This window comes from Exiguobacterium sp. UBA1053 (assembly GCF_002316465.1).
Classification (GTDB): Bacteria; Bacillota; Bacilli; order Exiguobacteriales; family Exiguobacteriaceae; genus Exiguobacterium_A; species Exiguobacterium_A abrahamii.
Genome location: NZ_DCDO01000013.1, coordinates 57,672 through 519,044, shown reverse-complemented (window position 1 = coordinate 519,044; position 461,373 = coordinate 57,672). Strand labels below are relative to the sequence as shown.

459 protein-coding genes, 1 tRNA gene, 1 other RNA gene, 1 pseudogene, 1 riboswitch and 5 other annotated features (1 of these 468 cut by a window edge) are annotated in these 461,373 nt (G+C 47.2%); of the genes and pseudogenes, 401 read left to right on the top strand and 61 right to left on the bottom strand.

The genetic code is table 11. The features are described from left to right. The 5 genes from nrdR to B3G15_RS10360 form a co-directional block, all read left to right on the top strand. On the top strand, positions 1-398 hold the 3' portion of the coding sequence (gene nrdR / locus B3G15_RS10380; RefSeq protein ID WP_023469022.1) for a transcriptional regulator NrdR. Its footprint begins 79 nt before the window's first position; the window shows 398 of its 477 coding nt (coding positions 80-477); its start codon lies off the left edge, out of view; it ends in the stop codon at positions 396-398. Positions 399-470: 72 nt separating this feature from the next. After that, positions 471-1,832: a replication initiation and membrane attachment family protein gene (locus tag B3G15_RS10375; RefSeq protein WP_290720666.1), complete on the top strand. Its 1,362-nt coding sequence runs from the start codon at positions 471-473 to the stop codon at positions 1,830-1,832. Between the two features lie 12 nt (positions 1,833-1,844). Beyond that, complete coding sequence (dnaI, locus tag B3G15_RS10370) at positions 1,845-2,762, top strand: primosomal protein DnaI (protein ID WP_064299519.1); 918 nt, start codon at positions 1,845-1,847, stop codon at positions 2,760-2,762. 310 nt (positions 2,763-3,072) lie between these two features. Continuing rightward, entirely contained in the window at positions 3,073-5,013 is a 1,941-nt protein-coding gene (gene thrS, locus B3G15_RS10365) for a threonine--tRNA ligase (RefSeq protein WP_029342321.1), read from the top strand. Positions 5,014-5,231: 218 nt separating this feature from the next. Continuing rightward, positions 5,232-6,437, top strand: a complete 1,206-nt coding sequence (locus tag B3G15_RS10360) for a right-handed parallel beta-helix repeat-containing protein (RefSeq protein ID WP_290720661.1) — start codon at positions 5,232-5,234, stop codon at positions 6,435-6,437. 48 nt (positions 6,438-6,485) lie between these two features. On the opposite strand, the gene B3G15_RS10355 is transcribed toward B3G15_RS10360, so the two are convergent. Further along, positions 6,486-7,955: a catalase gene (locus B3G15_RS10355; protein WP_290720658.1), complete on the bottom strand. Its 1,470-nt coding sequence runs from the start codon at positions 7,953-7,955 to the stop codon at positions 6,486-6,488. A 433-nt stretch (positions 7,956-8,388) separates the two neighbouring features. On the opposite strand from B3G15_RS10355, the gene infC reads away from it, so the two are divergent. From infC to pheT, 8 genes are all read left to right on the top strand, one after another. Continuing rightward, positions 8,389-8,919, top strand: coding sequence for a translation initiation factor IF-3 (infC, locus tag B3G15_RS10350; RefSeq protein ID WP_029342318.1), 531 nt, complete (start codon positions 8,389-8,391; stop codon positions 8,917-8,919). A 27-nt stretch (positions 8,920-8,946) separates the two neighbouring features. Continuing rightward, the gene (rpmI, locus tag B3G15_RS10345; protein WP_023469015.1) at positions 8,947-9,141 is read left to right on the top strand and encodes a 50S ribosomal protein L35; all 195 of its coding nucleotides are present in this window, start codon (positions 8,947-8,949) and stop codon (positions 9,139-9,141) included. Positions 9,142-9,178: 37 nt separating this feature from the next. After that, entirely contained in the window at positions 9,179-9,538 is a 360-nt protein-coding gene (gene rplT / locus B3G15_RS10340) for a 50S ribosomal protein L20 (protein ID WP_012371057.1), read from the top strand. 118 nt (positions 9,539-9,656) lie between these two features. Next, positions 9,657-10,139, top strand: coding sequence for a dUTP diphosphatase (locus B3G15_RS10335; protein WP_023469014.1), 483 nt, complete (start codon positions 9,657-9,659; stop codon positions 10,137-10,139). A 12-nt stretch (positions 10,140-10,151) separates the two neighbouring features. Next, positions 10,152-11,234, top strand: coding sequence for a M42 family metallopeptidase (locus tag B3G15_RS10330; protein ID WP_290720648.1), 1,083 nt, complete (start codon positions 10,152-10,154; stop codon positions 11,232-11,234). Next, entirely contained in the window at positions 11,209-11,994 is a 786-nt protein-coding gene (locus B3G15_RS10325) for a TrmH family RNA methyltransferase (RefSeq protein WP_373954836.1), read from the top strand. Before B3G15_RS10330 ends, B3G15_RS10325 begins: the two co-directional genes overlap by 26 nt. A gap of 308 nt (positions 11,995-12,302) precedes the next feature. Further along, a complete protein-coding gene (gene pheS, locus B3G15_RS10320; protein ID WP_035396564.1) occupies positions 12,303-13,325 on the top strand; it encodes a phenylalanine--tRNA ligase subunit alpha in 1,023 nt (340 codons plus the stop codon). Positions 13,326-13,337: 12 nt separating this feature from the next. Continuing rightward, a complete protein-coding gene (pheT, locus tag B3G15_RS10315; RefSeq protein WP_290720642.1) occupies positions 13,338-15,734 on the top strand; it encodes a phenylalanine--tRNA ligase subunit beta in 2,397 nt (798 codons plus the stop codon). 64 nt (positions 15,735-15,798) lie between these two features. Here pheT and B3G15_RS10310 read toward each other — a convergent pair whose 3' ends face one another. Together B3G15_RS10310 and B3G15_RS10305 are read right to left on the bottom strand one after the other, a co-directional pair. Then, positions 15,799-16,986: an MFS transporter gene (locus B3G15_RS10310; RefSeq protein WP_290720640.1), complete on the bottom strand. Its 1,188-nt coding sequence runs from the start codon at positions 16,984-16,986 to the stop codon at positions 15,799-15,801. Further along, positions 16,983-17,411 carry a MarR family winged helix-turn-helix transcriptional regulator gene (locus tag B3G15_RS10305; protein ID WP_023469008.1) on the bottom strand — a complete coding sequence of 143 codons (429 nt, stop codon included), beginning with the start codon at positions 17,409-17,411 and terminating at the stop codon, positions 16,983-16,985. The genes B3G15_RS10310 and B3G15_RS10305 overlap by 4 nt, the downstream gene beginning before the upstream one ends. Positions 17,412-17,669: 258 nt before the next feature. Here B3G15_RS10305 and B3G15_RS10300 point away from each other — a divergent pair, with 258 nt between their 5' ends. Then, a complete protein-coding gene (locus B3G15_RS10300; protein ID WP_290720637.1) occupies positions 17,670-19,136 on the top strand; it encodes a UDP-N-acetylmuramoyl-L-alanyl-D-glutamate--2,6-diaminopimelate ligase in 1,467 nt (488 codons plus the stop codon). 23 nt (positions 19,137-19,159) lie between these two features. On the opposite strand, the gene rnhC is transcribed toward B3G15_RS10300, so the two are convergent. Next, positions 19,160-20,080: a ribonuclease HIII gene (rnhC, locus tag B3G15_RS10295; protein ID WP_214858136.1), complete on the bottom strand. Its 921-nt coding sequence runs from the start codon at positions 20,078-20,080 to the stop codon at positions 19,160-19,162. Between the two features lie 120 nt (positions 20,081-20,200). Here rnhC and zapA point away from each other — a divergent pair, with 120 nt between their 5' ends. The 11 genes from zapA (at position 20,201) to trxA (ending at position 31,440) form a co-directional block, all read left to right on the top strand. Continuing rightward, entirely contained in the window at positions 20,201-20,437 is a 237-nt protein-coding gene (gene zapA, locus B3G15_RS10290) for a cell division protein ZapA (protein WP_029342308.1), read from the top strand. A 3-nt stretch (positions 20,438-20,440) separates the two neighbouring features. Next, positions 20,441-20,989 carry a CvpA family protein gene (locus tag B3G15_RS10285; RefSeq protein ID WP_214805256.1) on the top strand — a complete coding sequence of 183 codons (549 nt, stop codon included), beginning with the start codon at positions 20,441-20,443 and terminating at the stop codon, positions 20,987-20,989. A 46-nt stretch (positions 20,990-21,035) separates the two neighbouring features. Beyond that, positions 21,036-22,751: a DNA polymerase/3'-5' exonuclease PolX gene (gene polX / locus B3G15_RS10280; RefSeq protein WP_290720630.1), complete on the top strand. Its 1,716-nt coding sequence runs from the start codon at positions 21,036-21,038 to the stop codon at positions 22,749-22,751. Continuing rightward, positions 22,752-25,118 carry an endonuclease MutS2 gene (locus tag B3G15_RS10275; protein WP_023469002.1) on the top strand — a complete coding sequence of 789 codons (2,367 nt, stop codon included), beginning with the start codon at positions 22,752-22,754 and terminating at the stop codon, positions 25,116-25,118. 10 nt (positions 25,119-25,128) lie between these two features. Next, complete coding sequence (locus B3G15_RS10270) at positions 25,129-25,536, top strand: DUF350 domain-containing protein (protein WP_023469001.1); 408 nt, start codon at positions 25,129-25,131, stop codon at positions 25,534-25,536. A gap of 185 nt (positions 25,537-25,721) precedes the next feature. Beyond that, positions 25,722-26,618, top strand: coding sequence for a YitT family protein (locus tag B3G15_RS10265; protein ID WP_050677634.1), 897 nt, complete (start codon positions 25,722-25,724; stop codon positions 26,616-26,618). A gap of 198 nt (positions 26,619-26,816) precedes the next feature. Then, complete coding sequence (locus tag B3G15_RS10260) at positions 26,817-28,490, top strand: AMP-binding protein (protein WP_214805255.1); 1,674 nt, start codon at positions 26,817-26,819, stop codon at positions 28,488-28,490. Positions 28,491-28,561: 71 nt separating this feature from the next. Then, positions 28,562-29,140 carry a TetR/AcrR family transcriptional regulator gene (locus B3G15_RS10255; RefSeq protein ID WP_214859612.1) on the top strand — a complete coding sequence of 193 codons (579 nt, stop codon included), beginning with the start codon at positions 28,562-28,564 and terminating at the stop codon, positions 29,138-29,140. A 74-nt stretch (positions 29,141-29,214) separates the two neighbouring features. Next, on the top strand, positions 29,215-29,988 hold the full coding sequence (locus tag B3G15_RS10250; RefSeq protein ID WP_214859613.1) for an electron transfer flavoprotein subunit beta/FixA family protein: 774 nt from the start codon (positions 29,215-29,217) through the stop codon (positions 29,986-29,988). A gap of 13 nt (positions 29,989-30,001) precedes the next feature. Next, positions 30,002-30,967, top strand: coding sequence for an electron transfer flavoprotein subunit alpha/FixB family protein (locus tag B3G15_RS10245; RefSeq protein WP_050677630.1), 966 nt, complete (start codon positions 30,002-30,004; stop codon positions 30,965-30,967). A gap of 161 nt (positions 30,968-31,128) precedes the next feature. Next, a complete protein-coding gene (gene trxA, locus B3G15_RS10240; protein WP_023468994.1) occupies positions 31,129-31,440 on the top strand; it encodes a thioredoxin in 312 nt (103 codons plus the stop codon). Between the two features lie 61 nt (positions 31,441-31,501). Here the strand turns inward: trxA and B3G15_RS10235 are convergent, their stop codons facing one another. Together B3G15_RS10235 and B3G15_RS10230 are read right to left on the bottom strand one after the other, a co-directional pair. Further along, a complete protein-coding gene (locus tag B3G15_RS10235; protein WP_290720618.1) occupies positions 31,502-31,879 on the bottom strand; it encodes a VOC family protein in 378 nt (125 codons plus the stop codon). Positions 31,880-31,893: 14 nt separating this feature from the next. Continuing rightward, positions 31,894-33,216: a dihydrolipoyl dehydrogenase family protein gene (locus B3G15_RS10230; RefSeq protein WP_214805254.1), complete on the bottom strand. Its 1,323-nt coding sequence runs from the start codon at positions 33,214-33,216 to the stop codon at positions 31,894-31,896. An 82-nt stretch (positions 33,217-33,298) separates the two neighbouring features. Between B3G15_RS10230 and uvrC the strand changes: the two genes are divergently transcribed. Continuing rightward, a complete protein-coding gene (gene uvrC / locus B3G15_RS10225; protein ID WP_064299530.1) occupies positions 33,299-35,083 on the top strand; it encodes an excinuclease ABC subunit UvrC in 1,785 nt (594 codons plus the stop codon). A gap of 41 nt (positions 35,084-35,124) precedes the next feature. On the opposite strand, the gene B3G15_RS10220 is transcribed toward uvrC, so the two are convergent. Next, on the bottom strand, positions 35,125-35,739 hold the full coding sequence (locus B3G15_RS10220) for a PH domain-containing protein (RefSeq protein WP_023468990.1): 615 nt from the start codon (positions 35,737-35,739) through the stop codon (positions 35,125-35,127). Between the two features lie 117 nt (positions 35,740-35,856). Then, positions 35,857-36,276, bottom strand: coding sequence for a YslB family protein (locus B3G15_RS10215; RefSeq protein ID WP_050677628.1), 420 nt, complete (start codon positions 36,274-36,276; stop codon positions 35,857-35,859). A 213-nt stretch (positions 36,277-36,489) separates the two neighbouring features. Between B3G15_RS10215 and B3G15_RS10210 the strand changes: the two genes are divergently transcribed. From B3G15_RS10210 to B3G15_RS10065, 30 genes are all read left to right on the top strand, one after another. Further along, the gene (locus B3G15_RS10210) at positions 36,490-37,107 is read left to right on the top strand and encodes a succinate dehydrogenase cytochrome b558 subunit (protein ID WP_029342294.1); all 618 of its coding nucleotides are present in this window, start codon (positions 36,490-36,492) and stop codon (positions 37,105-37,107) included. 19 nt (positions 37,108-37,126) lie between these two features. Then, complete coding sequence (gene sdhA, locus B3G15_RS10205; protein WP_023468987.1) at positions 37,127-38,890, top strand: succinate dehydrogenase flavoprotein subunit; 1,764 nt, start codon at positions 37,127-37,129, stop codon at positions 38,888-38,890. Continuing rightward, positions 38,890-39,696 (top strand): succinate dehydrogenase iron-sulfur subunit, encoded by an 807-nt coding sequence (gene sdhB / locus B3G15_RS10200; protein WP_023468986.1) that lies wholly within the window; start codon positions 38,890-38,892, stop codon positions 39,694-39,696. Before sdhA ends, sdhB begins: the two co-directional genes overlap by 1 nt. Before the next feature lie 56 nt (positions 39,697-39,752). Next, the gene (locus B3G15_RS10195; RefSeq protein WP_058713782.1) at positions 39,753-40,208 is read left to right on the top strand and encodes an acyl-CoA thioesterase; all 456 of its coding nucleotides are present in this window, start codon (positions 39,753-39,755) and stop codon (positions 40,206-40,208) included. Positions 40,209-40,273: 65 nt separating this feature from the next. After that, positions 40,274-40,537, top strand: coding sequence for a phosphocarrier protein HPr (locus tag B3G15_RS10190; protein ID WP_012371023.1), 264 nt, complete (start codon positions 40,274-40,276; stop codon positions 40,535-40,537). Positions 40,538-40,623: 86 nt separating this feature from the next. Next, positions 40,624-41,430: a glutamate racemase gene (gene racE, locus B3G15_RS10185; RefSeq protein ID WP_023468984.1), complete on the top strand. Its 807-nt coding sequence runs from the start codon at positions 40,624-40,626 to the stop codon at positions 41,428-41,430. Then, positions 41,431-42,186, top strand: a complete 756-nt coding sequence (gene rph / locus B3G15_RS10180; RefSeq protein WP_064299531.1) for a ribonuclease PH — start codon at positions 41,431-41,433, stop codon at positions 42,184-42,186. Beyond that, positions 42,183-42,776 carry an XTP/dITP diphosphatase gene (locus tag B3G15_RS10175; RefSeq protein WP_023468982.1) on the top strand — a complete coding sequence of 198 codons (594 nt, stop codon included), beginning with the start codon at positions 42,183-42,185 and terminating at the stop codon, positions 42,774-42,776. Before rph ends, B3G15_RS10175 begins: the two co-directional genes overlap by 4 nt. Positions 42,777-42,781: 5 nt before the next feature. Beyond that, the gene (locus B3G15_RS10170; RefSeq protein ID WP_290720592.1) at positions 42,782-43,291 is read left to right on the top strand and encodes a metallophosphoesterase family protein; all 510 of its coding nucleotides are present in this window, start codon (positions 42,782-42,784) and stop codon (positions 43,289-43,291) included. Between the two features lie 73 nt (positions 43,292-43,364). After that, positions 43,365-43,438 (top strand) — tRNA-Arg (locus B3G15_RS10165). Positions 43,439-43,540: 102 nt separating this feature from the next. After that, on the top strand, positions 43,541-44,065 hold the full coding sequence (locus B3G15_RS10160) for a hypothetical protein (RefSeq protein ID WP_231681742.1): 525 nt from the start codon (positions 43,541-43,543) through the stop codon (positions 44,063-44,065). Between the two features lie 28 nt (positions 44,066-44,093). Further along, positions 44,094-45,077 (top strand): hypothetical protein, encoded by a 984-nt coding sequence (locus tag B3G15_RS10155; RefSeq protein ID WP_290720588.1) that lies wholly within the window; start codon positions 44,094-44,096, stop codon positions 45,075-45,077. Positions 45,078-45,187: 110 nt separating this feature from the next. Next, positions 45,188-46,480, top strand: a complete 1,293-nt coding sequence (gene tig / locus B3G15_RS10150) for a trigger factor (RefSeq protein ID WP_023468978.1) — start codon at positions 45,188-45,190, stop codon at positions 46,478-46,480. A gap of 234 nt (positions 46,481-46,714) precedes the next feature. After that, on the top strand, positions 46,715-47,980 hold the full coding sequence (gene clpX, locus B3G15_RS10145; RefSeq protein WP_023468977.1) for an ATP-dependent protease ATP-binding subunit ClpX: 1,266 nt from the start codon (positions 46,715-46,717) through the stop codon (positions 47,978-47,980). A 69-nt stretch (positions 47,981-48,049) separates the two neighbouring features. Then, the gene (lon, locus tag B3G15_RS10140) at positions 48,050-50,359 is read left to right on the top strand and encodes an endopeptidase La (protein WP_290720582.1); all 2,310 of its coding nucleotides are present in this window, start codon (positions 48,050-48,052) and stop codon (positions 50,357-50,359) included. A gap of 1 nt (position 50,360) precedes the next feature. Further along, the gene (yihA, locus tag B3G15_RS10135) at positions 50,361-50,942 is read left to right on the top strand and encodes a ribosome biogenesis GTP-binding protein YihA/YsxC (protein WP_023468975.1); all 582 of its coding nucleotides are present in this window, start codon (positions 50,361-50,363) and stop codon (positions 50,940-50,942) included. 183 nt (positions 50,943-51,125) lie between these two features. Then, entirely contained in the window at positions 51,126-54,173 is a 3,048-nt protein-coding gene (locus B3G15_RS10130) for a hypothetical protein (RefSeq protein ID WP_290720577.1), read from the top strand. Then, positions 54,174-54,920, top strand: a complete 747-nt coding sequence (locus tag B3G15_RS10125) for a DNA-binding response regulator (RefSeq protein ID WP_290720573.1) — start codon at positions 54,174-54,176, stop codon at positions 54,918-54,920. Then, the gene (locus B3G15_RS10120) at positions 54,890-55,939 is read left to right on the top strand and encodes a HEAT repeat domain-containing protein (RefSeq protein ID WP_290720571.1); all 1,050 of its coding nucleotides are present in this window, start codon (positions 54,890-54,892) and stop codon (positions 55,937-55,939) included. The genes B3G15_RS10125 and B3G15_RS10120 overlap by 31 nt, the downstream gene beginning before the upstream one ends. Further along, the gene (locus B3G15_RS10115) at positions 55,929-57,362 is read left to right on the top strand and encodes a glycosyltransferase family 2 protein (protein WP_290720568.1); all 1,434 of its coding nucleotides are present in this window, start codon (positions 55,929-55,931) and stop codon (positions 57,360-57,362) included. The genes B3G15_RS10120 and B3G15_RS10115 overlap by 11 nt, the downstream gene beginning before the upstream one ends. Before the next feature lie 27 nt (positions 57,363-57,389). Beyond that, complete coding sequence (locus B3G15_RS10110; RefSeq protein WP_290720565.1) at positions 57,390-58,532, top strand: AI-2E family transporter; 1,143 nt, start codon at positions 57,390-57,392, stop codon at positions 58,530-58,532. A 214-nt stretch (positions 58,533-58,746) separates the two neighbouring features. Then, entirely contained in the window at positions 58,747-60,087 is a 1,341-nt protein-coding gene (gene hemA / locus B3G15_RS10105; protein WP_029342279.1) for a glutamyl-tRNA reductase, read from the top strand. 83 nt (positions 60,088-60,170) lie between these two features. Further along, positions 60,171-61,097, top strand: a complete 927-nt coding sequence (gene hemC / locus B3G15_RS10100; RefSeq protein WP_290720561.1) for a hydroxymethylbilane synthase — start codon at positions 60,171-60,173, stop codon at positions 61,095-61,097. Further along, positions 61,087-61,767, top strand: coding sequence for a uroporphyrinogen-III synthase (locus B3G15_RS10095; protein WP_290720559.1), 681 nt, complete (start codon positions 61,087-61,089; stop codon positions 61,765-61,767). The genes hemC and B3G15_RS10095 overlap by 11 nt, the downstream gene beginning before the upstream one ends. Next, positions 61,764-62,753: a porphobilinogen synthase gene (gene hemB / locus B3G15_RS10090; RefSeq protein ID WP_023468970.1), complete on the top strand. Its 990-nt coding sequence runs from the start codon at positions 61,764-61,766 to the stop codon at positions 62,751-62,753. The genes B3G15_RS10095 and hemB overlap by 4 nt, the downstream gene beginning before the upstream one ends. Next, positions 62,750-64,060: a glutamate-1-semialdehyde 2,1-aminomutase gene (hemL, locus tag B3G15_RS10085; protein WP_290720555.1), complete on the top strand. Its 1,311-nt coding sequence runs from the start codon at positions 62,750-62,752 to the stop codon at positions 64,058-64,060. The genes hemB and hemL overlap by 4 nt, the downstream gene beginning before the upstream one ends. A 54-nt stretch (positions 64,061-64,114) precedes the next feature. Next, positions 64,115-64,344: a binding site (T-box leader), on the top strand. Positions 64,345-64,394: 50 nt separating this feature from the next. After that, on the top strand, positions 64,395-67,031 hold the full coding sequence (locus tag B3G15_RS10080; protein ID WP_373951562.1) for a valine--tRNA ligase: 2,637 nt from the start codon (positions 64,395-64,397) through the stop codon (positions 67,029-67,031). Between the two features lie 54 nt (positions 67,032-67,085). Further along, positions 67,086-68,318 carry a bifunctional folylpolyglutamate synthase/dihydrofolate synthase gene (locus B3G15_RS10075; protein ID WP_290720553.1) on the top strand — a complete coding sequence of 411 codons (1,233 nt, stop codon included), beginning with the start codon at positions 67,086-67,088 and terminating at the stop codon, positions 68,316-68,318. An 82-nt stretch (positions 68,319-68,400) separates the two neighbouring features. Further along, complete coding sequence (locus B3G15_RS10070; protein ID WP_290720550.1) at positions 68,401-72,000, top strand: DUF5057 domain-containing protein; 3,600 nt, start codon at positions 68,401-68,403, stop codon at positions 71,998-72,000. 18 nt (positions 72,001-72,018) lie between these two features. Then, on the top strand, positions 72,019-72,705 hold the full coding sequence (locus B3G15_RS10065) for an ankyrin repeat domain-containing protein (protein WP_290720549.1): 687 nt from the start codon (positions 72,019-72,021) through the stop codon (positions 72,703-72,705). 48 nt (positions 72,706-72,753) lie between these two features. On the opposite strand, the gene B3G15_RS10060 is transcribed toward B3G15_RS10065, so the two are convergent. The 3 genes from B3G15_RS10060 to B3G15_RS10050 are packed head-to-tail and all read right to left on the bottom strand — an operon-like array spanning position 72,754 to position 75,454. Next, positions 72,754-74,325, bottom strand: a complete 1,572-nt coding sequence (locus B3G15_RS10060; RefSeq protein ID WP_064299542.1) for a type IV pilus modification PilV family protein — start codon at positions 74,323-74,325, stop codon at positions 72,754-72,756. A gap of 18 nt (positions 74,326-74,343) precedes the next feature. Continuing rightward, positions 74,344-74,964 carry a PilW family protein gene (locus B3G15_RS10055; protein WP_290720545.1) on the bottom strand — a complete coding sequence of 207 codons (621 nt, stop codon included), beginning with the start codon at positions 74,962-74,964 and terminating at the stop codon, positions 74,344-74,346. After that, complete coding sequence (locus tag B3G15_RS10050; RefSeq protein WP_029342270.1) at positions 74,927-75,454, bottom strand: prepilin-type N-terminal cleavage/methylation domain-containing protein; 528 nt, start codon at positions 75,452-75,454, stop codon at positions 74,927-74,929. Before B3G15_RS10050 ends, B3G15_RS10055 begins: the two co-directional genes overlap by 38 nt. Positions 75,455-75,644: 190 nt before the next feature. Here B3G15_RS10050 and B3G15_RS10045 point away from each other — a divergent pair, with 190 nt between their 5' ends. From B3G15_RS10045 to B3G15_RS09935, 23 genes are all read left to right on the top strand, one after another. Then, positions 75,645-77,012 carry a G5 domain-containing protein gene (locus B3G15_RS10045; protein ID WP_290720541.1) on the top strand — a complete coding sequence of 456 codons (1,368 nt, stop codon included), beginning with the start codon at positions 75,645-75,647 and terminating at the stop codon, positions 77,010-77,012. Positions 77,013-77,027: 15 nt separating this feature from the next. After that, positions 77,028-77,342, top strand: coding sequence for a hypothetical protein (locus B3G15_RS10040; RefSeq protein WP_029342268.1), 315 nt, complete (start codon positions 77,028-77,030; stop codon positions 77,340-77,342). 8 nt (positions 77,343-77,350) lie between these two features. Then, complete coding sequence (locus B3G15_RS10035; RefSeq protein WP_149427680.1) at positions 77,351-79,015, top strand: GspE/PulE family protein; 1,665 nt, start codon at positions 77,351-77,353, stop codon at positions 79,013-79,015. Beyond that, positions 79,012-80,058 (top strand): type IV pilus twitching motility protein PilT, encoded by a 1,047-nt coding sequence (locus B3G15_RS10030; RefSeq protein ID WP_214771042.1) that lies wholly within the window; start codon positions 79,012-79,014, stop codon positions 80,056-80,058. Before B3G15_RS10035 ends, B3G15_RS10030 begins: the two co-directional genes overlap by 4 nt. Before the next feature lie 4 nt (positions 80,059-80,062). Then, complete coding sequence (locus tag B3G15_RS10025) at positions 80,063-81,280, top strand: type II secretion system F family protein (RefSeq protein WP_290720532.1); 1,218 nt, start codon at positions 80,063-80,065, stop codon at positions 81,278-81,280. A 137-nt stretch (positions 81,281-81,417) separates the two neighbouring features. Beyond that, on the top strand, positions 81,418-81,933 hold the full coding sequence (locus B3G15_RS10020; RefSeq protein ID WP_290720529.1) for a type II secretion system protein: 516 nt from the start codon (positions 81,418-81,420) through the stop codon (positions 81,931-81,933). 59 nt (positions 81,934-81,992) lie between these two features. Next, complete coding sequence (locus B3G15_RS10015) at positions 81,993-82,748, top strand: prepilin peptidase (protein WP_290720526.1); 756 nt, start codon at positions 81,993-81,995, stop codon at positions 82,746-82,748. Between the two features lie 18 nt (positions 82,749-82,766). Further along, a complete protein-coding gene (locus B3G15_RS10010; protein WP_290720524.1) occupies positions 82,767-84,494 on the top strand; it encodes a fimbrial assembly protein in 1,728 nt (575 codons plus the stop codon). After that, positions 84,491-85,213, top strand: a complete 723-nt coding sequence (locus B3G15_RS10005) for a hypothetical protein (RefSeq protein WP_290720521.1) — start codon at positions 84,491-84,493, stop codon at positions 85,211-85,213. Before B3G15_RS10010 ends, B3G15_RS10005 begins: the two co-directional genes overlap by 4 nt. Positions 85,214-85,320: 107 nt before the next feature. After that, positions 85,321-85,896: a Maf family protein gene (locus B3G15_RS10000; protein ID WP_290720519.1), complete on the top strand. Its 576-nt coding sequence runs from the start codon at positions 85,321-85,323 to the stop codon at positions 85,894-85,896. A gap of 46 nt (positions 85,897-85,942) precedes the next feature. Continuing rightward, complete coding sequence (gene radC / locus B3G15_RS09995) at positions 85,943-86,575, top strand: RadC family protein (RefSeq protein ID WP_050677672.1); 633 nt, start codon at positions 85,943-85,945, stop codon at positions 86,573-86,575. Positions 86,576-86,737: 162 nt separating this feature from the next. Further along, entirely contained in the window at positions 86,738-87,772 is a 1,035-nt protein-coding gene (locus B3G15_RS09990; RefSeq protein ID WP_029342258.1) for a rod shape-determining protein, read from the top strand. A gap of 14 nt (positions 87,773-87,786) precedes the next feature. Next, positions 87,787-88,671, top strand: coding sequence for a rod shape-determining protein MreC (gene mreC / locus B3G15_RS09985; RefSeq protein ID WP_029342257.1), 885 nt, complete (start codon positions 87,787-87,789; stop codon positions 88,669-88,671). Next, a complete protein-coding gene (gene mreD, locus B3G15_RS09980) occupies positions 88,664-89,167 on the top strand; it encodes a rod shape-determining protein MreD (protein WP_023468949.1) in 504 nt (167 codons plus the stop codon). The genes mreC and mreD overlap by 8 nt, the downstream gene beginning before the upstream one ends. Positions 89,168-89,170: 3 nt before the next feature. Beyond that, positions 89,171-89,845 (top strand): septum site-determining protein MinC, encoded by a 675-nt coding sequence (locus B3G15_RS09975; protein WP_035406484.1) that lies wholly within the window; start codon positions 89,171-89,173, stop codon positions 89,843-89,845. A 50-nt stretch (positions 89,846-89,895) separates the two neighbouring features. After that, on the top strand, positions 89,896-90,699 hold the full coding sequence (minD, locus tag B3G15_RS09970) for a septum site-determining protein MinD (RefSeq protein WP_029342255.1): 804 nt from the start codon (positions 89,896-89,898) through the stop codon (positions 90,697-90,699). A 63-nt stretch (positions 90,700-90,762) separates the two neighbouring features. Continuing rightward, entirely contained in the window at positions 90,763-92,103 is a 1,341-nt protein-coding gene (locus B3G15_RS09965) for a ribonuclease E/G (RefSeq protein ID WP_064299552.1), read from the top strand. A gap of 74 nt (positions 92,104-92,177) precedes the next feature. Further along, positions 92,178-92,247: a sequence feature (ribosomal protein L21 leader region), on the top strand. 15 nt (positions 92,248-92,262) lie between these two features. After that, positions 92,263-92,571, top strand: coding sequence for a 50S ribosomal protein L21 (rplU, locus tag B3G15_RS09960; RefSeq protein WP_012370978.1), 309 nt, complete (start codon positions 92,263-92,265; stop codon positions 92,569-92,571). 3 nt (positions 92,572-92,574) lie between these two features. Beyond that, on the top strand, positions 92,575-92,913 hold the full coding sequence (locus B3G15_RS09955) for a ribosomal-processing cysteine protease Prp (protein WP_023468945.1): 339 nt from the start codon (positions 92,575-92,577) through the stop codon (positions 92,911-92,913). A 14-nt stretch (positions 92,914-92,927) separates the two neighbouring features. Then, positions 92,928-93,206, top strand: a complete 279-nt coding sequence (gene rpmA, locus B3G15_RS09950; protein ID WP_012370976.1) for a 50S ribosomal protein L27 — start codon at positions 92,928-92,930, stop codon at positions 93,204-93,206. Positions 93,207-93,274: 68 nt separating this feature from the next. After that, the gene (locus tag B3G15_RS09945) at positions 93,275-93,757 is read left to right on the top strand and encodes a Spo0B domain-containing protein (protein WP_023468944.1); all 483 of its coding nucleotides are present in this window, start codon (positions 93,275-93,277) and stop codon (positions 93,755-93,757) included. Positions 93,758-93,772: 15 nt separating this feature from the next. After that, entirely contained in the window at positions 93,773-95,068 is a 1,296-nt protein-coding gene (obgE, locus tag B3G15_RS09940; RefSeq protein ID WP_214853046.1) for a GTPase ObgE, read from the top strand. Positions 95,069-95,121: 53 nt separating this feature from the next. Continuing rightward, positions 95,122-96,396 (top strand): hemolysin family protein, encoded by a 1,275-nt coding sequence (locus B3G15_RS09935; RefSeq protein WP_290720498.1) that lies wholly within the window; start codon positions 95,122-95,124, stop codon positions 96,394-96,396. A 41-nt stretch (positions 96,397-96,437) separates the two neighbouring features. On the opposite strand, the gene B3G15_RS09930 is transcribed toward B3G15_RS09935, so the two are convergent. Both B3G15_RS09930 and B3G15_RS09925 read right to left on the bottom strand, forming a co-directional pair. Further along, a complete protein-coding gene (locus tag B3G15_RS09930; RefSeq protein WP_133207575.1) occupies positions 96,438-96,980 on the bottom strand; it encodes a transcription repressor NadR in 543 nt (180 codons plus the stop codon). Positions 96,981-97,004: 24 nt separating this feature from the next. Beyond that, positions 97,005-98,087, bottom strand: coding sequence for a cysteine desulfurase family protein (locus tag B3G15_RS09925; RefSeq protein ID WP_290720493.1), 1,083 nt, complete (start codon positions 98,085-98,087; stop codon positions 97,005-97,007). Positions 98,088-98,185: 98 nt separating this feature from the next. On the opposite strand from B3G15_RS09925, the gene B3G15_RS09920 reads away from it, so the two are divergent. The 19 genes and pseudogenes from B3G15_RS09920 to B3G15_RS09825 all read left to right on the top strand — a co-directional run bounded on the left by B3G15_RS09920 (position 98,186) and on the right by B3G15_RS09825 (position 120,463). Beyond that, the gene (locus tag B3G15_RS09920; protein WP_290720490.1) at positions 98,186-99,655 is read left to right on the top strand and encodes an L-aspartate oxidase; all 1,470 of its coding nucleotides are present in this window, start codon (positions 98,186-98,188) and stop codon (positions 99,653-99,655) included. Next, positions 99,579-100,421, top strand: coding sequence for a carboxylating nicotinate-nucleotide diphosphorylase (nadC, locus tag B3G15_RS09915; RefSeq protein WP_290720488.1), 843 nt, complete (start codon positions 99,579-99,581; stop codon positions 100,419-100,421). Before B3G15_RS09920 ends, nadC begins: the two co-directional genes overlap by 77 nt. Beyond that, positions 100,411-101,508: a quinolinate synthase NadA gene (nadA, locus tag B3G15_RS09910; RefSeq protein ID WP_290720485.1), complete on the top strand. Its 1,098-nt coding sequence runs from the start codon at positions 100,411-100,413 to the stop codon at positions 101,506-101,508. The genes nadC and nadA overlap by 11 nt, the downstream gene beginning before the upstream one ends. A 163-nt stretch (positions 101,509-101,671) precedes the next feature. Continuing rightward, on the top strand, positions 101,672-102,265 hold the full coding sequence (gene ruvA, locus B3G15_RS09905; protein WP_023468936.1) for a Holliday junction branch migration protein RuvA: 594 nt from the start codon (positions 101,672-101,674) through the stop codon (positions 102,263-102,265). Positions 102,266-102,269: 4 nt separating this feature from the next. Next, positions 102,270-103,265 (top strand): Holliday junction branch migration DNA helicase RuvB, encoded by a 996-nt coding sequence (gene ruvB, locus B3G15_RS09900; protein WP_023468935.1) that lies wholly within the window; start codon positions 102,270-102,272, stop codon positions 103,263-103,265. Positions 103,266-103,269: 4 nt separating this feature from the next. Next, positions 103,270-104,310, top strand: coding sequence for a tRNA preQ1(34) S-adenosylmethionine ribosyltransferase-isomerase QueA (gene queA, locus B3G15_RS09895; protein ID WP_214853061.1), 1,041 nt, complete (start codon positions 103,270-103,272; stop codon positions 104,308-104,310). After that, entirely contained in the window at positions 104,310-105,455 is a 1,146-nt protein-coding gene (gene tgt / locus B3G15_RS09890) for a tRNA guanosine(34) transglycosylase Tgt (protein WP_029342245.1), read from the top strand. The genes queA and tgt overlap by 1 nt, the downstream gene beginning before the upstream one ends. Positions 105,456-105,527: 72 nt before the next feature. After that, positions 105,528-105,818 carry a preprotein translocase subunit YajC gene (gene yajC, locus B3G15_RS09885; RefSeq protein ID WP_029342244.1) on the top strand — a complete coding sequence of 97 codons (291 nt, stop codon included), beginning with the start codon at positions 105,528-105,530 and terminating at the stop codon, positions 105,816-105,818. Between the two features lie 153 nt (positions 105,819-105,971). Continuing rightward, positions 105,972-108,183, top strand: a pseudogene (secD, locus tag B3G15_RS15955) (protein translocase subunit SecD). A 72-nt stretch (positions 108,184-108,255) separates the two neighbouring features. Beyond that, positions 108,256-110,565 (top strand): single-stranded-DNA-specific exonuclease RecJ, encoded by a 2,310-nt coding sequence (gene recJ / locus B3G15_RS09870; protein ID WP_290720468.1) that lies wholly within the window; start codon positions 108,256-108,258, stop codon positions 110,563-110,565. After that, a complete protein-coding gene (locus B3G15_RS09865; protein ID WP_023468928.1) occupies positions 110,544-111,062 on the top strand; it encodes an adenine phosphoribosyltransferase in 519 nt (172 codons plus the stop codon). Before recJ ends, B3G15_RS09865 begins: the two co-directional genes overlap by 22 nt. A gap of 141 nt (positions 111,063-111,203) precedes the next feature. Next, a complete protein-coding gene (locus tag B3G15_RS09860; RefSeq protein ID WP_023468927.1) occupies positions 111,204-113,402 on the top strand; it encodes a RelA/SpoT family protein in 2,199 nt (732 codons plus the stop codon). Positions 113,403-113,416: 14 nt separating this feature from the next. Further along, complete coding sequence (dtd, locus tag B3G15_RS09855; RefSeq protein WP_058713802.1) at positions 113,417-113,866, top strand: D-aminoacyl-tRNA deacylase; 450 nt, start codon at positions 113,417-113,419, stop codon at positions 113,864-113,866. 45 nt (positions 113,867-113,911) lie between these two features. Further along, positions 113,912-114,133: a binding site (T-box leader), on the top strand. Positions 114,134-114,175: 42 nt separating this feature from the next. Beyond that, positions 114,176-115,456, top strand: a complete 1,281-nt coding sequence (gene hisS / locus B3G15_RS09850; protein ID WP_064299563.1) for a histidine--tRNA ligase — start codon at positions 114,176-114,178, stop codon at positions 115,454-115,456. Continuing rightward, complete coding sequence (gene aspS / locus B3G15_RS09845; protein WP_214859638.1) at positions 115,453-117,219, top strand: aspartate--tRNA ligase; 1,767 nt, start codon at positions 115,453-115,455, stop codon at positions 117,217-117,219. Before hisS ends, aspS begins: the two co-directional genes overlap by 4 nt. Before the next feature lie 62 nt (positions 117,220-117,281). Next, positions 117,282-117,866 carry a DNA-3-methyladenine glycosylase gene (locus tag B3G15_RS09840; RefSeq protein WP_214859640.1) on the top strand — a complete coding sequence of 195 codons (585 nt, stop codon included), beginning with the start codon at positions 117,282-117,284 and terminating at the stop codon, positions 117,864-117,866. 290 nt (positions 117,867-118,156) lie between these two features. After that, positions 118,157-119,341 carry a DASH family cryptochrome gene (locus B3G15_RS09835; protein ID WP_290720459.1) on the top strand — a complete coding sequence of 395 codons (1,185 nt, stop codon included), beginning with the start codon at positions 118,157-118,159 and terminating at the stop codon, positions 119,339-119,341. A 74-nt stretch (positions 119,342-119,415) separates the two neighbouring features. Beyond that, positions 119,416-119,605, top strand: a non-coding RNA gene (ssrS, locus tag B3G15_RS09830) — 6S RNA. A 93-nt stretch (positions 119,606-119,698) separates the two neighbouring features. Further along, positions 119,699-120,463 carry a tRNA threonylcarbamoyladenosine dehydratase gene (locus B3G15_RS09825; protein ID WP_023468920.1) on the top strand — a complete coding sequence of 255 codons (765 nt, stop codon included), beginning with the start codon at positions 119,699-119,701 and terminating at the stop codon, positions 120,461-120,463. Between the two features lie 11 nt (positions 120,464-120,474). Here B3G15_RS09825 and B3G15_RS09820 read toward each other — a convergent pair whose 3' ends face one another. Beyond that, complete coding sequence (locus B3G15_RS09820) at positions 120,475-121,812, bottom strand: replication-associated recombination protein A (protein WP_047393656.1); 1,338 nt, start codon at positions 121,810-121,812, stop codon at positions 120,475-120,477. 60 nt (positions 121,813-121,872) lie between these two features. Between B3G15_RS09820 and cymR the strand changes: the two genes are divergently transcribed. The 4 genes from cymR to B3G15_RS09800 are packed head-to-tail and all read left to right on the top strand — an operon-like array spanning position 121,873 to position 125,238. Then, positions 121,873-122,280 (top strand): cysteine metabolism transcriptional regulator CymR, encoded by a 408-nt coding sequence (cymR, locus tag B3G15_RS09815; RefSeq protein ID WP_029342236.1) that lies wholly within the window; start codon positions 121,873-121,875, stop codon positions 122,278-122,280. 13 nt (positions 122,281-122,293) lie between these two features. Beyond that, on the top strand, positions 122,294-123,421 hold the full coding sequence (locus B3G15_RS09810) for a cysteine desulfurase family protein (protein ID WP_214859645.1): 1,128 nt from the start codon (positions 122,294-122,296) through the stop codon (positions 123,419-123,421). Between the two features lie 16 nt (positions 123,422-123,437). Next, positions 123,438-124,559 (top strand): tRNA 2-thiouridine(34) synthase MnmA, encoded by a 1,122-nt coding sequence (gene mnmA, locus B3G15_RS09805; protein WP_290720450.1) that lies wholly within the window; start codon positions 123,438-123,440, stop codon positions 124,557-124,559. A gap of 13 nt (positions 124,560-124,572) precedes the next feature. Beyond that, positions 124,573-125,238, top strand: coding sequence for a tetratricopeptide repeat protein (locus B3G15_RS09800; protein ID WP_064299569.1), 666 nt, complete (start codon positions 124,573-124,575; stop codon positions 125,236-125,238). Between the two features lie 44 nt (positions 125,239-125,282). On the opposite strand, the gene B3G15_RS09795 is transcribed toward B3G15_RS09800, so the two are convergent. Continuing rightward, positions 125,283-125,831: a VOC family protein gene (locus B3G15_RS09795; protein ID WP_023468914.1), complete on the bottom strand. Its 549-nt coding sequence runs from the start codon at positions 125,829-125,831 to the stop codon at positions 125,283-125,285. Between the two features lie 116 nt (positions 125,832-125,947). On the opposite strand from B3G15_RS09795, the gene B3G15_RS09790 reads away from it, so the two are divergent. The 15 genes from B3G15_RS09790 (at position 125,948) to B3G15_RS09720 (ending at position 142,106) form a co-directional block, all read left to right on the top strand. Then, positions 125,948-128,173, top strand: coding sequence for an ATP-dependent RecD-like DNA helicase (locus B3G15_RS09790; RefSeq protein WP_290720441.1), 2,226 nt, complete (start codon positions 125,948-125,950; stop codon positions 128,171-128,173). A 42-nt stretch (positions 128,174-128,215) separates the two neighbouring features. After that, positions 128,216-128,426: a binding site (T-box leader), on the top strand. Between the two features lie 57 nt (positions 128,427-128,483). Next, a complete protein-coding gene (alaS, locus tag B3G15_RS09785; RefSeq protein ID WP_290720438.1) occupies positions 128,484-131,126 on the top strand; it encodes an alanine--tRNA ligase in 2,643 nt (880 codons plus the stop codon). A gap of 34 nt (positions 131,127-131,160) precedes the next feature. Next, a complete protein-coding gene (locus B3G15_RS09780) occupies positions 131,161-131,430 on the top strand; it encodes an IreB family regulatory phosphoprotein (RefSeq protein WP_029342229.1) in 270 nt (89 codons plus the stop codon). Further along, positions 131,427-131,849 (top strand): Holliday junction resolvase RuvX, encoded by a 423-nt coding sequence (gene ruvX, locus B3G15_RS09775; protein WP_023468910.1) that lies wholly within the window; start codon positions 131,427-131,429, stop codon positions 131,847-131,849. Before B3G15_RS09780 ends, ruvX begins: the two co-directional genes overlap by 4 nt. 14 nt (positions 131,850-131,863) lie before the next feature. Beyond that, positions 131,864-132,151, top strand: coding sequence for a DUF1292 domain-containing protein (locus B3G15_RS09770; RefSeq protein WP_023468909.1), 288 nt, complete (start codon positions 131,864-131,866; stop codon positions 132,149-132,151). Next, a complete protein-coding gene (locus B3G15_RS09765) occupies positions 132,138-132,431 on the top strand; it encodes a DUF1292 domain-containing protein (protein ID WP_023468908.1) in 294 nt (97 codons plus the stop codon). Before B3G15_RS09770 ends, B3G15_RS09765 begins: the two co-directional genes overlap by 14 nt. Before the next feature lie 78 nt (positions 132,432-132,509). Beyond that, the gene (gene mltG / locus B3G15_RS09760) at positions 132,510-133,658 is read left to right on the top strand and encodes an endolytic transglycosylase MltG (RefSeq protein WP_149427657.1); all 1,149 of its coding nucleotides are present in this window, start codon (positions 132,510-132,512) and stop codon (positions 133,656-133,658) included. A gap of 71 nt (positions 133,659-133,729) precedes the next feature. Continuing rightward, a complete protein-coding gene (locus tag B3G15_RS09755; RefSeq protein ID WP_081834729.1) occupies positions 133,730-134,368 on the top strand; it encodes an O-methyltransferase in 639 nt (212 codons plus the stop codon). A 16-nt stretch (positions 134,369-134,384) separates the two neighbouring features. After that, complete coding sequence (gene udk, locus B3G15_RS09750; protein WP_023468905.1) at positions 134,385-135,032, top strand: uridine kinase; 648 nt, start codon at positions 134,385-134,387, stop codon at positions 135,030-135,032. A gap of 56 nt (positions 135,033-135,088) precedes the next feature. Then, positions 135,089-135,562: a transcription elongation factor GreA gene (gene greA, locus B3G15_RS09745; RefSeq protein WP_029342224.1), complete on the top strand. Its 474-nt coding sequence runs from the start codon at positions 135,089-135,091 to the stop codon at positions 135,560-135,562. A 52-nt stretch (positions 135,563-135,614) separates the two neighbouring features. Then, positions 135,615-136,313 (top strand): 5'-methylthioadenosine/S-adenosylhomocysteine nucleosidase, encoded by a 699-nt coding sequence (gene mtnN / locus B3G15_RS09740; RefSeq protein ID WP_023468903.1) that lies wholly within the window; start codon positions 135,615-135,617, stop codon positions 136,311-136,313. Positions 136,314-136,420: 107 nt separating this feature from the next. Continuing rightward, entirely contained in the window at positions 136,421-137,365 is a 945-nt protein-coding gene (locus B3G15_RS09735; RefSeq protein WP_050677578.1) for a beta-ketoacyl-ACP synthase III, read from the top strand. 1 nt (position 137,366) lies between these two features. Then, positions 137,367-138,605, top strand: a complete 1,239-nt coding sequence (gene fabF / locus B3G15_RS09730; RefSeq protein ID WP_214859660.1) for a beta-ketoacyl-ACP synthase II — start codon at positions 137,367-137,369, stop codon at positions 138,603-138,605. A gap of 97 nt (positions 138,606-138,702) precedes the next feature. Then, on the top strand, positions 138,703-140,259 hold the full coding sequence (locus B3G15_RS09725) for a peptide ABC transporter substrate-binding protein (RefSeq protein WP_214859662.1): 1,557 nt from the start codon (positions 138,703-138,705) through the stop codon (positions 140,257-140,259). A gap of 203 nt (positions 140,260-140,462) precedes the next feature. Further along, entirely contained in the window at positions 140,463-142,106 is a 1,644-nt protein-coding gene (locus tag B3G15_RS09720; RefSeq protein WP_214859664.1) for a peptide ABC transporter substrate-binding protein, read from the top strand. Positions 142,107-142,203: 97 nt separating this feature from the next. On the opposite strand, the gene trpS is transcribed toward B3G15_RS09720, so the two are convergent. Both trpS and B3G15_RS09710 read right to left on the bottom strand, forming a co-directional pair. Continuing rightward, a complete protein-coding gene (gene trpS, locus B3G15_RS09715; RefSeq protein ID WP_149427655.1) occupies positions 142,204-143,205 on the bottom strand; it encodes a tryptophan--tRNA ligase in 1,002 nt (333 codons plus the stop codon). Positions 143,206-143,256: 51 nt separating this feature from the next. Beyond that, positions 143,257-143,462: a binding site (T-box leader), on the bottom strand. Positions 143,463-143,518: 56 nt separating this feature from the next. Continuing rightward, positions 143,519-143,899: a DUF3899 domain-containing protein gene (locus B3G15_RS09710; protein ID WP_029342197.1), complete on the bottom strand. Its 381-nt coding sequence runs from the start codon at positions 143,897-143,899 to the stop codon at positions 143,519-143,521. Positions 143,900-144,170: 271 nt separating this feature from the next. Between B3G15_RS09710 and B3G15_RS09705 the strand changes: the two genes are divergently transcribed. The 5 genes from B3G15_RS09705 to B3G15_RS09685 all read left to right on the top strand — a co-directional run bounded on the left by B3G15_RS09705 (position 144,171) and on the right by B3G15_RS09685 (position 150,130). After that, complete coding sequence (locus tag B3G15_RS09705) at positions 144,171-145,784, top strand: peptide ABC transporter substrate-binding protein (RefSeq protein ID WP_290720416.1); 1,614 nt, start codon at positions 144,171-144,173, stop codon at positions 145,782-145,784. Between the two features lie 334 nt (positions 145,785-146,118). After that, positions 146,119-147,045, top strand: coding sequence for an oligopeptide ABC transporter permease (opp3b, locus tag B3G15_RS09700; protein ID WP_029342199.1), 927 nt, complete (start codon positions 146,119-146,121; stop codon positions 147,043-147,045). Continuing rightward, positions 147,045-148,076 (top strand): oligopeptide ABC transporter permease, encoded by a 1,032-nt coding sequence (opp3C, locus tag B3G15_RS09695; RefSeq protein WP_290720412.1) that lies wholly within the window; start codon positions 147,045-147,047, stop codon positions 148,074-148,076. Before opp3b ends, opp3C begins: the two co-directional genes overlap by 1 nt. 27 nt (positions 148,077-148,103) lie before the next feature. Further along, positions 148,104-149,177, top strand: coding sequence for an ABC transporter ATP-binding protein (locus B3G15_RS09690; protein ID WP_029342201.1), 1,074 nt, complete (start codon positions 148,104-148,106; stop codon positions 149,175-149,177). Further along, positions 149,177-150,130 (top strand): ABC transporter ATP-binding protein, encoded by a 954-nt coding sequence (locus tag B3G15_RS09685; RefSeq protein ID WP_029342202.1) that lies wholly within the window; start codon positions 149,177-149,179, stop codon positions 150,128-150,130. The genes B3G15_RS09690 and B3G15_RS09685 overlap by 1 nt, the downstream gene beginning before the upstream one ends. Before the next feature lie 46 nt (positions 150,131-150,176). On the opposite strand, the gene B3G15_RS09680 is transcribed toward B3G15_RS09685, so the two are convergent. After that, the gene (locus B3G15_RS09680) at positions 150,177-150,710 is read right to left on the bottom strand and encodes an HD domain-containing protein (RefSeq protein ID WP_029342203.1); all 534 of its coding nucleotides are present in this window, start codon (positions 150,708-150,710) and stop codon (positions 150,177-150,179) included. A gap of 224 nt (positions 150,711-150,934) precedes the next feature. Between B3G15_RS09680 and B3G15_RS09675 the strand changes: the two genes are divergently transcribed. From B3G15_RS09675 to mecA, 3 genes are all read left to right on the top strand, one after another. Further along, entirely contained in the window at positions 150,935-151,072 is a 138-nt protein-coding gene (locus tag B3G15_RS09675) for a hypothetical protein (protein ID WP_023468890.1), read from the top strand. A 172-nt stretch (positions 151,073-151,244) separates the two neighbouring features. Next, the gene (gene spxA / locus B3G15_RS09670) at positions 151,245-151,643 is read left to right on the top strand and encodes a transcriptional regulator SpxA (protein ID WP_012370920.1); all 399 of its coding nucleotides are present in this window, start codon (positions 151,245-151,247) and stop codon (positions 151,641-151,643) included. Between the two features lie 171 nt (positions 151,644-151,814). After that, on the top strand, positions 151,815-152,441 hold the full coding sequence (mecA, locus tag B3G15_RS09665; RefSeq protein WP_023468889.1) for an adaptor protein MecA: 627 nt from the start codon (positions 151,815-151,817) through the stop codon (positions 152,439-152,441). A 62-nt stretch (positions 152,442-152,503) separates the two neighbouring features. On the opposite strand, the gene B3G15_RS09660 is transcribed toward mecA, so the two are convergent. Then, complete coding sequence (locus B3G15_RS09660) at positions 152,504-153,226, bottom strand: SDR family NAD(P)-dependent oxidoreductase (protein ID WP_064299581.1); 723 nt, start codon at positions 153,224-153,226, stop codon at positions 152,504-152,506. A 68-nt stretch (positions 153,227-153,294) separates the two neighbouring features. On the opposite strand from B3G15_RS09660, the gene cls reads away from it, so the two are divergent. The 3 genes from cls to pepF all read left to right on the top strand — a co-directional run bounded on the left by cls (position 153,295) and on the right by pepF (position 157,642). Next, positions 153,295-154,806 carry a cardiolipin synthase gene (gene cls, locus B3G15_RS09655; RefSeq protein WP_214858073.1) on the top strand — a complete coding sequence of 504 codons (1,512 nt, stop codon included), beginning with the start codon at positions 153,295-153,297 and terminating at the stop codon, positions 154,804-154,806. 18 nt (positions 154,807-154,824) lie between these two features. Beyond that, the gene (locus B3G15_RS09650) at positions 154,825-155,775 is read left to right on the top strand and encodes a competence protein CoiA family protein (protein ID WP_290720392.1); all 951 of its coding nucleotides are present in this window, start codon (positions 154,825-154,827) and stop codon (positions 155,773-155,775) included. A gap of 64 nt (positions 155,776-155,839) precedes the next feature. Continuing rightward, positions 155,840-157,642, top strand: coding sequence for an oligoendopeptidase F (gene pepF / locus B3G15_RS09645; protein ID WP_050677569.1), 1,803 nt, complete (start codon positions 155,840-155,842; stop codon positions 157,640-157,642). A gap of 218 nt (positions 157,643-157,860) precedes the next feature. Here the strand turns inward: pepF and B3G15_RS09640 are convergent, their stop codons facing one another. Beyond that, positions 157,861-158,652, bottom strand: a complete 792-nt coding sequence (locus B3G15_RS09640; RefSeq protein ID WP_029342209.1) for a DsbA family protein — start codon at positions 158,650-158,652, stop codon at positions 157,861-157,863. A gap of 94 nt (positions 158,653-158,746) precedes the next feature. Beyond that, positions 158,747-159,328 (bottom strand): CYTH domain-containing protein, encoded by a 582-nt coding sequence (locus B3G15_RS09635; protein WP_231884645.1) that lies wholly within the window; start codon positions 159,326-159,328, stop codon positions 158,747-158,749. A 96-nt stretch (positions 159,329-159,424) separates the two neighbouring features. On the opposite strand from B3G15_RS09635, the gene B3G15_RS09630 reads away from it, so the two are divergent. Genes B3G15_RS09630 through B3G15_RS09620 form a run of 3 tightly spaced genes read left to right on the top strand, consistent with a single transcriptional unit; the run spans position 159,425 to position 161,786 of the window. Beyond that, positions 159,425-160,069, top strand: coding sequence for a GTP pyrophosphokinase (locus B3G15_RS09630; RefSeq protein WP_035396676.1), 645 nt, complete (start codon positions 159,425-159,427; stop codon positions 160,067-160,069). Between the two features lie 10 nt (positions 160,070-160,079). After that, positions 160,080-160,883, top strand: coding sequence for an NAD kinase (locus B3G15_RS09625; protein WP_023468882.1), 804 nt, complete (start codon positions 160,080-160,082; stop codon positions 160,881-160,883). An 18-nt stretch (positions 160,884-160,901) separates the two neighbouring features. Beyond that, the gene (locus B3G15_RS09620) at positions 160,902-161,786 is read left to right on the top strand and encodes an RluA family pseudouridine synthase (protein WP_290720380.1); all 885 of its coding nucleotides are present in this window, start codon (positions 160,902-160,904) and stop codon (positions 161,784-161,786) included. A gap of 53 nt (positions 161,787-161,839) precedes the next feature. On the opposite strand, the gene B3G15_RS09615 is transcribed toward B3G15_RS09620, so the two are convergent. After that, a complete protein-coding gene (locus tag B3G15_RS09615; RefSeq protein ID WP_029342211.1) occupies positions 161,840-163,009 on the bottom strand; it encodes an FtsW/RodA/SpoVE family cell cycle protein in 1,170 nt (389 codons plus the stop codon). Between the two features lie 144 nt (positions 163,010-163,153). On the opposite strand from B3G15_RS09615, the gene fabI reads away from it, so the two are divergent. Continuing rightward, the gene (gene fabI, locus B3G15_RS09610; protein ID WP_029342212.1) at positions 163,154-163,927 is read left to right on the top strand and encodes an enoyl-ACP reductase FabI; all 774 of its coding nucleotides are present in this window, start codon (positions 163,154-163,156) and stop codon (positions 163,925-163,927) included. A 110-nt stretch (positions 163,928-164,037) separates the two neighbouring features. Then, a complete protein-coding gene (locus B3G15_RS09605) occupies positions 164,038-164,256 on the top strand; it encodes a hypothetical protein (RefSeq protein ID WP_023468878.1) in 219 nt (72 codons plus the stop codon). A gap of 4 nt (positions 164,257-164,260) precedes the next feature. On the opposite strand, the gene B3G15_RS09600 is transcribed toward B3G15_RS09605, so the two are convergent. Beyond that, complete coding sequence (locus tag B3G15_RS09600) at positions 164,261-164,773, bottom strand: YjcG family protein (protein ID WP_023468877.1); 513 nt, start codon at positions 164,771-164,773, stop codon at positions 164,261-164,263. Positions 164,774-164,918: 145 nt separating this feature from the next. On the opposite strand from B3G15_RS09600, the gene B3G15_RS09595 reads away from it, so the two are divergent. From B3G15_RS09595 to B3G15_RS09585, 3 genes are read left to right on the top strand one after another with little or no spacing between them, the layout of a single operon-like run. Continuing rightward, positions 164,919-165,461 (top strand): phosphatidylglycerophosphatase A family protein, encoded by a 543-nt coding sequence (locus B3G15_RS09595; protein WP_034786059.1) that lies wholly within the window; start codon positions 164,919-164,921, stop codon positions 165,459-165,461. Continuing rightward, complete coding sequence (locus B3G15_RS09590; protein WP_214859672.1) at positions 165,461-166,081, top strand: phosphatase PAP2 family protein; 621 nt, start codon at positions 165,461-165,463, stop codon at positions 166,079-166,081. Before B3G15_RS09595 ends, B3G15_RS09590 begins: the two co-directional genes overlap by 1 nt. Beyond that, a complete protein-coding gene (locus B3G15_RS09585) occupies positions 166,081-166,578 on the top strand; it encodes a hypothetical protein (protein ID WP_214859674.1) in 498 nt (165 codons plus the stop codon). The genes B3G15_RS09590 and B3G15_RS09585 overlap by 1 nt, the downstream gene beginning before the upstream one ends. A gap of 55 nt (positions 166,579-166,633) precedes the next feature. On the opposite strand, the gene B3G15_RS09580 is transcribed toward B3G15_RS09585, so the two are convergent. The 4 genes from B3G15_RS09580 to B3G15_RS09565 form a co-directional block, all read right to left on the bottom strand. After that, a complete protein-coding gene (locus B3G15_RS09580; RefSeq protein ID WP_214805206.1) occupies positions 166,634-167,509 on the bottom strand; it encodes a DegV family protein in 876 nt (291 codons plus the stop codon). Between the two features lie 65 nt (positions 167,510-167,574). Further along, complete coding sequence (gene brnQ / locus B3G15_RS09575; RefSeq protein ID WP_214858069.1) at positions 167,575-168,900, bottom strand: branched-chain amino acid transport system II carrier protein; 1,326 nt, start codon at positions 168,898-168,900, stop codon at positions 167,575-167,577. Positions 168,901-169,246: 346 nt separating this feature from the next. Next, positions 169,247-169,540, bottom strand: a complete 294-nt coding sequence (locus B3G15_RS09570) for a hypothetical protein (RefSeq protein WP_050677561.1) — start codon at positions 169,538-169,540, stop codon at positions 169,247-169,249. A 247-nt stretch (positions 169,541-169,787) separates the two neighbouring features. Then, positions 169,788-170,519, bottom strand: a complete 732-nt coding sequence (locus B3G15_RS09565) for a hypothetical protein (RefSeq protein WP_050677560.1) — start codon at positions 170,517-170,519, stop codon at positions 169,788-169,790. Between the two features lie 132 nt (positions 170,520-170,651). Here B3G15_RS09565 and B3G15_RS09560 point away from each other — a divergent pair, with 132 nt between their 5' ends. The 7 genes from B3G15_RS09560 (at position 170,652) to B3G15_RS09530 (ending at position 176,445) form a co-directional block, all read left to right on the top strand. Continuing rightward, complete coding sequence (locus B3G15_RS09560; protein WP_023468869.1) at positions 170,652-171,209, top strand: GNAT family N-acetyltransferase; 558 nt, start codon at positions 170,652-170,654, stop codon at positions 171,207-171,209. 8 nt (positions 171,210-171,217) lie between these two features. After that, positions 171,218-171,931 carry an alpha/beta fold hydrolase gene (locus tag B3G15_RS09555; protein WP_290720344.1) on the top strand — a complete coding sequence of 238 codons (714 nt, stop codon included), beginning with the start codon at positions 171,218-171,220 and terminating at the stop codon, positions 171,929-171,931. Positions 171,932-172,017: 86 nt separating this feature from the next. Further along, complete coding sequence (locus B3G15_RS09550) at positions 172,018-173,109, top strand: conserved virulence factor C family protein (RefSeq protein ID WP_290720341.1); 1,092 nt, start codon at positions 172,018-172,020, stop codon at positions 173,107-173,109. 360 nt (positions 173,110-173,469) lie between these two features. Beyond that, complete coding sequence (locus B3G15_RS09545) at positions 173,470-173,682, top strand: hypothetical protein (protein WP_023468866.1); 213 nt, start codon at positions 173,470-173,472, stop codon at positions 173,680-173,682. 80 nt (positions 173,683-173,762) lie between these two features. Beyond that, positions 173,763-174,206, top strand: a complete 444-nt coding sequence (locus B3G15_RS09540) for a BsuPI-related putative proteinase inhibitor (RefSeq protein ID WP_050677557.1) — start codon at positions 173,763-173,765, stop codon at positions 174,204-174,206. Between the two features lie 33 nt (positions 174,207-174,239). Continuing rightward, the gene (nadE, locus tag B3G15_RS09535) at positions 174,240-175,058 is read left to right on the top strand and encodes an ammonia-dependent NAD(+) synthetase (RefSeq protein ID WP_290720335.1); all 819 of its coding nucleotides are present in this window, start codon (positions 174,240-174,242) and stop codon (positions 175,056-175,058) included. 115 nt (positions 175,059-175,173) lie between these two features. Then, a complete protein-coding gene (locus B3G15_RS09530) occupies positions 175,174-176,445 on the top strand; it encodes an FAD-dependent oxidoreductase (protein WP_290720331.1) in 1,272 nt (423 codons plus the stop codon). A gap of 248 nt (positions 176,446-176,693) precedes the next feature. Here B3G15_RS09530 and B3G15_RS09525 read toward each other — a convergent pair whose 3' ends face one another. Beyond that, positions 176,694-177,089 (bottom strand): disulfide bond formation protein B, encoded by a 396-nt coding sequence (locus B3G15_RS09525; protein WP_029342185.1) that lies wholly within the window; start codon positions 177,087-177,089, stop codon positions 176,694-176,696. A 65-nt stretch (positions 177,090-177,154) separates the two neighbouring features. Here B3G15_RS09525 and B3G15_RS09520 point away from each other — a divergent pair, with 65 nt between their 5' ends. The 5 genes from B3G15_RS09520 (at position 177,155) to B3G15_RS09500 (ending at position 182,581) form a co-directional block, all read left to right on the top strand. After that, complete coding sequence (locus B3G15_RS09520) at positions 177,155-178,045, top strand: LysR family transcriptional regulator (protein ID WP_029342184.1); 891 nt, start codon at positions 177,155-177,157, stop codon at positions 178,043-178,045. After that, entirely contained in the window at positions 178,029-179,141 is a 1,113-nt protein-coding gene (locus tag B3G15_RS09515) for an N-acetyldiaminopimelate deacetylase (RefSeq protein ID WP_023468860.1), read from the top strand. The genes B3G15_RS09520 and B3G15_RS09515 overlap by 17 nt, the downstream gene beginning before the upstream one ends. A gap of 234 nt (positions 179,142-179,375) precedes the next feature. Next, positions 179,376-180,773 carry a cytochrome ubiquinol oxidase subunit I gene (locus B3G15_RS09510; RefSeq protein ID WP_023468859.1) on the top strand — a complete coding sequence of 466 codons (1,398 nt, stop codon included), beginning with the start codon at positions 179,376-179,378 and terminating at the stop codon, positions 180,771-180,773. Between the two features lie 12 nt (positions 180,774-180,785). Continuing rightward, a complete protein-coding gene (locus B3G15_RS09505) occupies positions 180,786-181,808 on the top strand; it encodes a cytochrome d ubiquinol oxidase subunit II (RefSeq protein ID WP_214859687.1) in 1,023 nt (340 codons plus the stop codon). 104 nt (positions 181,809-181,912) lie between these two features. Further along, a complete protein-coding gene (locus B3G15_RS09500) occupies positions 181,913-182,581 on the top strand; it encodes a potassium channel family protein (protein WP_023468857.1) in 669 nt (222 codons plus the stop codon). A 44-nt stretch (positions 182,582-182,625) separates the two neighbouring features. Here the strand turns inward: B3G15_RS09500 and B3G15_RS09495 are convergent, their stop codons facing one another. Continuing rightward, complete coding sequence (locus tag B3G15_RS09495; protein WP_290720320.1) at positions 182,626-183,402, bottom strand: Cof-type HAD-IIB family hydrolase; 777 nt, start codon at positions 183,400-183,402, stop codon at positions 182,626-182,628. A gap of 173 nt (positions 183,403-183,575) precedes the next feature. Between B3G15_RS09495 and B3G15_RS09490 the strand changes: the two genes are divergently transcribed. Both B3G15_RS09490 and rnjA read left to right on the top strand, forming a co-directional pair. Next, on the top strand, positions 183,576-183,791 hold the full coding sequence (locus tag B3G15_RS09490) for a DNA-dependent RNA polymerase subunit epsilon (RefSeq protein WP_023468855.1): 216 nt from the start codon (positions 183,576-183,578) through the stop codon (positions 183,789-183,791). After that, the gene (gene rnjA, locus B3G15_RS09485) at positions 183,788-185,455 is read left to right on the top strand and encodes a ribonuclease J1 (RefSeq protein WP_035396693.1); all 1,668 of its coding nucleotides are present in this window, start codon (positions 183,788-183,790) and stop codon (positions 185,453-185,455) included. Before B3G15_RS09490 ends, rnjA begins: the two co-directional genes overlap by 4 nt. A gap of 45 nt (positions 185,456-185,500) precedes the next feature. Here rnjA and def read toward each other — a convergent pair whose 3' ends face one another. Beyond that, a complete protein-coding gene (gene def, locus B3G15_RS09480) occupies positions 185,501-186,040 on the bottom strand; it encodes a peptide deformylase (RefSeq protein WP_023468853.1) in 540 nt (179 codons plus the stop codon). A gap of 377 nt (positions 186,041-186,417) precedes the next feature. Here def and pdhA point away from each other — a divergent pair, with 377 nt between their 5' ends. The 5 genes from pdhA (at position 186,418) to B3G15_RS09455 (ending at position 191,707) form a co-directional block, all read left to right on the top strand. After that, positions 186,418-187,500 carry a pyruvate dehydrogenase (acetyl-transferring) E1 component subunit alpha gene (gene pdhA, locus B3G15_RS09475; protein ID WP_023468852.1) on the top strand — a complete coding sequence of 361 codons (1,083 nt, stop codon included), beginning with the start codon at positions 186,418-186,420 and terminating at the stop codon, positions 187,498-187,500. 3 nt (positions 187,501-187,503) lie between these two features. Continuing rightward, a complete protein-coding gene (locus tag B3G15_RS09470) occupies positions 187,504-188,481 on the top strand; it encodes an alpha-ketoacid dehydrogenase subunit beta (protein WP_035406692.1) in 978 nt (325 codons plus the stop codon). Between the two features lie 101 nt (positions 188,482-188,582). Next, on the top strand, positions 188,583-189,875 hold the full coding sequence (locus B3G15_RS09465; RefSeq protein WP_023468850.1) for a dihydrolipoamide acetyltransferase family protein: 1,293 nt from the start codon (positions 188,583-188,585) through the stop codon (positions 189,873-189,875). Between the two features lie 3 nt (positions 189,876-189,878). Further along, complete coding sequence (gene lpdA, locus B3G15_RS09460; protein ID WP_064299598.1) at positions 189,879-191,291, top strand: dihydrolipoyl dehydrogenase; 1,413 nt, start codon at positions 189,879-189,881, stop codon at positions 191,289-191,291. 110 nt (positions 191,292-191,401) lie between these two features. After that, positions 191,402-191,707, top strand: a complete 306-nt coding sequence (locus B3G15_RS09455) for an SAV0927 family protein (protein ID WP_195864715.1) — start codon at positions 191,402-191,404, stop codon at positions 191,705-191,707. A gap of 53 nt (positions 191,708-191,760) precedes the next feature. Here B3G15_RS09455 and B3G15_RS09450 read toward each other — a convergent pair whose 3' ends face one another. After that, positions 191,761-193,248 (bottom strand): aminotransferase class I/II-fold pyridoxal phosphate-dependent enzyme, encoded by a 1,488-nt coding sequence (locus B3G15_RS09450; protein WP_035406702.1) that lies wholly within the window; start codon positions 193,246-193,248, stop codon positions 191,761-191,763. A gap of 132 nt (positions 193,249-193,380) precedes the next feature. On the opposite strand from B3G15_RS09450, the gene B3G15_RS09445 reads away from it, so the two are divergent. From B3G15_RS09445 to B3G15_RS09435, 3 genes are all read left to right on the top strand, one after another. Continuing rightward, complete coding sequence (locus B3G15_RS09445) at positions 193,381-193,653, top strand: UPF0223 family protein (protein ID WP_023468846.1); 273 nt, start codon at positions 193,381-193,383, stop codon at positions 193,651-193,653. A 282-nt stretch (positions 193,654-193,935) separates the two neighbouring features. Next, entirely contained in the window at positions 193,936-194,124 is a 189-nt protein-coding gene (locus tag B3G15_RS09440; RefSeq protein WP_023468845.1) for a hypothetical protein, read from the top strand. A 124-nt stretch (positions 194,125-194,248) separates the two neighbouring features. Then, on the top strand, positions 194,249-195,034 hold the full coding sequence (locus B3G15_RS09435) for an inositol monophosphatase family protein (RefSeq protein WP_214859701.1): 786 nt from the start codon (positions 194,249-194,251) through the stop codon (positions 195,032-195,034). Between the two features lie 41 nt (positions 195,035-195,075). Here B3G15_RS09435 and B3G15_RS09430 read toward each other — a convergent pair whose 3' ends face one another. Beyond that, the gene (locus tag B3G15_RS09430) at positions 195,076-195,246 is read right to left on the bottom strand and encodes a DUF5325 family protein (RefSeq protein ID WP_023468843.1); all 171 of its coding nucleotides are present in this window, start codon (positions 195,244-195,246) and stop codon (positions 195,076-195,078) included. 185 nt (positions 195,247-195,431) lie between these two features. On the opposite strand from B3G15_RS09430, the gene typA reads away from it, so the two are divergent. The 3 genes from typA to B3G15_RS09415 all read left to right on the top strand — a co-directional run bounded on the left by typA (position 195,432) and on the right by B3G15_RS09415 (position 198,875). Continuing rightward, positions 195,432-197,279 carry a translational GTPase TypA gene (gene typA / locus B3G15_RS09425; RefSeq protein WP_023468842.1) on the top strand — a complete coding sequence of 616 codons (1,848 nt, stop codon included), beginning with the start codon at positions 195,432-195,434 and terminating at the stop codon, positions 197,277-197,279. Between the two features lie 26 nt (positions 197,280-197,305). Further along, complete coding sequence (locus B3G15_RS09420; RefSeq protein ID WP_023468841.1) at positions 197,306-197,659, top strand: YlaH-like family protein; 354 nt, start codon at positions 197,306-197,308, stop codon at positions 197,657-197,659. 121 nt (positions 197,660-197,780) lie between these two features. Beyond that, the gene (locus B3G15_RS09415; protein ID WP_214859705.1) at positions 197,781-198,875 is read left to right on the top strand and encodes a PQQ-dependent sugar dehydrogenase; all 1,095 of its coding nucleotides are present in this window, start codon (positions 197,781-197,783) and stop codon (positions 198,873-198,875) included. A 43-nt stretch (positions 198,876-198,918) separates the two neighbouring features. Here B3G15_RS09415 and B3G15_RS09410 read toward each other — a convergent pair whose 3' ends face one another. Continuing rightward, on the bottom strand, positions 198,919-199,122 hold the full coding sequence (locus tag B3G15_RS09410; protein WP_029342171.1) for a YlaI family protein: 204 nt from the start codon (positions 199,120-199,122) through the stop codon (positions 198,919-198,921). 117 nt (positions 199,123-199,239) lie between these two features. Here B3G15_RS09410 and B3G15_RS09405 point away from each other — a divergent pair, with 117 nt between their 5' ends. Together B3G15_RS09405 and B3G15_RS09400 are read left to right on the top strand one after the other, a co-directional pair. Further along, positions 199,240-199,692: a hypothetical protein gene (locus B3G15_RS09405; RefSeq protein WP_214859707.1), complete on the top strand. Its 453-nt coding sequence runs from the start codon at positions 199,240-199,242 to the stop codon at positions 199,690-199,692. A 40-nt stretch (positions 199,693-199,732) separates the two neighbouring features. Continuing rightward, the gene (locus tag B3G15_RS09400) at positions 199,733-201,049 is read left to right on the top strand and encodes a PhoH family protein (protein ID WP_050677545.1); all 1,317 of its coding nucleotides are present in this window, start codon (positions 199,733-199,735) and stop codon (positions 201,047-201,049) included. A gap of 39 nt (positions 201,050-201,088) precedes the next feature. Here B3G15_RS09400 and B3G15_RS09395 read toward each other — a convergent pair whose 3' ends face one another. Continuing rightward, on the bottom strand, positions 201,089-201,550 hold the full coding sequence (locus tag B3G15_RS09395) for a hypothetical protein (RefSeq protein ID WP_064299602.1): 462 nt from the start codon (positions 201,548-201,550) through the stop codon (positions 201,089-201,091). A gap of 123 nt (positions 201,551-201,673) precedes the next feature. Between B3G15_RS09395 and B3G15_RS09390 the strand changes: the two genes are divergently transcribed. The 4 genes from B3G15_RS09390 (at position 201,674) to B3G15_RS09375 (ending at position 208,152) form a co-directional block, all read left to right on the top strand. After that, complete coding sequence (locus B3G15_RS09390) at positions 201,674-201,952, top strand: YlaN family protein (RefSeq protein ID WP_023468835.1); 279 nt, start codon at positions 201,674-201,676, stop codon at positions 201,950-201,952. Between the two features lie 70 nt (positions 201,953-202,022). After that, on the top strand, positions 202,023-203,294 hold the full coding sequence (locus B3G15_RS09385; RefSeq protein ID WP_290720290.1) for an FtsW/RodA/SpoVE family cell cycle protein: 1,272 nt from the start codon (positions 202,023-202,025) through the stop codon (positions 203,292-203,294). Next, a complete protein-coding gene (locus B3G15_RS09380; RefSeq protein WP_290720287.1) occupies positions 203,287-206,721 on the top strand; it encodes a pyruvate carboxylase in 3,435 nt (1,144 codons plus the stop codon). The genes B3G15_RS09385 and B3G15_RS09380 overlap by 8 nt, the downstream gene beginning before the upstream one ends. Before the next feature lie 75 nt (positions 206,722-206,796). Further along, positions 206,797-208,152, top strand: coding sequence for a cryptochrome/photolyase family protein (locus tag B3G15_RS09375; protein ID WP_290720285.1), 1,356 nt, complete (start codon positions 206,797-206,799; stop codon positions 208,150-208,152). 47 nt (positions 208,153-208,199) lie between these two features. Here the strand turns inward: B3G15_RS09375 and B3G15_RS09370 are convergent, their stop codons facing one another. Next, the gene (locus B3G15_RS09370; RefSeq protein ID WP_023468831.1) at positions 208,200-209,093 is read right to left on the bottom strand and encodes a COX15/CtaA family protein; all 894 of its coding nucleotides are present in this window, start codon (positions 209,091-209,093) and stop codon (positions 208,200-208,202) included. A gap of 325 nt (positions 209,094-209,418) precedes the next feature. On the opposite strand from B3G15_RS09370, the gene cyoE reads away from it, so the two are divergent. The 9 genes from cyoE (at position 209,419) to B3G15_RS09325 (ending at position 216,712) form a co-directional block, all read left to right on the top strand. Continuing rightward, the gene (cyoE, locus tag B3G15_RS09365; protein ID WP_023468830.1) at positions 209,419-210,351 is read left to right on the top strand and encodes a heme o synthase; all 933 of its coding nucleotides are present in this window, start codon (positions 209,419-209,421) and stop codon (positions 210,349-210,351) included. Positions 210,352-210,415: 64 nt separating this feature from the next. After that, on the top strand, positions 210,416-211,447 hold the full coding sequence (gene coxB, locus B3G15_RS09360; RefSeq protein WP_081637364.1) for a cytochrome c oxidase subunit II: 1,032 nt from the start codon (positions 210,416-210,418) through the stop codon (positions 211,445-211,447). Between the two features lie 35 nt (positions 211,448-211,482). Beyond that, positions 211,483-213,351, top strand: a complete 1,869-nt coding sequence (ctaD, locus tag B3G15_RS09355) for a cytochrome c oxidase subunit I (RefSeq protein WP_029342162.1) — start codon at positions 211,483-211,485, stop codon at positions 213,349-213,351. Position 213,352: 1 nt separating this feature from the next. Further along, positions 213,353-213,982 carry a cytochrome c oxidase subunit 3 gene (locus B3G15_RS09350; RefSeq protein WP_023468827.1) on the top strand — a complete coding sequence of 210 codons (630 nt, stop codon included), beginning with the start codon at positions 213,353-213,355 and terminating at the stop codon, positions 213,980-213,982. A 1-nt stretch (position 213,983) separates the two neighbouring features. Further along, positions 213,984-214,313, top strand: coding sequence for a cytochrome C oxidase subunit IV family protein (locus tag B3G15_RS09345; protein ID WP_064299605.1), 330 nt, complete (start codon positions 213,984-213,986; stop codon positions 214,311-214,313). A 131-nt stretch (positions 214,314-214,444) separates the two neighbouring features. Beyond that, positions 214,445-215,350, top strand: a complete 906-nt coding sequence (gene ctaG, locus B3G15_RS09340; RefSeq protein ID WP_023468825.1) for a cytochrome c oxidase assembly factor CtaG — start codon at positions 214,445-214,447, stop codon at positions 215,348-215,350. 18 nt (positions 215,351-215,368) lie between these two features. Continuing rightward, positions 215,369-215,830: a DUF420 domain-containing protein gene (locus B3G15_RS09335; RefSeq protein WP_023468824.1), complete on the top strand. Its 462-nt coding sequence runs from the start codon at positions 215,369-215,371 to the stop codon at positions 215,828-215,830. 12 nt (positions 215,831-215,842) lie between these two features. Further along, positions 215,843-216,448 (top strand): SCO family protein, encoded by a 606-nt coding sequence (locus tag B3G15_RS09330; RefSeq protein ID WP_023468823.1) that lies wholly within the window; start codon positions 215,843-215,845, stop codon positions 216,446-216,448. A gap of 6 nt (positions 216,449-216,454) precedes the next feature. Then, positions 216,455-216,712, top strand: a complete 258-nt coding sequence (locus B3G15_RS09325; RefSeq protein WP_023468822.1) for a hypothetical protein — start codon at positions 216,455-216,457, stop codon at positions 216,710-216,712. Between the two features lie 146 nt (positions 216,713-216,858). Here B3G15_RS09325 and B3G15_RS09320 read toward each other — a convergent pair whose 3' ends face one another. Both B3G15_RS09320 and B3G15_RS09315 read right to left on the bottom strand, forming a co-directional pair. Beyond that, the gene (locus B3G15_RS09320) at positions 216,859-217,209 is read right to left on the bottom strand and encodes a YugN family protein (protein ID WP_023468821.1); all 351 of its coding nucleotides are present in this window, start codon (positions 217,207-217,209) and stop codon (positions 216,859-216,861) included. Positions 217,210-217,319: 110 nt separating this feature from the next. Next, on the bottom strand, positions 217,320-218,087 hold the full coding sequence (locus B3G15_RS09315; protein ID WP_251138265.1) for an ATP-grasp domain-containing protein: 768 nt from the start codon (positions 218,085-218,087) through the stop codon (positions 217,320-217,322). A gap of 101 nt (positions 218,088-218,188) precedes the next feature. Here B3G15_RS09315 and B3G15_RS09310 point away from each other — a divergent pair, with 101 nt between their 5' ends. From B3G15_RS09310 to B3G15_RS09290, 5 genes are read left to right on the top strand one after another with little or no spacing between them, the layout of a single operon-like run. Then, positions 218,189-218,629, top strand: coding sequence for a YlbF family regulator (locus B3G15_RS09310; RefSeq protein ID WP_029342155.1), 441 nt, complete (start codon positions 218,189-218,191; stop codon positions 218,627-218,629). A 24-nt stretch (positions 218,630-218,653) separates the two neighbouring features. Then, on the top strand, positions 218,654-218,911 hold the full coding sequence (locus B3G15_RS09305) for a YlbG family protein (protein ID WP_023468818.1): 258 nt from the start codon (positions 218,654-218,656) through the stop codon (positions 218,909-218,911). A gap of 46 nt (positions 218,912-218,957) precedes the next feature. Beyond that, positions 218,958-219,539: a 16S rRNA (guanine(966)-N(2))-methyltransferase RsmD gene (gene rsmD / locus B3G15_RS09300; RefSeq protein ID WP_082202518.1), complete on the top strand. Its 582-nt coding sequence runs from the start codon at positions 218,958-218,960 to the stop codon at positions 219,537-219,539. Next, positions 219,536-220,027, top strand: a complete 492-nt coding sequence (coaD, locus tag B3G15_RS09295) for a pantetheine-phosphate adenylyltransferase (RefSeq protein WP_023468816.1) — start codon at positions 219,536-219,538, stop codon at positions 220,025-220,027. Before rsmD ends, coaD begins: the two co-directional genes overlap by 4 nt. After that, positions 220,027-221,025 carry a SepM family pheromone-processing serine protease gene (locus tag B3G15_RS09290; RefSeq protein ID WP_290720251.1) on the top strand — a complete coding sequence of 333 codons (999 nt, stop codon included), beginning with the start codon at positions 220,027-220,029 and terminating at the stop codon, positions 221,023-221,025. The genes coaD and B3G15_RS09290 overlap by 1 nt, the downstream gene beginning before the upstream one ends. Here B3G15_RS09290 and B3G15_RS09285 read toward each other — a convergent pair. Further along, on the bottom strand, positions 220,998-222,149 hold the full coding sequence (locus B3G15_RS09285) for a tRNA(Met) cytidine acetate ligase (protein WP_058264781.1): 1,152 nt from the start codon (positions 222,147-222,149) through the stop codon (positions 220,998-221,000). The two genes, B3G15_RS09290 and B3G15_RS09285, sit on opposite strands and share 28 nt — an antisense overlap. Before the next feature lie 156 nt (positions 222,150-222,305). Here B3G15_RS09285 and B3G15_RS09280 point away from each other — a divergent pair, with 156 nt between their 5' ends. The 35 genes from B3G15_RS09280 (at position 222,306) to B3G15_RS09110 (ending at position 258,712) form a co-directional block, all read left to right on the top strand. Continuing rightward, positions 222,306-222,830, top strand: coding sequence for a YceD family protein (locus tag B3G15_RS09280; protein ID WP_023468813.1), 525 nt, complete (start codon positions 222,306-222,308; stop codon positions 222,828-222,830). A gap of 46 nt (positions 222,831-222,876) precedes the next feature. Next, positions 222,877-223,050, top strand: a complete 174-nt coding sequence (gene rpmF / locus B3G15_RS09275) for a 50S ribosomal protein L32 (RefSeq protein ID WP_012370841.1) — start codon at positions 222,877-222,879, stop codon at positions 223,048-223,050. A gap of 83 nt (positions 223,051-223,133) precedes the next feature. After that, a complete protein-coding gene (locus B3G15_RS09270; protein ID WP_290720240.1) occupies positions 223,134-223,943 on the top strand; it encodes a ketopantoate reductase family protein in 810 nt (269 codons plus the stop codon). Then, entirely contained in the window at positions 223,940-224,296 is a 357-nt protein-coding gene (locus B3G15_RS09265; RefSeq protein WP_023468811.1) for a DUF3397 domain-containing protein, read from the top strand. The genes B3G15_RS09270 and B3G15_RS09265 overlap by 4 nt, the downstream gene beginning before the upstream one ends. Positions 224,297-224,325: 29 nt before the next feature. Then, positions 224,326-225,888 (top strand): bacillithiol biosynthesis cysteine-adding enzyme BshC, encoded by a 1,563-nt coding sequence (bshC, locus tag B3G15_RS09260; protein ID WP_290720236.1) that lies wholly within the window; start codon positions 224,326-224,328, stop codon positions 225,886-225,888. 161 nt (positions 225,889-226,049) lie between these two features. After that, positions 226,050-226,988 (top strand): 16S rRNA (cytosine(1402)-N(4))-methyltransferase RsmH, encoded by a 939-nt coding sequence (gene rsmH / locus B3G15_RS09255; protein ID WP_214859722.1) that lies wholly within the window; start codon positions 226,050-226,052, stop codon positions 226,986-226,988. A 13-nt stretch (positions 226,989-227,001) separates the two neighbouring features. Beyond that, on the top strand, positions 227,002-227,388 hold the full coding sequence (ftsL, locus tag B3G15_RS09250; RefSeq protein WP_023468808.1) for a cell division protein FtsL: 387 nt from the start codon (positions 227,002-227,004) through the stop codon (positions 227,386-227,388). Between the two features lie 38 nt (positions 227,389-227,426). After that, positions 227,427-229,523 (top strand): penicillin-binding protein, encoded by a 2,097-nt coding sequence (locus B3G15_RS09245; protein ID WP_231884647.1) that lies wholly within the window; start codon positions 227,427-227,429, stop codon positions 229,521-229,523. A 108-nt stretch (positions 229,524-229,631) separates the two neighbouring features. Beyond that, positions 229,632-230,951, top strand: a complete 1,320-nt coding sequence (locus tag B3G15_RS09240) for a UDP-N-acetylmuramoyl-tripeptide--D-alanyl-D-alanine ligase (RefSeq protein ID WP_251138266.1) — start codon at positions 229,632-229,634, stop codon at positions 230,949-230,951. A 23-nt stretch (positions 230,952-230,974) separates the two neighbouring features. Beyond that, a complete protein-coding gene (gene mraY / locus B3G15_RS09235; protein ID WP_050677532.1) occupies positions 230,975-231,937 on the top strand; it encodes a phospho-N-acetylmuramoyl-pentapeptide-transferase in 963 nt (320 codons plus the stop codon). 33 nt (positions 231,938-231,970) lie between these two features. Then, a complete protein-coding gene (gene murD / locus B3G15_RS09230) occupies positions 231,971-233,317 on the top strand; it encodes a UDP-N-acetylmuramoyl-L-alanine--D-glutamate ligase (RefSeq protein WP_214859724.1) in 1,347 nt (448 codons plus the stop codon). Further along, the gene (murG, locus tag B3G15_RS09225; RefSeq protein WP_050677531.1) at positions 233,314-234,408 is read left to right on the top strand and encodes an undecaprenyldiphospho-muramoylpentapeptide beta-N-acetylglucosaminyltransferase; all 1,095 of its coding nucleotides are present in this window, start codon (positions 233,314-233,316) and stop codon (positions 234,406-234,408) included. Before murD ends, murG begins: the two co-directional genes overlap by 4 nt. A 60-nt stretch (positions 234,409-234,468) precedes the next feature. After that, positions 234,469-235,248 (top strand): cell division protein FtsQ/DivIB, encoded by a 780-nt coding sequence (locus tag B3G15_RS09220; protein WP_214858048.1) that lies wholly within the window; start codon positions 234,469-234,471, stop codon positions 235,246-235,248. A gap of 229 nt (positions 235,249-235,477) precedes the next feature. Next, positions 235,478-236,782: a cell division protein FtsA gene (ftsA, locus tag B3G15_RS09215; RefSeq protein ID WP_029342138.1), complete on the top strand. Its 1,305-nt coding sequence runs from the start codon at positions 235,478-235,480 to the stop codon at positions 236,780-236,782. 47 nt (positions 236,783-236,829) lie between these two features. After that, on the top strand, positions 236,830-237,984 hold the full coding sequence (gene ftsZ / locus B3G15_RS09210; RefSeq protein WP_029342137.1) for a cell division protein FtsZ: 1,155 nt from the start codon (positions 236,830-236,832) through the stop codon (positions 237,982-237,984). 84 nt (positions 237,985-238,068) lie between these two features. Then, positions 238,069-238,845: a peptidoglycan editing factor PgeF gene (gene pgeF / locus B3G15_RS09205; protein ID WP_047393727.1), complete on the top strand. Its 777-nt coding sequence runs from the start codon at positions 238,069-238,071 to the stop codon at positions 238,843-238,845. Then, complete coding sequence (locus tag B3G15_RS09200; protein WP_064299617.1) at positions 238,832-239,503, top strand: YggS family pyridoxal phosphate-dependent enzyme; 672 nt, start codon at positions 238,832-238,834, stop codon at positions 239,501-239,503. The genes pgeF and B3G15_RS09200 overlap by 14 nt, the downstream gene beginning before the upstream one ends. A gap of 193 nt (positions 239,504-239,696) precedes the next feature. Beyond that, a complete protein-coding gene (locus tag B3G15_RS09195; protein ID WP_231496839.1) occupies positions 239,697-240,023 on the top strand; it encodes a cell division protein SepF in 327 nt (108 codons plus the stop codon). A gap of 2 nt (positions 240,024-240,025) precedes the next feature. Continuing rightward, a complete protein-coding gene (locus B3G15_RS09190) occupies positions 240,026-240,301 on the top strand; it encodes a YggT family protein (protein ID WP_023468796.1) in 276 nt (91 codons plus the stop codon). Next, a complete protein-coding gene (locus B3G15_RS09185; RefSeq protein WP_214723655.1) occupies positions 240,298-241,068 on the top strand; it encodes an RNA-binding protein in 771 nt (256 codons plus the stop codon). Before B3G15_RS09190 ends, B3G15_RS09185 begins: the two co-directional genes overlap by 4 nt. Positions 241,069-241,093: 25 nt before the next feature. Continuing rightward, positions 241,094-241,615 (top strand): DivIVA domain-containing protein, encoded by a 522-nt coding sequence (locus B3G15_RS09180; RefSeq protein ID WP_023468794.1) that lies wholly within the window; start codon positions 241,094-241,096, stop codon positions 241,613-241,615. 299 nt (positions 241,616-241,914) lie between these two features. Further along, complete coding sequence (gene ileS / locus B3G15_RS09175; RefSeq protein ID WP_058713764.1) at positions 241,915-244,650, top strand: isoleucine--tRNA ligase; 2,736 nt, start codon at positions 241,915-241,917, stop codon at positions 244,648-244,650. A gap of 72 nt (positions 244,651-244,722) precedes the next feature. Beyond that, positions 244,723-245,199 carry a signal peptidase II gene (gene lspA, locus B3G15_RS09170; RefSeq protein WP_214859730.1) on the top strand — a complete coding sequence of 159 codons (477 nt, stop codon included), beginning with the start codon at positions 244,723-244,725 and terminating at the stop codon, positions 245,197-245,199. Then, a complete protein-coding gene (locus tag B3G15_RS09165; RefSeq protein WP_023468791.1) occupies positions 245,196-246,119 on the top strand; it encodes an RluA family pseudouridine synthase in 924 nt (307 codons plus the stop codon). Before lspA ends, B3G15_RS09165 begins: the two co-directional genes overlap by 4 nt. 248 nt (positions 246,120-246,367) lie before the next feature. Further along, entirely contained in the window at positions 246,368-246,898 is a 531-nt protein-coding gene (pyrR, locus tag B3G15_RS09160; protein ID WP_035396895.1) for a bifunctional pyr operon transcriptional regulator/uracil phosphoribosyltransferase PyrR, read from the top strand. Positions 246,899-246,949: 51 nt separating this feature from the next. Next, positions 246,950-248,263: a uracil-xanthine permease family protein gene (locus B3G15_RS09155; RefSeq protein ID WP_064299618.1), complete on the top strand. Its 1,314-nt coding sequence runs from the start codon at positions 246,950-246,952 to the stop codon at positions 248,261-248,263. 123 nt (positions 248,264-248,386) lie between these two features. Beyond that, positions 248,387-249,322: an aspartate carbamoyltransferase catalytic subunit gene (locus B3G15_RS09150; protein ID WP_214859732.1), complete on the top strand. Its 936-nt coding sequence runs from the start codon at positions 248,387-248,389 to the stop codon at positions 249,320-249,322. Further along, positions 249,306-250,577, top strand: coding sequence for a dihydroorotase (locus B3G15_RS09145; protein ID WP_290720210.1), 1,272 nt, complete (start codon positions 249,306-249,308; stop codon positions 250,575-250,577). Before B3G15_RS09150 ends, B3G15_RS09145 begins: the two co-directional genes overlap by 17 nt. After that, a complete protein-coding gene (locus B3G15_RS09140; protein ID WP_058704457.1) occupies positions 250,570-251,658 on the top strand; it encodes a carbamoyl phosphate synthase small subunit in 1,089 nt (362 codons plus the stop codon). The genes B3G15_RS09145 and B3G15_RS09140 overlap by 8 nt, the downstream gene beginning before the upstream one ends. After that, positions 251,651-254,860: a carbamoyl-phosphate synthase large subunit gene (gene carB, locus B3G15_RS09135; RefSeq protein ID WP_214859742.1), complete on the top strand. Its 3,210-nt coding sequence runs from the start codon at positions 251,651-251,653 to the stop codon at positions 254,858-254,860. The genes B3G15_RS09140 and carB overlap by 8 nt, the downstream gene beginning before the upstream one ends. Next, complete coding sequence (locus tag B3G15_RS09130) at positions 254,857-255,588, top strand: NAD-dependent dihydroorotate dehydrogenase B electron transfer subunit (protein WP_290720207.1); 732 nt, start codon at positions 254,857-254,859, stop codon at positions 255,586-255,588. The genes carB and B3G15_RS09130 overlap by 4 nt, the downstream gene beginning before the upstream one ends. Beyond that, entirely contained in the window at positions 255,585-256,517 is a 933-nt protein-coding gene (locus B3G15_RS09125) for a dihydroorotate dehydrogenase (RefSeq protein WP_214858044.1), read from the top strand. The genes B3G15_RS09130 and B3G15_RS09125 overlap by 4 nt, the downstream gene beginning before the upstream one ends. Then, on the top strand, positions 256,492-257,193 hold the full coding sequence (gene pyrF / locus B3G15_RS09120; RefSeq protein WP_064299625.1) for an orotidine-5'-phosphate decarboxylase: 702 nt from the start codon (positions 256,492-256,494) through the stop codon (positions 257,191-257,193). The genes B3G15_RS09125 and pyrF overlap by 26 nt, the downstream gene beginning before the upstream one ends. Next, the gene (gene pyrE, locus B3G15_RS09115) at positions 257,187-257,822 is read left to right on the top strand and encodes an orotate phosphoribosyltransferase (RefSeq protein WP_214858042.1); all 636 of its coding nucleotides are present in this window, start codon (positions 257,187-257,189) and stop codon (positions 257,820-257,822) included. Before pyrF ends, pyrE begins: the two co-directional genes overlap by 7 nt. 80 nt (positions 257,823-257,902) lie before the next feature. After that, on the top strand, positions 257,903-258,712 hold the full coding sequence (locus B3G15_RS09110) for a GNAT family N-acetyltransferase (protein WP_290720201.1): 810 nt from the start codon (positions 257,903-257,905) through the stop codon (positions 258,710-258,712). Positions 258,713-258,815: 103 nt separating this feature from the next. On the opposite strand, the gene B3G15_RS09105 is transcribed toward B3G15_RS09110, so the two are convergent. Both B3G15_RS09105 and B3G15_RS09100 read right to left on the bottom strand, forming a co-directional pair. Next, positions 258,816-259,787, bottom strand: coding sequence for a zinc-binding dehydrogenase (locus tag B3G15_RS09105; protein ID WP_290720199.1), 972 nt, complete (start codon positions 259,785-259,787; stop codon positions 258,816-258,818). Between the two features lie 2 nt (positions 259,788-259,789). Beyond that, positions 259,790-260,281: a lactoylglutathione lyase family protein gene (locus B3G15_RS09100; protein WP_023468778.1), complete on the bottom strand. Its 492-nt coding sequence runs from the start codon at positions 260,279-260,281 to the stop codon at positions 259,790-259,792. A 104-nt stretch (positions 260,282-260,385) separates the two neighbouring features. On the opposite strand from B3G15_RS09100, the gene B3G15_RS09095 reads away from it, so the two are divergent. The 4 genes from B3G15_RS09095 (at position 260,386) to B3G15_RS09080 (ending at position 263,425) form a co-directional block, all read left to right on the top strand. Then, on the top strand, positions 260,386-260,700 hold the full coding sequence (locus tag B3G15_RS09095; RefSeq protein WP_023468777.1) for a winged helix-turn-helix transcriptional regulator: 315 nt from the start codon (positions 260,386-260,388) through the stop codon (positions 260,698-260,700). A gap of 19 nt (positions 260,701-260,719) precedes the next feature. After that, a complete protein-coding gene (locus B3G15_RS09090) occupies positions 260,720-261,409 on the top strand; it encodes a metal-dependent hydrolase (protein ID WP_214859748.1) in 690 nt (229 codons plus the stop codon). Between the two features lie 205 nt (positions 261,410-261,614). Beyond that, positions 261,615-262,517: a DUF4097 family beta strand repeat-containing protein gene (locus tag B3G15_RS09085; protein WP_290720192.1), complete on the top strand. Its 903-nt coding sequence runs from the start codon at positions 261,615-261,617 to the stop codon at positions 262,515-262,517. Then, complete coding sequence (locus tag B3G15_RS09080) at positions 262,514-263,425, top strand: FUSC family protein (RefSeq protein WP_050677514.1); 912 nt, start codon at positions 262,514-262,516, stop codon at positions 263,423-263,425. The genes B3G15_RS09085 and B3G15_RS09080 overlap by 4 nt, the downstream gene beginning before the upstream one ends. A 63-nt stretch (positions 263,426-263,488) precedes the next feature. Here B3G15_RS09080 and B3G15_RS09075 read toward each other — a convergent pair whose 3' ends face one another. Further along, the gene (locus B3G15_RS09075) at positions 263,489-265,180 is read right to left on the bottom strand and encodes an Rqc2 family fibronectin-binding protein (RefSeq protein ID WP_290720187.1); all 1,692 of its coding nucleotides are present in this window, start codon (positions 265,178-265,180) and stop codon (positions 263,489-263,491) included. A 168-nt stretch (positions 265,181-265,348) separates the two neighbouring features. On the opposite strand from B3G15_RS09075, the gene gmk reads away from it, so the two are divergent. The 12 genes from gmk to B3G15_RS09015 all read left to right on the top strand — a co-directional run bounded on the left by gmk (position 265,349) and on the right by B3G15_RS09015 (position 278,096). Further along, positions 265,349-265,966: a guanylate kinase gene (gene gmk, locus B3G15_RS09070; RefSeq protein ID WP_197484513.1), complete on the top strand. Its 618-nt coding sequence runs from the start codon at positions 265,349-265,351 to the stop codon at positions 265,964-265,966. 1 nt (position 265,967) lies between these two features. Next, entirely contained in the window at positions 265,968-266,171 is a 204-nt protein-coding gene (gene rpoZ / locus B3G15_RS09065) for a DNA-directed RNA polymerase subunit omega (protein WP_023468770.1), read from the top strand. A 56-nt stretch (positions 266,172-266,227) separates the two neighbouring features. After that, entirely contained in the window at positions 266,228-267,418 is a 1,191-nt protein-coding gene (gene coaBC / locus B3G15_RS09060) for a bifunctional phosphopantothenoylcysteine decarboxylase/phosphopantothenate--cysteine ligase CoaBC (RefSeq protein ID WP_290720183.1), read from the top strand. After that, positions 267,415-269,739, top strand: coding sequence for a primosomal protein N' (gene priA, locus B3G15_RS09055; RefSeq protein ID WP_290720180.1), 2,325 nt, complete (start codon positions 267,415-267,417; stop codon positions 269,737-269,739). The genes coaBC and priA overlap by 4 nt, the downstream gene beginning before the upstream one ends. A 9-nt stretch (positions 269,740-269,748) precedes the next feature. Next, positions 269,749-271,131, top strand: a complete 1,383-nt coding sequence (gene fmt, locus B3G15_RS09050) for a methionyl-tRNA formyltransferase (protein WP_290720178.1) — start codon at positions 269,749-269,751, stop codon at positions 271,129-271,131. Then, a complete protein-coding gene (gene rsmB / locus B3G15_RS09045) occupies positions 271,128-272,459 on the top strand; it encodes a 16S rRNA (cytosine(967)-C(5))-methyltransferase RsmB (protein ID WP_290720175.1) in 1,332 nt (443 codons plus the stop codon). Before fmt ends, rsmB begins: the two co-directional genes overlap by 4 nt. 18 nt (positions 272,460-272,477) lie before the next feature. Beyond that, on the top strand, positions 272,478-273,212 hold the full coding sequence (locus B3G15_RS09040; protein WP_023468765.1) for a Stp1/IreP family PP2C-type Ser/Thr phosphatase: 735 nt from the start codon (positions 272,478-272,480) through the stop codon (positions 273,210-273,212). Positions 273,213-273,214: 2 nt separating this feature from the next. Then, a complete protein-coding gene (pknB, locus tag B3G15_RS09035; RefSeq protein ID WP_290720170.1) occupies positions 273,215-275,149 on the top strand; it encodes a Stk1 family PASTA domain-containing Ser/Thr kinase in 1,935 nt (644 codons plus the stop codon). Between the two features lie 25 nt (positions 275,150-275,174). After that, positions 275,175-276,080: a ribosome small subunit-dependent GTPase A gene (rsgA, locus tag B3G15_RS09030; RefSeq protein ID WP_029342107.1), complete on the top strand. Its 906-nt coding sequence runs from the start codon at positions 275,175-275,177 to the stop codon at positions 276,078-276,080. Between the two features lie 2 nt (positions 276,081-276,082). After that, positions 276,083-276,739, top strand: a complete 657-nt coding sequence (gene rpe / locus B3G15_RS09025) for a ribulose-phosphate 3-epimerase (RefSeq protein ID WP_029342106.1) — start codon at positions 276,083-276,085, stop codon at positions 276,737-276,739. A gap of 22 nt (positions 276,740-276,761) precedes the next feature. Beyond that, positions 276,762-276,871: riboswitch (TPP riboswitch) on the top strand. 60 nt (positions 276,872-276,931) lie between these two features. Continuing rightward, positions 276,932-277,492: an energy-coupled thiamine transporter ThiT gene (gene thiT / locus B3G15_RS09020; RefSeq protein ID WP_023468761.1), complete on the top strand. Its 561-nt coding sequence runs from the start codon at positions 276,932-276,934 to the stop codon at positions 277,490-277,492. 1 nt (position 277,493) lies between these two features. Beyond that, complete coding sequence (locus B3G15_RS09015) at positions 277,494-278,096, top strand: thiamine diphosphokinase (protein WP_290720164.1); 603 nt, start codon at positions 277,494-277,496, stop codon at positions 278,094-278,096. A gap of 54 nt (positions 278,097-278,150) precedes the next feature. On the opposite strand, the gene B3G15_RS09010 is transcribed toward B3G15_RS09015, so the two are convergent. Continuing rightward, on the bottom strand, positions 278,151-279,554 hold the full coding sequence (locus B3G15_RS09010; protein ID WP_214859765.1) for an amino acid permease: 1,404 nt from the start codon (positions 279,552-279,554) through the stop codon (positions 278,151-278,153). Positions 279,555-279,694: 140 nt separating this feature from the next. Then, the gene (gene rpmB / locus B3G15_RS09005; protein WP_023468758.1) at positions 279,695-279,883 is read right to left on the bottom strand and encodes a 50S ribosomal protein L28; all 189 of its coding nucleotides are present in this window, start codon (positions 279,881-279,883) and stop codon (positions 279,695-279,697) included. 283 nt (positions 279,884-280,166) lie between these two features. On the opposite strand from rpmB, the gene B3G15_RS09000 reads away from it, so the two are divergent. The 11 genes from B3G15_RS09000 to rnc all read left to right on the top strand — a co-directional run bounded on the left by B3G15_RS09000 (position 280,167) and on the right by rnc (position 290,355). Beyond that, positions 280,167-280,529, top strand: a complete 363-nt coding sequence (locus B3G15_RS09000) for an Asp23/Gls24 family envelope stress response protein (RefSeq protein ID WP_023468757.1) — start codon at positions 280,167-280,169, stop codon at positions 280,527-280,529. Positions 280,530-280,554: 25 nt separating this feature from the next. Then, on the top strand, positions 280,555-282,228 hold the full coding sequence (locus B3G15_RS08995) for a DAK2 domain-containing protein (RefSeq protein WP_369792079.1): 1,674 nt from the start codon (positions 280,555-280,557) through the stop codon (positions 282,226-282,228). Positions 282,229-282,328: 100 nt separating this feature from the next. Further along, on the top strand, positions 282,329-282,991 hold the full coding sequence (gene sdaAB, locus B3G15_RS08990; RefSeq protein ID WP_023468755.1) for an L-serine ammonia-lyase, iron-sulfur-dependent subunit beta: 663 nt from the start codon (positions 282,329-282,331) through the stop codon (positions 282,989-282,991). A gap of 4 nt (positions 282,992-282,995) precedes the next feature. Further along, positions 282,996-283,892: an L-serine ammonia-lyase, iron-sulfur-dependent, subunit alpha gene (sdaAA, locus tag B3G15_RS08985; RefSeq protein WP_023468754.1), complete on the top strand. Its 897-nt coding sequence runs from the start codon at positions 282,996-282,998 to the stop codon at positions 283,890-283,892. Further along, entirely contained in the window at positions 283,876-285,906 is a 2,031-nt protein-coding gene (gene recG, locus B3G15_RS08980) for an ATP-dependent DNA helicase RecG (protein WP_290720155.1), read from the top strand. The genes sdaAA and recG overlap by 17 nt, the downstream gene beginning before the upstream one ends. Before the next feature lie 85 nt (positions 285,907-285,991). Then, a complete protein-coding gene (fapR, locus tag B3G15_RS08975) occupies positions 285,992-286,561 on the top strand; it encodes a transcription factor FapR (RefSeq protein ID WP_023468752.1) in 570 nt (189 codons plus the stop codon). Continuing rightward, complete coding sequence (gene plsX, locus B3G15_RS08970; RefSeq protein WP_050677493.1) at positions 286,558-287,553, top strand: phosphate acyltransferase PlsX; 996 nt, start codon at positions 286,558-286,560, stop codon at positions 287,551-287,553. The genes fapR and plsX overlap by 4 nt, the downstream gene beginning before the upstream one ends. 16 nt (positions 287,554-287,569) lie before the next feature. Beyond that, the gene (fabD, locus tag B3G15_RS08965) at positions 287,570-288,490 is read left to right on the top strand and encodes an ACP S-malonyltransferase (protein ID WP_035396761.1); all 921 of its coding nucleotides are present in this window, start codon (positions 287,570-287,572) and stop codon (positions 288,488-288,490) included. After that, on the top strand, positions 288,487-289,218 hold the full coding sequence (fabG, locus tag B3G15_RS08960; protein ID WP_035396763.1) for a 3-oxoacyl-[acyl-carrier-protein] reductase: 732 nt from the start codon (positions 288,487-288,489) through the stop codon (positions 289,216-289,218). The genes fabD and fabG overlap by 4 nt, the downstream gene beginning before the upstream one ends. A gap of 70 nt (positions 289,219-289,288) precedes the next feature. Continuing rightward, complete coding sequence (gene acpP / locus B3G15_RS08955) at positions 289,289-289,528, top strand: acyl carrier protein (RefSeq protein ID WP_029342095.1); 240 nt, start codon at positions 289,289-289,291, stop codon at positions 289,526-289,528. 56 nt (positions 289,529-289,584) lie between these two features. Beyond that, a complete protein-coding gene (gene rnc / locus B3G15_RS08950; RefSeq protein ID WP_023468747.1) occupies positions 289,585-290,355 on the top strand; it encodes a ribonuclease III in 771 nt (256 codons plus the stop codon). A 70-nt stretch (positions 290,356-290,425) separates the two neighbouring features. Here rnc and B3G15_RS08945 read toward each other — a convergent pair whose 3' ends face one another. Next, the gene (locus B3G15_RS08945; RefSeq protein WP_023468746.1) at positions 290,426-290,626 is read right to left on the bottom strand and encodes a DUF1128 family protein; all 201 of its coding nucleotides are present in this window, start codon (positions 290,624-290,626) and stop codon (positions 290,426-290,428) included. Positions 290,627-290,752: 126 nt separating this feature from the next. Between B3G15_RS08945 and smc the strand changes: the two genes are divergently transcribed. From smc to B3G15_RS08520, 85 genes are all read left to right on the top strand, one after another. Continuing rightward, the gene (smc, locus tag B3G15_RS08940) at positions 290,753-294,316 is read left to right on the top strand and encodes a chromosome segregation protein SMC (RefSeq protein ID WP_290720139.1); all 3,564 of its coding nucleotides are present in this window, start codon (positions 290,753-290,755) and stop codon (positions 294,314-294,316) included. After that, positions 294,313-295,317, top strand: coding sequence for a signal recognition particle-docking protein FtsY (ftsY, locus tag B3G15_RS08935; protein WP_023468744.1), 1,005 nt, complete (start codon positions 294,313-294,315; stop codon positions 295,315-295,317). The genes smc and ftsY overlap by 4 nt, the downstream gene beginning before the upstream one ends. Before the next feature lie 99 nt (positions 295,318-295,416). Continuing rightward, positions 295,417-295,737, top strand: coding sequence for a putative DNA-binding protein (locus tag B3G15_RS08930; protein ID WP_023468743.1), 321 nt, complete (start codon positions 295,417-295,419; stop codon positions 295,735-295,737). Positions 295,738-295,749: 12 nt separating this feature from the next. Then, positions 295,750-297,099, top strand: a complete 1,350-nt coding sequence (gene ffh / locus B3G15_RS08925) for a signal recognition particle protein (protein ID WP_214859778.1) — start codon at positions 295,750-295,752, stop codon at positions 297,097-297,099. Between the two features lie 93 nt (positions 297,100-297,192). Continuing rightward, positions 297,193-297,468, top strand: coding sequence for a 30S ribosomal protein S16 (gene rpsP, locus B3G15_RS08920; protein ID WP_023468741.1), 276 nt, complete (start codon positions 297,193-297,195; stop codon positions 297,466-297,468). A 62-nt stretch (positions 297,469-297,530) separates the two neighbouring features. Further along, entirely contained in the window at positions 297,531-298,040 is a 510-nt protein-coding gene (rimM, locus tag B3G15_RS08915; protein WP_214859780.1) for a ribosome maturation factor RimM, read from the top strand. Next, complete coding sequence (gene trmD, locus B3G15_RS08910) at positions 298,037-298,765, top strand: tRNA (guanosine(37)-N1)-methyltransferase TrmD (RefSeq protein ID WP_075642542.1); 729 nt, start codon at positions 298,037-298,039, stop codon at positions 298,763-298,765. The genes rimM and trmD overlap by 4 nt, the downstream gene beginning before the upstream one ends. 112 nt (positions 298,766-298,877) lie before the next feature. Continuing rightward, the gene (gene rplS / locus B3G15_RS08905; protein ID WP_023468738.1) at positions 298,878-299,231 is read left to right on the top strand and encodes a 50S ribosomal protein L19; all 354 of its coding nucleotides are present in this window, start codon (positions 298,878-298,880) and stop codon (positions 299,229-299,231) included. Positions 299,232-299,335: 104 nt separating this feature from the next. Next, positions 299,336-299,875: a signal peptidase I gene (lepB, locus tag B3G15_RS08900; protein WP_064299642.1), complete on the top strand. Its 540-nt coding sequence runs from the start codon at positions 299,336-299,338 to the stop codon at positions 299,873-299,875. A 146-nt stretch (positions 299,876-300,021) separates the two neighbouring features. Beyond that, positions 300,022-300,885: a ribosome biogenesis GTPase YlqF gene (gene ylqF, locus B3G15_RS08895; protein ID WP_214723623.1), complete on the top strand. Its 864-nt coding sequence runs from the start codon at positions 300,022-300,024 to the stop codon at positions 300,883-300,885. A gap of 51 nt (positions 300,886-300,936) precedes the next feature. After that, on the top strand, positions 300,937-301,689 hold the full coding sequence (locus tag B3G15_RS08890; protein ID WP_214859782.1) for a ribonuclease HII: 753 nt from the start codon (positions 300,937-300,939) through the stop codon (positions 301,687-301,689). Positions 301,690-301,701: 12 nt separating this feature from the next. Next, on the top strand, positions 301,702-302,568 hold the full coding sequence (locus tag B3G15_RS08885) for a flagellar hook-length control protein FliK (RefSeq protein ID WP_290720107.1): 867 nt from the start codon (positions 301,702-301,704) through the stop codon (positions 302,566-302,568). Continuing rightward, complete coding sequence (locus B3G15_RS08880) at positions 302,565-302,825, top strand: EscU/YscU/HrcU family type III secretion system export apparatus switch protein (protein ID WP_214723618.1); 261 nt, start codon at positions 302,565-302,567, stop codon at positions 302,823-302,825. The genes B3G15_RS08885 and B3G15_RS08880 overlap by 4 nt, the downstream gene beginning before the upstream one ends. An 87-nt stretch (positions 302,826-302,912) precedes the next feature. Then, entirely contained in the window at positions 302,913-304,073 is a 1,161-nt protein-coding gene (gene sucC / locus B3G15_RS08875; RefSeq protein WP_023468732.1) for an ADP-forming succinate--CoA ligase subunit beta, read from the top strand. A 13-nt stretch (positions 304,074-304,086) separates the two neighbouring features. Next, positions 304,087-305,004, top strand: a complete 918-nt coding sequence (gene sucD, locus B3G15_RS08870; protein ID WP_023468731.1) for a succinate--CoA ligase subunit alpha — start codon at positions 304,087-304,089, stop codon at positions 305,002-305,004. Positions 305,005-305,087: 83 nt separating this feature from the next. Beyond that, on the top strand, positions 305,088-305,915 hold the full coding sequence (dprA, locus tag B3G15_RS08865) for a DNA-processing protein DprA (protein WP_064299646.1): 828 nt from the start codon (positions 305,088-305,090) through the stop codon (positions 305,913-305,915). Positions 305,916-305,962: 47 nt separating this feature from the next. Next, positions 305,963-308,059, top strand: coding sequence for a type I DNA topoisomerase (gene topA / locus B3G15_RS08860; RefSeq protein WP_214859794.1), 2,097 nt, complete (start codon positions 305,963-305,965; stop codon positions 308,057-308,059). Positions 308,060-308,062: 3 nt separating this feature from the next. Beyond that, on the top strand, positions 308,063-309,367 hold the full coding sequence (gene trmFO, locus B3G15_RS08855; RefSeq protein ID WP_023468729.1) for an FADH(2)-oxidizing methylenetetrahydrofolate--tRNA-(uracil(54)-C(5))-methyltransferase TrmFO: 1,305 nt from the start codon (positions 308,063-308,065) through the stop codon (positions 309,365-309,367). Between the two features lie 145 nt (positions 309,368-309,512). Beyond that, complete coding sequence (locus B3G15_RS08850; protein WP_231496840.1) at positions 309,513-310,418, top strand: tyrosine recombinase XerC; 906 nt, start codon at positions 309,513-309,515, stop codon at positions 310,416-310,418. 14 nt (positions 310,419-310,432) lie between these two features. Beyond that, positions 310,433-310,984 (top strand): ATP-dependent protease subunit HslV, encoded by a 552-nt coding sequence (gene hslV / locus B3G15_RS08845; RefSeq protein WP_023468727.1) that lies wholly within the window; start codon positions 310,433-310,435, stop codon positions 310,982-310,984. Further along, positions 310,977-312,350: an ATP-dependent protease ATPase subunit HslU gene (hslU, locus tag B3G15_RS08840; RefSeq protein ID WP_035406964.1), complete on the top strand. Its 1,374-nt coding sequence runs from the start codon at positions 310,977-310,979 to the stop codon at positions 312,348-312,350. Before hslV ends, hslU begins: the two co-directional genes overlap by 8 nt. 16 nt (positions 312,351-312,366) lie before the next feature. Then, the gene (gene codY / locus B3G15_RS08835; RefSeq protein ID WP_023468725.1) at positions 312,367-313,146 is read left to right on the top strand and encodes a GTP-sensing pleiotropic transcriptional regulator CodY; all 780 of its coding nucleotides are present in this window, start codon (positions 312,367-312,369) and stop codon (positions 313,144-313,146) included. Between the two features lie 249 nt (positions 313,147-313,395). Further along, entirely contained in the window at positions 313,396-313,758 is a 363-nt protein-coding gene (gene flgB, locus B3G15_RS08830; protein WP_029342079.1) for a flagellar basal body rod protein FlgB, read from the top strand. A gap of 3 nt (positions 313,759-313,761) precedes the next feature. Beyond that, entirely contained in the window at positions 313,762-314,160 is a 399-nt protein-coding gene (gene flgC, locus B3G15_RS08825; RefSeq protein ID WP_029342078.1) for a flagellar basal body rod protein FlgC, read from the top strand. Positions 314,161-314,177: 17 nt separating this feature from the next. Next, on the top strand, positions 314,178-314,465 hold the full coding sequence (fliE, locus tag B3G15_RS08820) for a flagellar hook-basal body complex protein FliE (protein ID WP_029342077.1): 288 nt from the start codon (positions 314,178-314,180) through the stop codon (positions 314,463-314,465). 28 nt (positions 314,466-314,493) lie between these two features. Continuing rightward, positions 314,494-316,062: a flagellar basal-body MS-ring/collar protein FliF gene (gene fliF, locus B3G15_RS08815; RefSeq protein WP_133207508.1), complete on the top strand. Its 1,569-nt coding sequence runs from the start codon at positions 314,494-314,496 to the stop codon at positions 316,060-316,062. Positions 316,063-316,066: 4 nt separating this feature from the next. After that, entirely contained in the window at positions 316,067-317,074 is a 1,008-nt protein-coding gene (fliG, locus tag B3G15_RS08810; RefSeq protein WP_050677479.1) for a flagellar motor switch protein FliG, read from the top strand. Continuing rightward, positions 317,058-317,795, top strand: a complete 738-nt coding sequence (locus B3G15_RS08805; RefSeq protein WP_214859798.1) for a FliH/SctL family protein — start codon at positions 317,058-317,060, stop codon at positions 317,793-317,795. The genes fliG and B3G15_RS08805 overlap by 17 nt, the downstream gene beginning before the upstream one ends. Next, positions 317,788-319,101: a flagellar protein export ATPase FliI gene (gene fliI, locus B3G15_RS08800; protein WP_064299651.1), complete on the top strand. Its 1,314-nt coding sequence runs from the start codon at positions 317,788-317,790 to the stop codon at positions 319,099-319,101. Before B3G15_RS08805 ends, fliI begins: the two co-directional genes overlap by 8 nt. A 12-nt stretch (positions 319,102-319,113) precedes the next feature. Beyond that, positions 319,114-319,548, top strand: coding sequence for a flagellar export protein FliJ (locus B3G15_RS08795; RefSeq protein WP_029342072.1), 435 nt, complete (start codon positions 319,114-319,116; stop codon positions 319,546-319,548). Continuing rightward, on the top strand, positions 319,545-320,090 hold the full coding sequence (locus tag B3G15_RS08790) for a MotE family protein (protein WP_214727173.1): 546 nt from the start codon (positions 319,545-319,547) through the stop codon (positions 320,088-320,090). Before B3G15_RS08795 ends, B3G15_RS08790 begins: the two co-directional genes overlap by 4 nt. Positions 320,091-320,103: 13 nt before the next feature. Then, positions 320,104-321,222 carry a flagellar hook-length control protein FliK gene (locus B3G15_RS08785; protein ID WP_214859800.1) on the top strand — a complete coding sequence of 373 codons (1,119 nt, stop codon included), beginning with the start codon at positions 320,104-320,106 and terminating at the stop codon, positions 321,220-321,222. Further along, complete coding sequence (locus B3G15_RS08780; RefSeq protein WP_214859802.1) at positions 321,215-321,685, top strand: flagellar hook capping FlgD N-terminal domain-containing protein; 471 nt, start codon at positions 321,215-321,217, stop codon at positions 321,683-321,685. Before B3G15_RS08785 ends, B3G15_RS08780 begins: the two co-directional genes overlap by 8 nt. Then, a complete protein-coding gene (flgG, locus tag B3G15_RS08775) occupies positions 321,685-322,539 on the top strand; it encodes a flagellar basal body rod protein FlgG (RefSeq protein ID WP_029342068.1) in 855 nt (284 codons plus the stop codon). Before B3G15_RS08780 ends, flgG begins: the two co-directional genes overlap by 1 nt. Then, on the top strand, positions 322,536-322,772 hold the full coding sequence (locus B3G15_RS08770) for a flagellar FlbD family protein (RefSeq protein WP_029342067.1): 237 nt from the start codon (positions 322,536-322,538) through the stop codon (positions 322,770-322,772). The genes flgG and B3G15_RS08770 overlap by 4 nt, the downstream gene beginning before the upstream one ends. Continuing rightward, the gene (locus B3G15_RS08765; protein WP_029342066.1) at positions 322,747-323,196 is read left to right on the top strand and encodes a flagellar basal body-associated FliL family protein; all 450 of its coding nucleotides are present in this window, start codon (positions 322,747-322,749) and stop codon (positions 323,194-323,196) included. The genes B3G15_RS08770 and B3G15_RS08765 overlap by 26 nt, the downstream gene beginning before the upstream one ends. Positions 323,197-323,205: 9 nt before the next feature. Next, positions 323,206-324,189 (top strand): flagellar motor switch protein FliM, encoded by a 984-nt coding sequence (gene fliM / locus B3G15_RS08760; RefSeq protein ID WP_029342065.1) that lies wholly within the window; start codon positions 323,206-323,208, stop codon positions 324,187-324,189. A 1-nt stretch (position 324,190) separates the two neighbouring features. Continuing rightward, positions 324,191-325,324: a flagellar motor switch phosphatase FliY gene (gene fliY / locus B3G15_RS08755; RefSeq protein WP_149427590.1), complete on the top strand. Its 1,134-nt coding sequence runs from the start codon at positions 324,191-324,193 to the stop codon at positions 325,322-325,324. A gap of 12 nt (positions 325,325-325,336) precedes the next feature. After that, positions 325,337-325,702 carry a response regulator gene (locus B3G15_RS08750; RefSeq protein ID WP_029342063.1) on the top strand — a complete coding sequence of 122 codons (366 nt, stop codon included), beginning with the start codon at positions 325,337-325,339 and terminating at the stop codon, positions 325,700-325,702. After that, complete coding sequence (locus tag B3G15_RS08745) at positions 325,699-326,190, top strand: flagellar biosynthetic protein FliO (RefSeq protein WP_290720072.1); 492 nt, start codon at positions 325,699-325,701, stop codon at positions 326,188-326,190. The genes B3G15_RS08750 and B3G15_RS08745 overlap by 4 nt, the downstream gene beginning before the upstream one ends. After that, entirely contained in the window at positions 326,187-326,855 is a 669-nt protein-coding gene (gene fliP, locus B3G15_RS08740) for a flagellar type III secretion system pore protein FliP (RefSeq protein ID WP_029342061.1), read from the top strand. The genes B3G15_RS08745 and fliP overlap by 4 nt, the downstream gene beginning before the upstream one ends. 11 nt (positions 326,856-326,866) lie before the next feature. Beyond that, complete coding sequence (gene fliQ, locus B3G15_RS08735; protein ID WP_023468705.1) at positions 326,867-327,139, top strand: flagellar biosynthesis protein FliQ; 273 nt, start codon at positions 326,867-326,869, stop codon at positions 327,137-327,139. Next, on the top strand, positions 327,136-327,903 hold the full coding sequence (fliR, locus tag B3G15_RS08730) for a flagellar biosynthetic protein FliR (RefSeq protein WP_029342060.1): 768 nt from the start codon (positions 327,136-327,138) through the stop codon (positions 327,901-327,903). Before fliQ ends, fliR begins: the two co-directional genes overlap by 4 nt. A gap of 4 nt (positions 327,904-327,907) precedes the next feature. Further along, the gene (gene flhB, locus B3G15_RS08725) at positions 327,908-328,999 is read left to right on the top strand and encodes a flagellar biosynthesis protein FlhB (protein WP_029342059.1); all 1,092 of its coding nucleotides are present in this window, start codon (positions 327,908-327,910) and stop codon (positions 328,997-328,999) included. A gap of 14 nt (positions 329,000-329,013) precedes the next feature. After that, on the top strand, positions 329,014-331,038 hold the full coding sequence (flhA, locus tag B3G15_RS08720; protein WP_149427588.1) for a flagellar biosynthesis protein FlhA: 2,025 nt from the start codon (positions 329,014-329,016) through the stop codon (positions 331,036-331,038). Positions 331,039-331,041: 3 nt separating this feature from the next. After that, complete coding sequence (locus B3G15_RS08715; protein ID WP_214859804.1) at positions 331,042-332,085, top strand: flagellar biosynthesis protein FlhF; 1,044 nt, start codon at positions 331,042-331,044, stop codon at positions 332,083-332,085. Next, the gene (locus tag B3G15_RS08710; protein WP_050677468.1) at positions 332,082-332,936 is read left to right on the top strand and encodes a MinD/ParA family protein; all 855 of its coding nucleotides are present in this window, start codon (positions 332,082-332,084) and stop codon (positions 332,934-332,936) included. Before B3G15_RS08715 ends, B3G15_RS08710 begins: the two co-directional genes overlap by 4 nt. Positions 332,937-332,957: 21 nt before the next feature. Next, complete coding sequence (locus tag B3G15_RS08705; protein WP_214859805.1) at positions 332,958-334,961, top strand: chemotaxis protein CheA; 2,004 nt, start codon at positions 332,958-332,960, stop codon at positions 334,959-334,961. Positions 334,962-334,972: 11 nt separating this feature from the next. Next, positions 334,973-335,401, top strand: a complete 429-nt coding sequence (locus B3G15_RS08700; protein WP_029342054.1) for a chemotaxis protein CheW — start codon at positions 334,973-334,975, stop codon at positions 335,399-335,401. Next, positions 335,394-336,002 (top strand): chemotaxis protein CheC, encoded by a 609-nt coding sequence (locus B3G15_RS08695; protein WP_290720059.1) that lies wholly within the window; start codon positions 335,394-335,396, stop codon positions 336,000-336,002. The genes B3G15_RS08700 and B3G15_RS08695 overlap by 8 nt, the downstream gene beginning before the upstream one ends. Next, on the top strand, positions 335,995-336,477 hold the full coding sequence (locus B3G15_RS08690) for a chemotaxis protein CheD (protein WP_029342052.1): 483 nt from the start codon (positions 335,995-335,997) through the stop codon (positions 336,475-336,477). Before B3G15_RS08695 ends, B3G15_RS08690 begins: the two co-directional genes overlap by 8 nt. A 13-nt stretch (positions 336,478-336,490) precedes the next feature. Next, on the top strand, positions 336,491-337,264 hold the full coding sequence (locus tag B3G15_RS08685) for a FliA/WhiG family RNA polymerase sigma factor (protein ID WP_047393832.1): 774 nt from the start codon (positions 336,491-336,493) through the stop codon (positions 337,262-337,264). An 11-nt stretch (positions 337,265-337,275) separates the two neighbouring features. After that, the gene (locus tag B3G15_RS08680; RefSeq protein WP_133207497.1) at positions 337,276-337,704 is read left to right on the top strand and encodes a hypothetical protein; all 429 of its coding nucleotides are present in this window, start codon (positions 337,276-337,278) and stop codon (positions 337,702-337,704) included. A gap of 129 nt (positions 337,705-337,833) precedes the next feature. Beyond that, positions 337,834-338,568: a 30S ribosomal protein S2 gene (rpsB, locus tag B3G15_RS08675; RefSeq protein WP_012370721.1), complete on the top strand. Its 735-nt coding sequence runs from the start codon at positions 337,834-337,836 to the stop codon at positions 338,566-338,568. Between the two features lie 82 nt (positions 338,569-338,650). Then, on the top strand, positions 338,651-339,532 hold the full coding sequence (tsf, locus tag B3G15_RS08670; protein ID WP_214859806.1) for a translation elongation factor Ts: 882 nt from the start codon (positions 338,651-338,653) through the stop codon (positions 339,530-339,532). 111 nt (positions 339,533-339,643) lie between these two features. Continuing rightward, positions 339,644-340,363 carry a UMP kinase gene (pyrH, locus tag B3G15_RS08665; RefSeq protein ID WP_029342047.1) on the top strand — a complete coding sequence of 240 codons (720 nt, stop codon included), beginning with the start codon at positions 339,644-339,646 and terminating at the stop codon, positions 340,361-340,363. A gap of 1 nt (position 340,364) precedes the next feature. After that, on the top strand, positions 340,365-340,922 hold the full coding sequence (gene frr, locus B3G15_RS08660; protein ID WP_023468691.1) for a ribosome recycling factor: 558 nt from the start codon (positions 340,365-340,367) through the stop codon (positions 340,920-340,922). Between the two features lie 79 nt (positions 340,923-341,001). Beyond that, positions 341,002-341,742 carry an isoprenyl transferase gene (locus B3G15_RS08655; RefSeq protein WP_290720044.1) on the top strand — a complete coding sequence of 247 codons (741 nt, stop codon included), beginning with the start codon at positions 341,002-341,004 and terminating at the stop codon, positions 341,740-341,742. 19 nt (positions 341,743-341,761) lie between these two features. Next, positions 341,762-342,562, top strand: coding sequence for a phosphatidate cytidylyltransferase (locus B3G15_RS08650; protein ID WP_023468689.1), 801 nt, complete (start codon positions 341,762-341,764; stop codon positions 342,560-342,562). A gap of 14 nt (positions 342,563-342,576) precedes the next feature. After that, positions 342,577-343,731, top strand: coding sequence for a 1-deoxy-D-xylulose-5-phosphate reductoisomerase (locus tag B3G15_RS08645; protein ID WP_290720041.1), 1,155 nt, complete (start codon positions 342,577-342,579; stop codon positions 343,729-343,731). 14 nt (positions 343,732-343,745) lie between these two features. After that, positions 343,746-344,987 carry an RIP metalloprotease RseP gene (rseP, locus tag B3G15_RS08640; RefSeq protein WP_023468687.1) on the top strand — a complete coding sequence of 414 codons (1,242 nt, stop codon included), beginning with the start codon at positions 343,746-343,748 and terminating at the stop codon, positions 344,985-344,987. A gap of 34 nt (positions 344,988-345,021) precedes the next feature. Next, positions 345,022-346,722 carry a proline--tRNA ligase gene (locus tag B3G15_RS08635; protein WP_050677461.1) on the top strand — a complete coding sequence of 567 codons (1,701 nt, stop codon included), beginning with the start codon at positions 345,022-345,024 and terminating at the stop codon, positions 346,720-346,722. 147 nt (positions 346,723-346,869) lie between these two features. Next, entirely contained in the window at positions 346,870-351,141 is a 4,272-nt protein-coding gene (locus tag B3G15_RS08630) for a PolC-type DNA polymerase III (protein ID WP_197273421.1), read from the top strand. A 129-nt stretch (positions 351,142-351,270) separates the two neighbouring features. Beyond that, entirely contained in the window at positions 351,271-351,738 is a 468-nt protein-coding gene (gene rimP, locus B3G15_RS08625) for a ribosome maturation factor RimP (protein ID WP_023468684.1), read from the top strand. 17 nt (positions 351,739-351,755) lie between these two features. Beyond that, positions 351,756-352,865: a transcription termination factor NusA gene (nusA, locus tag B3G15_RS08620; RefSeq protein ID WP_023468683.1), complete on the top strand. Its 1,110-nt coding sequence runs from the start codon at positions 351,756-351,758 to the stop codon at positions 352,863-352,865. A 3-nt stretch (positions 352,866-352,868) separates the two neighbouring features. Continuing rightward, a complete protein-coding gene (rnpM, locus tag B3G15_RS08615) occupies positions 352,869-353,138 on the top strand; it encodes an RNase P modulator RnpM (RefSeq protein ID WP_290720035.1) in 270 nt (89 codons plus the stop codon). Continuing rightward, positions 353,131-353,433: a YlxQ family RNA-binding protein gene (locus tag B3G15_RS08610; RefSeq protein WP_023468681.1), complete on the top strand. Its 303-nt coding sequence runs from the start codon at positions 353,131-353,133 to the stop codon at positions 353,431-353,433. Before rnpM ends, B3G15_RS08610 begins: the two co-directional genes overlap by 8 nt. 15 nt (positions 353,434-353,448) lie before the next feature. Next, positions 353,449-355,620, top strand: coding sequence for a translation initiation factor IF-2 (gene infB, locus B3G15_RS08605; protein WP_050677459.1), 2,172 nt, complete (start codon positions 353,449-353,451; stop codon positions 355,618-355,620). A 39-nt stretch (positions 355,621-355,659) separates the two neighbouring features. Beyond that, the gene (rbfA, locus tag B3G15_RS08600) at positions 355,660-356,001 is read left to right on the top strand and encodes a 30S ribosome-binding factor RbfA (RefSeq protein ID WP_023468679.1); all 342 of its coding nucleotides are present in this window, start codon (positions 355,660-355,662) and stop codon (positions 355,999-356,001) included. Positions 356,002-356,051: 50 nt separating this feature from the next. Next, positions 356,052-356,960, top strand: a complete 909-nt coding sequence (truB, locus tag B3G15_RS08595) for a tRNA pseudouridine(55) synthase TruB (protein WP_290720031.1) — start codon at positions 356,052-356,054, stop codon at positions 356,958-356,960. Between the two features lie 16 nt (positions 356,961-356,976). Then, complete coding sequence (locus B3G15_RS08590) at positions 356,977-357,906, top strand: bifunctional riboflavin kinase/FAD synthetase (RefSeq protein WP_050677457.1); 930 nt, start codon at positions 356,977-356,979, stop codon at positions 357,904-357,906. A 123-nt stretch (positions 357,907-358,029) separates the two neighbouring features. Next, a complete protein-coding gene (gene rpsO, locus B3G15_RS08585) occupies positions 358,030-358,299 on the top strand; it encodes a 30S ribosomal protein S15 (protein ID WP_023468676.1) in 270 nt (89 codons plus the stop codon). A gap of 138 nt (positions 358,300-358,437) precedes the next feature. Continuing rightward, entirely contained in the window at positions 358,438-360,657 is a 2,220-nt protein-coding gene (gene pnp / locus B3G15_RS08580) for a polyribonucleotide nucleotidyltransferase (protein WP_075642535.1), read from the top strand. Positions 360,658-360,731: 74 nt separating this feature from the next. Next, the gene (locus B3G15_RS08575) at positions 360,732-361,964 is read left to right on the top strand and encodes a M16 family metallopeptidase (protein ID WP_214859810.1); all 1,233 of its coding nucleotides are present in this window, start codon (positions 360,732-360,734) and stop codon (positions 361,962-361,964) included. Positions 361,965-362,038: 74 nt separating this feature from the next. Then, positions 362,039-363,487, top strand: a complete 1,449-nt coding sequence (locus tag B3G15_RS08570; RefSeq protein WP_414651122.1) for a UDP-N-acetylmuramoyl-L-alanyl-D-glutamate--2,6-diaminopimelate ligase — start codon at positions 362,039-362,041, stop codon at positions 363,485-363,487. Further along, positions 363,484-364,743 (top strand): lipid II:glycine glycyltransferase FemX, encoded by a 1,260-nt coding sequence (locus B3G15_RS08565; protein ID WP_029342035.1) that lies wholly within the window; start codon positions 363,484-363,486, stop codon positions 364,741-364,743. Before B3G15_RS08570 ends, B3G15_RS08565 begins: the two co-directional genes overlap by 4 nt. Next, entirely contained in the window at positions 364,743-365,405 is a 663-nt protein-coding gene (locus B3G15_RS08560; protein ID WP_023468671.1) for a M15 family metallopeptidase, read from the top strand. Before B3G15_RS08565 ends, B3G15_RS08560 begins: the two co-directional genes overlap by 1 nt. Before the next feature lie 153 nt (positions 365,406-365,558). Beyond that, the gene (locus tag B3G15_RS08555; protein WP_023468670.1) at positions 365,559-367,223 is read left to right on the top strand and encodes a ribonuclease J; all 1,665 of its coding nucleotides are present in this window, start codon (positions 365,559-365,561) and stop codon (positions 367,221-367,223) included. 68 nt (positions 367,224-367,291) lie between these two features. Then, positions 367,292-369,439 carry a DNA translocase FtsK gene (locus B3G15_RS08550; RefSeq protein ID WP_055968625.1) on the top strand — a complete coding sequence of 716 codons (2,148 nt, stop codon included), beginning with the start codon at positions 367,292-367,294 and terminating at the stop codon, positions 369,437-369,439. A 332-nt stretch (positions 369,440-369,771) separates the two neighbouring features. Beyond that, positions 369,772-370,785: a BMP family lipoprotein gene (locus B3G15_RS08545; protein ID WP_214859812.1), complete on the top strand. Its 1,014-nt coding sequence runs from the start codon at positions 369,772-369,774 to the stop codon at positions 370,783-370,785. A gap of 222 nt (positions 370,786-371,007) precedes the next feature. Further along, entirely contained in the window at positions 371,008-371,727 is a 720-nt protein-coding gene (locus B3G15_RS08540; protein ID WP_023468666.1) for a GntR family transcriptional regulator, read from the top strand. Positions 371,728-371,856: 129 nt separating this feature from the next. Then, positions 371,857-372,930, top strand: coding sequence for a BMP family lipoprotein (locus B3G15_RS08535; RefSeq protein ID WP_023468665.1), 1,074 nt, complete (start codon positions 371,857-371,859; stop codon positions 372,928-372,930). Between the two features lie 66 nt (positions 372,931-372,996). Beyond that, positions 372,997-374,526, top strand: a complete 1,530-nt coding sequence (locus tag B3G15_RS08530) for an ABC transporter ATP-binding protein (RefSeq protein WP_023468664.1) — start codon at positions 372,997-372,999, stop codon at positions 374,524-374,526. Next, on the top strand, positions 374,523-375,593 hold the full coding sequence (locus B3G15_RS08525) for an ABC transporter permease (protein ID WP_023468663.1): 1,071 nt from the start codon (positions 374,523-374,525) through the stop codon (positions 375,591-375,593). Before B3G15_RS08530 ends, B3G15_RS08525 begins: the two co-directional genes overlap by 4 nt. Then, a complete protein-coding gene (locus B3G15_RS08520) occupies positions 375,593-376,552 on the top strand; it encodes an ABC transporter permease (RefSeq protein ID WP_290720015.1) in 960 nt (319 codons plus the stop codon). The genes B3G15_RS08525 and B3G15_RS08520 overlap by 1 nt, the downstream gene beginning before the upstream one ends. A 129-nt stretch (positions 376,553-376,681) precedes the next feature. On the opposite strand, the gene B3G15_RS08515 is transcribed toward B3G15_RS08520, so the two are convergent. Further along, positions 376,682-376,930, bottom strand: coding sequence for a ferredoxin (locus B3G15_RS08515; protein ID WP_023468661.1), 249 nt, complete (start codon positions 376,928-376,930; stop codon positions 376,682-376,684). Positions 376,931-377,160: 230 nt separating this feature from the next. Between B3G15_RS08515 and B3G15_RS08510 the strand changes: the two genes are divergently transcribed. The 8 genes from B3G15_RS08510 to B3G15_RS08475 all read left to right on the top strand — a co-directional run bounded on the left by B3G15_RS08510 (position 377,161) and on the right by B3G15_RS08475 (position 385,051). Beyond that, entirely contained in the window at positions 377,161-378,183 is a 1,023-nt protein-coding gene (locus B3G15_RS08510; protein ID WP_035396806.1) for a helix-turn-helix domain-containing protein, read from the top strand. Next, positions 378,183-379,613 (top strand): RecQ family ATP-dependent DNA helicase, encoded by a 1,431-nt coding sequence (locus tag B3G15_RS08505; RefSeq protein WP_290720009.1) that lies wholly within the window; start codon positions 378,183-378,185, stop codon positions 379,611-379,613. Before B3G15_RS08510 ends, B3G15_RS08505 begins: the two co-directional genes overlap by 1 nt. 43 nt (positions 379,614-379,656) lie before the next feature. After that, a complete protein-coding gene (locus tag B3G15_RS08500; protein ID WP_050677448.1) occupies positions 379,657-379,851 on the top strand; it encodes a hypothetical protein in 195 nt (64 codons plus the stop codon). A gap of 71 nt (positions 379,852-379,922) precedes the next feature. Then, complete coding sequence (locus B3G15_RS08495; protein ID WP_023468657.1) at positions 379,923-380,807, top strand: MerR family transcriptional regulator; 885 nt, start codon at positions 379,923-379,925, stop codon at positions 380,805-380,807. 58 nt (positions 380,808-380,865) lie between these two features. Beyond that, on the top strand, positions 380,866-381,456 hold the full coding sequence (locus tag B3G15_RS08490; RefSeq protein WP_029342022.1) for an adaptor protein MecA: 591 nt from the start codon (positions 380,866-380,868) through the stop codon (positions 381,454-381,456). A 139-nt stretch (positions 381,457-381,595) separates the two neighbouring features. Beyond that, a complete protein-coding gene (locus tag B3G15_RS08485) occupies positions 381,596-382,540 on the top strand; it encodes a D-alanine--D-alanine ligase (protein WP_290720001.1) in 945 nt (314 codons plus the stop codon). Between the two features lie 134 nt (positions 382,541-382,674). After that, positions 382,675-383,940 carry a Glu/Leu/Phe/Val family dehydrogenase gene (locus B3G15_RS08480; RefSeq protein WP_023468654.1) on the top strand — a complete coding sequence of 422 codons (1,266 nt, stop codon included), beginning with the start codon at positions 382,675-382,677 and terminating at the stop codon, positions 383,938-383,940. A gap of 121 nt (positions 383,941-384,061) precedes the next feature. After that, the gene (locus tag B3G15_RS08475) at positions 384,062-385,051 is read left to right on the top strand and encodes a YpdA family putative bacillithiol disulfide reductase (RefSeq protein ID WP_214859818.1); all 990 of its coding nucleotides are present in this window, start codon (positions 384,062-384,064) and stop codon (positions 385,049-385,051) included. A gap of 52 nt (positions 385,052-385,103) precedes the next feature. On the opposite strand, the gene B3G15_RS08470 is transcribed toward B3G15_RS08475, so the two are convergent. After that, complete coding sequence (locus tag B3G15_RS08470) at positions 385,104-386,072, bottom strand: asparaginase (RefSeq protein WP_195864806.1); 969 nt, start codon at positions 386,070-386,072, stop codon at positions 385,104-385,106. 168 nt (positions 386,073-386,240) lie between these two features. Here B3G15_RS08470 and prsW point away from each other — a divergent pair, with 168 nt between their 5' ends. From prsW to B3G15_RS08340, 26 genes are all read left to right on the top strand, one after another. Further along, positions 386,241-386,918, top strand: coding sequence for a glutamic-type intramembrane protease PrsW (gene prsW / locus B3G15_RS08465; RefSeq protein WP_290719992.1), 678 nt, complete (start codon positions 386,241-386,243; stop codon positions 386,916-386,918). Positions 386,919-386,937: 19 nt separating this feature from the next. Continuing rightward, complete coding sequence (locus tag B3G15_RS08460) at positions 386,938-387,594, top strand: flagellar brake protein (protein ID WP_214859820.1); 657 nt, start codon at positions 386,938-386,940, stop codon at positions 387,592-387,594. Positions 387,595-387,670: 76 nt separating this feature from the next. Then, positions 387,671-388,345: a (d)CMP kinase gene (cmk, locus tag B3G15_RS08455; RefSeq protein WP_214859822.1), complete on the top strand. Its 675-nt coding sequence runs from the start codon at positions 387,671-387,673 to the stop codon at positions 388,343-388,345. Continuing rightward, complete coding sequence (locus B3G15_RS08450; RefSeq protein ID WP_290719986.1) at positions 388,342-388,941, top strand: lysophospholipid acyltransferase family protein; 600 nt, start codon at positions 388,342-388,344, stop codon at positions 388,939-388,941. Before cmk ends, B3G15_RS08450 begins: the two co-directional genes overlap by 4 nt. Positions 388,942-389,043: 102 nt before the next feature. Next, positions 389,044-390,177: a 30S ribosomal protein S1 gene (rpsA, locus tag B3G15_RS08445; protein WP_023468647.1), complete on the top strand. Its 1,134-nt coding sequence runs from the start codon at positions 389,044-389,046 to the stop codon at positions 390,175-390,177. 123 nt (positions 390,178-390,300) lie between these two features. Beyond that, positions 390,301-391,611, top strand: coding sequence for a ribosome biogenesis GTPase Der (gene der / locus B3G15_RS08440; protein ID WP_023468646.1), 1,311 nt, complete (start codon positions 390,301-390,303; stop codon positions 391,609-391,611). 14 nt (positions 391,612-391,625) lie between these two features. Continuing rightward, positions 391,626-392,651 (top strand): NAD(P)H-dependent glycerol-3-phosphate dehydrogenase, encoded by a 1,026-nt coding sequence (locus tag B3G15_RS08435; RefSeq protein ID WP_214857984.1) that lies wholly within the window; start codon positions 391,626-391,628, stop codon positions 392,649-392,651. A 39-nt stretch (positions 392,652-392,690) separates the two neighbouring features. After that, positions 392,691-392,867, top strand: a complete 177-nt coding sequence (locus B3G15_RS08430) for a DUF2768 domain-containing protein (protein WP_034786022.1) — start codon at positions 392,691-392,693, stop codon at positions 392,865-392,867. Then, entirely contained in the window at positions 392,864-393,598 is a 735-nt protein-coding gene (locus B3G15_RS08425) for a hypothetical protein (protein WP_029342012.1), read from the top strand. The genes B3G15_RS08430 and B3G15_RS08425 overlap by 4 nt, the downstream gene beginning before the upstream one ends. Before the next feature lie 85 nt (positions 393,599-393,683). After that, positions 393,684-393,956, top strand: a complete 273-nt coding sequence (locus B3G15_RS08420) for an HU family DNA-binding protein (RefSeq protein WP_012370671.1) — start codon at positions 393,684-393,686, stop codon at positions 393,954-393,956. A gap of 140 nt (positions 393,957-394,096) precedes the next feature. Next, positions 394,097-394,675: a heptaprenyl diphosphate synthase component 1 gene (locus tag B3G15_RS08415; RefSeq protein WP_023468642.1), complete on the top strand. Its 579-nt coding sequence runs from the start codon at positions 394,097-394,099 to the stop codon at positions 394,673-394,675. Between the two features lie 22 nt (positions 394,676-394,697). Beyond that, positions 394,698-395,405 carry a demethylmenaquinone methyltransferase gene (locus tag B3G15_RS08410; RefSeq protein WP_023468641.1) on the top strand — a complete coding sequence of 236 codons (708 nt, stop codon included), beginning with the start codon at positions 394,698-394,700 and terminating at the stop codon, positions 395,403-395,405. 1 nt (position 395,406) lies between these two features. After that, on the top strand, positions 395,407-396,369 hold the full coding sequence (locus B3G15_RS08405; RefSeq protein ID WP_023468640.1) for a polyprenyl synthetase family protein: 963 nt from the start codon (positions 395,407-395,409) through the stop codon (positions 396,367-396,369). Between the two features lie 93 nt (positions 396,370-396,462). Continuing rightward, positions 396,463-396,879: a nucleoside-diphosphate kinase gene (ndk, locus tag B3G15_RS08400; RefSeq protein WP_058704890.1), complete on the top strand. Its 417-nt coding sequence runs from the start codon at positions 396,463-396,465 to the stop codon at positions 396,877-396,879. 192 nt (positions 396,880-397,071) lie between these two features. After that, on the top strand, positions 397,072-397,848 hold the full coding sequence (locus B3G15_RS08395; protein WP_023468638.1) for a CheR family methyltransferase: 777 nt from the start codon (positions 397,072-397,074) through the stop codon (positions 397,846-397,848). Between the two features lie 19 nt (positions 397,849-397,867). Beyond that, entirely contained in the window at positions 397,868-399,022 is a 1,155-nt protein-coding gene (gene aroC, locus B3G15_RS08390; RefSeq protein WP_290719966.1) for a chorismate synthase, read from the top strand. Continuing rightward, positions 399,019-400,080: a 3-dehydroquinate synthase gene (gene aroB / locus B3G15_RS08385; RefSeq protein WP_290719963.1), complete on the top strand. Its 1,062-nt coding sequence runs from the start codon at positions 399,019-399,021 to the stop codon at positions 400,078-400,080. The genes aroC and aroB overlap by 4 nt, the downstream gene beginning before the upstream one ends. Continuing rightward, entirely contained in the window at positions 400,071-401,327 is a 1,257-nt protein-coding gene (gene aroA, locus B3G15_RS08380) for a 3-phosphoshikimate 1-carboxyvinyltransferase (RefSeq protein WP_290719960.1), read from the top strand. The genes aroB and aroA overlap by 10 nt, the downstream gene beginning before the upstream one ends. A gap of 11 nt (positions 401,328-401,338) precedes the next feature. Beyond that, positions 401,339-402,625: a tetratricopeptide repeat protein gene (locus tag B3G15_RS08375; protein WP_290719956.1), complete on the top strand. Its 1,287-nt coding sequence runs from the start codon at positions 401,339-401,341 to the stop codon at positions 402,623-402,625. 28 nt (positions 402,626-402,653) lie between these two features. Then, positions 402,654-403,184 (top strand): ReoY family proteolytic degradation factor, encoded by a 531-nt coding sequence (locus B3G15_RS08370; protein WP_029342003.1) that lies wholly within the window; start codon positions 402,654-402,656, stop codon positions 403,182-403,184. A gap of 181 nt (positions 403,185-403,365) precedes the next feature. Next, positions 403,366-403,806 (top strand): DUF2487 family protein, encoded by a 441-nt coding sequence (locus tag B3G15_RS08365; protein ID WP_023468632.1) that lies wholly within the window; start codon positions 403,366-403,368, stop codon positions 403,804-403,806. A gap of 104 nt (positions 403,807-403,910) precedes the next feature. Beyond that, positions 403,911-404,417, top strand: coding sequence for a ubiquinol-cytochrome c reductase iron-sulfur subunit (locus tag B3G15_RS08360; RefSeq protein ID WP_035396830.1), 507 nt, complete (start codon positions 403,911-403,913; stop codon positions 404,415-404,417). Between the two features lie 3 nt (positions 404,418-404,420). Next, positions 404,421-405,092, top strand: coding sequence for a menaquinol-cytochrome c reductase cytochrome b subunit (qcrB, locus tag B3G15_RS08355; RefSeq protein ID WP_012370658.1), 672 nt, complete (start codon positions 404,421-404,423; stop codon positions 405,090-405,092). A gap of 40 nt (positions 405,093-405,132) precedes the next feature. Then, a complete protein-coding gene (locus B3G15_RS08350) occupies positions 405,133-405,924 on the top strand; it encodes a menaquinol-cytochrome c reductase cytochrome b/c subunit (RefSeq protein WP_055968607.1) in 792 nt (263 codons plus the stop codon). A 54-nt stretch (positions 405,925-405,978) separates the two neighbouring features. After that, positions 405,979-406,581 carry a DUF1405 domain-containing protein gene (locus B3G15_RS08345; RefSeq protein WP_251138171.1) on the top strand — a complete coding sequence of 201 codons (603 nt, stop codon included), beginning with the start codon at positions 405,979-405,981 and terminating at the stop codon, positions 406,579-406,581. 45 nt (positions 406,582-406,626) lie between these two features. Beyond that, positions 406,627-407,307, top strand: a complete 681-nt coding sequence (locus tag B3G15_RS08340) for a zinc metallopeptidase (RefSeq protein ID WP_023468628.1) — start codon at positions 406,627-406,629, stop codon at positions 407,305-407,307. 42 nt (positions 407,308-407,349) lie between these two features. Here B3G15_RS08340 and B3G15_RS08335 read toward each other — a convergent pair whose 3' ends face one another. Continuing rightward, complete coding sequence (locus tag B3G15_RS08335; RefSeq protein ID WP_029342000.1) at positions 407,350-408,237, bottom strand: YitT family protein; 888 nt, start codon at positions 408,235-408,237, stop codon at positions 407,350-407,352. A 170-nt stretch (positions 408,238-408,407) separates the two neighbouring features. Between B3G15_RS08335 and bshA the strand changes: the two genes are divergently transcribed. The 13 genes from bshA to nth all read left to right on the top strand — a co-directional run bounded on the left by bshA (position 408,408) and on the right by nth (position 421,358). Next, positions 408,408-409,550, top strand: a complete 1,143-nt coding sequence (gene bshA / locus B3G15_RS08330) for an N-acetyl-alpha-D-glucosaminyl L-malate synthase BshA (RefSeq protein ID WP_050677434.1) — start codon at positions 408,408-408,410, stop codon at positions 409,548-409,550. Continuing rightward, positions 409,537-410,670: a CCA tRNA nucleotidyltransferase gene (locus B3G15_RS08325; RefSeq protein WP_290719929.1), complete on the top strand. Its 1,134-nt coding sequence runs from the start codon at positions 409,537-409,539 to the stop codon at positions 410,668-410,670. Before bshA ends, B3G15_RS08325 begins: the two co-directional genes overlap by 14 nt. Then, a complete protein-coding gene (locus B3G15_RS08320) occupies positions 410,640-411,611 on the top strand; it encodes a biotin--[acetyl-CoA-carboxylase] ligase (protein ID WP_290719927.1) in 972 nt (323 codons plus the stop codon). The genes B3G15_RS08325 and B3G15_RS08320 overlap by 31 nt, the downstream gene beginning before the upstream one ends. A gap of 248 nt (positions 411,612-411,859) precedes the next feature. Then, positions 411,860-412,699: a 3-methyl-2-oxobutanoate hydroxymethyltransferase gene (gene panB / locus B3G15_RS08315; RefSeq protein ID WP_290719924.1), complete on the top strand. Its 840-nt coding sequence runs from the start codon at positions 411,860-411,862 to the stop codon at positions 412,697-412,699. Then, entirely contained in the window at positions 412,696-413,526 is an 831-nt protein-coding gene (panC, locus tag B3G15_RS08310; RefSeq protein WP_290719921.1) for a pantoate--beta-alanine ligase, read from the top strand. The genes panB and panC overlap by 4 nt, the downstream gene beginning before the upstream one ends. 2 nt (positions 413,527-413,528) lie before the next feature. After that, a complete protein-coding gene (gene panD / locus B3G15_RS08305; protein WP_029341994.1) occupies positions 413,529-413,912 on the top strand; it encodes an aspartate 1-decarboxylase in 384 nt (127 codons plus the stop codon). 105 nt (positions 413,913-414,017) lie between these two features. Beyond that, positions 414,018-416,831: an ATP-dependent DNA helicase DinG gene (dinG, locus tag B3G15_RS08300; protein ID WP_290719916.1), complete on the top strand. Its 2,814-nt coding sequence runs from the start codon at positions 414,018-414,020 to the stop codon at positions 416,829-416,831. Positions 416,832-416,893: 62 nt separating this feature from the next. Further along, positions 416,894-417,064, top strand: coding sequence for a YpmA family protein (locus B3G15_RS08295; protein ID WP_012370646.1), 171 nt, complete (start codon positions 416,894-416,896; stop codon positions 417,062-417,064). Beyond that, a complete protein-coding gene (locus B3G15_RS08290) occupies positions 417,061-417,528 on the top strand; it encodes a hypothetical protein (RefSeq protein ID WP_023468619.1) in 468 nt (155 codons plus the stop codon). The genes B3G15_RS08295 and B3G15_RS08290 overlap by 4 nt, the downstream gene beginning before the upstream one ends. Before the next feature lie 14 nt (positions 417,529-417,542). Further along, complete coding sequence (locus B3G15_RS08285; RefSeq protein WP_214854399.1) at positions 417,543-418,724, top strand: pyridoxal phosphate-dependent aminotransferase; 1,182 nt, start codon at positions 417,543-417,545, stop codon at positions 418,722-418,724. A 29-nt stretch (positions 418,725-418,753) separates the two neighbouring features. After that, positions 418,754-420,043: an asparagine--tRNA ligase gene (gene asnS, locus B3G15_RS08280; protein WP_290721746.1), complete on the top strand. Its 1,290-nt coding sequence runs from the start codon at positions 418,754-418,756 to the stop codon at positions 420,041-420,043. Between the two features lie 75 nt (positions 420,044-420,118). Beyond that, complete coding sequence (locus B3G15_RS08275) at positions 420,119-420,697, top strand: DnaD domain-containing protein (protein WP_023468616.1); 579 nt, start codon at positions 420,119-420,121, stop codon at positions 420,695-420,697. Between the two features lie 4 nt (positions 420,698-420,701). Further along, positions 420,702-421,358 carry an endonuclease III gene (nth, locus tag B3G15_RS08270; RefSeq protein WP_058704905.1) on the top strand — a complete coding sequence of 219 codons (657 nt, stop codon included), beginning with the start codon at positions 420,702-420,704 and terminating at the stop codon, positions 421,356-421,358. A gap of 192 nt (positions 421,359-421,550) precedes the next feature. Here the strand turns inward: nth and B3G15_RS08265 are convergent, their stop codons facing one another. Next, positions 421,551-422,465 (bottom strand): DUF3800 domain-containing protein, encoded by a 915-nt coding sequence (locus tag B3G15_RS08265; RefSeq protein ID WP_023468614.1) that lies wholly within the window; start codon positions 422,463-422,465, stop codon positions 421,551-421,553. A gap of 175 nt (positions 422,466-422,640) precedes the next feature. Beyond that, positions 422,641-422,943, bottom strand: coding sequence for a DUF1798 family protein (locus B3G15_RS08260; RefSeq protein WP_023468613.1), 303 nt, complete (start codon positions 422,941-422,943; stop codon positions 422,641-422,643). 74 nt (positions 422,944-423,017) lie between these two features. Between B3G15_RS08260 and recU the strand changes: the two genes are divergently transcribed. From recU to B3G15_RS08225, 7 genes are all read left to right on the top strand, one after another. Then, a complete protein-coding gene (gene recU / locus B3G15_RS08255) occupies positions 423,018-423,644 on the top strand; it encodes a Holliday junction resolvase RecU (protein ID WP_035396916.1) in 627 nt (208 codons plus the stop codon). Positions 423,645-423,664: 20 nt separating this feature from the next. Further along, complete coding sequence (locus B3G15_RS08250; RefSeq protein ID WP_064299681.1) at positions 423,665-426,331, top strand: PBP1A family penicillin-binding protein; 2,667 nt, start codon at positions 423,665-423,667, stop codon at positions 426,329-426,331. A gap of 103 nt (positions 426,332-426,434) precedes the next feature. Beyond that, positions 426,435-428,699 carry a DEAD/DEAH box helicase gene (locus B3G15_RS08245; RefSeq protein WP_290719886.1) on the top strand — a complete coding sequence of 755 codons (2,265 nt, stop codon included), beginning with the start codon at positions 426,435-426,437 and terminating at the stop codon, positions 428,697-428,699. Further along, positions 428,696-429,901, top strand: coding sequence for a ribonuclease H-like domain-containing protein (locus tag B3G15_RS08240; RefSeq protein WP_290719883.1), 1,206 nt, complete (start codon positions 428,696-428,698; stop codon positions 429,899-429,901). The genes B3G15_RS08245 and B3G15_RS08240 overlap by 4 nt, the downstream gene beginning before the upstream one ends. Then, the gene (locus B3G15_RS08235) at positions 429,898-430,458 is read left to right on the top strand and encodes a DUF1273 domain-containing protein (protein WP_290719880.1); all 561 of its coding nucleotides are present in this window, start codon (positions 429,898-429,900) and stop codon (positions 430,456-430,458) included. The genes B3G15_RS08240 and B3G15_RS08235 overlap by 4 nt, the downstream gene beginning before the upstream one ends. 5 nt (positions 430,459-430,463) lie before the next feature. Next, positions 430,464-430,778: a cell division regulator GpsB gene (gene gpsB / locus B3G15_RS08230; RefSeq protein WP_050677422.1), complete on the top strand. Its 315-nt coding sequence runs from the start codon at positions 430,464-430,466 to the stop codon at positions 430,776-430,778. 129 nt (positions 430,779-430,907) lie between these two features. Continuing rightward, entirely contained in the window at positions 430,908-431,462 is a 555-nt protein-coding gene (locus tag B3G15_RS08225) for a nuclease-related domain-containing protein (protein ID WP_064299684.1), read from the top strand. A 44-nt stretch (positions 431,463-431,506) separates the two neighbouring features. Here B3G15_RS08225 and B3G15_RS08220 read toward each other — a convergent pair whose 3' ends face one another. After that, positions 431,507-431,824 (bottom strand): hypothetical protein, encoded by a 318-nt coding sequence (locus tag B3G15_RS08220; RefSeq protein ID WP_214859853.1) that lies wholly within the window; start codon positions 431,822-431,824, stop codon positions 431,507-431,509. A 33-nt stretch (positions 431,825-431,857) separates the two neighbouring features. Further along, the gene (locus B3G15_RS08215) at positions 431,858-433,432 is read right to left on the bottom strand and encodes an FAD-dependent monooxygenase (RefSeq protein WP_050677419.1); all 1,575 of its coding nucleotides are present in this window, start codon (positions 433,430-433,432) and stop codon (positions 431,858-431,860) included. Positions 433,433-433,520: 88 nt separating this feature from the next. Here B3G15_RS08215 and yvfG point away from each other — a divergent pair, with 88 nt between their 5' ends. From yvfG to B3G15_RS08160, 11 genes are all read left to right on the top strand, one after another. Then, positions 433,521-433,742 carry a protein YvfG gene (yvfG, locus tag B3G15_RS08210; RefSeq protein ID WP_023468603.1) on the top strand — a complete coding sequence of 74 codons (222 nt, stop codon included), beginning with the start codon at positions 433,521-433,523 and terminating at the stop codon, positions 433,740-433,742. Beyond that, positions 433,739-434,350 carry an NUDIX hydrolase gene (locus B3G15_RS08205; RefSeq protein ID WP_133207477.1) on the top strand — a complete coding sequence of 204 codons (612 nt, stop codon included), beginning with the start codon at positions 433,739-433,741 and terminating at the stop codon, positions 434,348-434,350. Before yvfG ends, B3G15_RS08205 begins: the two co-directional genes overlap by 4 nt. 60 nt (positions 434,351-434,410) lie before the next feature. Then, positions 434,411-434,620 (top strand): hypothetical protein, encoded by a 210-nt coding sequence (locus B3G15_RS08200; protein WP_023468601.1) that lies wholly within the window; start codon positions 434,411-434,413, stop codon positions 434,618-434,620. A 348-nt stretch (positions 434,621-434,968) separates the two neighbouring features. Continuing rightward, positions 434,969-435,586 (top strand): 3D domain-containing protein, encoded by a 618-nt coding sequence (locus B3G15_RS08195; RefSeq protein ID WP_290719867.1) that lies wholly within the window; start codon positions 434,969-434,971, stop codon positions 435,584-435,586. A gap of 184 nt (positions 435,587-435,770) precedes the next feature. Beyond that, positions 435,771-436,502, top strand: coding sequence for an ABC transporter ATP-binding protein (locus tag B3G15_RS08190; RefSeq protein ID WP_035396921.1), 732 nt, complete (start codon positions 435,771-435,773; stop codon positions 436,500-436,502). Beyond that, positions 436,499-438,016 (top strand): ABC transporter permease/substrate-binding protein, encoded by a 1,518-nt coding sequence (locus B3G15_RS08185; protein WP_214857887.1) that lies wholly within the window; start codon positions 436,499-436,501, stop codon positions 438,014-438,016. The genes B3G15_RS08190 and B3G15_RS08185 overlap by 4 nt, the downstream gene beginning before the upstream one ends. After that, entirely contained in the window at positions 438,013-438,885 is an 873-nt protein-coding gene (locus tag B3G15_RS08180) for a diacylglycerol/lipid kinase family protein (RefSeq protein ID WP_290719860.1), read from the top strand. The genes B3G15_RS08185 and B3G15_RS08180 overlap by 4 nt, the downstream gene beginning before the upstream one ends. 173 nt (positions 438,886-439,058) lie before the next feature. Beyond that, positions 439,059-440,402 (top strand): sodium-dependent transporter, encoded by a 1,344-nt coding sequence (locus B3G15_RS08175; protein WP_214859856.1) that lies wholly within the window; start codon positions 439,059-439,061, stop codon positions 440,400-440,402. A gap of 251 nt (positions 440,403-440,653) precedes the next feature. Next, positions 440,654-441,397 (top strand): 5-bromo-4-chloroindolyl phosphate hydrolysis family protein, encoded by a 744-nt coding sequence (locus tag B3G15_RS08170; protein WP_050677413.1) that lies wholly within the window; start codon positions 440,654-440,656, stop codon positions 441,395-441,397. Beyond that, on the top strand, positions 441,384-442,592 hold the full coding sequence (locus tag B3G15_RS08165; protein WP_023468594.1) for a toxic anion resistance protein: 1,209 nt from the start codon (positions 441,384-441,386) through the stop codon (positions 442,590-442,592). The genes B3G15_RS08170 and B3G15_RS08165 overlap by 14 nt, the downstream gene beginning before the upstream one ends. Before the next feature lie 47 nt (positions 442,593-442,639). Next, on the top strand, positions 442,640-443,206 hold the full coding sequence (locus B3G15_RS08160; RefSeq protein ID WP_214859858.1) for a deoxycytidylate deaminase: 567 nt from the start codon (positions 442,640-442,642) through the stop codon (positions 443,204-443,206). Between the two features lie 268 nt (positions 443,207-443,474). Here the strand turns inward: B3G15_RS08160 and B3G15_RS08155 are convergent, their stop codons facing one another. Next, positions 443,475-443,960, bottom strand: a complete 486-nt coding sequence (locus tag B3G15_RS08155; RefSeq protein ID WP_064299688.1) for a hypothetical protein — start codon at positions 443,958-443,960, stop codon at positions 443,475-443,477. Between the two features lie 140 nt (positions 443,961-444,100). Between B3G15_RS08155 and B3G15_RS08150 the strand changes: the two genes are divergently transcribed. From B3G15_RS08150 to B3G15_RS08140, 3 genes are read left to right on the top strand one after another with little or no spacing between them, the layout of a single operon-like run. After that, positions 444,101-445,291, top strand: coding sequence for an HD domain-containing protein (locus B3G15_RS08150; RefSeq protein WP_064299689.1), 1,191 nt, complete (start codon positions 444,101-444,103; stop codon positions 445,289-445,291). Positions 445,292-445,302: 11 nt separating this feature from the next. Then, positions 445,303-446,262 (top strand): CobW family GTP-binding protein, encoded by a 960-nt coding sequence (locus tag B3G15_RS08145; RefSeq protein ID WP_023468590.1) that lies wholly within the window; start codon positions 445,303-445,305, stop codon positions 446,260-446,262. Beyond that, the gene (locus B3G15_RS08140) at positions 446,255-446,656 is read left to right on the top strand and encodes a reverse transcriptase-like protein (RefSeq protein WP_214857883.1); all 402 of its coding nucleotides are present in this window, start codon (positions 446,255-446,257) and stop codon (positions 446,654-446,656) included. The genes B3G15_RS08145 and B3G15_RS08140 overlap by 8 nt, the downstream gene beginning before the upstream one ends. A gap of 22 nt (positions 446,657-446,678) precedes the next feature. Here B3G15_RS08140 and B3G15_RS08135 read toward each other — a convergent pair whose 3' ends face one another. Next, the gene (locus B3G15_RS08135) at positions 446,679-447,983 is read right to left on the bottom strand and encodes a hemolysin family protein (protein WP_055968472.1); all 1,305 of its coding nucleotides are present in this window, start codon (positions 447,981-447,983) and stop codon (positions 446,679-446,681) included. 117 nt (positions 447,984-448,100) lie between these two features. Between B3G15_RS08135 and fumC the strand changes: the two genes are divergently transcribed. Then, complete coding sequence (fumC, locus tag B3G15_RS08130) at positions 448,101-449,495, top strand: class II fumarate hydratase (protein ID WP_290719846.1); 1,395 nt, start codon at positions 448,101-448,103, stop codon at positions 449,493-449,495. 80 nt (positions 449,496-449,575) lie between these two features. Then, positions 449,576-451,093, top strand: coding sequence for a GGDEF domain-containing protein (locus tag B3G15_RS08125; RefSeq protein ID WP_290719844.1), 1,518 nt, complete (start codon positions 449,576-449,578; stop codon positions 451,091-451,093). Positions 451,094-451,143: 50 nt separating this feature from the next. Here B3G15_RS08125 and B3G15_RS08120 read toward each other — a convergent pair whose 3' ends face one another. From B3G15_RS08120 to B3G15_RS08110, 3 genes are read right to left on the bottom strand one after another with little or no spacing between them, the layout of a single operon-like run. Then, positions 451,144-451,620, bottom strand: a complete 477-nt coding sequence (locus B3G15_RS08120) for a dihydrofolate reductase (protein WP_064299692.1) — start codon at positions 451,618-451,620, stop codon at positions 451,144-451,146. Beyond that, on the bottom strand, positions 451,617-452,411 hold the full coding sequence (locus B3G15_RS08115; RefSeq protein ID WP_055968468.1) for a thymidylate synthase: 795 nt from the start codon (positions 452,409-452,411) through the stop codon (positions 451,617-451,619). The genes B3G15_RS08120 and B3G15_RS08115 overlap by 4 nt, the downstream gene beginning before the upstream one ends. Positions 452,412-452,459: 48 nt before the next feature. Next, complete coding sequence (locus B3G15_RS08110; RefSeq protein ID WP_064299693.1) at positions 452,460-453,077, bottom strand: hypothetical protein; 618 nt, start codon at positions 453,075-453,077, stop codon at positions 452,460-452,462. A 224-nt stretch (positions 453,078-453,301) separates the two neighbouring features. On the opposite strand from B3G15_RS08110, the gene B3G15_RS08105 reads away from it, so the two are divergent. After that, positions 453,302-454,972 carry a glycoside hydrolase family 13 protein gene (locus tag B3G15_RS08105; protein ID WP_290719838.1) on the top strand — a complete coding sequence of 557 codons (1,671 nt, stop codon included), beginning with the start codon at positions 453,302-453,304 and terminating at the stop codon, positions 454,970-454,972. Positions 454,973-455,025: 53 nt separating this feature from the next. Here the strand turns inward: B3G15_RS08105 and B3G15_RS08100 are convergent, their stop codons facing one another. The 3 genes from B3G15_RS08100 to B3G15_RS08090 all read right to left on the bottom strand — a co-directional run bounded on the left by B3G15_RS08100 (position 455,026) and on the right by B3G15_RS08090 (position 456,762). Then, positions 455,026-455,397: a PilZ domain-containing protein gene (locus B3G15_RS08100; RefSeq protein ID WP_290719836.1), complete on the bottom strand. Its 372-nt coding sequence runs from the start codon at positions 455,395-455,397 to the stop codon at positions 455,026-455,028. Positions 455,398-455,456: 59 nt separating this feature from the next. Then, on the bottom strand, positions 455,457-456,155 hold the full coding sequence (locus tag B3G15_RS08095; RefSeq protein WP_029341956.1) for a queuosine precursor transporter: 699 nt from the start codon (positions 456,153-456,155) through the stop codon (positions 455,457-455,459). A gap of 124 nt (positions 456,156-456,279) precedes the next feature. Continuing rightward, positions 456,280-456,762: a GNAT family N-acetyltransferase gene (locus B3G15_RS08090; RefSeq protein ID WP_064299696.1), complete on the bottom strand. Its 483-nt coding sequence runs from the start codon at positions 456,760-456,762 to the stop codon at positions 456,280-456,282. A gap of 204 nt (positions 456,763-456,966) precedes the next feature. Between B3G15_RS08090 and B3G15_RS08085 the strand changes: the two genes are divergently transcribed. Then, positions 456,967-457,281, top strand: coding sequence for a hypothetical protein (locus B3G15_RS08085; protein ID WP_023468579.1), 315 nt, complete (start codon positions 456,967-456,969; stop codon positions 457,279-457,281). Between the two features lie 41 nt (positions 457,282-457,322). After that, positions 457,323-458,114 carry a class I SAM-dependent methyltransferase gene (locus tag B3G15_RS08080; RefSeq protein ID WP_290719831.1) on the top strand — a complete coding sequence of 264 codons (792 nt, stop codon included), beginning with the start codon at positions 457,323-457,325 and terminating at the stop codon, positions 458,112-458,114. Between the two features lie 56 nt (positions 458,115-458,170). Here B3G15_RS08080 and putP read toward each other — a convergent pair whose 3' ends face one another. Together putP and B3G15_RS08070 are read right to left on the bottom strand one after the other, a co-directional pair. Then, entirely contained in the window at positions 458,171-459,643 is a 1,473-nt protein-coding gene (gene putP / locus B3G15_RS08075; protein WP_214859874.1) for a sodium/proline symporter PutP, read from the bottom strand. A 260-nt stretch (positions 459,644-459,903) separates the two neighbouring features. Continuing rightward, on the bottom strand, positions 459,904-461,079 hold the full coding sequence (locus B3G15_RS08070) for a MalY/PatB family protein (RefSeq protein ID WP_290719828.1): 1,176 nt from the start codon (positions 461,077-461,079) through the stop codon (positions 459,904-459,906). Positions 461,080-461,373: the final 294 nt, after the last annotated feature.

Sequence of the window (461,373 nt, the reverse complement as noted above, 5' to 3'; positions counted from 1 at the left end):
GGAGACGTGAATGTGAGTCTTGCGGCTATCGCTTTACGACTTTCGAAATGGTCGAACAGACCCCTTTAATCATCGTAAAGAAAGACGGAACGCGCGACGAGTTCAATCGTGATAAAATTTTGCGGGGACTAGTGCGTGCCTGTGAAAAACGACCGATTTCGATTGAACAGCTAGAAACAGTCGTCAGTCGGGTCGAAAAGGCATTGCGGGCGACGGCTCAGCATGAGATTCCAAGTGAGCAGGTCGGACGTCTCGTGTTAAATGAATTAGCTTCCGTCGATGAAGTAGCATACGTCCGCTTTGCGAGTGTCTATAAACAATTTAAGGACATCAATGTCTTCTTCCAAGAGCTTTCTGAGCTGATGGAGCGACATCAAGAAAATGACCGTGAAAATTGAACGTGATATAAGAGAGGTCGTCTGTCCGGTCAGCGCACCTCTCTTTTTCTCCCTAAGGAAAGGACGAGTCAGATGGTAGAACGTGAACTTTCCGGTACCGATCTTTGCTTAGTGATGAGCAATGGTGTCGTCGACCGTGAAGCCTATCAATCTTTATATTATTTGTACCAGCCAATCATTGGTGTCAAAGCACTTGGACTCTATCAAACGTTTTGGAGCGAGATGATTCCGGGAAAAACAAAATCCCAATACATCTCCCATGCGGAACTCGGAACGCTACTCGGTTTTTCCGTCGATGAATTCAAGGAAGAGTTATTCAAGCTAGAAGGCATCGGTTTGATCCGGACGTTCGAAGCGCGCCAAGCCGCGTATCGCTACATCTATCAAATCCGGGTGCCGCTCGCGCCGAACACTTTCTTGAATGACGGGGTGTTATCGAGTCTGCTATTCTACCGCGTCGGTGAAATTCGTTTCCGCTCCCTCCAGCATCGTTTCCGGACGGAACCGCTTCCGAAGAACATCGTTGATCGGACGGTCCGATTTGATCAAGTGTTCGATGTGAAAGCTGGTCTTGCTTCTGCGCATCAACCGAAGGCCTATGCGAAACAGGAACGAGCAGTATATGAATTCGATTATTCGTTTGATTTAGAAGAGATGAAACGTCAAACCGATCGCTTTTTGCCACGCTCGTTTTATTCAAAGGCAATCGATCATCTGCTCGTGAAGCTTGCGTACGTCACGCAGTCGAATGAAGCGCTGATGGCGGAACTGTTGAATGCCCGTTTTCGCCACGAAGCGTACTTGCCGATGACCGATGCTGAGAAACAAGAACGTTGCAAACAGATGATGTTGTCAGCGAAACAAAAACTCAGCCGTGAGAAAAAAGCGAAGGTTGCCTCACTCGATACGATCGAGGTCGGAGACGTCGAAGCAACGGAGACGATGGAAAGCACTCATCCGAAGCATTATGTCGCGAAGTTACGAAAAGTCAAAGCGTTGTCTGAACGAGATGAAGAGTTGATCCAGCAATTGATCATCGATTATGAAATGTCATCCGGGATCGTCAATGCCGCCTACTACTATGCGCTCGTCGTCAAAAAAGACAATCGCTTCAGTAAGAACTTCCTCTTATCCATCGTCGATGATTGGAAACAGAAAGGGTACGTGACAGCATCCGAGGCACTGGCGAAGACGCAGGAGCAAGATGATTTGATTGCGAAGAAGCAGGAGCAAAAACAAGAGCGAGCGCGTCAGACCGTTGGTGGACGTCGGGGACGGACCAGCAGTACGAACGGCGGTCCGAACCCGAAGTGGTTGCAAGAAGAGAAGGCGAAACAGCAACAGTATGAAGCCTCTAAAAAAGCGAGTTTCGAAGCGGATGTTCCAGACGATGAAGAGATGGAACGAATCTTACGAGAACTGAAGGGGAACTAAAGGAGTCGGGACATGGAACATATCCAATCATCTATCGAAAAAATATTAAGTCGACCGGACGTTGCAGAATCGGTTCGAGCGATTCAACAACGGGTGTTGTCTCATCCGGGGGTCGTCATGTTCTTACGGACCCATCCAGAGATCGATCAACGGATGATCGAGCGGGGCATGCTCAAACTGAACGAATACGCGGAACAGATGGATGGGAATCGATTGATTGAAAATAAAGCCGTCATCGAAGGCTATCAGCCGATCCTGCACGTCGAAAAAGGACAGATCGTCGTCTCATATGAGAAGTCACAAGCACTCAAAGATCGAGAAGATGAACGTGCACTTGAGAAAAAGTTCAAGAGTCTGTTCCTGCCGGACGAAGTGCGCGATGCGAACTTCAGCGATTTCGACTTGTCGACGACGGACCGGAAGCTCGCCTTGCGAGCGGCGTCGCAGTTCCTCAATCATTTGCGCTCAAAAGAGCATGTAAAGGGACTGTACCTGCACGGTAGCTTTGGTGTCGGGAAAACGTATCTCTTGGCTGCGATCGGGAATGCACTGAAGAAAGAACGGATTGCAACGATTCTCGTCCATGCCCCGGGGTTCGTCGCTGAAGCAAAACGGCGGATTCGGTCGGACTCGTTCGATACGTTCCTCGAAGGATTCCAAACGATTCCAGTCTTATTAATTGATGATATCGGTGCAGAATCGATCAGTCCGTGGGTACGGGATGAGTTGTTCGGAATCATTTTGCAATACCGCATGATGCATCGTCTGCCGACATTGTTCAGCTCGAACTTATCGTATGACGAACTCGAGCTTCATTTCGGGATCACGAACGATCAAGGCGATAAGTTAAAGGCCGCACGACTGATGGAACGGATCCGGACGACGACGCAACCGATTGAGTTCCTTGGTGAAAATCGACGTCGCTACTAATTTTCCTTGTCAAGGAAGCGACCGATTCGTTATACTAATGACACGTCAATAGACGATGCAACGATTGAGGATATGAAGTATGAAATGAACCAAACTAGCGAGAGAAGAATGGTGGAAGCTTCTCATGGCATCATTCATGTCTTTACTCCCTCATAGCACGAACGGGGCTAATCCGTTTGCGCCTCACGCCCGTTAACGCGTGTTCGAGCCGAACCAACATTGGTCCGGGAACGAGGGTGGTACCACGAGATTAAGACTCGTCCCTTTTTAGGGATGAGTCTTTTTTATTTTGTTAAAGGGGGAAACAGTCATGTCAAACATCGCACTTACATTTCCAGATGGCGCCGTAAAGGAATTTGCAGTCGGTACGACAGCAGAAGAAGTCGCTGCTTCAATCAGCCCAGGACTTCGTAAAAAAGCATTTGCTGCAAAACTAAACGGGCACGCAATCGATTATCGTCGTCCAATCGAAGAGGATGGCACAATCGAATTGATCATGCCGGATTCAGAAGAAGGGCTCGATTTGATTCGTCACTCTTCAGCTCACTTGATGGCACAAGCCATCAAACGTCTGTATCCGGATGAAACGATTCATCTCGGAATCGGACCGACGATCGAGAATGGTTTCTACTATGACATCGATATGGAACGTCGTCTGACAGAAGAAGACTTACCAGAAATCGAGAAAATGATGAATAAAATCGCCGGTGAGAATTTGCCAATCGAACGGGAAGTCGTCTCGCGTGACGAAGCACTCGCGATTTATAAAGAACTCAATGATCCGTTGAAAGTCGAATTGATCGAATCGATTCCTGCTGATCAGGATTTGACGATTTACCGTCAAGGCGAATTCTTCGATCTCTGCCGTGGACCACACGTTCCAGCGACAGCGAAGCTACAAGTCTTCAAATTGATGAGCATTGCTGGTGCTTACTGGCGTGGCGATTCAAAAAACAAGATGTTACAACGGATTTACGGTACAGCATGGGCGACAAAAGATCAGTTGAAACAACATCTCCACTTCCTTGCTGAAGCGAAAGAGCGGGATCATCGTAAACTCGGGAAGGAACTTGGCTTGTTCTTCACTTCTCAAGAAGTCGGTCAAGGACTCCCGATGTGGTTACCAAAAGGAGCAGCGATCCGTCGGACGGTCGAACGTTATATCGTCGATAAAGAACTCGAACTTGGATATGAGCACGTCTATACACCGGTTCTCGGTTCAGTCGATCTATACAAGACATCGGGTCACTGGGATCACTATCAAGATGACATGTTCCCGAAAATGGAGATGGACAATGAAGAACTCGTTCTTCGTCCGATGAACTGTCCACACCACATGATGGTCTACAAGAACGAACCGCGTTCGTACCGTGATTTACCGCTTCGTGTCGCGGAGCTTGGTGGTATGCACCGTTATGAGATGTCTGGTGCCTTGACTGGTCTTCAGCGCGTTCGTTACATGGTCCTTAACGATGGACATACGTTCGTCCGTCCTGACCAAATGAAAGATGAGTTCAAAGCCATCGTTCACCTCATTCAAGAAGTCTATGCTGACTTCGGAATCACGGATTACAAATTCCGTCTTTCGTACCGTGACCCAGCGGATAAAGAGAAGTACTTCGATAACGATGCGATTTGGGAAATGGCGCAACGTGAGTTGAAAGAAACAATGGATGAGCTCGAACTCGAATACTTCGAAGCAGAAGGCGAAGCTGCCTTCTACGGACCGAAGCTTGACGTGCAAGTTCGGACAGCACTTGGTAAAGATGAGACGCTTTCGACAGTCCAACTCGACTTCCTCTTACCAGAGCGATTCGAATTGACGTACAAAGGAAATGACGGACAAGATCACCGTCCGGTCGTCTTACACCGTGGTGTCGTTTCGACGATGGAACGATTCGTCGCATACTTGATCGAAGAATACAAAGGCGCGTTCCCAACATGGCTCGCACCGGTCCAGGTGAAATTGATTCCGGTTTCTAAAGTGCATGAAGACTATGCCCGTGAAATCAAAGCGATCTTGCTGAAAAAAGGAATTCGTGTCGAAACAGATTTCCGTGACGAGAAACTCGGATACCGGATTCGTGAAGCACAAGTCAATAAAGTACCAGTCATGCTCGTTCTAGGTGACAAAGAAGTCGAATCGCGCGAAGTCAACATTCGTCGCTACGGTTCAAAAGACTCAAGCAACGCATCACTTGAACAATTCGTCGCTGATTTAGAGCAAGAAATCGCGAACCGTTCAAAATAATTCTAGCCTCATGAAAGAGTTCGTCCTGCTACTGTAGGGCGGACTTTTTTTGTGATGTGATACTTAAAAGAAGGGAGCGGCATGCCGATGACAAAGGTAGATCATTCAGCTGAATCTATTCAACATAACCAAAAATTATTTTTCCTTTAATTGGATAAATGCTATAATAAACCTTCATTGGATGAATGTTTTGAAGGATGGGAAGGAAGTTACAAAAAATGAAACAGACGACTTTTGCTGTTCTCATCGCCGCTTCACTTGTAATCGGTATTCATCCGGGTGAAGCAGATGCAGCGACGACTAAAAAGACATACCGCATCACACCCAAAACAGAAGCGATTGACCCGACGATTCGTAAATATACGACCTATAACGCAAAGACGCGCAATCACTATACGATGCGCTCTTATTTGGAACGTCTTGAAAAAGAGGGAGGCGGGACACTCGTCTTAACGAAAGGAACATATCTGTCTCCACTACGTGTCGGTATTCCCTCCAATACGACGGTGATCTTGGAAGATGGCGTCATCATCAAGAAGACGACGGAGACAGGAACGACAAAGATTAGTTCAACGACCAGTGTATTTGATCTTGTTGCTCCATCCGTGTTGCGTTTGAACAAAAAGGTCGGAAAGTATGATGGCTCACAGAACGTTAAAATCATCGGGAAAGGCAATGCGCAAATCGACTTGAATCGATATGCGCGTGGTTCGGCATTCGCCATTGCCCATAATCAAAACTTGTATATCGGCGGCATCACAGTACGGAATCAAAAAGGTTCACATGCGATGGAACTTGATGCAACGAAGAAGGCAGTCATCGAAAACATGAAATTCGTCGACGCTGTCATGATACCGAATACAGGTCCGAATGAATCGATTAATCTCGATACACCAGACCCGATCACAAAGGGGTTCAACTGGAAGTGGTCGAAACAAGATGGAACTCCGAATGCAGATATCACGATTCGTAATAACTTGTTCCGTAACATCAACGTGGCAATTGGCACACATCAATACACAGAAAATCGATTACACACGAATGTGCGGATCGAAAAAAATACGATTGATGGAACAAAGGATTATGCGATTTCGATGATGAACTGGAAGAATCCAACGGTCCGTTACAATACGATTCGAAACGTGCACCGGGCGGATGGAAAAGCGATGACGATTCTCGGTAGAGGAGTTGTCGGAGGAACGATTCGCTACAACCGATTTGAAGACGCGGATCGGGCGATTCAAATGCAACCGTTCCAAAGCAATGGCTATGCTCCGATCTATAATACGTTCACGGCAGAGCAAAAACGTTACATGCAACAAAATACAGTCAAGCAGGTTGGACTCGATCAAATCATCTTATTTAAAAAACTCAATGAGTTCACGTACAAGACGGCAGAACGCTACGAATTCATCCCATACTAAGGCATAAAAAAAGCACCCAAGACTAGCGTCGAGGGTGCTTGTGCCATATTATGAACGCATTTGTTGCAAGAACGGTTCGATATCGACTTGAAGCGCTTCTGATAGTTTCTGACCGAGTGAAGCATCAGCACGGTAGAAGTTGCAGATTGCGAGCAAGACCGTGTTCTCATGACGAACCTGCTCGAGATCATTGACGAGGTTCTTCAGAAGAGCTGCTTGCTCGTCTTCTGTCAGACGACGGTATACTTCACCGGCTTGACCGAAGTTATTCGTCTTCTCGATTTCGAGACGACCGTGTTTATCATCAAGTAACGGCTGGTTTTCTTCCGTATACTCTGGTGTTTCTTTTGGTTCTTCTTGATAGCGGTTCGGTTCGTAGTTTACCGGACTCGTTTGTTGACCGACTGGCATTGCACCATCACGTTGGTAGTTGTTCACTTGTGCGAACGGACAGTTGATCGGAAGTTGTTGGTAGTTCGTTCCGATACGGTAGCGTTGTGTGTCCGAGTAAGAGAACAGACGACCTTGTAACAACTTATCTTCAGATGGTAACATCCCTGGAATCAAGACACCTGGGTTGAAGCCGACAGATTCTGTTTCAGCGAAATAGTCATCGACGTTCTTATTCAAAGTCATCGTACCGACGTGTTGGAACGGGATGACATCTTCAAACCAATCTTTTGTTGCATCGAGCGGATCGAAATCGAACTGATCGACGTCAGCCGGATCGAGCACCTGTACGAACAGATCCCATTCCGGATAATCTCCATCTTCAATCGCTTGGAACGTATCGTTTGAAGCGTGGTTAAAGTCTTTTCCTTGAATCTCTGTTGCTTCTTCTGCTGAGAGATTGTGAATGCCAGCTTTCGGTACCCAGCGTAGTTTGACATAAACCGTATTGCCATGAGCGTTCACCCATTTGAATGAATGGACGGAAGAACCACGCATTTTACGGTAGCTTGCAGGAATGCCTTCATCCGTAAAGAGATGCATGAGCATGTTCGTCGATTCCGGACGAAGTGTCATGAAGTCCCAGTAACGGTCAGGATCTTGAATATTCGTGCGTGGATCTGGTTTAAGTGAATGAACCATATCCGGGAACTTCATAGCGTCACGAATGAAGAAGACAGGAAGGTTGTTCCCGACGAAATCCCAGTTTCCTTCCTCTGTATAGAACTTGACAGAGAATCCACGTGGATCGCGGAGCGTCTCTGGAGAATGCGTGCCGTGAATAACAGTCGAGAAACGGGCGAAGACAGGAACTTCTGTCCCTTCTTCTTGTAAAAACGCAGCTTTCGTGTACTTTTTCATCGAATTTTTGACAGTGAAGACACCGTGAGCACCGAATCCACGAGCGTGTACAACGCGCTCAGGTACACGTTCCCGGTCGAAATGGGCCATTTTTTCAATCAATTGATAGTCTTCTAATAATGTAGGTCCACGACGTCCAGCCGTGCGTGAATTCTGGTTGTCTCCAATTGGTACACCTTGATTGGTCGTTAATCGTTTTTCAGTCATCTGTTATTCTCCCCCTTATGTAAGATTAAACTGATTATAAAACAATAATCATTCTAAATAAACAATTTTGCTTGCGAATGTTCTGAATCTTTTTGATATGTTAAGAATGTACCCATGAAAAACAGGTTAGAAACTTCTTGCTTATCCGTCAAAGGATTGCTATTATAATCAAGTATGTGAGCAACGTTCTGTAAGAACATAGAAAGCGGCTTGACATCACGGGAAAACAAGTGCTATGATAGCAAAGTGAAATGACAACAAAGCAGAAGCATCCCGCTTCTCACCATGTATGACGACTCGTACTGGTTCATCATGAAGATACGCAATGTGTAGCGACTGCTATGCTTTGACGTTCCTTATGAGTGTGGGCGGGAAGAACTGCCGACGCTTTTTTTATAGCGTTTTCTATCATTCATTTTTCGTGCAATGCACGATGGAGGTGCTAACCATTAGCAAAGATCTGTTAATCAATGAAAGCATCCGTGCCCGGGAAGTTCGTCTTATCGGAGCGGATGGTGCTCAACTAGGTGTCCAATCACGCAACGAAGCGCTACGTCTCGCAGAGGAAGCGGAACTTGACCTCGTCATGGTCGCTCCACAAGCGACGCCGCCAGTTTGTAAGATCATGGACTACGGTAAATACCGTTTCGAGATGCAAAAGAAGGACAAAGAAACTCGGAAGAATCAGAAAGTGATTCAGATGAAAGAAGTTCGTCTTAGCCCGACGATCGAGGAGAACGACTTCCAAACGAAATTCCGTAATGCGAAGAAATTCTTGGAGAATGGTAACAAAGTGAAAGCGAGTATTCGTTTCCGCGGTCGTGCCATCACTCACTCGGAAATCGGTAAACGCGTTCTCGAACGCCTCGCAACGGATTTAAGTGAGTTCGGTGTTGTGGAACAGAGACCGAAGATGGAAGGACGCAGCATGTTCCTCGTGCTTGCTCCTAAGAAAGAAGACTAATCGAATCGAAGTAGGAGGGAATCTCTCATGCCTAAAATGAAATCGCACCGCGGTGCTTCTAAACGTTTCAAACGTACTGCTTCTGGCAAATTGAAACGTGGTCGTGCTTACACAAGCCACTTGTTCGGTAACAAATCAACAAAAGCGAAACGTAAATTACGTAAAGCTAGCATGGTATCTACGGGTGACTTCAAACGCATCCGTCACATGATCGCGAAGTAATTTATCCAATCGTATACAGATTTAGGAGGGAATTTATATGCCACGCGTAAAAGGCGGATATACGACTCGTCAACGTCGTAAAAAACAACTCAAATTAGCTAAGGGCTACTACGGCTCGAAACATACACTCTTCAAGGTTGCGAAACAGCAAGTCATGAAATCTCTCATGTACGCTTACCGTGACCGTCGTCAAAAGAAACGTGACTTCCGTCGCCTCTGGATCACTCGGATCAATGCGGCAGCACGTATCAACGGTCTTTCTTACAGCCGCATGATGCATGGTCTTAAATTAGCAGGTATCGACGTTAACCGTAAGATGCTCGCTGACCTCGCAGTTACAGATGCAACTGCATTTGCTTCACTTGCTGACACAGCAAAAGCAAAATTGAACGCTTAAGTTCTACAATTCGTCGGGGAATTTAATTCTCCGACGTTTTTTTCGATTTAATGATAAAATAAGAAGGCACGTCGATGAGACGGTCATATGATTTTTTTAGATAGAAGGAGAATTAAAGATGGATTGGTTGACACTTTTTGAGATGCAAGAACAGTTGGATAAACGGATTCAGTCAGAACATCAATTGACAGGCAATCAATTCGACGAGCGTCTGCTCGCCTTATTGGTCGAACTCGGTGAACTTGCGAACGAGACACGTTGCTTTAAGTTCTGGTCGAAGAAGGGACCATCCGCTCAAGTCACAATTCTTGAGGAATATGTCGATGGCGTCCATTTTCTACTCTCACTAGGTCTAGCACTTGATTACAAGAAAAGTCATTTTACTGAAGGTGACTTCTATTTGACAGCAACAGATGCTTTTTTAGACGTCTATAACAAAACGAACGTCTTTGCGATTTCGCGGACGGAACAAAGTTATGATGTTCTGATTGGTGCATACCTTGCATTAGGTGCTACACTAGGCTTTACACAGGATATGATTTTCAAGGCTTACATTTCTAAAAATGAAGCAAACCATGTGCGACAAGACAACGGTTACTAAGGAGGAAATCAGATGAACGAACAATTACATATGCTAAAACGTCTCACGGACGCAACAGGTGTACCGGGAAACGAAAAAGAAGTCCGGAGCCTCATGCGTGAATATTTGGAACCCCATGCAGAAGCATTCCACCAAGATGGTCTCGGTAGTCTGTTTGCTGAACATAAAGGCGCAGGCGAAGATGCACCACGTGTATTGATTGCGGGTCACATGGATGAAGTCGGATTCATGGTCACGAAGATTGATGAAAAAGGATTCCTTCGTTTCCAACCACTCGGCGGTTGGTGGGGTCAGGTCCTCTTGGCACAGCGTATGAATATTGTGACGTCATCTGGTGAAGTCATTCCAGGTGTAATCGGTGCAAAACCACCTCATGTTTTACCACCGGAAGCGCGCAATAAGCCGGTCGACATTAAAGACATGTTCATCGATATCGGTGCTTCATCGAAAGACGAAGTCGACAGCTGGGGAATTCGTCCGGGTGATACGGTCGTTCCACATTGCGAATTTACTGTGATGAAAAATGAGAACTTCTTGATGGCAAAAGCGTGGGACAACCGGATTGGTTGTGCCATCGCAATCGAAGCAATCAAACGCTTAAAAGCAGATGGACATCCGAACACGATTTTCGCAGGAGCGACTGTTCAGGAAGAAGTCGGATTACGTGGGGCTCAAACTGTCGCGCACCTGCTCAAACCATCAATCGCCTTTGCTGTCGATACAGGTATCCCGGGTGACACACCAGGAATGACCGATCGTGAAGCATTGTCGAAATTAGGTGAAGGCGTTCAAGTCATCATGTTCGATGCAACGATGATCGCACATCGTGGATTGATCGATTTCGTGACGAAAGTCGCAACAGAAGAAAATATCAAGTATCAACTGGACTTAACACCAGGTGGCGGAACGGATGCAGCGAAGTTCCATTTATCGAATACAGGTGTTCCATCACTTGCATTGACTGTACCGATTCGTTACCTACACACGAACGTCTCAATCATGCATAAAGCCGATTTCGAAGCAGCCGTCGATTTAGTCGTTGCTGTGACAAAACGTCTTGATGCGGAGACTGTCCAAGCGATCTACGAGGGGTAATAAAACAATGAAGCACATCGCATCAGCAAAGAACGAAATCGTTAAACAATGGAAGAAACTCTTAACGAAAAAAGGACGTCTGCAGACGAACCGTTTCTTGATTGAAGGAGAACATCTGATTGAAGAAGCTGTTCGCGCCGGAATCGTCAAGGAATTGATCGTACGTGAATCGTACCAAGTACCCGGTTCTTGGAAACGAAATGCCGATGTCTTTACGATCGATGAAGCCGTCATCAAAGTACTGGCTGAAACGGAAACGTCGCAAGGCATCTTCGCTGTCTGTGAGATGAAACAAGCTTCGGCACAATTAGAGCGAGGACGCTATTTGTTGCTCGATCGTCTGCAAGATCCAGGGAACGTCGGGACGATGATTCGGACAGCTGACGCAGCTGGATTCGATGGGGTCGTCGTCGGACCGGGAACAGTTGACGTCTATAACGGAAAAGTCATCCGTGCGACGCAAGGATCGCTGTTCCACCTACCGGTTATCTCCATGCCACTCGAAGAGGCAGTGAATGCCCTGCACGAACAAGGAATTGCGGTAATCGGCACGGCGTTAGAAGGAGCGACGTCTTATCAAACGATCGCACCGATGGATGCACTCGGTTTAATCATCGGGAACGAAGCACAAGGCGTTGCGCCAGAATTGCTCTCTTACTGTGATGAGCGTGCCTACATCCCGATTCGTGGTAAAGCGGAGTCATTGAATGCGGCAGTAGCGGCTGGCATTTTGCTCTATCATTTTGCAAGCGTGGATTGAAACCGACAAGCGTTCATGCTAAAGTGAACATCAGGAATACATCATGGACGTTGATGGAACAGAGTACGTTAGGGAACGATTCAATCAGGGAGAAGCGGTCGTAGACTGAAAACTGCTTCGTGAATCTGCTAACCGAATTCACTCCGGAGTCGCACGAGAGATCGTGACGGGATGCGCCCGTTATCGCGCAATTGGAGGACTTTTCGATTGAAAAGTCAAACAAGGGTGGTACCACGGTGTTTACATCGTCCCTTCGGCATTTGCCGGAGGGACGTTTTTTTATATCTTCAACTAAAGGAGTGGGAAAGATGCGCGAGCAATTAGAAGCATTACGCGATGAAGCGTTGACATTAGTCGATCAGGCAACAACACAAAAAGATCTTAATGACGTCCGAGTCAAGTATCTCGGGAAAAAGGGACCAATTACGGAAGTATTACGAGGAATGGGTAAGCTATCAGCGGAAGAACGACCAGTCGTCGGTGAGATCGCAAATACAGTTCGTCAAGCGATCCAAGAGCAATTGGAACAACGTCTGACAGCTGTCAAACAACAAGAAATGGATGCGAAACTGGCAGCGGAAGCAATTGACGTCACGTTACCAGGACGTCCGAAAAAGGTCGGTCATGCGCACCTCTTGCAACAGGTGACGGATGAGATCGAAGACATCTTCGTCGGACTCGGTTATACGATTGCCGAAGGGCCAGAAGTCGAGCAAGATCTGTTCAACTTCGAGATGTTGAATCTGCCGAAGGATCACCCAGCACGTGATATGCAAGATTCGTTCTATATCACGGAAGAAATCTTGATGCGAACGCATACGTCACCGGTTCAAGCACGGACGATGCTCGCTTCTAAAGGTGAACCGATCCGCATTCTTTGCCCAGGTAAAGTCTACCGTCGAGACGAAGACGATGCGACGCACTCGCACCAATTCATGCAAGTCGAAGGACTCGTCGTCGGAGAATCGATTTCGATGGCAGACTTAAAAGGAACGCTTGAAGCCTTCGCGAAGCAGATGTTCGGTGAAGCACGTGAAGTCCGTTTACGCCCAAGTTTCTTCCCGTTCACAGAGCCGTCCGTCGAAGTCGACGTCTCGTGCTTCAAATGTGGCGGTAAAGGATGCAACATCTGTAAACAGACGGGATGGATTGAAATTCTGGGTGCGGGAATGGTTCATCCTCACGTTCTCGAAATGGCCGAATATGATAGCACAAAAATGTCAGGATTCGCATTCGGGATGGGTATCGAACGGATTGCCATGTTGAAATACGGTGTCGATGATATTCGCCACTTCTATACGAATGACGTTCGCTTCAGCGAACAGTTTTAAGGGGGAACGCAGATGTTAGTCTCAAAACAATGGTTGAACGAATATGTGGATGTCAGTCACACATCAGGACAAGATTTGGCTGATTTGATTACAAAGAGCGGAATCGAAGTCGAAGGCGTCGATGTCCGGGATGAAGCGTTGAACAACATCGTCGTCGGACGTGTGTTAACGAAAGAAAAACATCCAGAAGCAGATAAATTGAACGTCACGACGGTCGACATCGGACAAGACGAACCGGTCCAAATCGTATGTGGTGCACCGAACGTCGAAGCCGGACAAGATGTCATCGTCGCACGCGTCGGAGCTCGCTTACCGGGTATTAAGATTAAACGTGCCAAATTGCGCGGTGTCGTCTCGGAAGGGATGATCTGTTCACTCGAAGAACTCGGATTCGAAAAGAAATACATCCGAGAAGATGAGCAAGACGGAATCCATACGTTCCGAGAACCAGTCACACCAGGACAGGACGTCTTGGAGTTACTCGGTCTACGCGATGAAATCCTCGAACTTGGGTTAACGCCGAACCGGTCAGACTGTCTTAGCATGTATGGTGTCGCATACGAAGTGGCGGCGCTTTACGATACGACACCGACTTTCCCGGTCGTTGAAGTCAAAGAAGCAGAAACTGCGACGGCAGTCGACGTGACGCTTGATTCAGAGGACTGCCCGTTCTACGCGGCACGAGAAATTCAAGGCGTGACGATTCAAGAGTCACCGACTTGGTTAAAAAACCGCTTGATTGCGAACGGCATTCGTCCGATCAACAACGTCGTCGACGTTACGAACTTCGTCTTACTTGAGACAGGTCAACCGCTTCATTCATTTGATGCTGAAAAACTCGGAAAACGGATCGTCGTGCGTCAAGCGCACGCAGGAGAGTCGTTCACGACGCTCGACGAAGTAGAGCGGACGCTCGATTCTTCGATGCTGGTCATCACTGACGGTGAACACCCGGTCGCGCTTGCTGGTGTCATGGGTGGAGCGAATACCGAAGTCGATGAAAACACGACATCGATCATTTTAGAATCAGCTTACTTCGCACCGATTTCCGTCCGGAAGACGAGCCGTGTTCTTGGACTTCGCTCGGACTCGAGTGCTCGTTTCGAAAAGGGCGTTGATCCACGTCGTGTCTTGTTAGCACTCGATCGGGCTGCAACTTTGATTGCTGAACTCTCGGGTGGAACGGTTCAGGCTGGTGTCGCTCAAGCTGGAACGCTCGAGCTTGACGATCACTTGATTGAAGCGAGTGTCTCGTACATCAATCACCGTCTTGGTATGGAGATCGAAGGAACGGTCATGCAAATGTTACTCGAACGTCTTGGTCTCGGTGTTGAATTATCGGGTGATGCCTTGACAGTCAGCGTACCGACTCGCCGCCAAGACTTGAAAATTCCAGCTGATTTAGCGGAAGAAGTCGCTCGTCTCTACGGATATGATGCACTGACTTCAAGCTTACCGTCTGAAGCGAGCCGTGGCTTCTTACCAAAACGGAACATTCACCGTCGTCATTTACGCCGGACATTGCAGGGAGCAGGTCTTTCGCAAGCCATCACGTATTCATTGACGAGCGAACAACGCGCGATGCAATTCAATGAACGAGAAGATTTGCATCCGGTCAAACTGGCAATGCCAATCAGTGAAGCACGTTCGACACTGCGGACGTCACTCATTCCGGGACTCCTTGAAGTCGCGCAGCATAACGTCGCACGACAGCATGCCGATGTCGCGTTTTATGAACTCGGCAGTGTTTATCTGCAACGGGATGCGTCACTTGAGACACTCCCGATTGAACAAGAAATGATCGGTGGCGTCGCAGTCGGTGTGTCAGAACAACACCGTGCGCACGGAACGCTCGTCAAAACAGATTTCTTCGTCATGAAAGGAATCGTCGAGACACTCGCTTCTGCAGTCGGTGTTACGTTGACGTTCGAGGCAGCGAGCATTCCATCGATGCACCCAGGACGGACGGCGCGCATTTTGCTTGACGGAGAAGCGATCGGATTCGTCGGTCAAGTGCATCCTGGTCTGTCAAAAGAACAGTATGGTCTAAAAGAAGTGTACGTCTTTGAATTAGAGGCGATGGCACTACGTTCGAAAGAAGAGCAGGTCTACTCGGAAATTTCACGTTTCCCATCAATGACACGCGACTTAGCTATCGTCGTCGAGCGATCAGTGACGGCGCAATCCATCGTCGATGTCATGACGGAAGCAGCCGGTCCACTTCTTCAGACGATCGAATTGTTCGATGTCTATACGGGTGAGAACGTCGGAGAGAATGAAAAATCATTCGCGTTCTCCCTCCGTTATCAAAACAAGGAACGGACGTTAGTCGATGAAGAAATCACGACAGCGCAACAGCGAGTCGTTGATGCAGTGAAAGAAACGTTCAATGCGGAACTTCGCGCATAATCAGGATAAACAAACAGCCGCTTTCCTTTCAGAGGAAGGCGGCTGTTTTCGTTTGACGACAGATTCAAGAAGCAAGTTCTTCTGTTTCAGATGACGCAGCTTGTCGTTTCGTAAAGGTGAAATACAGTAGACCACTTACGAGAACGATCAGACTACAGGACAAGAACATATTGGAATAGCCGATACCGCTTGCGACTGTAGCAAGAATCAAGGCACCGATTCCAAAACCTGTGTCGTAAGCAAGGAAAAAGGTCGAGATGGCTTTCCCTTTCTGTGCGGGAGGTGCGAAGTTCAAAAGGACAGTTTGAAGTCCCGGGAAGATGGAAGCAGAACCGATACCAATGATGATGGCAGCAGTCAATAAACCAGCAAACGAAGGATATATGCCGAGAATGACAAAGCCAATCATATAAAGGGTATACGAGGGCAACAGCACGAATGCAGCACCTCGCTGGTCAAACAATTTTCCGGCAATTGGTCGAATCCCGACCATTCCGAGAGCGACTAACGCATAAAAATAAGAAGCATATGCGATATGTCCAATCGAATCCGTATACAGTGAGATGAACGCAGATGTACTAGAAATCGCAACGCCTGCCAACAGAGTCGCCACCAACAAAAGCGGATGCGATAAGAAGAGGGACTGCCTTAAACGAAACGCGGACGTGCTTGGAATATGTTGGCTCGTCAGTGGAAGACGCGTCATTAACAAGAAAGCGATGATCGCTAGGACGGCGACCGTCACGAAGTACAGAACGAATGCTTTTTCTTGAATAAAGGCAAGACCGATGACAGGACCAAGGACGGATGCCAAGTTCATCGATAGGACGAAATAGCCCATCCCTTCGCCTTGACGTGTCTTTGGAATCAATGTCGTAACGGCGAGACTAATTGAAGAAGATAGCATCCCGAAACTAAAGCCATGGATGATACGGATGATGATTAGATAAAAAAATGATTCTAAAGGTAGGACGAGCATGTAGCAGATACTCATGACTGTAAAAAGACTTGCAGAGATCATCAAGACGCGCTTTAAATCGTAACGATCTAACCAGTGACCAATCAATGGACGAGAACAGACGGTTGCCAGGATGAAACTCGTCACGATCCACCCGAGTGCTGAAGCGGAGACTGGAAACTGTTTAGCAGCGAGTAAAGGAAGTGAGGCATTGAGTAGATAAAACGTGATGAAGAGCAACAGATTGATGATCAACGTCATGATGTAATGACGCGAGAATAACCGAGCGGTCATGAAGATTCCTCCTGTCGATGTAGAGTAAGTAGGTGCGTCATCCACTCACCGAGCTGTTGCTGATCGGTAAGGGAGAAGGAGGCGAGTAAGCGTTGGTGGGTCTCTTGGACCGCAGCATCGATTTGGTCGAACCGTTCGATGGCTAAAGGTGTCAATGAGACAAAATGTGTTCGTCCTTCTTTTATCCGAGTGATGAAACCAAGCGTCTCAAGACGTGAGACGGTTTTCGTCACAGCTGGTTTTTCAATGATTAGATAATCGGCCAGTTGGACTTGTGAAACAGGTTGTAGTAATGCAACTGCTTTTATTAGTGCCCATTGACCCGTATGTAACGAGTAGGGAAGCAAGGTAGCATCAATCTCTCGTTTTACGAGACGTGAGACTTTTGATAGTTGTCCGAGTACATCTTCTTGTGTATAGAGCATCCTATTTCTCCTTTTAGTTAACTAGTTAACTTTAAGAGTGTATCAAAGCTGATTAAGAGGCGCAAGGGAAGAAACGCTCATTTCATGCATTGAAGAGAATAATTTTCTAGCATGATAAAAGATTAAGCAGGTCTTAAAGCGGGTATGTTCCGTAAAAGAGTATTTGATTTACTTGAAACAATGGATACGACTGCTTATGTGATCGGTTGACTAATTCATCTTGACATAGAGAAGAGACAAAGAAGGGAAGAGTACATCATGAATCGACTAGCGAAGCTCCTGACTGAACTATTACCATTCACTATAAAGGAAGCAATCAATCCACTCATCACGAATATCGCAACCGATTCGCGACAAATCAGACCTGGCGGATTATTCATCTGTATCAACGGTTACACGGTTGATGGTCACGATTATATCAATCAGGCAATCCAAAACGGGGCTGTGGCGATTTTAGCTGAACAATCGTTTCCGGATTGCCCGGTTCCCGTCATTACTGTGCCGGATACGAAACGACTTGCAGGTCAAGTCGCGAATCGCTTTTACGATCAACCTAGTCAAAAGATGCGTGTATACGGTGTAACCGGAACGAATGGAAAAACGACGACGACGAAATTGGCGTATGATCTCTTTCGAGCAACAGGTATAAAAGCCGGCATGATCAGCACGGTCGGTGCACGAATTGATGAGGAACTCATTGAGACGCCGAATACGACACCTGAAGCCATCATCTTACATCGACTGTTGTATGAAATGGTTGAAAAAGGCGTGACGGATTGCATCATTGAAGTGTCTTCTCACGCATTAGCCGAAGGTCGAGTCGAGGGAGTGTCTTTCCACTCGGCAGCATTTACAAACCTGACGCATGATCATATGGATTACCATCATTCAATGGAGGATTACGCCAAGACGAAAGCGTTGTTGTTTCAACAAGTCGCCGCGTCAAATGGTCGGACCATTGTCTTGAATCGAGAAGATGGTTGGAGTCGCGTCATGCGAGAAGCTGCGCCTTTACAACCTGTCATCTGGTATACGACGCAACCACATCGGACGTCACAAATCGCGGTCGAATGGTTAACAGACACCGTCAATGTGCGAATCGACGAGACGACGACACGTGTACCGACAGCTTTACTAGGTGAATTCAATGCAGCGAATTTAGCGGCGGCGATGGGATTATTGCGGGCAGGCGATGCCAATCTCTATAATTTGATTCGCCATATTCCAGAACTGGAATTGCCGAAAGGACGACTCGAACGACTGGACTGGGCACCTTGTGAGATTTATATCGATTATGCCCATACACCGGATGGTCTGGAAAAATGTTTACAGGCACTCACTTCTTCCGGAGAGTCGCTATCGGTCGTATTGAGTGCAGCTGGAGAGCGTGATCGAACAAAACGAGCGGAGATGGGGCGGATTGCAAGCAAATATTGTGAACACATCATCGCAACGGTCCATGATGCGAGGACAGAGAATCCGGATCGAATCATTGAAGAGCTAATCGTCGATATTCCACGTGAACATTTAATAGGGTGCCATACATCCCGCCACGAAGCGCTCGTACAAGCAGCGCATTTGGCGCACGAAGGAAAACGCATCGTCATCGTCGGGAAAGGTCATGATGAGGTAGAACGAATCGGTACAAAAACGATTCCTTTTAATGAAAAACACATACTTCTTGCGGAATTAGAACGACTGTCTGAAGGGGAGTCCGTCATTTAAAAAAACCGACCATTCCGTTAAGGTCATGGTCGGTTTCGTTTCGCAGCCAGTTGTTGTGCCTTTTTCGTATTTGCAAAATGGGCTTTCGTCCAGTCACGAAGTTTGTCAGCTCCATAACGTAAAATCAGTGAAGCGGCGACTTGATCGACCTTGGCACCAGCACCTTTCGGAATGACGACACCTGTTGTTTCACTCAACTTGTCCATCTCCTTCAAAAAGATGGCGCGAGCAATGATCGAGGAGGCAGCGACGGCGACATGAAGTTGTTCCGCCTTGGTCGAGAAGTAGACGTTTTCTCGAACGGGATTGACGACACCAGACAAGTGTTTGTAGTAAACGGTCTTTTCAGCGAACTGATCAATCAAGATCGCTTCTGGTTTCGTCTCCAGTTGGTCAAGAAGTCGCTCGAGTACATCATTATGCATCAAGGCAGTCATCTTTCCTTGTGTCATCGTTCGTTGCATCTGATTGTATTCTGGATTGTGTAGGATACGATATGTGTACGGAATGACAGCATGGAGATCACGGGCGATCTTTCGAATCTCCGTGTCATTCAAGTGCTTGGAGTCCCGAACACCGAGTTCCTGAAGAAGTGCAATCTGCTTTCGATCAACGAAGGAGGCGACGACGACGAGTGGACCGAAGAAATCGCCTTTTCCAACTTCGTCACTGCCAGCGACGGACCATTCTGCAAAACCATTTGGTAACGTTGAAACAAGTGGTTCCTTCGATTTAGTCGGTGTAGCCGTGCCGAAGCGTGAAGCGATGGTTTCGGCTTCGGTTCCTTGAAACATCACTTTTCCAGAATTGTAAATCGTGATGACACATCCGGGTACTTTAGCGGCGAAGCGGGCATACGGTGGACTCTTCGTCTGTCCTTGTTTAAACTCTTGTATGACGAGGTCTTGCTTTTCTTTAGATAAGCGTAAAACGGTAGTTCCCACGAGATAACCTCCCTTTCCGGGATTAAGCATACCATCCTTAAGACCGATGGGGGACTTCTTTTCCTAAAACGAAAATGATGGTACTATATGAAAGAAGCAAAGTATGAGGAGGACAGAAAAATGGCTGATTCAGAAGGGTTGAACCGGACGACGATTCATATCGCAGGCAATGATTATACGATTGTCGGAACGGAGTCGCCAGAACACGTACGCGAAGTGGGTCTCCTCGTCGATACGAAAATTCGAGAAATCCGAGAACAAGCACCACAACTCGACGTTCGTCAAATCGCCGTCCTAGCGGCGCTTAATATTGGTAGTGATTACGTAAAAATAAAAAAGAATTTGGGTGAACTATAAACTATGATTTCTTTCGTTATCTTATTACTTCTCGCCTTAGGTGTCATGACGGGTGTCCGACGGGGAGTCGTATTGCAGGCCGGGCATTTGCTCAGCCTGATCATTTCCTTCATCGTCGCCTTGTCGTTCTATGAGGAACTGGCGACGAAATTCCGTTTGTGGGTTCCATATCCTTCGACACTGGATGATGCGGGAATCGACTTGACGATGTTCGCAATTCCAAGTTCAGCACGACTCGATGAGGTGTTCTACAAAGCCTTTTGGTTCGTCGTCCTGTTCTTTGGTACAAAAATCATCTTAGCGATTTTGTTATCGATGTTTGATTCGTTGACGAACATTCCGATTTTAAAACAAGTCAAAGGATTATTAGGTGGCGTCTTTGGCTTCATCGAGATGTACATCTTCATTTTCTTACTCTTGTTCCTCGCAGCATTCGTTCCGATTCAGTCGATACAGGATGCCATTGCAGACTCGAGTTTGGCAAGTTTCATCATCCAACATACACCGCTCCTTGCGAATTGGCTGATGGATCAAGTTGGATTGATAAAATAAACATGCTCCCGTTAAATGGGAGCTTTTTTTGAGGGGAGAATTGCACATGCGTACGATTCAAGATGCAATGCGTCACTTAGAACGAATCTCAGTCTATCTAGAGGTTAAAGGGGAAAATCCGTTTAAGATCAATGCTTTCCGAAAAGCAGCAAGTATCCTCGAGGCATCGGATGCTGACTTCATGGCAATCGACGATTTCACGGCGATGAAGGGGATTGGTAAAGGAACGGCTGCTGTTCTTGAGGAGTACCGGGAAACGGGAACGAGTACGGCACTGACGGAACTCGAACAAGAAGTACCGGAAGGACTGATTGCTTTACTGAAGATCCCAGGTCTTGGTGGGAAGAAACTTGCTAAATTGCATGAAGTCGGCGTCATTGATGCGGATTCCTTTGCAGAGAAATTAGCGGATGGTACAGTCGAAGCGATGCCTGGATTCGGTAAGAAGACGGTCGAAAAGTACGTCAAAGCGCTCGAAACGTTTGAAACACGACCAGAACGATTACCGTATGGTGTCATGCGGAAGGTCGTTGCGGAATTAAATCAGACCCTTGCGTCGTTCGATGAAATCATTCGTTTCGAAGTTGGTGGAAGCTTCCGCCGAGCAGAAGAGACGTGCAAGGATCTTGATTTCATCCTCTCGACGAACGAACCGGAACGAATCAAGGAGCAACTCTTGGAACTGTCGCTCATCGATGAAGTCATTGCTGCCGGCAGTACGAAAGTATCACTCGTCTTAAAACGAGACGTCCATTATATCGCGGTTGATTTCCGAATCGTCGATGACGCGGCGTACGCGTCAACGTTACATCACTTCACGGGTTCGAAGGATCACAATGTCCGGATGCGTCAACTTGCCAAAGAACAGGGAGAGAGCATTTCTGAATATGGTGTCGAGACGGAGAACGGGTTAGTGCAGCCGAAGACGGAAGAAGAATTGTTTGCGCGGTACGACTTATCGTTCATCGCACCTGAATTACGAGCAGGGCGTCAAGAGTTCGAACAGGATTTGTCACGCCTTTTGACGGAACAGGATATTCAAGCAGATGTGCACATGCATACGACATGGTCAGATGGCACATTATCTGTTGAAGAACTGGTCGATGCGTGTGCTGCACGAGGGTATACATGGATGGCGATCACCGACCATAGTAAGTATATGAAGTTCGTCAATGGATTGACGGAAGAACGTCTACGTGCGCAACGTGTCGAAATCGAAGCGGCACGCAAGAAACATCCCGAGATGACGATTTTATGTGGCGTCGAGATGGATATCTTACCTGATGGGTCGCTCGATTATGAAGATGATTTCTTAAAAGAGATGGATTACGTCATTGCCTCGATTCACTCGAAATTCGATCAGACGGAAGAAGAGATCATGCAACGGCTTGAGAATGCGTGTCGTAATCCTTACGTTTCTCTGATTGCCCATCCGACAGGACGAATCATCGGTAGACGTGAAGGGTATGCGGTTAACGTCGATCGCTTGATCGAACTAGCAGCCGAGACAGGAACAGCGCTTGAGATGAATGCAAACCCGGCACGATTCGATTTGACGGCAAGTTCCCTAGCAAAAGCGAAGGCTGCTGGTGTGAAAATTTTAATCAATACGGATACACACCGACCAGAAATGTTAGAAGATATGAAACTTGGAGTCCTCCATGCACGTAAAGCCTATTTGGAGGCGTCTGATGTCATCAATACGTGGAGCGCTGAAGCAGCACTTGCCTTCTTCGGTCAAAAACGTTTAGGAGTGGATTAAATGAATGCCAACGCATTACGCGTCTTAGAATATGAGAAGTTAAAAGAAAACATGTTATCGTTCACAGCAAGCTCACTTGGAGCACAGTTCGTTCGAGCGATGCGTCCAGCGGAAGAGTTCGAGCAGGTCAAGGAATTATTGGCTGTCACGACGGAAGCAACGACGGTTTATCGGTTACGTGACCGTTATCCGTTCGGTGGACTGACAGATGTCCGCAGTGAAGTGAAACGAGCAGAAATTGGTTCGGTCCTCTCGACGAGTGAACTTCTATCCGTCGCAGACGTCGTCTATTCAGGACGTCAAGTGAAGGCGTTCCAGGAACGATTGCATGAGGATCATCCGGATCTACGATTACCACGACTCGACAGTCGAATCGAACAGATCACGAAGCTCGTTGAGATCGAACAGGGAATTCGTCATGCCATTGACGATCAGGGAACTGTTCAAGATTCGGCAAGTGATAAATTACGAGCGTTACGGAGTCAGTTGCGTTCGCTTGAAGGACAAGTTCGTTCTAAAATCGATAGTGTCTTACGTAGTAAAGCGAAGATGCTATCTGACGCCATCGTGACGATGCGAAATGATCGCTACTGTGTCCCGGTCAAACAAGAATATCGTCAAGCGTTCGGTGGGATCGTTCATGATCAGTCGGCGTCCGGTGCAACGTTGTTCATCGAACCACAAGCCGTCGTTTCTGCGAACAACGAGATCCAAGAAGCGCGTTTGAAAGAACGAGCTGAAATCGAACGAATCCTCGCACAATTATCAGCACTTGTCGGGAGTGTCGGCGACTCGCTGCGCATCAATCTCGATGTACTAGCAGAACTTGATTTCATCATGGCGAAAGCATTGTACGGTCATCAGATTGGAGCGGTCGAACCACGCTTGAATGAAAATCGCCATATCATTCTGAAGGAAGCACGACATCCCTTCATTCCAAAAGAAGAGGTCGTACCGATCACTGTCTCGCTAGGTGGCGATTTTACATCTCTCGTCATCACAGGTCCGAACACGGGTGGTAAGACGGTTACCTTAAAGACGATCGGTCTTTTGCAATTGATGGTGCAATCAGGACTATACGTACCGGCAGCAGATGAGACGGAGCTCAGTGTTTTCGATGCGATTTATGCCGATATCGGGGATGAACAGTCGATTGAACAAAACTTGTCGACGTTCAGCTCGCACATGACGAACATCGTCTCGATGATGGAGAAAATCGATTTCATGAGTTTGGTGCTGTTTGATGAATTGGGTGCGGGAACGGACCCGACAGAAGGGGCTGCCCTGGCGATTGCAATTCTTGATGAAGTGAAACGCCGCGGAGCACGCGTTGCAGCGACGACGCACTATTCGGAATTAAAAGCGTACGGCTATAACCGAGAAGGAGTCGTCAACGCGTCGATGGAATTCGATGTCGAATCACTCAGTCCGACGTATCGCTTACTCATCGGTGTACCGGGACGCTCGAACGCGTTCGAGATTTCAAAACGTCTCGGACTTGAAGACCGGATCATCGACGCGGCACGTGGTCAAATCGGTAGCGACGCCCAATCCGTCGAAACGATGATCGAACGACTGGAAGAAGCGAAACAGCGTGCTGAAACGTTAGAGGCTCAGTTGCTAGAAGAGAAGAAACGACTCGTTGCAGAGCGTGAGCAATTCGAGCAAGAACAAGCAGAGATTCAGGAAGAGAAAAATGAGATTCTGGCAAAAGCGGAAGAGAAAGCAGCACGTGCAGTCGAACGTGCCCAAAAAGAGGCTGAAGGCGTCATTAAACGTTTGAAAGAATTGCGTGATGCTGGTGCCGTCAAAGAGCATGAACTGATCGAGGCACGTAAAAAACTTGAAGATGCGAAGCCGAGTCTGCAAGAGAAACGGATCGCTAAAGTAAAAGCGAAATACGATCAAACGCCACGTTTTGATAAAGGGGAAGAAGTCAAAGTCACGACCTTTAATCAAAAAGGCTATATCATCAACCAACAGGCGAACGGCGAGTATACCGTTCAAGTCGGCATCATGAAGGTGAACGTCAAACCGGAAGATCTCGCGAAGATCGGCAGTACTCCAAAACGTCCTCAAACAAAAGGGCGTTCTGGTGGTACGAGTGTGACGAAACAATCGGCGCCTTCAGCTGAACTGGATTTACGTGGCGTCCGTGTTGAAGAAGGATTATCGAAGCTCGAACGCTTCATGGACCAAGCTTTGTTATCGAACTACGACCACATTCGTGTCATCCATGGTCTGGGTACGGGAGCGATGCGTCAAGGTGTCCAAGAATTCTTGAAAGGTCATCGTCACGTCAAAGGTCACCGCTTAGGCGGTCAAGGTGAAGGCGGACACGGTGTGACGATCATCGAACTGAAATGAGGAAAGCAGGATGAACATTTTTGAGAACGTCTATGTCTACACGACAGCGCTCTATTCGGTCGCGGGATTACTGATCATTTTAGGACTTGCACTTTTTGAGTTGACAACCCGGTATAAAAACTGGGAACATATCAAGAGTGGCAACATCGCCGTTGCGTTAGCAACAGGTGGAAAAATCATCGGACTCGCCAATATCGTTCATTTCGCTGTTCAAGGGGAAGAACGGGTCGGGTCGATATTTCTTGAAAGTGCTTTTGGCTTCTTACTGTTGATATCGACATACTGGATCTTTGAATTCCTGACACCGAATTTGCCGGTAGACCGTGAAATCGAGAACGGCAACATTGCTGTCGGCATTATTTCATGTGCCTTATCGATCGGCATGTCCTACGTCATCGGATCAGCGTTAGTGGGGTGAATCCGTGTTAGAACGTTTAGCGAAAATCATGTTCGGGGTTTCGATTGCCTTTTTGGTCGTCGGTATCCTTTGGATTGTATTTAATTAAAAGAACCGGTCTTACCGTGTGATCATTCCGTACTGACATCGTTTCAGTACGGAATTTTTATTGGAAGCCACGCCTAATCAAAAAAGGAGGAACGCATATGAACGTAAGAAAAACATCAACAACGACAGAAACGAGACGCCGTGCTTTTGAGGCGATGCAATTGATTTCTTGGAAGGACATCTTCTGGGTCATCATCGGGTCTGCGATTCTCGCCTTTGGAATCAACTACTTTACGATTCCGAACGATTTATCTGAAGGTGGATTGATCGGGATCACGGTCATCTTCTACTACCTCTATGGCTGGGATACGGGACTTGTTTCCCTGATTGCGAACGCCTTGCTGTTCGTCGTCGGTTATCGATTCCTCAGCCGGAAGACGATGCTTTACTCCGTCATTTCGGTCGCCGTCACATCATTTGTCCTCTCCTCGACTGCTAGTCTAGCGACATCATCAGATAGCCGTTTAATCGGTACGGTCTATGCGGGAATTCTGATTGGTGTTGGGATTGGTCTTGTCATTCGAGCTGGAGGAACGACGGGCGGCGGAGTCATCATCGCTCGACTGATGAATAAATACTTGAATCTCAGTATCGCGGTCTCGATGTTTATCATCGATGTCGCGGTCGTCGGTGCATCAGGGTTCCTATTCGGAGAAGAGACGATGCTATACACGTTGATTGCAATCATCATCGGCTCGTACTTGATTGATCTCGTCAGCGAAGGATTAAATGTCCGCGAAGCGGTCACGATCATCAGTCATCGCCAAGAGGAGATCGCGACGATCCTGACAGAGACGCTCGGTCGTAGCGCGACGGTCATCCACAGTCACGGTCATTTTACGAAACAAAAGAATGATATGTTGTATATGATCGTCGATAAACGACAACTGGCACCGTTGAAACAGATCGTCGAAGCAGCGGATCCCCGCGCCTTCGTCGTCATTCATAAAGTGCGCGAAGTCATTGGTGAAGGATTTACGTATCCATCCCGGTGATGTCTATTAAAAAGCAGTGCTGCTTCTTTTTCGGAAACGAGAAAGGGTGGTGCTGCTTTTTTGTATGATGATTTCTAATTGAACGAATCGAAAAAAACAATCAGATTTGATTTCTTTTTTTGGATTTTACTGGCATGTCGAATTCGATTCAACGTATAATAAAAATGAATAGTAATTCATTATCAGGGAGGGAAACGTATGGAATCCGTTTGGTTATCTGATTATCCCGAGCAAGTACCCGCATCGATTGATTATCGAGAATTACCTCTTTATCAGGCACTCGATGAGGCAGCGACTGATTTTCCAGAACAACGTGCCTTGAGTTTCTTAGGAAAACGTATGACGTTTCGTGAAGTACGTGACGAGGCCCGCGCACTTGGGAGCCTATTACAAGAGCATGGACTAAAAAAAGGGGATCGCGTCGGACTGATGTTACCGAACTGTCCCCAGTATATGATCAGTTATTATGCTGTTCTCTATGCAGGTGGTATCGTCGTCCAAGTGAACCCACTCTATACAGACCGTGAACTTGAACAGATTCTCGTCGATTCAGGAGCACATCTACTCGTGACGCTCGATCTACTCTATCCGAAAGCGTCTCGTGTCAAGGCGTCGACGACACTCAAGACCGTCGTGACGACAAGTATCGCGGATTACCTTCCCTTCCCTAAAAATAAACTCTATCCGATTAAAGCACGGAAAGATAACAACATCATCATTGATACGACAGGTTCGATCCCGTTTTTATCTTTGCGGGGGTATGAACCGATTACACCAGTCGCGATTCAACCGAAGGAGGACGTCGCGGTTCTCCAATATACGGGTGGAACGACAGGCGCACCCAAAGGTGTCATGTTGACACACTTTAACTTGAGTGCAAACGTCGAACAGATCGACAACTGGTTCTATAAATACAATCGAGGAGATGGACGGAAGCTGTTAGCAGTCGTTCCTTATTTCCATGTCTATGGCATGACGTGTAACCTTAATTTCGGCATATTTAATGCCTATGAACAAATCATCGTTCCAAAATTCGATATCGAACAGGTACTCAAAACGATTCACAAGGAAAAACCGAATTTGTTCCCAGGTGCTCCGACGATGTATGTCGGTCTATTGAATCATCCGAAGCTGAAGAAGTATGATCTCTCTTCGATTGAAGCCTGTATTTCTGGTTCAGCTCCACTACCAGTCGAAGTGCAGGAAAAATTCGAAGCGCTGACGGGTGGGCGGATCGTTGAAGGATACGGTTTGTCTGAAACGAGTCCGGTGACACATACGAACTGTATCTGGGATCGTCGGATTCCTGGAACGGTCGGTATTCCGGTACCCGATACGCAAGCGAAAATTGTCCAAGCAGACGGAGAGACACCGGCTGCTCCAGGTGAGATTGGTGAGATCATCGTCACAGGTCCGCAAGTCATGAAAGGATACTGGAAACGACCAGAAGATACGCAAGCTGTTCTGCGAAACGGTTGGTTGCATACGGGAGACCTTGGATATATCGGTGAGGATCATTATTTCCGAATCGTCGATCGGAAAAAAGATTTAATCATTGCTTCTGGATTCAACATTTATCCACGTGAAGTCGAAGAAATCCTATATGAACACCCAGCCGTTAAAGAAGCGGTCGTCATCGGTGTTCCGGATGTCTACCGCGGAGAGACCGTCAAGGCGTTCATCGTCGTCAAGGATGAGATGACGGTCACAGAAGAAGAACTCGATCAATTCTGTCGCAAGCAGTTAGCATCGTTCAAAGTGCCGAAGCAGTATGAATTCCGGCAAGAGTTACCGAAGACTTTCGTTGGTAAGATTCTCCGCCGTGTTCTCGTTGAAGAAGAACGTGCCAAACAACTCGAAGAAAGCAGTTGACAGGATAAAATGACATGATAGAATAAATATGAATGAACCATCATTCATTTTATGCGTTAGGAGATAGTGGAATGAAACGAACAATGTCAAAGAGTGACCGCATCATTGATGCCGCCGTAAAAGTCATCGCCAAGAACGGCTACCATGGAGCGAAAGTGACTGCCATCGCAAAGGAAGCCGGGGTTGCGGATGGAACGATCTATCTGTACTTCAAGAATAAAGAACATCTCTTGATTTCGCTATTCCAAGCGAAAATGGGAAGCTTCATCGAATATTCCGAAGGACAAATCGCGAATCACACGTCAGCAACAGAACAATTGGCCGCATTGATCGAGGCACATCTTGAGCAATTATCCGTTGATTATGATTTGGCTGTCGTCACGCAAATCGAGCTACGTCAATCCAATCAAGACATGCGCCAAAACATTGCCGCCGTCTTAAAGCCGTACTTGCATCTGATTGACCGGGTCGTTAAGCACGGGATGACGACAGGTGAGTTTTCAAACGATCTGGATTATCGATTAGCACGTCAGATGATTTTCGGAACAATCGATGAGGTCGTGACGAGCTGGATGGCAAGTGGATTCAAATATGAGTTGCTTGAGACACGCGACGGGATTCATCGGATGTTGATCAAAGGGCTGAGTTAAGCCCTTTTCATGACAACAACTATGTAAGCGGATACAAAGGATGATGGTGAATAGACGACAAGGGGGAGCATGAGATGGAAATCTATGTACTGTTGAAACGCACATTCGATACGGAAGAAGCAATCCAACTCGAGAATGGTCAAATCGATGAGGATGGCGCTGAGTTCATCATTAACCCATACGATGAGTATGCGGTAGAAGAAGCGATTCGTGTTCGTGATGCACAAGGGGGAACGGTAACGGTCGTGACGGTCGGACCGGAAGATGCGGACAAAGAATTACGAACAGCACTCGCAATGGGAGCGGATCAAGCAGTTCGTATCTCGATTGAAGATGATATCGAAGAGGCAGATCATTTCACGATTTCTGAAGTGCTCGCTGGTTATTTGAAGGAACAAACGGTTGATCTCGTCATCGCCGGGAACGTCGCAGTCGATGGCGGAAGTGGTCAAGTGGCGCCTCGCGTCGCAGAACTACTTGATATCCCTTACGTGACGACGATCACGAAACTAGAGCTCGACGGTACGAAAGCTGTCGTGACACGCGACGCTGAAGGGGATACGGAGACGATCGAAACAACGCTTCCGTTACTCGTCACTGCGCAACAAGGATTGAACGAACCACGTTATCCGAGTCTGCCAGGGATCATGAAGGCGAAGAAAAAGCCGCTTGAAGAACTCGAACTCGATGATCTTGAACTTGATGAAGACGAACTCGCACCACGTCTAGAGACGATTGATCGTTTCTTACCACCGAACAAAGCAGCTGGTAAGATCCTTGAAGGTGAACTGAACGAGCAAGTCGCGCAACTCGCATCATTATTACGCAACGAAGCAAAAGTGGTCTAAGGGGGAGAAACGAATGACAAAAGCATTAGTACTCGCAGAATCACGGGACGGCAGTTTACGGAATGTGTCGTTTGAGGCAATCGCAGCAGCGCGACGTGTCGCGGATGAAGTCATCGCGGTCCTGATTGGACACGATGTCGCAAAGGATGCGGATGCACTAGCATCACGCGGAGCGGACCAAGTCCTCGTCGTCGAGGATGAGCGTCTTTTACACTACACGCCAGACGGTTATGGACAAGTCTTCCTCGAGTTGATGAATCGAACGTCACCCGACGTGCTCGTCTTCGGTCATACGTCGCTCGGCAAGGATCTATCACCGAAGATCGCGGCAAAACTACAAGCCGGTTTGATCAGTGATGTGACGGCGATTGAAGGGGAAGGCGCAGATGCGTCATTCATTCGCCCGATCTACTCGGGGAAAGCATTTGAAAAAGTCAAAGTCGCAGAAGGCAAGACACTCTTTACAGTCCGTCCGAACAACATCGATCCGCTCGAAGCAGGTAGTTCACAAGGAACGGTCGAGTCGGTTACGGTTGAACTGAAGGATTTACGGACAATCGTCGCAGACATCGTACGCAAAGCAACAGGCGGCGTTGATTTGTCAGAGGCAAAAGTCATCGTCGCAGGTGGACGAGGCGTCAAGAGTTCGGACGGCTTCGCACCGTTACAAGAACTAGCAGATGTCCTCGGAGGAGCAGTGGGTGCTTCGCGTGGTGCTTGTGATGCAGATTACTGCGACTATGCGCTTCAAATCGGTCAGACAGGTAAAGTCGTTACACCGGATCTTTATATCGCGTGTGGGATCTCAGGTGCGATCCAACACTTAGCAGGGATGTCAAATGCCAAAGTGATCGTTGCGATCAACAAGGACCCGGAAGCGAACATCTTCTCTGTCGCTGACTATGGCATCGTCGGTGATTTGTTCGATGTCGTGCCACTATTGACAGCTGAATTCAAAAAAATGCTCGTTCACGGATGAGTTTGAAGACCGGTGCCATTATCATGGTGCCGGTTGTTTTTGCAGATTTTTCGCGTGAGCAGTTTCGTTTGTTGGAAGAGACTGCTATGATATACTCGAATCAATAAAGAGATCACCCATTTTTCTACCGGGTCGATCTACTCATTAGGAGGTTATGATCAATGGCAATCGTACACGCAACTAGCCAATCATTTAAAGAAGAAACACAAGAAGGACTCGTCCTTGTTGATTTTTGGGCAACATGGTGTGGACCATGTCGTATGCTCGCACCTGTTCTTGAAGAACTCGATGCTGACATGCAAGATGTAAAAATCGTCAAAGTCGACGTAGATGCAAACCCAGAAGTAGCTGGAGCATTCCAAGTTCAAAGTATCCCGACACTCGTTCTCTTCAAAGATGGACAACCTGTCAACAAAACAATGGGCTTCATGCCAAAAGACGCACTTAAAGAATTCGTTGAAACATCTAACTAATTCTTTCCTGCATATCAAAACAGACCGTTCTGCACAGGCAGAACGGTCTGTTTTTTTTAGATTACATTGGCGTACAAAGTTCAATCAGGTGACCATCGGGGTCGAGGACATAGGCGACGACTTGCCCCCATGGTTTTTGAGCAGGAGAGAGGACGGTCTCATATCCTGCCTCCACCACCTTCTGAAAAAGAGTCGGGACGTCATCCGTGATGAAACCAATCTCTAACGTCTGTTGTGTTTTTCCGCTTGGTATCATGTAATCCGGAATCAACTGTTGCACGTCTTCACGCGTATTGAAGGCGAGTGTCGTCTGACCGGTCTCGAACTCGATGTAGCTCCCGTGCTCCGCCTTGACGGATAGTCCAAGAACGTCTCGATAGAATGTCAGCGTTCGTGCAGTGTCTTCAATGTATAAAATCGTATAGCCGTATTGAATCATCCAAAAGCCTCCTGTCAATCCTCGAATAACGAAGCGATATCTGAAGCCGGTGTCGGGTAAGCGAATCCAGTCTGTTGCATCGAAGTACTTGGAATCCGGTGTTGCATCGCAAACGAGAAATAGTTTGCTAGTTCCGCTGCATTGACACCGATGAAGTGTGCGCCAAGGACTTGATCATCTTCCCCGACGAGCACTTTCGCCCGAGCGAAACTGTCCTTGATCCGTGCGTTCGTTTGCCAAGCGGACGTATCAATCAAGCGACCACGATAAGGAATACCTGCTTTTTTCAAAGCAGCTTCCGTCTCACCGACGAGGGCGAGGTTCGGCGCGGTGAATACGACGCTAGGTACAGGGAGCAGCTCTAGTTTCCGGTTGTTCCCTTCGAGCATGTTATCGGCAGCGAGTCGTCCTTCGGTTCCAGCAAACGGCGTCAACGCTGGATTCCCGCTGACAGCAACATCCCCTGCGGCATAGATATGTTCGACGGAAGACTGAAGGTACGCATTGACATGGATTCCTTTTTCATTATGAGCAACGCCAATTGCTTCGAGACCAAGTTGATCGATACTTGCGACACGTCCAGTCGCATTCAAGACGACATCCGTCTTCAAGACGTCACCGTTCGATAAATGAAGGGATTCCTCTTCGTAAGCGACGACCTCTGCTTCTTTGATGATCGAGATACCAAGTGCCCGCGTGGCTTCTAACAGCACATCGACCAATTCGCTCTCAAATTGTTTTAAGGCGTTAGAACGTAAGACGATCGTGACGTCTGCGCCAGCAATACGAGCGAGATGGGCGAACTCGAACGAGATATAACCGCCACCGATGCAGACGAGTCGGCGTGGAAGTTCTTTCAGTTCAAGAAACTCATTACTTGTTATGAAACGCTCACTACCGGGTACAGATAATTCGCGAGGTCTTAGACCGGTTGCGATTAAAAACTGTTTCCCTTCGATTTCGTCTTCACCAATTCGAAGGCGATGTGAAGACACGAAATGCGGTTCTCCATGGAAATAGTCGATGTCCGTTTCCGCGTACCGCTTTCGTGTTTGCTCCGGGATGGCGCGTGTGTATTCATTCTTTCGCTCCATCAATTGGCGCCAATCAATCGAAATCAGCCCCTTTACGCCGTATCCGAGCAATCGCTCGACAGCGTCTTTCGTCTCACTACCCGTCAGTAAGATTTTTTTTGCGTCACATCCACGTTGTGCGCATGTGCCACCTGGAGTGAAGTTCTCCACGATGGCAACACGTAGTCCTTTTTCAGCGAATTTATAAGCCGCTTGGTTTCCAGCGGAACCTGTTCCGATCACAATGCAATCATATGTACGCATTTTTCATCCTCCGTATGTCATAATCAATGTATGGTATTTACCCGAACGAATAAAACTAAAAACGGTGAAAGGAGACATTTATTTGGGACATCAAGAACATATCAAAGCGAAACTATCCCTTTTGCCTGATGAGCCAGGATGTTATCTGCACAAAAATGAATTCGGCGAAGTCATCTATGTCGGAAAAGCAAAAAATCTCAAGAATCGTGTCCGTTCCTATTTCACGGGAGCACATGATATTAAGACGGAACGTCTCGTCGCGGAAGTCCGTGACTTCGAATACATCATCACAGCCAGTGAACTAGAAGCGTTGCTGCTTGAGATGACACTAATTAAGAAACATGATCCGAAGTACAATATCATGTTGAAGGATGACAAGTCATATCCGTACTTGAAAATTACGAATGAGACCTATCCTCGCCTGATCACGACGCGTAAGTTAAAAAAGGATGGTGGTCATTATTTTGGTCCTTATCCGAATGCGTATGCGGCGAACGAGACGAAACGTCTGTTAGATCGTTTATATCCGCTACGTAAATGCCAACCGATGCCGAAAAAACTTTGTCTGTACTACCATATCGGTCAGTGTCTCGGTCCATGCGAAATCCCGAATCTCGAGTCGGAACAAAAAGCGCTCGTTTCAGAAATCCGACGTTTCTTGTCGGGCGACACGAAAGAGCTTGTCGAAGACTTGAAACAGAAGATGGCGGACGCGGCCGAAACGATGGAATTCGAACGTGCCGGAGAATTGCGCGATCAAGTACGGGCGATCGAGTCGATCATGAACAAACAAAACATGATCACAGCGGATTTGACGTCACGCGACGTATTCGGAATCCATGTCGATAAAGGTTGGATGTGTGTCCAAGTCTTCTTCCTTCGCGGCGGAAAGATGATCGAACGTGATGTCTCGCTTTTCCCGATTTATGGTACACCGGCAGAAGAGCTCGAGAGTTTCATCGTCCAGTTCTACGAAAAGAACATCAAGCCAAGTGAAGTCTATGTACCGCCACTCGTCAATCAGCTGTTGCTCAAAGAGGCGCTATCGATTAAAATTCATGTTCCGGTCCGAGGATCAAAACGGAAATTACTTGATTTAGCAACGAAGAATGCTGAAAATGCGATCTCTGAACGCTTCGAGTTGTTAGCGAAAGACGAGAAACGGACCGTTCAAGCAGTCGAAGAACTCGCTGACGCGATCGACGTTCATCCATTGTCCCGGATTGAGATCATCGATAATGCGAACATTCAAGGTGCGGATGCCGTCTCGGCCCTCGTCGTCTTTGAAGACGGTAAACCACTGAAAAAAGAATACCGGAAGTTCAAGATTCGGACGGTTCAAGGACCGGACGACTATGAATCGATGCGGGAAATCGTACGTCGGCGTTATCGACGGTTGTTACTCGAAGGAGCGCGCCTTCCGGACCTCGTTTTGATTGACGGAGGAGTCGGACAGTTGAATGCTGCTTTAGAAGTCATTCAAGATGAACTCGGCTTATCCCTGCCGGTCGGCTCATTAAAAAAGGATGACAAACACCGGACGAGTCAATTGTTGTTTGGAGAAGATGCCCGTCTCGTCGAACTAAGTCCGCGTTCGAGTGCGTTTTATCTACTTCAACGGATGCAAGATGAGGTCCACCGGTTCGCGATCACGTTCCACCGCTCGCTCCGTTCAAAAGGGATGACCCGTTCCTTGCTCGACGAGATACCAGGAGTCGGACCGAAACGACGCCAGCAGTTGATTCGTCATTTCGGATCGATGCGTAGCTTGCGACGCGCAACGATCGAACAGTTGGCGGAAGCAGGATTACCTGTCAAGTTAGCGGAAACCGTCGCTGAATATTTAAGTCAAGCAAATGAAGAATGAAAAAATGCCGTCCTCTTGAAGAGGGCGGCATTTTTAAATAATTAGTTGTTGATGTACTTTTCGTAGTATGAACCAAAGTCACGCTGGTTCCACTGATGGTAGTGACCTTGTAGCCACTCGAAGGATTGTTCGGACAACTCCTTGAATGTTTGCGGCACGTTCATGTCACCTTGACGAAGTCCGCCGAGAATCGTGACCGAATGATTCAATGAGCTGTTTGCGAACTCGAGCATCTTTTGTCCTTCATACTGTTTTTCAGCGATGGCAAGAAGTGTTTTATAAAGATCTTTCACATGTTCGAGTTGTTTCTTATCGACGTCGATCGAATAATGTTTACCACCAATCTCGAATTTGATCTCGACATCAAGATCTACTGTTCCCGCCGTTTCGAACATGACGTGGCGAATCGGATAGTGTGCGTACGGATAACGATACAAGACGCGTTTCGAACTGACGGCACTTTCACCATCGAGGTGAATTAAAGCCAGATTCGTAAAGCAATACTCGTCAGATTTAGATTTGATCAAGAAATAGATTTTCTCGCCGTCTTCATGTAAGACATAATCGTCAGCGGCTGCCTTGTCGAAATCATCAGGATGAATGACTTGTCCGATATCACTGAATCCTGTTAAATCTGCTGCTAGTTTTTTGAACATGTGAAGTTCCTCCTCGCGATTTGTGTACGAATGATTTTACGAGCATTTACTGCAAAAGGTTTCATGAATCTATTTCGATGTTGAAAATTAAGATTCCTGTCACGTTTTATGTAAATTTCACTTGAGCGGTTCAAGTGGATCTTTAGGGTCGATTTGGACCGTGATTTGAACGAGCTCTTTATTTAACTCGGCATATCCTTCCGCGACACATCCGTTAAAACGAGAGAACTGTTCAGCGAGGAAACCCGCTTCGAGTTGGAAGTACCCTTGTGGTCGTTCATCTCTCGTCGTATCAGGAGGAGACAGAACGAATGAGATAGCAGTTCCTTTACGTTTCTTGATTTCGAGCGTTCCCCAACCTGCTTGTTCAAAAAATGAGGCTAATTCAGATTCATCTACGACAGGGAATTGACGCGCTAGACGTTTACCTGCCCAGTAGATGACTTGCCGATAATCCGATCCTAAAAGATCAGTCAGCACATAATCTCGGATCAATTCGATACCGAAAAGTGGTGTTTGATTTGGTGTAGCATCCATCATGATTCACTCCTATCTGTGAACCATTATACCGAGATGATTCTTGTCGGTCATTGTTTTCCTAAAAAAATTTGCAGTTAAATGCAACGGCTCGGGTTGTCTTCTAAAAAGGACAGGAGTAGAATAAGTGATGAAAAGACGAATTTCCTTATGAAAGCGCTTTTCTACCAAAATGCGCCAACGGTTGATTGGCAAACAAAAGGGGGGATTTGGATGGCGAATCATCGTGATTTCGTGAGTCGTAAGATACACTCACTGCTCGGCGTCATTCCAATCGGGTTATTTTTACTTTCGCACTTAACGACGAACTACTTCATCGTACGTGGTGAGGAAGACTTCAATAAGGCCGCGGAATTCGTGGGGAACGTTCCGTATCGATTGTTCTTAGAGATCTTTGTCATCTTCATTCCGATCATCTTGCATGGTGTCTACGGTGTGTACATCGCATTCACCGGTTCTGCGAACACAGGGCGTTATACATACTTCCGGAACTGGATGTATGTACTGCAACGGTTCAGCGGTGTATTCCTTGTCGTGTTCATCACGTGGCACGTTTGGGAAACACGGATTGCCGCTGCGATGGGAACACCAGTGGATGCAAGCATGATGCAGAACATCGTCGATAACGGATTCATGCTCGCGTTCTATATCGTCGGGATCTTGGCGACGACATTCCACCTTGCGAACGGACTTTGGACGTTCTGCATCACATGGGGAATCACGCAGTCACCAGCATCTCAACGGGCGATGTCTTACGTGGCAGCACTCGTATTCATCGGTTTATCGTTTGTAGGCGTACGCTCGATCTTAACGTTTGCAGGCGTGTTGTAAGGAAAGGGGAACTGACAACATGGCGAACAAGAATCTTGTCATCATCGGCGGAGGGCTTGCCGGTCTGATGGCTACGATAAAAGCAGCGGAGCAAGGCGTACCAGTTAAGTTATTCTCACTCGTACCCGTTAAACGCTCACACTCTGTTTGTGCACAAGGTGGCATCAACGGAGCGGTCAATACAAAAGGGGAAGGGGATTCACCATACCAGCATTTCGATGACACGGTATACGGTGGGGACTTCCTCGCAAATCAACCACCTGTTCAAAAAATGGCGGAAGCAGCGCCGAAGATCATTCATATGTTCGACCGGATGGGTGTCATGTTCAACCGGACACCGGAAGGCTTACTCGACTTCCGACGTTTCGGAGGAACGTTGCATCACCGGACGGCATACGCTGGAGCGACGACAGGCCAACAACTGTTGTACGCATTAGATGAACAGGTTCGTAAGTTCGAAGCGCAAGGTTTGGTAGAAAAATATGAAGGATGGGAATTCCTTCGTGCCATCATCGATGACAATGGCATCTGTCGTGGAGCGGTTTGTCAAAACCTCCGGACGATGGAAATCGAGGCATTTGCCGCGGATTCGGTCATCCTCGCGACAGGTGGTCCTGGGGTCATCTTCGGAAAATCGACGAACTCGGTCATCAACACAGGACAAGCAGCAGCTGCTGTCTATCGTCAAGGTGCGATTTATGCGAACGGTGAATTCATCCAGATTCATCCGACAGCGATTCCTGGAGACGATAAGTTACGTCTCATGAGTGAATCAGCACGAGGTGAGGGCGGTCGCGTCTGGACGTATAAAGACGGTAAGCCTTGGTATTTCCTCGAAGAAAAATATCCTGCGTACGGAAACCTTGTTCCACGGGATATCGCGACACGTGAGATTTTCGACGTCTGTGTCAATCAAAAACTCGGCGTCAACGGGGAAAACATGGTCTATCTGGATCTATCGCATAAAGACGCAAAAGAACTCGACGTCAAACTCGGTGGGATCCTTGAAATCTACGAGAAATTCGTTGGTGATGATCCACGAAAAGTACCGATGAAGATCTTCCCAGCTGTTCACTACTCAATGGGTGGACTATGGGTCGACTACGATCAGATGACGAATATCCCTGGATTGTTCGCAGCTGGTGAATGTGATTATTCGATGCATGGTGGTAACCGTCTTGGAGCGAACTCACTTCTCTCTGCGGTATACGGCGGAATGGTCGCAGGACCATCAGCCATCGCTTATATGAACGAACTCGAGACATCGGTTCATGAGATGAGCGAGGACGTCGTCGAAGCGCATAAGATTGAAGAGATCAACCGCTTCAACGATATCCTATCCATGGAAGGTACGGAAAACGCGTATCAAATCCACCGTGAGCTTGGAGAAATCATGACGGATAACGTCACGGTCGTCCGGTACAACGATAAGCTCGAAGAGACACTGACAAAAATCAAGGAACTCCGCGATCGCTTCACACGCATCTCGGCAACGGATACAGCACGTTGGAGTAACCAAGGGGCATCGTTCATCCGTCAGCTCGATCACATGCTCGACCTAGCTGAAGCAATCACGCTTGGTGCCTTAAAACGTGACGAGAGTCGCGGAGCGCACTATAAACCGGACTTCCCGGAACGTAATGATGAACAGTTCTTGAAGACGACGATGGCACGTTATACGAACGGTCATCCAGAAATCTTCTATGAAGACGTCGACACGTCGTTGATTCCACCACGGAAACGCGACTACAGCAAGAAGTCGAAGAAAGAGGTGAAAGCATAATGGCGACACCACTCGAATCATCTACTACGCAAAAATCGGTTCAATTCATCGTTCAACGTCAAGATGGACCTGATGGTAAACCGTATGATGAAGCGTTTGAAATTCCGTACCGTCCGAACATGAACGTCATCTCTGCTTTAATGGAGATTCGCCGGAATCCTGTCAATGCAGCTGGTGAAAAAACGACACCAATCAACTGGGACATGGGTTGTCTAGAAGAAGTCTGTGGCGCTTGTTCGATGGTCATCAACGGCACACCACGTCAGTCGTGTACGGCACTCGTCGATAAACTCGAACAACCGATCCGTCTGCAACCGATGCAGACGTTCCCGATCGTTCGTGACCTTCAAGTCGACCGTCAACGCATGTTCGATGCGTTGAAAAAGGTCAAAGCATGGGTCCCAATCGATGGAACGTACGATTTAGGACCAGGACCGCGTATGCCAGAAAATAAACGCCAATGGGCATATGAGTTATCGAAATGTATGACGTGTGGCGTGTGTCTCGAGGCATGTCCGAACGTCAACGATCGTTCGACATTCATCGGACCGGCATCGATCTCACAAGTTCGTCTATTCAACTCGCATCCAACAGGTGCCTTCCACAAGGAAGAACGCCTTGAAGCGTTAATGGAAGACGGCGGGATCATGCAGTGCGGTAACGCTCAAAACTGTGTCGAGGTTTGCCCGAAAGGGATTCCGCTGACGACTTCGATCGCAGCGATGAACCGTCAGACGACACTTCATTCATTCAAGAAGTTCTTCGGTAGTGACGAAGGACGGACAGGTGAAGCCGTTAGTTCATGATTTATCAAAGAAGGAGCTTGCTCCTTCTTTTTTCATTCAGACAGGAGGAACTCATTGTGCGCGTACCAGCTTATATTCCAGAACTTGAATCATGGCTTGAACAGATGAAACATGGCACACGACTCGATGTCGCCGTTCGTTTTGCGGAGACGGATGCCTATGGTCATATGAATAACCGGGTACCGTTCGTCTATTTTGAGGACGTTCGGACATTGATGTTAGAGGAAACAGGATATTCGCTTGCAGAAGACGGCATCATCGTCGTTGCGGATGCCCAGTGTAATTACATTCGTCAAGTCTACCCACGGGCACGTCTCGCTGTTTATGCGTATCCGGTACATGTCGGTAGTGCATCGTGTGACGTCCACTATGCGGCATTTGATGAGCAAGGTGAACTGATGTTCACAGGACGGACATCGATGGTACAAATCGACCGTGCCGGGAAAGCATTCCCGTGGAGTGAAGCATATAAAAATTCCTTGCAGAATCGATTCGAATCCGTTATCATTTGATAATGAGTTCACATATTCGAAAACGACTCACTAGTACGTTATTAGTGAAGGGAGATTTCTTAATCATGGAAAAAACATTCAAAGTCATCGCGGATTCAGGCATTCACGCTCGTCCGGCTACTCAGCTCGTCAACACAGCTTCTAAATTCCAATCAGACATCAACTTGGAATACAACGGGAAGACTGTCAACTTGAAGTCAATCATGGGTGTTCTTTCACTCGGAATCGCGAAAGATTCAGATATCAAAATCGTTGCAAACGGTGACGATGCTTCTGAAGCAATCACGACTCTTTCAGATATGCTGACTAGCGAAGGTCTTGCTCAGTAATCCTGTAATCGTACATTCTCGGACGCCGGTCTTGCACCGTCGTCCTTTTTTGTTACCATAGGAATGAGAGAAAGAGGTGGAGAAGAGTGAATCGAGCGATTGGAGTACTGGATTCCGGAGTCGGTGGGTTGACGGTCGCACGTGAATTGATGCGACAGTTGCCCCATGAGCGAATCATCTATGTCGGGGATACATTACGGTGTCCGTATGGTCCTCGTCCAGAGGAGGAGATTCGTGAGTTTACGTGGGAGATGATTGATTATCTCGTGCAACAAGATGTGAAATTGATCGTGATCGCCTGTAACACAGCCACGGCTGTCGTCTTAAAAGAAGCGCGAGAACGTTTAAATATACCTGTCATCGGTGTCATTGATCCTGGAGCCCGCGCGGCAGTTAAGGTGACGCGTACGAAACGAATCGGTGTCATTGGAACGAAGATGACGATTACAAGTAATTCCTACGAGAAGGCATTACGCCACGTCGAAGGACAAGTCGTTGTCGAATCGTTAGCGTGCCCGCCGTTCGTCCCGCTCGTCGAGTCGATGCAGACAGACGGTGCGTACGTCGAACGTGTCGTTGCCAATACATTACGACCATTGATGAATTACGATATGGATACATTGATCCTCGGGTGCACTCATTACCCGCTCCTAGCAGATGTGATTGGACGGGTCATCGGACCAGGCGTCCAGCTAATCTCTTCAGGAGACGAGACAGCGCTCGAGGTAGCAGCACTACTTGATTACAATACGATTTCAGCAGATGTGACACAAATTCCGGAACATCGTTATTATGCGACAGGCGATATCCGCTCATTTGATCAGATTGCGACGGACTGGCTCGATCAGACCATCCATGCGGAGCGCATCGTGCTTGGAACGGAGGAAGATTAAATGCGGATAGACCAACGAACGGCGGACCATCTCCGTCCTATTCAATTATCGATTGATGTCAATAAACACGCAGAAGGTTCTGTCTTGATTGAACTGGGTGATACGAAAGTCCTCTGTACGGCGACCGTCGAGGAGAAGGTGCCACCGTTCCTTCGCGGTAAACGCCAGGGCTGGATCAATGCGGAATATTCGATGTTACCACGTGCGACGGCTCAGCGGACCGCACGAGAAGCCGTCCGTGGCAAGCAGACGGGACGGACGATGGAAATCCAACGTCTGATCAGCCGCTCGCTTCGGGCCGTCGTTGATTTAGAGAAGCTCGGGGAACGAACGATCTGGATCGATTGTGACGTTATTCAGGCAGATGGCGGCACACGAACGGCATCGATCACTGGTGGTTTTTTGGCACTCGTCCGAGCAGTCGATCAATTGATTCAAGCGGGAAAACTGACAGATACACCGATTAAAGAGGGCATCGCAGCGATCTCGGTTGGAATCGTCGAGTCGAATGTCTTGCTCGATCTATGCTATGAAGAGGACGCTGCGGCGGAAGTCGACTTCAATCTCGTCATGACCTCGTCGGGGAAAATCGTCGAAATGCAGGCGACAGGGGAAGAGTCGACATTTTCCCGTCAAGAGATGCTCGAAATGCTCGAACTTGGGGAAAAAGGAATTAAGGAACTGATTGATGCTGGCCGTGAGGCACTCGGTGTCTCTTGGTGGTATGTAGGAGAAGAAGTGGGGGAACATAGATGAAGGTCATCGTCGCAACACACAATGCAGGTAAAGTGAAGGAACTTGAAAGCATGCTGGGTCGTCTCGGTTATACGGTCGAGTCGTTACTCGATCACGCCGATGCTCCGGAAACGGATGAAACAGGTGAGACATTCGAGGAGAATGCACTTTTAAAAGCAACAGAGGCAGCAGCCTACTTTGGCCACGCGGTACTTGCTGATGATTCAGGTCTTGAAGTCGATGCTTTAGACGGCGCTCCCGGCGTTTACTCAGCACGCTTCGCGGGTCTTGAAAAGTCGGATGCGGCGAACAATGCTCTACTACTTGAAAAGTTAGAAGGTGTTCCGGAGGAAGAGCGGACGGCGCGCTTCGTTTGTGTACTAGCGCTAGCGAAACCAACTGGTGAGACATTGACGGTTCGTGGAACGATGGAAGGGCGAATCGGTTTTGAAGCGTCGGGTTCGAACGGGTTCGGTTATGATCCATTGTTCGTCACAGAAAGCGGACAGACGGCTGCTGAATTGACGAAAGAAGAAAAAGCGATGATTAGTCATCGTGGCAATGCATTGCGTAAGCTCGAACAGGACTTAACTACTTTCTTAGGAGTGTGATGAAGATGAGAGCGTTGATCGTTAGTGATAGCCATGGACTAGAACAAGAACTGCTTACGATATTCGAACGTCACCAAGACGTAGATGCGGCATTTCATTGTGGGGACTCCCAATTGACGCGCGACATCGAATCATTATATCCATATCGTGTTGTGCGAGGGAATTGCGATTACGGACACGATTTTCCGGAAGAAGTCATATCGGAAATGGATGGTCATACCATCCTTTGTGTCCACGGACATCGGCAGGACGTCAAATACAGTCTAGATGTCTTACAGCATCATGCGAAGGAAAAGCAGGCGGACATCGTCTTATATGGTCATTCCCATGTGGCGAAGGCTGAATATCGGGACGGTGTGTTATTCATCAATCCAGGTTCAATCCGGATGCCACGTCATCGACCAGACAAGACGTATGCGATTCTTGAAGTGGATCAAAACCGTTATTCTGTCGATTTTCTTGATGTGAACGGTGATCGAGTCAATGCCCTGCATCTGGACGGAACATTTTTGTAATAAAATAAATGCAATGTTTGTAATGTGATTGACACGAAAGAATTGTTCTAGTATAGTTTATTCGTGTTGACACGTCCCAATAGCTCAGCAGGATAGAGCAACGGCCTTCTAAGCCGTCGGTCGGGGGTTCGAATCCCTCTTGGGACGCTATAATTAAAATAGAGACTGCCCTTACGAGGGTGGTCTCTTTTTTTTATTCCGATTTTCGATTATAATTAAGGTATCATGAACTCGAAAGGGATGAATGCAATGTGGAAGAAAGTTGGAGCAGTCCTCGTGCTAAGTACGTTTCTTGCTGGATGTAGTGAGATTTCAAATACAGTCGACGATGCAAAACAACAAGTCAACGATGTAAAAAATAGTGTTGATTACGCTGGAGAACTTCAAGGCATTGCGAAAGATACGGCCCAAGTCACGTCAGATTTGTCGGCTTCCTTGAATGAGGCTGCTACGACAGCGCGTGAATCCGCGAACCCTGAACAAGCACTTGATCAACAAATCGAAAAGTTGAAGGAAAACGGAACGATTGATCAGTTCAATCAAGAACTGGATCAAATCGATCAACGATTAGCGGGACTTGAAAATCCGCCGCAAGAATTGCAGAATTTAAGTGCAAAACTCGAGCAGTACGTGAATCAATCGGAAGACATCGCTCGATTACTTGAAGCTGACGTCTCATTAGATACGTTGAATCGATTAGGAATCGAGCAGGCGGGACAACTTCAAGAAGCGATCACGAACTGGACGTCTTTACTCGATCCATTTACGAAATAAGAAGTTGAACATGAAGGAGTGCCGGAATATGGGGACATCGCGCTGGATGGAACATGAACTAGAAGTAGAACGAGCGCGGATTCTTCGTTTGCCCGCTTCTAAACAAGAACAATTGATTATGGAATTAGAGACTGACCAATTGACAGGAGAAGATGTATTACACCGGCTCTATGTCATTCAACCACTCTTAATGCATGACCGTGAACGATTTGAAACAGTGGCAGAACGATTTCTTGAAGTCGAGGGTGTCGAGCAAGTGCTCGCACTCTTTCTTTATGAACTCGGAGAACGTTATCCGATGAAACTCGCTTTGCGCTCGGCGTCACCGTATCTGCCTTATGGGCTCGCGCTTCGATTAGATGAAATCAAACAACAGATGCGTGTTCGCGAACAAAAGCCGGCAGTTCAAAACAACCCTGTTGCGCAGTGTGAGGTAACATCAGCAACGGAACTGATGCATGTGTTACGACATGGGAATTGGGTCGAACAAATGCGCCATTTGACCGGTATTGAATTCGAACGGACCTCTGAGCTCATTGCATATATCACCCAGAAATATCTTCAGGCGCAAAAGACTGCACATCAAAGTCTACTCGTCATTGATCAGTTATTAGGAAGCGTGCTGGATCACGTGTCATATCCGATAAGCATTCATGTACCACACTTAGCTGTAGACTGGACGATCTCGTCACGCGAAGATTTAGAAGAAATCCTGATGGTACATCAACAGGAGCAACAAGCGTTACTGGCATCGATGCATACGTTAGAGCGAATGGATCCGTTCCGAGCGTTGCTCGTCTTGCGATCGGATCAACTGATTCATCTTGAAGAACGAGAACGAATCGGATCAGATATGGAGAAATGGCTCGCAGCATGCGAAGAACTCGCAGGTCTGACATTTGAACGTGAAGAACCGGAACGTATCCTCAGTCCGCTGGCGAAGCGGTTATATCGAGCGGCACATATCCTTTATCCAGAAGTCATCGCATTCGAGCAGATTTACTTCGATTGAGACATCTGGAAACGATTCGTTCAACAGTGGTAATCGTCAGAACGATTGTGCTATAATGTGACTTGTTGTACACACATGTACGCTAATTGACAATTTTGGAGGGACTCAGCATGACTGCAAAATGGGAAAAACAATCAGGTAGCCTCGGCGTCCTCACGTATGAAGCGCCTGCTGAAGCATTTGATAAAGCGGTAGACCAAGCGTTCAAGAAAGTCGTTAAGACTTTGAACACACCTGGTTTCCGTAAAGGAAAAATGCCACGCGCAATGTTCAACAAAATGTACGGTGAAGAAGCACTGTACCAAGATGCACTCGATATCCTTTACAAGGACACAATCGAAGGTGCAGTCGTCGAATCAGGAATCGAGCCAATCGCGCTTGAGAACATCGACGTTGAAACACTCGAAAAAGGCAAGCCAGTCGAATTCAAAATCACGTTCGTCATCGAGCCAGAAGCTACACTCGGTGAGTACAAAGGTCTTGAGTACACAGCAGTTGAAACGAACGTTACTGACGAAGACGTCGACGCTGAACTCAAAACATTGCAAGAACGCGGTGCAGAACTCGTCGTTAAAGAAGATGGCGTCATCGAGAATGGCGATACAGTCGTATTCGACTTCGCAGGTTTCGATGGGGAAAACCAATTCGACGGCGGAACTGCTGAGAACTACTCACTCGTCATCGGTTCTGGAAACTTCATTCCTGGATTCGAAGAGCAAATGGTCGGTTTAAAAACTGGCGAGCAAAAAGATCTTGAAGTGACATTCCCAGAGGAATACCACGAAGCATCACTCGCTGGAAAACCAGTTACATTCAAAGTAACGATCCACGAAGTCAAAGCACAAGAGCTCCCTGAATTGACAGATGAGTTCGCAAAAGAAATGGATGAAGAAGTTTCTTCACTCGACGAGTTGAAAACAAAAATCCGTACGCGTCTCGAAAACACACGCAAACAAGAAGCTGATGCTTCAATGCGCGATGAGTTAGTCGAAGCGGCTACAAAAAACGCGACAGTTGATCTTCCAGAAGTCATGGTCGAAAACGAAGTCGAGCGTATGGTTCAAGAGTTCACACAACGTATTCAATCACAAGGTATCGACCTCAACATGTACTTCCAGTTGACTGGAACGACAGAAGAGGCAATGCGTTCTGAAATGAAAGAGCAAGCGGAAGAGCGTGTTAAAGCACGTCTCGTCCTCAAGCAAATCGTTGCTGACGAAAAAATCGAAGTAACAGATGAGGAAACTCAAACTGAACTTCAATCAATGTCAGAACTCTACAACATCCCTGCAGATCAACTTGAAACGATGCTTGCACCACAAGGTGGTCTTGAAACGCTTAAAGGCGATCTTCAATTCCGTAAAGCTATCGATGTTCTCGTCGACAACGCAAAAGCAAAATAAGCCATTTCATGGTTTTCGATCGACTTCAAGCCCAATTTCTGGTCTTGGAGTCGATTTTTTTGTACGATAGGTCAAACAAGGACAAACGATCCTTGGTTCAGAACATCAAACTGTAAATCGTTCGTCCAGGATTTGAAAGACTTTCCTTGTTCATGCTACAATCATAAATAGTAAAACGTGAGACGGGATGCTACAGGCATCCATACAATTTCCACGTTAAAGGGGTGGACCTTTATGTTTAAATTTAACGAAGAAAAAGGTCAGCTAAAATGTTCTTTCTGTGGAAAGACACAAGAACAAGTACGCAAACTTGTTGCTGGACCTGGCGTTTACATTTGCGACGAGTGTATCGAACTCTGCAATGAAATCGTAGAGGAAGAACTCGGCACTGAAGAAGAAGTCGAGCTAAAGAATGTTCCGAAACCGCATGAAATTCGTACGACACTTGACGATTATGTTATCGGTCAAGAAAAAGCGAAGAAGTCGTTGTCTGTAGCGATGTATAATCACTACAAACGAATCAATGCTGGTGGTCGCGCAGATGATGTCGAGCTTTCGAAATCGAACATCGTCATGATTGGACCAACAGGTAGCGGTAAAACACTTCTTGCCCAAACGATGGCACGTATCTTGAACGTACCGTTTGCGATTGCAGATGCAACAAGTTTGACGGAAGCTGGTTATGTCGGCGAAGACGTCGAGAATATCCTGTTAAAACTCATTCAAGCAGCGGATTACGATGTCGAGAAGGCTGAAAAAGGAATCATCTACATTGATGAGATCGATAAGATTGCTCGTAAATCAGAAAACCCGTCGATTACACGTGACGTATCTGGTGAGGGTGTCCAACAAGCCTTGCTGAAGATTTTGGAAGGAACGGTTGCGAGTGTACCGCCACAAGGTGGACGAAAACACCCACATCAAGAATTCATCCAAATCGATACGACGAACATCTTGTTTATCGTCGGTGGCGCATTCGATGGTATCGATCAGTCGATCAAACGTCGTCTTGGTAAAAAAGTCATCGGATTCGGAAACGATTCAGAGAACCGTAACCTTACACAAAAAGAAATTCTGGCAGCTGCATTACCAGAAGATCTTCAAAAGTTCGGTTTGATTCCAGAGTTCATCGGTCGTTTGCCGGTCATGGCGACGCTCGAGCCACTTGATGAAGAGGCACTCGTTCAAATCTTGACGAAACCGAAAAACGCCCTCGTGAAACAATATAAGAAAATGCTTCAACTCGATGATGTCGAACTCGACTTCACGGAAGATGCACTTCTTGAGATTGCAAAACTTGCAATCGAACGTAAAACAGGTGCGCGTGGTCTTCGTTCGATCATCGAAGAAACTATGCTTGATATCATGTTCGAAATCCCATCACGTGAAGACATCGCGAAAGTCATCATTACAGCAGAAACGTTGACTGGTAAACGCGGTCCAACGCTTGAGTTGAAAGATGGTACAATTGAACATGGGAAAGAAAAAGAAACGGCGTAACACCGTGACAAATCGGCTCGGAGGCTACTTGTACGCCTTTCCGAGTCTTTTTGTTTAGGAGGAATTCGAATGAAGAAAAAACAATATCCACTTTTACCGTTACGCGGTGTCGTCGCGTATCCGTTGATCGGATTGACGATTGATGTAGGGCGTCCGGTATCCTTAAAAGCCTTACTTGCATCAAAGGAACACGAAATCGATCTCGTCGTCGTCACGCAACGTGATCCAGAGGCAGAGCCGTCTGTTGACGGGCTGCACCAAGTTGGTACGCTCGTTCAAATCGCGAAGATGAGTGAACTCGGGAATGATACGGTCCGTGTCCGAGTCATCGGGAAGGAACGTGTCCGGATCGAAAACGTCGAAGAGACAGACGAAGGTTATCAAGCCGTCATCGAACCAATCGAGAAGATGGACATCAAAGGAGCGAAACAAGAAGCGCTCGTTCGTCTCATCAAAGAACAGTTCGGTCAGCTCGTCTCTCGGATCAAAGGAATCGGAACGGATGAACGTCGCCGATTCGAGACATACGAACGCCTCGATTCATTGACGGACTATATTACGTCGAAGCTACCAATCGATATCTCGAAGAAACAGGAGTTTCTCGAACAACAGGATCCGGTCGAACGAGGATTGATGTTGCTTGATGTCATGAAACACGAATATGAAGTCGTCGAACTTGAACGTGAGATGCGTGAACGGACGAAGAAGACGATTGAACAATCGCAACGCGAGTATTACTTGCGGGAACAATTGAAGACGATTCAACAAGAACTAGGTGGCGAGTCGGCTTCTGTTGAAAGCGATGCGACGAAATATCGGGAGCAGCTTGCGATGCTTGATTTACCAGAAACGACGGTTGCGAACGTCGAGAAGGAAATCAGTCGTTTAGCGGTCGTACCGGCGACGAGTCCCGAACATGGGGTCATACGCAACTATCTCGAATGGTTCTTCTCGTTGCCGTGGAATGAAGCAACCGATGATTTCTTGAACGTCTCGGCTGCTTCGGAACAGCTTGAAAAGGACCATTACGGTCTAGAGAAGGTCAAAGAACGGATCCTTGAGTATCTTGCCGTTCGTCAATTGACGGACTCATTACGTGGACCGATTCTTTGTCTATCTGGTCCTCCGGGAGTCGGGAAAACGTCGCTTGCCCGTTCGATTGCCACAGCACTTGAGCGGAAGTTCGTCCGCGTTTCACTTGGTGGCGTGCGCGACGAAGCGGAGATCCGTGGACATCGCCGGACGTATATCGGTGCGATGCCAGGACGGATCATTCGTGGTTTAAAACAAGCAGGAACGAACAACCCGGTCTTCCTGCTCGATGAGATCGATAAGATGTCAAATGACTTCCGTGGTGACCCGTCGTCCGCAATGCTTGAAGTTCTTGATCCGGAACAAAACAACAGCTTTTCTGATCACTATATCGAAGAACCGTTCGATCTATCGAACGTTCTGTTCATCGCGACAGCGAACGATGTCTCGAATATCCCCGGACCATTGCTCGACCGGATGGAATTGATTCAAATCGGTGGCTATACGGAACAAGAGAAAACGGAAATTGCCGTTCGTCATCTCTTATCGAAGCAACTGGCTGAACACGGTCTGAAAAAGAGTCAATTGACGGTCAAAGCAGACGCGCTAGAAGAAGTCGTCCGTCGTTATACACGAGAAGCCGGTGTCCGGAATCTCGAACGTGTCCTCGGCTCACTTTGCCGGAAAGCAGCGAAACAAATCGCGATGGGTGAGAAGAAACGGGTGACGGTGACAAAACGTAATCTGGACGATTTCCTAGGCAAACCGATCTACCGCTATGGTCAAGGCGAGCTCGAAGATATGATTGGCGCGGTGACTGGTTTAGCGTATACTGCTTTTGGGGGCGATACGTTGACGATCGAAGTCAGCCTTGCTCCGGGTAAAGGGAAATTGCAGTTAACCGGGAAACTCGGTGATGTCATGCAAGAGTCGGCTCAGACCGCGTACAGCTTCGTCCGAGCGAATGCGACGTCCCTTGGCATCGAACCGAACTTCTACGAAACGCAAGACATCCACATCCACGTTCCTGAAGGTGCCGTACCGAAAGATGGTCCATCTGCTGGGATCACACTCGCGACAGCATTGATTTCCGCTTTAACAAAACGCTCGGTTCGCCGGGATGTCGGGATGACAGGTGAAATCACGTTGCGTGGACGTGTCTTACCGATCGGTGGATTAAAGGAGAAGTCACTCGCAGCACATCGTGCGGGCTTGACGACCGTTCTGTTGCCACAAGACAATACGCGGGACATCGATGATATCCCGGAAAGCGTCCGCGCAGGAATGGAATTCATTCCGGTCGCGACGATGGAGCAAGTGCTCGAACATGCATTAAAAGGAGAGTAACATGAAAATTTATAAAGCTGATTTTATTACGAGTGGCGTCAATCCGGAACATTATCCGGAGCCATTGTTGCCAGAAGTGGCACTCGCAGGGCGATCGAACGTCGGAAAGTCCTCTTTCATCAATAAACTGGTCCAGCGTAAAGCACTCGCGCGGACATCTTCGAAACCAGGTAAAACGCAAACCTTGAACTTCTTCAACATCAATGATGAAGTCATGTTCGTCGATGTACCGGGTTACGGATATGCGAAAGTTTCGAAGACGGAGCGTGAAGCATGGGGCAAGATGATGGAGAAGTACTTCACGCAACGGGAAATCCTCAAAGGTGTCGTACAGCTCGTCGACATCCGACACGATCCGTCTGCGGATGATGTGACGATGTATGATTTCTTGAAGTATTACGATCTACCGGTCATCGTCGTTGCGACAAAACTCGATAAGATCAAAAAGAGTCAACGTGATAAACATATCGCGGCAATCAAACGTAAATTGCAATTTGACGGTCAAGATACCTTGATTCCTTTCTCATCTGAGACAGGAGAAGGCGTCGATGCCGCATGGGAAGCGATTTATCGTCTACTGTAAAATAACGAAACGTTCTGTTCTCCGGCAATAGGAGAGCAGAACGTTTTTTAATTAGGGTTAAAGTAATCTATAAATAGCATCTAATCATTTCCTTCCATCATTTTTGATTTCCATTATATGAACATTATTTAATTCACGTTACAATGATAGGAACAAATTGTTCTAGTGGGAGGCTATGCCAATATGAGGCGTTATAAATGGACGTTTGCAATCGTCATATTACTTATTCTGACACCATTTGCCATTTGGTTCTTAAAGCAGGAAAAGACATTAAATATCGCGCTATTTGATTATACGAACGGTACAGATGAGCGAGAGCACGCTGGAACGACGTGGTTATTGAATCACTTGAAAATCCGAAATGCGCAAGAGCAAGATTATAAGTATTCGGATTACATTAATCGTTATGACGGTACACAAGGGAAGCAAATGCTACAACAGGCTTCTAAAGCAGATGTGCTGTTGTTTACGGATACGTATGGGAAATCCTATGAGGTCAACGGGAAACAAGAACACCGTGGGGGGTTGACGGCAGAAGACGTTGATCTCGCGACCGAAGCGATTTCGCAAGGGAAAACGGTCGTAGCGGAGTTTAATACGGCGGCAAGTCCGACGTCAGTCGAGCGGTCCAATGCGTTTCGCCAATTGTTCGGGACGGCATGGACAGGATGGATCGGTCGTTTTTTCCCGGATTTAACAAAGTTGCAAGGTCTTGAGAAGAACGTCGTAGCTCAATTAAAAGCGCAGGCAAAAGAAAAAGAATTCAAACTATCTGGTCCAGGTTATGTCTTCATCAATGACTCAACGGAAAAAGCTTTTTTCGTCAATGATGACACACCATTACTTTATAAATGGGATAAAAACAAGGGCAATGCAAAAGATGAGGTGCGTTATAACTACTGGTTTGAGATTTTAGAGCTAGATGGCGGCGAGCAACAAGCGCATTTTTCTTGGAAACCGTCAAAACAGACCCAAGCGATGCTTCGGAAATATCAGTTGCCGCTTGAATTCCCTGCGTATGTCACGCAAGGAAGTGGACATTATTTTGCTGGTGACTATACAGATGTCGCGGACATCCCGCGCTACTATCGATACAGTGGACTCGATTGGTTCCGCAAACAGTTCATTCTTGATAGTGCAGAGAGTGAGTCGGCATTCTTCTGGAAGGTGTATGCGCCGACACTAAGTCGGATTCTTGAGGATGCGAAGCGTGTCTCGACGCAAGCTGCAAAAGTAAAGCCACTCTCACAAACGAAAGTCGGCAATCAGGAATTACGAACTCGGGCACGAGAAGGACAAGACACGCTTGAGATGTATCAAGATGGCGAATGGAAGCCGTATTTCGTCAAAGGCGTTAACGTCGGACTCGGTCGACCGGGTGCATTTCCCGGGGAACATGCCATCAGTCGTAATGAATACGATCGTTGGCTAAAGGAAATCGGCGAGTTGGGTGTCAATACGATTCGCGTGTATACATTGCATCCTCCTGCTTTTTACGATGCATTAAAAGCGTATAACGAACGGGCGAAGCAACCGATTTATTTGATGCAAGGTATGTGGGTCGAGGAAAAACCATTCGAAGAGTTGAAGAACGCTTTTGAGCCAGACTTCTTGAAGATGACCGATACGGAAGCAAAACGAATGGTCGATGTCATTCATGGTAACGCGGTCGTCAAGGAAGTCGTCGGTCATGCTTCCGGAACATATACTTCAGACGTCTCGCAATACGTTTCAGCGTTCGTCTTCGGAATCGAATGGTTACCGGAAGCCGTCGTCGAGACGAATAAAAAAAATAAAGGCACACGATTCGAAGGGAAATACGTGACGACGACACAAGAGGCGTCACCGTTCGAATCGTGGCTTGCTGGTCGAATGGATACAGCGACAGCACACGAAATCAAAGAGTACGGCACGACTCGACCAATTGGTTCGACGAACTGGCCGACGACGGATCCATTGAAACACCCGAAAGAGGTCGAAGAAGAGCAGGATCTCGTCTCGATCGACTTCAATCATTTAAAAGCAACGAAGGATTTCCCAGGTGGTTTGTTTGCGTCTTATCACATCTATCCGTATTACCCTTCGTTCATCAAGGAAGAATACAGTCAAAAAGCAGATAAGAGCTCTGAATCCTACGCTCGTTATTTGAAAGAAATGAAAGACTATCATGATATGCCGTTACTTGTATCGGAATTCGGTATTCCGAGTTCTCGCGGGAAGACACACCTTGGACCGAACGGTTTCGACCAAGGACATGTCAGTGAAAAGAAACAAGGCGAACTCGTCGCGCAGCTCTATCAAGACATCAAAGACGTCAAGACGGCTGGTGGACTGATCTTCATCTGGCAAGACGAATGGTTCAAACGAACATGGAACACAATGGATTATGACGATGCGGATACCCGTCCACGTTGGTCGAATGTTCAAACAAGTGAACAACATTTCGGGATGCTTGGATTCCTCCGTTCAGACATCATCATTGATGGGAAATTGAATGATTGGAAAGGGTATGCACCAGTAGCTGAAAATAAGGATCGAGCGATTTATATGACTTCCGACGAGGCATATCTCTACTTGCGCATCGACCGGAAGAAAGCAGAACCGACGACACTTGCACTATCGACTAAACCGAATGATGGGAATACGAAAGTCGGTCCGTTGACGCTTGACGAAGGAGCCGAATACCGTCTGACGATCGATCAGTCAGCGCGTATCGATGTCGATGCTCGCTATGACATCTTCCGATACCACTACGGTCTGAAGATGCCGTTTGAGATGGTGAAACCTCCGTCTGATCAAAAAGACAGCGGCAAGTTCGTTCCGATCTATCAAATGCTCGATTATGCAAGACGAGACCCGGTTACGAAAAAAATCGTCAAACCAGCCGTCAAATGGGACACAGGTGTTTTACATGAAGGAGAACCAGATGACATTTTAACGGATATCTCAGATGTCACGAAACCAACCGTTGAACTTCGTATTCCATGGATGGTCTTAAATATGCGTGATCCAAGTAAGCATGAAATCATCGGAGACTTCTGGAAAGATGGACTCGAAGCGAAGATGATCACGGAAGGAATCGAAGTCACAGGTCAAGTCGGTGATACACGTATTCCAGAGAAGAATCGTGGTTTCTACAACTGGGCCGAGTGGACGAATCCACAGCAACGGGAAGAATTGAAACCTATCTATCATACGATGAAAAAAGCATTCACTGAGGGAGGAAACTAAATGCGACGTGAAGAGATGTGGAAATTAATCAATCAGTCGTTTGAATCAACAACACAAGATCGTGAGGTCAGTTCGACGATCGAATGGACGGAAGAGGCTGTCCGAGAATCGACGACGAATACCTTGTTCGTGCACACGGTCGGACAAATGCCGGAGACGGTCAATGGTCTGATTGAGGAAGGGTGGTGCGTGCGGACGGACATCTCGTATGCCGATGTCGTCCTCGCGAGTGAACCCGTCATCGAGGAACGGATCCCCGTCGTGTATTTTAATACGGAATTCTCTTTCTATGGGTTAGAAAATGCACGTGAAGTGCTACCGGCGACGCTGTCGCGGGAGCTTGTTCTCGATCGCCTTGCGCGTTATAAGAAGATCCAGCATATCGCAGACGTTGTCGTCGTAACAGAAGATCCACATATCCGCCGGATGATGGAACGGGAACTGATGGAACGATTCGAACGCTTCGTAACGTTTGAACGAGCAGAGACGTTCCTTGATGAGTATGTGGCCTCCCGTCCGTACTTGCTCGTGTTCACGTCCGCATTACCGCGAGCAGATGGTCTAGAATTGTTGTTGCGGGCAAAACAACAAAGTATCGCGCCATTCCAATCGATGATGATCTCGATGTATAACCGCGAACGAGATCACGTCCTAGCGGTTGATCGTGGTGTTGATTACATCATGACGCTCCCGCTGAAAATCGAAGAGTTCCGCGCATGGATCCGAAAAGTCGAGGACGGCCGATGATGCAGGCGATTCTAGTATTCATCGTCGTACTCGTTCTCTTACAAGGTGGGGCACTGATCTATCTCGTCGTCCAAAAACGACAACGTGCCAACCGCGAGCATGCACGGCGTGATTGGCAACTCACTTTTCGAGATGACATCTATGACTATGCGACAGGGGAACGACAGGACATGCCGACGATTCAAAAAGGAAACGAGGATTTGGCGGAGCTTGAACTGTTCGCACTGTCCAATTTGACGGCAACACCGGCACATCTAGAACGAGTGCAAGCATTTGTCGCTGCCAATATGCAATCATATTATGAACAACAATTGAAGCATCGCCGGATTGATCGCCGCTTGAACGCCTATGAAGCGGTGTCACAATTCCGTTTGGTCGCAGTCGCGCCAATGATTCATGCCCGTTGGGGAAAGGCAATTGAAAAAGAGGAGAGCGATGTCATCGTCCGCACACTCGTGTCACTATCCGAACAAGATGCAATTGCGATCGCTAAACAAGAAAATGACATCAGCTTCTTTGGTGCGATTCTTGCGGTCGGACGTAGCCAAGACTTGGCGGAATGGGTGACTGCGTTTGAAGAATTGACGTTGCCCTTTAGATTAGCGATTCTTCAACTGATCTTTGACCGCGATGAAACACGTTATATCGCGCTCGTTCGTGACAAGACGACAGATGAAAATCCAGAAATCCGAAAACGTGCCCTTCGTGCACTCACGCGAATCGGACTTGAGGAAGACTGGAAATTGTATGTCCCATACTTGGAAGAAGAATCAAGTTGGGTCGAGCAAATGCTTGCCCTTCGTTTCTTAGAACATGTCGTTCCAGACGATTCGATACCAGCGATCTTGCCGTTTGTCGGTAGTCGATCGTGGTGGGTTCGGACGGCAGCCTTCGATGCGTTACTTTCTTGTGGTGGGATTGAACAGTTGGCGAAGGTATCAAGTACACACCCCGACCGCTATGCGCGTCAAAAAGCAACAGAACGGTTGGCAAAGGAGATGAAACATCATGTCGTCTGAGACAATCCAAGCCATTATTGAAGTCCTTTCCTGGACAGTATTGATTTATATGTTACTCGTCATCGTGTTCTATTCGATGCTGTACCTGATTTCAGCTCAAATGGTGCGACGGCAACGCTTTCGTCGGAAAGAGAGCTCTTATTTGCCACTGATGCGCTCTCTCTATACACGGCCGGTCAGTATCCTTGTACCAGCGTACAATGAGGAATATACGATCGTCTCGAGTGTCCAAGCTTTGCTAGCACTTGACTATCCGGAGCATGAAGTCATCGTCATCAATGATGGTTCAAAGGACGGAACGATGGACGAATTGTTCCGATCGTATGAGCTGGAGAAGGAAATCCGCTATCCGAGGATTCTAATTGGTTCGAAGCCGGTCAAACAAGTCTACCGTTCGCGGATCGATAGTCGTTTGATCGTTATCGATAAAGAGAATGGTGGAAAGGCGGATGCCTTGAATGCCGGTATCGATCACTCCAGTTATCCGTATTTCTGTTCGCTTGACGCGGATTCGATTTTAGAGCGTGATGCGTTATTGAAAGTCATGAAGCCGATCGTTGAGTCAGATGAAGAAGTCGTCGCGACATGTGGTTCGATCTTCCTCGTTAACGGTTGTACGATCGAAGGCGGCGAAATCGTCGAGATTCGGACACCGAAACAACGGATCGTCTTGATGCAGATGATCGAATACTTCCGAGCGTTCCTGTTTGGTCGCCTTGGTCTTAGCCGTTTCAATATCTTATTGATCGTCTCCGGTGCCTTCGGATTGTTCCAAAAGAACATCGTCGTACAGGCAGGTGGGTATAAGGAAGGGCTTGTCGGTGAGGACATGGAGCTTGTCGTTCGCTTGCACCGGTACATGAAAGAAAATAAGCTCGATAAACGCATCGAGTACGTTCCGGCGCCAGTCTGCTGGACACAGGCTCCAGAATCGATGGAAGTATTACGGTCACAGCGAACACGTTGGCACCGTGGTCTTGCTGAGACGTTGTGGACACATAAACGAATGATTGGCAATCCGAAATATGGTTCTGTTGGTAGCGTCTCGATGTTGTATTTCTTTTTGATTGAACTACTCGGACCAATCGTCGAACTGATCGGTTATTTCATCATTCCGCTCAACCTACTCGTCGGTACACTCAACTTTGAATTTGGGATTGTCTTACTTGTCGTCGCTTTACTCTATGGTTCCCTATTGTCAGCAGGTGCCGTATTATTGGAGGAGTGGACGATGCACCGATTCAAGAACGTCAAGGAATTGATTCGGTTGTATCTATGGTCCTTAACCGAGTCGTTCTGGTACCGTCCGATTCTCGTCTTCTTCAAGCTAGGAGGATTAATTCAATTCTTGACTGGTCGAGGAAACTGGGGGCAGATGGAGCGCCAACGTCTCGAAGACGTCACCGAGGAAAAAGTCGGCTGACGAATAGGTATGAGGGGGATAAGTTAGGTGGAGTTGCTACGAAACAAATGGTTCAAAACATTAATCTGGGTATTGATGATTTTTCTCGTCATCTGGGTTGGAACGAAGATTTCATTCTTATTCCAGCCAATTCGAGTCATGTTGGCCTTGATTTTCCCGCCATTGATCATCGCAGGGATCTTCTATTACTTTACGCTCGGTATCGTGGACGCTTTACAGAAGCGGGTCAAGAAGCGTGGTCTTGCCGTGCTGATCGTCTTGCTTGGTTTCATTACAATCCTGACGATTGCGGTTGCATCAATCGGACCGATTTTAGTTGAGCAGGTGACGGATTTTGCAACGAGCATTCCGACGCTTGTCGTTGAATTGCGCGATCAGACGTTAAATTTACGCGATCAATTGATGAACAACCGATTCATCTCGACATGGGTACACGAGAATACGGACTTGTTTGACAAGTGGACGAATGAAGCAACGTCGTATATCGGCACAGTCTTTAAGTCTGTCTCGACATCTGTCGGAACGATTTTCGGTGTCATCTCTTCGACCGTTTTAATCATCGTCTTAGTACCGTTCATCTTAGTTTACATGTTGCTTGACGGCTATAAGTTTCCGGATTCTGTCGTGAAGCTATTGCCGAAAAGCTATGAAACAGAAACACGTAAAATCTTGCACGATATGCACGTGACAGTGAAGCATTATGTCAATGGACAGGTCATCGTCTCGATCTGTGTCGGTCTCATGTCATTGATTGGCTTCTTCATCGCCGATATTCAATATGCGCTACTGCTCGCCTTATTCTGTACGGTCACGAACATCATTCCGTATCTTGGTCCCTACATCGGTGCTGTACCGGCGGTCATCGTCGGGTTCATTGATGATCCGATCAAAGCCGTCTATGCGATCATCACGATCGTCGTCGCGCAGCAAATCGAGTCGAACTTGATTTCTCCTTATGTCCAAGGAAAGACACTCAAGGTTCATCCGTTGACGATCATCATCGTCTTGCTCGTTGCTGGGAAAATCGGTGGAATCATCGGTGTCATCTTGGCGGTTCCAACATACGCAGTTTCAAAAGTCGTCGTTCAAAATATCGCTCGGATCTATCGTTTACGTCAGCAGCGTCTCGACGTACCGGACGTGACGGTATCACCTGAATCCTTGAAGTAAAGTGTAACCCTCTGCTCTTTTTAGGAGCAGAGGGTTTGTGATTTTCATGAGAGAGGGATAAGGTAGAAGAAGAGAAAAAATGAAGAAGATTTCACAACTTCGACTCATTTTAGTTTATAAATTGATTGGAATCTTTTTTATAATGGTTATAATGTAGGATAGAGAACGAAAAGATAGATCGGAACGAAATCTTTGGACGTAAGGGGTAGAGCGCATGCATATCGTAGTGGTCGGCTTGAATAACAAAACAGCGCCTGTATCAATACGCGAACAAGTCTCATTTGGGGAGCATGAGATGAAGGGAGCGGTCGTCGCATTGCGCGATGAAAAAAGTATTTTTGAGAGTGTCATCGTCTCGACATGTAACCGGACGGAACTGTACGTCGTGACGGATCAGCCACATACAGGACGGTATTATACGAAACGTTTCCTTGCAAATTGGTTCGGATTGACGATGGAGGAACTCGAGCCGTATCTCTTCATTCATGAAGGGTTCGATGCGATGAAGCATCTGTTCCGCGTGACAAGTGGGCTTGATTCGATGATCGTCGGTGAAACGCAGATTCTTGGTCAAGTCAAGACAAGCTTCTTCATGGCGCAAAAGCTTGAAACAACAGGAACGGTCTTCAATAAACTCTTCAAAGAAGCGGTCACGCTCGCCAAACGGGCTCACGCAGAAACTGGAATCGGTGAAAATGCCGTTTCTGTCAGTGCTGCTGCTGTCACGCTTGCCGAACAGTTACTCGGATCGCTTGAAGATAAATCAATCGTCGTCATCGGTGCAGGAGAAACCGGCGAATTGACGACGCTTAACCTATATGAAGCAGGGGCACGCGATATCACGGTCTTTAACCGGACGTTAGCTAAAGCAGAAGAGGTCGCGAATCGGTTCGAAGGATCGGCACATTCGATTAACGAGATGCAGTGCGGTTTGCTTCGGGCAGACATCGTCATCTCTTCAACGGGTGCAAAACGTGCCATCATCAAACGGGAAGACATCGCGGCAGCACAACTGTTCCGTCACGATCGTCCATTCCTCTTGATCGACATCGCCGTACCACGCGATATTGAACCGACCGTCGGTGACTTGCCAGGTGTTCATTTGTACGATGTCGATGATTTGACATCAATCGTCCAACAAAACATGGCGGAACGGATGAAGGAAGCAGCGAAGATCGAACAACGGATTGAAGCAGCAATCGCTGAGTTCGAAGGTTGGATGACGACACTTGGTGTCGTACCGATCATCACGGAATTACGAGACCAGGCGTTACGCATTCAACAAGAAACGATGCAAAGCTTAGAACGGAAGTTACCGGAGATGTCGAAACGTGAAAAAACTGTCATTGGCAAACACATGAAATCAATCATCAACCAGTTGTTGCGTGAGCCGTTGTCTTACATTAAAGATGCGGCAGCGAAGCCAGATGCCGATGAGCGGATTGCGCAGTTCATGGATACGTTTGCATTAAATGAAGACTTGTTCGAGGGGCTCGAAGATGACGTCATGACATCAGAAGAGACGACACCTTCCGCAAAAGCTGTGAACCGGTGAACAAAGCACGATTTGTGTTACAATAGAAAATGCATGGGGCGGACTTGTGCCGCCCCTTTATCATTGTACAGGGGGATTTTAGCATGCGAAAAATCATTGTTGGATCGCGAAGCTCGAAGCTAGCGATGACACAGACGAAATGGGTCATTGACCAGTTGAAACAAGCCGGCGCGCCGTATGAGTTCGAAATCAAGAACATCATCACAAAAGGGGACCGCATTTTGGATGTGACGCTCTCGAAAGTCGGCGGTAAAGGATTATTCGTAAAAGAGATCGAGCAACAGATGATTGACGAAGAAATCGATTTTGCCGTTCACAGCATGAAGGATCTACCTTCTGAATTACCGGACGGTCTCATCATCGGTGCAACACCAGCGCGTGTCGATGCGCGTGATGCCTTGATCACGAAAACAGGCGAAGGTCTTGCTTCCTTGCCAGAAGGTGCAGTTGTCGGCACGAGTAGCTTACGTCGTGGGTCGCAATTGCTAAAACTCCGCCCTGATTTAAAAATCGAATCTATTCGCGGAAACATCGACACACGACTCGATAAATTAAAGAATGGTCCGTTTGACGGGATCTTGCTCGCAGCAGCTGGTCTAAAGCGGATGGGTTGGTCTGAAGACGTCGTCTCGGAATATCTCTCGACAGATGACATGATTCCAGCCGTCGGTCAAGGAATCCTCGGCATCGAATGTCGCGAACATGACCAAGAAGTACGTGACCTTCTGCACCTGATCCATGATCAGATGACGGAAAAAGTAGCTTACGCAGAGCGCGCTTTCTTAGCGGCGATCGAAGGAAGCTGTCACGTTCCGGTCGGTGGATTCGCAACGATCAACGAAGACATGTCAACGACACTTGTCGGATTCATTGGATCCGTCGATGGAGAGCAAATCCTACTCGAGCGCGAATCAGGTCTTGACCCGATGCAACTCGGTCAAGATGTTGCCGAACGTCTGCTTGCTTCGGGCGGTCGTGAGATTCTCGCGACACTTCCGGATGACTTGTAAGCAGGTACTCTTCACGGGCAGCCGACCACCGACGACCGAGCAGATCGCGCGACTGCGCGCTGTTGCGATCGAGTCAGTGCACTATCCTGTCATTGAAACGCGACCGGTTTCGTTTACGTTGCCAAGAGGAATTGATTGGCTCATCGTGACGAGTCCGAATGGTGTCCACCGGATTGCTGATGCGTTGCCTGAATTAGCAGCAACGCGTATCGCGGTCGTCGGACGAAAGACGGCAGACGCACTTGCGAAGTACGGTCGAACAGCCGACTTCTGTCCGTCGACCTTTACAGGAGACGCACTCGTCGCAGAACTCGGACCACACTTGTCTGACGGCGATCATATCGTCTTTGCGCGAGGGAACCGATCGCGGCAAGCGCCGGTCGATCAGTTACGAAACCTGAATCGATATACGATCGAAGATATCATCACCTATGAAACCGTTACTCGTCGGCTACCTGAAGCACTTGTCAGAACAGCCACCTATATTGGACTGCAGAGTCCTTCCGCTGTCGAAGCGATTGCTCCACTATCCCCGCAGACGACATTCATCGTCATTGGGACGATTACGGAGCAAGCAGCAAAAGCAGCCGGACTTCAACCGATCCATGTCGCCCGTGAATTCACGGTGGACGGCATGATTGATCGTATCATTGAGGAGGAATCAGCATGAATACTTTAGAATACGCACGTCACCGTCGTTTACGTCATACCGCATCACTCCGGTCACTCGTTCGTGAGAACCAGTTGCATAAATCAGATTTGATTTATCCGATTTTCGTCGCTGAAGGCGAAGATATTAAACGCGAAGTCAGCTCGATGCCTGGCGTCTTCAACTTATCACTTGATCATCTGACGGCTGAGATTGAAGAAGTCGTCGCACTCGGAATCGAATCTGTCATCTTATTCGGTGTTCCGCATGACCACTTGAAAGACGAGCAAGGATCAGGTGCGTTTCACGATCACGGGATCGTTCAAGAAGCGACACGTCTCGTCAAGAAGGTTGCCCCGCAGCTAACGGTTATCGCTGACACATGCTTATGTGAATATACGTCGACAGGTCACTGTGGGATCGTCGCCGACGGTACGGTCGATAATGATGCGTCATTACCGCTTCACGTCAAAACAGCGATCTCACAAGCTCGAGCGGGTGCCGACGTCATCGCTCCATCATCGATGATGGACGGATTCGTCGCAGCGATTCGTCAAGGATTAGACGAGAACGGCTTCAGCCATATTCCGGTCATGAGCTATGGTGTTAAATATGCGTCTGCTTATTACGGTCCATTCCGTGATGCAGCGAACTCGGCACCGGGAGAAGGTGACCGGAAAGGTTATCAAATGGATCCAGCAAACCGTCGCGAAGCGTTCCGCGAAGCAACAGCGGACGTCGATCAAGGAGCTGACTTCATGATCGTTAAACCTGCACTTGCGTTCATGGATATCATTCGCGATGTGCGCGAGCGAATTGATCTGCCGATTGTCGCGTATAACGTATCGGGTGAGTATGCGATGGTCAAAGCCGCTGCCTTGAACGGCTGGATCGACGAAGAACGAATCGTCCTTGAGACGATGCTTGGCTTTAAACGAGCAGGCGCTGATTTAATCATCACCTATTTCGCAAAAGACATTTGCCGTTACCTGGAGGGGTCGAAATGAGCTTAATTAACCAGAACTCAAAATCAAAAGAAGCATTCGAGCGGGCACTCCCGCTCATGCCGGGTGGTGTCAACAGCCCGGTCCGTGCTTATAAATCGGTCGGGATGACACCGATTTTCGCAGATCATGCGAAAGGATCAAAGCTCTATGACATCGACGGAAAAGAGTATATCGATTACGTCTTGTCATGGGGACCAATGATTCTTGGTCATGCCGATCCAATCGTCACGTCAGCGATCCAAGAACAAGCGACACGTGGCTGGAGTTACGGGACACCAACGGAAATCGAATCAGCGATGGCGGAAGTCGTCATCAGCCGGGTGCCGTCGGTCGAAGTCGTCCGGATGGTCAACTCAGGAACAGAAGCGACGATGGCAGCGCTTCGTCTCGCGCGTGGTTACACAGGTCGGACGAAAATCCTCAAGTTCGAAGGCTGTTACCATGGTCACGGTGACTCGCTCTTGATTAAAGCAGGTTCAGGTGTCGCGACACTCGGATTACCCGATTCACCAGGCGTTCCGGCGCAAATCGCGAGCATGACGCTGACGGTTCCATACAACGATTTGGACGCTGTCCGGATCGCGTTCGAAAAACACGGCGACGATATCGCTGGTGTCATCGTCGAACCGGCTGCTGGGAACATGGGCTTCGTACCACCAGAACCAGGCTTCCTCGAAGGCTTACGGGAGATCACGTCGGAAAACGGCGCTTTATTGATCTTTGACGAAGTCATGACCGGTTTCCGTGTCGGATTCCACTGTGCGCAAGGACATTTCGGTGTCACACCGGACATCACATGTCTCGGTAAAGTCATCGGTGGCGGCATGCCAGTCGGGGCTTACGGCGGACGTCGTGACATCATGGAACAGATCGCACCACAAGGTCCAATCTATCAAGCGGGTACATTATCCGGGAACCCACTCGCGATGGCAGCGGGTCTAGCGACATTGACACAATTGAAACCAGAACACTATGCAGAGTTCGACCGGAAAGCGAGCCGTTTGTCAGAAGGCTACCTGAACGCTGCGGCGAAATACAACATTCCGCTGACGACGAACCGTGCAGGCGCGATGTTCGGTGTCTTCTTCACGGATGAACGTGTCACGAACTTCGAAAAAGCGAAAACATCGAATCTTGAGATGTTCCGTTCGTATTATCAAAAGATGGCGGCGCGTGGTGTCTTCTTACCACCGTCACAATTCGAAGGTCTCTTCCTGTCGATCGCCCATACGGACGAAGACATCGAACGGACGATCGAAGCCGTCGAATTGACGTTCAAGGAACTCCAAGTTGAATTTGGTCGTTAAGCAGTTCTTGACGATTACTTGAACTCTCGGCTAAAATGAGTAAAGAAGAAAATGGCAACAGCGATGACGGGAAGAGTAGTCCTGTATTCGTACCGGTGTAGAGAACACATCCTTGGCTGAAAGATGTGACGGGCGAACAGGAGGAAGGTCACCCCACGAGCTGGTATCGTGAGTCTTACGAGCGATATCCGTCCTCCACACGTTACGTGGCTCGAGGGCATCCGATTTTGGATGAACTAAGGTGGTACCGCGGAAAAAAGCAACGGCTTTCTTTCGTCCTTAGCATAGGACGAGAGAAGCCGTTTTTATTATGGACAAAAAGGGAGCGATCAGGATGCAGGAATTATCAATGCCAACGAAGTATGATCCGCAGGCAACGGAAGAAAAATGGTACGACTTTTGGGTGAAAGGTGACTATTTCAAAGCCGATCAGGATCCAGAAAAAGAGCCGTACACGATCGTCATTCCACCACCGAACGTCACAGGTAAATTGCACCTTGGTCACGCGTGGGACACGACGTTACAAGACATGCTGACACGGATGAAGCGGATGCAAGGATTCGACGTCCTTTATCTACCAGGAATGGACCATGCCGGTATCGCGACGCAAGCAAAAGTCGAACAAAAACTGCGGGCAGAAGGACAATCACGTCTTGAAATGGGTCGTGAGAAATTCCTTGAGCAATCATGGGCATGGAAAGAAGAGTACGCGTCAACGATCCGTGCACAATGGGCAAAACTTGGTCTCGGACTCGATTATTCGCGTGAACGCTTCACGCTTGACGAAGGATTGTCAGAAGCGGTTCAAGAAGTCTTCGTGAAACTTTACGAAAAAGGCTTGATCTACCGCGGCGAATATATTGTTAACTGGGACCCAGCGACGAAAACAGCGATCTCGGATATCGAAGTCATCTACAAGGATATCGAAGGTGCTTTCTATCACTTCAGCTATCCACTAACGGACGGTTCAGGTCACGTTGAACTAGCGACGACACGTCCTGAGACGATGCTCGGTGATACAGCGATCGCCGTGAACCCGAAGGATGAGCGTTATGCTCACCTCGTCGGAAAAACAATCACGTTACCAATCGTTGGTCGCGAGATTCCGATTGTTGCCGATGACTATGTCGACATGGAGTTCGGTACAGGTGTCGTTAAGATCACACCAGCACACGACCCGAACGACTTCGAAGTCGGTAACCGTCACGAGTTACCACGTGTCCTCGTCATGAATGAAGATGGAACGATGAACGAGAACGCAGGGAAATACGAAGGCATGGATCGTTTCGAATGCCGAAAACAAATCGTTGAAGATTTAAAAGCAGAAGGTGTTCTAATCAAAATCGAACCACACTTGCACTCTGTCGGTCACTCGGAGCGTTCAGACGCGATCGTTGAGCCGTATCTCTCACTCCAATGGTTCGTTAAAATGGAGCCACTCGCGCAAAAAGCACTTGAGGAGCAACAAGGACCAGACAAGGTTAACTTCGTTCCACAACGCTTTGAAAACACGTATGTACGCTGGATGGAAAACATCCGTGACTGGTGTGTCAGCCGTCAACTCTGGTGGGGACATCGGATTCCGGCTTGGTACCATAAAGAAACAGGCGAAGTCTACGTTGGCAAGGAAGCACCAGCCGATATCGAGAATTGGGAGCAAGACAACGATGTCCTCGATACATGGTTCTCTTCAGCGCTTTGGCCGTTCTCAACGATGGGGTGGCCGAACACGGACGCAGCCGATTATCAAAAATACTTCCCGACATCAACACTCGTTACGGGTTATGACATCATCGCTTTCTGGGTATCACGGATGATCTTCCAATCGTACGAATTCACAGGACAACGTCCATTCCAAGACGTCTTGATCCACGGATTGATTCGTGATTCGGAAGGACGCAAGATGTCAAAATCACTCGGTAACGGGATCGACCCGATGGATGTCATCGAGAAGTATGGTGCCGATTCACTCCGTTGGTTCTTAACGACAGGATCAACGCCAGGGAACGACCTCCGCTTCTACTGGGAAAAGATCGAAGCAACATGGAACTTCTCGAACAAACTGTGGAACGCAAGCCGTTTTGCCTTGATGAACATGGATGGTCTAACGTTTGATCAGATCGATTTGACAGGTGAGAAATCACTCGCAGATAAATGGATCTTGACACGCTTACAGACGACGATCGACGATGTGACGCGTCTGTCGGACAAATATGAGTTTGGTGAAGCGGGACGTATTCTCTATCACTTCATCTGGGAAGACTTCTGTAACTGGTACATCGAGATGGCGAAATTACCGCTCAACGGGGAAGATGAAGCAGCGAAGCAGACGACGCGTTCGGTTCTTGCCTATACGCTCGACCGGATCATGCGTCTGATGCATCCATTCATGCCGTTCATCACGGAAGAAATCTGGCAACACTTACCGCATGAAGGTGAGACAATCACACGTGCCGCATGGCCAACACGTGAAGCGTCACTCGACTTCCCGGAAGCTGTTCCAGCATTCGAAGCAGTTCAGAACGTCATCCGTTCGGTTCGTAACATCCGCGCGGAAGTGAGCGCACCGATGTCGAAACAGATCCAACTGTTCATCTCGACGAATGACGCACGTGTTCAAGACGACTTGTCGTCAAACAGCTCGTACTTGCAAAAGTTCACGAACGCGTCTGAACTCCGGATTGAAGAACAGATGCCGGCGCCAGAAAAAGCAATGAGTGCGATTGTAACGGGAGCAGAATTGTTCATCCCACTCGCGGACTTGATCAACATCGAGGAAGAAATCGCGCGCTTGAATAAAGAACTCGTCAAGTATACGAAAGAAGTCGAACGGGTCGAGAAAAAACTCAACAATCCTGGCTTCGTCGGCAAAGCACCAGCACATGTCATTGATGAAGAAAAAGCGAAGGCACTTGATTATACGGAAAAACGTCAAGCTGTCGAAGCACGTATCAACGAACTCTCACACTAATTACAGCAGTGGCTCAAGTCTCCTTGAGCCACTTTTTTTAAAGGAGCGAACAGCATGAGGACGCGAGAAGATGTATTGGAATGGTTATCGAGCTTACTAGCATTCGGCGTCAAACCGGGTCTTGAACGGATGCAGGCGATGTTACTGGAATTACAGATTGACCCAGACGCGATTCCGACGATTCATGTCGCTGGCACGAACGGAAAAGGATCGACGGTTGCGTTCTTACGTGAGATGGGAATTGCGGAAGGATTACGAATCGGGACGTTTACGTCGCCGTATATCATTCAGTTCGAGGAACGGATCATGTTGAATGGGATACCGATTGCAGAAGACGATCTCGTCGCATCTGCAATCGCTGTTCAAGCGGCCATCGGGCGCATCGATCCGGCACTCGGTACGGTCACTGAGTTCGAGGCATTAACAGGACTTGCCTTCTATTATTTTGATCAGATTCGTCCCGATTTCGTCATCTATGAAGTCGGTCTCGGTGGACTGTATGATTCGACGAACGTCTTCAAGAAGCCGGTCGCCGCGATCATCACGTCAATCGGGCACGATCACCAAGCGATTCTCGGAGATACGCTCCAAGAGATTGCTTTACAAAAGTTCGGCATCATCAAACAAGGAACACCGGTCATCGCCGGAAAACTGCAGGAAGAGCTGACCGTGCCGTTAATGGCGTATTGCGGGGACCGGAATGCGACGTTGAAATGGAGTCAGGAAGCCATCATTCGTTACCGCTTAAAAGAGACGGGGACCTGGGCGACGTATGATGGAATACCAGAGACACGCTTAGGGCTCGAAGGTCATCATCAAGTCCATAATGCGGCGAATGCCGTCATTTGTGCGCGGCGACTTGGGTGGTCGAAAGCGGCAATCCGAAAAGGATTACGGGAGGCAAAACATCCGGGACGGTTTGAGATCATCTCGCGCAAACCACGGATCATTCTCGATGGTGCACATAATCCGGAAGGCATCACGGCACTTGTTGAACGCTTAAAGGAAGAATCAAAACCCGTGACGTTACTCTGTTCGATTTTGCGTGACAAAGACCGGACGGCGATGCTAACGCAGTTACGTAGCATTACTCCAGATATTTATGAGACGACGTTTGATTTTCCACGAACGCGGACGATAGAGGAGTTGCAGCAAGAAGGCGCCAATGTGACGACGGTCGAAGCGTTCTTCGATCAATTAGAGATGGACCGGACATACGTCGTGACGGGATCACTCTATTTCATTAGTGAAGTGCGGCATTATCACGCTTCCATTTTTACAAAATAGGGAAAATCCGCATTCTCTCGTTATAATGAAATGGGGGAGTATAGTCCCATATCTCAATGACACGATGAGGAGACGATAAGTGATGAAACAGTGGGTCCGTCTAGCCTTAGCCATCTTACTGATTTTTTCAAGTTTTACGTATATACATGAGCCACATTCCAAAGCGGCAACGGGTGAAAAGTTTAAGATTTTAGAGATTCGAGATGACTGGTCGACAACGAACCGGATTGACCCGGGAACGACCATTACATCGTTGTCACTGTTAAAAGACTTGAATACTAGTCAATACGAAATCAAGATGATGACGGTCAAAGAGTTGAATGCGTCTCGTTTTCCACTTGATGGCGCATTTGATGCGATCGTTTTTGATCAATCTATTTTTACTGGAACAGACCGTTATTCGATTACAGTATCTGATACATCCAAAAAACATAATACGAGTAAAATTGAGAATGATATTACGAAGTTAAAAGCGAATGAGATTTTGACGAACTATATTCAAAAAGGATTACCCGTCTTTTTACACGCTGATGTGTTAACACATGCAACGAGTAATTTCACTTCGATTTTTAAGCCAAGCATGACGTCTGGTGCTGCGATTGCCTATACGGATTCAAAACAGGTCGTCTCCCGATTACAATCCGAAAAAATTGAACGACCTCGTTTAAGCAAGGTAGCGGTTTCGCAGGCTGGTCAATCGTTAACATCGGTGGATAAAGCAGCACCGGCTTCACCAGATAAACCAATTGATTTTAATTTTACGCTTGATCAAACTACGGCTAATACACGTGTCCAGTTGTATATTGACTTTAATAGTAACGACCAATTCGATGAGTCGGAGAAAGTCGATGAGAAAGTAGCTACGGTTTCTGGTTCAGTATCGTATCGCTTTGATGCACCAAGCTATACGGGACCACGCAATTGGATGATTCGACTCGTAAGTGAAGATGGACTGACGGATTATAAAATGGGAAGCTTTTTAATGCAGGACCAAGAAGCTAAAGCAAAAATTTTACAAGTCACGCGTTCCGGAACGACCGGTTCAATCAACGGTTTTATGAACTCAGGAACTTTACTAAAACAAGATGGGTTATATGACTTTAATGTAGAAGTCATTTCTGCGGACACGTTTAACAAAACGTATGCCAGTAAAAATATAAATACATCCTATGATATGCTAATCTTCGGTTTTCAGGATTCGTATGGTGCAGCTTCACTCAGTGACCCTGCATCAGATGCTATTCTTAACTTCACGAATACGGGGCAAGGATTGATGTTGACACATGATACGATCTTTAGACCGGCACAATCCAGCAAACCAGAGCTATTCTGGGAAACAAAGTTTGCGGATCTCGCAGGTCAAAAGAACTTTACGAACATGGGGTACGCGGCACCTCGAACATCGGGTCAAGCAGTCAAACAAAATGCGGGCGTCATGACTTCTTATCCATTTGCCTTAGCTGATACGGTTGCTATCGCAACGACACACAATCAATACTTTGGTCTGGATCTTGAACAACCGGACTTGATTCCATGGTATAACATCCGTGAAAACAACCTCAGTAGTTCGAATCAGGCTGCCGGAAGAACAATTGGTGATGCACGCAACCACTATTATATGTATACCAAAGGAAACGTTACGTATTCAGGAGCAGGGCATACTTCGAGCTTCAATCAACAACAAGAAAAAGAACTATTCTCAAACACGATGTACCGAGCGTTCATTGGTGCGAACCATAAGCCGCTCATCAAGAACATCTTACCAACGGATAAATCAAGTTACCTCGAGAACGAACCGTTGACTATCTCGTATCAAGTCAACGACTACGACCTACAAGATCGTGAGTTAAAGACGCGCATATACATTGATGATGAGAAAGTTTTTGAAAACAATAAATTGAAAAATAACTCGTTCGTCAGTCAATCGTTCGATTCAAAGCTCAAAGGAAAAACGAGCGTGACGATCCGTATTGAAGCAGAGGATCAACGAGGTGCCAAAACAATTGAGACACGAACGGTTCAAGTCGTTCGTCCGGCTGCATCTATGCCTTTCGTCCTGTCACGCTCGATTGATCCAGCTACGATTCCAAAAGGGGAAACAGCGGATATCACCTACATCGTCAAAACGTCTCCAATGATGCAAAAGGATGCCATTGGTAACAACGGGTACATCATGGGACAATTCTCGGTGACGATGGAAAATATCCTGTTCAACGAACAATTTCCAAGTAATCTTGAAATCTTATCAACGACTGGTCTGACTGGAGCGAATATTACAGGACAGACGATTAAAGGGAGACTCCCGGATATCGAATACGATGAGGCGATTTCAGGTGTTCATAAGGGTGAATGGATCGCAGATCAATCAGAAGTAACATTCACTGTCAAAGTACGTGCCAAAGATAATGCAGGAGTTCATGTACTTGATAAAAAAGATAATACGCTGACATCAACGAAAAACGTCTACCGAGATAAAAAGAACGGAAAAGATAAATCAACAACTGTCACCAATGATCCACAAGCTTTTCCGACGATTGGTTATGCACTGACACCATCCTATGCGACAAGTGCGAAAATTCCGTCCGTCAAGATGGATATCACGACACCATCATATAAAGTTTTACCAGAAATCAGTCCTATAGGTAGTCAGTACGGCACGTTAAAATGGTCAATCGTAGATTCAGAAATCGCATCCATCGATGAAGCTGGTGTCATTAAACCGAAAAAAGTCGGGACGACACAGATTAAACTTGTCGTACCAGTCGGAAACGGTAAGGAGTTGACGGCGACTTCTGAACTCGTCATCAATGATGTGTTCGGAGGACTCATCGTCCGAAACGTGCCAGATACGTTATATGTCGGCGAAACAAAACCAATGACAGGAATCGCTTCGATGGTATCGGGAAGCAACACGCCGATTCAATGGATCATAACGAACGATTCGCGTGTTACGACAAGTGGCTTAACTAAGAATACGTTGGAGTTGACAGGAAAGACACCAGGCATAGTCACGGTCAAAGCGGTCGTACCTGCGACAGCTGGAAGCTCGACTTATCTTGCCCAATCAACGACGTATACGATTCAAGTCAAGTTGCCGGAATTATCCGTTTCCCCAAGTAATCTGGAACTGTGGGTTGGATCGAATCAAGATGTAACGGCGACATTCAATCCGAACTATCCATTACCATTTACGACTTCAACTGTTAGTAATGCAATTGAATTGAAACAGACGGCATCGGGTTATACGATCACGGGTAAAACTGGCACACCAAACGGTCCGGTCGAAGCGTTACTCACATTGACGGATTTCCCAGATACAGTCGCGAAGACGCTCGTACGGGTACGCGAGAACCCACTTAATCTGACAGCCGATGATATCGCGATGACGATGAAGGATGATAAGAAATCACCGATTCTGCGCTGGTTCCCAGTGACGACGACGGAACGCTTCTATCGGTTGGAAGTGCTTCAGGGTAAGGAATACGTCAAAATTGATCCAACAGGACAAGCGCTACAACCACTTCGTCCAGGTGTAGCACGTATCAAGGTAACAGCATTAAAAGAAAACAAAGATGTGTTCGAAGTCATGAAAGACAATCAAAAAACACCACTAACGACGACATTCAAGGTGACGATTGGTTCTGAGTCAGGAACATCAGACTTGGATGGAGATGTTTATTAAGAAGTGGGGACGCTATATATGAAACGCAGACGAATAATTGTCGTCCTCTTGATTTTAATCATCATTGGAATCGGGGGAGCGATATATGTTACGAAATCAAATCAACAAGCAGCACTGGAACAAGGACTGCGTTCAGAAAAACCAGAACGACTTGCGAACGCATTAAAAGATACTTCTTTATCAACAAAGGAGAAAAATCGTTACATCCGTCGCTTCCAGGAAACACTCGCTTTTGACAAAGCAAACCTCCTTCTTGATGAGCAGACCGTAAAAAATAAAGCGAACTGGTTTTATGCGGCGCAGTTCGCGCCACGTAGCACGGTCGCTGAATGGTTGGCAGAAGGTGCAAAAATCAGTCAACTGAATGCGCAAGGTCAGTCGGTTCTTCATGTTGCAACGAGTGTGAATCGATCGATTGATGCGTATGCTCTTTTGATAAAAGAAGCGTCGAAAAAAGAGCTCAATCGGATCGATGACTTTGGTCATACACCACTCTTTTATGCGACACTAGATCAAAATGAGGCAGCGATTGAACTGTTGTTAGAAGCAGGAGCTGATTCGAATCGTGGGAAAGAGAAACCGGTCTATGAAACGGTCAAACAAAATCGAAAAGATTTATACGCCATGTTAGAACAGAACGGTGCAACGGTAGAAAGCAAAAAGGTGAAAAAGCTCGCTAAAGAATACCGAGCAACAAAATTCTAGTCAAAAAAGAGTCATTCGTCGCAGACGAATGACTCTTTTTTATGTGTGTTACGGTTGAACGCGTTTTGGTGTTTCGACATACAATTGGACTGCTCGATTGAGTGGAAGTAAGGCTGTTGGATTTTTTAATACCGTCGCATCATACGCCATACGTAGACGGGATGCTTCAAAGTCAGATGATTTGTTAGCGACCATCAGTTTTTCGAGTTCTCTTACGTTTGCAGGAAACGTATTTTCTGGTAAGTCCAATTTTCCACGATAGGCATTGACTTCTAGATTACCCTTCGTAAAAATGCCACCGCGTACATTCATCGTCGAACCTACAGAGTAAATCGTATTTTTTTGATTGTCATCACTATATAGAAAGGCATTTAAATCAGGTGTAGTCGTTTGAGGCGTCGAAAATTTATTGACGCGGTTAATGACGAGATTTCCTTTACTGAGTAAAATCAATGTATTTTGTTTAGCTGTTGAAGTCAGTCCTTGAATGTTTGCGTCATCCAGACGACTTGTTCCGGTCGCATAAATCGTCGTTGCAAATCCAACATTTCCTCGAATCAGTAAGTTGCCAAGCACGACGAGAGGACGCTTGATCTCAAGCGGCTGGGTCAAAGGGTTCAAGGAAGAGATCGTTAAGTTCCCGTTAATGATTAAAGGTTCGAGTGTTTCTTGAACAAGATCATCTGTCAACGTCACAGTATTGCCTGTGTTTAATGCTGGACTAATCATTTGTCGCTTCGTATCAAGTTCTGTTAAAAAGGGTCCCGTTAGTATAGATTGCGGAATCGAGGAATTTTTCAATGTAGACGCGACTTGTGTAAGAGGCGTATTCACCGGTAGTTTCAGAAAGTCGTTCAACGCATAATCAAAATCGAACGGAACGAGTGTTTCTTTCGTTGATACTAGCTCTGTTGCACCTTTCGGATCAAAAATCGTTTTATCACACACAAGGTAATCTCCGCACTTCAGTAATGGCTGATTCTTCTCTTGAAAAACGCGTACCTGACCTGCGATATAAGGAAGTGCTTTGGTATTAGTGAAGATCCCATCCTCGTCGTTGTATTTAAATATCGGGGTCGCAGTTGCTTGCAGAGCGTTGCGAGAAAAAATATTACCTTCGATCAAGGGAGCACCATTTAAGATGACTTGATCATCTGAGCCTAATGTATAGTACAAAAAACTAGGAATCGCAGACAAATAGACACGTTGTCGATACGTTTTTTTGATTGCCGGCTGATCGCCTTTTTGTTTTGAAACTGTCGCTGTTAAATCAAGCGCTTTGACACGAACGTTCGATGCGGCTTCATTTAGCTTGACGGTCACGTTCGGAACGATTGTTTTTAAGGGTAAGACGATAGAGCTGTCGAGATTCTCAAACAATGCTTGAGAAGAAGTCGTTGGTGAAGTCCCAGTCGTCTTTGACACGATGTTTTGGAGGGAAGCGACTGCTAAATCAAGATCATTTTGTGTCGTCGTCTCGACATCGATATCCGTCTCGCGGATTTCGGTTAGGCGAGTTGACTGTAAACTGATGCCAATCGTCGCAACAGCGAGGACAGACAGGACGGTTAAAGTCACAAGAACGAAAAGTAATGTATAGCCTTGTTCGGATTTACGCATACCGTGTTCCTTTCTGAGTTAAAATCCAATCGTACTCGTGAAGGTCTGGACTTCTTCTTGATCTGTCGATTGAATTGTAGTTGTAATCGTTAAAATACCGTGAATGACGTAGCGCCCCGGATATGCTCCTGATGTAATGGTTTGATACTCGGGACTCGATAACTTGAACGTTTGAAGTAATTCCGTTTGGTCGTCGATCGACTGTGGTGTCGATTCGTACATTAGTTCGGTGCCGTCCGAGGTTTGTTCTGCGAACGTATAACGGACGGGTGTCGCTTCCTTCTCTGAAGCAGATGCTTCTTCTGTTGCGTTAAAAGGTTCAAATCCACTGGCGCGTTCAAGTAATCCAGTGTCTGCGTTCAAAACAGGAAGTGTTCGTTTATAAAACGATAACTGTTTTGCTTCATCGATCCGAATCGCATCAAATCCACCGATTTCATTTAATATGATACCGACTCGACTATCAGCTTCACTACGCAGTTCACTGATGATTCCAGTTGCCCGAAAGCTTTTCGTACCAGAGATGAACACAGTCAGGATGACCGCACTGAAAATCGAGGCAATGACGATGGCGACGAGTAGTTCGACGAGCGAGAAGCCGTCATTTTGTTGTCGGAAAACTTTGATTGAGCGTCGCATTCGTAATCGATCCTTTCAATGATGTAATCGGTTCAGTTGTTCCTTCTATGTAGACGAATACATGGAGGTCAAGGAGATTCGGATTAACGACTCCTTCGAGTTTCCGAGGTGTCACACTGTATTTGACTTCAAAGGCAATATTATTGATTTCAGGATTAGTAAAGATTGATGAGCAAATAGCCGATAGTTCACAAGAAGGAGACGTGGGCTCTGGAATGACATATTTTCCATTCAGATAAGTCGCTTTGTCTGCCTGTGTAGATAGAGAACTGAAGGCGAATGGTTCATCACTTGTCGCTTCTAAAGCTTCTCGTTTGATATAAGAGGTTGCGTTTTTTGCCAGATAATTCGCAAACGTCAACTCCGTACTGTCGCGTGAGGCAGCTAGTGACTGAGAAAAAATGCTGATCAGAGAGACCGATATGATAGATAAGATCGTAATACTGACTAATACTTCGATTAGCGAAAAACCGCCTTGCTCGCGTTGCATGAATTCACCTCTACTTCATGATAGATGAGGATGAAAGATCCTAAATGATTTTTCTAGAAAATCAAAAACAGCACCTATTCACAGATCATGAAAGGATTTGTCAGGATAGGACTTATGTTTCATCATAATATTCATTATAATGGAAATACTAGGCACCTGAAATGATTAAATTCATACAGAAAGGAAACAGATGATGATTAATCCGAAGCGTTTTGCTATACATACACTTTTGCTACTTGTACTGGTAGCCCTGATTTACGTACCATCGTTTGCCTTAATTTCCTTTACCGGTAAAGCAACGGCACCCACGACGTTTTCTGAGACGGCACGAATTGGATCGGTTCCAGTCAGTGGCATGGATCGAAAAGAAGCACAATCGAAAGTTGAGAAAGCGATTACGGAGTGGTCGAAGAAAACGCCGCTGACGATTGGAACGGGAGAAGAGACGACACCGATGCCAACAGAAGTCGTGACGATCAACGCCGCTGATTCTGTCAAAAAAGCTTCTCTGAAAAAAGGTGGAGATTTGATGGTTGCAGTAGACGAGGCGGCGCTTGAGAGTTTTCTAGCGACACAGCCGATCAGTTACTCGGATGAGCAACTCGTTGCCTTTAAGACATGGTTAATCGATACGAGTAAAACGTTACAGGAAGGAAACTTTGATCCTGCTCAATCGGAAGCTGCAGTCGATCCAACAGGTGAGGTCGTTTCAACGGTTTCATTCTCGACGCGGTCTGCTGCTGAAGAACAGATGATCACGGCAATGATGAATGTGGAAATCAAGCCGGGACAATTGATGAATGTTAAGACGTACGGTATGGATGCAGTCGCAGGCTCGTATGTCGGTAGCAAGTTATACGAACTGTTCGCAAAGACGCCATTTGAAATCGTCGAACGGATGCCGCATGCGGCATTACCAGATGGCGTCACACTAGGATATGACGTCAAAATTGATGAGAAAACAGATTTTGCCGTTCGTAATACACAAGCATCAATTTATCGTGTCATTGCGACACAAAACGGAAGTGATGTCACGCTTGAATTGCGAGGCACACCATTCAAAGAAACGGTCACGACCGTCCTTGAAGGCGAAAAAACGATTCCATTCCGGACAATCACACGTTATTCTGCAACGCTTACAGCTGGAACGACGAGTGATACACAAGCGGGAGAAGAAGGGAAATCGATTGAAGTCTATCGCGTGACGAAGACGGCTCAAGGTGAGAAGAAGCAGTTATTGTCTCTTGATTTCTACGCAGCCATCCCAGCAATCGTCACAAAGAGTAGTCAAGAAGAACAAGCACCTGTCGTCGTACCTGAACCGGAAGACGACACGAGCTCCGATGATTCAACGGATACGAATGATTCCAATGATTCAACGAATACAGACGGTACAGACGATCAAACGACGGATGAACCGCAGACAGATGGCGTCGAGACGCCAGATACACCAACGTCTCCGACAAGTCCGACGTCACCCGATACACCTGATAGTAATGAAACGGGTGATCCTGCTTCACCAGTAGAAGGTGAAACAACAGGGGAACCTGTCGGATAAGAAGGAGGAAACAAGATGAACTGGACGACGATAGCAATTGAACTCGGTATCATCATCGGTCTAGCGACAATCATCTGTGGTCTGATGTTTGCGGTGACGATCCCTTACGTGACGACTGTGACGACAAAGGCGATTTTATCCGTTGCGGCGATCTTGATCGTGACGTTGATCTACTTCAGCATCCAGCTCGACTGGATTACGAACCCACTCGTTTTAGTCGGAATTGTCGTCTTATGTCTGTTGACGGCAGCAGTGACGAGTGTAATGGATGAAAAACATCAAAAACCGGATGTGTTAGAGGAAGAAGAAACATGGCACGCGGAAGGATGACACGTTAAATGGCAATGAAACGAAAACGTTTAGGGGAAATGTTGATCGAAGAAAGCCTCGTGACGGAGCAACAAGTCGAAGAGGCGTTGACGGTCAAACGGTCGACCGAAAAACTCGGGGATGCACTCCTTCGACTTGGTCACTTGACGGAACAACAATTACTAGAGGCGCTACATCACCAATTGAAGATTCCGATCATCCAGCTGTACAACTATCCAGTTGACGTCGCCGTCACGAAACTGATCTCAAAAGACCTCGCACAGCGACATACACTCGTCCCGGTCTACCGGGAAGGAAATCGTTTGTTCATCGCTATGGCGGATCCGATGGATTTGATTGCGATCGATGATTTGCGGATGCAGACCGGTCTATCAATCGATGTCGGAATCGCGACGCGTGACGAAATCAGACGAACGATCCTGAAATACTACGACATTGATTCGTCGTTACGGGAGCTACTCGAATCCGATGACATGATGGAGTCGGATCAATCCCGTGATGTCGTGACACGCGAAGATGCACCCATCATCCGGCTCGTCAATCAAATTTTAGAGAACGCGATTGCCCAGCGTGCATCGGATATTCATATGGATCCGCAGGAAACTTCGATGACGATCCGAATCCGGATTGATGGAGAATTACGAACGGAGAACAACTATCCGAAGCAGATCCAAAGCATTCTGACGACCCGGATCAAGGTCATGAGTGAACTCGATATCACTGAGTCACGCTTGCCACAGGATGGACGGATTAAATATGTCTTTAACGGATTACCATATGATTTCCGTGTCTCGACCTTGCCGACCGTTTACGGCGAGAAGGTCGTTATCCGGATTCTTGACAGCTCGAACTCGAACATCTCGATTTCAAAAATCGGTTTTAGTTCGCGGAATGAATCACAGTTCCGGGAGATGCTAAAGCGCCCGAACGGCATTATCTTGATCACCGGTCCGACCGGTTCCGGGAAATCGTCGACGTTATATGCTGCGTTAAATGAGTTGAATGACGAGTCGCGCAACATCATCACTGTTGAAGATCCGGTCGAGTACCAGGTCGATGGGATCAATCAAGTTCAAGTCAACGCGAAGATTGGGTTGACGTTTGCGAGTGGTCTTCGCTCGATCCTTCGTCAGGATCCGAACGTCGTCATGGTCGGGGAGATTCGAGACATCGAGACGGCTGAGATTTCGATTCGTGCTTCGCTGACAGGACACTTGGTTCTTTCGACTTTACACACGAACTCTGCCGTTAGTTCGATCACGCGATTGATTGATATGGGTGTCGAACCGTTCCTTGTTGCTGCTTCTGTCAGTGGATTGATTGCACAACGACTCGTTCGCCGTGTCTGTCGCGATTGTGGCGAAGTCCATCCAATTTCAAAACGAGAACAAGAGTTATTTGATCAAGAGGGAATCGAAGCGACGACTGTGATGCGTGGACGTGGCTGCTCGTCTTGTAATATGACGGGGTACCGTGGACGGGTTGCGATTCAAGAGGTCATCATGGTCGACGAGGTGTTACGCCGGATGATCATGAACCAATCGACGGAAAGTGATATCACAGCGTACGTCAAGGAACAAGGTCAACGGTTCCTGCTTGCGGATGGTCTATCAAAAGTCGCGGACGGGATCACGACGACAGAAGAGATTTTGCGGACGGTGATTTCAGAATGAACAGTACGATGGAACGGGCACAAATCGAAGATATTTTACGCTCTTCAAAAGAACGAGGAGCGTCCGATGTTCACTTAACAGCAGGATCACCACCCGTCTTTCGAATCAACGGAACGTTGACACCGTTTGGAACAGAAAAGATGAAGCCAATCATCATTGATGGATTTGTGCAGTCATTGATCACGGAAGAGATGTACCTACAGCTGAAACAGGACCGGGACATCGACTTTTCGTTCGGTGTAACCGGTGTCGCTAGGTACCGGGTCAACTGTTTTTATCAACGAGGCGCTTTGTCAATGGCGTTTCGAACGATTCCGACCGAGGTGCCGACGCTTGAGCAATTAGCGTTACCGCCTGTCTTAAAACGATTCTTAACGAAACCACACGGCTTGATTCTCGTGACGGGTCCGACGGGTTCCGGGAAATCGACGACGCTTGCAGCGATGATCAATGAAATCAATCAGACGATGTACAAACGAATCATTACGCTTGAGGATCCGATTGAATACTTACATAGTCATCATAAAAGTCTGATCGATCAGCGGGAAATTGGGATCGATGCGCCACGTTTCGCGACCGGGTTGCGGTCAGCGCTCCGTCAAGATCCGGATGTCATTTTGCTTGGAGAAATGCGAGACCTTGAAACGATTGCGACAGCCGTGACAGCAGCAGAGACGGGTCACCTCGTCTTCGCGACAGTCCATACGTCGACGGCCGCTTCGACGGTCAGCCGGATCATCGATGTCTTTCCGTCGGAGCAACAAGACCAGATTCGGGCTCAACTGGCGAACGTTCTCGCGGGCGTCGTCTCGCAACGCCTGATGCCGCGTTCAGACGGTACAGGACGTGTCGCAGCTCTCGAGATCATGGTCGATACACCAGCTGTATCGAACTTGATTCGGACCGGTAAGGAATATCAGATTCAATCCGTCCTGCAGACGGGTAAACAATACGGCATGCAGACGATGCAGATGGCATTGCAGGATCTCGTCAGTCGGGGATTGATTCCGGCTTCTGCTGCATCACCGTACATATCGGGGTGAACACATGGCAGTATTCATTTATGAAGGTCGGACGATGGCCGGCAAACGAAAAAAAGGCAAAATTACAGCGCTGACGAAACGAGAAGCCGCAGAACGGTTGCGGACGGATCAGATTGCTGTGACCTCGCTTGAAAAACAAGAATCGAAAGGCTTGAACACCGAGATTACGTTTCTCAGTGCCAAACCGAAAATCGAACACCTCGTCATGTATGCGCGTCAGTTCGCGACTCTTGTGCGGTCCGGTGTCTCAATCGTCAAGGCGACAGAAATTCTACGGAAGCAGACGGAGTCGAAACCACTCGAACGCGCGCTTGTTGAGGTCGAGGACGATTTACGAAGTGGGATCCAGTTTTCGCAAGCGATCGAAAAGCACCCTCGTGTCTTTGATACATTCTTCGTCAGTATGGCGATGGCGGGAGAGGCGAGTGGGAATCTCGAGGAAGCACTCGATAACATCGTCACTCAACTTGAGAAACAATATGAAATCAAACGGAAGGTCATCTCGGCGTTGATTTACCCAGCAGTCGTTTCGCTTGTCGCCGTTGGTGTCGTCGTCTTCTTGATGATGAACGTCGTGCCGACGTTTGCGTCGATTTTCGATCAGCTCGGGAGTGAACTGCCGTTGATCACGAAACTCGTCGTTGCGGTGTCGGACTTCTTCGTCGCCTATTGGTGGGTGATGCTGTTGATTGCCTTCGGTTTGATTGGTCTACTGTATTTCAATTTGAAAAACGAACGGCAACGTTTATTCTTTGATCGATTCTTATTGATGATCCCAGTCTTTGGACCATTGATTCAAAAGTCACAAATTGCCTTGATGACGCGTGGATTGTCCGTTCTCTTGAACGCATCGGTTCCGATTTTGGCGTCGCTTGATATCACGGAACGGATCGTCACGAACCGAATCATCCGTAAAGGAATTGCCGGTGCCAACGAAGCGATGGCACGTGGGATTCCGATGCACGAACCACTCGAGAAAAACAAATATTTTCCACCTCTCGTCACGCAGATGATTGCAATCGGTGAAGAATCAGGGCGTCTTGATACGATGTTGACAGAAGTCGCGAACTTTTATGAGACCGAAGTCGAGACGACGACGGACCGTTTAAAGTCGATCATTGAGCCGTTGCTGATCGTTGTGCTGGCCGCGATTGTCGGGGTCATCGTCATTGCCGTCGTCGTACCGATGTTTAAAATTTACTCGGATATTCAAGCAAGTTGACAACTGTAAAAACATTTACCTGTTGTGAAAAAAAGACATAATCTACAAAAAATATGGTGCTACTATAATAGTATTCGTCTGGATAGTATTACCTACTAGCCAAGAACAGTAAAAAAGTACTAGGGAGGCATAATGAAATGGTAGAACGGTTAAAAGAAATCTGGTTAGATGCAAAACAAATGCGTGATGAGCGCGGACTGACGTTGATCGAGTTACTCGTCGTCGTCGTTATCTTAGGAATCATTGCAGCAATCGCTGTCGTCGCAATCGGTGGATTGATCGAGAACTCACGTAAAGATGCCGTTGTTTCGGATGCGAAGCAATTGGTATCGGCTGCGAAGTTATATGCATCATCGAATCCTATTCAGTCTGGAGAAACTATTATCTTAGGTATTAATGAGGGTGGTAACCCGATTGAAACTACAGCTGCAACTGGTAAAGTTGCTCGTAAAGAATCTTTGGGTAAATACATCGATGAGATGAAAGATTCATTAAACTCCGATAAAGCTTATGAAGATTCGTTCGTTGAAGTAAAAGAAAATAATGGTTCATATGAGTACAAAGTTACCTTAACTAGTGCTTCTTCTGATTATACGTACTTCTCTGGTGTTGCACCTTCAGCACTTAAACGAAGCGCGATCAAAGAAAACTAATTATCCTACCCCCTCCTCGGGGGTTTTTTTCTGAACTTTTTTGAAAGGGAGGTCGTGTCATGACGATCGTCTTCACGGTTTATTTTTTCTTGTTAGGCTTACTCATCACGTCGTTTACGAACGTCGTCGGTCTGCGCGTCCCGGTCGGGGAGTCGATCGTTCATCCGCGCTCCCATTGTCCGACGTGTGGACATGTTCTTGGACCGCTCGAACTAACACCGGTACTCGGTTACGCTGTGCTCGGTGGGAAGTGCCGCTCTTGCGGACAACCGATCTCAATCAAGTATCCAGCGCTTGAATTACTTGGAGGAATTCTTTACGCCTACGCCTTCTGGCAGTTCAGCTGGTCGATGGAACTCGCGTTGACGCTCGTCCTGACGAGCTTGCTTTTCATCCTGACAATGTCGGACTTAGCCTACATGCTGATCCCGAATAAAATTTTGCTCATCTTTTTGCCGATTGCCTTGATTGTGCGCTACCTTTCTCCACTCGAAAACTGGTATAATCCAATTATTGGTGGAATCGTCGGGTTCGTTCTATTGTTCGTCATCTTTCTTGCTTCCCGGCGTGGTATGGGGGCAGGGGATGTCAAGCTGTTCGGACTGCTCGGGATCTTCCTTGGACCGCTTCACGTCGTCATTGCCTTGTTCGTCTCGGCATTCGTCGGTTCCGTTCTTGGCTTAACATTACTTGGACTCGGACGCGTGAAACGGAAACAACCAATTCCCTTCGTTCCGTCGATTGCCGTCGGAACATTACTGACATATTATTTTGCGGATGATTGGGTATCGTGGTACCTCGATTTACTGCTTTAAGAAAGGAAGAACGTACATATGGCGCAACGGCGTAAAGGTACATATATTTACTTTAATTTCACCGATGTCGCAATTTTCGGTGCAGTCGTCAAAAAAGGCGTCATTAAGCGCCGGGCAGTCGTCGCGCTGCCGCCGGGAACACTACAAGGGGGCTGGTTGCAACCGGAAGCCTCGCTTGATTTCATCTTTGACGGGTTACTGACGAAGCTGAAAGTACCACGTGGCTCGCAAGCGGTGTTGGCACTTGATGGTTCACTCGTTCTCGCCCGGAAACTCGATATTCCGGAAACGATCGAGACGAATCAAATTCGCGGTTACTTGTTCATGGAAATTGGACATAGTATCGTCTTGCCGTTTGAAGAACCGTATTTTGATTACACGGTTCTGGAAGAAGACGGCAAGCGAGAAATCATGCTCTATGCCGCGCCAAACGAGGCGCTGAAGCAATATACGCAACTGTTCAAACAAAAGCATTTGCGACTGGTCACAGCTGAACCTCAACCACTCGCGACCTATTTCGGGATCGAAGCCCATCATCCGGTCACGACAGAAGCCGATACATTATTGATCTGGAATGCGAATGCAACGAACCACCAGTTGATCATCATCGAAGATCACGTCCCGCGTCTGATTCGCTCCGTTGATACGTTTGCGGCTGACGCGTGGGATGTTGATGTCATCGATGATCAATTGCATTATCGTTACCGCTCGGATGATCCGACGGTTGAACTCGTCTTAGACGAGATGTTGCTCGAGTTCTCACGAGTGCTCGATTTCTATCGTTTTTCGCTCGCGCGCGAAGGACGGGAAATCACGAACGTCGTCCTTGCCGGCGACTTCCCGTTCCGAGATGAACTGGCGACGCGTTTCCGGTCGAACTTTGATTTAAGTTTAGACGAAATTCCTGACATGATGACGATCGACGGACAGTCGATTCCACGAGCCTACTTACCGCTTGCTGGTCTTGCTTCACCGCGAAAAGACCGCATCAACTTGTTACCGGAAAACGATGAAGCACCGAAGTATCCACTCGTCGCTTCATTGATCCTCTTATTGTTCGGGGGACTCGCCGGTGGCTATCTCTACTGGCAAACCGATCAATTCGCGGACCGCATCGAATCGACGAACGATCAAATCCAAATCGTCCGTCAGTTGCAGTCGGAATCGGATCAATCGGCGAAACAAGAAGTCGCACAACTTAAACAGACGGTCGAAGGACTCGAAACGACGCCTCGTCCTGCTGTACCAACACTTGAGCGGATTACCCGTTATCTCCCAGAACGCGGTTACATTCTTCAATTCGCCTATGGGGCAGATCATGCCGTGACGATGACGACACAATTCGAGACGCTTGATGAACTGAACGATTTTTACCGCGAACTGTTGACGGATAAAGTCTTCTCAGGAACGAATCTTGCGAGTGTGACGACACGAACGATGAACGAAAAGGCAGACGTCGTCACGACAACGACAGTTGATCCGACGACCGGACAAGAAGTTCCAACGACGGAAATTACACCGTCTAACGATGCCAAGTCAGAAGAACCCCGTTATATCGGACAATTCTCGTTAAACGTCAATCCGACGGAAGTCGTCAAGGGTGAAACGAACGAAGCTGATCCAGAAGTACCAAAAGAAGATCAGCCAGCTGAATCGGAAACGGATAGCTCAACGGAAGTGACGCCAGCGACCGATACGACTGATCCGAATGTAACGACTGAAATCGAGGAGGTGCCGGACAATTGAAACGTTATAGTAGCTTCATCCTCCTCGGTCTAACGATTATAATCGTCCTTGGTGCGGTCGGTTACTTCGGTTATACGACCTATACGACACACCAAACGTTGCAAGAAAAAGAAGCGACGCTGAAGCGAGAACAGATGGTACTCGAGCAAGCGAAGGCGAATGAACAGAAAGTCGACGTCGCTGAATCGAGCTTCCTCCAGCAAAAAGTCCCGGTGACACCGTCAAACGATGACGTCATCGATGCGATCAATGCGTCGAGTCAGATTGCCGGTGTCAAAGTCCAGTCGATCACGTTTGGTCAGGCGACAGAGACAGCACCGCAGTCACCGGTGACCTCAACGCCTGCAGTTGACGGAGCGATGGCGACAGAATCGGACCAGGCTGAAACAACTGCCGCTGCACCGGTCACCGCGAACGCAACACCGCTTCCGGCATCACTAACAGTCGAAGCCCCGTCGTATGTTGAATTAATGGCATTCCTGAAGCAAATCGAGCGGACGGATCGAATCACGGTCTTACGCCAAATCCAGTTGTCGGGACCGGAAGAGCCGGGTCCAGGCAGTGGAACAGTCTTACTTGAGGATGAGATGCTCTCATTCACAGTCGAGATCGAGTCGTATTATCGTCCGGATTTGACGAAGTTGACGCCGGATAAACAAACGCCACTCGAGGAGAAGACACCGAAGTCGGATCCATTTGTCGATGTGACAGGAAATTAAGGTTCATTTGGCGGTTCCTACTCTGTTAGGGACCGCTTGTTTTTTGTTAGACTAAACGATGACTCGAATTATCCGATTCGAAATTAACGGGAAAGAACGTGATACTGATGATAACGCAACCACACTTGATTCTCGCGTCGGCTTCACCACGTCGGACGGAACTCCTACAACAAATCGGGATTCCTCATGAAGTCGTACCGGCGAATGTCGTCGAAGAAGCACCATACCCGATGTCACCGCATGAATACGTCCGCCATCTATCACAAAAGAAAGCGCGAGCGATTACAGCAGATGGTGTCATTCTGGCTGCCGATACGGTCGTCGCAATTGATGACATGATTCTTGAGAAGCCGGCGGATATTTCTGAAGCGCGGGCGATGCTTGTGCGTCTGTCAGGACGTGCTCATGAAGTCGTGACAGGCGTGACGATTCGCTTCGGAGAGAAGGAAGAGACGTTCGATGTGACGACGCACGTCCGTTTTGGTGCATTACCAGACGAGTGGATGGAAGGCTATATCGCGACGAACGAGCCCTATGATAAAGCGGGCGGCTATGGCATCCAAGCGATGGGTGGTCTGTTCGTCGAGGCGATCGAAGGCGATTATTATAATGTCGTCGGACTGCCGATCCACGAGATCACAAAACGTCTCGCGTCCTTTGACATCAAGCCGATGTTTGCGTAATCCTGAAACAGAGAGGTCGGATGCTGTGATTGAATGGCCGAAGGATATGGTTCAGTTAAAAGGCTTGGCACAAGCGACGACAGTCGAGTTACTGGCATGTCTCGTCCGAAGTGGAACGCGCGACCGGACACCGCTTGAAATCGCGGAAGAATTACTGCACATCTATCCTTCGTTGATCGAACTTGAGGCAGCGGGAGTTGGTGGGCTCGAAAAAGCACCGGGGGTCGGGAAGGCGAAGGCACTACAAATCATGGCTGGACTAGAACTCGGTCGACGGCTCGTCACGGAACCCAAATGGGTGCGACCGACAATCCGTTCACCGGAAGACGCCGCCGAACTGTTGTTAGAAGAGATGCGCCTCTATCAGCAGGAACATTTCATCTGCCTGTATTTGAATACGAAAAATGAGGTCGTCTCGAAAAAGACGTTATTCATTGGAGGATTGAACACGTCGATCGTCCACCCGCGAGACGTCTTCCGGGAAGCGATTCGCTGCTCGGCTGCGAACTTCATCGCCGTCCACAATCATCCGTCCGGTGACCCGACGCCAAGTCGGGAAGATATCGAGGTATCCGAGCGACTCGTTGAGGCGGGACGACTCATTGGAATCAGTTGTCTTGACCACATCATCATCGGGCATGGACAATTTATTAGTATGAAACAGCGCGGATTTATGTAAGAATAACGTCTGAAGGGAAAGGTTCGATTCTTTCCGTCAGACGTTTTTTTGTGTGTTTTCTAAGGCGAACTGTAAACAAGCTGTAACGTTTTAACGCTTTCCAATGAAGGCTTTTCCGTTATAATTAGTGAAGTGTATTCTCAGAGAGGGGTTTTTTGAATAATGTTTGGATCATTCAGCCGTGAAATCGGCATTGACTTAGGTACGGCTAACACGCTTGTGTATGTAAAGGGGCAAGGAATCGTCGTCCGCGAACCGTCCGTCGTCGCCTTCCGTACGGATACAGGGAAAATTGAAGCTGTCGGTAACGCGGCGAAAAACATGATCGGTCGTACGCCGGGTAACGTGACTGCACGACGCCCGATGAAAGACGGGGTTATCGCGGATTATGAAACAACCGCTACGATGATCAAATATTTCATGGATCAAGCTTCGAAGAAAAAAGGCTTGTTCTCTTCTAAGACGAACGTCATGATCTGTGTACCAAGTGGTATCACATCGGTCGAAAAACGTGCGGTCGAAGATGCAGCGAAACTTGCAGGTGCGCGTGAAGCGTACACGATCGAAGAACCATTTGCTGCAGCAATCGGAGCGGGTCTTCCGGTTTCAGAACCAACAGGCTCGATGGTCGTTGATATCGGTGGTGGTACGACAGAAGTTGCTGTCATCTCACTCGGTGGTATCGTTACGAGCCAATCGATCCGTGTCGGTGGTGATGAGATGGATGAGTCGATCATTCGTTACATCAAATCGAAATACAACTTGATGATCGGGGAGCGGACAGCTGAGACGTTGAAAATGACGATTGGTTACGCTCGCATCGATGAAGAGTCAGAAAACGAAACGATGGAAATCCGTGGACGTGATCTCGTCACAGGTCTTCCGAAACAGATTGAAGTCACAAGTGCTGAAATTTGTGACGCACTCTCAGATACGGTCGAAGCGATTCTTGCAGGTGTCAAACACACGCTTGAGCAGACGCCTCCTGAATTATCAGCAGACGTCATGGACCGCGGTATCGTCTTGACAGGCGGTGGGGCACTCTTGAAGAACCTCGACGCTGTCATCGAAGACGAAACACGCATTTTGACACTCGTTGCGGAAAACGCACTCGATTGTGTCGCAATCGGTACAGGAAAATCACTCGAGATGATGAATGTCCTTCGTTCGAAATCAGGCATCTCGCAAAAAAGATAAGGACGGGATGAGCGATGAAGCGATTTTTAAATAATCGAAAACTGCTCATCACACTCCTTAGTTTTCTCCTTTTGGTGATCTTAATCGGGATTTCGCTGCAAGGGCGTAACCAATCCCACTGGTATCAAAGCTTCGTGCGGGATACCGTGGGCGTCGGTCAACGCCTTTTCGCGACACCGATTGGCTGGATTGATGATACGGTCACTTCGATTAAAGAAGTGCGTGACGTGTACAAAGAGAACGAACACTTGAAATCACGTTTAAGTGACTATGCCGGTAATGCCGTCAAAGTCCGTGATCTTGAACGTGAGAATAAAGAATTGAAAGATATGCTCGACCTGAACGGATCGATTCGCGATTATAAGTTGTTACCGGCAGAGATGATCGGTCGGACATCGTCCGAATGGCAACGGTTCGTCACGATTAACATCGGCGAACAAAAAGGAGTCAAGCCGAACATGGCCGTCGTAACAGCAGATGGACTGATCGGTCGCGTCATCCAGGCGAGTGCTTATACATCCCTCGTGCAGTTGATGTCGGATACGAGTCGAACGAATAACGTCTCGGCAACGGCAGATGACACGAAAGGAAAAGGAGTCTTCGGTACGATCGAAGGCTTTGATGAAGAGACGAAATTACTCAAGTTCACGAAAATTCCGAATGATGCGAAGCTGAAAAAAGGGCAGACCGTCACGACGTCCGGTCTCGGTGGGAAGTATCCGAGCGGAATTGTCATCGGAAAAATCGAGGAAGTGAAATCCGATCAGTATGGGGCTTCGAAAATCGCATACGTCAAACCGGCAGCAGACTTCGAACAGTTCGGTCATGTCTTCGTGATTGAGCGCGAAGCGAAGGAACCTTTCGCTGAGACCGATAAGGGAGGGGACACTCGTGAATAACGTTAAGTTGTTTTTCGCCGTGTTCCTTCTTTTTATCTTAGAAGGAACGTTGTTCGCAGGACCACTCGGAGATGGTTCGCCGTACGTTATCCATGCGACATTGATTGGTCTGATGTTCCTCGGTAGGTACGGAAAACTTGAACAGGCACTTGGATTCGGACTCGTTTTCGGATTGCTGTATGATTTCGTTTACTCCGATATCATCGGCATTTACTTATTTGCGTTATCCGCCATTCCGCTTTTTAGTAGCTTCGTGCTAAAATATGTAAAGGAGAACGTATTGACGATTCTTGTCACGTTCACGTTCAGTGCCATTTTGTATGAGCTCGATATATATTTCTTCACGGCTTCGGTCGTGGGTGTCGGAGTCTCCTTCCAGGAACTTGCGACACAGATCATTCCAAGGAGTCTGGTTGCGCAGCTGATCGGGATCATCATCCTGTATTATCCGATGACCCGACTCGTGCAGTCGACCCTTGACGAGAAAAGAGGATGAGTCATGATTGAGCGTAAACGTTATGTAACGATGAAAGGTCATCGTGGTGGCCTCGCCGTCTATGTGAATGAAAGGTGCAGTGTGGATGAATTTCTTGACGATTTAGAGTTGACGCTTGCGGACAAATCCGTCGAGAACGGACGCGCCGTACCGATCACCTTCTTCTTCGGTCGACGTTATGTCGATGAAGGGGTGTTGACGGCCGTCGAATCTATCGTCGCGCGACATGATTCCTTCTCTTTCAAAGGCTATGATAGTGAGTGCATCACGAAGGACGAGGCAAAAGCCTTGTACGGAGAGCGAACGTTTCATTACTTCGGTGGAACGGCGCGCAGTGGGCACGTATTAGACGTCGAAGGATCGATCGTCATCATCGGAGATATCAATCCGGGTGCGGTCGTCCATGCGACAGGAAGTATCTATTGTCTCGGTGCTTTACGTGGTACCGTTCATGCAGGTAAAGGTGGCAATACGGAAGCCGTCATCGCTGCGAGTGTATTGCAACCGAAATGGGTCGCAGTCGCTGGCACCGTCCACGAAGAACCGGACGACGCACCGATTCCTGCTCTCGATATGGGTTGTGCATTTTTAGGCGAAGACGGGGTGGAATTCTCCCGCCTTCAAACCGTTCCGCTCGCGCGGATGGATCAGTTTGCGATTGATAGTGAAAGAGGGTGACGGATATGGAACAAGTGAAAGAACAGGTACATATGGAGGCGAAGACGAACATGGGACGCGCCATCGTCGTCACATCCGGTAAAGGTGGCGTCGGAAAGACAACGACGACTGCAAACATCGGAACAGCACTTGCATTGATGGGACATTCCGTTTGCCTCGTTGATACGGATATCGGGTTACGTAATCTGGATATCGTGCTTGGTCTCGATAACCGGAGTATCTATAACATCGTTGACGTCGTGACCGGGCAATGTAAATTGCACCAAGCACTCGTCCGCGATAAACGTTTTGAAGAGATGTATCTGTTGCCTGCTGCTCAATCAAAGGATAAGTCCTCCGTCACACCCGAACAGGTGAAGGCAATCATCGATACACTGAAACTCGAATACGACTTCGTCTTGATCGATTGCCCTGCCGGAATCGAACAAGGCTTTATGAATGCGATCGCTGGAGCCGATGAAGCCGTCGTCGTGACGACACCGGAAAAAGCAGCCGTTCAAGATGCGGACCGGATCATCGGGATGCTCGAGCGCTCAGAACGAAACATCGTTCCGAAACTCGTCATCAACCGGGTGCGTTCACATATGATGGCATCAGGTGACATGCTCGACATCGATGAGATCATGCGTATCCTTTCGATTGATCTACTTGGTCTGATCATCGATGATGAAGAAGTCATCGCCGCTTCCCACCGTGGTGTGCCTGTGACGATGAATCCGGATAACCGGGCTGGACTCGGCTACCGGAACATTGCTCGCCGGATTCTCGGCGAATCTGTACCACTGCTTGATTTAAATGAACAACCGCAAAAAGGGTTCTTCGTCAAATTGAAGAAGATGCTTGGGATGAAATAAGAATGGGAAATTAGACTAGGACGACATCGTCGCGCCTAGTCTAATTTTTTTGGAGGGATCAGTATGCGATGGATTAGTGAACAGACCGCTTCGCTTGAACGATTGGCATTGGTCGAAGGTGGTCGATTAATTGAATATCATGAGCGGATGCGCGATGAGATCCGGGTTGGCACTTTCGTCTATGCCAAGGTTGACCGGTTGCATCCGACGCTCGGAGCAGCCTTTTTGATTGCGACTGACGGCACACCGCTTTACTTACCGCTGAATGAAACAGTGGAAGCACTTCGTCGCTATCCGGATGTACCGACGATCGGACAAGCCGTCCAGGTCGGACAGACGTTACTCGTCCAGGTCGTCAAGGAAGGAGTCGCACCGAAACAACACAAAGTGACGCAGAACATCACCTATGGTGGACGTTATCTCGTTTATTTCCCGTATGGGCGACGCATCCGTTTCAGTCGAAAGCTGGATCTCGTCGTTCAGCGTCAACTGGCGGAGCAATTGACGACGACGGACGAAGAGGGGATTCTCTACCGGACGGAGGCAGCAAAAGCATCAATTGACGAATTGAAGCAAGAGCTGCAGTCGTTACGGACACGGCACAAAGAACTCATGCAGGCGCCGCGTCTTGAACAAGACGAGGCACTGATCGTTCAGGAAGCAAAACGACTTCCACATGTCACCGATGCGCTCGTCATGACGCGTCAGGAAAAGGAACGCCTGGAATTGCTTGGTCTGTCCGTCGAGCGCTCATTACGAAAAGGACGCTTACCTGAGATGGAAGCGATCGATGGCGCAATCGAAAAAGCAATGCAACGGGTCGTCTGGCTTGACGGTGGAGCGTATCTCTTGATTGAAGAGGTCGAGACGATGACTGTCATCGACGTCAACAGTGGGAAGACGATCTCCGTCAAAGAACAAAAGCGGACGTTTGATCAAATCAATGAAGCGGCTGCCGTCGAAGTCATGCGACAATTACGGTTGCGCAACATTAGCGGCATGATTGCGATTGATTTTTTACGTGGCTCTAGTAAAGGTCAGACACGGGTGACACAACTCCTCAAAGAACGGGCGGCGCTCGAGACGAAACAAATCGAAGTCTACGGGTTTACGAAGATGGGCTTATGCGAACTGACACGACAACGTCACGGGAAATCGCTACAGGAACGCTCACAGGAATCCGGGCAGTGGACGCGATTGAGTGTCTATCGCTTGATTGAACCGAAGTTACTTGAGATTGCGACCTATGCGGAAGCGGTCGTGATTCGCGCACCACGGCATCTGTTGCAGGACGAATTCATCTCTCGTCAACCGCTCGAAGTCCATGTGCTCGAAGGCGATCCAGCGGTCCTGTTCACCGGGTCGTCACAGGACTGTCTCGATTTCATCAAGCGATCGGAATAATCCTTCAGAACAGCATTGACAAGGTAGAAGAACGTTTGGTATTCTGAATAACGTTAGTTCGTTTGGAAGCACCCAAATGACTACAACCGCACAGACCGGGTTTTAAAGCATTCGCTGCCCGTGATGGCGAGTCTGAGTTCCTAAGAGGAGGTGCACGTAATGTACGCAATTATCAAAACTGGTGGTAAACAAGTCAAAGTTGAAGCTGGCCAAGAAATCTACGTTGAGAAATTAAACGCAGACGTCGACAGCACAGTTGAATTTGGTGAAGTATTGATCCTTGGTGGTGACGATGTTAAAGTCGGCGCTCCACTCGTAGAAGGTGCGAAGGTCGTAGCAACGGTCATCAAACACGCTCGCGCGAAAAAGATCACTGTCTTCAAAATGAAAGCGAAAAAGAACTACCGTCGTAAGCAAGGTCACCGTCAACCTTACACGAAGGTCCGCATCGAGAAAATCGAAGCGTAAGCCATGATACGTGTCAAGATTCGACGAGATGAAGCGGAACTCGTCCGCTCCATCGAAGTGACAGGACATGCCGAGTTCGCAGAACCAGGTCTCGACCTTGTCTGTGCCGGCGTCTCGTCGGTGATCTTCGGGGCATACAATGCCATAGAAGCATTACTCGGGCAGGTCCTGCTCCTTGAAATGGCAGAACAACAAGAGGGTGGCTACTTTTATGTAGAACCGTACGCTGACTTAGCACCGGATGTCAGTGAACGCACCCAATTGTTACTGGAAGCGACTTTGGTCCAACTTGGTACCATCGCTGAAAGTTACGGTGAGTTTATCCAACTTGAACAAGTATAGGAGGTGGATTCCACATGTTGAAACTTAATCTTCAGTTCTTCGCATCGAAAAAAGGGGTAGGTTCGACAAAGAACGGTCGTGACTCGCAATCGAAACGCCTTGGGGCGAAACGTGCAGACGGTCAAACTGTTTCTGCTGGTTCAATCCTCTACCGTCAACGCGGTACGAAGATTCACCCAGGTATGAACGTCGGACGTGGTGGCGATGATACACTTTTCGCAACTGCAACTGGTGTCGTTCGTTTCGAACGTCTCGGACGCGACAAGAAACAAGTCAGCGTTTACCCAGCATAAGGATCGACGAAGCAGACTCTAGCCACTTTCGAGGGTTAGGGTCTGTTTTTTTTAGGAGGGAACGACCGATGGAGGAACAGCAGGTACTTGATCTTTTAAAGACTCTTCGTCACGAGTGGTTGAACCGGATACAACTCGTCCGTTCGTATGGCGCGATCGGAGACGAACAAGCAGTCGAGTCGATCTGTTCGGCGTACCGGGAGCAAGCATCTCGGGAAGGACGTCTAGCGCGAATCGGATTGCCGAAAACCGCACTGGCGTTACTGCAAGCTGAATGGTCAGGCAAAACTGTGACGTATGATGTCATCGGAGCACCCCACATGGAAGATGAGCGGTTGAAGCAACTCGTCGAAGCAGCCATCGCCATGATTGATGTAGGAGTAGGAGAAGTATCCGTGACCTTCCACGAGGGCGTGACCATCGAGATCTATCGGGATCTACTAGATATGTCGCGCCTTGAGGATCTAGTGACGCCGATGGAAATCGAGTCGCAGACGGAAAATGAGTGTGTGATTGAGATTGAAAGTCTTCCGTTTGAGGAAGAGAAGTAAGAGGAGGGATCCGACATGTTTGTCGATCAGGTAAATATTTATGTAAAAGCAGGTGACGGAGGACGTGGGCAAGTAGCGTTCCGTCGTGAGAAATACGTTCCGGACGGCGGTCCTGCCGGCGGTGACGGTGGTCACGGGGCTCACGTCGTCCTCGAAGTCGACGAAGGGCTTCGGACATTGATGGACTTCCGTTACAAACGTCACTTTAAAGCGGTTCAAGGTGAAAACGGTATGTCAAAAGGGATGCACGGTCGTAAAGCCGAGCACCTAATCGTCAAGGTTCCACCGGGCACAGTCGTTTACGATGACGATACGGATGCGGTCATCGCTGACCTCGTCCATCACGGACAACAAGCGATCGTCGCAAAAGGCGGACGTGGCGGACGTGGAAATACACGTTTTGCGACACCAGCCAACCCAGCACCTGAGCACGCGGAAAACGGTGAGCCAGGAGAAGAGAAGTACTTGAAACTTGAGCTGAAGATGCTAGCAGACGTTGGTCTCGTCGGTTTCCCGAGTGTCGGAAAATCAACGATATTATCCGTCGTTTCAGCCGCACGTCCGAAAATCGGTGCGTATCACTTCACGACGATCACACCGAACATCGGTGTCGTCGAAACGGAAGATAGCCGTAGCTTCGTCATGGCTGACTTGCCAGGATTGATCGAAGGTGCAAGTGAAGGTGTCGGACTCGGTCACCAGTTCCTCCGTCACGTCGAGCGGACGAAAGTCATCGTCCATGTCATCGACATGAGTGGGATGGAAGGTCGCGATCCAATCGAAGACTACAACATCATCAATAAAGAACTAGCGGACTATAATCTACGCTTAACAGAACGTCCGCAAGTCGTCGTCGCGAACAAGATGGACATGCCAGATGCGGCAGAACATCTTGAAGCCTTCAAAGAAGCTTTCCCAGAGCTTGAAGTATTCGAGATTTCAGCAGCAACACGTCAAGGTTTACGCGATCTGTTATTCCGAATCGCTGACCTAGTCGATGCAACACCAGAATTCGGTCTTGAGGAACTCGAAGAGAAAACAGCGACACCACGTGTCGTCTACGGTTACGAAGCACCAGAAGCTGGCTTTACGATCACGAAAGATGAAGACGATTGCTTCGTCATCAAAGGACCACGCATCGAAAAACTCTTCACGATGACGAACTTCATGCGTGAAGAATCGATTAAACGTTTCGCTCGGACACTGCGTCAAATGGGTGTCGACGAAGAGTTGCGTCGTCTTGGTGCGATCGACGGCGACGTCGTTCGAATCCGTGATTTCGAGTTCGAATTCGTCGAGTCATCATTCTAAGCGGTTCATTCCATTAGGAAACGGAGTGTGAAAGCATCGTGGACCCATTGCCCATGATTTCAGTCGTTTGGTTAATTCCGATTCTCATGTTATCCGCGTTCTTTTCCTCAGCTGAGACGGCACTCGCGAGTGTCAATCGGTTGCGGTTGTTGCACCAATCGGAAGCAGGGGACGCGCGTGCGTCCCGTGTATTTCGCTTACTTCAACGCTACGAAGAGACACTGACTTCGATTTTGATTGGGAATACGATCGTCAACGTCGCCTTTATCTTATTTGGTGGCTGGTGGATCATCCAGTTCGTCGAGACGATCGCAACACAAACCGTTGCCTTTCTTGCGCTGTTTTTTCTGTTGCTGTTGTTCGGAGAATTGATACCGAAGTCGTATGCTCGTGAACATACGGAACGTTACGTGTTATTAATCGGACGTCCACTGCGCTTCTTCTTACTGTGCTTTCGACCACTTGTCTTCTTGTTACTCCGCTTACGCCAGTTGGCGCTTCAGTTGATTGGAGCAGATCCGAAAGGTCCGCTCGTGACCGAACAGGAACTCAAGGCACTTGTTGATATCAGTCAGGAAGAGGGGATCATGGGGCTTGCAGAGGCGGAACTCGTTCACCAAGCAGTTGATTTTCAACATGCGACGGTCGAGGATGCGCTGACGCCTCGCATGGATATTCAGGCAATTGATATTGATGCGCGGCTTGAAGACATCCTTGCAGAGGTCCAGAAGGCTGGCTATTCTCGTCTACCGGTCTATAAAGATTCGATTGATCACGTCATCGGTGTATTATCGGAGCGGGACTTTCTGCGTGCATACGTGAAGAACGGCTCCGTCGATATCCGAGAATGGATTCGACCGGTATCGTTCGTCGTACCACAGACACGATTGATGGATTTATTACCGGAACTCAAAGTCAAACAGTCCCATATGGCAGTCGTCCTTGATGAATTTGGAGGGACGGCAGGTCTGATCACCCTTGAGGATATTTTAGAAGAAATCGTTGGGGAGATTTGGGATGAACACGATGAATCATTGGAATATACGAAACGGATTGGTTCAGAGCAATACGAATGTCTAGCAGAGTATGACATTGAAGACTTCTGTCAGCAATTTCAATTGACGATGCCGGACACGGACGCCCAGTCTCTTGGGGGATGGATCATGGAGGAAAGCGGACAATTGCCGGACGTCGGAACGGCGATGCGTTATGAATGTGTCACGTTGACCGTCTTGCATATCGAAAACCGACGCGTCCGCAAAGTCTTAGCAACGTTCGATCCGCCATCTACGATGCCGGAGACACGACTTGAACCGATTGAAAGATAAAAAAACCGCTTATTCCCTAGGAATAGGCGGTTTTTGTATGTTCAGACATCGAGCTCCGAAACGAGAATTCCGAGACGATCGAGTTTCGCGATGGCTGCTTCCAGTGCTTCTTCATGCTCCGCTTCCAGCGTATGAATATGGACTCCGTCCGTCAGGCTCGAGAGTGGAGTGGCTTGCGTCTCCTTTAGCTGCTCTAGCAGTACGCGGACATCTCGGCGGCTTTTCAGCATCAACTCTCCAGTGATGAATCCGTACACGGGATGTTCGATGATGACATCGCGGACGACTACTCCTTCGTCGACGATGGCGTCACACTCATCCTTCAACTGATCGATGCCGTGACGACAGACGATCTTGCGACGTAATTTTGAACCGTCGACTTCCGGATCATTGATGAAATAGCCACGAGCTGTCGCGATGACAGGATATCCTTTTGCCTTTAACAATGATAAATCCTGCACGATCACTTGGCGACTGACACCTGCTTGTTTCGCCAGTGCCGTTCCTGTGACAGGTTGCTCACTTTCCTCAATCATACGAAGTAATGATTTCCGGCGTTCTTCTCCGGAGATGCGTTTCCCCATCATGTCTCCTACCTTTCTCCAGTGTCATGAAATTGTGTTCAACACATCAATGCACTGTTCGATTTCTTCGTTCGTCGTGTGTCTTCCAAAACTGAGTCGAATCAACCCATGAGCCGCTGATTCGTCAAAGCCGATGGCATGTAATGTCGCATTCGGACCGTTTTCTCCAGCCCGACAGGCACTACCAGCGGAAACCGCGATTCCAGCACGATTCAAGGCGAGCAACGCGTATTGACCGTCCCGTTGTTTCGTATGGATGGCGCAGATGGAAGCGAGTTGCGTCGGCGACTCAATTATCGTGTAACGAGACGAAGACAATGTTTTTTTTAGCATACCACGAAATCGACGGCTTGAAGCTTGGATTCCTGGATTTTCTAATCGAGACGCCTCACAGGCAGCGATGAACGCGGCAATTCCTGGAACGTCCACTGTGCCTGGACGGATTCCGAATTCGTGGTGTCCCTCGTAAAAAGGGCTGAAGAGTGGACGCCGCAAATACAGGGCACCCAATCCTTTTGGTCCATACACTTTATGACTACTCATCGTGTAGGCATCAAAAGCGTCGATGTTGATTGCATCTTTTAAAAATCCTTGGACACCATCGCAATGAAACAGAATCCCGCGCGATTGACAGTATGCTGCGATCCGTTCGACCGGAAAACGAAATCCCGTATCCGAATTGACATGTTGAATCGAGACGACACCAATTTCGTCCGTACAAGCTGCGACGAACTGTTCCCAATCGAACGTTCCGTCCGGTAATAAAGAAAGGTGTCGTGTTTCTTGTGCCCAGCGCGTAAGCGGAAGCAAGACCGAGTCGTGTTCACATCGAAGTGTCAAGACAACTGATTTGTTACTCTGTCGCATCAGATGTGTCAAAGCAATATAATTCGCTTCTGATCCACTCCCTGTAAAGATGACGGTTCCTTCTTGTTGAGCCAATTGTTGCATCAGATACTGACGGGCTCGTTCGAGTAAACGTTCAGCGTTCCCACCGATGTCATGAAGAGAAGAACTGTTGCCGTAGAACGACTGAGCGGCTTGTTGATAATGATCGAGTGCTTGTGGATGCAGCGGAGTCGTCGCTGCGTAATCGAGATAGATCATGAAAAAATCCTGTCCTTTCGTCTTGTCACTCAGCTAAAAGTATGCCAAACTTATTGTCAAGTCAATAGTAAACATTTAGATATAGAGGTGTAAAACATATGTCTTTACATAAAAGGCTTGAGACGGATGTGTTGATCATTGGAACAGGACTTGCCGCAATTTCAGTCGCCCTGCATCTTCCATCAGGGATGGACGCATTACTCGTCTCGAAAGGTTCGCGGTTTGAGACGAATTCCGTCCGAGCACAAGGTGGGATTGCTTCCGCTTATGCAGAAGTCAATCATCGTGGTCACTTTGAAGATACGTGCCAAGCAGCAAAAGGGCATATCAATCCGTCCGTCGTCGATTACGTCACCCGATCGGGAACCGAGGCGATGGAATTTTTGTTACGACAAGGCGTTCCATTCGATCAGTCCGAAGGAGAGTTTTTGCTCGGTCGTGAAGGAGCACATCGTTTGCCGCGGATTTATCACTGTGGCGGCGACGAGACTGGTAAACGGATCATGGAGACGTTGATGCCGCGGGTACCATTTCCGATTCTCGAGCAGACGCGTATCACAGAGTTGATTCAAGTAAATGGGCAAGTAGTAGGTGCAGTCGGATATAGCCATGGAGAGCCGATCGAGATTGTGGCGCGCGCAACGATTCTCGCGACCGGTGGAGTGGGTGGATTATTCGCGGCGTCGACGAATGATCCATCGATTCAAGGAGACGGGATTGCGCTCGCCTTTGAAGCGGGGGCGACGATTCGTGATCTCGGTTATATTCAGCACCATCCGACGGTACTCGTTCATGCAGGTCGTTCGAAAGGTTTGATCACGGAAGCATTGCGAGGTGCAGGAGCGACGCTTGTAACGAAAAATGGCGACCGGATTATGGCGGATCATCCGATGCAAGATTTAGCGGCGCGAGATGAAGTCGCAAAACGAATCTATGAGGTGCGAAAACGTGAACCAGTCTATCTCGATACGTCAAACGTCATCGATCGGACAAAACGGTTTCCAACGTTTGTCGAAAAATGTGAAAAACTGAACATAAATCCGGATCTCGTTGAAATCGCACCAGGCATCCATTTCTTAATGGGCGGGATCGAAACGGATCTGACGGGGCAGACGCATGTCGAAGGACTTTACGCGGTCGGCGAGACAGCATCGATTGGACTACACGGTCGAAATCGTCTGGCGTCGAACTCGCTCCTTGAATGTGTTGTCATGGGGAAAGCAGTAGCAGAACAGCTTAAGTTGTTACCGAAACTTGCAGTAAAACAAGTGAAACGACGTCCAGGAACACTTCGTTCCGTAACAGACCGTCTATCGCAGGTCATTGGTGTCGAAATGGATGTTAAGCAAATAGAAGATGGTTTAGAAGAGTTAAAACGCTGGACGTTAGACGAATCCGGACAGGAAGCGGAAGAAAATCGATTACGTCACGTAGCGGCATGTCTGTTGCTTGAAGGAGCAAGGAGTCGATTGACAGGAGAGGATGAGAACGTTGAACAAATGGCAGTTACGGCAACAACTGGAGACATTTTTAATCGAGGATATCGGACAGTGGGATATCACGAGTGAAGGATGTCTGACGGGACAAGAACGCGGGACCGGTCGTTTTTTAGCAAAGGAAGACGGTGTCTTTTGCGGAGTAGACATCATTCAGGAGATGGCGCATCTCTTACAAGTCGACGTGACGATTCATGTAGCGGAAGGTACGATCGTCACGCGAGGAACACTCCTTGCCGAGTGGTCTGGCTCGTTACAGGATATTTTAAGCGGAGAACGGGTCGCCTTGAACCTTGTACAGCGTTTATCTGGAATTGCAACGAAGACACGTCAAGCGGTCGAGGTAGCAGCAGGACGAATCCGAATCACGGATACACGCAAGACGACCCCTGGATTACGAATGCTAGAAAAACATGCCGTTCGCGTCGGTGGTGGCTATAGTCATCGCGGACGACTCGATGACGCGGTCATGATCAAGGACAACCACATCACGGTCGCGGGATCGATTACGGAAGCGGTGATGCGAGCAAAACGTGTCGCGGGACATACGACACCAATCGAAGTTGAAGTCGAGACGGAAGCGGAAGTGCTTGAGGCAGTGGCTGCAGAAGTCGATATCATCATGCTCGATAATCGGACGCCAGCAGAAATTAAACAGCTCCGGCAATTGATTCCACCGCATATCACAATCGAACTATCCGGTGGGATCACGGTAGACACATTATCGGACTTCGCGGATAGCGGAGCAGACGTCATCTCACTTGGAGCACTTACTCATTCAGCAACAGCACTTGATATCAGCATGAAAATCGAAGGAGGAAAAAAAGATGTCATTTGATCTATTACGTCACGAGGGAATTCCGGCGTCATACTTACAGCAAACAGAAGCAGACTTGATCGCGATCATCGAAGGGGTCAAAGCACGGATGGGCAGTCGCTTGTTCTTACCTGCCCACCACTACCAAAAGGATGAAGTCGTCCAGTTCGCGGATGCGACAGGAGATTCGCTCCAGCTCGCGCAAGTCGCGAAGCAGATGACAGAAGCGGAATATACAGTCTTTTGCGGTGTCCACTTCATGGCAGAGACAGCAGACATGCTGACCGATGCGTCACATACGGTCGTTTTACCCGACATGCGTGCGGGCTGTTCGATGGCAGATATGGCGAATGATACGCAAACGGAGCGTGCCTTTACAATCTTGACGGAACGATTTGGGGAGTCGATCTTACCGTTGACGTATGTCAATTCGACGGCAGCCATCAAAGCCTTCGTTGGTCGTCATGGTGGGGCGACGGTGACATCATCAAACGCTGTCCAGATGGTCGAATGGGCGCTTGCTGAACGCGACATCTTATTCTTCTTGCCGGATCAACACCTTGGTCGCAATACGGCGCATGCACTCGGAATTCCGTTAGAACAGATGGCGATTTGGGATCCGATCAAGGACGAACTCGTTTTTGACGGGGAAGACCAGGACGTCCGCGTCATCTTATGGAAAGGACACTGCTCAGTCCATGAGAAATTCACGGTCGGTCAGATTGAACAGTTTCGCAAGACAGACCCGGAACGAAAGATTCTCGTTCACCCGGAATGTTCGCACGAAGTCGTGACAGCGTCTGATCTCAACGGATCAACGGCGTACATCATTCAACAAATCGAACAGGCTGCTCCCGGAACGAAGTGGGCGATCGGAACAGAGATGAATCTCGTCAATCGCCTCGCGACGACGCATCCGGAACTCGATATCGTGTCGCTCAATCCGTTCATGTGTCCGTGTCTGACGATGAACCGGATCGACTTACCGCACTTGGCGTGGGCGCTCGAACAAGTCGAAGCTGGTGAGCCGCTCAACATCATTAAAGTCGACGAAGAGACGACGCGGCATGCCGTGTTGGCGCTCGACCGGATGCTTGAGCGTTCTTAAAATAGAGGATGGGAGCGTGGTCGTGCGAACGATCACGCTTTTTTGTCTTCTGATCGAGAGAGCGAACATATGTATTGATTTTTGCTGAAGAACGCTTTGAAGCCAAACGAAGATGTATGCTACAATAACACGAGAGTTTGTTTAAGGATGGGAGCGTTCCACATTGATAGAATTCGTACGCGGCGAAGTCGCTTATGTCTGTGCGGAATTCGTGACGGTAGAAGTTGGCGGGATTGGCTACAAAATCGTAGCACCGAACCCGTTTTTTTATCGGACCGGAGACGAACAGATCATCGTATATACGTATCATTATGTCCGTGAGGACCAAGAAGTCTTATTTGGATTCCGTTCCCGTCGTGAGCGTGCCTTGTTCACGAAGTTGCTCGGTGTCACAGGAATCGGACCAAAAGGAGCGCTTGCAATCGTCGCATCAGGGAATGTCGATGCGCTCGTTGAAGCGATTGAACAAGAGAAAGAAAGTTATCTCGTCAAGTTCCCGGGGGTCGGCAAGAAAACAGCCAAACAAATGACGCTCGACCTAAAAGGAAAGTTAGCCGAGCTCGCACCGGATTACGTACCGAGCGAAGGCTTGTTCGCGCAAGGCAATGCTGAACTGAATGAAGCTTGTGAAGCCTTGACGGCGCTAGGTTACAGTGACCGAGAAGTCGAGAAAGTCAAAAAAGCGTTGCAGGCAGAGGTCCTGTCGACGGATCAATATGTCAAACGGGCACTCCAGTTGTTATTGAATGTGAGGTGAGGACATGGAAGAGCGCATTTTGTCAGAATCCGCCCATGCGGAAGATCAAGAAGAGTGGAGTCTGCGTCCTCAGACGCTCGAGCAATACATCGGGCAGGAGAAAGCAAAAGGAAACTTGAGTGTCTTCATCGAGGCGGCAAAAATTCGTCAGGAAACACTCGATCACGTGCTTCTCTACGGTCCTCCGGGTCTTGGGAAGACGACGCTTGCGACGATCATCGCGAACGAGATGGGAGTCGGCATCAAGACGACAGCCGGTCCTGCAATCGAACGACCGGGTGATTTAGCGGCAATTCTCTCATCACTGGAACCGGGTGATGTCCTGTTCATCGACGAGATTCACCGATTGAGTCGATCAATTGAAGAGATCCTGTATCCAGCGATGGAGGATTATTGTCTCGATATCGTCATCGGTCAAGGAGAACTCGCACGCAGTGTTCGAATTGATTTACCACCGTTTACGCTCGTCGGTGCAACGACGCGTGCCGGGATGCTGTCGGCACCGCTTCGTGACCGTTTTGGCGTGACGCTGAAGCTTGAATATTATACGATGTCAGAGTTGTCTGCCATCGTGACCCGGACGTCACGATTGTTCGGATTCGAAGCGGATCGTCTCGCTGCAGAAGCGATCGCACTCCGTTCACGCGGAACACCACGTGTCGCGAATCGGTTGTTACGGCGTGTCCGTGATTTCGCTCAAGTCGCCCATCAAACGGAAATCGATGCCGTGCTCGCGACAAGTGCGCTTGATCGTTTGCATGTCGATGCGCTCGGGCTCGACGATGTCGACCATCGTTTACTACGATCGCTTGCAGAACGATTTGCCGGTGGTCCGGTTGGTCTCGAGACGATCGCAGCGACGATCGGAGAAGATGCGCAGACGATCGAGGATGTATATGAACCATATCTACTGCAACAAGGATTTTTACAACGTACCCCGCGCGGACGTGTCTTAACACCGTTTGCCCGCCAACATTTAGGACTGAAAGAAGGAAATTGAACCAATGGATGTAAACTTATTTGATTTTCATTTACCAGAAGAACAAATTGCCCAAGTGCCATTGCTCGACCGGACGAGTTCGAAATTGATGGTTCTCGATCGGGAGACAGGTGCGATTCAGCATCAGCATTTCCATGATATCGTCGACCACTTCCGGGAAGGCGATACACTCGTCATCAATGATACGAAAGTCTTACCGGCACGTCTCTTTGGTGTGAAGGAAGAGACGGGTGGGAAGATCGAATTGTTACTCTTGAAGCAGACGAGTGACGATGTCTGGGAAACACTGGCGAAACCGGCAAAACGCGTTAAACCAGGAACGATTTTGTCGTTTGGTGACGGGTTACTCCGTGCTGAGTGTGTCGAAGCACTTGAAGACGGGGGACGAATCCTGAAGTTTTTCTATGACGGCATTTTCTATGAAGTGCTCGACCAACTCGGAACGATGCCACTGCCACCGTACATTCATGAACAACTCGAGGATCAAGATCGTTACCAGACGGTGTATGCTCGGGAACGCGGAAGTGCGGCAGCACCGACGGCCGGTCTTCACTTCACACCGGAATTGCTTGAAGCGCTTCAAGCGAAAGGCGTCCGAATCGCACCGTTGACGCTACACGTAGGACTTGGCACATTCCGTCCTGTCTCGGTCGACGACGTCGATAGTCACAAGATGCACAGTGAGTACTACGAACTGCCGGAAAGTTCAGCTGCTTTGCTACGCGAAACACGGAAACAAGGCGGACGAATCATCGCGGTCGGAACGACATCGACACGGACGCTTGAAACGGTCATCCGTGACCATGGCGACTTCGTCGAAGCAACGGGCTGGACGGACATCTTCATCTTCCCGGGTCAGGAAGTCAAAGGGATTGATGGTCTGATCACGAACTTCCACTTACCGAAATCAACATTGATCATGCTCGTGTCCGCATTATCGACACGGGAACACATTCTGCATGCCTATGAAGAAGCAGTCGCGAACGGCTATCGCTTCTTTAGCTTCGGTGATGCGATGTTCTTAACGAGAGAGGAACGAAACTAATGACAAAACACGCGGTAACATACGAACATATCAAGACATGTAAACAATCCGGAGCGCGGTTAGGAATCGTCCACACGCCGCACGGTAGTTTCGAGACACCGGTCTTCATGCCGGTCGGAACGCAAGCGACGGTCAAGACGATGGCACCGGAACAAATCAAGGACATGAACGCGAACATTATCCTCGCGAACACGTACCACCTCTGGGTGCGTCCAGGACATGATGTCATCAAGGAAGCGGGCGGTCTGCATAAATTCATGAACTGGGATGGCGCGATTCTGACGGACTCAGGTGGTTTCCAAGTCTTCTCACTTGCTGACCTCCGGAACATTTCTGAGGAGGGTGTTCATTTCCGTAACCACTTGAACGGGGACAAATTGTTCTTGTCACCGGAAAAAGCGATGGAAATTCAAAATGCACTCGGTTCAGATATCATGATGGCGTTTGACGAGTGCCCGCCGTACCCAGCTTCTCACGAGTACATGAAAGCATCTGTCGAACGGACGAGCCGCTGGGCGGAACGTTGTCTTGCTGCGCATGAACGTCCACACGATCAAGCGCTGTTCGGTATCATCCAAGGTGGAGAATACGAAGACTTACGTCGTCAAAGTGCAAAAGACCTCGTTGCCCTTGATTTCCCGGGTTATGCGGTCGGTGGTCTATCAGTCGGAGAGCCAAAAGACGTCATGTACCGTGCGCTCGAATTCACGACACCACTCATGCCGGAAGACAAACCACGTTATTTGATGGGCGTCGGTTCACCGGACGCATTGATCGAGGGTGCGATCCGCGGAATCGATATGTTCGACTGTGTCTTGCCGACACGGATCGCACGAAACGGCACATTGATGACATCACAAGGACGTCTCGTCGTCCGGAACGCGAAATATGCACGTGATTTCCGTCCGCTAGATGAGAAATGTGATTGCTACGCGTGTAAGAATTACTCGCGTTCGTACATCCATCACTTGATCCGGGCGCAAGAAACGTTCGGTCTGCATCTGTGTTCGACACACAATCTTCACTTCCTCGTCAAGTTGATGGAAGGCGTTCGCCAAGCGATTCGTGAGGATCGTCTGCTCGATTTCAAGGAAGAATTCTTCGAAGAATACGGTTACAATTTACCGAACGCAAAGAATTTCTAACAAATCGTCTGACAAATCAATTCTTTCACGGTATAATGAACGTGATTTGAATGATAAAAGGAGCTGAATCAGATGGAAGGCTTAATCACATTCCTCCCGATGATCTTGATCTTCGTGGTGTTCTATTTCTTGTTGATCCGTCCACAGAACAAACGCCAGAAGCAAGTGCGTCAGATGCAAAATGAACTCTCACGCGGCGACTCGATCGTTACGATCGGTGGTCTTCACGGGGTTGTCCAAAAAGTTGACGACATGACGGTGACATTGAAGTCAGGTAATGCACAATTGACATTCAACCGAAGTGCTGTCGCAGAAGTGACGAAAAAATCAACGACTGTCATGGACGACGAAACTGTCGAATAAGGCATTGAAAAGGCGCTTTCCGGATTCCGGAGCGTCTTTTCTATTTATATATGAGAAAAACGTTTGCTAAGATTACCATTTCTTTTGTAAGCTAGGGTAGGAGAACAAAGTTGTCTGAAAATATACTGGGAACTAGAGAAAGGACAATGTAGCATGATCAAGAAAGGGAAACTTGCCACATTCTTCATCGTCGTCATCGCGTTGCTCGTACTGATTGGTACGACATCGTCATGGTTGTTGAAGGATACGAAGCTCGGCCTTGACCTTAAGGGTGGCTTCGAAGTCTTGTATGAAGTACAACCGCTGAAAGAAGGAGACGTCATCGATCAAAATGCGATGAGTGCGACGCTGACGGCAATCGAGAACCGTGTCAACGTCCTCGGTGTCTCTGAACCAGATATCCGGATCGAAGGCGATAACCGGATTCGCGTTCAGCTTGCTGGCGTCAAGGATCAGACGGAAGCGCGTCAAATCCTATCTTCGACAGCACAATTGTCATTCCGTGACATCAACGATAAGTTGTTGCTTGATGGATCAGACTTAAAAGCCAAAGGGGCAAAAGTCGGGTATGATCCGAACACGAATGAACCACTCGTCGAGTTGACGATGAAATCAAAAGAGAAATTCTATGAAGTGACACAAAAAGTCTCACAAATGCAACCACCTGCGAATCGTCTCGTCATCTGGCTCGATTACGAGAAAGGCGATTCGTATGAAAAAGAAATTCAAAAAGCAAACTCGAAGATCGTCTCGGATGCATCGGTCACACAACCGATCAATTCGGATAAAGCGATCATTTCTGGTGGCGATATCGATGCCGAGTACGGGAAACAATTATCATCGATCCTAAACGCCGGCGCATTACCGGTCAAACTCGAGGAGATTTACTCGACGTCGGTCTCTGCTGCTTTTGGACAGGATGCACTTGATCAAACATTGTTCGCGTCAGCGATTGGTGTAGCTGCGGTCTTCTTGTTCATGCTCTTGTTCTACCGGATCTCTGGATTCGTTTCGATCATTACATTACTGTTCTACATCTATCTCGTCATGATCTTCTTTAACGGGATCAATGCCGTCCTCACGTTACCGGGGATTGCGGCACTCGTTCTTGGAGTCGGGATGGCGGTCGATGCGAACATCATCACTGCTGAGCGGATCAAGGATGAATTACGAAGTGGTAAATCCGTCTTGTCCGCATTTAAAGCCGGTAACCGTCGTTCGTTCGGTACGATTCTTGATGCCAACTTGACGACGTTGATCTCTGCTGGCGTGTTGTACTACTTTGGTACAAGTACGGTCAAAGGGTTCGCCATCATGTTGATGGTTTCGATCGCCGTCACGTTCGTCACGAACGTCTTTGTCTCACGTTACCTGATGCAACTCCTTGTCAGTAGCCGATGGTTCGATAAGAAGAAATCATGGTTCGGTGTAAAGGAGAGTGAAATCCGTGAGCTTTAATCCTACGAAATTCGATTACGTCAAACATCGTAAAATCTATTTCGCAATCACGATCGCGCTTGTCATCGTGTCGGTCCTCTTGTTGTCGTTCCGTGGTCTGAACCTCGGGATCGACTTCACGCAAGGAACGCGCGTCGAGATTTCTTCTGAGAATCAAATCAAGGAAGCGGACGTCCGCTCTGTCATTGAAGATGCCGGGATTGATGCGGAAGAAATCGATGGTATTCAATTCGCGCAAGGCGGAAAGTTAGCGAACGTCACGTTCGTTGGTGAATTCAGCCAAGAACAAATTTCTGAAATCAAACAAACGGTTGAAGCGGAATACAAGAAAGAACCAAGTATCTCGACAGTTTCGGCACAAGTCGGTCGGGAAATCGCGCGTAACGCGATTTATGCGGTTTTACTTGCGTCACTCGGGATCGTCATCTACGTCTCGTTCCGATTCCAACCGCTCTACGGGATTGCGACAGTACTCGCATTGCTACATGATGCGTTGATGATCATCGCTTTCTTCTCGCTATTCCAGATCGAAGTCAATCTGTACTTCATCGCAGCCGTCTTGACGATCATCGGTTACTCGGTCAACGATACGATCGTTACCTTCGACAGGGTACGAGAAAATCTCGGACTTGCTGAAAAAGGTGGACGGAAAGTCTCTTTTGATGAATTGGCACACATCGTCAATGAATCGATCCAACAAACGATCATTCGCTCGATCAATACGGTCGTCACGGTCATCATGACGGCAGCGGCACTCTACATCTTCGGTAGCGAAGCAATCCGTGGATTCAGTCTCGCCCTGCTCGTCGGGTTGATCATGGGAATGTATTCTTCGATCTTCATCGCCGCGCAACTCTGGCTCGTCATGAAAGGTCGGACACTGGGTCGGACAAAACGTGCTTCTTAAAAGAGTATCCGCATCAGCTATCGCTGGTGCGGATTTTCTATTATAATGGGGAAGTTGATTGGAGGGTTTGAGATGTACCATGCTAAAAAAATATGGCTTGATAAAGTCATCGATTCAGAACAAATCGAACAATTGACGGCGGATGGCACGATCTCACCGCACGTCGCACAACTACTTGTCCAACGGGGATTCACGACTCGTGAAGCCGCCCGTGATTTTTTAGAGACGGATCAAATGACATTCCATGATCCATTTGCTTTTAAAGACATGCCAAAAGTCGTCGAACGGATTCAACGTGCCGTCAACGAAGGCGAAATGATTTTGATTTATGGTGATTATGACGTCGACGGCGTGAGTTCCGCTGCGATTCTCTGGCACGCCTTGATTGAAATCGGAGGAATGGCAGAGTGTTATATCCCGAACCGATTCACGGAAGGCTATGGACCAAACGAAGCCGCGTTTCGCTGGGCTGCAGAAGAAGGGTTCAGCCTCGTCATCACCGTCGACTGTGGGATTTCCGGAATCCACGAAGCAGATGTCCTCAAGGAACTCGGTGTCGACTTAATCATTACCGATCACCATGAAGCAAAAGAAACGTTACCCGATGCCTTTGCCTTAATTCATCCGGGTGTCGACTCAGATTATCCATTCTCAAAACTTGCTGGGGCAGGCGTTGCTTTTAAAGTCGCACATGCACTGCTTGACCGGGAACCGGTCGAATTACTCGATCTTGCCGTGCTCGGAACGATTGCCGATCTCGTACCGCTCGTCGGCGAGAACAGGTTGCTTGCGATTCGCGGTATCGAGGCGCTGAATGCAAGTGAACGTCCGGGTATTCTTGCGTTACGTGACGTCTGTAGTTTGACGGAAGACGAACTGACGGAAGAATCGGTCGGATTTGCATTCGGTCCGCGGATCAATGCGGCAGGTCGTCTGGATTCGGCGATGCCAGCGCTTGAGATGTTACTAGCGGAAAGCAAGGACGAGGCACTTCATCTCGCGAAACAACTCGACCAACAAAATAAACAACGTCAAGATATCGTCAAGCAGATTGCGGAAGAAGCAACGGCGCTTGTCGAAGAACGTTTTAAAGAGGACCGCGTGCTCGTCGTCGATGCGGCAGACTGGAATCCAGGTGTCGTCGGGATCGTCGCCTCGCGACTTGTTGAAAAATATCATCGTCCCGTCATCATGCTGTGTCACGATGCTGAAAAAGGAACAGCGAAAGGATCTGGACGTTCAATCCCTGCCTTCGATCTCTTCGCTGAACTGACGAAATGTGAAGATATCTTGCCGCACTTCGGAGGACATCCGGCTGCTGCCGGTATGACGCTCTCTTCCGATGACGTCGAGACGTTACGTCAACGCTTGAATGAACAGGCTAGTACGTTGCCGGACGATGCCTTCATCGCGACAATTGATGTCGATTTACGTCTACAGGTCAGCGATGTCTCGATTCAGTTGATTGAGGATATTCAGCGACTCGCGCCGTTCGGGATGGGAAATCCTGCGCCACGAATCGTCATCGAGCAAGCGAAGATCCGTGACATGAAACGGATCGGTCGTGATTTGACGCATGTCAAAGCACTATTATCAGGCGACGGGAAGGAACTCGATGCAATCGGCTTCGGCTTCGGCGACCTTGTCGATGAAGTCTCGACATTATCCGATATTCACTTGATGGGCAGTCTGAACATCAATGAGTGGAATGGGTTCCGTAAACCACAATTGATGATTCAAGATGTCGCTGTCGAAGATGTCCAAGTATTTGATTACCGTGGTGGTAAGCGCCCGCTGAGCGAACTATTCGCCTTACCGCATGAGACGACGACGTTCGTCGCCTTCACTGATGAGGTGAAAGAGAAGTACGCGGAACGTCCGTTGAACGGCCCGATCCGTCAAAATATCGTCTTTCTCGATCTACCGGAAGAAGAAGACGCATTTCATCCATATGTCCAACAGGCAGAGCGGATTTATTGTGCCTTTAAGGATGAGGGCTATTATTTTGAGACGATTCCGTCGCGGGAGGACTTCAAGCATTACTTCCAGTATTTTGCGAAATGTCCACGTGACGAGCTCCGGATTGGTCTCGTACGTTTGTCGAAATCGCGAAAATGGACGAAACGATCGATTAACTTTATGCATTCGGTATTCTCGGAACTTGATTTTCTTGTTACAATGGAGGACGGGCTGCCGGGTGTGAACCCAAATGCTGCAAAACGAGATCTGACGGAAGCTCCGACGTATCAGCGTCATGAAGCGCGTCAAGAGCTCGAGCAACAATACATTTATTCGTCACTCGCTCAGTTGAAAGAGCGTTTTGATACTTTGGTAGAAGCGGCGAAGCAGGAGGAAAAGACATGGAGTTCAAACAGCATATAAAAGAGGTCGAAAACTGGCCGAAAGAAGGAATCAGCTTCAAAGACATCACATCACTCATGCAAAACGGACCAGTGTACAAACAATCAGTTGATGCACTTGTCGAATATGCGCGCAGTAAAGGTGCTGATGTCATCGCGGGTCCGGAAGCACGTGGATTCGTCGTTGGTTGCCCAGCCGCTTACGCGATGGAGATCGGATTCGTACCTGTCCGTAAAGAAGGAAAATTACCACGTGAGACAGTCCGTGTCGAGTATGGTCTTGAGTACGGAAAAGACGTCTTGACGATGCATGAAGATGCGATTCAACCAGGACAACGCGTCGTCATCCTTGACGACTTGCTTGCAACAGGTGGTACGATCGAAGCGACGATCCAAATGATTGAAAAATTAGGCGGAACGGTTGCCGGAATCGGATTCTTGATTGAACTCGATGGTCTTGGTGGACGTGAGAAACTCGAAGGATACGACGTTCTCTCATTGATTCGCTACGAAGACTAAAGCATATATACTCTCTTGGTAGATGGTGACCAAGGGGGTATTTCTTTTTATTTTGACATCTTCTCAAGATTTCACGATAATAAGAACTATATATTAGGGATTCCGTTGCAGACGATCCCGGGGACTGGGTGAGGAAAAGGGATGACAAACAAACAAATCGTAAATGTAGAAGACCTTCTCGCTCGATGTGCGGAATACATGACGCAAGCTGAAGTCAAAGACATCGAACGGGCTTACCAATTCGCGAAAGACGAACATGATGGGCAATTCCGCCGTTCTGGTGAACCCTACATCATTCATCCGGTACAAGTTGCCGGTATCTTAGTCGATATTGGTTTGGATGCAACGACGATTGTCGCTGCGCTTCTTCATGATGTCGTCGAAGATACGGACATTACACTCGAAGAATTAACGGAACGATTCGGACCCGACGTCGCGATGCTCGTTGACGGCGTCACGAAACTCGGGAAAATCAAATATAAATCGAAACGCGAAGAATTGGCTGAGAACCACCGGAAGATGTTCATCGCGATGGCAGAAGACATTCGCGTCATCTTGATCAAACTGGCTGACCGTTTGCATAACATGCGAACGTTGCAGCATATGGTCAAGGAAAAACAGGTCCAAAAGGCAGAAGAGACGCTCGAAATCTTTGCACCGCTTGCGCATCGTCTCGGGATCTCGACGATCAAGTGGGAACTCGAAGACATCAGTTTGCGTTATATCAATCCACAACAGTACTACCGGATTGTCTCAATGATGAAACAAAAACGGACGGAACGCGAAGCGCTCGTCAGTTCGGTCATTGAAGAGGTCAACGAAGTACTCGATGATGTACAAATCGCAGCGGAAGTCGATGGACGTCCGAAGCATATTTATTCCATTTATAACAAGATGCAAAACTCGAAAAAAGAGTTCAGCGAAATTTATGACTTGATGGCTGTACGCATCATCGTCGATTCAATCAAGGACTGTTACGCTGTTCTCGGAATCATTCATACGCAATATAAACCGATGCCGGGACGTTTCAAGGATTATATCGCGATGCCGAAGCCGAACATGTATCAATCGCTGCATACGACGGTCATCGGACCGAAAGGCGAGCCGCTCGAGGTCCAAATTCGGACACGAGACATGCATTTCATTGCCGAGTACGGTATTGCCGCTCACTGGGCGTATAAAGAAGGTAAGGAACAGGAAGCGAAATCAGGCTTTGAGGATAAGATTGCCCACTTCCGTGAAATCCTTGAATTGCAGAAGGATACAGCGGATGCTGAAGAATTCATGGAATCGGTCAAAGTCGACTTCTTTAGTGACATGTTGTACGTCTTTACACCAAAAGGCGACGTCATCGAATTGCCGAAAGGCTCTGTTCCGATTGATTATGCGTACCGGATCCATACGGAGATCGGTCACCGGACGATCGGGGCGAAAGTCAACGGACGGATGGTCCCGATTGATTATAAGCTGAAGACAGGCGACATCATTGAAATCGTCACTTCAAAACACAGTTATGGTCCAAGTAAGGACTGGCTCAAGATTTGTGTGTCGAGTCAGGCGAAGAACAAGATCCGTCAATGGTTCAAACGTCAGCAACGCGAAGAGAACGTCTCTAAGGGACGGGAACTGATCGAAGCAGAAGTCAAGAAACTCGGATTCGAGCCGAAGGAAGTCATCAATGAGAAGACGCTCGAAGACGTGACGCGGAAGTTCAACTTCGCGCAAGAAGAAGACATGTATGCTGCCGTTGGGTATCATGGTCTGACAGCTGCCCAAGTCGCTCATAAATTGACGGAAAAGTTACGCAAAGACAAAGAATCCAAAAATCTTGAACTGAACGAAGCGATCAGTGAGATGAAGACGTTTGATCGTCCGAAGAAGGAAAATCCAGAAGGTGTTCGTGTCAAAGGAATCGATAACATGCTCGTTCGCATGAGTCGTTGTTGTAATCCAGTACCAGGGGACGATATCGTCGGGTACATCACACGTGGACGGGGTGTCTCGATTCACCGGACGGATTGTTTGAACGTCATTCATGAACAAAATCCAGAACGCTTGCTCGAAGTTGAGTGGGAACACGAAGGCAAAGCCGTTAAGAGTTATAACGTCGAAATCGAAATTTCTGGATTCGACCGGGCTGGATTATTGAACGATGTCTTGCAGTCGGTATCTGCGACGAATACGAACATCGTTGCCGTCAGCGGGAAAGGCGACGACAGTAAACAAGCCAAAATCACGATGACGATCGCGATCAACAACGTCAACCATTTACAAAAAGTCGTCGATCGGATCAAACAAATCTCTGACGTGTATGCTGTGCATCGCGTCATGATGACGTAAGGAGCGGATGAGTCATGCGAGTCGTATTACAACGAGTCAAAGAAGCAAGTGTCACAGTCGATCAGGAGGTCATCGGTCAAATCAAGCAAGGTTTTCTCTTGCTTGTCGGTGTTACGCACGAAGACACGATCGATCAGGTGAACTGGTTAGCTGATAAAATCGCAGGACTCCGCGTGTTTGAAGATGAAGAAGAACGGATGAACCGCTCGTTGCAAGATGTCGATGGTCAGATTCTATCCGTCTCGCAGTTCACGCTGTATGGTGATGTCAAAAAAGGACGTCGCCCAGCGTTCACGGAAGCGGCGAAACCGGATCTTGCCAACGAATTGTATGAAGCGTTCAATGAACGTCTTCGTGCGCAAGGACTGACGGTCGAGACAGGTCAGTTCGGTGCGATGATGGATATCGCGCTCGTCAATGATGGACCGGTGACATTGATTCTTGAAAAAGAAGCAAACGCTTGACAGGAACCGAGAGACGAGGCAATATTAGACGTAACCAAATGATTCATACGACCGAAGACGAAGAGGAGTAATCAAGACCTTGTCTGCTTAGAGAGTCGCCCCTTGGCTGGAAGGGCGAACAGACGAACTCGATGAAAGACCCTTCCGAGGTATCTTCCTGAACTGATAGTAGGGAAGGTCGTACGCAGGCGTTAACTGCACCGAGTGGTCAAATGTGATTTGACAACCAGGGTGGTACCACGGGATCTTCAAGTTCTCGTCCCTTTGCGGACGAGGACTTTTTTGTATTCAAAAAAGGAGGAATTTGAGATGAAATTACCACGCGGTACGTTTGATGTCCTTCCAGGAACAGTCGAACGCTGGCAGTACATCGAGCAACAATTACGTGATATCAGTAAGCGTTACAACTATAAGGAAATCCGGACGCCGATTTTTGAGGAGACAGAACTCTTCAAACGTGGCGTCGGTGAGACGACGGATATCGTTCAAAAAGAAATGTTCATGCTTGAGAAACGCGGAAAAGACCAGTTGACGTTACGTCCAGAAGGAACGGCTGCTGTCGTTCGTTCATTCGTGACGAACAAGCTGTTCGGTTCACCGAACCAACCGACGAAATTGTTCTACATTGGACCGATGTTCCGTTATGAACGTCCGCAAGCAGGTCGTTTCCGTCAGCTCCACCAATATGGAGTCGAGGCACTTGGTAGTGAACAACCAGCGATCGATGCGGAAGTCATCAGTCTCGCGATGAGCATCTACCGTTCATTCGGATTGAAGCACCTCAAGCTCGTCATCAATACACTCGGGGATAACGAAAGTCGCGCCGCACACCGGGCAGCACTCGTCGATCACTTCAAACCGGTCGTTCACGAGTTGTGTCAGGACTGTCAGAACCGTCTCGAAACGAATCCACTTCGTGTCCTTGACTGTAAGGTCGACCGCGATCACCCGAGTATGGCAACGGCACCATCGATTCTCGATTACTTAAACCCGGCATCAAAAGCCTACTTCGATGAAGTACTGCTTCACTTAGATGCACTCGGCATCGAGTATGTCGTTGATCCAACGCTCGTCCGTGGAATCGATTATTACAATCACACGGCATTCGAGATCATGTCAGAAGCAGAAGGCTTCGGAGCGATCACGACATTATGTGGTGGTGGACGATACAACGGTCTCGTCGAACAGATCGGTGGACCGGCAACACCGGGAATCGGATTCGGAATCGGCATCGAGCGTTTATTAATGGCGCTTGAGAATGAGAACGTCTTACCGCCAGTCGACGATCAAATCGATGTCTTCATCGTCGCGCAAGGCAGTGACGAAGTCGAAAAGACAGCAACACGTCTCCTACAATTGATGCGTCTCGAAGGACTTGTCGCGGATCGGGATTATCTCGGTCGAAAGTTCAAAGGACAATTCAAGGCAGCCGATCGCTTGAAAGCACGTTATACGGTTATCCTCGGGGATGAAGAAGTTGAGCGTGGTGCAGCAGCGCTGAAGAACATGGCTACAGGGGAACAGACGGACGTTCCGTTATCAGCAGTCGCTGATACGATCGTCGCGAAATTAAAGGAGGAAGCACAATGATCGGACGCACGCATATGAACGGTCAGGTGACAGAAGAAGTCATCGGACAACACGTTCAACTTAAAGGATGGGTTCAAAAACGACGTGACTTAGGAGGATTGATCTTCCTTGATCTCCGCGACCGTAGTGGCATCGTCCAAATCGTCTTCCAACCGGAAAACGAGCAGGCACACCGCCTTGCGGAATCGATTCGTTCAGAGTATGTCCTCGACATCAAAGGACACGTCATCGCCCGTGAGAATCCGAACCCGAACATCCCGACTGGGCAAGTCGAGGTCGTCGCGGATGAAGTCGTCATCTTGAACGCAGCGAAGATGACACCATTCCCGATCAGTGAAGAAGCAGAGCAGACGTCAGAAGATTTACGTCTTAAATATCGTTATCTTGACTTGCGTCGTCCGTCGCTTCAAGAGACATTCCGTCTCCGTTCGAAAGCATCGAACATCATGCGGAACTTCCTCGATGAGCAAGACTTCTTGGAAGTCGAGACACCAATCTTAACGAAATCAACACCAGAAGGCGCACGTGACTATCTCGTTCCGAGTCGTGTTCACCCAGGTGAGTTCTATGCCTTGCCACAATCACCGCAATTGTTCAAACAATTGCTGATGGTGTCTGGTTTTGAACGGTACTTCCAAATTGCACGTTGTTTCCGTGACGAAGACTTACGGGCAGACCGTCAACCTGAATTCACGCAAGTCGACATCGAGACGAGCTTCATGGACATCGAAGACTTATATGCGATGATGGAATCGATGATGACGCGTGTCATGAAGGAAACGCTTGGTAAAGATATCGTGACACCATTCCCACGGATGCCATATGCGGAAGCGATGAGCCGGTATGGTTCGGATAAACCGGATACACGCTTCGGTCTCGAATTGATCGATGTCGCGGAAGCCGTCAAAGGGGCAGGATTCAAAGTATTCGACATGGCACTAGAAGCAGGTGGCGAAGTCAAAGCCTTGAACGTTAAAGGTGCAGCTGAGCGCTTCTCGCGGAAAGACATCGATAAGTTACAAGAATTTACGGCGATCTACGGTGCAAAAGGTCTCGCGTGGGTCAAAGTGACAGCGGACGGACTGAACGGTCCGATCGCGAAGTTCTTCGACGAAGAAGCAACTGCTCGCCTGACAGCGGCGACAGATGCGGAAGCAGGCGACTTATTGTTGTTCGTCGCAGCAAAAGCATCGATCGTAGCAGACAGCTTGGGTGCGCTCCGTCAGAAGTTAGCGAAGGAACTCGACTTGATCGATGAGTCGGTCTTCAACTTCCTTTGGGTGACGGACTTCCCACTCGTCACGTTCGAAGAAGAAGATGGTCGTTTCTACGCGAACCACCACCCGTTCACGATGCCACGTCGTGAAGATCTCGAATTGCTCGAGACGGATCCTGGAAAAGTCCTCGCCGTCGCGTATGACCTCGTCTTGAACGGATATGAGCTCGGCGGTGGATCACAACGAATCTACGAACGGGATATCCAAGAGCGGATGTTCAAGTTGCTTGGCTTCACAGAAGAAGAAGCAAACGAGCAGTTCGGCTTCTTGATGGAAGCATTCGAATACGGAACACCACCACATGCGGGTATCGCACTTGGTCTAGACCGTCTCGTTATGTTACTCGCAGGACGTTCGAACTTGCGTGATACGATTGCCTTCCCGAAAACAGCATCAGCAAGTGATCTGTTGACGGCAGCACCAAGCCCAGTCTCGGATGCGCAATTAAACGATCTCTCGATTCGAACAGCAGTCAAACAATCTTAAGATACGACAAGCGAATCTTCCGATATGGGAGGTTCGCTTGTTTCATGAAGGAGGGTGAACGGATGGAACGACACTTTTTTGAACGGTCTCCGGTTGAAGTCGGTCCAGATTTCTTAGGAACACAGATCACAGTCGATGAGGTGACGATGCGGATCGTCGAGGTCGAAGCCTATCTCGGTCCTCACGATCAAGCAGCGCATTCGTTTTCCGGAAAACCAACGAAACGGACGGCACCGATGTTCGGTCCGCCGGGGCATCTCTATGTGTACTTCACATATGGTATGCATCACTGCATGAATATCGTTTGTGGACACGAAGGGGAAGGATACGGACTGTTGCTACGAGGTGCGGAAATCATTAGTGGGCACGACCTCGTCGCGGAACGTCGTTTTGGTTGTTCCTACGCAGAGTTGACAGCGGTGCAACGACGTAATCTCGTCAATGGACCAGCGAAACTGTGCCAAGGATTCGGTCTCACGACAGCGGATTCAGGTCAGGATCTCTATCAAACCCGTTTCCGACTTGTTGCTGACCCGGTCGATGCGATCGTCCAGACGACACGGATCGGTATTCCGAACGCAGGAGAAGCGACAGCCTATCCATGGCGGTTTTATGTAGAGGCGAGTGAAGGTGTCAGTAAACGTTAAAAAATGGACGCTCCGATAAGGAGACGTCCATTTTTTATTTAGGGTTGTTGATTGATTTTTTCGACTGCTGTTTTTTATAGAATTTATAGACGATTGGACCAACCGTCGTTACGAGCGTCATTAGTGTTCTGAGTTTACCGCGTTTTGCTGCCATTGATTCATTCACTCCTCTGATTTGTTGTACTAATCATATTCCACGAAAACAACGTCTTAAAACCTCATCGGCACATCAAGTGGTTTTCTATCTACCTTGGTCGGGTCATAGTATAAGGAGAAGGGAGTCGATCAATATGGGAGCAGTCGTTTGGTATCGTCATGATTTACGTGTCGATGATCATGAGGCACTTCGGAGTGCGTGTGAAGAACAGGACGTCATTCGTGCCGTATACGTCAAAGACCAAAAGAAACGCGATTTTAAAAGAGGTACACAACAAACACGGTTCGAACAAGAGACACTAGAGAACCTAGCGGGTCATCTGTCTCAAATCGGGATTACGTTAGATATAGTAGAAGGGGAGACAATTGAGACACTCGATTCTTACCTGCAAGCGGATGATACCGTCTATTTCCATAAGATGACCGGCACAGAAGAAGCGGCAAGTGAACAGTATATCGAAGACAAGTATGCCGTCCGTTCTTTTGAGACACAGACATTACATCGACGGGAAGATATCGGAAGTGATGAATTAAAGCGTGTCTTTACGGCATTTCGAAAACGTGTCGAGGCGAAAGGGACCTTCTACGATCCACTCGATCCACCAACCGGTATTCAGTTAGTAAAAGAAGAATCGGTCGAAGCGAATCCCGAAATCGCGTTCCCGTTCCGTGGTGGAGAGTCAGCAGGGAGAGCGCGCCTTCAGGAATACCTTGCTGAGCCTGTATTCACCTATAAAGAAACACGGAATGGGTTCTTACGAAATGATTCTTCGAAGCTGTCTGCCTGGCTAGCGAACGGATCACTCTCGCCGCGTCGCGTCATGGCTGAATTGCAGGAAGCCGAGCGAAAAAAGGGAGCGAATGAATCGACGTACTGGTTGTATTTCGAACTGTTATGGCGTGACTTCTTCCATTTGACGATGCGTGAGACAGGAAGCCGTCTGTTCCGTGCGAGCGGATTACAAGAAGGTCAATACACGTGGAAGGCGGACCAGCTAGCTGTCGAACGTTGGATAGAAGGAAAGACCGGTGTGCCATTCGTCGACGCCTTCATGAACGAGATTCGCGAGACGGGATGGATGTCGAACCGCGGCAGGCAGATCGTTGCCAGTTATCTGATTCATGAATTAAAGCAGGACTGGCGCATCGGAGCGCGATATTTCGAACAGCAGTTGATTGACTATGATGTCGCTTCGAACTATGGGAACTGGGCGTTCATCGCGGGTGTCGGGAATGCAACACGCACACCACGATTCGATCCTGCATTCCAACAACAACGATATGATCCGAATCAACACTTCATGAAACGTTGGACCTGAAAAAAGCATCTTTTTCTGGAGTGGGAAGTAGTTGCATTTCAGAGGGGAGGATGCTATATTAAATGCATCAGATGGGGTTCCTGAATTGTACGAGAGCCGCCTTTTATCTTTGAGCCACTCTTTTTTGATAGGGAGTTTGACGTTCCAACTAGTAGTACATGCCTCGTAACACAGCAGGAGGACGTACGAATAGGAATCGGATAAGACACCCACCTGCACAGCAGGTTCAAAAATAAGGTATCGACACGGCACTTCGGGTCCCATCGTCTTATTATTTTGTTGTTCGACACGTCGCATGACGTTTTTTTTTATGATATAATTCCGAGTAAAACAGTATGAGTATTGTGAGGTTATGAGATGTTACATCAATTTTCGCGTAATGAATTAGCAATCGGTAAAACTGGACTTGACGCATTGGCATCCAAGTCCGTCGCTATTCTGGGTATCGGTGGTGTTGGATCGTTCTCAGCAGAAGCGCTTGCCCGCAGTGGTGTAGGTCGTTTGATTCTTGTCGATAAGGACGATATCGACATCACGAACGTCAACCGACAAATCCATGCTTTGCTTCCGACGGTTGGTCAACCGAAGGTCGATGCGATGGCAGAACGTCTTGCGTTAATCAATCCGGATCTTGAAATCGTTCGCTTGAAGATGTTCTACAATGAAGAGACATTCGAGTCGTTCTTCGAACAGCAACCGGATTATGTCATCGATGCATCGGACACGGTCTCGTTCAAGATTCACTTGATTCAGGAATGTAAGAAACGTAACATTCCAATCATCTCAAGCATGGGGATGGCGAACAAGATGGATCCGACACGCATCAAGATCGTTGACATCAAAGATACAAGTTATGATCCACTAGCGAAGGTCATTCGGACGAAACTTCGGAAAGCCGGTATTCATAAAGGTGTTCCTGTCGTCTTCTCTGATGAGCCGCCCGTTAAGATCATCGAAGAAGTCCGTCAAGTCGTCGGAAACGATGCGGCTGCAATTCGTAAGGCAAAGATGCCGCCAAGTTCGAATGCGTTCGTTCCATCAGTTGGTGGATTGATCGCAGCGAGCTACGTCATCAACGAGATCGTCCGTGAAGCCGGCGTGACGATCGAACGCGTTCGTTAAAAAAAGCGACCTTATGGTCGCTTTTTCTGATGTGTGGCTGTTTGTTTGTTCCAAAAATCAAGTCGAGCTTGCAGTTGTTTCTCAAAACCGCGTGGGCTTGGACGATAAAAGACCGGTTTTGTCCGGGCAAGGTTCTCGGGCCAGTAATTCTGTGGCACATAGGCATGTTCGAAGTCATGCGGATACTGATAGGTGACGCCATTCCCAAGTGCTGCTGCCCCTGGATGATGGGCATCGCGCAAGTGCGGCGGTACCGGACCGCCGTCTGAACGGCGAACGAGTGTCAATGCTTGATCGATTGCTGAGATGACAGCATTCGATTTCGGTGCCGTCGCGAGATATAAGACAGTTTCAGCGAGCGGAATCCTTGCTTCAGGGAAACCGACGTACTCGCACGCGCGTGCACAGGCATCGACCATCAATAACGCTTGCGGATCAGACAGACCGATGTCTTCTGCCGCATGGACGTAGAGACGCCGTACGATGAAGCGCGGACTTTCGCCCGCTTCAATCATGACAGCGAGCCAGTAGAGCGCAGCGTCGGGATCGGAACCCCGAATCGATTTGATGAAGGCGGAGATGACATCATAATGCCGATCGCCGTCCTTATCGTACTTCAATGCTTTTTGTTGAATCGATTCCTCGGCGACAGCGAGATCGATCGTGATCTGACCATCGATTTCCGGTGTCGTTAAGACGGCGAGTTCAAGCGCATTCAATAATGCCCGGTAATCGCCATCCGACAACTTGACGTAATGATCGATCGCGTCATCCGTGATCGTGATCGGATATTTGCCAAGACCACGCTCTTCGTCTTTTAGGGTCCGGTCGAGGACGATCCGTAAGTCATCTGCCGTCGGGGGTTCGAAACGAAAGACCGTTGCCCGCGATAACAGAGCGGCGTTGACCTCAAAACTCGGATTTTCAGTCGTCGCCCCGATCAACGTGATCGTACCTGCTTCAAGCGCCGGCAGTAAGGCGTCTTGTTGCATCTTATTGAATCGATGGATCTCATCAAGAAAGAGAATCGTTTTTTGATCCTCGAACTGAAGACGGGCTTCGGCCGCTTTTAGAATTTCCCGTAATTGTTCCAGTTTCGCTGTGACCGCGTTCAATTGCTCGAACGCTGATTTCGTATAACTGGAGATGACACGCGCGAGCGTCGTCTTACCGGTTCCGGGTGGACCGTAAAAAATGACGGTTCCGAGACGATCGGCTAAGATGGCACGCCGCAGGAGCGTCGTCTCTCCGATCAGATGGCGTTGTCCGACGATTTCATCCAGATTCTGAGGACGCATTCGATTTGCGAGCGGTCCGGCAGGTGACTGGGATTCAAATAAATGTGCCATACACATACGCTCCTTCCACTTTTAGCTACTACTATACTAGAAAGGATGATTCTTCGCATGATGAAAATCTCGACGAAAGGGCGATATGGTCTGACGATCATGATCGCACTCGCGAAAGAAGCTGAATCTAAACCATTATCCCTAAAAAAAATCGCGCAGATGTATGACCTATCTGAGCATTATCTTGAACAGTTGATTGCACCCCTTCGTAATGGAGGTCTCGTCAAAAGTGTCCGTGGTGCTTACGGCGGGTATAAGCTCGGTCGTGAAGCGCAAAACATCACAGCGGGTGAAATCATCCGTCTGCTTGAAGGACCACTCGTCGTCGTCGAAGGCGATGCGTGTGACGAGGTCACGAAACGAAAACTGTGGGATAAAATCCAGCAAGCAGTCGATCAAGTACTCGATTCAACGACGCTACAAGACTTAGCGGAAGAAGAAGATACAGGATACATGTTCTATATTTGAGAGGTGAAAACGAATGAATTACTTTGACCATTCGGCGACGACGCCGATGCGTCCGGAAGTCCTTGAGGCGATGACGCCTTATTTGCTCGAACAGTATGGCAACCCATCGAGTGTCCACGCGGCTGGTCGATCTGCTCGTGCAGCAATTGACAAAGCACGCCGGCAGATCGCACAAGAATTGAATGCGAAACCAACCGAACTGATTTTTACGAGTGGTGGAACGGAATCGGATAATTATGCGATTTTCGGTGCGGCTGAGGCGGCGCGTGAAAAAGGGCGTCATCTCATTACGACACGGTTTGAGCACCATGCTGTATTACATGCGTTCGAAGAGCTCGAAAAACAAGGCTATGACGTCACGTATCTCGATGTTCCAGATACAGGTGTCGTCTCAATGGCTGCTTTGCAAGAAGCGGTACGGGAAGATACGACACTCGTCTCGATCATGTTCGGCAACAATGAAGTTGGAACGATTCAACCGATTGAGGCATTCGGTCAATTTTTACGAGAACGCGGTATTTTGTTCCATACGGACGCGGTGCAAGTGTTCGGAAAACGAGCAATCGATGTCGAAGCGTTACAGGTCGATCTCTTATCCGCGTCTGGTCATAAAATCAATGGTCCAAAAGGAATCGGATTGTTGTATGTGCGGACTGGTGTGAAGTTAGCGCCTCAAACGTTCGGAGGAGAACAGGAACGCAAGCGTCGCGCTGGTACAGAGAACGTACCGGGAATCGTCGGTTTAGCGAAAGCGCTTGAACTGATGATCGCAGAGCGTGATCAACAACAGGACCACATCAAACAGCTGCGCAGCGTTTTGCTGACGCGATTGGATGAAAGTGGCGTCACTTACGAAGTTAACGGTGTTGAAGGATTACCGAATGTCCTCAATCTTTACTTCCCACAGATTGAGATCGAACCGTTCTTGATCATGCTTGATATGCGCCAGATGGCCGTATCGAGCGGGAGTGCATGTACGGCAGGATCCGTCGAACCTTCGCATGTCTTATCGGCGATGTATGGCGAAGATGAACGGACACGAGCATCGGTCCGAATCAGTTTTGGTCACGGAAATGAGCTCGCGCAAGTCGAACTACTCGCACAAGCCTTGCAAGATGTCGTAAAATCGTTTCAGAATTAACTAAGAGGTGAAATAAATGAATACACGAGCGAAAGCCCCGAGTGAAACGACAGTCGTCGTTGGGATGTCGGGCGGTGTCGATTCTTCTGTGACTGCTCATTTATTAAAAAAGCAAGGCTATAACGTCATCGGAATCTTCATGAAAAACTGGGATGACACGGATGAGAACGGCTTTTGTACGGCGACGGAAGATTATGAAGACGTCATCGCGGTAGCCAATCAAATCGGCATTCCGTACTATGCGGTCAATTTCGAGAAAGAGTACTGGGATAAAGTCTTCACGTACTTCCTCGATGAATATAAACTCGGTCGGACACCGAATCCGGACGTCATGTGTAACAAGGAAATCAAGTTCAAAGCCTTCCTCGATCACGCGATGCGTCTTGGTGCCGATTTCGTCGCGACAGGGCACTATGCGCGTGCCGTCTATGAGGATGGAGAACATAAATTGCTTCGAGGCGTTGATGCAAACAAGGATCAAACATATTTCTTGAATCAATTGTCGCAAGAGCAAATCGCGAAGGCGATGTTCCCGATCGGGCACATGGAAAAATCAGAAGTGCGCCGGATCGCAGAAGAAGCGAACCTCGCAACGGCGAAGAAAAAAGACTCGACAGGCATTTGCTTCATTGGCGAGCGGAACTTCAAACAGTTCCTCGGTCAATATCTGCCGGCGCAACCCGGTGAGATGCGGACACTTGACGGCAACGTCATGGGACGTCACGATGGATTGATGTACTATACGATGGGGCAACGTCATGGACTCGGTATCGGTGGCGACGGAGAGCCTTGGTTCGTCGTCGGGAAAAATTTAGAGGAGAACATCCTCTATGTCGATCAAGGATTCCATAACGAATTGTTGTATTCGGAAGGATTACTTGCTTCAGATGTCAGCTGGACATCTGAGCGTCCGGTCGGTGAGACATTCCGTTGTACGGCGAAATTCCGTTACCGTCAACAAGATACAGCCGTCACGGTTCGTGTCCTCGAAGATGGACTCGATGTTTTATTTGACGAGCGTCAACGAGCAATCACACCAGGACAAGCAGTCGTATTCTATGATGGGGACATCTGCCTCGGTGGTGCGACGATCGATGCAGCCTATAAAGCAGGCGAACGCCTCGCGTATCTAGCGTAAGGAGCAAAAGAAGATGAACTATAATGAAGTAGGATTCCGGCATCTAGAAGCTGGAAATTATGAATTAGCAGCGCAAGCGTTTAACGACGCGATCGAAGAAAATCCAAAAGATCCGACAGCGTACGTCAATCTTGGAACATTACTCCAATCGATGAACGATGCTGATCGTGCCCTTCGTTTTTATGACCGGGCACTGATGATCGATAATACGTTTGCGAGTGCCTATTATGCAAAAGGGGCGCTGTTCTTTGCTGCCGACAAACTCGTCGAAGCAGAGGAATCATTGCGGGCAGCGTTATTATATGGACTTGACGACGCGGATCTCCATTTCATGCTGGGGATGACGTATCAAAAACTTGGTGATCCAGTCCGCGGGTTGCCCCGTTTACAGCGTGCGTCAGAACTAAACGGTGTCGATATCGAGATCGCATTCCAATACGGACTTGCCTTAGCGCAAAACGAGAAGTTGGAAGAAGCGGTCGAGATGTTCGAGCACGTCTTGATGCTTGACGAAACGCATACGGATGCACGATACAATTATGCGATTGCCCTTGCTTTCCTTGGTCAACAGGAAGCCTGTTATGCAGAACTCGAAGCCGTTCTTGCCTACCAGCCGGAACACGCCCTTGCGCGGGACGCGAAAGCGAAGATGGATGCGTTATTAAAACAAGCAGACTGATATAAAAAAGACGATTCCGCCTGGAGTCGTCTTTTTTATGCTATTTAATTCCCAACTTCACGGATGACACGAAGTGGTGGACCGGAAAAGTCTTCATAGGCTTCATCCATGTTTTTCGTGTACAGTTCGATGACGTTATTTTCCGTATCCTTGAAATAAGCAGAATGCTCTTTTTGATTCGAGGTCTCCTGTTCGTCCCATTCTCTGAGCTTCACGGTGATCGATGCTTCCCGCAATTGATTCAAGGCTTGCTGGAACTCGTCCTTCTCAACGTAGAAAGCACAGTGGACATGAACACCACCTTCATCGTACAACGTGTCCCATTCGGACACTGGTAAGTGTTTGACGGTCCGTTCTTCCATCGTAAAGTCCCGTTTCAGCCACAGACCGAGTCGAGTGTTACCGCCAATGTAGAGCCACGTGGCCCAAACCCCGTCTTGCTTAGATTGTTCTTTGCTCGGTTCAGCGTCCTCAGGAGCCCATTGCTCGACGACTGGAATGCCTAGTGTCCCATTCCAAAAGCCGACCGCACGATCCATATCCTCGACTTCAAGTACTAATTCACACAATCCTGCAATCGGTAAACGTGCCATCCTTAAACTCCTCCTCTTAACGAAATGTTTCACGGTATCTTTCCCTGATTTAAAATCCGGTAAACGAATGCTATGATGAAAGCAGCGAATGAAAAAGAGAGAAAGAAGGTGGAGTGATGGAGCACCCCCATCAAGTCGTCGGGCGCGTCAAACGTGTGCTCTTTTCTTCTGAAGAAGAAGCACACTCCATTGTATTGGTCGCCGTCAAAGAAAAGAACTTTGAACTGAAAGAAACCGAGCTCGTCATCACGGGTACTGGGGTTGGGATCGAACTCGGAGGAACGTATCAAGCATTCGGACGTCTCGTCGATCATCCCCGGTTCGGAAAACAACTGAAGGCGGAGCTGATTCGACGATCGGTTCCGATGACAAAACATGCGACGATCCGCTTCTTGACGAATGGTTCGTTCACCGGCATTGGTCCGAAGACAGCGAAAAATATCGTCGATGCTCTCGGAGAAGAGGCAGTGGATCTCATTTTGAAGGATGAACGGGTACTGAATCAGGTGCCTGGGTTAAAACAAAAACAAGCTGACATCATCTTGAGTCGACTCGCCACGTTATACGGTGTCGATCAGTTGATGCTGTTCTTAGCACCGTTTGATGTCACACCGAAGCTAGCGGCAAAGATTTATGCTGCTTACGAAGGGGACGCCATGGCGCGAATACGAGAGAATCCATATTCCTTGATGTATGAAGTGAATGGGATCGGTTTTAAGACAGCCGATCATATCGCATCACATCTTGGACTCGTCGGATTACACCCGGAGCGCGTCGCTGCTTCGATCATGCACATATTAGAACAAGAAGCAGGAGAGGGACATGCCTTTGCGACAGTCGACTCGCTATTGCAACGGGCGCCCCGGTTGCTTGGTGAAGACCCAGGGGAACGGCTGGAACAAGCGATTGAACTGTTGCTCGCTGAAGATAAGGTCAAGCTCGAAGAAGGCTGTCTGTATTTACCGACGATCTTTTATGCCGAAGTTCGGGCGGCGAAGGAACTGGCGCGGGTCATGGCGAACGGTGCCGAACAGGAAGTCGATGTCGCGACGATCCTTGAAGCAATCGGGCACCTCGAAGAACAGTTTGGCATGGAATATGCGGCGCAACAGCGGGAAGCGATCGAGTTAGCGGTCAAAGCACCGTTAATGGTTCTGACAGGTGGACCCGGTACCGGTAAGACGACCGTCATCAAGGGAATTTTACATGCCCTGCAAGAAATTCATGATTGGCCGCTTGAGAAAAGTCGCGTCAAGACGGGGGATGTCTATCCGTACGTTCTGGTCGCACCGACCGGACGCGCCGCTAAACGTCTATCGGAAGCAACGGAAGTCCCAGCGATGACGATTCATCGTCTGTTGAAGTATGACGGAACGAATTTCCAATTAAATGAAGATCAGCCGATCACGGGGAAAGTACTGATCATCGATGAGTCGTCGATGATTGATATCTACTTGTTATCGAGTCTGCTCCGTGCTGTGCCGAACGGTATGAAAATCTTGTTCGTCGGTGACCGCGATCAATTACCATCCGTTGGTCCAGGGCAAGTGCTGGCAGACTTGATGGATACGGAAGGGATTCCCGTCGTTCGTTTGAACGTCGTCCATCGCCAAGCGGAAGATTCTTCGATTTTACGGCTCGCGCACGATTTGAAGAACCGGACGACGTCAGCTGATTTGTTATCACCACTTGCGGATCGTCGCTTTTACACCGCGTCTCCGCAAGAGACGTTACGCGGCATCTCAGCCTTCGCGGAAAAAGCACTTGCAAAAGGGTATTCGAAATTCGATGTTCAGGTTTTGGCACCGACTTACCGTGGTCAGGTCGGAATCGACGAACTGAATGTCGCCTTGCAACGCGTCTACAATCCGGAGGAACCGAAAAAACGCGAAGTCAAACAAGGCACCCGGATTTACCGGACCGGGGACAAGATTCTTCAGCTCGTCAACAATGCGGAAGAGAACGTCTATAACGGAGATATCGGCGAAATCGTCAATATCTTCTTCGCCAAAGAAAACGTCGACAAGGTGGATAAGATCATCGCCCGCTTCGACCAGACGGAAGTCGAGTACAACCGGAGTGACTGGGATCAATTCACGCATGCCTACGCGATTACGATTCACAAGGCACAAGGGTCCGAGTTTCCGATCGTCTTGATGCCGGTCTATTTCACGGGAGCATTCAAGCATTCCCGAAACTTGATTTATACGGCGGTCACCCGTGCGAAGTCGAGTTTATTATTGTTCGGCGATCCACGAGCGTTTCATAAAGCGTCGCAAGAAGAGGAGCCACGGCGCCGAACACGATTGATTGAACGACTCGGTGGGGTGACAAAGACTTGACGGATGCTGTACGATAGGTAATAATCACGATAGATGAATGGACGTAACACGTTGATGGAAGATAAGTAAAAGGAAAACTCGAGTCCAGAGAGAAGTGAGTCTGCTGCAATCACTTTCTCGAGTTCCTTTGAAGCTCCTTCCGGAGTCGGGTGTAAACACCTGCGGGTCATCCCCGTTATCAGATGTTCGAGGTAGGCAATGGATTGCTTACGAACGAGGGTGGTACCACGGAAGCGATGCTTTCGTCCCTTTTCAGGGATGAAGACATCGCTTTTTTGCGTCCAAATAAAACCAATGGGGGTAACTGTTCATGAAAGCTCTAAAACCATTAACGGGTGCACAAATCCGTCAGATGTATCTTGATTTCTTCCAAAGCAAAGGGCATGCGATCGAACCGAGTGCTTCACTCGTACCGGTCGAGGATCCATCGCTCTTGTGGATCAACTCAGGGGTTGCGACACTCAAGAAGTATTTCGATGGTCGTGTCATTCCTGATAATCCACGTATCGTCAACGCACAAAAATCAATCCGGACGAATGATATCGAAAACGTCGGGAAAACAGCACGTCACCATACGTTCTTCGAGATGCTCGGAAACTTCTCTGTCGGTGATTACTTCCGTGAAGATGCAATCAAATGGGGCTGGGAACTCTTGACGAGTGATGACTGGTACGGTCTTGACCCGGAACGTCTCTCGGTCACGATTCACCCGGAAGATGACGCAGCGCGTCAAATCTGGCTTGAACTCGGTGTACCGGCTGAGCGGATCATTCCACTTGAAGATAACTTCTGGGAAATCGGTGAAGGTCCATCTGGTCCGAACACGGAAATCTTCTTCGACCGTGGACCTGCTTTTGGAGACGATCCGAACGATTCAGAACTCTACCCAGGTGGCGAAAACGAACGCTATCTCGAGATCTGGAATATCGTTTTCAGTCAGTATAACCACGATGGACACGGAAACTACACGGAACTTCCGCGTAAAAACATCGATACAGGAATGGGACTTGAGCGGATGGCATGTGTCATGCAGGACGTGCCGACGAACTTCGATACGGATCTGTTCATGCCGATCATTCACAAAACAGAAGAGATCAGCGGTAAAATCTACCGTGACGATTCAAAACTCGATGTAGCGTTCAAAGTCATCGCAGACCACATCCGTACCGTATCATTCGCGATCGGTGATGGTGCGCTTCCTTCGAATGAAGGTCGTGGATATGTCCTTCGTCGTTTACTACGCCGTGCGGTTCGTTATGCGAAGATGCTTGGGATCGAACGTCCGTTCATGTATGAACTCGTCGATACGGTCGGAAACGTCATGGTCGACTTCTACCCACAAGTGCCAGAAAAAGCAGACTTCATCAAACGCGTCATCAAAAACGAAGAAGAACGTTTCCACGAGACACTTCATGACGGTCTTGCAATCTTGAACACAGTCGCTCAGACGTCTAAGGCGAACGGTGAGCATGTTATCAGTGGCGAAGATGCGTTCCGCCTGTATGACACGTATGGTTTCCCACTCGAATTGACAGTCGAGTATGCGGAAGATCATCAGATGTCTGTTGATGAAGAAGGCTTCAAACTAGCGATGGATGCACAACGTCAGCGTGCACGTGCAGCGCGTGAAGAGAGTGGTTCGATGCAACAGCAATCGGAAGTCCTCTCGACGCTAAAAGATAAAAGTACGTTCGTCGGCTATACCGACCTTAAGGCGGATGCGAAAATCATCGCTTTAGTGCATGATGGAGAACGAGTCACAGAAGTCGCTGCTGGTGAAGAAGCACAAGTCATTCTCGACATCACACCGTTCTACGCTGAAAGTGGTGGTGAAGTCGCGGATACAGGAACAATCGAAGGCAAAGACTTCGTTCTTGATGTCAAAGATGTTCAAAAAGCACCAAACGGTCAAAACTTGCATACGGTCATCGTTCGTACAGGGATCGCAACGGAAGCTGCAGACGTCGTTGCAACAGTCGAAGCAGCAGAGCGTAAAGCCGTCACGAAAAACCATACGGCAACACACTTGCTTCATAAAGCATTGAAAGATACGCTCGGAACACACGTCAACCAAGCGGGATCACTCGTTTCTCCAGATCGTCTTCGTTTCGACTTCTCACACTTCGGTGCAGTGACACAAGAAGAGTTGACGAAGATTGAACAAGACGTCAACCAAGCAATCTGGGCATCACTACCGGTTGATATCGAAGAGATGAACATCGCTGATGCAAAAGCAAAAGGCGCAATGGCATTGTTCGGTGAGAAATACGGTGAAACGGTCCGTGTCGTCTCAGCAGGCACATACTCGATCGAGTTATGTGGCGGTATCCACGTCGGGAACACAGCAGAAATCGGCTTGTTCAAGATCGTTTCAGAGTCGGGTATCGGTGCAGGTACACGCCGAATCGAAGCGGTAACGGGTGCAGGCGCATATCGTGTCATGAATCAACACTTGGAAACACTCGAACAAGCAGCAGCTGTCTTGAAGACGAAGACGACAGAAGTTCCTGTTCGCATCGAAGCACTGCAACAACAGCTCCGTGAGACGGAACGGGCAAACGAATCGTTGCAAGCAAAACTCGCGAACATCGAAGCTGCTTCGCTCAAGGACGATGTTGAGGAAATCAACGGTGTGCGTGTGCTTGCGAAACGTGTCGACGTCTCAGATATGGACGCTCTTCGCGGTATGATGGACGAGTTGAAGAGCTCACTCGGATCAGCAATCATCGTACTCGGTAGTGCGCAAGGTGAGAAAGTCAATCTCGTCGCAAGCGTCTCAAAAGATTTAATCGACCAAGGCTATCATGCTGGTAAATTGATCAAGGAAGTCGCAACACGCTGCGGTGGTGGCGGTGGCGGTCGCCCTGACATGGCTCAAGCTGGCGGAAAAGATGCGTCGAAATTAGAAGAAGCACTCGCGTACGCTTCACAATACGTGCAATCACTGGCATAATAGAAACGTAGTGTATATGAAAGAGGTGATGAACGTGAGTCAGATGGATCAAACGATGAAATTCAACTTTCCGGAAGACGATAACAAAGCAGCGACACGTGATGTGTTGTTGACGGTCTATCATGCTTTAGAAGAAAAAGGATATCATCCGATCAACCAAATCGTCGGCTATCTCCTTTCAGGAGATCCTGCTTACATTCCTCGTCATAATGACGCACGTAATTTAATTCGTAAGATTGAACGCGACGAATTGCTCGAAGAACTCGTGAAATCTTATTTGGCGGAGAGTGGAAATTCAAAATGAAACGTGCAATGGGACTAGATGTCGGTTCGAAGACGATCGGGGTAGCGGTCAGTGACTTGATGGGCTGGACGGCGCAAGGCGTCGAGACGGTCAAGTGGACGGAACCGGATTACCCAGAAGCCTTCAAACGGCTCGATGTCATCATGAAGACATACAATGTCGAAATCCTAGTCATTGGTCTTCCGAAAAACATGAACGGTTCCATCGGTCCCCGCGCAGAAGCAAGTGAAGCTTTTGCGAAGGAAATCGAACAGCATACCGGGCTTGAAGTCGTCTTCATGGATGAACGGTTGACGACGATGCAAGCAGAACGGATGCTGATCGATGCCGATGTCAGCCGTAAAAAGCGTAAACAAGTCATCGATAAGATGGCTGCCGTCATGATCCTGCAATCGTACTTGGATCGGACGAACCGATGAAGGGGGAGAAACCGATGGCTGAAGAAAAACGTCAGTATCTCTTTCCAGATGAAGAGGGCGGCGAACATCTTTTCGAAGAATGGTACCGTTACTCGAGTGAACGTACAGGAAAAACCTATCTGTTTCTTGAAATGATCGGTAACCCTGACGAAGGAGCAGATGATCTGATCATCTGTGAGATCGATGAATATGGAGAAGGCGAAGATGATTTCGAATTGAGCCTGATCGATGAAAATGATGAGCAAACTTGGGATGAACTCGAGCTTGCGTTAAAGGAGCGGATCACTGATGCAACAGAATGAACCAACACGTTACGTAATTCCGGACGGCGAAGGAAATGATTTCGAATTCGTAGAACGTCTGCGTTATGAAAGCCCACGTTCGAGCAAGACATACATCTTCCTCGAGCCAATCGGAGCAGACTATGACGAAGCAGAAGAAGTCGACATCTTCGTTTACGAACTCGACGAATACGGTGATGGAGATAACGACTTCAACCTCGTACCAATCGATGAAGACGATACAGCGACTTGGGATGAAATCGAAGAAGTCTTTAACACGCTCGAAGACCAGTTAGACTAACCCGACTCATGACAGGTGACGTCGTAAGAGACTTTCTCTTACGATGTCACCTTGTTTTAAGAGAAGAAGGAGGAACCGATGGAGAACGAATGGAAGCAAAATGCTGAAATCGAAAAAAGGCGACGCCGGACATCACGCCGGATTACGCTAATCATCCTTTCTGTATTGTTGACGATTTTTCTAGTTGCCAGTGCGGTCGTCTATGTCTTTTTGAAAAATGCGCTTGAACCAGTCGATGAAACAGCGACGAAATCCGTCAAAGTCGAAATTCCTTTAGGAGCAGGGACGAGTTCGATTGCTTCTTTACTAAAGGAAAAAGACTTGATCGCAAACGAGACGATTTTCCGTTACTACGTCCGTTACAAGAATGAATCGTCATTCCAGGCGGGTACGTATACACTGTCACAAGCCATGTCCCCGGATGAAATCATCAATGAATTAAAGACGGGAACGGTCATGAAGGCAGCGGATGTGAAAATCACGTTACCTGAAGGCATCACGATGGATCGTCAAATTGCTTTGATCGCGAAAGCAACGAACTTCAAGGAAGAGACGGTCCGTAAAGAATTGACGGATGCGACATTCATCGACAGCATGATTGAAAAATATCCGATGTTGACGGATGAAGTGAAGAAGAATGGTGTCCTGTATGCACTTGAAGGGTACCTCTTCCCAGCAACGTATGAGTTTGATAAAGGAAAAAGCATTGATCAAATCGTCGAGACGATGCTCGATGAAACAGAAAAAGTCTACGATGAGAATGAGGATGCCATTCAAAAGTCTGGCATGACCTTCCATGAAGTACTCAGTCTCGGTTCCATGGTCGAGCGTGAAGCGGCGACAGCAGATGATCGTCGTGAAATCGCTGGTGTCTTCAAAAATCGATTGGATGACGGTATGAAGTTACAGTCGGATCCAACGGTTTGGTATGGCACAGGTGAAAATACGGCCTTAACGACGCTAAAGGATCTCGAGAACAATTCGAAGTACAATACGTACAAGTACGAAGGGATTCCGATTGGTCCGATTTCAACGGTCAGTAAGGATTCGGTACTTGCCGTGTTAAATCCGAATAAAACGAAATATGTCTATTTCTTCGCCCGTCCACCAAGTGATAAACATCCACGAGGACAGATTCTATACGAAGAGACATATGAAGAACATCAACGAAACGTCGTTAAGTATAAGCCGGAATGGGTGGAATACGAAGCGAGTAAAGAGCAATGAGCAACGGGTTGGGTTGAAGCGGGAAGTTCGCTTCAAGTCAACCTGTTTATGCGGAAGAGGGAGTGAATGGCGTGAATGATTTCACGACCTATGTCGAATCAATGATTCATCCTCGAGATGCTCTGTTAGAAGAAATGGAGCGTTATGCGGAAGAAAATCATATACCAATCATCGAACTGACAGGTTCCGAAGTCTTGTTATCGCTCCTGCGGTTACAACAACCGAAGCGCATTCTAGAAGTCGGAACCGCAATCGGATATAGTGCGATTCGGATGGCGCGTGCGCTACCGGATGCGCGGATTACGACGATTGAACGAAATGCGAAGCGGTATGAAGAAGCAAAAACCTTCATCGCCCGGTCAGATGTGGCGGACCGGATTGACATCATTTTCGGTGATGCAGTAGAATTAGCCGAAACGCTTGAAGACCAGTTCGATGCGGTCTTCATTGATGCCGCTAAAGGACAGTATAAAAAATTCTTTGCAGGATATGGGCGACTCATTCCTGAGGGCGGCGTGCTCTATACGGATAATCTCTTCTTACACGGAGATGTCCTCGAGTCTGATCCGAAGACATTCGATCGAAGAAGACGTCGACTCGTGCGTCTCGTCAAGGAATTCACGGTCTGGATGATGGAACAAGAACAATACGATACGACGATTTTTCCGCTCGGTGACGGTGTATCCGTCAGTAGGAAAAAGTCGAAATGATGGAGGAACGAATGACATGCAAAAACCGGTAGTAATTGGTGTGGCGGGCGGAACGGGTTCAGGGAAGACGACGGTGGCACGTTCACTCGTCGATGCGTTCCCAAGTGAATCAATCGTCATGATTGAGCAGGACGCGTATTATAAAGATCAAAGCGATTTATCAATGGAGGAGCGGTATCAGACAAACTATGATCACCCGTTCGCTTTTGATAATGGTCTGTTGATCGAGCACATTCAGTCGCTCCGTGAAAACATTGCCGTTGAAAAACCGGTATATGATTATGTCGCCCACACACGGGCACAAGAAACGATTCGTCTCGAACCACGCGATGTCATCATCGTAGAAGGAATTTTAGCGCTTGAAGACGAACGGTTACGGGAACTAATGGATATCAAGGTGTTCGTCGATACGGATGCGGACGTTCGCATTCTGCGTCGGATGCAACGCGATATCAACGAACGTGGACGTTCAATCGACTCAGTCGTTGAGCAGTACACGAACGTCGTTCGTCCGATGCATCTGCAGTTCTGTGAACCAACAAAACGGTATGCGGACATCATCGTACCGGAAGGCGGCGAGAATCATGTCGCTATCGATTTACTCGTGACGAAGATTCGAGCGATTCTTGATTATCGTTCAGCACTCGATCAAAGAGGATATTGATTCCAAAAAAGATGTGAATATACTATACTAGTGGAATAAAAAGGAGCGTGACAAAAATGGCAGAAAAGCAATACTACATGACGCTTGAAGGTAAAGCGAACATTGAAAATGAATTGAATGAATTGAAGTCAGTCCGCCGGAAAGAAGTCGTCGAGAACATCAAGATCGCCCGTTCGTTCGGTGACCTTTCAGAGAACGCAGAATACGATTCAGCAAAAGAAGAGCAAGCGATGGTCGAAGGCCGAATCGCTCAACTTGAAGAGATGCTTCGTAATGTTGCCATCATCTCAGAAGAAGAGAAAGATATCTCGGTTGTCGGTATCGGAACGACGGTCACTTTCTTAAGTGTTGAAGATAACGAAGAAGATACGTACACGATCGTCGGTAGTGCCGAAGCAGATCCGTTCACTGGTAAAATCTCGAACGAATCACCAATCGCGAAAAGTTTAATGGGGCACCAAGTCGGAGATCAAGTCTCTGTACCAGCACCAGGCGGCGAATACGCAGTAAAAATTACATCGATCAAATAAAGAACACAGGAGCCGGAGCAATCCGGCTTTCTGTTTGATGGAGGAATGAATTATGCCAATCGCAATCATCGGCGCAATGGAAGAGGAAGTTAACTTATTGCGTAATGAGTTATCAGAACGTAAAGATACAGTCATCGCAAACTATCATTTTTACGAAGGGCTTTTAAATAGCGTTCCTGTCGTCATCTTGAAGTCAGGAATCGGGAAAGTGAACGCTGCGATCGGGACGACATTATTGCTAGACCACTACAAACCAAGTGCTGTCATCAATACGGGCTCAGCAGGTGGATTCAAGGAAGGCTTAACGGTCGGGGATGTCGTCGTCTCAACAGAAGTACGTCACCACGACGTCGACGTGACGGCATTTGGATACGAATATGGTCAGGTACCTGGAATGCCAGCTGCCTATCAAGCAGATCCGAAGCTTGTTGCGACGGCAGAAGCCGTCATCGAGCGGATGGATGCGATTCGCGTCGTTCATGGATTGATTGCGACAGGCGATTCATTCATCCACGATTCAGAGCGCTCTGCTCAAATCAAGGCGCACTTCCCAGAAGTCGCAGCCGTCGAGATGGAAGCAGCACCAATCGCACAGGTCTGTCATCAGTTCGGTGTTCCGTTTGTCGTAACGCGTTCGATTTCAGATAGCGCCAATGAAGAAGCGTCACTCTCGTTTGATGAATTCCTCGAGATTGCGTCAATCAATTCCGCTAAAATGGTCATGGAAGTCGTACGGACGTTAGCAGAATGAGGTATGGGGGAAGGGCACGGGAGACCATGCTCTTCCTTTTTTCTTTGACAAAAGCATATTAACGCTTTATATTAGTACCAGATACTAATAACAAAAGGGGATGCCTTATGAAGATCGGGATTGTAGGATTAGGAACGTCTTTGCCGTCACGGCGCGTGACGAACGATGAATTAGCAACGACGCTCGATACGAGCGATGAATGGATTCGGACACGGACAGGAATCGGGGCACGACGGATTGCAGCCGATGATGTGGATGTCACTGACTTAGCGACAGAAGCTGCTCAGAAAGCGCTTGATGATGCTGGATTGACAGTAGAGGACATCGGGTTGATTGTCGTCGGAACGGCAACAGGACGGGCGTTTCCATCTACTGCCTGTATCGTTCAAGAGCGTCTTGGAGCACGAGGAGCGACTGCATTCGATATTAGTGCGGCATGTAGTGGTTTCATCTTTGCATTACAAACAGCTGCTAGCATGTTAGCAACAGTCGAAGGAAAACATGCGCTCGTCATCGGTGCTGAAAAAATGTCGAGTATCGTCGACTGGTCAGACCGGTCAACTGCCATCTTATTTGGAGACGGTGCAGGGGCAGTCGTCATCGGACCAACTGAGCAAGCGGGGCTTAATGCTTTTGAACTCGGGACAGACGGACGTGGCGCTCATCTGTTGTTTAAGGACATCGATGGACCAATCGAGATGAATGGTCGTGAAGTCTTTAAGTTCGCCGTTCGTAAATTACCGGAAATCGTTGAAAAAGTCATTCAAAAAGCGGATAGTACGCTCGAAGACATCGATATCTTGATTCCGCATCAAGCAAACCTGCGAATTATCGATGCAGCGTGCGAACGACTGCATATACCACAAGAGAAAGTCATCGTCACCATCGATGAGCATGCGAATACATCGGCTGCTTCGATCCCACTTGCACTCGAAGAAGCACGTCAACAAGGACGCCTGACACCAGGTACGAAACTTGTACTTGCTGGATTCGGTGCCGGATTGACTTGGGGAGCAGCATACATTACTTGGACTAAAGGAGAGAACACATAAGATGATGAGAAAACGCGTTGTAGTCACAGGAATCGGAGCACTGACACCAATCGGGAATGATGCCAATACATTCTGGGAAGCATTAAAAGAAGGAACGAACGGAATTCGACCGATGGAGCGTCTCGATATCGATGAGTATCCGACGAAGGTCACTGGCGAATTGCAGAACTTCGATGTGACAGAATTCATCGAGGCAAAAGAAGCACGTAAGATGGACCGCTTCGTTCATTACTCACTCGTTGCAAGTATGGAAGCTGTAAAAGATGCTGAAATTGATATCAAGTCGATTGCTGAACGTGCAGGTGTCTGGATTGGATCAGGGATCGGTGGCGTGGAGACAATCGAGAAACAAGCAAAAATTTACTTCGAGCGTGGACACCGTCGTGTCAGCCCGTTCTTCATTCCGATGATGATTCCGAACATGGCAAGCGGTCAGGTATCGATCTATACCGGAGCCAAGGGGCCGAATAATTGTTCTGTCACAGCATGTGCTTCAGGAACGAATGCCATCGGGGAAGCACTTCGTGTCATCGAACGAGGCGATGCAGATGTCATGATCGCTGGTGGAGCGGAAGCGCCAATCACGAACTTAGCGTTTGCTGGTTTTTGTTCCAACAAAGCGATGTCAACGAATCACGATCCTGAGACAGCAAGCCGTCCGTTTGACGAAGGACGTGATGGATTCGTCATGGGAGAAGGGGCAGGCATCTTGATTCTTGAAGAGTACGAGCATGCGGTAGCACGTGGCGCAAAAATCTATGCTGAAGTCAGTGGGTATGGATTAACAGCTGACGCCTACCACATCACAGCTCCAGATCCAGATGGAGACGGTGGAGCGCGTGCGATGGCAATGGCAATCCAAGATGCAGGTATCGCACCAGAAGCAGTCGGATACATCAATGCACACGGAACGAGCACACCGATGAACGACATTCTTGAAACAAAAGCAATCCATAGTGTCTTCGGTGAACAGGCAAAACAACTTGTCGTCAACTCGACGAAATCGATGATTGGTCACTTACTTGGTGGCGCTGGTGGCGTCGAGGCGATTGCGACGATCAAATCGTTACAAGAACAAACCGTTCACCCAACGATTCATCTCAAACAGCCGAGTGAAGGCTGTGATCTTGATTACGTGACGGAAGGTGCACGGAGCGTTAAATTGAATTACGCCCTGAGCAATTCGCTTGGGTTCGGTGGACACAACGCATCACTCGTCTTCAAACGTTACGAAGCTTAAGCTTAAGCGATTCCCTTGGAAAAACGAGGGGGTCGCTTTTTTACTGATTTTCTGATTCAATAAAGAAATGCGTGTTTGACGCAGAAAGGAGTCGTTTATGACTAACATCACAAGAAAAACATCAATCATGATACTGATCCTATTTTTATTGATTGGTCTCAGTGGTACGCTCATATACCGTCTATCATCATCTCAAAAGACGAAAACAGATCAGGAGTCACAAGCAGTGAAGGTTGAATTAATTGAATCATCACTTCCGAAGACATCCGATATTGCGTTAGCGACGGATAGCCGTTCTCAGACGCTATTGGCACAACTTTATGAAGGATTATATGTTTTTACTTCTGGGACATCCGTCCGTAGAGGATTGGCTCAGGATATGTCAGTCTCAAAAGATCGTCTGACGTATACGATTCAACTCAAACAAACGAAAAATGCGCAGGGGCAGCCGATCACGGCACAAGACTTTGTCGATAGTTTCCGACGTGTCGCAGCTAATAAAACAAATTCTCCTTATGGTTTTTTATTTGAAGTGTTTGAAAATGGACGTGCCGTCAATGACGGAAAAATGAAGCCAGAGCGTTTAGGTGTAAAGGCGAAAGGACGCGATCAACTTGTCATCACGCTGAATCAGCCGGTTTCGAATCTAAAAGAATTACTCGCGATGTCCGTCTTTTATCCACAACCCGAATCCAAGAAGTGGCAAGACCTCACGGGTAATGGTGCGTTTACACTAGAACAGATGTCTAAAAACGGATATACGCTTAAGAAAAACAACCAGTATCATCAACAAAATGTTGTCACAGTCGAGGAAGTGAAAAGCCGCATCATCTCTGATCATCAGACGCAATGGAGTACGTATGAGAACAGTAAAGCAGCGATTCTTCCGTTACAAGAGAGTGTCGAGACACAAGAAGATCAAGTCTCTCGACCAACCTATCAAAAAAAGCGGAGCGGTGTCTTTTATATCGCATTTAATCAAAAAAATGAAGCCTTCCGCGAAAAGACACTCCGAAAACGAATTGCTTACGCCTTGATGGAAAAAGAGTCCGTTCAACTTCCTTTAGGATATGCAGGCATTCCGACGAATCGATTCGTCGTCACAGATACGAATGTATTAATGACAGAACCGGTACAAGTAAAAAAAGAAAATGGTAAACAACAGAAGAAACAACGAATCGAGATGCTGAACTTCGAGGACCCACAGGCGAAGCGGATTGGCCAACAACTTGAGACGTATCTTGAGAGACAGTTGCCTGATATTGATATCGTTCTTAAACCCGTTGGGATTGAAGAGAAGATCGATAAAGAACAGTCGGCTCAGTATGCGATGACGTTAACGGGATGGATGCCGGATTATCCAGGTCCACTTGCATATTTGAACCAGTTCGTCTCAGATAATCCGTTGAATTCCGTAAACTATCAATCCGACACGTACGATCAACTGATCGAAAAAGCACGGCAGGTACGAGATATGAAGAAAAAACAAGCATTGTATCATCAAGCTGAAAGGCAGTTGATCAATCAAGATGCCGTCATCGTTCCTTTGTATCAGACGACAGAGAAATTATATGTTTCTGATACGATTCAAGGAATCGAAGTACCGATTTATGGACCGGAATACCTACTTCGTGCAATGAAAATTCTAAAATAATCACTGAGCTGGGACCATTTTTTCATGAGGTCCCAGTCTTTTTTGAAAAAATATTTAGAAAAATCGGATAAAAGGTTTGCAAAATTATCAGAACATTGTAAACTATTTGTAACGAAGGGTTTGATTCGAATATAGTAATTCTTTTTTTTTCGGTCAAAAACCTGACAGTATCATTTTTAGAAACCTAGGGGGGTCATCGTAACATGAAGAAGAAAAGTTTTGCTTTAGCTACTTCAGTAGCTCTCGTATCAAGTGCGTTCCTCGCAGCTTGTTCGACAACGGATTCAGGCGACAAATCGGGCGACACTGGTTCAGACAAAAAATCTAGTGATCAAACACTTAACTTGATCGAAGGTTCGGATATCCCGACACTTAACCCGACGACTTCTACAGATGCAGTTTCATTCAACGTGCTGAACAACACGATGGAAGGTCTTTACCGTCTTGATGACAAGCAGCAGCCAACACCAGGTATCGCTGAGAGTCATGAAGTATCAGAAGACAAAAAGACATACACGTTCAAATTACGTGATGCGAAGTGGTCTGACGGTACTCCAATCACAGCTAAAGACTTCGAATATGCATGGAAAGAAGTTCTTAATCCAGAGAACGCTTCACAGTATGCATACGTCTTCTACAACATCGAAGGTGCAGAAGAGTACAATACGAAAAAAGGCGAGCGTGATGCTGTCGGCGTCAAAGCAATCGACGACAAAACGTTCGAAGTTAAGTTAAAAGCACCTGCAGATTACTTCCTCGGACTCACTGGATTCGGACCATTCATGCCGAAATCAGAAGAACTCTCGAAGAAAATCGGAAAAGACTTCGGTTCGACTGCAGACAAAGCGCTCTATAACGGACCATTCAAATTAACAGAGTGGACACGTGAGCAAGGCTGGAAAATGGTCAAAAACGATAACTACTGGGATAAAGATGCCGTTAAACTTAAAACGATCAACGTTAAGGTCGTTAAAGAAGTTGCAACTGGTGTTAACCTTTACGAAAAAGGTGACATCGATCGCACAGGTTTAACATCTGAGTTCGTTGCCCAGTTCAAAGATAATAAAGAATTCAAAACAAAAGGCGAATCAACAATCTTCTACCTCTACCTCAACACGAAGGTAAAAGCGCTTGATAACGAAAAAATCCGTCGCGCAATCGACATGGGTTACGATAAAAAAGGGATCACAGATGTCATCCTCGCAAACGGATCACTTCCAGCGAACTATCTCGTACCAAAAGATTTCGCGAAAGATGCTGACGGAAAAGACTTCCGTGATAAGTATCCAGCATTCAACGAATACAATGCAGACGAAGCGAAAAAACTCTGGGAAGAGGGACTTAAGGAAATCGGTCAAAAATCGGTTGATCTTGAACTCTTGAACTACGATAGCGACGATGCTAAGAAAATCGGTGAGTTCTTGAAAGGTGAACTTGAGAAAAACCTTCCAGGTATGAAGGTCACAATCAAACAACAACCATTCAAAAACAAACTTGATCTTGAAAACAAAGGGGACTTCCAGTTTTCATTCGCGGGCTGGGGACCTGACTACCAAGATCCAATGACGTTCCTCGATCTCTTCTTGACAGACGGACCATACAACCGTGGTAAGTGGTCAAATGAAGAGTTTGATAAACTCATCAAAGATGCTCAAACACAAACAGATGCAGCAAAACGCTGGTCTGAATTGCAAGAAGCTGAGAAAATCCTTCTCGACTCTGCAGCGATCTCACCTGTTTATCAGCGTGGACGTGCATTCCTCGTTAAACCATACGTCAAAGGTGTCGTCGAGCATAACTTCGGCGCAGACTTCTCGTACAAATGGGCTTCGATCGAAGGAAAATAAGCAAAATAAAAACTGCTTCCGATTTAATTCGGAAGCAGTTTTTTGTTTGAAAATATCAAAAAAGATCGGAGCATTCCGATCTCTTTTGGAAGAAGACTTATTTTTTTACCTTAGCACGTTTCCGTTGTAAACCCATTGCCTTCTCGATTTTCGCGATCTTTTTAGCAGCAACGGCTTCAGCACGGTCACGCCCAGCGTCAAGAATCTGATCGAGTTCTTCAGAATCAATCAATTCATAGTAGCGTTGTTGAATCGGTTCAAGTTCCGAAATGATAGCTTCCGCGACATCTGCTTTAAATGTTCCGTAGTTTGAACCTTCGTATTTGGTTTCGAGATCAGGAATCGAGATGCCAGCGAGTAAAGAGTAGATCTCAAGCAAATTCGATACACCTGGTTTATTTTCCCGATCGAATTTGACGATACCTTCCGAGTCCGTGACGGCTGACTTCACTTTTTTACGAATGACATCTGGTGCGTCAAGCATCGAGATGAAGCCCTTCGGATTCTGATCAGATTTTGACATCTTTTTGTCTGGCGTCGTCAGGCTCATGATTCGTGCTCCTGACTCAGCGATGATTGGTTCTGGTAATGTGAACGTCTCATAGTAACGACTATTAAAACGTTGAGCCAAGTCACGCGTTAACTCAATATGTTGTTTTTGATCATCACCGACTGGAACGAGTTCCGCATCATAGAGTAGGATATCAGCTGCCATGAGTGTTGGATAGACAAACAATCCTGCACCAATTCGGTCTTTTCCTTGTGATTTATCTTTATACTGTGTCATACGCTCGAGCTCACCCATCCCGGAGAGACACGTCAACATCCAGCCGAGTTGTGCATGCGCTTTGACTTCTGATTGAACAAAGATTGTTGATTTTTCTGGATTCAGACCACTTGCGATATAAAGTGCAGCAAGGGCGCGTGTATTGTTCATCAGTTCGACACGATCGATATCGACCGTGATCGAGTGCAAGTCAACGACACAATAATACGCATCATGACCATCCTGTAAATTCACGAAGTGTTTCATCGCACCTAAGTAATTTCCGAGTGTTACTGTTCCCGTTGGTTTGATACCTGAGAAAATCGTTTTCATAATGAAATCCCTCCAAATAATAAAATCAAAATAAAAAACGCCCCTTGAAAATCAAGGGACGATTCATCGCGTTGCCACCCAAGTTGCTATTCGCATAGCCGCTCAATTTGCTGTAATGGGCAAACCCATCTGACTCTACTTGATTCGAATCAGCCACTCGAAAGTCCATTCACGTAGGCATCACCTGTCCATTTCCAGCACCATGGACTCTCTGAAAGGGATGTACCTAAGTTACTACTCTTTGTCGTCGTGTTTTCTTGTTTAATTCACTTAAGTTTACCATACGATAGAAGGTACGTCACGGTGATTTCGATTAAAAGTAAGAGATGATCAGCGATACGATGATGAAGATAATACCACTAGAAACATAGGGTTTCGTTCGGGCAGAAGCCCGGTTTTGCTTTTTACGGAGGACTTCTTCCTCTTCGTCATCATCTTCGTAGTAATCGCCATCAATTTCTCGAAGCTTCGCTTCCCGTTGTTTTTTAAATCCGGCTGTCATGCCACGGAAGAAGCCGTTAGCCGACATGTTGGAAAAGAATCCGATTGCCATAAGCAAAAAGCCTCCAATGAATAATCCACCAGATAGATGGTACAAAATACCGTGCGTCGAATCGGTGATAGTCGCCCATATCGTATAAAGTAAGACTAGAATGACCGCAATGATGACCGGTCGGAAATAGGTCGATCGCATGAAAATCCCCCTTAAATGCATTGATAACCTTAGTATACGAAATTTTTAATCCTGTTACGAATCGGTAACAAACGAATGATGCAAAATAGCAAATAGTGTGACTATTTACTTGACGTTAATGCTATTCTCACATAAAATCAATTTATCACTTCGTTTAAGTTTTTGAAACTAGGTCAATGCATTTTGGGGAATACATTGCAGTTTCGACGGGACGTTATTGATGTCATAGGCATTATGGCAACTTGGAAATTGAAAAGGAGATGACTTACCGATGAAGAAAAAAACAGTCGGTCTCGCATTATCAGTCATGCTTGCAGGAAGCGCAGTGCTTGCTGGATGTTCGACAGGTGGCGGAGACAGTGATTCAGGTTCTACAGACGGAAAGAAAAATCTACGCTTAACAGACTCTTCGGATATCACGACAGTGGATCCAGCGAAAGCTACGGATTCTGTTGCTTTCAACATGATCGGGAATACGATGGAAGGTCTTTACCGTCTCGATAAAGACGGCAAAGCGATTCCAGCACTTGCAGAAAAAACAGATATCTCAAGTGATAACTTGACGTATACGTTCACACTTCGTGATTCAAAATGGTCTGATGGTTCACCCGTCAAAGCACAAGATTTCGAATTCGCTTGGAAACGTGCTGCTGATCCGAAAACAGCATCTAGTTACTCGTACATCTTTGACACGTTAAAAAACGGCGCTGATGTTACACAGGGTAAAAAAGCTGTCGACGAACTCGGTGTTAAAGCACTTGACGACAAAACGTTAGAAGTAAAACTTGAGCGTCCAGCGCCGTATTTCCTTTCACTGACATCGTTTGGTACGTACTCACCGATCAGTGAAGACTTCTACAAAAAGAATGAAAAAGACTTCTCGCTCAAACCAGATAAATTACTCTATAACGGTCCTTTCGTTTGGGAATCTTGGAAAACGGATTCAAAACGAGTGCTGAAGAAAAACGATAACTACTGGGATAAAGACGCTGTCAAACTCGACGAAGTTACGGTCAGTGTCGTCAAGGATACGTCAACAGTAGTAAACCTCTATGATTCAAATGATATCGATTACGCTGGTTTGACTTCAGAGCAAGTTGAAGCTTACAAATCGAAGCCTGAATTCAAGACAGCTCTTCGTTCTTCAATCGCTTATTTGAAGTTCAATAACGAAGATGCAACGATGAAAAATGTTGATGCACGTAAAGCAATTGCTCGTGCCATCAATCCAAAAGGAATCACAGATACGCTTCTTGCGAACGGTTCGATTCCAACAACAAGCTTCATTCCAAAAGAATTCATCAAAGATGCGTCTGGTAAAGACTATACGAGCGACATCAACTGGTTTGACCGTGATGGAAAAGAAGCAGCAGATCTTTGGAAAAAAGCAAACGGCGATAAGAAAACGACGATTGAACTTCTTTCATTCGACAATGAAGATGCGAAGAAGATCAGTGAGTACATGAAAGGTCAAATCGAGAAAAATCTTCCGAACGTCACTGTTTCAATCAAACAACAACCGTTCAAGAATAAACTCGACCTTGAAACAAAAGGCGACTACCAGGTTTCATACTCACTTTGGGGCCCGGATTATCAGGATCCAATGTCTAACCTTTCTATCTTCGAATCAACGAATAGCCAAAACGACGTCAAGTACAAGTCTGCAGCTTATGATAAATTGTTGAACGCAGCGAATGAAGAGTCTGACTTAAACAAACGTCTCGATCTCTTCAAACAAGCGGAAGCACAATTGATTGAGAAAGATCAAGCCATCGCGCCAATCTATCAAGCTGGTTCTGCATACTTGAGCCGTCCGACGGTTAAAGATTTCAACCGTCAAGTGTTCGGAGCAGATTTCCAATACAAATACGTTGATATTAAGTAATCGAGAATGGGAGCGTCCCCTGATCAGTTCGGGTACGCTCCTGTTTTATACTACTTTTTATGAATGGAAACTCATTTTTATCGAAAATGTGAAAGTTTCGTAAAAAAGTAGTTCTAATTACTTTGTTAGCAAAGTATAATGGAATCAAACGAAAAATTCTGACTATTGGATGAAATTAGAAAAACATCCAAGCGAACATCAAATCAAAGCACAATAAAAAAAGAATTTTTAAATTTTTATGACAAAATTCTTGAATGTTCCGACAATTGTGGGTCATACTGATTTTATTGATGTTTCGAAAAAAACAGAAAATCTTTATAGGGGGTGCCATCTTATGGGCCGTTATTTAGCTCAACGCCTGGTTTACGGCGTACTGACGTTTTTACTCATCGCTTCGTTCACTTTCTTCCTGATGGATCTGCTACCAGGTTCACCGTTCCAAAACCAGGAGAAACTTTCTCCTGAACAGTTGAACATCCTTCGGGATAAGTACAACTTGAATGATCCACTGCCACAACGCTATGCAGCGTATATGGTTAACTTGTTCCAAGGAGATCTCGGTATTTCATTCAAATATGATAGCCGTCCGGTAACGGATTTAATCTCTGAACGAATTGGACCATCGGCTCAATTAGGAGTTCAAGCATTAGTACTCGGAGTACTGTTAGGACTCGTCTTAGGTGTTGTCGCGGCACTTCGTCACAACACAGTGATCGATTACGGTGCGATGTTCGTATCGGTTATCGGAATCTCGGTACCGTCCTTCGTATTCGCCTCACTCCTTCAATACTATGTTGGCGTGAAATGGGGCGTTTTGCCAGTCGCGTTCTGGGAAAGCCCGGCGCATACCATCTTGCCGACCATATCGTTATCACTTGGGGTTACAGCCTCAATTGCTCGATTCGTCCGAACAGAGATGCTAGAAGTTACGAACCAGGATTATGTCACGTTAGCTAAAGCAAAAGGCCTAGATGGTCAGTCGATTACTTGGAAACACATGGTTCGGAACGCCTTGATTCCTGCGATCACGATTCTTGGACCAATGACTGCCGCGTTAATTACAGGAACACTCGTCATTGAGCGGATTTTCTCTGTTCCTGGTCTTGGTGAACTCTTCGTATCATCAATCACACAAAATGACTACACAGTCATCATGGGTACGACGTTGTTCTTCTCAGCAGTCTTCATTCTCATGATTTTGATCGTCGATTTGCTGTACGGTGTCGTTGATCCACGGATCCGTTTGGGGGGTAACAAATAATGGCTGAACAAAATTCAAATGCAAAAGCAGAACAGTTTGATTCATCGCTGTTCCAACACGTTGAGTTCAATGAACAAGCAGGGGAACGTCTTGCTGGTAAAAGTTTAAACTTCTGGCAAGATGCTTGGATGCGTCTACGCAAGAACAAAGCGGCAATTCTCTCACTTGCTGTCATCATCATCATCGCAATCATGTCATTGGTCGGACCTGTGTTGTCTGGTAATGACCCTTATACCCAAACAATCACACAAGCTAAACTTCCACCTAAAGTTACTGGTTTAGAGTGGGCTGGTTTTGACGGTATGGCGACACTTGGTGATACGCCGATTGATTTTTATAAACAAAAACAAGTGACGGAGAACTTCTGGTTCGGAACGGACCACCTTGGTCGTGATCTTTGGTCACGTGTCTGGGAAGGAACGAAGATCTCGTTGTTCATCGGTTTGATGGCAGCACTCATCGATGTTCTCGTTGGTGTCACATACGGCGGAATTTCTGCTTATTACGGTGGGCGTGTCGATAACATCATGCAACGGATTGCTGAAATTTTAACAGGTGTACCAAACTTAATCTTGATCATCTTGTTCATCTTGATTCTTGAACCAGGGATCACGACGATCATCCTTGCGATGACGATTACCGGCTGGATCGGGATGAGCCGACTTGTTCGTGGTCAAATCCTGAAACTAAAGAACCAAGAATTCGTTCTTGCAGCACGGACACTTGGTGCTTCTAGCGCACGATTGATCTTTAAACACTTGATTCCAAATACCTTGGGAACGATCATCATCTCACTTATGTTCACGATTCCAAGTGCGATCTTCTTCGAAGCGTTCTTAAGCTTCATCGGTTTAGGACTTGCACCACCACAACCGTCACTCGGTACATTGATCAACGAAGGGTACAAAGAACTCAAAACGTTCCCATTCTTGCTCGTTGTTCCATCGACGGTCATCGTACTCCTCATGGTCAGCTTCAATATGTTGGCAGATGGACTGCGTGATGCGTTCGACCCACGTTTACGACGCTAACGGAAACTAGAGAGGAGCTCATTCACAATGGAAACTATTTTATCTGTTCGCGACCTGAATGTCGCTTTCCATACGTATGCCGGGACGGTACAAGCCGTCCGCGGTGTATCGTTTGATTTGAAAAAAGGCGAGACACTCGCAATCGTTGGTGAGTCTGGTTCTGGTAAATCGGTTACTTCAAAAGCGATCATGCGTTTGATTCCAAACCCACCAGGTGAAATCACACAAGGTGAAATCTTATTTGAAGGTCGTGACCTCGTTAAGCTTTCGGATAAAGAAATGCAAAAAGTCCGCGGTCGTGATATCGCAATGATTTTCCAAGATCCGATGACATCACTTAACCCGACGATGACGATTTATAAACAAATCGCTGAAGGATTAAAACGTCACCAAGGCTTAACAGGCGACGCAGCGAAAAAGCGTACACTCGAACTTTTGACACTCGTAGGAATTCCGAATCCAGAAGCGCGTCTGAAACAATATCCGCACCAATTATCGGGTGGGATGCGTCAACGGATCGTCATCGCAATCGCGCTTGCATGTAATCCGAAAGTGTTGATTGCCGATGAGCCGACGACTGCACTCGATGTTACGATTCAAGCTCAGATCCTTGAGTTATTGAAAGACATTCAGCAAAAAACGGGTACAGCAATCATCTTCATTACGCACGACTTAGGTGTCGTAGCGAACATGGCTGACCGTGTAGCCGTCATGTATGCTGGTAAATTGATTGAAAAAGGTACAGTAGATGAGATCTTCTATGAGCCGCGTCATCCATATACTTGGGGACTACTAGGTTCAATGCCACGTCCATCTGATGACCGTTCACAAGATCTTCCTGCGATTCCAGGAACTCCACCGAACTTGATGCATCCACCAGTCGGTGATGCGTTTGCACCGCGTAACAAATATGCGATGAAGATTGATTTCGAGAAAGAACCACCTTTCTTCAAAATCTCAGATACACACGAAGCGGCGACGTGGTTGCTACATCCACAAGCTCCATACGTCGAACCACCTGCTGCAATCCGTGACTTGGCGTTAAAATACCGTCCGGACAGCGTGTTCTCAAAATCGCTTCTGAAAGGCGGTCTGAAATAATGGAAAACCGTAATAAATTACTTGAAGTAAAAAACTTGAAGCAACATTTCAATATTGGACGTGGACGCGTCGTTAAAGCGGTTGATGGACTTTCATTTGATATCTACGAAGGCGAAGTACTTGGCCTCGTTGGAGAGTCAGGCTGTGGTAAGTCTACGACTGGTCGCTCGATCATTGGTTTATACGAAGCGACAGACGGCGAAGTCATCTTCAAAGGTGAAAACGTTCATGGTAAGAAATCACGTAAAGACAAATTGAAATTCAACCGTGCAATGCAAATGATCTTCCAAGATCCGTATGCATCGTTAAATCCACGGATGACGGTTGGTGATATCATCGCTGAAGGAATCGATATTCATGGTTTAGCAAACTCAAAAGAAGAGCGCAATAACCGTGTATATGATTTGCTTGAGACTGTTGGTTTGACGAAAGAACACGCGAGTCGTTACCCGCACGAGTTCTCAGGTGGTCAGCGTCAACGGATTGGTATCGCACGCGCACTTGCTGTAGAGCCGGACTTCATCATTGCGGATGAGCCGATTTCAGCACTCGACGTATCGATTCAAGCCCAAGTCGTCAACTTGATGAAAAAACTGCAACGTGATCGCAGTTTGACATACTTGTTCATCGCCCATGATTTATCGATGGTTAAGTATATCTCAGACCGGATTGGTGTTATGTATCAGGGTCACCTCGTTGAATTGTGTGATGCGGATCGTCTGTATGAGAATCCTGTTCATGCTTATACGAAGTCACTTTTATCTGCGATTCCGCTTCCGGATCCAGAGCACGAGCGGACACGTAAACGGATTATCTTTGATCGTCCGACGAGTGGACCGGTTGGGAAATCGGATGAAGATTCGAGCATTCCACCACTTCGTGAAATCGAGCCAGGTCACTTCGTTTCGATGACGGATGCAGAACTTGAAGCGTACCAAGCGCAACTCGTATAATCGTTAAAGCAAAAAGGCATTTCCACGTTGATCGTGGAAATGCCTTTTAATTTTCTGATGCGATACGCGGTAGATGAGCAAATCGATGGACGACTGCATCGATTGCATCAAGACGACGCATGGCTTCTTCAAAGTCAATTTTTTCGTAATGATGGAGTCCGCCCGGCTGTTCTTCCAGCGTATCCGCATCATGGACAAGTTGTTGAAGAGGTGTTCGATTGATCGCACCTGGTGGAAGATAAGAATCCGTATGCAAAAGAACAGCGAGAGCAATTTCTTTTGCACGTGCTGGTTCTTCACCAAGGCGAATCAATAGTTTGTGAGCACGTTCAGCTCCTTTAATGGCATGAATATCATTTTGGCGATATAAATCATAGTTCCAAGTGCCATCGGTATACCATTCGTAATGACCGATATCATGTAAGAGTGCTGCCTTCGTAGCAGTGTCAGCATCTAAGCCGCGTTTCGTAGCAAGCGTCAGTGCGCGTTCCGCTACTGAAATCGCATGATTCAAGCCAGAACGAGATAAATATTTTTGAGCGATCGGATGATCGAGAATCGTGACAAGTGTTAATGCCATGAATGAAAAACTCCTTTCTGAGCGTTGATATTTCTATACACTCTACAGAAATTTGAAAGAAATTGCAACTGTTTTTCATTCCTCAATCGACAATCTCACATATTTAATTGCTTAAAGTAGGAATAGATTTTTGAGATACGTGGTATACTTACTAATGTAGAAGATGATTATTTTGCTTTCGTATGGTTGTTAGTTCTGTTTCGGGCCGATTGGGGTGTCGGAATATGAAAGAACGTGACAAGAAGAAAAAGCTGAAGAAGCGCCTTTTGCGGGATATTTTAGAGAAAAAACTGAAAGAAATGAAACTTCCTAAAGCAAAAGAGACGATTTCTCAGCCATTTGATCACACGCCAGCTTGTTAAAGCCACGTGGTGGCTTTAACAAGCTTTTTTACGAAAAGTTCTTTCATCTTTATAAAAAAGCTAGGTTTTCTGCTTTATTAGATGTAAACTGTCAAGTAATAGAACCATCATCAATATCTGCTTATTCACATAGGTATTGAATGATGTTAAATCAGGGGGAGGATGTTTTTCAATGGTAACACTCTATACTTCACCAAGTTGTACTTCTTGTCGGAAAGCACGCGCGTGGCTTGAAGAACATGAAATCCCGTTCGTTGAACGTAATATCTTTTCAGAACCATTATCGCTCGATGAAATCAAACAGATTCTTCGTATGACGGAAGATGGAACGGACGAGATTATCTCAACACGTTCAAAAGTCTTCTCGAAACTCGATGTTTCCGTTGAAAACTTATCGTTGCAGCATCTATACGATTTGATTCAAGAATATCCGGGATTATTGCGTCGCCCAATCTTGATTGATGAAAAACGCCTTCAAGTGGGATACAACGAGGATGAAATCCGTCGATTCTTACCGCGCAAGGTGCGTACATTCCAACTTTTGGAAGCGCAGCGTCTCGTAAACGAGTAATTTTAAAAAGCACGCTGCTTCGTGAGCAGTGTGCTTTTTGTTACCGATAAAAAAGGTTAAAATAAAGATAACAAAGGAATAGAAATATATCCTTCGGATTCAAAACTATGAATCCAAGTCATGTCCTCGTTCGTATTCTAGATAAGGAACGAGAAGAAAGGAGTGGACAGTTTGAAAATCGAACGCGTCAATGACAATACGGTCAAGTTCTTCATCACGTACACCGACATCGAACGCCGTGGTTTTGCCCGAGATGAGATTTGGTATAACCGGGAACGGGGAGAACAGTTATTCTGGCAGATGATGGACGAAGCGAATGAAAAAGAGTCCATCTCCTTCGAAGGTCCACTATGGATACAAGTGCAAGCATTTGAAAAAGGTCTTGAAGTCACTGTAACGATCGCGAAAAATGCAGTTGATGGTGAGCAAGTCGATGAAGACGAACTCGATTCACTTTTACGATCAGCGATGTCTGAGACAGAAGATAAAGATACAGAGTTAAGCCAAGATGTTTTATTTGAAACTCGCGATTTCGAACATATCATCGCGCTCAGCCAATATGCGAATGCTCCTGTATTCGCAGAACTTGAAACAGCGCTTTATCAAAAAGATGGACTCTATTTACTGCATGTTCATTTCGAAGATGATGTGAACGTAGAAGCGCAAGAAAACGTCATGAGTTTAATCGCAGAGTATCTCCAGTTCAGCGAACAAACGATACATCCTGTAGCTGAATACGGGAAACAGATCATTGCTTCAGATGTCTTTCCGTTCATTCGGAAACATTTTCCGAACTAAGGTCAGAAAAAGTGCGAGGAAAAGGAGGATCACATATCGTGATACCTCCTTTTGTTCTGGTATTAAGTGAGGGTATAGCCTCCATCTACGATGAGCGCTTGACCGTTGATGTAACTCGCTTTGTTTGATAGTAAGAAACAAACGACCTCAGCGATTTCAGAAGGTTGTGCAGGCTCGCCTCGAAGATGATGTTTCATTGCGAGGTCAAATTTATCTTTCCCGCCATATAAGGCATGACTGAGCGCTGTATCGACTGGTCCCGGGCAAATAGCATTAAATCGGTACTTACCATGGAAGCGGGCGGCGTATGTCTTTGTTAGCGTCAGTAAAGCACTTTTAGACGAAGCGTAAGGCAGTAGCATTGCTGGAAACTTAACATGACCTACGATTGCGCTATTATTGACGATGGAAGCACCTTTTGAAAAGCGTTTCGTCGCGAGCTGGATGATTCGTTCGGGTGCGTGATAGTTCACTTGGAATACTTCTTTTTGTTGATCGGAAACACGTTCAGGTGCAACGGGTTTACCGAAAGTACCTGCATTGTTGAAAATACCATCGATTTCTGGGAAATCTTCTTGTGTTTCTTCAAAGAACGCATCGATTGCAGAGGAATCAGTTAAGTCGACAGGGAAGAAATATAAACGTCCTTCTCCATTTGCTTCAAGCGAGGATCCTTTTTCTTCATTACGACCAATCGCAAGGACAGTATGTCCCTCCCGGATGAGTTGAAGGGCAGTTGCCTCACCAATTCCACTTGTTGCACCAGTAATGATATACGTACCCATTTAAACGCTTCCTTTCTGTCATCAGTTTAAATACAATTAGTACTACTTACATAAAAGGAGGGGGATTCATGCTACGACGTGTACAACTTCTCATGACCCTCATCTTGACCATCGGCTTGATTGCCTTTTTATCCTACTATTGGAGTGTCTATATGGTAGGTTGGCTGTCCATCGTCATCATCTTGGTCGTCATGAGCGTGTTTGTCATCATTCTACTCGAAAATCGAAACCCAGAACGAACGCTCGTCTGGGCACTCGTCATGATGGCATTGCCTGTCGTTGGCGTGTTCGTGTATTTCACATTTGGTCAGAACTACCGCCGAAAACGAATGTTTCGACTGAAGGCAATGCTTGATGAAGAGTCTTACATTAAGTATCGTACCCAGTTTAAGGCAGGGGTACACCAATCAGTGTTCCAAGAAGGGCGTTATGGAAAAGTTGTGACACTTATCGATTCAATCAGCCGCCTTCCGATTTCGTATAATACACATACAAGAATCTTGACGAATGGTCAGGAAAAGTTTCCGATTCTTTTAGAAGAGATTCGTCAAGCACAGCATCATATTCATTTGGAGTACTATATCGTACGCGATGATCAACTTGCGCTTCAACTACAGGAAGCGTTGATTGAAAAGGCTAAGCAAGGAATCGAGGTCCGCTTTCTTTATGATGCCGTCGGTTGTTTTTCGACGGATAAACATTATTTCAAGAAGATGCAGGCAGCTGGTGTTGAGGTTCGTGCGTTTTTCCCCGTCGTCTTACCGTTTATTTCGAGTAAATCAAACTACCGGAATCATCGGAAAATCGTCGTCATCGATGGAACGGTTGCATTTACGGGTGGAATAAACATTGGCGACGAGTATATCGGTCGTGATCAACATTTTGGTTTTTGGCGTGATACCCATCTTCTCGTAAGGGGAGAGGCTGTCTCTGAACTCCAACTGATTTTTTTGCAAGACTGGTATTACATGACGGGTGAACGGCTGTTTACACCGTTTTACATGGAGCCACTTGAGTACGTTGAAGAAGCAACAGGAGGTGTTCAAATCATTGCGAGCGGTCCTGATGAGCCATATGAGGCAATGAAATCACTTTACTTCGGGCTCATCACGGAAGCGCGTGAATCGGTCTATATTGCTTCCCCGTATTTGATACCGGACGAAGATCTCATGACAGCGCTGAAGACAGCTGCAATGGCAGGGATTGACGTCCGTATTCTACTACCGAGCTTCCCGGACCATAAAATCGTATTTTATGCGAGCCGTTCTTATTTTGATGATTTGCTACAAGCTGGTGTAAAAATTTACGAGTACAATAAAGGGTTCATGCACTCGAAAGTTATCGTCGTTGATGACGCCATCGCAACGATTGGGACAGCGAACATGGATTTACGTAGTTTTCATTTGAATTTCGAAGTGAATGCTTTCTTATATGGAACGAACTCTGTCCATGAACTGACACGTGATTTTTATGAAGATTTTAGCCATTCGACACAAGTTGATGCTGATATGTTCCATCGGCGTCCATTACGCCGTCGATTAATTGAATCGATTTCACGTTTATTCTCACCGTTACTTTAGTAAAAGGGGACGATTCAGATGTTTGAAGCCATTGATGCTTCTGGTAAACGCATCATGATTCACAGATTTCCCAACCATGAATTAAAAACGATGTCCTTACGTTGTCCGTATTGCCTGAAGCCATTGCGCGTCAGGCAAGGACGACGACCACACTTTTCACATATCTCAGCTTGTTCAGGAGAAAGCAACGTGCATATGTCTTGGAAAAAGCGCATTGCCGATTCTTTAATAAACGCAGGTGTCCAAGTCGAAATTGAATGGATGACTGGGGAGAGACGTTTTGATTTGTGGATACCAGAAAAGAAAATCGGGATTGAAATTCAACGTTCTCCGATGTCAGCAGAGGAATGGATCAGACGAGCCAGGCTTGATGCGAAACAAGAACAAACGGTTCGGTGGATCGGATTTCATCCTTCACATGGTGTCACGTTGCGATTGCAAGGTTGGATGCGACAAGCATTTTTACAACATGATTACTTGGATCTGATCGTCGAGAATCAAATCCGGAGATTTCGACATCCGGTTCCTTTTGCAAAACATCATGTCTATTGTACGGTTCAACCGCTCTCATTATCTGATTTTCTTTCGAAAGAACCTTCATCATTTCCTCGGAAATTTTCAATCGCTCGATGGCAAGGAATCGTTCATCGCTATCGTCGACGTCCTTTTTATCCTTCATTACCTCCACGCATCCTCAAGATCCCACTGTATCAATCAGGTTTCCATCTACAAAATCTTCCCTTTTTTGCCTTTCTCCCCATCACACGTCTATTATTTCTACCCGTCCATCCCTTTGAATTTCAAATCGTCGTCTTTTTAGAGATAAAAGGGCGGTACACTTTGAGCCGTCTGGAATATGTCATAAATCAACTGCTTCACAAATTGAATCTATCGATTGAAAGAGATTTGATTGGTGCTCTCGTCAGGGAATGGATGGAGCGGATTGAGGAGGCGAATAAGCTGTTTTAGCAGGAGCACTTCGATTGTTTGTCGAAAAGAAAACAGGTATAACTGAATTAAAGGAGTGAGGGAAATGGCAGAAGTATTAACACGTCAAGATGTTGACGTTACAGAAACATGGAATCTAGAGTCGATTTACGCAACGAACGAAGCGTGGGAAGAAGAATTCGAATCGGTGAAAGCGATGCTTCCATTACTCGTCGAGTATAAGGGTCGTCTTGGACAGAGTGCAGAAACACTCTATGAAGGGTTACAGTTACGCGACGAAGTCTCAAGACGCCTTTATAAGCTTTATACATACGCGCACATGCGTTATGACGAAAATACAGCAGACAGCTTCTACCAAGCCATGAACGACCGTGCTCGAACGCTCGCGTCGCAAATCGGGGCAACGCTTGCTTTCATGACACCAGAATTGTTAGCTGTACCTGAGTCAACGATTGAGACGTATCTTAATGAGAATCCAGATCTTGCAATGTATCGTCATGCATTTGATGAATTGAATCAAGAGCGTGAACACGTCCTGACGGAAGCGGAAGAAGCGATTCTTGCAAAGGCAGGAGAAGTACTCGGTCAATCCGGTACGACGTTCGGTATGTTGAACAATGCAGATCTGACATTCCCGAAAATCAAAGGGGAAGACGGAGAAGAGACAGAGTTGACACATGGTCGCTTCATCACATTCCTGGAATCATCTGATCGTTCGGTCCGTGAAGCCGCATTTAAAGCGATGTATGGAACATATGCAAAATACACGAATACGCTCGCTTCGACACTTGCTGGGTCAGTTAAGAAAGACAACTTCTATGCGGATGTCCGGAAGTTCCCATCGGCACGCGCAGCAGCTTTACACGGTAATGCGATTCCTGAGTCCGTATATGATGGATTAGTTGAAGCGGTACATGAGCATTTACCATTGCTCCATCGTTACGTCGCCCTACGTAAGCGAGTGCTCGGACTCGATGAACTACACGTGTATGATATGTACACACCGCTCGTTTCTGAGGTGGAGATGAAAGTCTCTTACGAGGAAGCGAAACAATTGATGGTCGAAGGGCTCGCGCCGCTCGGAGCAGAGTATAAGCACATCCTCGAAGAAGGATTGTCTGAACGTTGGGTTGATGTCCGGGAGACGCGTGGTAAACGGAGTGGAGCCTACTCTTCTGGTGCTTATGATACACAGCCGTTCATTTTGATGAACTGGCAAGACAACATCAACAACCTCTTTACACTCGCACATGAATTCGGACATTCCGTCCATAGTTATTACACGCGGAAATCTCAACCGTATCCATATGGTGATTATTCAATCTTCGTCGCAGAAGTCGCCTCAACGACGAATGAAGCATTGTTGAACGACTATTTATTGAAGAAAGTAACGGATCGTAAAGAAAAACTCTATCTATTAAACAATCAACTCGAAACCTTCCGCGGAACATTGTTCCGACAAACGATGTTCGCCGAGTTCGAACATGCAATTCATGATGCGGCTCGTCTTGGACAATCGCTGACACCGGAATTCCTAACGTCAACGTATTATGCGTTGAATCAAAAATACTTCGGAGAAGAAATTGTCTTAGATGAAGAAATCGGTCTAGAATGGGCTCGGATTCCACACTTCTATTACAATTATTATGTCTATCAGTATGCAACGGGCATTTCTGCTGCTGCTGCCTTGACGGATCAGATTCTAGAAGAAGGACAACCTGCTGTGGAGCGATACATCAACAATTTCTTAAAAGCGGGATCAAGTGATTATCCAATCGAAGTACTAAAAGCTGCGGGTGTCGATATGACAACAAAAGCACCAGTTGAAGCAGCACTGCGTCAATTTGAACGTGTCCTAGATGAATTTGAAGCTTTGTTAGCAGAGTGACATCTTTGTGACAAAGTGAACAAAGAGTGGAAAAGAGGCGAAGTCCACGATATACTTATATTGTGAAGAGGGTCACATTCCCCAGTCGATTCTCTTTTTCCCCCATCCAGTGGTCAAAAGAAAAAGTCCTTCTCGTCAGGAGGGACTTTTTCTTTTGTCTATGATTGAACACAAAAAGGACAGTTCAGAACGCTGAACTGTCCTTTTTATTGTTTTTATCATGCGTGTGCCGAATCTTTTAAATGACGCCATACTTTTCCATCACAGTACGATAGAGAAGCACATTTTTGTTGCAAGACCAGTTTTTTTAATTCGTGTTCAATCTGGGATTCAGGAGCGTCATAAATAAAGGCGATTTCAGCCGTTGTTGCTGTTTCATACCGTCTCAAGAATTGTTCGAGTGGTGGCTTCGGTTGTTTTTCGATCGTATGATCTAGTAATTCACTTAAGATCGAGACATACACCAAATACTCATAAGGTCCTTCTGCTTTGATCGCTTCTTCGTCTCCGACAAAAGCGAGTGTTGGAAGAATCCGAACATCCCATTCGGTGACTAGCTCGGTTTCTTTCTCGAGCATTTGCTGAATCGTATCCGACGAGACATCACGATGAAACTCTTCTAAATCCAAACCATACTCCGTTAAAGCCTCTGCTAGCCGCATCAATGATGGCCGACTATAAGCACTTTCTCCTTCGACGTTATGAAGCATTCGAAGGCGTCGCATGAATCGCATACCAAACGTCTTTCCTTGAAGCTCAATTGCTTTTAGAATGACGAGTGGTGACATATCGCATGCAGATCGTGATGGAGCACATGGAATCGTTGCAATCGTCCGAAGACGGAACAGATGACCATATTCTAGCTCTAGCTTCTTGAGGACGGGTATCAACCGTAAACCATCCGTTTGTGTCACATCTAGAAAATGATAGATTTCCAGAGGTTTCGTCGGTTGTTGAATCGATGGTTCGTCCAATGAACAATAAGATCCGTTACATTGTGCGTGTTCCATCCGTTCACCCCTTCCTGTTGTTATCGTTACCCTATTTTAGCAACGAAAAAAAAGAAAGAGCAAAGGTTTTGCTTGTTCATTCTTACACGAAAAATCAAGAAAGCGCTTTACGTTCCATGAAGCGAACGATTTTATTTTTTGTTTTGCGCTGTGGAATGTCGTGTTCTGAAAGAATTCGCTCGAAATCCTTTTGCCCTTGTTCGAAGTTGCTGACCTCAAACTCTAACTCATAATCGGTATGTCCGAGATAGCGACTTTTATCAAGGACAAGCAATCCTTCCGGGAGCACGGTTTCGATTCGTTCTGTCTCTAATCGACCTAAATGCTCCAAAGATCCCTGTAAATCAAATGACTTTAGCTGTTCGTTCATCTCTTCGGAATGAATTAGACCGTATTTGAATAGATCTTCTGCTTCAGTTGATGATAACGTGACATGCGTTTCAAGCAACCCCTCCTCATGGGGTTGTTTTAAAGTCAGTACGAGCCCTTGTTTTTTCTCACGAATCCGTAAAGCAGCACCTTTTTTTCGAAGTTCAAAATCAGGCGTATCAAAATAATCATTTGCTTGCCAAATGGGTTGTTTAGCTGACGCATAATGGGTAAATAACGATAGATATTCTTGTTCAGACAATAAGTTCTTGAATTCGATTTCCAATTCTTGTCTAATCGGAATCACGCCTTTCTAGTTGAATGTCTGAAAATATGATAACATGAATGAGGTAGGAACAGGCAGTGAACCAATACTATTCGATTAAAAGTGGTGACAAATCAGATGACAAAAGAAAATTGGGATTTATTTCTTGCACCGTATCAAATCGCGGTCGATGAGTTGAAAGTTAAGCTAAAAGCGATTCGTAAACAATTTCAGCAACGGGGAGAACATTCACCGATTGAATTTGTCACAGGACGGGTCAAACCTGTAAAGAGCATTCTTCAAAAAGCGGAACGAAAAGCAATTGCGCGTGAGTCATTAGAACAAGACATGCAGGATATCGCCGGATTACGTATCATGTGTCAATTCGTCGATGATATCATTCATGTCCTTGAGCTGCTGCGCTCGCGCGGAGATTTTAAAATCGTTGAAGAACGGAACTACATTACGCAAAAAAAGGATAGTGGCTATCGATCGTATCACGTCATCATTGCCTATCCGGTACAGACGATCGAAGGTGAAGTTCCGACGTTAGTCGAGATCCAAATTCGAACGCTTGCGATGAACTTCTGGGCAACGATTGAACACTCGTTGAATTATAAGTACCAAGGAAATATTCCGGAAGAGACGCGTGAGCGTCTGCGTCGTGCAGCAGAGGCAGCATTTTTGCTTGATGCGGAGATGAGCCAGCTGAAAGTAGAAATCCAAGACGCACAACTCGTCTTTCAACGCGACGCTAAGGCGTCTGAACGATTAAAAGAGTAGGGGGATGACCATGCGTTTTGCAATCACGGCTCGTGATGATGAGCGATCTCATGCGCTGAAACAGCAACTCGAGCAGGCATTGACGGATCGGGGATGTATTCTTGATGTCAGCCAACCGGAAATCGTCGTCTCGATCGGTGGAGACGGAACGATGTTACAGGCGTTTCATTCGTATCTCGATCAAGTAGAGACGATCACGCTTGTTGGGATTCATACGGGGCATCTTGGTTTTTATGCGGATTGGCGCCCTGAAGAAATGGATGAACTGATTGATCATATCGCGAAGCAGGATTTAGCGACGGTTCAATACCCGTTGCTTGAACTCTCGATTGATTATGCGGACGGTTCACACAACCAACTGCTTGCCTTGAATGAATGTACGATTAAAAGTTTTAATCAGACGCTCGTTTGCGATTTATCGATTCGAGGCGACTACTTCGAAACATTCCGAGGTGATGGATTGTGTGTATCAACACCGTCTGGTTCGACAGCTTACAATAAGGCACTCGGCGGAGCGATCGTTCACCCGGCGCTCGAAGCAATTCAAATTACAGAGATGGCTTCCATCAACAATCGTGTTTACCGGACGATCGGCTCACCGATGTTGTTACCGAAACATCATGATGTCGAAATTCGTCCCGTCAATCCGATTGATTTTCAGATGACCTATGACCACTATGCTTCAATTATTCATCAAAACGTGACATCGATTCGATGCCGGGTCTCTGATAAAAAAGTGAAATTTGCTCGTTTTCGTTCTTTCCCGTTCTGGCAACGGGTGCGGGAATCTTTCCTGGCAGACGAAAGACGTTAAAGTAAAGGAAATGGAAACATGAATGGATTTCAGCTACAACAGATGGTGACTGACATCGAGGATGGCTGGCGTGTCAGTCATTTTTGTACGACCCGCTTAGGGATTTCGCGAAAAATGTTAGTATCAATTAAGAATCATGGGGATATCACGCGTAATGGTCAGCATGTTAACGTCCACGACGTCTTACACGCGGGTGATCATGTCCATGTCTTCTTCCCGGAAGAGACACCAGCACCGGATATGGTGGCGACAGAAGGGGAACTTGATATTTTGTTTGAAGATGATTGGTTTCTCGTCGTCAATAAACCGCCGGGCATGGCATCGATTCCGTCTCGACTGCATCCGGAACGCTCATTATCGAACTATGTGCTTGGTTATTACCGAAAACAAGGAATTCCGTATGCAATCCATATCGTTAATCGGCTCGATCGTGATACGAGTGGTCTTGTCTTGTTCGCGAAACACGGGCTTGCCCATCACCGGATGAGTCTCATGCAACGATCCAATGAATTAGAACGACATTATTTAGCGTATGCACCGGGAAACGTACCGGTACAAACAATTGATCAACCGATTGGTCAAACCGATCATTCCTTCATGGAACGGATGGTACGACCAGATGGTCAACGAGCCATTACGCATATCTTAAATAGCCGTCTAGTTCGAGCCTTTGACCAAGAAATCTCATTACTCGATATCCGACTAGAGACAGGTCGGACACACCAAATTCGTGTCCATCTTGCTTTTCTTGGGCATCCTTTGATTGGCGATACGATGTATCAAGGGAACCCGTTACTTCCGCGTCAGGCGCTTCATAGTGCGTCAGCAACGTTCCTTCATCCTGCGACGGGAGAACAGGTTCGTTTTGAAGCACCACTTCCTGAGGATCTCCGACTGGAATGATAAAGTACACAAATAAAAGGCAATGGACTTGGTCCACTGCCTTTTATTTGTGTTTAGTCTTCATCAAACATGGAAATCCGAGATTGAGAGGCGATTGCCATGATCAATCCTAGACCGACGAGGTTTACGATCATCGTTGATCCACCATAACTGATGAACGGTAGGGGAAGACCTGTGATCGGTAAGACACCAATCGTCATCCCGATATTTTGGAAAATTTGGAACGTAAACATCGCGACGTATCCTGTCACGATATAGGTACCAAATGGATCAGCTGTCTCGAGAGCAATCTGAATCAAGCGATAGACGAACAGGAACAAGACGATCAAGACGATGGCAGCCCCGATGAAACCGTAGTGAGAGGCAATCGTCGTAAAGATGAAGTCTGTATGCAATTCCGGAACGAACACTTGCAGTTTCCCGTATCCAACGCCGAACATTTGCCCTGAACCTGTCGCGTTGATTGCTTGGACGAGCTGGTACGACAGATCATCCGCATATTCGAACGGTTGCAACCAAGCCATGATCCGGTTCATCGCGTGACCTGGGAAAAAGGTTGCGAGTAAATCATTTTGGAAAAAGAACAGGTAAAAGAAGATGATGACGGCTCCTGCGAACAGACCGAACATCGTCAAAAGCCATTTCCAGTTTAGTCCGGATAACAACATCGCACATGCTAAGATGACGCATAGAATCAAACCGATCCCTAAATCGGGCTGAATGATGATAAGACCGAGCGGCAAGGCTGTAACCGCGACTAACTTGATAAGTAACAAGAGATCTCTTTCATGTTGAACATAACGCGCATTGTGCTCGGTAATGACGGCAGCGAGCGTAACGATCAAAAAGAACTTCATGAACTCAGCCGGTTGAACCGTACCGATAACGGGGAATTGATACCAACCGTATGCCCCTTTGATTTCAGTGACGATTGGTGTACCACGGAAAATGACAAGACCGATCAATGATACGATACCTGCTCCATATAAAAACCAGTGGAATCGCTTCAACTGTTCATAATCGATGAAAATGACGACCGATAACGCCATGAAGCCGATGACGTACCATTGAATTTGTTTGGCAGAGAAGTTGATGGCACTGATCGCACCTTTAAGCGAAGGTTGTGCTGTATAGATGGCGATAATACTGATGACCATCAGACAGGCGAGTAAAAAAAGCAACGTATGATCATAACGTTGTGTAAATGATTTGAATCGATTCATTTCATCCCTACTTTCTATCATTCTCTATATTACCGTAATTTATCAAATCCGCAATATCAAGAGCGATGGTTGACAGAAGCGTTACGTTTTTGTAACCTGAAGATAGGTTTTATTACCAGGTACTAATTTAAGGGGGACTTTATCATGAATATTTATCCTTCACTCGAAGGTAAGACGTACGTCGTCATGGGCGTCATCAACCAACGTTCGATTGCATGGGGCATCGCACGTGCGCTCGACGCTGCTGGAGCAAGCCTGGCATTTACATATGTCGGGGAGCGTTTTAAGGCACCACTTGAAAAATTAGGACAAGAATTATCACGTCCAGCTTCTTATTATACGTGTGATGTTACAAGTGATGAAGAAATCGAACAGGTCTTCCAAACGATTCATGCGGACCACGGGAAGATTTCAGGGATTGCTCACTCGATCGCATTCGCGGATAAAGAAGCGCTTCGTGGTGAATTTTCTGGGGTAACGCGTGAACAGTTTGCGCAAGCACTTGATATTTCAGCTTACAGCTTAACAGCAGTCGTCAAAGCGGCGAAAGATTTCTTTACGGAAGATGCATCCGTCATCACGTTGACGTACCTCGGTGGTGAGAAGATGGTTCCGAACTACAACGTCATGGGTGTTGCGAAAGCCGCATTAGATGCAAGCGTTCGTTATCTCGCTGCTGAATACGGTCAGCAAGGCGTTCGTGTCAATGCGATCTCAGCTGGTCCAATTCGGACAGTATCCGCAAAAGGTGTCGGCGATTTCAATTCGATTCTTGATAGCATCGAAGAACGTGCGCCACTTCATCGTAACGTGACGACAGAACAAATTGGTCAAAGTGGACTGTTCTTGCTTTCACAAATGTCGAGTGGGGTGACAGGAGAAATCCTTCACGTCGATAGTGGATTCCACATTCTTTAAAAGATAACAGATTGAACCAAGCTTTCCTGAGAAGGGGGCTTGGTTTTTTTTGTGCTGGATCGGGGAAGTGTCAAATATGAACATGTTGAAGGAGAGAGGAAGTGCAGAGGATGAACGCAATCGATTTTACAGTCGTACAATATGTCAATCGTCAAGTACGTGTCGATCCACAGCTAAAGACTGAACCAGTCGCTCGAGTTCAACCGATACGCCCAACTGACCCTTACCGCGAACACGAAGCGGACGACTTTTTAGAAGAACAGGCAAATGCATACGGTGTATTACCAGAACTAAAACTTCCCGGTCGAAGCTTCGACCGGGAAGTTTAATCATTCATTGACCTGTGAAGCGGAATGTCTCATAGACACTCCAAGCACCGTTCTCCAGTTCATACAATAAAGCCATTTTCGTGACGTCCTCTTGGAAACGGATATCTTCCATCTTGAGACGTTCTAGTACATCGAACAGTTCGACATCCGACAGTTCTTGACCGATTGTGATGTGTGGCAAGAAATCGTATTTCGGCTTATGTTCGAGTGGTCCTGTATGCAAAGCGCGATGTAATTGTTCTAACTCATCCGTCGGCATTACTTTAAGGAACAAGACATTGTTCGTCGGATGGAACGAACGAGCTCCTTGGATGTGCAAATTGACAGGCTTCGTTTCGGACGCGATTCGATTCAACTCCGTCACGATGTGGTCTAATTCTGTCTCATCGACTTCCATCCGCTCCCGTAGCGTGATATGAGGTGTGATCAGTGCATACTTCGAGTCATATCTCTTTCGGTATGAATTTGCAAAATCTTGAACGCGTTTCGATGGAAACAATACAACCCCGATGTTCATCGAAAATCCCCTACTTTCCCCTGAAATGATAACGCTTTACAAAATAATCATGACGGATTCTGGCGTCGATGTCAAAGAAGTTTGAGAGGAGGTTCAGAATACGTGTATACTAATGAAGTACTTTGTTGGAGAGGTGGATATAGTCATGAAGAAAACACATTCAAAAGAGGTCAAACAGGCAGCTATCGATAAGTTACATGAACGAGGGGTGACGATTCATGCAATCGCTGAGATCGTTTACCAAATGCAGGCCCCCTACACGGTGGATTTGACAATTGAAACATGTGTCAGTTCAGTAGAACGTGTTCTTGAAAAACGTGAATTACAACATGCGATTCTCGTCGGAGCAGAACTAGACATCTTGGCGGAAAAAGGGTTATTATCAGAACCCCTCCTGTCCATCATCCAAAGCGATGAAGGGCTATTTGGCGTAGATGAGACGATTGCGATTGGTGCCGTCAACACGTATGGTTCGATTGCGGTTACGACGTTCGGCTATTTGGATAAAGCAAAGGTCGGTATTATCAAAGAACTCGATACGAAGCTTGGGGACGGAAAAGTCAACACGTTCATGGATGATATCGTCGCGGCCATCGCAGCAAATGCATCCGGACGACTAGCGCATCGTTTGCGAGATAAGGAAGACTATTCAGCAGAAGAATTAGAAGAACGTAAGGGAACATACTGATGCGGGGTGCAAGAGCGGCGTGGATAGGTGCATCCATTGCTGTCGTCTTATTCGTGATCATCGCTGTCTCCATTCGGACAACAGGCTATTTTTTATTTGATGCTCAATTATCGTCATATATGTCGCAACACGTCCCAGGGGATTACGTTTCTTGGTTCACTCAACTCGGATCAGGTCCAGGGGCGATGACGATGACGGTCTTACTTGGAATACTGAGTTATGTTTTGTGGCGAGATCGCATTGCAAGTATTTGGTATGTGTTCATGGCAGTATCAGTAGGTGGATTGAATCAAGTCGTTAAATTCGCCTTTGTCCGAGAGCGCCCCTCATTAAATGAACTGGTTGGTGGTGTAGGATACAGTTTTCCGAGTGGTCACTCAGCGATGGCTTTTGCCGTCTATGCCGGATTTCTCGTCGTTGCGTTTCGTCATTTGAAAACAGGTGGGAAGGTACTTGTATCGATCGTGACGATTGGATTATTCCTCGCCATGGGAGCTTCTCGAATCATTTTAAACGTTCACTATTTCTCAGATGTCATCGGTGGATATTGTTTTGCCGCGATTCTTTTATGTAGCTCCTATGCATTCATCGTCTCCCGTAGAAAAAAAGGAGTGGCTTGATGTTACTGTTAGATGTTGATCATAGTTTATTATTTGATGAAGAGACGATGCGCTCCATCGACAAGCCGACGTTGCTTGTCGAGCGAGTCGCTGGGCGACCTCGTTTCATGACGATGCGAGCGCATCTTAGATTAAAACGGTTAGTGTCAATTAACGGTGTTGTTCCGGTGACGAAACGAACGATGGAAGAGTACCAGCAGTTGGAACTCTTTCAAATCGATGCGCCACCGAAGTGGGCGATCATTGACGGTGGAAAGATTTTGCTTAAAGAAGGAAAAGTGGATCGTCGATATGAAAATTGGCTTCGTCAATTCAATAAGGAGACATCACTTGATTCCATCCTTGAGTATCTCATCGAAATGGAACAAGTTTCGATTGATGTATATCCTTCTGAGACGTTATCCAGAGTAATCACACTTCCACATGAGCCGATTCAACGGACGACGGACGAAGCCGTATTATTAGAAGAACTATTTCGTAAGTATGAAACGACATGAAAAAACCGGACGGTCTCAAGCAGACCGTCCGGTTTTCATCGTTTCGTGCAAGATATCAAGTTGTTGGTAAAGGAATCTCATCGAACCAGTACACACCGACCGTCTCAGCACCAGCATGTGCCAAGATGGAAGGACCAAATTGGGTAATGCGTACTTGAAGCTCCGGATGTTCTGTAGAAATCAAGCGCCGTAATTCTTCAGCAGCGGCATGAGCGAGCGTGTGACTGACATAAAGCGTCCGATCATATACACCATGAGCACTGACTTTTGATGAAATTTCACTGACCATTTCTTTAAAAGCTTTTTTGATGGAACGGACCTTTTTAAATGGGACAAGCCGTCCTTCCTCATTAAATTGAGCGATTGGTTTAATATTGAGCATGTTTGCTAATAAAAACTGACTTCCAGAGACACGTCCGCTCCGTCGCATCGTCTCCATATTTCCGATGATCAGATAAAAATGCGATTTGTGCTTGAATGTCTCAAGCGTAGACATGACTTCATCGGGACCTTTACCAGCAGCAACGAGTCGTTGTGCGATCCGGACAAGTTCTTGCTGATTCGCAGCACCTGTATACGAATCAATCGCGTATAAAGGGAAACCGACAGCTTCAGCTGCAGCGACGGAACTCGAATACGTTCCGCTCAATCCACTCGTGATATGAATCGCATACCCGTAATCATAGCCATCTTCAAGTAATTGTTCATACAAGGTCACGAAGTCACCGAATGACGGTTGAGAAGTCGTCGGTGAAGCGTGAGCATCTTCTCGCATTTTTTGATCAAGCTGTTCAATCGAGATATCGACATACTCCCGGTAAGACTCTCCGTTTAAGATGAGTAAAGTCGGTATCACATGGACTCCGATTTTTTCAGCCTCTCCTGGCTCAAAAAAAGCCATGCTGTCGGTAATCCAAGCAATCTTATCCATGTATATGACGCCTCCATTAATAGAACCATTTTGTTCATCATACCATAGCGATGAAAGCGGAATCACTAGCTAGCGCGTTTTTGTGTAATAGAAGCACTGGAAACGTGTCCAAACCATGAACTGATACCGAAGGCGATGAGTGCTGGGAATAACCATTCTAAACTTTGATCCACTAAAGGTAAAGATTGATAGAACGTTTTAAGATTTCCCGGGAAAAGCGAAAGTTGATTCAACGCACTACAGAATGAAAAGAAAATCGTTACACCAAGAGTTGATTGATAAACAACCGACTTACGACGGAACAGGTGACGCATGAATGTCAATGCGATCAAGACGATGACTATTGGATAAAGGAACATCAATACCGGAACAGCGATGGATAACAATGTCTGCAATCCGACGATGGATACCGTAAGACCAAGAGCAGTCGTGAAGATACTTGCCGCTTTTAAAGATACACGGTTGGAAATCGTCATCATATATTCTGCAAATGCGGTGACGAGACCAACTGATGTCGTCAAACATGCAAGCAAGATCGCAAGACCAAGTACAGCTAAACCGATTGAGCCGAAGGCAGTATTTGCATAATGCTGAAGAAGTGCTGGACCATCAACTTTTCCGATGGCGGCAAATGTGTTACGTCCGATCATTCCAAGTCCGACATAGACGAGAGTCAAAGCAGTGGCAGCGATGATTCCGGCACGAGTGACGACTTTAAATTGTGCTTTTCGTTCATGAACGCCTCGGCTTTTCAATGTATGCAGTACGACGACACCAAATACCAAGGCACCGAGTGCATCAAGTGTTAAGTATCCTTGAAGGAAACCTTGAATGAATGCCTGTCCAGTCGTCTCATACGCTTCGTTTGGTGAAGAGACACTCGAAAGTGGCGAAATGATGCTACTGATGCTTAATGCTGCAAGAGCAATCAGTAATAATGGTGTGATGAAACGCCCGATGATCTCAAGTAATCTTCCTGGTCGTAGTACAAGATAAAGTGTGGCAAGGAAAAAGAGACTCGATGAGATGATCAACGTCATTTGTGAGGGAGCACCAAGGAATGGTACGACTCCGAGCTCATACGTGACAACCGATGTTCGCGGAATCCCGAAAAAGGGACCGATCGCAACATAGAGTGCGAACGTCAAGGCAGCACCTACAAAACGAGGGAGTGGTGCAGCAAGTGTTTTGATGCCACCTCCGATAGAGGCAACTGCAAGTAAGCCGAGCAAAGGAAGACCGACACCCGTTACGATAAAACCAAGGATGGCAGGAAGGAACTGTGAACCCGCAAGCGCACCGAGTTCCGGTGGGAAGATCAGGTTACCCGCACCGAAAAATAAAGCAAAAATCATAAATCCTAGAGCAAATGTATCTTTTGTCTTAAACATGTGTTGTCCTCCATTCATCCTAATTTCATAAAAAAAGCCTCATCCACTAAATTTGTGGATAGGCGTCGTTTGCTCAGACGCCTTGTCGAAATGACGAAAAGGGCCTGGATCTTCATTTTCTCAAACGAGAAATGAATCTTCAGTCCCTACTCTTAATCACAATCAGTCGTTCTTGGATGAGCGTTGCGTGTGTCATGTTTAAAACCTCCTGTTTGAATTTTTCTAAGGATAACATGAAGAAATTAATAAAACAATATTTTCTGAAAATTCACCGCCGAATTTTTGAAAACAAATAACGTCTTGAGGAGAGATAAGGGTCTCTACTCAAGACGTTTTACGTTACACATCAGCTCGTTGCAATCGAGCGCGTTTTTTTGTGGCGTTTCAATTTATGGAGGAGCCAAGCGTGAACGACCTCACAGGATTGACGTGGTAACGTCAGTTCAACAAGCGATTCCTGCTGTTGCCCTTTAATGATGAAAAGTCCATTTTCTTCATCGACAGGGGCGATGGTCATTGAACTCGCTTCATTCAGCGACAATTTTACTTCACCGAGTGTCGCATCCTTTAATTTCAGGATGTTTCCATTTGTCGCAAATTTCGTGAATGAGCCAATTCCGTTCACTTTTAACTGATCCATATTGAATTCCTCCTTCTGTTGATTCCAGTACTGTCCCTATAAAAAACCGGGTCTAACTTCTATCTTGAAAAGGTTATCCTCATTATAGCGAAGTCTTCACCAGATGCTAGTCTTATTTTGTGTGAAAATTCGAAAAATTTTTTAACAATATTGTCATATGGATAGGAATATCTGTTAAGAGGGAATCATCATGTGAAATTCAAATAGAACAAAAGCATCCTTCTCTAAAAGAAAAAGATGCTAAAGGTCAATCTAACTCAAAACTCCATTTTTTCTTGCGACAAACAAGCGTTCCTCGTCGAAGGATCGATTCTTTCTCCGCTTCAAAATCTTCATGTAATACGCTCATATCTTCGTAGCGTCCTGCTACATATACAGGAATCGTGATATTTCTTGAGAAAACAGACCGTTTTGCACTTTCAAAATCAATCAATACTCCTTCTTTGAGGAGATGACGGATATGAATCATGATTTCAGCCGTTAAGGCGATCGAAGCAACGGATCGTGCGTGCTGACGAAATTTCCGTTGTACGAGATCGGAGATAAGTTGTTCTACCCTTGACCAATCCTTCAAGTAAACAGAAGCATGAAGCCCATCGTGTTCGCTAAAATAGACCAGTTCATTCTCGATCGAGTCAAGGAAAGGAAGCGGTGTCCCTCGTTTCATATGCATTAAAAATAATAATTCCGCGATTTCGACATCCGTCAATACATCGAGCGAATGGGAAGATCGAATATCAATAGCAGTCAAAGGATGACGCTGGACATCCGTTGATTGTGAAAACTGTTCGATCTCATGCGCTTCGATGTAATGAAGCATCGTTCGAAACGATTGTTTCGTCTGTTTGAAATCACTTCCTGAAATGAGTAAAGGACGTTTCAAATCGACGGCTGCAGCGAAATCAGAGAAGTGTACTCCTGACATCGTTAATCGTTGATTTTCCTCGTCCTCATATAAGTAAAGTAACGCACTCGACATACCACTTCGCTTCCTTTCCATGACTAACTACTTCATAATTTAATAGTAGCAAAACTTCGAATTGCCTGAAAGGATATTTACTTCTGAAAACGGGCATACTACATAGAGAAGCATAAAGAGAGGTGATGGAGCATGTGGGGCTTGCGAAAGCCTTTCCCGGAATTGCGGACCGAGCGCTTCATATTACGTGAGCTCGAAAACCGTGACGCACGCGAATTGTTTAAAATCCTATCGGACGATAAAGTCATGTACTATTACGGATCAGATCCACTCGTGACGGTCTATGAAGCTAAAAATGTCATCAGTTACTTTAAAGAACAGTTCACGCAAGGTAAAGCGATTCGCTGGGCAATTGCTGATGCACAAACGAATCAATTGATCGGGACGATCGGTTTTCATAACTGGCTGTCTCAATACCATCGTGCTGAAATTGGTTTTGAAGTTAGTCAAGATTATTGGCAACGTGGTGTCGCTTCGGAAGCGGCAAGAGCTGTTCTGACATATGGCTTTGAAGAATTTGCTCTCCATCGAATCAGCGCCCTCGTCGCACCTGAAAACCTCGCTTCTAACGCATTGGTTCAAAAATTAGGATTCAAAGCAGAAGGATTACTAGAAGATTATGCATACAGTCATGGTCGTTTCATGGATTTGACGATGTACCGTATGCTCGCATCTGAATGGAAGGGATGAGGTAGTCAATGGAAAAACAAACACTCGTACTCCTGCATGGATTTACAGGAGGAACAGATTATTTTAATCGGGTAGAGGCAAATTTACGACATTCCTTTGATGTATTACCACTAAGTTTACCGGGGCATGAGGGACTTGATGTTGGTCCGGATACGATTGAAGGCTTTGCCGAATGGGTCATGCATGAACTTGATCGACGTGGTATCGAAAAGCCGATCATCATCGGGCATTCATTTGGTGGATATATCACAGCTGCAATCGTAGAAGGGTATGCGGATCAAATCAGTGGATACGGTCTGGTGTACTCGACAGCTAAAGCAGATGATGAACAAGCGAAACAAAAACGAAATCAAAACATCACGCGCGTTGAAGAAATCGGTGTTAGAGAATTCGTCAATGGTCTTGTTCCATCCTTATTCGCTGAAGGGGCAGATGAGTTCGCTGTCGCTGAAGCACTTGAGATCGGGTACATGATGACGGTCGAAGGAGCTATCCGTGCGCTCTCTGCGATGCGAGATCGGCGAGATATGACGAAGGTCTTGACGAAAGCAAGCGTGAAGGGTGTCATCATTCACGGCACGAAAGATCAACTGATTTCAGAGGAAAGCGCATTTGCACCAAAGAATGATCATCTCATACATCGGTCAACAGACAGTGGACACATGGGGATGCTTGAGACACCGGATGCTTTCGTTGCAATCATCGAAGAAGCATTCAAGTAAGTTTTTGCCCTACGGTCACGTCTGTAGGGCATTTGCTTTGCATTTCAGATGAGATATCTGAAATGATAGAAGTGGAGGGGATACACATGAAAATCGTAGCGATTGAACCAACACCAAGTCCAAATAACATGAAAGTCATCGTTGATGAGGTCTTTTCGGAAAAGGGGCAGACATTTGAGCATGCCTTTGGCGCACCGGAACACATTCAGCGATTACTTGAAATACCTGGCGTTAAGTTCGTTTATCAGGTCAGTGACTTTTTATCGATCGAGCGTTATCCAAAATATGATTGGCGCTCGCTTGTCATCGATATACGACGTGCGTTCGGTGAAACGTTAAATGAAGTTGAACAACACGAGACAGATGCTGAGTATGAGCCTGTCCATTTATTCGTGCAATTCATTTTAGGCGTACCGATGCAAATCAAAGGTGTGAAAGGATTAGAAGAAAAACGAGAAGGGCTGTCGGAACGTTTCCGAGAAGCAGCGCTATTCGTCCAACCATTCGTTCAAAATGTCATTAGCGATCGACGCTGGGTAGAACAAGCACCTCGATACGGTGACCTTGACGAAAGCTTGCGTGAAGTAGCGAATGAGATTGAGATTGCCTATCCAGTCGAACGTCTCGAACGTCTCAAGTCGCTCGCAGCAGGAGAAGATATTACGTTTAGAGGTCAAGCAATTCAATCATCCGATTGGAAAGAACGATTCGCGGCGCTCGATGAACTACCTGTTGAGATGGAATGGGTTCCAGCTTATGCTCGCCTGTTACAGGATGAGAAGATGCAAATTCGACGTCAAGCGATCGTAAAGCTTGGGATGTTCGAAGATCACCGTGAAGAACTGTTAGAGTATTTGACGAGTGCACTGCATGATCCGTCAGGGATCGTTCGCCGGACAGCAGGCGATACGATTTCAGATTGGGCGATGCCGGAAGCTGAACCAATGATGATGGAAGCGCTAGCGGATAAAAATAAATTAGTACGCTGGCGAGCTGCTCGCTTCCTGTTTGATGTTGGAACGGAACAATCAATTCCAAGACTGCGTGAAGCCATTCGAGACCGGGAATATGAAGTGGCTCTACAAGCCGAACTCGCATTAACTCGGATCGAAAGTGGGGAAGAAGCCCTAGGAACGGTTTGGCAGCAAATGAATCGAATGATAGATGAAAGTTCATAAGAACTTAAAAAATAATTGCTTAAGAGAATCATTCGACAAAATGAGTCACCAATTGTCTAGGTATATTTTCCCTGTTGTCTAAAAAAGCTGGTAAAATAATCAAAATTATGTTGTCATCTTTTTGAAATCGAAATGAAATGTGTTGGAAATGCTTATTAAAACGCTTGCATCTAACAACTAAATCAAGCATTCCAAAATATCCCTGATGAAATTGAAATATTGTTTTGAAATGAAATGTCGAATGACAATTTTCTTCTTTTTCCTGCCCTTTGGTACAGTTAATCTACAATAACGAATTCGAATCATGTAGGTCATCTCTTGGCTGGGCATTATGAATGAGAAAAGGGGAGAATCGGGGATATGTTACTTTTCGCTGAAACAGATTTAGCAGTAGGATACAAGGAACGGACAAAAACAGGGGTATATGTAACGATCGAAACAATCGACAGTCGTACGATTACATTAGTCGCGCCAGCAAACGCGGCAGAGGATATTTGTGACGAACTGTTTGCGACAGGATTAGAGCAATTGTTTTCATTCAAGATGAATCCATCGACTTTACCTGTGGCATAAGTGGATAAACATGCGAGAGAGGAGAATCCTCTCTCGCTTTTTTTTGTGATAAAATTATTAGAGATAAAAGGAGGGATGAGATGAAACGTCTCGTTTTCATTCTGCTACTGCTTACTGTTTGTTTAGCAGGTTGCCAAGAAAAGAAACAACAGGCAACAACCACGAACGAACCGATTCAAATCGCAGTCAAAACGACAAAGCAGGACGACATGATGCAATTAGACATTTCTTTAACGAATCCAAATGATCACAGTGTGAACGTGACGTATCCTTCCTCACAACGTTTTCAGGCTCAATTGATTGATGCGAAACAACACGTAACGTATGATTTTGAGAAAGAGCAAGTATTCACGCAAGCGATTGAAAAGGATACGTTCACGAAACGTGAAACGAAACAGTATACGGTTGAATTACCGATCTCCTCTTTAGGTGATAGCACGGAAGTTCGCGTATCGACAATCCGTCAATTCAAGGGAGCAAGTGCAAAACAAACGACGGATCAACAAATGATTGATTCAAAATGACGATCAACACAATGTGAAGGAGTGAAGCGAATCATGCAAAAAGAAATCATCCAAGTAACAGGAGTAAAGCCTGTCATTGACTCAGCACAAGAAGTAAACGAGCGGGTAGCCTTCTTGAAAGCGTATCTCAAGCATACAGGAGCAAAAGGATTCGTATTGGGCATCTCAGGGGGACAAGATTCTTCGCTCGCAGGTCGTCTGTGCCAACTGGCAGTTGAAGAGTTGAGAAAAGAAGAGGGGAAAGATGTCGCATTTTATGCGGTCCGCTTGCCTTACGGGGAACAACAAGATGAAGCAGACGCACAGACAGCCTTGACGTTCATTCAACCGGATCATTCGCTTCGTGTGAACATTAAACCAGCGGTCGAAGCATCGATGCAGGCGTTCAAAGAAGCGACAGGTGCAGAACTTTCCGACTTTAGTAAAGGAAATACGAAAGCGCGAGAGCGAATGAAAAGCCAGTATGATTTAGCCGCTCATTATGGCTGTTTAGTCGTTGGAACGGATCATGCAGCTGAATTCGTGACGGGATTCTACACGAAACATGGTGATGGTGCATGTGATTTGACGCCATTGACAGGACTGAATAAACGGCAAGGGAAACAACTCTTACGTTACTTGAACGCACCAGAAGTCTTGATTGAAAAAGTTCCGACAGCAGATCTTGAAGAAAATCGTCCGGCATTACCAGACGAAGTGGCACTTGGTATGACATATGAAGAAATCGATGACTACTTGGAAGGAAAGACGATTTCAGAAGCAAGTCAAGAAAAGTTAGAGACACAGTATAAACGTGTTGGGCATAAGCATCATATGCCGGTCTCACCACTCGATGAATGGTGGAAAGCCTAATCCAAAATAAGGAGACGTGATTTCAATCGTGAAATCACGTCTTTTTTCATGTTCTTCGATTCTTCTTCAATTGTTATGGGAAAAGAAGAGAAACGATGATTAAGGAGGCGAGAGTATGGCGATTGGGATTATAGGTGGAGGGTTATCCGGCTTGACGGCAGCTGCATTATTCGCAAAACAAGGAACGCCGGTCATGCTTTGGGATGCGGGATTACTTGGAGGACGTGCCACCTCTCAAACCGTAAAAGGATTTACGTTTAATTACGGTGCTCATGCGATTTATGGACGCGATCAATCGATTCTTCGCAAACTAACGAAACAGCTCGGTATCGAAGTGACGTGGCTGGATTTCTCAGCGAGTCGTGCGAAATATGAGTTTTCAGGTCATTTGACGGCAGTTCCTGCGAATGCCTGGGGATTATTGAAAACAGAAGTCATCGAAGGAACGAACAAAGTACGTTTCACATGGGAAATCATTAAAACGATTTTACGAGTCGAACGAGGGGATCCGCAACAATCGATCGGGCAATGGTTAAAAACAGAACGAGTCGATGAACAAGTGGCACAGTTGATGCTTGATTTGGCATCAACGAACTTTTTTACGGCAGAACCCGAAAAAATTCCGTCAGACGTCTATTTCGAGTATTATCAAAAACTTTTTCGGACGCGAAAGCCTGTCTCATACATCGAAGGAGGATGGCAAGGGTTAGTACAGGAGTTGGAACGGATCATTCTAGAGAACCGCGGAGAGATCCTGAAAAAAACAAAAATAACAGCAGTCGAATCGACTACGACAGGATTCTTAGTACGTGATCGAAAGAAACAAGAATGGAACGTCGAACGGATCATCTTTGCTGTACCACCGCGTGAAATCTTAAAAATGGCGACTCCCACTGCCATTCAACGATTTGTTACACCGTATGCAAGTCATGAACCGGTAGAAGTATTCGTGTATGATCTTGGACTTCATCCGTATATCCAAACACCGTATTCATACATCTACGACCGTTCGCATCGAGCGTTCATCACGGATTTATCACATTATGATGTAAGTCTCGCACCGAAGGATGGTCAAGTCCTTCAAGCAATCGCCTACCTTGAACACGATCGACTTGAGGATCCTGATTATATTGAACATGTCCGAACAGGAATTGAACAGATGCTTGACGTTCATTTTGCAGATTGGCGACAACGTATCGTCGCAGAACGAACGATCAAACGAGCAGTCGTACAAGAAATCAAATGGAAAATGGGGCAAACGCCGCTTGCGACTCATATTCCGGATCATGCAGGTGTCGCTTTCGTCGGGGACTGGTGTGAAGGTACGGGACAACTCTCGGAGCTTGCGTTCTCAAGTGCCGTGAGCGTCTTCAATCGCTGGACGTGATGTCAAACGGGGGCTGACTCAAAAAAAGAATGACNNACGCCCTTTCCTCAGGCGAGACACAAGACCCGCTTTCCTGCTTCGTTGAAGCAGGAAAGCGGGTCTTGTTCGTCTCTGACAGCGCATAAATGCGCTTGTTCCTGTAGGAGTGGCGTGTGACGCGTCATTCTTTTTGTTACGAGATAAGGATGGCAGATCATCATTCTGCCACACTTATCTTTGTAGAGACTGACTTTTGAGTCAGCCCCATCTTATGCTTCATTGTTCGAACGTGCTGGATAGAATGCTAGAACCAAGAGTAATGTAAAGGCAATGAGACTCATCATCGGAATCGTCAAGAAACCAAAATAGTTGACCCACTTGATGAGACAGCCGCTTGTACATAACGCTTCGCCATCGGGTAAGCGCTCAAGGATGACGTGGTACAAGGCGACACCAAAGCCGGCAAGCACATACAGGCGGACGAAGAGCGGATCAATCGTTTTCGACCGGAATAGCGAGATGAGCAAATAAAAGGCAGTCGTATACATGAATAGTCGTTGCCACCAACAGAGAGGGCAGGGGATGAATCCGCGAATTTCACTGAAATAGAGACTGCCAAGCGTTGCAATCGTTGAGATGATGAACATAAAATGATAGCGTGTCATATGTATCGTCCTTTCTAACGTGTTAAACTAATGCCATCTTATATCATGAGGAGTCGAATCTCACATTGCAAGTGTCGGAAATGGAAATGTTGATCACCTTATCGGAAGAATTGAATATGAGGCGCGCTGCTGAACGATTATTCGTCTCGCAACCTGCGCTTAGTCAACGTCTCGTTGCGATTGAAAGACGCTGGGGAACAAAATTATTCATTCGTTCATCGCGTGGGTTAAGCATCACACCACAAGGAGAAAAAGTAATCGGTCTCGCAAAAGAGATGAATCGGAAGGAACTTGAGTTAAAAAGTGAATTGACAGCAGAAGAGGGTGCCGTTTATGGAACGCTTCGGATTGCCGTCGCTTCCATCATGGGGCAATATTGGCTCCCGCGTGTCTTAAAACGATTCGTTGAGCGTTATCCGCATGTCCGTGTTCAGCTTGTCACGGGATGGTCCAGTGAGATGATGCGTCATATGTTAGAGGAACATTTTCATATCGGGATCATTCGTGGAAACCCGGACTGGAAAGGTGTCAAAGAACGTCTTTTCTCGGATCCGCTCTATTTAGTCGATAGTGAGTTGACGTCAATCGAACAGTTACGCGTGACGGATCGACCATTCATCCAGTTCAAGAGTGACTCAACGTACTATCAGGAAATTTTAGAATGGTGGCAAGATCGGTTCGCAAGTCCACCATCTCGGACGTTGGTCGTCGATCAAATCGAGACATGTAAGCAGATGGCTCTACATGGAATTGGATTTGCGATTTTACCCGAGTCGACGATTCAGCAATCAAATGAAGTCATGCAGCTTCCTTTAAAAACATCGTCTGGAAAAATATTAAAGCGAGATACATGGATTTTGTCTACGGAATCGATGCTTGAACTAAAACAAGTTCAAGCGTTTTGGGATATCGTAAAAGAAGAAGGAGGAAGTCAGTCAGATGGAATACGCCATTGAAATGCGGCGCGCGCTTCATAAAATACCAGAACCAGGGTTCAAGGAATTTAAGACGCAAGCTTTTATATTGGAACAAATTCGTGCTTATCCACCAGATCGTGTCACGTATGACACGTTTGAAACGGGTGTTTTCGTTCGAGTGAAAGGATTGACTGGAAATCGGACGATTGGATACCGGGCAGACATTGATGGGTTACCAATCGAAGAAGCGACAGGTCTTCCATTTTGTTCGGAACATCCAGGCTTCATGCATGCCTGTGGTCACGATATGCACACGTCGATTGCGTTGGGATTGATGAAACGAATCATTGAATTGCCGGTCATGGATGATGTCGTCTTTTTATTCCAACCAGCGGAAGAAGGTCCGGGCGGGGCAGAACCGATGATTAAAAGTCCGTTGTTTGAAAAATATCGTCCAAGTGAGATGTATGGTCTTCACGTCGCACCGGAATATCCAGTCGGTACGATTGCGAGCCGTCCCGGCGTCTTGTTCGCGAGTGCTCGAGAAGTCCATATCACGATCTATGGTCAAAGTGGTCATGCGGCCTTTCCTCATTTGACGATTGATACGGTCGTTGCGCAAGCAGCCTTAATCATGCAATTGCAAACAATCGTCAGTCGATCCATCAATCCGATGAACTGTAGCGTCATTACGATCGGAAAGGTCGATGCCGGGATTCGGGAAAACGTCATCGCCGGTAGAGCTGTTCTTGACGGTACGATGCGCGCACTCAATGGAGAAGACATGGAAAAACTGGAACGACGCGTTCGTGACATCATTCGAGGAATCGAAGCTTCCTTTGGCGTCAAGATTGATCTACAATTCGGAAATCGTTATTACGAGGTCGTCAATGACCGACACATCGTTGATAAATTTTCATCATTCGTCAAGATGAATGCGAACTACATTGAATGTGATGCAGCAATGACAGGAGAAGACTTCGGATTCATGTTGAAGGAAATTCCAGGGATGATGTTTTGGCTCGGAGTCGACAATCCGACATCTGGACTTCACCAACCAACCTTGAATCCGGATGAATCCGCGATTCCATTTGTGATTGATTTACTCGATCATTATTTCCGAGAATATGTTTAAAAAGTTTTATGAAATAATGAAGGACATTAAGCTTTCCCTTTCGAAATCAAGAATGGGAGAGCTTTTTATATATGTAAGAATAGGAGTTTTCGAACATTTTGTGAAAAAAATCACGTGCACATGTGAACAATTTGTTACATCAAACATTATAAACAGACATAAAGGGTTATGTTCTCTATGATACGGTTATAGACCATATAGAGAAGTATGTTTTAGGAAGAGGGGGCTATATACATGTTCAATGATCCCGTATTGCTCAGTCGATTGTTGACAGGGCTCACATTAGCGTTTCATATTATATTCGCGACGATTGGCGTCGGGGTACCACTCATGGTACTCGCTGCTGAATTCATCGGTCTGAAACGCAAAGATCCGGATTATATTTTATTAGCAAGACGGTGGACGCGTGGATACGTCGTTACCGTCGCAGTCGGTGTCGTGACAGGGACGGCCATCGGATTGCAATTATCACTACTTTGGCCGTCACTCATGCAAGTGGCTGGTCAAACGATCGCATTACCACTGTTCATGGAAACATTCGCATTCTTCTTTGAAGCGATTTTCCTCGGTATTTACCTGTATACATGGGATCGATTCAAAAACCCATGGTTACACTGGTTGATCGGGATTCCAGTCGTCATCGGTGCGACAGCATCAGCATTCTTCATTACGACGGTCAACTCCTTCATGAACTCACCAGAAGGATTTAAGATCGTCAACGGAACGCTAACGCAAATTGAACCATTAAAAGCAATGTTCAATACAGCAACACCTACAAAAGCAACACACGTCATCGTATCGGCTTATTTGACAGTCGCCTTCATCTTGGCGGCAATCGCGGCGTTCCACTTACTCCGCAAAAAAACACTCTCAGCAGCGGAAACAGCGTATCACAAAAAAGCACTTCGCTTAACGGTTATGGCTGGATTGATTTTTGCCTTCTCGACTGCACTTGTCGGGGACTTCTCAGGGAAATACTTGGCGAAATATCAGCCAGAGAAACTCGCGGCTGCTGAATGGCATTTTGAAACGACAAGTGAAGCAGAATTGATTTTTGGTGGGATACTTGATCAGCAAGAAGACGGCAGTTATGAAATCAAGGGAGCCGTCAAAATCCCATATGCACTCTCGATTCTTGCGGGTGGAGCCCCAGATACAGAAGTCATTGGTCTAAATGAGTTCGCAAAAGAAGATCAAGCACCGCTGATCGTTCACTATTTCTTCGATATCATGGTTTCGATTGGTATGTATTTGGCTGCCATCTCTGCCTTGTTCATCTTGGCATTCCGTTTGAAAAAATTAAATCCTTATAACAAATGGATTTTAAGAGGTGTCTTCATCGGTGGACCTCTGGCGATGATTTCCATTGAAGCAGGTTGGATGTATGCTGAAATTGGTCGCCAACCTTGGACACTTTACGGCATCATGCGGACAGCAGATGCGGCGACGACATCAACTGCCGTCGGTCCGATGTTGATTCTATTCAGTGCCTTGTACTTGATGCTCGGTACGATTTGTACAGTCGTATTATTACGGATGTTCAAGAAAAACCCGGTTGGAAAAGAACTTCAAGAACTTGCTGAAAACCACCACGCACGTGGGGAAGCTATGTTCGTGGATGATAACAAGTAAGGAGGGAACGATTTGGACGTTCAAACACTAGGAATTACGGTCCTCTGGACTTTCCTGTACGGATATCTCATCGTTGCCTCAATTGACTTCGGTGCTGGATTTTACGCCTTTTATTCAAAATATACGAAGCGGGATCATTTAACGAATCGATTGATTCTTCGTTATCTCTCACCAGTGTGGGAGGTAACGAATGTCTTCTTCGTATTCTTCTTCGTCGGACTAGTCGGGTTCTTCCCGGATACCGCTTACTATTTCGGTACGGCACTGCTCGTGCCAGCCTCGATCGTTCTCGTATTGATTGCGATTCGTGGTAGCTTCTATGCATTTGCCAATTATGGATCAAACGACAGCATGTTCTATACGTTCTTATATGGAGCAACTGGTCTATTGATTCCGGCGGCGATGTCAACGACATTGACGATCAGTCAAGGTGGTTTCATTCGTAAAACGAATGAAACAGTCGAGTTTTTAGGAACAAAATTATTTACGAACTTTTACTCTTGGTCGGTCGTAGCACTCGCTATCGTATCCGTCCTCTATATCAGTGCGATGTTCCTCTTGTTCTACGCAGATAAAGCGAAGGATGAAGGGGCTACTCCGCTAATTCGTAAATGGGCACTCTTCTGGAGTGGTCCGACGATTATTGTCTGTGCACTCGTCTTCTTTGGATTGAAAAATCAAGCGGCATGGCACTATGAGAACATCTTAAACGGGAACTGGTGGTGGTTCGCTGCTAGTTTCATCTTCTTCCTCGTTGCGGTGACACTCGTCTACATGAAGAAGAATTACGGAATTGCTTTCGTCGCGGTCATGCTACAGTATGGAGTGGCATGGTTTGGTTACGGTTATACGCACTTACCATACATCTTGTATCCATATATCGATATCAACAAAGCGGTCGTTAACGAAACAATGGCTTCCGCACTCGTCGTTGTCTTCATCTTCGGACTCTTACTCTTGATTCCGGCGTTGTACTTGATTTTACGACTCTTCCTGTTCGATAACGATTATGTACGTGGGAAATCCTCAAAATAATGGATGAATAAACGCCTCTGCGAATCGCAGGGGCGTTTATAGTATTTTTAAATTGAATCGGGTACACTACTAAGGAAGAGCGATTGTGAAGGAGAGTTGTGAAAATGAATGGAGAGTTTGCAGTAATTGGACTAGGGCGCTTTGGTGGCTCGATTGTCCGTGAATTATCGAAAAATGGCTATGATGTCTTAGCGATTGACTCCGACGAGGAGCGCGTCAACGAATTCATGGGAATTGCGACGCATTCCGTCATCGCGGACACGACGGATGAGAATGTCTTAAAAAGTCTAGGAATCCGAAACTTCGATCATGTCATCGTTGCCATCGGTGAAAATATTCAAGCATCCATCTTGACGACATTGATCTTAAAAGAGCTTGGGGTACAATCGATCACCGTTAAAGCGACGAACGATTACCACGAAAAGGTATTACGAAAAATCGGAGCAGATTTCATCGTTCACCCCGAACGGGATATGGGAGTCCGGATTGCGAATGGTTTAATGAGTTCCAATATTCTTGACTATCTCGATTTATCTCAAGAATTTTCGATCGTTGAAATTAAAGTCAGTGACCGGATGGCAAAACAAACATTGATTGACCTGGATCTACGGAGCAAATACGGAGCGAACGTCGTCGCCATTAAACGTGGGGAAAACGTTCTGATTTCTTTACAAGCGGATGAAATGATTGAAAAAGGGGACTATCTCGTCGTCATTGGTGAAAATGAGGACCTCGACCGTCTAGAGCGTGCGATTCATAAAGTGAAGAACTAAAAAAAGCTGAGGCGCGCCTCAGCTTTACATTTACTTATACCTAATTAAATGAGTTGGAATTCTTTTAATCCGTGTGCGATACCGTCCTCAAGGATTGGTTTCGTGACATAGTCAGCAGCAGCTTTCGTTTCCGGAAGTCCGTTGCCCATCGCAATACCGGTTCCAACGTAGCGGAGCATCTCTAAATCGTTTAAAGCATCACCGAATGCAAAGGTATCTTCGCGGCGAATATTCGTCAATTTCAGGAATTGTTTGATCCCTTCTGCTTTCGAGGAACCGACATTGATGACATCCATTGCGTGTGGGTGCCAACGAATGAAATCGAAGGCATCATACCGTTTAACATAATCCGCTTCTTCTTCGGCCGTACAGTAGACGAGCGTTTGGAAAACATCATGCAATAAGAACGCTTCTTCATCGTGAATTGGTAGCGGCATGTCGAGATCGCCGAGCGAATCAACGACATGAAAATCATTTGATTTCGTCGTGAAGCCTTTTGTTTCACCGAGATAAACGAGTGTATGTCCGTTTTCTTTTGCTTGTTGCGTCAGGTGTGTCAAATCGGCTTTAGGTTGTGGACGTTTGTAGATGATTTCATTTTGATGAACGACGATTTGCCCGTTATAGCCGATAATCGTATCGATGTTGAGTAGTTCACGGATTCCAGACAACATCGCAGGTCCGCGTCCAGTTGCAAGGGCTACATAGACACCATTTTCTTGAAGCTTACGAATTGCCTGTTTTGTTGATTCCGGAACAAAATGACCATCATGCAATAAGGTTCCGTCGATATCGAAAAAGACGACTTTCTGATTTGCCATGGTTTCACCTTCTCTTTTTAATTGGTCGAAATGACCTGTTCATGTGAAAGTATAGCATAACCAAAAGCGTGTTGCCGGAAGGGAACATGCCGAATAAGGATGAAAAATAGTCCATGTATCGTGTATACTGTACTAAGGACAAAAAACAATGTACTGATAAGGAGTTGCTAGGCATGATTTTTAAAGTATTTTACCAACCGCTTCGTTCGGAAGCACCTGTTCGTGAACGGACAGAAACAATGTATGTAGAAGGGGAAAGCATTCGTGACGTGCGATCAACGATTGACCACCTCAAAGATATCAACATCGAGTTCATCCGCGAAGTCAGCGGAGAATTTTTGACATACGAACAACAACATCCTGATTTCAAGGTTGCGACGTTCGAATGAAGTTCGTCAAAAACCATCAGGCCGCCGTTTTCGCACTCGGTGGACTCGGGGAAATCGGGAAGAACACGTATGTCGTTCAATTCCAAGATGAGATCATCGTCATTGACGCGGGTGTCATGTTCCCAGAAGATGAATTACTTGGAATCGACTATGTCATTCCAGATTACACGTACTTGATCAAGAACAAGGATAAGGTCAAAGGCGTCTTCATCACACACGGTCATGAAGATCACATTGGTGGTCTGCCTTTCTTGCTTAAACAAGTGAACTTACCGATTTACGCTGGGAAGATTGCGATGGGTCTCATCAAGGTGAAGTTAGAAGAGCATGGTTTGCTTCGCAACGCGGAACTGCATGAGATCGATGAAGATTCGGTCATCAAGTTCCGGAAGACAAGCATCTCGTTCTTCCGTACGACACACTCGATTCCGAATTCGTTCGGTGTCGTCGTCAAAACACCACAAGGGAACATCGTGCATACAGGAGACTTCAAGTTCGATTTCACGCCAGTCGGAGAGCCGGCTGATTTAGCGAAAATGGCTGAACTCGGTAAAGAAGGCGTATTGTGTCTTCTATCGGACTCAACGAACGCAGAAGTGGAAGGGTTTACGATGAGTGAACGTGTCGTTGGGGAAACGATCTCAGACATCTTCCGTAAAGCGGAAGGACGGATCATCTTCGCGACGTTTGCGTCGAATATCTATCGTCTGCAACAAGTCGTCAATGCTTCTGTAGAAGCAGGACGGAAAATCGTCGTCTTCGGACGTAGCATGGACAAGGTCATGATGATTGGTCAAGAACTTGATTTCATCAAAGCGCCGAAGGGTACGATCATTGAGCCGAACGAGATGAAACGTTATAAATCAAATGAGTTGACGATCCTTTGTACTGGTTCACAAGGAGAACCGATGGCTGCACTTAGCCGCATCGCAAACGGAACACATCGTCAAATCTCGATCATTCCGGATGATCTCGTCATCTTCTCTTCGTCACCAATCCCAGGAAACGTCGTTTCTGTCGGAAAGACGATCAATCAGCTATATAAAGCTGGTGCAGATGTCATGTACGGTAAACTGAATGATATCCATACATCAGGTCATGGTAGTCAACAAGAGCAGTTGCTCATGTTACGTCTATTGAATCCAAAATACTTCATGCCGATTCACGGGGAATACCGGATGCTGAAGAAGCATATGTCGCTTGCGATGGATGCTGGTGTACCGGAAGAGAACTGTTTCGTCATGGATAACGGTGAAGTACTCGCATTAGATGCGAATGCAGCCGCTATCACTGGGAAGATTCAAGCGAATGCCGTTTATGTCGACGGAAAAGGAATCGGAGACATCGGAAACATCGTTTTACGCGATCGACGTATTCTCTCAGAAGAGGGACTCGTCGTCGTCGTCGTGACGCTTGACTCGAAGACGAATCGTCTCGTCTCTGGACCGGACATCATCTCGCGTGGTTTCGTCTACATGCGTGAGTCGGGTAATTTGATTAAAGATGCTGAACGTCTACTCAAGCGTTCGCTTGATCAATCGCTTGCGAACCGTAATACGAAATGGACGGACATCAAACAAGTCATCAATGATACGCTCACACCGTATTTAACAGAAAAAACACAACGTCATCCAATGGTCATGCCGATCATCATGGAAGTCTGATTCAAAAAAATCCTCGTCTCCGAAACGGAAACGAGGATTTTTGCATTACGTGGCAGGACCGTATTCCTTGAACGGTTCTTTTTTATCAATCCGATCATAGAACATGACACCATCTAGATGATCATATTCATGCTGGCAGACGATTGCTTTCATCCCTTTTAAACGTAATTTTACAGGATTTCCGTTATGATCGATGCCAGTTAGGGTAATACGCATATAGCGCGGTACATGTCCTTCGACTTCACGATCGACGGACAGACATCCTTCGCCGCCTGTTAAATATGTCTGCTCGACGGAATGACTGATGATTTTTGGATTATAGATACCAAATTCCAATAAATCATCACCATCCGGTAAGCGGATCGCGAACATGCGCTTGTTGACACCGATTTGTGGTGCTGCAAGTCCAATGCCGCTTCGTAAATCGTATTTCTTCGCAATTTCATCATCTTGACTGTTGGCGAGGAACTCGCGCATGAGTCGCATCGTTTCCTTATCCTCATCGCTGAGAGGGAAGGTCACTTCTACTGACCGTTCGTGAAGAGCAGGAACGTCTTCGCGTACGATTTCATTCATGGTGATCATGAACAACACTCCTTTCGTCTACAAAAAGTATAGCATAGGAAAGTGGGGAATGATGACAACTAACACAGTAGGAAAATATCGAATGATACAGAAGATGGAATATTCTAGTTTTGTGATTGAATTCACAATGTGAAACGCGAAAAAAATAAAACATTTCCTTTGATTTTAAGGTGTTACAGATTTATACTTGTAACGTAATGAACAAGACACTATAACGTGTCGATTCATGATAATACAGTTTACTCAACTGAATAGGTACACAGACACATGTTCAAAGGATAGTCACACGGGACTTCGTTTTTTGGACACTATTGTCATGTGGGCAAATCAGTCAGAGGAATATTTCGCTGAACGCAGTGAAAGGATGAGGTGAAAAGATGAACGTAAACATGTTTAAAAACGTGGAAGAAAACTTTGAAACGTTCCGCATTCTTGACGAGAAAGGTGAAGTCGTCAATAAAGACGCTATGCCAGACCTCTCGGATGAAGAGCTTACGGAATTAATGCGCCGTCTCGTATACACACGTATCTGGGACCAACGTGCAATCTCACTTAACCGTCAAGGACGTCTTGGTTTCTACGCTCCAGTAGCTGGACAAGAAGCGTCAATGATCGGTACACAATTCGCTTTGGATAAAGATGACTGGATTCTTCCTGGATACCGTGATATTCCACAAATGGTCTTCCATGGCTTCCCACTTTACAAAGCATTCTTGTTCTCACGCGGTCACATCACAGGTGGTAAGATCCCTGAGGGTGTTAACGTCTTAATGCCACAAATCATCATCGGTGCGCAGATCGTTCAAGCGGCTGGTGTTGCTCTCGGTCTTAAGAAAAGCGGTAAAGAACAAGTCGCAATCACTTACACAGGTGATGGTGGTTCTTCACAAGGTGACTTCTATGAAGGTATGAACTTCGCTGGAGCTTTCAAAGCACCTGCAATCTTCGTCGTTCAAAACAACCGTTTCGCAATCTCGACACCTGTTGAAAAACAATCTATGGCGAAAACAATCGCTCAAAAAGCTGTCGCTGCTGGGATCAATGGTATCCAAGTCGACGGTATGGACGTTCTTGCTGTATACGCAGCTACGAAACAAGCGCGTGTTGAAGCACTCAACGGTGTTCCGACATTGATCGAAACATTGACTTACCGTTATGGACCACACACACTCGCTGGTGATGATCCAACACGTTACCGTACAAAAGACATGGATGATGAGTATCAAGCACAAGATCCACTCGTCCGTTTCCGTGCTTTCATGGAAGCAAAAGGTCTTTGGAACGAAGATAAAGAGAATGAAGTCATCGAGCAAGCAAAAGCTGACGTTAAGGAAGCACTTGCACAAGCTGACAAAGAACCAAAACAAAAAGTTACAGATTTCATCAACGTGATGGCTGAAAAGCTTCCACAAAACCTGCAAGAGCAGCTTGATGAGTATACAGCAAAGGAGTCGAAATAACCCATGGCACAAATGACGATGATCCAAGCGATCACTGACGCAATGCGCGTCGAGATGAAACGCGACGAACAAGTTCTCTTGTTCGGTGAAGACGTCGGTAAAAACGGTGGGGTATTCCGTGCGACAGAAGGTCTTCAAGATGAGCTCGGCGAAGACCGCGTCTTCGATACACCACTTGCGGAATCAGGTATTGGTGGTCTTGCTGTCGGATTCAGTCTGACAGGATTCCGTCCAATCATGGAAATCCAATTCTTCGGATTCGTATTCGAAGTATTCGATTCAGTCGCAGCACAACTTGCGCGTCTACGTTACCGTTCAGGCGGCACATACAATGCACCTGTTACAATCCGTTCACCATTCGGTGGCGGTGTTAAAACACCGGAACTTCACGCAGATAACCTCGAAGGACTCATGGCTCAGTCACCAGGACTTAAAGTTGTCATTCCTTCAACACCTTACGATGCAAAAGGTCTTTTGATCGCGTCAATCCGCGACAACGACCCAGTCGTATTCCTCGAGCACATGAAACTCTACCGTTCATTCCGCGGTGAAGTGCCAGAGGGCGATTACACGATCGAACTCGGAAAAGCTGATGTTAAACGTGAAGGTACAGACGTAACAATCGTCACTTACGGTGCGATGGTACACGCTTCACTTAAAGCAGCTGAAGAGCTCGAAAAAGAAAACATCAGCGTCGAAATCATCGACTTGATGACAATCAGCCCAATCGACATCGATACGATTCTTGCTTCTGTCAAGAAAACAAACCGTGTCGTCGTCGTTCAAGAAGCACAAAAACAAGCGGGTATCGCTGCAATGGTTGCAACTGAAATCCAAGAACGTGCAATCCTTGACCTCGAAGCGCCAATTCTTCGTGTTGCTGCTCCAGATACAATCTTCCCATTCGCACAAGGTGAAGACGTCTGGATCCCAGATCACAAAGATATCGTTGAGAAAGTCAAAACTGTCTACAATTTCTAAGAGCATTTCGGAAAATAAGGAGAGGGGTCCATTCTCTCCTTGCTTCCGTTTTTACAGATAACAATCGACTAGAAGAGTGAACTAAAAGGAGGCATATTCAAATGGGTTTATTTGAATTCAAATTGCCGGATATCGGTGAGGGTATTCATGAAGGTGAAATCGTAAAGTGGTTCGTAAAAGCGGGCGACACTGTCAAGGAAGACGACGTTCTTCTTGAAGTACAAAACGATAAAGCAGTCGTTGAAATCCCATCACCAGTTGATGGTACTGTTAAAGAAGTTAAAGTTGACGAAGGTGTCGTAGCTGTTGTTGGCGACGTCCTCATCACTTTCGAAGTCGAAGGCGAAGGTTCTGCTCCTTCTGAAGAAGCAGAGCAACCAAAAGCTGAAGACAACGCGAAAGACGTTCAAGATACGGATCAAAAAGTGGAAGACAAACCAAACGAGGTTCAAATCCATAAATCAGAACGCGTCATCGCGATGCCATCTGTCCGTAAATATGCACGTGAAAAAGGTGTCGACATCCGTGAAGTCCAAGGTTCTGGAGACAACGGTCGTGTCGTCAAAGAAGACATTGATGCATTCGCAAACGGTGGTCAAACTTCTGAAGCACCAGCAACAGAAGAAAAAGCACCAGCTGCAGCTGCTTCTGCACCAAAAACAGAAGTTAAGCCATACGTTGCTGCTCAACCTGAACTTGAAACACGCGAGAAAATCAAAGGAATCCGTAAAGCGATTTCGAAAGCAATGGTTAACTCGAAACATACAGCTCCACACGTAACACTCATGGACGAAGTCGATGTTACGAACCTCGTAGCACTCCGTAAAAACTTCAAAGAAGTTGCGGCTGCTCAAGGTACGAAATTGACTTACCTTCCGTTCGTCGTAAAAGCATTGACTGCTGCTGCTAAAAAATACCCAGCAATCAACGCATCAATCGACGATGTAAACGAAGAAATCGTCTACAAAAACTACTTCAACATCGGTATCGCTGCAGATACAGACAACGGTCTTGTCGTACCAGTCGTTAAAGATGCAGATCGTAAATCGATCTTCTCACTCGCTGACGACATCAACGATCTTGCTGGTAAAGCACGCGAAGGTAAACTTTCTGGCGAAGAGATGAAAGGTGGATCAATCACGATCACTAACATCGGTTCTGCTGGCGGTCAGTGGTTCACACCAGTCATCAACCACCCAGAAGTTGCAATCCTCGGTATCGGCCGTATTGCTGAAAAAGCAGTCGTCAAAAACGGCGAAATCGTTGCTGCACCAGTTCTTGCACTTTCATTCAGCTTCGACCACCGTCTCATCGATGGTGCAACTGCACAAAACGCGCTTAACTTAGTTAAACGCCTATTGAACGACCCACAACTTCTCATCATGGAGGGATAAGCAATGGTAGTAGGTGAATTCGCACAAGAAACAGATTTACTCGTAATCGGGGCTGGCCCTGGTGGTTACGTTGCTGCAATCCGCGGCGCGCAACTCGGTATGAAAGTAACAATCGTTGAACGTGAAAACGTCGGCGGTGTTTGCTTAAACGTTGGATGTATCCCATCAAAAGCCTTGATCACTGCAGGACATAACTTCCAGCATGCTAAAGGTGCAAGCGATATGGGGATCACTTCAGAGAATGCAACTGTCGATTTCTCGAAAGTTCAATCTTGGAAACAATCTGTCGTCAACAAATTGACTGGCGGCGTTAGTGGTCTTCTTAAAGGGAACAAAGTCGAGACTGTCGTTGGGGAAGCTTACTTCCAATCAGAAGATACAGTCCGTATCATCAACGAAGATTCTTCGACTCCTTACAAATTCAAGAAATGTATCATCGCGACAGGTTCGACTCCAATCGAACTTCCAGCTTTCAAATGGTCAAAACGCGTCCTTTCTTCAACAGGCGCATTGAACCTTCCTGAAATCCCGAAAAAACTCATCGTCATCGGTGGCGGATACATCGGGATGGAGCTTGGTACAGCGTATGCGAACTTCGATACAGAAGTCGTCATTCTTGAAGGAACAAAAGACATCCTTTCTGGTTTCGAGCCTGCTATGACGCAAGTCGTTAAGAAAAAGCTCAAACAAAAAGGTAACATCACAATCCACAACGAAGCACTTGCTCAAAGTGTAGAAGAGTCGGAAGATGGCGTTAAAGTAACATTCGAAGTCAACGGTGAAGCACAAACAGTTGAAGCGGACTACGTCCTCGTTACTGTCGGTCGCCGTCCGAACACTGGTGATCTTGGTCTTGAAATGGCAGAAGTCAAAGTCAGCGACCGTGGTCTTGTCGAAATCGACGATCAGTGCCGTACTTCAAACGAAAACATCTACGCAATCGGTGATATCGTTCCAGGACCACCACTTGCACACAAAGCTTCATTCGAAGCTAAAATTGCTGCTGAAGCAGCTGCAGGACACCCTGCATACCTCGACTACAGCGCGATTCCAGCGGTCGTCTTCACAGATCCAGAACTCGCTACAGTCGGTTACACGGAAGCACAAGCGAAAGAAGAAGGGCTCGATTACATCGCGTCTAAATTCCCTTACGCTGCGAATGGTCGTGCACTTGCACTCAACGAGCCAGACGGCTTCTTGAAAATGATCACTCGTAAATCAGATGGTCTCTTGATCGGCGCGCAAATCGCTGGTACAGGCGCATCTGATATGATCGCTGAAATGGGACTCGCAATCGAGTCTGGTATGACAGCTGAAGATATCGCACTCACAATCCATGCACACCCATCACTCGGTGAAATCGCAATGGAAACTGCTGAAGTTGCAATCGGTAGCCCAATCCACATCATTAAATAATATCGAAACACCTCATACACGGGGAGCCGACCGTGTATGAGGTGTTTTTTTGTTTGGTCTTGATACAAAAAAGGAAAAGAAAAAGTAAAAATCGGAGAGGGTGGACGCACATGGAATCCGTGACTACCTTAGAGGAGCTGTATTACGTATCGGAAATGGATAAGGTTCGTTTTGTCGGCTGGACGACTGCACTCGCCCGCTATGATTTTGCTGTCGTCTGTACGGGACAATTCTTCGGGAAAGTACTTGTCGTCAGTTTAACCGGTGGTCAGTCAGCGTTACTCGATCAACAGGATGTGTTGAATGGAGAGGTCTTAATTCGTACATTTGCGATTGAACGAGAGGATGTCGCAGTAATCGGTGAAGCACTTGCAGCATTCATTCCTTGTTCACCAAACGATGAATACGCCGAATGAAAGGTTCAAAAAAGCAGCCATCCTGAGTAATGAGGATGGCTGCTTTTGCATTTTTAACGAATCGCATTCGATTGTTGAATGACTTTGATTGTCTCGAGCGAATGATCCTCGAGACCTTGAACCGGAAGACCGGCTTCGATGTTTTCTTTAATATAGGCAAGGTTGTCTGCCGTGATCATCTCCCCTGGGATGAAGATAGGAATACCAGGTGGATATACCATCATGAATTCAGCTGAAATCCGTCCGACCGCATCGACTAACGGAATTGTCTCTGTTTCTTCATAGAAAGCATCACGTGGGCTGAGAGCGAGCGCTGGAATGTCTGGAAGGACGATTGAGTGATCAGTCGTTTCAGCGCCATTATTCTGATAGCGTGCAACAAGTAAAGACATCGCATGTAGGAATGCATCGATTGTCTCTTCCGAGTCACCAGACGTGATGATGACGAGAATATTATTCAAATCAGAAAGTTCAACTTCGATCCGATGTTCTTCGCGTAAGAACTCTTCGACGAGGTGACCAGAAATACCAAGTCCTTTGACGGAAACAAGCACTTTCGTTGGATCAAAAGCGAACGTAGCACTCGAATGCAGATCAGATTCACCGAAAACGGCGAGATAAGGAAGCTTCGCTAATCCAAAGCGCATCCGTGTCGCAAGTTCAAGGGCCCGACGATTCATCGCTTCACCGTTGATCGCAAGATGACGCCGAGCGCAGTCAAGAGAAGCGAGTAACAGGTAAGATGTTGATGTCGTCGTCAACATCGAGAGCACTGCTTGAACTTTATCTGGAGAGACAAGTCCGCGACGAACGTTCAGGACAGAGCTTCCTGTAAGTGAGCCACCGAGTTTATGCACGCTGGTTGCGGCAAGATCAGCTCCTGCTTGCATCGCTGACAACGGCATATCTTCGTGGAATGCGATATGGACGCCGTGTGCTTCGTCGACGAGTACCGGAATACCTTTACTATGGGAAAGCTTGACGATGCTCTCTAAGTCACCAGCAACGCCGAAATAGGTCGGGTTGATGACGAGAACTGCTTTTGTATCGGGATGAAGTGCAAGGGCACGTTCTACCGCGCTTGGTGTGATACCGTGCGCGATTCCGAATGTCTCATCGAATTCAGGGTGAATGAAAATCGGATGCGCACCAGAAAGAACGATAGCTGACATCACCGATTTATGCACGTTCCGAGGAACGAGAATTTTATCATCAGGTCCGACGACACTCATGATCATCGCCATGATGGCCGTTGAAGTTCCTTGTACGGAAAAAAACGTTTCGTCGGCATGGAAGGCTTGAGCTGCCAATTGATGAGCCTCTTTAATGATTGCCTTTGGATGATGGAGATCATCAAGGGGAGCGATATTGATTAAATCGATATCGAGCGCATTCTGACCGATGAACGATCGAAAGGCTGGATCCATTCCTTGACCATTTTTATGACCGGGAATATGAAATTGAATTGGTTGACGTTTCGCATGCGCAAGTAGCGCATCGAATAAAGGTGTATCGAGCTGTGTTAAGCTTTTTGTTTGCACCAGATTTCCCCCCTTAAAACCGAATAAAAATACAATCAAACAAGCTAACTATAACAAGTTTTCGTACGGTTGCAACTGTTTTATGCTTCTTTTCCGTGTAAAATAGAAAAGTGCAGAAAGGAAGTGGGAATGATGGCATTGAATTATCCGCTCAATTCCGATTGGTCGACTGAAGAAATCGTGAAAGTCATCGACTTCTTTAATTTAGTCGAGCAAGCGTATGAGACAGGTGTTGAACGACAACGGTTGCTCGAAGCGTATCGTGAATTCAAGCAAATCGTCACCTCGAAATCCGAGGAAAAACAGTGGGATCAGTTTTATATGGAAGAGACCGGCTGCTCGAGTTATCGGACGATGCAACAAGCGAAACGTCAGGAAGAACCGATTGTTCGTATGAAGAAATAATTGGATCATGAAGATAAGACTCCTATGCGATCGTATAGGAGTCTTATCTTTTAATCCGACTGGAAATGTGCGGGAAATGATCAACATTTGTTTAAAGTGGAAAGGAAGCGGCTATATACTACATACAAGACGTTGGTCTTACAAATATGTGAAACTGTATTTTTTAAAATTAGATGCTTTACATCTAAGTTGAATCGTACTATTATAGATTCAATCCACTAATAAGTCGCAATTGTCTGACAAATTAAACCTCTGTTTATCCCGCGAAGGAGTGTGGTTACTGTGAAACAAGTGATAGAAGCATACAAGAGAAAAGATGCAGAAAAACGCATTCCTGTATTGCGTCTCGAAATCGATTATGAGCTTGCTACATTACACGATGCGATGGTGGCAAGTGACGCAGAAGCTGTTGGCGCAAGTAAAGAGCGCCTCGAAAAATATCGTCAAGAGATGGTACGTCTTGAAGCTTGATTTCAACGTTCCGATCTCTACCTTATAATAAAATATCAACTCTTCAACCAGCGAACTGTTCGCTGGTTTTCTTTTTTTGTTACTATAGAAGAAGCTGGAAACAACGATGAAGGAGTGAACTTAAATGCAGATTGAGTTGGATGCGATAGATTTGATCAAACGAGCGGGAAAGTACATTCGCGAAAAAATTGATGGTTCGTATCACGTCGAACAAAAAACCGGAAAAAGCGATTTAGTGACAGAGATTGATCAAGCCGTCGAGGATTTATTGATTCAAGGTATTTTAGATCGCTATCCGAATCATCATATTTATGGGGAAGAAGGGCGAATCGCTCGACCCGATACACTCGAAGGCACGATCTGGTTCGTTGATCCGATTGATGGAACGATGAACTTTATCCGTCAAAAACGAATGTTTGCCATCTCGATTGCGATCATGATAGATGGTGAGTTACGTTATGGATTCGTCTACGATGTCATGGCGGACGAGTTGTTCCATGTCATCAAAGGGCATGGTGCTTATCAAAACGGCATACGATTACCACAAATCGAGGAGCGGAGTGTTAAAGAAGCAATCATCTGTATGAACGCGACCTGGGTGACACCAAATCGTCGAATCAATACGGATCGTCTTGCGCCACTCGTACGACACGCAGTAGGTGTACGAGCAATCGGTGCAGCATCACTTGAACTCGCATGGACAGCTGCAGGGCGTGTTGACGGGTATATCACGATGCGTAATATGCCTTGGGATTACGCAGCCGGTCAGTTATTGATTGAAGAGGTCGGTGGGCGTGTCGGAACGATCACAGGTGAATCGATGTCATTTCTCGAACAAACGAGTGTGCTAGCAGGGAGCCGGACGTTCGTTGAAGATGTTTTGACATTCGTACAAACACAAGAGGATTGAAAAAAGGTTTCTTTCGTCTTGAACGAAAGGAACCTTTTTGCTCATGCTTGTTTTCGTAAACGTGCCTTTAAGACGAACCCAGCACCCATCGCAACAATCATCAAGATGACAGAGGCGATCGTCATCGGGACGTTTTGTTCCGCGATGAAGATGCCGATGGCTGCCATGGATCCTACGGCAAGCATGGCGAGTAATAAAAATAGCAGGCGCATGTTCTTTTCCCCCTCTACCCGTGAGTACGTTAACAGTGTAGCGTGAATGAAGGATAATGAAAAGGCTTTCGGACTGATGTCGAATCTTAGTCATTGCCAATTAGGACTCTACCTGTGCTATACTCTTAAAGTTGACCGAAAGTATGATAAGATTTATTTAAATGAATAGAAAGAGGTACACACCTATGACAACATTAGTACGAAATGATTTACGCAACGTTGCGATCATCGCCCACGTTGACCATGGTAAAACAACATTAGTCGATGAGCTTTTAAAACAGTCTGGTACGTTCCGTACGAACGAACAAGTCGAAGAACGCGCAATGGACTCAAATGACATCGAGCGGGAACGTGGAATCACGATTCTTGCGAAAAACACTGCAATTGATTACAAGAACACACGCATCAACATCGTTGATACGCCAGGACACGCCGATTTCGGTGGAGAAGTTGAGCGGATCATGCGTATGGTTGATGGCGTTATCCTCGTCGTCGATGCACGTGAAGGCTGTATGCCACAAACACGTTTCGTTTTGAAAAAAGCACTCGAGCAAGGACTTCAACCAATCGTCGTCGTCAACAAAATTGACAAACCGATGGTCCGTCCTCTTGAAGTCGTCGACGAAGTCGTTGATCTCTTGATCGACCTCGGAGCTGACGAAGATCAACTCGAATTCCCAGTCGTTTATGCATCGGCAGTCAACGGCTCAAGTTCATTTGAACCTGAATTAGAGAAACAAGAAGATACAATCACAAACGTTCTTGATTTAATTCTTGAGCACACACCAGCGCCTGTCGATAACACAATGGAGCCGCTTCAGTTCCAAGTTACGATGCTTGACTATGATAACTACCTCGGACGGATCGGTGTCGGTCGTGTCTTCCGTGGAGAAATCAAAGTTGGTGATAGCGTTTCGCTTTCAAAACTTGATGGTTCAACGAAGAACTTCCGTGTTACAAAGTTGTTCGGTTACTTCGGTCTAAAACGTGTCGAAATCGAAACAGCAAAAGCTGGAGATTTGATCGCGATCGCCGGTATGGAAGATATCAACGTCGGTGAGACGGTTTGCCCAACTTCACACGTTGATCCACTCCCATTATTACGTATCGATGAGCCAACGCTTCAAATGACATTCATCGTCAACAACTCGCCATTCGCTGGTCGTGAAGGGGATCTCGTTACTTCACGTAAAATCGAAGAGCGTCTTGAAAAAGAACTCGAAACAGACGTTTCACTTCGCATCGAAAACACAGACTCACCGGACCGCTGGATCGTTTCTGGTCGTGGGGAACTTCACCTCGGGATCTTGATCGAAAACATGCGCCGTGAAGGATACGAAATTCAAGTATCGAAACCGCAAGTAATCATCAAAGAAGAAGAAGGCGTCAAAGTCGAGCCATTCGAACGCGTCGTCATCGATACACCAGAAGAGTACACAGGTTCTGTCATGGAATCGATCGGTCTCCGTAAAGGTGAATTGACGAACATGCAAACAATGGACAACGGTCAAACGAAGATGGAATTCATCGTTCCTTCACGTGGTTTGATCGGTTATCGTAACGAATTCCTTTCTGCTACACGCGGATACGGAATCATGAACCACACATTCGAAGAATACCGTCCGTTCATCCAAGCGGATATCGGTGGACGTCGTAGTGGTGTTATGGTCTCAATCGAAACAGGTAAAGCAACTGCTTACGCGATCTCAGCTCTTGAAGACCGCGGAACGATCTTCATCGAGCCTGGTATTGAAGTATACGAAGGTATGATCATCGGCGAATGTAACCGTGATGTCGATCTCGCTGTCAACGTCGTTAAAGCAAAACAATTAACGAACATGCGTGCATCTGCAAAAGATTCAACGAACGTTCTTAAACGTCCACGTGTCTTCTCACTTGAAGAGTCGTTGACATTCTTGAACGAAGATGAGTACTGTGAAATCACACCACAATCGGTTCGTCTCCGTAAACAAGTCTTGAACAAGAACGAACGTGAAAAGCAAGAAAAACGTCGTCGTCTAGGTAAAGATTAAGTCTTGAACGAATAGGGGGACTGGCAATGAATGCACAAGCTGCCGTTGCTTCTGATTTCTCGAAATACGATATTCCGTTCATCGCGAAACTTCTCGGTATCGGAAGTGATCCGAATAACATCGAAGCGGGATTTTATCCTTTAATGATTACCGTCGTCATCTTGACACTTGTCGTCTTTAAGTTAGGATTTGCTAAGGAACTAGCATGGTGGAAATCACTGATCGTCTATCTCTTGCTCGCCGTCTTCTCGGCAGCATTGACGCTTGTCTTCTGGACATGGCCGATTCCTGAAGTACTCCTTGCGATGGTCTTCGTACTTGGTATTTATCGCTTCCGGATGTGGATGGTCAAGCGTGAACGTGAACGGACAGCTTCTTGACGGAAGCGTGTCATGAATCAAAAGAACGAATCTCCTCGGAGGTTCGTTCTTTTTTTTGAGCCAATTCAGATGCATGATTTAAAGCGTAGCGGGAACAAGAATACTAAAAGGGGAGAAAACAGTGAAAATAAGGTATGTCATACCCCTATTGTTAGCGGGTATTCTGATGGGCTGTACACAAACGTCAGAAGAATCGTCAACAGAGGAAACGAATCAGACGACACAAGAAAACAATCAACAGGATTCAGGTGATCAAAAAGCAACGCAATCATCTCAAGCGCAAGAAGGAGTCGTATTTAAAGAGCTAAACGCTCCGTGGAATATTGTCCGAGAAGGAGAGGTATTTTACATCACGGAACGAGAAGGAACGATTGTCAAAGGAGAAAAAGGTGATTATGAACGGATGCGCCTTCAGCTGAAAGAGGATGTCCTTGCTGAAGGAGAAGGTGGATTGCTTGGAATGGTACTTGATCCTGATTTTAAGGACAATCAGACGGCATACGTCTACCATACGTACGCCAAACAAGGACAAGCGACGAATCGCGTCATCGCGATAAAAGAAGAGGGTGACCAGTGGACGGAAGAACGTGTCTTACTCGATGATATTCCCGGAGCGACGATTCATAACGGTGGACGGCTAGAATGGGGACCTGAAGGCGCGCTCTACGTCACAGCAGGAGACGCAGCGAATCCTGAACTGGCGCAAGACATTGATTCATTGGCAGGAAAGATTTTACGCATCACATCTGAAGGAGAACCGTTCGAGGGGAATCAAAAAGGATACGTCTACAGTCTCGGTCACCGGAATCCACAAGGACTTGTTTTCGTCGATGATCAACTGTATGCAAGCGAACATGGGCAAAGTGGGCACGATGAAATCAATCGAATCGAACAAAAGAATTATGGATGGCCGACGATTGAAGGGAAAGAACAAGCAGATGGACTGGTGACGCCGTGGTATGAAGTAGGAGAACAATCTGTTGCACCAAGTGGAGTTGCAACGGCAGAGAATACACTTTATTTTGCAACACTTGTCGGACAACGATTACAAACCATCGATCTAGAGACGAAGCAAGTCAAGACGATCGTCGAAAACCAAGGTCGGATTCGAGATGTCTGGATTGACGAGACATCAATTTACTATATTACAAATAATACGGACGGAAGAGGGAATCCATCGGCAGATGATGATCGACTCGTTCGAATCAATCGATGAACAACAAAAGGTCTGTCAGGGAATTTCCCCGCAGACCTTTTGTTTACCAGTGTTTTCGTTTCGTTTCCCAAGTCGGGTATAAATGAAATTGTCCAGAAGCGTGGCGTTCAAGTGTCCGTTCTTCTACGCGTGATCGACACTCATCACAAATGTGGACACGAACAGGTTTATTGCGTAATCGCTTCGCCGTGAAGGACCAATCATCAATCGTTTCACGCTTATCGCAAATCGTACATTTCACTCGCATGCCAGGTCCTCCCTTTTTTTCTTAGTATATCATATTAGAAGATTATTCAGATGTAAAAAAGGGAAACGAGAGGTATATATCGAAATATCATCACTAAGTCGTAGAGGGGGTGATGTCATGGCAAATAAAGTTGAACAACAGCTCAACTCAGGTCAACTAGAAGCACTATCGCAATTACCACTCGTTTTTTTGATTACGCATGATCAATCCAAACATTGGCCCATCACACATGCAATCAGTTGGGTACATGCGACGGATTCGCAAACGGTTCGATTTACAATCGAAGCAGATTCTCATCTCGTTAAAACATTACGAGAACATCCGGTCTTCACATTGATCTTTTTTGCAGATCAGTCGACGTACAGCTTAACGTGTACGGACGTCAAGGCGTTTACGCCGCAAGAAGACCTTCCGTTGCCACTCGCTTTTTATGAGGGACGCGTTGAGGAGGTGCGTGACATCTTGTTTTACGGAGCAGCTGTCACACAACGACCAACTATCGAAAAAACATACGATGAACAGGCAGCCGAACGGTTGGATCAACTCGTTCATCGCATCCTAAAAGCGTAACATTCATCACAAACTCGACTCTAAAGGGGCGAACGATGGAATGAAAAAAATATACGTACTTGATACTAATGTCATGCTTCACGATCCACTTTCTCTTTTCCAATTCCAGGAGCACGACGTCGTTATACCAGCGATCGTACTAGAAGAACTAGATGGAAAAAAACGCAACATGGATGAGGTTGGGCGTAATGCACGAGAAACAGCTCGCATCTTAGACCAATTACGGGAAACTGGTCAGCTTCATGCGGGAGTGCCACTCGGAAACGGCGGTATTCTTCGCGTCGATATTGGGGACTCCATTCATGAAGGTTCGCCGTTTACGCATGAATCAAACGATAATAAGATCATTGAACTGGCGTGGTCGATTCATCGGGAACAACAAATCGAAGCGACCCCACGAGATGTCATTCTCGTCTCAAAAGATATCTTAGTCCGCGTCAAAGCGGATGCGTATGGATTAGTCGCTGAAGATTATATGACAGATCATATCGCTGATTTGACCGGTCTTTATACAGGATTCATCGAAGTAACCGTCGATCAGGAGTATATTGATGCCTTCTATCAGGACAAACGGCTTTCGGTGGATGTCTTGCCAGAAAAAGTGCAACCGAATGAGTTCGTCATCTTAAAAAGTAACATGTCGAAAGCTTCAGCCATCGCCGTCGTTGATCAGAACTTGCCGATCATTCGGGCACTTTCGATCGATGTCGACCAAGTCTGGGGCGTCATTCCACGAAACGTTCAACAACGGATGGCATTTGAGTTATTATTACGTGACGATGTACCACTTGTGACACTCGTTGGTAAGGCAGGTACCGGGAAAACGCTACTCGCACTCGCTGCGGGTCTCCTGCAAGTGGAAGACGAGCACAAATATAAAAAACTGGTCGTTGCTCGTCCTGTCGTACCGATGGGAAACGATATCGGCTACTTGCCGGGTGAAATGGAAGAGAAGCTTCGTCCGTGGATGCAACCTATCTACGATAACCTCGAACACCTTTTCAATACGGGATCGGGAGACGAACTAGGTAACATTCTCGCCGGAATGAAGACGATTCAACTGGAAGCATTAACGTACATCCGGGGACGTAGTATGCCGGGGCAGTTCATCATCATCGATGAAGCGCAGAATTTGACGAAACATGAAGTCAAGACGATTTTGACACGTGTCGGTGAAAACTCGAAAATCGTGTTAGTCGGAGATCCACAGCAGATTGATCATCCGTATCTAGATGAGTATTCCAATGGTCTATCCTACGCCGTAGAACGACTCAAAAATGAGAAGATGACGGGACACGTCAAACTCGTCAAAGGGGAGCGCTCGAACTTGGCACGCCTCGCAGCCGATTTACTATGAAAAAACGTGGTGCGTCTATTCAGGCGCACCACGTTTTCCTTATATGACGGTAACCGTATGAACGGATTTGACGATCTGTTGTCCGTGTAACAGATGAACGGGTCCATCTGCTAACACTTTGCCGTCTTGTGAGAACTGCAGATACACTTCGTCGAGTTGCTCAAGTGGAAGTTCGACCGTTTCTTCGCCTTCGAAACGAATGGCGATCGCATCCGGTAAAAGCTCGGCATTCCGGATGAACGGTGCAAGAGCCATTGCGAATGACCCTTGAAGCGCGGCTTCTTTTTCAGCACGTGTCATCGGACGATTGTGATCCGTACGACTGCCTTCCATGATGCCTTTATCCCACGCAGCCCCCATTTTCGCGTAGTACGCTTCTTGTTCACTTGTGTCGGCTGGTTGCCCGATTTTCTCGATTGCTACCTTTCGTTCATCAAAGATCCAGACTGTCGGATCAATCGTTAACTGATGCCGTACTTTACCGTTAATCGGAAAAATCATTTGTTCTACCCCCTAAATGTGTAAGTCCAACAAATCCATTATACCGAAACGTTGAATTGTTGGCGAAAGTAAGGTAAAGTTTAGCTATAACAGGAACGCGTCATTTGATGAGGAGGGATTGGATTGTCAACTGAAATCGAGACAGTTCATCGCCAGCGCGCTCTTGAGCTACTAGAAGCGGATGCACAAAAAATCCGCCGGTTGATCGAGGTCCAGCTTGCGAATTTAACGATGCCACAATGTCCTCTTTACGAGGAAGTATTGGATACACAAATGTTCGGATTATCCCGTCAAATTGATTTTGCGGTACGTCTTGAACTGATTGATGCGGGTGAGGGGAAACAATTACTCGAATCACTTGAACAGCAATTATCTGATTTACATGATGCGGAGACGTGCTGATTTTCTACTCAAACGTGAAATGCGGCGTTTGGGTATTTTTTTTTAGAAAATGAAAAAAGGACGTGTACATATGTTAGCGAAGTTTAAAGAAAAACGAGCATTTTTTGACTATGGTCTCTTCTTTACGATGCTCATCCTCATGGCGATCAGTACGGTCATGGTCTATAGTGCGAGCGTGTGGAACGGTGGAGATTATGCGAATACGTCCTTCTTTGAGAAGCAGTTGATGTTTGATGCGATGGCGATCGTGCTGTTCCTTTTCGTTTCACAAATCAATCATGAGGTGTTCCGTGGACCAGTGATTCGTTTACTCTTGTACGCGATTACATGGTTGATGTTGATGGCGACGCTGTTTTCGGCACCACTAAACGGGGCTCGCGCATGGTTGAACTTCGGTATCTTCTTGATTCAACCAATCGAGCTTTGTAAATTCGTGCTCGTCGTCGGACTTGCGAGTTATTTTGATCAAAAGCACAAAGGGAAAATGGACGGCGTGATTGGGATCGTCCATCACTTCATCCATCGTCAAATTCCAGCGACGTCTCCAGGAAGACGGATTTTACTTAGTTTCTCGGACTGGATCTTGATTCCGATGGTTGTATTACTTGCACCTTACGCGATCATCATTCGCATGCAACCGGATGACGGTGGATTGTTCATTCTGTTACTCATCTCGGCGATGATTTTATTCGCAGTTGGATTACCTAGTGGTTACATCATGTTATGTGTCGTCACCGTACCAATCATCTTCTTGTACGCATGGAATAATTTTTCGGATAATCAGATGCAACGGATTCAAGCAAGTTTAAATCCCTTCCTTGACGCAGAAGGTAAGGGATATCAGCTCATCAACTCCGTCATATCAATTGCCCATGGGGGATTATTCGGAGTAGGTCTCGGGAATAGTTTTCAAAAGTATGGTTATCTGCCAGAGCCTGAAACCGACTACATCATGTCGATCATCTCGGAGGAACTCGGATTCATCGGGGTTCTTGTCGTACTCGGTCTATTGTTCTATCTGATGATTCAAGGGGCGATCATCGCTAATCGGTGTGTCTCGCTTTATTCGAGTATGCTCGCTCTCGGGATATCCGGTATCATCTTCATCCAGACATGTATCAATATCGCGGCCATGTCTGGTCTATTTCCAGGTACAGGTGTCACCTTGCCATTCATCAGTTACGGTGGGTCGTCGTTACTTGTCATGAGTACGATGCTTGGTGTGATGGCAAACATTTCCATGCAAAACAAATATCGGATGGCGTATCATAAAGAAGTGCAGACTGCACGTTCGATGAGTGCCACGAGCTCATTAACTAAAGGGGGAGCATCAGTTGACTAAAATCCAGAAGATTCTCGTAGCAAACCGCGGGGAGATCGCGATTCGCGTTTTCCGTGCAGCGACAGAACTCGGTATTCGTACCGTTGCCATTTATTCGCGAGAGGACATGGGTTCTCTTCATCGCTATAAAGCCGATGAAGCGTACCGGATCGGAGAAGGTAAAAAACCGATCGAAGCCTATCTCGACATTGAAGATATCATCGCAACAGCGAAAAAAGCCGATTGTGATGCGATCCATCCTGGTTATGGTTTCCTCTCTGAGAATATTGAGCTAGCCAAACGTTGCCGTGAAGAAGGAATCATCTTCATCGGACCGCAAGAAGAGCACCTGTATAAGTTCGGGGATAAAGTACGTGCACGGACGACTGCGATTGAAGCCGGTCTTCCTGTCATTCCGGGAACGGATGGTCCGATCTCATCCATTGATGAAGCGTATGCGTTCGCAAAGGAAGCAGGCTATCCACTCATGGTCAAAGCATCGCTTGGTGGTGGTGGACGCGGAATGCGTGTCGTCCGGACAGAAGAAGAACTTCCAGACATGATCGAACGTGCGAAATCTGAAGCCTTGAAAGCGTTCGGTTCGGATGAGATTTACGTCGAAAAACTAATCGAACGACCAAAACATATTGAAGTTCAAATCATCGGTGACGCCCATGGGAACATCATTCATTTGTTTGAACGTGATTGTTCCGTACAGCGTCGTCACCAAAAAGTCGTCGAAGTGGCGCCATGTGTTACGCTATCAGACGAAGGGCGTAAAAAGATTTGTGACGCTGCCGTCACACTGATGAAACATGTCGGATACGAAAATGCGGGTACGGTCGAATTTCTCGTGACACAAGATGAATCGTTTTACTTCATCGAAGTGAATCCACGTGTCCAAGTCGAGCATACGATCACGGAGATGATTACGGGCGTAGATATCGTTCAGACGCAAATTCGTGTCGCTGAAGGCGAATCGTTACATAGTGACCTCGTCGGTATTCCGCAACAAGAAGACATCAAGATGCTTGGTTTTGCGATTCAAAGCCGGATCACGTCAGAAGATCCGGAAAACGGCTTCTTGCCGGATACAGGGAAGATCAAGGCCTATCGTTCACCAGGCGGTTTTGGAGTACGTCTTGATGGTGGGAATGCCTATGTCGGAGCAGAAATTTCACCATATTATGATTCGTTGCTCGTTAAAATCTCGACACACGGTTTGACGTATGACCAAGCGGTCGCGAAGATGCGTCGAAACTTAAGTGAATTCCGAATCCGTGGGATTAAGACGAATATCCCATTCTTGAGCAACGTCTTGAAACACCATGCGTTCGTTAGTGGCGATTACAACACTTCGTTCATCGATGATACACAGGAATTATTCATCTTCCCGAAACGCCAAGACCGGGGAACGAAGCTCTTGACGTACATCGGAGAGGTTTCTGTCAATGGATTCCCGGGAATCGGGAAATTGGACAAGCCGCTTGCGCGTGACGTCCGGATTCCAAAAAATCTTCCGGCAGACTATACACCGGGTGCGAAAGCGATCCTCGATGCAGAAGGTCCGGAAGCTGTTGCGAAGTGGTTGGCAGCACAAGAGAATGTGTTGTTGACGGATACGACATTCCGTGATGCCCATCAATCGCTCCTTGCGACTCGGATGCGGACGAAGGACCTCGTTGCGATCGCCGAAGCGGAGGCGAAACTGCTCCCTGAACTGTTTTCGGTCGAAGCATGGGGAGGCGCGACGTTTGATGTCGCGTATCGATTCTTGTCGGAGGATCCATGGGTTCGTCTGATGAAATTACGTGAAAAGATGCCGAACGTCCTCATTCAAATGTTGCTTCGTGGTGCGAACGGCGTTGGTTACAAAAACTATCCGGACAATGTCATTCACACGTTCGTCAAGGAAGCGGCGCAGGCAGGAGTCGACGTCTTCCGAATCTTCGATAGCTTGAATAACCCGGAGTCGATTCAACTTGCCATCGATGCGGTCTTGCCGACAGGTAAAATCGCGGAAGCAGCTGTCTGTTATACAGGGGATTTATTCGATGCGAATCGACCGAAATATCACCTGCCGTATTACGTCAATCTGGCGAAACAACTGGAAGAAAGCGGCGCTCATATCATTGCCATCAAGGATATGGCGGGTCTCTTGAAACCGGAGGCAGCCTACGCACTCGTATCAGCACTTAAAGATGCGGTATCGCTACCAATCCATCTCCACACACACGATGCGAGTGGGAACGGGATTTATACGTATGCGCGTGCGATTGATGCAGGTGTCGACGTCGTAGACGTCGCGGCATCAAGCATGTCGGGACTGACGAGTCAGCCAGCGGGTGGTAGCTTGATTCATGCCTTAAGTGGTCATCCACGTCAACCGCTCGTATCAGCACAGAAGTTTGAACAGATTTCGGATTATTGGCAGGACGTGCGTCATCTGTATCAAGCATTCGAACTCGATATGATTGCACCGAATCCAACGGTCTACGACCATGAGATGCCGGGTGGACAGTATTCGAACTTACAGCAACAAGCAAAAGCGGTTGGACTTGCGGATCGTTGGTCTGAAGTCAAAGAGATGTATGCGCGTGTCAATATGCTGTTTGGCGATATCGTCAAAGTCACACCATCGTCAAAAGTCGTTGGAGACATGGCACTCTTCATGGTTCAACATCATCTGACAGAAGAGGATGTCTTGCACCGTGCAAGTGGACTTGATTTCCCGGATTCAGTCGTCGAACTGATGAAAGGGGAGCTCGGAACACCACCAGATGGTTTCCCGCAAGACGTTCAACAGGCTATTCTCAAGGGAGCTGCTCCGCTGACAGAACGTCCAGGTAAGATGATGGATCCACTTAATTTTGACGCAATCAAACATGAGTTGTTCGAAAAACTTGAACGTCCCGTTACAGAATTTGATGCACTCGCTTACGCGCTCTATCCAAAAGTCTTCATGGACTACAGTTCGTATGTCGCGCGATATGGCGATATCTCTGTTCTTGATACGAATACGTTCTTCCATGGAATGCGTCTAGGTGAGACGATCGAGGTTGAAATCGAACGAGGCAAGACACTCTACCTCAAGTTGATTCAAATCGGTCAGCCAGACGATCATGGTATGCGGACGATCTATTATGAGATGAACGGTGTTCCTCGTGAAGTCGAAGTCAAAGACATCAGTATTAAGGAAAGTTCATCAAGTCGTCCAAAAGCAGATCGAAGCAATGCGAAACAAATCGGTGCCTCAATGCCGGGTAGCGTGCTGAAGGTACTCGTCGAAACGGGTACACGTGTCCGTAAAGGAGAGCAACTCCTCGTCACGGAAGCGATGAAGATGGAAACGACGATCCAAGCACCGGAAGACGGTGAAATCAAAGCCGTCCACGTCAAGGAAGGCGAAGCTATCGCGAGTCAAGACTTACTGATTGAATTCGTATAAGGTCACAACGAAAAACAGGCGCACGCTCGGCGGGCTGCCTGTTTTTCATTCAATACGTAGTGGGAGAGGATACGATTGAACATTATTTGTTGGGTACGAAGTGATTTTCGATTACAAGATAACCACATGTTGGCACGTGCTGTTGAATTACTAAATGAAAATCCGAAGGCGACGGTCGAGTTCGTCTTTTGGCTCAATCCGGATTACATCGGAGAATATGAAGCACGGCAACAATATTTCTTCCAAGCGCTCGAAATGTTTTCTGATGCCTGCAAAGAGAAAGAGATGCCGATCCGTTTCATCGAAGGGGATGAACAGGCTTTCTTAGACGCAACTGATGATGCGGACATCTTGTTATTTAATGCGGAATATGTCGAACCATTCAAGACGCGAGATGAAAAAATCATTAAAAAGCGTAAAGATCGTCAGACGGAGCGGCTACTAGACCGGCATCTTCTTCACCCGCATGACATTAAAAAGCAAGATGGAAAGTTCTATAAAGTGTTCACGCCATATAAGAATGCATTCATGAAAAAAGACATTCCTGCACCATATGAAGTCAAGTGGCAAACGCTGCGGGATCATTATCAAAAGCGTCAGCACGATAATAGTTTCATCAACGCTTATTTTAAAAAGGCAGAGTCGGAAGCCGTCTTCCATCCTGGTGAAAAGCAGGCGAAACAACGCTTGAAGAAATTCGTCGAACAATCGCTTGCAGGCTACGAAGAGAACCGTGATCTTCCTGCTGTCGACGGTACGAGTTTACTTTCTCGCTATTTACGGACTGGAGAAATCGGCATTCGGACCGTCTATGCGGCTGTTCAGGAGGCAAAAGAATCAAAAGGGAAACAGACTTTCATCACCGAACTCATCTGGCGTGAATTCTATTACATGATTTTAATGCATTTCCCGGAATCAAAACGACAAGCCGTCAATACGCAATATCGGGAAATCGAATGGGAGAACGATGAAGAGGGCTTCAAGGCGTGGTGTGAAGGCAAAACGGGCTATCCGATCGTTGATGCAGCGATGCGGCAATTGAATCAAACGGGGTGGATGCATAATCGTCTACGGATGATCGTCGCTTCTTTCCTGACAAAAGACTTGTTGGTCGATTGGCAGAAAGGCGAACAATATTTCCAGCAGAAACTCGTTGATTATGAAGCAGCATCAAACATCGGGGGTTGGCAATGGGCAGCATCGGTCGGAACGGATGCCGTCCCGTACTTCCGCGTCTTCAATCCGACGACTCAATCGAAGAAGTTCGATAAGGATGGAGCGTTCATTCGAAAGTATGTCACGGAAATCAAGGATTTATCAAAGCAGTATATTCATGAACCGACTGCTGAGCAACGCAAGGATTATGGCTATCCAGAACCAATCGTCGCACATGACGAAGCGCGAAAGCGTGCGATTGCTCGATTCAAATAATGAAAAAAGGATGTTCCTCGCTTGAGGAACATCCTTTTTTTACGACCTTATTGAAGACGACTATTTGCCTTACGCGTTCGGAATGCATGGTACGTCAAGTAAGATAAGACCCCGAAGTAACATGTGATCAAGAAGGCGTGGAGTAACGGCACATACGTTGCATGTCCACCAAGAACAATCCAAGCCCCAGTGGCGACTTGGCACGAGATGAAGAACGTCGCGAACGCCATACCAATCGTTGTCGTCCGATGCTTTAAGCGAATCGCAACGACATGGACGAATAAGGTGAACAGGAACAGTAATCCTGCCATGATCCGGTGAATCATCTGCACCCACGCTTCGAACGTCATGGAAGGTTGAGAACAGACAGGCCAACCAACGCAAGCATATGTAGCGCCGACATGGCGTACGTAAGCACCCGTATAAACGACGATCAGCGTATAAATGAGTAGACCGTACAAGAGCTTCCGTAAGAATGCTGGGACAGATTCCCTGAATTCCTGACCCGGACGCTCCATGATCAACAATGTCAAAATCAATAGCGAAGCAAAGGAGATCAATGAAATCCCGAAATGTAACGCCATGACGAGGTCTGATTGTTGCCAAACGACTGCTCCAGCACCGACGATCGATTGAATCAACATGAAGATGAAAGCAAGAAACGCAAAGATCTTCGTATCTAATCGATCCTTGAAGGCAACGAGCGTCCAGAGACATAAGGCGATGATTAAGAGTCCAACGACTCCAGTCACAGCGCGGTGACTATATTCAATCATCGTTTCAACACTTGGGTTCGTCGGAATGAGTTCCCCGTGACAGAGTGGCCAATCCGTTCCGCAACCATCTCCCGAATCCGTTTTTGTGACTGTCCCACCCATCAGTAAGACGATCATCATCGTAAACGTGACGAAGGCTGAAAACATCGAAAGTTTTCGATTCAAGATTTGGACACCACCTTTCTAAAAAAATACGAAATACATGGATTTCCATAGGTCTAGTATCGCATAAAAAGTACTGAAAGGGTTGCAATCTTTTAGAACAACGCTATTCTAGTATTAGGTAAATATGGTGAACTGTGATGAAAATCACATAGATTTCACATTTTGTTCATTATGTCGAAAGTATTTTCATACGTCACGGTCCTCGATATGTGGTATCTTTTATAGAGAAAAGGACGTTTCGTGGCATGTCTGTGTTATTTCTGTGAAGAAATTACGTGAAGCCTAGGTGCTAAACGGAAGCAGACGGTGAAAAGGAGGGAACAGCATGGCGAAAGTTACTGGAGAGGCACTGGATATGGCGATCGAGCAAGCGGATCAGCCGACATTCAAGGACTATATTACCCTAGCAAAAATGGGGATTGTCCGTGCCAATCTGATTACGGTCTTCGCGGGGTATGTCGTAGCAGCATCATACATAACGGATGATGTCCTGTTGTATCTGTGGCAAACCAAGTGGATGTTACTGTGGACGCTTCTCGGGAGTGGATTGGTCATTGCCGGAAGTTGCTACCTCAATAACTACATTGACCGGGACATCGATTACAAGATGGAACGGACGATGGGAAGACCAAGCGTTACTGGGAAGATGGATGGACAGCGGATACTCGCACTAGGACTCGGTATTCTTGCGACCGGTACGGTATTGTTGTTGATCGTCAACCATGTGGCGGCAGTGTTCGGATTGATCGGATCATTCGTTTACGTCGTGATTTATACGATGTGGTTAAAGCGGACGCACACGATCAATACAGTCGTAGGTGGTATATCAGGAGCTGTGCCACCAATCATTGGATTTGCGGCAGTCACTCCGACGCTTCACATTGATGCGTGGATTTTATTCCTCATCATGTTCGTGTGGCAACCACCACATTTCCTTGCACTCGCGATGCGACGGACAGAGGAGTATCGGGCAGCAGGTATCCCGATGTTACCTGTCGTAAACGGATTCGCGATCACGAAACGACAAATTGTATGGTGGATTGCAGTACTCATTCCATCATCACTCCTCTTAGCACACTATGGCATCATCTACATGATCGTCATGGCATTGCTCGGTGGATATTGGCTCTATATGGGACTGAAAGGTCTGAAGATCCAAGATGAACAAGCCGAAATCAAATGGGCGTCGAAGATGTTCTTCTTCTCACTGTTTTATTTCACGGCTTGGATCGTGACGGTCGTACTCGTTTCTCTCTAAAACGATTTGACATAATTCACGTACACCATTACGAAAGACAAAATTGGGGACAAAGAAAGTGGGGATGGTTGTGAAAAAATCAGTAAAAATGCTCTTCCGGCTTCTTCCAATCGGCTTGATGGCACTCATGTTATCAGGTTGTGGAATTCCGGAATTGTCTGCGCTACAGCCTCGCGGAGAAGGCGCTGAGATGCAACTTGAGATCATCAAGCTTAGCTTGTGGGTCATGTTGTTCGTCCTTGCGATCGTAGCCGTCATTTATATTTACGTACTTATGAAATTCCGTCGTAAATCAGGTGATAACACGGTTCCGAAGCAAGTCGAAGGGAACCATACGCTTGAAATCATCTGGACAGTCATTCCGATTCTTCTTTTGATCGTGCTTGCAATTCCTACGATCAAAACAACGGTTGAACTCGCAGATGCAAAAGAAGCGAAGAAAAACGAACAAATCAACGTTACAGCAAACCTCTACTGGTGGGAGTTCGAATACCCAGACAAAGGTGTTTCGACAGGACAAGAACTTGTCATTCCAGTCGGTAAACGTGTTGCTGTTAACTTGACGTCTAAAGACGTCATTCACTCATTCTGGGTACCAGCTCTTTCTGGTAAAACAGATACGAACCCAGGTCTTGAGAACGAAATGTGGTTACAAGCAAAAGAAGCAGGCACTTACTACGGTAAATGTGCCGAGTTGTGTGGTCCTTCTCACGCATTGATGGACTTCAAAGTCGTCGCACTTGAACAAGACGACTATGACAACTGGTTAAAAGATATGAAAGCTGCGAAAGAAGCAGAGACGAAGCAGCTTGATAAAAAGAATGAAAAGAACTGGACGACTGGCGAGAAAGTCTATGCCCAGAACTGTCTCAGCTGTCATGGTGGCGGGAAAGTCGCACCTAGCTTGACGAACTTCGGTGATCGTCAGCGTATCGCGGGTTACCTCGATCATGATAAAGAAAACCTCGAAAAATGGATTCGCGATCCACAAAAAGAGAAACAAGGTACGAAAATGCCTGGATTCTCTGAAGATCAGATCAGCGATGAAGAATTGAGCGAATTGGCAGATTATCTATTGGACAAAAAGCTCCAATAATTTTTTAAGGGGGAATCATAGTGGGGACACATACTATGGGTATGCCGCAGAAAAAAAGCGGCATCATGGACTGGCTAACGACAGTCGACCATAAGAAAATCGGGATTCTCTACATCATGTCTGGATTGTTCTTCCTTCTAGTCGGTGGCGTAGAAGCCCTAATGATTCGTTTTCAATTGATTAAACCGATGAACGATTTCGTCAGCGGTGAACTCTTTAACCAATTGATCACGATGCACGGTACGACGATGATCTTCTTGGCAGCGATGCCGATGTTGATCGGATACATGAACGCAGCAGTACCGCTTCAAATCGGGGCACGTGACGTTGCGTTCCCATTCTTGAATGCACTTGGTTTCTGGTTGTTCTTCTTCGGTGGAGTCTTGTTGAACCTTTCTTGGTTCTTCGGCGCTGCACCGAACGCAGGGTGGACTGCATACGCACCACTCTCGACGGTACCTGAGTCTCTCGGTGTAGACTTCTACGCTCTAGGTCTTCAGATTTCTGGTTTCGGTACACTTATGGGGGGGATTAACTTCCTCGTTACGATTTTGAACATGCGTGCACCAGGTATGAAACTGATGCGGATGCCGCTCTTCACATGGACAGCATTCGTTGCTTCTGCCTTGATCGTTTTCGCATTCCCACCACTTACGGTTGGATTGTTCCTCTTGACGTTCGAGCGACTCTTCGGAGCGCACTTCTTCGACCCGGCAGCGGGCGGGAATATCGTCATCTGGGAACACCTCTTCTGGATCTTCGGTCACCCGGAAGTTTATATCTTGATCTTACCGGCATTCGGTATTTTCTCTGAAATCATTCCTACATTTGCTCGTAAGCGTCTCTTCGGTTACACGACGATGGTCTTTGCGACGATGTTGATCGGTTTCCTTGGATTCATGGTTTGGGTCCACCACATGTTCACAGTTGGTCTCGGTCCGGTCGCAAACGCGATCTTCGCCGTAGCAACGATGGCGATTGCTGTACCGACAGGGGTCAAGATCTTTAACTGGCTCTTTACGCTATGGGGCGGTAAGTTGACGTTCCCAGTCGCAATGCTTTATTCGGTCGCGTTCATTCCATCATTCCTTGTTGGTGGTATGACAGGGGTCATGCTTTCTGTTGCACCTGCCGATTACCAGTACCATGACAGTTACTTCGTAGTAGCTCACTTCCACTACGTTATCGTTGGTGGGGTTGTCTTCGGTCTCTTCGCAGGTCTTTACTACTGGTTCCCACTCATGTTCGGGAAACAGCTCAACGAATTCTGGGGAAAAATTCAATTCTGGTTGTTCTTCATCGGCTTCCACTTGACGTTCTTCCCGCAACATATTCTTGGTCTTACAGGTATGCCACGTCGTGTCTTCACGTACTTGCCAAACCAAGGCTGGGAAACAATGAACTTACTTTCATCAATCGGTGCAGCCTTCATGGGTGTGTCGACGATCGTTCTCGTCATTTCGATTGCAGCAGCATTGATGTCAAAAGAATATGTAAAACGCGACGTCTGGGGAGATGGACGTACACTTGAGTGGACACTTCCAGTTCCAACTCCAGAGTATAACTTCGCTCAAATCCCACTCGTCAAAGGTTTGGATACGTATTGGCTCGAAAAAATGGCAGGAAACAAAACAGTTTCTGTATCGGAAGAAGTCGGCGATATCCACATGCCGAACAACACGATCTTGCCATTCGTCATGTCAGTCGGTCTATTCCTCGCAGGTCTCGGATTCATTCTTCGCCTAGACTATGGAACTGTTGGTCTTGTTGTTGCCTTGATTGGTCTTGCGATGACATTGATCGCGATGTTCTTCCGTTCTTGGATCGATGATGAAGGATACTACATCCCGAAATCAGTCGTCGAAGAAGATCTACGCCTTGAAGCAGAAAAGGAGGCGAAGTAAGATGGGTCATCATTCAGTACCGAATAACCCGATCACGGGTATTCCGGATCATGTTGAAAAAGCAACACTTGAGGGTAAGAATAAATATGTAGCCTTCTGGTTCTTCCTTGGAGGAGAGACGACTTTGTTCGCCTCTCTCTTCGGAACATACATCGGACTTCATAACTCCGGTGCAAAAGAAGGTCTACGCAGTTATGACATCTTCGAAATGGGTCTCGTCTTCATCATGACGATGCTTCTCTTGACGAGTTCATTAACAAGCGTTCTTGCCATGATGGCAATGAAACGTAATGATGTGAAAAAGATGAAGCTTTGGCTCATCATCACATTACTTCTCGGTCTTGGATTCTTAAGTGGTGAGATTTATGAGTTCAATCACTACTACCACATTGGTCACACGTTCACATCGAGTGCATTTGGTTCTGCCTTCTATACACTCGTCGGATTCCACGGTGCGCACGTCTTGTTCGGTCTTCTCTGGATCTCGACGCTTCTCATCCGGAACTGGAACCGTGGCATCACGGTCGTGAACGCGCCGAAGTACTATGTTTCAAGTCTTTACTGGCACTTCATTGACGTCGTCTGGGTCTTTATCTTCTCAGTCGTCTACCTCATGGGGATGGTGAAATAAGATGGAAAAACACGAACCACAACTTACGCGTAATCAAATCGAACTCGAGATGAAAGCGGAACGTAGTCGCGAGACACAACTGCAACTCATCAGTTTCGCGCTCATGATCGTCTTGACACTCATCGCGTTCGGTGCTGTCATGGCTGAGCTCATGCCGCACTGGGCAGCTGGTGGTTTCTTGATCATCATGGCCATCGTTCAAGTTTATCTTCAACTTTATATGTTCATGCACATGAACAATAAAGGCAACACATGGATCAAAGTCATGATGGGTCTCGGTGTATTCGTCGCCTTGACGATTGTTGCGACGCTTCGTCTATTGATCTGGTAAGAAATGTGACCATTCTGCTAACGTTTAGCAGGATGGTCTTTTATTTTGGAATCGTTTTATGAGAAACCTTTACAATGAAATAGGGGAACGGTAATCTTAGTTTGTAAGAGAAAGGAACGGGGTGAAAAAATATGTTAGGCAATTTAAGAGGAGCACTTTCGCAATTCGAATGGACTGTCTTATGGAGTCCGTATTATGCGTTGATACTCGTTGGATTGTATATCCTATATGCTGTCGTGACAGAAAAGTTGCGTCGTCCGGATGAGCCGGAAACAACGCTTGGGCAAAAGTTTTCGATGCTCGCAGCATTGATCGTTTTTTATATCGGTTTTGGAAGTCCGTTAGACCTGCTAGCACATATCACGTTCTCAGCACACATGCTGCAGATGGTATTCGTCTATATGGTCGCACCGCCGCTCTTGTTGATTGCGATACCAGAGTGGCTTTATAAGCGCTTGTTCGATACACCGTATCTTGGGAGGATTCTTCGCTTCTTCATCAAGCCGCTGATTGCACTTGTCGTCTTTAATGCCTTGTTTACGTTCTATCACATGCCATTTATTTTTGATTATGTCTTGACGAACTATACCGTTCACCGTCTGTTCCACGGAACATTGATTTTCTTGAGTATGACGATGTGGTATCCGATCATTGCACCGGTCAATGAGGCGGACAGTCTTTCTGACCTGAAGAAGATGGTCTATATCGTGGCAAATGGTGTGTTGTTGACACCAGCCTGTGCCTTCATGATCTTCAGTCAAAGTTTTCAGTATCAAGCGTATCAGGATCCGGCGACGTTCGCGAAAGTACTCGCTTACTGTATGCCGAACAATGATTTAAGCGGATTGAACCTGGAACGATTGCTCGGAACGACAGATGACTTATTAGAGGACCAACGCTTTGGTGGTGTCCTCATGAAGCTCGGTCAAGAACTCGTGTATGGTCTATTCTTCGGACTGACCTTCTTTACATGGGTGCGCCGTTCAAAAAGTACTGCCGTGGATGAAGGCATGTCCTTCACACCAAAAGCGGATTAAATTGGAGGAAGTTGGAACATGAGTTATTTGCCGTTGATTTGTGTGTCGCTGATTGTCATCAGTGCGATTTTCGTAGCGATTGGCTGGTTTTTGATCGCCCAAACGCGTCGTAACATGAAAGCTCACCAAACCGTGATGACGATTGCAGCTGCACTCGCTTTATTATTCTTCATCATGTATGCCTTGCGGACGATTCTGCTCGGTAACACAGCCTTTGGCGGTCCAGAGTCCGTCAAAGCCTACTACACAGGATTCTTGATCTTCCACATCCTTCTTGCGACATCTGGTGGGGTGCTCGGTTTGATGGCACTCTATCACGCGTATAAGAAGAACTTTGCACGTCACCGTAAAATCGGACCGGTTGCCTCAATCGTTTGGTTTTTGACAGCCATTACCGGTGTGATCGTGTATTGCTTACTATATGTCGTCTACGATCCGGGTGAGACGACGAACGTATTCCGGGCGATCTGGAGTCATTAAGGGGGAGCCAACTTGAAAAAGAATAGTTACTTGACGGTCGCTGCCGTCGTCCTTATCTTAGTTGCGGCAGCCGGGGGATATTATTATTTCTTCATGAAAGAAAAGTTACCTGTCATCGCTGAACCGACACCATTTGAATTAACGAATGCCGTAGATGGAAAATCATTCAATTCGGAAGACGGAAAAGTCAAAGTGTTGACGTTCTTCTACTCGAACTGTCCTGATATTTGTCCGTTGACGTTAAATGATTACCGTAAGCTTGAGAAAAAGCTTCGGAGCGAAGAATTGTACGGAAGTGACGTCGAACTCGTCGCAGTGACGGTTGATCCAAAAGTGGATACACCGAAAGTCTTGAAAAAGTATGCTTCGAACTTTGAAGCAGATGCCAAAGGATGGAGAGTATTGACGGGAGATCCAGTCGTCATCGATCGTTTGACACGTCAGTTGAATTTCTATTACTCGAAGGCTGAGAGCGGCTTAGTGACACACGGAACACAAATGTTCATTTTGGACCGTGAGAATAAAGTACGGGCGATTTCGTCTATGGCGAAGACGCCGGATGAACCGGTCGACTTAGAAGAGGTCATGTCTTCGGTCACACAATTAGCAAAGGAGTGAAGGTAGATGACTTATGAAGAGTACATGCAAGGAGATGTTACCGTCTCTATTCAAGCCATCGAGGAATTACTTGCTTGTGCGATCGAGGATTATGGAATCCATCACTCCCGGATCAAACGGATGGACCGGGAAGAGATTGCATTTAGCGTAAAGGTCAATGCACCGGCAACGTCACTTCACGCACTTTATCTTCATGTACGCGAGCAGCTTGGGATTCAGCTCGGAGACGATGTCGTATCTTATGTACAATTCGTCGCGCGTTAAAAGCTATTTCGTGTGTATTAAAGAATAACAATCAGGTGGACAGAACAGCTAATGACTTCGTAGATGATGCGAGGTCGTTAGCTTTTTTGTTTGGAATGAAAAACAAAAAATAGAGGCTCCTTAATTGGAACCTCTACGTGTGGATCTTATTTTTCGAGTGTTTCGAGCAATGCTGCTAAACGACGTTCGCAGTCTTTGACGATTTCCGGAGGGAACGTCTCATCATACTCGACACCGTGTGGATAGTAGTGTTTACCGAGAAGTGGTGTCATCATACGAACGACAGCATGGCGGTCTTCAATCTCACCTTGGATCGCATAGACAGGAACACGCAGGTAGAATACTTCACCTGTTGATTGTTTTTCATACTTCATGTCGTACATCGCGCGTTCGTAATCCCATTGTCCTTCACGAACGAAGCGGTGATGTTCCATGATTGTTTCGAGAAGACCGAACTTCAGTTCCTTGCCTTCAATACCATATTGTTCAAACTTCATGTTTGAATCCCCCTATACCCCAGTTTGCTAGTAGATACTAGTCTTTCCAAACTATCATACCATAATGAATGAAACGATGACGTAAAAGATGTGAAGTCATTTTGAAGAATTCATGAACTTCCATATTTTCGTTCGACATATTCAAGAATCGTATCCGGTGCGTGGATACCAAGGTGATTCAGTCCTTCTCCACCGAAGAAGACATTGAACTCAAGAACGTACCACTGTCCGTCACGGATGATGAGATCAAAACCGGCGTGATCGATATCGAGCTGTTTCGCAAGAGCGAGTACGAAGTCGATTGCCCCTTGTGGCACATCATTAAAATCAAGGACACCACCTTGAGCGACGTTATTTAAGAACTGAGCACCACCGACGCGCCAGTACGCAGCAAGGACTTGATCACCGACGACGACGACACGTAAGTCCTTCTCATTCGGAATGTACTCTTGAATGTAGAACGTCTCGTGTGTATCCGTGTATTTCTTCCAGTCTGTTTCATTTTTGATGAGATGGACACCTTGTCCCATGGAGCTACGGACTGTCTTCGCAACGAACGGAAACGAGAATTCACGTAAGACACGTTCGACGGTGAATTCATTTTTTCCATAGATGCCGGTCCGAGGGATGTTATCCGGAATGACGGTTTGAAAAATCCGCGTCATCTCGATCTTGTCATGACCTAAGTGGAACGTAGCAGCCGACGGGAAAATCGGTTTTTTCATTCCGTAGATGATTGAGTGGATTTGCCAGTATTCCGGGAACAGGACGACATCCGCCTGTTCGATTTTTTTTAAGGAATCAAAGTGATAATCTGATTTGGCATGTTCCGTCTTGATTCCAATCGTCCGGAACATATTAAAAGAGAGCAGTTGCATAAAGTTCATTCCTTCCTTCTGAACAAATTATACACAATTCAACAGGCTAGGAGGGAGAGAAATGTTATGATAAGATGGTAAAGTTAAGGAGGAGATTCGTTGTGATATATACCGATAAGACGATTGACCTCATCAACGCAGCGGAAGACCTCATTCGATCTCTCGCTCAAAGTGAAACGGGGCAAGCATATAGATGTGCGAAACAAGCACAGCAAGAGTCAGTAGAGGCACAGGCTGTCATTCGCGATTTTCATCAAGTCAAGGAGGACTACGAACTCGTACAGCGATTCGGACGGTATCATCCTGACTATCAGACGATCACGAAAAAGGTCCATGAAGTCAAACGGCGACTTGATTTACAAGAGGAAGTCGCGCAGTTTAAAAAGGCGGAAAAACAACTCGAGACGTTACTCGGACAAATCAGTCTGAAGCTCGCTGGGGAAGTATCACCGCAAATTAAAGTACCGACGGGAAATCCTTTCTTCGATCAAGGATGCGCTGGAGGTTGTTCGACCGGTGGCAGCTGTAGCTGTAGCGGATAACGAAGGTGAAGGGGGTAGGCTGGCGTGATCAAGGAACGAGTGGGACTCATCGTCTATGTCAATGCGATGAAAGCATCCCGTCAATTACGCCGTTACGGGAACGTCTACTTTACGTCTAAACGTGAACGATACGTTCATCTGTATGTCGATTTAGATCAGCATGAACAGGTGATGGAAGTCATTTCGACTCTCCCGTTCGTCGAATCGATCAAACGTTCAGAACGACCGTTCATCACGGAGACGTTCGCGAACAAAAAAGGTAAAATGCCAGAAGAAGCATAATCCATGGAGCGATGAGGACATCCTCGTCGCTTCTTTGTTGAAAGGAATGAAGGAAATGCGAGTCATTTCAGGGGAACGGAAAGGTACACGATTAAAAGCAGTACCAGGGGATCAAACACGACCGACGACGGATAAGGTAAAAGAATCCTTATTCAACGTCATCGGTCCTTATTTCAACGGAGGACGAGCACTGGATCTGTTTGCGGGGAGCGGTGGTCTTGGGATTGAATCTCTTTCAAGAGGATGCGATGAAGCAGTGTTCGTCGACCAACACCATAAAGCGGTCCAAACGATCCAAGATAACTTACGAACGACGCACTATACGGACCAAGCACGTGTTTTGAAAAAAGATGTAGCGATCGCTTTAGCGGAACTAGCATCTGAAGAGCCGTTTAAGTTGATTTATTTAGACCCTCCCTATGCAAAAGAGCGATTGACGGAACATGTCACGTACATAGAGCAACACGACATGTTGACGGACAATGGTGTCATCGTCTGTGAACATGACTCAGCGGTTGAATTGCCGGACCAGATCGGACGACTAGAAGTCGTGCGTCGACTTCGTTATTCCGCTGTCATCTCGATCACGTTGTACGAATTCATGGAAGCGGAGGAAGACCACGAATGAAACGAATCGCCATTTGCCCAGGTAGCTTTGATCCGATCACGAACGGACATTTAGACATCATCGAGCGTGCTGTTCCGATTTTTGACGAGATCATCGTTGCCGTACTGAATAATTCTTCGAAGCAACCACTATTTTCTGTCCAGGAACGGATGGAGTTAATTGCCGATGTGACATCGCACCTACCTCAAATCAAGGTGGATTCCTTTAATGGTCTACTTGTCGATTATGCGGCGGAAGTCGGAGCAACCGCGATCGTACGCGGTTTACGAGCAGTTTCGGATTTTGAATACGAAATGCAAGTCGCTTCTATCAACAAGAAGATGAACGATCAAATCGAGACACTATTCATGATGACGAATAATCAGTATTCCTTCTTGAGCTCTTCGATCGTCAAGGAAGCTGCCAAATATGGTGCTTCCGTTGCCGATCTCGTACCGCCTTCCGTCGAAGAGGCGCTACGTCAGAAATATGCGAAAGGAGAACTGTGATGAAAGCTTGGAAACCTGCCTTAGCAGCGATCATCGCTGCCTTGATCGTATTTTTCTTACCACTTCCTTATTTCATCTCCTATCCGGGTGACGCGACGTCGACGGAAGATTTGATCGAAGTATCTGGAGGTGACAAGGAACCGGGAGATTTGATGATGCTGACGATCGCACAACGTCGGGCAACGCCTTACTTTCTTATTGAAAGCTTATTTCTACCGTTCTCCGAAACATCGAGTGTAAGTGATTATCTGTACGACGGCGAGTCGGACGCGCAGTATGAAACGCGTCAGAAGCTGTATATGGAAGAAGCACAACATAACGCAACAATCGAAGCGTATGAATTAGCGGATCAAAAGGTCGATGTCGATTTCGAAGGGGTCTACGTCTCCGGCGTCATTCCCGGTGGTCCAGCCGAAGGGAAACTGAAGGCAGGGGATCGGATTACAAGTGTTGACGGAAAACCGATTACGTCATTTGAAGGTTTCATGAAGACGATTCAAGCAAAAAAAGCCAAAACAGCTGTTCCGATTCAGTTCACGCGTAAATCGGAAGACAAGAAGACGACGATTCGAGTGGATCAGTTATCTAAAGAGGTCAAGCGAGTTGGGCTCGGCATTTACGAACCGCTCCCGATCTCGAACGTGAAGACGGATCCTGAGATCGAGTTTCAGGTCGAAGACGTCGGGGGACCTTCTGCAGGAATGATGTTCACCCTTGAAATCTATGATCAATTGACGCCGGGAGATTTGGCGAAAGGGCATAAAATCGCCGGCACGGGAACCATTGAAGAAGGTGGCAAGGTGGGACCAATCGGTGGAGCGTGGCAAAAGGTGGTCGCTGCAGACGAGGCAGAAGCAGAAATCATGTTCGTACCAGCAGGAGAGAACTACAAAGAAGCAAAACCATCCATCAAAAAACTCGGAACGAACATGAAGCTCGTTCCGATCAAGACAGTCAAAGATGCGATTGATTATTTAGATGAACTTCCAGCAAAATAAGGAAAGCGACGGTGTTCAAGCAACGCATCGTAGCGAGCCAAGGGCAGTGCATATGCAGCTGTCACTTGGCTTTCTTTCGTTAGCCAAGGATGACTCGTGAAGGTGCTGAATACGGCAGTCCGCGTTTTGATGGTTTTGAGTGCCTGTCGTCCTCGTTCTGAAAAGGCGAGGGGACGAACGAAATCAACATGGTCGTAATCGATCCGTGCGACCTCCTCTGCCGTCGTTGAGGTCAATAGATAGATCAAGGCACGCTGCAGGCTCGTCCGCGTATAACGGCGTGTTTTGACGTAATTCAGAAAGGTGTCGAACGTCGTTGCTTGTTTCGCCCCTTCCATGAGTCGTGGTGCTAACGAAGCGTCGATCCCAGCGATTCGTATCAACTCGGGTACTGGAGTCGTCAGTAGACGTTGTCGAATCCACGGATAATAGTGCGAGAAGTTGGCGAAAGAGGCGTTTGCTAAGACGTTTTCGGTCTGTTCAGGAAGTGCGAGCAGCTGACCGTGCGTCTGATGATGGGCGCGTATCGCGGTGGCGCTCATGATGTCCCCGGTTGATAAGTCGTGGTAGCCACTTCCAATCCGTTTCGTCGTGTGGAGCGATAGTGTATTTGCGGCGCGAGCGTAATAATAGCCAAGCGTATTGTTCGGTTGTGTCAAATCAAGCGTCTGTGAGACGCTCCTGAATGCTTGACTGGCGGCGTGAGCAGAAGAGAGGCCCGCTGATAATCCATCGTGTAACGCTTGCTTGTATGCAGGTGTCTCTTCGATCTGTTCCGCTGCTGCATGGAGAAAAGGTTCGATATCTCCGCACTCGCTTCCAAACGAAAGCGACTGACAGCCGATTGTCTCGGCAATCGTTACACCACCGAGTGCAAAACGATCAGCACGCTGGACAGCAAAATAGAAAGGAAGTTCAAGAACGAGATCGATGGCACCGCTCGCGACCGCTGCCTGAGCACGTGTCCATTTATCCGTAAAGGCGGGTTCACCACGCTGCATGAACGTCCCGCTCATGATGGCGACGATGACGTCGGCATCCGTTTCCCGTCGTGCTGTCGTCGCTTGATAATAGTGTCCGTTATGAAACGGATTGTACTCTGAAATGATAGCTGTCATCCTCATGAAAACTTTCTCCTTTGCAAACCGAATTAAGTGCGGTAATATGGATAAAGACGTCCAAAAGTGTTCGTTCTCTAGCGATTTCAGTGTAAAGAAAAAACATTGACAAAACAAGATGTCCTCTCTATAATTCATATTGTTGCAATTGAGGTGATTCGGATGAAATGGTCCCTGATGCAATTGAATAAATTGCGCAATCTGGGTCAACTTCAGGTTAACGAGACGATCGAGCTCAATGAGCTAGTCGCCCTCCATCCGGATATCCGGGCGGTGCAACCTGTGCACGTTCGTGCAAATGCATCGTTTACATCGAATCAATTAATATTCAATCTTCGGATTACCGGCGAAATGACGCTTCCGGATGCCCGGACGCTAAATGACGTCGCTTATCCATTCGAGATTGAATCCATCGAGCCATTCCTGCTCGAGGTCGATGCTGTTTCGAACGAAGCAGATGACATCAACGTGCCGATCGGGAATACGGTCGATCTTCGACCGCTCGTGCAAGAATTGATTTTACTTCATGTGCCAGTGCAAGTGCATGGGGATGATGAAGAGAATCAGTTGGTTGAGGGGGAAGGCTGGACGATTCTTTCTGAAGAAGATCCAGAGGAAACCGAACCAAAAATCGATCCGCGACTCGCGGGTCTCGCTCAGTTCTTTAAAAAAGATCAGGATTCCTGATTTCTGAAGTAAAGGCGAGTGTATTTTTTCAAGGAGGTGGACAACGATGGCAGTACCATTCCGCAGAACGTCGAAAACACGCAAACGTCTTCGCCGTACTCATTTCAAACTCCGTGTACCAGGTATGGTCGAGTGCCCAAACTGTGGTGAAATGAAACTTTCACACCGCGTTTGTAAAGCATGTGGCTCGTACAAAGGTAAAGAAATCGTCAGCAAATAAGCTGATTGATCGGTATAAAAGCGACCTTCGAATCGAGAAATCGGTTTTAAGGTCGCTTTTTTCATGAAAGGGGACATGAATAGATGAATGTTGGAATCATTGGCGCGGGTGCCATCGGATTGTTGCTTGCCTCTTATTTATCGGAAGAGCATGCAGTCACGCTTTATGTGCGACAAGAACAAGAAGAGGAACGACCAATCATTCGCGATGGACAAGCGAGTCGTCTCGTACGGATCCGGAAGATTGATCGGCTCGAGTCAGAAGACTTGGTGTTTGTCGCGACAAAGTCGTATGATATAAAAAGTGTGATTCCATTCCTTAAACGGCTGACGTGTCCCGTCATGTTCCTGCAAAATGGAATGGATCATTTGAAATGGAAAGAGCAATTGCCGCATGTCTTATTTGGTGTCGTCGAACATGGTGCCATGCGTACTGCACCGTTTGAAGTCCAGCATACTGGAAAAGGACGCATCCGCTACGGGAATCAAGAGGTAGCGAACTTGTCGTCAAAGCAGCTATGCTTTGAATTCGAGTCAGATATGGAAACTGTCTTATTGACGAAGCTGTTCATCAACGTCGTCATCAATCCAGTGACGGCTTATTACGGTGTTGAGAATGGATCCTTATTAGAGATGCCTTATCGAGAAGAAGCCCGTCAATTATTTGACGAAATGCGGACGATCTTCCCGCACCATGACATTACTTATTCCGAGATCGAGCGGATCATGAAGAATACGAGCAAAAACCGTTCTTCCATGTTACGAGATCTTGAGTACGGACGACGAACGGAAGTAGAGCCGATACTTGGATACGCATTACGTCAGGCGACGACTGCGACGCCACGTTTATCTTTTTATTATGAACAGATCAAACAGAGGGAGGGTACGCAGTGACAGTCTTCATCATTTTTCCTTTATTCAGCCTGATTGCGTTGTATCTCGTCTTTCTACTTCTATTTCGGAAACATGGGAAGGCCGTTCGATTTGCACTCGACTTTGGAACATTCATCGTGCTGTATGCGATTCATGTTGCATTGATTGCCTTGACCGGAACAAATTACTTAGGGTGGATCGTCATCGTCGTGTTGTTGGTGTTTGCGTTGAATGCGCTCTGGCAACGAATTCGTCAACTTGATGTTGATTTGAGACAAATGATTCGCCACAGTTGGCGGATCATCATCTTGCTGGCATTACCCGTCCATTTCATACTGTTCGTACTCGGTATTCGTCAACTGTTCATCAGCTGACCAGTTAGGTAAGAAAGAAGGGATTTTGTTTGAAGGTACAACCATTTGAAGCCTTATACGATGAAAACTCGTTGATGCATCGTGCTTCACGAGAAGAATTCTTAACATATGTCGACCACCTTGGAGAGAGTGGTTTAGCGTCGAGGAGCCGTTTGCTTGAAGAACGTCACTATCCGCATCTTGATGCACTGACAGACGAACTCGAACGTCAAAATCCGAAGATGACGGAGCGTTTGCGGGAACGTGTCGCGAAGCTTCGTACGGGTGAAGCTCAAGTTGTCATTACAGGGCAACAAACGGGTATCTTTGGTGGACCATTATATGCCATCTATAAATTGTTGACCTGTCTGAAGGTCGCGCAGCAGGCGGAGACGACACTTGGGAGACCTGTCGTTCCGATTTTTTGGCTCGCGACCGAAGATCACGATTTTGATGAGATTAACCATGTTTACGTTCCGACAGCGGATTATCAAACGCGTAAAATCGCTGTCACACCTTCAGAATCGATTGCCCGCTCGGTCAGTCGAATCTCTTTTGATCAAGCAGCACTTCTTGAAATCATCGAAGAGGCATTCCGAGCAATGCCAGAAACGGTTCATACGAAACGATTAGTTACGCGTCTGAAGCAACTCGTTGAAGAGTGTACATCGTATGGGATGTTTTTCTCGCAATTGATCGGTGAATTGATCGATTTTGATGTCGTCTTCTTTGATGCGGATACACAATCTGTCCGTGAACTCGAGATTCCGTTCTTTGAACGGTTGATTCAAGACAATGCGGAATTTAGACGAGCATTGAAGGATGGTATTTCGCAGACGCAAGAGTTACCGGATACATTCTTGAACGAGGAAGCGGCGCATCTTTTCGTCGATGATCACGGTCGTCAGTTGCTTTATCCGACAGCAGACGGATTCGAGACGAAACAAGGAAAGCAGTATACGGAGCTTGAATTGATCGCGTTGCTGTACGCCAGTCCGGAACGCTTCTCCAACAGTGTCGTCACGCGTCCATTAATGCAGGATTACCTGTTCCCGACGCTTGCCTATATCGGTGGTCCGGGAGAGTTAGCATACTGGACACGCTTACGACCGCTCTTTCATCATCTGAATTGGACGATGCCGTTATTGATTCCCCGCATGGGTGGGTTACTCGTGCGTCGTAGCGATGAAAAACGTCTTGCTAAACTCGAGGTGTCGCTCGAAGAAATCGTCCGGTCAGGCGTTCCGATTCCGGTTTATTCAGAAGAGAAGGTGACAGGACATATGCAGGCGGCAGCGATGCTAAAAGACAGTTTCGTCTCCGAATTTCTCTCGCTCGAACAGGGTTTACTGCGGACATCGAGTAAGAGTGAGAAGATCAAGAAACAGCTCGAACAAGCAATGGTTAGTTTGCTGGTAGAAGATCGACGTCAGTTTGACCGACAGACACGGCAATATAAAGAGACGGCTTACCATCTCTTTCCTGATGGAGCGCCGCAAGAGCGGATTCATTCTGTCCTCCCGTGGTTAAATCATCATGGTCTTGATTTTGTGCGGGACTTAAGAACAGCCTATGAAGCGAATACGAGTGATCAACTGAAGATTTTCCTCTAAACCTGCTGAAACTAGCAGGTTTTTTCGTTTTTTTAGCGAAAATTACACAAAAGTTAAATAAATCAAGGAAACTGTCTCATTTTCGTAACGTTTTCACGAGAGAATGTGATACATTGAAAAAGAGTAACGTCCTTCAAGGACAGTGAAAGGTGAGGCAGGACATGTTTGAGCATGAAACAGTATTGAAATGGGAGTCGATCGAAGGACTCGCGATTAAACCCGACGGTATTTACGTCGATTGTACATTAGGTGGAGCAGGACACAGCGAAGAAATCGTCAAGCAATTGACGACAGGTCATCTATACGCATTTGATCAGGATGATGTCGCTCTCGCTCATGCAGCAGAACGTCTCGCGGCGTATGAAGGTCGCTTTACTTTAATAAAGAGTAATTTTGCTTATCTGAAAGAGCAGTTGGCAGCACATGGCGTCGAGAAAGTGGACGGCATCTTATTCGATCTCGGTGTCTCTTCACCACAATTAGACGAAGGGGAACGGGGATTTAGTTATAATCACGACGCACGTCTCGACATGCGCATGGATCAATCTTCTCCACTTTCTGCTTACGAAGTCGTCAATGAGTGGTCGTACAATGATCTCGTACGTATCTTCTTTACATACGGGGAAGAGAAATTCTCGAAACAGATTGCGCGCAAAATCGAAAAAGCGCGGGAAGAGCGACCGATTGAGACGACGTTCGAACTCGTCGAATTGATCAAGGATGCGATTCCAGCACCAGCACGACGTAAAGGTGGTCACCCTGCGAAACGGACTTTCCAAGCAATCCGGATCGCCGTCAATGATGAACTGAATGTCTTTGACCGTGCGGTACACCAAGCCATTGATGTATTACGTGTCGGTGGACGTCTATGTGTCATTACGTTCCATTCACTTGAAGATCGCATGTGTAAACAAGCAATCAAAGAAAAATCATCACTACCCGAGCTTCCGCCGGGGTTACCGATGATTCCCGTCGAAATGGAGCCGGAACTCCGACTCGTCACACGTAAACCGATTACGGCTGGTGTTGAAGAGCTCGATGATAACCGTCGCGCCCGATCGGCAAAATTACGAGTTGCTGAAAAAATGAAAGAAACTTGAGAGGAGCATTCCAATGGCAGAACCACTTCGTAAATCGGTCCAAACGGTTCAACCCGTTCGTCAACAACCTGTTCAGGAACCACGAAAGACGGAAGATATCGCGCGTCGCGTCGCCGTCCGTCCGAAGTATCGCTTGTATCCATTTGAAAAATTCTTATACAGCGCGATGATTGGTGGTCTTGTGTTATTTGGGAGTTTGACGATCAGTACGCATAACGAAGCGTATAATGTGAGCCGTGATTTAGCAAAAGAGAACCAAGTCACACAATCACTCAAAAAAGAGAACGAACGTTTACAACTAGAGGTCACGAACTTAAGCTCTCCGGAACGGATTTATAAGATTGCAAAAGAACAGGGTCTTGATATGCGTAAAGGGAACATCAAGGTGATTCCTAAATGAATCCACTGAAAAAATCCCGTTGGAGAGTAGCCTTTATCATGGTGATATTTGCTACTCTCTTTTTTGTGTTCATTGGCCGATTTTTGTATTTAGCAACAACAAAACAGTTCCACGGTGAAGATATGATTGCATACGCGGAAAAGAAACGATGGGAGTCTCAAGAAACGCTTGGAGCAGAACGTGGCGAGATTTTCGACCGTCTCGGTTCCCCGATTGCGATCAATATTCCATCCTATCATCTGATTGGCGTTTATCGACTTGGTGGTGTCAAAGATCCAGATGAGACGATCGTCGACTTTAAAAAGACGGCTGAAGGTCTTGCGCCGATTCTTGGGATGACGACGAAGGAACTGGAGACCTATCTGATTGAAAACAAAGACCGTTCTCAAATTGAGTTCGGAAAAAAAGGAAATGATTTGACGCTCGATCAAAAAGAGAAGATCGACAAGTTGAAACTTCCCGGAATCCGGATGATTGAAGAGCCGAAACGATACTATCCGAACGGCATCTTCCTGTCCGATACACTTGGATTCGTTCAAAAGATAACCGAGGAAAATGGTCGAGTCGCTTTACAAGGTCAGATGGGAATCGAGAAGCAGTATGATAATGCTTTAAGTGAATCCTACGGAGCCCGTGTCTTTGAAAAGGATCGTAGCGGTAATCCGTTGATTCAAGGTGCGTCGCGTGTTTCGAACGAACCGAAGGATGGATCGAATCTCTATTTGACGATCGATCATCGAATCCAACAATCGCTTGAAAAAGAAATGCAAAAAATGTACAACACGTACAAACCGAAAAATGCGACGGGGATCGTCATGGATGCGAAGACCGGTGAAATCCTCGCCATGGCGGATCGCCCATCGTTCAACCCGAATTTACGTGATATGAAAGATTTCACGAATTTCGCTGTCTCGTCACGATTCGAACCAGGTTCGACGATGAAAATCTTTACGCTCGCAGCGGCGATTGATGCGGGAGTCTTCCGTCCGAATGAGATGTATAAATCGGGTAGTTATAACTATAAAGGGACGGTCATCAAGGATTATAACGATGTCGGTTGGGGAACCATTCCGATGATTGAAGGGGTCTATCACTCTTCAAACGTCATGTTCTCGAAGTTGACAGCAGAAAAACTTGGGATCGAACGGTATAAAGATTACTTTAAGAAGTTTCATTTTGACCAACGAACGGGTATAGACATCTCGGGAGAAGTAAATAGTCAATCCGACTTGTCTAAACCGTTGAATGCGCTCATCACCTCATGGGGGCAATCGACTGCGGTCACGCCGATGCAATTGCTTCAAGGAGCGACAGCAATCGCTGGAGACGGCGAGATGGTCAAACCGCATATCATCCAAAAAGCGGATCATACGGATAAGGCACCCTACCGAGCGAAAACAGAAGTCGTCGGTAAACCGATTTCTGCTGAAGCGGCAAAAGCAACACGCGAAGCACTCGACGGTGTCGTCAACAGTAAGCTTGGTACAGGTCAAATGTATAAGTTGAAAGATTACCGTGTCATTGGGAAGACCGGTACGGCTCAGATTTCTGAGAATGGAAAGTATATTCAAGGACAATTCATTCACTCGTTCATCGGTATGGCCCCAAAAGATGATCCGGAATTGATCATGTACATCGCGGTCGATCGTCCATCGAAAAACGAATCATCCGTCTCTGGTCCACTCATCATGAGTCCTGTGTTCAAGAGTGTCATGAATACGGCACTACAGTATCGTAGCATCCAACCGGAAACGCAAAAGGATTCGGTGGATGTCAAAGCGAAGATTACGCCGAGTTATATCAAGAAGAGTGCTCGACAAGCGACTGATCTAGCAAAAGAACAAGAGGCAGTTGCGATCATCCTAGGCGATGGTGCTGAAGTCGTTTCGCAGATTCCATCCCGTGGACAGGAATTCGTCAGCGGAGAACGTGTCTTGCTGAAAACATCAAATACGTTCAAGATGCCAGATTTGACCGGTTGGTCGCAACGAGACGTCAAAAAGCTTGTCAGCTTATATGATTTGAAGCTCGACGTCATCGGTAAAGGTTTTGTAACCAAACAATCAGCTCGAACTGGTACACTAGTGAAGGAAAATGGAAAGTTGACGGTCGAACTAGCTGAACCTAAAGAGTAACGGTAGAGCAAGTTTCCTGATTTCTACAGGAAGACGAGGACGAACAGGAGTCATTCGTTGACTTTTGCATTCGTCCTCTTTTGCTGTCATCGAATGGAGGTATATATCATGTTAACAATTACGCAACTCGCTGAATGGTTGCATCTCGATGTGAAAGATGATCGTATCGTTCGTCATTTTGCAACGGATTCACGCGCACAACTAGAAGACGGTCTCTATGTTCCGATTCAGGGAGCACGCGTCGATGGTCATCGATTCCTTGAAGGTGCAAAAAACCAAGGATCGATCGTCACCTTATGGAAGAAAGACATTGATCGACCAGACATCGATATCGTTTTCTTGGAAGTCGATGAACCATTGGTTGCCCTGCAACAAATCGCAAAACGATACTTAATGCAGATTGCGCCAAAAGTCGTCGCCATCACTGGATCAAATGGGAAGACGTCGACGAAGGACATGATCGAAAGCGTACTCAAGACGACGTTCAAGACACATAAGACTCAAGGAAACTTCAATTCGGATATCGGAATGCCGTTAACGATTCTCATGATGCCGGCTGATACGGAAGTCGCTGTACTTGAGATGGGAATGAATGGATTTGGCGATATTGAATTCTTATCGAATCTAGCTGAGCCAGATATCGCGCTCGTCACGAACATCGGCGAATCGCATGCGGAGCAAGTCGGTGGACGCAGTGGCATCGCCAAAGCGAAGCTCGAGATTCAATCCGGACTCAAGCCAGGTGGTCATTTATTCGTTGATGGTGACGAACCACTTCTCGCAGAAGTTCAAGCAGAGAAGATCGGCTATCAGATCGGAAATACGTACCGGATCGAAACTAGGGAAGCAACGCTCTTTGGAACGGCCTTTACTTACGATGGCACCGCTTTTCACCTACCAGTGCTAGGGAAACACCAAGTCCGAAATGCAGCATACGCGATTGCGACAGCACGTGCACTTGGCGTGACGGACGCTCGGATTCAAGAAGGGTTCGATGCGGTTGAATTGACACCGATGCGGATGGAACGATTACTCTTTGAAGAGACTGCGGTCATCAATGATGCGTATAACGCGAGTCCGACATCGATGAATGCAGCGATTGAGACGGTTACTGCGCTGGAAGGGTATACGACACGAGTTCTCGTCCTCGGAGATATGTATGAATTAGGGGACCAAGAACGCTTATTACATGCCTCGGTCGGAAAGCGGATTGCGTTACCCGTCTCGCATGCTATCCTAGTAGGGGAGAAAGGCGCGTGGATTGCGGAAGGAATCAGCGATCCGTCTGTTCAAATCCAATTCGCAGCAACTGTCGAGGATGCTGCAAAACGATTGCGTCCGCTGCTCGGAGAACGAACAATCGTCTTATTGAAAGCGTCACGTGGGATGGCGCTTGAACGGATATTAACATATCTGAACGAAAACTAATTTTTGAAAAAAGGGTGTCTGCTATGATCACATTATTCATCAGTCTTATTCTTGCATTTCTTGTTGTACTACTCGTTATGCCAAAGGCGATTCCGTTTCTACACCAATTGAAATTCGGTCAGGAAATTCGGGAAGAAGGACCGCAATGGCATCAGGTCAAATCAGGAACACCGACGATGGGTGGAATCGTCATTCTTGTTGCGATGATCGTCAGCGTTCTCGGTGCAGTCGTCATGGGCGATCTATCGACGACACAATTATCGTTACTGTTTTTAACACTTGCTTATGGCGTTATCGGCTTCATTGATGATTACATCAAAGTCGTCAAGAAACGTAACCTTGGTCTGAATTCGAAACAAAAATTAATTGGACAAATCGTCGTCGGATTGTTATTCGTCTGGTTGAGCGGTGGATTCACGAGTGATGCGACGTATCTATCGATTCCATTTACAGATTTTGAGCTTGATTTCGGTATCGTCTATCCGTTTGTTGCCTTGTTCTGGTTAGTTGGCTTCTCAAATGCAGTCAACTTGACGGATGGTCTAGATGGTCTCGTGTCGTTCACAGCGATTCCAACATTCTTGTTCTTCGGATTATACAGTTGGTTTATCGCGGATGAAGTAGGCGCTGCTTGTTTTGCTTTCTCAGCGGTCGGTGCCTTGATCGGATTCCTATTATTCAATGCGCACCCAGCGAAGATCTTCATGGGAGATACAGGGTCACTTGCACTTGGAGCTGCACTAGCAGGTCTATCGATTGTCTTAAAACTGGAATTACTACTCGTCTTAATCGGTATCGTGTTCGTTGTCGAGACATTATCCGTCATTCTACAAGTCATCTCCTTTAAGACTACAGGAAAACGGATTTTCAAAATGAGCCCGATTCACCACCACTTCGAAATGGTCGGTTGGAGCGAATGGCGGATCGTCGGTACATTCGCAGGAATCAGCTGTTTGATGGCATTCATCGCCTATCTATTCGTGTAATAAAAAAGAAGAGAGAAAGTGAGCGATTCAACAATGGAACAACGACAATGGAATGATCAAAAAGTGCTCGTTCTCGGAACGGCGAAAAGTGGAATCGCAGCAGCTCGATATTTAGCGAGTGTTGGTGCAGAGGTAACGGTCAATGACGGGAAAACGCCGTCCGAGAGTGATCAAGCGACGCTTGCATCACTCGATGTTAAGACGGTCTATGGTGAGCACCCGCTCACACTACTCGACGATATCGATTTGATCGTCAAGAATCCAGGGATTCCGTATCACATCGATCTGCTACAAGAAGCTTTGCGACGCGACATTCCGGTTTGGACAGAAGTAGAACTGGCGTATCAAGCAACAGATGCGACGTGGATTGCCATCACGGGATCGAACGGGAAAACGACGACGACGACGCTTGTCCATGAATTGTTGAAAACCGGTACGCGGCGTGTACATTTGGCAGGAAACATTGGATTCCCGGCAATTGAAATCGCATGTCAGGCGAAACAGGACGATATCATCGTCATTGAATTATCAAGTTTTCAATTGATGGGGATCGAGCAATTCCGACCATACACGGCAGCGTTCTTGAATTTATCACCGGCACATCTGGATTATCATGGTGATTTTGAATCGTATGGCGAAGCGAAAGCCCGGATCTTTAAGAACATGAAAGAAACGGATCGCCTTGTCTTGAATGCCGATGATGCGTCCGTCAATGCGCTCGGAAAGACTGCTGAAGTAACGCCACTCTTGTTCTCTCGTCGTCAATCGGCATACGCAGAAGTCATGAACGATACGTTGACAATCAATGGGACGAGTATCTTACCTGTTGATGAACTGGCTCTCGGTGGTGGGCATAATGTCGAGAACGTTCTCGCAGCCTTAACACTCGTCGAACCGTTTAACTTAGCATTATCTGACGTTCAACACGTTCTACGGACGTTTGGTGGTGTGGAGCACCGGACACAGTTCGTCGGTGAAATTGCTGGTCGAAAAGTTTACAACGACTCAAAAGCAACGAATAATGTTGCAACAGAAGCGGCGTTGTCTGGATTTACGGCACCTATCATCTGGTTATGTGGCGGACTCGAGCGTGGAGCGGATTTGACACCGTTACTCGATTCAATGAAGCACGTCAAACACGTCATCGGACTTGGTGAGACAGGTCATCGATTCGGAACGCTTGCGTCAGAAAATGGCTATGCGTCGACCGTTGTTGAGGCGATGGATGAAGCGGTGAAAGTAGCGTTTGAAGTGTCACAACCCGGCGACATCATTCTTCTGTCACCAGCATCTGCAAGTTGGGATCAATACAAGACATATGAAGAGCGCGGCGATCATTTCGTTCGTGCCGTACATGAAGTAGGAGGAACAACAGTATGAAAATCGTCGTCTCTGGAGGCGGTACAGGCGGTCACATTTATCCGGCACTCGCTATGATACGGGAGCTCGAACAACGCATGCCGTGTGAGGTCCTCTATATCGGAACAGAAAATGGTCTCGAGGCGGATATCGTCCGTCGCGCGGGAATTCCATTTGAATCGATTGAGATTTCTGGTATCCGTCGTTCCTTGTCGTTCGAAAACGTCAAGACCGGTATCCGGTTCGTCAAGAGCGTCCGGCGTGTTCGTCGACTACTGCGTCAGTTCCAACCGGATATCGTCGTCGGTACAGGTGGATTCGTTTGTGGACCGGTATTGTATACGGCTGCAAAAATGGGTTTCAAGACACTCGTTCATGAACAAAACAGTTTACCTGGTATCACGAATAAATTCTTAGCTCGGTATGTGGATCGAGTGGCACTCTCGTTTAAAGGGTCTGGACATCACTTCGGTAAGAATGAAGCGAAGACGGTTTTAATCGGAAATCCGCGTGCTTCTGAAGTGGCAGAGCTTAACATCAATCCGCTTGAAGAGCGACAACGTTTTGGTTTTGAGGAAGGACGCCCTCTCATCGTCATCTATGGCGGTAGTCGTGGCGCACCTGCAATCAACGAAGCAGTCGTCGATATGATGCCAAAGGTCGAGCAAGCAGGCTGGTCGCTCCTCTTCGTTACGGGTCAAATTCATTACGATACGATTGTGTCACGCGTTGGTTCCGTGCCAGAACGCATTCAACTTCGCCCATTCGTATATGATTTACCGAACATCTTAAAAGCCAGTCAACTCGTCATTTCGCGTTCGGGAGCAAGTACGCTTGCAGAGCTGACGACACTCGGCTTACCGAGCGTGCTCATCCCGAGTCCTTACGTGACGGAAAATCATCAAGAGGTCAATGCCTCATCGCTCGTCGAGACAGGTGCGAGTCTATTGATTCGTGAACAGGAACTGACAGGTGATCGGTTGTTTGAGGCATGTGAAAAAGCGTTAGCACAACAACAAATGATGTCTGAAGCGGCGCTTGCGCTCGGTATGCCGAACGCTTCACGGGACTTAGTTGATGAATTGTTACGATTGACGGCACAAAAAAACTAAACTATTGCAGGAAAAGACCGATAGGGAAATGAACTGTTACGTATGGAGGGGGAATGAGACGTGAGGGAACGGAGAGCGGTCGGACGACCACAAGAGGACGAGAACGTCCGTAGTCTCGAGGATAAGATACCTTATATCCGTGAACAACGTCGCAAAAAAGCCAACCGAAGACTCATTTATGTCCTGATTCTGATTGGTCTATTGGTCGGTGTCGTCTTTTATCTACAATCGAGTTATTCTCGGGTTGCTCGATTTGATATCGAGGGTAACGTCAATGTGAAGTCTGCTGATATCTTGCAAGCGTCGGGGATTAAGGTGAAGGAAACACACGCCTTTAATGTATCGGAGGAAGACGTTCTTGAGCGAATCGAAAAGGTTCCGGGTATTCAAGAAGCGACGATGCAAAAACAGTTTTTGCATCAATATCGCGTGACGGTGACGGAAGAGAAAGAGATTGCTTACGCGAAGGATAAACCGGGAGACCGGATTGTGCTTGCGGACGGAACGATCATTCCTGGAAAGTCGAAGGAAGAACTATTCGATGCTCCAATCTTGACAGGATTCACGGATCAGTCATTAAATCGATTGACGAAGGAACTTGTTAAAATTGAGCCGAAAGTACGGAGCCGAATCTCAGAAATCGTCGCAAACGATAAGACGGACAAAGGCGGTCTGAAGTTATTCATGACGGATGGGAATACGGTATTACTCAGTACGTCTGCCTTTTCAAATTCCTTGAATGAATACGTGAAGGTCATTTCTGCCTTACCGAAAGGAAAGACGGGAACAATTACAATTGATGGCGGTATCTATTTCAAGCCATATAAAGGGAAAAAATAGAAGATTCGTAAAGGGTTGACGAACAAAAAAACAAACGTGTGTTTTCATTCGTTGACCGTTGTTCGAATCGTCATCAAATCGTAATCTATTCGAACGCTAAGACGGGCAATAACTTCTTTTCGTAAGTATTTATATAGTGTAGACTTAAACGAGAAGAAGCCTGTCCTGTTCCTAGAATATAATTAGGAATAAAAAGGATTAGTATTATGAAAGTGGAGGTGTCACTCCCATGGAAACGAAAGGTACGATTGCCGCACTCGACATAGGGACATCGGAGGTGAAACTCATCGTCGGTGAACTACTTGGTGGAACGCTGAACGTTCTTGCTGAAGGTTCTGCACCATCCGCGGGTGTTAAACGAGGTGTCATCGTTGACATCGATCAAACGGTACATGCCATTAAACAAGCGGTCACGGAAGTGGAACGTACACTTGGTGAACCAATTGGTGAAGTATATGTTGCTATCTCTGGCGAACACATTCAAGTGAAGGATTGCCAAGGGATGACATCAATCAAAGGTGAGGACAATGAAATCACGGATGATGACGTGAAAGATGTTCTGCATTCTGCGATGGTCATGCGAATTCCAAACGAACTCAGTGTTGTCGATGTTCTGCCAAAGACGTTTACGGTCGATCAGCAAACGGAGATCACTGATCCTAGAGGAATGATTGGTTATCGTCTCGAAGTAACAGGGAAGCTCATCATCGGAGCAAAGACGATCCTACATAGCATTAAACGTTCCATTGAACGGGCTGGTTTAGAGCTTGCTGGATATGTGCTGGAGAGTTTAGCGGTATCTAGAATCGCAGCATCGATTGATGAACTCGAACTCGGTGTCGGAATCATCGACATCGGACATGAGACGACGACACTTTCCATCTATGAAAAGAATGATCTCGTCTACTCGACGACGTTGCCATACGGTGGCGATCATCTGACACGTGATTTGACGTATAAGATGAATTGTAAATATCAAGATGCGAAGCTCGCAAAAGAAGAGTACGGTGTTGCACTTGAAGCACTCGGTGATCCGGAAGAGAAAGTTTCTTACGTCACGATCAACGGGGAACATCGTTTCGAGCCACAATCAGAAATCGGTTTCGTATTAGAAGCACGACTTGAGGAAATCTTCGAGATGATTCAAAAACGAATGACTCAAGCCGGATACGCTCATATGAACAGCGGTTTAATCTTGTGTGGCGGAAGTTCTTCACTGCCGGGAATCGACCAGCTTGGAAAACGAATCTTCAAGCAGAGCGTCAATGTCTATCAACCTGCTAGTCTTGGTATTCGTCATCCGAAGTATGCCGTCGCAGCTGGTATGTTACGTTATGTACTTTCACGAAGCGCCGTATCGAAATCAGGTTTCGACCGCGCGGAAGAGAAGGAAGTCGTAGCACACGGACGTGAACAGGATGCACTGCTCATGAACGAACAAGCGACACCTGTTCGAGAAGAACGGTCGACACGTGAACAGCCTCCAAAAGAGAAAAAGTCATTCAGCAGTTTCTTTGAGAAATTCTTTGGTTAATGCCTACAAAAAATCCAATGAGTAAAAAATATTAGGGGGCCCTTTTTATGTTGCATTTTGATGAAATGATGGACCAAGTAGCAAAAATCAAGGTCATCGGTGTAGGTGGTGGCGGTTCGAACGCCGTCAACCGAATGATTGAACACGGTGTCCAAGGCGTAGAATTCATCGCAGTAAACACGGATGCGCAGGCATTGAACATGTCACAAGCTGACGTAAAACTACAACTCGGTGCTAAATTGACACGCGGTCTCGGTGCGGGTGCCAATCCGGAAATCGGTAAAAAAGCGGCGGAAGAGAGCCGTGAGCAATTAACAGAAATCCTTTCTGGTGCTGACATGGTCTTCGTCACAGCGGGAATGGGTGGCGGAACGGGTACAGGAGCAGCTCCTGTCATCGCGGAGATTTCAAAAGAGATCGGCGCATTGACAGTCGGTGTCGTCACAAAACCATTCATGTTCGAAGGACGTAAACGGATGCAACATGCTGTTTCAGGTGTCCAGAACTTCAAAGAAAAAGTCGATACGTTAATCGTCATTCCGAACGACAAGTTACTTGAAATCGTCGATCGGAATACACCAATGCTTGAAGCGTTTAAAGAAGCGGATAACGTCTTGCGTCAAGGGGTACAGGGTATCACTGACTTGATCGCCGTACCTGGTCTGATCAACCTTGACTTCGCCGATGTGAAGACGATCATGACTGAGAAAGGTTCTGCTTTAATGGGTGTAGGTGTCGCGACAGGCGAGCACCGCGCGACGGAAGCAGCGAAAAAAGCGATTTCGAGTCCGTTGCTTGAGACATCGATCGAAGGCGCAAAAGGTGTTCTGATGAACATCACAGGTAGTGCGAACCTCAGCTTGTACGAAGTGACGGAAGCCGCACAAATCGTCCAGAGTGCAGCCGATGAGGAAGTCAACTTGATCTTCGGTTCTGTCATCAACGATAACCTAGAAGATGAAATCATCGTCACAGTCATCGCGACGGAATTCGAAAACGAACCACTCGATTTCGAAATCCCATCGGCACAAGAGATGATGAAAAACCTCTTGAAGAAAAAACAAGCGACTCCACCACCAACTGAGGAGTCTAAACCACAAGTCGAAGAGACACCTGTCAGCTCGAATCCTGAACCGGCTAAAGCGCCAGATGTCGAAGAAACGATGGACATCCCATCATTCCTTCGCCGGAATAATCGTTGATCGATGTTCCAGTGACACGACTGCTAAACGATGAGGTGTCGCGAAAGCGGCGCCTCTTTTTTTAAAATCAAAGGAGGCATGAACATGTTTGGACAATGGATCAAATGGGATACACCGACGGGTACCGTACGTGCCGCCTTTACGACGAAGTTCGCAGCCCCTCATGAGAACGGAAATTTAGGATTACATGTCAACGATGATCGCGACGGTGTCATCCAGAACCGACAAGTCATCGCACGTCAGCTTGATCTCTCCCTCGAGAACTCGATTTGGGCACAGCAAGTTCACGGAAATCACGTCGAACAGGTGACGACACTTGACTCTGGGCGCGGTGCTTTGGATTACGAAACAGCGATTCCGGGTACAGATGGATTGGTGACGACCGATTCAAATGTCTTATTGATGATGCTGTTCGCTGACTGTGTGCCGCTTGTCTTCTGTGATCCGACGACAGGAATCATCGCGAATACGCACGCCGGCTGGCGCGGAACTGTCGGCAATATCGTCGAGGAAACAGTCAAGCAAATGGAACGTGCGGGTGCGAGTCGTTCATCGATTCAAATGGTCATTGGTCCATCGATCCGTGATTGTTGTTACGAAGTCGATCAACCCGTCATCGATGCAATCGATGCGCTTGAACTCGATGAGTCTCCTTACATACGCAAGGAAGATGGAAAAGCGATGTTATCGCTACAAAAAACGAACGCTGCGCTAGCTGAGCGTTGTGGAGTCGGTGATGTCCTTGACACAGGTCTATGTACACACTGTCAGGCGGAAGATTACTTCTCTTATCGCCACGGCGACCACGGTGGTCGCTTTGCAAGTTTGATCGTAAAGGAGTCATTGGATGTCAATTCTTGATAATGTACAAGAGGTTACGAAACGAATGGAACAAGCAAGTGAAAAGAGTTCTTCTGAAAAGCAGGTACAGTTGATTGGCGTGACGAAATCAGTCTCAAGTCAAGTTGCTTCTGAATTATTAGCAGCAGGTGTGACCCATCTCGGTGAAAATCGCCCGGACGGATTGCTCGAAAAACAGGCAGAGCTCGGACGAACCGCCTGTACATGGCACTTCATCGGTACCCTACAAACGCGTAAAGTTCGTCAGATCATCGATGCCATTGACGTGCTGCATTCCCTTGACCGTCTTCATTTGGCGGAAGAGATCAATAAACGAACGGACCGAATCATTAATTGTTTCATTCAAGTCAACGTTTCGGGAGAAGAATCGAAGCAAGGCATCGCGCCTGAGGATGTACCGTCGTTCTTACATGAAATCGGTCAGTATCCAGCGATTCGTGTCATCGGACTGATGACGATGGCACCGTTAACGGAAGATACGACGCGTATCCGTGAGGTATTCCGGTCATTAAAAACATTGCAAGAAGAGGTCAAGGCGAAAAAATTGTCGTATGCTCCATGTACGGAGTTATCTATGGGAATGTCATCGGATTTTGAGATCGCCATCGAAGAAGGGGCGACGTTCGTCCGAATCGGGACAACGCTCGTTCATACCTAAACGAGAAGAAGGGAGAATGGATATGGGTTTTAAATCAAAAATGCAAAATCTATTTCTCGGCAACAGCGACGATTTAGATGAACTTGAATATGAAAATGATGCTACAATAAATAAAGGTAGAGGTGCTTCACAACAAGAGTACGAAGAGTATTACGAGGAATCTACCCCAAGTGTTACTCAAAAGGAGGACAGCGTGAGACAATCGAATATCGTGCCGCTTCATGCGACGAAAAAAACGAAATCGCAAGTCATCTTGAGTGAACCACGTGTCTTCAACGAAGCCCAGGAAATCGGGGAACATCTTCGTCAGAACCGTGCTGTCATCGTCAATATGCAGCGTATGTCAAAAGATCAATCACGACAGATGATCAATTTCTTATCTGGTGTCGTCTTCGCTCTCGATGGAACGATTACGACGATCAGTCAGAATACCCTCCTCTGTGTTCCGAACAACGTCGAGTTGGCTGGTAGCATCTCGAATCTTCTTGGAGAAGATGATATTAATCATAAGGGGTGGTAAGTATGGATTCTCAAGTGATGTACGCAATTGGTCGTACATTGAGTACGTTATTACAGTATTACAGTTACGTTATGATCGTTTATATCCTGCTTTCGTGGTTCCCGAATGCCCGTGATTCTAAATTCGGACAAGTGCTCGCGATGTTAGTCGAGCCATTCCTAGCGCCCTTCCGTCGTATCATCCCGCCTATCGGGGGCATGCTGGATATCTCGCCGATTGTAGCCTTCCTCGTCTTGAACTTGGCTCAATCGGGTATCCGAGCAATCTTTTTAGTATGAGCGTATACGATCATTATCGTGGAAGCGAGCGGGAATTCGTCGATTCAGTCTTGAACTGGATCGATCACGTGGAAGCGACCTATACGTTCAAATTAACGGATTTCCTAGATCCACGTGAACAACAAATTACACAAGAACTCGTCGGCTCGAAATGCGCCCTCTTTTTTGAGGGCGGTTTCGAAGGCGCTGAACGTAAACGCGCAATCCTCGCACCAGATTATTATGAATACAACGCGGATGACTTTGACATTTCCATCTATCGCATTCATTATCCTACTAAATTCGTTGAACTTTCTCATCGTCAAGTCACCGGTACATTATTGAACGTCGGATTGAAACGATCTAAATTCGGCGACGTCATCATTCAGGATCAAGTACAGTTTGCCGTCGCGGACGAAGTCGCGACCTATATCGAAGCAAACGTCGAACGTGCAGGGAAGACGAAGATTCGTCTTTCGCGTGTGGAGGCGGAAGACCGTTTGAAAGTGAAGGATCAAGAGTGGGAAGAGACACTTGGGTTCGTCAGTTCACTTCGGTTCGATACGGTCGTGAGTGAAATTCTCGGTTTCTCACGTCAAAAAGCACAGACGCTCATTAAACAAGGTGAAAGTAAGGTCAATTACAAAGTAGTGGATGATTCGAGCTTCATGCTAGAAGAAGGCGACTTGCTTTCCTTGCGTGGAACAGGACGCGTCAAGTTGATTGCAATCCTCGGATCAACGAAACGTGACCGGATCAAGCTACAATACGGTATTTTAAAAGGATAAGATAAATGCGGAGGAGGAATTCATCATGCCATTAACGCCACTCGATATTCATAATAAGGAGTTCACACGAAAGTTTCGCGGCTATGACGAAGATGAAGTGAACGAATTCCTAGATCAAGTCATCAAGGATTTTGAATTGTTGTTACGTGAGAATCGTCAACAACAGGAAGTCATCCAAAACATGCAAGCGCGCGTCGATTACTTCAGTTCGATGGAAGAAACATTGAATAAATCGATCATCGTCGCACAGGAAGCGGCTGAAGAAGTCAAAGCCAATGCTTCAAAAGAAGCGAGCTTGATCCTAAAGCAAGCAGAACGTGAAGCAGAGCAGTTGCAAGATGCGGCGCAACGCCGGGCACAACGGACAGACTTCGAAGTAGAGCAAATGCGCAAAAAAATCGAACTCTATCGTAATCGATTCAAAGTATTGATCGATGCGCAGATGGAATTATTGACGAGCCATGACTGGGATGCGTTTGATTTCTCTTCTCGTGGAGCGCTTGACGATGTTCCAGCAGTTGCGTATAATGACGACGATGTCGTATAAATAAAATCAATGACAAGGACACGTCGCATCTTGGACGGTTGACAGCGAATCGGGGGAATGGTGGAAGCCCGAGCAACGAAAAAGATGGGGTATCCCCTTGGAGTGCATGACTGAACGTTCGCTGAACAGTAAGTCATGCCGGCTCACTCCCGTTATCGAGTTCTTAAGCGGTCCTGCGTCGTCAAACTGGCGAGCGGGATTAGTAGGGTGGTACCGCGAGTTCAGCCAAGCTCGTCCCTATCTCAGGGATGAGCTTGGCTTTTTTTGTACTTTTAAAGCGAAAGGTGAGAGATAGTCAGATGGATTACAAAGAAACCTTATTGATGATGAAAACGGAGTTTTTAATGCGAGGCAACTTGCCAAAACGTGAACCAGATATGCAAGCACGATGGGAAGAGATGAATCTCTACGCTGCGGTCCAAGAAAAGAACGCTGGAAAGCCAACGTTCATCCTCCACGATGGTCCTCCGTATGCGAATGGTGACATCCACATGGGTCACGGATTAAACAAAGTCTTAAAAGACATCATCGTTCGTTATAAATCGATGAATGGCTTCCAGTCTCCGTACGTGCCTGGTTGGGACACACACGGATTACCGATCGAAACTGCACTTCAAAAAGCCGGTGTTGATCGTAAATCGATGACGGTCGCTGAATTCCGTGAATTATGTGCGAAATATGCGCTCGAACAAGTCGATCACCAACGCGAACAGTTCAAACGCCTCGGCGTTCTCGGTGACTATGACAACCCATATATCACCCTGCAACCAGAATTTGAAGCAGCTCAAATTCGTTTATTCGGGGATATGGCGAACAAAGGCTATATCTACAAAGGGAAGAAACCGGTCTATTGGTCACCGTCTTCTGAATCAGCACTCGCTGAAGCAGAAATCGAATATCAAGATAAACGGTCAGCTGCTATCTATGTCGCGTTCCAAGTCATGGACGGTAAAAACATCTTAGAGCCGACGGATCATTTCGTCATCTGGACGACGACACCATGGACGATTCCAGCGAACCTCGGAATCTCTGTCAGTGCGGAACTGACATATGCGCGGATCGAATATCAAGGAAAAGGCTATATCGTAGCGGAAACACTCGTTCCTGAAGTCATCGAAGCACTCGGATGGGAAGACGCAACAGTCGGACGTATCTTTAATGGTGCGGACTTCGAATACATGAAAGCAAAACATCCATTGTACGACCGTGAATCACTCGTCATGCTTGGCGATCACGTTACAGCGGAAGCGACAGGTGTCGTGCATACGGCTCCAGGTCACGGGGAAGATGACTTCCGTATCGGTCAAGCGTACGGTCTTGACGTTCTTTGCCCAGTCGACGATAAAGGGGTCATGACAGCAGAAGCTCCTGGATTCGAAGGCATGTTCTATGAGGATGCGAACAAAGAAATCGGTCTCGCACTCGAAGAAGCAGGCGCTCTCTTAAAACTGTCGTTCATCAAACACTCGTATCCACACGACTGGCGGACGAAAAAACCGGTCATCTTCCGGGCAACGCCACAGTGGTTCGCTTCAATCAAAGACTTCCGTGCGGAAATCCTTGATGAAATCAAAGGCGTCCAGTGGGTACCAGAGTGGGGCGAAACACGTCTCCACAACATGTTCAAAGACCGCGGCGACTGGGTCATCTCACGTCAACGTGCTTGGGGCGTTCCACTTCCAATCTTCTATGCTGAAGATGGAACGGAAATCGTCACACCAGAAACGATTGATCATATCGCGAATCTATTTGCAGCTCACGGATCAAATGTCTGGTATGAGCGCGAAGCAGTCGACTTGCTTCCTGAAGGATTCACACATCCAGCAAGCCCGAACGGTATCTTCAAAAAAGAAACGGACATCATGGATGTCTGGTTCGATTCTGGTTCATCACATGCCGGTGTCCTTGCGACACGTCCTGAATTGACACGTCCAGCGGATCTCTATCTTGAAGGATCTGACCAATATCGTGGTTGGTTCAACTCGTCGCTATCGACAGCCGTCGCAACGACAGGAAAAGCACCATACAAAGCGGTCGTCAGTCACGGATTCGTTCTGGATGGTCAAGGTCGCAAGATGTCGAAATCGATCGGTAACACGATTGCACCGATCCAAGTCATGCAACAATTCGGAGCAGAGATCCTTCGCTTGTGGGTCGCATCTGTCGATTATCAAGCTGATGTCCGGGCATCGATGGATAACTTCAAACAAGTCTCAGAATCCTATCGTAAAATCCGCAACACGGTTCGTTTCCTCCTCGGAAACTTGGATCAATTCGATCCTGCGACGCACCGCGTCGCATTTGAAGACTTACCAGAGTCAGACCGTTTCATGCGGACGAAACTGGACCAACTTGTTGGAAAAGTAAAAGCGGCTTATGATGCGTACGACTTCATGTCGGTCTATCAATTGCTCCACAACTTCTGTGTCCTTGATTTGTCGTCGTTCTACCTCGATTACACGAAAGATATCCTGTATATCGAAAAAGCAGACGCGACATCGCGTCGTGCGGTTCAGACGGTCATGTATGATACAGTCGTTGCCTTGTTGCAATTGATGGCACCGGTCTTGCCTCACACAGCAGACGAAGCATGGGAATTCGTACCAGCTGTTGAGACGAAGAGTATCTTCCTGACAGACCTTCCGGAAACGGTCGAAGTCTCAGAAGAAGGACTTGCCCTCATCGAGAAATGGAACGCGTTCCTGACGTTCCGCGATGATGTCTTAAAAGCACTCGAGGAAGCACGTGTTGAGAAACTCGTCGGTAAGACACTCGAAGCGAAACTCTTGCTTGCACCGAAGGAAGAGACGAAAGCCTTGCTCGGAACAATCGATCATCTTGAGCAGTTACTCCAAGTCTCACAACTCGAATTCGTGGAAACGGCGGATAAGATGTATGAGACGACCGGCATCACGGTTCAAAAAGCTGACGGTGAAAAATGTGAACGTTGTTGGACATATTCGACGGAACTCGGACAAGATCCGGCTCATCCGACGCTTTGCCCACGTTGTACTGAAGTCGTCAATTCTTTATAATGATACAAAGGGAGGGGCGACTGCGACTTCGCAGGACGTCCCTCATTATTTTTGGATGCGGAGGACAATAGGATGTGGCTTTACTTAGGGATTGCTGCTTTACTCGTTGGAATCGACCAGTTGACGAAATGGATCGTCGTTCAAAACATGACGATCGGTCAAGCGATCACGGTCATTCCGGATTTCTTTTATCTCAACTCGTATCGAAATCGAGGCGCTGCGTGGGGAATGCTCGAAGGTAAATTCGGCTTTTTCTTCGTCGTTACAGTCGTCGTCGTCATTGGATTGATTTACTTCCTCTACAAGGAAGGCACGAAAAATAAGGTATTTGCTTGGAGCATCGCGTTATTGCTCAGTGGTGCGATCGGAAATTTCATTGATCGAATGGCACGAGGAGAAGTCGTTGATTTCTTCCACTTCTTCCCGTTCGGCTATAATTTTCCGATCTTTAATGTCGCAGACGTCTGTTTGACGTTTGGTGTCATCACGATGCTGATTAGCGTCATGTTCGAAGAACGGTTGACTAAGAAAGGAACGATGGATAAATGAATGAAGTAGAAACATGGTCCGTGCAAGCGGATGGAGCGACAGGGCGCATTGATAAATGGCTCGCAGAACAAAACGATTGGTCGCGTTCGCAAGTACAGGAATGGTTGAAAGCGGGACGTGTCGAAGTCGACGGTCGTGTCGTCAAACCGAACTATAAATTATCGGGAACGGAATCGATTGTCGTTCATATCCCGGAAGCGGTGGAACTCGAGATCTTGCCGGAAGACATCCCACTTGAAGTCGTCTATGAGGACTCGGACGTCATCGTCGTCAACAAACCAAAAGGGATGGTCGTTCACCCGGCGGCAGGGCATGTCTCAGGAACGCTCGTCAACGCCTTATTACACCACTGTCAAGATCTCTCAGGCATCAATGGCGTCAAACGTCCAGGAATCGTTCACCGGATCGATAAGGATACGTCAGGTCTGTTGATGGTCGCTAAGAACGATTTAGCGCATGAGTCACTTGCGCATCAATTAAAAGAGAAGACGACGGAACGTCTCTACATCGCGCTCGTGCACGGTGAAATCCCGCACGAACTCGGAACGATCGAAGCCCCAATCGGACGCGATAAGAACGACCGTCAACGGATGACGGTAACGGATAAGAATTCAAAGTCTGCCGTGACCCATTTCCGTGTTCTTGATCGGTATGAAGGCTTTACGGTCGTTGAATGTAAACTTGAAACAGGACGGACGCACCAAATCCGTGTCCATATGCGTTATATCGGTTTCCCGCTTGCGGGTGACCCGAAATATGGTCCACGCAAGACGATGAAAATGAACGGTCAAGCCTTGCATGCTGCGGTTCTCGGTTTCGAACATCCACGCACAGGTGAGTGGATGCGCTTTGAAGCACCGCTCCCAGAAGAGATGACATTTGAAATCGGTCAATTGAAAAAACTTGAATTAGAGTCTTGACGTTTTTCTAATAAAACGGTAGAGTATCACCTAGAGAGCGATGCGAGACATCCTCTACTGACACTTCGGTCGTCCGAGTGACGATCCTACCTAACTAGTATCACCTTTAATCGAGTCCGGAGAGGCTGCGAAAGGGAGAACCTACCACGATCGTGTGTAGGCATGCATACAATACGTATGCCATGATTCTGTCTTCGATGACCTTCTGCGGATTTCCGCAGAAGGTCTTTTGTATGAAAGGAGAAAACATGAAACCAGCCGTCATCTTAGATGAAGCTGCGATCGGACGTGCACTGACACGGATCGCCCATGAAATCATCGAACGTAACAAAGGAATTCATGATTTGATGATCGTCGGAATCAAGACGCGAGGCGAGACACTCGCTCGCCGACTTGCGAAGCGGATCGAACAAATCGAAGGAAAACCGGTCTTACTCGGTGTCGTCGACATCTCGATGTACCGGGATGACTTGTCGAAACGAAGTTTAGAACCAGAAATCAAAGGTTCTGATCTACCGGAAGACATCACCGGGAAAATCGTCGTCCTCGTTGACGACGTCCTCTACACAGGACGCACCGTTCGCGCCGCGATGGACGCGCTCGTCGATCACGGAAGACCGAGTATGATTCAACTCGCTGTCCTCGTCGACCGCGGACATCGGGAGTTACCGATTCGACCAGATTTCATCGGTAAGAACGTCCCGACATCCCGTGAGGAACAAGTCGTCGTCGCGCTCGCCGAAGTCGATGAAGCCGATCAAGTATTCATTAAACGCTAAAATTCAAAACCTTTAAGGTGGTCCAGAGAGACCAGAAAGGGAGTCATCTATATGGCAAAACATGCCGCAGTACTTGATGTACAAGAAGTACCTACTCACCCTCTAAATTGGCTGATGCTCAGCCTACAACACGTCTTCGCGATGTTTGGTGCGACCGTGCTCGTCCCGCTCTTAACGGGACTCAACACATCGGTCGCGCTCGTCGCAAGCGGAGTCGGCACACTGATTTTCCTCGCCGTCACCCGCTTCAAAGTACCCACATATCTTGGTTCGAGTTTTGCCTACATCGCCCCGATCATCGCCGTCAGTGAACGGTGGGGTGTCGAGGATGCCTTAATCGGCGGAATGGTCGCTGGACTCGTCTACGGACTCGTCTCACTTCTCATCCGCTACACAGGAGCTGCTTGGTTGCTTCGCTTACTCCCACCGGTCGTCATCGGACCGGTCATCATGGTCATCGGTCTATCGCTCGCCCCGACTGCTGTCAACATGGCGATGAACGGAGCGGACGGTAAGTACAACGGACTGTACTTCCTCGTCGCGATGGTCACGCTCGGCGTCACACTCCTTGCGATGACGTACTTAAAAGGAATGTGGAGTACGATTCCGATTTTGTTCGGGATCACGGTTGGTTATCTCGTTGCGGCATCGGTCGGAATCATTGACTTCACACCACTCCAACAAGCCACGTTGTTCCACGTGCCGGACTTCACGATTCCGTTCTTGAATTACACACCATCGTGGAATACAGCCGCCTTGCTTCTGATCGTTCCCGTGACGCTCGTCACACTGACGGAGCACATCGGCGAACAAAAAGTGACATCACGGATCATCGGGCGCGAGACGCTCCTCGATCCAGGGATGCACCGGACCGTACTGGGTGACGGGATCGCGAAGACAGTCGCGTCGATGCTTGGCGGACCACCGGTTACGACGTATGGTGAGAACAACGGTGTCATGTCAATCACACGTGTCTACAGTGTCTATGTCCTCGGTGGCGCGGCGGTTCTTGCGATCAGCTTCGGATTCCTCGGATACGTCGAAGGGTTCATCAAGACGATTCCGACACCGGTCATGGGTGGAATAAGTATCCTCTTGTTCGGAGTCATCGCGTCGAATGGTCTCCGGACGCTGACGGAAAGTAAGATCGATCTTGCTGATAAACGGAACTTGACGATTACAGCCGTCATTCTCGTCACAGGTATCGGAGGCGCGGCGCTTAAAATCGGCAACTTCTCTCTCGAAGGAATGGCACTAGCGACGATTCTTGGAATCATCCTGAATCTAGTTCTTCCGAAAACGACAGAGCAGGTCGAAGAAACAACGGAAACCTCTACAACTCAATCGGTAGCTAACAACTTTTAAGACGTTCCGAGAGAACGATAAAGTGAAGGCCATGAAAAGATGCAGGGAATCACTCTGCCTTCTTTCGGCGCACCTTCACTTAGAAGGTGCGCCTTTTTCATGACCTGAAGAGGAGTGAATGATATGAAGACGATCCTAAAAACCCGGCATTTCGTCAACCTAGAAAGTTTATCCACGACAGAAATTAATTCTTTGATTGAACGCAGTCTCGCTTTTAAACGAGGCGAGCCAGCGCCAGATTATTCCGATAAGACGCTTGTCAATCTGTTCTTTGAAAACTCGACTCGGACACGCTCTTCCTTTGAGATGGCAGAGCATCGTCTGAACATGCATCTACTGCCGTTCGAAACGGCGACTTCCTCCGTGCAAAAAGGAGAAACGTTACGCGATACATGCAAGACACTCGAAGCAATCGGCGCAGATGCTTTGGTCATTCGCCACGGAGCAACCGGATATTACGAAGAACTGATGCAGACACTCGATATTCCGATCATCAATGCGGGAGACGGGAGCGGTCAACATCCGTCCCAGTCCTTACTCGATTTGATGACGATCGTCGAAACGTTCGGAACGGTCGAAGGAAAAATCGTCGTCATCTGTGGAGACTTACAACATAGTCGCGTCGCCCGGTCGAACGCGGACATCTTAAAGCGACTCGGTGCCATCGTTTATGGATCAGGACCTATTGAGTGGTACGACCCTGCGATGGGCATACCGTATCTTCCGATGGATGAAGCCGTCGAGCAGTGCGACATCTTGATGTTACTGCGTGTCCAGCACGAACGACATGACGGGACGACACGATTTGATCCAGCAGTTTACCACACAACGCACGGATTGACACATGAGCGGATGAACCGCCTGAAGCATTCCGCGATCGTGCTTCATCCGGCACCGGTCAATCGGGGAGTCGAGATTGCTGACGAACTGGTCGAACATCCGCGATCGCGGATTTTTGAACAGATGAAAAACGGTGTCTTTGCACGGATGGCAATTCTGGAATGGTGCTTTTCAACGAAATCAATCAAAGGAGACGATGCAGATGACAACACGAATTGAGAATGCGAGATGGTACGAGGCGGGACAAGTCCGAACTGGAGATATTCGGATTGAAGGCGGGAAAATCACGGATTTAGCAGCAACACCGCAAGCGAATGAAACAGTCATTGATGCGTCCGGCTTATTCGTTGCACCAGGATTCGTCGACATCCATGTCCACCTGCGGGAACCGGGTGGCGAACATAAGGAAACGATTGCGACCGGCACGGCAGCGGCGGCAGCGGGTGGATTCACGACGATTTGTCCGATGCCAAACACGCGCCCCGTACCAGACGATCGTCAAACACTTGATGCGTTGTTCCAAAAGATTGAAGAGACAGCGTCCGTTCGGGTTTTGCCTTACGCGGCGATTTCAAAAAATCAACTCGGACAAGAACTCGTCGCGTTCGACCAATTAACAGATGCTGTCGCCTTTACGGATGACGGTGTCGGCGTCCAGACGGCAGCAGTCATGCGGACAGCGATGCAACAAGCGGCACGCCTCGGGAAAACGGTCGTTGCCCACTGCGAAGATGATTCGCTAAAAGCAGGATGTGTGCACGAGGGAAACTACAGTCGACGAGAAGGACTACAAGGTATTCCGTCGCTTGCTGAGAGTATCCACATCGCACGTGATGTTCTGATCGCAGAAGAAACCGGCTGTCATTATCACGTCTGTCATGTCTCGACGAAAGAATCGGTCCGTGTCATCCGTGACGCGAAACGAGCAGGAATCCGGGTGACGGCAGAAGTCACACCGCACCATCTGGTGTTGATCGATGAAGACATACCGAATCAGGATCCGAACTTTAAAATGAATCCTCCCTTACGAAGTGAAGCAGATCGCCAAGCATTGCTCGAGGGGTTAGCGGACGGAACGATTGATTGCATCGCGACCGATCACGCTCCGCATGCGGCAGAAGAGAAGGCGCTCGGTATCGAACGCGCTCCGTTCGGCATCACAGGGTTCGAGACGGCCTTCCCACTCCTCTATACGAAGCTTGTTGCTGAAGGAGAGATGGCACTTGAGACACTGATTCGGAATTTGACGGACAAGGCAGCAGCCATCTTTGAACTTCCTTACGGGAAACTCGAAGTGGGGGCGGAAGCAGATCTAGTTTTGCTTGATCTAGAAACGGAGCGTACCGTATCACCGGAACGATTCCGCTCAAAAGGCAAGAACACACCGTTCGCAGGAGAACGGTTAAAAGGATTCCCGGTCATGACGCTCGTCAAGGGAGAAATCGTATTCAAGGAGGACACAGCACATGCGTAAACGGACACTGATACTAGAAGATGGGATGACGTTTGAAGGAACAGCATTTGGCTCAGATACGACAACAACAGGAGAAGTCGTCTTCCAGACCGGAATGACAGGGTATCAAGAAATGTTATCGGATCCATCTTACTGCGATCAGATGATCGTGTTGACGAACCCGTTGATCGGAAACTACGGGATTAACCGAGAAGATTATGAGACGACGCGTCCGCTCGCTAAAGCACTGATCGTACGTGAACATTGTCAGACGCCGTCGAATTTCCGGAGTGAGATGTCGCTCGATGCAGCACTTCAAGATCTTAATATTCCAGGATTAAGTGGAATCGATACGCGCCAATTGACACGGCATATCCGTTCGAAAGGTGTCATGCGTGGACGACTCGTTGACGGTGAGTTCGATTTAGCAGCAGAACTGGTTCATCTTCAAAACGCACCTATCGAGACGGATCAAGTCAAGCGAGCTTCAACGGAACGAGCGTACATCATTCCGGGTGCTGGACCGCGAATCGTTCTCGTCGATTTCGGTGCGAAGCTCGGAATCGTCCGCGAACTCGTCAAACGCGGCTGTGAAGTCGTCGTCGTGCCCTACGACGTCAGTGCAACGGAAGTCTTACGCTATCGTCCGGACGGTGTAATGCTATCGAACGGACCAGGGAATCCAAAGGATGTCCCAACGGCGATTCCGATGATTCAAGAATTGACGGGAAAAGTCGTCATCTTCGGCATCTGTCTCGGTCATCAGTTGATTGCACTAGCGCACGGGGCGGATACGTTCAAGCTCCCATTTGGTCACCGAGGGGCGAATCATCCAGTCCAAGATATCCGGACAGGTCGCGTCGATATCACGTCGCAAAACCACGGGTATGCCGTTGACGAACAGTCCTTACGCGATACCGTGCTTGAAGTGACGCATCTTGCGATCAACGACGGAACGGTCGAAGGAATCCGTCATACAACAGCAGCGGTCTTCTCCGTCCAGTACCATCCGGAAGCATCACCTGGTCCAATGGATGCGAACGGTCTATTCCAACAGTTTTTAGAAGAAATCACGAAACAACAGGAGGTCTCTCATGCCTAAACGTCAAGATATCCAGAAAATTCTCGTTATCGGGTCCGGTCCTATCGTGATCGGACAAGCAGCTGAATTCGACTACGCTGGAACACAAGCGTGTCAAGCCTTGAAGGAAGAAGGATATGAAGTCATCCTCGTCAACTCGAACCCAGCAACGATCATGACGGATCCAACGGTCGCTGATCGTGTCTACATCGAGCCCCTCCAAGCAGAGTTCGTCTCACGGATTATCCGCAAGGAACGTCCGGATGCCTTGCTTGCGACACTCGGAGGTCAAACGGGTCTGAACTTGGCTGTCGAACTGGATCGTCTCGGTGTCCTTGCTGAGTATGGTGTCGAGTTACTCGGTACGAAATTGTCAGCAATCGAAGAGGCAGAAGATCGTGATTTGTTCCGTCAACTGATGTTTAAACGCGGGCATGGTGTGCCGGACAGTGAAATCGTGCATACGCTCGAAGAGGCACAACAATTCCGGCAACAGATCGGTCTACCGATCATCATCCGTCCAGCGTATACGCTTGGAGGAACGGGCGGCGGAATCGCCCACACACCAGAAGAGTTCACGCGAATCGTCGAAGGGGGACTCAAGGCAAGTCCGGCAACACAAGTACTTCTAGAAAAATCAATTGCCGGGATGAAGGAAGTCGAGTTCGAAGTCATGCGCGATGCGACGAATCAGGCGATCATCGTCTGTGCGATGGAAAACTTCGATCCCGTCGGTGTTCATACTGGAGACTCGATCGTCTTCGCACCGACGCAAACGCTATCGGATCGCGATTATCAATTGCTACGAAACGTCTCGCTTGATATCATCCGTGCACTCGGGATCGAAGGTGGATGTAACATCCAGTTCGCACTGGATCCGACGAGCTTCGACTACTATGTCATCGAAGTCAATCCACGTGTCTCACGCTCGTCTGCACTCGCGTCAAAAGCAACTGGTTACCCAATCGCAAAACTGGCTGCGAAAATTGCCGTCGGGTATGCCTTATCCGAATTAAAGAACCCGATCACCGAGACAAGTTTTGCTTCCTTCGAACCGGCACTCGATTATGTCGTCGCCAAGATTCCGCGCTGGCCGTTCGATAAATTCGAAACGGCAGACCGGACACTCGGCACACAGATGAAAGCAACTGGTGAGGTCATGGCAATGGGACGGACGATGGAAGAGGCCTTACTAAAAGCCGTTCGTTCGCTCGAGATCGGTACAGCGGATCTGTATATGCCACGCTTCATCGAAATGGCAGACGATGCCTTACAACAAGCGATTCGCCAAGCGACCGACGATCGACTTTTCGCCTTGTACGCGGGCTTCGTCCGCGGTTACAGCGTCGAACAGATTCATGACTGGACGGCGATTGATCGTCTGTTCCTAGAGAAGTTGCACCATATTTGGCAGCTCGAGCAATCAGTCGCAGCTGGTTTGACACCTGAACTACTCCTGCATGTGAAGCGGTATGGATTCAGTGACCCGATGCTCGCCCGAATCACAGGACAAACGGAAACGGAAATTCGCCGGATGCGTGAAGCACAAGCGATTCATCCGGTTTATAAGATGGTCGATACGTGTGCGGCAGAGTTCGCGTCCGATACGCCGTACTACTACGGAACATACGAACGTGAAAATGAAGCCATCGCGACGAACCGTTCTTCGATTCTCGTCTTAGGATCAGGTCCGATTCGGATTGGTCAAGGCGTCGAGTTCGATTATGCGACAGTCCATTCGATTCAAGCGATTCGACAAGCCGGATATGAAGCAATCATCGTCAACAACAATCCGGAAACGGTGTCGACCGACTTCTCGATTTCCGATCGTCTTTACTTTGAACCACTGACAACGGAGGATGTACTGGAAGTCATCCGAAATGAACGTCCGCTCGGTGTCATCGTCCAGTTCGGTGGACAGACAGCGATCAACTTAGCCGAGTCATTAGCAGCAGAAGGTGTAAAAATCCTCGGGACATCGCTTGAGGATCTCGACCGGGCTGAGGACCGGAAACAGTTCGAAGCAGCATTGACGGCGCTCGACATTCCACAGCCACCAGGTAAAACGGCCGTGACAGTCGAAGAAGCGGTCACGGCAGCAGCGTCACTCGGTTACCCGGTTCTCGTTCGTCCATCGTACGTCCTCGGCGGTCGGGCAATGGAAATCGTCTATGCTCAAGAAGAACTGGAACATTACATGAAACACGCGGTCATCGCCTCACCGGAACGACCGGTCCTCGTTGACCGCTACCTGACAGGAATCGAACTCGAGGTCGACGCGATCTGCGACGGAACGGATGTCGTCATTCCAGGCATCATGGAGCACATCGAACGTGCCGGTGTTCACTCGGGTGACTCGATTGGTGTCTATCCGCCACAACGTGTCTCCCAAGACATCAAGAACCGGATCGTCGACTACACGACACGGATTGCGAAAGCATTCGGCATCAAAGGCTTACTCAACATCCAGTTCGTCTACGCGGACGGCGCTCTCTATGTCCTTGAAGTCAATCCGCGTGCTAGCCGGACGGTGCCATTCATCTCGAAAGTGACGGGACTTCCGGTCGCGCGTCTCGCAACGGACATCATTCTCGGTGAGACACTTGCTTCATATGGATTAACAAGTGGTGTTCTACCGGAAGAACCACTCGTCTCGGTCAAAGTACCAGTCTTCTCATTTGCGAAGCTTAAAGAAGTTGATCCGACACTCGGACCGGAAATGAAATCAACCGGTGAAGTCATTGGAACGGACCGGACGCTCGAAAAAGCGCTCTATAAAGGGTTGCTCGCATCAGGGATGGCGATTCCAGAGCACGGTCGTGTCCTCTTGACAGTCGCAGATCCAGATAAAGCAGAAATGACGGATCTCGCACGACGCTTTGCCTCACTTGGATTCACGTTACTTGCAACGGAAGGAACGGCAGCCTACTTGACGGAGCAAGGATTACCGGTCCAGACGGTCGGCAAAATCGACTCGTCTTCCGAATCGATGCTCGACGTGATTGAAAAAGGGGAGATTGAATACGTCATCAATACGATGAGTCGGGACTCGCAAGTCACGAAAGATGGCTTCATCATTCGTCGGGCAGCAGCCGAGAATCAAGTCGTCTGTCTGACATCACTCGATACGGCGGAAGCAATTCTTCGTGTCATCGAAAGTCGCTCGTTTGAAGCCAGTGCGATCCAAGCCTTCACACACGAAAAGAAAGTGGTGATCCAATGAAGCAACTCTTGACGGTCGTCTCTCGACGAACGGTAGCTCAAGGTGCGACAGAACTCGTCTGTCGCCTCGAGCAACCTCAGGACATCGCGCCAGGGCGATTCATGCATCTTCGCGTCGGTCCACTCTTACGCCGACCGATCTCGATTGCCCGGGTCGATCATGATCTGATCACGTTTCTCTTTAAAGAAATCGGACAAGGAACAGCAGAACTGGCTTCTTTGCGTCCGGATGATACGATCGATGCCCTCGGACCGCTTGGAAACGGGTTTCCGATTGCCGCTATCCATCCAACTCAACGCGTCGTCCTCGTTGGTGGGGGAATCGGTGTCCCACCGCTGTATGAGACGATGCGCCAACTTGTCGCCCGGGGTGTGACATGTGAAGCGATTCTAGGATTCGATACGGCAACAAGCGTTTTTTACGAAGCGGAATTTCAAGCACTCGGTAAGACGACGGTCACGACCGTCGATGGGACGCATGGTATTGCAGGATTCGTCACGGCAGCCTTACGTCCAGAAAGCTACGACGTCCTACTCGCCTGCGGACCGGAACCGATGTTGCGAACGTTACAGCAACAACCGATCGAACATAAGTATCTGTCGATCGAAAACCGAATGGGGTGCGGTATCGGAGCATGCTTTGCCTGTGTCTGTAAAACACCTACGGGCGGGTACGTTAAGACATGTTCCGATGGTCCAGTCTTTCGGGCAGAGGAGGTCGTATTATGACAGAACGATTGCGTGTCGAGTTGCCGGGACTCTCTTTAAAAAATCCGATCATGCCAGCATCCGGATGTTTTGGATTCGGTGAGGAATATGCGAAGTTATATGATTTATCAGAGCTTGGGGCGATCATGATTAAAGCAGCGACGGGTGAAGAACGCTACGGAAACCCGACGCCACGTGTCGCAGAGAGTGGGATGGGGATGTTGAATGCAATCGGTCTCCAAAATCCGGGTGTCGATGGCATCTTAATGAATAAATTGCCATTCCTCGAGACGTTCGATACGGCGATCATCGCCAATGTCGCAGGTTCGACACCGGAAGAATATGAGCTCGTCGCGGAGAAAATGAGTCAGCATCCAGGCATTCATGCACTGGAATTAAACATTTCCTGTCCGAACGTCAAATCGGGGGGGATTCAATTCGGAACGGATCCGTTGCTTGCCGCTGAGTTGACACGACGTGTGAAACGGGTCTCGACTAAACCGGTCTACGTCAAACTATCACCGAACGTCACTTCGATCGTCGAGATGGCGCGTGCCGTCGAAGCAGCTGGTGCAGACGGTCTGACGATGATCAATACACTCGTCGGGATGCGAATCGATGTCCGGACGGGGGAGCCAATCCTTGCGAACCGTATCGGTGGATTATCGGGTCCGTCGATCAAACCGGTCGCGATTCGGATGATTCATGATGTCGCGCAAGTCGTTTCGATCCCGATCATCGGTATGGGTGGCGTGATGGAGGTCGATGACGTCCTCGAAATGATTTACGCCGGGGCTTCGGCTGTTGCCGTCGGTACCGCAAACTTCGTCAATCCATACATCTGTCAAGAATTGATTCAGCAGTTACCAGAACGGATGGACGAACTTGGCATCGATCATATTTTAGACATCAGGGGGAAAGCATATGAATCAACTTTACATCGCGCTTGATTTTCCGACCGAAGCAGAAGTCTTTTCGTTTCTCGAACGGTTCGAAGAGACACGACCTGCCGTGAAAATCGGGATGGAATTGTTTTATGCAGCAGGCGGAACTTTCGTCCGAAAACTCGTCGAGCGTGGACACGCGGTATTCCTCGATGTCAAAGTCCACGACATTCCAGAAACGGCACGCCGGACGATGCGCATCATCGGACAATTAGGCGTCGAACTGACGAACGTCCATGTTGCTGGTGGAAAAGAGATGATGATCGCGGCGCGAGAAGGACTGCGTGAGACGAACGCCGAGACACAACTGATTGGCGTGACTCAGTTGACATCGACGGATGAAGCGATGTTACGCGATTTAAAGATTGAAGGAGCGATGCCGGCAGTCGTTCGTGAATATGCGCAACTCGCAGAAGCAGCAGGACTAGATGGTATCGTCTGTTCAGCACTCGATCTTCCGGAACTAGTTTCAGCTTGTCGGACAGATTTTCGGTTCGTCACACCCGGCATTCGTCCGACGAACAGTCAAGCGGATGATCAAAAGCGGGTCGCGACCGTTCTTGACGCTCGTCAAAATGGAGCGACGGATTTAGTGATCGGTCGTCCGATTACGCGTGCAGAACATCCAGAACAGATCTATCTGATGTTACTTGAACAATGGAAGGGGCAATTCTCATGGTAAATCCAATCGCTAGTGCGTTACTCCGTATTGAAGCCGTCACCTTATCGCCAAACGATCCATACACATGGGCAAGTGGACTTCGTTCACCGATTTATTGTGATAATCGTTTGACGCTCTCGTACCCAGAAGTTCGTTCCTTGATTGCAGATGCACTCGCTGAGAAAGTGAAGGGACTTGCAGTCGATGTGATTGCTGGAACTGCGACGGCAGGTATTCCACACGCAGCATTCGTCGCGGAACGACTAGGATTACCGATGGTCTACGTACGTAGTGGCAACAAGAAACACGGTAAAGGGAATCAAATCGAAGGTGTCATTCAACCTGGACAACGTGTCGTCGTCATCGAAGACTTATTATCGACGGGGATGTCAGCAATCGAAGCGGCGGAAGCTCTGCAAGCGAAGGGAGCAAATGTCATTCGCATTCAAGCGATCTTCTCGTACGGGATGGAGCGCTTGTCAAACAATCTCCGCGACGCAAAGATCGAAGCGGATGCATTACTGACGTTCGAAGCGTTACTCGAAACCGCACAACAACAAGGCGATATTACTATAGAAGAGCAAAAACAGTTGGCGGATTGGTCGAAAGATCCAGTCGCTTGGAGCGAACGTTTTACAGCGAACGTCTAAAATCGATAGATTCCGTCGGACGCCCTACGATTTCTAGTGAATGTTTTGGTACACTAGAAAAATAAAGGAGGTCGTCGACTATGGTGACGCATTATCGTGATTATGAACAGTTCAAAAAGGTCGTCCTCCCGTTTTTGCTTGAACGTCCGGATACCCATCAGTTGATTCTTGGCATATTAGAACGTGGGGATGAACCGCTCTTGATGGCAACGGCACAAGAAGGCGATCATCGTCTCGTCATATTGCAAACGATACCGGAGCAAGCCATCGTCGCAGGGGATGTGTTCTCGCAAGAAGGAATCCGAAAGCTTGCCAGAATTTTGGATAGTCCAGGATTCGTCGGAGAACAGGCTATCTTAGCGCCGCTGTTACTCCCACATTCCATGTATATGGTACATATGGAACAGGGGATGTATGCATTGACGAAGGTCGAGATGCCGCAGGTTCCGAAAAATGTCGTCTTCCGACCGATTTCGGACGATGAAAGACAACAAGCCTTAGCATTTGCGTCCGGATTTTTATATGAAGTTGAAACGCGACCTTCTGAGCGACAGCTTACGCAACTCCATCAGTCGATGACGCGACACATCCACCAAGGAAGCTTGTTCGGACTGTTTCGTGGAGATACGCTTGTCGCGATGGCAGCAGCGACGCGTCCGACGCAAACGGGGATTACGATTTCTTACGTCTATACGCCGAAAGAACTGCGTGGAAATGGGTATGCCTCTTATCTTGTCGCCAAACTATCTGAACATCTACTACAGTCTTATCCGGTCGTGACGCTCTACACTGATTGGTCGAATCAAACAGCGAATAAGATCTATCAGCATGTCGGTTTCGAGTTAGTCGGACGATCCTTACATATCAAGAAACAAGACCGCTACCGGTAAGTATCGAGTTTCTTGTTTCGATGTCTAGACATTGATATGCACAACAACAGCCGATCATCCTGTTATCTAAGGACGATCGGCTGTTTCATGTCAAACTGAGAAATCAATTGAATGTAGCGATGATTTTACCACGGACGTGGCGTTCAGATAAACGTTGCAATCCTTTGACGATGTCAGCTGCTGGAATCTCTTCTGTGACGAGTGGATCGAGTTCTTTCGCTGCGACGAGTTTTAATAACTCGCTTGCCATATGACCGAGGTTTCGGATCGCACGGTCATCTTCGCTGGCATAAGCAGCCGCGAGTGCCACTTCATGAATCGAAGGGGAGAGCGTGAACGGCTTGACGACCGACTGATCGGGACCACCGGCGATGAAGGAGAGTTGCCCCGAGAAGGCAAGACGTCCGAGATCCGCTGTTGCTTCATCTCGACCGACCGTATTGAAAATCAAGTCAGCACCGCGACCGTTCGTCCAATCGCGAATGACATCCGTGACATTTTCTTTTTTGTAGTCGATGGCAAGATCGGCACCGAGTCGCTTGACCCACTCATGGTTTTCTGTCGAAGCAGTCGTCGCGACCTTAAGACCAAGGCGTTTTGCGAGTTGAATGCCGATGCCACCGACACCACCTGCACCAGCATGGATAAGGATCGTTTCTTTCCCTGTCGTGTTCATCTTCTGAACGATGGCTTCATAGGCAGTCATTCCTGCGCAAAGAATCGCAGCGGCTTCAGCGAATGAGACGTCTTCCGGAATCAGGGCGAGGGCACGTGTATCGACGAGTGCATATTCAGCAAAAGCGCCATCGCGTTGCAGGTTCGTATGAATCGCTACACGATCGCCGATTTTTACTTCTGCGCCGGGACCGATTTGTTCGACGACACCAGCTAGATCGACGCCTGGAATATGCGGAAACGTCCAAGCTGGATTGTTGGTCGCCTTATAGTCGACGGGATTCAGCGCGACGGTCTTGACGCGAATCAAGGCTTGACCTTCTCCTGGCGTCGGCGTCTCGACCTCTTCGAATGTCCATTGATCAATGGCTGTACCTGAGTGATTTAACCATGCTTTCATGTTTAATACGCTCCTTCCGAATATGTGAGTTCATACGAGTGAGAGTAGATTTCAACGAGGTTACCGAATGGATCCTCACAGTAGACCATTCGATACGGCTTGTCTCCCGGATAGTATTCGCGGATTGGCATCCGTTGTTTGCCACCATGGGCAACGATTTTTTCGACGAGTCCTTCGACGTCTGGATCTTGAATCGCATAATGGAAGATGCCCGTTTTCCAGAATTCGAAGTTGTTTTCGGGTTGTTCATTGTTCGGGAACTCGAACAACTCGATTCCGATGCGGTCACCTGTCGCCATGTGAGCAATCCGGAACTTGTTCCACCCTGCACCAAAGACATCCGTACACATGACACCGATGGCAGAATCATCTTCGAGGACATCAGATGGTTCCATGATGATATACCAGCCCATCACCTCTTGATAAAAACGGACGGCTTCGTCGAGATTCGGCACGGAAAGACCGATGTGTGAAAAATTACGTGGATACGTCATGCTTAACACTCCTTTTGCAAAATGATTTACGCATACTCTATCTTACGCTACACTCGATTGCATAGTACGCACTTTGAAGTAACTACTCTGGAGGAGAGAACAACATGTCGACAGAACAATTTCCGGTCAATCGGGCGCTCGCTATCATCGGCGGAAAATGGCGTCCACAATTATATTGCACGTTAGAGAACGGTCCGAAACGTTTTTTAGAGTTACAACGTGCCATTCCCGGGATTTCTCGGAAAGTCTTGACCGATCAGTTAAAAGAACTTGAACGACTCGGAATGATCGAGCGGATTGAGTATGATGAAGCCGTCTTACACGTCGAATACAAATTGACAGAGGCGGCATTTACACTGCAACCGGCCATGAAAGGTTTATGCGCGTGGGGGGAAGGGAATCAATTATCCGAATCCTAAACGAGAGGCAGTGACACTCATGAAATTGACTTATCACGGACAATCGACAGTAACAATCGAGACGAACGGGCATCATCTCGTCATCGATCCATTCTTTAGCGGTAACGAAAAAGCGACGACGAATCCAGATGACGTCAAGGCAGATTTTATTTTGTTAACCCATGCCCATGCCGATCATATGCTTGATGCGGAACGTATCGCAAAAGCCACGGGGGCGACAATCATTGCTACTCATGAACTGGCGACGTATCTGAGTTTCAAAGGGCTCAACGTTCATCCGATGAATCTCGGCGGACAGTTTGAATTCCCGTTTGGTAAAGTGAAGATGACACAGGCATTCCACTCGTCGAGCATCATCGATGAGGAAAAACAGACGATTACGTATATGGGGATGCCGGCTGGATTCCTGCTGACGATCGAAGGCAAAGAAATCTATCATGCAGGTGATACGGCACTGTTCGGGGATTTGGCCCTTTATGGCGCCCATCACGAAATCGATTTAGCCTTCTTACCGATTGGTGATAACTTCACGATGGGTCCGGATGATGCGTTGATCGCTGCAGATATGTTGCAAGCGAAAGTCGTCGTACCAATCCACTACGATACATTTGATTTAATCAAACAAGATGCGAACGCATTCTGTGAAAAGATTGAAGCGCAAGGTCAAACTGGTCATCCACTTGCGATCGGCGAGTCACTCGAATTATAATCCGTTCTTAAGCAAAGGAGAGGAAACGTCAATGTTCCTCTCCTTTTTGTCGATTATTCTTCTGGAATGTCAGTGGTTCATCCGATGACGCTTCCTTCTTCCGCCCGATGGCGAAACGGTGAACTTCTTCTATGATAAGAAGGGGGCTGTTGACAGCCGATTCAGATATTCGGAATAATGGTAGACATGAGATGGAGGGGCTGACATGGAAGAGCATAACAGTAGGAGTGTGCGGAAACGAAAACAATCGTCGTTCACACGCTTAAAAAATAAACAAAAACAAAAGATGGATGCACGATTGAACCGGATTGGAGAAAAAGGACCAGTGAAGCGACCGCTTTATTTATACGGTGGTGTCATTCTCGGACTTGTCGTCATCTATTCGATCACATTGCTCGTCTCAACGGAATTGTTATCACGAGGCGAAACATTCAAAACGACGAATCGCTATAAATCTCTCGCCATCGAGGCGCCGCACGCAACGGTACAATTCGTTCGAAGCACAGATGGAAACGTCCAAATCAAGCTCGTCGATAGTGCGTCGAGTGGCAAACGACTGAAAATCAGTACATCGACGAATACGGTGACGGTGACAGGACGAGATGGTTGGCTGTCACGACTTGGCAATCGTCCGAGCGAAAAAACAGCAGACTATACGATTCAAGTGGGACTACCAAGTTATATGAACCGTGTCGATGTCGATGCTGGAACACTTAAAGGAATGGGCATCTACGCAAAAACGATCGAGATGGACGGAGAAGCGATGAGTCTCGATAAAGTAAAAGGTGATGAGATTACACTGAATGCTACACGTGCGATTTCCGTCAAGGAAATGGATGCCGTCCATGCGCAGGTGACAGGCGAGAGTGTCTCGCTGGCAGACTATATGGCGAAGTTGAGTCTTGAAGTCACGACGATTGACGGCGCGACGAAGCTAAAACCAAATAAAGCAGCCGGTACGATCACGATTGATACGGGAGGCGATATTAAAGCCTCTGACCGATATACGAAACAAAAGAATAAGGATGAGACGATTTATGAACTGTCGAAACAAGAAAAACCGGAAGTGACAGTCAATAGTGAAGTCGGGCAGGTGACGCTCGAGTGAAATTAAAGTTTCGGATTGGACTTCGGACGATCAAGACCGGCATCGCGGTAGCTCTTGCACTCAGTATCTCTTGGTATGTATTTGATATTTATTCAGGAATGGGGGCTGTCGCAGCCATCGTTGCGATGCAACCGACGATCCATCGTTCATTTAAAATCGTCTTCAATCGGATTTTCGGAACGGTACTCGGACTGATGTGTGGACTCGCGATCGTTGCGACGCTTGGTGCCAATCCACTGACGATCGGACTTGCCGTCGTCGTCTCGCTCGTCCTCAATTCGATGATTGGACGAACGGATATGTCGACGTTCGCTGCCTTTGCGATCGTCTTGATGTTCGAGAGCCCGACCGCCGACTATGTCCACTATGCCTTATCACGATCGTTGCTGACCGTCGTCGGTGTGTTATCTGCCGTCCTCGTCAATTACATCGTCTTCCCACCACATTATGAAGACCGCTTACTCTTGCTCGTCAAAAAAACGACGCAACAGTTGATGGAAGATTGGCGAAGCCTTGTGCAAGATGATGGACGCTTGCTTGCCGTCCGTAAACAAATCCTCAAACATGAGGAAATGATGTTGATGCTTCAAGAGGATCAAAAATATCCACTAGTGGCGAGCGGTCAAAGTGAAGCGTTCATTCGACTGAAGGAGCTTGTCGATCTTGAAGACAAGTTGCTCGTCTTGCTTGAAAGCATTGCCAGTCATCGGGATATCCCGATGACAGAAGAACAGGAAAAGACACTCGGTCAGGAAATTGATTTCTTACTCAGCCATCATTACGATGTCATCTTCTCCCACGAACGAAAACAGGCGATGTTCTCATTCGATCAAGAATTAAGCGAGGCGAAGGATATCATTCATGGGCATTTGCTCGATTACCGGGAACAGTTAGAAAAAATGAAGTGAAGATGAAAAAGCGCTGTTTTTCCTAAGTAACACTTAGGAAAAACAGCGCTTTTTTGTGTAGCGTCATTGACGTAAGGATTGGACGACATCTGGATCAGGTGTGACGTAAAGAGTCGTTTGATCCGTGTAGATGACGAATCCGGGCTTTGCACCACTCGGTTTTTTGACATAACGTAGTTCCGTGAAGTCGACCGGGACTTGGCTCGACTCACGTGCCTTCGAGAAATAAGCCGCGACGATCGCTGCTTCCTTCAACGTCGTCTCGTCCGGTGCATCACTTTGAATGATGACGTGCGATCCCGGGATATCCTTCGTGTGTAACCACGTATCGGACCTGCGTCCGAACTTGAACGTCGCGTAATCATTTTGTTTATTGTTCTTTCCGACGAAGAATGGAAGACCAGTCGAAGAACGGTATTCTTCGAGTTGTGGGAGCTGCGGTTTCTTTTTCTTCTTTTGTCGTTCGCGCAGATAACCTTCTTCGACGAGTTCCTCGCGCATTTCCCGGATGTCTTCCGGGGATGCGACATCGAGTTGCGCAAGTAAGCCTTCGAAGTACGCAATCTCAGCTTGGTTCTTCTCGAGCTGACGCGCGACTTCGACTTTGGCGGTTTTTAATTTGTTATACCGTTTGTAATAACGTTGTGCGTTCTCATTCGGCGAGAAACGAGGATCAAGCGTGATCGTGATTTCAGCACCATCTGGGTCATAGTAATCGACGACGGTCGCTTCCTTCATCCCGCGTTCGAGCTGATAAAGATAGGTCGTCAGCAGTTCCCCTTTATGTTTCCACTCATCCATCCGTAACGTCGCTTCTAAATCTGTTTCGAGTTTTGAGCGCTTTAAGATATTCTTATCGTACTCGCTCTTGATGAACCGTTCGAGATCGGCTGCTTGTTGTTTGACGCGATCGCGGTTTGCTTTTTGATGGAAGAAGGCGTCGAGGACTTGACCACTCGTCTCGAACGTCTTCTCGTCGATGATGGATCCTTCCGTTAGCCGGACCGGCGCGAAGCGTTCCTTACCACCTTCCATCCGTTGTAAGACATAAGGACCATCGAGTTCCTTCAGGACATCTTGAAAGGCAGATGCAAGATTCGTCCGGTTGGCGAGACCTGCCCGTGTGACGACTTCCTTTGCAATTTGCGGAGATAGACCACTGAAGAGACCAAGTAACTGTCGATCGAGTTTCCCAGCGTTCCAGTCGATTCGGTGAAGGGTCTTTTCGATATCTCCCGTAAGCGGATCCACTTTATCCTGTGCCGGCGGAAGCTGGTATGTCATCCCTGGCATGATCGTCCGGAAGGTATTTTGACTGAGTGGCAAGTGTTTGATCGCATCGAGGATCTTATCTTGTCCATCGGTCAAAATGATGTTCGAGTGACGTCCCATCAACTCGACATAGATTTTTTTCGCTTCCTCATCACCGAGTTCGTTCCGGGACCGGACGCGTAAGACGATGATTCGGTCACGTTCGAGTTGTTCGATTGATTCGATGAACCCACCTTCGACATGTTTGCGGAGCATCATACAGAAGAGTGGGGGTTCACTCGGGTTGCTGACCGCTTCCGACGTAATGTGCATCCGTGCATACATGGCATTCGCAGAGGCGAGAAACAATACGTTTTTTCGCTCAGCCCGGACCTGGAATACTAAATCCAATGTATACGGTTGGTATACCTTATTGATCCGTCCTCCGACGAGCGGTTGGAGTTCTTCGACGACGCGTGTCGTCATCAATCCGTCAAAAGCCATACGATTACCTTCTTTCTTGATTTCGTTCTCACTTTCTAAAGGTAACAGAAATGGCATCGTTATGGTATGATAAAGCAGTCGAGCTAAAAAAGATGACTTGCGAACTTCCCGTCTCTACTGCTAATATGAAACAATGTGAAGTTTGTGAGATGGAGGGGTTTTGAAGTGATTTTCAAAGAGCGTGGCTTATTACTCGTATTATCTGGTCCAAGTGGTGTCGGAAAGGGAACGGTCTGTCGTGCTTTGCGCGAAGATCAGGATAATGATCTGCATTACTCGGTATCCTGTACGACGCGCCAACCGCGCGAAGGAGAAATAGATGGTGTTCACTATTTCTTTAAATCGCGTGAAGAATTCGAAGAGATGATTGCGAACAATCAACTCTTGGAATATGCTGAATTCGTAGGGAATTATTATGGAACACCTGTCGAATGGGTGAACCAGATCCTAGATGAAGGAAAAGACGTCATTCTCGAAATCGAAGTTCAAGGGGCCATGCAGGTCAAAGAACATTTTCCAGAAGCTGTCTTCTTATTCCTTGCACCTCCAAGCCTCCAAGAATTACGGAACCGCCTCGTAGGGCGTGGAACGGAATCAGAGGAAGTCATCAAGCAACGTCTTCTCGTCGCTAAAGAAGAGATTGAGATGATGGATGCGTATGACTATGTCGTGACGAACGACGAAATTCATAAAGCCTGTGATCGAATTCAAGCAATCGTCACAGCGGAACATTGCAGTCGGGAACGTGTCGCGTCCCTATATAAAAAAGCCATGGAGGTTAAGTGATATGTTATATCCATCAGTTGATAAGCTTCAAAAGAAAGTGCCATCGAAATATACGATCGTTACAGTTGCCGCTAAGCGTGCGCGTCAAATCCAAGACGGGAAACGCGTGAGAGTCACGAACCCAAAATCGCATAAACCGGTCGGGAAAGCTTTAGAAGAGCTTTATTTCGAAGAAGTATCCGTCACGAACCAACCGCAAGACTAATTTTGAAGCAGCCACTTGTCATCGTGGCTGTTTTTTTCAATAAGGAGGACACCTACATGTTAACCAACCGAAACATTCTACTGTGTGTCGGCGGTGGAATCGCTTCCTATAAATCAGCAGCACTCGCTTCCAAACTCGTTCAAGCAGGCGCACACGTTCAAGTCGCGATGACGCGTAATGCGCAACAATTCGTCGGTAAGACGACGTTTGAAGCACTGACGCGAAAAGCGGTCTATGACAATGTCTTCATCGAGCATGATCCGTCAAAAATCGCCCATATCGATTTAGCGGACGAAGCGGACTTAATCGTCGTCGCACCAGCGACCGCGAACTTGATTGCAAAACTCGCGCACGGGATCGCAGATGACTTCATTACGACGACGATCCTTGCAGCAACGTGTCCCGTCATCGTCGCACCGGCGATGAATGTCAACATGCTCGAACATCCGGCGACAGTCCGCAATATCGAACAACTCAAGCAGGACGGTGTCCAGGTGATTGCACCGGGAGTCGGAAATCTCGCATGTGGTTGGGTCGGGAAAGGTCGTTTACCCGAACCGGAAGACTTAGTCGCAACACTCTCAACCTTCTTTGAAGATAAGTATCTAGCCGGGCGAAAAGTCTTGATCAGTGCAGGTCCGACCGTTGAACGGATTGATCCGGTCCGTTACTTGACGAATGACTCTTCAGGAAAGACAGGCATTGCACTTGCGGAAGCAGCAAGAGACGCAGGAGCAGATGTCACGCTCGTACACGGGCCCCTTCGGATCGGACTACCGGCTGGCATCGAAACGATTGCCGTCGAGTCGGGAGAAGAGATGCTCAAAGCCATGTTACGTGACTATGAGACGCAAGACATCGTCATCATGTCCGCTGCCGTAGCTGACTATCGACCGTCTGTCCAGTACGATCAGAAGCAGAAGAAAATTCACGGACCATTGCGGATTGAACTCGAGGAGACGACGGATATTCTGAAGACGCTCGGTGAGCAGAAAGAACATCAGGTATTAGTTGGATTTGCAGCGGAGACGACGGACGTCGAGACGTTCGCGAAACAGAAACTCGTCCGAAAGAAAGCGGATTTCATTGTCGCGAATGATGTCTCTCGTTCTGACATCGGATTTGTCAGCGACGAAAATGAGGTCGTCGTTTTTGGGAAGAATGATTCCGTCACGCGATACGATCAACAATTGAAATCGACGCTCGCTAAAGCGCTCATGCGCCAATTTGCGGAGGCATTGGCATGATAGCTGAAGTCATCGTCGATGTCGCAGCGGCCACCGTCGATCGTCCGTTTGATTATGCCGTGCCGGAACTCTGGCAGGAGCTGATTGTTCCCGGAATGCGCGTAGAGGTTCCGTTCGGTCCACGTGCGTTGCTTGGGATCGTCGTCGGAACGAAAGCAACCTCTGATTTGACGAACGTCAAATCGATTGTTCGTGTCTTAGATGAGACGCCGACCTATACGCAAGAATTACTCGAGCTGTCGGCTTATCTATCAGAAACGACCTTGTGTTTTCAGGCGACGGCGTTGCTTGCGATGCTGCCGGCTGCCTTAAAGGTGAGTTATGATAAACTGGTCATAGTCGAGTCGGGCCCACTTCGGGCATATCATGGCAAGAAAATGAGTCAATTACCAACGGAAGTCCAACAAATCATCTTAACAGCGGCGAAACAAGCTGACGTGACGCTTCAACCGGTCATTCGCGAGAAAAAGACGTCAAAGACGGATAAACGGATTCGTCTACTAGAGGAACAGGCAACTTTTACGAAACAAGCGAGTCAACAAGCGGCACTGTATGCGTATATCCAAGAATTTTCGAATGCGCTTTGGAGTGAAATCAAGCAGGCGACGGGCGCAACGAGCGCGACGTTGAACGCCCTCGAGAAAAAAAGCATCATTGAAGTCGAGACGATTGATGTACGGCGAAATCCTTACGAACATCTCGTCCAAGACATCTTTGTGCCGTCCTCTTTGACGGAAAAGCAACAGGAAGCTGTCTCGGCGATTACGGCTGAAGCTGAGACCGGAACGTTTTTGTTACATGGCGTAACAGGAAGCGGTAAGACGGAAGTCTATCTTGAATCGATTCATGCACAACTCGAACGCGGTAGACAAGCGATCTTGCTCGTCCCTGAAATCAGTCTGACACCGATGATGGTCAAACGGTTCAAACGTCGTTTCGGAGAACGGGTCGCTGTCCTGCATAGCGGTCTATCGCTCGGAGAAAAGTATGATGAGTGGCGCAAAATCGCTCAAGGCGAGGTCGATGTCGTCGTCGGTGCACGGTCCGCCGTGTTTGCGCCGCTGACGAATATCGGAATCATCATTCTCGATGAAGAACATGAAACAACCTATAAACAAGAAGAGAATCCGCGCTATCATACGCGTGATGTTGCAAAATGGCGAGCGGCCTATCATCGTTGTCCCGTCGTGCTCGGAAGTGCAACGCCATTACTTGAGACGTATGCGCGGGCACAAAAAGGGGTCTATCGTTACTTACCGCTTCGCGAACGATTCGGTGGGGAACTGCCTCCGGTCGACATCGTTGATATGCGTAAAGAACTTGAACGGGGCAATCGGACTCCGTTCAGCCTCGCGCTCGTCGAAGGTATCAAAGAACGAATCGAGCGTGGGGAACAGACGGTATTACTTTTGAACCGTCGTGGGTACACGACATTCGTCTTATGTCGGGATTGCGGGGAGACGCTTCAATGTCCGCATTGTGCCGTCAATTTAACGTATCATCAACATGAAGATCGCTTGAAGTGCCACTATTGTGGATTCGAGGCGGCGATGCCGAAAACTTGTCCGTCCTGTGAATCGACGAAGATTCGTCAGTTCGGAACGGGGACGCAAAAGATCGAGGAAGAGTTGGCGCATTTGATTCCGGAAGCACGGATTATTCGGATGGATCAAGATACGACGTCTCGTAAAGGCGCACACGAGAAGTTACTCGATGCCTTCGAGCGTAAGGAAGGGAACATTCTTCTCGGGACACAGATGATCGCAAAAGGTCTCGACTTTCCAAATGTCACGCTCGTAGGGGTGCTCGCTGCTGATGCGACGCTCGGCATTCCGGATTTTCGGGCAAGTGAGCGAACGTTCCAGTTGATCACGCAAGTGTCGGGTCGTGCCGGGCGGGGGCAACTCGCCGGACAGTCGATCATCCAGACCTATAATCCTGAGCACTACGTCATTCAGACGGCGAAACAGCATGATTACGAAACGTTCTATAAGCGGGAGATGCAGTTGCGCAAACTCGGGGGACACCCTCCATTCTGGTTCCTTGGCTTGGTCACGGTCTCGGCGACACATCCACTCGAAGCACAAGCAGAAGCGCAACAGATTGCTTCCGAGCTGCGGGCTTTCGAATCGGAGGACTTAGTCGTCAATGGACCGTTCGATGCGCCACTTGCTCGACTGAAGAATATGTACCGACAACAGGTCTTAATTAAACATAAAGGGCAGGAAGATGTCCGGACACATCTCCGTGATATCTTAGCCCGTCGTCAAAAATCAAAAACACAAGTCGCGATCGACTTGAATCCATTTGTATTCATGTGAGGTGTCTGTATGTATAAAGTAGTAGAAGTACCAAATGATGTATTACGACAGGTATGTGAACCTGTCACGAAGTTCGATAAAAAACTCGGTAAGATGATCGACCGGATGTTCGATACGATGTACGAATATGATGGTGTCGGCTTAGCGGCACCGCAAATCAATCAACCGATCCGTGTAGCTGTCGTCCATACGGATGATGAGACAGGACCGATCGAGCTGATCAATCCGGAAATCATCGAAGCCGATGGTTCACAAATCGATGACGAAGGATGCCTCAGCATGCCAGGCATTTTCGGACCGGTCGAACGGTTCGACCGCATCGTCGTCAAGTCGCAAGATCGTCTCGGACGGACGGTCAAAATCAAGGCAAACGGCTTTTTTGCACGTGCCATCCAGCACGAGATGGATCATTTAGACGGTGTCCTGTTCACGGATAAACTTGTCGAGCAAGAAAAACCGCGCGTCGTTTTCATGGGGACACCTGAGTTTGCGGCAGGGACACTGCGTGAAGTGATCGATGCTGGGTATGACGTCGTCGGTGTCGTATCGCAACCAGATAAGCCGGTCGGACGAAAACGGGAAGTCAAACCGACACCTGTGAAACTCGTCGCGATGGACCACGATATTCCTGTGTTGCAACCGAAACGGATTCGTGAAGACTATCAGGACGTCCTTGATTTAAAACCAGATCTCATTATCACGGCAGCTTACGGTCAGATTGTACCGACAGCGATTTTGGAAGCACCACGTTTTGGGGCGATCAACGTCCATGCGTCACTCCTACCGAAATATCGTGGCGGTGCACCGATTCATCAAGCAATCATCGATGGAGAAAAAGAGACAGGCGTGACGATCATGTATATGGTCGATCGACTGGATGCCGGTGATATGTTGTCAAAAATCATTGTTCCGATCGAAGAGAACGATACAGTCGGAACGATGTTTGAAAAGTTAGCGGACGCAGGAGCGCGACTATTGCTTGAGACCTTACCGCGTCTGTTCGCAGGTGAATTGACACCGGAAGCACAAGTCGAGGCAGAAGCGACGTTTGCGCCGAACATCTCACGCGAGCGGGAACGACTTGATTTTACGTTACCGGGTGAGACACTCTATGATCAAATCCGAGGAATGAATCCTTTCCCAAGTACGTATACGATGCTTGGTGATGACCGATTGAAAGTCTTTTTCGCGACGAAAGTCAAAGGAACGGGACGACCAGGCGAAATCATCGCTTTAGAAGCGGATGGTCCCGTCATCGCGACAGGTTCGGAGACAGCGTTGAAGCTGATCGACTTACAGCCGTCCGGAAAAAAACGGATGGACGGTGCTACGTTCATGCGCGGGATCGGTCAATCGCTTGAACTCGGACAACAAGTAGGTGAGAATGCATGAATGTACGTGACGCAGCAGTAACGACACTGATGAAAATTGGTCAAGGTGGTGCCTTCTCGACAATCACCGTCCACCAGATGCTTGAAAAGCGTGCTATCTCAGCAACAGATGTCGGCTTGTTCACGGAACTCGTCTACGGGACGCTCAGTCGTGAATTGACACTGGATTATATTTTGGAGCCGTATCTAGCGAAACAGAAAAAACTTGATCCGTTCATGCGTCCGTTGTTACGGATGAGTGTGTATCAATTGTTTTATCTTGATCGTGTACCGGATCATGCCGTCATCCATGAAGCTGTCGAGATTGCTAAAAAACGTGGAAAAGTCCACGTCTCGAAAGTCGTCAACGGAGTGCTCCGGAATGTATTACGGGCGGGAATGCCTCATTTCGCTGAAATCGAGCCTGTTGCAAAACGAATCAGCATCGAAACGAGTCACCCGCAGTGGCTCGTCGAACGTTGGATTGAACTGTTTGGTCCAGAAGAAACGCTTCAAATCTGTCAATTGAATAACACACCTGCACCGGTCACGGTTCGCATCAATCGGACGAAGACGACGCGAGAGGAAGCGATCGAGCTTCTACTCGACCAAGGTGTGACGGCAAAACCATCTACGGTCGCGCCAGACGGTCTCGAAATCGAACGAGGAAGCATTCAAAAAACGGATCTGATTGACCGAGGGTATCTTTCTCTGCAGGATGAGAGCTCAATGCTCGTCGCCCGTGCACTCGGTGTAGAAACATCTGATCATGTACTTGACAGCTGTGCCGCACCTGGTGGGAAAGCGATGCATATTGCTGAAGGTTTGACGACGGGAACACTACAGGCACTTGATCTTCATCCACATAAGATTAAATTGATTGAACAGCAAGCGACACGATTAGGTCTTACGACTGTTCAAGCAGAAGCGTTAGATGCTCGTAAAGCAGGAGACCGCTTTGAAGTAGAATCGTTTGATCGGATTCTTGTCGACGCACCTTGTTCAGGACTCGGTGTCATTCGAAGAAAACCAGATATCAAATGGACGAAACGCCCGGAACAACTCGAGCAACTCCCGAAAATTCAACGAGATATTCTGACATCTGTCTTACCACTCGTTAAAAAGGGTGGAACCTTCGTCTATTCGACTTGTACGATTGATCCGATCGAGAACGAGGATCAGACAGCGTTCATTCTCGATCAAGGATTTGAATTTGATACATCCTTCGCGGCACGGATGCCGGAATCCGTGCGACATCTGATCGGGGATCGAGCAGAACTCAAGTTGTTACCGACGACAGTCGGAACGGACGGCTTCTATATTGCCGCGTTTAAAAAACGAGAAGATTGACACGAACGGAGGACTGTCATGGAGTTAGCTCACCTTTCGACTACTGGGAAAGTCAGGACTAAAAATGAGGATACGGTATTACTCGTCGGGAACGCCGAACGTGGTCTTGCCGTCGTTGCGGACGGTATGGGAGGTCATGCTGCTGGCGATATCGCAAGTGCGATCGTTCGCGAGGTATTTGAAGCATCCTTTTCACTCATGCCAAATCGTCCGATGGAATTGTCTGAATGGATAGAACAACGTGTAGCCGAGGCAAATGCCCGGATTCTTCAGTTTTCAAAAGACGAGCAACTTGCAATCGTCGGAACGACCATTGCCTGCGTATGCTGGGTCGAAGATTTGCTCGTCATCGGTCATGTTGGAGATAGTAGGGTCTATGCCCTTGAAGGTACGGCGTTAAAACAATTGACGGATGATCATTCTTACGTCAACATGTTACGACAAATGGGGGAACTTTCGGATGAGGAAGTCGAAAATCATCCACGTAAGAATGTCATCACACGGTCGGTCGGCTCGAACGAAACAGTCGAAGTCGACATTCAAGTCAGAGATGCTCCAGACTATGACCTCGTCCTCGTCTGTAGTGACGGATTGACCGATGAAGTGCCAGATGATGTCATCGAACAGATCATCTTACAGGATGAGCCGCTTGATGAGATCGTTGGACGATTGGTGAAAGAAGCGAATGCTCGAGGAGGCGCGGATAATATTACGATTGCCGCCATCCGGTTCAAAGAAAGAAAGAGGGTCTGAATATGCGATACGGAGATCGATTAAATGACCGCTACCGCATAGAACGGCTAGTTGGAAGTGGCGGGATGGCGAATGTCTATCAAGCCTATGATGAGATTTTAAAGCGTCATGTTGCCATTAAGATTTTACGGACTGAATTTTCGCATGACGAACAGTTCATTCGTCGATTCGAACGTGAAGCGCATGCTGCTACCAGCTTGAATCATCCAAACATCGTTGCCGTCTATGATGTAGGCGAAGAAGATGCCATCTATTACATCGTCATGGAGTATATCGATGGTATGACATTAAAGACATTTTGTGAAAATCAAGCATTACCTGTGCCGCAGGCCGTCGATATCATCGCTCAAATTTGTGATGCGATCGATCACGCCCATGCACACCGGATCATCCATCGCGATATCAAACCGCAAAACATGTTGATTCGAGAAGATGGTACCGTCAAAGTAACGGATTTCGGAATCGCTGTGGCAATGTCGAATGCGACGCTGACGCATACGATGTCAGTCCTTGGATCCGTCCATTACTTTTCACCAGAACAAGCAAAAGGTAAATTTGCGGATGAGAAGTCGGATATCTATTCGCTTGGTGCTGTATTATACGAACTTGTTACAGGACAAGTCCCGTTCGAAGGTGATTCACCGGTTGTGATTGCTTTAAAGCATCTGCAAGATACACCGCGTCGCCCATCCGTCTTGAATCCGAAAGTGCCACAAGCGCTTGAGAACTGTATCATGCAGGCGCTCGCAAAAGCACCGCATGACCGCCAACAGTCCGTCGCAGCCTTTAAGACAGATATGGTGACGGCGTTGTCTGACGAACGAGCAAGTGAAGGCATCCGTGGTGCAGAAGAGGATGAGATGGAAAAGACGATGGTCTTATCGCCTGTACAAGTGCCAGAAGAATCAAAAGCGGAACCAGAATCACCCGCTGTCACGACCGTTCAACCGAAAACACCGGAAAAGAAAAAGAAAAAACGCTGGTGGATCGTCCTCTTATTGCTCATATTGCTAGGTGGTGCAGCTACGACGTTTGCGATGTGGCCAGATCCAACGGTCACCGTACCATCTGTCGTCAAGTCGGATGGAGACGAAGCGGAAACGAAGCTTGAGAAACTTGGATTCGTTGTTGAGACGACAGAACGAAATAGCGATACAGTCGAGGAAGGCGATGTCATCAGTCAGACACCGCGTGAAAACGCACAAGTCAAGAAGGGTTCGACAGTCAACTTGGTCGTCTCTACAGGTAGTGCTCCGGTCGAAGTACCGGATGTGACAGATGACGCTGAAAAAGAGGCGATCGCCACATTAAAAGAGGCTGGATTCGCAAAAGTCGAAGTCGAACGTGAAAAGTCGGATGAAATCGCGCGAGGTAATGTTATCCGACAATCGATCTCTGCTGGAACGGAAGTGATCGCAAAAGAACAGACGATTACGATCACTGTCTCAGAAGGAACTTCGTCCTTTGAATTGAAAGATTTGACGAACTTATCGAGTGATGAAGCAAAAGCGTATCTCGATGAAATGGGTCTCGACGGCACGTTTGAACAAGAATTTTCAAGTGACGTGAAGCTCGATCAAGTCATCCGTCAATTCCCGCAAGCAGGAGCACAAGTCGAACCGAACGACTCCGTGACTGTGTTCATCTCAAAAGGTGAGGAAGAAAAAACGGTGACGGCAACGTTCCCTGAAAAGGTCGTCTATGATGCGGTCAGCGAGAACGAGGACGAGGAACCACCGAAACAAGTCATCCGGATTGAGACGGAAGACGCGAAAGGGAAGCGGACCGTCATCGAGGAATCGATTGATCAAGATGAGACATTCGACGTGCCGGTGACGATTGATCCAGGAGAAGAAGGAAAAATTACGATCTATAAAGACGATACGGTGTATCGTTCAAAAACCATCACGTACAATCAAGCAAAAGACGCACAATGAATGTGATGAAAAAGGAGTGCATAGGATGACGGAACAACGCATCGAAGAGAATCGAGAAGGAACGATCATACGTCTGCAGGGTGGCTTTTATGATGTCATGACACCAGAAGGAGAGGTCCGTTCACGGGCAAGAGGGAATTTCCGAAAACGCGGCATCAGTCCAGTCGTCGGAGACGAGGTCGTTCTTCATATCGAAAGTGAGACAGGATATATTCTCGAAGTGAAGGAGCGGGACAACTTTTTAGTACGCCCTCCAGTCGCGAATATCGACCAGGCATTGCTCGTCGTCTCGGCGGCAGAACCTGATTTTTCAGCGCACTTGCTCGACCGATTTCTCGTTTTGATCGAAGCGAAGGAAATTCAACCCGTCATCCTATTGACGAAGATGGATTTGCTGGACGATGTTAAAGGACCGGCTGTCCGAGAGGCGATTGCCGCTTACCGGAAGATTGGGTATACGGTCATCGAGACATCAAGTGAGACGTTGGCAGGTATTGAGCAAGTCCGTCCGTTACTTGCTGGAAAAACGAGCGTTCTCGCCGGACAATCCGGTGTCGGGAAAAGTTCATTGCTCAATGCACTGGAACCCTCTCTTGATTTAGAAACAAGTGCGATCTCGAAATCACTCGGACGAGGACGTCATACGACGCGCCACGTCACATTGATGCCGCTTGCCGAAGGATTGATTGCCGATACGCCAGGTTTCTCGAACCTCGATTTTCCGTATGATATGGAAATCGAGGATGTACGGTGGAGTTTCCCTGAATTCGTGGCTGTACAAGATGATTGCAAATACCGAGGTTGCTTGCATTTGAATGAACCCGGTTGTGCCGTCAAGGAAGCCGTCGAAGCCCAAGAAATCATGTCCTCTCGTTATGAGAACTATGGTATGTTTATAGACGAAATCAAGAATCGAGCCCGGAGGTATTGAAGATGATTAAAATTGCACCATCTATCTTATCAGCAGATTTTGCGAATCTCGAACGCGATGTTAAAGCAGTCGAAGCAGCAGGCGCGGACTATATCCATTTTGATGTCATGGACGGTCAGTTCGTACCGAACATCTCATTTGGATTACCTGTGCTTAGCAGCTTACGTCAAAAGACGGATATGATTCTCGATGTCCATTTGATGATCGACCAGCCAGAACGTTTCGTCGAGGATTTCGTCAAAGCAGGGGCGGACATCGTGACGTTCCACGTCGAAGCGACGAATCATGTCCATCGTGTCTTGCAACAAATCAAAGCAGCGGGCGCAAAGGCAGGAGTCGTCTTGAATCCCCATACGCCATTATCAACGATTGAACACGTCCTTGAGGATGTCGATATGGTTTTATTGATGACGGTCAATCCGGGCTTTGGTGGACAAGCCTTCATCGAGCGTGTCATGCCGAAACTCGCAGCACTTGCGCAAATGAAAGCAGATCGTGGTCTGACATTTGAAATCGAGATTGACGGTGGCGTCAATCCGGAAACGGCAAAGCTTTGCATCGATAACGGTGCGAACGTTCTCGTCGCAGGATCAGCAATCTACAATGCACCAGATTATGCGGAAGCGATCACTAGCATTCGTCAAGGGGCTGCCGTATAATAAGAACGAGAAAACGAAATATGATGACCGCAAGGGGTGTCGCTTGAAAAGCGGCTGAGAGAAGTCTTTTAGACTTTAACCCTTCGAACCTGTTCCGTTCAAACGGACGTAGGGATGTGGCGCACGCAGGCAGTACGGCGTTCGTCGTACTGCCTTTTTGCGTCCTCTCGTACAATGAAGGAGGAAAATAGCATGAAACGGTTACAAATGATGATGGAAATTGCCATCTTCGCCAGTCTCGGAGTCGTCTTTGATTTACTGATTCCATTCAAAATGCCACAAGGAGGCTCAATCAGCTTAGCGATGTTACCGATCTTCGTCATGGCATTTCGCCACGGTGTCGTCGGAGGGGTCGTCACGGGAGCGCTTGTCGGTACGATTCAATTGATGTTCGCTCCACAAGTCTTGACGATCGTTCAACCGATGCTTGACTATACGATTGCGTATGGTGTCGTCGGATTAAGTGGTCTGTTCGCGCGTCAAGTCAGACTAGCCGCGCGCAATGGACAAAAGAAAAGCTTGATGGCGTTCGTTCTCCTGGCGACGTTATTAGGCGCAGGACTCCGTTATATCTGTCATGTCATCAGTGGAATCGTCTTTTTTGCCGAGTATGCCGAAGGTCCAGTCGTACCGTATTCATTGATTTATAACGCGACATACATGGTACCGTCTTACGTTCTTTGTGGTGTCGTTGCGGGTCTTTTATTCACGACTGCGCCACGCTTACTCCGTTATTCGGCACGAGGCGTCTGAGATGCGGGCGATTCTCGTCTGTGCCGGTCCGCGAGAAGAAGCGCCGGATTTACGGAAGTTTTGTCAGCCAGGTGACTTTATCGTCGGTGTCGACGGTGGTGTTCAGACGATTGAATCGTTTGGGCTGACATGCGACCTGACGATTGGTGATTTTGATTCTCTTGGTTATGTACCAGAAGGGGCAATCGTTCATCCGGCCGAGAAAGATGAAACGGATCTCGAACTGGCACTTCGTACAGTCTCAGAGAAGAAACAGTTTGAGGATACCTTCATCATCGGGGCGACAGGTGGGCGGCTCGACATGACCGTCCAAAATGTATATCTATTGAAGCGATACCCAGAGGCACGACTCGTGACGAAACGAGAAGAGGTACGATACTTGGCTGAGGGAACGTATGCAGTCGAAGCAGGGAGCTATCATTATCTTTCGTTCATTCCACTCGTACCATCGACTTTAAGCTTATCCGGAGTCAAATATCCACTTGATGCACATCCAGTACCGGTCGGAGGTTCCTTGACCGTCAGTAATGAATGGTGTGCGTCAGAAGCGAAGGTAGAGCTCCATCAAGGAGAACTATTGATGATGCGGACGCTTAAGGAATAGCACAATCATAGGAAAGAGGCCGTGGATGACTCCGCGGCCTCTTTTTAGATGAAATTATTCGTCGAGTTGAGAAGGGGCGACACGGATGTCGCTTTGAGCGGATAGATGTTTTCCTTTGACGAAGAGATGATAACTTCCCCACATGACAAGGAAGAAAGGAACACCGATGTATAGAGCGATTCGTTGATCCGCTTGAAACGCAAGACTGACGAGGACGACGACGTTAAGTGTCAACGAAATCAGTGGTAACACCGGATAGAGTGGTGTCTTGAATTTCAGTTCGGATACATCGTGTCCGTTTCGGACGAACTGACGACGAAATGCAAGCTGCGAAGCAGAGATTGAAATCCAGCCGACTTGAGCCCCGAGTCCGGCTAAGGACAAGAGCCAAATGAAGACGGTATCTTCTGCGAAAAATGCGGTCAGAAGCGATAACATCGCGAACATCATCGTAAAGAGCAACGCCCGCATCGGCACACCACGTGCATTGACGTAAGATAATTTCTTTGAAATCATCCCTTCTTGCGCCATTGCCCATAACATCCGAGTCGCCGCATATAATCCGGAGTTTCCGACGGACAACAACGCTGTCAAGACGACGATGTTCATCAAATCAGCAGCGTACGGAATACCGATCGCATCAAAGACCATGATGAACGGACTGCTGACTCCGCCAGCTGTTTCATACGGAATTAATGCACCAACGATCGTAATCGATAAGACGAAGAAGATGAACGTCCGCCAGACTGTGTTGCGGATGGCTTTTGGAATCGATTTTTCGGGCGTGTCGGACTCCCCAGCCGCAACACCGATCAATTCCGTTCCTTGGAAGGCGAAGTTGACGGCAATCATCGTCGTCAAGACACCGAGAATCCCGTTTGGAAACCAACCGCTTGCCGTAAAGTTCGCAAATAACGATGTCGGACGATCTGCTTCCATCGGTAACCAGCCGAACCAAGCAGCGCCACCTAGAATGATGAAGAACAGGATCGCGAGGACCTTCAAACTCGAGAACCAGAATTCAGCTTCACCGAATGCTTTGGCGGAGACGGCATTCAGACCGAACAGCAAGACCGTAAAGACGGTACACCAGACGACAACGGGTACGTTCGGAAACCAGCGGTCCATCAAACTGCCGGCAGCTGTAATTTCGAGTGCCACCGTCACGGCCCAGCCGAGCCAATAAATCCAACCGACGGCAAAGCCGACCCCTGGTCCGATGAATCGGGTCGTATAGGTCTGAAATGACCCCGAGACCGGCAGATAGACCGCTAATTCTCCTAGACATAACATCGTCAGATACATGATGGTCCCACCCACGATGTAACTGAGGACCGCCCCGAGAGGTCCTGCTTGTGAAATCGTTAATCCTGACCCTAAAAATAAGCCTGTTCCGATGATTCCGCCGAGTGAAATCATGAACAGGTGTCGACTCGTCATCTCTCGTTTGAGTTGCATGATGACTTCCCCCAATTCTGACAAAATAAAGTACGTTCCTATTGTAAGCGTTTTCAATAAAAGCGACAATTAGTTTATGAGAAAAATAAATGAGGGCATAAAAAAACCGGAAGGGAAGATTCCCATCCGGTGGTTGCGCCTTATACGCGTTCGACTTTACCTGATTTAAGAGCTCGAGCTGAAACCCAAACCTTTTTCGGCTTACCGTCGACGAGGATACGTACTTTTTGTACGTTGACTCCCCAAGTACGTTTTGTTTTGTTCAATGCGTGTGAACGGTTGTTACCCGACTTTGGCGATTTCCCAGTAACGTAGCATTTACGTGCCATGCGTTCCGCCTCCTTTTATGTTGTTTTGCGTTCGTCCTAATAGACACTTTGCTATCTTAGCATGGTGTCAGGGCGGTTGCAACATAAAAAAAGTAGCTGACAAGAAAAAAACTTGACAGACAACCTCGAAATTTAAAATAATGGATGAGGATGATGGTAAAAGTTCATTTGACCGCTACTATTTTTCACTTATTCATTGTATAGTCAGTACGGCGACTTTTCAATAGTAGGTCCTTATAGTAGAATTATGAGAAGAATACAATATTCAAAGGGGGCTACTCAGGTGGCGATCGAGATGAAAACGACCTATGGAAAGATTGATGTAGATAATGATGTCGTCGCGCAACTTGCGGGCGGCGCAGCAATGGAATGTTTTGGTGTCGTTGGTATGGCATCCCAGTCTCAAATCAAGGATGGTCTTGCTGAACTCTTAAAACGTGAGAACTTTGCACGCGGTGTCATCGTTCGACAGGCTTCAGAGCAGGTCCATATCGATATGCATATCATCGTAAGCTATGGAACGAAAATCTCAGAGGTGGCGAACAACGTACAGAGTCGCGTGAAATACACGCTCAGTCAGGCACTAGGTCTTGACGTGACATCTGTGAACATCTTTGTCCAAGGAGTCCGCTTGACGAATGTCTAAGGCGGGAATAGAGGAGGAAACTTTAGTGAGTGTAGATCGTTTAACAGGAGCGCAGTTAGTCAAGATGATTCAAAATGGCGCGGCGAATCTCTATCAAAATGCAGATTTCGTCGATTCATTGAACGTCTTCCCTGTGCCAGATGGTGATACGGGAACGAACATGAATTTGACGATGACTTCAGGTGCAAAAGAAGCAGGTAAATCAACTTCGGATTCTGTATCGGAAGTCGCGAACGTCTTCGCACGTGGATTATTGATGGGGGCGCGCGGAAACTCTGGCGTCATCTTAAGTCAATTGTTCCGTGGATTCTCGAAATCAATCGAAGGCAAAACAACGATTGATACGAAGGAATTCGCAGATGCGTTACAAAAAGGTGTCGATACAGCATACAAAGCAGTCATGAAACCGGTTGAAGGAACAATCTTGACGGTTGCCCGTGAAACAGCTGTCGCTGCTATCGCACAATCTGAGACGACGACGGATTTCTTAGAGTTGATGCGTCAACTCGTCGAAGCTTCGAAAGTATCGCTCGACGGTACACCAGAACTTCTTCCGGTATTAAAAGAAGTCGGCGTCGTTGACTCTGGTGGTCAAGGTCTCGTCTGTATCTATGAAGGATTCCTCGCAACACTCGAAGGAAAAGAACTCGACAAACCGCATGCGCCTGTCATGGAAGCACTCGTCGAAGCAGAGCATCATAAAACGGCTCAAAGCTTCATGTCGACAGAAGAAATCCATTACGGTTACTGTACGGAAATCATGGTTCGTTTCCAAGATGACAAGCTTGCGAATGCACCATTCAGCGAAGAAGACTTCCGTAACGAATTAGCGGAATTCGGTGATTCATTGCTCGTCGTAGCGGATGAAGAACTCCTTAAAGTTCACGTCCACGTTGAAACACCAGGAGAAGTCATCACAAAAGGACAACGTTTCGGTGAACTCGTCGCTGTTAAGATTGAAAACATGCGTCAACAACACTCGACGATCCTTGAAGAAGAAGGTGCGAACCAAGTCACTCCAGTCGCTGCACCGAAGGCAAAAGCGAAAGCAGCCCTCGTGACAGTCGCAATGGGTGAAGGAATCAGCGAACTCTTTAAATCACTCGGTGTCAGTGTCGTCATCGAAGGCGGACAAACGATGAACCCGTCGACTGAAGATATCGTTAAGGCGATCGAGGATGCACACGCTGAACACGTTTATGTCTATCCAAACAACTCAAACATCATCATGGCCGCTGAACAAGCAGCATCTGTTGCGAATTGTGGTGTGACGGTCGTGAAATCAAAAACAGTTCCACAAGGTTTAGCAGCAACAATCGTCTATAATCCAGAAGCGACTGTCGAAGAGAACGAAGCGCACATGGCAGATGCGATTGCAGCCGTTAAGTCGGGACAAGTCACATATGCCGTACGTGATACGAACATCGATGGTGTAGAAATCAAGAAGGACGACCATATGGCGATTGCTGAAAAACAAATCGTCGCTACGGACGCTTCAAGTCTTGGTGCCGTCAAGAAACTCGTCGATACACTCGTCACTGAGGACGACGAAATCATCACGGTTCTTTACGGTGAAGGCGTCTCAACAGAAGAAGTCGACGACCTCGTCGCGTACATCGAATCGGTCAATCCGGATGCTGAGGTGGAAGTCCACGACGGCAAACAACCGCTTTATTCGTACATTTTAAGCGTCGAATAAAACCATCATACTGAAAAAGGGCGACTAGCCTTTTCACGAATCCCACCATCTGCGATAATAGAGGTGGGATTTCGTTTGTTTCATAGAGAGGGGAAAAGAAATGAAATATCGTAGCGTCTTTGACATCATCGGACCAGTCATGGTTGGTCCATCGAGCTCGCATACAGCAGGGGCTGCACGGATTGGATTGATGGCGGGTAAATTATTCGGGGAAACGCCTACTGTCATCCACATCACGTTTTACGGTTCATTCGCGGATACGTATCGTGGACATGGAACGGATGTCGCCATCATCGGCGGTGTTCTCGGATACGATACGTTTGACGACCGGATTCCACAATCGATCGATATCGCGAAGTCGAAAGGGATTGAGATTCATTTCGAGACGAGTGAGGCGTTGACGGATCATCCGAATACGGCTCGTGTCCATTTGACGAATGGAGTAGAAGAGTTTGAATTGGTTGGTATTTCAATTGGTGGGGGAACGATTGAAATCACGGAATTAAATGGTGTACCGCTTCGTTTGTCCGGTGGGGGACCGGCACTCGTCGTCTTACACCATGACCGTTTTGGTGCGATCGCAGCCGTGACGAGCATTTTGGCTGATTACGAAATCAATATCGGGCATATGGAAGTGTCACGGCATGAAAAAGGAAAACAAGCACTTATGGCAATTGAGATTGATGACCGGATAACGGCAGAAGTGTTGGAAGAAATCGATCGGTTACCTCAAGTCGAGCGTGCCGTCATGATGGGAGAGTGAAGACATGTTTAAATCCGTAAAAGAACTCGTCGCCATCGCGACGGAACGAAATATTCCGATTTCGGAAGTCATGATCGAGCAAGAGATGACGGTTCGTCATTTAGAGCGAGATGAAGTCTATGCGATGATGGAACGAAACCTGCAAGTGATGGAAGAAGCAGTCGCTCGTTCACTTGATGGTGACGGTGTCCAGTCGGTGACAGGACTGACCGGTGGGGATGCTGTCTTGCTTCAACGGTACCGTGCTTCAGGTAAAGGATTATCCGGTGATTTATTACTGGACGCCGTTAGTAAGGCAATCGGAACGAATGAAGTCAATGCTGCGATGGGAAAAATTTGTGCGACACCAACGGCAGGGAGTGCCGGCGTCGTACCAGGTACACTATTTGCTGTCAAAGATCGGTTAAACCCAACGCGTGAGCAGATGTTACGCTTCTTGTTCACATCCGGTGCGTTCGGTTTCGTCGTCGCGAACAATGCATCGATTTCCGGAGCGGCTGGTGGCTGTCAAGCAGAAGTCGGTTCGGCAACAGCGATGGCAGCTGCTGCCATCGTTGAGATGGCGGGCGGAACACCGGATCAGTCAGCGCATGCTTTTGCGATCGCGCTGAAGAACATGCTCGGACTCGTCTGTGATCCTGTTGCAGGACTCGTCGAAGTGCCATGCGTGAAACGCAATGCGATGGGTGGGGCGAATGCTGTTGTAGCTGCCGACATGGCACTCGCTGGAATCACGTCACGGATTCCATGTGATGAAGTCATCTCAGCCATGCATGAGATTGGTCAGATGATGCCGTCTGCGCTTCGCGAGACAGCAAAAGGTGGACTCGCGAATACGCCGACTGGTCGCTGGCTCGAAGCAAAAATCTTCGGAGAGTTATCGAATGAATCCATCACGTGACGTCAAGACATTAAAAGGTGTCGGACGGGATTTGGCGAAAAAACTAGAAGAGATGAATATTTTCACCGTTGCGGACGTGCTCGAGCACGTCCCGTTTCGTTATGACGACTTCGTGACGGGAAGTCTAACGGAAGCAATCCATGAGGATAAAGTCAAGTTCACGGGTCAAGTCCAATCTGAACCACTTGTGCGCTATTACGGAAAAGGAAAGAATCGTTTAACGTTCCGTCTGCTCGTTGAAGAACGGTATAGTGTGACCGTAACGATGTTCAACCGAGCATTCTACAAAGACCAATTGCAACTTGGGGCAGAAGTGACGGTCAGTGGCAAGTGGGACTTACACCGGATGACGATCTCTGCGACGGAATTGCAATTCGGGGCAATCGAAGGCGAATTGACACCGGTCTACTCGCTACGGGGTGACATGCGGATGAAAACGTTCCGACGCGTCGTCGACTTGGCGTTCAAGGAGACTGAGGCATTAGCTGAACGGATCCCGGATAGTATCAGGAAGACATACCGGTTACAAGACCGAATGACGATGTTAAAGTCGCTTCATTTCCCAACGAATCGACAAGAGTTAACGGCTGCTCGTCGCAGTTATGTCTACGAAGAGTGCCTCTATTTCCAACTGAAATTACAGGCGTTACGTCTTGGGCGACGGAAAGGTCAAGGGATTGCTCTTCCCCTTCATGAAACGGATATCGCCAATTTCATCCAGAGCCTGCCGTTTCCGCTGACAGGTGCCCAGCAACGTGTGACAAAAGAAATCCTAGACGACATCGGTCGCGGCGAACGAATGAATCGGTTGTTGCAAGGAGATGTCGGAAGCGGGAAGACCGTCATCGCAGCCATCGCCTTGTTCGCGACGGTTCGTGCCGGAAGACAAGGCGCCTTAATGGTGCCGACCGAAATTTTAGCGGAACAGCATGCAGCGTCGCTCGCCCCATTGCTTGAACCACTTGGGATTCGGGTCGGTCTACTGACGAGTTCAGTTAAAGGAAAAGCGCGCGCGCACTTGCTCAAAGCCCTCGCAACAGGAGAAATCGACGTCTTGGTCGGAACACATGCGCTGATTCAAGACACCGTCCAGTTCAAGGCATTACACCTCGTCATCACCGATGAACAACATCGCTTCGGTGTCGAACAACGGAAACGATTGCGTGCGAAAGCTGAACAGGCAGATGTATTATATATGACAGCGACACCGATTCCGCGTACGCTTGCGATATCGGTCTTTGGAGATATGGATGTTTCGATCATCGATGAGATGCCGGCGGGACGAAAGGAAATCGAGACCTACTGGGCGAAACCGCAACAGATGGAACGCGTTTTCGGGTTCGTCGAGAAAGAATTGTCGCAAGGTCGACAAGCCTACGTCATCACGCCATTGATCGAGGAATCCGAATCACTCGAAGTTCAAAATGCGATCGAATTACATGCGACATTGACTGAGCGGTTCAAGTCCTATCATGTCGGTTTGATGCATGGGCGCTTGACTTCTTCAGAAAAAGACGAGGTCATGCAGGCATTCAAGGAGAATACCGTTCAAATCCTTGTTTCGACGACGGTCGTCGAGGTCGGTGTGAACGTTCCGAATGCATCGATCATCGTCATTCATGATGCAGAACGCTTCGGTCTTGCGCAATTACACCAATTAAGAGGACGCGTCGGTCGAGGCGATGCTCAGTCTTACTGTATTCTAATCGCCGATCCCTCTTCCGATACGGGAAAAGAACGGATCAAGACGATGACGGAGACGAACGATGGCTTCAAGCTAGCGGAAAAGGATTTAAAACTGCGCGGAGCCGGAAATTTCTTCGGTACCGAACAAAGTGGATTACCGCGCTTCGTCTTGACTGATCCGGCGCTCGATATACAAGTCATGGAAACTGCGCGACAAGATGCAGTCCGCTTACTGCGATCGGACGCCTTTTGGCAAGCGCCGGAATACGACGTCTTGCGTGACTATATCGAAAGACAAGGGCTACTTGAAGGAGAAAGAATCGAATAATACTTGAAAGTGAACAACAAGGGATATATACTACTGTTAGTACCAGGTAATAATAGTGGTCATCCTTCTTGTGGGAGGAACATACATGCGGGTACCTAAAAAAGAGAGACAACAAGAATTATTACAGACGATCGAGCAAAATCCGTTCATCACGGATGAAGCGCTGGCGACACGATTCCGTGTCAGTATCCAGACGATTCGTCTCGACCGGATGGAATTAAAGATTCCGGAATTACGGGAGCGAATTAAACACGTCGCGACCGAACGGCTGGATGATGTGCGTACGTTGACTGAAAATGAAGTCATTGGTGATATGATTGACCTGAAACTCGATACATCTGCGATCTCGATCCTTGAGATTTTGCCGGAACATGCGTTTAGTCGGAATGCGATCGCCCGCGGACATATTTTGTTCGCGCAGGCAAACTCGCTTGCGATTGCGCTCATCGACGATGAACTCGCGTTGACGACACGTGCGAACGTTCAGTTCACACGCTCCGTTCACGTCGGAGAACGCGTCGTTGCGAAGGCATTCGTCAGTTCCCATCGTCAAGATGGTCGTTCTGACATCACGGTGGAGAGTTATGTCGGTGAAGAATGTGTCTTCATCGGTGAGTTCACGGTGTATCGAAGTAGTAAGGAGGAATCGAAATGATTTTAGCAGTTGACGCTATGGGGGGCGACCACGCACCCCGTGCCATCGTAGAAGGGGTCGTTGCCTATTTGGCAGAACGTCCAAACGAAAACATCGATATCCGACTAGTCGGAGATGAGTTGAAATTACGCTCATACACAATCGAGGATCCGCGCGTGACGATCGTCCACGCGGCATCCGTCATCACCGGAGAAGATGAACCGGTACGTGCGATTCGCCGCAAGAAAGATAGCTCACTCGTTGTGGCTGCAAACCTGGTGAAATCAGGAGAGGCAGATGCCTTGATTTCAGCAGGCAACACGGGAGCGCTCATGACTGCCGGATTGTTCGTCATCGGTCGAATCGAAGGAGTTGACCGTCCTGCACTGGCCCCGACTTTCCCGACACGTAATGGGAAAGGTGTCGTCATCTTAGATGTCGGCGCCAACCCGGATGCGAAGGCAGAGCATTTGCTCGATTATGCCATCATGGGGTCTGTCTACGCAGAACAAGTTCGCGGCATCACACGTCCAAAAGTCGGACTCCTGAATATCGGATCAGAAGCCGGTAAAGGGAATGCACTGACGAAGGAAACGTATCCGCTACTTGAGACAGCACCGATTCATTTCGTTGGGAACGTCGAGGCGAGAGAAGCGATGAGCGGTGACGTCGATGTCATCGTCACGGAAGGTTTTGCCGGCAATACGTTACTTAAGAGTACAGAAGGGGCTGCCAGTATGATCATGGGTGTCATGAAAGAACAATTCATGAGCTCTTGGACATCAAAGCTCGCCGCTCTCGTACTAAAACCGAAGTTGAAAAAAATGAAGCAGTTGCTCGCTTATGAAGAATATGGCGGTGCCGGACTATTCGGCATAGCGGCTCCGGTCATTAAGGCGCATGGTTCAAGTAATGCCTACGCATTCAGCCGAGCGCTCGTTCAAGCAGAAAAGATGGTCGAACAAGAAGTCGTTGCCAAAATCGTTCAAGCGAAGGCAACAGAAGCACGTTAAGAAGGAGTGAGACGAGATGGGGAAAACAGTTTGGATGTTTCCGGGACAAGGGTCACAAACCCCTGGAATGGGACAGACGCTCATCACGCAAGACGAGACACGCCAAGCACTCGCTGACCTCGGAACGCGAATTGGTCTGGATCTGACGACGCTGATGACGACAGGGACGAAGGATGAATTGAAAGCGACAGATATTGCTCAACCAGCCATCGTCGCACACAGTGCATTACTCGCACAGCAGTACGCAGCACAAGGACATACACCTGATTTCGTACTCGGACACAGTGTTGGAGAATATAGTGCGCTTGTCGCAGCTTCTGTCATCACACCGTCTGAAGCCGTCTATCTCGTCCGCGAACGCGGAAAACTCATGAATCAAGTCACGGGTGGAACGATGGCGGCGGTCATCGGCATGAATGATGTCGAGGCAGCCCATCACGCGGTCGAATCGATTGCGGCGACGGGAGAGATCGTTCAAATCGCCAACTACAACTGTCCTGGGCAATTCGTCATCTCCGGACAAATCGCAGCGGTCGAATCCGCTACAGCGAAGTTAAAAGAGCTCGGAGCAAAACGTGTCTTACCGCTTGATGTCTCGGGTGCATTCCATTCGTCACTCATGACACCATTCGCACCACGATTCGAAGACATTCTCGTTTCGTCACCGTTTGAAGCGGCGAAGACGAAATTCATCTCGAACGTCGACAGTGCGTTCCATGATCAACCAGACGAATTGATTCGTTTGCTCGTTCAGCAGCTCTACTCACCGGTTCGATTCGAATCATGCGTTGAGCGTCTGATCGAAGAAGGTGCGGATACATTCATTGAGTTTGGTCCATCATCTCCGTTGAGCGGTCTCGTGAAACGAATCAAAAAAGATGCGAAGATCATCAGCATCACGACACTTGAGCAGTTGGAAGCGGAGGGAATTCGTTGAGTAAAGTAGCACTCGTCACTGGCGCGTCACGCGGCATCGGAGCTGCCATCGCGAAGCGATTGGCAACAGATGGTTTCCGTGTCGTCGTCAACTATGCAGGAAGCACGGACAAGGCGGAAGCTGTCGTCCGTGAAATCAAGGAAGCAGGCGGAGAGGCACTCGCGATTCAAGCGAATGTCGCTGAAGCAGATGCTGTCAAACAGATGATCAAACAGACGATCGACACATTCGGTCAACTGGATTGTGTCGTCAATAATGCCGGCATCACGCGTGATGGTTTGCTGATGCGCATGAAGGAAGCGGATTTCGATGCTGTCATCGATACGAACCTGAAAGGGGCGTTTCTCGTCACGCAAGCCGCGACACGTCCGTTGTTAAAAACAAGCGGTCGTATCATCAACATCGCATCAGTCGTCGGTATTTCCGGAAATCCAGGGCAAGCGAACTATGTCGCAGCGAAAGCGGGTCTGATCGGGCTGACGAAATCCGTCGCACGTGAACTCGCTAGTAAAGGCGTCACTGTCAATGCCATCTGTCCAGGATTCATCGAGACGGACATGACGGACGAATTGACAGAAGAACAGCGGAACCTGTCACTCGGGCAAATTCCGTTGAAACGCTTCGGTCAAACCGACGATATTGCTTCACTCGTCAGTTTCATCGCTTCAGATGAAGCGCGATACATCACAGGACAAACTCTTGCCGTCGATGGCGGCATGACGATGTAACACAACTAACGGTAGTACTTTGCCAAATCGGCAATCATCTTATATACTCAACTCATGGAGGGATTTTAAAATGACAAAAGAACAAATCTTAGTAGACGTACAAGAAGCAATCGCAGAAAAATTAGGAAAAGAACAAAGTGAAATCACACTTGATAAATCGTTCAAAGATGACCTCGGTGCTGACTCTCTCGAAGTCATGGAACTCGTCATGGACTTAGAAGACAAGTTCGAAATCACGATCGAAGATGAGCAAGCAGAAAACTTGAAGACTGTCGGCGATGTCGTCAACTACATCGAAACACAAGTCTGATCATTGAAGCTGACCCACCGCAATTTGCGGTGGGCTTTAGCTGTTTAGGAGGAACTATGACGAATCAAAAAGGACGTCGTGTCCGAAAAGGACCCTATGTAAAACGACGCAAGGATGCTCGGACGCTCGCTCAAATCGAGCAGAAATTCGAAGCGTTACAAGAGCGCCTGAATATCACGTTTTCTAATGTCGAGCTATTAAAACAAGCCTTCACGCACTCTTCGTTCGTCAATGAACAACGCGAGTCTGAAGGGGATAACGAACGCCTAGAATTTTTAGGGGACGCGGTCTTAGAGTTGACGGTGTCACGCTATCTATTCGAACACTACCCGGAACGTTCCGAGGGGGAATTAACGAAATTGCGAGCGGCAATCGTCTGTGAACCGTCACTCGTCCAATTTGCGAATCACTATCAGTTTTCCGATATGATTCTGTTAGGTAAGGGGGAAGAACTGACCGGTGGTCGGAATCGTCCAGCCTTACTTGCGGATGTCTTCGAATCCTTCATTGGCGCCTTGTATCTTGACCAAGGCATCGAAGCAGCCGAACGATTCCTCGCCGAAGCGGTTTTTCCGAAAGTGGCGACAGGCTTTTTTGAAGAACAGACAGATTTCAAGAGTCAATTACAGGAAGCGATTCAACGTGTCGGCTTAGGTGTCATCGAGTATGAAATCATCGAGGAGCGCGGTCCGGCGCATAGTCGGGAATTCATCTCGCGTGTCCAAGTCGCGGATGAGCTGGAAGGGATCGGGACAGGCCGATCGAAAAAAGAGGCAGAACAACAGGCGGCAAAACAAGCCTTACTTGAATTAAAGAAACAGTTTTAAGCAACAAAAGGCCGACCATCTCTCGAATGCGTGAGAGATGATCGGCCTTTATCGTGTGAAGTTCGCTTGATTAGACAGTCTTGAGGGATTTCAGTTCGTCGACGATCGCATCGACCTCTGCAAGTGATAACGAGTCGCGCATCATGACGAACTCATAAATCTCTTTTAAGTCCTCGTTTTTTGAGCCATCGAACTGTTCTGCTTTAATGACCCCTTTGTTGATGATGTTCAATTTATCTAAGATTGCTTCAATCATTTGTTCAATCGTCATCGTGTTATTCGCTCCTCTTCTTCTTGTTTTGCGTGATACTACCTTAAAACCTATCATGTTGCTAGCGTTTCGGCTATGGTAAACTGAAAGAAATTCAAAAGAAATTTAAACATACGGGTGATCAAGATGTACTTAAAACGAATTGAAATCAATGGCTTCAAATCATTTGCCAGTCGAACTGAATTAGAATTCCTTCCGGGTGTCACGGCAGTCGTCGGACCGAACGGAAGTGGGAAATCAAATATATCGGACGCTGTCCGTTGGGTGCTCGGAGAACAATCTGCGAAGTCACTGCGCGGGGCGAAGATGGAAGACGTCATTTTTGCCGGCAGTCTGTCTGAACACCGGAAACAATTTGCCGAGGTGACGCTCATCTTAGACAACGAGTCGGGAACGGTTGCGTTGCCGTATCAGGAAATCAGTGTCACGCGGCGTGTCAGCCGCAACGGAGACAGCGATTATTTTTTAAATAAAAAACCATGTCGCCTGAAGGATGTCCTTGATCTGTTCATGGACACAGGCTTGTCGCGTGATGCTTTTGCAATCATCGGACAAGGGCGAGTTGAACAAGTCATCTCCGGTAAACCGGAAGAACGCCGTGCTGTCATCGAGGAAGCAGCAGGCGTCTTGAAGTATCGTCATCGCAAGAAGCAAGCCGAGCGGAAATTAAGTGATACGGAAGCGAATCTATCGCGTGTCGATGATATTTTATATGAACTTGGCGGACGAATCGAGCCGTTACGTGAACAAGCGGCGCTCGCGAAAGAGTATCTCGTCGCTCGAGAACGGCATGATGTCCTCGAACGTGGTATCTTGGCGCATGAAATCACGACGTATCAGACGGAGCTCGAAACACTAGCGCGTGACATCGCACAATGTGAAGAACGCCTTGCGTCTCAAAAGACGACTTACGAAGAGACCGTCGTGTCCCGAGAGAATCAAGAATCGACGCTCGAAGAAGAACGACAACAAGAAAACGCGTTGCAGGAGCAACTTCGACATGTCTCGACGCGACTTGTTGAGATCCAAGGTGCCCTTAACCTAGCGAAAGAGCGTGAAAAACACGGGACCGAGACGAAAGAGCGACTCGAACAAGAGGTTGCTGTCGTCGAAGAACGCGTCAAGGAACTGGAACTCGAACTGACCGCTTTACAGGAACGCCAAGCAGAAGTCGATCAGGAAGCAAAACGGATCACGGCTGAACGGGAAAGAGCCGATCAAGCGCTGACACAAACCGATCGTGATTTTGATAAGGAAGCCGAAGTATTACGTTCGGAAGCCTTTGAAGTGGCGAGTCGATTAGCTGCGACGAATAATGCCTATAATCGGGCGAAGCAAGATCTCATGCAGGCAGAAGAACAACAACGTTCATTTACGGCGGACAGCGGTACGAAACAATCGACGCGTCGTCAACTCGAGGAAGACGTAGCTCGTCTAGAGGCGGAAGTCGCTTCGATCCGGACGAAGTTGGACCAAGCAACGGAAGAAGAGACGACGGCACTTGCAGCACGAAATGAACAACAACATGCGTTACGACAAGTCGAACAGTCCGTTGCGGATTTAGAGCGACGTCGGCATAAGACGGAAGACCGGATTGAATTCCTTGAATCCGTCAAAGCCGACTATAGCGGTTATTTCGGTGCCGTGAAGACGATTTTAAAACAACGAGATCAGCACCCAGGTATCCACGGAGCGGTCGCGGAGTTGATTTCGGTTCCGGCGCGGTTTGAAGCGGCAATCGAGACAGCGCTTGGTGGGGCAATGCAAAACATCGTCGTTGATACCGATGCGACAGGACGTCGTCTGATCCAGGAGCTTCGGCGATTAAATGCCGGTCGAGCAACGTTCATGCCGCTCGCCTCACTCCAAGCACGCGAAGTCAATCGTTCAGTACGAGAACAAGTCGGTGGAATGTCTGGGTTCGTCGGGATTGCAAGTGATCTCGTGACGACAGACGAGACGTTGACGAAATTAAAGATGAACTTGCTCGGTACGACACTCGTCGTCGAGTCACTTGAACAGGCGAACCAAATCGCCCGTTCGACGGGACATCGCTATCGTCTCGTCACGCTCGAAGGAGATGTCGTCAACGTCGGCGGTACGATGACCGGCGGAAGTCGGAAAAAAGGCACACCATTGTTCAGTCAATCGCGCGAACTTGACGAGTTAAAAGAGGGACTGACGCGTGGACAAGCGGTCATTCGGGAGCAGATGCGCCGCTTGGAAGATCTGAGAGCGGCGATCCAGACTCTTGATGCTACGGCTCGGACACGGACAGAAACGATTCAAACATTACAAGGGCAACTCGAACAATCGCGCGATACGTTAGCAGATGCGAACCGTCATCTCGCTGTCATGACGTCTGAATTGTCGGTTGAAGATCGACAGATGGCACGTTTACTCGAACAAGAACAGGAAGCACGTCAGATCATCGAGACGTCGGAAGTCGAGATCGCAAAATGGACGGAGCGTCAAACGGAGCTCAGACAAGCCTTAGATCGTCTTAAGGATGCGCAAGCCCGTGGTGCCGTCACGATGGACGAACTGAAGAAGGAACAAGCAGAAGCAGTTCTCGAAGAGCGGACGATTCAAATGAAACAAGCGCAACTTTCGCAAGAGATCGAACGCCTGACGGAACAGGTCAGTCACGCAAAGCTTGAACGTGGTCATAAACGCCGTGACTTGCGTCATGTCCTCGAAGGATTCGACGAAGCGAAAATCGATGCCTTGCATGCGGAACAGCGCGAACAGGAACAGGAACAACAACGGGTCGAGACCGAACTCGTCGCGATCGGGCAACGGATTCAAGTACAAGCAGAATCCCTGCGCTTGATCCGGATCCGCGAAGCGAAGACGAAGGACGATCAACAAACGACGAAACAGGCACTCGAGCAGCTACGACTCTCGCAAGGGAAAACGAGCACGCGTCTTGAGACAAGACAAGAAATGCTGGAAGAGATGGGATTACTGCTCGAACTGATTGCACCACTTGATCTATCGTATGAAGAGGCAAAAGAGGAAATTCATCTGCTCAAACGCCAACTCGAAGAAATCGGCATCGTCAACATCGGTGCGATTGAGGAATTCGCAGAGGTCGATGAACGGTTTACGTTCCTATCCGCGCAACGGGATGATCTCGTCGCTGCTAAAACCGATCTCTATGGCGTCATCGAAGAGATGGACCGAGAAGTCATTCGATTGTTCCGTCAAACATATGATGCTGTCCGAGAACACTTCCGGGAAACATTCCGCGAGTTATTTGGGGGCGGTGAAGCCGATCTAGTCCTCGTTGACCCGAGTGATCTGTTGACGAGTGGAATTGATATCGTTGCCAAACCGCCTGGTAAGAAGCTGCAGAATTTGTCGCTCTTGTCCGGTGGAGAGCGTGCCTTGACAGCAATCGCCTTATTATTTGCGATTCTAAAGACACGTCCTGTCCCGTTCTGTGTCCTCGATGAGGTCGAGGCGGCGCTTGACGAAGCGAACGTCGCGCGATTCGGCGAGTTCGTCCATCAGCTAGCACGCGAGACACAGTTCGTCATCATCACCCATCGGAAAGGAACGATGGAGGCGGCAGATGTCCTTTACGGCGTCACGATGCAGCAAAACGGGATATCTGAAGTGTTATCCGTTAAACTAGAAGAGGCACGACGTACATTAAGTGAAGAACCAAAGGAGATTAAACGATGAGTTTCTTTAAAAAACTGAAAGACCGCTTGACGACTTCGACACAAGAAGTCACGACTAAATTTACGGAAGGCTTGACGAAGACACGCGACGGATTAGCGAGTGCCGTCAATGATCTCGTCTACCGCTTCCGTGAAGTCGATGAAGACTTTTTTGAAGAGTTAGAAGAAGTGTTGATCCAAGCAGACGTCGGTGTGACGACGACGATGGATTTGGTCGAAGAATTAAAGACAGAAGTCAAACGACGTAACGTCAAGGATCCAAAACAAGTCCGGGATGTCCTCGTTGAAGTCGTCGCGAACATGTTAGTCGAAGAAGAAGAGACAGCCCTTGATCTTGATCATGAGCTGAATGTCATCCTCTTCGTTGGTGTCAACGGGGTCGGTAAGACGACAACGATCGGGAAACTTGCGAACCGATTAAAACAAGAAGGTAAGAGCGTCATGTTAGCAGCGGGAGATACGTTCCGGGCTGGTGCGATCGATCAACTGCAAGTCTGGGGCGAACGCTCCGGTGTACCGGTCATCCGCCAAGGCGAAGGCTCCGATCCGGCTGCTGTCGTTTATGACGCCGTCCAAGCAGCAAAAGCACGTAAGGTCGACGTCCTGATTTGTGATACGGCGGGACGCCTACAAAACAAGGTCAATTTGATGAACGAGCTCGAAAAGGTCAAACGCGTCATTGAACGTGAGATTCCAGGCGCACCCCATGAAGTGTTACTAGCACTTGACGCAACAACAGGGCAAAACGCGATGGTGCAAGCAAAAGCCTTCAAACAAGCGACGAACGTTAGCGGAATCGTTTTAACGAAACTTGACGGCACAGCAAAAGGTGGGATTGTTCTTGCGATCAAGAACGAGCTGAATCTACCGGTGAAGTTCGTGGGTCTCGGTGAAAAAATCGATGATTTACAACCATTTGACGCAGAACAATTCGTATATGGACTGTTCGGCGATGTCTTTGAAGAAAAAGAAAACGTCGACACGGAAGAAAGCGCGGAATAAGCGACGTTTCATGTAAAGAAAAAAACTTGACAACACACTGTGAGGGCTGTACTATACTATCTGTAAAGGAATTTCACTTAACATTGCGGAGGTGCTCGAATGACACTTGATAAAACGAACCGGATGAATTATCTGATTGACTTTTATCAGGAGCTTTTGACGCCAAAACAACGGAATTACATGTCACTCTATTACTTAGATGACTTTTCCTTAGGTGAGATCGCCGATGAGTTTGAAGTCAGCCGACAAGCAGTCTACGACAACATAAAACGCACGGAAGCCATGCTCGAGCAGTATGAAGAACGACTATCGCTGTTCAAGAAACACGAACGGCGAAAGCAGTTACTCGATCAGCTGAAGCAATGCGACCTTCCGGGTGAAGCCCTAGTGATCATTGAGACATTGGAGCAATTAGAGTAGGAGGCATTCTTAATGGCATTCGAAGGATTATCGGAACGGCTTCAAGCCAGTCTCGCTAAAATGCGAGGTAAAGGTAAGATTTCTGAAGCAGACGTCAAAGAGATGATGCGCGAAGTTCGCTTAGCGCTACTCGAAGCCGACGTCAACTTCAAGGTCGTCAAACAATTCGTAAATGATGTAAAGAAACGCGCCGTCGGACAGGATGTCATGACGTCTTTGACGCCAGGACAACAAGTCGTCAAAATCGTCCACGATGAATTGACGAATCTGATGGGTGCAGAAGTGTCACCATTGACGCTTGCGAACCGTCCTCCGACCGTCATCATGATGACGGGTCTGCAAGGGGCAGGTAAAACAACGACAACGGGTAAACTTGCCAATCATTTACGTAAAAAACATAATCGTAGTCCTTTGCTTGTTGCGGCGGATATTTATCGTCCGGCAGCAATCAAACAATTAGAGACACTCGGAAAACAATTGGAGTTACCGGTCTTCTCGATGGGAGATCAGGTTAGTCCACAAGAAATCGTTACCGGTGCACTCGATTATGCAAAAGAGCATCATCACGATATCGTGTTGATCGATACGGCAGGTCGCTTACACGTCGATGAGGAACTGATGCAGGAACTCGTTGATGTTAAGGAGATCGCCAAACCGCATGAAATCTTCCTTGTCGTCGATTCGATGACGGGTCAGGATGCCGTCAACGTCGCAGAGAGCTTCAATGAGAAGCTTGGCGTAACGGGAGTCGTTCTGACGAAGCTCGACGGAGATACGCGAGGTGGTGCAGCACTCTCCATCAAGGCAGTCACCGGAGCACCGATTAAGTTCGTCGGTCTTGGAGAGAAGCTCGATGCCATCGAACCATTCTATCCCGAGCGGATGGCGTCACGGATTCTAGGCATGGGAGACATGCTGACACTGATTGAAAAAGCAGAGTCACAAATGGACGCTACGCGTGCCAAAGAGTTAGAAAGCAAAATGCGCGATGCATCGTTTACATTCGATGATTTCATCGAGCAGTTGCAGCAAGTGAAACAGATGGGTCCACTCGACGAACTGTTGGGAATGATCCCTGGGGCAGGTAAAGGGAAGATGAAGGGGTTGAAAAACGCCCAAATCGATGAGAAGCAACTCGTGTATGTCGAAGCGATCATCCAATCGATGACGAAACGAGAGCGGACTGAACCTGAAATCTTGAATGCGAGCCGTCGGAAGCGGATTGCCCGTGGTAGCGGACGCAGTATCCAAGAAGTCAACCGCCTCATTAAACAGTTCGAAGATATGCGGAAAATGATGAAACAATTTTCCGGACAGATGGGCAAAGGGAAAAAGAAAGGCTTTGGCCTTCCATTCTTTTAAAAGTCTTTTCTCTTTTGCTGTAACGTTGTATACTAATGAAGTTGTCAATTTGACTAAACGAAAAAATCATTTATTATTTGGAGGGACTTACGAATGGCAGTTAAAATTCGTCTTAAGCGCATGGGCGCAAAAAAATCACCTTTCTACCGTGTGGTAGTAGCAGACTCACGTGCACCACGTGATGGTCGTTTCATCGAGCAAATCGGATACTACAATCCAGTTGCTAAACCAGAAGCAGAAGTTAAAATCAACGAAGAGCTAGCTCTTAAATGGCTCTCTGAAGGTGCTAAACCTTCGGACACAGTTCGTAACCTCTTCTCACAAGCTGGTATCATGGAGAAATTCCACAACGCGAAACTCGCGAAGTAAGACGTTAGGAGGTGAGCGAAAGCTTACCTCCTTTTTTTAATTCAAGAAAGGAAGTGAAACGAATGGAATGGTTGGAAATTGCGAAAATCGCCAACACGCACGGTCTAAAAGGGGAATTGAAGTTACTTGCAAGCACGGATTTCCCGGAAGAACGCTTTAAGGTCGGAAAAGAAGTCTTTCTCGGCTCTGAAGGCACGTATACACCGGTAACGATCAGTGGCTACCGAAAGCATAAACAATTCATCATGGTGACGTTCAAAGGGATGCATCATATCAATGACGTCGAGAAGTACAAAGGATTGAAACTCTATGTCCATGCAGAAGACTTACAGGACTTAGACGAGCATGAATTTTACTATCATGAGATCATCGGTTGTTCGGTTTATGACGGTGAGACGAAAATCGGAGTCGTATCCGACATTCTCGAAACGGGCGCAAATGACGTCTGGACGATCAAACGCGACGGAAAAAAAGATGTCCTGATTCCGTATATCGAGCAGGTCGTCGCTTCCGTCGACGTCGAACAGAAACGCATTCAGATCACGCCGCTTCCGGGACTGATCGAGGAATGAACATCCGTGTATTGACGCTGTTTCCAGAGATGTTTTCAGCGCTTGATCATTCGATCGTCAAGCGAGCGCAAGACGATCAACACGTCATACTCGAAACCATCAATTTTCGAGACTTTTCAACGAATCGACATGGTAAGGTCGATGATTATCCGTATGGCGGAGGAGCCGGCATGCTGTTGACACCTCAACCCGTCTTCGATGCGATGGCAAGTCTACCGGAACGAAAACGACGAATCATCGTCATGACACCGACCGGTAAACGGTTTTCGCAACGAATGGCGGAAGAATGGGCAAACGAAGAAGAACTCGTCTTCTTATGTGGTCACTATGAGGGGTTTGATCAACGAATCCATGATCAGTTGGTGACGGATGAGGTCTCGCTCGGAGACTTCGTCTTGACGGGAGGAGAACTCGCTGCGATGACGATGATCGACGCCGTCGTACGCCTCTTACCGGACGTCCTCGGTGCTTCTGCGAGTCACGAAGATGATTCGTTCTCGACGGGACTTCTTGAATACCCGCACTATACGCGTCCAGCAGAATATAAAGGGTACAGAGTACCCGATGTCTTGTTATCAGGCAACCATGCCCGGATTGAAAAATGGCGACGGGAACAGTCGCTGAAGCGGACATATGAGCGGCGCCCTGATCTTCTCGTGGACGCATCGTTAACGGAAGAAGACCAGCGTTATTTAGACTCGATTTCAGGATTGTCAAACGACTGAATCTATGATAAGTTAAAACATGTGGCAAAAGCCACCCATTAACGATGTTCCGCTGTCGGATGCTTGAAGCAAATGAAGATAAGAACATTGGTGAAAAAAGGAGAAATCATTCATGAACACACAACAATTGTTCCGTGAACTTACACAAGAACAAATCAAGTCAGACGTCCCTGCGTTCCGTCCTGGGGATACAGTCCGTGTACACGTTAAAGTCGTCGAGGGTACGCGTGAGCGTATTCAGCTCTTCGAAGGCGTAGTCATCAAACGTCACGGTGGCGGCATCAGTGAAACATTCACAGTCCGTAAAATTTCTTACGGAGTTGGCGTTGAGCGTGCTTTCCCGCTCCACTCACCACGTGTTGCACAAATCGAAGTCGTTCGCTACGGTAAAGTCCGTCGTGCGAAACTTTACTACCTCCGTAACCTTCGTGGTAAAGCGGCGCGTATTAAAGAAATTCGTCGTTAATCATGTGAAAAAGTGGCTTGTCTCCGGACAAGCTTCTTTTTTTTGCAGTTTATGCGTATACTAGTCCTTAGGAAGAAATTGCGTTAATCAAGGGAGTGGAATTCGTGAAGGAGTTATTCAGTTGGGTAAAGGCGCTCGTCGTAGCGCTCGTCATCGCGTTCATCATTCGAACGTTTCTGTTCGTACCCGTCATCGTTGATGGGGAATCGATGATGCCAACCTTACACAATGCGGATCGAATGATCGTCAATAAGGTCCCATACTATTTTAATGAACCAGAAAGAGGCGATATCGTCGTCTTCCATGCAACGGAAACACGAGACTATATCAAACGGGTCATCGCTGTTCCTGGAGATACGATGTATTACAAAGACGATACATTGTATGTCAACGATAAGAAGGTCGCCGAACCGTATTTGAAAGAATACAAAGCCCAGATGAGTGGTGTGCCATTGACGGAAGACTTCACGCTTGAAGAGCGAACAGGAGAGACGACTGTTCCAAAAGGAAAAGTATTCGTCATGGGAGATAATCGTCAAAATTCAAAAGATAGTCGTGATATCGGTTTCGTGGATGAAGATCAAATCGTCGGAACGACGAACTTCGTCTTCTATCCATTCAATGATGTACGCTCTGTCGATTAAAACGAAAGAAGATGAGACGCTTACCGTTAAAAGTAAGCACCTCATCTTCTTTTCTTGTCTGAAGTTGCGTATACTAGGGAGTGGATGTTTTTCGTGTATCGTATGATCAGCAAGAAGTCCAGGAATATATGAACGAGGTGAAGGATATGACGATTCAATGGTTCCCCGGTCACATGGCCAAAGCACGTCGGGAAGTCACAGAAAAATTAAAGTTGATTGATGTTGTCATCGAACTCGTCGATGCACGTCTTCCGATGTCGAGCCGTAATCCAATGGTCGAGCAGATCACAGCAGGTAAGCCGCGACTGATCGTCCTCAATAAGGCAGACATGGCGGATAAACGATTGACAGAACAATGGATGAACGCATTACGAGCAGATGGTGTCGATGTCGTCGCGGTTGACGCGAAGCATAACAAAGGATTGAATCAAATCCATGAAGGTGCGTTACGTTTAATGAAAGAAAAGCATGCACGGATGCGAGAAAAAGGTCGGAATCCGAGTGCAATCCGTGCCTTGATCATCGGTATTCCAAACGTTGGGAAATCGACGCTCATCAATCGTCTCGCTGGTCGGAACATCGCAATCACCGGTGACCGTCCGGGTGTGACGAAACGCCAGCAATGGATCAAGATGAAGACAGGTGAGATGGAATTACTCGATACACCAGGTATCCTTTGGCCGAAGTTCGATGATCAAGTCGTTGGCTATCGTCTAGCCGCTACCGGTGCCATCAAGGATGATATCTTAAACATCGACGATATTGCGCTATTTGCTCTTCGTGAGCTAAAGACGCGGTATCCGGAGCAGTTACGTGAGCGTTATCGACTCGACGAAGTATCCGGAGAGGCGGTTGATGTACTCGAAGCAATCGGTAAAAAACGTGGATTCGTCTCAGGTGGGTATGTCGATTTCGAGCGGACGAGCGAAATGCTTCTGCATGAGCTACGGACGGAAAAGCTAGGTCGAGTGACGCTTGAAACGGTTGAAGAGTGGGAAACGCATGCATAACAGACTTGGACATCTTTTGATGTCCAAGTTTTTTTCAAAGGAGCAGGATGTATGAAGATAGCAGAATTGAAACAGCGATTACACCAGGCAACACTAGAAGAATTTATTCAATTGAAGCAGGAACTTGTGACAGATGCGCGAAAAGGGGTGCATACACTGTTTCGTCAGACAGAACGACGATTCGCGCTCGAAGAGCAGCAACGCATCGATTTCAAGGAACGGCTCACATTTGAAGACGAGTATCGTCAGCAAGGGTACGTGCGAATTGCAGGAGTTGACGAAGTCGGACGAGGTCCACTAGCTGGTCCTGTCGTCGCAGCAGCGGTCATCTTACCAGACGGTTTCTATCATCCTGGACTAACAGATTCGAAACAGATGAGTAAAGTACAGCGGCAAGCGGCACTCAAGCATCTACAAGAAGTGGCTGAGATTGCGATTGGGATCATCGAACCGGCTGAAATTGACGAAATCAACATCTATCAAGCGTCGAAACAGGCGATGCAAAATGCTGTCCGTCAATTGCAACCGGATGCCTTACTCGTTGATGCGATGACACTCGAAGGGGATACACCACAACAGTCTCTCATCAAAGGAGATGCACGGAGTGTCTCAATTGCTGCTGCAAGTGTCGTTGCGAAAGAGACACGAGATGCGATGATGGAACAATACGCAATCGAGTATCCGGGATATGGATTTGAAACACACGCAGGTTACGGAACACCCATACATTTACAAGCGCTCGATACACTGGGCGTCACACCGATTCACCGGAAAACATTCCGTCCTGTCAAAGAACGTCTTTAGGAGGAATCGAGCATGCAAATCGAACATCGTGCCTTACTTCCATTTAAAATCATCGATCATGCGAACCTACCGTTACGGGAAGGAGCAAACATCGTCGGTAAAGTATTGAAGCTGTTGCCGGACGGATTGATGGAACTCCAAGTCGGTCAACGCGTCTTGACGGCAGGGACGACGGCTGAATTAAAAGAAGGGAACATGTATCGCTTTCAAGTCGTTTCAGCAGAGGGACAACCGGTTTTAAAAATCATCTCGACCGAGTCTGTTCCGCAAAAGTCGGCTCTCCCCCAGTTACTCGACTCCTTTTTACAACGCCAGACGGTACCGACTGCGGAAACACGGGAACTCCTAAGGCAAATTGGTCAACCGGTGACGGAAGGAGAAGCGAAGCAGTTAAAACACGCCCTTACCGAACTCGTTCAACTGGCAAAGGGTGACGAGACAGGTCGAACGCTTGATCGAAAGACGAGTGATCAGATTTTAGCGCAACAACTCGTCCAAGCAACGAACGAAGCAGGGAAAGGAGTCTATTTATTTCAATTATCTCAATTTGGACCATTCGAAGATGTTGATCTCATGATGGAAGCACCGTTCGAACGGACGTTTGATCCAAATCATGCCCGCGTCGTCTTATATCTTCAATTACCGACGCTCGGTGAGGTCGCTGTTGACGTCTTGATTGCAGACCGAAACGTCTCGATTTCTGTATTTCATCCAAATGCGCACGTCGATACGTTCTTGCAAGCCTATACGCCTCAGATTCAAGCACGACTCGAGGAACAGGGCTATGCGTTGACACGATTCGATTGGGTCGAACAGGTGAAAGAGCGTGTACCGCATGACATCTCGACGCGCAACGGAAGGGTGGATCTTCATATATGAAAAAAGCGATTGCCTTATCTTACGAAGAACAGATGCATGCCCCAAAAGTCGTTGCTAAGGGATCGGAACATATCGCGGAACGGATTTTAGAAGAGGCATTAAAACATGATATTCCGATCCGGCAGGACGAAACGTTGATGACGTTACTAGATGCTGTTCAAGTATCAGAACAGATTCCGGAAGAATTATACGGTGTCATCGCTGAGTTATTCGCCTTTTTATATCGTCTCGATCAAGATGAACTTCTGAAAAAATAAAGCTTTCGGTCGATAACGATAGACAGCGCTTCCAATTTTAACTACAATGAAAGAGCCGAAACTAAAGGGGTTAAGGGGGATTTTTTCATGAATGTACATGAGTATCAGGCAAAAGAATTACTTCGTTCGTACGGTGTACCCGTACCAAACGGAATCGCAGCCTTCACCGTCGAAGAGGCGGTCGATGCATCAGAACAATTGTCAGGCCCGATTAAAGTCGTCAAAGCTCAAATTCACGCGGGGGGACGCGGTAAAGCAGGTGGCGTCAAGCTTGCGAAATCGCAAGAAGAAGTGAAGGAATATGCGACGGAGTTACTCGGCAAAACGCTCGTCACGCACCAAACAGGTCCAGAAGGAAAAGTCGTTCAACGTCTTCTCGTCGAAGAAGGTTGTGCGATTGACAAAGAATACTATCTTGGAATCGTACTTGATCGTGTGACAGGCCGTGTCGTCATCATGGGATCAAGCGAAGGTGGTATGGACATCGAAGAGGTGGCGGAAGCGACACCAGAAAAAATCATCAAAGAAGTCGTCGATCCTGCAGTTGGTCTTCAAGGATTCCAAGCGCGTAAACTTGCGTTCGCAATGGGTGTTCCTGTGAAGCTCGTCAACAAGTTCGTTGGTATGGTCACGAAACTCTACAACTTCTTCGTCGACAAGGATTGTTCGATCGCAGAAATCAACCCACTCGTTACGACGAAAGATGGCGAAGTCCTCGCACTCGATGCGAAGTTGAACTTCGACTCAAATGCATTGTATCGTCATGCGGACATCGTGGCGTTACGTGATGAAACAGAAGAAGATCCACGCGAAGTCGAAGCATCAAAGAGTGATTTGAACTACATCGCGCTCGATGGAAACATCGGTTGCCTCGTCAATGGTGCTGGTCTTGCCATGGCAACGATGGATATCATCAAACACTTCAGTGGTGATCCTGCGAACTTCCTCGATGTCGGTGGTGGTGCGACAAAAGAGAAAGTTACAGAAGCCTTTAAACTGATCTTGTCGGATGAGAACGTCAAAGGGATTTTCGTCAACATCTTCGGTGGAATCATGAAATGTGACGTCATCGCAGAAGGTATCGTTGCGGCGACAAAAGAAGTCGGTCTCGAATTGCCACTCGTCGTTCGTCTTGAAGGGACGAACGTTGATGCAGGGAAACAAATTCTCAAAGATTCAGGTCTAGCGATTACAGCAGCTACATCAATGGCAGACGGCGCAGAAAAAATCGCTGCGCTCGTGAAGTAAGGGGGAGCTAAAGATGAGTATTTGGGTGAACGAATCGACGAAAGTCATTATTCAAGGGATTACTGGTAACCAAGGGATGTTCCACGGTGAACAGATGATCGACTACGGCACAAACCTCGTAGGCGGTGTCACACCAGGAAAAGGCGGTACGGAAGTACTCGGTGGTGTTCCTGTCTTTGATACGGTCGCACAAGCGGTCGAAAAAACGGGAGCGAACGCATCGATCATCTACGTTCCACCAGCATTCGCAGCGGATGCAATCATGGAAGCAGCAGATGCGAACATCGCGCTGATCATCTGTATCACGGAAGGTATTCCAGTTCTTGATATGGTCAAAGTAAAACGTTACCTCGAAGGCAAACCAGTTCGTCTCATCGGACCGAACTGCCCGGGCGTCATCACTCCAGGTGTCGCGAAACTTGGTATCATGCCAGGATATATCCATACACCAGGTCATGTCGGTATCGTCTCACGTTCTGGGACTTTGACATATGAAGCTGTCCATCAATTGACGACTGCTGGTATCGGTCAATCGACAGCTGTTGGTATCGGGGGCGACCCGGTCAATGGAACGGACTTCATCGATACGCTCAAAGCATTCAACGAAGATCCAGAAACAAAAGCCGTCATCATGTTAGGGGAAATCGGTGGAACAGCTGAAGAAGAAGCGGCTGAGTGGGTCAAAGCGAACATGACGAAACCAGTCATTGGTTTCATCGGTGGTCAAACAGCTCCTGCCGGCAAACGGATGGGTCACGCAGGTGCGATCATCTCTGGCGGTAAAGGAACAGCTGCTGAAAAAATCAAGACACTCCGTGCAAACGGAATCGAAGTGGCAGAAACACCAGCTGTCATTGGTGAGACGTTAATCCGTGTCATCAAAGAAGCAGGGATCTATGACGAGTGCGTAACGAACAGCACAGTCAAATAAATCAAAAAAAGAAGCTGTCCTGATCAAATCAGGACGGCTTTCTTCTATATAAATAAGAAGCTTAAATAAGGAGCGCTGATCTCATGAAACGTGAACTGTATGTCCGCTTCGCCATGTGTCAGGTACCGTACACGATCGTCCGATTGATTGAGCAATTCGGAATCGTTCCAAGTCATGAATTACCCGTTTCGACGCGTCTTCGAAAACGGTATGAACAAGCATTACAGCTTGATTGGATCGAAGAGTCGATTCTAGTCAAAGGAGATCCACTGTTTCCGACTGTGTTACTGACGATCCCTCAACCGGTCTATGCCCTCTTTTACCGCGGTGATCCGTCCCGCCTAACACTTCCACGCGTCAGTATCATCGGTAGTCGAACCCCCTCACCGCAACACCTTTCCCGCATGCGTTTCCTGCAACCTTTCTTTCATCCAGATCTCGCCACCGTTTCCGGAGGTGCCTATGGTATCGATGCCCTCGTCCATCGTCTATCCTTAAAACATCAGCAGACAACGATCGCGGTTCTTGCTGGCGGACTTGATCGCCTATATCCTACTTCCCATGCTACTCTTTTTGAACGTATCTTCTCACACGGTCTTCTTCTCTCCGAATATCCACCCGGAACTCCTATTCAAAAATTTCAATTTCTAGAACGGAATCGAATCATTGCTGGATTGTCTTCATCATTGATCATCGTCGAAGCGGCGAAACGAAGCGGTACGATGAATACTGCCAGTCACGCGCTTGACCAAGGAAAAGATGTCTATTGTTTGCCGGGTTGTCCCACGGAATCGTTCTTTTCCGGAACGAATCAATTGATCGCAGAAGGAGCGATTCCACTCCTTGATCCGGAAGAAGTTTCAAAAAGTATTCGGCTGAACGTTGACAAATGGGAATCGAGACTACTATGATAAGTGAGATTAAAATACGAGTACGCCTCTAATAGGGAGCGATTGCAATGGCAAAATATCTAGTAATCGTCGAGTCACCCGCTAAGGCAAAAACCATTAAACGTTATCTCGGATCCAACTATACCGTGAAAGCGTCGATGGGGCACGTCATTGACTTGCCGAAAAGCCAAATGGGAGTCGACGTCGAACATGACTATGAACCGAAATATATCACGATTCGTGGTAAAGGTCCGGTCTTAAAAGAACTCAAGACAGCTGCGAAAAAAGCACAAAAAATCTATCTCGCAGCCGACCCCGACCGTGAAGGGGAAGCGATCGCATGGCATTTAGCTAAAGCATTAGGCGTTGATGAATCAACGGAGTGCCGCGTCGTCTTCAATGAAATCACGAAAGATGCCATCAAGGATTCGTTCAAGCGACCACGCAAGCTCAACTATGATCTTGTCGATGCACAGCAAGCCCGTCGTATCTTGGACCGCCTTGTTGGTTACAGCATGAGTCCGTTATTATGGAAGAAGATTAAAAAAGGGTTATCTGCGGGACGCGTTCAATCCGTTGCCGTCAAGATGATCATTGATCGGGAACAAGAAATCAACGCGTTCATGCCTGAAGAATACTGGACGATCAAACTCGAACTCGATGCAAACGGTGAAAAGCTCGAAGCGAACTTCTATGGAGTCGATGGCAAGAAGCGTGAACTTCATTCGCAAGGAGAAGTCGATCAAATCTTGAATCAACTCTCGGAAGACTTCACAGTTGATTCCGTCACGAAAAAAGAGCGGAAACGGAATCCGGCGTTACCGTTTACGACGAGTTCTTTGCAACAGGAAGCAGCACGTAAGCTGAACTTCCGAGCGAAGAAGACGATGATGATCGCACAACAGCTATACGAAGGAATCGAGATTGGAAAAGAAGGTACAGTCGGTTTGATCACGTATATGCGTACCGATTCGACACGGACGTCAGATTCGGCGAACCTCGAAGCACACGGGTTCATTGAACAGGCGTACGGTAAAGAATACATCGCAAGCGAGAAACGTAAAGAAAAGAAATCAGCGAACTCACAAGATGCACACGAAGCGGTTCGTCCGACTTCGACGATGCGCGAGCCACAACTCGTCAAATCATATTTATCGCGTGATCAGTTCCGCTTATATAAACTAATTTGGGAACGGTTCGTCGCAAGTCAGATGGCGCCAGCGATTCTCGATACCGTCAAGATCGATCTCGTCTCGAACGACGTCACTTTCCGTGCCAACGGGTCGACCGTTAAATTCCCAGGCTTCATGAAGGTCTACATCGAAGATACGGACGATGAGGCGGTTTCAGACGTCAAGGAAGGATTACTTCCTCCACTCGCTGAAGGGGAAGAGTTAAAACAATCAGCAATCGAACCGAAACAACACTTCACACAACCACCGCCACGTTATACGGAAGCACGTCTTGTCCGGGCGATGGAAGAGCTCGGTATCGGTCGTCCGTCGACGTATGCGCCGACACTCGATACGATTCAAAAACGAGGTTACGTGACGCTTGAAGAGAAGAAATTCTTACCAACGGAACTTGGTGAACTCGTCATCGATATGATCAGCGACTATTTCCAAGAGTTCATCACTGTCCAGTTCACGGCAGACATGGAAGCTTTACTTGATGCGATCGAAAAAGGTGACATGCAGTGGACGGAAGTCGTCGATCCAATCTATAAGTCCTTTGCAAAGCGTCTGACACGAGCAGAAGCAGAAATCGAGAAGATTGAAATCAAAGATGAACCGGCTGGAGAAGATTGTGAAGTCTGTGGTCATCCGATGGTCATCAAGATGGGACGTTATGGCAAGTTCATGGCGTGCTCGAACTTCCCAGAGTGTCGTAACACAAAACCGATCCAAGTCGAGATCGGTGTGAAGTGTCCGACATGTGGAACGGGCGACATCGTCGAACGTCGTAGTAAAAAAGGACGTTTGTTCTACGGTTGTTCGAACTATCCGGAATGTGAGTTCGTCTCATGGGATAAACCGGTCGAAGAACCATGTCCGGTATGTAGCAGTATGATGGTACAAAAGAAAATCAAGAACGGTGTGAAAGTAGAATGTACATCTTGTGGACATCATGAAACACGCATCGATCAGGAGCAAGAGGAGGAATGACCGTTGAAACGTGTAACGGTAATCGGCGCGGGACTTGCAGGTTCTGAAGCAGCATGGCAACTTGCAAAACGCGGCGTACAAGTAGACTTATATGAAATGCGGCCTGTCAAGCAGACACCCGCGCACCATACAGACCAATTCGCTGAACTCGTCTGTTCGAACTCACTTCGAGCGAACCAGTTAACGAACGCAGTCGGTGTTTTAAAGGAAGAGATGCGTCAGCTCGATTCCTTGATCATGAAAGCAGCAGACTTAGCGAGCGTTCCAGCAGGTGGAGCACTTGCTGTCGATCGGCACGACTTCGCAGGATATGTGACGGAAACGTTGAAAAACCATCCGAACGTTACAGTCCATCATGAAGAAATCGAAGCGATTCCAGATGGTCCGACGATCGTCGCGACGGGTCCGTTGACGAGTGCGGCATTATCGGAATCACTTAAACAATTCACAGGTGAAGATTATCTATACTTCTTCGATGCAGCGGCACCGATTCTCGATGGAGACACAATCGATCGTGAGAAGGTTTATCTGAAATCACGATATGATAAAGGCGAAGCTGCCTACTTGAATTGTCCAATGACGGAAGAAGAATTCCAGCTCTTCTATGATGAGCTGATCAATGCGGAAGTTGTTCCACTGAAGGAATTTGAAAAAGAGATTTACTTCGAGGGCTGTATGCCATTTGAAGTTCTCGCTTCTCGCGGACCGAAAACACTCTTGTTCGGACCAATGAAGCCAGTCGGACTGGAAGATCCGAAGACAGGCAAACGACCATATGCTGTCGTTCAATTGCGTCAGGATAACTCAGCTGGAACATTGTTCAACCTTGTCGGCTTCCAGACACATTTGAAATGGGGCGAACAAAAGCGGATCATTCGCTTGATTCCTGGTCTTGAGAATGCAGAAATCGTCCGTTATGGTGTCATGCACCGTAACACGTTCGTCAACTCACCGAATTTGTTGAAACCAACGTATCAGACACGTACACGTGACGACTTGTTCTTTGCTGGTCAAATGACAGGTGTCGAAGGGTACGTCGAGTCAGCAGCGTCCGGCTTAACGGCAGGAATCAACGCGGCACGTCTCGTCAATGAGGCGGAACCGGTTACGTTCCCGCAGGAAACGATGATGGGTGCGATGTCGCACTATATCACGACGACGGAAGGGAAGAACTTCCAGCCAATGAATGCCAACTTCGGATTGGTACCAGCACTCGTTGGTCATCCGGTTCGGATGAAAAAACCTGAGAAGTATGCGCTCTACGCAGAGCGAGCACTTGAAGCAATCAAAGATTTCACGGATATGTGATTTTTGATGGGGAGAAAGGCGTGATTCAGCGCTCTTTCTCCCCATTTCTTAATTTGTCATAAAAGCGCGATAATTTCGTTAATTTTTCGGTTTTTGGTCTATTGTCAGACTACTTGGTCTGTGCTATGCTAAGGGCGATTCGAGAATGAAATGGTCAGAAGGGGGCGCATTCATGGGGATAGACACTGCTTTTGAGCGACTGCTAGAAGATTTTATGCGGTATGTTCATATTGAACGTCAATTATCTCCGAATACTGGTCGCTCTTATGATCAAACACTTCGACAATACGCCGCTTTTTGCCGCGATCATCAGTTACGATCGATTGAATTGGCAAGTGCACGGCGTTATTTGTATGCTCTTTACGATCAGGAGCTGGCGCGGGCGACGATTGCACAAAAAGTTTCCTGCCTCAAACAATTTGGTCGTTTTTTGACACGTGACACCGATGAGCCTAATCCATTCGATGGATTAAAAGCACCAAAACGACAACAAGGACTTCCGACATTCCTCGTCCCAACGGAATATGAACGTTTCCTCGATGCCTTTCGATCGAGTGATACGCTTGGCAACCGGAATGTGGCGTTAGTAGAACTTTTATATGCGACGGGTATGCGGGTCAGCGAGGTCGTTCAACTGGATCTTCGTGATCTCGCGACGGATCACTCCTACGTCCATGTGTATGGAAAAGGTGGGAAGGAACGCATCGCACCAATAGGAACCTTTGCTAAAGATGCATTAGAACTGTACTTACCATCACGAGATCCAGTCGCAGGTCATGAGCAAGCGTTATTCTTGTCTCATTCTGGGCGTCGATTGACGACGGATGCGATTCGGAAAATCATGAAAAAAGGGGAACAACTTGTTGGGAAACATGTGACACCACATGCGCTTCGTCATAGTTTCGCGACAGATTTACTGGAAAGAGGAGCCGATTTGCGAGCAGTCCAAGAGTTACTTGGACACGCATCGCTGTCGACGACCGGTCAGTACACACACGTAACGACGGAACGATTAAGACATGTTTATCAACAAGCACATCCTCGTGCCTAAGGGAGGAAACATTGATGTTTCATGCAACGACGATTTTTGCGATTCAACATAACGGACAATCCGCGATGAGCGGAGACGGACAGGTGACTTTCGGAAACCAAGTCATCATGAAGAAAAGTGCGAAAAAAGTACGGCGCCTCTATGGTGGAAAAGTCATTGCCGGATTTGCTGGAAGTGTCGCGGACGCGTTTACACTCTTTGAAAAATTCGAAGCGAAGCTTGAAATGTATAACGGTAACTTACAACGGGCAGCAGTTGAGCTAGCGAAGGAATGGCGAGGCGATAAGATGCTACGTCAACTAGAAGCACTCTTACTCGTCATGGATGGAACACATCTCTTACTTGTATCCGGAAACGGGGAAGTCATCGAACCGGATGATGGCATTCTCGCAATCGGTTCAGGTGGCAATTATGCGCTTGCAGCAGGTCGCGCGTTAGCTCGACACGCAAGTCATCTCACGGCAGAGGAAATCGCCCGCGCAGCTCTTGAGACGGCTGGTGAACTCTGTGTCTTTACGAACGATCAAATCATCCTAGAAACGATCGGAGGCAATGACCATGCATGAATTGACGCCAAGACAAATCGTCGAGAAGTTGAATGAACATGTCATCGGACAAGCAGATGCTAAACGTGCGGTGGCGATTGCTTTACGAAATCGTTATCGTCGACAGTTACTCGATGCATCGATGCGGGACGAAGTCACACCGAAGAACATTCTGATGATCGGACCTACCGGTGTCGGAAAGACTGAAATTGCGCGACGCCTCGCGAAACTCGTCCGGGCGCCGTTCGTCAAGATTGAAGCAACGAAGTTCACGGAAGTAGGGTACGTCGGTCGTGATGTGGAGTCAATGGTGCGGGATCTCGTGGAAGCGTCTCTGCGTCTTGTCAAAGATGAGAAAAAAGAAGCGCTCAAGGATCGAGCGGAAGCAGTGGCGAACGAACGAATCGTTGATGCGTTGTCTGGTAAAAAAGCGTCATCTGGTCTCGGTGGTGGAACGAATCCGTTTGAGATGTTGTTCGGCGGGAACCAAAAGCAACAAGAGCCGGATACATCGGAAGCGACAGCCGACCGTTCACTACTTCGCCAGCAATTACTGACGGGGCAACTCGAGGATCGAATGATCGAAGTGGATGTCGAAGAACGTCAAGTGGATTTATTCTCTGGGCAACAAGGTATGGAGGGGCTTGCGAATCTTCAGGATATGCTCGGACAAGTCATGCCGAAGAAAACGAAGAAGCGTCAACTCACAGTCAAGGAAGCGCGTCCGATTTTAACAGCGGAAGAAGCGGAACGGTTGCTTGACTTGAACGAAGTCCATGACGAAGCGGTCCGTCGCGCAGAACAAATGGGGATCATCTTCGTCGATGAGATCGATAAGATTGCGACAAAAGGACATGATTCAGCAGGTGTTTCACGAGAGGGTGTTCAGCGGGACATCTTACCGATCGTTGAAGGATCAACGATCGTTACGAAATATGGTCCAGTCAAGACGGATCATATCTTGTTCATTGCTGCAGGTGCGTTCCATATGGCGAAACCATCTGATCTGATTCCTGAACTCCAAGGTCGTTTTCCGATCCGTGTCGAACTCGATAGTTTGACAGAAGATGACTTTGTTAAGATTTTAACTGAACCGAATCAAGCATTACTCAAACAATATAAAGCATTATTAGGGGCAGAGCATGTTCATGTCACCTTTACAGAAGAAGCCATTCGTGAAATCGCACGGATTGCTGCACAAGTGAACGATGAGACGGATAATATCGGAGCGCGGCGCTTGTATACGATCATGGAGCGCGTGCTCGAGGAATTATCTTTCGAAGCAGCAGACATGCCGGAAACGGATGTGACGATCACGCCACAATACGTGACGGATCGAGTTGGAAAAGTAGCAGATGATCGTGACTTAAGTCAGTTCATCTTATAAAGTGGAGGAAGAAAAAATGAATTTATTGGCGAAAACGCGGAAGCTGAATACGATGTTACAACAGGAAGCGAGCACACATGTTGATTTCAAGGTCATGGCTGACCGTCTCAGTGAAGTCATGGAATCAAACACATTCATCGTAAGTCGGCGCGGTAAGTTACTGGGTATCGCAATCAAGCAACAAATCGAAAATGACCGGGTCCGTGGTTTCTTAGAAGAACGTCAATTCCCGGAAGATTACACGAAAAAATTATTTAACGTCACGGAAACGACGGCAAACATTGCCATCGATAGCGAACATACGGCATTCCCGGTCGACAACCGTGACACGTTCGAAACGTCGAAGACGACGATCGTACCGATCATCGGTGGTGGAGAACGCCTTGGGACGCTTGTCCTCGGTCGTATGGTGGAAGACTTCAACGAAGAAGACCTCGTGCTGGCAGAGTATGGTGCGACAGTCGTCGGGATGGAGATCCTTCGTGAAAAGGCTCATGAGGCGGAAGATAAAGCACGGAAGAAAGCTGTCGTTCAGATGGCGATCAATTCACTGTCTTATTCGGAACTCGAAGCGATTGAGCATATCTTCGAAGAGCTTGAAGGAAATGAAGGGTTACTCGTCGCTTCAAAGATTGCGGATCGTGTCGGTATTACTCGTTCCGTCATCGTCAATGCGCTTCGTAAGCTCGAAAGTGCAGGAGTCATCGAGTCACGTTCGCTCGGGATGAAGGGAACATACATCAAAATCTTAAACGATAATTTCCTATATGAATTAGAACGAATTAAATCGAACTAAAAAGGGAATTGCTGCTTATAGAAAAAAGACCTAGTTAAGCACTAGGTCTTTTTTGTTTGACTAGGTATTATTTATCATTTTTATAAGAAAAGGGAATAAAAAACAGATTATTAACATCTCATTACCCTATTTTTCAAAAAACTTCTTTTCAAACATTGACCTATTTGTTTCAATTATTTCAGATATGTTACTAACGACTTACTTTTTGTCGTGAATTTAAATATAGTTTCCATGAGTGGAGGAAAGAAGATGAATTGGTTAGGGTCTGACTATAACGTAATGACACAAGCTGTCAATCGAACGGTTATGGCACAGGAAGTCATCGCTAAGAACATCTCGAATGTCGATACGCCTGGGTATAAGGCAAAGCGTGTCACGTTTGGAGATGTGCTCGATTCAGAGATGAAAATGAGTTTAAAGCGACATGCAACAATCGGAACTTCTGGTAGCATCGTCGATCGACCAAATACGATGCGTAACGATGGAAATGGTGTCGATATCGATCTTGAGATGTCTGAATTATCACGCAATCAAATTGAGTACGAGGCGTTGGTCGAACAGTTGAATCGCAAATTCTCTGGCATTCAGTCTGTTATCCGAGGAGGAAAGTAATCGATGAGTATGTTCAACGGATTTCATACGTCTGCATCCGGGTTAACTGCCCAGCGTTTGCGACTCGATACAGTCTCGGCAAACATCGCGAATGCTCAAACGACAAGAGGTGAGCTCGTCAATGGACAGTGGCAACCGTATGCGAGAAAACTCGCTGTGTTGAAAGAGACCGCCAATGGTGTCACGGTCAGTGAATTGAAGAAGGATCCTGAACCATTCAAATTAGAATATAATCCGACGCATCCAGATGCGGATGAACTCGGGTACGTCAAGATGCCTAATGTCGATATCTTAAAAGAAATGGTCGACATGATGGGCGCGACACGCTCTTACGAAGCGAACGTAACGGCTTTGAACGCGACAAAAGCGATGCTCGTCAAAGCGATGGAGATTGGTAAATAAGTAGAGGAGATGACGAGATGGCAATTCAACCTATTCAAAACATGCAGATGGTACTACCCACGCAGACGGTCGCTAAGACGACACCAAGTGATTTTAGTGAGGTGCTCAGCGAAGCGATGAACGGACTGAATGCAACGCAACACGCCTCATCTCAAGCTCGTGTCGATCTCGCGACAGGGAAGACGACGGATTTACATAACATCATGATTAAAACAGAAGAGGCATCGCTTTCTATGCAACTCGCCCTTGAAGTCCGAAACAAAGGCATCGAAGCATACCAAGAAATGATGCGTATGCAACTGTGACTGTTAAGGAAAGCGTGGGAGATGTTGAATGAACGAACGTTTAAAAGCTCGATTGGGAGCAATGAATACAACATGGAAAGAATGGTCACTTGCGAAAAAGGCGACGATTTTAGGAATCATCGTCGTCGTTTTAGCGGCGTTGATTGTTGCGATCATCTGGTTATCTAAACCAACAATGACGCCTCTTTATTCGAAGCTATCCCCTCAAGAGGCGGGGCAAGTGACGGAAAAGCTAAATGAAGATGGAATCGCATCGGAAGTCGTCACTGAAGCAAATGGCGTGACGATACTTGTTCCAGAAGCAAACGTTGAAAACTTAAAAGTCGAATTAGCGACGGCTGGTATACCAAAATCCGGTCAAATCGACTATTCCTTCTTCAGTGAAAACGCTGGATTCGGAACGACGGATAAAGAGATGAACATTCTCGAACGCGATACGATGCAGACGGAACTTGAAAACTTGATCACACAAGTTAATGGGATCGAGTCAGCAAAAGTCATGATCACGCTCCCGGAGAAGAGTGTTTTTCTATCTGATGAAAAGGAATCTTCAACGGTTTCTGTCGTCTTGACTTCTAGCGCGGGTAGTAATCTTAACAATCAAACGGTTCAAGGGTTGTATCATTTGATTGCAAAGAGTATTCCGAACCTTAAAGAAGAAAACATTACGATCATGGATCAGTATTTTACGTATTACGAGCCAGGATCTGCTACGCAAACAGCGGGCGGAACCGATCCGATGGCGCTGAAGAAAACGACGGAAAACGATTTACGCAAGCAGATTCAGCAGATGCTATCTGTCGTTCTCGGTCCACAAAAAGCACTCGTTTCAGTCACGGCAGATGTCGATGTCACGAAACGTCAGGAAGAACAAAAGCTTGTTGAGCCAGTAGATCCCGATAAAATCGAAGGGATCGTCACGTCTGCTGAAAAAGTAGCAGAAGCGTACACAGGCTCTGCAAATGCTGGTACAGCAGGTACGGGGCAAAATGAGACGACGAATTTCCCGGCGGGTACTGGAACGACGGGTGATACGAGTGAGAAAACACACGATATCATCAACTACGAAGTCAATCGAATCACAAAACAAATCACAGGAGCTCCTTACGAGATTCGTGATTTAGGAATTCAAATCATTGTCGAGCCACCAAAAGGTCAGAATCAGATCGATCCACAACTACAAACTGACTTACAGACGATGATGTACTCCATCATCCGGACATCATTAACGAAGACAGATGCGAAAGCAACGCTGACGGATGCAGAACTTGCCAATAAGGTCGTTGTCATGTCTCGACCATTCGCGGAAACGACGGCAGCGACGAAAACGACGACGGCAACACCGGTGTGGGTTTGGTTCGCCCTTGGTGGAGCGGCAATCCTCGTCATTGGAGCAGTCATCCTCCTCATGCGTCGACGGAGAGCGAATGAAATCGAAGAACTTGAGGAATGGACACCGATTGAGACGGAAATTCCGGAATTATCAACAGAAGATACGAGCGATGGTGCAGTCAAACGCAAACAGCTTGAAAAACTCGCTGAATCCAATCCGGATGAGTTTGCGAAATTATTACGTACTTGGTTAGCGGAGGATTGATGAGATGAAGAAGCTAGAAATGAACAGTCGAGAAAAGGCTGCGATTCTCATGATTTCGTTAGGTCCTGAAGTCGCTGCCAGTGTATATAAACATTTATCGGAAGAAGAGATGGAATGGTTGACCCTTCAAATCTCAAGTATGAAACGAGTCGATCCAGAAGATAAGTTAGTCGTTCTCGATGAGTTTCATGAACTAGCGATGGCGCAAAACTACATCACTCAAGGTGGAATTGGGTTTGCTAAATCGGTTCTAGAGAAGGCACTTGGTGAAGAAAAGGCGATGGAACTCATCTATCGCCTGACATCGACGTTACAAGTCCGACCGTTTGAGTTTGCACGAAAGGCAGACCCAAAACAGCTATTGAACTTCATTCAAAATGAACATCCGCAAACAATCGCGCTTGTTCTTGCCCATCTTGATCCTGCCAAATCAGGACAGATTCTCTCGGAGCTACCGGCAGAAGCACAATCTGATGTAGCACGGCGGATTGCGACGATGGACAGAATGAACCCGGAGATCATTAGCGAAGTAGAGCAAATTCTCGAACGGAATCTGTCACAAGCAGGTATGCAAGATTTTGCGCAGTCTGGCGGTATCGAGGCGGTCGTTCAAGTATTGAACGGGGTCGACCGGACAACGGAACGAACGATTCTCGATACGCTCGAGATTCAGGATCCGGAACTCGCAGAAGAGATCAAAAAACGGATGTTCGTCTTCGAAGATATCGTCACGCTCGATGCACGGGCGATTCAGCGCATCATTCGCGAAGTATCGAACGAAGATCTACTGTTGGCACTCAAAGTATCGTCAGACGACGTCAAGGATATGGTCTACCGCAACATGTCACAACGGATGGTCGAATCGTTCAAAGAGGATATGGAATTCATGGGTCCTGTTCGTCTCCGAGACGTCGAAGAAGCACAAAGTCGAATCGTCGGAATCATCCGCCGCTTAGAAGACATGGGTGAGATCGTCGTGGCTCGTGGTGGAGGAGATGATATTGTTGTCTAACGTCATCAAAAGACAAGCTGTGATTGAACGACAGGAACGAACACTCGTTCAAGTCCGAAATGCTCAGGAAGAATCGGCAATCGTTCCAGATACGTTCTATGAAGAGCGGATGGCAGAAGGTCAAGCTGAACTAGAACGTCTTCGCCAGGTGATGGTTCTAGAGTTTGAACAGCGTCAGCATGAGTTTGAACAAGAACGTCTTCAGGCATTAGAGGAAGCACGTAAGCGAGGATATGAAGAAGGACATCAGGCTGGATTTGAAACAGGACGTGCGGAAGGACAAGCAACGTTCGAAGAGCAAATCGCAACGACAAATACGTTTACTGCACGAATCGAAGAGCAAAATCAAGAGCGATTGATGCGATTGGAACATGAATTATGTGTGCTTGGACTCCAGGTGACGCATCAGTTTCTAGAGCAGTTACATGATGAAGAAGAAGAGGCATTATACCAATTATTACATCAGTTGATCATTCAGTTCCGAGATCGTGAAAAGATCATTATCTACGCTTCACCAGCGGATTTTGAACGGGTCGTTCTGCTTGAAGAGCAGCTCCAAGGTGTTCTAGGTGCTAATGCGACGATTCAATTACGATTTGATCCAGCGCTTAAAGCACGCGATTATCGGATCGACTCGGAGAATGGAGCAATCACAGGTGGTTTGACAAGTGGCTTTGAAGTCCTACAAACCAAAATCAAAGAGGTTTTACATCATGTTTAACGTAAATGCGATTCAAGCCGCAGTTCGAGAAATTCGTCCGGAAGAACTCGTTCAGCATTCCGGAAAGGTCGTACAAGTGATTGGATTGATGATTGAATCACGTGGACCAACGGCTGTCGCAATCGGCGAGCGTTGTTTGATCCAAATTCAACAACGGCAGACGATTGAAGCGGAAGTCGTCGGTTTTAGAGAAGGTCACGTCCTACTTATGCCGTATGGTGAAACGACATCGATTGCTCCAGGCTCGATTGTTCTTGCGACAGGAAAACCACTCCACGTCCCGGTAGGGGATGAACTGATCGGTAAGGTGCTCGATGGTCTAGGGAGACCACTGGATGGGGAGTCATTAGAAAATTTACGTACGACATCAATCGTTCGTAAACCACCTAGTCCGTTGGAGCGACCTCGTATCAGTGATGTTCTCTCGACGGGCATCCGTGCCATCGATGGGCTACTGACAGTCGGTCAAGGGCAACGCGTTGGTTTATTTGCAGGATCAGGAGTTGGGAAGTCGACACTACTCGGTATGATTGCAAAACGATCGACAGCAGACATCAACGTCATTGCCTTGATTGGTGAACGAGGACGCGAAGTCAAGGAATTCGTGGAGGCAGAACTCGGTGAAGAAGGAATGAAACGCTCCATCTTGGTCGTAGCGACAAGTGATCAACCGCCACTTGTTCGTCTAAAAGGCGCCTATACGGCAACAGCCATCGCTGAACATTTTCGGGATCAAGGTAAGAATGTGGTCTTGATGATGGACTCTGTCACACGTTTTGCGATGGCACAACGAGAAATTGGTCTTGCGACAGGTGAACCGCCTGCGTCAAAAGGGTATACACCAAGCGTTTTTGCTCTTCTTCCTCAGTTACTCGAACGTAGCGGAAAAACGCAAGATGGCTCGATTACGGCTTTTTATACTGTGCTCGTCGATGGAGACGACATGAATGAACCGATTGCTGACGCTGTACGAGGGATCTTAGATGGTCATTTCGTTCTTGATCGTAATCTTGCGAACAAAGGACAGTTTCCGGCGATTCATGTCTTACGATCTATCAGTCGTGTCATGAATCAAATCACGACTGCTGAACAAAAGACAGCTGCCGTCGCATTTCGACAGCTGTTATCGACGTATCTTGATTCGGAAGACTTAATCAATATCGGCGCCTACAAAAAAGGGACGAACCCAGAAATTGATCGTGCCGTTGATAAATATCCGGAGCTGATCCGTTTTTTAAAACAACAAATCCATGAAGACAGTGACTTCGAGAGAGCTTGTCAGCAACTCATGGCAACGATTCAGTAAGGAGGACGGAAGATGAAGACGATTTATGAACGAATCATTCCTTTGGCTGAAGCAGAGAAAGATCGCGTCGCAAAAGAATTGAGCCTTCATAAAAAACAATATGAGATCGAAGTCGAAAAACTATACCATCTGCTCGTCCGTTATGAATCCTTTCTGAAAGCGCAAGATGAGATTGGCATCGTCGAATTAACGTCTTCGCAATATCGAGAGCGGGCTCGAGATGTCGTGAAGCAAGAAATCGAACGGCAACAACTGTACGTGACACAATCGAAAAATCGCTATGAACGCGCACAGGAAGCACTCGAACGAGCGTTGATCGAGGAGAAGAAGTTTAGTCGTCTGCAAGAGAATCATACGGTTGAAACGAAACGAATCGAGGCATTGACGGAACAAAATCAATTAGATGAACTGGCATTGTTACAGTTTGGAAGAGGACGGATGATATGAGTGAAAATAAAACGTCAAAAGGATGGATCTTACCTTTATTGATCATCCCTTTGATTTTAATCTTGCTGACAGCTTATTTCGTATTAAATTATGCGAATGGACGTCCATTGCTATCCTTACCGTTCGCAACGGAAAAAACGACTACGAATCAAGCAAATCCGTCAGCAGAACTCGAACGTCGTCTGAAAGTAGCGAATCAAGAAATTAAGAAACTACGCAATCAAAGCAAGGAACAATCGGATACTTTAAAAGCTAAAGAACAGGAAGTCGAACGTTTGATTGTAGAACGGGATCGTTTAAAACAAACACCGACGCCCGCGACGACGGATCAAACGAAGACGACGAAGAAAAAAGCAGCATCTGTGACTGATGTCTATGCTGAAATGGCACCAAAGGATGCTGCGCTCATCTTAAACGAACTCAGTCCGACAGAAGTCGTACCGATCATCGAGGACATCGATGCGGAACAACAGGCGGCGATCATTGCCAAGATGGATGCTAAAAAAGCGGCGGCCTTAACACAGCTACTCGCGACGAAGTAAGGAGGGAAGCCAGATGAACATGACGGAAGTAATACAATCATCTTCCCTGAACTTGAATGCTGAAACAGGGAAAAAAGGAGAGATGACCACGGTTGGTGGTCAATTCGCTTCGTTACTGGATTATCTGACGAAGTTACCAACAACGTCACCGTCACCGGTCTCAGCTGATTTGACAGCACTCGAGACGAAAGTGGAGACACCACTATTACCGGATTGGATACAAGAACTCGTAGATCAACCGGACGAGCTTCTCTCTTTACTGAAACAACCGGAACTAGAGGCGTTAAAACAAGAACCTAAGAAAATGGAACAACTACTAGCGTTCGTCAAACAATTGCTTGAGGGAAATGTCGAGCAGGCGAAAAATCAGTTCGATCAATTGCCACCATTGCTTCAGCAAGTCGTCTTGCAGACAGTAACGAACGATACGATCAAAATGAAAGATCATCATACGAACAACTTAAAACAACCAATACTTACAAAGATGGAAGGAGACATTTCCGCGTTGCCTGTGAAACAGACGCTCCCGCAAACTGGTCCTATTGTCGAAACGCTCAAGTCGGACACTGTAGCTGTAGCTGAGCAGGCAAAAGGAAAGACACCGCTTCCGTTGGCATTCGCTTCACTCATGCGAAAAGCGACCATACCCGTTGATCCAGAAGGAAAAGCCGCGCCGACTCCAATGAGCATGCCGATTTACAAAGGTGCCCCGTTGCAAACGATTCGTCCAGTGCCGCTACCCGTACCAGAACAGATTCAACAACGGATTGAAGCTGCACTTCAACAGGCACCGTTCTTAAAAGGTGCTGACGGGTCAACACGATTGTCAATTCGTCTTTATCCAGAGCAGCTTGGAGAGGTCGTCGTTCAACTCGATCGTAAGGAGGGGGCATTGACCGTCAAACTGTTTGCGAGTACTGAGCAAGCGAAACAATCGATCGAGCAACAACTCGGAAAATTGCAGACAGCTTTACACCAGCAGACGCCAGTCGTGAAGATCGAGACGGGGATGATCGCATCTAGTGCACGGGAGTTTCAACAGTCCTTCACACGTGATCAGCAGGAGCATGAGTCACCTTATCAAGAGACACCTGTTCCAGTAGAGGAAGAAGAGGAGGAAGACGATGACTGATGCAATCAAGACAGATGGTAGTTCATACCAGCTTCCTGAAAAGTCACAAGTACCGACGAATAAAGCGATGGATAAAGATATGTTCATGAAGATTCTGATTGCCCAGCTCTCGAATCAAGACCCGACGGCACCGATGGAAGATAAGGATTTCATCGCTCAGATGGCGCAGTTTTCTTCACTGGAACAGATGCAAGCAATCGGGAAGACGATGGACACGATGGTCTTGAACCAACATGCGACGGCGTTATTATCCTACAGCAATCTGATTGGTAAGAACGTCAGTTATGAAGCGGAGTCGAAGACGACTGATGCTTCAGGAGCAGAGCAGACGACGACCGTCGAAGAGACAGCCAGTGTCGTCAGCGTAAAGCGAGATGGACTGGATGTCGTGGCAGAGCTATCGAACGGAAAACAAATCAGTGTGTATGAGTTGACGCAGATTCAATCGAAGGAGGAAAAATAATGTTACGTTCAATGTATTCAGGAATCAGTGGGCTCAAGAACTTTCAGACGAAACTTGATGTCGTCGGGAATAACATCGCCAACGTCAATACGTTTGGTTATAAAAAAGGACGGGTGACGTTTAAGGATCTCGTCAGTCAATCGGTCGGTTCATCATCAGGTGCTGGTGGTAATGTCGGTGGGACGAACCCGAAACAGGTCGGTCTCGGAGCATCGATGTCAACAGTTGATAACGTGTATAACCAAGGTGCGCTTCAAAATACGGGTCGCGTCCTCGATGTCGGGATTTCTGGGGAAGGATTCTTCCAAGTTGTCACGGCAGAAGGGATTCGTTATACACGCTCTGGTAACTTCTATACCGATCTTGAAGGAAACTTGGTTACCGGCGACGGAAACTATTTGATTGGTAGTGACTCTCAAGCAATCGCAGATGGCGAGACACCACCGGTACCGCTTCCGGAAGCAGGTGGCGCAGGATTCCAAAAACTAAAAGTACCGACGGATGCACGTAACCTATCGATCGGGAAAGACGGTCTTGTCACTTATGTGGATACGACAGGTGCATTACAAAACGTCGGATACATCACGATTGCGAACTTTGCTAACCCAGGTGGTCTAGAAAAATCAGGTGTCAACGTGTTCGCAGCGTCGCAAAACTCAGGTGAGCCAGTACTTGGAACACCAAGTTTGAATGGGATGGGGCAATTGACATCTGGAACGCTCGAAATGTCAAACGTCGATTTATCAGAAGAGTTCACGGAGATGATCATCGCTCAACGTGGTTTCCAAGCGAATACGCGAATCATTACGACGTCTGACCAAGTTCTTGAGGAATTGGTCAACCTGAAACGATGATTACGCTAACGACATTACGTAATGCACCACTCGTACTAAACGCTATTCTGATTGAATCTGTCCGTTCCACTCCGGATACGACGATTCAACTCGTTGGCGGACAGATTTATGTCGTGAAGGAATCAATAGAAGAGGTCAAGGCAATCGCAATCGCTTTTTATCAACAAATCGGATTAGCGGGCTTGAACAGTGTAAGGAGGCTCGAAGATGGCCGAGGAAAAGAAGAAGAGTAAACTAAAAATCCCTTTAATCATGATCATTGTCGCAGCACTGATGGTTGGGGCAGGTTATATGATCATGAATTACTTTTTAGCTAATGATACGACAGAAGCAAAAGTCGAACAGCCGACGGGTGAAGAACTTGATGCACGAAGTCTTCAGACAGACGACTTGACGACGAACATCGCAGACGAACGGTTCTTGAATGTCCAATTCACGATCGTTACAGACGATCAAGCAACGCGTGATGATTTAGAATTACGAAAGTTTCAAATCAATAACATCATCTTAGGTGATTTATCTGCGATGAAAAAGTCGGACTTAGACTCAAAAGCGGATATGGAGAAGCTCGAAGAACGGTTACGGATGCAGTTCAAGAAGCTCATCCAAGAAGGTGATGTCCAGCGTGTCTATACGACGAAAAAAATCATCCAGTGAGGTGGCAGCATGAGCGAAGTATTATCCCAACATGAAATCGATGCCTTGCTATCAGCCATTTCAAGCGGAGATATGGAAGTCGAGGAAATCCGAAGCCAAGAGGAGCAGCGCCGTGTCAAAGTCTATGACTTTAAACGAGCGCTTCGCTTCTCAAAAGATCAATTACGGAATTTGACGCGTATCCATGAACAGTTCGCCCGAGTGTTGACGACGCATTTTTCTGCACAACTTCGGACGTACGTCCAGTTCACGGTCAATACAGTCGAGCAACTCCCGTACGATGAATTCATTCATTCTATTCCGAACATGACATTGATCAATCTTGTGAACCTTCATCCGCTTGATGGAAAAGTCTTGTTCGAAGTCAATCCGAACATTGCTTATGCGATGCTCGATCGATTACTTGGAGGACCGGGTGAAGGGATGAACAAGATTGAAAATTTGACGGAGATCGAGACGCGTATTCTGACACAATTGTTCAAACGTGCCTTCGTCCAATATGGCGCCGCTTGGGAATCGGTGACGGAAGTCGAGGCGGAGTACGACGATTTAGAAATCAATCCGCAGTTTCTACAGCTCGTTTCACCGAATGAGACGGTCATCCTCGTATCGATTTACGTAACGGTTGGAGAAGTGAGCGGTACGTTGAATGTCTGTTTGCCATTCGTGACCCTTGAATCCGTTCTTCCGAAATTATCAAGTCATTATTGGATGCAACAAGAAAAGCGAACGACAGCAGATAATCAAGAGTCTGAACACATGCAAACGCAGTTGATGAGTTCCGTCGTCGATTTAAAAGCAGTGCTCGGCCAAACAGAGCTATCGTTTGGTGAATTGTTACACCTCGAAGTAGGCGATTGTTTATCCCTGAAGACGCGAGCCTCGGATGCCGTCGATGTATTCGTCGATGACCGGAAGATGTTCAAAGCCCGACCGGGACTAAATGGGAAACACCTCGCTTTGCAAGTCTTACAACGAATTGAGGAGGAATAACATGAGCGATATGCTTTCGCAAGATGAAATCGATGCGTTGTTACGCGGAACGCCATCAAACGATGAACCGCAAGATTCGGACGCAGAGGAAATATTAGATGATATGGAAATCGATGCGCTAGGGGAAGTCGGAAACATCTCACTTGGGAATTCAGCAACGGCCTTATCGGCATTGTTGAATCAAAAAGTAGAAATCACGACACCACATGTTCGGATGATTTCGATGGAAGAATTACGAAGTCGTTATCCGATTCCGCACGTCGCGTTGCGTGTCGGCTATACAGAAGGATTTAAAGGAGAAAATGTCCTGATCCTGACACAGCGAGATGCTTCCGTCATCGCGAACCTGATGATGGGAGGTGATGGTGTCATTGATGAATCGCTTGAGATGGAGCCGATTGCTCTATCTGCTGTACAGGAAGCGATGAATCAGATGATGGGAGCTGCTGCGACATCGATGTCGACAGTGTTCTCCATGCGAATCGATATCTCACCACCTGCTGTTGAAATTTTTGATTTTTCACAAGATAAGAGCATTGTCGATAGCTTTTCTCTTTGGGAGAACATGGTCATCATCGAGTTTGATCTGAAGATTGGCACGATGATCGATTCAAAAATCGTTCAATTAGCACCACTGGATTTCTCAAAACAATTGATTCAAAAACTCTTTAGCGCGAGTACGACCCAACAAGCAGAACCTGCACCACAAGCAACGGCACAAGCGCAACCAGAACAACCACAACCACAAGCGCAACCGACACCGGCACCAGCGATGGAACAACGAACGGTCGTCCCACCACCTGAACCGAAAGCAACGCCAGTCGGTGTCAGTCCAGTTCAATTTAGTCAGTTAGGTGAGATGGAAGTAGAGGGCACGCCAGGAAATATCGGAATGTTATATGATGTTCCGTTGAACGTCACGGTTGAGTTAGGACGGACACGCCGCTCCGTTCGTGACATATTGGAATTAACACAAGGTTCTGTCATCGAGCTGGATAAACTGGCAGGGGAACCAGTTGACGTTCTTGTCAACAATACATTGATCGCAACGGGTGAAGTGGTCGTCATCGAAGAGAATTTCGGTGTACGCATTACGGAAATCGTAAATACAAAAGAACGTCTTCGGATGTTCTAAGGAGGAACTAATATGAGTGCAAAAGTATTAATCGTAGACGACGCCGCTTTCATGCGGATGATGATCAAGGAAATTCTATCGAAGAACGGCTATGATGTCGTCGGTGAAGCAGAAAACGGACGCGAAGCGGTCACGAAGTATAAGGAATTGACACCAGACCTCGTCACGCTAGACATTACGATGCCTGAGATGGACGGAATCTCTGCGCTTAAAGAAATCAAAGCATTCAATCCTGCCGCTAAAGTCATCATGTGTTCAGCGATGGGGCAACAGTCGATGGTCATCGACGCGATTCAAGCAGGTGCAAAAGATTTCATCGTCAAACCGTTCCAAGCGGATCGTGTGCTTGAAGCGGTCTCGAAAACTGTCTCGTCATGAAAAAAGTGACTTTGCTGATTTGTCTTCTGTTTCTGCTGACACTTCCTGTACAAGCTGAAACGGTCGAAGAAAAATTAAATCCAACCAAGAACGATGCACCGACGACTCAGCAAGTCGATGAGAGTCCTTCCATGGCATTGACCATCTTTAAAGGAGTCGTCGTTCTCGTCGTCTTGATCGGCGGATTCATCCTCGTGACACGTTTTATTCACGAGCGGACGCGAGGCGTCAGACATTCCGGACGATTGACCCATCTAGGTGGTGTACCACTTGGTAAGGATCGATCGGTTCAGTTAGTGAAAGTGCAGAATAAGATTTATGTCGTCGGTGTTGGTGAGAACGTACAACTCTTAGACACGCTGGACGATTTAGAGGGATACGAACCGACGGATCTTGAAGAGGCATCTTCGAAATCAGCACCTTCACCATTTCTTGAGACGTTCAAACAACAACTCGAGCAACTGCAGAAGAATCGAGGGCGCTCATGAATACGATTGAAAACCTGATCTCACTCGATACTCCGTCAGGAACAGCAACATCGATTAAACTGCTCGTATTACTGACGTTGTTATCACTGGCGCCCTCGTTACTAATCTTAATGACTTGTTTCACGCGTGTCGTCGTCGTGTTGTCGTTCGTCCGTTCGGCTCTCGGAACACAACAGACGCCGCCGAACCAGCTACTCGTCGGACTGGCCTTATTCATTACGCTTTTCGTCATGTCGCCCGTCATATCGGAATTAAACACGACGGCTTTAAAACCATACATGGCTGATAAAATTAGTCAAGATGAAGCGTTTGATAAAGCAGGAGATACGATGAAACGCTTCATGTCGAAGCACACGCGAACGAATGATTTAGAACTATTCTTAAAATACGGTAATTATGAAAAACCGGAAAAGATTGAAGATATTCCACTCGTCGCACTCGTTCCAGCATATGCGATTAGTGAATTGAAGACAGCCTTCCAAATCGGCTTCATGATCTTCATTCCTTTCCTTGTCATCGACATGGTCGTCTCGAGTGTTTTGATGTCGATGGGAATGATGATGTTACCGCCAGTCATGATTGCGTTACCGTTTAAATTGCTGTTATTTATTTTAGTCGATGGCTGGCACCTGATTGTTGAATCACTGCTCGTCAGTATGCGTTAGGGGGAGAAAAGATGACTCAAGAAATGATTATTCAGTTGGCGAGTTCTGCTGTCTGGACATTACTCAAAGTATCGGCCCCCTTGTTACTCGTCTCGCTCGTCGTCGGTCTGCTCGTCAGTATTTTGCAGGCGACGACGCAGATTCAGGAACAGACGTTATCGTTTGTTCCAAAGATCGTTGCCGTGTTTTTAGCACTCGTCTTCTTTGGACCTTGGATTATGCAGGAGTTACAGACCTTTACGATTGATCTATTCAAACAAATCGCTGAGGTTTCCCGAAAATGACATTACTTTCTTTCCTGAGTGTTTTTCTGCTCGTCTTTGGACGGATCGTCGGTTTTCTCGTTGCGGCGCCTTTGTTTTCATCAAGACAATTACCAGCGCAACATAAATTAGCACTTGCAGCGGGTCTTGCTTACTTTGCGAGTTACGCCGTGAAGACGGACGTTCGTGTAGAAGACTTCGATTTTTTCTTTCGGATGGGAACGGAAGTCTTAGTGGGTCTAGCTCTTGGCTTACTTGCCAGTTTTTTATTATACGCCCCACAAATTGCGGGTTCGATCATTGATTTACAGATGGGTCTTGCGATGGCTTCCGCTTATGATCCGATGTTTGGCGGACAGTCACCAATCGTCGGACGATTTTATTACATGCTGACGTTACTCGTCCTGCTCGCTTCTGATATGCATCTCATTTTACTGGACGGCATCTACACGAGTTTTCAAATCTTTCCGCCGGGCAGTCTGATTGCGGTATCAGGCGACGCAGGAATGAGTTTGGTCATCCGTGTCGTCGGACTTGCGATGTTGACTGCCTTACAAATGGCGATGCCACTTGTTGTTTCACTCTTTTTAGTGGATCTCGCACTTGGTTTCTTAGCGAAAACGGCACCCCAGTTCAACATTTTTGCGATTGGTTTTTCCGTCAAACTGTTAATGGGATACGCGATTCTGTTTTTATTAGCAGGAGCGACGATCACAGGAATCGGTCGATTCGTTCCATTGTTGCAAGATGTACTTGCAGACGCCATTCGATTACTAGGAGGTTAAGGACATGCATTCATATCGATTACGCCTTGATCTTCAGTACTTCGCTGGTGAGAAGACGGAAAAAGCGACACCTCGAAAGCGGGATGACTCGCGTAAAAAGGGACAGGTCGCAAAATCAGCAGATTTAACGAGCAGTTTTATGTTATTCGCGATGTTTCTTGTTCTCTATTTTTTCGGTCCATTTCTAGGACGGCGATTCGTACTCGTCCTACAAGATGGTCTCAGTGCAAGTCAAGTTCTGCAAGCCGTCGAAGAGGGACGAATTGAACAGATTTTAGTCGAGATGCTGATACAAATGGGGATTTTAGTCGCCCCCTTCTTTTTAACAGCGGTCGTCATCGGGATCCTTGGAAACTTCGTTCAGATTGGTGTGCTCTTAAGTGGTGAGGCGATTCAGCCGAAGCTGGACCGGATCAATCCGCTTCAAGGCGTCAAACGGATCGTTAGCGTTAAAGCACTCGTCGAGTTTTTGAAATCCGTTTTTAAATTGTTAGTCATCGGTGTCACGAGTGGCACTGTTCTGTGGAATAACAAGGTCGAGATTTCGAGGCTGACCTCGGAACCAATCGGCGATGCGTTAGCTATCATTGGTCATTTAACATTTTTGCTCGGTTTGTCGGTCAGTATCGCCTTGATCGCGTTAGCCATTCTGGACTTCGCATATCAAAAATTTGATTTTGAAAAGTCGATTCGAATGAGTAAACAGGATTTAAAGGATGAGCATAAGAATACGGAAGGTGACCCTCAAATCAAAGGAAAGATTAAACAACAACAACGGGAGATGGCGATGCGGCGGATGATGCAAGAAATACCGAATGCCGACGTCGTCATCACGAACCCGACCCATTATGCGGTAGCGATTCAATACGATGACGGAAAACATATGGCACCGATCGTCGTTGCAAAAGGCGTAGATGCTGTCGCGTTCCGGATTCGGGAGAAGGCGACAGCAGCTGATGTCCCGATTGTTGAAAATCGTCCGCTGGCGCGGGCGTTGTTCGCTCAAACAGAGATTGGTATGGCAGTGGATGAAACGTTCTATCAGGCGCTCGCTGAAACACTCGCCTTTGTCTATCAACTGAAACAAGCAAAATGAAAGGATGAAGCATCATGAGTATATCAACACGAGATTTAACGGTTCTGCTAGGCGTCATCATGATCGTCTTCATGCTCGTCATTCCACTGCCCGCTATCATGCTCGATTTTTTAATCATCATCAATATCTTAATTGCTTTGATGGTATTACTCGTTGCGATGAATGCCAAAGAGGCACTTGAGTTTTCTGTATTTCCGACGTTGTTATTGATCGTCACCTTGTTTCGTCTGGCACTTAACGTCTCGACGACACGGGCGATCCTATCAAACGGAAATGGTGGCGAAGTCATTGAAGCATTCGGTGACTTCGTCGTCGGCGGAAATGCGCTCGTCGGATTCGTCGTCTTCTTGATTCTCGTCTTGATCCAGTTCCTCGTCATCACGAAAGGTTCGGAACGAGTTTCGGAAGTGTCGGCACGTTTTACGCTTGATGCGATGCCCGGAAAACAGATGGCAATCGATGCCGACTTGAACTCCGGCATGATTGACGAAGTGCAAGCCCGGACCCGCCGCCAAAAAATTCAATCGGAAGCAGACTTTTATGGGGCGATGGACGGGGCCTCGAAGTTCGTTAAAGGAGATGCGATCGCTGGTATCATCATTGTCATCATTAACTTGATCTTTGGAATGATCATCGGTGTCGTTCAGCAAGGCTTACCGATGGCGGAGTCAGTCAAATTGTATACGTTGTTAACAGTTGGGGACGGTCTCGTCAGTCAGATTCCAGCACTGTTGATTTCGGTTGCGACCGGAATCATTGTCACGCGCTCGACATCCGACGGAAATCTTGGTGAAGATGTCATCGGTCAATTGACACGCACACCATTACTTGTCGGAATCGCAGCTGGAGCAATCTTCTTACTCGGGCTGTTTACTGCGATTCCCGATTACGTCACGATGCCGATTGCAGCGTTATTTGGCTTCTTCGCTTGGCGAATGAAGCAGACGACGAAGACGATGCAAGAAGAGGTCGCGGTTGAGGAAGCGCCGAGCGAAAACTTGCGTTCGAGTGAATCGGTCATTTCCTTACTGAATGTCGATACGATTGAATTTGAATTCGGTTACGGTTTGATTCCACTCGCTGATGAAGCGCAAGGTGGCGATTTACTCGATCGTGTCGTCATGATTCGTCGGCAGCTAGCACTCGAACTTGGATTCGTTCTACCGACCGTTCGGATTCGTGATCATCTGCAGTTATCACCGAACCAGTACCGAATCAAGATTCGCGGAAGTGAGATGGCAAGTGGTGAGCTATTACTGGATCATTATTTAGCGATGAGCCCGGGTGTCGATGATCCAGAAATTCGAGGTATTGAGACGGTTGAGCCAGCCTTCGGTATGCCGGCGCTCTGGATCGATGAACAGACACGCAGTCGAGCAGAGATGTCAGGCTATACGGTCGTTGATCCACCATCCGTCGTTGCGACACATTTAACGGAGCTATTGAAGAAACATGCAGCTGAGTTACTCGGTCGAGAAGAGACGAAACAGTTGGTTGATCATTTAAAGGAATCACATCCGATTTTGGTCGAGGAAGTAACACCACAACTGTTATCAATCGGGGAACTTCAAAAAGTATTCGTTCAATTATTAAAAGAAAAAGTCTCGATTCGAAATCTACCATTGATTTTTGAAACGCTCGCGGACTATGCAGCTGTGACGAAAGACAGCGAACTGCTTGCTGAATATGTCCGTCAATCCTTATCGCGTCAAATTACGGAACAAGTCATGCAAGGAGATGTCTTACATGTCGTGACGGTCTCGAGTGAGATGGAACTGGATATCCAGTCGGCCATCCAAAAGACGGAGTTCGGAAATTATTTGGCGCTTGATCCCGAAAAGGCGACACGTTTCATCGAGACGTTACAGGAGCGAGCAACGGAATTCGAACGGTACGGGGCGCATCCGATCATCCTGACTTCTCCAAGTATCCGGATGTTCGTCCGTCAATTGACAGAACGGTATTTTCCAGATATTCCGATTTTGTCTTATAACGAATTAATGCCGACGATTGAAGTTAAGAGTATTGGGGTGATTTAAGCGATGATAGTCAAAAAAGTCACGGCGGATTCCGTTAGCGAAGCCATGGAACGCATCAAACGCGAACTCGGTAACGATGCCATCATATTAAATACTCGCCATATCAAAGTGGGCGGATTCTTTGGCTTATTTGCGAAGAAAAAAGTGGAACTGGTTGCATCGGTGGATGAACATGTGTCGAACGAACCGATCGTCTCGAAGCAAACAACGAGTCGGAAGGACATTGTGGAAACCATCCAACCGATCCCTATGCGTCCAACGATCGTTACGATCGGCGAACGACCATTGCCAAAAGAATTGCGACATTATGCGCCGCTGTTGGCAGAACCAGCGTTACAACAGGTGTCTGAACGATTGCATGAGCGATTACTGACTGCGTACTATCAAACGCAGCAAACGGAATTAACCGATCTCTTGACGGAAGAAGTGAAGTCGGCATTGCGCGTGACGCCGTCGACTGCACGTTATGTCATGCTGACAGGACCGACTGGTGTCGGTAAGACGACGACCATCGCTAAACTCGCTGCACATCATACGCTCATTAAAAATCAACGAGTTGGTCTCATCACAACCGATACATACCGGATCTCAGCGATTGAACAACTGAAGACATATGCCGACATATTAGGTATTCCGATTCATGTTGCATACGACCTGGAAGATTTCGAACGAGCGAAGCAGGCGCTAGCTTCATGCGATATCGTACTTGTCGATACAGCGGGACGGAATTTCCTTGACGAAGCATATGTAGAGCAATTACGAAGTCGTCATGACTTTGAGGATACGGATGTATTCTTAGTTCTTAGTTTGACATCGAAATATCGAGATTTATTACGGATCCACGATCGTTTCAGTAAGATTCCCTTATCAGGGATCGTATTTTCGAAAGCAGATGAAACAAGTGAACTGTGGTCGATGTTTGGACTTATGACAGAGACGGAGTTACCAATCTATTGCGTGACAACGGGTCAAGAAGTGCCAGAAGACATCACGTTCGCTACGGCGGATGAGTTATCCCGAATGATCGTCGAGAGAGGGATGAGATGATGCGAGAAGATCAAGCACGTGTCTTACGATCAAAAGTGACCGTCAAGGAAACGAAGACGATTGCCATCGTGAGTGGAAAAGGTGGCGTCGGAAAAACGAATGTCGCGGTGAATCTTGGCGTGGCATTATCGTTACAAGAAAAACGAGTACTCTTGATTGATCTTGATATCGGGATGGCGAACATTGGTATTCTATTCGGTAAATCATCGAAGTCATCCTTGATGGAATGCGTCAAACGACGAGAATCACTCCAGCACGCAATCGTTGAACAGTCTCCATCCCTTCATTTCATTCATGGCGGGAGTGGATTTGCGGAACTGACGAATCTGACGAAGGAGGATGTCGTGTTCCTACTGCGGGAATTCCAATTTTTCTATGAGTATGATTTTGTGTTGCTCGATTTAGGAGCCGGCGCCAACCATCAGACGTTCGATTTTATCAGTAGTGCAGACGAAGCCTGGTTGATCGTCACGCCAGAGCCGACTTCAATCATGGACGGTTATGCGTTCGTCAAACTGGCACACCATCATGCGACGGATCTTCCGATTTCCGTCGTCGTCAATCGGGCGACGAATGGTGGAGAAGCACTTGAAACGTTTGATCGACTAGCGCTCGTCAGCCAACAATTTTTACAAAAACCACTGCGCTTTACCGGTTTTTTGCCGGAAGATCCGACAGTCGTCAAAGCAGTCAAGGCACAGATGCCATTTTACTTGATGGATCGAACGAGTGACGTCAGTTGGCGACTCGATCATATCACGACGTCTCTAACAGGTGTACAAGTCAAAGAACGGAAGTTTTTAGATCGATTGTTACATCGTCTGAAAAAACGAAAAGATCATGTCCGTTAAGATTAAAGGAGGGTATCAGTCATGGACTTAAATGAATATGTGGGGTTGTTCCTCGATGAGTCGATGGAGCATTTACAAGCTATTAACACAAGCTTATTGGTTTTTGAAGAACGATTAGACGATGAAGCGGTCATCGATCAAATTTTCCGTTCTGCCCATACGCTAAAAGGAATGGCAGGAACGATGGGATATGATGCGATCGCTGATTTGACGCATGAGATGGAGAGCGCACTTGATTTAGTCAGATCAAAGAAACAATCTGCTACAGCTGAGTTGATCGATGTCCTATTCGTTGCTGCTGAGCAACTGGAAACGATGGTAGAAGACATCAGTCGTGGTGGAAAAGGGAAACTTGACGTTACGGAAACAGTGAGACGGTTACAGCAGTTCATTCGTCCCGAACAAGAAGAGATCATTTCGGTTACGCCATCAACTGTACCATCAACATTCGAATGTGATGTCTATTCGGAAGCGGTCGTCAAACAATCGATTGCGTCCGGTTATCAAGCCTATATCGTCCAAGTCGAACTTTCAGCAGACGTCATCTTAAAAGCGGCACGTGTCTACATGGTCTTTGATCGTTTACAACAGCTCGGAGATGTCATTTTGTCGAATCCGACATCTGATGAACTGGAGCAAGAACATTTTGAGACGTCATTCTCTGTTTTATTCGTGACACAACAAGAGCAATCGGTCATTCAAGAGGCGGTTGCCTCGGTTTCTGAAGTCGCAACAGTAACGATGGACGTGTTCGAAGCAACACCAGAAGCAGAGGTGGCGACATCCACCCTTCCACAGGAAGTGCCGGTTGCGACATCAGTACCTGCACCAATAGCTTCACCGGATTCACCAGAACAGACAGATCTATCTGTGCCTGTCGCTTCGAAAACGATTCGTGTCAATCTCGAGCGGATTGATCGTTTGATGAATCTGTTCGAAGAGTTCATCATCGACCGCGGACGTTTGGAGCGTATTGCAGCAGAAGTCAGCTCACCGGAATTGACAGATACGGTCGAACGGATCAAACGGGGCACGAACGAATTGCAATCACTCGTTTTAACGTTACGAATGATGCCGATCGAACAAGTATTCAACCGCTTCCCACGAATGGTGCGTTCCGTTTCGAAGGATGTCGGAAAACATATCAAACTACACATTACGGGTGCTGAGACGGAACTTGATCGCACAGTCATCGATGAGATTGGTGATCCACTTGTCCACTTGATCCGTAATGCGATCGATCATGGAATTGAAAACAAAGCGGAACGGATTTTAGCGAATAAGCCGGTCGAAGGAAATCTTTCGCTTCGTGCCTACCATTCAGGAAACCGAGTCTTCATTGAGATTGAAGATGATGGAGCAGGTATCAATCACGAACGTGTCACACGGATTGCGATTGAAAAAGGATTGATCACAGAAGAAGAAGCGATGCAATTAACGATCGAAGAGGCTTCGATGCTGTTATTCGCACCTGGTTTCTCGACAGCAGAAGAAGTCACGGACTTGTCTGGTCGTGGTGTTGGTCTCGACGTCGTCAAATCGAAGATCGAATCATTGGGTGGAGAAGTGTTCGTTGAGACACGCCGCGGAGAAGGAACGATTTTCCGTATCAGTTTACCATTGACGCTCTCGATCATCTCAGCCATGCTCGTTGAGCTCGGACAAGAAACGTATGCAATTCCACTGACTGCCATCATCGAGACGACATCTTTACGTAAATCGGCGATCCTGCAAGCGCACCGGGAAAAAGTATTTGATTTCCGTGGACAATTGGTTCCACTTATTTCGCTGAATGAAGTTTACGGATTGCCACAACATGAGGCAGAAGCCTATTCGGTCGTCGTCGTCCGGAGTGGCGAAAAATTAGCAGGGTTGATCGTATCCGAATTGATCGGTCAACAGGAGATCGTCATGAAGCCACTCGGTAGTTATCTAGAAGGCATCCGTGCGATTTCTGGCGCGACGATTCTTGGAGACGGACAAGTCGCATTGATCATTGACAGCAATGCACTATTACGGAAGTGAGGGGAACGAAGATGGAACAAAAATGGGTTGTTTTTCAATTAGAAGATAATGCATACGGTATTGATGTACAGTCTGTTCGTTCAATCGAACGGCTCATCCCGATCACACGGATTCCGAACGCTGCATCCTATGTCAAAGGAGTCATCAATTTGCGAGGTGTCGTCACCCCCGTGATTGACCTGCGTGCCCGTCTTGGATTCGAATTAATGGAAGAAACGGAAGAAACCCGCATCATCATCGCTACTTTGGAGCACGGGGACGCTGGATTCATCGTCGACCGGGCAAACGAAGTCGTCGAATCAACGGATGTTCGGATTGAACCGCTCAGTGAACAAAAGCAGGAGGATGCCTCGTATTTGACTGCAGTCGCAAAAGGCGATCAGCAATTGTTTTCGTTGATTGAGCCGAATCGCTTATTTGAGGACATCGTTCATGCTTAATCCAAACGAACGGGACATTTTACGGGAAGTCGGCAACATTGGAGCTGGTCACGCAGCAACAGCACTTTCGACCTTACTTGGACAACCGATTGAGATCGAAGTACCTTCCGCTGAACTTGAGGATTTCACGACGATCATCGAGCGAAGTGGAGGGGCGGAAACGTATACCGCTGGTGCATTGTTACGTTTTTCTGGCGATATTCAAGCAACGTTACTTTTTTTGATGCCACTTCGTGATGCAGAGAAGCTCGTGAGCCAATTGATGCAAACGGAATTCCACTTTTTTTCCGATTCCCACGAAATGGGGGTTTCTGCTTGGGAAGAAATTGGGAATATTTTAATAGGAGCATATGCTCGGGCCATCTCCGATTGGCTTGATTTATCGTTACATGTCAGTGTTCCTGCATCAGCGTTTGATATGGTTGGTGCGTTACTTGAAGTAGCCTTACTTGAATCAACGACTCCAGGAAATATGGCTGTCTATATCGACACGCATTTGTCTAGTGAAGGAAACGATTTGACCGGACATTTACTTTTGTTGCCTGAAGCGAACGCCTTTCAGACGGTCTTCGAACGATTGGGTGTGGACTTGAATGGATGAAATCGTACGGATTGGGATTGCGGAGTACGCCATCAGTAAACGCCCCGTCATTTTACGGACGGCGGGTCTTGGATCGTGTGTAGGCGTCGTCATCTATGACCAGGAACGAGGGTTATCGAGTATGGCACATGTCATGTTGCCTGATTCAGCGATCAGTCGGAATCGGGAGCTTGAAGTCGGAAAGTTCGCGGATACGGCAATTCTAGAGGTAGCCCGCGAATTACGAGCAAGTGGAGCCATCCGATTACGTGCGAAGATTGCGGGAGGGGCTCAGATGTTTCAATTTAAGTATGAACATGAATCAATGCGGATTGGTGAGCGAAACATCGCTGCGGTCAAAGCAATGCTTCAACAAGTCAAAATTCCACTCGTTGCCGAAGATGTTGGCGGCACGAATGGACGAACGATCGAGTTCCACTCACAATCAGGGCGTCTCGTCATCCGGACGGTGAATGTCGGGACGCTGGAAATCTAGAGGAGGAATGGTCATGCGTGAGGAATTACAACAACTTTGGGATCGATGGCTGACCACACGCGATATTGCGGTGGCAGACCTGTTACTTCACAATTATGAACCACTTGTTCAATACCACGTTCAGCGTTTAAGTGCGACGTTGCCTAAAAGTGTCGATCGAGACGAGTTGAAAAGTTTAGGGATGATGGGATTGTACGATGCGCTTCAAAAATTCGATCAAAATCATAATAATAAATTCGACACGTATGCCGCCTTTCGGATTCGAGGAGCTATTTTAGATGGGCTTCGTAAAATCGATTGGTTACCACGTTCCTTACGGGAAAAAGCAAAACGGGTCGAGGCAGCAGTCGAGATCCTTGAACAATCTTTGCAACGGACGCCGACATTAGACGAAGTCTCTTCCATCGTCGACATGACACCGGACGAGGTCAAGGGTGCTTTAGCAGAAAGCTATTTTGCGAATGTATTATCGATCGATGAAGCAGTCACGCTACAGGATGAGGGGAAGGCGATGACCGTCTCCTATTTAGATCCAGATACTGCTACACCGGAAGATATGTTATTAATGCGGGAGTTGATCGCTAAACTGGCAGAGGAAGTCGAAGGACTATCCGAAAAAGAACAACTTGTCGTCTCGTTGTTCTATTATGAAGAATTGACGCTTACGGAAATTGGTGAAGTCCTCGGGCTCTCGACTTCCCGTATTTCACAAATCCATTCAAAAGCGCTTCGTAAGTTGAAGAATGCGCTCGGAAGTGCCTACTTAGCAGATCGTGTCGCCATGTGAAAGGAAGAATTATGACTGTCGTTTATATTTTATTAGCTGCTTTAGTCTGTTATGCGCTGCTGGTGTTGTTTCGCCAGCAGGCAGCGCTTAAAGACCGAATTACCCGGTTGGAACGTGAAAAGAATGAGACGGAACAAGTGTTGCTTCATTTCATGGAGAACGTCAACGCCATGACGGAGACATCCGTAATTGAAGCGAACGAACAAGTTGATCAAGTACCGAACGCGTCTCCACAGATGGTGAAGGCGGCTACATACGAAAAATCGGAAACCGTCGAAATCGAACAATCCATTTCAAAAGAACCAACGTTAACGGATGTCAAGCAGGCGCTACGAGAAGGAGCAGATCTTGAGACGCTTGCGCGGTCTTTGAATCGTGGGACGGGAGAGGTTGCTTTGATTGCTAAACTTTCTCATCAAACGAAGGTTGCCCCTCGGTAATCTTTATGCTATATTAGTCTACGGTGTTAATTACGCACGCATGTATCGCCAGCTGCGGTGCCTTTAATAGGTTAGCTGGACAGACGATCATCGCGGAGGACATCCAAAACCCAAAAGGAGGAATTCATCATGGCAGTAATCTCGATGAAACAATTGTTAGAAGCTGGTGTACACTTCGGTCACCAAACACGCCGTTGGAACCCAAAAATGGCAAAATACATCTTCACAGAACGGAACGGAATCTACATCATCGACCTTCAAAAAACGGTCAAAAAAGTAGACGAAGCATACAACTTCATCCGTGAAGTAGCGTCTGAAGGCGGAAACGTTCTTTTCGTTGGTACGAAAAAACAAGCTCAAGACACTGTGAAAGAAGAAGCGATCCGTGCAGGTCAATACTTCATCAACGAACGTTGGTTGGGTGGAACTCTCACGAACTTCTCTACAATCAAAAAACGTATCAACCGTTTGAAACAACTCGAAAAAATGGAAGAAAACGGTACATTCGAAGTTCTTCCTAAAAAAGAAGTCATCATTCTTAAAAAAGAAATGACTCGTCTTGAGAAATTCCTCGGCGGTATCAAAGATATGCCAGGCGTTCCGGATGCACTCTTCATCGTTGACCCACGCAAAGAGCGTATCGCGATTGCAGAAGCACACAAACTCAACATCCCAATCGTTGCGATTGTTGATACTAACTGTGATCCAGACGAAATCGACTACGTCATCCCAGCGAACGACGATGCGATCCGTGCAGTCAAATTGCTCACTGGTAAAATGGCTGACGCAATCCTCGAAGTTAAACAAGGCGAAGATAACGTAGCACCTGAAACTACTGAAGAAGTAGTAGCAGACGCTGAGTAATTCGTGATGCCAGGTGATAAAGGGAATCGACCTTTTATCACCTTTTTTTTGAAACTAAGGATGTTATAAGGAGGAATATCGAATGGCTATTACAGCAGCAATGGTTAAAGAACTTCGTGAAAAAACAGGTGCAGGTATGCTCGACTGCAAAAAAGCACTCGTTGAAACTGACGGTGACATGAACGCAGCAGTAGATTTCTTGCGTGAAAAAGGGATTGCTAAAGCAGCAGCAAAAGGCGATCGTATCGCTGCTGAAGGGTTGACTGCAGTTGCAGTTGACGGCAACAAAGCGGCACTCGTCGAAATCAACTCAGAAACAGACTTCGTTGCGAAAAACGAACGTTTCCAAACACTCGTTCAAAATATCGCAGACGCTGTTCTCCGTAACGGTTCTGAGACTGCTGAAGCAGCTCTTGCTTCTGAATACGAAGCAGGTAAAACAATCGACACATACATTTCAGAAGAAGCTTCAACAATCGGAGAGAAAATCTCACTCCGTCGCGTAGCACTCTTCACAAAATCAGATGACGCAGTCTTCGGTTCTTACCTCCATATGGGTGGACGCATCGGTTCAGTCGTCGTTATCGAAGGTACGACAGACGAAACAGTTGCAAAAGACGTTGCAATGCACATCGCAGCAGCACGTCCACTTTACGTTGACCGTACTTCTGTCACAGAAGAAGAAAAAGCACGTGAAGAAAAAGTTCTCACTGAGCAAGCATTGAACGAAGGAAAACCAGCTAACATCGTTGAAAAAATGATCGTCGGTCGTATGAACAAGTTCTTCGAGGAAATCTGCCTCGTCGATCAAACGTTCGTCAAGGATCCAGACTTCAAAGTTGGTAAATATGTAGAATCTAAAGGCGGTAAAGTCGTGTCATTCGTACGCTTCGAAGTTGGAGAAGGTATGGAAAAACGCGAAGAGAACTTCGCTGAAGAAGTTATGAACCAACTTAAAAAATAAGAATCGGGATCATCCTGATGACAAGAGAAGGAACACGTATGCTTCAATCCACTTTCGTGTGGAAGTGGTTCGTGTTCCTTTTTTACGGAATTTAGCAAGGGGGACATAGTCATGCAACCGAAATATAACCGGATTGTGTTAAAATTGAGCGGAGAAGCGCTCGCAGGAGATCAAGGGTTTGGGATCAATCCTGTCATCGTCAAATCTATCTCGGAACAGATTCGCGAATTAGTTGAATTGAACGTTGAAGTAGCGGTCGTCGTCGGAGCTGGAAACATTTGGCGTGGCAAAACAGGTGCAGAACTTGGGATGGACCGGGCCAACGCCGATTATATGGGGATGTTAGCGACAGTCATGAACTCGCTTGCGCTTCAAGACAGCTTAGAAGATGTAGGTGTTGAAACACGTGTTCAAACATCAATCGAGATGCGCCAAGTAGCAGAACCGTACATTCGTCGCCGTGCGATGCGTCACCTCGAAAAAGGACGTGTCGTCATCTTTGCAGCAGGTACAGGGAACCCGTACTTCTCAACAGATACGACAGCTGCTCTTCGTGCAGCTGAAATTGAAGCAGAGGTCATCTTGATGGCGAAAAACAACGTCGATGGTGTGTACTCAGCTGACCCGAATGTTGATCCAGAAGCGAAGAAATTCGAAACGCTCTCTTACTTGGATGTCTTAAAGGATGGACTTCAAGTCATGGATTCTACAGCAACATCACTTTGTATGGACAATGACATCCCGCTCATCGTCTTCTCGTTGATGGAAGAAGGTAACATCAAACGTGTCGTCATCGGTGACGAAATCGGGACAATCGTAAGGGGGAAATAATATGTCAAAAGAAATCTTAAAACAAGCCGAAGAACGGATGGAAAAAGCACATCTTTCACTTAAGAAAGAACTTGCGACACTCCGCGCAGGTCGTGCGAACGTTGCGATTTTAGATCCTGTTCAAGTCGAATACTACGGTTCACCGACACCGCTCAATCAAGTAGCGAACGTCAACACACCAGAAGCACGTCTGATCTTGATCACTCCATGGGATAAATCAATGGTAAGCGAGATTGAAAAAGCGATTCAACGTGCTGATCTTGGTCTTGCGCCATCATCTGATGGTACAGTCATCCGTCTTGCGATTCCACCACTAACGGAAGAGCGCCGGAAGGAACTCGTCAAACTCGTCAAGAAGTATACGGAAGAAGGTAAGGTTGCCCTCCGTAACATTCGTCGTGATACGAACGAGCAGTTAAAGAAACAAGAAAAAGATGGTGCATTGACAGAAGATGATTTGCGTGGCTACACAGAAGATGTTCAGACGTTGACAGACAAGTTCGTTAAACAACTTGATCAGACAGCAACGGAAAAAGAACAAGAAATCATGGAAGTATGACGCGACGGATCGTCATGGGGGGGACTCTTTGTCACACGAAGAGTCCCTTTCTTCATAATTGAGAGAGGAGGAAGTGCGGATGTTTCAATGGTTGAATCAGACGAAAGAAACCGAAACCTATGACCGGGTGCCTGAGCACGTCGCTATCATCATGGATGGAAACGGTAGATGGGCACAAAAACGCGGACTTCCGCGTATCATGGGACATCGCGAAGGTATGAAATCGATTCGTGAAGTCGTTCGGGTTGCAAATGAACTCGGCGTTAAGAGTCTGACATTATACGCCTTCTCGACGGAGAATTGGACGCGTCCGGAAGAAGAAGTGAGTTTTCTCATGAAGCTACCGGCACAATTTTTAGAGTCGGATTTAAAAGAGTTAGACGCGCAAAATGTCAAAGTCGAGGTAGCAGGAGAAGTGTCACGCCTCCCTCATTTCACACGTGAGGCAGTGGAACAAGCGAAACTGGATACGCAACACAATACAGGACTTCGTCTGATTTTCGCTCTGAATTATGGAGGACGCGATGAGCTCGTACAAGTCATGCGAAAACTGGGCGCACAGGTTCAGGCAGGAACATTGTCACCGGATGCGATTACACAGGAGACGATCGAGCGCGAGCTAATGACAGGATCCGTAACCGATGTCGATTTCGTGATTCGAACGAGTGGCGAACAACGGTTATCGAACTTCTTACTTTGGCAAGCGGCGTACGCAGAGTTTTATTTTACAGATGTCTTGTGGCCAGAGTTTCGTCGGGATGCTTTCTTGGCAGCAATTGAAGATTACAATCAACGGACACGCCGATTTGGCGGCGTCTGATTAAATGAGGAACTAGCTTATGAAAACTCGGATTATCACAGGGATATGGGCAGGCGCCATCTTTTTGGCGCTTTTGTACATCGGTGGACTTCCCTTTTTAGCGTTTATGGCAGTACTAACGATTCTCGGTTATACCGAGCTCGTCCGGATGCGACAATGGAGCGGCTCGCGCATTCCACGGATTTTATTCGGGATCGGCACATTATTACCATTCGTCGGTATCTATGAAGAGGCAGTCGATCGGACACTCCCAATCGGACTTTCACCAATCGCTTGGGCAATGATCATTTTATTGATCGGTCTCTTTTGGAACGTGTTTTCGAAAAATGTCTTTACGTTCGATGATGTCGCCTTTTTACTGCTGACTGCGGTTTATGTCGGTGTCGGTTTTGCATCGTTCGCCTACATCCGTTTACTCGAACATGGATTAACGTGGTCGCTCTTGATCATTCTCTTGATCTGGTTTACGGATTCAGGGGCGTACTTCGTCGGGAAGCGATTTGGTAAGAATAAACTGTGGCCGTCAATCAGCCCGAACAAGACGATTGAAGGGGCAGTCGGTGGCGTGTTACTTGCCATCTTACTCGGTGTCGTGTTCGAAAGTATCGAACCGACAGTCGGTTTTGGGAAAGTCATTGTCCTTGCCATCATCGTTGCCGTCGTTGGGCAACTTGGTGACTTGGTCCAGTCCGCTTACAAACGCCATTATGGTGTGAAGGATTCTGGAACGTTACTACCGGGTCATGGTGGTATTCTTGATCGGTTCGACAGCATGATGATCGTCTTTACGGTCCTCGTCGTACTCGATATCTTTGCTTGAGGAGGCGCTTCATTATGAAGAAAATCAGTATCATCGGTGGAACTGGATCGATTGGTACGCAGACGCTTGATGTCATTGCGGCTAATCCAGAGCTTTTTGAATTGACGAGTTTTGCATTTGGTCGCAACACGACGGTTGCCGTACCGTGGTTGAATCGTTTGCAACCGATGCTTGTCGGAGTCCAAGATGAGACAACACGTCAAGAACTCGAGCAACAGTTAACCTATCAGCCGACAATCGTCATCGGTGAAGAAGGATTGCTTGATGTCGTAACGCATCCTGAAGTCGATACGGTCATTACAGCGGTCGTAGGAGCTGTTGGCTTACGTCCAACGCTTGCTGCAATCGAGGCGGGTAAAACGATTGGTCTTGCGAACAAAGAAACACTCGTCACGGCAGGGCACCTTGTCATGAAGCTCGCACGTGAAAAAAACGTGACGATTTTACCCGTTGATAGTGAACATGCGGCGATTTTCCAATGCTTGAACGGTGAGCGACGAGAAGATGTCCGTCAAATCATCTTGACAGCATCAGGCGGAAGCTTCCGTGATCAATCACGGGAAGAACTAGCAGACGTGACGGTCGAACAAGCACTGGCGCATCCGAACTGGTCGATGGGAGCAAAAATCACGATTGATTCGGCGACGATGATGAACAAAGGGTTCGAAGTCATTGAAGCGCACTGGTTATTTGATGTCGACTATGCGGATATCGATGTCGTCATTCACCGTGAATCGATCATTCACTCGATGGTCGAATTCAATGATGGAGCTGTCATGGCTCAGCTTGGTATGCCCGACATGAGAGAACCGATTCAGTACGCTCTTACATATCCGTCCCGCCTTGAAATCCAAGGGGGAGAACGGTTAAACTTAAAGGAAATCGGACGCTTACACTTTGCTGATGCATCATTTGATCGTTATCCGTTGTTACGACTTGCTTTTGAAGCGGGTCAAGCCGGTGGATCGATGCCATCAGTACTCAATGCTGCGAACGAACAAGCGGTGGACCGTTTCTTAAAAGGGGACATTCGCTTTTTAGAAATCGAAGCGAGCGTCGAGGCGGCGCTTCAAGCTCATACCCTTATCGACGAGCCTTCCTTGGATCAAATCCTTGAAGCTGATCGATGGGCGCGTGAGTTCGTATCGTCTCTTACATTCGCTAACTAAGGATGGGATAAGTAATGACGACCTTTATTTCAATCGTGCTGATGTTCGGTGTACTCGTCGCCGTCCATGAATGGGGTCATCTCGTAATGGCGAAGCGGGCAGGTATTCTCTGTCGGGAATTCGCGATTGGATTTGGACCGAAGATCTTTTCAGTGTTTAAGAATGAGACGTTGTATACGGTGCGCCTGTTGCCGATTGGCGGTTACGTCAAGATGGCGGGTGAAGAACCTGAACTCGTAGAGATTAAATCAGGTCAAACCGTTGGATTACAGTTAAAGGACGGTGTCATCGAGACGATTTATTTCGATGCAGATCAGCCACAAGTCGATCAAGTCGTTACTGTCGAGCGGATTGACTTGTTGCGTCAACTCGAACTCGTTGGGTTACAAGACGAGACATCGGTTCGCTATCCTGTCTCACCGACAGCATTTCTTGTCGAAGGTCAGACACGGACACAAATTGCGCCGTATGACCGCACATTTGGTTCGAAATCCGTTTGGAAACGCGTCCTTGCGATTGCTGCAGGACCGTTCATGAACTTTGTCCTCGCGTTCGTCATTTTATTCGGTCTTGCCTTATATAATGGCTCTCCGACAGGGGAAAGCGTCATCGGAACAGTACAAAAAGGTTCACCTGCCGATCAAGCAGGACTTGTTGAAGGTGACCGGATTATCTCAGTCAACGGACAGGATACAGCCAAATGGACTGATTTACGTGCTGGATTCCAAGATCGTGCTGGGAAAGCGACAGAAGTAAAATATGAGCGTGATGGGAAAGAGACGACAACTGAAATCACGCCAAAAGTGCAGCAGCAAGGAGAACAGAAGGTCGGCATCATCGGTGTTACGAATGAGACAGAAAAATCATTCGGAACAGCACTACAAACGGGCGTTTCAGAAACATGGCGGATGTCGACGCTCATCGTCGGAGCTGTTGGAGATCTCGTGACCGGTGTCGTTGGCGTCGACCAATTATCAGGGCCAGTCGGGATCGTCAAGATGACCGATCAGGTCGCAGATAGTGGGTTCTCGATGCTTTTGACATGGACGGCATTGTTGTCCGTTAACTTAGCAGTCTTCAACCTATTGCCACTTCCAGCACTTGACGGAGGACGCTTACTGTTCCTCTTCCTTGAAGCCTTACGCGGTAAACCGGTCGATCCTCAAAAAGAAGGATTGGTTCACTTCGTCGGTTTTGCGCTTTTGATGCTACTCATGCTCGTCGTCACTTGGAACGACATTCAAAAATTCTTTTAATTAATCACTCAGTCAAAGGAGTTCGTGACTCATTATGAAACAATCAAAACTATTCATGCCAACGTTGCGTGAAGTACCATCTGATGCAGAAGCCATCAGTCACCAACTCTTGCTTCGTGCAGGATTCATGCGTCAAAATGCCGCTGGGATCTATTCGTATCTACCACTCGCAAAACGAGTACTCGCAAACATCGAGACGATCATCCGCGAGGAATTAGAAGCGGCGGGTGCGCAAGAATTACTGATGCCAGCGATTCAACCAGCTGAACTATGGGAAGAAACAGGACGCTGGGATATCTATGGACCTGAATTAATGCGCTTGACGGATCGTCATGATCGCCGGTTCGCGCTCGGAGCGACGCACGAGGAACTGATCACTTCAATCGTTCGTGATGAATTGAACTCGTACAAAAAGTTACCGGTCAATCTCTTCCAGATTCAAATGAAGTACCGTGACGAACGTCGTCCACGTTTCGGTTTATTACGTGGTCGCGAGTTCATCATGAAGGACGCTTATTCGTTCCATTCTTCACAAGAGAGCTTAGACGAAGAGTATCAAAACATGTTTGATACGTATTCGCGGATTTTCACACGTGTTGGTCTTGAGTTCCGTCCAGTCGTCGCTGACTCAGGTGCGATTGGTGGTAGTGGAACACATGAGTTCCATGCGTTAGCAGCAATCGGTGAAGATACGATCGTCTACTCGGACCAATCGGATTATGCAGCGAACTTAGAGATGGCAGAGTCGATTGATGCCTATCCGAAGCAAGACAAAGCACCAGAAGCACTTGAAGAAGTGCATACGGCTGATGCGAAGACGATCGAAGCGGTCAGCGCACATCTGAACTTACCAGCAAATGAATCGATCAAAACTGTCATCTTCAAAACGGAACAAGGGCTTGTCATGGCTCTCGTCCGGGGCGATCACGAAGTCAACGATATCAAATTGAAAAACTATCTGGGAGCACTCGACATCACGATGGCGAGCGACGAAGAGATTGAAGCAGCGCTTCACTCAACGCCTGGAACACTCGGACCGATCGGGGCAGACATGAAGATCGTCGCCGATTACGCGATTCGTGCCTTGACGAACGCTGTCTGTGGTGCAAACAAAGCGGAAACGCATTATATCCATGTCGACCCAAGTCGTGATTTCGAAGCAGAATATACAGACTTGCGCTTCGTTGAAGAAGGTGACGCGTCACCAGACGGCAACGGAAACGTTAAATTCGCACGTGGCATCGAAGTCGGTCAAGTCTTCAAACTCGGAACACGTTACTCTGAAGGAATGGGAGCGACGTTCCTCGATGAAGGCGGTAAAGCACAACCACTCATCATGGGATGTTACGGCATCGGTGTCTCGCGGACATTGTCGGCAGTCGTCGAACAGCATTATGATGAGCGCGGGATCATTTGGCCAAAAGCGATCGCACCATACGATGTTCATTTGATCGTCGTCAATGGTAAAAATGCGGAACAGCTTGAACTCGGAGAAACACTATACCGTGAGTTGACAGCTGCAGGTTTTAGCGTCCTACTTGACGACCGGAAAGAACGAGCAGGCGTCAAATTCGCCGATGCGGATTTGATCGGTCTACCGGTTCGCTTGAACGTCGGCAAAAAAGCGGCAGAAGGAATCGTCGAATTAAAAGCCCGTCGTGGTGGCGATGCAGAAGAAATTGGACAAGAACAAGTCGTTGAGGCTGTTCGTTCACTCTATGAAGGTTTAGAATAAAGAATGGAGACGGTCACTTTTCATAAAGTGACTGTTTTCTTGTCTCACACCCATTCGCCCCTTGGGCAATCCGCAAGAGGAGGAGGAGTTGCTGTCACGGTGTGAAGCGATCAGACAGCACAATTGCGAGTGGATACACAACAACGCATGTCACTGTTGCTTAGTGACTTGGAATTACCGAATGGTATCATTGAAGAATACTTTAACGAAGCAGTTCTTGAGAAGCTTCGCGTCAATAAAGCAAAAGCAACCTGGACATTTGAGATCCGCTTGCCACAGGTTTTGCCACAAAACGTCTATCAACTCTTTACGAGTCGCTTGATAAGTCGGTATCAGCAATTCGCCGAAGTCAAGGTCATCCTATACGCGGATGGTCGACCAGACGAACGCCTGTATCATGATTACTGGCCATACGTCGTGCAGGATCTCGCAGATGTCTCATCGGCGATGCGGACACAACTTGGACGGGTCTTACCGGAGTTCAAAGAACAGAAATTATTCATTCCGGTCCGGAGTGAACCGGAAGCAGGATTCTTAAAAAGTAGCTTATGTGGAGAGTTGCAGTTACTTTACAGTGCTTACGGATTTCCGAAATTCAACTGTGAACCGATTGTTCAAATCAACGAATCGAAACAAGAAGCGTTGCGCAATCAGGTGAAACAGGAAGACATGGAAGAAGCAAAACGGATGCTCGAGTTGCAATTCAAGCGGGAACAATCGCGGGATGACGATGAAGGACCGGTTGAGATCCGGATCGGGAAACCAATTCAAGATGAGATTGTCCCGATTAAGACGATCCAAGATGAGGAACGACGGATTGCGATCCGTGGTCTCGTCTTCTCGGCAGAGAGTCGTGAACTACGAAGTGGAAAGACGATCTTTACGTTTAAGATGACGGATTATACGGACTCCCTCGTCGTCAAGATGTTTGCGCGTGACGAAACAGACGTCAAGATCCTCTCAGCCATCAAAAAAGGCATGTGGATTCAGGCGGCAGGTCGCGTTGAGTTCGATACGTTCCTGCGCGATCTTTGTATGATGATTGCCCAACTGTCAGAGGTGAAGATGGAAGCCCCTGCTGACCCTTGGGCAGGCGAGAAGCGTGTCGAGTTACATGCGCACTCGCAAATGAGTCAAATGGACGCCGTCATGAACGTGACGAAATACGTTGAACGCGCGGCGAAATGGGGTCATCCTGCTGTTGCGATCACGGATCACGCGGGTGCACAAAGTTTCCCGGATGCCTACTATGCCGGAAAGAAAAACGATATCAAAGTATTGTACGGAATCGAAGCGAACGTCGTCGATGATGGGGTGCAAGTCGCCTATCATCCGGTGGAACGTAACTTAGATGACGCGACATTCGTCGTCTTTGACGTCGAGACGACTGGTTTATCCGCGATGTACAACAAGATCATCGAACTTGCAGCCGTCAAAATCCACGACGGTGATATCATCGATAAGTTCGAAGCATTCGCGGATCCGAAGCATCTGTTGTCGGCGACGACGATTGATTTGACAGGGATCACCGATGATATGGTCCGGGGAAAACCAGATCCGGAACAAGTCGTCAAGGAATTCATGGACTGGGTCGGCGACTCGATTCTCGTTGCCCATAATGCTTCGTTTGATATCGGATTCTTGAATGCGACGCTACGATCCGGTGGACACGATGAATCGGTCTTGCCGGTCATTGATACGCTTGAGCTAGCCCGTGTCTTGATGCCGACGCTAAAAAACCACCGATTGAACACACTCGCGAAACGATTTGACATCGAATTGACACAGCATCACCGCGCCATCTATGACGCGGAAGCGACAGGCTATTTGATGGTCAAATTGCTTCAAATGGCAGATGAGATGTTCGACATGAAGACACACGCCTCGCTCAACCGGGAGATGGGGAAAGATATCTCGCGGGCACGACCATACCACGCGACGGTCTATGCGAAGAACCGGACAGGCTTGAAGAATCTGTACCAATTGATTTCGATTGCTCACACGAAACACGTGCACCGTGTCGTCCGCACACCGCGCTCGCAACTCGTCGCGCACCGGGATGGATTGATCATTGGATCAGCTTGCGATAATGGCGAAGTGTTTGATGCCGCCTTGAACAAGTCGGACGAAGATTTAGCGAAAGTGATGCAGTTCTATGATTTCATCGAGATTCAGCCACCCGCGATGTATGGACATTTGATCGAACGGGAAATCGTTCAGAATGAACTCGAACTGCGCGAACTGATTAAAAAGATCATCCGCGTCGCGGAAGAACATGATATCTTACCAGTCGCGACAGGGAATGTGCATTACCTCGATCAACATGATGCCACGTACCGGGAGATTTTGATCCGGACGCAAGGTGGAGCGAACATGCTGAACATGCGAAAACAATTGCCGCCGGCGCACTTCCGGACAACGAAGGAAATGATGGACGACTTCAAGTTCCTCGGACCGGATGTGTCGGAACGTCTCGTCATCACGAACAGTCAAGCCGTCGCGGAACAGTTCGAGAATATCGACATCATTCCAAAAGATCTCTATACACCGAAGATCGAAGGGGCGGATGAAGAAGTTCGGAACTTGTCGTACGATATGGCGCACCGGATTTACGGCGACACGTTACCGGAGATCGTCGAAGCCCGACTCGAAAAAGAGTTGAAGTCGATCATCGGTCACGGATTCGCCGTCATCTATCTGATTTCCCACAAACTCGTTAAAAAGTCGCTCGACGACGGCTATTTAGTTGGTTCACGGGGATCGGTCGGATCAAGTCTCGTTGCGACGATGACCGAGATCACGGAAGTTAATCCATTACCACCGCATTATGTCTGTCCGAATTGTAAGGAATCGGAGTTCTTCGATGACGGTTCCGTTGGTTCGGGATTCGATTTACCGGATAAGTCTTGTTCGAAATGTGATATCCCATTGTTTAAGGATGGTCATGATATTCCGTTCGAGACGTTCCTTGGATTTAAAGGGGATAAAGTACCGGATATCGATTTGAACTTCAGTGGAGAATATCAGCCGCAAGCCCATGCCTATACGAAAGTCCTGTTCGGTGACGATTACGTCTACCGTGCCGGAACAATCGGAACAATCGCCGAGAAGACGGCGTATGGCTACGTCAAAGGGTATCAGTCGGAGAATGAGCTGACGTATCGGAATGCGGAAGTCGATCGTCTCGTCAGTGGTGTCACCGGTGTCAAACGGACGACCGGGCAACACCCGGGTGGGATCATCGTCGTACCGGACTATATGGATATTTATGACATTAGTCCGATTCAGTATCCGGCAGACGATATGGGTTCTGAATGGAAGACGACACACTTTGACTTCCACTCGATTCACGATAACTTACTCAAACTCGATATCCTCGGTCACGATGACCCGACGATGATCCGGATGTTACAGGATTTATCAGGACGAGATCCAAAGACGATTCCGGTCGATGACCCGGAAGTCATGAAAATCTTTAGTTCGACGGAATCGATCGGCGTGACGCCGGAGCAGATTGATTCAAAAACAGGGACGCTCGGCATTCCGGAGTTCGGGACGAAGTTCGTTCGCCAAATGTTAGAAGAGACGAAACCGACGACGTTCTCGGAGCTCGTCCAGATTTCAGGACTCTCGCACGGAACGGATGTCTGGCTCGGAAACGCCAGCGAATTGATTTACAACGGAACATGTGAACTAAAAGACGTCATCGGTTGTCGAGATGACATCATGGTCTACTTGATCTATGCCGGTCTTGAACCGTCGCTTGCCTTTAAAATCATGGAGTCGGTCCGAAAAGGGAAAGGACTCTCGATTGACATGGAAGAGGCGATGATCGAGAATGACGTACCGCTTTGGTATATCGATTCTTGTAAAAAAATCAAGTACATGTTCCCAAAAGCCCACGCTGCCGCCTACGTCTTGATGGCCGTCCGGATTGCTTACTATAAGGTCCACCATCCGATGTATTACTACGCTTCGTACTTTACGGTTCGTGCGGGTGACTTTGATATCGGTGCGATGAATAAAGGCTCTGCTGCCGTTCGGAAAGTCTTGCAAGACATCAAGGATAAAGGATTTGAAGCGACGGCGAAGGATAAAGGGCTGTATACGGTTCTTGAAATCGCGCTTGAGATGATCGAACGTGGCTTTACGTTCCAAAAGGTCGATCTCTACCGCTCAAGCGCAACGGAATTCCTCATTGACGGAGATACGTTGTTACCACCGTTTAATGCCGTGACAGGTCTCGGGACGAATGCAGCGAAGCAGATCGTCGAAGCACGTAAAGGCGGCGAATTCCTCTCGAAGGAAGACCTCCAAAAACGCGCTAAGTTATCGAAATCGATCATTGAGACGCTCGATAACCTAGGCTGTCTCGAAGGGTTACCGGACGAGAATCAGCTCTCCTTGTTCGACTTGTAAGCCCTTAGGAACACTTGCTTTGAGCGCTTTCCTATGCTATATTGAGTGAGGAAATGTTTTTTATACTACGACTTGGAAGGAGTAGGGGGACCTGCTCCTTTCTTGTTTGTTTTTTGAAGGAGGATGAAGATGACGAACGTAACGGAAAAGGTCGAAGCGCTCGCAAAACCAATCGTCGAACGAGAGGGGATGGAGCTAGTCGACGTTGAATTCGTCAAAGAAGGGGCGGATTGGTTCCTACGTGTCTCCATCGACAAAGAGGGTGGCGTGGATCTTGAAGACTGCGTCAAAATCAATGAACAGTTATCGGAAGCATTGAATGACAATGATCCGATCGACGAGCCGTATTACCTCGACGTCGCTAGTCCAGGAGCGGAACGTCCACTGAAGAAAGACGAGGACTTCGAAAAGGCGATTGGGAAACATGTGTACATCAAAACGCACGATCCAGTAAAGAATGCGGTTGAATTCGAAGGAACGTTGCTCGCGTACACACCTGAGATGCTTGAAATCGAAGTGCGTGTCAAAACAAGAAAATTGAAAATTGAGATACCGGTCGACAAGATTTCACTTGCGCGACTTGCGGTAATGTTCTGACGGAAAGGAAGAGAACGATGGGACCACAGTTACTCGAGGCGATCAATCAAATCGCGAAAGAGAAGGAAATTGACAAGAACATCATCATCGATGCGCTCGAACAGGCATTGATTTCAGCGTACCGACGCAACTTCGGAAAAGAATCGGAGGCTGTAAAGGTCGAATTCGACCAGCAGACAGGAGACATCCGTGTCTTTGCGCTTAAGGAAGTCGTCGAACGATTGACACAACCAGAAGAGCAACTTTCGCTTGAAGAAGCGCACGAGATCGATCCGACATATGAACTCGGCGATTTCCATAAAGTCGAAGTGACGCCAGGCGACTTCGGTCGTGTTGCAGCACAAACAGCGAAACAGATCGTCACACAAAAAATGCGTGAAGCAGAACGCGAACGCATCTACAATCACTTCGCGGATCGTGAAGATGAGATCATGACAGGTATCGTCGAGCGTCAAGATGCACGCAACTTGTACGTCAACCTAGAAGGTATCGAAGCTGTTTTGACGACACACGAGCAAATGCCGAACGAGCGTTTCGGGATTCGTGATCGCATCAAGGTGTACGTCACGAAAGTTGATCCAATGGTCAAAGGATCAGGGGCATCGATTCTTGTGTCACGGACACATCCAGGTCTCTTAAAACGTCTCTTTGAAATCGAAGTACCAGAGATTTCAAGTGGCGAAGTCGAAGTCAAGTCTGTGGCGCGTGAAGCGGGCGACCGTTCGAAAATCGCAGTCGCGGCGGATGACATCGATCCAGTCGGTGCATGTGTCGGACAAAAAGGGGCGCGTGTTCAACGCATCGTCAATGATTTAAACGGGGAAAAAATCGATATCGTCCGTTACTCGGATGATCCGAAAGAATATGTCGCGAACGCACTCAGCCCAGCTCAAGTCGTTGCGGTCTATGTCAACGAACCAGCGAAAGCGACAATCGTCGTCGTTCCAGATTTCCAATTGTCGCTTGCCATCGGGAAACGTGGTCAAAACGCGCGTCTCGCAGCGAAATTGACAGGATGGAAAATCGACATCAAGAGCGAGTCTGAAGCGGAAGCAATGGATCTCGAAGATGTCTTCGCGACGGAAGAGCCGGCAGTAGAAGCGGTCCAAGTCGAAGGCGAGGAATAATTCGTGCAAAAAAAGGTACCATTACGTAAGTGTGTCATCACACAAGAAATGAAACCGAAAAAAGAATTAATTCGTGTCGTCCGGACACCTGATCAAGAGGTCGTCATCGATTTAAATGGTAAGATGAATGGGCGAGGTGCCTATTTATCGAAAGATGCGGCAGTCATTGCGACGGCGAAGAAAAAACGGACTCTTGATCATCATTTGAAGGTCAAGACGACAGATGCCTTATACGATGAATTGCTTGAAATCGCGGGAGGTACAAATGAGTAAATGGGAATCCCTTCTCGGTCTCGCGAATCGAGCTAGAAAAGTGACGACGGGAGAAGAACTCGTACTGAAAGAAGTACGAGGAGGACAAGCGAAGCTTGTTCTTTTAGCAGCAGATGCGGGGGCTGCCACGCGTAAGAAAGTCACAGATAAATGTACGAGTTATCAGGTTCCTTACCTAGAAGTCGCCGACCGGACGATTCTCGGTCAAGCATTAGGAAAGGATGCGCGTGTTGTCGTGTCAGTCAATGAAGCCGGATTTGCGAAAAAGCTAACTGAACTCCTCTCGAACGACTAATTGGAGGTGGATCCTTTGGGTAAACGTGTATACGAATTCGCCAAGGAACAAAACGTAACAAGTAAGCAGGTCATCACCCAGCTCGAAAAGCTGGAGAAACCAGTCAAGAATCATATGGCAGTATTAGATGAACAGACAGTACAGCAACTCGATCAAGTATTTAATCCCGAAAAATATCGGGCTCAAAAGACGGAGGCTCCAAAACAAGTGAAATCAGATAATAAACCGAACCGACCAGGAAGTACAAACAAACCAGCAGGTAACCAATCACGTAACAGCAAAGGCGGACGCCCAGAATTCGGCAACCGTAACAACCGTGGCGGCAAACGTCGTCCGAACCAAAAGAAAGCAGAACCACGCAAACTTGAAGTAGCGGATCCGAACTCGAAGTCGAGTCAACGGAAAGCAGCTCGCCGAGCGCAAGAAGAGGCGATGGCAAACGTCGTTCAATACTCTGACAACTTGACAGTCGGTGAACTCGCTGAAAAAATGGCGAAAAAACCGAATGAACTGATCATGAAATTGATGGGTCTCGGTGTCATGGCGACGATCAACCAAGATCTTGATGACGAGACAGTCGAACTGCTCGCTACAGAGTTTGGTTTTGAAGTCGAAAAGACTGTCCAAGTCGATGAGACGGACTTTGATCAATACGAATTGAACCTTGACCAGTACGAATTGTCTGAGCGTCCACCGGTCGTTACGATCATGGGACACGTCGACCACGGTAAAACGACATTGCTCGATTCGATCCGTAACACGAAGGTCACTGCAGGCGAAGCCGGCGGGATCACGCAGCACATCGGTGCTTACCAAGTTGAGATCGACGGCAAGAAGATCACGTTCCTTGATACACCAGGTCACGCGGCGTTCACGACGATGCGTGCACGTGGAGCAGATGTCACGGATATCGCAATCATCGTCGTTGCAGCCGATGACGGTGTCATGCCGCAGACGGAAGAAGCGATCAGCCACGCGAAAGCAGCTGGCGTTCCAATCATCGTCGCTGTCAACAAGATGGATAAAGAGGGTGCGAACCCTGACCGTGTCAAACAAGAATTGACAGAGTTCGAACTCGTTGCAGAGGACTGGGGCGGCGATACGATCTTCGTACCGGTTTCAGCTCTTAAAGGAGACGGTATCGACGAATTGCTCGAGATGATCCTTCTCGTTTCAGAAGTTCAAGAATACAAATCAACACCAGACATGAACGGTCGCGGAACAGTCATCGAGGCGAAACTCGATAAAGGACGCGGTCCAGTCGCTACCCTTCTCGTTCAACACGGAACACTTCGTGTCGGAGATCCAATCGTCGTCGGTCACACGTTCGGTCGTATCCGGGCAATGGTCAACGATATCGGTCGTCGTGTCAAAGAAGTTGGACCATCGACGCCAATCGAAATCACAGGTTTAAATGATGTTCCGAAAGCGGGCGATCAATTCTTCGCATTCGAAGACGAGAAAAAAGCACGCCAAATCGGTGAAGCACGTTACCAACGTGAAATCGAAGCACAACGTCGCGATTCAGCGAAAGTTAGCTTAGAAGATCTCTTTGACCGCATTAAAGAAGGCGAAGTCAAGGACCTCAACATCATCATCAAAGGTGATGTCCAAGGTTCAGTTGAAGCCTTAGCCGGTTCATTGAAGAAAATTGATGTCGAAGGTGTTAAAATTAACATCGTACACTCAGGTGTTGGTGCAATCACGGAAGGTGATGTCATCCTCGCCTCAGCAGCAAATGCGATCATCATCGGATTCAACGTTCGTCCGGATGGTAACGCGAAATCAATGGCAGATCAGGAGAAAGTCGAAATTCGTCTTCACCGGATCATCTACAATGCGATTGAAGAAATCGAGCAAGCGATGAAAGGTCTCCTTGATCCTGAGTTCGTCGAGAAAATCATCGGTCAAGCTGAAGTCCGCGATGTCATCAAAGTATCGAAAGTCGGTACGATTGCAGGTGGATATGTCACGGAAGGTAAGTTGACGCGTGATGCAGGTGTCCGTGTCGTTCGTGATAGTATCGTCATCTACGAAGGAAAACTCGATACACTTCGCCGCTTTAAAGATGATGTCAAAGAAGTCGCTGCTGGTTACGAGTGTGGAATTAAGATCGAACGTTATGATGACATAAAAGTTGATGATGTCATCGAAGCGTTCATCATGGAAGAAGTCAAACGGAAGTAACAGAACGGAATCCATTCTTCCGAACTGGAGGGAACAAACATGAGTTTACGCTCGAATCGTGTCGCCGAACAGGTGCGTAAGGAAATTACGCAACTGCTCATCAAAGATGTCAAGGATCCACGCGTCAAGCCGATTACCGTCACAGGTGTCGAAGTGACAGGAGACTTGCAACAAGCGACGATCTTCTACTCGGTCCTCGGTGACGAAAAAGCACGTGAGGATGCGCGCATCGGTCTTGAAAAATCGAAAGGCTTCATGCGTAAGGAAATCGGATCGCGGATTCGTCTACGGAAAACACCTGAACTATTGTTCGAGGTCGATTCTTCTGTCGAATACGGATCACGCATTGATGAGTTGCTTCGGAATTTGAACAAAGATTAACACCTAAGGCAACCACGCGTGTGGTTGCCTTTTTTCAAGGAGGACATCACGTGGAACCCATCGGAGTATTACCACTAGATAAACCAGCCGGCATGACGAGTCATGATTGTGTCTTTCGTCTACGTCGTTTGTTTCAGACGAAAAAGGTTGGACACACAGGAACGCTTGACCCGGAAGTAACAGGTGTCTTACCGATTTGTCTCGGTCGAGCGACGAAGCTTGCCCGCTTCATCACGGATGAAGGAAAACGTTACGCGGCGGAAGTGACGATCGGCTTCGCAACGACGACAGAAGATGCACACGGAGAGACGGTTCGTGAAACGCTGGTCGAACCCGGAAGTATTACTGAAGAGGCGATCGCTGATATCCTGAGCGCATTGACAGGGGAGATCGAGCAGACACCACCATATTATTCAGCAGTCAAAGTGAACGGGAAGAAGTTATACGAATATGCACGAAAAGGGATTGAAGTCGAGCGTCCGACCCGGATCGTTCGCATCGATCGATTAGAACGGACATCGGACCTTGTGTTCGAAGATGGTCTCTGCCGATTCCGCCTCGATATCGCATGTGGGAAAGGGACGTATATCCGGACACTAGCAGTCGAGATCGGAGAACGACTCGGTTATGCGGCACACATGAGCGACTTACGCCGGACAGGCTCTGGTGCGATTGCTGAGACGGATACCGTCACACTCGAGACACTCGAATCGTATGAGACGGTCGAAGAACGGATGCAGCACGTCCTACCGATCGAATACGTCATCCAAAAATGGCCACGATTGACGGTCGATGCAGCAACAGCGCAACGTGTCTTGAACGGAGCAAAGTTGACAAGCATTCCAGTCGAATTCGAGCTGTTTACTGTCTATAATGAAGAGGACGTACCTTTAGCGCTATATCGACGTCTTCCAGAAGAACAGGTAGCACGCGTCGAGGTCATGCTACAAATCGATTAAGATCGGAGAGAGCATCATGGACATCATACATTTGACATATCCGGAACAGCCTCAAAAAGCCCCTGCTGTCATCGCACTTGGCTTTTTTGACGGTGTACATCTCGGACATCAGCAAGTCATCGCAGCAGCACGGAAAGAAGCGGAGGCTCGTCGCCTGCCTTTGGCTGTCATGACCTTTGATCCACATCCGAAACAAGTACTTGGTAAAGGGGATGAACCGGTCCGCTACATCACGCCGCTTGAACGTAAATTAGAGAAAATCGAACGCCTTGGTGTCGATCGTGTTTATGTGATTGAGTTCACGATTCCTTTCTCGGAATTGTCACCGCAAGCTTTCGTCGATGAATATCTGATTGCGTCCGGTGCAGAGCATGTCGTCGCTGGATTTGATTATTCCTACGGTCGCTTCGGAGCTGGCAAAATGACGACGCTTGATTTTCATAGTCGGGGCACGTTCACACACACCGTTGTAGCAGAGTTCCAAGAAGAAGCAGAAAAAATCAGCTCAACCCGGATTCGTCGTTTACTTGCTGCAGGAGAAGTCGAACCGGCTGCACGTTTGCTTGGAGAACCCTACCAAATCAAAGGCACAATCATTCACGGTGACGCACGTGGTCGACAAATTGGCTTCCCGACAGCCAACATGCGTCCGGAATTTTCTTACGTCATTCCGAAACTCGGTGTATATGCGACATTCGTTCGCTTAGCGGACGGTCGTCGATTCAAAGCGATGACGAACGTCGGAAGACGCCCGACGTTTTATGAGACGGGAGACGTCAGTATTGAGACACATCTTCTTGACTTTGACGAGGATCTTTATGGTCAAGAATTGACGCTTGAATGGATCGCTTACTTACGCGATGAAAAAGCCTTCAATGGTATCGATCAATTGAAAGAACAATTGGCGCGGGACCGTGAAGAGGCAAATGCACGATTAAGCGTTTGACAGTACGGACAGGGTTCGTTATGATAGGTCAGTACGATCACGTACAGCCGATTCACTTGGCATCTGGTCTCACCATCCGATGCTCGGGAATACGGTCATTCATAAGATGGAGGTGGAGTGACAATGGCACTCACAAAAGAACGTAAAAACGAAATTATCGAAGCATATGCTACGAAACAAGGCGATACTGGTTCGCCGGAAGTACAAGTTGCTGTTTTAACTGAACAGATCACAACTTTGAACGATCACTTACGTACACACAAAAAGGATCACCACTCACGTCGTGGTCTCTTGAAAATGGTCGGTCGTCGCCGTAACTTGCTCACATACCTTCGTAACAAGGATGTTGCACGTTACCGTTCGTTGATCGAGCGTCTTGGTCTTCGTCGCTAATCCCGACGAGAACGAGGTAGGGAAGCAGGAGCATCGTCTCCTGTTTCTTTTTTTTGCCGATTCATGGACTTTTTGCGCAAGAACCTACATAATTAGATTTGAATGAAAAAACGGATAGCAGTGAGAGGAGATTTGTGCATGTCACAAACAAAACAGACGTTTTCGACCGAACTCGGTGGACGTCCATTAACGATTGAAATCGGTCAATTAGCAAAACAAGCGAACGGAGCAGCATTGATTCGCTACGGCGATACAGCCGTTCTTGCTACGGTCGTTGCATCAAAACAACCGAAGGACTTAGATTTCTTCCCATTAACAGTGAACTATGAAGAAAAATTATATGCGGCAGGGAAAATCCCAGGTGGATTCCTCAAACGTGAAGGACGCCCTGGAGAGAGCGCGATCTTGACTTCGCGTCTGATCGACCGTCCGATCCGTCCATTATTCCCGGACGGTTTCCGTCACGACGTTCAAGTCGCGACGACGGTTCTTTCGTCAGATGCTGACAATTCACCAGAAGTCGCTGCGATGATCGGAGCTTCGATTGCGCTTTCGATCTCGGATATTCCATTCGACGGTCCAATCGCAGGCGTGACAATCGGTCGCGTCGACGGAGAGTTCGTCGTGAACCCGACTTCAGCGCAAATGGAAGTCAGCGACATCGACCTTCAAGTTGCCGGGACAAAACATGCCGTCAACATGGTTGAAGCAGGTGCGAAGGAAGTATCGGAACAAGCAATGCTTGAAGCGATCTTGCTCGGACACGATGTCATCAAGGAAATGATCGCGTTCCAAGAAGAAATCGTCGCACAAGTCGGTAAAGAGAAGTTCGACTACACGGTATCAAGCTTCGATGAGACAATCGTCAATCGCCTGAAAGCAGAAGCATTGGCAGAAGTCACACAAGCAGTTCAAGTCGAAGAAAAACAAGCACGTGACGTTGCCATCAACGAAGTCATCGCAAAATACATCGAGTTGTATGCAGCTGACGAGTCAGTCACAGCAGAACAACTAGCAGAAGTATCAGGCGTTCTCAACAAGTTCGTCAAAGACGAAGTCCGCCGTCTGATCACAGAAGATAAAATCCGTCCAGATGGTCGTGGTCTTGCTGAGATCCGTCCACTTGATTCAGAAGTCGGTCTCTTACCACGTGCACACGGTTCAGGTTTGTTCACTCGCGGTCAGACACAAGTCTTGTCTGTTGCGACACTCGGTGTTGCGGGTGATGCTCAAATCATCGATGGACTGGGTCTGAAGGAAGAGAAGCGTTTCATGCACCACTATAACTTCCCGCCATTCTCAGTCGGGGAAGCACGTCCGATGCGTGCACCAGGTCGTCGTGAAATTGGTCACGGGGCACTTGGAGAACGCGCACTCTTACCAGTTCTTCCGAATGAAGTCGATTTCCCGTACACGATTCGTCTCGTGTCAGAAGTCCTTGAGTCGAACGGTTCTTCATCACAGGCTTCAATCTGTGGTTCGATCCTTGCCATGATGGATGCTGGTGTTCCACTTAAAGCACCTGTCGCTGGTATCGCGATGGGCTTGATCATGGAAGGCGACAATTACTCGATCTTGACAGATATCCAAGGGATGGAAGATCATCTCGGAGATATGGACTTCAAAGTCGCTGGAACTCACGAAGGTGTCACAGCTCTGCAAATGGATATGAAAATTGGCGGGATCACGCGTCAAATCCTCGAAGAAGCACTCGAACAAGCACGTCTTGGTCGTTTGCACATTCTTGAGCATATGCAAACGGTCATTGCTGAACCACGTGTCGAATTGTCACAATACGCACCAAAAATCGTCACACTCAAAATCAATCCAGATAAAATCCGTGATGTCATCGGACCTGGTGGTAAAGTCATCAACGGTATCATCGATGAGACAGGCGTCAAGATCGACATCGATCAAGACGGAACCGTCTTCATCGCATCGACGGATCAAGCTGGCATCGATCGTGCCCGTCAATTGGTCGAAGATATCGTCCGTGAAGTCGTTGTCGGAGAAGAGTTCGATGGAACAGTTCGTCGTGTTGAGAAATTCGGTGCATTCGTCGAATTGTTCAAAGGAAAAGACGCACTCGTCCACATTTCGGAACTCGCACTTAACCGTGTCGGTCAAACGGAAGATGTCGTCAAACTTGGAGATAAGCTAAAAGTCCGTGTCACAGAAATCGATGACAAGGGACGCGTCAACGCTTCGCACAAAGTCCTGCTCGTCGAAGGCTTAAGCGAAGAAGATCGTGCAGCGTATGAAGAAAAGAAAAAGACAGAGCGTGAGAACCGCCCGCCACGCCGGGATCAGGGTTCACGCCCACCACGTGACGGACAACGTCCACCACGTCGTAACTAATGAATCCAAGGTGGCTCGACGGTGCAGAGAATGCAACGAGAGCCACCTTGTTTCCTATATTTGGAGGAATTACTATGATCGAACGGATACAATTAGAAAACGGAGTTCGACTGATCGTTGAACGAATGCCGGAAGCACGCAGCGTCGCGACCGGAATCTTCATTCAAGCAGGAAGCCGGACGGAACAGATCGAGGAGCATGGGATCAGTCATCTCATCGAGCATATGATGTTTAAAGGAACAAAACGCCATACGGCAAAAGAGATTGCGGTTTACTTTGACCGACTTGGTGGAAATATTAATGCGTTCACGAGTAAGGATCAAACGTGTTATTACGTCAAGACACTAGATGAACATGCAGGAGAAGCCTTTCACGTATTGGCGGACATGTTCCTCGAATCGACGTTTGACGCGGATGAACTGGAAAAAGAGAAAAAGGTCGTCATTGAAGAAATCAAGATGTACGATGACACACCGGATGATCTCGTCCATGAGTTATTAGCTGTTGCGGCTTACGGAGAGGATGTCATGGCTCGACCGATTCTTGGAACGGAAGAGAGTGTGCTTCGGATTGATCGAACGATGATCGGACGATATCTCGAAGAAGCGTATGCTCCGGATCAAATCGTCATTTCCGTTGCCGGAAACGTCTCAGACGAGCTGATTGCGCAGATTCAAGAGCGGATGTCGATTCTCGAATCACGATCGAAGACACGCGAGACGACAGAGCCAAGGTTACAAAATGGTGTGATTCGTAAGGAAAAGGATACGGAGCAGGCTCATATTTGTTATAATTTCCGTGCGATTCCTTCTGCTGACCCACGTTTGCCTGCCCTCGCCTTACTCAATAATGCATTCGGTGCGACGATGTCGAGTCGCTTGTTCCAATCCATCCGAGAGGAACGCGGTCTTGCCTATTCAGTCTTTTCCTATTACACGACGTTTGACGATCATGGAACGTTCACGATCTATGTCGGCACGTCTCCGGAATCAGTCGAAGAGGTCGAACAGGTCCTTGCTGCTGAAATCGATCGCTTGAAAAAGGATGGATTATCGACGAAGGAACTCGAAGATGGGATTGAACAGCTGAAAGGTTCTCTGATTCTAGGGAACGAAGGCACATCGAGTCACATGAATCGAAACGCCCGAAATGAGTTGCATCTGCATCGTCACCCATCACTTGAAGAAGTGTTAGCGGATGTCGAACGGATTCGTCCATCGGATATCGAAGGGCTGATTGAGTACATCTTTTCGGAGGAACCGGCAAAGGCCTATATTCTTCCGGCAGACGAAGAAGAGGAAGCATGATAGCAGAACGGAATAGATGAAACATATGAAATGACGATGTCGAGAAAGAAGGAATACCGTTGAATTTAGCTGAATTGATTCAAGTCATACAGACGCAAAAAATCGAACGAATGGTAGAAGTGGACGTTACGTCCATTACGACCGATTCACGGGATGTTAAACCGGGAACATTGTTCGTCGCCATCAAAGGATATACTGTTGATGGACACGACTATGCTAAACAGGCGGAAGCACAAGGAGCGGTCGCAATCGTCGCGGAACAACCGGTCGACGTGTCGATTCCTGTCATTCTTGTTCGTAGTACATCACGTGCCATTGCCGAGTTGGCTGGCAAATTCTATGATTATCCTTCTGAAAAGATGCGGATGATTGGTATTACGGGAACGAATGGGAAAACGACGACGACGACGATCGTCCGTGATATATTAGCGCACCTTGGTCGGAAGACGGGCATCATCGGTACGGTTGAAGTCAAGATTGGTGACCGCGTCGTGCCAAGTCGCAATACGACACCACAAAGCTCCGAGTTACAAGCATTTCTGCATCAGATGCATGAAGAAGATGTCCAAGATGTCATCATGGAAGTTTCTTCACATGGATTAGAGCTTGGTCGGGTAACGGGTGTCGATTACGACGTTGCGGGATTTACGAATCTGACGCATGATCACCTTGATTTCCACAAAACATTTGAAAACTATGCGCGTGCCAAAGGATTGTTGTTCGCACAACTCGGTCAACGGCTGTCGACAGAGAAAGTTGCGGTCTTGAATGCGGATGATCCGACGAGTGAGCTGTATGAGATGATGACAGGTGCTCGTGTCATGACATACGGCATCGACAACGCAGCTGACCTACGAGCAACAGCGATTGAACAGTCGCTTCAACAAACGACGTTTACGATGCTGTACAAGGAAGAACAAGTCGATGTCACGGCGAATTTCATCGGTCGCTTCAACGTCTACAATCTGTTGCTTGCGACAGGGATCCTCTTGTCTTGCGGATATGATCTAGCGACGATCGCAGGCGCGATTTCAGCAATCCGTCCGGCAAAAGGTCGGATGCAACGCTTGCCGATTGAAGGATATAACGTGTATGTCGACTATGCGCACACGCCTGACGGCATCGAACAGTGTCTGAAAGCACTCGTTGACGTACCGAAGGAAAAGATCGTCTTCCTGATCGGGACAGGTGGAAATCGCGATGTGACGAAACGACCAAAAATGGGCGAACTCGCTTCGACGTACGCAGGAACCGTCGTCATCACGACGGATGATCCACGATATGAAGCATATGAGTCGATTACATCCGGCATCGCCAAAGGGATGACTCACGATCAGTTCGTTGAAATCGGTGATCGGGAAGAGGCCGTGCGTTACGCAGCGCGACTCGCACGACCAGACAATATCGTCATCTTAGCCGGTAAGGGCCATGAAAAATATCAAATCATTGGGGATGAGAAATTCCCGCTCGATGAGGAAATCATCGTCAAAGAGATGATACGGCAAATGGAGGAACAGAAGTGACTTATCAACCAATCGTTGTAACCATAGATCAATTTGAAACATTCGTAAAAACACATCCCAAAGGCGACTTACTCCAGCTTCCAGCATGGGGAGAAGTCAAAAGCGCGACAGGATGGACACATGAACGGATCGCGGTCGGAACGGCTTCCGGTGAGATTGCCGGAGTTGGTCTTCTTTTGTTCAAGAAAGTACCGAAGCTACCGTTCACGCTTTGTTATGCACCGCGCGGTTTCGTCGTCGATTATACGGATACGGACGCACTTCGCGCCCTTCGTGACGAAGCGATTCGTGTCGCAAAACAACAGAAGGCAATTGCGATTAAATTTGATCCAAACGTCGAGCGGGAAGAATATCCTGGTCTGTTGCAGGAGATGCAAGGACTTGGCTTTAAACATAATGGCTTCGGTGGCGGTTTTGACTACGCGCAGCCACGCTTTACGATGGAGACGAGTCTTGTAGGGACAGAAAAAGAGATCTTCGACGGTTTCCATTCGAAGTTCCGCTACAACGTCCGCCTTGCTGAACGCAAAGGTATCGTATGCGAACAAGCGGATCGTGAAGGGCTAAAGACATTTGCGAAACTGATGGTCGAGACGGGCGAACGGGATGGTTTCTCGATCCGCGGTCTGGATTATTTCGAGAATCTGTACGATCATCTCCATCCAAAAGGTGATGCGGTCTTGTTTTTGACGAAACTCGATGTCGTACGTGCGCTTGAGAATACAGAAGCCTTATTACTTCAAGCCGATAAGGAACTCTCGAAGATTCATCGTCAGCTTGAGAAAGAGACGGCTGAGAAAAAGTTAAAGAGCTTAAACAATCGCTTGGAGCAGACGACAGCACAAATCGAAAAAGCCGAGAAGTCGAAGACGGAACTGATGACGATTGCTGCCAAACATCCAAACGGTGTCATCCTGTCTGGTGGTCTTTTGACGCTTGCTGGTCGTCGCTCGTATTACTTATACGGCGCTTCATCGAACGAGTACCGGGAATTCATGCCGAACCACTTGATGCAGTGGACGATGATGCAATATGCGAAAGAACATGGTGCGCTCTCCTATGACTTCGGTGGAGTCAGTGGTTCGACAGACCCGGATGATCATTACGCGGGACTCTATGCCTTTAAATCTGGTTGGGGTAGCCGGATGATTGAAAAAATCGGTGAGTTCGATTATGTACTCAATCGTCCGCTCTATCTGTTGCTTGAGACTGGGTTACCGATTTTACAAAAACTTCGGAAGAAGCTTCGCCGCTGATGAAACGGGGAACAATCTTCGGTTGGATCGTATTTTTATTGACGATGTTTGCGATTGGATTGTTTCTTGCGGCATCCATGAATCGGATGCCGACGATTTTAATGGATCAACCGGAGCTCGGGATTGATAGTTGTCCACGAGATGTAGCGGGGGAAGATCGCTTAATCAATGCAAGCGAGACGAACCTGAAGCGTCTCCACCCTGCTGTCGAGGCAGGGGCAAAGGATCTGATCCGTGTTGCGCATTCGTGCTACAATATCGATATCAAGATTACGCAAGGATACCGCTCGATTCAGCAACAGAACGCGCTTTATGAACAAGGACGTTCTAAGGCAGGTGAAGTCGTCACGAATGCACGTGGTGGTGAATCGATGCATAATTATGGACTCGCTGTCGATTTCGTTCAGCTCGTGAATGGAGAGATTTCATATGATCTTGAGTATGATGGGAATCGGTCAGGGAAAAGTGATTGGCGTGAAGTCGCGGATATCGGAAAAGCGCTCGGTTTCGAATGGGGAGGCGATTGGAAACGATTCGTCGACTATCCTCATTTTGAGATGACGTTCGGGTATTCGCTCGACGAACTGAAGGCTGGTGAACGTCCAAGCCGTTCGGAAAAAGCGAAACGAACGGAAGAGGTCGAAGATTTGTTGAATACGTGATCAACGTCATTCCTGGAGTAATGTGGCAGGAATGACGTTTTTTTTAGATTTCCTAGTCCGATTGTTGGCAGATTGTGAAAATTCGGCTAGAATAGTGATAGTGATAAGTGGACGGCTCACGAAAAGTGAATATGAATTATAGGAGGTCATGTTGTGTCAAAGAAGAAGACGGAAAAAGTAAGCGTCTTTGCTCTTGGTGGCGCCGGTGAGATCGGGAAGAACATGTACGTCGTCGAACTCGACGAGGACATCTTCGTCATCGATGCCGGATTAATGTTCCCAGGAGACGAGATGCTTGGAATCGATAAAGTCATTCCAGACATCAGTTATTTAAAGGAAAACAAAGAGCGGATTCAAGGGATTTTCATTACCCATGGTCACGAGGATCATATCGGAGCACTCAGTTACGTCTTGCGTGACTTAAAAGTACCGGTTTACGGAACACGTTTGACGCTCGGTTTGATTGAACACAAATTAAAAGAAGCCGGTTTATTGAAAAAGGCAGATCTTCGTCCAATTGATGCCAAGACGAAATTAACCGTTGCAGGTCATTTTATTACGTTCTTCCGGGTCAACCACTCGATTCCGGATGCAGTCGGGGTATGTATTCAAACATCTCAAGGTGCGATCGTCCATACAGGGGATTTCAAGTTCGATTACACACCAGTTGATGGAAAACAGGCGGATTTCGGGAAGATTGCAGCAATTGGTCAACGGGGAGTGCTTTGCTTACTGTCTGACTCAACGAATGCAGAGCGACCAGGGATGTCTGGATCAGAATCGATCGTCGGTTCTGAACTGAACGACGTCATCTATGAGGCACCAGGTCGTGTCATCGTCGCTTCATTTGCTTCGAACATTCATCGTCTACAACAAGTGTTTGCGGCAGCAGAAGCGAACAATCGAAAAGTAGCGGTCGTTGGTCGTAGCATGGTCAATAACGTCGAAGTGGCACAGCGTTTGAATTACTTACGCTTCAAACAGAAAACATTGATTGATCTATCTGACATCAACCGCCTCGACGACAACCAAGTCGTCATCTTGACGACAGGATCGCAAGGTGAGCCGATGGCAGCCTTGACACGAATGGCGCGTAACGCACATAAGCAAGTCAATATTCGCTTGAACGATACGGTCGTCGTTGCGGCTTCGCCGATTCCGGGTAACGAAAAGTCGGTTTCGAAAACGATAGATCTTTTGTTCCGTGCTGGTGCGAATGTCATTTACAACCAACGGAAAGTACACGTGTCCGGTCACGGTCATGCGGAAGATCTGAAGTTGATGCTCAACTTGATCAAACCGAAATTCTTCCTACCGATTCACGGAGAATTCCGGATGCAAAAGGCACACAGTCGTCTCGCACAGACGGTTGGCGTCAATGCGAACAACATCTTCATCATCGAGAATGGGGATGTCGTTGAGTTCGAGAAGCGCAAAGCACGGATGTCACGCAAAGTGAACGCTGGAAACGTCTTGATCGACGGAATCGGTGTGGGTGATGTCGGAAACATCGTCCTTCGTGATCGTCGCTTGTTATCGCAAGACGGTGTCGTCCTTTGTGTCATTACGATCAGCCGGAAAAACAAAACGATCGTATCGGGACCAGAAATCATCTCTCGCGGATTCGTCTACATGCGTGAATCAGAGGATATGATCAACGAAGCAAACCGAATCGTTGCGAAACAACTACAAGGTAAATTAAATGGAGAATTGGATTGGACGGAGATGAAGTCGTTGATTCGAGATAAACTGAGTGCTTATCTCTATGAACAGACGAAACGCCGCCCGATGATTCTTCCAATCATCATGGAGATTTAACAAACGAGCGGCTCAGATTGACCAATACCTGGTCCACTGAGCCGTTTTTTTATCAGGAGGGATGACGTATGGCGACGACGAAACGAAAACCTGTACGAAAAAAAACGCCGCCACGGAAACGACCGGCAGCGAAGAAACAACGTCAGCCGATTGCGTATCGTACATATGCGACCATCATCGCAATCGTCTCATTATTAGCTTTCGTTCTCGCTTTCGGGGAGTTCGGGAAAGTCGGACTGACGCTAGCCGATGGAGGAGAGCGGTTAATTGGTCAGTTCGGTTCCTTATTATATGGTGGAATCGGTGCTGTGCTACTTTTACTCCTCTCGAATGCGTCGCGTGCTCAAAAATGGGCATGGTCGATGTTACTGATGGGTTCAGTCGTCTGGATTGATCTATTGCTCGGAGCACCACGTGGTATTCTCAATGGATGGCTCTATCAAAACGCAGCTTATTATATTTCGAGCGTGGGTGCCTTCTTGATTGGTCTGTTCTTCATCGGAACGGCCGTTCATATACTAAACCCATCGTTTTATGGAGAGCTGTGGCTTGGGCTCCGAGAACGTGCAGAAGAGTTTCGCAATCGTGAACGGACACCACGTCCTCGTGTCGAAAAAGAGTTGAAAGCGAAACCGGTTCGTGAGAAAAAAACGAAGACATTGCGACCAGCAACTGTCGAGGAACCGATCGAAACGGAACAAGAAGCAGAAGATCCTTCCGTCAACATTCAAGACGTTCCGATCATCGGTTTCACGGATCATGTTGAACCGCAAGCAGCGGAGACACAAGGACCGTTGACGATGACAGAGACACCTGACGGTTATCAATTGCCGTCGCTTGATTTGTTAGCAGAACCAACATCAAAAGACTTGTCCGGTGAGAACAAACGACTGAAGGACAATGCGACGAAATTGATTGCGACCTTAAAGTCGTTCGGGATCGGAGCAAAAGTTTTAAAGATTCATCTCGGACCTAGTGTCACGAAGTACGAGATTGAACCAAAACAAGGAATCAAGCTGAGTCGAATCACGGGACTCGCCGATGACTTAGCGCTAGCGTTAGCCGCAAAAGATATCCGGATCGAAGCACCGATTCCGGGTAAAGCGGCTGTTGGAATCGAGGTGCCGAACCGTGAAGTCGCCATGGTATCACTTCGAGAAGTACTAGGAGCGGAGAGCGTCCAATCCGACAGCGATCGTTTGCTCGTTGCACTCGGACGAAGCATTTCTGGTGAGACGGTGACAGCGAAGTTGAATAAGATGCCACACGTCTTAGTTGCCGGCTCGACCGGTTCCGGTAAATCGGTCTGTATCAATGGGATGATCGTCTCGATATTGATGCGGGCACGACCAGATGAAGTCCGTTTGATGATGATTGACCCGAAAATGGTCGAATTGAACGTCTACAACGGGATTCCGCATCTCTTAGCGCCGGTCGTCACCGATCCGAAAAAAGCAGCGCAGGCGTTAAAACAGGTCGTCTCAGAAATGGAACGTCGTTATGAGATCTTCAGTCAAAACGGAGCGCGTAACATCGAAGGCTATAATGCATTGATCGATAAGATGAATGCTGAGGAAAAAGTGCATCAACGATTACCGTACATCGTCGTCATCGTCGATGAGTTAGCCGACTTGATGATGGTCGCGTCAAACGAAGTCGAAGATGCGATCATGCGACTTGCACAAATGGCACGAGCAGCAGGAATTCATATGGTCATCGCGACTCAGCGTCCGAGTGTTGATATCATCACTGGTGTCATCAAGGCGAATATCCCGTCGCGGATCGCATTCAGTGTATCGAGCGCGACCGACTCGCGGACGATTCTTGATACGGGAGGTGCTGATAAATTGCTCGGACGAGGAGATATGTTGTTACTTGGTAATGGCATGAACAAACCGGTCCGTGTACAAGGAGCCTTTTTATCGGACGAAGAAGTCGAGAAGGTCGTTAATCATGTCATCAGTCAGCAAAAGGCACAGTATGTTGAAGCGATGATTCCAAAAGATGTGCCAGAGGGCGAAACAGAGGTTGACGATCCACTTTACGATGAGGTCGTCCAGTTCATTCTGACACAAGAGACGGCATCTACGTCGATGATTCAAAGAAAGTACCGCATCGGTTACAACCGAGCTGCCCGTCTTATTGATGCGTTAGAGGAAAACGGTCTGATTGGTCCATCTGAAGGATCTAAACCACGTCGCGTCATGGGACGTTAATCGAGTAGAAAGGAAGTCGTGGAATATTCCAAGGCTTCTTTTCTTTTCTAAAAAAATGTATAGATAAGAACTGGTGTCTCGAAAAAAAGAAAAGACACATGAAAAAAAGACATGATGATTTTGTATAAATAGAAATGACTGGAAAAATTCATAAATGCATCAAAAATAAAATCGCTTTCATGAAAATAGTTGTCAGACGTCTGTTGATTTTCAGTAGTGTTTTTGGCATACTCAGTCATATGAGTGACCGACCTTCAACACGAGGGCTGGGAGCGGCTTTTTCACAAATAGATAATGAAAGCGCTCTCATAATTGCAGAGGAGATGGATGAAATGAAGAAGAAACAGGTAATCGTATCGATGATGTCAGTAGCGACGGTTGGTCTTGCTGCTTGTGGTGGTTCAGGTGAGAAAGCCGATCAAAAAGATCAATTCTCTGTAGCGATGGTAGCCGATAAGGGTGGGATCGATGATAAATCGTTCAACCAATCCGCTTGGGAAGGTCTGCAAGCATACGGTAAAGACAACAAACTTCAAAAGAATGAAGGATTCTCTTATCTACAATCTAAATCGCAACAAGATTATCAGCCGAATCTATCACGTCTTGCTCGTGGGGGAGAAGATTTAGTTTTCGGAATCGGGAACACGTTCAATGAGGATATCAAAACAGTTGCTGATCAATTCAAAGACACACAATTCGCAATCGTCGATAACGTCGTTGAAGGAAAAAACGTCACGTCGATCACATTCAAGGAAAATGAAGGAGCGTATCTTGCAGGGATCGTTGCTGCAATGGAGACGAAAAAAGATCACATCGGTTTCGTTGGTGGGATGAAGATGGACGTCATCGAGCGTTTCCGTGCCGGTTTCGAAGCAGGTGCCAAATCCGTCAATCCGAAGATTAAAATCGATGTCCAATATGCGGAAGACTTCGCAGCTCCAGAAAAAGGTCAAGCGATCGCAGCTGGAATGTATGGTAAAGGCGCAGATATCATTTTCCCAGCAGCAGGTGGTACAGGAAACGGTGTCTTCACAGAGGCGAAGAACCGTAAGAAAAACGGTGAAAACGTCTCAGTCATCGGTGTCGACCGAGACCAAAAAGAAGAGGGTATGCCGGAAGATGTTACATTAACTTCTGTCATCAAACGTGTCGACCGTGCAGTCGAAGATACAGCAAACGCAGCGAAGGATGGTAAACTCGAGGGCGGCAAAACGATTCGTTATGGTCTGAAAGAAGATGGCGTTGATATCGTACCATCTGAAAAGATTTCGAAGAAGACGTTGACTGCGCTTGAGAAAGCAAAATCAGATGTCGTTTCTGGAAAAATCGAAGTACCTGAGCAATAAGCGTTGAAAAAAGAAGGGGCATTCTTAGGTAGAATGCCCTATTTTCTTCCATTATTGATTGCGTTATGAAAAGGGTTACAAAAGCGCCAGAAGTCAGACTTCTAACCTGTTACAAAATGATTGCAGGATTGTGTTGGGCGTCATATACTTATCTTGGCTGGAGTTCTCATACGTCAGAAGTCTGAGCACTGGTTACAACTAGATAGAGGATGGAGATGCGTCATGTCGATTAAATTAGATCATCGTTTGCTTTATTTACGTGTGATTGAAAAGATCAAGTCTGACATCGATGACGGCGTTTACAAGGAAGGCGAGAAGCTCCCTTCAGAGTTTGAACTTTCAAAGCAACTTGGCGTCAGTCGAGCTACTCTTCGAGAGGCATTACGAATTCTTGAAGATGAGAACATCGTCATCCGTAAACACGGTGTCGGTACGTTTATCAATGCAAGACCACCGTTTACTTCTGGAATCGAAGAATTGTACAGCGTAACAGAAATGATTGCGCGCGCAGGTATGGTTCCGACATCAGAAGTGTTATCATCCGAGATGGTCCAACCGACTGAGCGCGACCGAGAGCGTTTTCAACTTGGTCCGGATGAATTGGTTTATCGAATCGAACGAATCCGACTCGCAGGGGATGTTCCTGTCGTCTATTGTATCGATAAGATTCCAAGCCATTATATTAAAAATGAAGAGCAGTTCACCTCTTCGACATCATTATTTGATGCTTTAGAAAAAGAACTTGGACGACGTGTCACGCATGCCGTGACGCACATCGAGCCACGTATTGATCCGAAAATCGCTGAACAATTACATACGGACCAACCTCTGCTCGCTTTGCGTCAAACGCATTATGATGAGCTCGACCGTTCCGTTCTTTTTTCAGCGAACTATTTCCGAGCAGATAAGTTTGATTTCCACGTCATCCGTAAACGTGTGTGAGCCATTGTTTTAGGATGAATACTGAAAGCGCTTTCCGTCATAACCTACGTAACGCTCCTCATCGCCAGCCTCGGGTGCTAGACGTAGTCTTGAACTTTGTATGACCATATTCGAAAGGGGATTTTCCAGATGAAAAAGAAGTCACTTCTCGCATTAGCAGCAACAGGTTTAGCAATGAGTTCGGTCCTTGCAGCATGTGGTGGCAACGACGATTCAAAAGATTCAGGTAGCGGTAGCAAATCAGAAGGCTTTAAAGTAGGTATGGTTACAGATACAGGCGGCGTGGATGATAAATCATTCAACCAATCTGCTTGGGAAGGTATCCAGAAGTTCGGAAAAGACAACGACTTAAAAGAAGGTACTGGCTACAAATATCTTCAATCTGCAAAACAATCGGATTACCAACCAAACCTTCAGCAATTAGCTCGTGCTAAATACGACTTGATCCTCGGTATCGGATTCTTGATGGCTGAAGATATCGGTAAAGTAGCGGATCAGTTCAAAAAGAACAACTTCGCACTCGTCGATATGGTCGTTGACAAGCCAAACGTCGCGTCAATCGTCTTCAAAGAAAATGAAGGATCATTCCTTGTTGGTGTCGTTGCTGGTTTGACGACGAAATCAGATAAAGTCGGATTCGTCGGCGGCGTTAACTCTGACTTGATCAAGAAGTTCGAAAGTGGATTCAAAGCAGGTGTTAAAGCAGTCAACCCAGACGCTGACATCGAAGTTCAATATGCAGAAGACTTTAACGCTGCTGAAAAAGGACAAGCAATCGCTTCAGGTATGTACGGTAAAAAAGTCGACGTCATCTATCATGCAGCTGGTGGTACAGGACAAGGGGTATTCACAGAAGCGAAAAACCGTAAGAAAAACGGTGAAGATGTTTGGGTTATCGGTGTAGACCGTGACCAAGTCGAAGAAGGTATGCCAGAGAACGTCACATTGACGTCAATGGTCAAACGCGTTGATACAGCAGTTGAACAAGTCGCGAAAGATACGAAAGACGGCAACTTCCCAGCAGGTAAAGTCGTTGAGTTCGGTTTGAAAGACGGCGGTGTTGATATCGCACCTTCAAAAGACAACGTTTCGAAAGAAGCGCTCGACAAAGTCGAAGAGTACAAAAAACAAATCATCGATGGCGACATCAAAGTCCCAGCGACAGACGACGAGTACAAAGAATACGAAGCGTCACTGAAATAATAATGAAAGCGGGGGTCGCTAGCATTGCGGCTCCCCCTTTTAAACTAAACATGGGAGTGGATTTTCTTGGAATACGTCATTGAGATGCTAAACATCAGAAAAGAGTTTGGCAGTTTCGTCGCAAATGATAACATCACGCTCCAGCTTCGGAAAGGTGAGATTCACGCTTTACTTGGTGAAAACGGTGCCGGAAAATCGACGCTGATGAACGTCTTATTTGGTTTGTATCAGCCTGAGGCTGGAGAAATTCGTGTACGTGGTGAAAAAGTCAATATAACGAGTCCGAACGTCGCGAACGATCTTGGAATCGGTATGGTGCACCAACACTTCATGCTCGTTCAAAATTTCACTGTTACTGAAAACATCATTTTAGGTGCAGAGCCACGTGCCGGAATTAAGATCGACCGTGCAACTGCACGTGAGAAGGTACGCCAGATTTCTGAACAGTATGGTCTTGCTGTTGATCCTGATGCAAAAATCGAGGATATCTCAGTCGGAATGCAACAGCGTGTTGAAATTTTAAAGACGTTGTACCGTGGTGCAGACATCTTGATCTTCGATGAACCATCTGCTGTCCTGACACCACAAGAGATTAAGGAATTGATTCAGATCATGAATCGTTTGATCGCAGAAGGAAAGTCGATCATCCTCATCACGCATAAACTGAAAGAAATCATGGAAGTAGCTGATCGCTGTACGACGATTCGCCGTGGTAAGTATATCGGAACGGTCGATATCGATGAGACGATGACACAGTCGCGTCTTGCTGAAATGATGGTAGGTCGTGAAGTCAACTTTAATGCGGAGTATTCCAAGGCAACTCCACAAGAACTCGTTCTCGACATCAAGGACTTAGTCGTCAAGGACAGTCGTGGCATCAAAGCCGTCGATGGATTAAATCTCGACATTCGTGCTGGAGAGATCGTCGGAATTGCCGGAATCGACGGAAACGGGCAGACGGAATTGATTGAAGCCATCACTGGTCTTCGTAAAGCGGATAGTGGGGAAATCTTCCTCAACAATAAATCGATCAAAAACTTGAAGCCACGTAAAGTGACGGAATCAGGTGTCGGTCACATTCCGCAAGACCGTCATAAACATGGACTTGTCCTCGATTATTCAATCGGACATAACATGGTTTTACAAACGTATTACAAACAACCGTATTCAAAAGCAGGCATCATGAACTATAAACAAGTCATGGAAAAAGCAAAAACGCTCATCGAGAAGTTCGACGTCCGAACTCCAAGTCCAGAGACGTTTGCTCGTGCCTTGTCAGGTGGTAACCAGCAAAAAGCGATCATTGCGCGTGAAGTGGATCGTTCACCAGACCTATTGATTGCAGCACAGCCGACACGTGGTCTGGATGTCGGAGCAATCGAGTTCATTCATGAACAGTTGGTTCTTGAACGCGAAAAAGGTCGCGCTGTCTTGTTGATTTCATTCGAACTCGAAGAAATTCTTCAAGTATCAGATCGGATTGCCGTTCTTTATGAAGGAAAAACAGTTGCCTTCTTGGATCCAAAAGAAACGAATGAGATCGAGCTTGGCTTCTTGATGGCCGGCGGTAAGAAAGAGGAGGTAGGTCATTCATGAAGTTAGAGCGTTTTTACGGCATCCTCATTCCGATTCTTTCCATCATCCTTGGAATGGTCGTCGGGGCGATCGTCATGGTCATCGGCGGGTATGATCCGATTGCCGGTTTTGATCAGTTATTCTATGGTATTTTTGGCGAACCATACAGCATCGGTGAAACATTGCGAGCAGCAGCTCCGTTGATCTTTGCCGGTCTTGCTGTCGCATTTGCTTTCCGAACTGGACTCTTTAACATCGGGGTTGAAGGTCAGGTTCTCGTCGGGTGGATGGTCGCAGTTTGGATCGGGATTGAGTTTGATCTACCGATGGCGATTCATTTACCGCTTGCTCTAATTGGAGCAGGTTTAGCAGGTGCACTTTGGGCATCGATTCCTGGTATCTTAAAAGCGAAATTCCACGTGCATGAAGTCATCACGTCAATCATGATGAACTATATCGCGTTGTATGTGACGAATGATATTTTACGTCACGTCATCGGTATTACGAACGAGCGGACGGAGTCAGTCAAGGAATCAGCATCCCTTGCGTCACCGTTCTTACAAGAGATCACGGATTTTTCACGTTTGCATAACGGGATTTTCATCGCAGTCATTGCTGCCCTCGTCTTCTGGTTCATTTTGTGGAAAACAACGCTGGGTTATGAACTCCGAGCAGTTGGATTCAACAAGAATGCTGCAGAGTATGCAGGTATGGGCGTTAACCGGAACATCATCCTATCGTTCGTTATCTCTGGTGTCTTTGCAGGTCTCGCTGGAGCGATGGAAGGTCTTGGGACGTTCCAAAACATGACATTGAACGCGTCCTTCACAGGTGTTGGATTCGACGGAATCGCGGTTGCCTTGTTAGGTGCGAATAACCCGATTGGTGTCGTTCTCGCGGCGTTACTGTTTGCGGGACTCAACATCGGTGGTCTGTCGATGCAACAGATTGGTATTCCACCGGAACTGATCAAAATCATCATCGCATTCATCATCATCTTCGTGGCTTCGGGTTACGCGATTCGTCTCGTCATCGAGAAGTTCACGGTTAAGAAAGAATCTAAAAAAGCGAAAGGAGCCGGTCAATAATGGGCTTTCTTGAAGTACTTTATATCATCGTGCCAATCGCACTCGCCTATTCGGCTCCGTTGATCATTGCAGCACTTGGCGGCATTTTCAGTGAGCGTTCTGGCGTCGTCAACATCGCGTTAGAAGGATTAATGGTCATGGGTGCCTTCACAGGTGTCATCACGGCATTGACTTTATCGAAAATGGGATTAGGTGCTGCGAGTCCTTGGCTTGCGATGCTCATCGCGATCGTCGTTGGAGCAGTTTTCTCACTGTTCCTTGCGATTCCAGCAATCCTATTCCGAGCAGATCAAACGGTTCTTGGTGTAGCGATCAACTTGCTTGCGGTCGGTCTTGCGATCTTCCTTGTCCGGGCACTTTACAGTAAAGGACAGACGGATTCGATTCCAAACCGGATTTCGAAAGAGAATGTACCATTCTTGTCTGATATTCCAGTCTTGAAGATGTTCTTCGCGAACGTCTACTACACATCGTATATCGCAATCGTTCTCGCGTTCGTCGCATGGTACATCATCTTCAAGACACCATTCGGTCTTCGTTTACGTTCTGTCGGGGAACACCCGATGGCAGCGGACACGATGGGAATCAACGTCACGAAGATGCGTTTCATCGGCGTCATGATCTCTGGTGGTTTCGGTGGTCTTGCTGGTGCTGTCTACGCGACGTCGATTTCATTGAACTTCAGTGTGACGACGATTCTCGGTCAAGGCTTCCTCGCGATTGCGGCGATGATCTTCGGAAAATGGAACCCGCTCGGTGCCATGGGGGCAGCCCTCTTCTTCGGGTTCGCTCAAGCGATTTCGATCATCGGTCAGCAATTGCCGTTACTCGATCAAATTCCACAAGTGTATCTGTTGATTGCGCCGTATTTATTGACGATCTTAGCACTTGCTGGTGTCGTTGGTCGTGCGGATGCACCAAAAGCTGTCGGTGTACCGTATATCAAAGGAAAACGCTAAATTTTTACTAATCATAGACCGGATGTTGCCAATTGGCGATGTCCGGTTTTTTTAGATAATCGATAGATTGAATGAGAAAAAGTCCAATAAAAAAAGATGCTTCGCGAGGAAACATCTTTTTTTATTCACTTATTCGAATTTTAACGCATCGCCATCGAACGATTCATCTGCTACTTTGATTGAATCCGTCGGGCAACCTTCGAATGCATCAATCATATCGTCGAATAATGCTTCTGGAATTTCGGCAGTACCATTGTTATCATCAAGAATGACATACGCCAAACCCTCATCATCATAATCATAGATATCTGGTGCCGCTGCTCCACAAGCACCACAAGCGATGCAAGTATCTTTGTCGACAATCGTAAATTTAGCCATTGAACGGTCTCCTCTCTATACGAAAACATTATTGAAACACGCTGTTCTCATCTATATGTCATTGTATCGGACTCATCGTTGCATTTCAATGACGAAGCGTAAGTGACAACAGAAAATGTATATATCATCACATGCCCGCAAATAGTATGTCTAAAACGTAACGAAAAGAAAAAGGATGGGAAATCATCTTCAAATTGATAAACAATTTACATTAGAAGGGAGCGTGACATATGGAGGTTTCTTTACTCGAGCGTATTTTTCTGGAATCGATTCAGCGCCTTCGAAATGAACGATCAGACCGGAGTCTTTATCATGTTTTTCAAGGAAAGAAATCAGCGACTTCTCTGCAAGATGCCCATTTTTATGATTTGGAATCGGTGTTCGGTACTGTATTAGTCAGTAAACAACGATTCGAAACAATCTTGGCTGAACTCGCGCAGAAGAATTGGATTGAGCGGCAAGAGACCTTGCGACTGACGCACGAAGGCGCACGACTGATAAATCAAACGGATCGTGCGATCATTGATCAACTAGGTGGAGAACTTCGTGGTTATGCTGAGATGATGTGGAAACGACTCAGCCTTTTGGTTCAAACGATGATTTGTTTAGAAGCAAAACAGCCGTTCATTCCTGTGCAACAGGAAACCATCGTCCGTGAATGGGTAAAAAGTGTTCTTCCGATCATCTCAAATCGAGCAGAATGGTTACATGATATGCAGCAAGAGTTGATATTTCTCCTTGAGCGCTTATCAGAACGAGATGCGACATTAATTAGTTACCGCTTGTCTGGCGTGCAAGCAGGATGGTCTTATCCACAATTAGCTCAAATGATGAAAACAGATGTGGAGACTGTCCAATACGAATTTACGATCGCTTGGCGAAAGTGCATCGATGACTTGGAAAAAACACCACTTTTAAAGCAAATAGGCGCTGATCTACACACGACAAAAATGACGCAGTCTGCGAAAAAAACATGGGAGTTATTGCAACAGGGGTTAACCGTTGAAGCGGTTGCGATCCGAAGACGATTAAAAAATAGTACGATGGAAGATCATCTCGTTGAGATTGCGATGTATGCTCCTTCGTTTCCGCTGGATCATTTTGTCACGCCATCTCAGCAAGAAGAGGTACGACAGATTGCACAGCGACTCGGAACCTACGCGCTAAAGCGAATCAAGAGTGAGATGCAATCCGATATATCTTATTTTCAAATTCGATTGGTGTTAGCACGTAGTAAATGGGAGGGAATGTAATGGAAGCGTTATTGCATCGTCATTTTGGTTACGAAGCATTTCGACCAGGGCAACGCCAAATCATCGATGCCATCCTAAACGGAACAGATACACTAGCAATTTTGCCGACAGGTGGAGGAAAGTCTGTCTGTTATCAATTTCCTTCTTATGTACAAAATGAAGGGCTGACGTTGATTTTGTCTCCGTTACTCTCGTTGATTGAAGACCAGGTCATGCAAATCAAGCGCAGAGGAGAGCGATCTGTCGCTAAATTAACATCTGTCGAGACACGAGAAGAGAAGGAGCAGATCTTATCTGTACTCGAACATCTACGATATCTTTACTTATCACCGGAACAACTCGCGCTGCCGCAGATTCGGGCTCGGCTAAAACAGGTCAATATTGTGCTCTTCGTCGTCGATGAAGCGCATTGTATCTCACAATGGGGACACGAATTTCGACCGGAGTATGCAAGACTTGGTCAAATTCGACAAGAACTAGGTCTTCCACCATGTCTCGCCTTAACCGCAACAGCGACTCGTGCTGTTGAGCAAGATATTCGAACACAACTGCGTATGCGCGAACCACAAATCATCCGTCGTTCTGTCAACCGACCAGAAATCCAATATGTTGTCGATCGCGTTGATCGAGAAGAAAAAGATGCGGCAGTTGATCGGTGGATGGAACGCATCGTTCGCCCATGCGTCATCTATACAACGACCCGTAAAGAAGCGGAACGAATTGCTGGAATCATTGACGGCGCGACCTATTATCATGCTGGGTTGACGATAGAAGATCGCCAGCTTGTTCAACAACAGTTTCTTCATGATGAGATTGATTGTCTCGTGTGTACGAGTGCGTTCGGAATGGGTGTCGATAAAGGCAACGTGCGTACGGTCATTCACTATACGATGCCTGCGACGATCGAAGCCTATATGCAGGAAGTCGGACGCGCCGGTCGAGACGGTAAAGGGGCAACGGCGATTTTACTCTACGCTGCTCAAGATGAACAACTACAAACCTACTTGATTGACACGCAATATGCACCCGTCTTGTGGATCGATCAATTGCAACAAGGGATGAATCAAGGCGAATCCTATGCCAAGATGGAAAGTCGTCTTCGTCTTAATCCGGAAGATCCGGCATATCGATTACTAAAATCGCAACTCGAGAACGGGTGGTCGAAGGAACGAATCATCCAGTGGCAAACGGAACGTAAACAATTAAAAAGACAAGAGGTCAACCTGATGATGGACTACATTCATCGGAACGAATGTCGCCGTACGATGTTGTTGCATCATTTTGATGAGGAGGCAATCTTACAACCACGGTGTTGTGATGTGTGCGGAACGATTGAATGGGAAAATCCGGTGAAGAGAAAGACCCATCAACCGGTAGATTGGAAAATGCGTTTAGAACAAGTCTTTTTTTCATCACTAGATTCGGTGTAAACTAGACAATATCGTTATATTTTTCAAGAAAAGGTGATAAACATTGAGTAAACAAGATCAACGACGGTTGCATCAGAACGAAGAGGATCAGTTATTGCCACCGCGTTCTTCGCGTATCGAACACGTTCGTAACGAGCGATTGAAACAACCGTTTCGAAAAAATCCGCTAGCGATCACGCTTACGGTACTCATGATCACGATCATCATCGCCTTCGTCTCCATCGGTTTCATGATGTAAGGGCACATTGTGAACGGAGATTTTTTTCCTTTCAGCGTATACTAGAAAGGAAGGGGAAGGAGGCACGATGCATGGATCGTGGGAAATATAATATCAAAGCAGTCGCTGCGTTAGTGGGACTCAACCCGACGACCATTCGTGCTTGGGAGCGGAGATATCAGGTGCTCGATCCGGATCGAAGTGAATCCGGACATCGAATTTATAGTGATAACGACGTCGCGAAATTACGCTGGATCGTCGATAAACAAAAAGAGGGATTGTCTGTCTCTAAAGCAATCCAATTGTATGAGATGCCTGTTAATCGGGCTGAGGTACCGCACGATTATGGAGTCGAACTGCGAGATCAGTTGTTCCAGGCATTGACGAACTTTGAAGAACGACATGCGCACGACATCATGAATAAAGCATTCTCGATGTTTAGCTTCGATAAAGTCATTCAGGACATCGTCGGTCCGCTCTTACATGAGATTGGAGTGAAGTGGGAGTCGGGAGAGATTACGATTGCGCATGAGCATTTTGCGACGGCATTTCTAAGAGCCCGTCTCTCGACACTGTCGTTACAGATGCCGATCAATCCATTTTTACCGCGAATCGTCTGTGTCTGTGCGCCGGAAGAAGAACACGAACTCGGGCTACTGTTCTTCACGCTTTACTTACGTCAATCTGGATTTGATGTCATTTTCCTCGGTTCCGGTATACCGGTTCAGGACTTGGTGACGGTCACGCATCAGTTGCAACCGAAAGCCGTTATTCTTTCCTGCACGTTATCGGATCATTTACCGTTACTTGATGAAGCGTTAGCACGTTTGATGTCTGATTTTCCGGATCTTGAGATTGGTCTTGGTGGTTATGCGGTCGATCAGCTCCCGGAACGATATGGTCCACATTTACTTGGTGCAGACGATCAATCTTGGAAAAGTTGGTTAAGTCGACTCACTCCGACAACTGGTGTATAGTATGGTTCATAACGAACGGAGACATCTGTGTTTCCGGTTTTGACTGGAGGAGTCTATTATGAGGTTTGAACAAATGAAACAAGGACACCTTCGTGTCTTCATCACAAAGCAAGAGTTATCGCTTCACGACGTCCGACCAGAAACGTTGGCTGTCGGGAAGGGACAAGCTTTATTGCGCAACTTATTAGAAGAAGCCGAATCGAATTATGGTTTTCAGGCAGCAGGAACACTCGAATTTTTCGTCACATTCTTCCCGAATGACGGCATGCTCGTTGATGTACGTCGTGAAGGAGATTTGCCAGAAGAGATGAACGAGGAGTTCGATCAAGTTGAAATCCGCATGACAGTCGATATCGTCCATCACGTCTTATATGCTCTACACTCGCTAGAAGACGTCATTCAAGCGAGTCATGGATTATTGCGGCATATGCCTCGTACAGAGACAGGGGGTAGCCTCTACTTCTTCGAGGGAAGCTATTATCTCTATTTCCAAGAACGAATGAACGAGGCGCTCGAGCGAACGGTGACGACGATTTTATCTGAATACGGTGAACCGAGCCCGAAAAGTCCACTCGTCATGGCGGAGTATGGGAAAACGATTCAGGCGGAACATGCTGTCGCAACGATAGCTGAACAGTTTAATATGTAAAACATCAAGTGCGACATTCCCTCATAGGGGGATGCCGCACCTTTTTGTGTTCTGCTGGAAGTGGCACCATTTTGTATTTTTTCATCGTCAGAAGGATGGTATGATAATCATTGAACGTAAGAAGAAGGAGTGAAGTAGGATGAAAGTGGCAGTATTATACGGTGGGACTTCAGGAGAACGGGAGGTTTCATTAAACAGTGGAAAGTCGATCATGGAAGCATTAAACAGTAAAGGGCATGAGGTCACGGCTGTTGATTTCCACCCTGATCAAGCGCATGAACTCTTTCAGCTGGATGTAGATGTGGCTGTCATCGCTCTTCACGGGAAAATTGGTGAAGATGGACGCGTACAAGCATTGCTTGAACTGGCAGACATTCCATATACAGGTTCAGGTGTGTTAGCGTCAGCGCTAGCGATGGATAAGGCACGTTCGAAAGTTCACTTTGATAAAGCAGGCATTACGATCGCCCGTGATGTGCTGTTAGAGCGTGGAGATGATATCGAAGCAAAAATCGTAGAGTGGAATGGTCAATTTCCTTGTGTCGTCAAACCAGCACAAGAAGGCTCATCAAACGGATTGACGATTGCTCAAGATGAGACGATGTTACGTGAAGGAATCGCTAAAGCCTTTGAAGCGGACGATGCAGTGCTTGTCGAACAGTTCATTAAAGGGCGGGAAGTGACAGTCCCTGTCGTCGGTCATAAAGGTGCAGAAAAAGCACTGCCGGTCATCGAGATCATTCCGAAGAACGACTTTTATGACTATGAATCAAAGTATGCCATCGGAGGTTCGGAGCATATTTGTCCTGCTGAGCTGGATGAGACAACGACAGAAAAACTTCAAGAATGGGCTGTTAAAGCGCACCAAGTCCTTGGCTGTGCAGGATACTCGCGATCTGATTTCCTAGTACCGGAATCCGGAAATCCAGTCATCTTGGAGACGAATACACTTCCTGGTATGACTTCGACCAGTTTATTCCCGGACGGTGCACGAGCAGTGGGAATCGAATATCCGGAACTGGTCGAATATTTCATGGAACTGGCAATCGAACGACATCGTCAAACAAAACAACCAAATCAATGATATCCTAGGAAAAGAAGTGAGAAAGCGCTTACAAATATAGGCGTAACCCCTTTCATTACGTTCGAGAAAAGAGTATACTTTATCCGAACAAGGAAACGGCATAGGGGATGCCACTTATGGGGAGGAACGTTGGAATGATCACTGACCAACAACATGCGAATCACCGCAAGAACGTACTGGAAGCGACACAAGAAATCGTCAAGGAGGCACTAGGGAAACTTGGTTATCCAGACGAGATGTATGAATTACTTAAAGAACCACTCCGGATGTTGACAGTCCGGATTCCGGTACGGATGGATGATGGTTCGACGAAAATCTTCACAGGATATCGTGCGCAACATAACGATGCCGTTGGACCAACGAAAGGTGGAATTCGTTTCCACCCGAACGTGACGGAAGTCGAAGTCAAAGCATTATCCGTCTGGATGAGTCTGAAGGCAGGTATCGTTGACTTACCATACGGCGGCGGTAAAGGCGGAATCATCTGTGATCCACGTGAGATGAGCTTCCGTGAAATCGAACGTCTCAGCCGTGGATATGTCCGTGCTATCAGTCAAATCGTTGGACCGACGAAGGATATTCCAGCACCTGACGTCTTCACGAACTCGCAAATCATGGCGTGGATGATGGACGAATACAGTCGAATCGATGAATTCAACTCACCTGGTTTCATTACAGGGAAACCGCTCGTCCTCGGTGGCTCACACGGTCGTGAGACAGCGACGGCGAAAGGTGTCGCAATCATGATTCGGGAAGCGGCTGCTAAAAAGGGTATCTCGCTCGAAGGCGCACGTGTCGTCGTTCAAGGATTCGGCAACGCCGGAAGTTTCTTATCGAAATTCATGTATGATTTAGGTGCAAAAGTCATCGCGATCAGTGATGCGTACGGAGCACTCCATGATCCAAACGGTCTCGATATTCCATACCTACTCGACCGTCGTGACTCGTTCGGTACCGTGACGACATTGTTCAAAAATACGATTTCGAATAAAGAATTGCTTGAACTTGAATGTGATATTCTTGTTCCGGCAGCAATCGAGAATCAAATCACAGAAGACAATGCGCACGATATCAAAGCAGCGATCGTCGTTGAAGCGGCTAACGGTCCGACGACGAACGAGGCGACGAAAATTCTCGCTGAACGTGATATCCTGATCGTTCCGGATGTTCTTGCTTCGAGTGGTGGCGTAACGGTCTCTTACTTCGAATGGGTACAGAACAACCAAGGGTATTACTGGACGGAAGAGGAAGTACACGAGAAACTTGAAAAAGTACTCGTGAACTCGTTCAACCAAGTCTATCAGACAGCGCAGACGCGAAATGTCGACATGCGACTTGCCGCCTATATGGTCGGTGTCCGGAAGATGGCGGAAGCATCTCGTTTCCGTGGTTGGGTCTAATATGATAATGAACGTCCGCTTCTTCTTTACGAAGAGCGGGCGTTTTGCATTGCAATTTCTTTCGTCTATGGTAGAGATTTGCTAAGATATAAAAAAAGCAACCGGAAGAGGAGATATTCGAATGTTAGATTGTATCGTAATCGGTGCAGGACCGTGTGGGTTATCTGCTGCGATCGAAATGCAAGATCGGGGACTAGACGTCGAAGTGCTCGAAAAGGGAAATATCGTCGAAGCGATCTATCGTTATCCGACGCATCAAACGTTCTTTTCAAGTAGTGAGAAGTTAGAAATTGGTGGTGTACCGTTCATCAATAAAGAATTAAAACCGCGACGTCTCGACGCTCTCGTCTATTATCGAGAAGTCGTCAAACGAAAACAGTTGACGATTCGTCCGTTTGAGACCGTCGAGCGGATTGAACGTCAAGCGGATCATTTTATCATCCACTCGGAGCGTTCCGGGGAAAAAAGAAGCCGAGAAGCTCGCTCCGTCGTGCTTGCGACAGGTTATTATGGTTTACCGAACCGGATGGATGTTCCTGGAGAGGAATTACCTCATGTCTCGCACTACTTTACGGAAGGACATCCGTATTTTGATCAAGATGTCGTCGTGATCGGTGGGAAAAACTCGAGCGTCGATGCAGCGATTGAACTTGAAAAAGCGGGAGCGCGTGTGACTGTCCTTTACCGTGGACCGGAGTATAGTCCATCCATCAAACCTTGGGTGTTGCCGAACTTCGAATCTCTCGTTCGTTCGGAAAAGGTCAAGATGATTTTTGGAGCGTCAATCGAAGAAATTACGGAGCAAGAGGTGATTTATCAAATAGATGGAGATAAACAGACTGTCCGTGCTGATTTTGTTTTTGCGATGACAGGTTACACACCCGATGTCGGATTGTTCGCTGACACAGGCATTACGATTGATCGTAAAACAGGCATTCCAAGTCATGACGAAGAGACGATGGAATCGAATGTCCCGGGCATCTATATCGCAGGTGTCGTCGCAGCAGGATATGACGCCAATAAAATATTCATTGAAAACGGACGTTTTCACGGTGCAAGCATTGCCAACCATCTCGTTGAACGGTTACGTGGTGCATCGGTACAAGCCTAAACAAAACCTCTTGATTTGGAAGATAAATTTCCGGATCAAGAGGTTTTTTCATTTATTCAACGCGGAATGATTCTTCGAGTTCTAGTTGTGAGGCATCGATTTCAAGTTCGACCATCAGTTTAAGCCGCGCTTTTTGTGAATTCAGTCCATTCGAGAAAATGACGCCGAGTTCTTTTAATTGTTGTCCGCCACCCGTATATCCATATACATCTTGAACGATTCCGTTGAAGCAACGGCTGACGATGACGATCGGCATGACGGTAATCAATTCAGCGATGGCATCCACAATGCTTGGTGGTACATTCCCTTGACCAAGAACTTCAAGGACGAGCCCATCATAACCGAGTTGTTTCACAGCAAGTAATAGGTCGGGTTCCATACCGGCATAGACTTTAAGAACGGCGACCCGTTTTGAGAGCGAAGTTACCATATGTGTTTGTTTTAAGAGTGGTGTATTGAATAAGTAGACATGATCCTTCGTTACCATCCCAAGATTTCCGAAATGAACGGATTTGAATGTATCGACGGATGACGTATGCGTTTTTGTGACGTTGAATGCTGAATGGATTTCCCCGTTGAAGACGACGAGGACACCTTTTCCGCGCGCAGCTTCACTGACAGCGACACGAAGTGCCGTAATCAGATTAAACTCACCATCGGATCCGACCTCATTGGAAGAACGCATGGCTCCTGTCAAAACGATCGGAACAGGTGCACCAAGCGTCAAATGTAAGAAATAAGCCGTCTCTTCCAGTGTGTCCGTTCCGTGAGTGATGACGACGCCGTCGTAATGTTCCTTCTTGAGCTCACTCTCGATGAAATGGGCTAGACGTAACATGATGTCAGGTGTCATATGCGGAGAAGGTAAGTTTGCGAAGTGACGCGTCGTAATATTGGCAATATCTGTTGCTCGCGGGAGTGAAGCGTCGAGTGGATTGATATCATTTGGTAAGACATGACCAGAATGATCCTGTGCCATGGCGATCGTTCCACCCGTATGAATGAGTAATAATGATTTCATGCTAAAGGGTCCTTGTCTACAGACAGAAGACCTTCACCTACTTTCTATAGCGGATTCAATTCGTTCTCCCATATTGTAACCTTTTTCCCTCTTGAAACAACGAGGACGTTTTCTTTTTTCCAAGAAACCTTTATTCTTATAAATGAGGAAGAAAGGGGGAGAGGAAGCGTGGTTCAAATCGTTTTCTCCGGAGTTGCCCCAGGCATCGCACTCCTAACTTATTTTTATCTACGTCACGAACATGAATCGGAGCCAGTCGGATATATTCTTCGAAGTTTCATTTTCGGTATTTTACTTGTCTTTCCCTTGATGTTCATCGACTATATCGTCCAGACAGAGTTTGGTGGACGTGAAGAGGTACAGTTGATTCGAACAGCTGTCACGGAAGAATTCGCCAAATGGTTTGTCGTCTTTTATACGGTCTATATCCATCAACGGTTTAATGATTATTACGACGGGATCATCTACGCGGTAGCCTGTTCACTTGGGTTCGCAACGCTTGAGAATATTTTATATCTGATGGTGAATGGAACAGTCGAACATATGCTGTTCCGGGCACTCTTACCAGTATCTGGTCATGCTTTGTTTGCGGTCATCATGGGATTCTTCATGGGCATGGCGAAATTCTCGCCTCATCCTTACCGCTGGTTGTCCCTCTCGATTGCGCTTCCGGTATTTGCGCATATCTTATTTAATTTGTTAATATTGGAAAATGGTGGTATATCTTTTTTGCCAATCGTCTTCATGGTCATCCTATGGACGATTGGATTATTTCAAGTACGAGGTGCCAATCGTTTAAATCAGCGATTCAAACGAAAAAAACAACATTCAGATGGCATCGAATAGAGAGTAGGAGCGAAGTAGTATGATGGAAATTGGGGATTTGGTAATGCTTTCGAATAGTGAGGATCGACAAGGTCGCACAAAGGTGACGGCCGTGACGAATCGATTGATTTGGATTGAAGCACCGAGTGAGGTCGCGACACTCAAAACATTCATCTTGTCAGAGCAAGAAGAAGTTTCATTTTATTTCTTTAAGGAAAAAGGCAAATTATTTGGATTTGATACGGTCGTCGTTGAACGACAAAATGATCCACTTCGCGGTCAACGATATGCTTTGAAACGACCGAAGGATGATCAAATCGAACGCATCCAACGACGTCAGTTCGTCCGAGTACCGCAAATACTCGATGTCGCTGTACACCCTCATAAAACGCATTTCGAGCCGTTTACGACGGTGACGCTCGATCTATCGGCTGGAGGAATGATGATCTTGTCGGATCAATTACCGGTTCAAAAAGAGGAAGAGGTGGAAATGACATTCATTTTGCCTACAGGTGAGGGCATATCGAGTACATTAGATGTCATCGCTGAACTCGTTCGAATTGATCGGCGTGAAGAACGATATGAATTAGCATTCCAATTTACGATGATTCCCGACAGAAGTCGCGAACTTGTATTGCGTCACTGTTATCAAATGCAAATGAAAAGTTCAAGAAGGGGCATGAATCCATTCACCTGACCGCATTTTTTTGCTATGATAACGTTCGGAAGAATGAATTCCCGGTAATTATAGGGAAGATGGAAGGATTGGATGGATGATGAAAAAGATTCAAATCGCTTTAGATGGACCAGCGGGTGCTGGAAAAAGTACGATCGCAAAACAATTGGCAGCGCGCCTTGACTATGTATACATCGATACAGGAGCCATGTACCGGGCCGTCACACTGGCAGCACTTGAACAATCACTTGATCTCAACGATGGGGAAGTGCTCGGAGAATTAATGAAATCGCTTGATATTCGTTTAACACCAGGCGAAAACGGGCAACGTGTCTTTATTGGTGATCGCGAAGTAACGGATGCGATTCGTTCCATCGAAATCACGAATAATGTCTCGTTCGTCGCTCGTCAAAAAGAAGTCCGGGTTGCACTCGTCACGGCACAGCGGAAATTAGCTGAACGCGGTGGAATCGTCATGGATGGACGTGATATCGGCACAGTCGTATTGCCGGATGCAGAATTAAAAGTCTTTTTGACGGCAACTGTCGAAGAGCGTGCAGCTCGAAGACACCGTGAAAATATCGCGCGTGGGATGGACAGTGACATCACGATTCTTCAAGAAGAGATCGCACTGCGTGATAAGCGCGACAGCGAACGTGAAGTCTCGCCATTGCGTCAAGCTGACGATGCACTATATCTCGATACGACAGAGATGACGATCGATGAAGTCGTCGTCCGATTGATGGAGCTAGCAGAGGGTGTCCTAAAATGAAACGTCAAGATACCATTTACCGGATTGCCCGGTTTGTCGTCTGGGTCATTGCGAAAACAGTCTTCCGATTGAAAGTGACAGGACAAGAGAACATTCCAAAAGACGGTTCTTTACTCGTCTGTGCCAATCACAGTTCGAACTGGGACCCGGTCTTCCTCGTCAGTGCGATTCCGCCAAACCGCGCGGTGCGTTACATGGCAAAAGAAGAACTGTTCAAAGTTCCTGCCTTAAAACAATTAATGATTGCGGCAGGAACATACCCTGTCGGTCGCGGTCAAGGAGATCGTCAAGCCTTGAAACGGACGATTGAACTATTGAATTCAGATGAGACGGTCGGTATTTTCCCAGAAGGAACACGTTCCGCACCAGGTGAATTTACAGCAGCACAACCAGGAGTCGGGTTCTTTGCGTTACGATCGAATGCGCAGGTTTTACCGATTGCCATCATCGGATCATACCGCCCGTTCAAACGGATGCACGTCGCGGTCGGGAAACCGGTTGATATTTCGGATTTACGTGATCAACGGGGCGCAGCGAAATCGATTTCTGACCGAATTATGGACGAAATCAAATCCGTCTACTTCAATCACGCTTAATACCTTGACAAATAGTCAGAATTGTAAGAAGTTAGAAGCAGGATAAACGCATTGACACGTGTCAGGCGTTTCTTGTACTCATCGTGAGGAGGTTGTTTTGGAATGGTCGAAGAAATGAAAGATATGCCTGATTTTGAAATTCATCGGGACCAGGTAGTTACCGGAATGGTCGTGAAAATTGAAGACAAGCAAGCACTCATTGATATCGGATATAAAACAGAAGCCATCTTACCGATCAGCGAAGTATCGAGTCTTCATCTCGATGATATTCGCGGCGTGCTGAACGTCGGAGATGAACTACAAGTGAAGGTCAAGAAAATCACGGATGAAGAGGTCGTCGTCTCGAAACGAGAAATCGACGCGCTCAAAGCGTGGGAGCAAGTAGAAGAGAAGTATAAATCAGGTGAGATCTTTGAAGTTGTCGTCAAGGACATCGTCAAAGGTGGACTCGTCGTTGATATCGGTGTCCGCGGATTCATTCCAGCGTCACTCGTCGAACGGCATTATGTCGAGGATTTCTCGGATTACATCGGTCGTTCGATCGAAGTCAAGGTCGTTGAACTCGATCAAGAAAAGAACCGTGTCATTCTCTCGCACAAAGCTGTCGTTGAAGGCGAATTGAACGCGAAGAAAAAAGAGACACTTGAAAATTTAGAAGTAGGTCAAATCCTCGAAGGTACAGTCCAACGTTTAACGGACTTTGGTGCTTTCGTTGATATCGGTGGCGTCGACGGTCTCGTTCACATCTCTGAGATGGCACACCACCGTGTCGAGCGTCCTTCGGATATCGTCACGGAAGGTCAAAAAGTCGAAGTCAAAGTACTTGGTGTCGACCGTGATACAGAAAAGGTCAAGTTATCGATCAAGGAAACACAACCTGGTCCATGGCAACAGATGGAAGGGAAGATCGAAGCTGGCGATATCGTTAAAGGACGTGTACGTCGTCTCGTCCAGTTCGGAGCCTTCATCGAACTTGCGCCGCAAGTAGAAGGACTTTTGCACATTTCGCAAATCGCGAACCGTCATATCGGTTCACCTTCGGAAGTACTCGAAGAAGGACAGGAAATCGAGGCGAAAGTACTCGAAGTACGTCTTGATGAGCATAAGATTTCGCTATCAACACGTGTCCTTGAAGAGGAAGAATCATCTGCTGACGATTACTCGGATTATACGAATCAATCAGAAGGATTCTCGGTCGCTGACTTGACTGAGGACGATTCTGATCAGAAAGAATAAGCAATGACACAAAGCGGACACAAGCGTGTCCGCTTTTTATATGCGGTTTGTTATGGTATATGACAGTTTGATTTGATACAATAGAACGGCTATGAAGCGAGAGAAGAGAAAGAAGGTGTTGGGATGGCAATTCCAGTCGTGGCGATCGTAGGTCGCCCAAATATCGGAAAGTCGACGATTTTTAACCGGGTGATTGGAGATCGGGTTTCAATCGTAGAAGACAAGCCAGGCGTTACCCGCGACCGTATTTACGGAACTGGAGAATGGCTGAATCGTCATTTTCATTTGATTGATACAGGTGGAATCGAAGTCGGGGATGAGCCCCTACTTCAAATGATGCGTCATCAGGCGGAGCTCGCTATTGATGAAGCGGATGTCATCATTTTCATGGTGAACGGACGCGAAGGAATCACAGCAGCGGATGAGGAAGTCGCGAACATGTTATTCCGTTCGAACAAACCAGTCGTCGTAGCTGTCAACAAAGTCGATAACTTTGAAATGCGTGATTTAATGTATGAATTTTACTCCCTTGGATTCGGAGACTTGTTCCCGATTTCTGGTACACATGGTCTTGGTCTAGGTGACTTACTCGACCGTGTCCTTGAACTCGCACCAGATAAAGAAGAATTAGAATATGACGAAAGCACGATCAAGTTTGCCTTGATTGGTCGTCCAAACGTCGGAAAATCAAGTATGACGAACTCGATTCTCGGTGAAGAACGTGTCATCGTTTCGAACATCGCTGGTACGACGCGCGATGCGATCGATACACCGTTTACGCGGGATGATCAAGAATACGTCATCATCGATACGGCCGGGATGCGAAAACGCGGGAAAGTCTATGAATCAACAGAACGTTTCAGCGTCATGCGTGCACAAAAAGCAATCGAACGGGCAGATGTCGTCTGTGTCGTGCTTGATGGCGAAGAAGGTATCATCGAACAAGATAAAAAAGTGGCGGGATATGCTCACGAAGCAGGTCGCGCGGTCATCATTGTCGTCAATAAATGGGATGCTGTCGAAAAAGATGATAAGACGATGAAAAAGATGCAAGAAGAGATTCGGGAAGAATTCCGTTTCCTTGACTATGCACCCATCGTCTTCGTCTCAGCGAAAACAAAACGTCGTTTGCAGACGTTGCTACCGGTCATTCAACAAGCAGCGCACAGCCATGCACAACGGATTCAGACAAGCGTCTTGAACGATGTCATCGTTGACGCTGTCGCGATGAACCCAGCGCCGACGGATAAAGGAGTTCGTCTTCGGATCAACTATGCGACTCAAGTCGCGTCACGTCCGCCAACGTTCGTCTTGTTCGTCAATGATCCAGAATTGTTGCACTTCTCTTATAAACGATATCTTGAGAATCGGATTCGGGAAGCATTTGATTTTACAGGTACACCAATCCGGATTTTAGCTCGTCAAAAACAATAATGAGGTGAGTCAGTATGACCAAAATCGCTGTCATCGGAGCGGGGAGTTGGGGAACAGCGCTCTCGCTCGTCTTAGCCGATAATGATCAGGAAGTCATGCTTTACGGTCGTGAACAAACAACTGTCGACCGCATCAATGAACATCATGAAAACGCGCAATTTTTGCCAGGTGTCATGTTACCACAATCATTGAAGGCGACGACGGATCTTAAAGTGGCGGTCGAAGGCGCAACGCATATCTTGATCGTCACACCGTCCTCTGCGATTCGTTCGGTTTCCCGACAATTGAATGAATTGTTGACGGAACCAGTCGTTTTGATTCATGCATCAAAAGGAATCGAGCCAAAGACGCATCTTCGGTTGTCAGAATTAATCGAAGAAGAGGTCGATCCTGCGAAACGCAAAGCGGTTTGTGTCTTGACCGGTCCTTCGCATGCCGAAGAGGTCGCGTTACGTAAACCAACGACAGTGACCATCGCATCGGATGATTTAGAAGAGGCTGGTCGTGTACAGGAGCTGTTTACGAATGAAAACTTCCGCGTCTATCTGAATGCGGATATCATCGGAGCTGAACTTGGTGGGGCGCTCAAAAATATCATTGCGCTTGCCGCAGGTATGACGGATGGTCTCGGTTACGGGGATAATGCCAAAGCAGCATTGATTACGCGTGGAATGGTCGAGATGGCACGTCTCGGTACGATGCTTGGAGCTAACCCGATGACGTTCACTGGATTGACAGGAATGGGTGACTTGATCGTTACTTGTACATCGGTTCATAGTCGAAATTGGCGTGCGGGGAATGCCATCGGTCGCGGTGAAAAATTAGAGACGGTGCTAGAAAACATGGGAATGGTCGTCGAAGGTGTTCGCGCGACCCAAGCGGCATATGATTTGGCGGAGACGAAACAGTGTGAACTCCCAATCACTTCCGCTCTCTACCATGTTCTCTTTGACGGTCATACACCGGAAGAAGAAGTCAAAAAGTTGATGCAACGACCACAGAAAAATGAGATCGAGCATCTCTTCACGACGAAAGATTAACGGAGTGGGGTGGAAACCTTGAGTCCAGGATTAATAAAAATGTGGATCTCGTTCGCTGGCATTGGACTCTTTGCGATCAGTGTCTTGCTGGTCACGGTCAGTCGGACGAAGTTGAAGGGGATATGGCAGGTTCTCGTATCGACATTGGCATTCGTATGTTTCATCGTTGCGTCGATCATCATGGTATTCATCGTCATGGCGGGGCCAAGCGCATGAAGAAGTGGTTCGTGATCCTCATGCTCATTCCGGTGACGTTGTTATCGGGTTGTCTATTTCCAGACAGTCAGAAACCGTCGAACCGCGTACCGTATCCACAACAGTTGCGTACCGTACAGGATGCTGTCGATGCGTATCAAAAAGACACGGGTGTTTTGCCCATCAAGACGATGGAAGCAGATACTCCGCTTATGGAGCGTTATCAAATCGAATTAGGGCGGCTCATTCCGCGTTATATGAGTGATCCACCATCGAACAGTTTTGAAGGTGGCGGAACATTCATCTATCTGTTAGTCGATGTCGACACGAAACCGACTGTTAAGTTGATGGATTTACTTGTTGCAGAAGAGTTACAGAAGCTCCAAGTTCGGATTGATGCGTATCGGAAGAAGAACGAAAAGTATCCGTTTAAAGGATCGTTCGGAAAAAACCAGTTTACGCTTGACTATAAAAAACTATTCATCAAAAAAGAACCGACTGTCCCAAGTCCGTATTCAGATGAAAAGTTGTCGATCTATGTCGATGGTCAAGGACGCCTCTTCATCAACTATTTACCTGAGTTGAAGAAAGCTGTTCAAACTGCGAAGAAAAAGCCGAAAGTCGGTCAAGATATTCGGTATTTGCTCTATGAAGATCAACCTTTTGTTCCTGCCTATTCTCAAAGCTACACGATAAACGAAAAAGGCGAACCTGTGTTTTCAGAGGAATCGAGCGAAGAATCTGAAAATTGAACGTTATTTACACGAAAATGTTGTAATAGCAACGTTTATGGGGTATGATTACCCTCGAAGAAGTGATTGGGAGGGGGTGAAAGTAATGAACAAAACTGAACTCATTCAAGCAGTCGTCGAAAAATCAGGTCTTACAAAAAAAGACGTGACGAAAGTTGTTGAATCAACATTCGAATCGATCACTGAGACACTTCAGTCTGGAGAGAAAGTCCAATTGATTGGATTTGGTAACTTCGAAGTCCGTGAGCGTGCAGCCCGTAAAGGTCGCAACCCACGTACGAAAGAAGATATCGAGATTCCAGCAAGCAAAGTACCTGCCTTCAAACCAGGTAAAGCATTGAAAGATGCTGTGAAGTAATCCGGCTACATAGTCGCCCGAGATTTTCTCGGGCGGCTTTTTTGTGGACATTCAGAAGCGTGAAAGCCCGCCGATTATGGTATATTAAAAAAGAAGAACGTCCATCAACGAGATGGCACTGGAGATCGGGGGGTAAAAGCATGGAACAACATGAGCTGCGCGTGGATGAAATCATCACTGCACTCACCACTAAACAAACGACACGATTGGCTCGACATGTGGATTTCCCTTCCATCGATCGTGAACAGATCAGTTGGTTGATTGATGTCGCTCAACATGACACGCTGGATACGGAAGCACTCGTCAAAGCGATTCATTTCGCACAAGTAGCGCTACGTCTGCATGAGCGTGTCAATGAAACGCTACGCGGTTCGAAGGAGCGACAGTTGCTTGTATTAGCAGGGGATTTATTCTCGAGCTACTTTTTCGAACAGCTAGCTGGGTTACCAAAAGAGATTCTCGTTTCACTCGGACGGACGATTCAACGGGTCAACGAAGCAAAGTGTGCCCTTCACGAAATGAATTATGCATCGACGGAAGAACGGGTTCTCTTGTGGTTAACAGCAGAGTTCGGATTAATGCAAGGACTCGCGGCAATCACGAAACGAGAATGGCTGACACGACAGGGGCGGCAAATCATTCAACAACAGGCAGAACAATTGGATCTGGTCGCACAGAAATTACTGTTATCGCATCTCGAGCAGATGGCGGTAGCATGAGATCTTGGAAAGGGTGAGCGGTGTGCAGGCAAAAGATAAAGAAAAAAAAGTATATGAAGTGTTTCAATCGATATCAACGAACTATGATCAAATGAATTCAGTCATCAGCTTCCGACTGCATAAACTATGGAGACGCGAGACGATGCGCCGGATGCAAGTCTTCCCGGGCGCTAAATGTCTCGATCTTTGTTGTGGGACAGCGGACTGGACGATTCAACTAGCGAAAGCAGCCGGCCCGACAGGTGTCATCAAAGGACTTGATTTTTCAGAAAACATGCTAAGAGTCGGCGTGGAGAAGGTAGAAGCGCTCGATATGAAAAACATCGAATTGATTCACGGAAATGCGATGGATCTACCGTTCGGTGATAACTCGTTCGATTATGTGACGATTGGTTTTGGTCTACGAAACGTACCGGATTATCTACAGGTCATCAAAGAGATGCATCGTGTCTTAAAACCAGGTGGAACGGTCGTCTGTCTCGAGACGAGTCAACCGACGGCACCGATTTTCCGCGAAGCATATTCATTGTATTTCGGAAAAATCATGCCACAAGTCGGGCGATTGCTTGCGAAATCATACGATCAATACAACTGGCTACAAGAATCGACGGAAGTGTTCCTCGACCGCGTCGAACTGAAACAACTCTTCGAACAGGCAGGCTTCATGCAAGTGGAAGTCAAGGCATTCGCGGGTGGGGCTGCTGCGATGCACCTTGGGAAGAAGTGGTGAGATGTCACTGCATTCCATATACCGTGATGTCACGAAGGAAGTTAACTTAGTCGATCGTTTTCTGATCAGTCATATCGCTTCTGAGGAACCAACGATCGATGCGGCTGGAAAGCAACTGTTGAAGGCTGGTGGAAAACGGATTCGACCGGCGTTCGTATTGTTAGCGTCTAAATTCGGTGAAGCAGATCGGGATGAGCTGATTCGTGTGGCGGCCAGTCTTGAGCTCGTCCATATGGCATCACTCGTCCATGACGATGTCATTGATGACGCAGAACTACGACGAGGAAAACCGACCGTTATGCAATACTTTGATGAAGAAGTAGCGCTGTATTCCGGGAATTATCTGTTCGGTGAGGCGATTCGGTTGATCGGTGAAGTCGGAAAGCCGGAACTTGTCCAGGTGATGGTCCATACGATGCGTGAAATTTGCGAAGGTGAGATTGAACAAATCTATGACCAATATGATTGGGAACAATCAATTAAACGCTACATCAAACGGATTGAACGAAAAACAGCTATTCTCATCGAAGCGAGTTGTCACCTAGGTGCAATTGTTGCGAACTGTTCTGCAGCCGATACGAAAGCGTTACGGTTGTTTGGACGAGATATCGGACTTGCTTTTCAAATTGCTGACGATTTGCTTGATTTCACAGCGAATCGCACAGAACTTGGTAAGCCCGTAGCAGAGGATTTGCGTCATGGACACAAAACGTTACCTGTCTTTTATGGTGCAGAAGATGCTGTCTTTTATGAACGTCTTTCAAAAATCGAGAGTATGCCAACACATGAAGAAGTCGCACCCTTATTATCGTTTCTTCAAACTTCGGGTGCTCTTGAACGAACGCAACAAACAGTCGATCATTATATCCATCGTGCCATCAAACGTCTCGAACCATTACCTAAATCTTCTGCTAAACGATCGCTTGAAGAAGTCGCACGCTACGTTGGAAAACGAAAAGGATGAAGATTGTCAAAAATTTCTTGCTGTTCTTCTCAAAAGCCAGTAAACTGACTATGTAAGCGCTTTTCTAAAAGCATTTCATAGGGGGAACTAGAGATGGAACAGACATTTTTGATGGTCAAACCGGATGGCGTAGAACGTGGATTGATTGGGGAAATCATTGGACGGATCGAACGCAAAGGATTCATCATTCGTGAAATGAAAATGATGAACGTCACAGAAGAGCTAGCAAAAGCACATTACGAAGAGCACGCGGAGAAACCGTTCTTTGGAGAGTTGGTCACTTTCCTCACATCGGGTCCTGTCGTTGCACTTCGCGTCGAAGGCACAGACGTCGTTGCCGTCTCGCGTTTGATGATCGGGAAAACAAAACCACTTGAAGCAGCACCTGGAACGATTCGTGGTGATTTCGCGAACACGATGAGTGAGAACGTCATCCATGGTTCAGATAGTGTCGAGAGTGCGGAGCGTGAGCTTGCCCTCTGGTTTCAAGGACAACCAGTCAACGCGTAATACATGAATAGAAAGACAACGGGGAAGGGATTCGATTTGATCGAATCCCTTTTGTCGTGTTCTTGTAAAACGGAATGACCCAATTGTCTAATTGCTTTTTGGAATGCCTATAGCTTTATGCTACTATAGAAAATAAGTTGAACCGGTCATGGAAATGACCATTCGATATCGAGAGTGAGCGAGGTGTGCCAATTGGAAGATTATGAACTTTTTATTCAACGATTCAAGACCAAATCAGGGATTGATCTCGGTCAGTATAAAGAAGCACAGATGAAGCGGCGATTGACGGCGTTACGTGACAAAAAAGGATATAGTACATTTGCTTCTTATATGCAGGCAATGGATAAGGACACATCGTTATACGACGAGTTTTTAGACCGGATGACGATCAATGTCAGTGAATTTTTCCGTAATCCGATTCGTTGGCAACAATTGGAACAAGATATCTTACCGATCCTAGAGTCGCGAGCACATGGACGAATCCGGACGTGGAGCGCAGCTTGTTCGACCGGAGAAGAACCATACTCTCTCGCGATGATTTTAAGTGAACGGCTCGATCCATCCGCCTTTACGATTCAAGCAACGGATTTGGATGAACTCGTTCTTGAAAAAGCCAAGCTTGGTCGATATGGAGCTTCTGCATTAAATGAAGTCGTCGAAGCGCGTAAAAAGAAATATTTCATCGAGCAAGAGCAAACGTTCGAAGTCGTTCCAGAAATCAAACGACTCGTTCGTTTCAGTAAACATAATCTGTTAGGAGACCGGTACGATACAGGGTTTGATTTAATCATCTGCCGCAACGTGCTGATTTATTTTACAGAAGAAGCGAAAGCGCACGTCTATCGTTCGTTCGTCGAGGCCTTAAAGCCAGGTGGAATCCTATTCGTTGGTGGAACGGAACAAATTTTCCAGCCCGAACGGTTTGGATTAAAGATGAAACAGAGCTTCTTTTACGAAAAAATCGGTTAAACAGGAAGGGATGAAGCGAATGCGTTACATGACAGCAGGAGAATCACACGGAAAAGGGTTGACCGTCATCATCGATGGGATGCCAGCAGGACTCACGATTGATTTCGAAGCCATCCAGCGTGAAATGACACGTCGCCAAGGCGGATACGGACGCGGACGACGCATGCAAATCGAACAGGATCAAATTGATGCACGTGGTGGGATTCGTCATGGATATACGACGGGATCACCAATCAGTTTGTTCATCGAGAATAAGGATCATACGCACTGGACACAAGTCATGCAATCGGAACCACTCGAAGAACAGTTGGAGCGCCCGCGGACGTTGACGCGTCCACGTCCCGGACATGCGGATCTCGTTGGTGGATTGAAGTACGGTCATCGTGATTTACGCGATGTACTAGAACGTTCTTCCGCTCGTGAGACGGCAGCACGTGTTGCAGTCGGCGCCTTCGCTAAACAATTACTGAATGAACTCGGGATTGAAGTGTTCTCGCACGTACGGTCGATTGGTGGAATCGATGCACCGTGGAAGGATCCTGTGGAACATCAGGAAACGATTGATGCTTCACCCGTTCGATGTGCTGACGAACAAGCAGGACAACGGATGATGGAGGAAATCGATGCGGCCAAAAAAGAAGGGGATACACTCGGCGGTGAAATCGAAGTCGTCGTGACAGGCATGATGCCAGGCGTCGGGTCCTTTACACAAAACGATCTAAAGCTCGACAGCCGAATTGCGCAAGCTGTCATTAGTGTCAATGCGATGAAATCAGTCGGTTTTGGTGACGGGTATGAACTTGGTCGTCGCAAGGGGAGTACCGTCCAAGATGAAATCGTTCATGATGCATCCGGATATCATCGACGTACGAACCATCTAGGTGGAATTGAAGGCGGGATGTCGACAGGCATGCCGATTCGCGTCCAAGTAGCAATGAAGCCGATTCCGACGCTCTATCGTCCACTGCAATCGGTAGATATCGAGACGAAGGAAGCATTCACGGCACAAATCGAGCGAAGTGATGCCTGTGCCGTTCCAGCCGCATCGGTTGTTTTAGAAGCCGTCGTCGCGTTTGAGATTGCGGTTGCTATCCTTGAAATGTTCGGGACATCGACACTCGATCGTCTTCAAGCTGCCGTCGCCGCCTACAAAGAGGAGGTTCGGACGTTTTGATCGAATTTGATATCCGGTTGAACACGTCATATCCAGTACTTGTCGGAAATGGGGCATTAGCCCGGTTATCGCATCTTTCAGAGCTGAACGAGGCGGACCGCATCTGGGTCATCACGGATGAAACGGTACATCACTTGCAGATGGATCGATTGCAGGCTGCATTAGCGGATGCATCGCCGTCGATCGATGTTCATATCAGTACCGTTGCGCCTGGGGAGAACAGTAAGTCGCTTGCCGTTTATGGCGCTCTACTCGAAGAAGGGATTCGGTATGGGATGACACGTCATAGCCTTATCCTTGCGTTCGGTGGTGGAATGATTGGTGATTTAGCGGGATTCGTCGCGGCAACCTTTTTGCGCGGCATCCCGTTCATTCAAATTCCGACGACACTGTTAGCGCACGATTCAAGTGTTGGTGGAAAGGTTGGTCTCAACCTCTCCCTCGGTAAAAACTTAGTCGGTGCATTTTATCAGCCAAGTGGTGTCGTATATGATTTAACGCTCCTTCAGACATTACCAGACCGGGAATGGCGAAGTGGCTTCTTTGAGTTAGTCAAGCATGGGTTCCTTTCGCGACCATCATTTGCGGATTCGTTACTCGATATTTCGCTGGATGCTGTCAAAGGACTCGACTTAGAAGACTGGCTCGCACGGGGGATCAATGTGAAACGGGATATCGTCGAACAAGATGAGACAGAGCAAGGGATGCGTGCCTTCTTGAATTATGGACATACATTTGGTCATGCCGTTGAATATGCAAGTCCTGGTCTTGCGCATGGCGAGGCAGTAGGGATCGGACTTGTCTTCGTCAAGTTCTTGGAAGGAAATGACGAACAGGCGAAGCAGCTCGGGCAATTGCTCCACCGTCTTGGGACAGAATTGCCGGATCGACAATCGTTTAAGACATACCTTGAACTGATGCGTCGCGACAAGAAGAACCACCAAGCAACGATTCGATTCGTCCTTGAAAAAGAAGGACGCTTCATTTTAGAAGCGATCAGCGAAGAACGATTGCGTCGAGCATTCAATCAAACAGTGAGGTGTTTAGAATGGGCTTAAGAGGAACAGTACAAGTACCAGGCGATAAATCTATGACGCACCGTGCTTTCCTGTTCGGTGGAATCGCCGAGGGAACGACACGTGTCAGAAACGCACTTGAAGGGGCCGATTGTCTTGCTTCACTAGAAGCGATGCAGGCACTTGGTGCACAAATCGATCGAACACCAGAGGAAATTCGGATCACCGGAACGGATACATTCCAAGAAGCAACGATCGATTGCGGAAACTCGGGGACGACGATTCGTCTCTTGAGTGGTATCCTAGCAGGTGGTCAAGCGACGTACGCGCTCGATGGAGACGCTTCCTTACGCAGACGTCCGATGAAACGGATTACGGAACCGCTTGCCTTATTCGGAGCAAACATCACAGGTGAGACGGCACCTCTTCACATCACAGGAACGCCGCTTGTCGGAACGACGTATACGTTGCCAGTTGCAAGTGCACAAGTGAAAAGTGCCGTGTTGCTCGCAGGTCTGCATGCGACGGGTGAGACGACAGTCATCGAGCCGATCCTGTCACGGGACCATACGGAACGGATGTTGCCGCAGTTCGGCGTTGACGTAGCGATCGATGAACGCGAGGATGGTCGGCATATTCGTGTTCAAGGTCCTGTACGCTTACAAGCAACGTCACTCGACATTCCAGGCGATCCATCGTCAGCAGCGTTTTGGTGGACGGCGGCAGCAATCGGGCAGGATAGTCGCATTACGACGACTCACGTCTTGATGAATCCGACACGGATTGGTTTTTTACAGACGTTACGACAGATGGGTGCAAGTGTCGAAATCAATCATCGCTCAGAAGACAGTGGAGAGGAGACGGCAGATGTGACCGTCGAGACGACATCGTTACAAGCGATCACCGTCGAAGGTGATCAGATTCCATCCTTGATTGATGAGATTCCACTACTCGCTTTGCTTGCGACGCAAGCGGAAGGACGAACAATCATTCGCGATGCACAAGAGCTTCGTGTCAAGGAAACGGATCGGATCGACACGGTCGTGACGGCATTACAGCGTCTTGGGGCGAATATCGAGGCGACGGATGACGGCATGATCATCGAAGGACCGACACCTTTGCAAGCAGCGGAAGTCGACAGTGCAGGTGATCACCGGCTCGCGATGATGTTGACGATCGCGGCGACGATCAATCCGGAAATTATGGTTCATGGACGCGAAGTAGTTGAAGTCAGCTATCCAACGTTCTATGATGATTTAAAGAAACTTCAATCCGACCAATCTGAGTAAGCAATAGGCGGATGACAGAAAGTGGGGCGCTTGCCTTGAAAGAACAACTATTGAATGGCATCATCGAAGAATTAGAACATGGTCACACCTCGGAAGCGTTAGCAGCATTAGAAAAACTCGAAAAGACAGGAACGGATGAGGACCGCCTCGCCGTTGCCGATCTCTATATCGAACTCGGATTGTCTGACCGGGCGGTCGATCTCTTGGCGCCACTTTACGTCGAATATGCGGGTAACGCGGGAGTAGCCTTGTTATTAGCAGAGTGTTATATCGATTTGGATCGCGAAGAAGAAGCGATCTCCGTCCTCGAACAGGTCGACACAATGGACACGGAATATGGTCCGCGTTCTCTCGTATTACTCGCTGACCTCTATCAGTCGCAAGGTCTTGACGAAGTAGCGTTAGCGAAGCTGAAGGAAGCGCGTAACCTTGCACCGGACGAACCGTTACTGGCATACGGTTTGGCTGAGCTCTACATGACGCTCGGTGCGTTTGATCAGGCGGTACCGTTATTCGCCGAAATCGCGGAGCGACCAGAGTTACGTGCTGAATTGCCGCTCGATGCCCTTTACGCGGAATCACTCGCGATGACAGGACAATTTGAAGATGCGATTCCACTGTACGAACGTGCTGTCACAGAACGCTCCGACCTGCATACCTTGTTTGGTCTTGCGATGACGGCTCACCGTGTCGGTCAACATCAAAAAGCGGTCGAGACATTCCAGCAATTGATTGCACAGGATCCGGACTATACGTCGGCGTACGTACCATATGCGGAAAGCCAAGCCGAACTTGGTTTGACAAAAGAAGCACTGAACGTCATCAAACAAGGAATGGAGCGCGACGATTACAATGATGAGTTGCGGACGATGGAAGCCTTGTTCCTTCTGAAACTCGGCGATCGCGCTGGAAGCGTCCAAGCGTTGCGTGAGGCGCTTGCCTTGAATCCGGAATCGATCGTCGCAGCGGAACGTTTGCTGTCGTTACTTGCTGAAGACGAGGACCACGAAGCGATGATCGAGACGATCTCTGCCATCGAAGAACACGTCACGGCTCCGATTCTAACATGGTACCGGGCACGCGCTTTGTATGCCTTAGAGGAATACACGCAAGCGATGGAGAATTATGCGATAGTCGAAGGTGCATTCACGGAAGATGCGCTCTTCTTGAAAGAGTATGGATTCGCACTCGTCGAGGAAGGACGGCGTGAAGAGGGACAACGTCTTCTCCGCCGCGCTGCTAAGTTGACACCAGAAGATAACGAGCTCGTCGACTATGTTGAACGAATGGATGGATGACTTCACGGGAGAAGGGAGTAGGATTGAGATGATAGAGAGAAAGCAGCGATTCTTACGCCGCATCTTGACCTATTACACGTTAAAGCGACGGGAAGCGAAATGGATCATCGATTATTGGCTGCGCAATGAGGCAAAACTCGAGCAAGTACACTTCGTTCAAAATGCGACCTTCGCTCCGAAGGCAATCATCATGACGACATACGGATTCGACGCAGAACCGTTTCTCTTCAAAAAAGGGGATGTCACGACGTTAGATCCAGAAAAAGCTTATCATGACATCCGCCTGACCTCGGAAGATATCTATATCGAGTTGAACTTCCAAGGTATGATGATGGATGACGAGTATTTGTCTTTACTAGAAGAAAATCCGTTTCGCCCAGAAGTTGCTGTTGAACCGCGCTTAGCGGATGAAGCGACACATTTCATCGCGGTCACGGTCAATCGGCAGGAAGAAGAACGTTTAGTCCGCTTGATTGATGAAGCGCTGGATGCACGCGATCAACATCGATTCCACTCTCTTTCCGAACAGTTACGGCTCGTTCGAAGTCAACTTCCTTAACAGAAGGACTCTATTGCCCAGCAGAGGTAGTAGGGTCCTTTCGTATGTGAAGATTTGTGCAAAATATGAAGAAAAATAGAGTGGAATTTCATAAAACGTTCACATTAAGAGAGTAGGAGGAAATGCGGATATGATACATTAAATGTGACGAATTGTAAGTACGAAGAAAGGGGGAAATGACTTGCGTTTCAAACCATCCGACGTACAGCGGACACGAAGCGAGCAAGCGTACATCGATACGCTGATCGTGCCTTTGCTTCCGGTCGGTTTCGATGAGGCGATGCATGCTTACGCGGAATGCGCAGACATGACATTGACGGTGGCGTCCGAAGTCGAACGCCAGCTATCCGGACGGGCGTTGCTCGTTCCTGCTCTGACCTATATCGATGCACCGTCGATCGAACAGTTGGAAGGATGGCGTCAAGCGGCTGCTTCCGGGCAATTCCGTTTCATCACCTTCATCACTGCTGATTTAAGGTGGAAGGAGACTGCCGCCGAAGAGATTATCTACGTGCCACGTCTAGCTCTTGAGACGATGAGTCGTGACCAACAAGGTCAGATGGTCGGGAATTTCGTAGGACAAGTTCTCGAACAGTTAGGAAACCGTTGGACCGCGCTATGAAGCGGTTGACGCAATGATTTTATTAAGATACTATTACCATGTGAGAAATTTGTGTGAAGTACTGTCGTCTTGGGGCACAGCGTACATCACAAGGGGGGATCGAGATGGCTCAAAACGGGTCTAACGTAACACGTCGTCAGTTCTTGACGTATACATTGACAGGCGTCGGCGGTTTCATGGCTGCGACAATGGTCATGCCGATGGTCAACTTCGCAGTTGATCCAGTCCTGAAGAAATCAGGAGCAGGCGATAAAGTAAAAGTAATGAAGTTGTCGGATATCACGACAGAACCAAAACGGGTCGACTTCAAGAAACAAACGCAAGATGCGTGGTATGAGTTCGAAGAAACATTGTCTGCTTGGGTGTTCAAAGATGATAAGGGAGAAATTTTAGCCCTCTCACCAATTTGTAAACACTTAGGTTGCCAAGTCAGCTTCGGCGCAGATCCGACGCACCCGGAGCAATTCTATTGCCCATGTCACTTCGGACGGTATACGAAGGATGGCACGAACGTACCTGGTACGCCTCCGACGAAACCACTCGATGAGTATGAAATGCAACAGAAAGATGGTTACCTCTACCTTGGTAAACCAGTCGAAAGAGGTGCGTAAGCGATGATGCAAAAAATCTATGATTGGATCGATGAGCGCGTTGACATTACGCCGCTTTGGCGAGATATCGCCGATCATGAAGTACCGGAGCACGTCAACCCGGCACATAACTTTTCAGCTTTCGTTTATTGTTTTGGCGGATTGACGTTCTTTACGATCGTCATCCAGATTCTTTCGGGGATGTTCTTGACGATGTATTACGTACCGGACATCATCAACGCACACGCGTCCGTCTACTATCTTCAAAATGAAGTCGCACACGGACAAATCGTTCGTGGTATGCACCACTGGGGTGCGTCGGTCGTTATCGTAATGTTGTTCCTACATACATTACGTGTCTTCTTCACTGGTTCATACAAGAAACCACGTGAATTGAACTGGGTTGTCGGAGTGCTCTTGTTCTTCGTCGTCTTAGCTCTCGGTCTGACAGGATACCTATTGCCTTGGGACATGAAAGCGTTGTTCGCGACAAAAGTTACGATTCAGATTGCTGAAAGTATTCCGGTCATCGGTGGTATCGCGAAGACCCTCCTTGCGGGTGGAGAAATCGTCGGCGCAAGTACAATCGCTCGATTCTTTGCGATTCACGTCTTCTTCCTTCCTGCAGCATTGTTCGTCTTGCTCGGGGCCCACTTCATGATGATCCGTAAACAAGGGATCTCTGGACCACTTTAAACCGACTATCATCTAGACAACAAAAAAGGGGGAGAACACGATGCATCGTGGTAAAGGAATGAAATTCGTCACCGATTCACGGGTGTCGATCAACAACCGGATGCCGAACAAGTCGAAAGACTACTCGGAATATCCAGGTCGAACGGAAGCGTTCTGGCCAAACTTCTTACTTCGCGAATGGATGGTTGGAGCGGTCTTCTTGATCGGCTTCATGACATTGACAATCGTAGAAGCAGCACCACTTCAAAACATTGCCGATCCGACGAATACGTCGTACATTCCACTTCCGGACTGGTACTTCCTATTCCTCTATCAGCTCTTGAAATACCAATTCGCTGCAGGTCCATACATCTTGATGGGAACGGTCATCCTCCCAGGTCTTGCGTTCACAGCACTTCTCGTCGCGCCATGGCTCGACCAAGGTCTTGAACGTCGTCCTGCGAAACGTCCGATCGCAGTCAGCATGATGCTCCTCGCAGTCGTCTCGATCGTCTTCTTGACTTGGGAATCTGTTCAAACGACTCACTGGGATACAATCCATAAACAAGGTGAATTGACGATGAACGAAGGACCAAAAATTGATACATCGGCTAAAGGATTTGAAATTTATTCGAATCAGTCATGTGTCAACTGTCACGGTAAGAACCTCGAGGGTGGCGCAGCAGCTCCGGCACTCGTTGGTACGAAAAAGACAGAAAAAGAAATTTATGATATCGCAGTCAAAGGTATCGGTTCGATGCCTGCTGGTCAGTTCAAAGGATCAGATGCCGATCATAAAGAACTCGCGAAATTCATCGCTTCATACGGTGAAGGCGGCGAAAACAATAAATAAGCCAAAAGCCGGGGGAGCAATCCTCCGGCTTTTGTCGATGATGAGGTGAAACGATTGCAAGGTATTTTGACATTACTCCGACATAAAGCCGTACTCTGGATTGTCGGGTTGATCAACTTAGCAGGCACATTATACGGTTACTACTGGTATGAACCACAACTCGCAACGTCGAAGTGGTATTACTATCCGTTCATTCCGGATAGCCCGACTGCATCCCTGTTCTTTACGATCATCGTCTTTCTTTGGATTTTCGGACGACGTTCTCGCTTGTTTGAAGCGCTTGCGTTCGTGACACTGATTAAATATGGTGTCTGGGCAGTCGTCATGAATGCGTTGATGTTGAATCAACTCGGAACGGAGGATCCGTTCTTAACAGCAATGGCACTGATGTTGATGGTATCGCACGGAGCGATGGCGTTCCAGGCGTTATTATACAGTCCGCTAATGACGTTTCGTGTCAAGGAACTCGTCCTCGTCGCCATCTGGGTCATCCACAACGATGTCGTCGATTATGTTCTTGGTCAGTGGCCGCGTTACCCGGCACTTGCGGAGCATATCCAGTGGATCGGATATGGTTCCTTCTGGTTGACCGGAATATGTCTTTTGATGGGATATCTGCTCGTCGCGCGCGATTCAATTGACAATAAGATCACTTGAACATAAAATAGACCTATAATCAAAAAAAGAAAGGAACGATGTCTCGTGGCAAACTATTTGATCTATCTCGCGATCATCATCATCGTCCCAATCTGGGCTCAGATGCGGGTGCGGAGCACCTATAAAAAATATCAAGATGTTCCGATTCAGAGTGGGGTGACGGGAGCGCAGGTCGCAGACTTCATCATGAAGCAGAACGGCATCACGAACGTCCGTCTTGAGCCAATCGGTGGAACGATGTCCGACCATTATGACCCGACGAACAAAGTCGTTCGTTTGTCGGAAGACGTCTATTACGGTTCGACGGTCTCAGCCGTTTCGATCGCAGCTCACGAAATCGGTCACGTCATTCAAGATGCGACGGATTACAATATGATGCGTGTCCGTCACCGGATTGCACCTGTCGCGTCGATCACGTCGAACTTATCGTTCCCACTGTTGTTGATCGGTCTGTTCGCTGGGTTCAGTGGTCTTGCAATGCTTGGTGTCGTCTTGATGCTTGGTGCCGTCATCTTCCAACTCGTCACGTTACCGGTCGAGTTTGATGCCTCGAATCGAGCGATGGCGCAGTTAACGGAGCATGGTATCATTGATGCCGAAGAAGAACGTGGTTCACGTCGTGTCTTGAATGCAGCAGCTTGGACGTACGTAGCAGCAACACTCGTTGCCGTTGCCGAGTTCCTTCGTCTCGCACTGCTCGTCTTCAACCCGTCAAGTGATGACTAAAACGAAAAACACGGATTGCTCGTTTGAGCGATCCGTGTTTTTTTACGTTTCTTTGATTGGGACCCGATTTTCGTCGAACGTGAAACCTTCTCCTGTTACTTCATAGACGTCATGCAACGTGATGAAGGCGTGCTGGTCGACACTTTTAACGAGCGTCTTCAAGCGATTGATTTCATTGCGAGCGACGACGACGTACAGTACTTCGAGATCCCGTCCAGAGTAACCGCCTTTCGCGATCAGACGGGTCGTGCCACGATTCATCGTCGCATGAATGCCGTCGGCGATTTCCGTCCGGTGATCACTGATGATCATCGCTGCTTTACCAGCATAAGTGCCCTCTTGCATCCAATCGATGACGCGAGCGCCGACGTAGACGGCAAGTAACGTATACATTGCTTGTTTGTAATCGAGATACGTCAAGGATGCGACGATGACGAAGAAATCGAAGATCAAGAATGTTCGACCGATCGACCAACCGAAGTAGCGTTTCGTCAAACGCGCGATGATATCGACACCACCTGTCGTACCGCCGTTGTTGAAAATGATACCAAGACCAACTCCGATGAATACACCCGCAAAAAGCGCAGCAAGCACCATATCGTCGCGCAGGTCGATGACGAGAGGTGAATACTTCGCAATCAATCCATACCAGAAGGAAAAACTGAATGTACCGATCAACGTGTAGACGAAGGTCGTCCGACCAAGAATTTTATAACTGACGAAAAAAAGTGGGACATTCAATACTAAGTTCGTGATCGATGGAGACCATCCGAACAGTCCTTTTAAGATCAAGGTAATCCCAGTAAAACCGCCTTCTGCTAACTCATTTTGAACGTTAAAATGATAAATACCAAAAGCAAAGATGAATGATCCGACCAAAATCCAGAAAATGTTCTGGATCCGAATCGGAAATTGGAATGGAGGTGCCATTTCCGTATGCTCCTTTCAAATCAAGACTCTTTCTCTAGGGTAACGGCACGGTCGGAAAAAGACTAGCTTTTCCTATGAAAATCAGTCGAAAAGTGATCAGTATGGTCATTCCAATTGATATTGCTTAGAATAGAGACGAATAGAAGTCATAAAGAGAGTGTGGTTTTATCATGAAAAAAGCAATTGGGATTCTTTGTTATCCATCCGTCGGCGGGAGTGGGGTCGTCGCGACGGAACTCGGTATGAAATTAGCGGACCGTGGACATGACGTCCACTTCATTACGTCGAGCATGCCGTTTCGCCTGACGGAATATCGGCCAAACATCACGGTCCACTTGGTTGAAGTCAACCAGTATTCCGTTTTTAAATATCCACCATACGACATTACGTTGGCGTCAAAAGTCGCAGAAATCATTGATTTATTCGATCTTGATGTCATCCATGCCCATTACGCCGTTCCGCACGCGGTCTGTGCTGATCTCGGACGAAACATGGCAAAGAAAAAAGGCGTCGCCGTCGTGACGACGTTACACGGGACGGACATCACGGTCATCGGGCAAGACTTAGAGATGCAACCGGCAATTCGGTACGGTATTGAACGATCAGACGCGGTCACGGCCGTCTCCGAGAGTCTAGCGCTTGAGACGAATGCGACGCTTAACGCACACTATGACATCGATGTCATTGCGAACTCGATTGATGAGAGTGTCTATTATCCGATGCGGGATGAACGCTTGAAGCGGCATTACGGCATCGAAGCGGACGAAGTCGTCGTCATTCATATCTCGAACTTCCGACCGGTCAAACGAATCGATGATACGCTTGCAGCGTTCGCCATTGCAGCGAAAGACCGGAAGATGCGTCTGTTACTCGTCGGGGATGGTCCAGAGATGGGACAAACGAGACGTCGCGCAAAGGAACTCGGCATTTACGATAAAGTGATCTTTGCAGGTAAACAGGAACACGTCGCGCAATTGCTCGCTATTAGTGATATTCATGTCCTGTTGTCTGAAAAAGAAGCGTTCGGACTCGTCGTCCTTGAGGCGATGGCAATTGGTGTCCCGAGTGTCGTCTCGACAGCAGGTGGCTTACCGGAAGTCATACAGGACGGATTAACCGGATATATCGTTCCGACTTACGACGTCAAAATGGCTGCGGCACGAATCGGTGAACTCGCGGATGACCCGATGTTACGGGAACGGATGGCAGAAGAGGGCATTCGTGATACGCGTCGTCGTTTTGATTCGAATGAGATCGTCCGTCGTTATGAACAAGTCTATGAACGGGTGTGTGCGCGTCATGAACTTGCTTGAAGGCGCACATCATATCATTCAGACGATCGAACAAGCGGGTGGTGAAGCCTATATCGTCGGTGGCGCTGTTCGCGACATGTTACTCGACCGGACACCAGGAGACTATGATTTAGCGAGCTCGATGTTACCGGAACAAATCATCGACTTATTCCCTGTCGTCATTCCGACAGGACTCGAGCACGGAACCGTGACGGTCGTTCTCAACCACGTGCCGTACGAGATCACGACGTTCCGCTCAGAAGCAACGTACAGCGATCGCCGGCGACCGGATGCGGTAACGCTTGGTGTTAGTTTGGAAGAGGATTTGACCCGGCGAGACTTTACGATCAACGCGATGGCACTCAGACCATCAGGACGTGTCGATCTGTTCGGAGGAGCGCGTGACATCGAAGAGCGAATCATCCGGACGGTCGGCGAACCAGCCGAACGTTTTAATGAAGATGCACTTCGAATGATGCGGGCGTTCCGCTTCATGAGCCAACTGGATTTCTCGCTTGACGAGGCAACTGAACAAGCAATTGTTAAACTCGCTCCGCATCTAGCGGCCGTTGCGATTGAGCGGATCGCGATCGAGTTCGAGAAGCTCTTACTTGGTCCTGGAAAACAGCGGGCGTTACAGGCGATGCTCCGGACAGGAATTGAACGCTACCTCCCCGGCATGACTTCAGAAATCGTCAAAGGACTTGCGCAGCAGTCGTTTCGGGGTGTTTCAAAAGATGCCGTCTGGACACTCGTACTCGATGCCGGTCTCACGCGCGATCATTTGACGCGCTGGAAACGATCGAAACATCAAGTTCATCTCGCAACGCGATTAACACCTCTGTTACACCGACCGTTACAAGACTGGGATCGTTATCAGTTGTCGGACGAAGAACTGATGATCCTTCGGGAAATGACCGGAACGGATTATCCAGAGCGATCAGACTTACCGATTCGCAGTCGTAAAGAGCTCGCTGTCGATGGAAAAGACATGATCCGCCTCGGTCTTCAAAAACAACAGATCAAAGAAGCACTTTTGCATTTGGAATACAGTGTCGTCATGCGCGCTTGCCCAAACGACCGCGTGACATTATTGAAGGAGGTAGAGCGATGGCGCACTCAGTCCGAGAACAAATCTTGATCGCACTTCGTAAGCGGACGTGGTATTCCGGACAGGAATTAGCAGAGACGTTAAATATTTCACGTACCGCTATTTGGAAACATATGCAAATCTTAAAGGAAGAAGGATACCAGATCATCTCGAATAAAAAACAAGGCTATCAATTAGTCGATGAAGGCGATTTGCTGACGCCGATTGCGATTGAACAATGGTTAACGACAGCGCGTCTTGGTCGCCACATCCTTCATTTCGAAGAACTGGACACGACGCAGCGGATTGCACATGAGCAAGCGCAACAGCAAGCGCAGGAAGGAACACTCGTCGTATGCGATCACCAGACGAATGGACGCGGACAGCTAGGGAGAACGTGGCATGAGGCGAAAAATGAGGGCATCGCGATGAGTCTACTCGTCCGACCAGATGTACCGATGCACCAAGCAGGTCAATTAACGCTCGTAGCAGGTATTGCACTTGCACAGTCTCTCCGGACATTCGATGTTCCAGTTACGATTAAATGGCCGAACGACATCTTGATCAACGGTCGTAAGGTGGCAGGCATCTTGACGGAAATGCAGACCGAGGCGGATCGGATCAGTTCAGTCATCATTGGCATCGGCATCAATGTGCATCACGAGCAGTTTCCGGAAGGGATCGAGGACCGTGCTACCTCGCTCGTCCGAGAATCAGGAAGAACTTTCCGACGTGCGGAAGTCGTCGCGACGTTTTTAAATCGATTTGAACGACTATACACGCAGTGGCTCGAGCTAGGATTCGGATCTTTCGTCTCCGAGTGGGAAACACTCGCTGATCGCTTGCATGAACAAGTGACACTACGGACACGTCAGATGACCGCTTCTGGAACATTGCTCGGTATTGACGAGACGGGAACGATTCGGATTGAGACGGAAACGGGGGAGACCCGTTTCCATTCGGCAGAGCTGATTTACTGGGAAAAAGAATAAGGGTTCGAATCAGACGGTTTGCAGAGAGCTTTTCCCGTCATGTATAATAAAACCACGGATGGTATCCGCTCGTCGGAACCATACCGAATTGACAGGTGCCAGTTTTAGCTGTTTCAACTGCCTTGATCTTAACGGACAGGGACAGAAGGACGATATTCAATTATTCCGCCTTCTTTTCCGCATGCATTTATTTTGGAGAAGAAGGCGTTTTCCTTTTGTCCTCCCTACACACGTAAGGAGAGAACACGATGCACACAATGGGTCCATTACTCAAAAAACAACAATCTGGAGAGAAACTCGTCATGTTGACGGCGTATGATTATCCATCAGCAAAACTATCGGAAGCAGCAGGAGTCGATATGTTGCTCGTCGGCGATTCCCTCGGGAACGTCATCCTCGGCTATGATTCAACGATTGCCGTCACGGTCGACGACATGGTTCATCATGCGCGCGCGGTACGCCGCGGCGCACCACAGACGTTCATGATCGTCGATATGCCGTTCGCAAGTTATCATGGTTCATTTGATCGCACGCTTGAATCAGCGGCGCGTATCTTCCAAGAATCGCAGGCAGATGCCTTGAAGCTGGAAGGGGCAGGGGAGATCTTAAAGACGATTCGTCGTTTGACGGACGCTGGGATGCCTTGCGTCGCGCATCTCGGATTAACACCACAATCCGTTGGTGTCCTTGAAGGATTCAAAGTCCAAGGGAAATCATTAGAAGCAGCCGAACAACTGATTGCAGACAGTTTGGAAGCAGAGCGTGCCGGAGCGAAGATGCTCGTCCTCGAATGTGTACCGCATCCGCTCGCGAAACGCATTCAAGAGCTCCTCTCGATTCCGGTCATCGGCATCGGTGCTGGCGCAGACGTCGCCGGTCAAGTACTTGTCTATCATGACATCTTGACGTATGGTGTCGGTCGTTTACCGAAGTTCGTCAAAGCGTACACGGACTGGAATACTTCAGGAACGGAAGCAATCGCTGCTTACGTCAAAGACGTCAAAGCCGGTGCCTTCCCTGAACTAGCACACTCGTTCCAGATGGACGAAGAACTGATTGGTGCGCTTTATGGAGGGACCAAAGAATGAAAATCATCCAGGACGTCCAGACGTTACGCGAACGTTTAGCGGGAGCCGGTTCAATCGGTTTTGTACCGACTATGGGATTCTTGCATGAAGGGCATGCCTCCTTGCTCAAACAAGCACGACAAGAGAACGATGTCGTTGTCTTGAGTATTTTCGTCAACCCGACACAATTCGGACCAAACGAAGATTTAGATCGTTATCCACGAGACGCGGAACGCGATCAGAAGATCGCGGAGGCAGAAGGGGTCGATTATCTGTTCTATCCGACGAACGAGACGATGTATCCGCTGGATATGGCCCGTGTTACGGTCCGCTCCGGTGATGATGTCTTATGCGGCGCATCACGACCAGGACATTTTGATGGTGTCTTGACGGTCGTCAGCAAACTATTGAACGTCGTCCGTCCAACCCGTGCATATTTCGGCTTAAAGGATGCACAACAGCTCGCATTGATTGAAGCGTATGTCGCTGATTACTTTGTTCCGGTTGAGATCGTCCGTTGCCCGATCATTCGCGAAGCGGATGGTCTAGCAAAATCGTCACGCAATGTCTATCTATCGGAAACAGAGCGGGCGCAAGCACCGGGCATCCAGCAGGCGTTGCAACAAGCGAAACAAGCACTCGATCAAGGGGTGCCTGTTGAAACGGTTCTCGAGCGGACGCGCGAAGCACTTCAATTCGAAGGGACGACGATCGATTACGTCGAAGCCGTCGACTACCCGTCACTAAGACCCGTCACTGAACAAACGACTACGATTCTCTTAGCTGTCGCCGTGCAGTTTGCATCGGCACGCTTGATCGATAATTTACTATATACGAGAGGAGCATGACGATGTTACGCACATTCATGCACGCTAAACTACACAAAGCTCGGGTCACCGAGGCAAACTTACACTATGTTGGTTCGATTACGATCGATGAAGATTTACTCGATGCTGTCGGGATTCTTGAAAATGAAAAAGTCCAAGTGACGAACAATCAGAACGGTGCACGGATTGAAACGTATGCGATTAAAGGTGCTCGTGGTTCAGGTGTCATCTGTTTGAACGGTGCGGCAGCTCGCCATTTCCAAGTCGGAGATGAGGTCATCATCATGGCGTACGCGCAACTATCGACGGAAGAAATCGCGACACATGTTCCAAAAGTGGCTGTTCTAAATGAACAGAACGACATCAAACAAATGTTGTCTCAAGAAATCGCCCACACGATCTTATGAAATTTTAGAGACCCGATCATGTCAGCGGGTCTCTTTTTTTGTTAAGATGAAGAATGAAATGCCATCCGGTCATGGAGAGGATGGATAAAAGGTGGAGGATCAGTGTTGAAGAAAAAGTACGTCGTAGTCGACCTGGAAACGACAGGTCATTCCATAAAGGCTGGCGATGAGATGATTGAGATCGGCATGGCGGTCATTGAAGATGGACAGTTGACAGAACAATTGTCTGCCTTCGTGCGTCCGACCCAACCGATTCCTCCGTTCATTTCCCAGTTGACGGGCATCACGGATGAGGATGTCAAAGAGGCCCAGACATTCGATGTCATCGCACCGCGTGTCTTATCATTGCTCGATGGTGGTGTCTTCGTCGCACATAATGTGCAGTTCGATTTAAACTTCTTAAACGATGCGTTAGAAGAGGAAGGATACTTGCCGTACACAGGTCCTGTCATCGATACGGTCGAACTCGCACGAATCTTACTTCCGACAGCAGAAAGCCACGCGCTGTCGCATCTGTCAGAGTCATTACACCTTGCCCATCAAGAAGCGCACCGGGCAGGGAGTGACGCTTCGGCGACGGCTGAATTGTTGCTTGAACTACTCAAACGACTACATACGTTGCCGCTTGAGACATTGAAGCACTTAAGACGTTTATCACCACGCCTGTTCAGTGCCATCGAAGAGGAAATCGACCATGCGATTCGTTTAGTCGGCATCGAGGAGGATTCACAGTTTGATCGTTTTCGAAAAATCGCTTTGAAAAAGCGCCAGACGACAGAGCGGTTGGCACATCCACCCGTTCTTGAACCGTTCGGACCATTCGTTGATGAATTGAATGCCGTGACGTTCCCTCGTTTATTCGAAGGATATGAAGAGCGACGTGGGCAGCTCGAGATGATGCGTCATGTCTATCAATCGCTCGATCAAGAAACGCCGTTACTCGTCGAAGCGGGAACGGGAACCGGGAAATCGCTCGGTTATCTTGTTCCGGCAGCGCATTACGCGCTCGAACATGAAGTCCCGATCGTCGTCAGTACGCACACGATTCAATTGCAGGAGCAACTGTTCGCGCGTGATTTACCGCTCTTGCGTCAACTGTTCGATGCGCCGGTCCAGATTGCATTGCTTAAGGGACGAAGTAACTATATTGATTTACGGAAATTCGAATTTTTCTTGAATGATCAAGAGGATGCTTATAACTTCACGCTCGCAAAAGCGATTCTGCTCGTCTGGTTGACGGAGACGGAAACGGGAGATTTAGAGGAAGTCAGCTTACCAGGCGGTGCAGCGCAAGGCAATATCGGCATTAAACAGTTGATCCAGTCTGATAGCCAATCGCAGCTCGGACGATTTGACCCGTGGTACAGCCGGGACTTCTTCCAACATGCGATTCGCCAAGCAAAGGATGCGACGATCATCGTCACGAACCATGCCTTGTTGTTTAGTGACCTGCAGTTCGAAGCAGGGGTCTTGCCGAAAGGAAGTCCGTTGATTCTTGACGAGGCACACCAAATCGAAGAAGTCGCGAGCCATCATTTTGGTCTTGTCTTTGATGGACATACGTTTGATCGTCTGTTCCGACAACTCGGGTATTCGTCCGATAAAAAATTATTACACCGCTTGCTCGATCTGTCGGAAGAATGGGACATCGCCGAGATGGTCGAAGCCCATAGTGAGACAGTCGATGAGGCACTGACGACGTTACTCGAAGAAGCAGACGGTCTATTGATGATCATTCAAGCGTACGGGCTTGAACTGGCTTCCCGCAAAGCACGACGGGAAGGAATGGTCAGCATTCGCTTCAAGCGACTCGACCGTTCGATGCGTGCCGTCCAGGAAAGTGCCAAGCGGGTTGAATTGGTGTTGCGGCGTTTGCGTCAAGCAATCCGGGCGATCCATAAACTGTTCCATGAACACCGGGAGCAGATGAGTTATCGCGAACGCTCACTCGTCGCGGATTTAAAAGCGATCACGTCACAAATCGAAGAAGCGGAACTCGCCATCTTTGAGACGATGCTTGCCCCGCACGATGAGACGGTATCTTGGATCGAGACGTCTGTTAAGAACCGGAAACTAACACGGGTCTACACACAACCAATCGACATTTCAGAGCGACTGCGACGCGATGTCTTTTCGAAACGGACGTGTATCCTGACGTCTGCGACGCTGACAGTCTCGAACAAGTTCCAGTTCATTGAGAACCGTTTAGGGCTCGATGCGTTTGAGACACGTCGTTTCGTCGTTCCGTCGCCGTTCGGATATGCCGATAACGTGCGATTGATGATTCCGACGGATCTCCCGCTCCTACAGGATGTACCATTGCCGGAATTCGCAGAGACGATTGCGGAAGCCATCTTACAAATCGCAGAGGTGACGGAAGGACGGATGCTCGTCTTGTTTACCTCAAATGACTTGCTAAGACTGACGCATGAAGCGACGAAACCGCTGTTACCTGACCGGTTTACGTTACTCTCGCAAGGGGTCACGCAAGGTTCACGGCAACGACTGATGAAACAGTTCAAGCAACTCGACGCCTGTATCTTGTTCGGGACGGCTAGCTTTTGGGAAGGGGTCGATATCCCAGGAGATGATCTCAGTTGTCTCGTCATCGTCCGACTACCGTTCGCGCCACCGGATCAACCGATCGTCCAGGCACGCTCGGAACGGATCGAAAAACTCGGGAAATCATCATTTTTCGAATACAGCTTACCGCAAGCGATCATTCGCTTTAAGCAAGGCTTTGGTCGCTTGATCCGGACGACGAACGACCGAGGTGTCGTCTTCGTACTTGATCGCCGGATTGAGACGACGCGTTATGGAAAACGGTTCGTCACGAGTCTGCCGAAAGTACCTGTTTTATCAAAACCACTTGATGAACTGACGGCAGAACTAGAATTGTTCTTGAATGATGGCGATTAAGTCTATTCAGATAAACCCTATCGCATTATAATAGATAGAGAAAAATGAGGGAGGACATACAGATGGATTCAAAAATTGAAACACTTGCGACCGTCAAAGTGAACCGCCATGACGATACGTATAAAATCGTCGACTTGTTGAATCGGACACTGAAAACGGAAGATTTAATGTTCGGTCTTGCTCTCGATGAAAAAGACAAGGAGCAGATGGTCTTTACCATCTACCGCACATGAAGTGGAAAATCACGCTTGGTCTGCTAAGTGCACTCATCCTTTTGACTGTACTTGGCACCGCCGTTTATCAGGTGACGATCGCTGAGGCAAAAGACCGGGAACAAAGCGTCGCCGAACAAGCAGAGGCGCGTTTGAAAAAAGAACTCAAACCGACGGACGTCCGGTTCGAATCTGTCTTTAACGGGAAACGCCAATATGTCGTTTTTACGATGAAGCAGAACGGACAGGCGGTACGGGCGTTCGTTCCGAAAAAAGGAACGATCGAGACACGACCGGTTGCTGATGGTATTGCCATCAAAACGGTCATCGCGGATCATCCGGAACTAGGAGACATCGTGTCTGCTAAGTACGGCTTTGAGGATCGTGCCGTCATCGAGATCGTTTCAAAGACGACGACAGGCTATGATTATTCGTATTACACGTATCAAGAAGGTTCTTTCATCAAACGATTACGAATCAAGTAAAGGGAGTGGGCGACATGTTATCGAAACGCGTACGACAATTGACACCATCTACGACGCTAGCCATCACAGCGAAAGCCAAGGCACTACGTGAAGAAGGTCAAGACATCATCGGTTTAGGTGCGGGAGAGCCCGACTTCAATACACCGGAATTCATCATCCAAGCAGCATTCGAGGCAGCAGAAGCGGGCGATACGAAGTATACGCCGTCTGGCGGAACGGTTGCCTTGAAGGATGCAATCATCGAAAAGACACGCCGTGACTTATGGATGCCATACGAACGCTCAGAAGTCATGGTCGCTTCAGGAGCAAAGCATGCACTTTCGACGTTATTCCAAGCGATTCTCGATCCAGGCGATGAAGTCATCGTCCCAGCACCATACTGGGTCAGTTATCCAGAGCAAATTAAACTCAGTGACGGCGTACCGGTCATTTTAGAAACGGACGAATCGTCTCGCTTCAAAGTGACGCGAGAATTGCTCGAGCAACATATCACTCCGAAGACGAAAGCGCTTGTTTTGAATTCGCCATCGAATCCAACAGGAATGGTCTATTCGAAAGAAGAGCTCGAGATGGTAGCAGATGTTGCGATCAAACACGATCTACTCGTCATCAGTGATGAGATTTATGAAAAGTTGCTCTATAACGGTGCGACACATATCTCGATCGCGTCCTTGCCAGAGATGCGCGAACGGACAGTCATCATCAATGGTGTCTCGAAGTCCCATGCGATGACAGGCTGGCGGATCGGCTATGCAATCGGACCGAAGGAGATCATCTCAGCGATGACGAACTTAGCGAGCCATTCGACGTCGAACCCGACATCGATTGCGCAAGCCGCATCGGTTGCTGCGTATGCAGAGGGTGATGCACCGGTTGAAGCGATGCGTGTCATCTTTGAAGAACGACTTGAAAAAATTTATGCGCGACTCATCGAGATCGAAGGATTAACGTGTCTGAAGCCGGAAGGGGCATTCTACTTGTTCCCACATGCAAAGCAAGCTGCCGAGATGTGTGGATTCGATAATGTCGATGACTGGTGTACAGCTGTTTTATCTGAAGCGAAGGTCGCTTTGATTCCAGGTTCAGGATTTGGTGCACCGGACTATGTCCGCTTATCTTACGCAACAGATCCGGCACGTGTCCTAGAGGCACTCGACCGGATTGAAGGATTCATCACGGCACATACAGCCGTTTAATAGAGAGAGGATGTTGACTGTTGAAAGCAATGATTCGGGATGTAAACAAATATGTAGGAGAAGAAGTGACGATCGGGTGTTGGTTAGCAAACAAACGCTCAAGCGGTAAAATCGCCTTCCTCCAACTTCGGGATGGCTCGGGATTCATGCAAGGTGTCGTCGTCAAAGAAACGGTCGGTGAAGACTTATTCAAACAAGCAAAAGGTCTAACGCAGGAATCATCACTCTGGGTGACAGGTGTCATCAAATCAGATGGCGGTCGGACAGCGATTGGTCATGAAATGGAAATTTCAAAAATCGAAGTCATCCATGAAGCAATCGATTACCCGATCACACCAAAAGCACACGGAACGGACTTCTTGATGGATAACCGTCACCTCTGGTTACGTTCAAAGCGTCAGCATGCGGTCATGGTCGTTCGGAACGAATTGATTCGTGCGACGTACGAATTCTTCAACCAAGAAGGATTCATCAAAGTGGATCCGCCAATCTTGACAGGTAGCGCGCCAGAAGGAACAACCGAATTGTTCCACACGAAATATTTTGATGAAGATGCGTACCTTTCACAATCTGGTCAGCTTTACATGGAAGCGGCAGCAATGGCACTTGGAAAGGTCTTCTCGTTCGGTCCGACGTTCCGTGCTGAAAAATCAAAAACACGTCGTCACTTGATCGAATTCTGGATGATGGAGCCGGAAATGGCATTCCACGATCATGAGATGAACCTCGAAGTCCAAGAAAACTATGTTTCGCACCTTGTGCAATCAGCGCTGAAAAACTGCCGTGCGGAGCTTGAGTTGCTTGGACGTGACTTGACGGTCCTTGAAAACATTAAAGCACCGTTCCCGCGCGTCAAGTACACTGAAGCAATTGACATGCTCAAGGAGCAAGGATTCGACGATATCGAATTCGGCGATGACTTTGGTGCACCACACGAAACAGCAATCGCAAACAGCTTCGCACGTCCTGTCTTCATCACGCACTGGCCAAAAGCAATCAAACCGTTCTACATGAAAGAAGATCCGGAAAACCCAGACTTCGTCTTGTGTGATGATTTGATTGCCCCTGAAGGATACGGGGAAATCGTCGGTGGTTCACAACGTGAAGAAGATCATGACAAACTCCTCGCAGAGATGAAAAAACATGGTCTTGACGAGACAGGTGCTTATAAATGGTATCTCGAAACACGCCAATACGGTTCTGTTCCACACAGTGGTTTCGGTCTTGGTTTAGAGCGGACAGTCGCTTGGATCACAGGTGTCGAGCACGTTCGGGAAACGATTCCGTTCCCACGTTTGCTGAACCGCCTCTATCCATAAGCAGTAAGGAAAAACATCGACCCATCGTCTCGACGGGTCGATTTCTTGTTTAGACTAGAGAATCGAGGAAATACGATGAATCATAATTTAGTGCAATTATTCGAGGAAGGGACGGTCGTCTTACCGAAACGATTGTTCACCGAGGCAAAACGGTTAGGCATCAGTTTTGTCGAGTTCACGTTGATTGGTCAACTGTTTGCTTGCCGGGCAGAAGGCATGGAAATGCCATCACCGGAAGAGTTAAGTAATCGACTTGGACTATCCGAGACGGAAACGATCGAGACGACACTCGGTTTATTACAAAAAGGATTACTGGCAATGGAAAACGTCAACGGATCAGAACGTTATTCGCTTGTTCCGCTTTACGAAAAGCTGATGGCACCACCGGAACAGGAAGCACCGAACTTTGATACGATTAATCCGTCCGTCTTCCAACAATTCGAGCGGGAACTCGGTATGATGTCACCGTTTCAGATGGAGCAGATCATTCAGTGGCTGACGATCGAGAACATTTCGGAAGAGCTGGTACTTGCCGCACTTCGAGAAGCTGTCTATCATAATGTCCGTAAAATGACCTATATCAATCAAATTCTGCGGACGTGGGAACGCGAAGGGATCAAGACGCTTGAGGATCTCGCAGGGCGGGGAGGTTAAGGAGATGTTACGGAAGGCAGAAATCGATCGGATTGAAGCAACGTTAGAAGAGATGTTTCCGGATGCATTTTGTGAATTGATTCACCGCAATCCGTTTGAACTGGTCGTCGCGGTCGCACTCAGTGCGCAAGCGACCGATGTGCTTGTCAATCAGGTGACGCCTGGATTATTCGCAGCGTATCCGGATCCTGCTTCGCTTGCAGCAGCACCCGTCGAGGAAATCGAGGACAAAATCAAACGACTTGGATTGTACCGAAATAAAGCCAAAAACATCAAGGCGCTTGCGGCACAACTCCTTGCGCAACACGACGGAGAAGTCCCGACGGAACGCGCCGGGCTCGAAGCCTTACCTGGCGTTGGACGTAAGACGGCGAACGTCGTCCTGTCTGTCGCTTTCGATGTACCGGCATTTGCGGTCGATACACATGTCGAACGTGTCTCGAAACGCCTCGGGATTTGTCGCTGGAAGGATAATGTCACGCAGGTCGAAGCGACACTGATGCGTCGCTTCAAACGGGAGCGCTGGTCAAAGCTCCACCATCAATTCATCTTCTTTGGACGTTATCACTGCAAGGCACAACGTCCGAATTGTGAAGCGTGCCCGCTGCTCGACATGTGTCGAGAGGGGAAAAAGCGGACAAAAGGAATCGCTACACCCTAAAAGGTACAAAATCAAAAAAAAAGAATGACTCGTCACACGCAACTCCTACAGGAATAGCGCATTTATGCGCTGTCAGAGACAAACAAGACCTGAGGAAAGAGCGTGAAAAGACGAGTCATTCTTTTTTTTATTAGATAAGGGTGACCGATCATTTTGCCACCCTTATCTTTGTAGAGACTGATTTTTAAGTCATTAACCATTCCAAGGAGTATCGGACCATTCACGACGCTTTTTCGTGATCGGTACTTTTTTGAATCCCCAGTTTCGGAAATCTTGGTCCGGACTGTCGCGTCGAATGTAAATCTTATCTTTGATGGCTTTAAAAATCCGGTTTTCGTCCCCATAATGGACAAACCGTGGTTTTACCTCGATGACACCACGACGGACGCGAGATAAAGGTAAGCAGACCAAGTCGGCAATCTCAAGACCAGATTGGTAGAGGTCGCTGTCTTTTTCAGCAAAGATGAAGCCTTTAATTTTTTGACGGCTTTTTTCGACGTCGAGATGGACCGTTCCCGAATTGAAGATATCGAAGAACGCCTTTTGAATGAGCAAGTTTTGATAATCATCACGGCTTTCCAGAACGACACGGGCACTCGTTGCTTCTGTCTCATCGAGGAAGGAATAAAACGACTTCATCAAATGAGCGAAGGCAACGACATACGGATCCTTCGGTGTCGAGAAGAAGTCTTGTAGCTTCTGTTTATCGACTTCGACGCTGACGATCGTACAATCGATATCAACTAAAAATTCTGGTAAGGCGATCCAGAAATGGCGTAACATATCGATCGTGATGCCATCTTCTTTACCGTACGGATGCTCCGCTTTTAAAATCTCCTTCAAATGAAGAGGAATATGCGGATCTTCAAAAACTTTTGCCTTAAAATCCATCAAACGTTGACGAAGCGGACTTGGTTCACCGGTCTCGTCCGAATCGATGGCATATTTATATTCCATCAAGACACCCGTTAAGTTGAATTGTGTATTCCCTTTCGGTGTCCCCGTTTCGTCAACGAACATGATGTATTTCTTCGGGGCAGGGGTGGAATTCTTAGGAAATCCTTTGACGTCAACGCCTTTGACGTTCGATTGTACCCGTTTGTTCAAATGAATCTCCTCCAATTGCACAATAATTACACAGTCTTTTCGAAAGAAATGCTCTTGATGCCACTTTACACGCTAGGCGGCTGAAAAGCCATAGCCTGATAAGTGAAACCGTAGAAACATTCCTTCGTATGATTAGGTGTTCGACTTAAGGAAGATAATTCCTGTTTTTTAATCGTTATTCTTCTCCATTCATCAATCGATCGATATAGCGGACAGATTTAATCGTTTCATTGAAACGTTTCAGACTCGTCTTTGGCTGAAAGGCTTGGACAGAAATCTGCTTTAGTTGATCTACAGCACTTTCGACCATACTTGGGCGTAAGTAAGGACTATCTTGAGCATTCGTTTGCCACTGCGCAATCAGTTGATCGGCTCGTTCGACGAACGGTACGACGTCTCGATTGAAGTCATATTCGGTTCCGGCACGTCCTTCTTGATATATACGTTCGATCTCTTGTAATAACGGTTCAATTGTCATTGGTTTTTAACTACTCCTCTCGGCCGATACGGTACAATCACATATCATGGTACAATAAACGCGATAGGAGGGGAATCGTTTTGAATTACCCGAACGGGAAAAAATTTCAAAAGCCACTCGAGTCGCATGGAACCCGAATAAAGAAGGCGCGATCAACCGATTCCACCTTTTCGAATCGAGGGATGACGCTCGAAAAATTATTGAATGAAAGTAATACGTTTTACCTGACCCATAATCGGGCAATCATTCACAAGAAACCCACTCCGTTACAAATCGTCCAAGTTGATTATCCGAAACGGTCGGCAGCGGTCGTCAAGGAAGCCTATTTCAAGCAACCGTCGACGACGGACTATAACGGTGTTTATCGCGGAAAATATATTGATTTCGAAGCGAAGGAGACGACGAATAAAACGTCTTTCCCGATAAAAAATTTTCACCCCCATCAAATCGCACACATGCGACAATGTGTCGAACATGGAGGAATTTGTTTTGTCATCATTCGTTTCAGTCTGTATAATGTGCAATATGTGCTTTCAGTCGAGCACGTGTTCCCCTGGTGGGATCAACTAGAAAGCGGACGAAAATCAATTCCGCTGACGGTCATTGAACGAGACGGTATCAAAGTCGAGACTGGCGCGTACCCTGCCATCGATTATTTAAAGGCAGTGGACGAACTATATTTCAATTCAGACACTTTTTGATTGAAGGAGAAGGATAGCATATGGAAAGAAGTCGTGTCGCACGTCGTGAAGAGACGAAGTCATCTGAGAAAAAGATGAAACGGACGAAACGTCCCCAAAAGAAAAAGTCAGGTGGAGGTTCCGGTGGGAAAGGTCCACTTTGGAAAAAGTTATTGCTGATCGCTACCGGATTATTCATCGTCATGATGTTAGTCGGAGGCGGATTTGCCGCTTACGCGATTGCTACGGCACCTGAGCTCGATGAGACAGAACTTCGAGATGCTTTGCCATTGAAAATCTATGCGAGCAATAAGGAAGAGATTACGAAAGGCGGAACGAGTCGAGAATACGTGTCAATCGATGAAGTACCGGAAGTCGTTAAAGACGCATTCATCTCGATTGAGGACCGTCGTTTCTATCAGCACAACGGAATTGATTTCCGTCGTCTGGGCGGAGCCATCATCGCGAACGTGACGGATGGTTTCGGATCGGAAGGTGCGTCGACGATCACACAACAGGTCGTCAAACAATCATTCCTTAGCTTCGATAAAACGGTCACGCGAAAAGTCCAAGAACAATGGCTCGCAATCCGGTTAGAGCAGGACTATACAAAAGATCAAATTTTAGAGATGTACTTGAACAAAAACTATTATGGTCAAAACTCGTTTGGGATTCAGACGGCTTCAAAAGCTTATTTCAACAAATCAGTTGATAAGTTGAATTATGCAGAAGCTGCGATGCTCGCAGGACTGCCACAACGTCCGACAGCATACGATCCAATTAAAGGAGATCCAAAACTGACGAAATGGCGTCAGACACAAGTTCTTGATGCGATGTTGACGACAGGCGTCATCTCACAAGCGCAACGAGACAAAGCGGTCAAACAACCGATCTCAAAATTAATCAATCCGGCGCCGAAGTCGACGAAGGATGAATCGTACGACAGCGTCATCTTCGATATGGTATCAAAAGAGTTAGAAGATGATTTTGGTTTAGAAGGAAAAGACATTTACGGTCAAGGGTTGAAGATCTATACATCGATCGATAAACCGATGCATGACTATATGAATGAAGCGATCAAGAAAGACCAAATCGTTCAGTTACCGGAATATGCGGAAACAGCTGCGACAGCGGTCAACACGCAAACCGGAGAAATCCTTGCGGTCGTTGATGGTAAAAATCCAGGTAAAGGCACAGCGCGACGAAACTTTGCGAATGAACCGCATCAACCGGGATCGTCTGCAAAACCATTCTTCGCTTACGGACCAGCGATCGAAAATGATAAGTGGTCGACTGCGAAACAATTGACGGATAAACCAACAGAAGTCAACGGCAAAGAGATTGGAAACTATTATGATGGATACCGTGGCACGAACACGATCCGCCACTGGTTAAAAATCTCGGCGAACACACCGGCCATCCAAACGTATCAAGAAATCGGTGGTGATTCAGTCGAGGCGTTCGCTGAAAAATCTGGCTTAAAGATGAAAGACGATGAGTCGATTTCGCCTGCGTATGCGATTGGTGGGATGAAACACGGTTTCAATACGACACAGATGGCAGGAGCGTATGCCACACTCGGTAATGGTGGCGATTATATCAAGCCACACGTCATCAAATCGATTGAGTACAGTGATGGATCGAAAATCAAATCACCGATCAAATCGAAAAAGGCAATGGAAGACTATACAGCGTATATGTTGACGGATATGCTGCGTGACGTCTTAAAACCAGGTGGTACGTTCCCGAGTGCTGGATTGTCATTTGATGCAGCCGGTAAAACAGGAACGACGAATGCCTATAAAGATGTTTGGTTCGCAGGATATACATCAGATGTCTCAATCAGTGTCTGGACAGGGACAACGAAATCCGGAAACAACAATGGAGCCGGACTTAGCGGTCCGTACAACAGTACGATGGCACAGCAAATCTGGAAAGATTTCATCACGAAGACACGTGATCGTACGCCAGCACCATTTGAACAACCTAGTTCTGTCCTCAGTATCGGAAACGAATTGTACGTGAAAGGGACGAAGGAACCTGTCGTTGAAAAAAAGACGGTACCCGCTCCGACTGGATTACAAGCATCTTACGATGAAGACACAAAGAGCGGTGAACTGACTTGGAACTATAATGATGCTGCGCTTCGTGCCAATGGGTATGACGATGTATCGTTTGAAGTGACGATGACAGATGCTGACGGTGAAACATCAACGATTGGTACGAGCACGACGAATCGAATTGCCATCAATGGTTTGAAACCAGGACGGTCAACGTTCCAAGTCGTAGCGAAAGCGTCTGGAGAGGAATCTGGTCCGGTCTCGACGACGGTAACGGTTACCGATCCTGAAGCAGAAGAACCGACGACGGATGAACCATCGACGGATGAACCTGCAACGGACGAACCATCGACAGATGAACCGACGACGGATGAACCTGCAACGGACGAACCATCGACAGATGAACCGACGACGGACGAGCCGACGACGGATGAACCTGCAACGGACGAACCGACAACGGACGAACCGACGACGGACGAGCCGACGACGGATGAACCGGCAACGGATGAACCGACGACGGACGAACCAGCAACAGATGCACCGAATTCGAATGATGGAGCAAACGCGCAAAACAATTCGAATGGTTCGACGGAACGAAACAACAATACCAACAATCCGAATAACAATGGAGATGACTCTGAAGATTAATAAAGGAGCGTCACTTGTAAAGTAGACAAGACCAAAGACGAGTAGTTCGTTCTTTGGTCTTGCCTCTTTTTTTGTATAATGAGAAGTGGAAGGAAGTGAAGGCATGCAAGCGAAACAAACGCTCGTTGCATTTCTCGAAGAATTGAAACAGGACCGCTCGTTCATGGAGCGGATTACGTATATGAAAACGATGGAAGCGACAGCTGGGCGGTATGTCGATTTTCCAGAACGACTACCGGAGCGTTTACGACAAGCTCTTCGAACACGTGGGATCACGCAATTGTACCGTCACCAAGGGTTAGCATTTGAACGTGTACAAGCGGGAGAGTCGACGGTCATCGTCACACCGACTGCCTCCGGAAAGACCTATTGTTTTAACTTGCCGGTCTTATCGCATTTGTTAGAGCATCCGAACGCGCGGGCATTATATCTCTATCCGACAAAGGCCCTCGCACAGGATCAAAATAGTGAATTACTTGAACTGATCGATCAATTAGAGGCGCCGATCCGATGTTTTACCTATGATGGAGATACGTCACCGACGATTCGAACAAAAGTACGAAAAGCTGGTAATATCGTCATCACGAATCCGGATATGCTACATTCCGGCATCCTACCACACCATACGAAATGGATCGAACTGTTCGAGAACTTGAAGTATATCGTCATTGATGAATTACACACATATCGTGGTGTGTTTGGTAGCCATGTCGCCAATGTCATTCGTCGCCTGCGACGGATTTGTCGGTATTATGGTAGTGATCCCGTCTTCATCATGACGAGTGCAACGATCGCCAATCCGCAAGAACTAGCAGAACGACTGACAGAAAAAACAGTCGGTTTGATTGATGATAACGGTGCGCCAACAGGACGTAAACATTTTCTCGTCTATCAACCACCCATCGTCAACGCACAACTCGGCATTCGACGTTCAGCGACGCTTGAGACGAAACAACTGGCGATGCGCTTCATCAAGAAAAAGTTCCAAACGATCGTCTTTGCACGGTCACGCGTTCGCGTTGAAGTCTTGCTGACGTATCTACGAAGCATCTATCCTCATGAACTCGGTCCTCGATCCATCGAAGGGTACCGGGGCGGTTATTTGCCGAGTGAGCGACGGGATATCGAACGACGGTTACGTCAAGGAGAGATCACCGGTATCGTCTCGACGAATGCTCTCGAACTTGGTGTCGACATCGGGCAACTGCAAGTCTGTATCATGAATGGTTATCCGGGAACGATTGCTTCGCTCTGGCAACAGGCAGGGCGTGCGGGACGTCGACAAGATGATGCACTAATCATTCTCGTCGCTTCTTCCGGTATGCTCGATCAATATGTCGCAGAACGACCAGAGTTATTCTTGAATCAATCCCCGGAAGCAGCCCGACTTGATCCGGATAATCTGATCATTGCCGTCGATCACGTCAAATGTGCAGCGTTTGAACTGCCTTTTACGAAAGGAGAATCATTTGGGACTCTCGAGACGGAAGATATCCTCGAATACTTAGTCGAAGAGCGTGTCCTGCACGAACGTGGCGATCGCTTTTATTGGATGAACGATGCGTTTCCGGCTCATGGAATATCGCTTCGGTCGAGTGATCAAGAGAACGTCATCATCGTCGATCAGACCGAGGTACCGAATCGAGTCATCGGTGAAATGGATACGTTTAGTGCGATGACATTGTTACATGACGAGGCCATTTATCTTCACGGAGCCGATCAATACCAAGTTGAGCATTTGGATTTTGAAGAGAAAAAAGCGTTCGTCCGTGCCGTGGACGTTGATTATTATACGGATGCTAATTTTTCAGTCGACCTTTCCGTGCTCGAAGAAGATGAACAGTATGCAGAGGGAGAATATAGTGTTGCGCGCGGCGATGTCAGCGTCCGCGGAATGGCAACGATGTTTAAGAAGATTAAGTTCGGTACGCATGAGAACATCGGATCTGGTCCGATTCACTTACCGGAACGAGAAATTCATACAACAGGTGTTTGGTTCACTTTACCCGATCACGCACGCTCTTCGACAGAGCTCGAACAAGTGTTAGAAGGGGTCGCGAATAGTCTCAGACGTGTCGCACCGCTTTATTTGATGTGTGATGCCAGTGATGTCTTCGTCGTGCCGCAAGTCAAGGCGACACACACGCAACAGCCAACTGTTTATCTATATGATCGTTATCCAGGGGGTGTCGGTCTCGCGGAGTCGATTTATAAGCAACGCGGTGTCATGTTGCGTGCCGCCCGTGATTCGATCGTCACATGCCCTTGTCAGGACGGTTGTCCTGCTTGTATCGGTATGGTTGGTGTATCAGATGAGAAAGAACGAACGATTCAGTTGTTAGCAGAAATGGAGAAGAAACTATCATGAAAAATCGTCTTAGACGTATGCTGAAATCTACATCAGACGCCGCAACGGAGGATCAAGTGTCTTCCGCTCCTGAAGTGGAGACGCTGAAGACACCAATCGGATGGACTGACGAACAGCAAGCCTGGATTGATCGTGGGGCCGATATCTTGACGTTCGAAGAAGAGTGGATTGTCAGGATCGACAAGCGATATGCATTAACAGATCGACATGGAGACCGAAGCTTTGCTGAAGTGTATGAGTCCTTACAATTGCCGCATCCGCCGCTTGCGTTAGATGTCCCGCTCGAGCAGGTCATTTTCTTTGATACAGAGACGACAGGATTACGAGGAACCGGAACGACGATCTTTTTACTCGGGTTCGCGCGCTTTGAGCAGGGCGGATTGCTGATGCGACAATATTTCTTACCGCATCCGCACTTTGAAGCTGCCTTTTACCATCACTTCCTGCACGATATCGGAGATGATGTCCGCTTTGTGACCTATAACGGGAAAAGCTTTGATTGGCCGCAAATCAAGACACGTCATGTCTTCGTTCGGGAACGTGTTCCTCGTTTGCCGAAAGTCGGCCATCTCGATTTACTTCATGTTGCGCGGCGAATCTTTAAAGGAATGTATGATTCCTATCGATTGACTGCGATGGAAGAGCGAATCGGATTTGAACGGGAAGGGGATCTACCTGGATTTTTGGCACCGATGCATTACCTCCAGTACGTCGAACACCAGCATCCGGATATCATGACAGGGGTCTTGCAACATCATCTGGATGATTGTCTGACGCTTGTCGGACTGTATGATGCGTGCAACCGACTCGTCACACATCGAGCGGAGGCGCCTTCCCCAATTCAAGAAAACATCGCGATTTGGCTGGCAGATCTCGGAATTCATGAAGGATCACACGCTCATTTTCAACAAGTCAAAGAACTATCAGCAGAAGGATGGTTGCGCCAAGGATATTTGCATAAAAAAATGAAGAACCATGAACAAGCTCGAGATTGTTTCTTGAAGAGCGACAGTTATTTAGGGTATGTTGAGCTTGCGAAGTGGGCAGAGCACATTGCAAAAGATCCAGTGCTTGCTTATGATTATACGGAACGAGCACGACAACACGTCGAGCGACATCATTGGTTGATTACTAAAAAAGAACGAATCTTGGCAGAGCTGGATCATCGAGGACGTCGGTTGAAAAGGAAGTGTGACGCGTGAAAGTTGTCGCCATCACAGGATACAAACCCAATGAACTAGGTATCTTTGATCAAAAACACCCTGGTATCCGGGTCTTAAAGGCAGCCTATCGAGAGCGGATGATTCGCTTAATTGAGGATCGAGGCACAGAGTGGTTTATCACGAATGCCTCACCGGGTTGCGAAATCTGGGCATGCGAGGTCGTACTTGAATTAAAGGAAGATTATCCCCATATTCGTCTCGGTATTCTTTTGCCGTTCTTGGAACAGGAAGCACGCTGGAAAGAGCCCGTTCAAGCGCAGTACCTTTCCATTCTTGAACAAGCGGACTTCGTCGAAGCAATCAGTCAGAAACCGTATACGGATCCATCGCAGTTACGGAATAAAACCGAGTTTATGATTCAAAAAAGCCAAGGATTATTGTCGGTATTTGATGAAGAACATGGAGGATCGGCGAAATTTTTAGTAGAGCGTGCTAGAATAGAAATGGAACAATCCGATTATCAGTTGTTTTTAATTACACAAGATGATTTATCTTGGCTCGAACAAGAATTACAATACAATGATCAGTGGGAGTGAATAGGATGTATAAGCCATTGTTGACAGCGGACGATATTTACAAAAAGGAATTCAAAACCGGCCTCCGTGGCTATGTCATCGAAGATGTCGATGGATACTTGGATCAAATCATTAAAGATTATGAAGGATTCGAACGTGAGATCGAACGTCTCAAGAAAGAGAACGAGGCGTTAAAACAAGCACCAGCACAACCGGTAAGACGTGAAGAACGCCGCGTCGAACAAGCGGAACCACAAGTATCAAGTTCATCGAACTATGATATGTTACGTCGTATTTCGAATCTAGAGAAGGCCGTTTTCGGACGTCCGCACCAAGATTGACGCATCAAAAAAGACATTTCTGTCAGATCAGAAGTGTCTTTTTTATTTCCTTCTTTTTGAAAGAATCGTCATCTGAACGAAAACGGTGTTAAGATAACTAATAATACATACTACAAAGGATGATGAACCATGTTACAAGTCATGACTGCTTCTGTTCCTGAACCACCGCGCCGTCGTTTTTTTGCAAGTAAACAAGTGAGTACGACGACGAGTGAGACGGATGCACTCTGTAATGAAATCCGTCATGTTTGTCGTTTTGATTGGATGTTGTTTGATCGGATTCGTCTTTCTGACACGATTGTCATTCCTTTTGCGCTGATCGGACCAAAAGGATTGTTCCTCGTGTTACAAAACGATGCGGTCGTAGAATGGATGACGGAGGAATCTTGTCATGTCATGGATTCTGAGCATGGAAGAAAAGTGTTTGCACCTCATCCCATCCATCAGTCGAAACAAATCGTTCAAGCGGTTCGAAAAACGCTAAAAGAACAAGGGATCATCATTCCGATTCATGGCATTACACTTTTTCCGAATGCACCACAGATGCGGACGGAACGAATTAAATTCCCGACGGGGCACAGCTTTAAAGATGTGCGGGCGTTCATCGTCTCAAAGAAATCCTCCCCTGTTCAAGAGCAAGAACGAAAACAAGTTGCGTTTTATCTCGCGCAGCAACAGGAATGAACAAAGGCAGTGAAGCGCTCGCTTCACTGCCTTTTCGTTTGAATTCATCGTCTTGGTCGAGACGCAAGAATGTCTTCAGCTTGATCCAAGTCTTCTTTCAAGACATACACCGCTACGCGATCATCCAAGTCTTTACTGAAACGTCGGAATAAAAACGAGGTTTTGACGCCGCGTTCGACTCGAATCTCTAACTCAGCTGCTTCGAGTCGCGCAGCGTCCTTTAATAAATCTTCTCCTTTTTCACCAAATGCTTCCCCGATTAGTGACCATCGAAGGTTTTCCTTCGTTCGTCTGCTGACGATGACGAGAAATGCAATGACTAAAAGAATGATTAAAACCGTTCGAACTAGCTGTATATCCATCTTTGCCTTCACCTCATTTACTATCATACCGAGTTAACGCGCATAAAGTAAACGTTCAACATAGCGGGCGAACGATTTACTTTTCAAACCTTGTTGGCGATACGCGATATAACCGTCAGGGCGAATTAAATATAATCCGGATTGCTTGATGCCAAAGCGTCGTGCCAGTTCACCGCCTTGATCGACGACACCATCCTCTTTAAGGGACTGATGGATCGGTACTGTCTCAAATAGATCGGGATAGGTATAGGCGAGTTCCTTGAATGGCTCAAGAAGATCATCGGTTGCATTTTTTGGTAAGAACAGTAGTAATAAGAAATTCCGATCGGCACGACGTAACAATAGTTCGTTCTTTTTCGTCCGCGGGTGAACGACTTCACTGTAAGGCATCGGTTCACCTGGTTTTGGTGTCAATGGACTAAAGTGTCCTTGTGTGACGAAGGTCGAACTCGCTGGGTAGTGGCTGTTAAGCTGTGCAATTCGGTTCGTCACGAAATGATGTAAGGGTGCGATCTTGAGACTATTTCGAATGACTTTTTCCTGCAAGGGCAATAAAAAAGGAATATTGATTTGCAAAAGTTCCGTCGCAAGATTGGTTGATCGTAAGATCCCTTGTGCCGCTTCTCGGCGTTCGACGCTGTAAGAATCAAGTAACGGAAAACTCGCCTTAAACTGATGGACACACCATAGTTTCCAAGCGAGGTTCATCGCATCAGCAATTCCGGTATTCATTCCTTGACCACCGACGGGTGAATTGATGTGTGCTGCATCCCCGATCAAATAAATCCGGTGGTGTCCGAATTTCTCGATAATCCGGTTATGGACGCGAAACATGGAATACCAATGGACTTTTTTGAGCTCAAACGGTACTTTGGCTCGATTTTGTAAAAAATCGTCAATCGCTTTATGGTCGGTCGGAACAGGTCCGCTCGTTAGATTGCCGGTAATCCGGAACAAGTTCGACTGAAGTGGGAAAGACTCGATGACGCCATGATCAGAGAAGAAGATATGAACCTCCTCAGAAGAGAGCGGCCAGTCGACCTCGATGTCAGCCAGTGCCCACGATTCTTTGAACGACTTTCCACTGAATGGGAGTCCGAGCTCTCGACGGACGAAGCTGTTCGCGCCATCTGCTCCGATAATGAAGGAAGCATCGACCGTCTCTGTTTCTCCTTTATGTTGTAAGGATGCAGTAACGAACGTTGGAAATTGAGCAAACCCTGTTAATTCTGTTTCGCGCTCGACTACGTGTCCATATGTGGCGAGTCGTGCTTCAAGAATCCGTTCCGTCTCACTTTGAGGTAACAGCGTGACGAACGGAAAGGGTGTGTTCAAATCCGTAAAATCAAGTTTTGCCTGCCATGCGCCATTGACATAGAGGTTTCCTTGATTGATTTTAATCGCATTCTCCATCAAGTCTTCTGCAACACCAAGCCTTGCGAACAACTCCAGAGAACGCGCTTGAATCCCAATCGCTTTTGAGACGACGGATGGTCCGCTTGCACGTTCGACGATGCGAAAGGATAATCCATAGCGCGAGAGTGCGAGTGCGAGTGTTAAACCGGTTGGTCCGGCACCGATAATGAGGACATCTAATTTTTTATTCACGGATAACCCCCCTTAATTTACATCTTAGCCAAAACTCGTTACCATTAAACTATTGATGACACGCTTGACGTGTGAAAGGATGAAACTTGTGAACGAACAACTTTTTACGACAGAACGATTGATTGCGAATTTTAAGGAATACATCCGTCAGAACGAGGCACATCTGACGAAACGACATGCCTTAAACGCCTATTACAAGACGGTAGCAGGATCGATTTTATCGGACCGGATTGCTAAGAATGCAGATCTCATCGTCCGTATGCGCCATCTGGAAGAGGCGTACCAACACGTTGCACAAGAAGGGCGATGAAACAGGTGAACTTAGCCGATATCCGAAAGCATTACGTAGATTCTGAAGAACGTTTACCTCGTCATGCGGCAGCTGTACTCGTTCCGTTAGTTGAACAGAATGGCGAAGTCTATTTGTTATTTCAAGTACGAGCCAAGACATTACGTTCGCAACCAGGTGAAATCGCTTTTCCGGGTGGTCGGATCGATGGCGGTGAATTACCGAAAGCAGCGGCTGTCCGTGAAACGGTCGAAGAATTAAATGTCAGTGCTTCTGAAATCGAAGTGATTGGAACGCTTGAACCACTTGTGACACCGAACCGGTCGATCATTTACCCGTATCTTGGCATTCTCCATGCGACAGACTTTAATCCTTCTCCGGCCGAAGTCGATCATGTGTTTCTCGTGTCATTAACGGAATTAATGACTTCGAAGCCGATTAAAGGAGATATGGAGTGGCGGATTCGCCCTGGTAAGGAAGTGCCGACCGAACGCATGGCGAATCGAGAAGCCTATCTGGATCGTACGTATACAGTCACGGAGCATTTTTATGAGCACGGGGATTATCTGATTTGGGGATTAACCGCTAAAATCTTGCGCCAGTTCTTGGCTCAATTGACGCGTGACTAGCTTTTTCGGTCGTTATTTTATATGATTAACTGTAATTGAACGTGTCAGGAGATGAGTCAAATGGAAGAAACAGAAGAGTTATTCGATTATATCGTTGGCGATATGGTAAAAACGAAAGAAGGCTGGGTAGCAGAAGTAACGGCTGTATTGACAAATACGGTCGTTGGTGATGTATCCCACACGAAAAACTTTGAGGCACTCGGCTTAGAGTTCGAAAAACAAGTCTTATTAAAGTCAGAGATTGAATTGTTAGAACGTAAAACAAAATAATGTATGAAAGCACACCATATAATTGGTGTGCTTTTTTATGTTCATCCAGTGAACTGAATAATAATGAAATCATACATTCTTTTAATTTTTGAAGAATTGGACAAAATGACTGAAAACATCGAAAAGATACATTTATTACAAAAGAGTAACAAAGACTAATTCGTAACAGAACGGTTACAAAATATAAAAACGTTGATACACAACGATTGAGAGCGTTTTTTGTAAGCGTGTAACCATTTCGTTACTTTTTGACAGATATATTTCAATTTATAGTGTTCGCTTTTCAAACTATTTGTCACCATGATACGTTGTGCGGGTCGTAAAACGGCGAGAAAGGTTGGCATCAACATGAAACGAACATCATTCCTTTTATCCCTTTGTTTAACGGGATTCATATTTATTCTTTTGCCGCATCATGAAGCATCGGCAGCACAAATCGGGATCGGTACGGAGAAGACGATCGTACAAAATCCATTAGAGATGAAACGTCAAGCTGCTCAAGAAAAGCGTGAACAAGCAGAGGCGAAAAAACAAGCGCGTCTAAAAGCCTTGGCTAAGCAAAAAGCAAAAGCAGCACAAGAAGCCAAAAAGGAAGCACAACAGGTAAAGAAACAAAGTCGAACACAAGCAAACGCTGACCGTTCCACAAAACGTAAGGAAACATTTGAGACGACAGCATATACGACGAATCCAGAAAACAATGGAAGCCGTTTGTATAATGGTCGTGCCTTAACGGCATCGGGTTATGACGTCACGAATACGATTACATACGAAGGACGTCGCATCGTTGCTGTCGATCCATCGGTCGTACCGCTTGGAACTAAGGTACATGTAGAAGGTTTCGGCGATGCGATTGCGCTTGATACAGGTGGTGCGATTCGCGGGAAAATCATGGATCTTCTTGTCGGTTCAAAACAAGAAGCTTTAGAATGGGGTCGCCGTCAAGTCACGGTGACGTTCGAATAAGAGACGTATATGGTTAGGCGATGGATAGTTTCCATCGTCTTTTTTGTTTTGATGAAGAATATAATAACGATCTGTTCGATGTTGGATTTAGAAAACAGGGGAAAGAGTGAACGGAATAGGTTTTAGAATGTCTAAGAAAGGGGAATTTTACAAAGATAATAAACCGGGAAACGAGGGATGGTTCGTGATTGAATTCAAGGATGTCGGCAAAACGTATGCAGACGGAACAAAGGCAGTGCAACACGTGAATTTTACGGTTGAACAAGGCGAGATTTTTTGTTTGATTGGCCCTTCAGGATGCGGTAAAACAACGACGATGAAAATGGTCAATCGATTGATTGATCATACGGAAGGACAAATTTGGATCGATGGTGAACCGATCATGTCGATCAATGAACATGAACTCCGTCGGCGAATTGGCTATGTCTTACAACAGATTGCCCTCTTTCCACATATGACGATTGAGGAGAACGTCAGCGTCGTGCCTGAGTTATTGAAGTGGAATAAGGAGAAAGTAGTACAACGGGTCGATGAATTATTTCGGTTGACTGGGTTAAATACCTCACTTAAGAAAAAATATCCAAGTGAACTCTCTGGTGGACAGCAACAACGTGTTGGGGTTATGCGGGCACTCGCAGCAGAACAAGACGTCATCTTGATGGACGAACCATTTTCTGCGCTTGATCCCATTTCACGTGAACAACTACAAAATGATTTGTTGCATCTAAACGAAGAGCTTGGTAAAACAATTTTGTTCGTCACGCACGATATGAACGAAGCGTTGAAACTAGGCAGTCGTATCTGTCTGATGAACGCTGGAGAGATTGCTTTCATCGGTACAAAGGACGAGGTACTAGCAAGTAACGATCCGTTCGTTCAAGAATTCATGCGTCAAGTCAGGGGGAGTGTCGAATGAATGGATTGATCGAAACGTATCAAGACCGGAAGACTGAATTGCTTCAAGCGTTGATCGAACATATCCAATTATCTGTTATCTCCTTGCTCATTGCCTGTGTAATCGCTATTCCGCTTGGGATTTACTTATCACGTAACAAACGTCTGAGTGAGTGGTCGATTGGTGTGACCTCAGTCATCCAAACGATTCCATCACTCGCATTACTCGGTTTGATGATACCACTTGTCGGGATTGGTACAGTACCGTCGATCATTGCACTTGTCTTGTATTCTTTATTACCGATCGTTCGAAACACTTATACAGGGCTTGCCGAAGTCGATCCTTCAATTAAGGAAGCGGCACGCGCATGTGGGATGACTCCGATGCAGAGCCTTTGGAAAGTCGAGCTCCCACTAGCTTTACCTGTCATGATGGCCGGGATTCGGACCGCGATGGTACTGATCATTGGTACAGCGACGATTGCTGCCTTGATTGGTGCTGGAGGATTAGGCTCGATCATTCTCCTCGGGATTGACCGTAACGATAACTATCTATTATTGCTCGGTGCGATTCCGGCAGCACTGCTCGCGCTTTTATTTGATGGCTTATTACGTCAAACGGAAGTAGCGACTCGTAAACGACAAACAGCACGTCTCGTAACGGCAGTTGTCTTAATGGTTGCGATCGTCGTCGCACCTTTTGCCTTCGGTCGTAGTGAACGACCAGATCTCGTCGTCGCTGGAAAACTAGGTGTAGAACCGGAAATTTTAATGAACATGTATAAGATTGTCATTGAAGATGAAACGGATTTGACGGTACAAGTCAAACCGAACTTCGGGAAGACGACCTTCGTCTATAAGGCACTCGAATCAGGTGATATCGATGCGTATCCAGAGTTTACAGGAACAGTTCTCGCTAGTTTGACGAATGAAAAACCGAAGTCGAATGATGCAAAAGAAGTGTATGAACAGGCAAAAGCCGGTCTTGAAAAACAAGATTTAGCCTTGCTACCACCGATGAACTATAACAATACCTATGCTGTAGCTGTTCCAAAGAAATTAGCAGAACGCTACGATTTGAAGACGATCTCTGATTTAAAACAGGTCGCGAATCAGTTGACGGCTGGATTCACGTTAGAATTTAAGGATCGACAGGATGGGTATAAAGGGATTCAAGATAAATATGATGTCAATTTCCAGAAAGTCGTCACGATGGAACCAAAATTGCGCTATAAAGCAATCGAGTCAGGTGAGATCGATGTCATTGATGCCTACTCGACAGATCCGGAGATTGCGAAATACGACATGGTCGTTTTAAAAGACGATCAGCAACTATTCCCTCCATATGAAGGAGCTCCTCTTCTGCGACAAGAGACGATCGAGGAGTATCCAGAAGTAAAACAAGCACTTGAGCAATTGTCAGGTAAAATTTCAGATGAAGAGATGTCAAAAATGAATGAAGCTGTCGCATACGGCGGGAAGACGGCGAATGAGGTCGCCCGTGATTACCTGAAGAAGGAAGGCGTCATTCAATGAAACTTTTACTGATCAGTAACCCGACAGCTGGGACGAACGGCACGGGTTTACTTGGAGAAGTCATCGAACCATTAAGTACATTATTCGATGAAATCGTCATCAAGAATACGAAGCAAGCTGGAGATGCGATGCTATTTGCGGAAGATTCGTCCGCATTTGATGCGGTCGTCGTCATCGGTGGAGATGGAACGGTGTTCGAGACAATCAACGGGATCGCAAAACTGGATGATCGCCCGATACTCGGCATCATTCCTGGAGGGACCTGTAACGACTTCGCTCGAACGCTTGGTTTACCGATGGCTCCTCGGCTTGCTGCAGAAGCGATCGCGATGCAACACGTTGTTCAGGTCGATCTCGGACAAGTCGAAAATAGCTATTTCTTGAATTTCCTTGGTGTCGGTCTTGTCGCAGAGGCATCGATTGGCATCGATACAGAAGAAAAAGCACGCCTCGGGAAGATGGGATATTATCTATCGACGATTCGCTCAAGTCTAGAAGCACAACCCTTCGAATATGAACTGATTTTAGATGAAGGCCGTCACATGACCGGCGAAGCGGTTCTCATTCTTGCAGCAAACGGAGAATCGCTCGGTGGAATCGAGACGAACTTATCAGATGGAGCCTATAATGACGGCAAACTTGATTTAGTGATCGTCGATGAAGTAAACTTGACAACCATTCGAGATGTGATCCTTCAAAAAATTGGTCTTGCCAATGATCCTTCCTTTACACATATCTTGACGAGAGGGTTTCAGTTGAAAACAAAAGACGCAAAAGTCATCGATACAGATGGTGAGAAAGCCATCCATACGCCGGTTACAGTTAAAGTATTGCCAGAGTATCTGCGCATGTATGGAGGCACACAATAATATAAAGTAATGAATGAAAAGAAGGTCGTCATAAAAAACGGCCTTCTTTTTTATCTTTCATTACATATACGCGGTTATGCTTTGACGCTTTAAAGAAAATATTTGATAAAGGATGACTTTCAATAATTCTTTCTGTACAATGAAAAAGTATTTTGAAAAGGAGGTGGAGCACCATGAAAGGAAACGCATGGGCTTCAAAAGTTGGATTTATTTTAGCAGCAGCGGGATCCGCCATTGGTCTGGGGGCCATCTGGAAATTCCCGTACACGACTGGAACGAACGGAGGAGGCGCGTTTTTACTCTTGTTCCTCGTGTTTACCTTATTACTTGGACTGCCCGTTTTAATTGCCGAGTTTTTAATCGGTCGTACGAGTGGAAAAACAGCACTTCAAGCGTTCTCGGCACTTGGTCATAAGAAGTTCACATTTATTGGTGTACTTGGTGTCATCGCTTGTTTCTTGTTGCTCTCTTTCTACAGCGTCATCGGAGGATGGGTCTTGATTTATACCATTCTTGGTTTCACAGGTCGCCTGACGACGATGGACAGTGGTGCGCTTGGTGAATTGTTCGGAACGATTTCCGCCTCACCGTTATATGTCATTTCAGGGCAATTGATTTTCCTCGCTTTGACATGTTGGATCGTCTTACGTGGTGTTCAATCCGGTATTGAAAAAATGAGTAAAATCATGATGCCATTATTATTCGTGTGCTTCATCATCCTTGTCGTTCGATCATTGACACTTGATGGTGCAATGGAAGGTGTTAAATTCTTCATACAGCCTGATTTTTCGGTCCTCAACCGAACTTCTGTCCTGAGTGCGCTTGGCCAAGCGTTCTTCTCCTTATCGCTCGGTGTATCGGCGATGTTGACGTATGCTTCCTACATGAAGGAACGTGGCGAGATTAATCGTTCCGCCGCATGGATCGTCGCGATGAATGTCGCCGTCTCATTATTAGCTGGATTCGCGATTTTCCCAGCTGTTTTTGCTTCGGGTCTTGACCCTGCAGAAGGACCGGCATTGCTTTTCATCGTATTGCCGACTGTTTTCAGTCAGATCCAGTTTGGCTCGGTGTTCTTGACACTGTTCTTCCTTCTATTTGCTTTCGCATCGATCACTTCATCGATCGCTATGCTTGAGGTCGTTGTTGCTTCATTAACGGATCGTAAGGAAAATGCGACATCGCGTGATAAAAAGCGGACGACATGGCTTGCGACACTTGCGATTGCGATCGTCGGAATTCCGTCCGCACTCTCGTTTGGTATGTTGAGTGATGCTCAATTCATGGGAAAAACGTTCTTTGACAGCGTTGATTTCCTTGTTTCGAATATTTTAATGCCGATTGGTGCATTACTGATTTCGATTTTTGCTGGGTACAAGCTCGATCGTACTCTTGTCGAACAGGAACTCGTGACGAGTCCATCCATGAAAAAAATCGTACCTGTGTGGCGTGTGAGTGTTTGTTACTTGAGTCCGATCGCGATTTTGATCATCCTTGTATGGCCATTATTCGGATAATTGATCACTTTTTTAGGGTAGTCGACAAAATTGTCGACTACCTTATTTGTTGTCAAAAGAATCATGCGAAAAAAAGAACGGATAGTTCATTCTTCGGTCTGATGCGATATTTTTAAAAGTATGTTGAAATATAAATACACGAGGCGTAACATTTCGGAAAAACGGGAAACTTTTTGTTAGACGTTACGTAATGTTAAAATAAAGACACGTAAACCTGATAGAAGAATCAGTACGAAGGAAGAGGGGATGACATGAAGTCTTCATGGTGGATATTTGGTTCCATCGGTATGATGTTCGTATTTCTACAATTGGCCGATACGTTCAACTTCTCGGGAATCTTCATCGCTCTTGGTTTGTGGTTCATTTGGAGCGGTTATCGAACAAAACCAGGTCGACGATATCGGACAGAACGGAAATCGACCGAAATCAAGCGGAAAAATGTGAAAAAGAAATTACTACTTGATGACGAAGATGAGTTCGTCGGAAGTGTCATTTTAAAACCGGAACGGGCGACACGCCGCTTTGAAGAGACAGATGATTTAGAACTTCAAGTATTGCAACGGACGATCGAAGAAGGATTCACAAAAATCCAGACGTACGATCAAATCGTTCCCTCGATTCGAGATGGTGAAATCAGAAGTGAGATGCGGATCGTCTCACGGGAAGCACATGTCTTGTTCGAGGAGTTATATGAAAGTCCACGCGACGTCAAAAAAGTTCGGGACTTCTTTACGTTCTATCTGGATTCCTTATTGTCGATTTCAGAAAAATATGCCGATTTGGAACGCCGTGGCGCTCAAGTTCAATTGGATACGAAAAATCAATTGATTTCGAACTTGAAAATGATCGGACAAAAATTAAAGCAACAACAAACCTTGTTGCTTGAAGGGGATACCGTTGATTTAGAACGGGAACTCTTGACGATTGAAAAGGTGTTGACGCAAGAGACTGAACAACGAAAACAGGAGGAGAGTTACCGACATGACCCATTCTGATAAAGATACATGGCAACAATGGCCTGATGAGCAAGATCAACCGACAATTTCTGATCCATCGGTCGACTTAAACGTAGCGGAGACACCGCCCAAAATGCCGGCTCGCCCTGTCGAAGAAATGATTCCTTCGGATGTTCCGGCAGAACAACGACAAAAGATTGAACGTCTACTGCAGGTGATCGATCTACAAAAAACGGATGCCGTCATGCAATTCGGGGCGCCTGTCCAGCGTGAACTATCCCAATTCTCTGATCAAGTCTTAAGTGAAGTGAAGATGAAGGACGGCGGGGAAGCAGGGAAATTGCTGAGTGACTTAATGCAGCGTGTCCGCCAAATGGATCCAGATACACTTCAAGAAAAAAAGAGCTTCTGGTCGAACGTGCCGGTCATCGGTCGGGCGAAGAAAAAAGCGGAAACGTATTTCTTACAATACGAGAAAATGAGCGCTTATCTCGAAGAAGTCGTACACAATCTTGATCGATCAAAATTTGGATTGATGAAGGACATCACGTTACTCGATCAAATGTATCAAAAGAACAAGCGTTATTTTGAAGAATTAAACGTTTATATTGCGGCTGGCGAGACGAAAATCGCTCACGTTCGTCAACATGAAATCGAACCGCTACGAACGGAAGTCGAGGTATCGCGGGATCAAACAAAGCTACAGGAATTGAATGACTTGATTCAATTGACGGATCGTTTTGAAAAGAAAATCCATGATTTAAAATTATCCCGAACGATTAGCTTGCAGATGGCACCGCAAATTCGTGTCATTCAACAAAATAACCAAATTCTAGCGGAAAAAATTGAATCAGCAGTCGTCAATACGATTCCACTTTGGAAGAACCAAGTTGTCCTATCTTTGAGTCTGTCGCGTCAAAAAGCAGCGCTTGAAATGCAGAAGGATGTCACCAATACGACGAACCAGTTACTTGAGCAAAATTCGAAGTTGCTGAAGGAATCGTCAATTGAAATTGCGGAAGAAAACGAAAAAGGCATCGTATCCGTTGAATCGTTAAAAGTGGCGCACCAAAACTTGATCGAGACACTGGATGAGACATTACGTATCCAACAAGAAGGAAAACAAAAGCGCCGCGACGCAGAGCATGAACTAGAGCGAATGGAGAATGAATTGAAACAAAAAGTCATCGAAGTCGCCTCAAAAAGCAGAGAATTACCGAATCGACCATACTAAGGAACACGACATTTCGTGTTCCTTTCCTTCATGAAAGGAGAGTTTGAATGAATAATGAAGAGAAGCAGTTGAAATGGGATACGACATGGTTATTATTCGCACGGATGATGGCAGACCGTCATTCAAAATGTGCCTCAAAATCCGTTGCCTGTGTCATCGTCAAGGATGAAAAGCCGATTTCAATTGGAATAAACGGAACACCTAGTCAGCATGTGAATTGCAACGAAATTTACTTAAAGCAAAATGGTATTCTCTATACATCACGACCTGACCACCCGATTGTTGAAGAATTGGTTGAACGAAACGGGATTCTCTTTTATCGGTGCGAAAATCAGGAAGAACACCATGAATGGTCAAAGCAACACGAGATTCATGCTGAAATCAACGCGCTCGGTAAGCTAGCAGCCGATTCGACGAGCGCTCGTCATGCAACAGCTTATGTAACACATAGTCCGTGTCATGCGTGTAGTTTAGCGCTCATCGCTTCTAAAATCGATCGTGTCGTTTATTCGACAGGTTATGAATATGGGGACGGATTGAATCTCATGCGACAAAGTGGAATCGAAGTCATCCACTTGCCACTCGCAAACGAATATTTTCTTGAAAAAATTTAACGAAAAAGGGTTGTAAACGCTTCCATTGCATTGTATGATGAAATCAAGCATTGCCATGGTAATTATTCACTCTTCCATTCGGACTGATTTTCAATCGAAAATCGGTCCACTTTTTTTTAGAAAAGAATTGACAGACCTTGAATAGTTTGGCATGATGACTATAGAATATGACGAAGCGGAACGCCGCATTTTCATACAAAACCAATCAAGGAGCTGGAATGCCAGGTCGTTGAATGAAAAATCCTGACTCACATGAGTCAGGATTTTTTTATGGATGAACAAGTGTCGCTTCCTTGAGGCGTTTAGCACGGATTGCACATTTTGTGGCAACCGCACCTGAAAGGATCGTCATGAATCGCTGACAGAGGATGTCTGGTTGCGATTGATGTAAGAATAGTTGATGTAATAGTCGGTTGAAGGCGGCGTCTAGCGAAGATAAGTGCCGTTTGATTGCAGTGGGAGACATATCTTGAATTTCCTCTGCTTGATAGCCGGCATCACTTTGGAAAGCAGAGAGGATGAGAAGCTCTGTTTGCGCATCAGCCAACGTTAGCCCTTGTTCTTGGACATAATGACAAGCCTCACGCAATTCATGAATCAACAAATGTTCCAAAGCATACGACGTATGCATTTGATATGGATCGTACAACTGGACAGCTTGCCGAATTTGATCGCGGGTCACGATTTCGGATACCGTCCATTGATCGAGTGTGCCAACAGCTTCACTGTATAGTTGAGTAAGTGGTCGAATCATCGTTTCTCCTCCTTAAGCATAAAATGGACTTCCAGTTTCATCATAATTCATTTAGAAAACGCTTACAATATCTGTTTACTAGTAGTCGTGATGAAATCGTGTCTGCTATGATATGAGTGAAGAAAAAGGAGTGAGATGACGTGATTCAATTATTCAAAGCACTTCCGGAAGTGACGATGCCTTCTTATGGAAATGATACTTTTTCCATCCATCAATCGAATCAACCGATTGGACTTTCGATAGAGACGCTTGTTTCGGGTGAACGAATCGAAGAAGTGTTACTCGTTGCCTCGGGTGAAATCCGCACAGGTCAAACCGGACGAGAGTGGCTGCAGTTCACGTTCAATTCGCCCGCTGGATCTTGTAAGGGGAAACAGTGGATCAATCAAGGAACGGCAGAAGAAGCACTTCGTCCATATCTCGAAACACGGATCGTTCGGGTCGAGGCAAAGGTAGAGGAATATCCGCCGCAATCCGGAAACAAGTCATTGACCGTTCAGCGCGTCACTCCGATTCATGACGCCTCACCGACGCAGTTCCTACCACAATTACCAGCAGATGAATCGCTTGAAACGTATCGTGATCAGTTGCTTGGACTAGTCGGTCAACTTGATTCTCCTTACCAAGAAATCGCGCTCTCGATTCTGCGACAGTACTGGGCGGATTTTTCAACACGACCAGCTGCGCTGTTTCATCACCATGCCTATATCGGTGGGTTGCTGAAACATACTGCTTGTATGATGACGATTGGTCGAGGAATTTGTGATAGTGAACAACCATATTTGACGCTACTCAAATGTATTCAAGAAGCAGAAGCCGATCATAAAAATGAACTCTTCCAAGCAGCTGAACGAGAGATACGTCAATTTTCTTGGGATGACAGTTTTGATGCCCTCTATCAAGCGGCAAAAGGGATTGCTCTGTTAGATCAACGACCGAATCCGAATGAGTTGTTGCTCGGTATTTTATTGCACGACATCGGAAAGCTATGGGAGTATACGCATGCGGGTGCATCGACAGATCGTTTTTCAAGACTGTTGCACGTAACAGAAGAAGAGGAAGAACTGGCGGGTATTGCGCTTGATCCGGACGGTGTATTGATGGGTCATATGCCGTATGGTTGTTTTGTTCTCGAACAAACACTTCGAGAAGAAGATATCCGATTACCTCGTGCTGTTTATCACCGTCTCATGCATATGGTATTATCACACCATGGTAAACGCGAGTGGGGATCAAGTGTTACGCCGCAAACGACAGATGCTTGGTATCTTCATGCGATTGATCTACTCGATGCACGAAAAGAAAAATGGCGTCAGCAACAAGGACGCTAAGGAGTGAAATCATGCAAGACAAAATACGTACGACCGTCATTACTGGTTTTTTAGGTGCCGGTAAAACTACGCTACTCAATCATCTCGTTTCTCAACCGACAGAAAAGTTTGCCTTGCTCGTCAATGAAGTAGGTTCTGTTCATATTGATGAAGCATTGATTGAACGAAGTGACGAAGAGATGATCGAATTGACGAATGGTTGCATTTGTTGTTCGATTCGCGGTGATTTACGGGATGCGTTGCTACGAATCGCAAAACGCCGTCGAGATGGGGAGTTATCGTTTGATCGATTATTGATTGAGACGACAGGCGTTGCTGATCCAGGACCGATTCTACAGACATTCTACTTTGAGCCGGCTGTTGAACAGTCCTATCAGATTTCAAGTGTCGTTACGGTCATCGATGCGTATCACTTGGAACGTCAACTGACGTTCCAAGAAAATGTGAAACAAATCGGCTTTGCTGACGTCCTGATCTTGAATAAAATGGATTTGATTGACGAGTCAAAGCGCGAAACGTTGTCCGCTTTACTTCGCGAACGAAATCCTTCTGCAGCTATCATTGAAACGGAACAGGCTCAACTTGAATCGGACCGACTGTTTGAAACGTTCCATTTTCCAAAAGAAGAGCAAGTACGACTCAGTCAACAAACGGATCAGATTCATCAATCGGTTGAGGATTTCACGGCATTGACGATTGTCGAGGAACGACCCTTGAACCGAAATCGATTTGGAATGGTCCTACGTGAGGTGTTAGAAGCGTATGCGGAAGATCTCTATCGCTATAAAGGAATCATTCATTTTGCAGATACGGATCGAAAGGTTATTTTACAAGGTACTGGCATGATTTATGGCACAGCAATCAGAGAACCATTTAGCGAACAACCAAAGACGACGCTCGTCTTCATTGGGAAAGGGCTGGATGAACAAGCGATACGAAAAGGAATCGAGGCGGCAATTGAACATGGTTGAACTTTATTTTGACGGTACGGTCCGTCCTTCAAATGATGAAGCGGCGGTTGGGCTGTTTAGTAAAAATTCCGAGGGCGAAGTCACGGAAAAAATGTATCAAATTCAAGCGATCAATAATCATGAAGCAGAATTTATTGCTTTTGCGACAGCCGTCGAGTGGGCGCACGAACTGATTGCACAAGGCGAGAGCGTCATTTCGTTTCGGACGGATTCAGAAGCCGTTGCACTCGCAGTCGAACGCGAATTCGTCAAGAACAAACGAACGCAGACGATTTTTGATCCTGCCTTTGCGCGTTATCAACTCTTACCACTCGCTTTCGTGAAGTGGATTCCACGGTCGGAGAACAAAGCAGATCGTGTCGCACGAGAGGCGTTACGATTATACGAAGCATGATTGACGACAAACACCCCTATCCTCACGGTAGGGGTGTTTGTTCATGTTCGATGCGCTCGATCAGAATTTGGTCGACGCGTCGTCCGTCTAAATCAACGACTTCAAACCGGTACGGTCCAATTTCGACAGTACTCCCACGGGAGGGGACATCACCTAACGTATATAGAATCAAACCAGCAACCGTATGATAGGCGTTCAACTGTTCACCGGGTAAGTCTTCTGTATAACCGAGCGTCCGCTTTAAATCATCGATGTGCAATAGACCATCCGCTAGGAAGGAGCCATCCTTTCGCATGACGAGTTCCGGTTCTTCCTCAACGCTTGAAATTTCGCCAACGAATGCTTCGAGGATGTCGAATAAGGTGATCATGCCGAGGAAACCACCGTATTCATCGAGAACAAATGCGATTGATACCGTCTCTTTGCGCATCCGTTCAAGCAAGACGGTTGCTTTTAATTGACGGGGAACGATCAGCGGTGATTGAATCAGCCGTTCAAGTTCTTGAACAGGTCGTTCCGTTGATAGCACCTCTTTCGCATCGATGAAACCGACGAAGTGATCCAAGTCACCATGACCAACCGGTAAGTTTCGATGTCGCGCTTGCCGGAGCTCTTGTAAGATCGTATCGGAGTCATCCGCTAAGTCAATCCATTCGGTAACGGTACGCGGCTCCATCAGTTCGTACGCGTACAAATCATGAAAATCAAACACACGAGAGACTTGCTCCGCTTCAGACCGATTGAAGGTTCCCTCTTGCGTACCACGAATCAGTAATTGCCGAACTTCGTCTTCCGTCTCGTCTTCTGTTTGCAGGCGATCCAGACCAATCAAACGGAAGATGGAACTCGTCGACTTACTTAGAACCCAAATGAATGGTCGAAGCACAATCGAGAAAAAACGCATCGGTGGGGCAAGCCACATCGTGACCCGTTCTGGACTGACAAGGGCGACACGCTTAGGAACGAGTTCACCGATGACGAGTGAAATATAGGTGATGATCGTTACGACTAGAATATAGCCGATCGTACTGGCATAAGGGGCGAGCCACGCGAATTGAGCAAGCCACTTGATGACCGGTCCTGAGAGAGCGGCACCACCAAAGGCACCATTGACGATGCCGATTAACGTGATGCCGACTTGAACAGTCGATAACAGATCGGTTGGTCGATCAAGTAACTCTAACGCAACATGGGCTGACTTTTTGCCATCATTCGCTGCTTTCTCTAATTTCGACCGTTTTGAGGAAAGTAAAGCGAGTTCGGTCATCGCAAAAATACCGTTTGCTAGAATCAAAAGCAGTACAATCGTTAAGTTAATCAACCACATGAAATCTTCACTCCTTTTTCGATAATAAACTATTCCCCAAAACTGTCTCTCTCATTCCCATTCTGTCTACTTTTGCGTTAAACTAAAAGAGAAATAATCAAAAGGGGGAATTTGTTTATGGAATACCGTGTAGAACGTGACACGATGGGGGAAATTCGTGTACCAGAAGCGCAGGAATGGGGCGCACAAACACAACGTAGTCTAGAAAACTTTAAGATCGGAACGGAAAAAATGCCGATTGAAGTCATTCGTGCCTTTGCAGTCCTGAAAAAAGGAGCGGCGCTTGCGAACCGCGACTTAGGCGTGCTTGAGGCAGAAAAAGCGGGTGTCATCGCTGAAGTATGTGACGAGATCATCGCGGGGAAATTCGATGATGAGTTTCCGCTTGTCGTTTGGCAAACGGGTTCAGGTACACAGTCAAATATGAACGTCAACGAAGTGGTCGCTCGGGTCGCGACACGCAAGTTGAAAGAACAAGGCAGTGAGACGACGATTCATCCGAATGATGACGTCAACAAATCACAAAGTTCAAATGATACATATCCGACAGCGATGCATTTAGCGGCGAAGACAGTCTTGTTGGAATCACTATTCCCAGCAATCGATGCTTTGCATGCGACACTTGACGAAAAAGCGAACGCGTTTGCAGATATCGTCAAGATCGGACGGACACACTTGCAAGATGCTACACCCATCACACTCGGTCAAGAAATCAGCGGTTGGGTCCGGATGCTTGCACTTTCGAAGCAAATGATCGAACGGACGCTTGATCCGTTAACGGAATTAGCAATCGGCGGTACGGCTGTTGGAACGGGCATCAACGCACATCCTGAGTTCGGTGATTTGGCTGCGCAAAAGATGAGTGAAGAAACGGGATATGAATTCACGAGTGCGGAAAACAAATTCCACGCCCTAACAAGCCACGATCAACTCGTCTTTACGCATGGTGCGGTCAAAGCGTTAGCGATGGACGCGATGAAGATCGCAAACGACGTTCGCTGGCTCGCATCAGGTCCACGAGCAGGGATCGGCGAAATCACGATTCCAGAAAATGAGCCGGGAAGCTCAATCATGCCTGGGAAAGTCAATCCGACTCAAAGTGAAGCGTTGACGATGGTCGCTGCGCAAGTCCTTGGAAACGATGCGACGATTGGTTTTGCTGCAAGTCAAGGAAACTTCGAACTAAACGTCTTCAAGCCGGTCATCATGTATAACTTCATACAATCCGTTCGCTTACTGACAGACGCCTTGCATTCGTTCAATGACCACTGTGCGATCGGAATCGAACCAGAACAGTCCGTCATCGCTGAGAACGTCGAACGTTCGTTGATGCTCGTCACTGCACTCAACCCGCACATTGGATATGAGAATGCGGCGAAAATTGCAAAGGCAGCGCATCAATCCGGGTCAACCTTAAAAGAAGCAGCACTTGCGACTGGTCTACTAACAGAAGAACAATATGATCAATGGATCGTACCAGCAGATATGGTCCGTCCGAACTTAAAAGCGTGAGTTGAAAAAGCGGGGGAATTCCCTCGCTTTCTCTTTATCCGAGGACGGTTCTTCGGATGTATGGAAAGAGAGGGAATTGGATGGAACGGAGTCGAAAACGGATAGAAAAACAACTACAACAGACGATCATCATGGTGGAGACGTTACTTCGGATGCCGACCGTGCCACGGACAGAATTGCTCGCATTAGCAAGCTGGCTTGAAGGGCTCGGGAGAGAGGAACTGTTTAAAGGACTTGCCGATCAAGTGAGTCGGGAAAAAGCGACGTGGGAACAAATGAATGCGGTCATCACTCAGCCGATCGTTAAAGAATTACTGCGGCCAATCGTCGATCAGTTGTCTGAACGCTCACGCGCCAATCGGATTCGAAAAGAATTGGTCGTCACTGTGACAAGACGTTTTCTTGAGAATATCAAATGGAAGAAATCGCTCGAACAGGAGCGCTATATGTCACGATTCTTCAGTTCGGTGGAAGACACGTTGTCGATATCACATGATATTGCTATGGATGCTGTCATCATCGACCATGCATCTATCGCGGAATCCTTAGAGTTGACTCAAAAACTGATCAAACAAATGGAGTCAGCATTCGTTCCCGTCATCATCGTAGGTCCGAACCGGTCTGACATTCGTCAAGTCAGCTATGAGATGGGAGCTGATGACTACTGGGATGAGACAGTGACGAATGAAGAACGACATGTTCGTCTAGCGAGACTATTACGAAAATTAAGGGTCGTATCTTCGACGATCTTGGTCGATGAACTGACGGGAGCTTATAACCGGAAATACCTCCAAAGTGCCTATGATCGTCGCGTAGCACGTCTCGAACGTGAACAGCGGACATTTGGGTTAACGATTTTTGATATCGATCATTTTAAGCGGATCAATGATTTACATGGACATCCAACGGGGGATTTGGTCCTCTCCGAACTAGCTACCGTCGTTCAACAAGCCGCTCGTCTCGATGATGAATTCATTCGTTTCGGTGGTGAGGAATTCATCTTATTGTTTTCAGCAGAAACAGTACCGCAAGCAGTTGCGAGTATGAATAAAATTCGCGAGCGTGTCGAGCGCCATATTTTTGCGAACGGATTAAAAGTAACAGTTTCGATTGGTCTGTCTTTTGCTTTTGATCTCCACACATCCCTGGCGCAAGCAACAGCAGAGGCAGATGAAGCTCTGTATCAAGCGAAACGTAACGGCCGTAATCAAGTGGTGTCCTATTCAACAGCGATATCGATCGAAAAAATACCGGTCTATATCCGTGTCGAGCAAGGATTCCTTAAACAGGTACATACGCTTGATATGCCGGATCATCCGAAATACCATATTGAGGTGATTTCGCTAGACGATCAACGGACGTCGCCAATACAATTGGCGATTCTTTCACTCGATCAGTTAGCAAGCGAGAACTTTGTACGATTAGAGGAGTGGAGACAACAACGGGAATCGATCATTGATGCTTTGATCGTGACAAATCAAGAAGACGATCGTTTAGCCAATGCGCTATCATGCGGTGCGACAGACTATATCATGACCTCACAGTTCGATTCTGATATGGAGGAATGGATTGCTGAATGGATTATGCAAATTCCTTAAAAAAACAGCCACATTCGTCCGTCATACGGAGCAATGTGGCTGTTTTTTAGTTACTGATCATATCGACGAATGATGAACGGATAATCGTTTCCCTCGACCGCATCATAATGTGTTTCGGAAGTAATCTGAAATGAAGATGGGATTTCGGGATAATGTACATCTCCAGAAAGAACCGTATCAATTTCAGTGACATACAGGCGGCGAGCAAGAGGAAGCGTTTGAGCAAACAACTCTCCACCACCAATCAAAAAGACTTCTTCTTCTGAATCGACGTATGGTTGTAAAGCAGATAGATCATGCCATACCGTTACACCTTCGGCTGCAAACGTCTGATCGCGCGTAATGACGATGTTCTCTCGACCGGGCAACGGTCGTCCGATAGATTCGAACGTCTTTCGTCCCATGATGATCGGTTTGCCAATCGTCGTACGCTTGAAGTGAGCTAAATCAGCTGGAAGGTGCCAAGGCATCGCATTGTCACGACCGATGACATGATTTTTCGTATACGCTACGATATGTGTGATCATACGGCTACCACACCTTTAATGTGCGGATCAGGATCATAGCCTTCAATGATGATGTCTTCGAAGCGGAAGTCTTCGATACGATCGACTGTTCGAGCGAAGCGCAGCGTCGGTAATTTTTTTGGGGTACGCGTCAACTGAAGATTAACTTGTTCAATATGATTTGAATAGATATGAGCGTCACCGAGCGTATGAACGAAGTCTCCGACTTCAAGTCCACACACATGAGCAATCATATGTGTCAGTAAGGCATAGGATGCAATATTGAATGGTACGCCTAGGAAAACATCAGCTGAACGTTGATACAATTGGCATGATAGTTTTCCGTCAGCGACATAAAATTGGAACAAGAGATGACAGGGCGGTAAAGCCATCTCATCGACTTGTCCAGGATTCCAAGCACTGACGATCAAACGACGAGAATCCGGATTCGTTTTGATCTGTTCAATGACTTGTGCCAGCTGATCGACCGTCGTGCCATCTGGACGTGGAAAAGAGCGCCATTGTGCTCCGTAAACAGGACCTAGATCTCCGTTCTCATCTGCCCATTCGTTCCAAATCCGCACACCATTTTCCTGTAGATAACGAATATTCGTATCACCCGAGATGAACCAAATCAACTCATGGATGATCGACTTCATATGTAACTTTTTCGTCGTAATGAGAGGAAAGCCATCTTGAAGGGAGAAGCGCATTTGGTGACCAAACACGCTGAGCGTCCCCGTTCCCGTCCGGTCTTCCTTTTTTGTTCCGTGTTCCAAAATGTGTTCGCAAAGTGCATGATATTGTTCCATCGGATGACATCTCCTTTTCGAAAAATCCAAATTTCATTGTACCATAAATTAAGATTTTGAGGATGTCGGTAAATGTCTTGCGAATAGATAACGGAATAAGCCAAAGAGCGGAATCACGTCTTGCCACTCTAATGATTGTGCATTCCGAACACGAATGCGCCGGAGCAGATAGACTTGCAGAATGTAGAATAATAACAAATCGACGGTCATCGTTCGAACGAATTGATTGGTCTCAAAGTAGATGCGGAATATACTCCAATCAGATCGAGCAAGAGCAATCCAAAGCAATAATGTCGTCACGACGCTAAGTAAGGCGACGACGGTAGGAATCCACCCGCGACGACGAAAAGGAAGAAACGTTTTCCTTGGAATAGCGAGGGCGACATAAGGCATCAACACGAAGGCACCTAAGAAGAACGATCCAATACTTGCGACGAGCGGTCCGGGGCGCATGAATCGTTTCTCATCTAGAAATAGTAAAAAGAAAGCGAACGGATAAATACCGAGTAAGGCAAATAAACTTAACGCGGATGTATCAAATTGACTTTGGTCGAAACGTAAAAACGAAATCAAGAAACCTTCTGGAAAGACACGATTATTTCCAAATAATAAGATGAAGACAATGGCAATCGCCCAGACAAGGAAGAGCAAATATCGACGATACATTTGTCCACACTCCTTTCTCATACCTTTCTTTCCCATCATCTTGGATGCAGTAAACACTTGGATTTTATATTTCATGATATCAAATATGTTAAGGTTCTTGCTTGAGCACCTCTCATGGACATGTTAAGATGACGTTGTGATAATTGAAAGCGCTTTTACAAATTGATGCAATCGTTTGCTCAATATGTAGCACGATACGTACATAAAAGAGGAGAGTGTTGAGGATGGAACGTAAATGGTGGCATGATAGTGTCGTTTATCAAATTTACCCACGTAGTTATAATGATTCGAATGGGGATGGAATCGGTGACTTGAACGGAATCATCGAAAAGTTGGATTATTTGAAGACACTTGGTATCGACGTCATTTGGCTAAGTCCTGTCTATGATTCACCGAATGACGATAATGGCTATGATATTCGTGATTATGAAGCCATCATGAAGGAATTTGGAACGATGGAAGATTTTGATCGTCTTCTAGATGAGGCACATGCACGAGATATCAAAATCGTCATGGACCTCGTCATCAATCATTCGTCAGATGAACATCAGTGGTTCGTGGAATCGCGTCAAAGCAAGGACAATCCATATCGGGATTATTATATGTGGCGCCCAGCAAATCCAGACGGTTCGCTACCAAACAACTGGGGATCGATTTTCTCTGGACCTGCCTGGGAATATGATGAAACAACGAATGAGTATTATTTACACTTATTCTCGAAGAAGCAGCCTGACTTGAACTGGGAAAATGAACAGATGCGTCACGATTTGTACGGGATGATTCGTCGCTGGTTGGATCGAGGGATTGATGGTTTCCGAATGGACGTCATCAACTTGATTTCGAAGACACCCGGCTTACCAGATACGACGGTCCATCCAGGAGCACTGTATGGAGATGGTGGGGAACATTATATCAATGGACCACGTGTCCATGAATTTTTACACGAGATGAATGAAGCTTCCTTCGGTAAATACGATGTCCTGACAGTCGGTGAGATGCCAGGAGCGACGACGGATGATGCCATTCTTTACACGGATCCGGCACGTAAAGAGGTCAACATGGTCTTTACGTTCGAACATATGGATCTTGATTCAGGTCCGAATGGGAAATGGGACGTCATTCCGTTCGATTTACTCAAACTCAAGCAAAACTTTACCAAATGGCAGACGGCCTTACATGAGACGGGCTGGAACTCACTCTATTGGAATAACCACGATCAACCACGCGTCGTCAGTCGATTCGGAAATGACACGACGTACCGCGTCGAGTCAGCTAAAATGCTTGCTACATTGTTGCATTTGTTAAAAGGGACGCCATATATCTATCAAGGCGAGGAAATCGGCATGACGAACGTCGCTTTTGAAGACATCGCGGACTATGAAGATATCGAAATTCGGAACATGTGGAAAGAACGTACGGAACAAGGAGCATCACCGGCTGAACTACTACGTTCCATCCATGTCAAAGGACGTGACAATGCGCGGACACCGATGCAGTGGGATGCGTCGGAGAACGCTGGTTTCTCAACGGGAACACCATGGTTGAAGGTCAATCCGAACTATCCGGAAATTAACGTCGAACAGGCGCTTGCAGATGAGCAATCCATCTTTTATTACTATCAACAGTTGATTCGTCTACGACATGACCATGAGCTCGTCGTCTATGGTCGCTATGAACTCTTACTCGAAGATCATCCAAAAGTATACGCCTACTCACGAACGCTTGAAGGGGAGACCTGGTATGTCTACTGTTCGTTTGCGGATCATGATGTGAATATTCCGTCTACGCATGATACGTCAGATCGGGTCATTGGAAACTATGATGGGTCCGTTGTTACCGACGAACTCACACTTCGACCTTATGAGGCCGTCGTCTTCCGTACGTTTGACGCATAAATTGTTTCGATAAAAAATGGCATTGCCCTTACATATGTAGGGGCAATGCCATTTTAATCATTAAGACGGGAACGTTCTGATTTCGCGATCTGTTTCACTTGTGAAATGATTTTTTCACGATCAGTTGTTGTCGAATTGAGATGGATACCGTACAACCGCCCAGGACCGGAAGGCTTCTCATGCAATAAAAACCCTTCGATGCATAGTGGCACTTGTCCTTCAATCAATGAGAATTCAACGACGATTTTCATTGATTTGAGGAGTGGAAGTTTTAGTTCTGTGCTGATTGCTAGTCCGTTCGGTGAGATATTATGAATCTTCATCAACCCTTTCGGTGTACGCTGTTCATCTTTGAGCAAGTAAAATTCACCAATTATAGGAGTCTTCAGCGTATATCGAAACGGTTCATTGCGTTTGATTTTCATGTAGGCACCTCCACTCCCATTATCCGACAATTTCGTCAAGGCTTCTAGTTTTTTTTAGGTCATGCAGCAGCGTCTGTCGATTGTTTCGTTGGGTGGATACGTTTTGCTAAATACATGAATGGTGTCGCGAACCAAGCGACGACGAATTTCGCAAGATACGTCGTAATGAAGATTTGCCACCAGATGGAGAAGGGCATATCGTGAAAGGCAATCGCACAAAACGTCAACGTATCAAGCAATTGACTTAATACGGTTGACCCTGTCGTCCGTAACCAAAGCTTACGTTCGCCTGTCTTCTGACGGATCTTTGAATAGATAAAGACATCGAATAGTTGCGAGACGAGATAAGCGGCAAGACTACCAACAGCAATCCATGGTAAGAGTCCAAACAATAAATGCAAGGAATCGGATGTTTCGAGTGCAGCCTTATCAGCAAGTGGTGTATACAAGAGACTGAACTGCATGAGAACGGTCGTCGTGATCAGGGAGAAGAACCCCATATAGACGCCTTTACGAGCGACCTGTTTTCCGTATTTTTCATTGAGGATATCTGTCGCTAGATAACAACTGCCATACACGACGTTCCCTAACGTGAAGACGAAACCAAAAATATCGACGGTTTGTGTAACTTGGATGTTTGCAATGATTGTTGCGATGGCAATCCACATCAACAATCCTGTCTTACCAAATAAATAATAACTGAAAATCAATAATCCCATCGTTAAGAAAATGGAAGGGATCCATAACCATTCGTTCATGAGATGTACTCCTTTCTGTTCATACAAATGAAAATTGTACGCTGAAATCGATCAACTGTCAAAGGTGATGAAGCGATGAGGGCATTAAAAAAGACCATGAGTTTCATGGTCTTTCGGACGGTCTTTAGCCCATTCGTTGCAGCGAGTATCGACGACGTCTTCCTTTGACGTAATAGTTCTCTGTCGATGTAAAATCATTCGCTTCTAAAATGCGTTTTGCAAACGAAGCGTGCGGTGATTGTTCAAGGACACGCGCACGTACTTCGTGACGATCTAGTACCCCAGAATACGTTAATGCTTCAGCAACTGCTTGAGTAGCTAGACCCCGACGCGTATAGGGATCAAACACCATGAAGTCGAGTTGGAAGTAGTGACCCATTTTTAAGAGCAAAACCCGCCCCACGATCGTATCCGCTTCAACGATATCAAAGTAATAATCTTCAGGATAACTGTGCTCGACGGAATCAAAAGCCCGCTCTTCTCCAAGCTCATGGTCATACCCTTTGATTTCTTGCGGAGTCAGTCCATATGCTTGCTCGCCATACTTCAAGAAATGATCGTACTCAGCTTGATCGACATGACGTAATGTTCGACGTCTCAATTCCATCACAAAATCCTCCCTCATCCCAATTGATGCTTCGTTTACATTATAGCGATACCCTCCGTGCAATTGCAAAAATTAACTGGAATCGATTCGCAGGAAGAAATCTAAAAAAAGTCATTCTGTAATCATCTTGTGATTGTTTTAATTACCTCGGAATATGGTAAAGTAATGATGTAGACAACTGCATACTGGAAGGGGCTGGAAAACGTGTTCACAGAACGTGACGGAATCAAATTGCGTCTAGAGCAAATCGAACGATTGTATTCGGACTTGAATCGTGAAGCGAAACAATTGACGGAACGCTTACGCCAATTAGATGAACAAGGGGATGAAGTTCAACATGATCTTTCCCTTAATAAAGAAGACCGCGATCATTTGAAGTCAAGCATCGATGAGACGCTTCAGGCACTCATGAAGCGGACGACGGTCGATGCAAAAGTCGAACAGGAAAAGCAAGAAGACCTGATTTCGAAAAAAGCATTGATTGAAGATATCGAAGGATTATTGAAGAAAAAGAAATGAGCTAGCTCCGGCTAGCTTATTTTTTTATGGAGGAACACATTATGAAACCAACCATTGGACTGACGACATGTCTTCGTCCGACTGACGATGTGCATCATCGTGTGAAACAGTTGTTAGCGGATGAAACGATACATTTTATCTACGTCGTGCGTCAGAAAAAAAGCATAGAACACTTGCAACAGGAGACAGGATTACCGGTGCTTGTCGTCGATAAACAACGGCTTGATTTATATCCACTAGGCGAGGCGATATCGTTCTTTTTCCATCCTTCGAGTGCGGTGTTTCGCATCAAACAAATTGATGCAGGAGGAGGCGATCCTCTCGTTGCGATCGGACGCTTATCGGAAGGGATGCGTGTGCTTGACTGCACACTTGGTCTTGGAGCAGATGCCATCGTCATGAGTCATGCCATCGGAGAGCGAGGGCGGATCACCGGCTTAGAAAGCCGCGTTGAGACAGCGTTTGTCGTCAAGAACGGATTAAAACGGTGGGAAGAATCCTACGAACCGATCAATCAAGCGATGCGACGAATTGAAGTGAAAGTCAAACACCATCTCGCTTATTTGAAAGAATGTCCGGATAATTCCTTTGATGTCATCTACTTTGATCCCATGTTCGAACAGACTGTCGAAGAATCGACACATCTCGACGCTTTACGAACGCTTGCGAACTATGAAGCCTTATCCGAGGAAGCGATGGTGGAGGCGAAGCGTGTGGCACGTCAGCGCATCGTGTTAAAAGCACATTATGAGAGTCCCTTGTTTGGACGGTTTGGGTTCGAACGAACAAAGCGGAAGACGTCGAAGTTGCATTATGGCGTGATTGAACTGTAGATCAAAAAAAGACCTCTGCCAATCATACGGCAGAGGTCTTACTTGCTATTCGCTGATTATTGAACTGCGTCTTTTAATTCGTCTTCCATCTCTTCAAACGTTTCCTGAACGGCATTGACCGGTTGTTTCGTCATCAAGCTGACAACGACCGTAAAGATCAAGCTTGTGAAGAATCCAGGTACCATTTCATAAAGCGTCGTACTAAGTCCAAGTTGAACCCAGATGATGACAGTCAAGGCACCTGAGATAATACCAGCTAGTGCGCCTTGTTTCGTCATCCGTTTCCAGTAGAGAGAAAGCAAGATGATCGGACCAAAGGCAGAACCGAATCCAGCCCATGCATAACCGACAAGTGCAAGAATCGTCGCTGATGGGTTCCACGCGAGAATACTTGCGATGACGGCAACGACAAGAACGGCGATTCGACCTGTCAGGACGAGTTCTTTATCCGATGCGTCTTTTTTCAAGAACGTTTTATAAAAGTCTTCTGTCAACGCACTCGAAGTAACGAGCAATTGTGATGAAATCGTCGACATGATTGCTGCAAGAATCGCAGCCATTAGGAATCCTGTGATATACGGGTGGAATAGTACATCCGAGAAACGGATGAAGACTGTTTCCGGGTCACCGAGTCCATTGCCTTGTCCTTCAAAATAAGCAATTCCGACAAGTCCTGTCATCATGGCACCGATGATTGAGACGAACATCCAGCCGATCCCGATACGACGGGCACTTTTTAAATCTTTAACAGAACGAATCGCCATAAAGCGGACGATGATATGGGGTTGACCGAAGTAACCAAGTCCCCAAGCAAGGAATCCGATGATTCCAAGAACTGTTGTTCCTTTAAGTGGATCAAACAACGAAGGGTCTAATTTTTCAGCGTAGTTGTATGCACCATCGACTCCGCCGACGTCTGTCAATGCGACGATCGGTACAAGAACGAGTGCGATGAACATGATACAGCCCTGGACGAAATCGGTCCAACTAACTGCGAGAAAACCGCCGAAAAGTGTGTAGGCGATTACGACCGCAATCGTCAAGAGCATACCATAGTGGTAATCAAATCCAAATGAGCTGACGAACAATTTTCCGCCAGATACGATTCCGGCTGATGTGTAGAACGTAAAGAAGATGATGATAACGAGTGCTGATACGGTACGAAGCACGCGTGATTTGTCTTCAAAACGATTCTCTAAGAAATCAGGGATCGTAATTGAGTCGTTTGCCATTTCTGTATAGAGACGGAAACGTGGTGCGAGTACGATGTAGTTTACGTAACATCCAATCAATAAACCGAGTGCGAGCCAAAGGGCTGATACACCTGTTGCATACATGGCGCCGGGAAGTCCCATGAGCATCCATCCACTCATATCCGATGCACCAGCAGAGAGTGCTGTGACACCTGGACCGAGATCGCGTCCGCCTAACATGTAATCTTCTGTATTCGTCGTTCGCTTGTAGGCAAAATAACCGATTGCCAACATGAGAACAAGATACAGGATAATCGAAATCCATTCTTGCGTCATAAAGTTAAATCCTCCAAATGCAATAGTTTTTTCAGCGATCAAGCATGTATTGACTTGTTCGCCAAATGATATGTTCCCCACCTTACAGGGGATAAAACGACTTTGCAAGTCACTTCATTTTCATGAAAAGTGCCGCCACGCCTAGTGCCTTAAGGGGTTGGGACGGTTTTAGTCCCTGTTGAAGTTCTACTAATCCAAATATTCGGAATAATTAAATAAAACATAAATGACCCTAATAAATTAGGATCATTTATGTCACGTTAATTGGTCCAAAACTGTTGGTATGCGGCGCTTAAACGGTCTAGTGCCTGATCTAATTGTGCACGAGGACAACCGATGTTTAAACGTTCAAACGTTTCGCCACCAGATCCGAACGAAGAACCATGCGTTAGAGCGATTTTTGCCTCCTTGACGAGCCAATCTGATCGTGTTTTACTATCTAGTTCTAGTGCTTTGAAGTCGATCCACAACAGGAAAGTTGCTTCTGGAATGACGACGTCTAATTTTGGCATCTCTTGGCGAATCCGACGGATGGCGTGGTCACGATTGCCTTCTAAATACATAAGTAATTGTGACAGCCATTGCTCGCTCGCAACATCACCATACGCTGCTGTAATCGCAGTCGAAGCTAATGCATTCGGGTGAACGAAATGACGTTGCTGGATACGCTCGATCTGTTGACGAATCGAGATGTCAGGTACAATCAAATAAGACGCATATAGCCCCGGAATATTGAACGTTTTGGATGGTGCACTCACTAAAATGAGTTTTTCATAATCCAAACCGAGAATAGGGGTGTGAACGGAACCTGTATAGACGAGGTCCGCATGAATCTCATCGGATACAAGATAAACATCATGTTGCTTCGCGAGTTCGACGATTTGTTGTAATTCTTCTCTCGGATAGACCTTACCACTTGGATTATGCGGGCTACAGAGAATCATCATACGTGCTGTTCGCATTTGCCGTTCGAGAAGTGGAAAGTCTGTCTGATACGTCTCACCGTCTAAAAGAAGCGGATTTTCAATGAGTTGTCGTTGATTAGACTGAATGATTTGATGAAATGGAGGATAGACCGGTGTCTGGATGATGATTTCATCACTCGGTTCAGTCAATGCGAGGACGGTATGCGCAAGTCCTGGAACGACACCGCTCGAGTAGAGAATGGTATCAGTAGTGATTGTGACGTCATATCGCTTTTGAAACCATTGTTGAATCGCTCGTTTTGCTTCGTCTTCAAACATCGAGTAACCGAAATGACCTGTAGCAGCACGTCTAGTCAATCGTTCTGTCAAATGGTGTGGTGGACGAACGTCCATGTCGGCGACCCACATCGGAATCAGCTCATCTGATCCATATAGCGAAGGGAGCCCGTCCCACTTGACGGATCCTGTATTTCGTTTCTCGATCGTTTCATCAAAATTGATTTGTTCCATCAGACTTCACTCCTGTTCTTCAATAGTTGAATGACTCCATTTCACCATAGCGGATAGAGAGAGTGTGGGGCAAGTCGAAAAAAATAAAGGTTTAACATTTATACGATCAGGTAATTACTAAACTCGAACCTACCATAACGAAACGGAGTGATGATCATGTTGCATTCTAAAGTAGTCGTCGGGCGATCGCCTGAGGAGTTAGAGCAGAGACTAAATGAATTTTTTGAAAATAATGGGGTCGGATCGAACGCCATCATTACATTAAAATTTTCAACATTCGTTGCGTCTAAAGCG

Excerpts from the sequence above, each read along its gene's own strand:
- B3G15_RS08630 (WP_197273421.1), top strand. The coding sequence starts at position 346,870 with ATGTCACTGTTGCTTAGTGACTTGGAATTACCGAATGGTATCATTGAA.
- B3G15_RS08715 (WP_214859804.1), top strand. The coding sequence starts at position 331,042 with ATGATAGTCAAAAAAGTCACGGCGGATTCCGTTAGCGAAGCCATGGAA.
- B3G15_RS09345 (WP_064299605.1), top strand. The coding sequence starts at position 213,984 with ATGGAAAAACACGAACCACAACTTACGCGTAATCAAATCGAACTCGAG.
- B3G15_RS09800 (WP_064299569.1), top strand. The coding sequence starts at position 124,573 with ATGAACTATAATGAAGTAGGATTCCGGCATCTAGAAGCTGGAAATTAT.
- B3G15_RS08485 (WP_290720001.1), top strand. The coding sequence starts at position 381,596 with ATGAAAGTGGCAGTATTATACGGTGGGACTTCAGGAGAACGGGAGGTT.
- panB (WP_290719924.1), top strand. The coding sequence starts at position 411,860 with ATGCACACAATGGGTCCATTACTCAAAAAACAACAATCTGGAGAGAAA.
- B3G15_RS09860 (WP_023468927.1), top strand. The coding sequence starts at position 111,204 with ATGACAAACAAACAAATCGTAAATGTAGAAGACCTTCTCGCTCGATGT.
- B3G15_RS08795 (WP_029342072.1), top strand. The coding sequence starts at position 319,114 with ATGAAGACGATTTATGAACGAATCATTCCTTTGGCTGAAGCAGAGAAA.
- B3G15_RS08745 (WP_290720072.1), top strand. The coding sequence starts at position 325,699 with ATGAAAAAAGTGACTTTGCTGATTTGTCTTCTGTTTCTGCTGACACTT.
- B3G15_RS08535 (WP_023468665.1), top strand. The coding sequence starts at position 371,857 with ATGAAAAAGAAGTCACTTCTCGCATTAGCAGCAACAGGTTTAGCAATG.
- B3G15_RS09490 (WP_023468855.1), top strand. The coding sequence starts at position 183,576 with ATGATTTTTAAAGTATTTTACCAACCGCTTCGTTCGGAAGCACCTGTT.
- sucC (WP_023468732.1), top strand. The coding sequence starts at position 302,913 with ATGAATGTACATGAGTATCAGGCAAAAGAATTACTTCGTTCGTACGGT.
- plsX (WP_050677493.1), top strand. The coding sequence starts at position 286,558 with ATGATTTTAGCAGTTGACGCTATGGGGGGCGACCACGCACCCCGTGCC.
- rsgA (WP_029342107.1), top strand. The coding sequence starts at position 275,175 with ATGACGGAACAACGCATCGAAGAGAATCGAGAAGGAACGATCATACGT.
- gpsB (WP_050677422.1), top strand. The coding sequence starts at position 430,464 with ATGTATAAGCCATTGTTGACAGCGGACGATATTTACAAAAAGGAATTC.
- B3G15_RS09200 (WP_064299617.1), top strand. The coding sequence starts at position 238,832 with ATGTCAATTCTTGATAATGTACAAGAGGTTACGAAACGAATGGAACAA.
- yihA (WP_023468975.1), top strand. The coding sequence starts at position 50,361 with ATGAAAATTTATAAAGCTGATTTTATTACGAGTGGCGTCAATCCGGAA.
- pyrR (WP_035396895.1), top strand. The coding sequence starts at position 246,368 with ATGAAACCAGCCGTCATCTTAGATGAAGCTGCGATCGGACGTGCACTG.
- priA (WP_290720180.1), top strand. The coding sequence starts at position 267,415 with ATGATAGCTGAAGTCATCGTCGATGTCGCAGCGGCCACCGTCGATCGT.
- B3G15_RS08805 (WP_214859798.1), top strand. The coding sequence starts at position 317,058 with ATGATATTGTTGTCTAACGTCATCAAAAGACAAGCTGTGATTGAACGA.
- B3G15_RS08635 (WP_050677461.1), top strand. The coding sequence starts at position 345,022 with ATGAAACAATCAAAACTATTCATGCCAACGTTGCGTGAAGTACCATCT.
- ftsZ (WP_029342137.1), top strand. The coding sequence starts at position 236,830 with ATGTTGCATTTTGATGAAATGATGGACCAAGTAGCAAAAATCAAGGTC.
- B3G15_RS10190 (WP_012371023.1), top strand. The coding sequence starts at position 40,274 with ATGGAAAAAACATTCAAAGTCATCGCGGATTCAGGCATTCACGCTCGT.
- ctaG (WP_023468825.1), top strand. The coding sequence starts at position 214,445 with ATGTTAGGCAATTTAAGAGGAGCACTTTCGCAATTCGAATGGACTGTC.
- hemC (WP_290720561.1), top strand. The coding sequence starts at position 60,171 with ATGCGAAAAATCATTGTTGGATCGCGAAGCTCGAAGCTAGCGATGACA.
- ileS (WP_058713764.1), top strand. The coding sequence starts at position 241,915 with ATGGATTACAAAGAAACCTTATTGATGATGAAAACGGAGTTTTTAATG.
- B3G15_RS10285 (WP_214805256.1), top strand. The coding sequence starts at position 20,441 with ATGATTTCTTTCGTTATCTTATTACTTCTCGCCTTAGGTGTCATGACG.
- trxA (WP_023468994.1), top strand. The coding sequence starts at position 31,129 with ATGGCAATCGTACACGCAACTAGCCAATCATTTAAAGAAGAAACACAA.
- B3G15_RS09010 (WP_214859765.1), bottom strand. The coding sequence starts at position 279,554 with ATGCAACTCAAACGAGAGATGACGAGTCGACACCTGTTCATGATTTCA.
- B3G15_RS10310 (WP_290720640.1), bottom strand. The coding sequence starts at position 16,986 with ATGACCGCTCGGTTATTCTCGCGTCATTACATCATGACGTTGATCATC.
- B3G15_RS08645 (WP_290720041.1), top strand. The coding sequence starts at position 342,577 with ATGAAGAAAATCAGTATCATCGGTGGAACTGGATCGATTGGTACGCAG.
- cmk (WP_214859822.1), top strand. The coding sequence starts at position 387,671 with ATGATGAAAAAGATTCAAATCGCTTTAGATGGACCAGCGGGTGCTGGA.
- rpsO (WP_023468676.1), top strand. The coding sequence starts at position 358,030 with ATGGCACTCACAAAAGAACGTAAAAACGAAATTATCGAAGCATATGCT.
- aroC (WP_290719966.1), top strand. The coding sequence starts at position 397,868 with ATGCGTTACATGACAGCAGGAGAATCACACGGAAAAGGGTTGACCGTC.
- B3G15_RS08320 (WP_290719927.1), top strand. The coding sequence starts at position 410,640 with ATGGCGCACTCAGTCCGAGAACAAATCTTGATCGCACTTCGTAAGCGG.
- B3G15_RS09945 (WP_023468944.1), top strand. The coding sequence starts at position 93,275 with ATGGAGGAACAGCAGGTACTTGATCTTTTAAAGACTCTTCGTCACGAG.
- B3G15_RS09125 (WP_214858044.1), top strand. The coding sequence starts at position 255,585 with ATGACAGAACGATTGCGTGTCGAGTTGCCGGGACTCTCTTTAAAAAAT.
- pyrF (WP_064299625.1), top strand. The coding sequence starts at position 256,492 with ATGAATCAACTTTACATCGCGCTTGATTTTCCGACCGAAGCAGAAGTC.
- greA (WP_029342224.1), top strand. The coding sequence starts at position 135,089 with ATGGCAGAAAAGCAATACTACATGACGCTTGAAGGTAAAGCGAACATT.
- B3G15_RS10095 (WP_290720559.1), top strand. The coding sequence starts at position 61,087 with ATGACTTGTAAGCAGGTACTCTTCACGGGCAGCCGACCACCGACGACC.
- B3G15_RS08260 (WP_023468613.1), bottom strand. The coding sequence starts at position 422,943 with ATGACAATTGAACCGTTATTACAAGAGATCGAACGTATATATCAAGAA.
- B3G15_RS08295 (WP_012370646.1), top strand. The coding sequence starts at position 416,894 with ATGGATTCAAAAATTGAAACACTTGCGACCGTCAAAGTGAACCGCCAT.
- def (WP_023468853.1), bottom strand. The coding sequence starts at position 186,040 with ATGATCACCATGAATGAAATCGTACGCGAAGACGTTCCTGCTCTTCAC.
- B3G15_RS09835 (WP_290720459.1), top strand. The coding sequence starts at position 118,157 with ATGGGAGCAGTCGTTTGGTATCGTCATGATTTACGTGTCGATGATCAT.
- B3G15_RS09395 (WP_064299602.1), bottom strand. The coding sequence starts at position 201,550 with ATGATTTTTCCGATTAACGGTAAAGTACGGCATCAGTTAACGATTGAT.
- ruvX (WP_023468910.1), top strand. The coding sequence starts at position 131,427 with ATGAAACGTGCAATGGGACTAGATGTCGGTTCGAAGACGATCGGGGTA.
- coxB (WP_081637364.1), top strand. The coding sequence starts at position 210,416 with ATGGTTGTGAAAAAATCAGTAAAAATGCTCTTCCGGCTTCTTCCAATC.
- sdhB (WP_023468986.1), top strand. The coding sequence starts at position 38,890 with ATGGCGACACCACTCGAATCATCTACTACGCAAAAATCGGTTCAATTC.
- B3G15_RS08080 (WP_290719831.1), top strand. The coding sequence starts at position 457,323 with ATGAAACCAACCATTGGACTGACGACATGTCTTCGTCCGACTGACGAT.
- B3G15_RS08705 (WP_214859805.1), top strand. The coding sequence starts at position 332,958 with ATGGACTTAAATGAATATGTGGGGTTGTTCCTCGATGAGTCGATGGAG.
- B3G15_RS09470 (WP_035406692.1), top strand. The coding sequence starts at position 187,504 with ATGGCACAAATGACGATGATCCAAGCGATCACTGACGCAATGCGCGTC.
- B3G15_RS09735 (WP_050677578.1), top strand. The coding sequence starts at position 136,421 with ATGAAGATCGGGATTGTAGGATTAGGAACGTCTTTGCCGTCACGGCGC.
- rplS (WP_023468738.1), top strand. The coding sequence starts at position 298,878 with ATGAACACACAACAATTGTTCCGTGAACTTACACAAGAACAAATCAAG.
- B3G15_RS09150 (WP_214859732.1), top strand. The coding sequence starts at position 248,387 with ATGAAGACGATCCTAAAAACCCGGCATTTCGTCAACCTAGAAAGTTTA.
- fabD (WP_035396761.1), top strand. The coding sequence starts at position 287,570 with ATGGGGAAAACAGTTTGGATGTTTCCGGGACAAGGGTCACAAACCCCT.
- B3G15_RS08095 (WP_029341956.1), bottom strand. The coding sequence starts at position 456,155 with ATGAACGAATGGTTATGGATCCCTTCCATTTTCTTAACGATGGGATTA.
- fliF (WP_133207508.1), top strand. The coding sequence starts at position 314,494 with ATGAACGAACGTTTAAAAGCTCGATTGGGAGCAATGAATACAACATGG.
- rimM (WP_214859780.1), top strand. The coding sequence starts at position 297,531 with ATGGAATGGTTGGAAATTGCGAAAATCGCCAACACGCACGGTCTAAAA.
- B3G15_RS09040 (WP_023468765.1), top strand. The coding sequence starts at position 272,478 with ATGGAGTTAGCTCACCTTTCGACTACTGGGAAAGTCAGGACTAAAAAT.
- B3G15_RS10000 (WP_290720519.1), top strand. The coding sequence starts at position 85,321 with ATGATAACGCAACCACACTTGATTCTCGCGTCGGCTTCACCACGTCGG.
- B3G15_RS09385 (WP_290720290.1), top strand. The coding sequence starts at position 202,023 with ATGTTAGCGAAGTTTAAAGAAAAACGAGCATTTTTTGACTATGGTCTC.
- asnS (WP_290721746.1), top strand. The coding sequence starts at position 418,754 with ATGATTCGGGATGTAAACAAATATGTAGGAGAAGAAGTGACGATCGGG.
- cls (WP_214858073.1), top strand. The coding sequence starts at position 153,295 with ATGCTACGACGTGTACAACTTCTCATGACCCTCATCTTGACCATCGGC.
- B3G15_RS09570 (WP_050677561.1), bottom strand. The coding sequence starts at position 169,540 with ATGGATCAGTTAAAAGTGAACGGAATTGGCTCATTCACGAAATTTGCG.
- B3G15_RS08525 (WP_023468663.1), top strand. The coding sequence starts at position 374,523 with ATGAAGTTAGAGCGTTTTTACGGCATCCTCATTCCGATTCTTTCCATC.
- B3G15_RS10175 (WP_023468982.1), top strand. The coding sequence starts at position 42,183 with ATGAAGGTCATCGTCGCAACACACAATGCAGGTAAAGTGAAGGAACTT.
- fmt (WP_290720178.1), top strand. The coding sequence starts at position 269,749 with ATGTATAAAGTAGTAGAAGTACCAAATGATGTATTACGACAGGTATGT.
- pgeF (WP_047393727.1), top strand. The coding sequence starts at position 238,069 with ATGTTTGGACAATGGATCAAATGGGATACACCGACGGGTACCGTACGT.
- B3G15_RS09555 (WP_290720344.1), top strand. The coding sequence starts at position 171,218 with ATGGAAAAACAAACACTCGTACTCCTGCATGGATTTACAGGAGGAACA.
- B3G15_RS08090 (WP_064299696.1), bottom strand. The coding sequence starts at position 456,762 with ATGGAATTGAGACGTCGAACATTACGTCATGTCGATCAAGCTGAGTAC.
- hemL (WP_290720555.1), top strand. The coding sequence starts at position 62,750 with ATGAGCTTAATTAACCAGAACTCAAAATCAAAAGAAGCATTCGAGCGG.
- B3G15_RS09820 (WP_047393656.1), bottom strand. The coding sequence starts at position 121,812 with ATGGCACATTTATTTGAATCCCAGTCACCTGCCGGACCGCTCGCAAAT.
- B3G15_RS10075 (WP_290720553.1), top strand. The coding sequence starts at position 67,086 with ATGAGGACGCGAGAAGATGTATTGGAATGGTTATCGAGCTTACTAGCA.
- B3G15_RS10360 (WP_290720661.1), top strand. The coding sequence starts at position 5,232 with ATGAAACAGACGACTTTTGCTGTTCTCATCGCCGCTTCACTTGTAATC.
- B3G15_RS08245 (WP_290719886.1), top strand. The coding sequence starts at position 426,435 with ATGCAAGCGAAACAAACGCTCGTTGCATTTCTCGAAGAATTGAAACAG.
- tgt (WP_029342245.1), top strand. The coding sequence starts at position 104,310 with ATGACAAAACACGCGGTAACATACGAACATATCAAGACATGTAAACAA.
- B3G15_RS09840 (WP_214859640.1), top strand. The coding sequence starts at position 117,282 with ATGGAACGACACTTTTTTGAACGGTCTCCGGTTGAAGTCGGTCCAGAT.
- rpmB (WP_023468758.1), bottom strand. The coding sequence starts at position 279,883 with ATGGCACGTAAATGCTACGTTACTGGGAAATCGCCAAAGTCGGGTAAC.
- murD (WP_214859724.1), top strand. The coding sequence starts at position 231,971 with ATGGAACAACGACAATGGAATGATCAAAAAGTGCTCGTTCTCGGAACG.
- fabF (WP_214859660.1), top strand. The coding sequence starts at position 137,367 with ATGATGAGAAAACGCGTTGTAGTCACAGGAATCGGAGCACTGACACCA.
- ftsY (WP_023468744.1), top strand. The coding sequence starts at position 294,313 with ATGAGTTTCTTTAAAAAACTGAAAGACCGCTTGACGACTTCGACACAA.
- B3G15_RS09400 (WP_050677545.1), top strand. The coding sequence starts at position 199,733 with ATGAAAAAAATATACGTACTTGATACTAATGTCATGCTTCACGATCCA.
- B3G15_RS09680 (WP_029342203.1), bottom strand. The coding sequence starts at position 150,710 with ATGGCATTAACACTTGTCACGATTCTCGATCATCCGATCGCTCAAAAA.
- B3G15_RS08655 (WP_290720044.1), top strand. The coding sequence starts at position 341,002 with ATGTTTCAATGGTTGAATCAGACGAAAGAAACCGAAACCTATGACCGG.
- B3G15_RS08290 (WP_023468619.1), top strand. The coding sequence starts at position 417,061 with ATGAAGTGGAAAATCACGCTTGGTCTGCTAAGTGCACTCATCCTTTTG.
- B3G15_RS09925 (WP_290720493.1), bottom strand. The coding sequence starts at position 98,087 with ATGATCTATCTCGATTACGCAGCGACGACTCCGCTGCATCCACAAGCA.
- mreC (WP_029342257.1), top strand. The coding sequence starts at position 87,787 with ATGAAGCGATTTTTAAATAATCGAAAACTGCTCATCACACTCCTTAGT.
- B3G15_RS08480 (WP_023468654.1), top strand. The coding sequence starts at position 382,675 with ATGATCACTGACCAACAACATGCGAATCACCGCAAGAACGTACTGGAA.
- spxA (WP_012370920.1), top strand. The coding sequence starts at position 151,245 with ATGGTAACACTCTATACTTCACCAAGTTGTACTTCTTGTCGGAAAGCA.
- aroA (WP_290719960.1), top strand. The coding sequence starts at position 400,071 with ATGGGCTTAAGAGGAACAGTACAAGTACCAGGCGATAAATCTATGACG.
- B3G15_RS09990 (WP_029342258.1), top strand. The coding sequence starts at position 86,738 with ATGTTTGGATCATTCAGCCGTGAAATCGGCATTGACTTAGGTACGGCT.
- dprA (WP_064299646.1), top strand. The coding sequence starts at position 305,088 with ATGAAACGTGAACTGTATGTCCGCTTCGCCATGTGTCAGGTACCGTAC.
- B3G15_RS10305 (WP_023469008.1), bottom strand. The coding sequence starts at position 17,411 with ATGCTCTATACACAAGAAGATGTACTCGGACAACTATCAAAAGTCTCA.
- B3G15_RS09865 (WP_023468928.1), top strand. The coding sequence starts at position 110,544 with ATGGAGTTCAAACAGCATATAAAAGAGGTCGAAAACTGGCCGAAAGAA.
- B3G15_RS09350 (WP_023468827.1), top strand. The coding sequence starts at position 213,353 with ATGGGTCATCATTCAGTACCGAATAACCCGATCACGGGTATTCCGGAT.
- B3G15_RS08610 (WP_023468681.1), top strand. The coding sequence starts at position 353,131 with ATGAGTAAATGGGAATCCCTTCTCGGTCTCGCGAATCGAGCTAGAAAA.
- flhA (WP_149427588.1), top strand. The coding sequence starts at position 329,014 with ATGAGTATATCAACACGAGATTTAACGGTTCTGCTAGGCGTCATCATG.
- B3G15_RS08765 (WP_029342066.1), top strand. The coding sequence starts at position 322,747 with ATGGCCGAGGAAAAGAAGAAGAGTAAACTAAAAATCCCTTTAATCATG.
- B3G15_RS08100 (WP_290719836.1), bottom strand. The coding sequence starts at position 455,397 with ATGAAAATCAAACGCAATGAACCGTTTCGATATACGCTGAAGACTCCT.
- B3G15_RS08475 (WP_214859818.1), top strand. The coding sequence starts at position 384,062 with ATGTTAGATTGTATCGTAATCGGTGCAGGACCGTGTGGGTTATCTGCT.
- codY (WP_023468725.1), top strand. The coding sequence starts at position 312,367 with ATGAATTTATTGGCGAAAACGCGGAAGCTGAATACGATGTTACAACAG.
- ftsA (WP_029342138.1), top strand. The coding sequence starts at position 235,478 with ATGGAAACGAAAGGTACGATTGCCGCACTCGACATAGGGACATCGGAG.
- pknB (WP_290720170.1), top strand. The coding sequence starts at position 273,215 with ATGCGATACGGAGATCGATTAAATGACCGCTACCGCATAGAACGGCTA.
- B3G15_RS08545 (WP_214859812.1), top strand. The coding sequence starts at position 369,772 with ATGAAGAAGAAACAGGTAATCGTATCGATGATGTCAGTAGCGACGGTT.
- clpX (WP_023468977.1), top strand. The coding sequence starts at position 46,715 with ATGTTTAAATTTAACGAAGAAAAAGGTCAGCTAAAATGTTCTTTCTGT.
- B3G15_RS10375 (WP_290720666.1), top strand. The coding sequence starts at position 471 with ATGGTAGAACGTGAACTTTCCGGTACCGATCTTTGCTTAGTGATGAGC.
- dnaI (WP_064299519.1), top strand. The coding sequence starts at position 1,845 with ATGGAACATATCCAATCATCTATCGAAAAAATATTAAGTCGACCGGAC.
- B3G15_RS09105 (WP_290720199.1), bottom strand. The coding sequence starts at position 259,787 with ATGAAAGCATGGTTAAATCACTCAGGTACAGCCATTGATCAATGGACA.
- B3G15_RS09620 (WP_290720380.1), top strand. The coding sequence starts at position 160,902 with ATGAATGGATTTCAGCTACAACAGATGGTGACTGACATCGAGGATGGC.
- B3G15_RS08510 (WP_035396806.1), top strand. The coding sequence starts at position 377,161 with ATGGAGGTTTCTTTACTCGAGCGTATTTTTCTGGAATCGATTCAGCGC.
- B3G15_RS09540 (WP_050677557.1), top strand. The coding sequence starts at position 173,763 with ATGAAACGTCTCGTTTTCATTCTGCTACTGCTTACTGTTTGTTTAGCA.
- B3G15_RS09810 (WP_214859645.1), top strand. The coding sequence starts at position 122,294 with ATGAATTACTTTGACCATTCGGCGACGACGCCGATGCGTCCGGAAGTC.
- ndk (WP_058704890.1), top strand. The coding sequence starts at position 396,463 with ATGGAACAGACATTTTTGATGGTCAAACCGGATGGCGTAGAACGTGGA.
- B3G15_RS10235 (WP_290720618.1), bottom strand. The coding sequence starts at position 31,879 with ATGATTCAATACGGCTATACGATTTTATACATTGAAGACACTGCACGA.
- carB (WP_214859742.1), top strand. The coding sequence starts at position 251,651 with ATGCCTAAACGTCAAGATATCCAGAAAATTCTCGTTATCGGGTCCGGT.
- B3G15_RS10230 (WP_214805254.1), bottom strand. The coding sequence starts at position 33,216 with ATGCGTACATATGATTGCATTGTGATCGGAACAGGTTCCGCTGGAAAC.
- ruvB (WP_023468935.1), top strand. The coding sequence starts at position 102,270 with ATGGAAGAGCGCATTTTGTCAGAATCCGCCCATGCGGAAGATCAAGAA.
- B3G15_RS09975 (WP_035406484.1), top strand. The coding sequence starts at position 89,171 with ATGATTGAGCGTAAACGTTATGTAACGATGAAAGGTCATCGTGGTGGC.
- murG (WP_050677531.1), top strand. The coding sequence starts at position 233,314 with ATGAAAATCGTCGTCTCTGGAGGCGGTACAGGCGGTCACATTTATCCG.
- rnjA (WP_035396693.1), top strand. The coding sequence starts at position 183,788 with ATGAAGTTCGTCAAAAACCATCAGGCCGCCGTTTTCGCACTCGGTGGA.
- B3G15_RS09585 (WP_214859674.1), top strand. The coding sequence starts at position 166,081 with ATGTTACTGTTAGATGTTGATCATAGTTTATTATTTGATGAAGAGACG.
- B3G15_RS09525 (WP_029342185.1), bottom strand. The coding sequence starts at position 177,089 with ATGACACGCTATCATTTTATGTTCATCATCTCAACGATTGCAACGCTT.
- B3G15_RS10025 (WP_290720532.1), top strand. The coding sequence starts at position 80,063 with ATGGCAGTATTCATTTATGAAGGTCGGACGATGGCCGGCAAACGAAAA.
- B3G15_RS09445 (WP_023468846.1), top strand. The coding sequence starts at position 193,381 with ATGGCATTGAATTATCCGCTCAATTCCGATTGGTCGACTGAAGAAATC.
- nadE (WP_290720335.1), top strand. The coding sequence starts at position 174,240 with ATGCAAAAAGAAATCATCCAAGTAACAGGAGTAAAGCCTGTCATTGAC.
- B3G15_RS10015 (WP_290720526.1), top strand. The coding sequence starts at position 81,993 with ATGACGATCGTCTTCACGGTTTATTTTTTCTTGTTAGGCTTACTCATC.
- B3G15_RS09795 (WP_023468914.1), bottom strand. The coding sequence starts at position 125,831 with ATGGCACGTTTACCGATTGCAGGATTGTGTGAATTAGTACTTGAAGTC.
- fliE (WP_029342077.1), top strand. The coding sequence starts at position 314,178 with ATGGCAATTCAACCTATTCAAAACATGCAGATGGTACTACCCACGCAG.
- B3G15_RS08160 (WP_214859858.1), top strand. The coding sequence starts at position 442,640 with ATGAATAATGAAGAGAAGCAGTTGAAATGGGATACGACATGGTTATTA.
- B3G15_RS08405 (WP_023468640.1), top strand. The coding sequence starts at position 395,407 with ATGTCACTGCATTCCATATACCGTGATGTCACGAAGGAAGTTAACTTA.
- B3G15_RS10260 (WP_214805255.1), top strand. The coding sequence starts at position 26,817 with ATGGAATCCGTTTGGTTATCTGATTATCCCGAGCAAGTACCCGCATCG.
- B3G15_RS08710 (WP_050677468.1), top strand. The coding sequence starts at position 332,082 with ATGATGCGAGAAGATCAAGCACGTGTCTTACGATCAAAAGTGACCGTC.
- rpsB (WP_012370721.1), top strand. The coding sequence starts at position 337,834 with ATGGCAGTAATCTCGATGAAACAATTGTTAGAAGCTGGTGTACACTTC.
- B3G15_RS09285 (WP_058264781.1), bottom strand. The coding sequence starts at position 222,149 with ATGAGGATGACAGCTATCATTTCAGAGTACAATCCGTTTCATAACGGA.
- rseP (WP_023468687.1), top strand. The coding sequence starts at position 343,746 with ATGACGACCTTTATTTCAATCGTGCTGATGTTCGGTGTACTCGTCGCC.
- B3G15_RS08370 (WP_029342003.1), top strand. The coding sequence starts at position 402,654 with ATGATAGAGAGAAAGCAGCGATTCTTACGCCGCATCTTGACCTATTAC.
- B3G15_RS09325 (WP_023468822.1), top strand. The coding sequence starts at position 216,455 with ATGACTTATGAAGAGTACATGCAAGGAGATGTTACCGTCTCTATTCAA.
- pheS (WP_035396564.1), top strand. The coding sequence starts at position 12,303 with ATGCGCGAGCAATTAGAAGCATTACGCGATGAAGCGTTGACATTAGTC.
- B3G15_RS08590 (WP_050677457.1), top strand. The coding sequence starts at position 356,977 with ATGGACATCATACATTTGACATATCCGGAACAGCCTCAAAAAGCCCCT.
- putP (WP_214859874.1), bottom strand. The coding sequence starts at position 459,643 with ATGACGCAAGAATGGATTTCGATTATCCTGTATCTTGTTCTCATGTTG.
- fliG (WP_050677479.1), top strand. The coding sequence starts at position 316,067 with ATGAAGAAGCTAGAAATGAACAGTCGAGAAAAGGCTGCGATTCTCATG.
- hslU (WP_035406964.1), top strand. The coding sequence starts at position 310,977 with ATGCATGAATTGACGCCAAGACAAATCGTCGAGAAGTTGAATGAACAT.
- B3G15_RS08420 (WP_012370671.1), top strand. The coding sequence starts at position 393,684 with ATGAACAAAACTGAACTCATTCAAGCAGTCGTCGAAAAATCAGGTCTT.
- nusA (WP_023468683.1), top strand. The coding sequence starts at position 351,756 with ATGGGACCACAGTTACTCGAGGCGATCAATCAAATCGCGAAAGAGAAG.
- B3G15_RS09605 (WP_023468878.1), top strand. The coding sequence starts at position 164,038 with ATGAACGCAATCGATTTTACAGTCGTACAATATGTCAATCGTCAAGTA.
- B3G15_RS09015 (WP_290720164.1), top strand. The coding sequence starts at position 277,494 with ATGCGGGCGATTCTCGTCTGTGCCGGTCCGCGAGAAGAAGCGCCGGAT.
- fliP (WP_029342061.1), top strand. The coding sequence starts at position 326,187 with ATGAATACGATTGAAAACCTGATCTCACTCGATACTCCGTCAGGAACA.
- B3G15_RS10245 (WP_050677630.1), top strand. The coding sequence starts at position 30,002 with ATGACAAAAGCATTAGTACTCGCAGAATCACGGGACGGCAGTTTACGG.
- B3G15_RS09090 (WP_214859748.1), top strand. The coding sequence starts at position 260,720 with ATGAAATTGACTTATCACGGACAATCGACAGTAACAATCGAGACGAAC.
- B3G15_RS08685 (WP_047393832.1), top strand. The coding sequence starts at position 336,491 with ATGCGTGAGGAATTACAACAACTTTGGGATCGATGGCTGACCACACGC.
- B3G15_RS09240 (WP_251138266.1), top strand. The coding sequence starts at position 229,632 with ATGTTAACAATTACGCAACTCGCTGAATGGTTGCATCTCGATGTGAAA.
- B3G15_RS09930 (WP_133207575.1), bottom strand. The coding sequence starts at position 96,980 with ATGGGGAAACGCATCTCCGGAGAAGAACGCCGGAAATCATTACTTCGT.
- B3G15_RS09405 (WP_214859707.1), top strand. The coding sequence starts at position 199,240 with ATGGCAAATAAAGTTGAACAACAGCTCAACTCAGGTCAACTAGAAGCA.
- pyrE (WP_214858042.1), top strand. The coding sequence starts at position 257,187 with ATGGTAAATCCAATCGCTAGTGCGTTACTCCGTATTGAAGCCGTCACC.
- B3G15_RS08540 (WP_023468666.1), top strand. The coding sequence starts at position 371,008 with ATGTCGATTAAATTAGATCATCGTTTGCTTTATTTACGTGTGATTGAA.
- B3G15_RS08435 (WP_214857984.1), top strand. The coding sequence starts at position 391,626 with ATGACCAAAATCGCTGTCATCGGAGCGGGGAGTTGGGGAACAGCGCTC.
- B3G15_RS09825 (WP_023468920.1), top strand. The coding sequence starts at position 119,699 with ATGTTACATCAATTTTCGCGTAATGAATTAGCAATCGGTAAAACTGGA.
- B3G15_RS10060 (WP_064299542.1), bottom strand. The coding sequence starts at position 74,325 with ATGCGTAAATCCGAACAAGGCTATACATTACTTTTCGTTCTTGTGACT.
- B3G15_RS08785 (WP_214859800.1), top strand. The coding sequence starts at position 320,104 with ATGAACATGACGGAAGTAATACAATCATCTTCCCTGAACTTGAATGCT.
- B3G15_RS09690 (WP_029342201.1), top strand. The coding sequence starts at position 148,104 with ATGGAAACTATTTTATCTGTTCGCGACCTGAATGTCGCTTTCCATACG.
- fliY (WP_149427590.1), top strand. The coding sequence starts at position 324,191 with ATGAGCGATATGCTTTCGCAAGATGAAATCGATGCGTTGTTACGCGGA.
- B3G15_RS08890 (WP_214859782.1), top strand. The coding sequence starts at position 300,937 with ATGAAGATAGCAGAATTGAAACAGCGATTACACCAGGCAACACTAGAA.
- obgE (WP_214853046.1), top strand. The coding sequence starts at position 93,773 with ATGTTTGTCGATCAGGTAAATATTTATGTAAAAGCAGGTGACGGAGGA.
- B3G15_RS08505 (WP_290720009.1), top strand. The coding sequence starts at position 378,183 with ATGGAAGCGTTATTGCATCGTCATTTTGGTTACGAAGCATTTCGACCA.
- aspS (WP_214859638.1), top strand. The coding sequence starts at position 115,453 with ATGATCGGACGCACGCATATGAACGGTCAGGTGACAGAAGAAGTCATC.
- B3G15_RS08780 (WP_214859802.1), top strand. The coding sequence starts at position 321,215 with ATGACTGATGCAATCAAGACAGATGGTAGTTCATACCAGCTTCCTGAA.
- B3G15_RS09180 (WP_023468794.1), top strand. The coding sequence starts at position 241,094 with ATGCCATTAACGCCACTCGATATTCATAATAAGGAGTTCACACGAAAG.
- tsf (WP_214859806.1), top strand. The coding sequence starts at position 338,651 with ATGGCTATTACAGCAGCAATGGTTAAAGAACTTCGTGAAAAAACAGGT.
- B3G15_RS09625 (WP_023468882.1), top strand. The coding sequence starts at position 160,080 with ATGCGTTTTGCAATCACGGCTCGTGATGATGAGCGATCTCATGCGCTG.
- B3G15_RS10050 (WP_029342270.1), bottom strand. The coding sequence starts at position 75,454 with ATGCAACGCGAGCAAGGCGGTTTTTCGCTAATCGAAGTATTAGTCAGT.
- brnQ (WP_214858069.1), bottom strand. The coding sequence starts at position 168,900 with ATGTTTAAGACAAAAGATACATTTGCTCTAGGATTTATGATTTTTGCT.
- pdhA (WP_023468852.1), top strand. The coding sequence starts at position 186,418 with ATGAACGTAAACATGTTTAAAAACGTGGAAGAAAACTTTGAAACGTTC.
- B3G15_RS09580 (WP_214805206.1), bottom strand. The coding sequence starts at position 167,509 with ATGGATAAGATTGCTTGGATTACCGACAGCATGGCTTTTTTTGAGCCA.
- B3G15_RS09550 (WP_290720341.1), top strand. The coding sequence starts at position 172,018 with ATGAAAATCGTAGCGATTGAACCAACACCAAGTCCAAATAACATGAAA.
- nth (WP_058704905.1), top strand. The coding sequence starts at position 420,702 with ATGTTACGGAAGGCAGAAATCGATCGGATTGAAGCAACGTTAGAAGAG.
- B3G15_RS09435 (WP_214859701.1), top strand. The coding sequence starts at position 194,249 with ATGCAGATTGAGTTGGATGCGATAGATTTGATCAAACGAGCGGGAAAG.
- B3G15_RS10220 (WP_023468990.1), bottom strand. The coding sequence starts at position 35,739 with ATGTTCAAAAAACTAGCAGCAGATTTAACAGGATTCAGTGATATCGGA.
- B3G15_RS10020 (WP_290720529.1), top strand. The coding sequence starts at position 81,418 with ATGGTAGAACGGTTAAAAGAAATCTGGTTAGATGCAAAACAAATGCGT.
- B3G15_RS08175 (WP_214859856.1), top strand. The coding sequence starts at position 439,059 with ATGAAAGGAAACGCATGGGCTTCAAAAGTTGGATTTATTTTAGCAGCA.
- B3G15_RS09590 (WP_214859672.1), top strand. The coding sequence starts at position 165,461 with ATGCGGGGTGCAAGAGCGGCGTGGATAGGTGCATCCATTGCTGTCGTC.
- B3G15_RS08930 (WP_023468743.1), top strand. The coding sequence starts at position 295,417 with ATGACACTTGATAAAACGAACCGGATGAATTATCTGATTGACTTTTAT.
- B3G15_RS10300 (WP_290720637.1), top strand. The coding sequence starts at position 17,670 with ATGAATCGACTAGCGAAGCTCCTGACTGAACTATTACCATTCACTATA.
- B3G15_RS10330 (WP_290720648.1), top strand. The coding sequence starts at position 10,152 with ATGAACGAACAATTACATATGCTAAAACGTCTCACGGACGCAACAGGT.
- rsmB (WP_290720175.1), top strand. The coding sequence starts at position 271,128 with ATGAATGTACGTGACGCAGCAGTAACGACACTGATGAAAATTGGTCAA.
- B3G15_RS09315 (WP_251138265.1), bottom strand. The coding sequence starts at position 218,087 with ATGCAACTGCTCTCTTTTAATATGTTCCGGACGATTGGAATCAAGACG.
- rpmI (WP_023469015.1), top strand. The coding sequence starts at position 8,947 with ATGCCTAAAATGAAATCGCACCGCGGTGCTTCTAAACGTTTCAAACGT.
- lon (WP_290720582.1), top strand. The coding sequence starts at position 48,050 with ATGAAGAAAAAACAATATCCACTTTTACCGTTACGCGGTGTCGTCGCG.
- B3G15_RS08360 (WP_035396830.1), top strand. The coding sequence starts at position 403,911 with ATGGCTCAAAACGGGTCTAACGTAACACGTCGTCAGTTCTTGACGTAT.
- ftsL (WP_023468808.1), top strand. The coding sequence starts at position 227,002 with ATGGCAGAACCACTTCGTAAATCGGTCCAAACGGTTCAACCCGTTCGT.
- B3G15_RS10030 (WP_214771042.1), top strand. The coding sequence starts at position 79,012 with ATGAACAGTACGATGGAACGGGCACAAATCGAAGATATTTTACGCTCT.
- B3G15_RS08885 (WP_290720107.1), top strand. The coding sequence starts at position 301,702 with ATGCAAATCGAACATCGTGCCTTACTTCCATTTAAAATCATCGATCAT.
- B3G15_RS09560 (WP_023468869.1), top strand. The coding sequence starts at position 170,652 with ATGTGGGGCTTGCGAAAGCCTTTCCCGGAATTGCGGACCGAGCGCTTC.
- sdhA (WP_023468987.1), top strand. The coding sequence starts at position 37,127 with ATGGCGAACAAGAATCTTGTCATCATCGGCGGAGGGCTTGCCGGTCTG.
- B3G15_RS09185 (WP_214723655.1), top strand. The coding sequence starts at position 240,298 with ATGAGCGTATACGATCATTATCGTGGAAGCGAGCGGGAATTCGTCGAT.
- thiT (WP_023468761.1), top strand. The coding sequence starts at position 276,932 with ATGAAACGGTTACAAATGATGATGGAAATTGCCATCTTCGCCAGTCTC.
- B3G15_RS09630 (WP_035396676.1), top strand. The coding sequence starts at position 159,425 with ATGACAAAAGAAAATTGGGATTTATTTCTTGCACCGTATCAAATCGCG.
- B3G15_RS08575 (WP_214859810.1), top strand. The coding sequence starts at position 360,732 with ATGATCGAACGGATACAATTAGAAAACGGAGTTCGACTGATCGTTGAA.
- B3G15_RS09530 (WP_290720331.1), top strand. The coding sequence starts at position 175,174 with ATGGCGATTGGGATTATAGGTGGAGGGTTATCCGGCTTGACGGCAGCT.
- bshA (WP_050677434.1), top strand. The coding sequence starts at position 408,408 with ATGAAAAAAGCAATTGGGATTCTTTGTTATCCATCCGTCGGCGGGAGT.
- B3G15_RS10250 (WP_214859613.1), top strand. The coding sequence starts at position 29,215 with ATGGAAATCTATGTACTGTTGAAACGCACATTCGATACGGAAGAAGCA.
- B3G15_RS10115 (WP_290720568.1), top strand. The coding sequence starts at position 55,929 with ATGTCGTCTGAGACAATCCAAGCCATTATTGAAGTCCTTTCCTGGACA.
- fliM (WP_029342065.1), top strand. The coding sequence starts at position 323,206 with ATGAGCGAAGTATTATCCCAACATGAAATCGATGCCTTGCTATCAGCC.
- recJ (WP_290720468.1), top strand. The coding sequence starts at position 108,256 with ATGTACCATGCTAAAAAAATATGGCTTGATAAAGTCATCGATTCAGAA.
- B3G15_RS08165 (WP_023468594.1), top strand. The coding sequence starts at position 441,384 with ATGACCCATTCTGATAAAGATACATGGCAACAATGGCCTGATGAGCAA.
- flgG (WP_029342068.1), top strand. The coding sequence starts at position 321,685 with ATGTTACGTTCAATGTATTCAGGAATCAGTGGGCTCAAGAACTTTCAG.
- B3G15_RS10065 (WP_290720549.1), top strand. The coding sequence starts at position 72,019 with ATGAAACGCAGACGAATAATTGTCGTCCTCTTGATTTTAATCATCATT.
- opp3b (WP_029342199.1), top strand. The coding sequence starts at position 146,119 with ATGGGCCGTTATTTAGCTCAACGCCTGGTTTACGGCGTACTGACGTTT.
- B3G15_RS08155 (WP_064299688.1), bottom strand. The coding sequence starts at position 443,960 with ATGATTCGACCACTTACTCAACTATACAGTGAAGCTGTTGGCACACTC.
- B3G15_RS08470 (WP_195864806.1), bottom strand. The coding sequence starts at position 386,072 with ATGAAATCATTATTACTCATTCATACGGGTGGAACGATCGCCATGGCA.
- B3G15_RS08125 (WP_290719844.1), top strand. The coding sequence starts at position 449,576 with ATGGAACGGAGTCGAAAACGGATAGAAAAACAACTACAACAGACGATC.
- B3G15_RS08695 (WP_290720059.1), top strand. The coding sequence starts at position 335,394 with ATGCTTAATCCAAACGAACGGGACATTTTACGGGAAGTCGGCAACATT.
- rbfA (WP_023468679.1), top strand. The coding sequence starts at position 355,660 with ATGAGTTTACGCTCGAATCGTGTCGCCGAACAGGTGCGTAAGGAAATT.
- fabI (WP_029342212.1), top strand. The coding sequence starts at position 163,154 with ATGAATATTTATCCTTCACTCGAAGGTAAGACGTACGTCGTCATGGGC.
- B3G15_RS08240 (WP_290719883.1), top strand. The coding sequence starts at position 428,696 with ATGAAAAATCGTCTTAGACGTATGCTGAAATCTACATCAGACGCCGCA.
- B3G15_RS08770 (WP_029342067.1), top strand. The coding sequence starts at position 322,536 with ATGATTACGCTAACGACATTACGTAATGCACCACTCGTACTAAACGCT.
- B3G15_RS09660 (WP_064299581.1), bottom strand. The coding sequence starts at position 153,226 with ATGGGTACGTATATCATTACTGGTGCAACAAGTGGAATTGGTGAGGCA.
- B3G15_RS09685 (WP_029342202.1), top strand. The coding sequence starts at position 149,177 with ATGGAAAACCGTAATAAATTACTTGAAGTAAAAAACTTGAAGCAACAT.
- B3G15_RS10255 (WP_214859612.1), top strand. The coding sequence starts at position 28,562 with ATGAAACGAACAATGTCAAAGAGTGACCGCATCATTGATGCCGCCGTA.
- frr (WP_023468691.1), top strand. The coding sequence starts at position 340,365 with ATGTCAAAAGAAATCTTAAAACAAGCCGAAGAACGGATGGAAAAAGCA.
- zapA (WP_029342308.1), top strand. The coding sequence starts at position 20,201 with ATGGCTGATTCAGAAGGGTTGAACCGGACGACGATTCATATCGCAGGC.
- B3G15_RS08135 (WP_055968472.1), bottom strand. The coding sequence starts at position 447,983 with ATGTGGTTGATTAACTTAACGATTGTACTGCTTTTGATTCTAGCAAAC.
- B3G15_RS09280 (WP_023468813.1), top strand. The coding sequence starts at position 222,306 with ATGAAATGGTCCCTGATGCAATTGAATAAATTGCGCAATCTGGGTCAA.
- panC (WP_290719921.1), top strand. The coding sequence starts at position 412,696 with ATGAAAATCATCCAGGACGTCCAGACGTTACGCGAACGTTTAGCGGGA.
- B3G15_RS08460 (WP_214859820.1), top strand. The coding sequence starts at position 386,938 with ATGATGGAAATTGGGGATTTGGTAATGCTTTCGAATAGTGAGGATCGA.
- B3G15_RS08560 (WP_023468671.1), top strand. The coding sequence starts at position 364,743 with ATGAAACGGGGAACAATCTTCGGTTGGATCGTATTTTTATTGACGATG.
- B3G15_RS09640 (WP_029342209.1), bottom strand. The coding sequence starts at position 158,652 with ATGGAACACGCACAATGTAACGGATCTTATTGTTCATTGGACGAACCA.
- pheT (WP_290720642.1), top strand. The coding sequence starts at position 13,338 with ATGTTAGTCTCAAAACAATGGTTGAACGAATATGTGGATGTCAGTCAC.
- dtd (WP_058713802.1), top strand. The coding sequence starts at position 113,417 with ATGCGAGTCGTATTACAACGAGTCAAAGAAGCAAGTGTCACAGTCGAT.
- rsmD (WP_082202518.1), top strand. The coding sequence starts at position 218,958 with ATGAAGGAAATGCGAGTCATTTCAGGGGAACGGAAAGGTACACGATTA.
- fumC (WP_290719846.1), top strand. The coding sequence starts at position 448,101 with ATGGAATACCGTGTAGAACGTGACACGATGGGGGAAATTCGTGTACCA.
- B3G15_RS08750 (WP_029342063.1), top strand. The coding sequence starts at position 325,337 with ATGAGTGCAAAAGTATTAATCGTAGACGACGCCGCTTTCATGCGGATG.
- B3G15_RS09455 (WP_195864715.1), top strand. The coding sequence starts at position 191,402 with ATGGAATCCGTGACTACCTTAGAGGAGCTGTATTACGTATCGGAAATG.
- B3G15_RS08145 (WP_023468590.1), top strand. The coding sequence starts at position 445,303 with ATGCAAGACAAAATACGTACGACCGTCATTACTGGTTTTTTAGGTGCC.
- rpmF (WP_012370841.1), top strand. The coding sequence starts at position 222,877 with ATGGCAGTACCATTCCGCAGAACGTCGAAAACACGCAAACGTCTTCGC.
- pepF (WP_050677569.1), top strand. The coding sequence starts at position 155,840 with ATGGCAGAAGTATTAACACGTCAAGATGTTGACGTTACAGAAACATGG.
- B3G15_RS08140 (WP_214857883.1), top strand. The coding sequence starts at position 446,255 with ATGGTTGAACTTTATTTTGACGGTACGGTCCGTCCTTCAAATGATGAA.
- B3G15_RS09705 (WP_290720416.1), top strand. The coding sequence starts at position 144,171 with ATGAAGAAAAAAACAGTCGGTCTCGCATTATCAGTCATGCTTGCAGGA.
- B3G15_RS08945 (WP_023468746.1), bottom strand. The coding sequence starts at position 290,626 with ATGACGATTGAACAAATGATTGAAGCAATCTTAGATAAATTGAACATC.
- flhB (WP_029342059.1), top strand. The coding sequence starts at position 327,908 with ATGCATTCATATCGATTACGCCTTGATCTTCAGTACTTCGCTGGTGAG.
- B3G15_RS10130 (WP_290720577.1), top strand. The coding sequence starts at position 51,126 with ATGAGGCGTTATAAATGGACGTTTGCAATCGTCATATTACTTATTCTG.
- B3G15_RS08070 (WP_290719828.1), bottom strand. The coding sequence starts at position 461,079 with ATGGAACAAATCAATTTTGATGAAACGATCGAGAAACGAAATACAGGA.
- B3G15_RS08220 (WP_214859853.1), bottom strand. The coding sequence starts at position 431,824 with ATGGATATACAGCTAGTTCGAACGGTTTTAATCATTCTTTTAGTCATT.
- ffh (WP_214859778.1), top strand. The coding sequence starts at position 295,750 with ATGGCATTCGAAGGATTATCGGAACGGCTTCAAGCCAGTCTCGCTAAA.
- B3G15_RS09500 (WP_023468857.1), top strand. The coding sequence starts at position 181,913 with ATGAATGGAGAGTTTGCAGTAATTGGACTAGGGCGCTTTGGTGGCTCG.
- B3G15_RS10335 (WP_023469014.1), top strand. The coding sequence starts at position 9,657 with ATGGATTGGTTGACACTTTTTGAGATGCAAGAACAGTTGGATAAACGG.
- B3G15_RS09600 (WP_023468877.1), bottom strand. The coding sequence starts at position 164,773 with ATGAACATCGGGGTTGTATTGTTTCCATCGAAACGCGTTCAAGATTTT.
- sdaAB (WP_023468755.1), top strand. The coding sequence starts at position 282,329 with ATGAAATATCGTAGCGTCTTTGACATCATCGGACCAGTCATGGTTGGT.
- B3G15_RS10160 (WP_231681742.1), top strand. The coding sequence starts at position 43,541 with ATGTGGAAGAAAGTTGGAGCAGTCCTCGTGCTAAGTACGTTTCTTGCT.
- B3G15_RS09095 (WP_023468777.1), top strand. The coding sequence starts at position 260,386 with ATGTCGACAGAACAATTTCCGGTCAATCGGGCGCTCGCTATCATCGGC.
- B3G15_RS09965 (WP_064299552.1), top strand. The coding sequence starts at position 90,763 with ATGCGATGGATTAGTGAACAGACCGCTTCGCTTGAACGATTGGCATTG.
- fliI (WP_064299651.1), top strand. The coding sequence starts at position 317,788 with ATGTTTAACGTAAATGCGATTCAAGCCGCAGTTCGAGAAATTCGTCCG.
- B3G15_RS08880 (WP_214723618.1), top strand. The coding sequence starts at position 302,565 with ATGAAAAAAGCGATTGCCTTATCTTACGAAGAACAGATGCATGCCCCA.
- queA (WP_214853061.1), top strand. The coding sequence starts at position 103,270 with ATGGATGTAAACTTATTTGATTTTCATTTACCAGAAGAACAAATTGCC.
- B3G15_RS08450 (WP_290719986.1), top strand. The coding sequence starts at position 388,342 with ATGAAACGTCAAGATACCATTTACCGGATTGCCCGGTTTGTCGTCTGG.
- B3G15_RS09770 (WP_023468909.1), top strand. The coding sequence starts at position 131,864 with ATGGCTGAAGAAAAACGTCAGTATCTCTTTCCAGATGAAGAGGGCGGC.
- ylqF (WP_214723623.1), top strand. The coding sequence starts at position 300,022 with ATGACGATTCAATGGTTCCCCGGTCACATGGCCAAAGCACGTCGGGAA.
- rsmH (WP_214859722.1), top strand. The coding sequence starts at position 226,050 with ATGTTTGAGCATGAAACAGTATTGAAATGGGAGTCGATCGAAGGACTC.
- mltG (WP_149427657.1), top strand. The coding sequence starts at position 132,510 with ATGGAGAACGAATGGAAGCAAAATGCTGAAATCGAAAAAAGGCGACGC.
- B3G15_RS10070 (WP_290720550.1), top strand. The coding sequence starts at position 68,401 with ATGAAACAGTGGGTCCGTCTAGCCTTAGCCATCTTACTGATTTTTTCA.
- B3G15_RS08425 (WP_029342012.1), top strand. The coding sequence starts at position 392,864 with ATGAAGAAGTGGTTCGTGATCCTCATGCTCATTCCGGTGACGTTGTTA.
- hslV (WP_023468727.1), top strand. The coding sequence starts at position 310,433 with ATGTTTCATGCAACGACGATTTTTGCGATTCAACATAACGGACAATCC.
- B3G15_RS10080 (WP_373951562.1), top strand. The coding sequence starts at position 64,395 with ATGCAGGAATTATCAATGCCAACGAAGTATGATCCGCAGGCAACGGAA.
- B3G15_RS09650 (WP_290720392.1), top strand. The coding sequence starts at position 154,825 with ATGTTTGAAGCCATTGATGCTTCTGGTAAACGCATCATGATTCACAGA.
- B3G15_RS08120 (WP_064299692.1), bottom strand. The coding sequence starts at position 451,620 with ATGATCACACATATCGTAGCGTATACGAAAAATCATGTCATCGGTCGT.
- hemA (WP_029342279.1), top strand. The coding sequence starts at position 58,747 with ATGCATATCGTAGTGGTCGGCTTGAATAACAAAACAGCGCCTGTATCA.
- B3G15_RS10265 (WP_050677634.1), top strand. The coding sequence starts at position 25,722 with ATGAACGTAAGAAAAACATCAACAACGACAGAAACGAGACGCCGTGCT.
- sdaAA (WP_023468754.1), top strand. The coding sequence starts at position 282,996 with ATGTTTAAATCCGTAAAAGAACTCGTCGCCATCGCGACGGAACGAAAT.
- B3G15_RS08185 (WP_214857887.1), top strand. The coding sequence starts at position 436,499 with ATGAATGGATTGATCGAAACGTATCAAGACCGGAAGACTGAATTGCTT.
- hisS (WP_064299563.1), top strand. The coding sequence starts at position 114,176 with ATGAAATTACCACGCGGTACGTTTGATGTCCTTCCAGGAACAGTCGAA.
- B3G15_RS09565 (WP_050677560.1), bottom strand. The coding sequence starts at position 170,519 with ATGTCGAGTGCGTTACTTTACTTATATGAGGACGAGGAAAATCAACGA.
- B3G15_RS10170 (WP_290720592.1), top strand. The coding sequence starts at position 42,782 with ATGAGAGCGTTGATCGTTAGTGATAGCCATGGACTAGAACAAGAACTG.
- qcrB (WP_012370658.1), top strand. The coding sequence starts at position 404,421 with ATGATGCAAAAAATCTATGATTGGATCGATGAGCGCGTTGACATTACG.
- B3G15_RS09165 (WP_023468791.1), top strand. The coding sequence starts at position 245,196 with ATGAATGAAGTAGAAACATGGTCCGTGCAAGCGGATGGAGCGACAGGG.
- rpmA (WP_012370976.1), top strand. The coding sequence starts at position 92,928 with ATGTTGAAACTTAATCTTCAGTTCTTCGCATCGAAAAAAGGGGTAGGT.
- B3G15_RS10055 (WP_290720545.1), bottom strand. The coding sequence starts at position 74,964 with ATGCGACGCTCAATCAAAGTTTTCCGACAACAAAATGACGGCTTCTCG.
- B3G15_RS09075 (WP_290720187.1), bottom strand. The coding sequence starts at position 265,180 with ATGGCTTTTGACGGATTGATGACGACACGCGTCGTCGAAGAACTCCAA.
- polX (WP_290720630.1), top strand. The coding sequence starts at position 21,036 with ATGCGTACGATTCAAGATGCAATGCGTCACTTAGAACGAATCTCAGTC.
- pnp (WP_075642535.1), top strand. The coding sequence starts at position 358,438 with ATGTCACAAACAAAACAGACGTTTTCGACCGAACTCGGTGGACGTCCA.
- B3G15_RS09545 (WP_023468866.1), top strand. The coding sequence starts at position 173,470 with ATGTTACTTTTCGCTGAAACAGATTTAGCAGTAGGATACAAGGAACGG.
- udk (WP_023468905.1), top strand. The coding sequence starts at position 134,385 with ATGCAAAAACCGGTAGTAATTGGTGTGGCGGGCGGAACGGGTTCAGGG.
- B3G15_RS09955 (WP_023468945.1), top strand. The coding sequence starts at position 92,575 with ATGATACGTGTCAAGATTCGACGAGATGAAGCGGAACTCGTCCGCTCC.
- trmD (WP_075642542.1), top strand. The coding sequence starts at position 298,037 with ATGAACATCCGTGTATTGACGCTGTTTCCAGAGATGTTTTCAGCGCTT.
- tig (WP_023468978.1), top strand. The coding sequence starts at position 45,188 with ATGACTGCAAAATGGGAAAAACAATCAGGTAGCCTCGGCGTCCTCACG.
- B3G15_RS09515 (WP_023468860.1), top strand. The coding sequence starts at position 178,029 with ATGGAATACGCCATTGAAATGCGGCGCGCGCTTCATAAAATACCAGAA.
- B3G15_RS09465 (WP_023468850.1), top strand. The coding sequence starts at position 188,583 with ATGGGTTTATTTGAATTCAAATTGCCGGATATCGGTGAGGGTATTCAT.
- B3G15_RS10125 (WP_290720573.1), top strand. The coding sequence starts at position 54,174 with ATGCGACGTGAAGAGATGTGGAAATTAATCAATCAGTCGTTTGAATCA.
- B3G15_RS09720 (WP_214859664.1), top strand. The coding sequence starts at position 140,463 with ATGAAGAAGAAAAGTTTTGCTTTAGCTACTTCAGTAGCTCTCGTATCA.
- rnc (WP_023468747.1), top strand. The coding sequence starts at position 289,585 with ATGACGAATCAAAAAGGACGTCGTGTCCGAAAAGGACCCTATGTAAAA.
- cyoE (WP_023468830.1), top strand. The coding sequence starts at position 209,419 with ATGGCGAAAGTTACTGGAGAGGCACTGGATATGGCGATCGAGCAAGCG.
- B3G15_RS09725 (WP_214859662.1), top strand. The coding sequence starts at position 138,703 with ATGACTAACATCACAAGAAAAACATCAATCATGATACTGATCCTATTT.
- B3G15_RS09510 (WP_023468859.1), top strand. The coding sequence starts at position 179,376 with ATGTTCAATGATCCCGTATTGCTCAGTCGATTGTTGACAGGGCTCACA.
- sucD (WP_023468731.1), top strand. The coding sequence starts at position 304,087 with ATGAGTATTTGGGTGAACGAATCGACGAAAGTCATTATTCAAGGGATT.
- coaD (WP_023468816.1), top strand. The coding sequence starts at position 219,536 with ATGAAACGAATCGCCATTTGCCCAGGTAGCTTTGATCCGATCACGAAC.
- typA (WP_023468842.1), top strand. The coding sequence starts at position 195,432 with ATGACAACATTAGTACGAAATGATTTACGCAACGTTGCGATCATCGCC.
- B3G15_RS10210 (WP_029342294.1), top strand. The coding sequence starts at position 36,490 with ATGGCGAATCATCGTGATTTCGTGAGTCGTAAGATACACTCACTGCTC.
- B3G15_RS08490 (WP_029342022.1), top strand. The coding sequence starts at position 380,866 with ATGAGGTTTGAACAAATGAAACAAGGACACCTTCGTGTCTTCATCACA.
- B3G15_RS08680 (WP_133207497.1), top strand. The coding sequence starts at position 337,276 with ATGACTGTCGTTTATATTTTATTAGCTGCTTTAGTCTGTTATGCGCTG.
- fliQ (WP_023468705.1), top strand. The coding sequence starts at position 326,867 with ATGACTCAAGAAATGATTATTCAGTTGGCGAGTTCTGCTGTCTGGACA.
- opp3C (WP_290720412.1), top strand. The coding sequence starts at position 147,045 with ATGGCTGAACAAAATTCAAATGCAAAAGCAGAACAGTTTGATTCATCG.
- B3G15_RS08195 (WP_290719867.1), top strand. The coding sequence starts at position 434,969 with ATGAAACGAACATCATTCCTTTTATCCCTTTGTTTAACGGGATTCATA.
- B3G15_RS08180 (WP_290719860.1), top strand. The coding sequence starts at position 438,013 with ATGAAACTTTTACTGATCAGTAACCCGACAGCTGGGACGAACGGCACG.
- B3G15_RS08495 (WP_023468657.1), top strand. The coding sequence starts at position 379,923 with ATGGATCGTGGGAAATATAATATCAAAGCAGTCGCTGCGTTAGTGGGA.
- B3G15_RS08105 (WP_290719838.1), top strand. The coding sequence starts at position 453,302 with ATGGAACGTAAATGGTGGCATGATAGTGTCGTTTATCAAATTTACCCA.
- rpsA (WP_023468647.1), top strand. The coding sequence starts at position 389,044 with ATGGTCGAAGAAATGAAAGATATGCCTGATTTTGAAATTCATCGGGAC.
- B3G15_RS10275 (WP_023469002.1), top strand. The coding sequence starts at position 22,752 with ATGAATGCCAACGCATTACGCGTCTTAGAATATGAGAAGTTAAAAGAA.
- B3G15_RS09935 (WP_290720498.1), top strand. The coding sequence starts at position 95,122 with ATGATTTCAGTCGTTTGGTTAATTCCGATTCTCATGTTATCCGCGTTC.
- B3G15_RS10155 (WP_290720588.1), top strand. The coding sequence starts at position 44,094 with ATGGGGACATCGCGCTGGATGGAACATGAACTAGAAGTAGAACGAGCG.
- B3G15_RS08350 (WP_055968607.1), top strand. The coding sequence starts at position 405,133 with ATGCATCGTGGTAAAGGAATGAAATTCGTCACCGATTCACGGGTGTCG.
- B3G15_RS09710 (WP_029342197.1), bottom strand. The coding sequence starts at position 143,899 with ATGCGATCGACCTATTTCCGACCGGTCATCATTGCGGTCATTCTAGTC.
- rpe (WP_029342106.1), top strand. The coding sequence starts at position 276,083 with ATGATTAAAATTGCACCATCTATCTTATCAGCAGATTTTGCGAATCTC.
- mtnN (WP_023468903.1), top strand. The coding sequence starts at position 135,615 with ATGCCAATCGCAATCATCGGCGCAATGGAAGAGGAAGTTAACTTATTG.
- B3G15_RS09595 (WP_034786059.1), top strand. The coding sequence starts at position 164,919 with ATGAAGAAAACACATTCAAAAGAGGTCAAACAGGCAGCTATCGATAAG.
- B3G15_RS09145 (WP_290720210.1), top strand. The coding sequence starts at position 249,306 with ATGACAACACGAATTGAGAATGCGAGATGGTACGAGGCGGGACAAGTC.
- fliR (WP_029342060.1), top strand. The coding sequence starts at position 327,136 with ATGACATTACTTTCTTTCCTGAGTGTTTTTCTGCTCGTCTTTGGACGG.
- acpP (WP_029342095.1), top strand. The coding sequence starts at position 289,289 with ATGACAAAAGAACAAATCTTAGTAGACGTACAAGAAGCAATCGCAGAA.
- alaS (WP_290720438.1), top strand. The coding sequence starts at position 128,484 with ATGAAAGCTCTAAAACCATTAACGGGTGCACAAATCCGTCAGATGTAT.
- flgC (WP_029342078.1), top strand. The coding sequence starts at position 313,762 with ATGAGTATGTTCAACGGATTTCATACGTCTGCATCCGGGTTAACTGCC.
- B3G15_RS08850 (WP_231496840.1), top strand. The coding sequence starts at position 309,513 with ATGAAATGGTCAGAAGGGGGCGCATTCATGGGGATAGACACTGCTTTT.
- B3G15_RS09270 (WP_290720240.1), top strand. The coding sequence starts at position 223,134 with ATGAATGTTGGAATCATTGGCGCGGGTGCCATCGGATTGTTGCTTGCC.
- coaBC (WP_290720183.1), top strand. The coding sequence starts at position 266,228 with ATGTTAACCAACCGAAACATTCTACTGTGTGTCGGCGGTGGAATCGCT.
- ctaD (WP_029342162.1), top strand. The coding sequence starts at position 211,483 with ATGGGTATGCCGCAGAAAAAAAGCGGCATCATGGACTGGCTAACGACA.
- recG (WP_290720155.1), top strand. The coding sequence starts at position 283,876 with ATGAATCCATCACGTGACGTCAAGACATTAAAAGGTGTCGGACGGGAT.
- lpdA (WP_064299598.1), top strand. The coding sequence starts at position 189,879 with ATGGTAGTAGGTGAATTCGCACAAGAAACAGATTTACTCGTAATCGGG.
- nadA (WP_290720485.1), top strand. The coding sequence starts at position 100,411 with ATGTCATTTGATCTATTACGTCACGAGGGAATTCCGGCGTCATACTTA.
- rimP (WP_023468684.1), top strand. The coding sequence starts at position 351,271 with ATGACGAACGTAACGGAAAAGGTCGAAGCGCTCGCAAAACCAATCGTC.
- der (WP_023468646.1), top strand. The coding sequence starts at position 390,301 with ATGGCAATTCCAGTCGTGGCGATCGTAGGTCGCCCAAATATCGGAAAG.
- B3G15_RS09155 (WP_064299618.1), top strand. The coding sequence starts at position 246,950 with ATGGCAAAACATGCCGCAGTACTTGATGTACAAGAAGTACCTACTCAC.
- B3G15_RS09140 (WP_058704457.1), top strand. The coding sequence starts at position 250,570 with ATGCGTAAACGGACACTGATACTAGAAGATGGGATGACGTTTGAAGGA.
- smc (WP_290720139.1), top strand. The coding sequence starts at position 290,753 with ATGTACTTAAAACGAATTGAAATCAATGGCTTCAAATCATTTGCCAGT.
- lspA (WP_214859730.1), top strand. The coding sequence starts at position 244,723 with ATGTGGCTTTACTTAGGGATTGCTGCTTTACTCGTTGGAATCGACCAG.
- B3G15_RS09920 (WP_290720490.1), top strand. The coding sequence starts at position 98,186 with ATGTCTTTACATAAAAGGCTTGAGACGGATGTGTTGATCATTGGAACA.
- B3G15_RS09790 (WP_290720441.1), top strand. The coding sequence starts at position 125,948 with ATGGAGCACCCCCATCAAGTCGTCGGGCGCGTCAAACGTGTGCTCTTT.
- radC (WP_050677672.1), top strand. The coding sequence starts at position 85,943 with ATGGTTCAGTTAAAAGGCTTGGCACAAGCGACGACAGTCGAGTTACTG.
- B3G15_RS08700 (WP_029342054.1), top strand. The coding sequence starts at position 334,973 with ATGGAACAAAAATGGGTTGTTTTTCAATTAGAAGATAATGCATACGGT.
- B3G15_RS08285 (WP_214854399.1), top strand. The coding sequence starts at position 417,543 with ATGTTATCGAAACGCGTACGACAATTGACACCATCTACGACGCTAGCC.
- B3G15_RS10040 (WP_029342268.1), top strand. The coding sequence starts at position 77,028 with ATGAACTGGACGACGATAGCAATTGAACTCGGTATCATCATCGGTCTA.
- panD (WP_029341994.1), top strand. The coding sequence starts at position 413,529 with ATGTTACGCACATTCATGCACGCTAAACTACACAAAGCTCGGGTCACC.
- B3G15_RS08110 (WP_064299693.1), bottom strand. The coding sequence starts at position 453,077 with ATGTATCGTCGATATTTGCTCTTCCTTGTCTGGGCGATTGCCATTGTC.
- rpoZ (WP_023468770.1), top strand. The coding sequence starts at position 265,968 with ATGTTATATCCATCAGTTGATAAGCTTCAAAAGAAAGTGCCATCGAAA.
- B3G15_RS09290 (WP_290720251.1), top strand. The coding sequence starts at position 220,027 with ATGAAAGCTTGGAAACCTGCCTTAGCAGCGATCATCGCTGCCTTGATC.
- B3G15_RS10120 (WP_290720571.1), top strand. The coding sequence starts at position 54,890 with ATGGATCCGAAAAGTCGAGGACGGCCGATGATGCAGGCGATTCTAGTA.
- B3G15_RS09190 (WP_023468796.1), top strand. The coding sequence starts at position 240,026 with ATGGATTCTCAAGTGATGTACGCAATTGGTCGTACATTGAGTACGTTA.
- B3G15_RS09495 (WP_290720320.1), bottom strand. The coding sequence starts at position 183,402 with ATGGCAAATCAGAAAGTCGTCTTTTTCGATATCGACGGAACCTTATTG.
- fapR (WP_023468752.1), top strand. The coding sequence starts at position 285,992 with ATGCGGGTACCTAAAAAAGAGAGACAACAAGAATTATTACAGACGATC.
- rph (WP_064299531.1), top strand. The coding sequence starts at position 41,431 with ATGCGGATAGACCAACGAACGGCGGACCATCTCCGTCCTATTCAATTA.
- rpsP (WP_023468741.1), top strand. The coding sequence starts at position 297,193 with ATGGCAGTTAAAATTCGTCTTAAGCGCATGGGCGCAAAAAAATCACCT.
- B3G15_RS09765 (WP_023468908.1), top strand. The coding sequence starts at position 132,138 with ATGCAACAGAATGAACCAACACGTTACGTAATTCCGGACGGCGAAGGA.
- B3G15_RS08790 (WP_214727173.1), top strand. The coding sequence starts at position 319,545 with ATGAGTGAAAATAAAACGTCAAAAGGATGGATCTTACCTTTATTGATC.
- B3G15_RS09430 (WP_023468843.1), bottom strand. The coding sequence starts at position 195,246 with ATGCGCCTGCTATTTTTATTACTCGCCATGCTTGCCGTAGGATCCATG.
- B3G15_RS09675 (WP_023468890.1), top strand. The coding sequence starts at position 150,935 with ATGAAAGAACGTGACAAGAAGAAAAAGCTGAAGAAGCGCCTTTTGCGG.
- B3G15_RS08200 (WP_023468601.1), top strand. The coding sequence starts at position 434,411 with ATGGAAGAAACAGAAGAGTTATTCGATTATATCGTTGGCGATATGGTA.
- B3G15_RS08275 (WP_023468616.1), top strand. The coding sequence starts at position 420,119 with ATGAATCATAATTTAGTGCAATTATTCGAGGAAGGGACGGTCGTCTTA.
- mnmA (WP_290720450.1), top strand. The coding sequence starts at position 123,438 with ATGAATACACGAGCGAAAGCCCCGAGTGAAACGACAGTCGTCGTTGGG.
- flgB (WP_029342079.1), top strand. The coding sequence starts at position 313,396 with ATGAATTGGTTAGGGTCTGACTATAACGTAATGACACAAGCTGTCAAT.
- B3G15_RS08520 (WP_290720015.1), top strand. The coding sequence starts at position 375,593 with ATGGGCTTTCTTGAAGTACTTTATATCATCGTGCCAATCGCACTCGCC.
- B3G15_RS08415 (WP_023468642.1), top strand. The coding sequence starts at position 394,097 with ATGGAACAACATGAGCTGCGCGTGGATGAAATCATCACTGCACTCACC.
- B3G15_RS08430 (WP_034786022.1), top strand. The coding sequence starts at position 392,691 with ATGTGGATCTCGTTCGCTGGCATTGGACTCTTTGCGATCAGTGTCTTG.
- B3G15_RS09320 (WP_023468821.1), bottom strand. The coding sequence starts at position 217,209 with ATGAAGTTTGAACAATATGGTATTGAAGGCAAGGAACTGAAGTTCGGT.
- topA (WP_214859794.1), top strand. The coding sequence starts at position 305,963 with ATGGCAAAATATCTAGTAATCGTCGAGTCACCCGCTAAGGCAAAAACC.
- B3G15_RS08335 (WP_029342000.1), bottom strand. The coding sequence starts at position 408,237 with ATGGCACCTCCATTCCAATTTCCGATTCGGATCCAGAACATTTTCTGG.
- B3G15_RS08550 (WP_055968625.1), top strand. The coding sequence starts at position 367,292 with ATGGCGACGACGAAACGAAAACCTGTACGAAAAAAAACGCCGCCACGG.
- B3G15_RS09085 (WP_290720192.1), top strand. The coding sequence starts at position 261,615 with ATGGAAGAGCATAACAGTAGGAGTGTGCGGAAACGAAAACAATCGTCG.
- B3G15_RS10010 (WP_290720524.1), top strand. The coding sequence starts at position 82,767 with ATGGCGCAACGGCGTAAAGGTACATATATTTACTTTAATTTCACCGAT.
- B3G15_RS08170 (WP_050677413.1), top strand. The coding sequence starts at position 440,654 with ATGAAGTCTTCATGGTGGATATTTGGTTCCATCGGTATGATGTTCGTA.
- yajC (WP_029342244.1), top strand. The coding sequence starts at position 105,528 with ATGGAAGGCTTAATCACATTCCTCCCGATGATCTTGATCTTCGTGGTG.
- minD (WP_029342255.1), top strand. The coding sequence starts at position 89,896 with ATGGGACGCGCCATCGTCGTCACATCCGGTAAAGGTGGCGTCGGAAAG.
- B3G15_RS10355 (WP_290720658.1), bottom strand. The coding sequence starts at position 7,955 with ATGACTGAAAAACGATTAACGACCAATCAAGGTGTACCAATTGGAGAC.
- B3G15_RS08205 (WP_133207477.1), top strand. The coding sequence starts at position 433,739 with ATGAAACAGGTGAACTTAGCCGATATCCGAAAGCATTACGTAGATTCT.
- thrS (WP_029342321.1), top strand. The coding sequence starts at position 3,073 with ATGTCAAACATCGCACTTACATTTCCAGATGGCGCCGTAAAGGAATTT.
- B3G15_RS10270 (WP_023469001.1), top strand. The coding sequence starts at position 25,129 with ATGAACATTTTTGAGAACGTCTATGTCTACACGACAGCGCTCTATTCG.
- pyrH (WP_029342047.1), top strand. The coding sequence starts at position 339,644 with ATGCAACCGAAATATAACCGGATTGTGTTAAAATTGAGCGGAGAAGCG.
- B3G15_RS08690 (WP_029342052.1), top strand. The coding sequence starts at position 335,995 with ATGGATGAAATCGTACGGATTGGGATTGCGGAGTACGCCATCAGTAAA.
- B3G15_RS09410 (WP_029342171.1), bottom strand. The coding sequence starts at position 199,122 with ATGCGAGTGAAATGTACGATTTGCGATAAGCGTGAAACGATTGATGAT.
- B3G15_RS09100 (WP_023468778.1), bottom strand. The coding sequence starts at position 260,281 with ATGACGTATCCACGTAATTTTTCACACATCGGTCTTTCCGTGCCGAAT.
- cymR (WP_029342236.1), top strand. The coding sequence starts at position 121,873 with ATGAAAATCTCGACGAAAGGGCGATATGGTCTGACGATCATGATCGCA.
- B3G15_RS08325 (WP_290719929.1), top strand. The coding sequence starts at position 409,537 with ATGAACTTGCTTGAAGGCGCACATCATATCATTCAGACGATCGAACAA.
- mraY (WP_050677532.1), top strand. The coding sequence starts at position 230,975 with ATGATCACATTATTCATCAGTCTTATTCTTGCATTTCTTGTTGTACTA.
- rplT (WP_012371057.1), top strand. The coding sequence starts at position 9,179 with ATGCCACGCGTAAAAGGCGGATATACGACTCGTCAACGTCGTAAAAAA.
- B3G15_RS09130 (WP_290720207.1), top strand. The coding sequence starts at position 254,857 with ATGAAGCAACTCTTGACGGTCGTCTCTCGACGAACGGTAGCTCAAGGT.
- B3G15_RS10045 (WP_290720541.1), top strand. The coding sequence starts at position 75,645 with ATGATGATTAATCCGAAGCGTTTTGCTATACATACACTTTTGCTACTT.
- B3G15_RS08250 (WP_064299681.1), top strand. The coding sequence starts at position 423,665 with ATGGAAAGAAGTCGTGTCGCACGTCGTGAAGAGACGAAGTCATCTGAG.
- B3G15_RS08115 (WP_055968468.1), bottom strand. The coding sequence starts at position 452,411 with ATGGAACAATATCATGCACTTTGCGAACACATTTTGGAACACGGAACA.
- B3G15_RS09245 (WP_231884647.1), top strand. The coding sequence starts at position 227,427 with ATGGTGATATTTGCTACTCTCTTTTTTGTGTTCATTGGCCGATTTTTG.
- B3G15_RS08225 (WP_064299684.1), top strand. The coding sequence starts at position 430,908 with ATGTTACAAGTCATGACTGCTTCTGTTCCTGAACCACCGCGCCGTCGT.
- B3G15_RS08515 (WP_023468661.1), bottom strand. The coding sequence starts at position 376,930 with ATGGCTAAATTTACGATTGTCGACAAAGATACTTGCATCGCTTGTGGT.
- B3G15_RS09615 (WP_029342211.1), bottom strand. The coding sequence starts at position 163,009 with ATGAATCGATTCAAATCATTTACACAACGTTATGATCATACGTTGCTT.
- B3G15_RS08375 (WP_290719956.1), top strand. The coding sequence starts at position 401,339 with ATGACAGAAAGTGGGGCGCTTGCCTTGAAAGAACAACTATTGAATGGC.
- B3G15_RS08650 (WP_023468689.1), top strand. The coding sequence starts at position 341,762 with ATGAAAACTCGGATTATCACAGGGATATGGGCAGGCGCCATCTTTTTG.
- trpS (WP_149427655.1), bottom strand. The coding sequence starts at position 143,205 with ATGAAAACGATTTTCTCAGGTATCAAACCAACGGGAACAGTAACACTC.
- B3G15_RS09420 (WP_023468841.1), top strand. The coding sequence starts at position 197,306 with ATGAATGCACAAGCTGCCGTTGCTTCTGATTTCTCGAAATACGATATT.
- infC (WP_029342318.1), top strand. The coding sequence starts at position 8,389 with ATGGAGGTGCTAACCATTAGCAAAGATCTGTTAATCAATGAAAGCATC.
- B3G15_RS10035 (WP_149427680.1), top strand. The coding sequence starts at position 77,351 with ATGGCAATGAAACGAAAACGTTTAGGGGAAATGTTGATCGAAGAAAGC.
- B3G15_RS09335 (WP_023468824.1), top strand. The coding sequence starts at position 215,369 with ATGAGTTATTTGCCGTTGATTTGTGTGTCGCTGATTGTCATCAGTGCG.
- rplU (WP_012370978.1), top strand. The coding sequence starts at position 92,263 with ATGTACGCAATTATCAAAACTGGTGGTAAACAAGTCAAAGTTGAAGCT.
- B3G15_RS10215 (WP_050677628.1), bottom strand. The coding sequence starts at position 36,276 with ATGGATGCTACACCAAATCAAACACCACTTTTCGGTATCGAATTGATC.
- B3G15_RS09110 (WP_290720201.1), top strand. The coding sequence starts at position 257,903 with ATGGTGACGCATTATCGTGATTATGAACAGTTCAAAAAGGTCGTCCTC.
- hemB (WP_023468970.1), top strand. The coding sequence starts at position 61,764 with ATGAATACTTTAGAATACGCACGTCACCGTCGTTTACGTCATACCGCA.